Source organism: Nocardioides sp. NPDC127503, from assembly GCF_040302165.1.
Lineage (GTDB): Bacteria > Actinomycetota > Actinomycetes > Propionibacteriales > Nocardioidaceae > Nocardioides.
Genome location: NZ_JBEORH010000001.1, coordinates 111,068 through 564,535 on the forward strand (window position 1 = coordinate 111,068; position 453,468 = coordinate 564,535).

425 protein-coding genes, 2 tRNA genes, 3 pseudogenes and 2 riboswitches (2 of these 432 only partly in view) are annotated in these 453,468 nt (G+C 68.3%); of the genes and pseudogenes, 281 read left to right on the forward strand and 149 right to left on the reverse strand.

Going from position 1 to position 453,468, the window contains the following annotated elements:
- Together ABTW65_RS00535 and ABTW65_RS00540 are read left to right on the forward strand one after the other, a co-directional pair.
- A protein-coding gene (locus ABTW65_RS00535) for a universal stress protein (RefSeq protein WP_350657815.1) crosses the window boundary here: on the forward strand, positions 1 to 314 show its final stretch. Its footprint begins 649 nt before the window's first position; the window shows 314 of its 963 coding nt (coding positions 650-963); its start codon lies off the left edge, out of view; the stop codon is at positions 312 to 314.
- A 32-nt stretch (positions 315 to 346) separates the two neighbouring features.
- Entirely contained in the window at positions 347 to 997 is a 651-nt protein-coding gene (locus ABTW65_RS00540) for a hypothetical protein (RefSeq protein WP_350657816.1), read from the forward strand.
- Between the two features lie 29 nt (positions 998 to 1,026).
- Here ABTW65_RS00540 and ABTW65_RS00545 read toward each other — a convergent pair whose 3' ends face one another.
- Positions 1,027 to 1,863, reverse strand: coding sequence for a hypothetical protein (locus ABTW65_RS00545; RefSeq protein ID WP_350657817.1), 837 nt, complete (start codon positions 1,861 to 1,863; stop codon positions 1,027 to 1,029).
- Entirely contained in the window at positions 1,860 to 2,240 is a 381-nt protein-coding gene (locus tag ABTW65_RS00550) for a hypothetical protein (protein ID WP_350657818.1), read from the reverse strand. The genes ABTW65_RS00545 and ABTW65_RS00550 overlap by 4 nt, the downstream gene beginning before the upstream one ends.
- A 162-nt stretch (positions 2,241 to 2,402) precedes the next feature.
- Between ABTW65_RS00550 and ABTW65_RS00555 the strand changes: the two genes are divergently transcribed.
- The 7 genes from ABTW65_RS00555 to ABTW65_RS00585 all read left to right on the forward strand — a co-directional run bounded on the left by ABTW65_RS00555 (position 2,403) and on the right by ABTW65_RS00585 (position 8,894).
- On the forward strand, positions 2,403 to 2,588 hold the full coding sequence (locus ABTW65_RS00555; RefSeq protein WP_350657819.1) for a VOC family protein: 186 nt from the start codon (positions 2,403 to 2,405) through the stop codon (positions 2,586 to 2,588).
- A gap of 122 nt (positions 2,589 to 2,710) precedes the next feature.
- Positions 2,711 to 3,409, forward strand: coding sequence for a hypothetical protein (locus ABTW65_RS00560; RefSeq protein ID WP_350657820.1), 699 nt, complete (start codon positions 2,711 to 2,713; stop codon positions 3,407 to 3,409).
- Between the two features lie 133 nt (positions 3,410 to 3,542).
- A complete protein-coding gene (locus ABTW65_RS00565) occupies positions 3,543 to 4,130 on the forward strand; it encodes a hypothetical protein (protein WP_350657821.1) in 588 nt (195 codons plus the stop codon).
- Positions 4,127 to 6,496, forward strand: a complete 2,370-nt coding sequence (gene ppsA, locus ABTW65_RS00570) for a phosphoenolpyruvate synthase (RefSeq protein WP_350658619.1) — start codon at positions 4,127 to 4,129, stop codon at positions 6,494 to 6,496. Before ABTW65_RS00565 ends, ppsA begins: the two co-directional genes overlap by 4 nt.
- Positions 6,497 to 6,577: 81 nt before the next feature.
- Positions 6,578 to 7,540, forward strand: coding sequence for a universal stress protein (locus ABTW65_RS00575; protein WP_350657823.1), 963 nt, complete (start codon positions 6,578 to 6,580; stop codon positions 7,538 to 7,540).
- Positions 7,541 to 7,554: 14 nt separating this feature from the next.
- On the forward strand, positions 7,555 to 7,971 hold the full coding sequence (locus ABTW65_RS00580) for a pyridoxamine 5'-phosphate oxidase family protein (protein ID WP_350657824.1): 417 nt from the start codon (positions 7,555 to 7,557) through the stop codon (positions 7,969 to 7,971).
- Positions 7,972 to 8,006: 35 nt separating this feature from the next.
- On the forward strand, positions 8,007 to 8,894 hold the full coding sequence (locus ABTW65_RS00585) for a universal stress protein (RefSeq protein ID WP_350657825.1): 888 nt from the start codon (positions 8,007 to 8,009) through the stop codon (positions 8,892 to 8,894).
- Here the strand turns inward: ABTW65_RS00585 and ABTW65_RS00590 are convergent.
- The 4 genes from ABTW65_RS00590 to ABTW65_RS00605 all read right to left on the reverse strand — a co-directional run bounded on the left by ABTW65_RS00590 (position 8,852) and on the right by ABTW65_RS00605 (position 12,973).
- Positions 8,852 to 10,036, reverse strand: coding sequence for an NAD(P)/FAD-dependent oxidoreductase (locus ABTW65_RS00590; protein WP_350657826.1), 1,185 nt, complete (start codon positions 10,034 to 10,036; stop codon positions 8,852 to 8,854). The genes ABTW65_RS00585 and ABTW65_RS00590 overlap by 43 nt on opposite strands.
- A 27-nt stretch (positions 10,037 to 10,063) precedes the next feature.
- Entirely contained in the window at positions 10,064 to 10,258 is a 195-nt protein-coding gene (locus ABTW65_RS00595; RefSeq protein ID WP_350657827.1) for a ferredoxin, read from the reverse strand.
- The gene (locus ABTW65_RS00600; protein WP_350657828.1) at positions 10,255 to 11,667 is read right to left on the reverse strand and encodes a fatty acid desaturase; all 1,413 of its coding nucleotides are present in this window, start codon (positions 11,665 to 11,667) and stop codon (positions 10,255 to 10,257) included. The genes ABTW65_RS00595 and ABTW65_RS00600 overlap by 4 nt, the downstream gene beginning before the upstream one ends.
- 88 nt (positions 11,668 to 11,755) lie before the next feature.
- A complete protein-coding gene (locus ABTW65_RS00605) occupies positions 11,756 to 12,973 on the reverse strand; it encodes a helix-turn-helix domain-containing protein (RefSeq protein ID WP_350657829.1) in 1,218 nt (405 codons plus the stop codon).
- A gap of 84 nt (positions 12,974 to 13,057) precedes the next feature.
- On the opposite strand from ABTW65_RS00605, the gene ABTW65_RS00610 reads away from it, so the two are divergent.
- Together ABTW65_RS00610 and ABTW65_RS00615 are read left to right on the forward strand one after the other, a co-directional pair.
- On the forward strand, positions 13,058 to 13,876 hold the full coding sequence (locus ABTW65_RS00610; RefSeq protein ID WP_350657830.1) for a MerR family transcriptional regulator: 819 nt from the start codon (positions 13,058 to 13,060) through the stop codon (positions 13,874 to 13,876).
- Between the two features lie 84 nt (positions 13,877 to 13,960).
- On the forward strand, positions 13,961 to 15,310 hold the full coding sequence (locus tag ABTW65_RS00615; RefSeq protein ID WP_350657831.1) for an amidase: 1,350 nt from the start codon (positions 13,961 to 13,963) through the stop codon (positions 15,308 to 15,310).
- Here ABTW65_RS00615 and ABTW65_RS00620 read toward each other — a convergent pair.
- Complete coding sequence (locus ABTW65_RS00620) at positions 15,307 to 15,822, reverse strand: GNAT family N-acetyltransferase (protein WP_350657832.1); 516 nt, start codon at positions 15,820 to 15,822, stop codon at positions 15,307 to 15,309. The two genes, ABTW65_RS00615 and ABTW65_RS00620, sit on opposite strands and share 4 nt — an antisense overlap.
- Before the next feature lie 232 nt (positions 15,823 to 16,054).
- Here ABTW65_RS00620 and ABTW65_RS00625 point away from each other — a divergent pair, with 232 nt between their 5' ends.
- Together ABTW65_RS00625 and ABTW65_RS00630 are read left to right on the forward strand one after the other, a co-directional pair.
- The gene (locus ABTW65_RS00625) at positions 16,055 to 17,737 is read left to right on the forward strand and encodes an ABC-F family ATP-binding cassette domain-containing protein (protein ID WP_350657833.1); all 1,683 of its coding nucleotides are present in this window, start codon (positions 16,055 to 16,057) and stop codon (positions 17,735 to 17,737) included.
- 126 nt (positions 17,738 to 17,863) lie between these two features.
- Complete coding sequence (locus ABTW65_RS00630) at positions 17,864 to 19,672, forward strand: ATP-binding cassette domain-containing protein (protein ID WP_350657834.1); 1,809 nt, start codon at positions 17,864 to 17,866, stop codon at positions 19,670 to 19,672.
- Between the two features lie 70 nt (positions 19,673 to 19,742).
- Here ABTW65_RS00630 and ABTW65_RS00635 read toward each other — a convergent pair whose 3' ends face one another.
- Positions 19,743 to 19,991: a DUF433 domain-containing protein gene (locus tag ABTW65_RS00635; protein ID WP_350657836.1), complete on the reverse strand. Its 249-nt coding sequence runs from the start codon at positions 19,989 to 19,991 to the stop codon at positions 19,743 to 19,745.
- 97 nt (positions 19,992 to 20,088) lie between these two features.
- On the opposite strand from ABTW65_RS00635, the gene ABTW65_RS00640 reads away from it, so the two are divergent.
- Positions 20,089 to 20,862 (forward strand): ArsR/SmtB family transcription factor, encoded by a 774-nt coding sequence (locus ABTW65_RS00640; RefSeq protein ID WP_350657837.1) that lies wholly within the window; start codon positions 20,089 to 20,091, stop codon positions 20,860 to 20,862.
- On the forward strand, positions 20,859 to 21,239 hold the full coding sequence (locus ABTW65_RS00645; protein ID WP_350657838.1) for a VOC family protein: 381 nt from the start codon (positions 20,859 to 20,861) through the stop codon (positions 21,237 to 21,239). Before ABTW65_RS00640 ends, ABTW65_RS00645 begins: the two co-directional genes overlap by 4 nt.
- Here the strand turns inward: ABTW65_RS00645 and ABTW65_RS00650 are convergent.
- Entirely contained in the window at positions 21,234 to 21,836 is a 603-nt protein-coding gene (locus ABTW65_RS00650) for a TetR/AcrR family transcriptional regulator (RefSeq protein ID WP_350657839.1), read from the reverse strand. The two genes, ABTW65_RS00645 and ABTW65_RS00650, sit on opposite strands and share 6 nt — an antisense overlap.
- Positions 21,837 to 21,897: 61 nt before the next feature.
- Between ABTW65_RS00650 and ABTW65_RS00655 the strand changes: the two genes are divergently transcribed.
- Positions 21,898 to 23,160 carry an oxygenase MpaB family protein gene (locus tag ABTW65_RS00655; protein ID WP_350657840.1) on the forward strand — a complete coding sequence of 421 codons (1,263 nt, stop codon included), beginning with the start codon at positions 21,898 to 21,900 and terminating at the stop codon, positions 23,158 to 23,160.
- Positions 23,161 to 23,163: 3 nt separating this feature from the next.
- Here the strand turns inward: ABTW65_RS00655 and ABTW65_RS00660 are convergent, their stop codons facing one another.
- From ABTW65_RS00660 to ABTW65_RS00675, 4 genes are read right to left on the reverse strand one after another with little or no spacing between them, the layout of a single operon-like run.
- Positions 23,164 to 23,745, reverse strand: a complete 582-nt coding sequence (locus tag ABTW65_RS00660; protein ID WP_350657841.1) for a TetR/AcrR family transcriptional regulator — start codon at positions 23,743 to 23,745, stop codon at positions 23,164 to 23,166.
- A 29-nt stretch (positions 23,746 to 23,774) separates the two neighbouring features.
- On the reverse strand, positions 23,775 to 24,245 hold the full coding sequence (locus tag ABTW65_RS00665; RefSeq protein WP_350657842.1) for a GNAT family N-acetyltransferase: 471 nt from the start codon (positions 24,243 to 24,245) through the stop codon (positions 23,775 to 23,777).
- Complete coding sequence (locus tag ABTW65_RS00670; RefSeq protein WP_350657844.1) at positions 24,242 to 24,697, reverse strand: hypothetical protein; 456 nt, start codon at positions 24,695 to 24,697, stop codon at positions 24,242 to 24,244. Before ABTW65_RS00670 ends, ABTW65_RS00665 begins: the two co-directional genes overlap by 4 nt.
- Before the next feature lie 8 nt (positions 24,698 to 24,705).
- On the reverse strand, positions 24,706 to 26,112 hold the full coding sequence (locus ABTW65_RS00675) for an MFS transporter (RefSeq protein WP_350657845.1): 1,407 nt from the start codon (positions 26,110 to 26,112) through the stop codon (positions 24,706 to 24,708).
- 157 nt (positions 26,113 to 26,269) lie between these two features.
- Between ABTW65_RS00675 and ABTW65_RS00680 the strand changes: the two genes are divergently transcribed.
- On the forward strand, positions 26,270 to 26,482 hold the full coding sequence (locus ABTW65_RS00680) for a dodecin (RefSeq protein WP_350657846.1): 213 nt from the start codon (positions 26,270 to 26,272) through the stop codon (positions 26,480 to 26,482).
- Positions 26,483 to 26,510: 28 nt separating this feature from the next.
- Here ABTW65_RS00680 and ABTW65_RS00685 read toward each other — a convergent pair whose 3' ends face one another.
- Entirely contained in the window at positions 26,511 to 27,011 is a 501-nt protein-coding gene (locus tag ABTW65_RS00685) for an Lrp/AsnC family transcriptional regulator (protein WP_350658620.1), read from the reverse strand.
- Between the two features lie 104 nt (positions 27,012 to 27,115).
- On the opposite strand from ABTW65_RS00685, the gene ABTW65_RS00690 reads away from it, so the two are divergent.
- From ABTW65_RS00690 to ABTW65_RS00700, 3 genes are all read left to right on the forward strand, one after another.
- Positions 27,116 to 28,300, forward strand: coding sequence for a trans-sulfuration enzyme family protein (locus tag ABTW65_RS00690; RefSeq protein ID WP_350657847.1), 1,185 nt, complete (start codon positions 27,116 to 27,118; stop codon positions 28,298 to 28,300).
- 121 nt (positions 28,301 to 28,421) lie between these two features.
- Positions 28,422 to 29,129 (forward strand): hypothetical protein, encoded by a 708-nt coding sequence (locus tag ABTW65_RS00695; RefSeq protein ID WP_350657848.1) that lies wholly within the window; start codon positions 28,422 to 28,424, stop codon positions 29,127 to 29,129.
- Positions 29,130 to 29,151: 22 nt separating this feature from the next.
- Complete coding sequence (locus ABTW65_RS00700; RefSeq protein WP_350657849.1) at positions 29,152 to 29,820, forward strand: hypothetical protein; 669 nt, start codon at positions 29,152 to 29,154, stop codon at positions 29,818 to 29,820.
- A gap of 16 nt (positions 29,821 to 29,836) precedes the next feature.
- Here the strand turns inward: ABTW65_RS00700 and ABTW65_RS00705 are convergent, their stop codons facing one another.
- Both ABTW65_RS00705 and zwf read right to left on the reverse strand, forming a co-directional pair.
- Positions 29,837 to 30,841, reverse strand: a complete 1,005-nt coding sequence (locus tag ABTW65_RS00705) for a 5'-3' exonuclease (protein WP_350657850.1) — start codon at positions 30,839 to 30,841, stop codon at positions 29,837 to 29,839.
- Positions 30,842 to 30,898: 57 nt separating this feature from the next.
- Complete coding sequence (gene zwf / locus ABTW65_RS00710; RefSeq protein WP_350657851.1) at positions 30,899 to 32,341, reverse strand: glucose-6-phosphate dehydrogenase; 1,443 nt, start codon at positions 32,339 to 32,341, stop codon at positions 30,899 to 30,901.
- A 211-nt stretch (positions 32,342 to 32,552) separates the two neighbouring features.
- Between zwf and ABTW65_RS00715 the strand changes: the two genes are divergently transcribed.
- From ABTW65_RS00715 to ABTW65_RS00750, 8 genes are all read left to right on the forward strand, one after another.
- A complete protein-coding gene (locus tag ABTW65_RS00715) occupies positions 32,553 to 32,840 on the forward strand; it encodes a WXG100 family type VII secretion target (RefSeq protein WP_141791345.1) in 288 nt (95 codons plus the stop codon).
- 122 nt (positions 32,841 to 32,962) lie between these two features.
- Positions 32,963 to 33,262 carry a hypothetical protein gene (locus tag ABTW65_RS00720; RefSeq protein WP_350657852.1) on the forward strand — a complete coding sequence of 100 codons (300 nt, stop codon included), beginning with the start codon at positions 32,963 to 32,965 and terminating at the stop codon, positions 33,260 to 33,262.
- Positions 33,262 to 34,494 (forward strand): hypothetical protein, encoded by a 1,233-nt coding sequence (locus ABTW65_RS00725; protein ID WP_350657853.1) that lies wholly within the window; start codon positions 33,262 to 33,264, stop codon positions 34,492 to 34,494. Before ABTW65_RS00720 ends, ABTW65_RS00725 begins: the two co-directional genes overlap by 1 nt.
- Positions 34,494 to 35,123: a hypothetical protein gene (locus ABTW65_RS00730; protein WP_350657854.1), complete on the forward strand. Its 630-nt coding sequence runs from the start codon at positions 34,494 to 34,496 to the stop codon at positions 35,121 to 35,123. Before ABTW65_RS00725 ends, ABTW65_RS00730 begins: the two co-directional genes overlap by 1 nt.
- A complete protein-coding gene (locus ABTW65_RS00735) occupies positions 35,116 to 35,670 on the forward strand; it encodes a hypothetical protein (RefSeq protein ID WP_350657855.1) in 555 nt (184 codons plus the stop codon). Before ABTW65_RS00730 ends, ABTW65_RS00735 begins: the two co-directional genes overlap by 8 nt.
- Positions 35,667 to 36,533, forward strand: a complete 867-nt coding sequence (locus tag ABTW65_RS00740; RefSeq protein ID WP_350657857.1) for a hypothetical protein — start codon at positions 35,667 to 35,669, stop codon at positions 36,531 to 36,533. Before ABTW65_RS00735 ends, ABTW65_RS00740 begins: the two co-directional genes overlap by 4 nt.
- Before the next feature lie 111 nt (positions 36,534 to 36,644).
- On the forward strand, positions 36,645 to 36,830 hold the full coding sequence (locus ABTW65_RS00745; RefSeq protein WP_350657858.1) for a hypothetical protein: 186 nt from the start codon (positions 36,645 to 36,647) through the stop codon (positions 36,828 to 36,830).
- A 9-nt stretch (positions 36,831 to 36,839) separates the two neighbouring features.
- Positions 36,840 to 37,646 carry an aminotransferase class IV gene (locus tag ABTW65_RS00750; protein WP_350657859.1) on the forward strand — a complete coding sequence of 269 codons (807 nt, stop codon included), beginning with the start codon at positions 36,840 to 36,842 and terminating at the stop codon, positions 37,644 to 37,646.
- A 58-nt stretch (positions 37,647 to 37,704) separates the two neighbouring features.
- On the opposite strand, the gene ABTW65_RS00755 is transcribed toward ABTW65_RS00750, so the two are convergent.
- A complete protein-coding gene (locus ABTW65_RS00755; protein WP_350657860.1) occupies positions 37,705 to 38,466 on the reverse strand; it encodes a hypothetical protein in 762 nt (253 codons plus the stop codon).
- A 260-nt stretch (positions 38,467 to 38,726) separates the two neighbouring features.
- Here ABTW65_RS00755 and ABTW65_RS00760 point away from each other — a divergent pair, with 260 nt between their 5' ends.
- From ABTW65_RS00760 to ABTW65_RS00795, 8 genes are all read left to right on the forward strand, one after another.
- Positions 38,727 to 40,070: a hypothetical protein gene (locus ABTW65_RS00760; protein ID WP_350657861.1), complete on the forward strand. Its 1,344-nt coding sequence runs from the start codon at positions 38,727 to 38,729 to the stop codon at positions 40,068 to 40,070.
- A gap of 139 nt (positions 40,071 to 40,209) precedes the next feature.
- Positions 40,210 to 41,283 (forward strand): class I SAM-dependent methyltransferase, encoded by a 1,074-nt coding sequence (locus ABTW65_RS00765; protein ID WP_350657862.1) that lies wholly within the window; start codon positions 40,210 to 40,212, stop codon positions 41,281 to 41,283.
- A gap of 89 nt (positions 41,284 to 41,372) precedes the next feature.
- Positions 41,373 to 41,897 (forward strand): 2'-5' RNA ligase family protein, encoded by a 525-nt coding sequence (locus ABTW65_RS00770; RefSeq protein ID WP_350657863.1) that lies wholly within the window; start codon positions 41,373 to 41,375, stop codon positions 41,895 to 41,897.
- An 89-nt stretch (positions 41,898 to 41,986) separates the two neighbouring features.
- Positions 41,987 to 42,688: a class E sortase gene (locus ABTW65_RS00775; RefSeq protein WP_350657864.1), complete on the forward strand. Its 702-nt coding sequence runs from the start codon at positions 41,987 to 41,989 to the stop codon at positions 42,686 to 42,688.
- A 64-nt stretch (positions 42,689 to 42,752) separates the two neighbouring features.
- Positions 42,753 to 43,385, forward strand: coding sequence for a TetR/AcrR family transcriptional regulator (locus ABTW65_RS00780; RefSeq protein ID WP_350657865.1), 633 nt, complete (start codon positions 42,753 to 42,755; stop codon positions 43,383 to 43,385).
- A gap of 32 nt (positions 43,386 to 43,417) precedes the next feature.
- Positions 43,418 to 44,653, forward strand: coding sequence for an NADH:flavin oxidoreductase/NADH oxidase family protein (locus ABTW65_RS00785; protein ID WP_350657866.1), 1,236 nt, complete (start codon positions 43,418 to 43,420; stop codon positions 44,651 to 44,653).
- 15 nt (positions 44,654 to 44,668) lie between these two features.
- On the forward strand, positions 44,669 to 45,634 hold the full coding sequence (locus tag ABTW65_RS00790; RefSeq protein ID WP_350657867.1) for an oxygenase MpaB family protein: 966 nt from the start codon (positions 44,669 to 44,671) through the stop codon (positions 45,632 to 45,634).
- The gene (locus tag ABTW65_RS00795) at positions 45,631 to 46,521 is read left to right on the forward strand and encodes an alpha/beta fold hydrolase (RefSeq protein WP_350657868.1); all 891 of its coding nucleotides are present in this window, start codon (positions 45,631 to 45,633) and stop codon (positions 46,519 to 46,521) included. The genes ABTW65_RS00790 and ABTW65_RS00795 overlap by 4 nt, the downstream gene beginning before the upstream one ends.
- Here the strand turns inward: ABTW65_RS00795 and ABTW65_RS00800 are convergent.
- Together ABTW65_RS00800 and ABTW65_RS00805 are read right to left on the reverse strand one after the other, a co-directional pair.
- Positions 46,510 to 48,141 (reverse strand): ABC-F family ATP-binding cassette domain-containing protein, encoded by a 1,632-nt coding sequence (locus ABTW65_RS00800; protein ID WP_350657869.1) that lies wholly within the window; start codon positions 48,139 to 48,141, stop codon positions 46,510 to 46,512. The genes ABTW65_RS00795 and ABTW65_RS00800 overlap by 12 nt on opposite strands.
- Before the next feature lie 254 nt (positions 48,142 to 48,395).
- Positions 48,396 to 49,970 (reverse strand): SulP family inorganic anion transporter, encoded by a 1,575-nt coding sequence (locus tag ABTW65_RS00805; RefSeq protein ID WP_350657870.1) that lies wholly within the window; start codon positions 49,968 to 49,970, stop codon positions 48,396 to 48,398.
- A gap of 109 nt (positions 49,971 to 50,079) precedes the next feature.
- On the opposite strand from ABTW65_RS00805, the gene ABTW65_RS00810 reads away from it, so the two are divergent.
- Genes ABTW65_RS00810 through ABTW65_RS00820 form a run of 3 tightly spaced genes read left to right on the forward strand, consistent with a single transcriptional unit; the run spans position 50,080 to position 53,461 of the window.
- Positions 50,080 to 51,579, forward strand: a complete 1,500-nt coding sequence (locus ABTW65_RS00810) for an arylsulfatase (protein ID WP_350657871.1) — start codon at positions 50,080 to 50,082, stop codon at positions 51,577 to 51,579.
- Positions 51,579 to 52,565, forward strand: a complete 987-nt coding sequence (locus ABTW65_RS00815) for a formylglycine-generating enzyme family protein (RefSeq protein ID WP_350657872.1) — start codon at positions 51,579 to 51,581, stop codon at positions 52,563 to 52,565. The genes ABTW65_RS00810 and ABTW65_RS00815 overlap by 1 nt, the downstream gene beginning before the upstream one ends.
- Entirely contained in the window at positions 52,562 to 53,461 is a 900-nt protein-coding gene (locus ABTW65_RS00820) for an HAD family hydrolase (RefSeq protein WP_350657873.1), read from the forward strand. The genes ABTW65_RS00815 and ABTW65_RS00820 overlap by 4 nt, the downstream gene beginning before the upstream one ends.
- A 17-nt stretch (positions 53,462 to 53,478) precedes the next feature.
- Here the strand turns inward: ABTW65_RS00820 and ABTW65_RS00825 are convergent, their stop codons facing one another.
- Positions 53,479 to 53,679, reverse strand: a complete 201-nt coding sequence (locus ABTW65_RS00825; RefSeq protein WP_350657874.1) for a DUF8691 family protein — start codon at positions 53,677 to 53,679, stop codon at positions 53,479 to 53,481.
- A 137-nt stretch (positions 53,680 to 53,816) separates the two neighbouring features.
- Between ABTW65_RS00825 and ABTW65_RS00830 the strand changes: the two genes are divergently transcribed.
- From ABTW65_RS00830 to ABTW65_RS00850, 5 genes are read left to right on the forward strand one after another with little or no spacing between them, the layout of a single operon-like run.
- Positions 53,817 to 54,302, forward strand: coding sequence for a DUF1269 domain-containing protein (locus tag ABTW65_RS00830; RefSeq protein WP_350657875.1), 486 nt, complete (start codon positions 53,817 to 53,819; stop codon positions 54,300 to 54,302).
- Positions 54,303 to 54,306: 4 nt separating this feature from the next.
- Positions 54,307 to 54,822 (forward strand): DUF1269 domain-containing protein, encoded by a 516-nt coding sequence (locus ABTW65_RS00835; protein WP_350657876.1) that lies wholly within the window; start codon positions 54,307 to 54,309, stop codon positions 54,820 to 54,822.
- 2 nt (positions 54,823 to 54,824) lie between these two features.
- Positions 54,825 to 55,283 carry a DUF6069 family protein gene (locus tag ABTW65_RS00840; protein WP_350657877.1) on the forward strand — a complete coding sequence of 153 codons (459 nt, stop codon included), beginning with the start codon at positions 54,825 to 54,827 and terminating at the stop codon, positions 55,281 to 55,283.
- A 12-nt stretch (positions 55,284 to 55,295) separates the two neighbouring features.
- Entirely contained in the window at positions 55,296 to 62,018 is a 6,723-nt protein-coding gene (locus ABTW65_RS00845) for a DUF5979 domain-containing protein (RefSeq protein ID WP_350657878.1), read from the forward strand.
- Positions 62,000 to 62,659 (forward strand): sortase family protein, encoded by a 660-nt coding sequence (locus tag ABTW65_RS00850; RefSeq protein WP_350657879.1) that lies wholly within the window; start codon positions 62,000 to 62,002, stop codon positions 62,657 to 62,659. The genes ABTW65_RS00845 and ABTW65_RS00850 overlap by 19 nt, the downstream gene beginning before the upstream one ends.
- 7 nt (positions 62,660 to 62,666) lie before the next feature.
- On the opposite strand, the gene ABTW65_RS00855 is transcribed toward ABTW65_RS00850, so the two are convergent.
- Positions 62,667 to 65,141: a winged helix-turn-helix domain-containing protein gene (locus ABTW65_RS00855; RefSeq protein ID WP_350657880.1), complete on the reverse strand. Its 2,475-nt coding sequence runs from the start codon at positions 65,139 to 65,141 to the stop codon at positions 62,667 to 62,669.
- A 340-nt stretch (positions 65,142 to 65,481) separates the two neighbouring features.
- On the opposite strand from ABTW65_RS00855, the gene ABTW65_RS00860 reads away from it, so the two are divergent.
- The gene (locus ABTW65_RS00860) at positions 65,482 to 66,606 is read left to right on the forward strand and encodes an AI-2E family transporter (RefSeq protein ID WP_350657881.1); all 1,125 of its coding nucleotides are present in this window, start codon (positions 65,482 to 65,484) and stop codon (positions 66,604 to 66,606) included.
- On the opposite strand, the gene ABTW65_RS00865 is transcribed toward ABTW65_RS00860, so the two are convergent.
- Positions 66,553 to 66,753, reverse strand: a complete 201-nt coding sequence (locus ABTW65_RS00865) for a DUF8691 family protein (RefSeq protein ID WP_350657882.1) — start codon at positions 66,751 to 66,753, stop codon at positions 66,553 to 66,555. The genes ABTW65_RS00860 and ABTW65_RS00865 overlap by 54 nt on opposite strands.
- Before the next feature lie 153 nt (positions 66,754 to 66,906).
- Between ABTW65_RS00865 and ABTW65_RS00870 the strand changes: the two genes are divergently transcribed.
- The 3 genes from ABTW65_RS00870 to cls are packed head-to-tail and all read left to right on the forward strand — an operon-like array spanning position 66,907 to position 69,927.
- The gene (locus ABTW65_RS00870) at positions 66,907 to 67,746 is read left to right on the forward strand and encodes a YhjD/YihY/BrkB family envelope integrity protein (protein WP_350657883.1); all 840 of its coding nucleotides are present in this window, start codon (positions 66,907 to 66,909) and stop codon (positions 67,744 to 67,746) included.
- Positions 67,747 to 67,780: 34 nt separating this feature from the next.
- The gene (locus ABTW65_RS00875) at positions 67,781 to 68,449 is read left to right on the forward strand and encodes a GAP family protein (protein WP_350657884.1); all 669 of its coding nucleotides are present in this window, start codon (positions 67,781 to 67,783) and stop codon (positions 68,447 to 68,449) included.
- Positions 68,449 to 69,927, forward strand: coding sequence for a cardiolipin synthase (cls, locus tag ABTW65_RS00880; RefSeq protein ID WP_350657885.1), 1,479 nt, complete (start codon positions 68,449 to 68,451; stop codon positions 69,925 to 69,927). The genes ABTW65_RS00875 and cls overlap by 1 nt, the downstream gene beginning before the upstream one ends.
- Here cls and ABTW65_RS00885 read toward each other — a convergent pair.
- Positions 69,899 to 71,635 carry a SulP family inorganic anion transporter gene (locus ABTW65_RS00885; RefSeq protein WP_350657886.1) on the reverse strand — a complete coding sequence of 579 codons (1,737 nt, stop codon included), beginning with the start codon at positions 71,633 to 71,635 and terminating at the stop codon, positions 69,899 to 69,901. The two genes, cls and ABTW65_RS00885, sit on opposite strands and share 29 nt — an antisense overlap.
- A 93-nt stretch (positions 71,636 to 71,728) precedes the next feature.
- Between ABTW65_RS00885 and ABTW65_RS00890 the strand changes: the two genes are divergently transcribed.
- The 6 genes from ABTW65_RS00890 to ABTW65_RS00915 all read left to right on the forward strand — a co-directional run bounded on the left by ABTW65_RS00890 (position 71,729) and on the right by ABTW65_RS00915 (position 76,157).
- The gene (locus ABTW65_RS00890; RefSeq protein ID WP_350657887.1) at positions 71,729 to 73,570 is read left to right on the forward strand and encodes a SulP family inorganic anion transporter; all 1,842 of its coding nucleotides are present in this window, start codon (positions 71,729 to 71,731) and stop codon (positions 73,568 to 73,570) included.
- Positions 73,571 to 73,671: 101 nt separating this feature from the next.
- Entirely contained in the window at positions 73,672 to 74,091 is a 420-nt protein-coding gene (locus tag ABTW65_RS00895) for a DUF6325 family protein (RefSeq protein ID WP_350657889.1), read from the forward strand.
- 14 nt (positions 74,092 to 74,105) lie between these two features.
- The gene (locus tag ABTW65_RS00900; protein ID WP_350657890.1) at positions 74,106 to 74,444 is read left to right on the forward strand and encodes an SHOCT domain-containing protein; all 339 of its coding nucleotides are present in this window, start codon (positions 74,106 to 74,108) and stop codon (positions 74,442 to 74,444) included.
- 24 nt (positions 74,445 to 74,468) lie between these two features.
- Positions 74,469 to 75,011: a DUF1269 domain-containing protein gene (locus ABTW65_RS00905; RefSeq protein ID WP_350657891.1), complete on the forward strand. Its 543-nt coding sequence runs from the start codon at positions 74,469 to 74,471 to the stop codon at positions 75,009 to 75,011.
- Positions 75,012 to 75,070: 59 nt separating this feature from the next.
- Complete coding sequence (locus ABTW65_RS00910; RefSeq protein ID WP_350657892.1) at positions 75,071 to 75,499, forward strand: DUF7144 family membrane protein; 429 nt, start codon at positions 75,071 to 75,073, stop codon at positions 75,497 to 75,499.
- A gap of 1 nt (position 75,500) precedes the next feature.
- On the forward strand, positions 75,501 to 76,157 hold the full coding sequence (locus tag ABTW65_RS00915) for an HdeD family acid-resistance protein (RefSeq protein ID WP_350657893.1): 657 nt from the start codon (positions 75,501 to 75,503) through the stop codon (positions 76,155 to 76,157).
- A gap of 70 nt (positions 76,158 to 76,227) precedes the next feature.
- Here the strand turns inward: ABTW65_RS00915 and ABTW65_RS00920 are convergent, their stop codons facing one another.
- From ABTW65_RS00920 to ABTW65_RS00935, 4 genes are all read right to left on the reverse strand, one after another.
- On the reverse strand, positions 76,228 to 78,759 hold the full coding sequence (locus ABTW65_RS00920; RefSeq protein ID WP_350657894.1) for a LuxR C-terminal-related transcriptional regulator: 2,532 nt from the start codon (positions 78,757 to 78,759) through the stop codon (positions 76,228 to 76,230).
- Positions 78,760 to 79,093: 334 nt separating this feature from the next.
- A complete protein-coding gene (locus ABTW65_RS00925; protein WP_350657895.1) occupies positions 79,094 to 79,735 on the reverse strand; it encodes a hypothetical protein in 642 nt (213 codons plus the stop codon).
- A 61-nt stretch (positions 79,736 to 79,796) separates the two neighbouring features.
- Positions 79,797 to 81,131 carry a DUF1254 domain-containing protein gene (locus ABTW65_RS00930; RefSeq protein WP_350657896.1) on the reverse strand — a complete coding sequence of 445 codons (1,335 nt, stop codon included), beginning with the start codon at positions 81,129 to 81,131 and terminating at the stop codon, positions 79,797 to 79,799.
- 103 nt (positions 81,132 to 81,234) lie between these two features.
- Entirely contained in the window at positions 81,235 to 83,007 is a 1,773-nt protein-coding gene (locus tag ABTW65_RS00935; RefSeq protein ID WP_350657897.1) for a SulP family inorganic anion transporter, read from the reverse strand.
- Positions 83,008 to 83,145: 138 nt separating this feature from the next.
- Between ABTW65_RS00935 and ABTW65_RS00940 the strand changes: the two genes are divergently transcribed.
- The 22 genes from ABTW65_RS00940 (at position 83,146) to ABTW65_RS01045 (ending at position 103,624) form a co-directional block, all read left to right on the forward strand.
- Positions 83,146 to 83,970: an amidohydrolase family protein gene (locus ABTW65_RS00940; RefSeq protein WP_350657898.1), complete on the forward strand. Its 825-nt coding sequence runs from the start codon at positions 83,146 to 83,148 to the stop codon at positions 83,968 to 83,970.
- A gap of 88 nt (positions 83,971 to 84,058) precedes the next feature.
- A complete protein-coding gene (locus ABTW65_RS00945; protein ID WP_350657899.1) occupies positions 84,059 to 84,595 on the forward strand; it encodes an MSMEG_0572/Sll0783 family nitrogen starvation response protein in 537 nt (178 codons plus the stop codon).
- A gap of 10 nt (positions 84,596 to 84,605) precedes the next feature.
- Complete coding sequence (locus tag ABTW65_RS00950; protein ID WP_350657900.1) at positions 84,606 to 85,685, forward strand: MSMEG_0568 family radical SAM protein; 1,080 nt, start codon at positions 84,606 to 84,608, stop codon at positions 85,683 to 85,685.
- Positions 85,682 to 87,094 carry an MSMEG_0567/sll0787 family protein gene (locus tag ABTW65_RS00955; protein WP_350657901.1) on the forward strand — a complete coding sequence of 471 codons (1,413 nt, stop codon included), beginning with the start codon at positions 85,682 to 85,684 and terminating at the stop codon, positions 87,092 to 87,094. The genes ABTW65_RS00950 and ABTW65_RS00955 overlap by 4 nt, the downstream gene beginning before the upstream one ends.
- Positions 87,091 to 88,008: a carbon-nitrogen hydrolase family protein gene (locus ABTW65_RS00960; RefSeq protein ID WP_350657902.1), complete on the forward strand. Its 918-nt coding sequence runs from the start codon at positions 87,091 to 87,093 to the stop codon at positions 88,006 to 88,008. Before ABTW65_RS00955 ends, ABTW65_RS00960 begins: the two co-directional genes overlap by 4 nt.
- A complete protein-coding gene (locus ABTW65_RS00965) occupies positions 88,001 to 88,318 on the forward strand; it encodes an MSMEG_0570 family nitrogen starvation response protein (RefSeq protein WP_350657903.1) in 318 nt (105 codons plus the stop codon). The genes ABTW65_RS00960 and ABTW65_RS00965 overlap by 8 nt, the downstream gene beginning before the upstream one ends.
- Positions 88,315 to 89,634 carry an MSMEG_0569 family flavin-dependent oxidoreductase gene (locus ABTW65_RS00970; protein WP_350657904.1) on the forward strand — a complete coding sequence of 440 codons (1,320 nt, stop codon included), beginning with the start codon at positions 88,315 to 88,317 and terminating at the stop codon, positions 89,632 to 89,634. The genes ABTW65_RS00965 and ABTW65_RS00970 overlap by 4 nt, the downstream gene beginning before the upstream one ends.
- A 42-nt stretch (positions 89,635 to 89,676) precedes the next feature.
- Positions 89,677 to 90,531 carry a carbon-nitrogen hydrolase family protein gene (locus ABTW65_RS00975; RefSeq protein ID WP_350657905.1) on the forward strand — a complete coding sequence of 285 codons (855 nt, stop codon included), beginning with the start codon at positions 89,677 to 89,679 and terminating at the stop codon, positions 90,529 to 90,531.
- On the forward strand, positions 90,528 to 91,619 hold the full coding sequence (locus ABTW65_RS00980; RefSeq protein ID WP_350657906.1) for an MSMEG_0565 family glycosyltransferase: 1,092 nt from the start codon (positions 90,528 to 90,530) through the stop codon (positions 91,617 to 91,619). The genes ABTW65_RS00975 and ABTW65_RS00980 overlap by 4 nt, the downstream gene beginning before the upstream one ends.
- A gap of 132 nt (positions 91,620 to 91,751) precedes the next feature.
- Complete coding sequence (locus ABTW65_RS00985) at positions 91,752 to 92,129, forward strand: SHOCT domain-containing protein (protein ID WP_350657907.1); 378 nt, start codon at positions 91,752 to 91,754, stop codon at positions 92,127 to 92,129.
- Between the two features lie 49 nt (positions 92,130 to 92,178).
- Positions 92,179 to 92,814: a GAP family protein gene (locus ABTW65_RS00990; protein WP_350657908.1), complete on the forward strand. Its 636-nt coding sequence runs from the start codon at positions 92,179 to 92,181 to the stop codon at positions 92,812 to 92,814.
- A 71-nt stretch (positions 92,815 to 92,885) separates the two neighbouring features.
- Positions 92,886 to 93,656: a CYTH domain-containing protein gene (locus ABTW65_RS00995; protein ID WP_350657909.1), complete on the forward strand. Its 771-nt coding sequence runs from the start codon at positions 92,886 to 92,888 to the stop codon at positions 93,654 to 93,656.
- Positions 93,657 to 93,765: 109 nt separating this feature from the next.
- Positions 93,766 to 94,038: a DUF8691 family protein gene (locus ABTW65_RS01000; RefSeq protein ID WP_350657910.1), complete on the forward strand. Its 273-nt coding sequence runs from the start codon at positions 93,766 to 93,768 to the stop codon at positions 94,036 to 94,038.
- On the forward strand, positions 94,035 to 94,259 hold the full coding sequence (locus ABTW65_RS01005) for a hypothetical protein (RefSeq protein WP_350657911.1): 225 nt from the start codon (positions 94,035 to 94,037) through the stop codon (positions 94,257 to 94,259). Before ABTW65_RS01000 ends, ABTW65_RS01005 begins: the two co-directional genes overlap by 4 nt.
- On the forward strand, positions 94,256 to 94,786 hold the full coding sequence (locus ABTW65_RS01010; protein ID WP_350657913.1) for a hypothetical protein: 531 nt from the start codon (positions 94,256 to 94,258) through the stop codon (positions 94,784 to 94,786). Before ABTW65_RS01005 ends, ABTW65_RS01010 begins: the two co-directional genes overlap by 4 nt.
- Positions 94,787 to 95,009: 223 nt before the next feature.
- A complete protein-coding gene (locus ABTW65_RS01015; protein WP_350657914.1) occupies positions 95,010 to 97,559 on the forward strand; it encodes a winged helix-turn-helix domain-containing protein in 2,550 nt (849 codons plus the stop codon).
- Between the two features lie 153 nt (positions 97,560 to 97,712).
- On the forward strand, positions 97,713 to 98,261 hold the full coding sequence (locus ABTW65_RS01020) for a hypothetical protein (RefSeq protein WP_350657915.1): 549 nt from the start codon (positions 97,713 to 97,715) through the stop codon (positions 98,259 to 98,261).
- Positions 98,262 to 98,286: 25 nt separating this feature from the next.
- The gene (locus ABTW65_RS01025; RefSeq protein WP_350657916.1) at positions 98,287 to 99,435 is read left to right on the forward strand and encodes a DUF4331 family protein; all 1,149 of its coding nucleotides are present in this window, start codon (positions 98,287 to 98,289) and stop codon (positions 99,433 to 99,435) included.
- Position 99,436: 1 nt separating this feature from the next.
- Entirely contained in the window at positions 99,437 to 100,798 is a 1,362-nt protein-coding gene (locus ABTW65_RS01030) for a Dyp-type peroxidase (protein WP_350657917.1), read from the forward strand.
- On the forward strand, positions 100,795 to 101,655 hold the full coding sequence (locus ABTW65_RS01035) for an enoyl-CoA hydratase/isomerase family protein (RefSeq protein ID WP_350657918.1): 861 nt from the start codon (positions 100,795 to 100,797) through the stop codon (positions 101,653 to 101,655). Before ABTW65_RS01030 ends, ABTW65_RS01035 begins: the two co-directional genes overlap by 4 nt.
- Before the next feature lie 33 nt (positions 101,656 to 101,688).
- Positions 101,689 to 102,771 (forward strand): sulfite oxidase, encoded by a 1,083-nt coding sequence (locus ABTW65_RS01040; RefSeq protein ID WP_350657919.1) that lies wholly within the window; start codon positions 101,689 to 101,691, stop codon positions 102,769 to 102,771.
- 82 nt (positions 102,772 to 102,853) lie between these two features.
- Positions 102,854 to 103,624 carry a methyltransferase family protein gene (locus tag ABTW65_RS01045; protein ID WP_350657920.1) on the forward strand — a complete coding sequence of 257 codons (771 nt, stop codon included), beginning with the start codon at positions 102,854 to 102,856 and terminating at the stop codon, positions 103,622 to 103,624.
- A gap of 16 nt (positions 103,625 to 103,640) precedes the next feature.
- On the opposite strand, the gene ABTW65_RS01050 is transcribed toward ABTW65_RS01045, so the two are convergent.
- Together ABTW65_RS01050 and ABTW65_RS01055 are read right to left on the reverse strand one after the other, a co-directional pair.
- Entirely contained in the window at positions 103,641 to 104,150 is a 510-nt protein-coding gene (locus ABTW65_RS01050) for a nuclear transport factor 2 family protein (protein ID WP_350657921.1), read from the reverse strand.
- 57 nt (positions 104,151 to 104,207) lie between these two features.
- Positions 104,208 to 105,023: an oxidoreductase gene (locus ABTW65_RS01055; protein ID WP_350657922.1), complete on the reverse strand. Its 816-nt coding sequence runs from the start codon at positions 105,021 to 105,023 to the stop codon at positions 104,208 to 104,210.
- A 101-nt stretch (positions 105,024 to 105,124) separates the two neighbouring features.
- Between ABTW65_RS01055 and ABTW65_RS01060 the strand changes: the two genes are divergently transcribed.
- Positions 105,125 to 105,595, forward strand: coding sequence for a winged helix-turn-helix transcriptional regulator (locus tag ABTW65_RS01060; RefSeq protein ID WP_350657923.1), 471 nt, complete (start codon positions 105,125 to 105,127; stop codon positions 105,593 to 105,595).
- An 86-nt stretch (positions 105,596 to 105,681) separates the two neighbouring features.
- Here the strand turns inward: ABTW65_RS01060 and ABTW65_RS01065 are convergent, their stop codons facing one another.
- The 3 genes from ABTW65_RS01065 to ABTW65_RS01075 form a co-directional block, all read right to left on the reverse strand.
- The gene (locus tag ABTW65_RS01065) at positions 105,682 to 106,125 is read right to left on the reverse strand and encodes a hypothetical protein (RefSeq protein ID WP_350657924.1); all 444 of its coding nucleotides are present in this window, start codon (positions 106,123 to 106,125) and stop codon (positions 105,682 to 105,684) included.
- Between the two features lie 116 nt (positions 106,126 to 106,241).
- Positions 106,242 to 107,984 carry an ABC transporter ATP-binding protein gene (locus tag ABTW65_RS01070; RefSeq protein WP_350657926.1) on the reverse strand — a complete coding sequence of 581 codons (1,743 nt, stop codon included), beginning with the start codon at positions 107,982 to 107,984 and terminating at the stop codon, positions 106,242 to 106,244.
- Positions 107,981 to 109,672 carry an ABC transporter ATP-binding protein gene (locus ABTW65_RS01075; protein WP_350657927.1) on the reverse strand — a complete coding sequence of 564 codons (1,692 nt, stop codon included), beginning with the start codon at positions 109,670 to 109,672 and terminating at the stop codon, positions 107,981 to 107,983. The genes ABTW65_RS01070 and ABTW65_RS01075 overlap by 4 nt, the downstream gene beginning before the upstream one ends.
- Before the next feature lie 225 nt (positions 109,673 to 109,897).
- Here ABTW65_RS01075 and ABTW65_RS01080 point away from each other — a divergent pair, with 225 nt between their 5' ends.
- From ABTW65_RS01080 to ABTW65_RS01100, 5 genes are all read left to right on the forward strand, one after another.
- Positions 109,898 to 110,923: a LacI family DNA-binding transcriptional regulator gene (locus tag ABTW65_RS01080; protein WP_350657928.1), complete on the forward strand. Its 1,026-nt coding sequence runs from the start codon at positions 109,898 to 109,900 to the stop codon at positions 110,921 to 110,923.
- Between the two features lie 122 nt (positions 110,924 to 111,045).
- Positions 111,046 to 112,359 carry a sugar ABC transporter substrate-binding protein gene (locus ABTW65_RS01085; RefSeq protein ID WP_350657929.1) on the forward strand — a complete coding sequence of 438 codons (1,314 nt, stop codon included), beginning with the start codon at positions 111,046 to 111,048 and terminating at the stop codon, positions 112,357 to 112,359.
- Positions 112,360 to 112,415: 56 nt separating this feature from the next.
- On the forward strand, positions 112,416 to 113,357 hold the full coding sequence (locus tag ABTW65_RS01090) for a carbohydrate ABC transporter permease (RefSeq protein ID WP_350657930.1): 942 nt from the start codon (positions 112,416 to 112,418) through the stop codon (positions 113,355 to 113,357).
- 2 nt (positions 113,358 to 113,359) lie between these two features.
- A complete protein-coding gene (locus ABTW65_RS01095; protein WP_350657931.1) occupies positions 113,360 to 114,256 on the forward strand; it encodes a carbohydrate ABC transporter permease in 897 nt (298 codons plus the stop codon).
- A gap of 47 nt (positions 114,257 to 114,303) precedes the next feature.
- The gene (locus tag ABTW65_RS01100; RefSeq protein ID WP_350657932.1) at positions 114,304 to 115,752 is read left to right on the forward strand and encodes a glycoside hydrolase family 32 protein; all 1,449 of its coding nucleotides are present in this window, start codon (positions 114,304 to 114,306) and stop codon (positions 115,750 to 115,752) included.
- Between the two features lie 55 nt (positions 115,753 to 115,807).
- Here ABTW65_RS01100 and ABTW65_RS01105 read toward each other — a convergent pair.
- Positions 115,808 to 115,893, reverse strand: a tRNA-Leu gene (locus tag ABTW65_RS01105).
- Between the two features lie 175 nt (positions 115,894 to 116,068).
- On the opposite strand from ABTW65_RS01105, the gene ABTW65_RS01110 reads away from it, so the two are divergent.
- The gene (locus ABTW65_RS01110) at positions 116,069 to 116,353 is read left to right on the forward strand and encodes a hypothetical protein (protein ID WP_350657933.1); all 285 of its coding nucleotides are present in this window, start codon (positions 116,069 to 116,071) and stop codon (positions 116,351 to 116,353) included.
- 23 nt (positions 116,354 to 116,376) lie between these two features.
- Here the strand turns inward: ABTW65_RS01110 and ABTW65_RS01115 are convergent, their stop codons facing one another.
- Positions 116,377 to 117,144, reverse strand: a complete 768-nt coding sequence (locus ABTW65_RS01115; RefSeq protein ID WP_350657934.1) for a glycerophosphodiester phosphodiesterase — start codon at positions 117,142 to 117,144, stop codon at positions 116,377 to 116,379.
- A 103-nt stretch (positions 117,145 to 117,247) separates the two neighbouring features.
- Here ABTW65_RS01115 and ABTW65_RS01120 point away from each other — a divergent pair, with 103 nt between their 5' ends.
- On the forward strand, positions 117,248 to 118,561 hold the full coding sequence (locus tag ABTW65_RS01120; RefSeq protein WP_350657935.1) for a M20/M25/M40 family metallo-hydrolase: 1,314 nt from the start codon (positions 117,248 to 117,250) through the stop codon (positions 118,559 to 118,561).
- Positions 118,562 to 118,675: 114 nt separating this feature from the next.
- Here ABTW65_RS01120 and ABTW65_RS01125 read toward each other — a convergent pair whose 3' ends face one another.
- The 4 genes from ABTW65_RS01125 to ABTW65_RS01140 form a co-directional block, all read right to left on the reverse strand.
- Positions 118,676 to 119,518 carry an aminoglycoside phosphotransferase family protein gene (locus tag ABTW65_RS01125; protein WP_350657936.1) on the reverse strand — a complete coding sequence of 281 codons (843 nt, stop codon included), beginning with the start codon at positions 119,516 to 119,518 and terminating at the stop codon, positions 118,676 to 118,678.
- A 98-nt stretch (positions 119,519 to 119,616) separates the two neighbouring features.
- Positions 119,617 to 120,174 carry a histidine phosphatase family protein gene (locus ABTW65_RS01130; RefSeq protein WP_350657937.1) on the reverse strand — a complete coding sequence of 186 codons (558 nt, stop codon included), beginning with the start codon at positions 120,172 to 120,174 and terminating at the stop codon, positions 119,617 to 119,619.
- 46 nt (positions 120,175 to 120,220) lie between these two features.
- Positions 120,221 to 120,400: a DUF5703 family protein gene (locus ABTW65_RS01135; protein ID WP_160028907.1), complete on the reverse strand. Its 180-nt coding sequence runs from the start codon at positions 120,398 to 120,400 to the stop codon at positions 120,221 to 120,223.
- A gap of 125 nt (positions 120,401 to 120,525) precedes the next feature.
- Positions 120,526 to 121,476: an aldo/keto reductase gene (locus ABTW65_RS01140; RefSeq protein WP_350657939.1), complete on the reverse strand. Its 951-nt coding sequence runs from the start codon at positions 121,474 to 121,476 to the stop codon at positions 120,526 to 120,528.
- A 121-nt stretch (positions 121,477 to 121,597) separates the two neighbouring features.
- Between ABTW65_RS01140 and ABTW65_RS01145 the strand changes: the two genes are divergently transcribed.
- The 4 genes from ABTW65_RS01145 (at position 121,598) to ABTW65_RS01160 (ending at position 125,177) form a co-directional block, all read left to right on the forward strand.
- Positions 121,598 to 122,422: an undecaprenyl-diphosphate phosphatase gene (locus ABTW65_RS01145; protein ID WP_350657940.1), complete on the forward strand. Its 825-nt coding sequence runs from the start codon at positions 121,598 to 121,600 to the stop codon at positions 122,420 to 122,422.
- A 19-nt stretch (positions 122,423 to 122,441) separates the two neighbouring features.
- Positions 122,442 to 123,698: a threonine ammonia-lyase IlvA gene (ilvA, locus tag ABTW65_RS01150; RefSeq protein WP_350657941.1), complete on the forward strand. Its 1,257-nt coding sequence runs from the start codon at positions 122,442 to 122,444 to the stop codon at positions 123,696 to 123,698.
- Positions 123,698 to 124,891, forward strand: a complete 1,194-nt coding sequence (locus tag ABTW65_RS01155) for a hypothetical protein (protein WP_350657942.1) — start codon at positions 123,698 to 123,700, stop codon at positions 124,889 to 124,891. The genes ilvA and ABTW65_RS01155 overlap by 1 nt, the downstream gene beginning before the upstream one ends.
- Before the next feature lie 64 nt (positions 124,892 to 124,955).
- Positions 124,956 to 125,177 (forward strand): hypothetical protein, encoded by a 222-nt coding sequence (locus ABTW65_RS01160; RefSeq protein WP_350657943.1) that lies wholly within the window; start codon positions 124,956 to 124,958, stop codon positions 125,175 to 125,177.
- A gap of 8 nt (positions 125,178 to 125,185) precedes the next feature.
- On the opposite strand, the gene corA is transcribed toward ABTW65_RS01160, so the two are convergent.
- Positions 125,186 to 126,166, reverse strand: coding sequence for a magnesium/cobalt transporter CorA (gene corA / locus ABTW65_RS01165; RefSeq protein WP_350657944.1), 981 nt, complete (start codon positions 126,164 to 126,166; stop codon positions 125,186 to 125,188).
- A 78-nt stretch (positions 126,167 to 126,244) separates the two neighbouring features.
- Between corA and ABTW65_RS01170 the strand changes: the two genes are divergently transcribed.
- From ABTW65_RS01170 to mshC, 4 genes are read left to right on the forward strand one after another with little or no spacing between them, the layout of a single operon-like run.
- Entirely contained in the window at positions 126,245 to 126,973 is a 729-nt protein-coding gene (locus ABTW65_RS01170) for a histidine phosphatase family protein (RefSeq protein WP_502890540.1), read from the forward strand.
- Positions 126,974 to 126,975: 2 nt separating this feature from the next.
- Positions 126,976 to 127,581 carry a DUF3090 domain-containing protein gene (locus ABTW65_RS01175; protein ID WP_350657946.1) on the forward strand — a complete coding sequence of 202 codons (606 nt, stop codon included), beginning with the start codon at positions 126,976 to 126,978 and terminating at the stop codon, positions 127,579 to 127,581.
- 4 nt (positions 127,582 to 127,585) lie between these two features.
- Positions 127,586 to 128,359, forward strand: a complete 774-nt coding sequence (locus ABTW65_RS01180) for an SCO1664 family protein (protein WP_350657947.1) — start codon at positions 127,586 to 127,588, stop codon at positions 128,357 to 128,359.
- A 32-nt stretch (positions 128,360 to 128,391) separates the two neighbouring features.
- The gene (gene mshC, locus ABTW65_RS01185; protein WP_350657948.1) at positions 128,392 to 129,624 is read left to right on the forward strand and encodes a cysteine--1-D-myo-inosityl 2-amino-2-deoxy-alpha-D-glucopyranoside ligase; all 1,233 of its coding nucleotides are present in this window, start codon (positions 128,392 to 128,394) and stop codon (positions 129,622 to 129,624) included.
- Positions 129,625 to 129,743: 119 nt separating this feature from the next.
- Here mshC and ABTW65_RS01190 read toward each other — a convergent pair whose 3' ends face one another.
- A complete protein-coding gene (locus tag ABTW65_RS01190) occupies positions 129,744 to 130,592 on the reverse strand; it encodes a PAC2 family protein (protein ID WP_350657949.1) in 849 nt (282 codons plus the stop codon).
- A gap of 189 nt (positions 130,593 to 130,781) precedes the next feature.
- Between ABTW65_RS01190 and metH the strand changes: the two genes are divergently transcribed.
- Positions 130,782 to 134,486 carry a methionine synthase gene (gene metH / locus ABTW65_RS01195; RefSeq protein WP_350657950.1) on the forward strand — a complete coding sequence of 1,235 codons (3,705 nt, stop codon included), beginning with the start codon at positions 130,782 to 130,784 and terminating at the stop codon, positions 134,484 to 134,486.
- Here metH and ABTW65_RS01200 read toward each other — a convergent pair.
- Entirely contained in the window at positions 134,468 to 135,199 is a 732-nt protein-coding gene (locus ABTW65_RS01200) for a hypothetical protein (protein WP_350657951.1), read from the reverse strand. The two genes, metH and ABTW65_RS01200, sit on opposite strands and share 19 nt — an antisense overlap.
- Before the next feature lie 79 nt (positions 135,200 to 135,278).
- Here ABTW65_RS01200 and ABTW65_RS01205 point away from each other — a divergent pair, with 79 nt between their 5' ends.
- Positions 135,279 to 135,680, forward strand: coding sequence for a TIGR03668 family PPOX class F420-dependent oxidoreductase (locus tag ABTW65_RS01205; RefSeq protein WP_350657952.1), 402 nt, complete (start codon positions 135,279 to 135,281; stop codon positions 135,678 to 135,680).
- A 9-nt stretch (positions 135,681 to 135,689) separates the two neighbouring features.
- Here ABTW65_RS01205 and ABTW65_RS01210 read toward each other — a convergent pair whose 3' ends face one another.
- Positions 135,690 to 136,604 (reverse strand): hypothetical protein, encoded by a 915-nt coding sequence (locus ABTW65_RS01210; protein ID WP_350657953.1) that lies wholly within the window; start codon positions 136,602 to 136,604, stop codon positions 135,690 to 135,692.
- A 172-nt stretch (positions 136,605 to 136,776) separates the two neighbouring features.
- Here ABTW65_RS01210 and ABTW65_RS01215 point away from each other — a divergent pair, with 172 nt between their 5' ends.
- From ABTW65_RS01215 to ABTW65_RS01230, 4 genes are all read left to right on the forward strand, one after another.
- Entirely contained in the window at positions 136,777 to 137,274 is a 498-nt protein-coding gene (locus tag ABTW65_RS01215; RefSeq protein WP_350657955.1) for a CBS domain-containing protein, read from the forward strand.
- Positions 137,262 to 138,098, forward strand: coding sequence for a formate dehydrogenase accessory sulfurtransferase FdhD (gene fdhD, locus ABTW65_RS01220; protein ID WP_350657956.1), 837 nt, complete (start codon positions 137,262 to 137,264; stop codon positions 138,096 to 138,098). Before ABTW65_RS01215 ends, fdhD begins: the two co-directional genes overlap by 13 nt.
- Positions 138,099 to 138,163: 65 nt before the next feature.
- Complete coding sequence (locus tag ABTW65_RS01225; RefSeq protein ID WP_350657957.1) at positions 138,164 to 139,330, forward strand: sterol desaturase family protein; 1,167 nt, start codon at positions 138,164 to 138,166, stop codon at positions 139,328 to 139,330.
- 103 nt (positions 139,331 to 139,433) lie between these two features.
- The gene (locus tag ABTW65_RS01230; RefSeq protein WP_350657958.1) at positions 139,434 to 139,895 is read left to right on the forward strand and encodes a hotdog fold thioesterase; all 462 of its coding nucleotides are present in this window, start codon (positions 139,434 to 139,436) and stop codon (positions 139,893 to 139,895) included.
- 3 nt (positions 139,896 to 139,898) lie between these two features.
- On the opposite strand, the gene ABTW65_RS01235 is transcribed toward ABTW65_RS01230, so the two are convergent.
- Positions 139,899 to 142,613 (reverse strand): ATP-binding protein, encoded by a 2,715-nt coding sequence (locus tag ABTW65_RS01235; protein ID WP_350657959.1) that lies wholly within the window; start codon positions 142,611 to 142,613, stop codon positions 139,899 to 139,901.
- Positions 142,614 to 142,745: 132 nt separating this feature from the next.
- Here ABTW65_RS01235 and ABTW65_RS01240 point away from each other — a divergent pair, with 132 nt between their 5' ends.
- From ABTW65_RS01240 to ribH, 8 genes are all read left to right on the forward strand, one after another.
- The gene (locus tag ABTW65_RS01240; protein ID WP_350657960.1) at positions 142,746 to 143,846 is read left to right on the forward strand and encodes a class I SAM-dependent methyltransferase; all 1,101 of its coding nucleotides are present in this window, start codon (positions 142,746 to 142,748) and stop codon (positions 143,844 to 143,846) included.
- A 74-nt stretch (positions 143,847 to 143,920) separates the two neighbouring features.
- Positions 143,921 to 146,050, forward strand: coding sequence for an alpha/beta fold hydrolase (locus ABTW65_RS01245; protein WP_350657961.1), 2,130 nt, complete (start codon positions 143,921 to 143,923; stop codon positions 146,048 to 146,050).
- Between the two features lie 126 nt (positions 146,051 to 146,176).
- Positions 146,177 to 146,797 carry an HAD family hydrolase gene (locus ABTW65_RS01250; RefSeq protein WP_350657962.1) on the forward strand — a complete coding sequence of 207 codons (621 nt, stop codon included), beginning with the start codon at positions 146,177 to 146,179 and terminating at the stop codon, positions 146,795 to 146,797.
- 28 nt (positions 146,798 to 146,825) lie between these two features.
- A complete protein-coding gene (gene rpe, locus ABTW65_RS01255) occupies positions 146,826 to 147,494 on the forward strand; it encodes a ribulose-phosphate 3-epimerase (RefSeq protein WP_350657963.1) in 669 nt (222 codons plus the stop codon).
- A 50-nt stretch (positions 147,495 to 147,544) separates the two neighbouring features.
- Positions 147,545 to 147,705, forward strand: a riboswitch (FMN riboswitch).
- A 90-nt stretch (positions 147,706 to 147,795) separates the two neighbouring features.
- Positions 147,796 to 148,881, forward strand: coding sequence for a bifunctional diaminohydroxyphosphoribosylaminopyrimidine deaminase/5-amino-6-(5-phosphoribosylamino)uracil reductase RibD (gene ribD / locus ABTW65_RS01260; protein WP_350657964.1), 1,086 nt, complete (start codon positions 147,796 to 147,798; stop codon positions 148,879 to 148,881).
- Positions 148,881 to 149,477 (forward strand): riboflavin synthase, encoded by a 597-nt coding sequence (locus ABTW65_RS01265; RefSeq protein ID WP_350657965.1) that lies wholly within the window; start codon positions 148,881 to 148,883, stop codon positions 149,475 to 149,477. The genes ribD and ABTW65_RS01265 overlap by 1 nt, the downstream gene beginning before the upstream one ends.
- Before the next feature lie 2 nt (positions 149,478 to 149,479).
- Entirely contained in the window at positions 149,480 to 150,745 is a 1,266-nt protein-coding gene (locus ABTW65_RS01270) for a bifunctional 3,4-dihydroxy-2-butanone-4-phosphate synthase/GTP cyclohydrolase II (protein WP_502890541.1), read from the forward strand.
- Positions 150,742 to 151,224 (forward strand): 6,7-dimethyl-8-ribityllumazine synthase, encoded by a 483-nt coding sequence (ribH, locus tag ABTW65_RS01275; RefSeq protein ID WP_350657968.1) that lies wholly within the window; start codon positions 150,742 to 150,744, stop codon positions 151,222 to 151,224. Before ABTW65_RS01270 ends, ribH begins: the two co-directional genes overlap by 4 nt.
- 14 nt (positions 151,225 to 151,238) lie before the next feature.
- Here the strand turns inward: ribH and ABTW65_RS01280 are convergent, their stop codons facing one another.
- Entirely contained in the window at positions 151,239 to 151,847 is a 609-nt protein-coding gene (locus tag ABTW65_RS01280) for a class I SAM-dependent methyltransferase (protein ID WP_350657969.1), read from the reverse strand.
- Between the two features lie 444 nt (positions 151,848 to 152,291).
- On the opposite strand from ABTW65_RS01280, the gene ABTW65_RS01285 reads away from it, so the two are divergent.
- From ABTW65_RS01285 to ABTW65_RS01300, 4 genes are all read left to right on the forward strand, one after another.
- A complete protein-coding gene (locus ABTW65_RS01285; protein ID WP_350657970.1) occupies positions 152,292 to 153,533 on the forward strand; it encodes an HNH endonuclease signature motif containing protein in 1,242 nt (413 codons plus the stop codon).
- A 759-nt stretch (positions 153,534 to 154,292) separates the two neighbouring features.
- Positions 154,293 to 154,649, forward strand: a complete 357-nt coding sequence (locus ABTW65_RS01290; protein ID WP_350657971.1) for an ArsR/SmtB family transcription factor — start codon at positions 154,293 to 154,295, stop codon at positions 154,647 to 154,649.
- Entirely contained in the window at positions 154,646 to 155,683 is a 1,038-nt protein-coding gene (locus ABTW65_RS01295; RefSeq protein ID WP_350657972.1) for a cation diffusion facilitator family transporter, read from the forward strand. Before ABTW65_RS01290 ends, ABTW65_RS01295 begins: the two co-directional genes overlap by 4 nt.
- Before the next feature lie 11 nt (positions 155,684 to 155,694).
- Positions 155,695 to 156,222: a gamma carbonic anhydrase family protein gene (locus tag ABTW65_RS01300; protein WP_350657973.1), complete on the forward strand. Its 528-nt coding sequence runs from the start codon at positions 155,695 to 155,697 to the stop codon at positions 156,220 to 156,222.
- A 21-nt stretch (positions 156,223 to 156,243) separates the two neighbouring features.
- On the opposite strand, the gene ABTW65_RS01305 is transcribed toward ABTW65_RS01300, so the two are convergent.
- Positions 156,244 to 156,864: a hypothetical protein gene (locus ABTW65_RS01305; protein WP_350657974.1), complete on the reverse strand. Its 621-nt coding sequence runs from the start codon at positions 156,862 to 156,864 to the stop codon at positions 156,244 to 156,246.
- Complete coding sequence (locus tag ABTW65_RS01310) at positions 156,861 to 157,115, reverse strand: helix-turn-helix domain-containing protein (RefSeq protein ID WP_160023855.1); 255 nt, start codon at positions 157,113 to 157,115, stop codon at positions 156,861 to 156,863. Before ABTW65_RS01310 ends, ABTW65_RS01305 begins: the two co-directional genes overlap by 4 nt.
- A 107-nt stretch (positions 157,116 to 157,222) precedes the next feature.
- Here ABTW65_RS01310 and ABTW65_RS01315 point away from each other — a divergent pair, with 107 nt between their 5' ends.
- The 4 genes from ABTW65_RS01315 (at position 157,223) to ABTW65_RS01330 (ending at position 160,101) form a co-directional block, all read left to right on the forward strand.
- A complete protein-coding gene (locus ABTW65_RS01315) occupies positions 157,223 to 157,486 on the forward strand; it encodes a phosphoribosyl-ATP diphosphatase (RefSeq protein WP_008359350.1) in 264 nt (87 codons plus the stop codon).
- A 9-nt stretch (positions 157,487 to 157,495) separates the two neighbouring features.
- A complete protein-coding gene (gene hisG / locus ABTW65_RS01320; RefSeq protein WP_350657975.1) occupies positions 157,496 to 158,359 on the forward strand; it encodes an ATP phosphoribosyltransferase in 864 nt (287 codons plus the stop codon).
- A complete protein-coding gene (locus tag ABTW65_RS01325; protein ID WP_350657976.1) occupies positions 158,343 to 158,795 on the forward strand; it encodes a PH domain-containing protein in 453 nt (150 codons plus the stop codon). The genes hisG and ABTW65_RS01325 overlap by 17 nt, the downstream gene beginning before the upstream one ends.
- Before the next feature lie 91 nt (positions 158,796 to 158,886).
- Positions 158,887 to 160,101 carry an SGNH/GDSL hydrolase family protein gene (locus ABTW65_RS01330; protein WP_350657977.1) on the forward strand — a complete coding sequence of 405 codons (1,215 nt, stop codon included), beginning with the start codon at positions 158,887 to 158,889 and terminating at the stop codon, positions 160,099 to 160,101.
- A 10-nt stretch (positions 160,102 to 160,111) separates the two neighbouring features.
- Here the strand turns inward: ABTW65_RS01330 and ABTW65_RS01335 are convergent, their stop codons facing one another.
- Positions 160,112 to 161,014, reverse strand: coding sequence for an aldose 1-epimerase family protein (locus tag ABTW65_RS01335; RefSeq protein ID WP_350657978.1), 903 nt, complete (start codon positions 161,012 to 161,014; stop codon positions 160,112 to 160,114).
- Between the two features lie 59 nt (positions 161,015 to 161,073).
- Between ABTW65_RS01335 and ABTW65_RS01340 the strand changes: the two genes are divergently transcribed.
- The 5 genes from ABTW65_RS01340 to ABTW65_RS01360 all read left to right on the forward strand — a co-directional run bounded on the left by ABTW65_RS01340 (position 161,074) and on the right by ABTW65_RS01360 (position 166,154).
- Entirely contained in the window at positions 161,074 to 161,949 is an 876-nt protein-coding gene (locus ABTW65_RS01340; RefSeq protein WP_350657979.1) for a LysR family transcriptional regulator, read from the forward strand.
- Between the two features lie 128 nt (positions 161,950 to 162,077).
- Positions 162,078 to 163,034, forward strand: coding sequence for an ABC transporter substrate-binding protein (locus tag ABTW65_RS01345; protein ID WP_350657981.1), 957 nt, complete (start codon positions 162,078 to 162,080; stop codon positions 163,032 to 163,034).
- On the forward strand, positions 163,034 to 164,281 hold the full coding sequence (locus ABTW65_RS01350) for a quaternary amine ABC transporter ATP-binding protein (protein ID WP_350657982.1): 1,248 nt from the start codon (positions 163,034 to 163,036) through the stop codon (positions 164,279 to 164,281). Before ABTW65_RS01345 ends, ABTW65_RS01350 begins: the two co-directional genes overlap by 1 nt.
- A complete protein-coding gene (locus ABTW65_RS01355) occupies positions 164,274 to 165,176 on the forward strand; it encodes an ABC transporter permease (protein ID WP_350657983.1) in 903 nt (300 codons plus the stop codon). Before ABTW65_RS01350 ends, ABTW65_RS01355 begins: the two co-directional genes overlap by 8 nt.
- Positions 165,177 to 165,206: 30 nt before the next feature.
- Positions 165,207 to 166,154: a TauD/TfdA dioxygenase family protein gene (locus ABTW65_RS01360; RefSeq protein WP_350657984.1), complete on the forward strand. Its 948-nt coding sequence runs from the start codon at positions 165,207 to 165,209 to the stop codon at positions 166,152 to 166,154.
- A 4-nt stretch (positions 166,155 to 166,158) separates the two neighbouring features.
- Here the strand turns inward: ABTW65_RS01360 and ABTW65_RS01365 are convergent, their stop codons facing one another.
- Both ABTW65_RS01365 and ABTW65_RS01370 read right to left on the reverse strand, forming a co-directional pair.
- Positions 166,159 to 166,659 (reverse strand): uridine kinase family protein, encoded by a 501-nt coding sequence (locus ABTW65_RS01365; RefSeq protein WP_350657985.1) that lies wholly within the window; start codon positions 166,657 to 166,659, stop codon positions 166,159 to 166,161.
- Positions 166,660 to 166,696: 37 nt separating this feature from the next.
- On the reverse strand, positions 166,697 to 167,149 hold the full coding sequence (locus ABTW65_RS01370; RefSeq protein ID WP_350657986.1) for a hypothetical protein: 453 nt from the start codon (positions 167,147 to 167,149) through the stop codon (positions 166,697 to 166,699).
- Between the two features lie 90 nt (positions 167,150 to 167,239).
- Between ABTW65_RS01370 and ABTW65_RS01375 the strand changes: the two genes are divergently transcribed.
- The 9 genes from ABTW65_RS01375 (at position 167,240) to ABTW65_RS01415 (ending at position 175,141) form a co-directional block, all read left to right on the forward strand.
- Positions 167,240 to 167,734 carry an SseB family protein gene (locus tag ABTW65_RS01375; protein ID WP_160023843.1) on the forward strand — a complete coding sequence of 165 codons (495 nt, stop codon included), beginning with the start codon at positions 167,240 to 167,242 and terminating at the stop codon, positions 167,732 to 167,734.
- A gap of 297 nt (positions 167,735 to 168,031) precedes the next feature.
- Positions 168,032 to 168,775, forward strand: a complete 744-nt coding sequence (infC, locus tag ABTW65_RS01380; protein WP_350657987.1) for a translation initiation factor IF-3 — start codon at positions 168,032 to 168,034, stop codon at positions 168,773 to 168,775.
- Between the two features lie 75 nt (positions 168,776 to 168,850).
- Entirely contained in the window at positions 168,851 to 169,063 is a 213-nt protein-coding gene (locus ABTW65_RS01385) for a large ribosomal subunit protein bL35 (RefSeq protein ID WP_141804417.1), read from the forward strand.
- 62 nt (positions 169,064 to 169,125) lie between these two features.
- Positions 169,126 to 169,509: a 50S ribosomal protein L20 gene (gene rplT / locus ABTW65_RS01390; RefSeq protein WP_141804418.1), complete on the forward strand. Its 384-nt coding sequence runs from the start codon at positions 169,126 to 169,128 to the stop codon at positions 169,507 to 169,509.
- A gap of 84 nt (positions 169,510 to 169,593) precedes the next feature.
- Positions 169,594 to 170,385 carry a TrmH family RNA methyltransferase gene (locus tag ABTW65_RS01395; RefSeq protein ID WP_350657988.1) on the forward strand — a complete coding sequence of 264 codons (792 nt, stop codon included), beginning with the start codon at positions 169,594 to 169,596 and terminating at the stop codon, positions 170,383 to 170,385.
- 169 nt (positions 170,386 to 170,554) lie between these two features.
- Complete coding sequence (locus tag ABTW65_RS01400) at positions 170,555 to 171,598, forward strand: MerR family transcriptional regulator (protein WP_350657989.1); 1,044 nt, start codon at positions 170,555 to 170,557, stop codon at positions 171,596 to 171,598.
- A gap of 4 nt (positions 171,599 to 171,602) precedes the next feature.
- Positions 171,603 to 172,790, forward strand: a complete 1,188-nt coding sequence (locus ABTW65_RS01405; RefSeq protein ID WP_350657990.1) for an MFS transporter — start codon at positions 171,603 to 171,605, stop codon at positions 172,788 to 172,790.
- Between the two features lie 69 nt (positions 172,791 to 172,859).
- Positions 172,860 to 174,062, forward strand: coding sequence for an oxygenase MpaB family protein (locus ABTW65_RS01410; protein WP_350657991.1), 1,203 nt, complete (start codon positions 172,860 to 172,862; stop codon positions 174,060 to 174,062).
- A 35-nt stretch (positions 174,063 to 174,097) separates the two neighbouring features.
- Entirely contained in the window at positions 174,098 to 175,141 is a 1,044-nt protein-coding gene (locus tag ABTW65_RS01415; RefSeq protein ID WP_350657992.1) for a sensor histidine kinase, read from the forward strand.
- A gap of 4 nt (positions 175,142 to 175,145) precedes the next feature.
- Here ABTW65_RS01415 and ABTW65_RS01420 read toward each other — a convergent pair whose 3' ends face one another.
- The 3 genes from ABTW65_RS01420 to ABTW65_RS01430 are packed head-to-tail and all read right to left on the reverse strand — an operon-like array spanning position 175,146 to position 179,080.
- Positions 175,146 to 177,245 carry an iron ABC transporter permease gene (locus tag ABTW65_RS01420; RefSeq protein ID WP_350657993.1) on the reverse strand — a complete coding sequence of 700 codons (2,100 nt, stop codon included), beginning with the start codon at positions 177,243 to 177,245 and terminating at the stop codon, positions 175,146 to 175,148.
- Positions 177,242 to 178,255, reverse strand: coding sequence for an iron-siderophore ABC transporter substrate-binding protein (locus ABTW65_RS01425; RefSeq protein ID WP_350657994.1), 1,014 nt, complete (start codon positions 178,253 to 178,255; stop codon positions 177,242 to 177,244). The genes ABTW65_RS01420 and ABTW65_RS01425 overlap by 4 nt, the downstream gene beginning before the upstream one ends.
- A 27-nt stretch (positions 178,256 to 178,282) precedes the next feature.
- On the reverse strand, positions 178,283 to 179,080 hold the full coding sequence (locus tag ABTW65_RS01430) for an ABC transporter ATP-binding protein (protein ID WP_350657995.1): 798 nt from the start codon (positions 179,078 to 179,080) through the stop codon (positions 178,283 to 178,285).
- A 129-nt stretch (positions 179,081 to 179,209) separates the two neighbouring features.
- On the opposite strand from ABTW65_RS01430, the gene ABTW65_RS01435 reads away from it, so the two are divergent.
- From ABTW65_RS01435 to pheT, 4 genes are all read left to right on the forward strand, one after another.
- Positions 179,210 to 179,653, forward strand: coding sequence for an RrF2 family transcriptional regulator (locus tag ABTW65_RS01435; protein WP_350657996.1), 444 nt, complete (start codon positions 179,210 to 179,212; stop codon positions 179,651 to 179,653).
- A gap of 44 nt (positions 179,654 to 179,697) precedes the next feature.
- Entirely contained in the window at positions 179,698 to 180,915 is a 1,218-nt protein-coding gene (locus ABTW65_RS01440; RefSeq protein WP_350658621.1) for a globin domain-containing protein, read from the forward strand.
- 156 nt (positions 180,916 to 181,071) lie between these two features.
- Positions 181,072 to 182,193 (forward strand): phenylalanine--tRNA ligase subunit alpha, encoded by a 1,122-nt coding sequence (gene pheS / locus ABTW65_RS01445; protein WP_350657997.1) that lies wholly within the window; start codon positions 181,072 to 181,074, stop codon positions 182,191 to 182,193.
- Positions 182,190 to 184,679 (forward strand): phenylalanine--tRNA ligase subunit beta, encoded by a 2,490-nt coding sequence (gene pheT / locus ABTW65_RS01450; protein ID WP_350657998.1) that lies wholly within the window; start codon positions 182,190 to 182,192, stop codon positions 184,677 to 184,679. The genes pheS and pheT overlap by 4 nt, the downstream gene beginning before the upstream one ends.
- Before the next feature lie 121 nt (positions 184,680 to 184,800).
- On the opposite strand, the gene ABTW65_RS01455 is transcribed toward pheT, so the two are convergent.
- From ABTW65_RS01455 to ABTW65_RS01465, 3 genes are all read right to left on the reverse strand, one after another.
- A complete protein-coding gene (locus tag ABTW65_RS01455) occupies positions 184,801 to 185,334 on the reverse strand; it encodes a barstar family protein (RefSeq protein ID WP_350657999.1) in 534 nt (177 codons plus the stop codon).
- A gap of 86 nt (positions 185,335 to 185,420) precedes the next feature.
- On the reverse strand, positions 185,421 to 187,601 hold the full coding sequence (locus ABTW65_RS01460) for an acyltransferase family protein (RefSeq protein ID WP_350658000.1): 2,181 nt from the start codon (positions 187,599 to 187,601) through the stop codon (positions 185,421 to 185,423).
- Between the two features lie 51 nt (positions 187,602 to 187,652).
- Positions 187,653 to 188,675 carry a threonine aldolase family protein gene (locus ABTW65_RS01465; RefSeq protein ID WP_350658001.1) on the reverse strand — a complete coding sequence of 341 codons (1,023 nt, stop codon included), beginning with the start codon at positions 188,673 to 188,675 and terminating at the stop codon, positions 187,653 to 187,655.
- Between the two features lie 177 nt (positions 188,676 to 188,852).
- Here ABTW65_RS01465 and ABTW65_RS01470 point away from each other — a divergent pair, with 177 nt between their 5' ends.
- Complete coding sequence (locus ABTW65_RS01470; RefSeq protein WP_350658002.1) at positions 188,853 to 191,822, forward strand: ATP-binding protein; 2,970 nt, start codon at positions 188,853 to 188,855, stop codon at positions 191,820 to 191,822.
- A gap of 1 nt (position 191,823) precedes the next feature.
- Here the strand turns inward: ABTW65_RS01470 and ABTW65_RS01475 are convergent, their stop codons facing one another.
- The 4 genes from ABTW65_RS01475 to ABTW65_RS01490 form a co-directional block, all read right to left on the reverse strand.
- Positions 191,824 to 192,642: an ABC transporter permease gene (locus tag ABTW65_RS01475; protein WP_350658004.1), complete on the reverse strand. Its 819-nt coding sequence runs from the start codon at positions 192,640 to 192,642 to the stop codon at positions 191,824 to 191,826.
- Position 192,643: 1 nt separating this feature from the next.
- Positions 192,644 to 193,651: an ATP-binding cassette domain-containing protein gene (locus ABTW65_RS01480; RefSeq protein ID WP_350658005.1), complete on the reverse strand. Its 1,008-nt coding sequence runs from the start codon at positions 193,649 to 193,651 to the stop codon at positions 192,644 to 192,646.
- A gap of 79 nt (positions 193,652 to 193,730) precedes the next feature.
- On the reverse strand, positions 193,731 to 194,285 hold the full coding sequence (locus ABTW65_RS01485; protein ID WP_350658006.1) for an LOG family protein: 555 nt from the start codon (positions 194,283 to 194,285) through the stop codon (positions 193,731 to 193,733).
- Positions 194,286 to 194,295: 10 nt separating this feature from the next.
- Positions 194,296 to 195,129: a maleylpyruvate isomerase family mycothiol-dependent enzyme gene (locus tag ABTW65_RS01490; protein ID WP_350658007.1), complete on the reverse strand. Its 834-nt coding sequence runs from the start codon at positions 195,127 to 195,129 to the stop codon at positions 194,296 to 194,298.
- 80 nt (positions 195,130 to 195,209) lie between these two features.
- Between ABTW65_RS01490 and argC the strand changes: the two genes are divergently transcribed.
- The 10 genes from argC to ABTW65_RS01540 all read left to right on the forward strand — a co-directional run bounded on the left by argC (position 195,210) and on the right by ABTW65_RS01540 (position 204,286).
- The gene (argC, locus tag ABTW65_RS01495) at positions 195,210 to 196,241 is read left to right on the forward strand and encodes an N-acetyl-gamma-glutamyl-phosphate reductase (RefSeq protein ID WP_350658008.1); all 1,032 of its coding nucleotides are present in this window, start codon (positions 195,210 to 195,212) and stop codon (positions 196,239 to 196,241) included.
- Positions 196,238 to 197,179 carry an acetylglutamate kinase gene (argB, locus tag ABTW65_RS01500; RefSeq protein WP_502890530.1) on the forward strand — a complete coding sequence of 314 codons (942 nt, stop codon included), beginning with the start codon at positions 196,238 to 196,240 and terminating at the stop codon, positions 197,177 to 197,179. The genes argC and argB overlap by 4 nt, the downstream gene beginning before the upstream one ends.
- Positions 197,176 to 198,357 carry an acetylornithine transaminase gene (locus ABTW65_RS01505; protein WP_350658009.1) on the forward strand — a complete coding sequence of 394 codons (1,182 nt, stop codon included), beginning with the start codon at positions 197,176 to 197,178 and terminating at the stop codon, positions 198,355 to 198,357. Before argB ends, ABTW65_RS01505 begins: the two co-directional genes overlap by 4 nt.
- On the forward strand, positions 198,354 to 199,277 hold the full coding sequence (argF, locus tag ABTW65_RS01510) for an ornithine carbamoyltransferase (protein WP_350658010.1): 924 nt from the start codon (positions 198,354 to 198,356) through the stop codon (positions 199,275 to 199,277). Before ABTW65_RS01505 ends, argF begins: the two co-directional genes overlap by 4 nt.
- On the forward strand, positions 199,274 to 199,801 hold the full coding sequence (locus tag ABTW65_RS01515; protein ID WP_350658012.1) for an arginine repressor: 528 nt from the start codon (positions 199,274 to 199,276) through the stop codon (positions 199,799 to 199,801). The genes argF and ABTW65_RS01515 overlap by 4 nt, the downstream gene beginning before the upstream one ends.
- Positions 199,802 to 199,826: 25 nt before the next feature.
- Positions 199,827 to 201,287, forward strand: coding sequence for an argininosuccinate synthase (argG, locus tag ABTW65_RS01520; RefSeq protein ID WP_350658013.1), 1,461 nt, complete (start codon positions 199,827 to 199,829; stop codon positions 201,285 to 201,287).
- Complete coding sequence (locus ABTW65_RS01525) at positions 201,287 to 201,757, forward strand: NUDIX hydrolase (protein WP_350658014.1); 471 nt, start codon at positions 201,287 to 201,289, stop codon at positions 201,755 to 201,757. Before argG ends, ABTW65_RS01525 begins: the two co-directional genes overlap by 1 nt.
- Positions 201,754 to 203,175 carry an argininosuccinate lyase gene (gene argH, locus ABTW65_RS01530; protein ID WP_350658015.1) on the forward strand — a complete coding sequence of 474 codons (1,422 nt, stop codon included), beginning with the start codon at positions 201,754 to 201,756 and terminating at the stop codon, positions 203,173 to 203,175. The genes ABTW65_RS01525 and argH overlap by 4 nt, the downstream gene beginning before the upstream one ends.
- Positions 203,175 to 203,744 (forward strand): DNA-3-methyladenine glycosylase, encoded by a 570-nt coding sequence (locus tag ABTW65_RS01535; RefSeq protein ID WP_350658016.1) that lies wholly within the window; start codon positions 203,175 to 203,177, stop codon positions 203,742 to 203,744. The genes argH and ABTW65_RS01535 overlap by 1 nt, the downstream gene beginning before the upstream one ends.
- A gap of 122 nt (positions 203,745 to 203,866) precedes the next feature.
- Positions 203,867 to 204,286, forward strand: a complete 420-nt coding sequence (locus ABTW65_RS01540; protein ID WP_350658017.1) for a single-stranded DNA-binding protein — start codon at positions 203,867 to 203,869, stop codon at positions 204,284 to 204,286.
- Between the two features lie 162 nt (positions 204,287 to 204,448).
- Here the strand turns inward: ABTW65_RS01540 and ABTW65_RS01545 are convergent, their stop codons facing one another.
- On the reverse strand, positions 204,449 to 205,609 hold the full coding sequence (locus ABTW65_RS01545) for a DUF1015 family protein (protein WP_350658018.1): 1,161 nt from the start codon (positions 205,607 to 205,609) through the stop codon (positions 204,449 to 204,451).
- Between the two features lie 64 nt (positions 205,610 to 205,673).
- Here ABTW65_RS01545 and ABTW65_RS01550 point away from each other — a divergent pair, with 64 nt between their 5' ends.
- From ABTW65_RS01550 to pyrG, 7 genes are all read left to right on the forward strand, one after another.
- Entirely contained in the window at positions 205,674 to 206,723 is a 1,050-nt protein-coding gene (locus ABTW65_RS01550; protein ID WP_350658019.1) for an HAD-IIA family hydrolase, read from the forward strand.
- Positions 206,720 to 206,992: a molybdopterin-binding protein gene (locus ABTW65_RS01555; RefSeq protein ID WP_350658020.1), complete on the forward strand. Its 273-nt coding sequence runs from the start codon at positions 206,720 to 206,722 to the stop codon at positions 206,990 to 206,992. Before ABTW65_RS01550 ends, ABTW65_RS01555 begins: the two co-directional genes overlap by 4 nt.
- 11 nt (positions 206,993 to 207,003) lie before the next feature.
- On the forward strand, positions 207,004 to 207,867 hold the full coding sequence (locus ABTW65_RS01560; RefSeq protein ID WP_350658021.1) for a TlyA family RNA methyltransferase: 864 nt from the start codon (positions 207,004 to 207,006) through the stop codon (positions 207,865 to 207,867).
- Positions 207,864 to 208,859, forward strand: coding sequence for an NAD kinase (locus tag ABTW65_RS01565; protein WP_502890531.1), 996 nt, complete (start codon positions 207,864 to 207,866; stop codon positions 208,857 to 208,859). Before ABTW65_RS01560 ends, ABTW65_RS01565 begins: the two co-directional genes overlap by 4 nt.
- Positions 208,852 to 210,615: a DNA repair protein RecN gene (recN, locus tag ABTW65_RS01570; RefSeq protein ID WP_350658022.1), complete on the forward strand. Its 1,764-nt coding sequence runs from the start codon at positions 208,852 to 208,854 to the stop codon at positions 210,613 to 210,615. The genes ABTW65_RS01565 and recN overlap by 8 nt, the downstream gene beginning before the upstream one ends.
- 172 nt (positions 210,616 to 210,787) lie before the next feature.
- The gene (steA, locus tag ABTW65_RS01575; RefSeq protein ID WP_350658023.1) at positions 210,788 to 212,719 is read left to right on the forward strand and encodes a putative cytokinetic ring protein SteA; all 1,932 of its coding nucleotides are present in this window, start codon (positions 210,788 to 210,790) and stop codon (positions 212,717 to 212,719) included.
- A 14-nt stretch (positions 212,720 to 212,733) separates the two neighbouring features.
- Positions 212,734 to 214,446 (forward strand): CTP synthase, encoded by a 1,713-nt coding sequence (gene pyrG, locus ABTW65_RS01580; protein ID WP_350658024.1) that lies wholly within the window; start codon positions 212,734 to 212,736, stop codon positions 214,444 to 214,446.
- Between the two features lie 67 nt (positions 214,447 to 214,513).
- On the opposite strand, the gene ABTW65_RS01585 is transcribed toward pyrG, so the two are convergent.
- Together ABTW65_RS01585 and pepN (ABTW65_RS01590) are read right to left on the reverse strand one after the other, a co-directional pair.
- Positions 214,514 to 214,987, reverse strand: coding sequence for an SRPBCC family protein (locus tag ABTW65_RS01585; RefSeq protein ID WP_350658025.1), 474 nt, complete (start codon positions 214,985 to 214,987; stop codon positions 214,514 to 214,516).
- A gap of 88 nt (positions 214,988 to 215,075) precedes the next feature.
- The gene (pepN, locus tag ABTW65_RS01590) at positions 215,076 to 217,514 is read right to left on the reverse strand and encodes an aminopeptidase N (RefSeq protein WP_350658026.1); all 2,439 of its coding nucleotides are present in this window, start codon (positions 217,512 to 217,514) and stop codon (positions 215,076 to 215,078) included.
- Positions 217,515 to 217,536: 22 nt separating this feature from the next.
- Between pepN (ABTW65_RS01590) and ABTW65_RS01595 the strand changes: the two genes are divergently transcribed.
- From ABTW65_RS01595 to der, 17 genes are all read left to right on the forward strand, one after another.
- Complete coding sequence (locus ABTW65_RS01595; RefSeq protein WP_350658027.1) at positions 217,537 to 218,178, forward strand: NUDIX domain-containing protein; 642 nt, start codon at positions 217,537 to 217,539, stop codon at positions 218,176 to 218,178.
- 148 nt (positions 218,179 to 218,326) lie between these two features.
- The gene (gene ald, locus ABTW65_RS01600) at positions 218,327 to 219,442 is read left to right on the forward strand and encodes an alanine dehydrogenase (RefSeq protein ID WP_350658029.1); all 1,116 of its coding nucleotides are present in this window, start codon (positions 218,327 to 218,329) and stop codon (positions 219,440 to 219,442) included.
- Between the two features lie 193 nt (positions 219,443 to 219,635).
- A complete protein-coding gene (gene xerD, locus ABTW65_RS01605) occupies positions 219,636 to 220,532 on the forward strand; it encodes a site-specific tyrosine recombinase XerD (protein WP_350658624.1) in 897 nt (298 codons plus the stop codon).
- Positions 220,529 to 223,147, forward strand: coding sequence for a DEAD/DEAH box helicase (locus tag ABTW65_RS01610; RefSeq protein ID WP_350658030.1), 2,619 nt, complete (start codon positions 220,529 to 220,531; stop codon positions 223,145 to 223,147). The genes xerD and ABTW65_RS01610 overlap by 4 nt, the downstream gene beginning before the upstream one ends.
- 30 nt (positions 223,148 to 223,177) lie before the next feature.
- Positions 223,178 to 223,324, forward strand: a complete 147-nt coding sequence (locus ABTW65_RS01615) for a hypothetical protein (protein WP_160023752.1) — start codon at positions 223,178 to 223,180, stop codon at positions 223,322 to 223,324.
- Between the two features lie 303 nt (positions 223,325 to 223,627).
- The gene (locus ABTW65_RS01620) at positions 223,628 to 224,578 is read left to right on the forward strand and encodes a ParA family protein (RefSeq protein WP_502890542.1); all 951 of its coding nucleotides are present in this window, start codon (positions 223,628 to 223,630) and stop codon (positions 224,576 to 224,578) included.
- Positions 224,560 to 224,928 carry a hypothetical protein gene (locus tag ABTW65_RS01625; RefSeq protein ID WP_160023748.1) on the forward strand — a complete coding sequence of 123 codons (369 nt, stop codon included), beginning with the start codon at positions 224,560 to 224,562 and terminating at the stop codon, positions 224,926 to 224,928. The genes ABTW65_RS01620 and ABTW65_RS01625 overlap by 19 nt, the downstream gene beginning before the upstream one ends.
- 44 nt (positions 224,929 to 224,972) lie before the next feature.
- The gene (locus ABTW65_RS01630; protein ID WP_350658626.1) at positions 224,973 to 225,857 is read left to right on the forward strand and encodes a segregation and condensation protein A; all 885 of its coding nucleotides are present in this window, start codon (positions 224,973 to 224,975) and stop codon (positions 225,855 to 225,857) included.
- Entirely contained in the window at positions 225,850 to 226,530 is a 681-nt protein-coding gene (scpB, locus tag ABTW65_RS01635; RefSeq protein WP_350658031.1) for an SMC-Scp complex subunit ScpB, read from the forward strand. Before ABTW65_RS01630 ends, scpB begins: the two co-directional genes overlap by 8 nt.
- A 79-nt stretch (positions 226,531 to 226,609) precedes the next feature.
- Positions 226,610 to 227,377, forward strand: coding sequence for a pseudouridine synthase (locus ABTW65_RS01640; RefSeq protein WP_160023742.1), 768 nt, complete (start codon positions 226,610 to 226,612; stop codon positions 227,375 to 227,377).
- Positions 227,378 to 227,579: 202 nt separating this feature from the next.
- A complete protein-coding gene (gene thrS / locus ABTW65_RS01645) occupies positions 227,580 to 228,818 on the forward strand; it encodes a threonine--tRNA ligase (protein WP_350658032.1) in 1,239 nt (412 codons plus the stop codon).
- Between the two features lie 126 nt (positions 228,819 to 228,944).
- Complete coding sequence (locus ABTW65_RS01650; protein WP_350658033.1) at positions 228,945 to 229,727, forward strand: helix-turn-helix domain-containing protein; 783 nt, start codon at positions 228,945 to 228,947, stop codon at positions 229,725 to 229,727.
- Positions 229,728 to 229,744: 17 nt separating this feature from the next.
- Positions 229,745 to 230,143, forward strand: a complete 399-nt coding sequence (locus ABTW65_RS01655; RefSeq protein ID WP_350658034.1) for a VOC family protein — start codon at positions 229,745 to 229,747, stop codon at positions 230,141 to 230,143.
- A gap of 102 nt (positions 230,144 to 230,245) precedes the next feature.
- Complete coding sequence (locus ABTW65_RS01660) at positions 230,246 to 231,346, forward strand: prephenate dehydrogenase (RefSeq protein ID WP_350658035.1); 1,101 nt, start codon at positions 230,246 to 230,248, stop codon at positions 231,344 to 231,346.
- 10 nt (positions 231,347 to 231,356) lie between these two features.
- Positions 231,357 to 232,052 (forward strand): (d)CMP kinase, encoded by a 696-nt coding sequence (gene cmk, locus ABTW65_RS01665; RefSeq protein WP_350658036.1) that lies wholly within the window; start codon positions 231,357 to 231,359, stop codon positions 232,050 to 232,052.
- On the forward strand, positions 232,049 to 232,789 hold the full coding sequence (locus ABTW65_RS01670) for a lysophospholipid acyltransferase family protein (protein ID WP_350658037.1): 741 nt from the start codon (positions 232,049 to 232,051) through the stop codon (positions 232,787 to 232,789). Before cmk ends, ABTW65_RS01670 begins: the two co-directional genes overlap by 4 nt.
- Positions 232,782 to 234,185 (forward strand): ribosome biogenesis GTPase Der, encoded by a 1,404-nt coding sequence (gene der, locus ABTW65_RS01675; protein WP_350658038.1) that lies wholly within the window; start codon positions 232,782 to 232,784, stop codon positions 234,183 to 234,185. Before ABTW65_RS01670 ends, der begins: the two co-directional genes overlap by 8 nt.
- 72 nt (positions 234,186 to 234,257) lie before the next feature.
- Here der and ABTW65_RS01680 read toward each other — a convergent pair whose 3' ends face one another.
- Entirely contained in the window at positions 234,258 to 234,749 is a 492-nt protein-coding gene (locus tag ABTW65_RS01680; protein WP_350658039.1) for a MarR family winged helix-turn-helix transcriptional regulator, read from the reverse strand.
- Positions 234,750 to 234,862: 113 nt separating this feature from the next.
- On the opposite strand from ABTW65_RS01680, the gene ABTW65_RS01685 reads away from it, so the two are divergent.
- Complete coding sequence (locus tag ABTW65_RS01685) at positions 234,863 to 235,357, forward strand: VOC family protein (protein ID WP_350658040.1); 495 nt, start codon at positions 234,863 to 234,865, stop codon at positions 235,355 to 235,357.
- Between the two features lie 45 nt (positions 235,358 to 235,402).
- Here ABTW65_RS01685 and ABTW65_RS01690 read toward each other — a convergent pair whose 3' ends face one another.
- From ABTW65_RS01690 to ABTW65_RS01700, 3 genes are all read right to left on the reverse strand, one after another.
- Positions 235,403 to 235,981 carry a hypothetical protein gene (locus tag ABTW65_RS01690; RefSeq protein WP_350658041.1) on the reverse strand — a complete coding sequence of 193 codons (579 nt, stop codon included), beginning with the start codon at positions 235,979 to 235,981 and terminating at the stop codon, positions 235,403 to 235,405.
- Positions 235,982 to 236,062: 81 nt separating this feature from the next.
- The gene (locus tag ABTW65_RS01695) at positions 236,063 to 237,451 is read right to left on the reverse strand and encodes a GntP family permease (protein WP_350658042.1); all 1,389 of its coding nucleotides are present in this window, start codon (positions 237,449 to 237,451) and stop codon (positions 236,063 to 236,065) included.
- Positions 237,448 to 237,948 carry a gluconokinase gene (locus ABTW65_RS01700; RefSeq protein ID WP_350658627.1) on the reverse strand — a complete coding sequence of 167 codons (501 nt, stop codon included), beginning with the start codon at positions 237,946 to 237,948 and terminating at the stop codon, positions 237,448 to 237,450. The genes ABTW65_RS01695 and ABTW65_RS01700 overlap by 4 nt, the downstream gene beginning before the upstream one ends.
- Before the next feature lie 123 nt (positions 237,949 to 238,071).
- On the opposite strand from ABTW65_RS01700, the gene ABTW65_RS01705 reads away from it, so the two are divergent.
- The 4 genes from ABTW65_RS01705 to ABTW65_RS01720 all read left to right on the forward strand — a co-directional run bounded on the left by ABTW65_RS01705 (position 238,072) and on the right by ABTW65_RS01720 (position 241,722).
- Positions 238,072 to 238,809 (forward strand): FadR/GntR family transcriptional regulator, encoded by a 738-nt coding sequence (locus ABTW65_RS01705; protein WP_350658043.1) that lies wholly within the window; start codon positions 238,072 to 238,074, stop codon positions 238,807 to 238,809.
- A gap of 61 nt (positions 238,810 to 238,870) precedes the next feature.
- Positions 238,871 to 238,944 (forward strand) — tRNA-Pro (locus ABTW65_RS01710).
- A 209-nt stretch (positions 238,945 to 239,153) separates the two neighbouring features.
- Positions 239,154 to 239,339 carry a helix-turn-helix domain-containing protein gene (locus tag ABTW65_RS01715; protein WP_350658045.1) on the forward strand — a complete coding sequence of 62 codons (186 nt, stop codon included), beginning with the start codon at positions 239,154 to 239,156 and terminating at the stop codon, positions 239,337 to 239,339.
- Positions 239,340 to 240,249: 910 nt separating this feature from the next.
- Complete coding sequence (locus ABTW65_RS01720) at positions 240,250 to 241,722, forward strand: APC family permease (protein ID WP_350658046.1); 1,473 nt, start codon at positions 240,250 to 240,252, stop codon at positions 241,720 to 241,722.
- A gap of 560 nt (positions 241,723 to 242,282) precedes the next feature.
- On the opposite strand, the gene ABTW65_RS01725 is transcribed toward ABTW65_RS01720, so the two are convergent.
- Positions 242,283 to 242,603 (reverse strand): DMT family transporter, encoded by a 321-nt coding sequence (locus ABTW65_RS01725; protein ID WP_350658047.1) that lies wholly within the window; start codon positions 242,601 to 242,603, stop codon positions 242,283 to 242,285.
- Positions 242,603 to 242,974: a DMT family transporter gene (locus ABTW65_RS01730; RefSeq protein WP_350658048.1), complete on the reverse strand. Its 372-nt coding sequence runs from the start codon at positions 242,972 to 242,974 to the stop codon at positions 242,603 to 242,605. The genes ABTW65_RS01725 and ABTW65_RS01730 overlap by 1 nt, the downstream gene beginning before the upstream one ends.
- Positions 242,975 to 243,757: 783 nt before the next feature.
- On the opposite strand from ABTW65_RS01730, the gene ABTW65_RS01735 reads away from it, so the two are divergent.
- The 10 genes from ABTW65_RS01735 to ABTW65_RS01780 all read left to right on the forward strand — a co-directional run bounded on the left by ABTW65_RS01735 (position 243,758) and on the right by ABTW65_RS01780 (position 254,335).
- The gene (locus ABTW65_RS01735; protein ID WP_350658049.1) at positions 243,758 to 244,768 is read left to right on the forward strand and encodes a hypothetical protein; all 1,011 of its coding nucleotides are present in this window, start codon (positions 243,758 to 243,760) and stop codon (positions 244,766 to 244,768) included.
- 25 nt (positions 244,769 to 244,793) lie between these two features.
- A complete protein-coding gene (locus tag ABTW65_RS01740) occupies positions 244,794 to 246,125 on the forward strand; it encodes an NtaA/DmoA family FMN-dependent monooxygenase (RefSeq protein ID WP_350658050.1) in 1,332 nt (443 codons plus the stop codon).
- A gap of 395 nt (positions 246,126 to 246,520) precedes the next feature.
- On the forward strand, positions 246,521 to 247,819 hold the full coding sequence (gene glnT / locus ABTW65_RS01745; RefSeq protein ID WP_350658051.1) for a type III glutamate--ammonia ligase: 1,299 nt from the start codon (positions 246,521 to 246,523) through the stop codon (positions 247,817 to 247,819).
- A gap of 30 nt (positions 247,820 to 247,849) precedes the next feature.
- Positions 247,850 to 248,746, forward strand: coding sequence for a class II glutamine amidotransferase domain-containing protein (locus ABTW65_RS01750; protein ID WP_350658052.1), 897 nt, complete (start codon positions 247,850 to 247,852; stop codon positions 248,744 to 248,746).
- Positions 248,734 to 249,417: a GltB/FmdC/FwdC-like GXGXG domain-containing protein gene (locus tag ABTW65_RS01755; RefSeq protein WP_350658053.1), complete on the forward strand. Its 684-nt coding sequence runs from the start codon at positions 248,734 to 248,736 to the stop codon at positions 249,415 to 249,417. The genes ABTW65_RS01750 and ABTW65_RS01755 overlap by 13 nt, the downstream gene beginning before the upstream one ends.
- Positions 249,417 to 250,739, forward strand: a complete 1,323-nt coding sequence (locus ABTW65_RS01760; RefSeq protein WP_350658054.1) for an FMN-binding glutamate synthase family protein — start codon at positions 249,417 to 249,419, stop codon at positions 250,737 to 250,739. The genes ABTW65_RS01755 and ABTW65_RS01760 overlap by 1 nt, the downstream gene beginning before the upstream one ends.
- A gap of 52 nt (positions 250,740 to 250,791) precedes the next feature.
- The gene (locus tag ABTW65_RS01765) at positions 250,792 to 251,265 is read left to right on the forward strand and encodes a HutD/Ves family protein (protein WP_350658055.1); all 474 of its coding nucleotides are present in this window, start codon (positions 250,792 to 250,794) and stop codon (positions 251,263 to 251,265) included.
- Positions 251,262 to 252,440, forward strand: a complete 1,179-nt coding sequence (locus ABTW65_RS01770; RefSeq protein ID WP_350658056.1) for an NAD(P)/FAD-dependent oxidoreductase — start codon at positions 251,262 to 251,264, stop codon at positions 252,438 to 252,440. Before ABTW65_RS01765 ends, ABTW65_RS01770 begins: the two co-directional genes overlap by 4 nt.
- Positions 252,437 to 253,675 (forward strand): allantoate amidohydrolase, encoded by a 1,239-nt coding sequence (locus ABTW65_RS01775; RefSeq protein WP_350658057.1) that lies wholly within the window; start codon positions 252,437 to 252,439, stop codon positions 253,673 to 253,675. Before ABTW65_RS01770 ends, ABTW65_RS01775 begins: the two co-directional genes overlap by 4 nt.
- 9 nt (positions 253,676 to 253,684) lie before the next feature.
- Entirely contained in the window at positions 253,685 to 254,335 is a 651-nt protein-coding gene (locus ABTW65_RS01780; RefSeq protein WP_350658058.1) for a helix-turn-helix domain-containing protein, read from the forward strand.
- A 276-nt stretch (positions 254,336 to 254,611) separates the two neighbouring features.
- On the opposite strand, the gene ABTW65_RS01785 is transcribed toward ABTW65_RS01780, so the two are convergent.
- Entirely contained in the window at positions 254,612 to 255,895 is a 1,284-nt protein-coding gene (locus ABTW65_RS01785) for an anthranilate synthase component I family protein (RefSeq protein WP_350658059.1), read from the reverse strand.
- 146 nt (positions 255,896 to 256,041) lie between these two features.
- On the opposite strand from ABTW65_RS01785, the gene folP reads away from it, so the two are divergent.
- From folP to ABTW65_RS01855, 14 genes are all read left to right on the forward strand, one after another.
- Positions 256,042 to 256,881, forward strand: a complete 840-nt coding sequence (gene folP / locus ABTW65_RS01790) for a dihydropteroate synthase (protein ID WP_350658060.1) — start codon at positions 256,042 to 256,044, stop codon at positions 256,879 to 256,881.
- Between the two features lie 393 nt (positions 256,882 to 257,274).
- Positions 257,275 to 258,681, forward strand: coding sequence for an NAD(P)/FAD-dependent oxidoreductase (locus ABTW65_RS01795; protein WP_350658061.1), 1,407 nt, complete (start codon positions 257,275 to 257,277; stop codon positions 258,679 to 258,681).
- Entirely contained in the window at positions 258,678 to 259,475 is a 798-nt protein-coding gene (locus tag ABTW65_RS01800; RefSeq protein WP_350658063.1) for an SDR family NAD(P)-dependent oxidoreductase, read from the forward strand. The genes ABTW65_RS01795 and ABTW65_RS01800 overlap by 4 nt, the downstream gene beginning before the upstream one ends.
- 169 nt (positions 259,476 to 259,644) lie before the next feature.
- A complete protein-coding gene (locus tag ABTW65_RS01805) occupies positions 259,645 to 260,967 on the forward strand; it encodes a hypothetical protein (RefSeq protein WP_350658064.1) in 1,323 nt (440 codons plus the stop codon).
- 28 nt (positions 260,968 to 260,995) lie between these two features.
- Positions 260,996 to 262,462, forward strand: a complete 1,467-nt coding sequence (locus tag ABTW65_RS01810) for an aldehyde dehydrogenase family protein (protein ID WP_350658065.1) — start codon at positions 260,996 to 260,998, stop codon at positions 262,460 to 262,462.
- Positions 262,459 to 263,451 (forward strand): amidohydrolase family protein, encoded by a 993-nt coding sequence (locus tag ABTW65_RS01815; protein WP_350658066.1) that lies wholly within the window; start codon positions 262,459 to 262,461, stop codon positions 263,449 to 263,451. The genes ABTW65_RS01810 and ABTW65_RS01815 overlap by 4 nt, the downstream gene beginning before the upstream one ends.
- A 20-nt stretch (positions 263,452 to 263,471) precedes the next feature.
- Positions 263,472 to 264,314, forward strand: a complete 843-nt coding sequence (gene folD / locus ABTW65_RS01820) for a bifunctional methylenetetrahydrofolate dehydrogenase/methenyltetrahydrofolate cyclohydrolase FolD (protein WP_502890532.1) — start codon at positions 263,472 to 263,474, stop codon at positions 264,312 to 264,314.
- Positions 264,315 to 264,360: 46 nt separating this feature from the next.
- Entirely contained in the window at positions 264,361 to 265,323 is a 963-nt protein-coding gene (locus ABTW65_RS01825; protein WP_350658068.1) for an alpha/beta fold hydrolase, read from the forward strand.
- Between the two features lie 15 nt (positions 265,324 to 265,338).
- A complete protein-coding gene (locus ABTW65_RS01830) occupies positions 265,339 to 266,688 on the forward strand; it encodes an LLM class flavin-dependent oxidoreductase (protein WP_350658069.1) in 1,350 nt (449 codons plus the stop codon).
- Positions 266,689 to 266,971: 283 nt separating this feature from the next.
- Positions 266,972 to 267,814 (forward strand): formyltetrahydrofolate deformylase, encoded by an 843-nt coding sequence (purU, locus tag ABTW65_RS01835; protein WP_350658070.1) that lies wholly within the window; start codon positions 266,972 to 266,974, stop codon positions 267,812 to 267,814.
- A gap of 162 nt (positions 267,815 to 267,976) precedes the next feature.
- The gene (locus tag ABTW65_RS01840) at positions 267,977 to 269,293 is read left to right on the forward strand and encodes an LLM class flavin-dependent oxidoreductase (RefSeq protein WP_350658071.1); all 1,317 of its coding nucleotides are present in this window, start codon (positions 267,977 to 267,979) and stop codon (positions 269,291 to 269,293) included.
- Between the two features lie 41 nt (positions 269,294 to 269,334).
- A complete protein-coding gene (locus ABTW65_RS01845; protein WP_350658072.1) occupies positions 269,335 to 269,631 on the forward strand; it encodes a hypothetical protein in 297 nt (98 codons plus the stop codon).
- Positions 269,632 to 269,711: 80 nt separating this feature from the next.
- Entirely contained in the window at positions 269,712 to 271,016 is a 1,305-nt protein-coding gene (locus ABTW65_RS01850) for a hypothetical protein (RefSeq protein WP_350658073.1), read from the forward strand.
- 147 nt (positions 271,017 to 271,163) lie between these two features.
- The gene (locus tag ABTW65_RS01855; protein WP_350658074.1) at positions 271,164 to 271,742 is read left to right on the forward strand and encodes a TetR/AcrR family transcriptional regulator; all 579 of its coding nucleotides are present in this window, start codon (positions 271,164 to 271,166) and stop codon (positions 271,740 to 271,742) included.
- 189 nt (positions 271,743 to 271,931) lie between these two features.
- Here the strand turns inward: ABTW65_RS01855 and ABTW65_RS01860 are convergent, their stop codons facing one another.
- Positions 271,932 to 272,186 carry a hypothetical protein gene (locus ABTW65_RS01860; RefSeq protein WP_350658075.1) on the reverse strand — a complete coding sequence of 85 codons (255 nt, stop codon included), beginning with the start codon at positions 272,184 to 272,186 and terminating at the stop codon, positions 271,932 to 271,934.
- Between the two features lie 257 nt (positions 272,187 to 272,443).
- Here ABTW65_RS01860 and ABTW65_RS01865 point away from each other — a divergent pair.
- Together ABTW65_RS01865 and ABTW65_RS01870 are read left to right on the forward strand one after the other, a co-directional pair.
- Positions 272,444 to 272,638: pseudogene (locus ABTW65_RS01865) on the forward strand (MFS transporter); the annotation flags it as partial.
- A gap of 303 nt (positions 272,639 to 272,941) precedes the next feature.
- Entirely contained in the window at positions 272,942 to 273,172 is a 231-nt protein-coding gene (locus ABTW65_RS01870; RefSeq protein WP_350658077.1) for a hypothetical protein, read from the forward strand.
- Between the two features lie 15 nt (positions 273,173 to 273,187).
- On the opposite strand, the gene ABTW65_RS01875 is transcribed toward ABTW65_RS01870, so the two are convergent.
- Positions 273,188 to 274,027: an NmrA family NAD(P)-binding protein gene (locus ABTW65_RS01875; protein ID WP_350658078.1), complete on the reverse strand. Its 840-nt coding sequence runs from the start codon at positions 274,025 to 274,027 to the stop codon at positions 273,188 to 273,190.
- A gap of 82 nt (positions 274,028 to 274,109) precedes the next feature.
- Between ABTW65_RS01875 and ABTW65_RS01880 the strand changes: the two genes are divergently transcribed.
- Both ABTW65_RS01880 and ABTW65_RS01885 read left to right on the forward strand, forming a co-directional pair.
- Entirely contained in the window at positions 274,110 to 275,042 is a 933-nt protein-coding gene (locus ABTW65_RS01880; protein WP_350658079.1) for an AraC family transcriptional regulator, read from the forward strand.
- A gap of 153 nt (positions 275,043 to 275,195) precedes the next feature.
- Positions 275,196 to 275,423, forward strand: a pseudogene (locus tag ABTW65_RS01885) (transposase); the annotation flags it as partial.
- Between the two features lie 258 nt (positions 275,424 to 275,681).
- Here ABTW65_RS01885 and ABTW65_RS01890 read toward each other — a convergent pair.
- From ABTW65_RS01890 to ABTW65_RS01955, 14 genes and pseudogenes are all read right to left on the reverse strand, one after another.
- The gene (locus ABTW65_RS01890; protein WP_350658080.1) at positions 275,682 to 277,136 is read right to left on the reverse strand and encodes an aldehyde dehydrogenase family protein; all 1,455 of its coding nucleotides are present in this window, start codon (positions 277,134 to 277,136) and stop codon (positions 275,682 to 275,684) included.
- 84 nt (positions 277,137 to 277,220) lie between these two features.
- Positions 277,221 to 278,429: a fumarylacetoacetate hydrolase family protein gene (locus ABTW65_RS01895; protein WP_350658082.1), complete on the reverse strand. Its 1,209-nt coding sequence runs from the start codon at positions 278,427 to 278,429 to the stop codon at positions 277,221 to 277,223.
- Positions 278,422 to 279,717, reverse strand: a complete 1,296-nt coding sequence (hmgA, locus tag ABTW65_RS01900; protein ID WP_350658083.1) for a homogentisate 1,2-dioxygenase — start codon at positions 279,715 to 279,717, stop codon at positions 278,422 to 278,424. Before hmgA ends, ABTW65_RS01895 begins: the two co-directional genes overlap by 8 nt.
- 27 nt (positions 279,718 to 279,744) lie before the next feature.
- Positions 279,745 to 280,818: a 3,4-dihydroxyphenylacetate 2,3-dioxygenase gene (hpaD, locus tag ABTW65_RS01905; protein WP_350658084.1), complete on the reverse strand. Its 1,074-nt coding sequence runs from the start codon at positions 280,816 to 280,818 to the stop codon at positions 279,745 to 279,747.
- A gap of 20 nt (positions 280,819 to 280,838) precedes the next feature.
- A complete protein-coding gene (gene hpaE / locus ABTW65_RS01910; protein ID WP_350658085.1) occupies positions 280,839 to 282,329 on the reverse strand; it encodes a 5-carboxymethyl-2-hydroxymuconate semialdehyde dehydrogenase in 1,491 nt (496 codons plus the stop codon).
- A gap of 15 nt (positions 282,330 to 282,344) precedes the next feature.
- Complete coding sequence (locus ABTW65_RS01915) at positions 282,345 to 283,028, reverse strand: GntR family transcriptional regulator (RefSeq protein WP_350658086.1); 684 nt, start codon at positions 283,026 to 283,028, stop codon at positions 282,345 to 282,347.
- The gene (locus ABTW65_RS01920) at positions 283,018 to 284,475 is read right to left on the reverse strand and encodes a fumarylacetoacetate hydrolase family protein (protein WP_350658087.1); all 1,458 of its coding nucleotides are present in this window, start codon (positions 284,473 to 284,475) and stop codon (positions 283,018 to 283,020) included. Before ABTW65_RS01920 ends, ABTW65_RS01915 begins: the two co-directional genes overlap by 11 nt.
- Positions 284,472 to 285,257, reverse strand: a complete 786-nt coding sequence (locus ABTW65_RS01925; RefSeq protein ID WP_350658088.1) for an HpcH/HpaI aldolase family protein — start codon at positions 285,255 to 285,257, stop codon at positions 284,472 to 284,474. The genes ABTW65_RS01920 and ABTW65_RS01925 overlap by 4 nt, the downstream gene beginning before the upstream one ends.
- A complete protein-coding gene (gene hpaH, locus ABTW65_RS01930; RefSeq protein WP_350658090.1) occupies positions 285,242 to 286,027 on the reverse strand; it encodes a 2-oxo-hept-4-ene-1,7-dioate hydratase in 786 nt (261 codons plus the stop codon). The genes ABTW65_RS01925 and hpaH overlap by 16 nt, the downstream gene beginning before the upstream one ends.
- Before the next feature lie 39 nt (positions 286,028 to 286,066).
- A complete protein-coding gene (locus ABTW65_RS01935) occupies positions 286,067 to 287,242 on the reverse strand; it encodes an Nramp family divalent metal transporter (RefSeq protein WP_350658628.1) in 1,176 nt (391 codons plus the stop codon).
- A 275-nt stretch (positions 287,243 to 287,517) separates the two neighbouring features.
- A complete protein-coding gene (locus ABTW65_RS01940) occupies positions 287,518 to 288,075 on the reverse strand; it encodes a TetR/AcrR family transcriptional regulator (RefSeq protein ID WP_350658091.1) in 558 nt (185 codons plus the stop codon).
- Between the two features lie 32 nt (positions 288,076 to 288,107).
- Positions 288,108 to 289,598 carry a flavin reductase gene (locus ABTW65_RS01945; RefSeq protein ID WP_350658092.1) on the reverse strand — a complete coding sequence of 497 codons (1,491 nt, stop codon included), beginning with the start codon at positions 289,596 to 289,598 and terminating at the stop codon, positions 288,108 to 288,110.
- 691 nt (positions 289,599 to 290,289) lie between these two features.
- Positions 290,290 to 290,501 (reverse strand): annotated as a pseudogene (locus ABTW65_RS01950) (transposase); the annotation flags it as partial.
- Positions 290,502 to 291,084: 583 nt separating this feature from the next.
- A complete protein-coding gene (locus ABTW65_RS01955) occupies positions 291,085 to 291,990 on the reverse strand; it encodes a LysR substrate-binding domain-containing protein (protein WP_350658093.1) in 906 nt (301 codons plus the stop codon).
- A gap of 106 nt (positions 291,991 to 292,096) precedes the next feature.
- Between ABTW65_RS01955 and ABTW65_RS01960 the strand changes: the two genes are divergently transcribed.
- The 5 genes from ABTW65_RS01960 (at position 292,097) to ABTW65_RS01980 (ending at position 297,434) form a co-directional block, all read left to right on the forward strand.
- Complete coding sequence (locus ABTW65_RS01960; RefSeq protein ID WP_350658094.1) at positions 292,097 to 293,299, forward strand: cytochrome P450; 1,203 nt, start codon at positions 292,097 to 292,099, stop codon at positions 293,297 to 293,299.
- The gene (locus tag ABTW65_RS01965) at positions 293,296 to 294,510 is read left to right on the forward strand and encodes an FAD-dependent oxidoreductase (RefSeq protein ID WP_350658095.1); all 1,215 of its coding nucleotides are present in this window, start codon (positions 293,296 to 293,298) and stop codon (positions 294,508 to 294,510) included. Before ABTW65_RS01960 ends, ABTW65_RS01965 begins: the two co-directional genes overlap by 4 nt.
- On the forward strand, positions 294,507 to 294,980 hold the full coding sequence (locus tag ABTW65_RS01970; RefSeq protein ID WP_350658096.1) for a flavodoxin domain-containing protein: 474 nt from the start codon (positions 294,507 to 294,509) through the stop codon (positions 294,978 to 294,980). Before ABTW65_RS01965 ends, ABTW65_RS01970 begins: the two co-directional genes overlap by 4 nt.
- A 62-nt stretch (positions 294,981 to 295,042) precedes the next feature.
- The gene (gene ligM, locus ABTW65_RS01975; RefSeq protein ID WP_350658097.1) at positions 295,043 to 296,437 is read left to right on the forward strand and encodes a vanillate/3-O-methylgallate O-demethylase; all 1,395 of its coding nucleotides are present in this window, start codon (positions 295,043 to 295,045) and stop codon (positions 296,435 to 296,437) included.
- A gap of 136 nt (positions 296,438 to 296,573) precedes the next feature.
- Positions 296,574 to 297,434, forward strand: coding sequence for a methylenetetrahydrofolate reductase (locus ABTW65_RS01980; RefSeq protein ID WP_350658098.1), 861 nt, complete (start codon positions 296,574 to 296,576; stop codon positions 297,432 to 297,434).
- 195 nt (positions 297,435 to 297,629) lie between these two features.
- On the opposite strand, the gene ABTW65_RS01985 is transcribed toward ABTW65_RS01980, so the two are convergent.
- From ABTW65_RS01985 to ABTW65_RS02000, 4 genes are all read right to left on the reverse strand, one after another.
- Positions 297,630 to 298,937, reverse strand: a complete 1,308-nt coding sequence (locus tag ABTW65_RS01985; protein ID WP_350658099.1) for a hypothetical protein — start codon at positions 298,935 to 298,937, stop codon at positions 297,630 to 297,632.
- A complete protein-coding gene (locus tag ABTW65_RS01990; RefSeq protein WP_350658100.1) occupies positions 298,937 to 299,263 on the reverse strand; it encodes a hypothetical protein in 327 nt (108 codons plus the stop codon). The genes ABTW65_RS01985 and ABTW65_RS01990 overlap by 1 nt, the downstream gene beginning before the upstream one ends.
- Before the next feature lie 127 nt (positions 299,264 to 299,390).
- Complete coding sequence (locus ABTW65_RS01995) at positions 299,391 to 299,942, reverse strand: hypothetical protein (RefSeq protein WP_350658102.1); 552 nt, start codon at positions 299,940 to 299,942, stop codon at positions 299,391 to 299,393.
- Positions 299,943 to 299,951: 9 nt separating this feature from the next.
- Complete coding sequence (locus tag ABTW65_RS02000; RefSeq protein ID WP_350658103.1) at positions 299,952 to 300,368, reverse strand: single-stranded DNA-binding protein; 417 nt, start codon at positions 300,366 to 300,368, stop codon at positions 299,952 to 299,954.
- A 258-nt stretch (positions 300,369 to 300,626) separates the two neighbouring features.
- On the opposite strand from ABTW65_RS02000, the gene ABTW65_RS02005 reads away from it, so the two are divergent.
- Complete coding sequence (locus ABTW65_RS02005) at positions 300,627 to 301,217, forward strand: hypothetical protein (RefSeq protein ID WP_350658104.1); 591 nt, start codon at positions 300,627 to 300,629, stop codon at positions 301,215 to 301,217.
- 30 nt (positions 301,218 to 301,247) lie between these two features.
- On the opposite strand, the gene ABTW65_RS02010 is transcribed toward ABTW65_RS02005, so the two are convergent.
- Genes ABTW65_RS02010 through ABTW65_RS02020 form a run of 3 tightly spaced genes read right to left on the reverse strand, consistent with a single transcriptional unit; the run spans position 301,248 to position 304,494 of the window.
- Positions 301,248 to 302,975: a type IV secretory system conjugative DNA transfer family protein gene (locus tag ABTW65_RS02010; RefSeq protein ID WP_350658105.1), complete on the reverse strand. Its 1,728-nt coding sequence runs from the start codon at positions 302,973 to 302,975 to the stop codon at positions 301,248 to 301,250.
- On the reverse strand, positions 302,972 to 303,427 hold the full coding sequence (locus ABTW65_RS02015) for a hypothetical protein (protein WP_350658106.1): 456 nt from the start codon (positions 303,425 to 303,427) through the stop codon (positions 302,972 to 302,974). The genes ABTW65_RS02010 and ABTW65_RS02015 overlap by 4 nt, the downstream gene beginning before the upstream one ends.
- A complete protein-coding gene (locus ABTW65_RS02020) occupies positions 303,424 to 304,494 on the reverse strand; it encodes an ArdC-like ssDNA-binding domain-containing protein (RefSeq protein WP_350658107.1) in 1,071 nt (356 codons plus the stop codon). Before ABTW65_RS02020 ends, ABTW65_RS02015 begins: the two co-directional genes overlap by 4 nt.
- Positions 304,495 to 304,769: 275 nt before the next feature.
- Between ABTW65_RS02020 and ABTW65_RS02025 the strand changes: the two genes are divergently transcribed.
- Entirely contained in the window at positions 304,770 to 305,897 is a 1,128-nt protein-coding gene (locus ABTW65_RS02025; RefSeq protein WP_350658108.1) for a hypothetical protein, read from the forward strand.
- 204 nt (positions 305,898 to 306,101) lie between these two features.
- On the opposite strand, the gene ABTW65_RS02030 is transcribed toward ABTW65_RS02025, so the two are convergent.
- From ABTW65_RS02030 to ABTW65_RS02040, 3 genes are all read right to left on the reverse strand, one after another.
- The gene (locus ABTW65_RS02030) at positions 306,102 to 306,317 is read right to left on the reverse strand and encodes a YciI family protein (protein WP_350658109.1); all 216 of its coding nucleotides are present in this window, start codon (positions 306,315 to 306,317) and stop codon (positions 306,102 to 306,104) included.
- A gap of 257 nt (positions 306,318 to 306,574) precedes the next feature.
- Positions 306,575 to 308,044, reverse strand: coding sequence for a putative type IV secretion/conjugal transfer ATPase (locus ABTW65_RS02035; RefSeq protein ID WP_350658110.1), 1,470 nt, complete (start codon positions 308,042 to 308,044; stop codon positions 306,575 to 306,577).
- Positions 308,041 to 308,448 (reverse strand): hypothetical protein, encoded by a 408-nt coding sequence (locus tag ABTW65_RS02040; RefSeq protein ID WP_350658111.1) that lies wholly within the window; start codon positions 308,446 to 308,448, stop codon positions 308,041 to 308,043. The genes ABTW65_RS02035 and ABTW65_RS02040 overlap by 4 nt, the downstream gene beginning before the upstream one ends.
- 1,048 nt (positions 308,449 to 309,496) lie before the next feature.
- Between ABTW65_RS02040 and ABTW65_RS02045 the strand changes: the two genes are divergently transcribed.
- A complete protein-coding gene (locus ABTW65_RS02045; RefSeq protein WP_350658112.1) occupies positions 309,497 to 311,431 on the forward strand; it encodes a hypothetical protein in 1,935 nt (644 codons plus the stop codon).
- Between the two features lie 33 nt (positions 311,432 to 311,464).
- Here the strand turns inward: ABTW65_RS02045 and ABTW65_RS02050 are convergent, their stop codons facing one another.
- The 3 genes from ABTW65_RS02050 to ABTW65_RS02060 are packed head-to-tail and all read right to left on the reverse strand — an operon-like array spanning position 311,465 to position 314,527.
- The gene (locus ABTW65_RS02050; protein WP_350658113.1) at positions 311,465 to 312,910 is read right to left on the reverse strand and encodes an SCO6880 family protein; all 1,446 of its coding nucleotides are present in this window, start codon (positions 312,908 to 312,910) and stop codon (positions 311,465 to 311,467) included.
- The gene (locus tag ABTW65_RS02055; RefSeq protein WP_350658114.1) at positions 312,907 to 314,202 is read right to left on the reverse strand and encodes a conjugal transfer protein TrbL; all 1,296 of its coding nucleotides are present in this window, start codon (positions 314,200 to 314,202) and stop codon (positions 312,907 to 312,909) included. Before ABTW65_RS02055 ends, ABTW65_RS02050 begins: the two co-directional genes overlap by 4 nt.
- Positions 314,203 to 314,218: 16 nt before the next feature.
- A complete protein-coding gene (locus ABTW65_RS02060; protein ID WP_350658115.1) occupies positions 314,219 to 314,527 on the reverse strand; it encodes a DUF6112 family protein in 309 nt (102 codons plus the stop codon).
- 121 nt (positions 314,528 to 314,648) lie between these two features.
- On the opposite strand from ABTW65_RS02060, the gene ABTW65_RS02065 reads away from it, so the two are divergent.
- Positions 314,649 to 315,299, forward strand: coding sequence for a hypothetical protein (locus ABTW65_RS02065; RefSeq protein WP_350658116.1), 651 nt, complete (start codon positions 314,649 to 314,651; stop codon positions 315,297 to 315,299).
- A gap of 24 nt (positions 315,300 to 315,323) precedes the next feature.
- Here the strand turns inward: ABTW65_RS02065 and ABTW65_RS02070 are convergent, their stop codons facing one another.
- The 11 genes from ABTW65_RS02070 to ABTW65_RS02120 form a co-directional block, all read right to left on the reverse strand.
- On the reverse strand, positions 315,324 to 315,611 hold the full coding sequence (locus ABTW65_RS02070) for a DUF6112 family protein (protein ID WP_350658118.1): 288 nt from the start codon (positions 315,609 to 315,611) through the stop codon (positions 315,324 to 315,326).
- A gap of 101 nt (positions 315,612 to 315,712) precedes the next feature.
- Positions 315,713 to 316,870 (reverse strand): M23 family metallopeptidase, encoded by a 1,158-nt coding sequence (locus ABTW65_RS02075; RefSeq protein ID WP_350658119.1) that lies wholly within the window; start codon positions 316,868 to 316,870, stop codon positions 315,713 to 315,715.
- A gap of 13 nt (positions 316,871 to 316,883) precedes the next feature.
- The gene (locus ABTW65_RS02080; RefSeq protein ID WP_350658120.1) at positions 316,884 to 317,309 is read right to left on the reverse strand and encodes a hypothetical protein; all 426 of its coding nucleotides are present in this window, start codon (positions 317,307 to 317,309) and stop codon (positions 316,884 to 316,886) included.
- Between the two features lie 293 nt (positions 317,310 to 317,602).
- A complete protein-coding gene (locus ABTW65_RS02085; RefSeq protein ID WP_350658121.1) occupies positions 317,603 to 318,037 on the reverse strand; it encodes a hypothetical protein in 435 nt (144 codons plus the stop codon).
- Positions 318,038 to 318,070: 33 nt separating this feature from the next.
- Positions 318,071 to 318,403 carry a hypothetical protein gene (locus ABTW65_RS02090; protein ID WP_350658122.1) on the reverse strand — a complete coding sequence of 111 codons (333 nt, stop codon included), beginning with the start codon at positions 318,401 to 318,403 and terminating at the stop codon, positions 318,071 to 318,073.
- 113 nt (positions 318,404 to 318,516) lie between these two features.
- Positions 318,517 to 319,494 (reverse strand): ParB N-terminal domain-containing protein, encoded by a 978-nt coding sequence (locus tag ABTW65_RS02095; protein ID WP_350658123.1) that lies wholly within the window; start codon positions 319,492 to 319,494, stop codon positions 318,517 to 318,519.
- The gene (locus ABTW65_RS02100; RefSeq protein ID WP_350658124.1) at positions 319,487 to 320,446 is read right to left on the reverse strand and encodes a serine/arginine repetitive matrix protein 2; all 960 of its coding nucleotides are present in this window, start codon (positions 320,444 to 320,446) and stop codon (positions 319,487 to 319,489) included. The genes ABTW65_RS02095 and ABTW65_RS02100 overlap by 8 nt, the downstream gene beginning before the upstream one ends.
- A 337-nt stretch (positions 320,447 to 320,783) precedes the next feature.
- A complete protein-coding gene (locus ABTW65_RS02105) occupies positions 320,784 to 321,701 on the reverse strand; it encodes a bifunctional DNA primase/polymerase (RefSeq protein ID WP_350658125.1) in 918 nt (305 codons plus the stop codon).
- Between the two features lie 250 nt (positions 321,702 to 321,951).
- Complete coding sequence (locus ABTW65_RS02110) at positions 321,952 to 322,425, reverse strand: cytidine/deoxycytidylate deaminase family protein (RefSeq protein WP_350658126.1); 474 nt, start codon at positions 322,423 to 322,425, stop codon at positions 321,952 to 321,954.
- Positions 322,422 to 323,099: a RibD family protein gene (locus ABTW65_RS02115; RefSeq protein WP_350658127.1), complete on the reverse strand. Its 678-nt coding sequence runs from the start codon at positions 323,097 to 323,099 to the stop codon at positions 322,422 to 322,424. The genes ABTW65_RS02110 and ABTW65_RS02115 overlap by 4 nt, the downstream gene beginning before the upstream one ends.
- Positions 323,096 to 323,584, reverse strand: coding sequence for a hypothetical protein (locus tag ABTW65_RS02120; protein ID WP_350658128.1), 489 nt, complete (start codon positions 323,582 to 323,584; stop codon positions 323,096 to 323,098). Before ABTW65_RS02120 ends, ABTW65_RS02115 begins: the two co-directional genes overlap by 4 nt.
- A gap of 208 nt (positions 323,585 to 323,792) precedes the next feature.
- On the opposite strand from ABTW65_RS02120, the gene ABTW65_RS02125 reads away from it, so the two are divergent.
- Positions 323,793 to 324,446: a YdcF family protein gene (locus tag ABTW65_RS02125; protein WP_350658129.1), complete on the forward strand. Its 654-nt coding sequence runs from the start codon at positions 323,793 to 323,795 to the stop codon at positions 324,444 to 324,446.
- Positions 324,447 to 324,459: 13 nt separating this feature from the next.
- Here ABTW65_RS02125 and ABTW65_RS02130 read toward each other — a convergent pair whose 3' ends face one another.
- Positions 324,460 to 325,671, reverse strand: a complete 1,212-nt coding sequence (locus ABTW65_RS02130; RefSeq protein ID WP_350658130.1) for a helix-turn-helix domain-containing protein — start codon at positions 325,669 to 325,671, stop codon at positions 324,460 to 324,462.
- Positions 325,672 to 325,848: 177 nt separating this feature from the next.
- Between ABTW65_RS02130 and ABTW65_RS02135 the strand changes: the two genes are divergently transcribed.
- From ABTW65_RS02135 to ABTW65_RS02205, 15 genes are all read left to right on the forward strand, one after another.
- Positions 325,849 to 326,100, forward strand: coding sequence for a hypothetical protein (locus ABTW65_RS02135; protein WP_350658131.1), 252 nt, complete (start codon positions 325,849 to 325,851; stop codon positions 326,098 to 326,100).
- Entirely contained in the window at positions 326,097 to 327,182 is a 1,086-nt protein-coding gene (locus tag ABTW65_RS02140; RefSeq protein ID WP_350658133.1) for a hypothetical protein, read from the forward strand. Before ABTW65_RS02135 ends, ABTW65_RS02140 begins: the two co-directional genes overlap by 4 nt.
- Entirely contained in the window at positions 327,182 to 327,850 is a 669-nt protein-coding gene (locus tag ABTW65_RS02145) for a methyltransferase domain-containing protein (RefSeq protein WP_350658134.1), read from the forward strand. The genes ABTW65_RS02140 and ABTW65_RS02145 overlap by 1 nt, the downstream gene beginning before the upstream one ends.
- Positions 327,847 to 328,740, forward strand: a complete 894-nt coding sequence (locus ABTW65_RS02150) for a hypothetical protein (protein ID WP_350658135.1) — start codon at positions 327,847 to 327,849, stop codon at positions 328,738 to 328,740. The genes ABTW65_RS02145 and ABTW65_RS02150 overlap by 4 nt, the downstream gene beginning before the upstream one ends.
- A complete protein-coding gene (locus ABTW65_RS02155; RefSeq protein ID WP_350658136.1) occupies positions 328,737 to 329,822 on the forward strand; it encodes a glycosyltransferase family protein in 1,086 nt (361 codons plus the stop codon). Before ABTW65_RS02150 ends, ABTW65_RS02155 begins: the two co-directional genes overlap by 4 nt.
- Positions 329,823 to 329,824: 2 nt before the next feature.
- Positions 329,825 to 330,613 carry a glycosyltransferase family 2 protein gene (locus tag ABTW65_RS02160; RefSeq protein WP_350658137.1) on the forward strand — a complete coding sequence of 263 codons (789 nt, stop codon included), beginning with the start codon at positions 329,825 to 329,827 and terminating at the stop codon, positions 330,611 to 330,613.
- Positions 330,610 to 331,641, forward strand: coding sequence for a nucleotidyl transferase family protein (locus ABTW65_RS02165; protein WP_350658138.1), 1,032 nt, complete (start codon positions 330,610 to 330,612; stop codon positions 331,639 to 331,641). The genes ABTW65_RS02160 and ABTW65_RS02165 overlap by 4 nt, the downstream gene beginning before the upstream one ends.
- Positions 331,638 to 333,125, forward strand: coding sequence for a tyrosine--tRNA ligase (gene tyrS, locus ABTW65_RS02170; RefSeq protein WP_350658139.1), 1,488 nt, complete (start codon positions 331,638 to 331,640; stop codon positions 333,123 to 333,125). Before ABTW65_RS02165 ends, tyrS begins: the two co-directional genes overlap by 4 nt.
- A 17-nt stretch (positions 333,126 to 333,142) precedes the next feature.
- On the forward strand, positions 333,143 to 334,099 hold the full coding sequence (locus tag ABTW65_RS02175) for a zinc-dependent alcohol dehydrogenase (protein ID WP_350658140.1): 957 nt from the start codon (positions 333,143 to 333,145) through the stop codon (positions 334,097 to 334,099).
- Positions 334,100 to 334,148: 49 nt separating this feature from the next.
- Entirely contained in the window at positions 334,149 to 334,832 is a 684-nt protein-coding gene (locus ABTW65_RS02180; protein ID WP_350658142.1) for an HAD family hydrolase, read from the forward strand.
- On the forward strand, positions 334,829 to 335,005 hold the full coding sequence (locus ABTW65_RS02185; RefSeq protein WP_350658143.1) for a hypothetical protein: 177 nt from the start codon (positions 334,829 to 334,831) through the stop codon (positions 335,003 to 335,005). The genes ABTW65_RS02180 and ABTW65_RS02185 overlap by 4 nt, the downstream gene beginning before the upstream one ends.
- Positions 335,006 to 335,352: 347 nt before the next feature.
- Positions 335,353 to 336,525, forward strand: a complete 1,173-nt coding sequence (locus ABTW65_RS02190) for a TRAFAC clade GTPase domain-containing protein (RefSeq protein WP_350658144.1) — start codon at positions 335,353 to 335,355, stop codon at positions 336,523 to 336,525.
- On the forward strand, positions 336,522 to 336,923 hold the full coding sequence (locus tag ABTW65_RS02195; protein WP_350658145.1) for a hypothetical protein: 402 nt from the start codon (positions 336,522 to 336,524) through the stop codon (positions 336,921 to 336,923). The genes ABTW65_RS02190 and ABTW65_RS02195 overlap by 4 nt, the downstream gene beginning before the upstream one ends.
- A 159-nt stretch (positions 336,924 to 337,082) precedes the next feature.
- Complete coding sequence (locus ABTW65_RS02200) at positions 337,083 to 338,105, forward strand: PGN_0703 family putative restriction endonuclease (RefSeq protein WP_350658146.1); 1,023 nt, start codon at positions 337,083 to 337,085, stop codon at positions 338,103 to 338,105.
- A 38-nt stretch (positions 338,106 to 338,143) separates the two neighbouring features.
- Positions 338,144 to 338,782: a TY-Chap2 family putative peptide chaperone gene (locus tag ABTW65_RS02205; RefSeq protein ID WP_350658147.1), complete on the forward strand. Its 639-nt coding sequence runs from the start codon at positions 338,144 to 338,146 to the stop codon at positions 338,780 to 338,782.
- A 653-nt stretch (positions 338,783 to 339,435) separates the two neighbouring features.
- Here the strand turns inward: ABTW65_RS02205 and ABTW65_RS02210 are convergent.
- The 12 genes from ABTW65_RS02210 to ABTW65_RS02265 form a co-directional block, all read right to left on the reverse strand.
- Complete coding sequence (locus tag ABTW65_RS02210; RefSeq protein WP_350658148.1) at positions 339,436 to 342,615, reverse strand: AfsR/SARP family transcriptional regulator; 3,180 nt, start codon at positions 342,613 to 342,615, stop codon at positions 339,436 to 339,438.
- Positions 342,612 to 343,034 (reverse strand): TadE/TadG family type IV pilus assembly protein, encoded by a 423-nt coding sequence (locus tag ABTW65_RS02215; protein WP_350658151.1) that lies wholly within the window; start codon positions 343,032 to 343,034, stop codon positions 342,612 to 342,614. The genes ABTW65_RS02210 and ABTW65_RS02215 overlap by 4 nt, the downstream gene beginning before the upstream one ends.
- Complete coding sequence (locus tag ABTW65_RS02220) at positions 343,031 to 343,468, reverse strand: TadE/TadG family type IV pilus assembly protein (protein ID WP_350658152.1); 438 nt, start codon at positions 343,466 to 343,468, stop codon at positions 343,031 to 343,033. The genes ABTW65_RS02215 and ABTW65_RS02220 overlap by 4 nt, the downstream gene beginning before the upstream one ends.
- A complete protein-coding gene (locus ABTW65_RS02225; RefSeq protein WP_350658153.1) occupies positions 343,465 to 343,869 on the reverse strand; it encodes a TadE family protein in 405 nt (134 codons plus the stop codon). Before ABTW65_RS02225 ends, ABTW65_RS02220 begins: the two co-directional genes overlap by 4 nt.
- Positions 343,847 to 344,056 (reverse strand): hypothetical protein, encoded by a 210-nt coding sequence (locus ABTW65_RS02230; RefSeq protein WP_350658155.1) that lies wholly within the window; start codon positions 344,054 to 344,056, stop codon positions 343,847 to 343,849. Before ABTW65_RS02230 ends, ABTW65_RS02225 begins: the two co-directional genes overlap by 23 nt.
- 46 nt (positions 344,057 to 344,102) lie before the next feature.
- Entirely contained in the window at positions 344,103 to 344,999 is an 897-nt protein-coding gene (locus ABTW65_RS02235) for a type II secretion system F family protein (RefSeq protein ID WP_350658156.1), read from the reverse strand.
- Positions 344,996 to 345,868 carry a type II secretion system F family protein gene (locus ABTW65_RS02240; RefSeq protein WP_350658157.1) on the reverse strand — a complete coding sequence of 291 codons (873 nt, stop codon included), beginning with the start codon at positions 345,866 to 345,868 and terminating at the stop codon, positions 344,996 to 344,998. The genes ABTW65_RS02235 and ABTW65_RS02240 overlap by 4 nt, the downstream gene beginning before the upstream one ends.
- Positions 345,865 to 347,382 (reverse strand): TadA family conjugal transfer-associated ATPase, encoded by a 1,518-nt coding sequence (locus ABTW65_RS02245; protein ID WP_350658158.1) that lies wholly within the window; start codon positions 347,380 to 347,382, stop codon positions 345,865 to 345,867. Before ABTW65_RS02245 ends, ABTW65_RS02240 begins: the two co-directional genes overlap by 4 nt.
- Positions 347,379 to 348,020, reverse strand: coding sequence for a CpaE/TadZ family protein (locus tag ABTW65_RS02250; protein ID WP_350658159.1), 642 nt, complete (start codon positions 348,018 to 348,020; stop codon positions 347,379 to 347,381). Before ABTW65_RS02250 ends, ABTW65_RS02245 begins: the two co-directional genes overlap by 4 nt.
- Before the next feature lie 125 nt (positions 348,021 to 348,145).
- Positions 348,146 to 348,805: an SAF domain-containing protein gene (locus tag ABTW65_RS02255; protein ID WP_350658160.1), complete on the reverse strand. Its 660-nt coding sequence runs from the start codon at positions 348,803 to 348,805 to the stop codon at positions 348,146 to 348,148.
- Between the two features lie 27 nt (positions 348,806 to 348,832).
- The gene (locus ABTW65_RS02260) at positions 348,833 to 349,819 is read right to left on the reverse strand and encodes a hypothetical protein (protein WP_350658162.1); all 987 of its coding nucleotides are present in this window, start codon (positions 349,817 to 349,819) and stop codon (positions 348,833 to 348,835) included.
- On the reverse strand, positions 349,804 to 350,418 hold the full coding sequence (locus ABTW65_RS02265) for a hypothetical protein (protein ID WP_350658163.1): 615 nt from the start codon (positions 350,416 to 350,418) through the stop codon (positions 349,804 to 349,806). The genes ABTW65_RS02260 and ABTW65_RS02265 overlap by 16 nt, the downstream gene beginning before the upstream one ends.
- A gap of 548 nt (positions 350,419 to 350,966) precedes the next feature.
- On the opposite strand from ABTW65_RS02265, the gene ABTW65_RS02270 reads away from it, so the two are divergent.
- The gene (locus ABTW65_RS02270) at positions 350,967 to 351,680 is read left to right on the forward strand and encodes a GntR family transcriptional regulator (RefSeq protein WP_350658164.1); all 714 of its coding nucleotides are present in this window, start codon (positions 350,967 to 350,969) and stop codon (positions 351,678 to 351,680) included.
- A 204-nt stretch (positions 351,681 to 351,884) separates the two neighbouring features.
- Positions 351,885 to 353,048: an NAD(P)/FAD-dependent oxidoreductase gene (locus ABTW65_RS02275; RefSeq protein ID WP_350658166.1), complete on the forward strand. Its 1,164-nt coding sequence runs from the start codon at positions 351,885 to 351,887 to the stop codon at positions 353,046 to 353,048.
- Between the two features lie 34 nt (positions 353,049 to 353,082).
- Here the strand turns inward: ABTW65_RS02275 and ABTW65_RS02280 are convergent, their stop codons facing one another.
- A complete protein-coding gene (locus ABTW65_RS02280; RefSeq protein WP_350658167.1) occupies positions 353,083 to 353,970 on the reverse strand; it encodes a MurR/RpiR family transcriptional regulator in 888 nt (295 codons plus the stop codon).
- 110 nt (positions 353,971 to 354,080) lie between these two features.
- Here ABTW65_RS02280 and ABTW65_RS02285 point away from each other — a divergent pair, with 110 nt between their 5' ends.
- The 12 genes from ABTW65_RS02285 to ABTW65_RS02340 all read left to right on the forward strand — a co-directional run bounded on the left by ABTW65_RS02285 (position 354,081) and on the right by ABTW65_RS02340 (position 370,125).
- The gene (locus ABTW65_RS02285) at positions 354,081 to 355,211 is read left to right on the forward strand and encodes an NAD(P)/FAD-dependent oxidoreductase (protein WP_350658169.1); all 1,131 of its coding nucleotides are present in this window, start codon (positions 354,081 to 354,083) and stop codon (positions 355,209 to 355,211) included.
- A 67-nt stretch (positions 355,212 to 355,278) separates the two neighbouring features.
- Positions 355,279 to 356,898, forward strand: a complete 1,620-nt coding sequence (locus ABTW65_RS02290) for a hydantoinase B/oxoprolinase family protein (RefSeq protein WP_350658170.1) — start codon at positions 355,279 to 355,281, stop codon at positions 356,896 to 356,898.
- Positions 356,895 to 358,955, forward strand: coding sequence for a hydantoinase/oxoprolinase family protein (locus ABTW65_RS02295; protein WP_350658171.1), 2,061 nt, complete (start codon positions 356,895 to 356,897; stop codon positions 358,953 to 358,955). The genes ABTW65_RS02290 and ABTW65_RS02295 overlap by 4 nt, the downstream gene beginning before the upstream one ends.
- Positions 358,956 to 358,979: 24 nt before the next feature.
- Positions 358,980 to 359,969: a Bug family tripartite tricarboxylate transporter substrate binding protein gene (locus ABTW65_RS02300; protein WP_350658172.1), complete on the forward strand. Its 990-nt coding sequence runs from the start codon at positions 358,980 to 358,982 to the stop codon at positions 359,967 to 359,969.
- 10 nt (positions 359,970 to 359,979) lie between these two features.
- Positions 359,980 to 360,537: a hypothetical protein gene (locus ABTW65_RS02305; protein ID WP_350658173.1), complete on the forward strand. Its 558-nt coding sequence runs from the start codon at positions 359,980 to 359,982 to the stop codon at positions 360,535 to 360,537.
- A gap of 14 nt (positions 360,538 to 360,551) precedes the next feature.
- Complete coding sequence (locus tag ABTW65_RS02310) at positions 360,552 to 362,039, forward strand: tripartite tricarboxylate transporter permease (protein ID WP_350658174.1); 1,488 nt, start codon at positions 360,552 to 360,554, stop codon at positions 362,037 to 362,039.
- A 178-nt stretch (positions 362,040 to 362,217) separates the two neighbouring features.
- The gene (locus ABTW65_RS02315) at positions 362,218 to 363,354 is read left to right on the forward strand and encodes a Glu/Leu/Phe/Val family dehydrogenase (RefSeq protein WP_350658176.1); all 1,137 of its coding nucleotides are present in this window, start codon (positions 362,218 to 362,220) and stop codon (positions 363,352 to 363,354) included.
- 53 nt (positions 363,355 to 363,407) lie between these two features.
- Positions 363,408 to 363,803, forward strand: a complete 396-nt coding sequence (locus ABTW65_RS02320; RefSeq protein ID WP_350658178.1) for a universal stress protein — start codon at positions 363,408 to 363,410, stop codon at positions 363,801 to 363,803.
- Positions 363,804 to 364,269: 466 nt separating this feature from the next.
- Complete coding sequence (mobF, locus tag ABTW65_RS02325; RefSeq protein WP_350658179.1) at positions 364,270 to 367,809, forward strand: MobF family relaxase; 3,540 nt, start codon at positions 364,270 to 364,272, stop codon at positions 367,807 to 367,809.
- Positions 367,810 to 367,903: 94 nt separating this feature from the next.
- Positions 367,904 to 368,230, forward strand: coding sequence for a hypothetical protein (locus ABTW65_RS02330; RefSeq protein WP_350658180.1), 327 nt, complete (start codon positions 367,904 to 367,906; stop codon positions 368,228 to 368,230).
- Between the two features lie 41 nt (positions 368,231 to 368,271).
- A complete protein-coding gene (locus tag ABTW65_RS02335) occupies positions 368,272 to 368,604 on the forward strand; it encodes a hypothetical protein (protein ID WP_350658181.1) in 333 nt (110 codons plus the stop codon).
- A gap of 261 nt (positions 368,605 to 368,865) precedes the next feature.
- Entirely contained in the window at positions 368,866 to 370,125 is a 1,260-nt protein-coding gene (locus ABTW65_RS02340) for a DNA cytosine methyltransferase (protein WP_350658182.1), read from the forward strand.
- Between the two features lie 46 nt (positions 370,126 to 370,171).
- Here ABTW65_RS02340 and ABTW65_RS02345 read toward each other — a convergent pair whose 3' ends face one another.
- The 3 genes from ABTW65_RS02345 to ABTW65_RS02355 are packed head-to-tail and all read right to left on the reverse strand — an operon-like array spanning position 370,172 to position 372,445.
- On the reverse strand, positions 370,172 to 370,975 hold the full coding sequence (locus ABTW65_RS02345; protein ID WP_350658183.1) for an HNH endonuclease: 804 nt from the start codon (positions 370,973 to 370,975) through the stop codon (positions 370,172 to 370,174).
- Entirely contained in the window at positions 370,972 to 371,991 is a 1,020-nt protein-coding gene (locus ABTW65_RS02350; RefSeq protein ID WP_350658184.1) for a NaeI family type II restriction endonuclease, read from the reverse strand. The genes ABTW65_RS02345 and ABTW65_RS02350 overlap by 4 nt, the downstream gene beginning before the upstream one ends.
- Complete coding sequence (locus ABTW65_RS02355; RefSeq protein WP_350658186.1) at positions 371,948 to 372,445, reverse strand: very short patch repair endonuclease; 498 nt, start codon at positions 372,443 to 372,445, stop codon at positions 371,948 to 371,950. Before ABTW65_RS02355 ends, ABTW65_RS02350 begins: the two co-directional genes overlap by 44 nt.
- Positions 372,446 to 372,711: 266 nt before the next feature.
- On the opposite strand from ABTW65_RS02355, the gene ABTW65_RS02360 reads away from it, so the two are divergent.
- From ABTW65_RS02360 to ABTW65_RS02390, 7 genes are all read left to right on the forward strand, one after another.
- A complete protein-coding gene (locus ABTW65_RS02360) occupies positions 372,712 to 373,647 on the forward strand; it encodes a hypothetical protein (protein WP_350658188.1) in 936 nt (311 codons plus the stop codon).
- Positions 373,644 to 375,164 (forward strand): DISARM anti-phage system protein DrmE domain-containing protein, encoded by a 1,521-nt coding sequence (locus ABTW65_RS02365; protein WP_350658189.1) that lies wholly within the window; start codon positions 373,644 to 373,646, stop codon positions 375,162 to 375,164. The genes ABTW65_RS02360 and ABTW65_RS02365 overlap by 4 nt, the downstream gene beginning before the upstream one ends.
- Positions 375,152 to 376,855, forward strand: coding sequence for a nuclease-related domain-containing DEAD/DEAH box helicase (locus ABTW65_RS02370; RefSeq protein ID WP_350658190.1), 1,704 nt, complete (start codon positions 375,152 to 375,154; stop codon positions 376,853 to 376,855). Before ABTW65_RS02365 ends, ABTW65_RS02370 begins: the two co-directional genes overlap by 13 nt.
- Positions 376,852 to 380,295 (forward strand): helicase-related protein, encoded by a 3,444-nt coding sequence (locus ABTW65_RS02375; protein ID WP_350658191.1) that lies wholly within the window; start codon positions 376,852 to 376,854, stop codon positions 380,293 to 380,295. Before ABTW65_RS02370 ends, ABTW65_RS02375 begins: the two co-directional genes overlap by 4 nt.
- Positions 380,292 to 382,226 (forward strand): DrmB family protein, encoded by a 1,935-nt coding sequence (gene drmB, locus ABTW65_RS02380; RefSeq protein ID WP_350658192.1) that lies wholly within the window; start codon positions 380,292 to 380,294, stop codon positions 382,224 to 382,226. Before ABTW65_RS02375 ends, drmB begins: the two co-directional genes overlap by 4 nt.
- 569 nt (positions 382,227 to 382,795) lie before the next feature.
- The gene (locus ABTW65_RS02385) at positions 382,796 to 384,019 is read left to right on the forward strand and encodes a hypothetical protein (RefSeq protein ID WP_350658193.1); all 1,224 of its coding nucleotides are present in this window, start codon (positions 382,796 to 382,798) and stop codon (positions 384,017 to 384,019) included.
- Between the two features lie 807 nt (positions 384,020 to 384,826).
- Positions 384,827 to 385,288, forward strand: coding sequence for a hypothetical protein (locus tag ABTW65_RS02390; protein WP_350658194.1), 462 nt, complete (start codon positions 384,827 to 384,829; stop codon positions 385,286 to 385,288).
- A gap of 24 nt (positions 385,289 to 385,312) precedes the next feature.
- Here the strand turns inward: ABTW65_RS02390 and ABTW65_RS02395 are convergent, their stop codons facing one another.
- From ABTW65_RS02395 to ABTW65_RS02405, 3 genes are all read right to left on the reverse strand, one after another.
- Positions 385,313 to 386,104, reverse strand: coding sequence for an NgoMIV family type II restriction endonuclease (locus tag ABTW65_RS02395; protein ID WP_350658195.1), 792 nt, complete (start codon positions 386,102 to 386,104; stop codon positions 385,313 to 385,315).
- A gap of 314 nt (positions 386,105 to 386,418) precedes the next feature.
- Positions 386,419 to 386,799 carry a hypothetical protein gene (locus ABTW65_RS02400; protein WP_350658196.1) on the reverse strand — a complete coding sequence of 127 codons (381 nt, stop codon included), beginning with the start codon at positions 386,797 to 386,799 and terminating at the stop codon, positions 386,419 to 386,421.
- Between the two features lie 664 nt (positions 386,800 to 387,463).
- Positions 387,464 to 388,828 carry a tyrosine-type recombinase/integrase gene (locus ABTW65_RS02405; protein WP_350658197.1) on the reverse strand — a complete coding sequence of 455 codons (1,365 nt, stop codon included), beginning with the start codon at positions 388,826 to 388,828 and terminating at the stop codon, positions 387,464 to 387,466.
- A 640-nt stretch (positions 388,829 to 389,468) separates the two neighbouring features.
- On the opposite strand from ABTW65_RS02405, the gene ABTW65_RS02410 reads away from it, so the two are divergent.
- The 3 genes from ABTW65_RS02410 to ABTW65_RS02420 all read left to right on the forward strand — a co-directional run bounded on the left by ABTW65_RS02410 (position 389,469) and on the right by ABTW65_RS02420 (position 391,694).
- Positions 389,469 to 390,320, forward strand: a complete 852-nt coding sequence (locus tag ABTW65_RS02410) for a class II glutamine amidotransferase (protein ID WP_350658199.1) — start codon at positions 389,469 to 389,471, stop codon at positions 390,318 to 390,320.
- Between the two features lie 343 nt (positions 390,321 to 390,663).
- Positions 390,664 to 391,170, forward strand: a complete 507-nt coding sequence (locus tag ABTW65_RS02415) for a hypothetical protein (protein ID WP_350658200.1) — start codon at positions 390,664 to 390,666, stop codon at positions 391,168 to 391,170.
- Positions 391,167 to 391,694, forward strand: a complete 528-nt coding sequence (locus ABTW65_RS02420; protein WP_350658201.1) for an RDD family protein — start codon at positions 391,167 to 391,169, stop codon at positions 391,692 to 391,694. The genes ABTW65_RS02415 and ABTW65_RS02420 overlap by 4 nt, the downstream gene beginning before the upstream one ends.
- Positions 391,695 to 391,708: 14 nt before the next feature.
- Here ABTW65_RS02420 and ABTW65_RS02425 read toward each other — a convergent pair whose 3' ends face one another.
- The 6 genes from ABTW65_RS02425 to ABTW65_RS02450 form a co-directional block, all read right to left on the reverse strand.
- Positions 391,709 to 392,242 carry a cupin domain-containing protein gene (locus ABTW65_RS02425; protein ID WP_350658203.1) on the reverse strand — a complete coding sequence of 178 codons (534 nt, stop codon included), beginning with the start codon at positions 392,240 to 392,242 and terminating at the stop codon, positions 391,709 to 391,711.
- 59 nt (positions 392,243 to 392,301) lie between these two features.
- On the reverse strand, positions 392,302 to 394,305 hold the full coding sequence (locus ABTW65_RS02430; RefSeq protein WP_350658204.1) for a HelD family protein: 2,004 nt from the start codon (positions 394,303 to 394,305) through the stop codon (positions 392,302 to 392,304).
- Positions 394,306 to 394,413: 108 nt separating this feature from the next.
- Positions 394,414 to 395,790: a glutamate decarboxylase gene (gad, locus tag ABTW65_RS02435; RefSeq protein WP_350658206.1), complete on the reverse strand. Its 1,377-nt coding sequence runs from the start codon at positions 395,788 to 395,790 to the stop codon at positions 394,414 to 394,416.
- Positions 395,787 to 396,461, reverse strand: coding sequence for a hypothetical protein (locus tag ABTW65_RS02440; RefSeq protein ID WP_350658208.1), 675 nt, complete (start codon positions 396,459 to 396,461; stop codon positions 395,787 to 395,789). Before ABTW65_RS02440 ends, gad begins: the two co-directional genes overlap by 4 nt.
- A gap of 101 nt (positions 396,462 to 396,562) precedes the next feature.
- Positions 396,563 to 398,185 carry a LuxR C-terminal-related transcriptional regulator gene (locus ABTW65_RS02445; RefSeq protein ID WP_350658209.1) on the reverse strand — a complete coding sequence of 541 codons (1,623 nt, stop codon included), beginning with the start codon at positions 398,183 to 398,185 and terminating at the stop codon, positions 396,563 to 396,565.
- Between the two features lie 32 nt (positions 398,186 to 398,217).
- Positions 398,218 to 399,318, reverse strand: a complete 1,101-nt coding sequence (locus ABTW65_RS02450) for a flavin-containing monooxygenase (protein ID WP_350658210.1) — start codon at positions 399,316 to 399,318, stop codon at positions 398,218 to 398,220.
- A gap of 145 nt (positions 399,319 to 399,463) precedes the next feature.
- On the opposite strand from ABTW65_RS02450, the gene ABTW65_RS02455 reads away from it, so the two are divergent.
- The 9 genes from ABTW65_RS02455 to ABTW65_RS02495 all read left to right on the forward strand — a co-directional run bounded on the left by ABTW65_RS02455 (position 399,464) and on the right by ABTW65_RS02495 (position 407,998).
- Positions 399,464 to 399,610 carry a hypothetical protein gene (locus tag ABTW65_RS02455; protein ID WP_350658211.1) on the forward strand — a complete coding sequence of 49 codons (147 nt, stop codon included), beginning with the start codon at positions 399,464 to 399,466 and terminating at the stop codon, positions 399,608 to 399,610.
- Positions 399,594 to 400,688, forward strand: a complete 1,095-nt coding sequence (locus tag ABTW65_RS02460; protein ID WP_350658212.1) for a threonine aldolase family protein — start codon at positions 399,594 to 399,596, stop codon at positions 400,686 to 400,688. The genes ABTW65_RS02455 and ABTW65_RS02460 overlap by 17 nt, the downstream gene beginning before the upstream one ends.
- A gap of 138 nt (positions 400,689 to 400,826) precedes the next feature.
- Positions 400,827 to 401,852, forward strand: a complete 1,026-nt coding sequence (locus ABTW65_RS02465) for a formylglycine-generating enzyme family protein (protein ID WP_350658213.1) — start codon at positions 400,827 to 400,829, stop codon at positions 401,850 to 401,852.
- A 58-nt stretch (positions 401,853 to 401,910) separates the two neighbouring features.
- Positions 401,911 to 402,606, forward strand: a complete 696-nt coding sequence (locus ABTW65_RS02470) for a GAP family protein (RefSeq protein WP_350658215.1) — start codon at positions 401,911 to 401,913, stop codon at positions 402,604 to 402,606.
- An 86-nt stretch (positions 402,607 to 402,692) separates the two neighbouring features.
- Positions 402,693 to 402,917 (forward strand): heavy-metal-associated domain-containing protein, encoded by a 225-nt coding sequence (locus ABTW65_RS02475; protein ID WP_350658216.1) that lies wholly within the window; start codon positions 402,693 to 402,695, stop codon positions 402,915 to 402,917.
- A gap of 18 nt (positions 402,918 to 402,935) precedes the next feature.
- The gene (locus ABTW65_RS02480; protein ID WP_350658217.1) at positions 402,936 to 404,117 is read left to right on the forward strand and encodes an aminotransferase class V-fold PLP-dependent enzyme; all 1,182 of its coding nucleotides are present in this window, start codon (positions 402,936 to 402,938) and stop codon (positions 404,115 to 404,117) included.
- A gap of 4 nt (positions 404,118 to 404,121) precedes the next feature.
- Positions 404,122 to 405,339 carry a heavy-metal-associated domain-containing protein gene (locus tag ABTW65_RS02485; protein WP_350658219.1) on the forward strand — a complete coding sequence of 406 codons (1,218 nt, stop codon included), beginning with the start codon at positions 404,122 to 404,124 and terminating at the stop codon, positions 405,337 to 405,339.
- Entirely contained in the window at positions 405,336 to 406,718 is a 1,383-nt protein-coding gene (locus ABTW65_RS02490) for an alanine racemase (RefSeq protein WP_350658220.1), read from the forward strand. The genes ABTW65_RS02485 and ABTW65_RS02490 overlap by 4 nt, the downstream gene beginning before the upstream one ends.
- A gap of 2 nt (positions 406,719 to 406,720) precedes the next feature.
- Entirely contained in the window at positions 406,721 to 407,998 is a 1,278-nt protein-coding gene (locus ABTW65_RS02495; protein ID WP_350658221.1) for a pyridoxal-phosphate dependent enzyme, read from the forward strand.
- Between the two features lie 15 nt (positions 407,999 to 408,013).
- Here the strand turns inward: ABTW65_RS02495 and ABTW65_RS02500 are convergent, their stop codons facing one another.
- From ABTW65_RS02500 to ABTW65_RS02520, 5 genes are all read right to left on the reverse strand, one after another.
- Positions 408,014 to 408,595: a DUF5134 domain-containing protein gene (locus ABTW65_RS02500; protein ID WP_350658222.1), complete on the reverse strand. Its 582-nt coding sequence runs from the start codon at positions 408,593 to 408,595 to the stop codon at positions 408,014 to 408,016.
- 77 nt (positions 408,596 to 408,672) lie between these two features.
- Positions 408,673 to 408,930, reverse strand: coding sequence for an HPr family phosphocarrier protein (locus ABTW65_RS02505; protein WP_160023680.1), 258 nt, complete (start codon positions 408,928 to 408,930; stop codon positions 408,673 to 408,675).
- A 41-nt stretch (positions 408,931 to 408,971) separates the two neighbouring features.
- Complete coding sequence (locus ABTW65_RS02510) at positions 408,972 to 411,026, reverse strand: PTS fructose transporter subunit IIABC (protein ID WP_350658629.1); 2,055 nt, start codon at positions 411,024 to 411,026, stop codon at positions 408,972 to 408,974.
- Entirely contained in the window at positions 411,023 to 411,976 is a 954-nt protein-coding gene (locus ABTW65_RS02515; protein ID WP_350658223.1) for a 1-phosphofructokinase family hexose kinase, read from the reverse strand. The genes ABTW65_RS02510 and ABTW65_RS02515 overlap by 4 nt, the downstream gene beginning before the upstream one ends.
- The gene (locus ABTW65_RS02520) at positions 411,973 to 412,755 is read right to left on the reverse strand and encodes a DeoR/GlpR family DNA-binding transcription regulator (protein ID WP_350658224.1); all 783 of its coding nucleotides are present in this window, start codon (positions 412,753 to 412,755) and stop codon (positions 411,973 to 411,975) included. Before ABTW65_RS02520 ends, ABTW65_RS02515 begins: the two co-directional genes overlap by 4 nt.
- Positions 412,756 to 412,861: 106 nt before the next feature.
- Between ABTW65_RS02520 and ptsP the strand changes: the two genes are divergently transcribed.
- The 3 genes from ptsP (at position 412,862) to ABTW65_RS02535 (ending at position 415,543) form a co-directional block, all read left to right on the forward strand.
- Complete coding sequence (gene ptsP / locus ABTW65_RS02525) at positions 412,862 to 414,538, forward strand: phosphoenolpyruvate--protein phosphotransferase (RefSeq protein ID WP_350658225.1); 1,677 nt, start codon at positions 412,862 to 412,864, stop codon at positions 414,536 to 414,538.
- Positions 414,539 to 414,605: 67 nt separating this feature from the next.
- Positions 414,606 to 415,073 carry a hypothetical protein gene (locus tag ABTW65_RS02530; protein ID WP_350658226.1) on the forward strand — a complete coding sequence of 156 codons (468 nt, stop codon included), beginning with the start codon at positions 414,606 to 414,608 and terminating at the stop codon, positions 415,071 to 415,073.
- A gap of 38 nt (positions 415,074 to 415,111) precedes the next feature.
- Positions 415,112 to 415,543, forward strand: coding sequence for an SRPBCC family protein (locus tag ABTW65_RS02535; protein ID WP_350658227.1), 432 nt, complete (start codon positions 415,112 to 415,114; stop codon positions 415,541 to 415,543).
- On the opposite strand, the gene ABTW65_RS02540 is transcribed toward ABTW65_RS02535, so the two are convergent.
- Positions 415,540 to 416,718, reverse strand: coding sequence for a L,D-transpeptidase (locus ABTW65_RS02540; RefSeq protein ID WP_350658230.1), 1,179 nt, complete (start codon positions 416,716 to 416,718; stop codon positions 415,540 to 415,542). The two genes, ABTW65_RS02535 and ABTW65_RS02540, sit on opposite strands and share 4 nt — an antisense overlap.
- A gap of 99 nt (positions 416,719 to 416,817) precedes the next feature.
- Here ABTW65_RS02540 and ABTW65_RS02545 point away from each other — a divergent pair, with 99 nt between their 5' ends.
- From ABTW65_RS02545 to ABTW65_RS02555, 3 genes are read left to right on the forward strand one after another with little or no spacing between them, the layout of a single operon-like run.
- On the forward strand, positions 416,818 to 418,317 hold the full coding sequence (locus ABTW65_RS02545) for a DUF3375 domain-containing protein (protein ID WP_350658231.1): 1,500 nt from the start codon (positions 416,818 to 416,820) through the stop codon (positions 418,315 to 418,317).
- Positions 418,314 to 419,081, forward strand: coding sequence for a DUF4194 domain-containing protein (locus tag ABTW65_RS02550; RefSeq protein WP_350658232.1), 768 nt, complete (start codon positions 418,314 to 418,316; stop codon positions 419,079 to 419,081). The genes ABTW65_RS02545 and ABTW65_RS02550 overlap by 4 nt, the downstream gene beginning before the upstream one ends.
- Positions 419,078 to 422,443: an ATP-binding protein gene (locus tag ABTW65_RS02555; RefSeq protein WP_350658233.1), complete on the forward strand. Its 3,366-nt coding sequence runs from the start codon at positions 419,078 to 419,080 to the stop codon at positions 422,441 to 422,443. The genes ABTW65_RS02550 and ABTW65_RS02555 overlap by 4 nt, the downstream gene beginning before the upstream one ends.
- A gap of 4 nt (positions 422,444 to 422,447) precedes the next feature.
- On the opposite strand, the gene ABTW65_RS02560 is transcribed toward ABTW65_RS02555, so the two are convergent.
- Positions 422,448 to 423,569, reverse strand: coding sequence for a calcium:cation antiporter (locus tag ABTW65_RS02560; protein ID WP_350658234.1), 1,122 nt, complete (start codon positions 423,567 to 423,569; stop codon positions 422,448 to 422,450).
- Between the two features lie 67 nt (positions 423,570 to 423,636).
- Between ABTW65_RS02560 and ABTW65_RS02565 the strand changes: the two genes are divergently transcribed.
- The 3 genes from ABTW65_RS02565 (at position 423,637) to ABTW65_RS02575 (ending at position 427,569) form a co-directional block, all read left to right on the forward strand.
- Entirely contained in the window at positions 423,637 to 425,427 is a 1,791-nt protein-coding gene (locus ABTW65_RS02565) for a gamma-glutamyltransferase family protein (RefSeq protein ID WP_502890533.1), read from the forward strand.
- A gap of 380 nt (positions 425,428 to 425,807) precedes the next feature.
- Positions 425,808 to 427,103, forward strand: coding sequence for an HNH endonuclease (locus ABTW65_RS02570; protein WP_350658236.1), 1,296 nt, complete (start codon positions 425,808 to 425,810; stop codon positions 427,101 to 427,103).
- Between the two features lie 130 nt (positions 427,104 to 427,233).
- Positions 427,234 to 427,569, forward strand: a complete 336-nt coding sequence (locus tag ABTW65_RS02575; RefSeq protein ID WP_350658237.1) for a DUF1048 domain-containing protein — start codon at positions 427,234 to 427,236, stop codon at positions 427,567 to 427,569.
- 164 nt (positions 427,570 to 427,733) lie between these two features.
- Here ABTW65_RS02575 and ABTW65_RS02580 read toward each other — a convergent pair whose 3' ends face one another.
- Complete coding sequence (locus tag ABTW65_RS02580; protein ID WP_350658238.1) at positions 427,734 to 429,347, reverse strand: GMC oxidoreductase; 1,614 nt, start codon at positions 429,345 to 429,347, stop codon at positions 427,734 to 427,736.
- Between the two features lie 288 nt (positions 429,348 to 429,635).
- On the opposite strand from ABTW65_RS02580, the gene ABTW65_RS02585 reads away from it, so the two are divergent.
- From ABTW65_RS02585 to ABTW65_RS02630, 10 genes are all read left to right on the forward strand, one after another.
- Positions 429,636 to 430,979 (forward strand): hemolysin family protein, encoded by a 1,344-nt coding sequence (locus ABTW65_RS02585; protein WP_350658239.1) that lies wholly within the window; start codon positions 429,636 to 429,638, stop codon positions 430,977 to 430,979.
- Positions 430,979 to 432,037: a hemolysin family protein gene (locus tag ABTW65_RS02590; RefSeq protein ID WP_350658240.1), complete on the forward strand. Its 1,059-nt coding sequence runs from the start codon at positions 430,979 to 430,981 to the stop codon at positions 432,035 to 432,037. The genes ABTW65_RS02585 and ABTW65_RS02590 overlap by 1 nt, the downstream gene beginning before the upstream one ends.
- Positions 432,038 to 432,079: 42 nt before the next feature.
- Positions 432,080 to 432,769, forward strand: coding sequence for a CDP-alcohol phosphatidyltransferase family protein (locus tag ABTW65_RS02595; protein WP_350658242.1), 690 nt, complete (start codon positions 432,080 to 432,082; stop codon positions 432,767 to 432,769).
- Complete coding sequence (locus ABTW65_RS02600) at positions 432,762 to 433,682, forward strand: DUF881 domain-containing protein (RefSeq protein ID WP_350658243.1); 921 nt, start codon at positions 432,762 to 432,764, stop codon at positions 433,680 to 433,682. The genes ABTW65_RS02595 and ABTW65_RS02600 overlap by 8 nt, the downstream gene beginning before the upstream one ends.
- Positions 433,679 to 434,011 (forward strand): small basic family protein, encoded by a 333-nt coding sequence (locus ABTW65_RS02605; protein WP_008359542.1) that lies wholly within the window; start codon positions 433,679 to 433,681, stop codon positions 434,009 to 434,011. Before ABTW65_RS02600 ends, ABTW65_RS02605 begins: the two co-directional genes overlap by 4 nt.
- A 19-nt stretch (positions 434,012 to 434,030) precedes the next feature.
- Positions 434,031 to 435,365 carry a DUF881 domain-containing protein gene (locus ABTW65_RS02610; protein ID WP_350658245.1) on the forward strand — a complete coding sequence of 445 codons (1,335 nt, stop codon included), beginning with the start codon at positions 434,031 to 434,033 and terminating at the stop codon, positions 435,363 to 435,365.
- Positions 435,366 to 435,456: 91 nt separating this feature from the next.
- Positions 435,457 to 435,843 (forward strand): glycine cleavage system protein GcvH, encoded by a 387-nt coding sequence (gcvH, locus tag ABTW65_RS02615; RefSeq protein ID WP_350658247.1) that lies wholly within the window; start codon positions 435,457 to 435,459, stop codon positions 435,841 to 435,843.
- A 126-nt stretch (positions 435,844 to 435,969) separates the two neighbouring features.
- Positions 435,970 to 436,452, forward strand: coding sequence for an FHA domain-containing protein (locus ABTW65_RS02620; protein ID WP_160023650.1), 483 nt, complete (start codon positions 435,970 to 435,972; stop codon positions 436,450 to 436,452).
- 3 nt (positions 436,453 to 436,455) lie between these two features.
- Complete coding sequence (gene ftsR, locus ABTW65_RS02625; protein WP_350658248.1) at positions 436,456 to 437,208, forward strand: transcriptional regulator FtsR; 753 nt, start codon at positions 436,456 to 436,458, stop codon at positions 437,206 to 437,208.
- A 64-nt stretch (positions 437,209 to 437,272) separates the two neighbouring features.
- The gene (locus tag ABTW65_RS02630) at positions 437,273 to 437,740 is read left to right on the forward strand and encodes a bifunctional nuclease family protein (protein WP_091042032.1); all 468 of its coding nucleotides are present in this window, start codon (positions 437,273 to 437,275) and stop codon (positions 437,738 to 437,740) included.
- Between the two features lie 13 nt (positions 437,741 to 437,753).
- On the opposite strand, the gene ABTW65_RS02635 is transcribed toward ABTW65_RS02630, so the two are convergent.
- Positions 437,754 to 438,590 (reverse strand): helix-turn-helix transcriptional regulator, encoded by an 837-nt coding sequence (locus ABTW65_RS02635; protein ID WP_350658249.1) that lies wholly within the window; start codon positions 438,588 to 438,590, stop codon positions 437,754 to 437,756.
- A gap of 142 nt (positions 438,591 to 438,732) precedes the next feature.
- Here ABTW65_RS02635 and ABTW65_RS02640 point away from each other — a divergent pair, with 142 nt between their 5' ends.
- From ABTW65_RS02640 to gcvP, 3 genes are all read left to right on the forward strand, one after another.
- The gene (locus ABTW65_RS02640) at positions 438,733 to 440,139 is read left to right on the forward strand and encodes an MFS transporter (protein WP_350658251.1); all 1,407 of its coding nucleotides are present in this window, start codon (positions 438,733 to 438,735) and stop codon (positions 440,137 to 440,139) included.
- A gap of 145 nt (positions 440,140 to 440,284) precedes the next feature.
- Positions 440,285 to 440,902, forward strand: coding sequence for a MerR family transcriptional regulator (locus ABTW65_RS02645; protein WP_350658253.1), 618 nt, complete (start codon positions 440,285 to 440,287; stop codon positions 440,900 to 440,902).
- 82 nt (positions 440,903 to 440,984) lie between these two features.
- Positions 440,985 to 441,075, forward strand: a riboswitch (glycine riboswitch).
- A 59-nt stretch (positions 441,076 to 441,134) separates the two neighbouring features.
- Complete coding sequence (gcvP, locus tag ABTW65_RS02650) at positions 441,135 to 444,038, forward strand: aminomethyl-transferring glycine dehydrogenase (protein ID WP_502890534.1); 2,904 nt, start codon at positions 441,135 to 441,137, stop codon at positions 444,036 to 444,038.
- Positions 444,039 to 444,089: 51 nt separating this feature from the next.
- Here the strand turns inward: gcvP and ABTW65_RS02655 are convergent, their stop codons facing one another.
- The 4 genes from ABTW65_RS02655 to pepN (ABTW65_RS02670) all read right to left on the reverse strand — a co-directional run bounded on the left by ABTW65_RS02655 (position 444,090) and on the right by pepN (ABTW65_RS02670) (position 452,140).
- Entirely contained in the window at positions 444,090 to 445,313 is a 1,224-nt protein-coding gene (locus ABTW65_RS02655; RefSeq protein ID WP_350658255.1) for an SGNH/GDSL hydrolase family protein, read from the reverse strand.
- A 194-nt stretch (positions 445,314 to 445,507) separates the two neighbouring features.
- The gene (locus tag ABTW65_RS02660) at positions 445,508 to 448,429 is read right to left on the reverse strand and encodes an AAA family ATPase (protein WP_350658257.1); all 2,922 of its coding nucleotides are present in this window, start codon (positions 448,427 to 448,429) and stop codon (positions 445,508 to 445,510) included.
- Positions 448,429 to 449,628 carry an exonuclease SbcCD subunit D gene (locus tag ABTW65_RS02665; protein WP_350658259.1) on the reverse strand — a complete coding sequence of 400 codons (1,200 nt, stop codon included), beginning with the start codon at positions 449,626 to 449,628 and terminating at the stop codon, positions 448,429 to 448,431. The genes ABTW65_RS02660 and ABTW65_RS02665 overlap by 1 nt, the downstream gene beginning before the upstream one ends.
- Positions 449,629 to 449,689: 61 nt before the next feature.
- Positions 449,690 to 452,140, reverse strand: coding sequence for an aminopeptidase N (pepN, locus tag ABTW65_RS02670; RefSeq protein ID WP_350658261.1), 2,451 nt, complete (start codon positions 452,138 to 452,140; stop codon positions 449,690 to 449,692).
- Between the two features lie 37 nt (positions 452,141 to 452,177).
- Between pepN (ABTW65_RS02670) and ABTW65_RS02675 the strand changes: the two genes are divergently transcribed.
- Positions 452,178 to 452,615, forward strand: a complete 438-nt coding sequence (locus ABTW65_RS02675; RefSeq protein ID WP_350658262.1) for an OsmC family protein — start codon at positions 452,178 to 452,180, stop codon at positions 452,613 to 452,615.
- A 99-nt stretch (positions 452,616 to 452,714) separates the two neighbouring features.
- Here ABTW65_RS02675 and ABTW65_RS02680 read toward each other — a convergent pair whose 3' ends face one another.
- Positions 452,715 to 453,468 carry the 3' portion of an S-adenosylmethionine:tRNA ribosyltransferase-isomerase gene (locus tag ABTW65_RS02680; RefSeq protein WP_350658264.1) on the reverse strand. It continues 308 nt past the right edge of the window, so the window shows 754 of its 1,062 coding nt (coding positions 309-1,062); its start codon lies beyond the right edge, outside the window — the gene reads right to left on this strand; its stop codon occupies positions 452,715 to 452,717.

Below are 453,468 nucleotides of genomic sequence, written 5' to 3' on the forward strand. Positions count from 1 at the left end.
CCGCGCTGGGTCGCGCCCGTCGCCGTGTCCCGCGCTCCTCGGCCGTGAAGATCCGGATCGAGGTTCGCCACGGCCAGCCGGCCAGGGAGATCACTGAGGAGACCAGGAACGCCGATCTCCTGGTCATCGGCCGCCGCCGGCACTCCTTCCCCTTGGGCCGCCTGGGCAACACCGGTCGTGCGGTCATCCGCGAGAGCCGCTGCCCGGTAGAGATCCAGCCCCCGATCCCCGATGTCCTCACCGCCGCCGACCTCGTCCTCGAGCACGACGGCCGGTTCGAGAAGACCGTCGCCGACCCGGCGCCCGCCTTCTGAGTCCCGGCTCCGACGTCGCGATGTCGACAGTGATGCCCAGCCGTCCGCGCCTGGGCCGGTCCTGGCTCATCCGGTGGACCGTGACGGTCACGGTGGCGGAGACTTTGGGGTTCATCGCGCCTGCCTTCATCGGCACCATCACGACCGGCCTGCCGACCTACGCGGCCCTCCCGGCGCTGCTCGCGGCGGGAGCGGTCGAGGGCGCCGTCCTCGGCTGGGCGCAGGCAACCGTGCTCCGCGATGTGCTTCCAGGCCTACGCGTCCGCCGCTGGGTGATGCTCACCGCGGGTGCCGCGGTGGCTGCGTACGTGCTCGGTACGGCGGTAGCGCTGGCCGCGACGGAGTCGGGATGGGTGCGCGTTGTCGTACCGGCTCTGTGCGGTGCCCTGCTCGTGTTCTCGATCGGGGGCGCGCAGTGGCTCGAGCTGCGTCACCACGTGGCCCGCGCTGCCACCTGGATCCCGGTCACGGCTGTCGCATGGCTCATCGCTCTAGGCGTCTTCCTCGCCATCGCCACCCCGCTGTGGCACGAGGGCCAACGGGTCTGGGTCGCCATCCTGATCGGGGTGGGCGCCGGCGCCGCGATGGCGTTCGTCCAGGCGGCCGTGACCGGATGGTGGTTGCTTCGGCTGCTTCACCCGACCCGGGAAGTATCACGTCGAACAGAGGTGGGCTCGAATTGAACCCGGGAGCCGGGTTCACGGCTGCCCTTCTACGCCTGACCGCGACGAGACCGCGCGCAACCAAAGGACCAGAGGGACGAGGGTCGCTGCGGCAAGTACGACGAACAACACGACGCCACCCAAGGTCGCGACGTCGGAGGCGGGATCGGCTCGGTGTCCGAACCACTGGTCGACCGCGACACCGTCGCCTCGATCATCCACAGGAACAGCCCGGCTCCGGCGAGGAAGACGCCCCAGGGTCGGCGCTGCCAGAGCAGCACGGCCACGATCGCCAGCGCGGGCAGCCAGACCGCGAGGTCCTGGACGTAGATGGGGTTGGTGGTCAGGCCGGTTCCGTCCAGGAAGCCGGGCGGGTCCTCTCCCAGGTCAGGTATGACGACCCGCAGCCAGGCAAGCGCGTTGAGCGCGACCACGGTCAGGATGAACGCGGCGATGCTGCGCGCGGGCAGCCTGCTGCCCGACACCAGAGGCAGGGGGTCGAGCAGTGCGCTGACCAATGACCACAGTGACAGCCCGAGCAGGGCGACGTAGGCCAGGAACAGCTCGTTGAAGGGTGTGGCGTACACAAGCAGGGTGGCGTTGTAAAGGAGATAGCCGAGCGCGCCGATCAGGGCAGCCCGCCCCCGGACCGAGCCACGGGTCGAGGTGACCAGTCCCACCACCAGCACCGGCAGTGCCAGCGCGAACATGGTGAGCGCAGTGCCGCGCGCGGAGCCGTTCATCACCGGCGTCCCGTTGAGGATCCCTTCCACGAAGAACGTGGGAACGGCACCGACCACCACCATCACAGCAACGGCGGCGCAGAGGCGCTGGGTCCGAGGACTCACCCCTTCGGGGGACCGTACGACGGCGTCAGGCAGTGTCATCGGCTGCTTCTGTCGCGCGCTGGTGTCCAGATCACGACGAGCGCGCCGCTCAGGAGGTAGATCACCTGCAGGAAGTGGAATGCACGGATCGACGCCACCTCTCCGACGATCCAGAACACCATGATGCTTCCGGCGACGATGCTGGCGAGCTGCCAGCCTTCGCTGCGTTTGACCATGACGGCCGCGGCGATCAGGGAGCTGCCACCGACGACGGCCATCAGGATCACACCCGGGAAGTAGTTGCTGGGGAAGTCGGTGTCTCGGACCCACGATGCCTGCTCGGGAATCCAGTCCGTCATCAGCGCGAGCCCTCCGGCCGTGGCGCTCAAGCCGTTGAACAGCAGCAGCCCGAAGAGGGCCTTCCTCGTGCGGCTCATCGCGCCTCCTTCGCCGGGAACAGGTGGGGTGTCACTCCTCATGACGTGACCACGCTAGGCACCGCTCGAGGACTCGAAGCAGTGGCGAAGGTCCCCGTGACTCTCAGCCAAAGTCCTCCCGACGGGCGCCGCCATGAGATGCCGAGGACCAAGGACCTGCCGGTGCGTGCCTTCGCCCCTGTCACCGTCGCGGCCCCCCGCTGGATGCTCGACCGAGACGGCACCCTGCGTCGGGCCAAGGAGATGGGAGGCGAGGCTGTGGTGCCGCCCACCGAGATCCCAGTGGTCGGGTTTTTCGCCATGTTTCGTGATCCTGGCGGCAACATCATCGGTGTGTTCCCGGAATGACCGGAGGCTGGCCTCTGAACTGCATGCCCTGACAGTCGACTACTGGCGTCGGGGCCTTGGTCCCGGACCGGGAGGAATCCTGGCCCGTCCGCCCGGGCCCGGCCAGCCGGGAAGGTGACCACATGAGACGTTGGGTGTGGTCGGCTGTGGCCGCCACCGTGGCCGGTTGCGGTATGGCAGCGCTCATGGCGTGGTCGGTGCCCATGACGATCGGGTGGTGGGCGGGCGCGAGCTTCATCACCCTCTCGCTGCTGGTGTGCCTGGGACCCGAGGCGCCCATCCGGTGGAGGGTCGTGCTCGCCAGGAGTCTGCTGTGGCCGACCGCCGTGCTGGCCGCCGCAGGACTCGTCGTCGCGCTCGGTCTGACCAGCGCGCTGCTGGTGACCGCCGCGGGGCTGGCTGCGGCATGGGAACTGGGGTGGCTCGGCTGGCCGCCGCGCGCCGAACTACCCATGAAGCGCCGTCGCCGCGTGGGCAGGCGGCGTTCGCGCGCAGAGACGGCTGAAGCGTCAGCAGCGCTGGCAGAGGCCATCAGACCCCACGTGATCGATCCGGTCGAGGCGGTCTTGACCGTCACCGACGGGCTGACCGACTCGGACCTGTGCATGGCCTGGCGATCCAGCTACGTGGCCCTCGACCGGGCCACGGACCCGAGCGCGAAGCTGCGGGCGGTGGAGATCCGCGAGCTGCTTCTCGAAGAGCTCGGGCGGCGCGATGCGCCGGGACTGGATGCGTGGTTCCGTTCCGGTGCCCGGGCCGCGGGCGGTCCCGACCGCTACCTCCGGGGCGCGACGCCTCGGCCGTGGCGAGGCGCGTCCTGAGGCCCACCGCCGGGCAGCTCACGGGACGAAGGGCCCGCCCGGGGCGGACCCCGTTCCCTCGACCCGACGGTTTCGGCGGCGGTTGGCTGAAGGCGTCCGGCCAAGACGGGCCGGCGAGACCGTGGGAGGAATCATGACTTCAATCTCCACACCAGGCTCCGCGACAACGCTGCCGGGGCACTACCCGCTGCCCGCCGCGCGGATGCTCGGGACGCTGAGGATCGCGTTCGGGCTCACGTTCCTGTGGGCCTTCTTCGACAAGCTGCTCGCGCTGGGCTTCCACACCGGTGCGATCACCAACGAGGCCGGCACCCGCACCGGCATCGACTTCTTCGCCCAGGACGCCGCCTGGATCAACGGTGGCAGCCCCACCGAGGGCTATCTGTCCAACGTGCCCGAGAACAACTGGCTTCAGGGCATGTGGAACGACATGGCGGGTCAGCCGTGGGCCGATTGGCTGTTCATGATCGGGCTGCTCGGCGTGGGTCTCACGCTCACGTTCGGCATCGGGATGCGGGTCGGCGCCATCGCCGGCGCCACGATGTACCTCCTGATGTGGTTCTCCAGCTTCCCGCTGGATCAGAACCCGGTCATCGACGACCACCTGCTCGGTGCGCTCACCGTCGGCGTCCTGGCACTGACGTACGCCGGTGACACCTGGGGCTTCGGCAAGCAGTGGGCACGGATGCCGCTCGTCATGCACCACCCGTGGCTGCGATGACCACCCGCCCGATCCGCTACACACGTACGTTCGGGGAGGTCGGCATCGCCGACGTCCCCCTGGTCGGCGGCAAGAACGCCTCGCTCGGCGAGATGTATCGCGGCCTCCACGATCGTGACATCCGCGTGCCCAACGGGTTCGCGGTCACGGCCGACGGCTATCGCCATTTCCTGCGTGCCGCTGGCATCGACTCGGCTCTGGCGACGATCTTCGCCGACCTCGACGTCGACGACCGCGAGAACCTCGCCGAGCGCGCCGCCCGGGCACGAAGCCTCCTGCTCTCCGCGGAGCTTCCTCAGGATCTGGCCGACGAGATCGTGGCGTCCCACCAGGAGCTACGGCGGGAGTACGGCAGTGACGTCGCGCTCGCGGTCCGGTCCTCGGCGACCGCCGAGGACCTGCCGGACGCCAGCTTCGCCGGCCAGCACGAGTCATACCTCGACATCCAGGGGGAGGAGGCGCTGCTCGACGCCGTGCACCGTTGCTTCGCCTCGATCTTCACCGACCGGGCGGTCGACTACCGGGCGCGGCACGGCTATGACCAGCTGTCGGTGGCGCTCTCGGTCGGAGTGATGAAGATGGTGCGCTCCGACCTCGCCTGTTCAGGGGTCACCTTCACCCTCGACACGGAATCCGGGTTCAAGGACGTCGTCTTCGTGACCGGTTCCTACGGCCTGGGGGAGAACGTCGTCCAGGGCCTGGTCGAGCCCGATGAGTTCTACGTCCACAAGCCGACGTACGCAGCGGGCCACCGCGCCGTACTGAGCCGCCGTCTCGGGAGCAAGGCGGTGCGCATGGTGCTGGGGGAGACGGAGCCGGTGCGGAACGAGCCCACACCGCCGGTCGACCGCGGCCGTTTCTGCCTCACCGACGAGGACGTGCTTGAGCTGGCCGGAGCGGCGATGACCATCGAGCGCCACTACGGCGAGCCGATGGACATCGAGTGGGCCAAGGACGGCACCGACGGTCTGCTGTACGTCGTCCAGGCCCGCCCCGAGACCGTGGCCGCGAGGAGGCGACCGGCGGTCATGACCCGGTTCGTGGTCGAGGCGCACGGCGACCTGCTCACCACCGGCCGCGCGGTCGGCGCCAGGGTCGGCGCGGGCCCTGCCCGGATCGTCCGCAGCATCGGGGAGGACGTCGGCTTCGCTTCCGGTGACGTGCTGGTCGCAACCAGCACCAGCCCAGACTGGGAACCGCTGATGAAGATCGCCTCAGCCGTCGTCACCGAGCACGGCGGGCGCACCTGTCACGCCGCGATCGTCGCCCGCGAGCTCGGCATCCCGGCCGTGGTCGGCACCGGGGACGCGACCCACGCGATCACCGACGGCGAGGAGGTCACCGTCTCCTGCGCGGAGGGCGATGACGGCCACGTCTATCGCGGCCTTGCCGACTTCCATGCGAACGAGGTCGCCACCGAGCTGACCGCGCGTCCGCGGACACACGTCATGCTCAACCTCGGCAACCCCGGGATCGCGTTCGAGTCGTCCTTCCTGCCCAACGACGGGGTCGGGCTGGCGCGGATGGAGTTCATCCTCGCCGAGCACGTGCGCGTGCACCCGCTCGCCGCGCTGCATCCCGAGCGCATCACCGACGCCGGTCAGCGCGCGGAGGTCGAGCGTCTCGTCGGCGCCGATGGTGCGGCGTACGTCATCGAGAGGCTGGCTGAGGGCATCGGCACGATCGCCGCGGCCTTCTATCCCAAGCCTGTCGTCGTGCGCCTCTCCGACTTCAAGACCAACGAGTACGCGGCACTCCTCGGGGGTGCGGCCTTCGAGCCCGCCGAGGCCAACCCGATGCTCGGTTTCCGCGGTGCCGCGCGCTATGCCCATCCGGCCTACACCGAGGGCTTCGCGCTCGAATGCGCCGCGCTTCGCCGCGTTCGCGAGGCGATGGGCCTGGACAACGTCGTCGTCATGGTGCCGTTCGTCCGCCGCCTCGAGGAGGCCGACCGCGTGCTGGCGCGGATGGCGGAGCTGGGGCTGCGCCGCGGGGAGCGTGGCCTGAAGGTCTATGCGATGTGCGAGATCCCGTCGAACGTCATCCTCGTCGACGAGTTCGCCAAGCGGTTCGACGGGTTCTCGATCGGCAGCAACGACCTCACCCAGCTCACCCTCGGCGTGGATCGCGACAGCGAGCTGGTCGCCTTCGACTACGACGAGCGCGACCCTGCGGTGGAGAGGATGATCGCCCTTGCCGTCCAGGGCTGCCGGCGTCACGGCATGCACTCCGGCATCTGCGGCCAGGCGCCCTCGGACCACCCCGAGGTCGTACGTTCTCTCGTCAAGCTCGGCATCGACGCGATCAGTGTCACGCCCGACTCGATCCTCGCGGTCACGCAGACCGTGCTCGCGGCCGAGGGGTGAGCCGTGGTGGGCGACCAAAGGCCCTTGCCTCGGGCCGAGGGTCCCTGTCGGGGGACCGCCCTGTGGACCGACGCTGGAGACATGATCGAGCGCAAAGAGTTCATCCTGGCAGGAGTCGACGGCACCGAGGCCGGGCTCGCCGCCGCCCGCTATGCCGCCGCTGAGGCGGCCCGAGCCGGTGCCGTGCTGCACCTGGTCTACGTGGTCGACCCGTACGCACCACCGCTGCCGACCTGGCCGGTGGCGCCCACGAGCCCCGACTCCCGGATGGGTCAGCTCGGACGAGCGATCCTCGCTGAGGCGGAGGACGCCGTCGCGGACAGCGGAGCGGTGGTGAGCACGTACTTGCTGCTCGGCCTGCCGGCGACGGTGCTCGCCCAAGAGTCGGCCAAAGCGCGGGTAGTGGTCCTGGGTGACCAGCCGCGCACGCTGCTCGACCGGATCATCACCTCGTCCATCCTCGCCCCGGTCGCGGCTCACGCGCCCGTGCCGATGATCGCCGTCCCCTCCGCCTGGGTGCCCGGGGACGAACCCCGCGAGATCGTCGTCGGGGTCCAGGACGCCGACGGATCGATCCCGCTCGTACGCCGCGGGCTCGAGGTGGCGGCCGAGCGGGGTGCGCCTCTGCGGCTGCTGCACGCCTGGCACACCTTCGGGTCCTATCAGGACTACCTCACCGTCGGGAGCGAGGAGCAGGCCTGGATCGACCGGGCCGAGCGGGAGGTCACCGCCACCCTGGCGGCGGCCCGAGCGGACCTGGGCCCGGAGGCGGCCGCAGTCGACGCCCGGGTCGACGTCGTGCACGCTCAGACGGCGTACGCCCTGGTGGAGGCGTCCCGCACCGCGGATCTGCTGATCCTCGGGCGCGGCCGGAACTTCCACGGCTTCGGGCACCTGGGCGGAACCGTCCGCGCCGTGCTTCGCGAAAGCATCTGCCCGATCGAGATCGACCCGTCCGTGGCACCGGCGTTCGAGGGGGACGCCGGATCCACGGACGGGGCCGCGACAGCAGACAGCCGACCGGTCGGTGCCGGCCGGCAATGACGAAGGAGAAGACGATGTATCTGGCAGCACGATGGTTCCCCGGTCACCTGACCGAGCTCGACCGGGCCGAGTGTGTGGAGCTGCTCGAGCGGAGCGAGGTCGGAAGAGTCGCTTTCGGCGACCCGGACGGACCGCTGGTCCTGCCGGTCAACCACGTCATGGTGGGCGATCAGATCGTGTTCCGCGCCGCGCCGCGCACGGCGATCGCGGACCACGTCGGCACCGGAGCGGTGTCCTACCAGATCGACGAGTTCGACTCCTACACCTCGTCGGGCTGGAGCGTGCTGGCACGCGGGTCCGCGGAGTTCGTCGACGGCGTCTGGCTGACGGCACACGACCTGAGGCCGGAGCCGTGGGCAGACGGCCGGCGAACGCTGTACGTGTGCATCACGCCGACCCAGATCACCGGGCGACGCGTCGTACCGGTCTGAAACACACGAACAGACGAGAAGACGAAAGAGTCGAGATGACGTACGCAGCAATCCCCGAGGGCGCGATCCTGGTCGGGGTCGAGAACTGGCCGGCAGCGGCCGAGAGCGTGTCGTGGGCGGTCGAGCAGGCCTACCGCGACGGACGTGACGTGGGTCTGGTCCACGTGGTGTCGGCTACGACCTTGGAGACGCCGCCCGGGTTCCGGGCCGGAGCGGCCTCGGAGCCCGAGCAGGCGCACGGGTCGGTGGTGCTGTCGAGCGCCGAGCGCTACGCCGAGCATCGCCTCGATGGGCTCTCTGGGGTCTCCGGGTTCGCCGGTTATCGGCGCCCGGCAGTGACCACGTCGCAGCAGATCGGGTCCGTGATACCCGCACTCGTTGCCGCCTCCGGCCACGCGTCGCTGCTGGTGCTCGGATCGCGGGGCAAAGGGCCGATCGGCAGCTGGATCCTCGGCTCGGTCAGCCGTTCCGTCGTCGAGGACGCGCGGTGCCCGGTCGTCGTACTGTGTCCGGGCGCCGGCGGCGTGGGCCGCGGCGTACTCGTCGGCATCGACGGGACCAGCGACTCCATCCCCGCCCTGGAGTTCGCCTTCGACCAGGCCGACCAGCGAAACCTGCCGGTGACGGTGCTGTACTGCTACCGCGCCGGCGGCGCGGAGCGGCCCGACGCCGACCGGGTGCTGGTCGCAGAGTGTGTGGCCGGGCTCCGGGAGCGCTATCCGGATCTGCACCCGCACCTGCGGATCCAGGCCGGAAGCCTCGGGCACGCGCTCGCGGAGCAGGCCCAGACCATGCACATGGTCGTGGTCGGCGGCGGGGGATCGGTGGCCAACCACCTCCTGGACCATGCGCACAGCGTCGTCGCCACTGTCCCGACGACCTACTCCCGAGCTGGTACGACGCCTCCCGCCCCGGCCATGTGAGCGCGGACGTCGGCGGCAGGCTCGGCGGCGAGGGCGCGGCGGAGCCGGGCGATCGGGCCAGGGCTGTCGATGCCGACCGCGCCGACAGGGCGGCCCTCTCGCCGGTAGAGGATGAACCCGTCGCCGTGGTCCTCCTCATCGGCGGTGGTCGTCTCGCCGACGACCTGGATCCGGTGCCCGTGCCAGGTCGACCAGGCGAACGGTACGGAGGCGAAGACCTCGGTCGCTCCGGCGGCGTTCGCGCCGGCGACCCGGCCCTGTTCACCGGCGGCGGTCCAGTGCTCGCTGCGCTCGCCGTCGACGCACGCCACGTCACCCGCGGCCCAGACCCCGGGCGCGCTGGTCGCGAGCCGGCGGTCGCATAAGACCCCGCCGGAGCGGGCGTCCAGCGCGACGGCGCTGTCTGCGAGCCATGCGGTTGCCGGGCGCGCGCCGATGCCCAGGACCACGGCATCGGCAGCCAGGGTCTCCCCGGTGCTCAGCTCGACCTCCTCCACGCCGCGATCCGAGGTGCGTACGTCGGACACGGTCGTCCTGGTGAGCAGCCTGACTCCGGCGTCGGCGTGCAGCTCCATCAGCCGCCCGGCCGCGAGCGGCCCGACAGCGCGCTCCAGCGGGCGGTTGCCCGCCTCGACGACGGTGACCTCGATGCCTCGGGCGCGGGCGGCCGAGGCGATCTCGGAGCCGATGAACCCCGCCCCGACGATCACCACGTGGCGAGAGCGGGCCAGGGAGCCACGTACGGCGAGCGCGTCGTCGTAGCGGCGGAGCACGTGCACGCCGGGGAGCCCGGTCAGTCCGGGCAGGGTCGTCGCCGTGCTGCCCGTGGCGATCACGAGCGCGTCGTAGCCGAGGTCGCCGGCGCTGGTGGTCACCGTGCGCTGCTCGGTGTCGAGGCCGTCGACCCGGACGCCGGAGAGGTGGCGTACCTGCAGCTCCTCGATCACCTCGCTCGACCGCAGCACCGGAACGTCGGGCTGCTCCTCGGCGGAGAGGGCCGCCTTCGACAGCGGTGGCCGGTCATAGGGCGGGTGCGGCTCGTCGCCGACGATCGTGATCGGGCCGGACCAGCCGGCCTGACGTGCGCCCTCGACGGCACGGAGCCCGGCCAGCCCGGCGCCGACGACCAGAAGTGATGGCATTCGTCTTCCTCCGACTCGATGGGCCGCTCAGCCGAGAAGGCGGAGCGCGGAGACCGGGCAGGAGTCGACGGCTGCCTTGACGTACCCGCGGTCCGGGTCTGGCACCTCGTCGGTGAGGACCTCGACGAGGCCGTCGTCGCCGATCTGGAAGTAGGTGTCGGCCTGGGCCTCGCACATGCCGATGCCCTCGCACACGGTCTTGTCCGCTTCGATCGTGTTCACAGCATTGACTCCTTCAGCGGGATGAAGTCGACCTTCTCGCGTACGCCGCAGTCCGGGCAGCACCAGTCGTCGGGGATGTCTCGCCAGGCGGTGCCGGCCGCGAAGCCCTCGAGCTCGTTGCCGACCGCGACCTCGTAGACGTACCCGCATCCCGGGCAGCGACCGGCGGCGACCTCGTCGTCGAAGGTCTGCCTGGTCACGTCGGTCTTCACGGTCTCCTCGGCCGCCGGATCCGCGGGCGGCGGGAACGTGGAGAGCAGCTTGTCGAGCCGGCGGGGGCGTACGTTGGCCTGGCGGATGTCGCCGTCGAAGTGGGCGACCACGCGCGTGTCCATCACCCGGCGCCACAGCGGCGGGACGAGAGCCAACACGATCATCCCGGCGTAGCCGGTCGGCAGGGCCGGGGACTCCCGGTAGTCCCGCAGGGTCTGGTAGCGCCGGGTCGGGTTGGCGTGGTGGTCGCTGTGTCGCTGCAGGTGGTAGAGGAGCACGTTGGTGGCGATGTTGTTGGAGTTCCAGGAGTGCATCGGCAGCACCCGCTCGTAGCGCCCCGACGTGGTCTTCTGCCGCAGCATCCCGTAGTGCTCCAGGTAGTTGACGACCTCCAGCAGGGAGAAGCCGATGACGGCCTGGAGGACGAGGTAGGGGAGGATCCCGACGCCCAGCCAGAGCGTCATCGCGGTCCACAGGGCCACGCTCATCAGCCAGGCGTTGAGGACGTCGTTACCGAGGTGGAACGGGTGGGTGCCCTTGCGCCGGTGGCGCTTGGCCTCCAGGCCCCAGGCGCTCTTGAGCGACCCGAACACCGTGCGGAACCAGAAGCCGTAGAGGTTCTCGCCCATCCTCGAGGAGGCCGGGTCCTCGGGTGTCGCGACGCGTACATGGTGGCCGCGGTTGTGCTCGATGTAGAAGTGTCCGTAGAAGCTCTGCGCGAGGGCGATCTTGGACAGCCAGCGCTCGTGGCTCTCCTTCTTATGGCCGAGCTCGTGGGCGGTGTTGATGCCGATGCCGCCGATGAACCCGATGGTGAGGGCCAGGCCGATCTTGTGCGCCAGCGGCCAGTCCTGGGTCGCGATCAGGTACATCGCGAAGGCGAACCCGGCGTACTGGATCGGGAGGAACGCGAACGTGATGTAGCGGTAGAACCGGTCCTCCTCGAGCTCCTCGATGACGTCGTCGGGCGGGTTGGATCGGTCCAGGCCCGCCGCGAAGTCGATGGCCGGGACGAGGCCCAGGACGACGATCGGCCCCGTCCACAGGAACACGCCCCACCCGGTCAGCGCGTAGCCACCCACGGCGATGAAGGCGAAGGACGGGACCACGAGTCCGAGGAGCCACAGGTAACGCTTCCTGTCCCGCCACCTCTCGGTGGAGCCCCTGTCGACGGTGCCGCTGGCGTCGAGTGTCATCTCTGCTGCCTCCTGTGATCTCGGTTACGACCACTGTCAGAATGGACGTACGCAGCAGCGAAGTCTCTGGCCGATCAGGCCGAATCGCTCACGGATAACTGTGCGTATTCACAGTCGGTCTCGTGAGGAAGGCGTCGTGGTAGTCGAGCGCCAGCAGCAGGTCGCCGGCCCGCTCGCGCAACGGGCGCCCGAGGAGCCGCTCGGCCTGGGCGACGCGGTAGCGGATGGTGTTCTTGTGGATGCCGAGCCGCTCGGCGAGCCGGTCCGCCGTCTCGGCCGAGGTGAGCACCTCGCGCACGGTTTCGCGGAGCCGGTCATGGGGCGGGTCGGCCAGTCCGCGCAGCGTCGTCCGGGTGAATCGCTCGGCGGCAGCGGGGTCGTGTGAGATGAGGACCAGTGCGGCTACGTCGTCGTAGGCGGTCACCGGGTCTTGGCGTCCTGGCGCCTGTGCGACCCGCTGGGCCGCCTGGGCGTCGAGATGCGCTCCGACGAAACCGTCGAGACCGCTTCCGCCGACGCCCACCGTCACCCGGACCGTTGTGGAATCGATCCCGGTGTCGGTCACCGTGTCCGGTCGCTCGCTCAGCGCGAGCCAAGCCCACATCTCGCGGCCGCCTGGGCGCACCAGCACCGAGCGGGCATGGCCGGCTCGGCGGGTGACGGCTGTGAGTGCCGCCTCCAGCTGCTCGATCGAGTCGGCGGTGAGCGCGTGCGCGACCAGGGCGACATGGCCAGGGACGTTGATCGGGTGGCCGTCCAGCGCGGCGGACAGCTCGGTGGGGGAAACGCTCCGGGTGTCCAGTGCCTCGGAGACCACCTCGAAACGGCGAGCGTCCCCGCGCTGCCTGATCCGGTTCGTCTCGGTCTGGTGGATGAGCACCGACTGCTCGACCGAGGAGCCGAACCACGCAGTCGCCTTCGTCCAGAACCAGACCAGCAGCGCCTCGTGGTCGAGATCGCTGGGCGCCTGCCGGACGACCTGCACCGCGAAGTCCCAGCTCGCCTCCTGCGCCCGCTGGTAGACCTTGAGCAGCAACGGGAGACCGAGATGGCGACGCGCCGCCTCGAGTGCAACGACATGTGCGGTCGGGACCAGCTCGAATTCCGCGTCCGGCAGCGTGATCCGGTCGAGGAAGGCGTACCAGTGCTCTTCGACGGCCTTCAGGAGGAGGGGCCTGAGGTCGGCCAGATCGATCTCGCCGTCGGCCAGGATCGCGTCGGCGGTCGACGCGGCCCAGCGGGCCACCTCCTCGGGCCGGCGTTGCTCGTCGGCGAATGCCGCCAACCAGTCACCGATCTCGGTCATCGCACTCACCTCTCTCGGTCTGTCCGGCTGTGCGCCTCGGCAGTTTACAAATCTCTGGTCCTGCGGCCGGCGTATAACGGGGTGGTGTTCTCCATCGGCGACTTCGCGCGACATGGCCAGGTGTCGGTCCGAATGCTGCGGCACTACGACAAGATCGGGCTGCTGCGTCCGGCGAGAGTTGACCCGGTCACCGGCTATCGGTCCTACGACGCCGGCCAGCTCGGGACGCTGAACCGCATCGTTGCATTGAAGGATCTCGGCCTGACCCTGCAGCAGGTGGGCTGGATTCTGGCCGATGACATCGGTGCCGAGGATCTGAGGGGGATGCTGCACGCCCGTCGCGTCGAGCTGGCTGCACAGATCGATGCGGACATCGCGAGATTGGCTCAGGTCGAGAGCCGGCTCAGGATCATCGAAGCCGAAGGCGCGATGCCGACCGCAGAGGTCGTCGTCCGATCGGTTGCGCCCGCGCGGGTGGCCGAGGTCAGTGCATCAGCCGCCGGCTTCGATCCCGAGTCGATCACCCCTGTGATCCGTCCTCTCTACGAGCGGCTGTCAGCGCATCTGGCGGATGCGGCCGTCTCCGTTGTCGCACCGGCGATCGCCTACTACGACCACCACGCCGACGGCACCGTGACGGTGCACGCGGCGCTTCCGATCGGGGGCAACCCAGCAGGCAGGGACCACTTCGTCGTCAAGGACCTACCCGCGGTCACGTCGGCGGCGACGCTCGTGCACCGTGGCCCGATGGAGGATGTCATGTCCTCGGTGCAGCAGCTGGCTCGCTGGGTGGACAGCCATGGGTTCTCCTCCGCCGGGCCCTCGCGGGAGGTCTACCTCGACGTCTCCGCGGACGGCCGCGAGTTCGTCACCGAACTCCAGGAGCCCATCGCCGCGACCTGATCCGGCACACAGGTACCTCCTAGGGCGGCTGGTTGTGGTGCGGACGCTAGACCGTGACACGGTGTCAGGGTCTAGAAAGGCGATGTGACCACCGATCTCGCCTTTGCCAGCGCACGGACGCTGTCCGCCCGCATCGCCCGTCGAGAGATGAGCGCTGTGGAGGTGCTCGACTCCCAGCTCGCGAGGATGGAGGCGCTGAACCCGGCCCTCAACGCCGTAGTCTCGCTCGATCCGGACGCGGCGCGATGTGCCGCACGACACGCTGACGACGCTGTCGCTCGGCGTGCGGACCTCGGACCGCTGCACGGCGTGCCGATCACGCTCAAGGACGGTCACGATGTGGCAGGCATGCGCACCACACTCGGGACTGCGGCCCTCGACCGGGTGCCGGAGCGTGACGGGACGATCGCGGCTCGCCTCCGGGCGGCAGGCGCGATCATCGTCGGGCACACCAATGTCCCGCCCTTCCTGGCCGGCTACGACGCGGACAACCCCCTCTTCGGACGCACCGACAACCCGTGGGACAGCGGGCGTACGCCCGGCGGGTCCAGTGGCGGAGCGGCTGCGGCGCTGGCTGCGGGGATGACCCCCGTGGAGGTCGGTTCCGACCTGGCAGGGTCCCTTCGCATACCGCCGCACTTCTGCGGTGTCTACGGACTCATGGCGACCGAGCATCGCGTCCCCGTCACCGGGTTCTTCCGGCCGCCCGACGGCAGCGCGCAGACCGTCCGCATCCTCTCCAGCCTCGGTCCGATGGCCCGCGACCTCGATGACCTCGAGCTGATCCTGCGACTCGTTGCCGGACCCGATGGCCTGGACTCCGACGTTCCACCGGTGCCGCTTCCTCCCCGGCGTAGGCGATCAGCGACGAGCCTGCGCCTGGCCTGGGCCGAACGGCTTCCCGATGCACCAGTGGCGGACGACCTTCGTACGGAGGTCGAGCGGGTTGCCACCGAGGCCGCCTCCGCGGGTGCGGCGGTCGAACAATGCCTCCCCGACCTCGACTGGTCGGACCAATGGGTGTTCGGCGAGCTGATGAGCCTGACCGAGGTCTACGTGCCCGGCGCCGATCCGAAGACGCTCGCCTGGTACTTCCATGCGCTCGAGCGCCGCGACCGGTGGATGAGCGCGTGGGAGCGCTTCTTCGATGATCACGACGCCCTCATCCTCCCGCCGGCCGCGTCGGTGGCCTTCCCGCACGGGGCCGGCGAGACCGACCGGCAAGGACTCAGCTGCGTGTTCGCCAACCTCGCCGGCCTGCCGGCGTTGACGGTCCCCGCAGGTCGCAGTGCGGACCGCCGCCTGCCCATCGGCGTGCAGATCGTCGGCCCCAGGTGGTCCGAGATCCGGCTTCTGGACATCGCGGGTTGCCTCGAGGACTTAGGGATCCTCCCGGGTTTCCGGCCTCCGCCGGATGTCGGGATCGGAGGCTAGATCGCCATCCGGAGGATCGCGCCGGGCCAGGGCTCGGGGCGTCCGGTGTCGACAGTGAACCGCCGCTCCAGTGCGAACCCGAATCTCTCGTACGTCCGGACGAGCGCCTGGTCGTCCCCGGCGTAGCAGTCGAGCCTCAGCTGCGCGACACCTCGCTGCCGGGCGATCTCGACGGCGTCGTCGACCAGCGTCCGGCCGATGCCGGAACCGCTCCGGGCACGGTCGGTGACGAGCAACTGTAAGTAGAGCTCGGGGATCGGCGCGGGATCGACGTACGGCATTGGTTCGTCGGCCAGCACGCAGACCCCGACCACCTGCCCGTCCGCCTCGGCGATGCGGGTGGTGCGCTCGGTGAGCATCGTCCGGATCTGCTCGACCCGAGCCTCGACGGACGAGAACGGCGCCTCGCCCCACTGCCCGGTGCGGCCCTGCGAGGCGAGCCAGGCGACGGCGGCGTCGAGGAGACTCATCGCTGCTGGGAGGTCGCTCACCGACCCGGTTCTGACGTGCATGGAGCGAACGCTGGCACGGCTCCGATCGGCTGTCGAACGCTTTGGACGTGGTGCGGAAAAACCGGTCGCGGGCCTCGATGAGCGGCTGATAGCGTGTGCCGCGATGGGTACTCTGAAGCGATAGATCGGGACGCTGCGTCGAGTCTTCTCCGCAGTGGGTCCTGAGCGACCGCGCCGTCCGACCCGGCGCGCTCGAGGTCCGTGTTCCGACCCGTCGCCAAGAGGAGTCCTCTTGTTCCCGTCTGCTTTCTCTCCATCCGCCGTACGCAGCCACCGCATCTGTGAGCTGCGCTCGGCCACCGTCCGCTTCGCCGAGCGGATCGTCCTCGACCGTGTCGACCTCGCCGTCGGCCCGACCGACCGACTCGCCGTCATCGGCGACAACGGCGCCGGCAAGTCGACCCTGCTGGACCTGCTGGCGGGTGCGGTGGCGCCCGTCGCCGGCGAGACCCGCGTCGTCATCCCTGGCGGCATCGCGCACGCCGCCCAGGAGCCGCGGTTCCCGGCCGGGGCGACGGTGCGAGCTGCCGCCGACCTCCTGCTCGCGGACCTGCGGGCGCTCGAGTCGCGCATCCAGCGTTGCGCTGAGCGCCTGTCCAACGCCGGCGACCAGGATCAGCCGGCGCTGCTCGAAGAGCTCGGCGAACTGACCGACCGGTTCGAGGCGCGCGACGGCTACAGCGTCGACCGGCGTGTCGACGCCGCGCTCGACCAGCTCGGTCTGGGTTCTGTCGATCGGGGGCGTCCGGTCGAAGGGCTTTCCGGAGGTGAGCGCGCCCGGCTCGCTCTCGCCGTGGCGCTGTCGGCCAACGCAGAGCTGTTGCTACTCGACGAGCCGACCAATGACCTCGACGGTGCGGCCCTGGCCTGGCTCGAATCGCGGCTGGACGCACACCGCGGAGCCATGGTCGTGGTCACCCACGACCGCGCCTTCCTCGAGCGGAACGCCTGTGACATCGTCCAGGTACGCGACGGCGGGCTGCGGCGCTACGGCAACGGCTACGCCGGCTTCCTCGTGGCGCGCGCGACCGAGCGACGCCGCCAGGCCGAGCAGCACGAGGAGTGGAAGGCCGACCTGGCCCGCAACGAGGCTCTCGTCGCGGCGAACGCGTTCCGGCTCTCCGCGATCCCGCGCAAGCTCGAGCTGGACGGATTCGGTCACGGCGCCTTCCGAGCGCGCAGCCGCGACCACGGCGCGATGGGTCGGATCCGGATGGCGAAGGAGCGTGTCGCCCGGCTCCGGGCCGATCCCGTCGCGCCGCCACCTGAGCCGCTCCGGTTCGCCGCCGGCCTCGGGTCGGACGCGTCGCCGGCCGACGGGCCCCACATCGCTCTTCGTGACGTACGTCGTGAGGCCGGTGCCGGGCTGCAGATGACCGAGTGGTCGCTGAGTGCCGGTGACCGCTGGCTGGTCACCGGACCGAATGGGGCGGGCAAGACGACGCTCCTGCGGCTGCTGGTCGGCGAGCTCGCGCCGGATTCGGGGACCGTCGAGCGCGCCCCGGGAGTGCGGGTCTCCTGGCTCCGCCAGGACGTCGCGGCGCCGCCTGCGGGCTCGGTCGTCGGCGTGTTCGCCCGCGCCGTGGGGATCCATCGCGAGGATGCCGTCGAGCGCCTGCGGCGGTTCGGGCTGCTGCGCGAGGAGGAGATGGGCCGCCCGGTGCGGGCTCTCTCTGTCGGGCAGCGTCGCCGCCTCGACCTCGCGATCGCACTGGCAGACCCTGGTGACGTACTTCTTCTGGACGAGCCGACCAATCACCTCGACCCCGAGCTCGTCGAGCAGCTCGAGGACGCCCTGGACGCCCACCCCGGCGCCGTCGTCACCGTCACCCACGACCGCCACTGGATCCGCCGCGCCTCCGCGGCGCGGCGCGTCACTGTGCGCAGCGGTGGTCGGGCGGAAGTCGTCGGCTGAGGAAGTGCTTCCCGGGGCGAACGAATTTTCGTTCGCCCCGGCGAAGGCCGCACCCACGGGTCCGTTCCTTGTCACGATGCGTACGGACAAGGAGCACGACGCCGTCTTCCTGCTGAAGGAGATCTCTTGACAGCGAACCTGACCGACGCGGAGACCGCTTCCGACACCGAACCCACGCGCGAGCCGACGATGACGTGGCAGGAGGCGCTGGCCGCGACGGTCGCTGCATCGTGGAGCGGCCTGCGGGATGCGGCGCGCCACTCGCCGCGGTGGTTCCTGGTAGCTGTCGCGTTCGGCGTGATCGATGCGCTGCTCCCGGCCGCGCAGGTATGGCTGCTGGCCCGGACCGTGCTCGCCCTCGGGCGTGAGGACGGGGTTGGTGGTGAGGTCGTCGCGCCGCTGACTGGCCTGATCCTGGTGCTCGCGGTCAGCGACCCGATCGGCCAGGTAGCCAGCAGCGCGGCGGTCCGAATCAGGTTCCAGCTCGAATACCACTACACGAAGGACCTCGCGTACGCCGCTGGCTGCCTGCGCGCAGCCCAGCTCGCCGATCCAGCGACCGTGGTCGCCCTGGAGGCGGCGCGGAAGGGTGCCAGCTTCCTGGCGTGGGTGCCGCGGGACGCACTCGCGGCGATCGGCACCTTGGTCACCTCAGTCGGACTGTGCGTCACCGTCTGCTCGATGAACGTCCTCTCCGGCCTATTCGTGATGGCGGCGATGGTTCCGACGATCGTGCTCCACGCCTATGTCGCCCGTCACGAGACGAAACACTGGCCCGAGTACGCCAGGGCGACGCGCTACGCCGACTACGCCACAGAGCAGCTCATCCAGCAGCGCTCGGGCACCGAGCTCGCGGTCGCCGGAACAGGTGAGAAGGTCGCCGGAATCGCCTCGGCGCATGCGCTGCGCGGGTTGCGGGTCTTCGAGCGGATCCAGAACATCGAGCTCCGCTGGCAGATCATCGGCGCCGGGTTCACCGGCCTGCTCGTCGCGGCCGCCGTCCTGTCGATGGTCGCGGCTGACCTGCCCGGCGGGCTGACCGCCGCCGCCGTCGCGGGTGTGCTCTCCGGGCTCGCGGCGGTGAGGTCGGCGAGCTACTCGTTCGGCGGCCTGATCTCGGCGAGCCCGCACTCGCGGTTCTACCGCGATGCTCTCGACCTGGCCTCAGCCGAGGAGTCGGCCGACGTCGTCGCCTCCGTCGACCGCTTGGACGTACGCGACCTCACCGTCACGTATCCCGGGGCCGCGAAACCTGTGGTTGTCGATGCAGACCTGCAGGCGGTACGCGGCGAGATCATCGCGCTGGTCGGCGTCAACGGAGCGGGCAAGACGACGACGATCAACGCGATCCTCGGTGCCCTGGCGCCCGACTCCGGCGAGGTGCTGATCGACGGCGTCGACGTGCTCACGATGACCGAGCGGCAACGGTTGGCCCACTTCGGCCTGCTCACCCAGGAGTTCGGTCGCTACGAGTTCACCGTCCGCGAGACGGTCGGCCTCGGTGACCCGCGCCTCGACATCCCCGAACCCGACCTCGACCAGGCGCTGCGTACCGCTCTGGCGACCGACCTGGTCAGGGACCTGCCAAGCCAGGTGGACAGCCAGCTCGGCGCACAATGGGAAGGGGTCGGGCTCTCCGGCGGCCAGTGGCAACGCCTCGCCCTGGCCCGGGTCGCGCTGCGCCGGGCGGGGATCTGGATCCTCGACGAGCCGACCAGCGCCATCGACGCCGAGGCCGAGCGGGAGGTCTTCGCCCAGCTCCAGGCCACCCGTCAGGACCGGATCACCATCGTCGTCTCCCACCGCGCCTGGACCCTGCGCGGCATGGACCGGATCTACGTCTTCGACGCCGGCCGCATCGTGCAGTGCGGGACGTACGACGAGCTCCTCGCCGCACCCGGCCGCTTTGCGGAGATCTTCGCCGACCAGGTGTAGGGCGCAGACCGCTGATGGATTCGCCGGAAGCCCGAACTCAGGAGAAGAAGGTCCTGGTCCAGAAGCAGCCTCACACAGATTCCTGCAGCGGAAGGTAGAAGTCGCGCTGCGCGAGCGCAGCCGCGTAAGCGAAGACCTGCTGGGCATCTTCTGGCTCGAGGAACGGGAAGTCCTCGCGGATCTCCTCGAAGGTCATTCCGGCCGCGAAGAGTTCGAGGAGCTGTTCGACCCCGAACCGGTAGCCGCGAATGCACGCCTGACCACCGAGCTTGTCGGGCTCTACGGTCAGCCGGTCGAAGCCCGGAACTGTCTGTGTCATGCGTTGAAATCTACGCCTCTGGACCTCCCCGATTGTCGCCGCGAGGAGCCAGGCGAAACCATTGACATGAAACCAAATGGTTTCCTATCCTGGATCTGTGGAACAGGTGTTTCGAGCCCTTGGTGACCCGACTCGGCGGGCGCTGCTCGACGCGCTGTTGCAGGAGGACGGGCAGACGCTGTCCTCGCTGGTGAGCCGTCATTCGATGACCCGTCCGGCGGTGGCCAAGCACCTGGCGATCCTGGAGGAGGCCGGCCTGGTGGTCGTCGTGCGCAAGGGACGCGAGAAGCACCACTTCCTCAACGTCGTGCCGATCCGCGAGATCCACGACCGCTGGGTGACGAAGTACACCGAGACCTGGGCGAGTGGCCTCGCCGAGCTGAAACGAGACCTGGAGCGCACGATGGAGAAAGTCTTCGAGATCTATATCCGCACCACGCCGGAGCGGCTGTGGGAGGCGATCACCGATCCGCAGATCCGCGCGAAGTACCACTTCGGCGCCGGCGTCCACTCCGACTGGACCCCGGGATCGGGGTTCACGATGGTGCACCCGGGGTCGGAGGGGCCGCTCGCGGAGGGCGAGAACATCGTCGTGGAGCCGCCGACACGCCTCGTGCAGTCGATGCGGACGCTCTGGTCCGACGCTGCCGAGGAGCAGGGCACCACGCGCGTGACCTGGGAGATCGAGCCTGTCGGCGACTCTTGCCGCCTCACTGTCACCCATGACCAGCTGCGCGGCGACGCGCCCCCAGAGCTCTACGGCGGCTGGCCGATGATCCTGTCCGGCCTCAAGACGTGGCTGGAGACGGGGGAGACCCTGACCACCCCGGGATCGCAGATGTACGACCCGAACCGAGAGGAAACCTCATGAGCACCATCACCGACATCCGCACCATCGGGATCACCACGGCCGACCAGGACAAGGCCATCGCCTTCTACTGCGACACCCTGGACTTCGTCGTACGCCTCGACGTCAACGGCCCGACCCGCTGGGTCGAGGTCGCGCCGGCCGGCGCCGACGTCTCCCTCGCCCTCGTCGCCGGAGACCGCGAAGCGGGGGAGGTCACCGAGACGGGGATCCGGTTCAACGTCCCCGATGCGGCTGCCGCACGCGAGACGCTCAGCTCCCGTGGAGTGGGCGTGGGTGAGCTGCTGCTCTGGCCGGGCGTACCGCCGATGTTCACGTTCGACGACCCCGACGGGAACCGCTTCGTGATCCTCGAACAGACCGCGGCCGAAGCATCATGACGTGGCGTGGCCCAGGTAGCCCGCGGTGAGCGCGACCATCTCCTCGAGCACGGCCTCGCGCGGGTAGGGCGGTCGGTCGAGCACCCACCGCAGCGCGACGTTCTCCATCGCCACCACCAGCACCCACGCGGTGATCTGCGGGTCGGGACGGGTCATCGCATCCGATCCGGCCCTCAGATAGGCGGCGGTGAGGTCGCGTACGCGGTTGACGAGAGCTGCGTGGCGATCTCGGTTGCGAGAGGCGGGGAGCTCTTCGGTCAGGACGCGCAGGAGGGCCGGATCCTGCTCCAGCCCGGCGAGGAGCGCGTCGGCGACCGACCGGATCGCCGGTGTGCCGGTGCTGCTGCTCGCCTGTAGTGCCAGCGCCGCGGCGGTGCGCTCGGAGACGTCCTCCCAGTAGCGGCTGATCACGATGTCGAGGATCGAGGCCTTGTCGGAGAAGTACTGGTAGAGCGAACCGGGGCTGATTCCGGCGGCGACCGCGACGCGGTTGGTCGAGAACGTCTCGTATCCGTCGTCGATCAGCACCTGGCGCCCGGCTTCCAGGATGCGCTCGACCGTCGCCCTCGAGCGGGCCTGGGTGGGTGTCTTGCGCATGCCCCTACGTTAGGCAGAACGCGAATTGAAAGCGAGCTCTGGCTCGCATCACGCTGGATGCATGACCACACTCGCGCAGCAGGGCACCCAACCCACCGGATTCCCCACCCGTTTTCGCGAAGGCGAGGCGCGCAGCCGCCGTCTCGGCCGGCCGTTGCGCCTCCTGGGGCGCATCGCCGAGGTCGACGAGGACCTGATGGAGCGGATCGGGCGGGCGTTCAGCGAGCGGGACGAGGCCGGCGCGCGGCTGGCGGAGGCGATCCGGATGCGAGCCGGGACTCCGGGCAAGGTCACGATGACCCAGCTGCGTACGGCCCTGGAGCACGGTGCCGCGGCGGTGGAGTCCCCGCCTCCGGCGCTCGCCGACTTCTTCGCGCAGGTCGAGGCCACCCCGGACTGGGTCGACTGGGACCTCGTCGACGAAGGCGGCCACGTGTTCACGCGACTCGGCCAGAATGCGGCCGACGTGCTACTGCAGCTCTCGCTCATCAGCGGCTACCGGTTCGGCGGCCCGCCGGACCTGCTCGTGGCCACCGGCGGCCTGACCGGCAGCACCACCCGGCGACGCCTGGCCGAGACCCAGCACTGGGCGGTGAGCCTGCGCAAGCCCGGGGCGCTGCGGCCACCGGAGCCGGGATCGGTTTCGGGTGAGGCGTGGCGGCTCACGGTCCACGTACGGGCGATGCATGCGCTGGTCAACGCCGGGTTCGAAGAGAGGTGGGACACCAGCAGGTGGGGGCTGCCGATCAACCAGGCCGACCAAGCGGCCACGCTGGGCCTGTTCGACGGCGTACTCATCATCGGGTGCCGGGCGCTGGGAGTGCCGATCTCCAGGCAGGACGCGCGGGCGCTGATGCATCTGTGGAAGTACGTCGGCTGGCTGATGGGCGTCGACGAAGACTTCCTCGTCGACAACGAGTGGGAGCGGCACCGGATCAACTACCACGTGCTGCTCTCGCAGGCGGAGATCTCCGAGGCCGGACCGCAGCTGGCGCAGGCAGCGGTCGACGTCCAGCGGGATCGCAGCTATCCGGGTTGGCCGGGTTCCTTGGAGCGGGTACGTGGCTGGTACGAGAAGGAGCGGGTCCTCTCGATGCTGACCGTCTTCCTCGGGACCAGGTCGATGCACGAGCTCGGCCTTCCGACGAGGCCCCCGTGGGCGCACGCCTACCTGCTGCCGCTGAACCTGCTCAGGCATCGGGTCCTCGGCCGAACCGCGAGGGGCCGGGATCGCCTGGAGAGGCGCGGTGAACGCAATGCCGACTCGCTGCTGGCCAGCTACTTCGGCCGTGAGAGCGCGGCGGTCGGCAACCTCCCGGAGTGAGCGTCAGCCGCGGGTGACACCGGGAGGGGTGAGGGCGGCCTGGACGGTGCCGTCGATCAGGGCGGCGGCTTCGGCCGCCTTGATCTCGCCCCGGTAGACGGCGCCGGAGGCGGCGTGGAGGACGCTCTGGAGCAGGGTCAGCTGCCACGCGAGCGGCTGGTCGTCGCGGAAGCTGCCGTCGCGGCGACCGCGCTCCATGAGCGGTTTCCAGCGGTCGACCAGCCCGACGTGAACCGCCTGGAACTGCTCCTGGGGCATGCTCTGCTCGGCCGCGACGATCAGCGCGCCGTACTGCTGCGTCAGTCGCCACGACGCCTCGAGGAGCCGACTGAGGGCGGCACGCGGATCGCCGTCGAGGTCGACCCCGCCGAGTGCCTTGTCGGCCTGCTGGATCGCACGTTCGACGACCTGGGCCACCAGGGTCGCCCGGGACTCGAAGTGGCCGTAGAGCGTGACCCGCCCGACGCCTGCCGCCTTGGCGATGTCGGCGACGCTGACGTCGGGATCGCGGGCGAGGCAGGCGGTTGCCGCGTCCATGATCGACTCGATGTTCTTACGTGCGTCGGCGCGCTTGAGGGTCGTCACGGCCGGAACCTCCCACGAGATGTTGACCATCAGAGTATCGGCTGCCGTGCGGCCGGCCACGCGCACATCACCTTCGCGCGGACCGTGGCGCCGAGGCGTCGATAGAACCGGATCGCGGCGTCGTTGTCGGGTTGTACGCCCCAAGTGATCGTCAGGCCGCCGGAGCGGCCGGCCAGCTCGATCATCAGCAGTCGGCCGACGCCGGCGTCGCGATGGCCGGGGCGTACGTAGAGGTCGTCGAGGGCGATGATGTCGCTGCCCGACCACAGGTGCAGGCGGCGTACGGCGGAGACGTAGCCGACCGGTTCCCGGTCGATCTCGGCGAGCAGCACGGTGATGTCCGGGCGCTCGAGGTAGCCGGCCCACTGCGCGGCGGTCACGGTGACGGAGCCGGACTGGGCCTGATGGGCGGCGATCTCGCCGATGAGCGTCAGGACGGTCTCGGCGTCCTCAGGGGTGGCTTCGCGTACGACGACGTCCGGGTCGGTGTGTGCGGTCATGCTGGTTCCCGGTCGGTCGCGGCGTGGGCGTCGGCGTGGTGGGCGTGGCTCCCGGAGTATTCGCCGGGGCGCGCGAGCATCGCGGCGAGCATGAAGAGCAGCATGAGTACGTGACCGAGCAGCATCAGGCCACCGGCGTCGATGACCCCGAGCCAGAGGAAGGGGAAGAGGACCACGAAGCCTGCGTACATCGCTGCCGACATCTCGAGGATCGGCCTCGATCCGTGGCCGCGGAAGCGCATCCAGGCAGCCATCGGGATCACCATCGTGGTGGCCATGACCAGCGAGTCGACGTCGGCGCGATGCACCCACGCGCTCTCCGGCTGGCCGCCGACGGCGAGCTGCCAGAGCGGGTAGAGCACCATCATCCCGACGGCCATCGCGATGACCATCTGGAGGTAGTGGAGCGCGAACGAGAGCGCGCGGGGTCTGGGGCGGTGGGTCTTCGTCATGACTCGGTCTATCGGTGGGTATCGGTGGGTGCCGGTCGACCGGGGATCAGTGCCCCGGCGAGGACGGCGGCGAGTGCTGCGATGACGGCCGCGACCAGATAGGCCCTCACGAACCCGTCGGTGGTGCCGTTGACGAGGCTGGCCGCGGCGACGCCGGACATCACCGCGGCGCCGAGCGAGGCGCCGAGCTCGTGGAAGGTGCTCAGGATGCCGGAGGCGACGCCCGCGAGATGCGGCTCGACCTGGCTGAGCGCGGTCGCGGCCGCGACCACGAAGAGGACGCCGAGGCCGGCGGAGCCGACGCTGACCGCGATCACGGTGGACAGGGTGCTCATGCTGATCGCGGGTACGACGAGCCCGGCGGCGGCGATGAGCAGCCCGGCGACCCCGAGGGTGCGAGCGCCTAGGCGGCCGATGAGCCTGCCGGCCAGCTGCGCGCCGACCATCGTCGCGGCGGCGACCGGAAGGAACAGCAGTCCGGTCGCGAGCGGCCCGTGGCCGGCGGCGCTCTGCAGGTAGAACGTCCCGAGGAAGAACACCGCCACCATCAGCCCGGTCGCTACGAACAGCACGAACGTGCCGGCCAGGACCGGTCGCCGGGTGACCAGCGCCGGGTCGATGAGGGGATGACGCGTACGTCGCAACCAGCCGGCCAGGACGGCGTATCCGACGAGCCCGGCGACGACCAGGACGATGGTGCGGCTAGAGGTCCAGCCCTCGTCGCCGGCCTCGATGAAGCCGAGGATCAGCAGCCCGGTGGAGGCGGTGACGATCAGTGCGCCGATGAGGTCGAGACGTACGTTGCCTCCCCATGCGGCCAGCGGCGGGAGCTGCCGCGCAAGAAGGATCGCCACGACGACGCCGACGGGCACGTTGATCAGGAAGACCCATTCCCAACCCGGTCCTGCGGTCAGGGCGCCGCCGAGAAGGACGCCGATCGCGGCCCCTCCGGCCCCGAGCGCCGACCAGATCCCGAGCGCCCGGTTGCGCTCCTCACCGTCGAAGAGCCGGACCACGATCGACAGGGCAGCGGGGGAGAGCATCGCCGCCCCGACCCCCTGCGCGACCCGCCCGCCGATCGCCAGCTCGGCGCTGGTGGCGAGGCCGGTGGCCAGCGAGGCCACGGTGAACGTCGCGAGCCCCGCGAGCACCACGGGCTTCGGGCCGAACAGGTCGGCAGCCCGGCCGCTGAGCAGCATCAACCCGCCGAACGCGAGCGTGTACGCACTCACCACCCAGGTCAGCGCATCCCGCCCGAGGCCGAGGTCGGCGCCCATGTGCGGCAGCGCGATCGCCACCACGGTGACGTCGAGGATCAGCATGAACTGCGCCAGCCCCAGCAACCCGAGCAGCCGCCATCGGCGCGGGTCGGCGGACTGGTCGACGGCTTCGCCGGCGTTGGTCTCTGAAGTCATGGCGCGCCTCCTGATGGCACAAGTCGAACACTGATGTACGAGATACTAACTCGAACACCGATGTTCGACAACGGAGTTTCTCGTGGCGTCACCCCTTGCACGGTCCCGACGTCGCGCCCAAGGTGGATACAGCGACCATCGAGAGAAGGGCAGGCCCATGTCTTCACACACCTACCGCGTCACCGAGATCGTCGGGACCTCAGACGAAGGACTCGAGCAGGCGATCCGCAACGGCGTCGGCCGCGCAAGCAAGACGCTGCGGCACCTGGACTGGTTCGAGGTCACGCAGATCCGCGGACACGTCGACGACGACGACATCCAGCACTTCCAGGTCGGGCTGAAGGTCGGCTTCCGGATGGAGGACGAGTGACGCAGCCGCAGCGCTGAGCTGGGGAGCGCTACGCGGGGTCGCGAGGAAGTACGCCCGGCCCCTCGCGCAGCTCGAACACGAGCTGCGTCTCGGTCTGCCGTACGACCCGGTGGACGGTCACGTGCTGCAGGACGAAGTCACGCAGCGCCTCGGCATCCTCGACTGCGACGTGGAGGTGGAAGTCGTCCGCGCCGGCGACGTGGAAGGCCTGGATCACGCCAGGGGTTGTGGCCAGATCGTCGTAGAGCTTCTCTACGTGCTCCTTGCTGTGGCTGCCGAGCCGCACCTTGATCACGGCCTGCAGCGGGTAGCCGAGAGAACGGACGTCGACGTCGAGCCGGCGGCCCGTGATGACGCCGCTGTCGCGCAGGGCCCGCAGCCGGTAGGCGCAGGTCGACTCGGCGAGGCCGAGGCGCGATGCGAGCGCCTTGTTCGTGAGCTCGGGGTTGGTGGCGAGCTCGCTCAGGATGCGGCGGTCGACGGAGTCGAGGGCGGCTGCGGATGGTTGTACTTTCGCCAACGGGCTCACCTGGATCACTGGTCGAGTTGCTCGAAGACGCCAGTATCAGGGGTTCAACTGGATCTTCGGCAATCAATATGGCTTGATCTTGTGGTTCCGGCCAGCATCACATCATGCCGATTGCGAACCCTCACCTCGACTCGCTCGCCGTCCACGCCGGACGGGAGGACCTGGCGATGTACGGCGTCCACGCCCTCCCGATCGACCTGTCCTCGACCAATCCGCTCCCCGACATCGAGCGCGGTGGCGCGTCGTACGAGGCCATGGCGACCGGCGGTCATCCGCTCCCGGACGGCGGGTCCGTCTACCAGCGGCTGTGGAACCCCACCGTCGCGCGGTTCGAGTCAGCGCTGGCACAGCTCGAGCAGGCCGAGACGTCGGTCGCGTACGCCTCGGGGATGGCGGCGATGACCGCAGCGATCATCGCGAGCACGTCGTTCAGCGGCAAGCGGCACGTCGTCGCCGTCCGCCCGCTGTACGGCGGCACCGACCACCTGCTCGCCTCCGGCCTGCTCGGCGTGGAGGTGACGTTCTGTGCGGAGCACGAGGTCGCCGCCTCCATCCGGTCGGACACCGCGCTGGTGGTTCTGGAGACCCCGGCCAACCCGACCCTCGAACTCGTCGACATCGCGTCGGTCGTCGCGGCCGCCGGTGACGTACCGGTGCTCGTGGACAACACCTTCGCCACCCCGATCCTGCAGAACCCGCTCACACTGGGCGCGGCGATGTCGCTGCACAGCGCCACCAAGTACATCGGCGGCCACGGCGACGTCGTCGGTGGCGTGATCGCCTGCGACGAGGAGACCGCTGCCCACCTGCGCCAGGTCCGCGCGGTCACCGGCGGCCTCCTGCATCCGCTGGGGGCGTACCTCCTGCACCGCGGCATCGCCACCCTGCCGACCCGGGTGCGGACCCAGCAGGCCGGCGCGGTCGAGATCGCGGCCTGGCTGCGGTCGCACCGGGCAGTCGAGCACGTCTACTTCCCCGGGGAGGACGACGATCGGGGCCTGGTCGGCAAGCAGATGCGTGGCCCCGGTGCCATGGTCACGATCGCGCTTCGGGGTGGGTACGAAGCGGCCGCCCGCGTGACCTCGTCTGTCCGGCTCTTCACCCACGCGGTCTCGCTCGGCGGCGTCGACTCGCTCATCCAGCACCCCGCCGGCCTCACCCACCGCCCGGTCGCCGCCCACGCCAGGCCCTCAGCGAACCTCGTACGCCTCTCGATCGGCCTCGAGAGTCCAGAGGACCTGATGGCCGACCTCGACCAGGCCCTCTCGAGTACGCCCGAGTTCGCCTGAACAACCTGGGAGGGCCGCGGTCTCGGTGTGCCGAATACTCGGTACCTCGTCCCGTGGCTTCCCGCCACCGAATGGCCAGGGAGGAGCGTCGACGTCACTTCTACAGCCCAGGGGAGACGCGATGACGCAGAACGCGAACGGGGATACAGAGGCTCCGACCGTGCTCCAAGAGCCAGCACCGGTGCAAGAGAGCCCCGACGTGCAGAACCCGGCGCCGGTCGGCAGGTGGCCGTGGCAGATCTCGGCGGCCATCGCGGCCGTTGCTCTGATCGCTTTGCTTGTGGTCCTGGCGTACGGCTGGGTCTACATCGTCCAGCACAACGAAGCGCAGGAGCGGGCAGACTGGGAGCAGCTGCTCGGCATCATCGACCGGGTGCAGAACATCGCGCTGTTCGTGCTCGGCGCACTCCTCGGTGTGTCAGTCACGGGCGCCGCAGCGAAGGGCGCGGCTACCGCTGCCGACCAGAACAAGAAGGAAGCCGAGAAGCAGCACGATGCGGCCATGCAGAACATGCAGGCGGCGGCGAACAACATGAAGGTCGCCGAGGTCGCCGTACGTGACACTCGCGCCGCCGCGTCGGAGCTCGCCTCGCAGATCGCCAAGCTGAAGGCCAGCTCCGCCCAGGACCTCCTCGACAAGATCGGCGAGAACCTCCAGGTCCTCGACCTTGCCCAGACCACCTCGGCCGACCCGCTGAGCGATCTCGGCCTGAACGGGGCCAGCCGGTATGTGGTGCTTCCGGAGTCGACCCTTGACGCCGTGGGCGGCGCACCCGACACGAGCGACGCCGAGAGGCTGGTCGCGGAGCTCCAAGACCGGTGGGCGTGAGGGAGATCTGCTGACCAGCGTCATGTGGAAACCCGATGACCTTCGCGGCGCCGCGCCGGGTCCGATCGGCGCTGCGATCGCGGTCGCGGCAACGATCACCAGTCTCGGCGATGCGGTCGCTGACGGCGTTGGGCACGCTGATCGTTACGACGAGCTGGATGAGCCAGCACGCAGGCACTCGAGGAGACCTGAAGTGGTCGGACGACGATTCGCAACCTTGCTTACCGTTCCTATTGCCCTGGCCGCGTTCGTCGCAATTCCCGCGAGCGCCTCGGCCCAAGCAACGGTCGACCGCTTCTCGGAGACGTTCACGGCGGAGCCAGGGGAAGTTGACGACACGTGCGCAGGAGACGGGGTCGTCGGCATTCTGACAGGGGCCGGCACCTTCGCCGGCCAACAAGTGACGACCAACAACGGCGACCACTTCCGCGCGACGATCACGTTCCACACCCGGGTCGATTTCGCGGACGGCAGGTACTTCATCGCGGAGCAGTACGAACACATCGGATCCAACGACAACCCAATGGTGGGTGTGGTCACGTTCGGGGGCACACTCCAAGAGAAGGGCACGTTGTACGACGCCGAGGACACCGTCATCGGGCATGAGATGTTCCACGCCCGATTCAGGACGACGATTGTGGACGGTGACGTCGCCGTGGAGTTCGACAGAGGCTTTATCAGCTGCCGGTAGGCGCGAGTCGAGGCGTCTACGAGACCGTCGAAGCTGGATTCGTACTCAGCACTCGTTGCGCGACCGCGGTGGTCGCCTCGACACCGAGGAACCCGACGACGCGGGAGACCCGGTCCAGGTCGAGGGGGAGGAGGCCGGGGGTGCCGGGAATGTCCGGGGTGAGTCGGAGGTCGAGGTCGTCGCGGCAGGTCATCATGCGCAGGTTGAAGTCGTAGCGCGCCCGGGCGTCGGGTGCGGAGAGCGCGCGGACGACGCGCGCGCCGATGCGGCGTACGCCGGTGTTGGCGGCCCACGCATCGAGGACCGTGGTGACCATCTGGCCGGAGTTGTGGTCGATGTCGGACCAGACGCCGTCCATCGGGCCGACCTGGTCGAGCAGGGCGGCCGCGGATTTCTCGCCGATGCCACTCACGCCGGGCAGGTTGTCGCTGGCGTCACCGCGCAGAGCGGCGTACTCCAGATAACGGGAGGCCGGCACGCCGTACATCGCATACAAGCGGGCGGGGTTGAGCAGGGGAGAGCCGTTGATCCCGCCGTTGATCAGTCGCAGGACCTGGGTGTGCTCGCTGATCAGCGCGAACGCGTCGCGGTCGGAGGTGATGACGACGCAGTTCCAGCCGTTGCGGCCGGCCCACGCCGCGGCGGAGGCGTTGACGTCGTCGGCCTCGAGGCCCGGGGGAGTGAGGGTCGCGAGGCCGAGGGCGTCGAGGAGCGAGCCGGCCCGGTCGAGCTGCTCGACCAGCAGCGGGTCCTTCTCGGCGCGGCCGGCCTTGTAATCGGGATAGGCGTCCCTGCGTACGGATGCGGTGCGGTCGTCGAGGCCGAAGAGCACCGCGTCCGGAGCGAAGGCGTCGATCGAGTCGAGGATCTGCCGCAGCATGCCGTGCAGCGCCCAGGCGGGCCGGCCGGCATGGTCGATCATGCGGGTGTGCGCCCGAGCGTGATGGTTGCGATGCAGCAGCGACGGGGCGTCGACGACGAGCAGGAGGCGGCGGGGGCTCGGCGAGCTGGTCATCGACATCGCGCCCATCGTAGGTGCGCGATGTCCCGGTTCGAACGAGCCCCTGCCGTACGCCGCCTAGTTCGACCGGTTCCTTCCCAGCCGCCAGCCGCCGACCGGCAGCTCGAGCGCCGACTCCGGGCCCCAGGATCCCTGCGGATAGCTCTCCACGTCGGGTCGATGCTCGAGGACCGGCTGGCAGATCTCCCACAGCCGCTCCACCTCGCGCGCACTGGTGAACAAGGTCCGGTCGCCGTTCATGACGTCGAGGAGCAGTCGCTCGTACGCCTCCAGCGGCCCGGCGTCCGGGGTGTCTCCGGCGAGGTCGAGGCGGAAGACCCCCTCGACCAGCGCCATGCCGGGGCCGGGGCGCTTGGCCCGGACGTCGATCTCGATCCGGGCGTCGTCGCTGAGCTCGATCACCAGCTCGTTGGGCTCTGCCCGGCCGGAGTCCGCCGGCTGCAGCCACTGGTGCCGCGGGTCGATGAACCGGATCGTGATCGTCCGCCGTCCGGCCGCGAGCGCCTTGCCGGTGCGCAGGTAGAACGGCACCCCGCGCCACCGGTCGTTGTCGATCCACGCCTCGATCGCGACGTACGTCTCCACATCGGAGTCTTCGGCGACATCGGGCTCCTCGCGATAGCCGTCGTACTGCCCGAAGACCACGCGCTCGGGATCCAGCGGCCGCACGGAGGCGAAGGCGGCGGCCTTCGCCGCGCGGATCGCGCCTTCGCGGAAGGCGTGCGGATCCTCCATCGCCACGAACCCGAGCAGCTGGCACAGGTGCGTGGTGACCATGTCGCGCAGGCAGCCGGTGCCCTCGTAGAAGCTGCCGCGCCCGGTGACGGTGAGCTTCTCCGGTACGTCGATCTGCACCGACTCGATGCTGTGCCGGTTCCAGGCGGGCTCGAAGAGACCGTTGGCGAAGCGCAGCGCCAGCAGGTTCTGCACGGCCTCCTTCCCGATGAAGTGGTCGATCCGGAAGACCTGCACCTCCTCGAACGCCTCGCTGAGCACCGCATCGAGCTCGCGTGCCGAGGCGAGATCGGTGCCGAACGGCTTCTCCGCGACCAGCCGGCTGCGGACGTTCAGCCTCTCCCGCGCGAACATCCCGACCATCCCCTCCACGGCCTGCGGCGGCACGGAAAGATAGAGGAGGCGCTGTACGTCGCCGACCGTCTGCCCCCTCGCCAGCGCGAGCCGGTCCTCGGCCGCATGCACCGCCTCGGCCAGCGCGGCGCCGTCCTCGGCGGAGGAGGCGACGAAGCTGATCCGCTCCAGCAGCGGCCCGGCGACGGACTCGTCGACGTCTCCGACGAACTCCTTCAGCGCCTGGCGAACGTGGTCACGAAAGTCGTCGTCGCTGCCCGGCGAGCGCCGCCCGCTGCCGATGATCGCGAGCTGATCGGGAAGCCGCTTGGCAAGCGCGAGCCGATACAGCCCGGGAAACAGCTTGCGGGCGGCCAGGTCACCGGTCGCGCCGAAGAGGACGAGTACGTGCGGGGCTGGTTTCGTGGGCACATCCTTAGTCTCCGCCACCCGCGGTAATCGGTGCCAGGGACTCGCGCTACCAGGGCGCGATCAGTTGCGAAGCCCACAGGAGGATCCAGATGACCAGAGCGACATTTTACTATCGGAGATGTTTAGAACTCGACGTAGTGGGTAGAACCATCCTGACAAGCGGCGCCTCAGCGGGTGTCGTGCAATGAAATCGCGGGAAAGGCAATGATCGATGAGCGACTTCGGGGCAACGTACGACGAGATGACCGGCACCGCCGACAAGCTCGACCAGGGTAAGGACACGATTGAGTCCGCTCTGGACGAGTGCCAGGGTTACGTCGATGAGCTGGTTCAGGACGGGTTCAAGACGGAGAAGGCGTCGGGCAAGTTCCAGGACGGCTACTCCGAGATGACCACGGGTCTGAAGGACGCCATTGCTGGTGTCGAGGACATGGCTCAGGCTCTTCGTGACATGGCGACCGCCATCCAGGACCTCGACAGCCAGCTCGCCGGCGGCTGAGAGTTGATCCCCAGCTGGCGGGGATCGAAGACGGTCCTCGCCAGCTTCCCCTGACCATTGCGAGGTTGCCCGGCATCCTCGGCGCGACCGTATAGAGCAGCAAGGACCTGGAGGCGAACTTCGTGGCAGACGTGTTGATTCCGTTCGAGCGGATGGAGGAGCTGAGCAACGCGCTCGGTCTGATCATCACCGAGTTCAAAGAAGCCAGCTCGCGCACGGGTGAGCTGGAGAACGCCATCCGTACGCCGCTGCCCGGCTGGACCGCGTTGAAAGATCGAGCTAGCGACTTCGAGTCGAAGTGGGACGACAAGCGCGAGACATTGCGCGAGAAGCTCGAAGAGATGAAGAAGCGGGTCGACGAGAACCGGAAGGCCTGGGCCGACCTCGACGCCGAGCTGGCGCAGATGCAGGAGGGCTCCTGATGACCGAGAACGACCCCAAGTACCGCCGGCCCTCCATGCCGGACACGCACGGTGGACGAGAGCTGCTGAAGGTCGACGGCGACGCCGGCGACATCGGCACCCGGGCCGACAAGATCGTCGACCTCGGCGAGAAGATGTCGACCGCGGCCGACACGCTGCAGCTGTTCGCCGACGGCGACCTCGGTATCGGCGACTCCCTGGAGAAGATCCGCGAACAGGCCAAGGAGGTCTACGCAGACCTGCGCACCGCCGGCCAGCGCTACACCCCCAGCGGCGAGGCGCTGAAAGCGTACTCGCAAGCACTCCAGACCGTTCAGGACGCGACCGACAGCCTCGTCACCAACGCCGAGAACGCCTGGGAATCAGTAAACACCACCTCCTTCGCGCTGCTCGAGGTCCAGCAGGCGCAGGAGCAGCACGACCAGGAGGCCGAGAACAAGCCCGCCGGCGAGGGCGACGGCGAGTCCGAAGCTCAGCGGCCGGACGCTTCGGGTGAGCAGACAGCCTTCGACTCGGCAGTCGCCGACTGGGAAGGCTACTGGGGAAACTACGACGCCCCTGTCGAGACCTGGGAGGACGCGTACGGTGCCGCTCGCGACGACCTCGAGGAGGTCAACGAGAACGGCGTCGAGGACGGGTTCTGGGACAACGCGATGCCCTTTGTCGAAGGGGCGCTCAAGGTCCTGCAGGTCATCGGCTTCGTCGCTCTGATCATCGCGATCTGTTTCACGGGACCGTTTGCGGCTCTCGCAGCCGTCATCGGCATCATCGCCGGGGTCTTGACCCTGGCCCTCGAAGCCTCGAAGTTCTTGGCGGACCGAGGTTCGGGACGCGGCATGACATTGGCGATCCTTGGCGTCGTTCCGTTCGGCAAGTTCGCCAGCCTCGGAAAGCTGGCCGACGGATTGTCGTCGTTGAAGTTCTCCCGGCTCGCCGGGTCGGCCAGAGCATGGGGACAGGGTCTGGACTCCGCAGCAATGAGGAAGTTCGGGATCGACGGGGCGGACTGGATAGGGCGCCACGGGTTGAACACGAGGAACATGCTTCGAGGGTTCACGATGCTCAGCCATGGCGGCCGCAACACCTATTCCCAGGCGCTGCATGCGCTGGGCGGCTTCTCTCCGGGGACCGTCCCCGGCTCCCTCGCGGACGCTCTCGCTGGGACGGCACAGGGTGTGGGAACGTCGATCTCCAACATCGTGGGCATGGGCGACCTGATTGTGGGGAGCTGATGGGTATCGCTGACAGCCTTCGCGCCGAACTCTTCGGCGCGACCACGAAAACTCCTCCGTTCGGTTTGCTCTTACCCCAAGGGTGGGCGAAGCAACCCGCTGACTTGAACGCGCTGCGCGACCAGGTCCAGGCCGTGATGGGTCGTTCACCTGGGGTTGATGTCATCCGGATGAGGGCCAGCGTTGAGGCGATCCTGGCCGAGGCGGACAACGCAGACGCTCAGGCACGCGAGCGGATGATCGCATCGGTCTCCCAGGTGGACGTACCTGTCGACGACTTCGTCCCGATGAGCATGGCGTTGGCCTGGGTCGAAGCACCTGCTGGTTCGGCGATGACGTCGATGGCCAAGCAACTGGTCACCGAACGCGGCGCGGCACCGCTCGACGATCGAGGCACCATCCTTCGATGGATCGACCGTGTCGACCATTCGGTCGACGGAGGCACGGTGCACACGGTGCAGCCGACGTACCTCATTCGCGTCCCACATGCGCCGGACACTGCACTGATGATCCGCACGACCATCCTCGACGGGGGCAACGGCGAGCACGCCGCCGAGCACGACGTCCGGGCGATGACGCTGCTCAGCGACGGGATCGTGGCTACGTTCCGTTGGAGGAACGATGGCTGACTTCACCATCGCTCCCGACGCGGCGCTCTGGCACGAGGTGCCCAACGTGGACGGCGAGGCCCGGTTCGTAGCCCAGAGGACAGCCGGACTCGAGGGAGAGGCCAAGGCAGTCGCGACGACCATGGCTGAGTTCGCCCTCGCCACCCGTGGAGCGACCGGAGACCTAACGTTGTTGCTGCAGGAGCCGGAGTCGTCGTTGTACGCAGTGGCAGGCTTCGCGCTCTACAGCGACCGAGTGCCTCCGACGTCCGAGCAAGAGGCGCTGGACCTTGTCACGGAGGGCAACGTCGGTCCATGGGACCCGACCGTCGTTCCGGTTGAGCTCGGCACCGTACAAGGGTTCCGTGTGTCCGAGTTTCTCCCTGCACCAGATGACGGTGGGGCGAGCGACGATCTCACACACCTACAGCTCATCCAGACGACGTACGTCCTCTCTGCGGGGGGTCGCCTTGGGGCTGTGTCTCTGACTCCCGCCCCCTCGCCAGCAGCCGGTATAGTGCTCGCGCTCATCGAGCCAGTCATTTCGACCTGGGAAGTATCGGTATGAACAACACCAACAGCAAGGTGCAGGGCGAGATCGCGAAGGCGGTCGAGACGACGAACGTGAGCGATCTCAACGCTGCCCGGCTTGACGAGATCGTGCTCGAGGCGACCGGCAACGACGAGCTAGCCAGCGATCTCTTCCGCTCGGCAGAGAAGTTCGAGCTGGCAGCGTCGCACAAGGCGTACCAGCGAGACGAGGGACCCTGGGGCGCTGTTGGTGTGCTCACGGTGATCATCGCCGCTGCCGCTGCCGGCGGCATCTTCGGTAGGTATGGCCAGTCGCCAGGACTGATGTGGATGCCGCCGGTCCTGTCGCCGGTGGTCGCTGCCCTCATCACGCTCATCGCAGCGGCGTCAACGCACAAGCCAATGGGGCGTAATGCTGCCGGCTCATGTGTGATCGCGTTGGTGCTGATCGTGGCCGCGGGAGTCGTCACGCTGCTCGCTCCGGGATTGAAGCCCTGGGAGCAGGTGTCGGTCATCGCCTCGATTGCGGTCGCGCTCGGGGGCGTTGTCTGGATCCACCTCGTCCGCGCGCGGAACCCTGAGGCCGCCCGCGAACGCGATCTCGGCCTCTTCCTGGCCCGGAGCGAGGCTCGAACAGCTCTCGCTGAGGAACGCCGGCGGGCGATTGACGCTCTAGACAAGCGCCTCCGGGACGCGGGGGTGGACGCTGCCTCCCTCGAGTCGCTCTGGACGTACGCGGCAGGGTGTGCTGACAAGCGCGGCGCAAAGGGACTCGAGAGGGTGAATGGCCCCGTGGGGGCGTCGAAGCTCACCGCCATCTTGAACATCCCGCGCGATCATCACGACATAGCCGGCGAGCGGGCCGAAGCGGCCTGGGAGGCCAAGCGCCAGAAGTCTTGACACGAAGCTGGCCGAGCATCGGCCAGCAACGACACCAAGATTCCCTGGGCGTTGGCGATCTGCGTTAGTTGGCGATGGCGCATGCGCAGTAGCTGACTAGATAGCCGTGAAGTGGCGGAGGACGCCGTCCTCAGTGCTCGCGCCGATGACGTCGGTGCGGATGCGAGGACATCCGGGGCGGCGTTGGCGACGGCGTGGGCCTTGGTGACGCGCGGCGCTGAGTTCGAGGTAGGCGTCCTGCGCGTGATGCGCGACGATCTGCACGACGGGGGAGAGCCTGCCGTCGCCTACCTCTGAGGTGACCAGGTGGCAGAGTTTGTCGCTATGGCGACGATCCACGGCATCGAAGCGACCTCCGACGAGCTGAGGGCGCTGGCGCTGACCGGCTACGGACACTTCACGTCGATGCACGTTGAAGAAGGCGGCGTACGTGGCTTCGATCTGCACCTGGAGCGCCTGGTCAGCAACGCGAAGGCGGTCTTCGACGCCGATCTCGACCGAGAGTTGCTGGTGGCGGACATCCGCGCCGCGATCGCTGGGACAACCGGGAACTACACCCTGCGTGTGACGATGTTCGACCCGGCGATCAACCTCGGAAACGTCGGTACGGTCACCGCGAAGCCGGTCCCTCTCATCACGACGCGCGCCAGCCACGTCGGCGCGCTGCCGCCGATGCAAGTCAAGACGGTCGCCTTCCAGCGCGACACACCGGAGGTCAAGCACGTCGGGCTGTTCAGCCCGCTCCATCACCGCGTCGCGGCCAAGAGGGCAGGGTTCGGCGACGTACTGTTCAACGATCCCACCAGCACCAACATCTCAGAAGGCAACACCTGGAACATCGGCTTCATCGCGGCCGACGGCACGGTGGTCTGGCCAGACGCGGCTGTGCTTCCTGGCGTGACGATGGCACTACTTCGCGGCGCGAACGACCGATACGTCGCGCAGGCGATTCCGTTCGCCGAGATCGGTCGCATGCAGGCTGCGTTCGCCACCAACGCCAGCATCGGCGTACGCCCGATCAGTGCGATCGATGGCCACCACTTCAATCCCGACCATCCTGCGGTCGCCAGCCTGCAGCGGGCATACGCCACAATCCCGGCCCAACGAATCTGATGGACGCCTAGCGACTCCACGCCGCGGCTTCGCAGCCGAGTTGAAGGGATCGGAAGGTTTAGTTCGTGGGAAGCTTGCTGGGCCGTCGATTGGGGTGACGGAGCAGATCGTCGACGTACTCCGCGAGCGGCACTGGACCGCTAGCCATCAGCCCGGCCGGTACTCGTATCTCGGCGTCGGCGCCAGACACGCGGATCGCCACCCTCGGTTCGGGGGTGATCTCGACGCGGTCCAGTTCCGCCCAGTTCGCCGACCATTCGCGTCGATAGCCGCGATAGGTGATCGCGTCTCGGGTCAACACCAAGCCGTTCAGTCTGTACATACCCATGGCCACCATGATCAACACGGGGAGGCAGATCACGGCGACGAGGAGAGACATCGTAAAGGCCGCGGCCGACCCCGTCGTCAACTCGCCTCTCAGGATGCCAACTAGGAATGCGATCGGGTAGGCGATCGTGCTGACAAGAGCGATGAGGAACATCGACGCGACCAAGCGAGACCCCGGCGCCCACAGTTCTCCGTCTCGTTCGTCGATCACGAGCTCTCGGGACCGCCGGGCGATGGTCGTCCTCCACAGTGCGACATCGATTGCTGCCAACCCGAGACAAACGATGCCGAGGGCAACTCGGCCCGCGGTGGACCCGATGGTTCCAACTGCGAAGCCGAGAACGGTCACGCCGGCTGCAGCGAAGAACACCAAGTGGACCTTGAGGACGTCGAAGGAAACCGCGGGTGCGATGGCGAAGCGAGCGTTCTGCTGTCCGTCCCCTCGGTGATCAGTCCCGGAACGTGATGGCATCGCCGACTGCCTCCAGACCATCGTCGATCTTCTCGCGGGTCTCATCCGACACCCAGGTCCTCGTAAGCGTATTCGGCACCAAGGCCAACAAACGACACCCGCCAGGGGCCGCTGGGCCGCGACTGTAATGACTGGTGCCGGCACCGTTCAGCGCGGCACCACTGACGACGGCGGCCGCGCCGAAGCACCGCCAAGCACCGCCAACTACACCGGCAGTTTCGCCAACTACCCTGAGGGTGCGAGGCCGTCTGCTTGGACACGTCTCCCGGCCGAGGCGGTAGTTGACTATTACGCGCGGGCTCGGAAAGGACTCAAGTCCCTTCACTCGGCGGGGAACCCCTCTTTACGTTGGGAAAACGGCTTTCGCTCGCCAGTTATCTCAACGGCCAGCGGACGCTGTCTCCGAGCAAGTTGGTGAGGAGACATCGATGAAGACGAGGCGTACGAATCGGGTGCTGGTAGTCGGCGCGGCACTGGTGATCGCAGCCACGACCTTGACAGCCTGCGGGGGATCGGAGCCCAAGGTGCTGTCTGAGGCTGACGTCAATGACGCGGTCGTTCCGCTCGCAGCGCTCGGGTCCGGGTGGAAGGAGTCCATGAGACAGGACGAGAGCGACGACGAATCGCTGGGGTGTCTGAAGGGCACGGAAAGCACGGCTGAGGGGACGAAGGCCAAAGCGAAGGCGGAAGGCGCCTACGAGGTTGCCGGCGACATGGCAGTGACCTCGGTGTCGAGTGCTGTGGCGTCCTATGCGACCACTGACGAGATCGAGGGCGCGCTGGACTCGGTGCGGGATGCGCTCAAGGGCTGCAAGAAGGTCAATGAGACGGACAGCGAGGGGACGACGATCTCGCTGGAGTTCACCGTGGACGAGAAGAAGTCCCACGAGGGCGCCGACGAGCAGGTCAACGTGGTCGCAACGGGCACCAGCGGCAGTTCATGGATGGAGTTGCCGGTCGTGCTGGCGATGACCTTCACCCGGATCGGGAACCAGATCGTCACCATCACCTACGTCGATCTGTCGAACTCGTTGACCCCGGCGTACGCGGATCTCACCAAGGCGGCCGCCCAGCGGGTGATCGATGTTCAGGACGGCAAAAAGCCGTCCGGGAAGGTGATTGATGGATTCGCGCAAGGAGGCGAGGATGCGGCGACTGGGCCGGGCAGCAGCGCCGAGGAGCAGTTGCCGTTCGACGGTGGTGAATTCACCTGGAGATCTGGTGTCACGATGAAGGTGACGGTCGAGAAGTCCGAGCCGTGGGGGACGACAGACGACTTCTGCGGTGATGGCTCGTGCGGTGTCGCCGAACCTGGCGACACCCGGTTCGCCTTGAAGTACGAGATCACCGTTCCGACGGACTTCGACGGCTCATTCGAGCCGATCGGCTGCCCTGGACAGCTTCACGTCGAGTCCGGCAACGACGAGGAGGCCTACATCGACGTCGCAGGGGAGAACGCGAAGTACCTCGACGGCACGATCCGGTCTGGTGCCACGAAGTTCGGCGTCGTGGAGTACGCCATCAAGAAGGCGTCGGCCAGCCAGGAGTTCTACATCGAGTCCAGTTGTGGTGATCCGGAAGGCAGCGAAATCGCGTTCTTCGGAGGCACCGTGACCGCCGGGTAGCGACGACCGGTAACCGTCCGGCAGGGGGATCAACGAGCCGCGGAAGGCGTACGGCGCACGCCGAAAGGGCCGTACCTGAAACCCGGTACGCGCCTTAACCGGACTGCTCGGGCGAAGGCGACCGGGCGATTGTGGAGCGATGGATGCATCGCAGCAGACGACGGATGAGGTCGCTGAGCGCCTGTTCGGGTCGCTCCTCGGCACGGTCGAGATTGTGTCGGTCTTCATCGGAGACCGGCTGGGCTGGTATCGCTCCCTGGCGGATGAGGGGCCGGCGAGTGCGGTGGAGCTCGCGGGGCGTACGGGGACACAGGTGCGGTATGCACGGGAGTGGCTCGAGCAGCAGGCGGTGGTGGGGCTGTTGGTGGTCGATAAGGACGGCGAGCCTGACGATCGCCGGTTCGCCATCCCGGCCAGCACGGCGGAGGTGATGACGGACTCGACCAGCTTGGCCTATCTGGTGCCCATCGCCCGGATGTTCGGGGCGGTCGGGCCGGCGCTGCCTCGGCTCATGGAGGCTTACCGGAACGGTGGCGGGGTCAGCTGGGACGAGCTCGGGGATGACGCTCGGCAGTCGCAGGCGGCCGGCAATCGGCCGTGGTACGAGAAGCAGCTCGGTCAGGCGCTGGCAGGCGTGCCCATCGTCCACGACGCCCTCGCCATCCCTGAATGTCGGATCCTCGACGTGGGTAGCGGCGGGGGATGGTCGAGCATCGCCCTGGCTCGCGCCTACCCCGAGGCTACCGTGCTCGGCATCGACATCGACCAGCCATCGGTCGACATGGCCGTAGTCAACGCTCGCGAGGCGGGGGTTGAGGACCGGGTGCGGTTCGTGTGCCAGGACGCAGCCACCATTGAGGAGGGGACCGTCGACGTGGCCTTCGCCTTCGAGTGCGTGCACGACATGCCCCGGCCCGTCGAGGTCCTCAGCGCGGTCCGGAGGACGCTCGTGCCCGGCGGATCCATGGTGGTGATGGACGAGGCGGTGGCGGACAGTTTCGCGCCGGACGGCGACGAGCTGGAGCGGCTCATGTACGGGTTCAGCCTCTTGGTCTGTCTGCCGGACGGGCTCTCGTCGCCGCCGAGCGTCGGGACCGGGACGGTGATGCGGCCCTCGACATTGCAGGGCTACGGCGAGACCGCGGGGTTCAGCGGGTTCGAGGTTCTCCCGGTCGAGGAGTTCGGGTTCTGGCGGTTCTACCGGCTCTTCTGATCCGTCGTGGCGACGAGCCGTTCAAGGCGTACGCGGCACGTTCGATGATGCCTGCCGCCTACGCGCCCGGCTTGTGTCACGCTGATCTCATGGCGCTTGCGGTGTGCCAGCTCTTCGACGCTCGGTCCGACCGGCTGGTGCGTGAGCTCTGGGCGCGGTTGGAGGAGGCTGGAGTCCGCACCTTGGCGAGCCACACCCACGGCCACCACCACCCGCACCTCTCGCTCGCGGTCCTTCGGACGTGGGAGCTCCGTCCGGTGCGCGACACGCTCGACGGGCTTCCGGAGGGCGAACCGTTCCACTGCGCCAGTCATGGCTCACTGATCTTTCCGCGTGGCCGGGTGGCCCTGGCGCCCTCGTTTTCAGCCACGGTGGCGATGCGGCAGGACCGAGTCGCGAGAACGCTCCTCGAGACCGGAGCAGACCTGCACAAGCACTACCGGCCCGGTATGTGGTTGCCGCACGTGTCGGTGGCCACTCGTGCCTCGGCGGACCAGCTTCCTGTGATCGTCAACGCCGTCGCGGATGTCCTTCCGCTCGAGCTCCATGCGGTTCGCACCGCTTTAGTGGACAGCAGCAGCGGCCGGATCTGGTGGCTGCCCCGGATGCTCTGACCAGCTCTCCTGACCGCATCTGGGCAGATCGGGCCTTGCGGGTCGGCGTACCGTGGCTCGGGAACCAGTAGCTCGCGCGAGGCGGCGCCATGAAGATCGCATTGTCCCGGGTCGTCGGCGCGGTCCTCGGCGCGCTCGTGCTCGGTGGGTGCGGCACCGAGACCCCCTCGGGTAAGAGCACACCGCCGGCAGCGTCGAGCTCCCCGCCGGATACGACATCCCCAACCGCATCCTCGACGGCGTCACCGAGCACCACCGAGCCCGCGCCGCTGTCCTCCGACGGCCGGCCGATGCGCGGGGAGCTGACCATCCCCGCGATCGGACTGACCGATCTCGAGGTCGTGCCCTACCGCGGGTGGACCGACGATGCTCCCGGGACCGAGATCCAGAACGGCGGCGTCGCGGCCAGCCCATACGGTCCTCGCGGCGGCACCGGGCCGGGTGGGATCGGCAACTACCAGGTGACCGCGCACCGGCTCTCCTCCACGCGGGCGTTCCTCAGGCTGCCCGAGCTCGAGCCGGGGGACCGGGTCCGGGTGCGCACCGAGGAGGCGACGTACGTCTATCGCATCACCGGCACCCGCGAGACGTCGTTCCGGTCGGCGGCGTCGCTGCGCGCCCAGCGCGCCGCCGTCCCCGGCAAACCCGGCCAGGAGCCCACCCGCGCGATGATCACGCTGTCGACCTGCGCCACGCCTGAGGACCACGCCGTCGGCAACTACTGGTCCGACGAGTTCGATAACCCCGAGCACCGCATCGACAAGATCGGGCTCCTCGTCGCCGTGCGATGAAGCATTGCGTGACGCGCGACACATTCAGAGCCATTGAACTAGAGCACCTGCTCTAATTGCCTGCATGTCCCGGCAGCGACTCCACATCCTTGACGATCTGCTCGACGTCGCCGAGCAGATCGTGACCAGCAGCGACCCGTCCGGGCTGACGCTGCGGTCGCTGGCTGCGGCGGCGGGGGCGTCGAACGGGTCGATCTACCACGCGTTCGGATCGAAGGACGTGCTGCTCGCGCGGCTGTGGCTCCGGTCCACGTCCCGGCTGCACGAGCTCATGACCCAGGCCATGACGGCGAGCACCGGATCGACCGACACCGCGGGTGTGGACGCGGTCGTGGCAGTGGCGTTGGCTCCCGTCGAGTTCGTACGCCGCTTCCCGGCCAGCGCCCGGCTCTTCTTCGCGCAGCGTCGCGATCAGCTCTTCTCCGGCGACCTTCCTCCCGATGTTGAGGCCGAGCTGGCGGCGACACAGGAGCGGTTCGTGGAGCTGCTGATCACGCTGGCGCGCGGCGTCTGGGACCGCGGTGACCACGCCGCGGTCGAGGCGATCGCGGTCTGCATCGTCGACCTGCCCGGCGGGATCCTGCGGCGTTGTCTTCTCGAGGGTCGCGAGGCCGATGAGGCGACTGCTGCCCGTCTGGAGGCCGCCGCGCGCGGAATCCTCTCCGTCCCGCTTGAGCCACGTTCAGCCAAGGCGTAGCCCACCACACCGTCCGCATCGAGGAGCAACCCGTGACCTATGACCATTCCGTGCTGGCGCAGCCGCTGGAGCTGCCGAACGGCTTCGTGATCCCGAACCGGCTGGCCAAGGCTGCGCTGAGCGAGGGCCTGGGCCGGCGCGACTTCACCCGGGGCACGCGCATCAAGAACCTCTACCGGCGCTGGGCCGAGAGTGGCGTGGGGCTCTCGATCACCGGCAACGTGATGATCGACCGCAACGCGATCGGCGAGCCGGGAAACGTCGTGGTCGAGGACCACGACCATGACGAGGACCTGGCCGAATGGGCACGCGTGGCGAAGTCCGGCGGCTCGAAGGTGTGGGTCCAGATCAACCACCCGGGCCGGCAGACGCCGCGTACGCTCACTCCCCATCCCGTGGCACCCTCGGCGATCGCCGTGCCCGGCGCGGGTGGCCTCTTCGCCGAGCCCCGCGAGCTGACCGCGCTTGAGATCGAGGACCTGATCCGTCGCTTCGCCACCACAGCGAAGGTCGTGACCGAAGCAGGCTTCGACGGCGTACAGATCCATGGAGCGCACGGCTATCTGATCAGCCAGTTCCTCTCGCCGCTCTCCAACCAGCGCACCGACGCGTGGGGTGGAACTCCGGAGAAGCGGCGCCGCTTCGTGCTCGAGGTCTTCCTGGCCATCCGTGCCGAGGTCGGAGCACAGACCCCGGTCGCCATCAAGCTCAACTCGGCCGACTTCCAGAAGGGTGGCTTCGGCGAGGAGGAGTCGCTCGAGGTCGTGCACGCGCTCGCCGAGGAGGGCCTGGACCTGCTCGAGATCTCCGGTGGCACCTACACCTCGGCGGCCATGCTGGGCGTGGACCCGTCGCTGAAGGCGAGCACGCGGCGGCGGGAGGCGTACTTCCTCTCCTACGCCGAACGCGTCCGCGCCGAGCTCCCGGCGTTGCCGTTGATGCTCACCGGTGGGTTCCGCACGGCCGGCGGGATGGTCGACGCCGTCGAGTCCGGGGCCGTCGACCTGGTCGGCCTCGGCCGGCCACTCACGGTGCAGCCGGACTTCCCGGCCGAGCTGCTGGCCAGCCGCGTCGACGAGAGTGTCGTCAACCCGCGGCGCAGCGGGATCCGGCTGCTCGACAGCCTCACCGAGCTGACCTACTACAGCGTCCAGATGTGGCGGATGGCCAAGGGCAAGGAACCGGCACCCGACCGGCACGCCGCGCTCAACGTCACCCAGTACCTCCTCAACAACGGCCTCGAGAGCCTGCGCTCCCCGCGCGGCTGACCGGAAGGAACCAACATGACGGTGACACCGAAGGTCCCCGAAACGCGTCCGGACGGATTTCCGGCGGTACGCCCCGAGAGCCGTCCCGAGCTGCTGGCACCGGGTTCGCCCGCATGCCGCGTTCTCGCGGAGCCGCTGACCGCGCTCTACGGCCTACCCGGGTTCCTGCTGCCGCTCATGCATCCCGCCACCGCCGCCGCGACACTGAAGCGCGACCCGGTCTTCGCCGATCCCGACGCCGACATCCTCGACTTCGCCCGACGGCTCCGCGACACGATCGAGATGATCGCCGGCGCCGCGCACGCGGGGGAAGAGGCCGACCACATCGCCTACGCCATGCGGGAGCTGCACCGGCCAATGCGCGGCGAGGACACTCGCGGGGCGACGTACCACGCCTGGACCCGCGACATCTGGACCTGGAACTGGGCCGCGATCACGGCCGGCTTCATGCGCGGCTACGAGGTGCTCCGCGGCTGGCCCGACCGGGAGTTCCGCGACGACGCCTACCTCGGGCTCATCGAGGTAGGCCGACGGTTCGGCGTGCTCGGGATGCCCGCGACGTACGGCGAGTTCCTGGCGGTCTGGCCCGCGGAGCGTGACCGCGTGGCCGACCCTCGCAACGACGGGGTCCGGACCCTGGTCGGGCTGACCCGTGCCCGCGGTCTACCGGCACCCCGGGCGCTGCGAGCGGTGCCGCTACCGCTGTGGGCACTGGTCACCGCGCCCATCCGGCACTTCCTGCGGGTCGCCATCATGGTCGGGCTGCTGCCCGAGGAGCGCGAGATGATCGGCTTCCCGGAACGCGCCATGGATCGTGTCAGCCTCCGCGTCCACGTGGCGTTCTGGAGACTCGTCCTCCCGCGGGCGATCTCCTACCGCGTCGGGCTCGCCTGGATGTCGGCGCGCGCCCGGTGGTCGACCCCGGTGTGGCGTACGCACTTCTCGGCCGAGGCACTCGCCGCGAGGGCGGAGTCCGCATGACCACGGTGACCACCAGCGACGGGTTCGAGCTCGCGGTCTACAGCGCCGGCGACGAAGCCACCAGGCCGACCGTCGTCCTCGTCCACGGCTTCCCCGACGACCACACCGCCTGGGACGGGATCGTCGAGCATCTGGCGGAGGACCACCACGTGGTCACCTACGACACCCGCGGCACCGGTGCCTCCGGCAGGCCGGGCAGGATCGCCGACTACCGCCTCGACCAGCTGGCCGCAGACCTCCGGGCCGTCCTGGACCACGCCGACACCGGCGCCGGGGTCCACCTGGTCGGCCACGACTGGGGATCGGTGCAGGCCTGGCACCTGATCACCGGGCCACAACGCGACGGCATCCTCAGCTTCACCTCCATCTCCGGCCCGTGCATCGACCACATCCCTGGGTGGGTGCTCCGCAAGGCGCGGGTGCGCCGGTTCCGCGACATCGTCGCGATGTGGAAGTCACCGCTCTACATGGGCTTCTTCTCGATTCCTCTCCTGGCCCCGGTGCTGGCGCGCCTCGGGCTGATCGACCCGGTCATCAGGCTCTCGCTGAAGGTCTTCGAGCGGCCCGAGCCGCTCGATCCGCGACCTGCCGGCCCCAGCGCTCGCCGCAACGCCGCGTCGATCCGGATCTACGCCGCCAACGTGCTCCCGCGTCTGCTCAGACCGGTTCGGGGTGGCACCGACGTACCCGTCCAGGTGCTGACTCCCGGGCGCGACATCTTCATCCCGCCGGTCACCCAGTCCGACCCGCACCCGGACGTCGGGACGATCGACATCCGTGAGGTGCCGGGCGGGCACTGGGCGCCAACGTTCAACCCCGGCGTGGTCGGTGACCTCGTGGCGAGCTGGGTCGCGCGACACCGCCAGGAGCCGGTCTCACGTACGTGATGTGCGACCGGGAGGCCCGTCCAGGTCCCGACGCTGGTGCATTCGCCCGTCCCCATCGAGCTCGATGACCGTGTCGATGCCGATCCGCTCCAGGAACCCGTGGTCGTGGCTGACCACGAGCAGGGCGCCGCGGTAGGCGTCGAGGGCCTCGGCGAGCTGCTCGACGCTGGTGATGTCGAGGTTGTTGGTCGGCTCGTCGAGGATCAGCAGCTGGGCGGGCGGGTCGGCCAGGAGCAGGCGGGCGAGGGAGACGCGGAAGCGCTCGCCGCCTGAGAGCGTACGCACCGGGCGGTCCACGCTGTCGCCCCGAAGCAGGAGCCGGGCGAGCTGGTTGCGGATTGTTCCCGGCGGCAGGTCCGGCGCCACGCTGCGTACGTTCTCCATCGCGCTGGCCTCGTCGTCGAGGCCGTCGAGGCGCTGGGGGAGGAGACCGACCAGGTCGGTGAGAAGACGGCCACGTGGCCGGCCTGGCACCGGGTCGCCACCCCGGACGAGCTGGTCGAGAAGGGTCGACTTCCCCGAGCCGTTCGCGCCGATCAGCGCCACCCGTTCCGGCCCCTGGATCACGACGGCCCGCCCCTCGTCCTCCAGCTCCGCGATCCGGCGGCCGCGCGGCACGCCGGGGTCGGGGAGGGTGAGGTGGATGTGCTCCTCGTTGCGTACGCGGGAACCGGCTGCATCGACGGCGGCCTGGGCGGCCTTCACCTTGTCGTCGAGCGTCGAGCGGAGCGAGCCGGCGGACGCCTGGGCCTTGCTGGCGCGGTTGCCGGCCAGGATCTTCGGGATCCCGCCGTCCTTCTGGGTCTTCTTCGCTGTCCGCTCGCGGCGGGCGAGCTTCGTCTCGGCCTCGATGCGCTGCCGCTTCTCGACCTTGAGCGCCTGCTGGGCCGAGCGGGCAGCCTGCTCGGCGGCCGCCTGCTCCTGCTCCCGGTGCTCCTTCCAGGCGCTGTACGGTCCGCCGAACGTGCTCAGCGTCGCGCCGAACAGCTCGGTGGTGCTGTCCATGTGCTCGAGCAGCTCGAGGTCGTGGCTGACGACTACGAGCGTCCCCGGCCACTGGTCGACGAACTCGGCGAGCTTGGCGCGGGTGGCTCGGTCGAGGTTGTTCGTGGGCTCATCGAGCAGGGTGATCGGGGTGCGGCGGATGCGCAGGCCGGTGATCGCGATCAGCATGCTCTCGCCGCCGGAGATCTCGGCGACGCGACGGTCCAGATCGGCTGCGGAGAAACCGATCTGGTCCAAGGCCTCGTCGGCACGGGACTCGATGTCCCAGTCGTCGCCGATCGCGTCGAAATGGCGCCGGTCGACCTCGCCGGCCTCGATCGCCCGGATCGCGGCGAGGATGCCGTCGATGCCGAGCAGGGTGGCGATCGTCGTGTCGTGCCGAAGGGTGAGCGTCTGCGGCAGGTAGCCGACCTCGCCGCCGGCATCGATCTTCCCGGAGGTCGGTGTCAGCTCGCCGGCGATGAGCCGGAGCAGGGTGGACTTGCCGGCACCGTTGCGACCGATCAGACCGGTCTTGTCGGTGCCGAAGGTGCCGTTGACCCGTTCGAGCGCGACGGTGCCGTCAGGCCACTCGAAGGTCAGGTCGCGCAGGGTGATGGCAGATGGGGTGGACATGGTTGTGTTCTCTCGTCTCTTCCGTCGAGCGACAGGGCGCGACGGGGATCAGGTACGTGTCGACAGAAACGCGAACGTGCCGGAGAGCTTCACGCGTCGACGCCCGGGAAGGGCGGACGCGCGTGTGCGTCGAGAAGTGATCGTTCACCGATGCGGGATGCCCGCACGGGCGAAGCCACCGGCAGTCCGGTGGCTAGATCTTGTCCACTTCGATCAGCTCCACGCCTTCACTTTATCAGCCGGACGGAGCCCGCTCATCCGACGAACCCGTCCTGCTCCGCCTCGACGAACCACGGCGCCCGGCGGAGGGTCTCCAGCACATCATCGGGCACGTCGAGGAGCATCAGCTCGGTCTCGTTGGCGGCGAGGTCCTCGCGCAGCGAGCGGAGTGTGTTGAGCAGCGGGACGGTGACGTGGATCAGTGCCGAGACGTCGAGGGTGACCGTTCGGGGACCGGCGGCCTGCACCAGCCCGAGCGCCGCGTCGTAGGTCGCTTGGGCGTTGCCGGTGTAGAGGTCGCCGGTGAGCACGAGCGGCAGCACCCCCTCGGGCCCCGGACCCGAGGGCTTGAGAAGGCGCACCCTCGGCTGGTTCACCGCGCGGATGACCAGCAGCAGGGTGAGACCGACCCCGACCGCGACGCCGAGAAGCATCCCGCCGGTCAGCCCGACGGCGGCGACGGCCAGCGCGACCCAGAGCTCGGCCCGGTCGATGGCGGCGTACGTCCACAGCTCGCGCGGGTCCAGCAGACCGGCCACGGCGACCAGCACCATGGCGGCCAGGATGGCCTGGGGCAGGTCGGCCAGCAGAGGCGCCAGCGCGAGAGCGACGAGCAGCGCCAGGCCGACGGTGACGAGAGCGGAGAGCTGGGTTCGCGCGCCCGAGCGAAGGTTCACGGCCGACTGCGAGAACCCGCCGGCCGGGGGCAGCGACTGGGTGAGACCACCGGCCAGGGCGCCGATCCCGGTGGCGACGAGCTCGCGGTTCACATCGATGGGTGGCTCGTGGCGACGCCGGTTGGTCCGCGCCACCAGCACCGTCTCCAGAAACGACATCAGCGCGATCGCGATCGCGCCGGGGAGCAACCCGATCACGTCGTCGACGACCGGCAGGCTCAGCGACGGCAACCCGGTCGGCACGGGGTCGATGAGGGCGAGGCCGCGGTCCTCGACGCCACTGAGGGCCACCAGGCAGATGCCCGCCGCGACGACCACGAGCGGCCCCGGCACGGCCGGAGCCAGCCGACGGAGCATCAGGAGTATCACGATCGCGGCGAGCCCGACCACCGCGGTCACCGCCGAGAGCTCAGGGAGCTCGCGGGCGACCGCGACCAGCTCCTCGATGAAGCCTTCCGCCTCCGGGTCCGCCGACAGGCCGAGCAGAGCCGGCAGCTGACTGGCGACGACGGTGAGGCCCACGCCGAGCCGGATGCCGGTCATGGTGGCGGGGGAGATGCTCTCGACCAGCGCGCCCAGCCGGGCCAGACGCATGATCAGCAGACAGATGCCCACCAGGAAGGTCAGCGTGAACGCCGCCCGAATGAGCTCGTCGGGGCCACGCTCGGGCAGGGTGGCCAGCGAGCTGGCCACCAGGACGGCGATGGTCGACGTCGTCGAGACGCTCAGCGCACGCGCGCCACCGAGGAGGGCGTACGCCGCCATCGGCAGCAAGCACGTGTAGAGCCCGACGCTGGCAGGCATCCCCGCGATCGTGGCGTACGCCATGGCCTGGGGGATCACGACCGTCCCTGTCGCGAGCCCGGCGAGCACGTCCCCACGCAGCCACGAGCGGCGGTAGCCGCCCATCGTCGGGACCATCCACGTATTCACAGCGCCCACCTCATCGTGTCCAAGCGGTTCGGCAGCTCACCCGAGTCGGGGGAGGTCGCCCGCGCGACGGCTTGCCTAGCCTCCGAGCACATACACGAGGAGGTTCTTCATGTCCGACAAGCCCAACATCCTGGTCATCTGGGGCGACGACATCGGCATCAGCAACCTGAGCTGCTACAGCGACGGGCTGATGGGCTATCGCACCCCGAACATCGACAGGATCGCTGCCGAGGGCATCCGGTTCACCGACTCCTACGGTGAGCAGAGCTGCACGGCCGGGCGCGCCGCGTTCATCACCGGCCAGAACCCCTACCGCACGGGTCTGACCAAGGTCGGCATGCCCGGCGCGGACCTCGGTCTGCGCGCGGAGGACCCGACCATCGCGACGGCGCTGAAGTCGTTGGGGTACGCGACCGGGCAGTTCGGCAAGAACCACTTCGGCGACCGCGACGAGTTCCTGCCGACAGCGCATGGCTTCGACGAGTTCTTCGGCAACCTCTACCACCTCAACGCCGAGGAGGAGCCGGAGCAGTTCGACTACCCCTCGGAGGAGGACTTCCCCAACTTCCGCAAGAGGTTCGGGCCGCGCGGCGTCATCCACTCCTGGGCCAACGACGACGGCACCCAGCGCATCGAGGACACCGGCCCGCTCACCAAGGAGCGGATGAAGACGATCGACGAGGAGATCGTCCCCGAGGCGCTCCGGTTCATGAGCGACGCGAGCTCGAGCGACACCCCGTTCTTCGTGTGGCTCAACACCACGCACATGCACTTCCGGACCCACGCCAAGGACGGCAGCCGCGGCAAGGCCGGCCGGTGGCAGTCGGAGTACCACGACACGATGGTCGACCACGACGAGCTGGTCGGGTCGGTCCTGGACTACCTCGACGAGAACGGGCTGGCCGACAACACCATCGTCATGTACTCCACCGACAACGGGCCCCACATGAACAGCTGGCCCGACGCCGGCATGACCCCGTTCCGCAACGAGAAGAACTCGAACTGGGAGGGCGCCTACCGGGTGCCGGCCATGGTCCGCTGGCCCGGTCGCATCCCCGCCGGGGAGGTACGCAACGGGATCGTCAGCCACAACGACTGGTTCGTGACGCTGCTCGCCGCCGCCGGTGACACCGACGTCGCCGACCGGCTCAAGACCGGGACAGAGCTGGCGGGCACGACGTACAAGGTCCACCTCGACGGTCACAACCAGCTCGACTACTTCACCGGCGAGGCTGACGAGAGCCCACGCAAGCACTTCTTCTACGTCACCGACGACGGCGACCTCGCCGGTATGCGGTTCGACAACTGGAAGTTCATCTTCCTCGAGCAGCGTCAGACCGGCACGCTGGCCATCTGGCTGGACCCGTTGGTGGAGCTGCGAGCGCCCAAGATCTACAACCTGCGCCTGGACCCGTTCGAGAAGGCGGAAGGCACGTCGAACACCTACTTCGACTGGATGCTCGAACACGCCTGGCTGCTCATCCCGGCACAGACGTACGTCGCGCAGATGCTCTCCTCGCTGATCGAGTTCCCGCCGCGGCAGACGCCGGCTACGTTCAGCGTCGACCAGCTGATGGAGAAGCTCAAGGCAGGCATGCCGAGCAGCTGATGACCAGCCAGACCATCACCAGCCAGCACAGCACGAGACACCCGGTCGTCGACCTGCCCGGCGGCACCTTCACGATGGGGTCCGACGACCACTATCCGGAGGAGGCCCCGACCCACCGCGTGCGGGTCGGGGCGTTCTCGATCGACGCGCACCAGGTCACCAACGAGCAGTTCGCGAGGTTCGTACGCAAGACCCGCTACGTCACCGTGGCCGAGCGACCGGTCGACCCGGCCGACTTTCCCGACGCGCCGCCGGAGAACCTTCAGCCGGGCTCGCTCGTCTTCACCCCGACACCCGGGCCGGTCGACCTCCGGCACGTCAGCCAGTGGTGGACCTGGATGCCGGGGGCGTGCTGGTCGGCGCCGGAGGGGCCTGGCAGCTCGGTCAAACGCCGCCCCGACCATCCAGTCGTCCATGTCGCGCTGGAGGACGCCCTCGCGTACGCCTCCTGGGCCGGCGGCGACCTGCCCACCGAGGCCGAGTGGGAGTACGCCGCCCGTGGCGGGCTCGAAGGAGCGGCCTTCACCTGGGGTGACGAGACGCGCCCCGAGGGCCGGATCATGGCCAACACCTGGGACGGACTCGACTTCCCGTGGCGGCACACCCGCGAGAGCGGCTTCTCCCGCACCTCCCCGGTCGGAAGCTTCCCGGCCAACGGCTTCGGACTCTTCGACATGGCCGGCAACGTGTGGGAGTGGACCTCCGACTGGTGGACCGACCGGCACCCCGACGAGGTCGCGAAGCCGTGCTGCGTACCCGTCAACCCGCGCGGTGGCGACGCCGAGCAGAGCCTCGACCCCGCGCAGCCCCAGTTCAAGATCGCCCGCAAGGTCGTCAAGGGCGGTTCGCACCTGTGCGCGGACACCTACTGTCTGCGCTACCGGCCCGCGGCACGTCGCCCGCAGATGGTCGACACCGGCACCAGCCACATGGGCTTCCGATGCGTACGCCGCCCGGAGACCGAGCAATCGAAGGAGACACCGTGACCGAACAGCTGCTGCCCTCCTGGCGTCCGGGTGCCACCCGCGACGCCGTCGTGGCCTTCCTCGACGCCGCCGAGGAGGTGCCCGTGGCCGACCGGATGGCCTGCTTCGACAACGACGGCACCCTGTGGTGCGAGCGCCCGTCGTACGTCCAGCTCGACTTCTTCCTCGACGCGCTGCGCACCAGCGTTGCGGCCGACCCGTCGGTGAAGGAGCAGGCGGAGTTCGCGGCCCTGCTCTCGGGTGACCAGCAGGCGATCGGCGACATCGGGCTGGAGCGGATCGCGATGGCGCTCACCGGCCTCTTCAACGGCCTCTCGCCTCAGGACTTCACCGCGCGGACCCGCGAGTTCATGGATCGCGGGAAGCACCAGACTCTCGGGCGGCCGCACCGCACCTGCACCTACGTACCGATGCTCGAGCTCATCGCCGAGCTGCGACGCCGTGATTTCTCGGTGACTGTCGTGACCGGGGGAGGGACCGAGTTCGTCCGCGCCATCAGCCAGGAGCTCTACGGAGTGCCACCCGAGGCGGTGGTCGGCACGCTCATCGAGTACGACTACGCCCCGGACCCGCCGCGGCTGAGCCGGTCGGGGCGCCTGGTCGGGGCCGCCAACGAGGGGTCGGCCAAGGTGTCGAACATCCAGACCCAGCTGGGCCGGCGTCCGATCCTCGCCGTCGGCAACTCCGGCGGCGACCGGGAGATGCTGGAGTGGGCCGCGGCGGGCGAGGGTCCGACGCTCGCGCTGCTCGTCGACCACGACGACGCCGAGCGCGAGTTCTCCTACGTCAGCACCGCGCAGACCTTCGCCGAGCCCGAGCCGATCACCGAGGTCGGCGCCCGGCTGGGCTGGACCGTGATCAGCATGGCTCGCGACTGGGAGACGATCTTCGCCTGACCTGCTGTCCGGTCGGATCAGTCGGGGATGGTGACGACCTCGATGACGTCGATGTCATCGGCACGCAGCGCGTGCAGGACGCCCTGCAGCGCCTCCTGGTCGGGGACGTCACCGGTGAGCGTCGACTGCGCGCGATGCGCCTGGACGGCCAGCTGAGGAAACGCCTTCTGGAGCTCACGGGAGAGTTCACCGTTCACCCTGATCAGGACCCTCGTCATGGTCTTCCTCGACTGCTCACGTACTGCACGCTACGAATCACTCCCGCACCGTGGTTCACCGAATTCGGGTGATGCTGGACGCCGGCCGTGCCGGGATCGTCGGCGACGAACGCAGTCAACGACAGCGAGGACGTGAGATGGCGACCCTGACGGTATGGAAGTACGACACGACCGATGGCGCAGACCAGGCTGTGAAGAACCTCGAGGAGCTCGTCAAGCAGGACCTTCTCATCCTGGAGGACGCCGCGACCGTGCAGTGGGAGGTCGGCAAGAAGAAGCCGAAGACCCGCCAGCTGACCAGCACCAAAGCCATGGGAGCGATGAGCGGCACCTTCTGGGGCATGCTCTTCGGACTCATCTTCTTCGTGCCGCTGCTGGGAGCAGCGGTCGGCGCTGCGACCGGCGCCCTGACCGGGTCGCTGACCGATGTCGGCATCGACGACGCCTTCATCAACAAGGTCCGCGACCAGGTCACCCCCGGCACCTCGGCACTCTTCCTGATGACCTCCGACACGGTGGTCGACAAGGTGCACGAGGCCATGAAGGGCCACGAGGGCGAGCTCATCTTCACCAACCTCAGCAGTGAGCAGGAGAAGGCGCTGCGCGAGGTCTTCGCCGAGTGACGTCATGACCAGCCTGACCGCGTGGGTCTACGACCGGATCATGGGCGCTACGGACGCCGAGGTCTGGCTCAAGGACCTGCAGGAGCGTGGTGCGCTCACCGTGCACGACGCCATCACGCTCACCTGGTTCCCAGGAGCTGAGGAGCCGCAGATCGGCCATCTTCGCCACCGTACGGCGGGCGCCGCAGCCAAGGGCTCGTTGCTCGGTGGCCTTCTCGGGATCCTCGTGTTCAACCCGGTCGCGGGCGCCGTTGTGGGGGCGGCGTCCGCGGCCGCGGTTCAACGTCTGAGGCAGGCCGGCATCGGTGACGAGGTGCTCACTGGGGTCGCCGAGCACCTCGGGCCCGGCAAGTCCGCGCTCGTGGTGCTGAGCAGCGATGCGGAGCCGGACGCGGTCGCCGCGGCCATGAAGCACGGAAACCCCACGCTCGTCTACGCCGAGCTGGACGACGCGGTCGCCGAGGAGCTCAAGGAGATCCTCCGCGCCGAGACCACAGAACCGACTGACGACGGAGACTGATCATGGCGATGAACCAACCTCCCACCCGACGACTGCAGCCGACGATCAACGCCGGCCGCCTCTGGGCGGGCGGCGCCGCCGCCGCGGTCGTGGCCGCACTGCTCGCGATCGCCGGCATCGTGATCGCCCGGGGCATCTTCGACGTACCCATCCTCGCCCCCGAGGGCGACGGGGTCTGGGGAGACGCCTCAACGTGGTGGTACGCCGTCTGGGCAGCGGTCGCCGGGCTGCTGGCCACGGCCGTCGCCCATGTCCTCCTCCTGACCACACCGCAGCCGCAGACCTTCTTCGGCTGGATCATCGGCCTGGCCACCGTCATCGCGGCGCTGTGGCCCTTCACGTCCGACGCGGGCCTCGACACCAAGCTCGTCACCATGATGATCAACCTGGTGATCGGGATCGCCATCGGCTCGCTGGTGTCGTCCGTCGCCCGGAGCGCGGTCGTCCCTGAGATCAGGTGAACACCGCGAACCATGCAGATCTCTCGGGAGCTCGGAAACCTCGGTCGTAGGAACGGCATTCACGTGATCGGTGCCGTCCTGGCACTGCTCGGGATGGTCGCGGTCATCTGGCCCTCGGCCGCATCGGCGGAGGACCCCGGCTTCCTCACGATCTCCAAGGGCGTGACCGGCTGGACCGACGGCCAGGTCGTGGAACCGGGCGAGAAGTTCGTCTACACGATCACCATGACCTGCTCGAACACCGGTTCGGGCGGCTGCACCAGCGCAGTCCTGACCGACTCGTTGCCCGAGGGGATCGTCTTCGACCCGGACGGCACGGTCTCCGTCCAGGGTGCCTCGGCCGACGTCGCGACCAGCGGCAGCGAGCTCACCGTGACCTTCACCGAGCCGCTCGACGACCCGGCCGGTGGCCAAGGGCTGCCCGCCGGCTCGTCGGTGACCGTGCAGGTGCCGGTCATGGTCGACCCGGACATCTCCGCGGAGCTGGACGGACAGGACGTCACCAACACCGCGACGGTCGACGGGACCAACACCGATCCCGCGTCCGATGACTTCACGGTCGTACCGGACATCCCGGTCGACCTCGCCGCGACGACGTCGAAGTCGTTCGAGCCGGCCAGCGCTGTGGCCGCGCCGGGGACGGCCACAGCGCTGACCTTGAACGGCGGAACGGAGTCCAACGTCGCGGTCGACGAGATCACGATGACGGACCCCGCTGATCCCTCCGCCACGCCCAACGCCTTCACCTACCTCGGCCTGAGCGGTCCGGCCATCGACGTCACCATGCCGGAGGGCGCCGAGGAGGTGCAGGTCGACGTCTGGGTCGCCGGCGCCTGGGTCGAGGGGACCCCTGAAGCACCACCCGCCACGATCCCGGCCGGCGTGCAGCCCGGAGACGTCGAAGGCGTACGCATCACCTTCATCAGCACCGACGACGACGGCATCCCCTCCGGAGCCGAGGGCTCGGCGAGCCTGCCCCTCGAGCAGCGGGACAACATCGCCGACGCTGGTGAGGGGCCGATCCCCAACGAGGTCTCCACGACGGTCGCCGCGGGGAGCGAAGAGTCCGACCCGGTGACGGGGGAGGCGGCATACACGCTGACCTCGGCCGATCTGGACGTCGGCGCCGGCAAGTCGTTCGATCCCGCCGAGGTCGTCGTCGGCGGTCAGAGCACCGTGACGCTCACAGGCACCAACGCCAGCGACCGGACGCTGGAGTCCATGACGATCACCGAGCCGAGCTCGGCCCCGAACCCGTTCGAGAACGGCCTCACCTTCACCGGCTGGACCGACGGCGTCGTCTGGCCGTCCGGAGCCACCGGTGCGACGGTGACGTACCAGCTCGCCGGTGGCCAGCGCGTCACCGAGGACGCCACCGAGCCGAACACTCTCCCAGATCCGCCACCACCGGGGGCCGAGGTCGTCGGGTTCACCGTGGAGTTCACCGGCCCGATCGTGCCGGGCGCCGAGGCGACGGTGCCGTTCGTCGTGACGGCGGCGGAAACCCAGGTCCTCCCCGAGGTCGCCCACCCCAACGAGGTGGGCGTGGAGACCACTGCCGCCGGAGGCTTCTCCGGTGAGGCGACGGACTCCGACACGTTGACCACCATCCAGCGCCGGATCGCGGTCGACGTGGACAAGCGGATCGAGCCGGGACAGATCTTCTCCATCCCGGGCCAGATCGCCACCGTGCTCCTGACCGGCACGCTGGAGCCCTTCCCCGCCTCGACCACCGATGCCACCGAGATCATCGTCCAGGACCCTGCCGACCTCGAGGCCGACACCTGGTACGACACGTTCGCGCCGACCACGATCGCCGAGACCCCGATCCCGGCCGACTCGACGATGACCGTCCAGTACTGGGACGGCTCGGAGTGGGTCGACGTGCCGGGGATGGTCGACCTGGCGGGCCCGCAGATCTTCACCGGTGATCTCCCGCCGGAGGTGCGGGAGAACGCGCAGGGCATCCGGTTCGTCTACCACAGCGACGACGGTTTCGCGCGCGGCACCGAGGTCAGCCCCAACATCGACTTCGAGCTCCGTCCCGAGGCTGCGGGCCAGGACATCGAGGTCGAGAACTGCGCTGCATCCAGCGCGAGCGCCCCCGACGCCCGTCCGGACGACGCGTCCATGACGGAGTGCCCGGTCATCGACGTGGTGCCGCCGGACCCCGGCAACGCCGACTTCATCGACAAGGCCTGGGACGATCCTAAGGTCGTCGGTGAGCGCACCGGCGAGGAGGCGGGCGCGACCCTCGCCTGGTCCACCAGCGGTGCCTCGAACATCGACCAGATGTACGTCTCCGACGTCCCCGCTCCTAGTGCGGAGACCCTGCCTGACACCGTCTTCGACCCCTTCGACCTCGTCCGGATCGACCCCATCACGGCCGAGTCCGATCCGCACCTGACCTACGACCGGGTCGCCCGTGTCGAGCTCTACAGTCTCGCGGCCGGGGGCTGGGTCGACGCGCCCGACGATCCCTGCCCCGAAGCCTGCGACGGCACCTTCCCCGGCTACGAGCTGTCCGCCGCCTCGCAGCAGGACACCATCGCCTTCCGGCTCGTCTTCGAGGAGAGCCCGACCCGGGCGGACCGCATCGGCGGCGACCCGACCGCGCCACCGGTCGGCAGCGGTGTGGCGAGGTCGAGCGGCAACGATCGCGACATCCACCCGGTGTTCCGGATCCGCGACGACCTCAGGTCGGATCCTGACGTACCCGTGGTCTCCGACGCCGTCTACAACGTGGCCGGCGAGCCGAGTGAGGTCCGCAACACGGCGCGGGCCAGCGTGATCGTCGACGGGAGCGTGTACGTCGACCAGGACGCCTCCGACACGATCACCATCTCGCCGGTCCCCGTGACGGTGACGATGGACAAGGAGTGGAGCGGCGGCCCGCTCGACGTGCCGCCGGCCGACACGACCTTCCCCGACGACTGGCCGACCGCCCGGATGAGCCTGGACGCCGCGAACACGACCCCGCGCCAGGTCGACCGCCTGACGATCACGGAGCCGACCGGCCTGACCGACCCGTTCGACACGTTCAACCTGCGCGGGTTCGTCTCGGTCACCGACCCCGCCTCGATCGGCGCCGACGACGTGACGATCGCGCTCGAGCTCGCGGACGGAGGAACCCGGGAGCTGTCCCGTGACGAGGCGCTGGCAGCAGCCGAGTCGGACCTGACCGACGTGGTCGGGTTCACCGTCGCGTACACCGGACGCATCGACGAGGGCGCCCATGCCAGGGTGGTGCTCGACACCCGGCTGCGGCCCGCCCATCGTGCCGACGGCAGTCCGATCGAGCCGGGCACCACCGTCGACAACCGTGCGACCGCCGCCGCCGCGGATCTCGTCGACTATCCCGGGGTCGATCCGGTCACCAGCACCGCCTCCGACACCGCGAGCATCGCTCTGCAGGAGATCGGGATCGGTCTGGAGGTCACCAAGTCGTTCGCGCCGTCGGAACAGACCGAACCCGACCGGTCACCGGTGACGATGACGCTCTCAGGACAGCCGAGCGGCCCGTCGCGTACGAACAAGATGGTGCTGACCGACCGGGATGCCTCCTTCTGGAACCAGTACGACTTCACGGGCTTCGGCGACCTCGTCCTCACCCCTCCGATCGACCGGGTCCAGGTCGACGCGCTCGTCGGGGGGACGTACGCGGAGGACGGTGGTGGGGTCGTGCTCGAGGGTGGTGACTGGGTCGAGGGTGAGCCCGGCACCACGCCGACCCTGCCGGACGGCGTGAGCGAAGACGACGTGCAGGGGCTGAGGTTCACCTTCACCCGCGAGGACGGCGCGATCTGGGAGAACCCCGCGACCCCGCTGCAGCAGGTCCCGGTCGAGGTCCAGCGCCGCGAGTCGCTGCACACCGGCGGCCCCGTGCCCAGCGACCTCGCCGGCAACGAGCCGGCACCCGGTGAGGAGAACGCCGGCGAGGCGACCAACTCCATCACCGGCGACAACTACGGAGCCGACCAGGTCGGTGGGGAGCCCATCCACGGCACCGACGACGCCGAGGCGACGATCCGCTACCGACACGCGAACAACGCCGTCGAGGTGACCAAGACGCCCAGCGGTGCCCAGGCGCCGAGCTCACCGATCCCGTACACCATGACCTTCACCAACACCGGCGACACGGCCATCACCGATCCGGTGATCACCGACCGGCTGCCGTCGGACGGCGATGGTCCGCTGCTCGTGCTGAACCCGGACACGACCGACCACTACACCTACGCCCTCGACGGCGACGCCCCCGATCCGCCCAACGGCCCGGCGATGCCGACCGATCCCGGCGACGTCACGGTCGAGGAGACCCCGACCGTCCTCACCTTCACCTTTCCCGAAGGGACCGTGCTCGAGGTCGGGCAGACCTACACCGTCACCGTCGACCTGATCTTCCGCCCGGGTCTGCCGGGCGACACCCAGGTCACGAACACAGCGGGCATCACCGGGGAGCGGCCCTGGGACGAATGCGAGACCACGCTCGACGAGTCCGGTGAGTGCCGCACGGCCACGACCGTCCATCCGACCCGGGCCGGCGCACTGCGCGGCACGAAGACGGTCAAGGCGGCCGGGGACGACGACCTCGGGGTCATCGACACCCGCCAGAGCGGATGCACCGCGGACGCCGACGGCTTCTACAGCGGTGGGTGCGTCCCGGTCACCAAGCCGGGCAGCGACGAGATCTGGCGGATGAGCTTCGTCAACACCGGCAACCTCCCGATGGACAAGGTCTACGCCGTCGACCGGCTGCCGGCGCCCGGCGACACCGGTGCGATCGTGACCTTGCCGCGTGACTCGGAGTGGCGGCCCACCCCGAAGTCGGTCAGCCTGGTCGGCGCCGAGCTCGGCACGGTCAGCCAGATCAGGGTCTACTACGACGCCGACGACGACCTCTGCACCGCCGACCTCGAGACCCTCGCCGGCTGTCCAGATGGCGAGTGGACGTTGATCGACCAGGCCGACGACCCGCCGGTCGGGTGGAGCACCGATATCCCTGCGGGCGCACGTGCGCTGAAGTTCGAGATGGACTTCGCCGACGACATGCTGCAGCCCACCGGCAGCGTGAAGCTGGACCTGACGACGACCACGCCTGGCCAGTCACCGACCGCGGGAGCGGACACGATCGCCTGGAACACCGTGGCCCAGGCCGGCGAGACCAACGACGGCGGTGCGGTCGCGCTGGCACCCGAGTCGGAGGGCAACAAGGTAGGGGTGGCGCTCGCCACGGGGTCGCTGGAGATCCAGAAGCTCGTACGCGGCGGGGCGGCCGACGAGGCGCCTCCCACCTTCGTCCTCGACGTGACCTGCGTCGACGTCGACGGCCAGGAGGTCGAGCTGGGTGAGCAGAGCGAGGTCACCCTGACCCCGCCGGAGGTCGTCAGGATCGATGACCTGCCCTGGGGCGCCGAGTGCTCGGTCACCGAGGACGCCGGCGCCGGTGCGACCCACTTCTCCGCCGACCCGGTCACGATCGGCTACGGGACCGAGGACGTGGCCAGGATCAGGGCAGTCAACACCTACAGCGAGGCCTCGCTCGTCCTGCGCAAGACGGCGACCGACTCCGCGGTCGACCAGGACGGGAACCCGGTGACGTACGGCCCGTTCTCCTTCGACGTAGCGTGCACCTTCCTCGGCGAGCCGGTCTTCGCCGACGGCTACGACGCCAACGACCCGATGACGGCATCGTTCAGCTCGGGGGAGTCGGTGACCTTCAACGGGCTGCCGGCCGGATCGGAGTGCACCGCGACCGAGACGGACACCGCCGGTGCCGCGTCGACCACCGCGACCGGCTCGACGGGTGAGGGACCGGTCACGCCGGGGGAGGAGACCATCGAGCTGGCCCTGACCGAGGACCGCATCAACGGCGCGGCGACGAACGAGGTGACCTTCGACAACGTCTTCGACACCGGCTCGCTGGTCGTCACCAAGGTCGTCGACGGTGAGGGCGCCGAGCTCTACGACGCCGGACCGTTCACGATCCACCTCTCCTGCACCGACGCCGACGACCAGCCCGTGTGGGACGGTGACGTCGTGCTCGGCGGCGACCAGCCACTGACACGGACCATCGAGAACCTGTACGCGGGTGCGGTCTGCACCGCCTCCGAGGATTCCACCGGCGGCGCCACGACCTCGACCATCTCGCCGCAGGGCCCCTTCGAGATCGTCACCGGCCAGCCGGTGACCGTCACCGCCACCAACACCTTCGACCTCGGCGCCGTGCAGGTCACCAAGAACATCGTCGGCGCGGGTGCTGACGAGGTCGGGCCGGACGAGTCGTTCACCGTCCGCCTGGCCTGCACCCGCGACGTCGACGGCACCGCGGAGCCGGTGGCGCTCCCGGGCGGCGAAGAGCGTGTGCTCTCGCGGGCCACCGAGATGGTGGTGACCTACGACCGGCTTCCGGTGGGCGCCACGTGCGCGGTGAGCGAGACGGACGCAGGCGGTGCGGACGGTGTCACGATCCTGCCCGACCGGCTGACCGTCGGGGCACAGGATTCCGCCCAGGTCTTTGTCACGAACACGTTCTCCGGGTCGCCCGACGACGGGCCGTCGGCCGATCCCGCAGACCCCGGCGGCGCCGGTCAGGACCTCGGACCCAGCGTCGGCCCGGAGTCGCACACCGGTGCGTCGAGGCTCGACGACCACAGCGGGCTCCTGTTCGCCGCGCTCATGGCCCTGGCCGCCGCGGTGGCCGGCTGGATGGTGCTGATATGCCGCCGGCGACCATGACAGGCGGCCGCCGGCCGGTGCTGAGCACTCCGGTCCTGGTGGGTCTCACCGTGGTTGCGCTCGTGGCTGCGGTCGGGTTCGGGGTGGCGTACGTGGTCCAACGGCAAACCGAGGCCGCCGGGGCCTATGTGAGCCGTGACCTGGACGGAAACCGCGTACGCTGGCCGGCCCCGCCCGACGTCGCCGGGTCGGAGGTGCGCTGGACCGGCGAGCGGTTTCGGGCCCCGCGTCAGAGTCTGTCGGTCCCGCTGCTGGACGCTGAGGTCACCGCAGGGGTGATCAACCCTCCGACGCTGACCGACGCCTACGACTACCGCGACGCCGGTGCCCCGGGCACGGCCGGGAACCGGGTCATCGCCATGCACGCGGTCCGGGACGGGCGGGGACCGGGCAACGCCTTCGTGGACCTCGGGCCGGGCAGCCTGCCCGAGGCGCTGGTCCGCCGCGGCGACGTGCTCGTCGTCGGGGACGAGCGGTACCGCGTCACCCAGACGATCATCGAACCGAAGCAGGTGGCTGCCAAGGACCCCAGGATCTGGCAGGACGAGCACGCACTGGTGGTGATCACCTGCCTGGTCGATCCCCGCGTCCCCCTGGAGGATCAGCAGAACCTGGTACTGCTGGCCCGCCACGCCCGTTAGGGCTCGGTCAGATCAGCCCGCGCTCGCGGGCCTCACGCACCGCCGCCGAGCGCGTGTTCACCCCGAGCTTCTGGTAGATCGAGCGTACGTGCGTCTTCACGGTGTTCTCGCTGACCCCTTCGGCCGCCGCGATCTCGGGGATCGTCAGCCGCGAGGGGAGGTCGTGGAGCACGTCGATCTCACGTGCGCTCAACAGCGTGCCGATGACCCCGGTGGCGCGGTCCTCCGGCTCGGCGTGGTCGGTGAGCAGGTCCGCGATGAAGCCCTCGGCGGGCCCGAAGCGTGAGCGGTTCCTCGAGAGCAGCGGCTCCAGGTGCGGCCACAGGTCGATGAACGGCCTCCGGAAGTTGTTGGGGACCGCCCACTCGAGCGCCTTCCTGAGCGCGTCGAACGCGCGGACGTCATTGTCCAGGGACGACTCCAGGGCCGCGGCCAGCACCTGCGCGTAGACGATGGTCGTCGGTGCGTGTGCCGGCCGGCTCCCGTCGAGGACCGGCTCGAGTTGCGCCAGCGCCTCGCGGGCCCGTCCGGTGGCGGCGAGGATCTGGGCGTCCGGGATCGTGCCCTCGGCGCTGCCGGGCATCTGGCCGCGGATACGGGCCGCGGTCTCCGCAGCCCAGTCCTCGCTCCCGATGGCGAGCGCCACCCTGATCTCCTGAGGCGTGACGGCGCTGATCGCCGCAGGAGAGACGTGGTCGGCGGTGTCCAGCTGCCAGATCCGGCGGAAGGTCTCGGCGGCCGCGGCCCGGCCCGGCCCCGCCGTGGCCTCGAAGGTCGCCAGCGCGTGCATGCCGCGTACGCCGAACTCCACCTCGGCGTTGTTCACCCCGTCCAGTGCTCGCATGCCGAGCTCGGCGTACTCCAGCTGTCCCTTGCCATCGCCCGTCTGGAAGGCGGTCCACGCGGCCACGAGGTAGGAGTAGGCGAGGCGCGGCGAGTCCCGCCAGCCGTGCTGGGTGGCGAACGCGATGGCCTGGTCGGACCAGGCGAGGGACGCGTTGAAGTCGCACATGGCGCCGGTCATCCCGGACAGCTGCGACATGGTCTCGAGCACGACCTGGTCGTAGCGGCGGCTGCGGGCCAGCACGAGCGCCTGCTGGAGGTCGTCGATGGCTCCGACGTAGTCACCGGCGCGCATCCGGGCGGGTCCGCGCTGGGCAAGGAGCACCAGGTTGACGTCGCTGTCTCCCGTCATGGCGATGTCGAGGATCGCACTGTCCTGGAGGGCGGCGACGGCGTCGCCCCCGGCGAGGGCCCGCTGGACGACGGCCGCGGCGAGCATCGCTTTGTACGTCGGCTCGGGCGGTGGATCGCCGGCCGGCACCGCGCTCAGCGCGTCGTCGGCAGCCGGGAGGTCGTTGACGTCCAGCGCCGCCAGGGCGGCGATGACCGCGACCCGATGGTCGGTGCCGGGCGAAGCGCGGGACGCGATGGCGTCGCGTACGAGATCGCCGCGGCCGGAAAGGACCATGTGGAGCCCGTTCGCGCGAAGCATGCTGTCGAGCAGGGCTTGGTCCCCGCCCCGCGATGCGTGCCGCAGCGCGGTCGCGGGTTCGCCGTGCGTGCCGAGCCAGACCGCGGTGGCCCGGTGCTGGCGTGCCGGAGCCTCGACATCGCGACGGGCGAGAGCGGCGAGCAGGCAGCTCCGTAGCAGCGCGTGGTAGCGGTACCACGCCGAGGCACCCGACTGGCTGACGAGCGCGTTCGCGGCGCACAGCCGGTCGAGGAGGGCGCCGGCGTCGGGCCTGCCGGAGAGGTGGGCGGCCAGGTCGATGGAGAGGTGGTGGGGCGCGCAGGTCGCGTAGAGGAACTCGACCAGCTCGGGGTCGAGCCGGTGGACGACCTCGGTCAGGACGTACTCGATCACCGAGCGGACGTCGCCGTCGAAGGACGCGACGACCGCCGCGGGGTCGTCGCCGCCGACCGTCGCCGCGACCACCGCCATCCGCAGCGGCGCGGCCCACCCCTCGGTCAGGCCGACGAGATTCGAGATCGCGTCAGCCGTCATCGGCAGGTTGCTGGCCGCGAACAGCTCGAGCGCTTCGCCGTCGGTGAAGGCGAGGTCCTTGCCGCGTACGTCTGAGAGCGACCCGTCGAGCCGCAGCCGGTGGAGCGCGAGCGACGGCTCGGAACGGCACGCCAGCACCAGCCCCACCTCGGGTGGCAGCTCGGCGAGGAGGATGTCGAGCCCGCGCAGCACCTCGGCGTCGTGGAGCAGATGTACGTCGTCCAGCACGATCCAGCGCACGCCGGCGACCAGGAGCGACTCGACGACCTTCGTGACGAACCTCGGTTCGGTCTCCTGCCGGGGCGGGGTCAGTCCGTCGAGCTGCTCGGTCCTCCCGGGCAGTCCGGCCAGGACGAGGGACTCGATCAACGCGGACCAGAACTCGTACGGCCTGTCGTCCTGCTCCTGCAGGGACAACCAGGCCACCGGCTCCCCGCGGTCAGCGGCGCGGGCGGCCCAGTCGGCCACGAGCATGCTCTTCCCGTAGCCCGCGGGGGCACAGACCAGAGTGAAGCGGCACCGGCCCACGGCATCCTCGACCAACCGATCCCGGCTGACGAACGACGGCTGTATCCGCGGGACGCGCAACCTTGTCGGCGCCACGTACGCGCGGGAACCGGTGTCTAACATCCGCAAACCGTCGCTACTCCTGTCTCCGAGAGGTCTTTACCCGCAACCATCAAAGCAGCGACTCTTCGGCAAAGTAAGGATCAAAGGGCCTATATACGGGGCCAGGGATACGCACAGGCGGGTGGTCGCACTCACCCCTAACGGGTGATACGGCCATGGTCCGACGGGCTAGAGCATGGGAGCCGTGAGCCCCAGGACGCAGAGCCCGGAAGACGCGGCCACGAGCTGGCCCCCGCAGTTCAGGTTCCTGGCGGTCCTGCTGGCATCCGCGGCGGTGGTCATCCTCGTGGCCGGGCTGAACGCAGCCAGCGGCATCCTCGGACCGCTCTTCCTGGCGATGGTGCTGACCATCGTCGTCCACCCGGCACGGACCTGGCTGGCGCAGCGCGTCCCGGCGGGTGTGGCCACCGCACTCTCCATCATCGCGGTCGTCGTCGGGGTCGTCGGTCTCGGCGTGTGCGTGGTCCTGGCGGTGGCTCGCTTCGCCACCTTGCTGGGCACCTACAGCGGTGCCGCCATGGAGCAGGTCGAGGAGCTCACCGACTGGCTCACCAAGGTCGGTATCGGCACGGACGAGGTGCTGAAGATCGTCGAGTCGTTCGACATCTCGAACCTGCTGTCCGTGGTCTCCGGTGCGCTGAACGGGATGTTCGGGGTGCTGTCCACGGTGGTCTTCATCCTGGCGCTGTGCCTGTTCATGGCCATCGACGCGACGGCGCTGCCGAGGCAGCTGGTCTCGATAGGCGGTCGGCGTCCAGCCCTCGTACGGGCCCTGTCCTCGTTCGCAGTCGGGACGCGTCGCTACCTGCTGGTCTCGACGGTGTTCGGCCTGATCGTCGCCGCCCTCGACACGCTGGCCCTCTACCTGCTGGGCGTACCGGCGCCGTGGGTGTGGGGCCTGCTCGCGTTCCTGACCAACTACATCCCGAACATCGGCTTCGTGATCGGCCTGGTGCCACCGGCGATCCTCGCGCTGCTGGACGGCGACCTCTCGCTGATGCTCGCGGTCATCGCCGTCTACTGCCTCCTGAACGTGGTCATCCAGTCGGTGATCCAGCCGAAGATCGTCGGTGAGGCGGTGGGGTTGTCGGTGACGCTGACCTTCCTGTCCCTGATCTTCTGGTCGTGGATCATGGGTCCGATCGGTGCCGTGATGGCGGTCCCGTTCACCCTCTTCGTGCGCGCGGTGCTCGTGGAGGCCGATCCGGAGAAGAGCTGGCTGATGCCGTTCATCGCGGGAAGCGCCCCGGTGGAGCTACTCGGGGATGGTGACGATCTCGATGACGTCGACCCCCAGGGCGCTCAGTAGATCCAGCACACCCTGCAGCTCCTTCGCGTCGGCGAGGTCGCCGACCAGGGTCGTCGTCGCCGGCTGCGTAGCACGGGTCAGGTGCGGGAACGTCTCGAGGACGTCGTCCGACACCGACGAGCCCACCCGGATGAGGATCCGGGTCATGAGCGCATCACGCCGATCAGATGTCCGTTCACGTTGGCTCCAGAGAGTGGCCTTGGACGGTGGTGGTCTGACCAACGTAAGCGGGCCGGCGCCCGGAGCGGTCACCGGAAACGGGCGAGGGTGAGCCGTCGTGCCGCGGGGAACACTGCTCACGTGAACGTGGCTGCCCTCCGGGGCCGGGTGGACGACGTGATCAGCCACGTCCCGCTTCTGCGGAACCTCGCCACCGAGATCATCCGGATCGAGTTCATCGACCGGTGCATGCTGATCGCCGCTCAGGCGCTCCTGGCCATGGTGCCCATGCTGGTCGTGCTCGCGGCCTTCCTGCCCCACCTCGTCGGGACCGCGCTGGAACAGGTCTCGCAGGTCACCGGCGTCGGCGACGAGGCCGTACGCCAGGTGGCGGGGGAGGTCGACCTCGACCAGGTGCGCTCCGAGACCGGCGCGGTCGGCCTGGCGATCACGATCGTGTCGGCGACATCCTTCGGTCGCGCCGTGCAGCGGATGTTCGAGCGGGTCTGGGAGCAGGAGCACGTCGGAGGCCTGCGGGGAGCCCGTCGTTGCCTGTCCTGGGTCGTCGCCTGGCTGGCCTGCCTCGGGGTGGTCAACACGGTCGTCAACCTGCTCACCGATCCTGGGGACCCGCTCCGGCCCCTGCTCCAGATGCTGGGAGCGAGCGCCGTCTGGTGGGGGAGCAGCTGGGTGCTGCTGTCCGGACGCGCCCGAGGATGGCTGCTGCTGCCGGGCGCCGTGCTGACCGGCGTCGTGCAGGTCCTCTACAGCCGAGGCTCGGCGTGGTTGATGCCTGCCTACGTCGAGTCGAACGCCGAGCAGTTCGGCATGCTCGGCGTGATCCTCGCGCTCTCCACCTGGCTGATCGGCTTCGGCGGCATCGTCGTCGGCGGCGCGCTGCTCGGCCGGCTGATCGTCGAGGACCCGGTCATCGCCCGCAACGTGAGGCGGGTGCGTACGGTTCTCACCCGGACCAGGTGAGGCCGGGGGAGCTGGTCTGCGCTGAGGTCGGGCCATGGAGGAAGCAATCGGCCAGTCGCTACCGATCGCGGTGGGTGTGCTCGTCAGCCCCCTCCCGATCGTCGCGCTCGTTCTCATGCTGGTCAGCCGGCGCGCCGGCTCGAACGGCATCGCCTTCGTGCTCGGGTGGCTCGTCGGCATCTTCGTGCTCGGGTCGCTGGTCGCGCTGCTCGCCGACGGTGCCGGTTCCGGGGGCGAGGACCCGCCGCTCTGGGCAGCCCTGCTGAAGCTCGTTCTCGGAGCGCTGCTCCTCCTGCTCGCCGTACGCAGCTGGCAGGGGCGGCCGGCCGAGGGGGAGACCGCGCCCGTCCCGAAGTGGATGGCGTCGATCGACGCCTTCAACGCGTTCAAGGCGTTCGGTGTCGGCGTACTCCTGGGATCGGTCAACCCGAAGAACCTGCTGCTCGTGGTCTCGGCGGGCGCCACGATCGCGACGGCGACATCGGAGACGAACGAGCAGATCATCGCGGTAGCCGTGTTCACCGTCGTGGCGAGCCTGGGTGTGCTCGTGCCGCTCGGCATCTACCTGTTGGCGGGTGAGAGTGCGGCCCGGCTGCTCGAGGGAATCAAGGCCTGGATGATCGCCAACAACGCGGTCATCATGACGATTCTCCTCACCGTGCTCGGGGTAAAGATGGTCGGCGACGGAGTGGGGTCTTTCTGATGGACAACTCGACCTGGATCGCGAGCCTCGTCAGCGCAGCTCTCGTCGTCGCGCACATCACCGTCTGTGTGGTGGCGTTGGGCGTGATCCCCGGCGGCCGGAAGCCGTCGGTGGGCCTGGCCTGGCTGGTCCTCATCCTGGCGGTGCCGGCGTTCGGCCTGCTCGCCTTCCTGCTCTTCGGGAGCACCAGCGTCGGCCGCAAGCGCCGGGAGTGGCAGCGAGAGGTCAACGAGCGGATCAGCGCCGAGCTCAGGTACGACCCCGCGGCCCTGACGGCTCCCGCGGGCCCGACTGCGGGAGCCGTCCGGCTGAACGAGCGCCTGGGATCCTTGCCGCTGACCGGCGACAACCGGATCGAGGTGCACCCTGAGTACGCGGAGACGATCGCAGCGATGACGGCGGACGTACGCCTGGCGCGATCGTTCGTGCACGTCGAGTTCTACATCTCCGCCTGGGACGACGTCACCAGTGACTTCTTCGATGCGCTCGTCGAGGCGGTCGACCGCGGCGTGGAGGTGCGCTTCCTCTTCGACCACCTCGGTTCGCGCGGCATCCCCGGCCACCAGGACATGCTGTCGCGGCTCGAGGGTTCCGGCATCAAGTGGGCACCGATGCTGCCGGTCCGGCCGCTGCGCGGCGAGCTCCGCCGCCCGGACCTGCGCAACCACCGCAAGATCCTCGTCGTCGACGGGGTGGTCGCGTTCGCGGGCTCGCAGAACCTCATCGAGCCCGGCTACGACAAGCCCAAGAACCACAAGGCCGGGCGCGAGTGGGTCGACCTGATGGTCCGGGTCGAGGGCCCGGCGGTGCGGGACCTGGCGATCGTCTTCGCGACCGACTGGTACGCCGAGACCGCCGAGAACATCCGGGACCTGCTCGCTCCGCGAGCACCCTTGGAGGGCGAGCGCAGCGAACGGGCCGCCGAGGGGGTCGCGTGCCAGGTCGTACCGAGCGGTCCCGGCTTCGTGACCGAGAACAATCTGCGCCTGTTCAACACGCTGATCTACGGCGCGCAGTCGCGGATCTGCCTGGTCAGCCCCTACTTCGTGCCGGACGAGTCGCTTCTCTACGCCGTCACGTCCGCCGCCCAGCGGGGTGTCGAGGTCGAGCTGTTCGTGAACGAGGGCGCCGACCAGTTCATGGTCTTCCATGCGCAGCGCTCCTACTACGCCGAGCTCCTCGACGCCGGTGTCCGGATTCGGCTCTACCCGTCGCCGTACGTCCTCCACACCAAGTTCTTCACTGTCGACGACACGATCGCGGTCGTCGGTTCCTCGAACATGGACTACCGCTCCTTCGCGCTCAACTACGAGGTCATCGTGCTGCTCGAGAGCGAGCAGGTGGTCGAGGACCTGCAGGGCGTGCTCGGCGACTACCGGCAGCGGTCGAGCGAGCTGAGCGTCGAGGAGTGGTCGCGGCGCGGGCGCGGGGCGGCGTACGTCGACAACGTCATGCGCCTGACGGCGGCTCTTCAGTAGCCGCCTCATCACTCGCCGCTGCGAGGGCCGCCTCGACGGTCGGATAGACCGGCGGCTCGCCCTCCTCAGCGGCCTTCGTCAGGACGTCGCGGACCTGGCCCACGTCTCCGGCGAGCGCCAGGTCGACGCCGAGGCGCTGCAGATCGGTACGCAGCTGGGTCAGCATCTCGGTGGCGGTGACGTCGATCGACGGTGTCGCCCGGCCGTCGATCACGACCAGCCGAAGGTCTGGCACGTCCATGGCGAGCTCGCGGATCCGCTCGCGTACGAAGTCGGCGTTGACGAACAGGAGAGGCGCCTCGACCCTGACCACCAGGACACCCGGGATCCCTGCGTACGCCGGGTTTCGGCTCTGGTCGACCCACAGCCCCGGGTGCGCGGACGCACTGCCGTCATCGGTCCCCTCGACAGGGGCCAGCGGCGCGATGTGTGGCCGCGACGTCCGCGCGATGAGCAGGACGACCGAGGCGGCGATACCGATCACCAGACCGGGCAGGGTGTCGAAGACGAGCACGCCGATCAGCGCTGCGACCGCGGCCACGAAGTCGGCGCGGGCGCCGAGCTGGTAGAGCTTGGTGACCTGTCCGGTCCGGACGCGCCACAGCCGCCGCAGCGCAGAGATGTCGACGAGCTCGATCACCGCGGCGATCACGATCGCCGCGAGCGTGGCCTCGGGGAGGTCGGCGAAGAGCTTGGTCATGAACAGCAGGGTGAGCAGCGTGAGCACGGCGGCGGTCACCGCCGAGAGCTGCGACTTCGCACCGGCCGAGCCGTTGACGGCGGTCTTGGACAGTGAGCCGTTGACCACCATGCCGCTGGCCAGGCCGGCACCCAGGTTGGAGACGCCCAACCCGAGCAGCTCACGGTTCGGGTCGATGTCGTAGCCGCTCTTGGCGGCGTACGTCTTGGCGGCGCCGAGGCCCTCGGCGAATCCGACGAGCATCACACCGACTGCGGCGGCGATGAGGTCGCGGAACTCGGGACCCGACACGTCCGGGAGCCCGATGGTGGGCAGGCCGGCGTCGATGTGGCCCACGATGGCGAGTCCGTGCTCATCGAGGCCGAGCAGGGCGGTGAGCCCGATGCAGAACAGGGCCACGAACAGTGAGGCGGGAAGGAGCGGCACCAGCCGCCGGAGCACGAGCAGGACGGCGAGGCTGCCCGCCCCGATCGCGATGGTCAGGGCATCGACGTCGCCGAGCTGGCGCAGCAGGTCCCACGCCTTCTCGAAGAAGTTGCCCGAGCCCTTCTCCACGCCGACCAGCGGCGGCAGCTGTCCGATGATGATCGTCAGCGCGAGCCCGATGATGAAGCCTCGCAGGACCGGCTCGCTGATGAAGGCGGCCAGGAAGCCCAGGCGCAGCAGGCCGGCGATGAGCGCGACGATGCCCGTCGCGATGGCCAGGCCGACGGTGAGCGCGACGACGTCGGCGCCACCGGAGGCGAAGGACCCGACGATCCCGGCCGAGAGAGCCGCGGTCGCCGACATCGGCGCGACGATCAGGTGACGCGAGGAGCCGAGCAGGCTGTAGAGGACCAAGGCGGGAACGGCCGCGTAGAGGCCGACGACCGGCGGCACGCCGGCGATGGTGGCGTACGCCAACGACTCCGGTACGAGCACGGCCCACACGGTGAGTCCGGCGAGCACGTCGGACCTGATCCAGGACGGCGAGTAGCCGCTGAACGACGGAGCGAGGAGTCTGGCCACGTTCGGTGAGGCTGCTATGCCGGGCCCGCTCCGGGATCGCCCGGAAGGGGTGAGCCTCCGCTCACCCGTCCCAGAGCAGGATGCGTTGACGGCGTGGGCCCGACGTCCGTACGCCTTCCTCCTCCCTGGATTGGAGCGCCGGTGGCCAAGGGCGACATGGATCCCGACCCGGACGGCCGTACGCCGCTGCGCAGGCTCTACGCAGGGTCGCTGCGTCGCACCCAGGCACGTGCGGAACGGGTGCTGCGGAGAGAGGTCCAAGAGATCACCCCGAAGAAGCGCCATTGGCGTCGCGACCTCGTCGCCGGGCTTCCCGGGGCCATCGCGAGCGTGCCGGACGGGATGGCGTCGAGCGTGCTCGCCGGGGTCAACCCGACCCACGGGCTCTACGCCTCCTTCGCCGGCCCCATCGCAGGCGGTCTGAGCTCCTCGACCCGGATGATGGTGGTCACGACCACCGGCGCCTCGGCGCTGGCCGCCGGCTCGGTCCTGGCCGGCCACGACTCCGACGACCGGTCGGCGGCGATGCTGCTGCTGACGATCGTCGCGGGCGGGGTGATGCTGCTCGCCGCGTTGTTCCGGCTGAGCCGCTACATCAGGTTCGTCTCGTACTCGGTGATGCTCGGCTTCCTCACCGGCGTCTCGGTCAACATCGTGCTCGGCCAGCTCCCGGACATCGCCGGCGTCGACGCCGAGGGGCCCTTCGCCGCGGCCAAGGCGTGGGATCTCCTCACCCGGCTCGACGAGAGCAGTCTGCCCACCGTCGCTACCGGGCTGGGGGCGCTGTTCCTGCTGCTGGTGCTGGCTCCCACCAGACTGGCGGTGGCCTCGTCGCTGGTCGCGCTCGTCCTACCGACCGTCGCCGTCCTGGTGACAGGGGCCGACGTCGTCAGGGTCAAGGACAGCGGCAAGATCCCGCAGGGCCTGCCCCTCCCGCACCTGCCCGACCTGAGCCTGCTCGACATGGACATGGTGACCGGTGGGATCGCCATCGCGGCGCTCGTGCTCATCCAAGGAGCAGGTGTCGCGGAGGCCGTCCCGAACCTCGACGGCAGCAGGTCCTCGATGCGCCGGGACTTCACCGCCCAGGGTCTCGCCAACGTCGCCTCGGGGTTCTTCGGCGGCCAGCCGGTCGGCGGGTCCGTGGGCCAGACGGCCCTCAACGCGACGGCGGGCGCCGTCTCCCGGTGGGGCGCGATCTGGGCGGGCATCTGGATGGCGGTGATCCTCGTGCTGCTCTCGGGGATCGTCGGCGAGGTCGCGATGCCGACCCTCGCCGCGGTGCTCATCTACGCCGGGGCGACGTCCATCCATCCCCGCGAGGTGGTGGCCGTCGCGCGGACCGGCGTCATCCCCGCCGTCGCGATGACGGCGACCTTCGTCGCCGTCCTCCTGCTGCCGGTCGCGCAGGCGGTCGGCATCGGGGTGGTCGCCTCGCTCCTGCTGCAGCTGCGGCAGGACTCCCTGGACCTCAGGCTGGTACGCATCGAGCGAAACCCGGAGGGGCGCTTCATCGAGAGCCCGGTGCCGCGGACGCTGACGCGTGGCGAGCTGGTCGTGCTCGAGGCGTACGGCTCGTTGTTCTATGCCGGGGCGAGGACGCTGCAGCGTCGGCTGCCGTTCCCTCCCGAAGAGGCAGCGCCGGACCAGGGCGAGGAGCCTGCCACCGCGGTGGTGCTGCGGCTGCGGGGGCGTACGACGCTGGGCGCCACGTTCCTGAAGGTCGTCGGAGACTACGCCCGGGATCTGCAGGCAGCCGACGCCCGCCTCTACCTGTCCGGCGTCGACCCGGACCTGGTCGAGCGCTGGTCGGCGGACGGCACGCTCGAACGGCTCAGCGGGGTCCACATCGAGCCAGCCACCCAGATCCTGGGGGAGTCCACGCACGCCGCGGTGGTGGCGTCCCGGGAGCCACCCGCCGACCGGACCGAGTGACCCGGAAGGTCACCCGATGCGGGTGAGCAGCACGAGCCCATCGCGTCCTAGCGTCAGAATCGTCCTGCCGCCCGGCAGGCGCGTGATACGTGGGAGGCACGATGGAACGCGGCCCGGTCGAGATCCTGTTCCTTTCAATGTCGGAGGACGTCGAGCTCGGCGACCTCGCGGCGGTGCTGCGGCAACCGGTCGAGAGCGGAGTGATCCGGATCATCGACTGCGTGCTGATGGCCAAGTACGCCGACGGTAGTTTCCGGGCCCTTGACCTGGAGGAGGCGGAGGGTCTGCCCGTCGAGCTGGAGGGCCTTCAGATCGACGCCAACGACCTGCTGAGCGACACCGACATCGAGCTGTTCGCCACCGCCCTCGAGCCCGGCCAGGCCGGCCTCGCGGTCGTCTACGAACAGGTCTGGGCCCGGGAGGCCGTCGGACGCATCCGGAGCGTCGGTGCCGAGGTCGAGCTGTTCTTGCGCGTGCCGCCCGAGGACGTCGACGTCGCCTTCGCATCCGCCACCCGCTAGAGAGGAGACACGCTATGTTGCGCAGACGCGCCGGCCGGCCCGGCCTCATCGGCGCCGCCGCACGTACGGCAGTCATCGCCGGCACCGCCACCGCCACGTCGAACGCCGTCAACCGCCGGCAGGCGGCCAAGGCCCAGGAGCAGGCCGAGGCACAGGCGTACGAGCAACAGCAGTACGCCGCGGCCCAGCCGCCCGCCCAGCCGCCCGCACCGCCGCCTGCTCCGCCGCCTGCTCCGGCGGCTCCGGAGCAGAGCGATCTGACCGGGCAGCTCGCCAAGCTGGGTGAGCTGCACAGCCAGGGCGTGCTCAGCGACGAGGAGTTCGCAGCCGCCAAGCAGCGACTGCTCAGCTGACGGATAACAGGAGCGGGGGAGGACATGACGACCGGAACTCTGACCGTGTGGAAGTTCGACACTCCTGACGGCGCCGAGGAGACCATGCACGCGCTGGAGGAGTTTGCCCGCGAGGGCCTCATCGACCTCCACGACGCCGCGGCGCTCTCCTGGCCGTCGAGCACCACGAAGCTGACGAGCGAGCTGCACCCAGCCGCGGACGGGGACGAGGGAGAGCTGGGCGAGTCCTTCTGGGGGCTCCTGCTCGGCTACATCTTCTTCGTGCCGCTGCTCGGCGCGGCCCTGGGCACCGCCACCGGGCTGTCCTCAGGAGCACTGAGCGGCGTCGGGATCGACGACGGCTTCATCAACAGGGTCCGTGACCGCGTCACCCCGGGGACCTCGGCACTGTTCGTGCTGACCACGGACAGTGTCGTCGACGCGGTCCTGGACGCGCTCGGAGGGCGCCTGCCCTCCGACCCGATCTTCACCGACCTGACCGATGGCCAGGAAGCAGCGCTGCGCGACGTCTTCGGTGCCGGAGGATCGCCCGTTGCGGGTGAGCCTGCCGGCGCTGAAGCGGCCTAACTTCTCGTCCACTGAAGCGGTCGACGAGAAACCGCTACGACCACAGGGAGTACCCCATCATGAGCACCACCACACCACGAGGCGGAGGCTACGACACTCCGGTCAAGACCGCCTTCGCCTTCTCCGGCGCGATCTTCGCAGGCACCATCCTCACGACAGTAGGCATCTTCCAGATCCTCTCCGGCATCGCTGCCTTGTTCGAGGACACGGTCTACGTCAAGGGCGTCGACTACGTCTACAAGTTCGATCTCACCGCCTGGGGCTGGATCCACATCGTCCTCGGGGCGATCGCGATAGCCGTCGGCATCGGCTTGCTCCTCGGACAGACCTGGGCACGCATCTCCGGCATCGCGATCGCGGTCATCGGCTCGGTCTCCGCGTTCGCGTTCATGCCCTACTACCCGTGGTGGGCGCTCGCGATGCTGGCGCTCTACATCTTCGTCATCTGGTCGCTCGCACAGCTGATGTCGAGCCGTGCCGAGCTCTGACATGGCTAGCTCCGACATCCCCAGCTCCGACCACCCGAGCCCCGTACGGGGCTCGGGTGCCGAGCCGGATCCGGGCGCGGCCGCGCCGGCTCCGGAGCGTCGCGTGGGCTCCGGGTCCGTGTTCGAGGGGCTCGGGGACTATTGGGGCCTGGTCCTGGCGTACGGGCTGGTCACCACGGTGCTCGGCGTCATCCTGGCGGTCTGGCCGAAGCAGACGCTCGTCGTTCTCGCGGTGATCGTGGCGATCCAGATCATCGTGTCGGGAGTGTTCCGCCTCATCGCCGCCATAGCCGGCCGCTCGATGGACGGCGGCCTGCGAGCGGTCGTCGGCTTCTCGGGTGCGCTGGCGATCATCGTCGGCCTGCTGTTCCTGCGTGACCCGGTGCAGACGCTGCTCATCGTCACCCTCCTGCTCGGAGCCTGGTGGGTCATCGGAGGCATCGTCGACATCATCGGCGCCGTCCTCCGGCCGGACCCGGGCCGCCGGATGTGGGACATCTCCGCCGGGGCCATCACGGTCCTCGCCGGTGCTGTGCTCCTCATCAACCCGGAGCTGTCCCTGGGTGCGCTCCTGGTGGTCTCCTGCGTCTGGCTGATCGCCGTCGGCCTCATCGCCATCGTGATGGCCTTCCGCCTCCGCGCCGAGGCCAACAGCTGAGGCTCCGGGATACGAGGATCCGACGGCCCGGCCGAGAGCGAGCACGATCGCCTCGGCCGGGCCGCCGGGTTCAGATGAGGTTCAGGCTCCGCGCCACCGCCAGCGCCTGACTGCGGCGTGAGGCGCCGAGCTTGGCGTACAGACTGCTGACGTGGGTCTTCACCGTGTTCTCGGAGACGAAGAGCGCGGCGCTGATGTCGGCGTACGTCGATCCACGGGCGAGCTCACGAAGGACGTCGCGCTCCCGGGCGCTCAGGCCGGGGAGCGGCCCGGCCGACTCGTCGACCGTCTCGGTCGGCCGAGGCGTGCCCTGGTCGAAGTACGTCGTCAGGCTCGGCATGTCCGCGATGCCGGACGAGATCCGGCCGACCCAGCGCTGCGGCCGCAGCGCGGGGAACCGGCCCAGCATGGTCTGGACGGGCGTCCCCTGTCGTGTCCAGCCGAGGAACGGGATCGCGTTCTGGCGTACCTCCGTCTCGATGGCGACCTGCTGGAGATGCTCGGCGGCCGCATCCGTGTCGCCCAGCTCGTGAAGCAGCTCAGCGCGGCCGACGAGCGCGATCCCTCGGGTCATCGGCTGGGACCAGGTCGTCTCCTGGGCGGCGGTGTCGAAGTGGTCCGCGGCGAGTCGCCGGTTTCCGTCGAGGTCGGCGCGCAGCGCCTTGACCAGCGCGGCCTCGCCGTTCATCCCGCGCTCGGTGAGCTCGGCCTCCACGGACTTCAGCGAACGACGGTCGGTGGCCAGCGCGGCCAGCTCGGCGCGGTTGAGCAGAAGCGCGACCTGCAGGTGGTCCGGCAGCCGGAAGGCCCCGGGCAGGTCCAACGGCTCGCCGAGGATCTGGCGGGCGCGTACGACCGAGTGGTCGGACAGGGTGATGTGTGCCTCCCGGATCCTCATCCAGAACCGGGTGCACAGGTCCGCGGGATGGAGCGTTGCGTCCGGGATGGGCGCCAGCTCGAGCCAGGGGAGCTGTGCGGTGCGCGCCAGGGCTGCGGCCAGCGCCGTCCGGGTGCGGGTGAAGTCGCTGCGAGGGCTCTGCTGCCGACCTTGGCCGGCCCGCTCGAGCAGAGTGGCGGCCTCATCCGCGATCTCTCCGCAGGCCGCCTCGCGACCGAGCATGTACTCGGTCATCGCCAGATGGCTGGAGGCATCGGCCCCGACCGCCGGCATGTCCCAGGTGCGGGCCAGCCCGATGGCCGAGGTGAGGCTCTGCTCCGCCTCCAGCAGCTGACCGAGCCAGCTCTGGGTGATGCCGAGCTCGGTGAGCAGCTGCGGCAGGATGTCCGCCTCGCCGCCGGTGCCGTGCCTGCCCCGGACCACCTCGGCCGCCCGGTCCGCCGCCGGGCGGAGGGGCTCGAGGCCGAGTCGGGCCCGCATCAGACCGATGCAGGCGAGCTCCTCCTCCGACATCGCCGCCGACTCCGCCAGGCACCGGTCGAGCCAGTGCTCGGCCTCGGGTACGTCGCCGTCGAGCCAGGCCTCGATCGCGAGGGCCAGCCACGCTCTCGGGGTGGTTTCGACGTGCTCGGCGAGGTTGCGTGCAAAGGTGCTGAGGCGGTCGCCGTTGCCCCGCATCACGGCCCGGATGCCGTCGTCGGCGAGCACGACCGCCATCTCCTCATGGGCCCCGACGGCCTCGAGCCGCCGCAGCGCGCCTCGCGCCTCGCCACGCGTCCGGTCGATCCGGACGGCACGCACCACAGTCGATCGTGCCCGGGCGATGTCGACCCCGCCGGCGACCAGCCGGCGGCGTACGACCTCCGCGAGCAGCGGATGGATCCGGTAGGCCTCCTCGCCCCCGGCGTCGGGGACGAGCGGGACCGCGCGCGTCACCAGCAGCCCGGTGCTCTCCAGATCGGCCAGCGTCTCTCCGGCGCTCGGGTCCTGAGAGAGATGGGCGGCGGTCCTGGCGGTCACCACGGTCTCGGCGGACGTGCACAGCAGCAGGTGTCTTGCGCGTGCGGACAGCGACGCGAACACCTCGCTGGCCACCCGGTCACCGAGGCCGACGGTTCCGTCCTCGAAAGCGGCCTCGCCCGCCCTGCCTGGCGGGCTTGCGTGGACCGACCGGGCTGCGAGAACGACCGCGGCACACCAGCCGCGGGCCTGCTGGACGATGGCGTCGATGACGGGCCTGGAGTGGGTGCGGGCGTGCTCGACGATGAGCGCCTCGGCCTCGGCGTCGGTCAGCTGCAGCACGTTGCCTCGTACGACCGAGAAGTTGCCCAGAAGCTCCGGCACGAGCCTGGTGAAGGGCAGGTCCCACCGGCTGATCATCACCAGCCGCATCGAGTCGGGATCGTCGTTGAGCCTCTCGTTGAGCATCCGGTGTGTGGCGGCGCGCAGCAGGTGTGCGTCGTCGATGACGATGCGCGGGGGAGTGCCCCCTGCTGCCTCGTCGAGCATGTCGGAGAGCTGGTCGGGGGTCATCGACTCGTCGGCGTCCACCCAGCGCTGTGCGCGTGGGGGTTCGTCACCGGTCTGCTGTCGAAGCCATCCGGCGACCCCCAGGGTCTTGCCGGCACCGGCGGGCGCGATCAGCAGCGTGATCGCGGCATCGGCAGAGCGGTCGAGGTCTGCCCACAAGGAGCGGCGCGGCACGTAGACCCTCGGGAGGCGAGGCCATGGGGCGCTGGCGGGGTCGTCACCTGCCCTCGATGTGGGTACCACCACCGGCGCCTCGCGGCGCGGCATCGGTGCGGGTCCTTCTGTCGTCGAGTCTGTAGCGGGCGCTGACCTGCTGCGCTGCACAACCCCTCCCCTCAGTCAGAGCTCAGATGCCACGCCGGCGTCGTGCGCTCGTGCTGGGGGGAGTGTGCTGATGAGCGGCACCGCGCCGTCGGTGAGCCAGGCATGATTGTCCGGACTTCCCGCGATGCTTCTCAAAGTAAATGGCGAAAGATTGAGAAGGATCACCTATTTCAGGTGACCCGGCTCAGATCATCTTCGGGAACGTCATCAGCACGACCGCCAGGAGCACGAAGCCGACGCCGCCGATGCAGAGCAGTGCCCACTGAGCGCTGCGGCGGCGCATCCGCTCGGAGAGGGCCGCGAAGAAGAGCACGGAGGCGAAGCCGATGGTCAGCACCGTGTAGTTGTCGCCGCGCTGGTTGTTGCGAAGCGCCTGGCGGAACTTGCGGTCGGCAGTTGCGTCCGCGGCTCTCGCGTCCACGGACTCGGGGATGACGTACTCCTCCATGTCGAACGGCGTGGCCGGAGCGTCGGGATCCTTCAACGGCCGGGTGTCGAGCCATGCCGGGAAGACGGTCGCCAGCGGCTCCGGGAACCGCGCCTGGAGGAACTCGGTGAGCTCGGTGTCGCCGCTCTGATAGGCCTGGAGCCACTGCGTGAACAGGGAGACCTGGACCGACAGCTTCCGGTTGGCCGTGGACTCCAGCCGGGCGGCCTCGATCCGGTTCGTGGACGCCTGCGAGAACGAGATCGACATGGCGCCGCTCCACTTGCTGGCCTGGAAGCCGGTCCAGGCGGTCAGGATCGCCGTCACCGACAGCAGCAGGATCGCGATCAGCTCGCGCCAGTCCGTACGCGAGTGCTGAGGGGCCTCCGAGGTCGTCACGATCCCAGCGTGCGTGCCCCGGGAGGTGTCGGTGATCGCCGGAAAGGGGTGAACCAGCGGGTCAGGTCCGGTGGATGGCGGGGAACTCGTAGCTCTGGTCGAGGACAGCGGCGTCGGGTTCATACATGCGCATGACCGGACGGAAGTCGCCGGCCGGGCTGGGGAGCCAGTTGGCGGCTTCCTTCTCCCCGGGAGGGCGCTCATGGCTGATGGTGATGGTCAGGGCCCCGTCGTCGTCGAGGACGAGGCCGGGCGTGCGGTCGCCGATCGAGAACCTTTGAATCGGGTTCTCGACAAGGTAGAAGTCCGGAACGGAGTACATCGTGAGCGACCAGAAGGCGTGTACCGGTGGGGTCGGGTGCAGGCGCAGGGTGTAGGTGCGGTCGCCGTTGAGCTGCTCGCCGCGGTCGTCGACATAGGTCATGATGTAGGCCGCCTCGTACGCGTGGTTGCCCCACAAGCCGCCGATCGCCGCGGCGGCTCGCTCGATGATCCGCAGCTTCGGGTCGGCTATCTTGAACCGGTCATCATCGAGCGCCCCGACCTCGAAGAAGTCCAGGTTGTAGTCGAACGCGTGGAAGGTCAGCTTCCAGCCGTTCACCTCCGGGCTATGGCCCGAGACCAACGCCTGGTGCAGGGCCGCCTTGGCCTCTTCGAGGCCCGCCGCGAGGTCCGCTCGCGCCTCCATCGACAGGTTCGGGTACGGCGATGGGCCCTCCTGAGCCGTGCCGAGCGGGGCGAGGCTCTCCTGCAGCGGCAGGTCCCGGGCGGCAGGCGGGAACTGCTGCGACCAGACGCGCAGCTTCTCCAGGAACATCAGCTCGTCCGGCGCCGCGGGGTCGGGCGTTTCGAGACCGACCGCCTTCGCGTCCGGGTCGACCGGGGTGAGGGTGGTCGCGTCCTGCAGGGCGTGCACGGCCGGGATGTCCTCGTCGCCGGCGACTGACCAGCGCCCCACGATCGAGGCGACCGTGGTCGGGAACCGGATGAGTGTGTGCCCGTCGGGACGATCTCCCTCCCAGCCGGGCGGCACCAGGAGGAAGTCGCCCTCGCCGGTGCCGGTGGCGCGGTGCCCGACGTAGGCGAAGTTGTTGGTCCACGCGTCGACGAACTGCAGCACGTAATAGCGACCCTCTGCGTCTGGCACGTGCAACGCCAACGGGCCGACGCTCAGGTCGAGCTGCGCCATCGAGTAGATCGTGTCGTTGTTGATCGTGACGAACGTGTCCTCCGGCCCAGCCAGCTTGCGGGCGTGGCTGAAGGTGTTGAACGGTGCCGCCGGATTCGCCCCCACCCCGTCGGTGACATAGCGCGTCACCTGGTCCAGGTTGAACACCAGGGGAAAGCCGTACAGGTAGGCCTGGGTGACCTTCGCAGGCTCGGTGGTGGACTCCATGATGTGTGCCCCTCTCAGGATCTGGCGCGTGCTGTCAGCCTCCGCAAGCCTGGTGATCTCGGCCTCGCCTGGTTCAGGTGAGCCCGACGCCGGTCCCCAGCCTCTAGAGGGCCATCTGGTCAGGGGGTAGGTCGCCCCGGTGCGGGTCGCGATAGCCGCCCGCGGCGGTTGGTCGCGCATGGCCTGTGGGCTCGTCGTCGTCCTGCTCGACCCACGCGACGGAGTCCTCGTACGCCTCCCGGGTGGCCTCCCAGATCACGGCGGTGCCCTGGTAGACGGAGCCTTCCGGACCGAGCGTGCCGTCGGTCTGGAGCTGGCGCACCAGCCGCTCGTTGTCGGTGACGATCACCAGCCTGCTGCCGAGGTCGGCGAGCCCGGCGGCGTACGTCCCCAGCACCTCGAGCAGCGTGGCGCCGGCATCGTCCGCGCCACGCAGCCGCAGGATCACCACAGACCTGCGTGAGGCCGGCGTCAGGTCCGGCATCTGCGAGCGCAGCGCGGTGGCGGTGGCGAAGAAGATCGGCCCGTACGGCTGGAGGACCACGACCTCGCGTTCGCCGAGGCTCCCCGGCGGGTTGGTCTCGATGACCCGCTGGTCCGCGCCCATCACGAGCCGGCGCGTCACCAGCCGCGAAGACTGGCCGATCACGAAGAGCAGTACCGATAGCCCGACACCGACCAGCACCGCGTACTGCAACGGCATCAGCAAGGTGAGCACCAGGGTCGTCAGCATCACCGTCAGCGGCACCGGCCCGGTCCTGGCGACCGCGATCAGCTTGGCCGGTTTGACCGTGCTGACGCCGACCACGATCAGCAGTCCGGCGAGGGCCGGCATGGCGACGTGCTCGACGACGCCGGCGAAGAGGACGATGACGGCGGCCATGACGGCGGCCGCGACCAGGAGCGAGAACCGGTTCCGGGCGCCTGCGTTGACGACCAGCGAGGTGGCCGACATCGACCCGCCCACGGGTACGCCGCGGAAGAGGCCGGAGGCGATGTTGCCCGCTCCCTGGCCGATGAAGTCGCGCGAGGGACTGGTGGTGCCGTCCGGGTTCGGGAAGCCCGCCGAGACCCCGGCGCCCTGAACCAGACCGACGAACGCGAGCGCGGCGGCGGGGAGGAGGAGGTCGATCGTGGCCGACAGGTCGGGGAACACCGGGAGCGGCAACGAGCCGGGTACCTCGGCGACGTCGGCGACCAGTGCCACGGTGTCGCTGCCCAGCGCGTTGAGCGCGGCAGCCAGCCCGGAGCCCACGGCGACGGCCACCACCAGTCCGGTGGCGCCCAGGCGGGTGCGCTGCAGGACGAGGATACCGGCGACTGTGGTCAGGCCGACCACCAGCGACGCGAGGTCGACACCGGGAAGGTGCAGGAGCAGGTCCAGCGCCGCGGTGACGCGGTTGCTTCCCTGGGAGTCGTAGCCAGTGAAGTTGTCGAGCTGTCCGAGCACGATGCTGATCCCGACCGCGGAGATGAACCCGGTCATCACCGACTTGGACACGAACCGCAGCAGCCTGCCCAGGCGGAGCGCGCCGGCGACGATCATGACCACGCCGGTGAGGATCGACAGGGTCGCGAGCGCTCGCACCGGGTCGTCGTACGCATCGAGGTCGACGTCGGCGACGATGATCGCCATCGCCCCGGTGCCCTGGATCGCCATCGCGGCGGTCCCGGTGAACAGTGCCCCGCCGGCGAGCCCGAACAGGTAGCCGTAGAGCCCGGCGACCGGGTTCACCCCGGCGAGGAGGCCGCTGGCGAGCCCGTCCGGGACGGACTCGATGCCGAGTACGGCGCCGGCAGCCGCATCGCGTCGGACCGTACTCCGATCGAAGAGATGGCGAGGCAGAGTGATGCGCTCGCGCAGCCAGGTCAGCACCGCACCATCGCAGCGCCGCTGGCGTGGGGCCGCCTCACCTGACTCGGGTGAGGCGGTTACCTCGAACTTACGAACCGAAACGGGTTCCGTATTCCAGGCGTAACCAGTCCGAAACGGCTGGGCCGAAGGCTTGATGCCATGACCAAGCCCCTCCGCGACGCCCACCGCCACATCGGCCGGCTGCCGGCGTACCCGTTCTACGGAGGCCCGGCGATCACCGCCGACGTCACCGCACGCGGCACGGTGAAGGAGCTGGTCGCCGACCTCGACGCCGATCGGATCGAGCGGGCGCTGGTGCTGCCGAACTACGGCGTGCCCGACCCGGACGCCGCCTTCGCCCTCAACTCGCTGGCGATCGAGGCCGCCCAGAGCGACGACCGGATCCGGTGCGGCCTGTGGGTCTCGCCCAAGGCGGCCGACTCGGCCCGCAACGACGCGGCCCTCGCCCTCGCCGGCGAAGAGGGCGTGGCCGCCCTCAAGACGAGCTTCCTCCTCGGCGGCCATCCCACCGACCCCGAGTGCCTCGAGCAGCTCGACAAGGTCTTCGCCGCCGCCCGTGAGCACGACCTGACCGTGCACGTGCACACCTCGCCCGGCGCGGCCTCCGACGTCGACCAGATCGGCACGCTCGTGGAGCGCTACGCCCGGGACGTACGTCTCCATCTCGTGCACCTCGGCGGCGGGATGAGCGGCCACATGAAGCTCATCGGCGGCCGGCTCTTCGACTGGATCGAGGCCGGGATGCAGGTCTACACCGACACCAGCTGGGCGATCGGCTTCGCGCCGGCCTGGCTGGTCCAGGAGATCGAGCGCCGCGGCGTCGGGCACGACCGCATCCTCTTCGCCACCGACGCGCCTTGGGGCGACTTCGCCGGCGAGCACGCCCGGCTGGCTGCCGCGGCCGGTGACGGCGAGCTGGCCGACGCCTTCTTCCACCACAACTTCTCAGCCCTCTACGGCTGAGACCGGCAGCTCGACTGCCGCCGCTCGTCAAGGACGACGAGTCCGCTCCCACCCTGCATCGCCCATCCGACCTCTTTTGGAGACCCCAGTGACCACTGACACCGCTGACATCGACGCCCAGATCGCCGAGAACATGGCCAAGTCGCTCGGCGAGATCCCGCACCCCTCGCAGCAGCCGGGCACCAACATCTACGGCTCGACGAAGATCTTCCCCGACTACCAGGCCGAGGACGGCGAGACGTACTTCACCCTCGTCCACGGCATCCCGCACGAGTCCTCCGTCAGCTTCGTCGCCGTCCTGCAGGCGACCCGGGCGCTGCGCAAGGGCTTCGAATCCGCCGTCTACTTCTACGGTCCCGGGACGCTGGCGTGCATGGCCTCGCGGGGCTTCCCGACGATGGGCGACGCCGCGTTCCCGGGGGAGACCAACGTCAACGGCGCGATCGAGACGTTCATCAAGGAGGGCGGCACCGTCTTCTGCTGCCGCTTCGGGATGGCGCTGCACGGCCTGCGCGAGGAGGACCTGATCGAAGGCGTCGTGCCCTCGCACCCGCTCGACGTCCAGGACGCGCTGATCCACTACGCCCGCAAGGGCGCCATCATCAACTCGACCTACAACCTCTGAGGGCTCGGCCATGACCTCGCCGATCTCGTCCAGCACCCGCGTCGACGTCGCCATCCAGGGGATCCGCCTGCTCGACGCGCCCGTCGCCCGCCGCTCGGGCGCGGGGCCGAGCGACGACGGGCACGTCCTCCTGGACGGGGTCGGCGCGGCCATCCCGCTCAACCCCCGCAGCCCCTATTCCGTACGCGGCGGCAAGCTGCTCCTCGATGGCGCCGACACCGGTCTCGGGGTCGAGGCCGTCGCCCGGCCTCGCTTCTACGACCTGGAGACCGCAGACGGCGTCGGATACGACAAGATCGCCCGCCTGCACTCGGCCAACGTGCTCGCCACCACCGTCGTGCAGACCTGTGCGCGCTACGCGGTGGAGGAGCGCTGCCGGTTCTGCGCGATCGAGGAGTCGCTGCGCCAGGGCTCCACGATCGCGGTCAAGCAGCCCGCCCAGCTCGCCGAGGTCGCCAAGGCGGCGTTCGAGCTCGACGGGGTCACCCAGATGGTGATGACCACCGGCACCTCCCGGGGCCGCGACCGCGGGGCGACCCATCTGGCGCGCTGCGTACGCGCGGTGCGCGAGGCGGTGCCCGACCTCCCCATCCAGGTGCAGTGCGAGCCACCTGGCGACCTCGCCTCGATCCAGGAGCTGTACGACGCCGGTGCCCGCTCGATCGGGATCCACGTCGAGTCCCTCGACGAGTCGGCGCGGCTTCGCTGGATGCCGGGCAAGGGATCGGTGCCCATGAGTGAATACAGGGCAGCCTGGGCCGAGGCGGTCCGGGTCTTCGGCTGGAACCAGGTCTCGACCTACCTCCTGGTCGGTCTCGGCGAGGATCCCGACGAGCTGGTCGCCGGCTGCGAGGAGCTCATCGCCATGGGCGTCTATCCCTTCGTCGTGCCCTACCGTCCGCTGGCGGGCACCCTCGCCAAGGACGTCGACGGCATCGACGCGCCGCCGCACGCCGACGTCTACCGGGTCACGTCCCGGGTCGCCGCGCTGCTGCGCCGGGCCGGCATGGCCGGTGCGGACCAGGCTGCCGGCTGCGCGTCGTGCGGTGCCTGCTCCGCGCTCGGTGCCTGTGGTGAGGAGTCGGCATGACCGAGCTCCTCGACGACGTCATCCTCGCTGGTGCCGTACGCCGCTCCCCGAGCCTCGAGGGCTACACCGTGGCCCGGGCCGAGACCGCGGCCGACCTGGAGGCGTACCTCCGGCTGCGCCGAGAGGTCTTCGTGACCGAGCAGGGCCTCTTCCCGGGCTCCGACCTCGACGACGTCGACGACGACCCCCGCCGGATCGTCCTGCTCGCCCGCTCGGACGACCGCGAGCTCCTGGGCGGCGTACGCCTTCATCCGGCGCAGCCGGATGCTCGCGACGTGGGCTGGTGGCGGGGGAGCCGGCTGGCGGTCAAGCAGGACGCACGCCAGCTTCTCGGTGTCGGTGCGGCGCTGGTCCGGGCGGCCTGCGCCTCGGCCGAGCAGGCCGGTGCGCTCCGCTTCGACGCCACCGTCCAGTCGCGGAACGAAGCGCTGTTCCGCAGGCTCGGCTGGATCCCGCGCGAGCGGATCCACCTCCATGACATGACCCATGTCGTGATGGAGTGGCCGGTCCGGCGCATCCGGCAGCTGTCCGAGGCCACCAAGTCGCCACTGGGCGATCTGGTCGGTGCCCTGGTGGGGCAGTCGACCCCGGGATTCCGGGGCGACGACGGGGCCCCGGTCCCGGGCACCGACCTGGTCGCGGCCTGCGACGCGATCCTTCCCTCGATGGTCGAGCGCGACCCCGAGTGGGCCGGGTGGTGCGCGGTCCTCGTCAACGTCAATGACCTCTCCGCGATGGGCGCGGAGCCTGTCGGGCTGCTCGACGCCATCGGCGCTCGCGACGCCTCCTTCGCCCGCCGGATCGTGCGCGGCCTGGCCGAGGCCGCGCAGGCGTGGGGCGTACCCGTCCTCGGTGGGCACACCCAGCTCGGCGTCCCGGCCGCGCTCTCGGTGACCGCTCTGGGGCGCACCGAGCGGCCGGTCCCGGGCGGCGGGGGAGCACCCGGCCACCTCCTTCGGCTGAGCGCGGACCTGGGCGGAGGATGGCGGCCCGGCTACCGCGGCCGCCAATGGGACTCGTCCTCGCACCGCACCTCCGCGGAGCTGCGGGCACTGTCCGGAGTCGTGCCCTCGCTGGCGCCGACGGCGGCCAAGGACGTCAGCATGGCCGGAGTGGTCGGCACCGCGGGGATGCTGGCTGAGGCGAGCGGCTGCCGGGCGATCATCGATGTCGGCGCCGTCCCCACTCCGCCCGCCGCCTCGACCGCGGACTGGCTCACCTGCTTCCCGGGCTTCGCGATGCTCACCGCGGAGACGCCCGGCCGCACCGAACCCGAGCTGCCCGGCTTCCTCTCCTCAGCCGTCTGCGGCGAGCTCGTCCCCGGCACGGGCGTCGGCCTGCGCTGGCCGGACGGCACCGTCACCGACGCCATCGACCACACCGTCACCGGACTAGGACCCGCTTCATGACCACCAAGCCCAACACCCAGCGCGGCACCGCCGTGGCCGCCGTCTGCGCCGGCTTCGGCCGCGACGTGGACCAGAACCTCGCCCAGATCGGCGGCCTCATCGAGGACGCCCGCCGGGCCGGCGTCGGCCTGCTCGCTCTCCCCGAGGCTTGTCTCGGCGGCTACCTCTCCGTGCTCGGCGCCGGTCGCGACGGCAGCCACGACGAGACGCCGGAGGACCTCCCGCCGGTGATGGACATCGACGGCCCAGAGCTCCGGCGGGTCGCCGAGCTGGCGGGAGACATGACCGTGGTCGTCGGGTTGTGCGAGTCCGATGGCACGGACCGCTACAACACCGCTGCCGTCGTCACCGGCGACGGCGTGCTCGGCGCCCACCGCAAGGTGCACCAGCCGCTCGGCGAGAACCTCTACTACGCGGCCGGGGACGGGTTCGGCTGCGTGGACACGCCAGCCGGCCGGATCGGCACCTTGATCTGCTACGACAAGGCGTTCCCCGAGGGAGCGCGGGCGCTGGCCGTCGACGGCGCCGAGATCATCGCCTGCATCTCCGCCTGGCCGGCCTCCCGCACCGCCACCAGCGCCTCGATCGAGGACGACCGGTGGACGAAGCGGTTCAACCTCTTCGACGCCGCCCGGGCTCTCGAGAACCAGGTGGTCTGGCTGGCCTCCAACCAGCACGGGACCTTCGGCAAGCTCCGCTTCGTCGCCAACGCGAAGGTGGTCGGCCCGGGAGGCGACATCCTGGCGACCACCGGCGTCGACGCCGGCATGGCCGTGGCCGAGCTCGACGTACCCAGCGCTCTGACGACGGCGCGGCGGGCGATGTTCCACCTCCGTGACCGCCGGCCCGAGGCGTACCCGTCCACGCTGGCGACCGCCGAGCCGCTCTCCCAGGTGGGTGATGGTCATGCCTGAGATGACCTTCACCGTGCGCTGGCCGGATGGCAGGGTCGAGGACTGCTACTCACCCTCGCTGGTGGTGCACGACCATCTGGTGACCGGCCGGACGTACGCCGTCGAGGACTTCCTCGACCGCAGCCTCACCGCCCTGGCCACCGCCTCCGAGCGGGTGCGGGTGAAGTTCGGCTTCGCCTGCACCAGCGCGATGGCGACCTCCGACCAGCTGCGGGCCTCGGCCGCGACGTACGCATCCGACCAGCGCGTCACCGTCCTCGCCATGCACCCGCCCCTTCCGCTCACCCCGAACCCGCAGGAGACCCGATGACCACCCACCGCGCCACCGTCGCGATCGTCGGCGGCGGGCAGGCCGGCCTGGCCGCGAGCTGGTTCCTCGTCCGTGACGGGGTCGACCACGTCGTCCTCGAGGCGGGCACGGCCGGCCACGAGTGGGCCGACACCCGCTGGGACAACTTCACCCTCGTGACGCCCAACTGGCACTGCCGTCTGCCCGGCTACGAGTACGCCGGGCCCGACCCGGATGGCTTCATGACCCGCGACGAGGTGGTGGCGTGGCTCGCCGGGTATGCGCCGACCTTCGGCCCACCGCTGCGCGAGCACACCCGGGTGACCTCGCTGACCCAGCGCGCCGGAAGCGGGTTCCTGGTCGAGGCCGAGGGTCCCGAGGGCGCCGAGGCCTGGGAGGTCGAGCACGTCGTGGTCGCCACCGGCGGCTACCACGTACCGGTGATCCCGGCCTGGGCGCCCGCGCTCGACCCCGCCATCGACCAGCTGCACTCGGCCGACTACAAGAGCGCCTCGGGGCTTCGCCCGGGCGGCGTGCTGGTGGTCGGCTCGGGCCAGTCCGGGGCGCAGATCGCCGAGGACCTGCACCTGGAGGGACGTCAGGTGCATCTCGCGATCGGCGATGCGCCCCGGGTCGCCCGGTTCCACCGCGGCCGCGACTGCATGACCTGGCTGGCCGAGATGGGGCTCTACGACACCCCGGTCACCGGCTATCCGGGCGGCTTGGCCGCACGGGAGAAGACCAACCACTACGTCACCGGCCGCGACGGCGGACGCGACATCGACCTGCGCCAGTTCGCGGCCGAGGGCATGCGGCTCTACGGCCGGCTCGCCTCCGGGGCCGGCACCGATCTCGTGCTCGAGCCGACGTTGCGGGATGCGCTCGGCTCCGCCGACGACGTCTACCGCTCGATCTGCCGCGACATCGACGCGCACATCGCCTCTCGTGGCCTGGACGTCCCACCCGCGGAGCCCTATCGCCCGGTCTGGGAGCCGGAGTCGGATCCCACCTCCCTCGACCTCGCCGCGGCGGGGATCTCGACGGTGATCTGGGGGATCGGCTACCGGCCCGACTACCGCTGGGTCCGGGTCGGTGTCTTCGACGGCACGGGACGACCGACCCACACCCGTGGCGTGACCGCGGTCCCCGGGCTCTCCTTCCTCGGCCTGCCGTGGCTGCACACCTGGGGCTCGGGGCGCTACCTCGGCATCGCCGCCGACGCGGAGCACATCACCGGCACCATCACCGGCAACAGCCGCCGAACCATCGAGCCGGCCGCCGACCTGGCCAGGCGCCGCTCACCCGGCCCGCTGGACACCTCGGCTGCGGTCGCCTGAGGCACCGCCCACCCAGGATCGAGGACGGATAGGTTGAGGAGCATGTCGAAGGTACGCATCGGGGCGGTCGCGGCCCACTTCGGACGCGATCTGCCGCGCGCGGTCGCCAAGCTCGAGGGGATCGTCGAGGACGCCCGGCGCAACGACGTACGCCTCCTGGTGCTGCCCGACGCGACTCTCGGTGGCTACCTCTCCGACCTGCGTCATCCGGACCCGCACGCGTTGCCGCCGGCGCTGGCCGAGGACTCCTTCGAGATCGGCCGGATGATCGCGATGGCCGGCGAGATGGTGGTCTGCGTCGGCTACGCCGAGGAGGTCGTCGTCGACGGTCAGGCGCGGCTCTACAACTCCGCCGTCTGTCTCAGCGGTGACGGCGTGCTCGGGCGGCACCGCAAGGTGCACCAGCCCGCCGGCGAGTCGCTGGTCTACGCGGCAGGGGAGGGGTTCGCGGCGTTCGACACCCCGGTCGGGCGGCTCGGGATGCTCATCGACTACGACAAGACGTTCCCGGAGGCGGCTCGCACCCTCGCCCTGGACGGCGCCTCGGTGATCGCCTGTCTCTCGGCCTGGCCGGCCTCGGTCACCGACCGCGCCTCGCGGCTCCCGCAGGACCGTCAGTCGCGGCTCTTCGACCTCTACGACCAGGCCCGGGCCGCCGAGAACCAGGTCGTCTGGGTCTCCTCCAACCAGACCGGGGTCATGGGCGGGCTGCGGTTCCTGGGACAGGCCAAGGTGGTCGGGCCCGGTGGCGAGATCCTGGCCCGGACGACCTCCAAGGGCGGCCTCGCCGTCGCCGAGATCGACGTCGAGGCGGAGATCGCCCGGTCCCGGCGGGTCCTCCATCACCTCAAGGAACTGACCCCGACGGCGTACACGTTCCCGGGGAGCTCGCGATGAGGATCGCGCTGCTGACGTACTCCACCCGGCCGCGCGGCGGGGTCGTGCACACGCTGGCGCTGGCCGAGGCGCTGGCGGCGCTCGGCGAGGACGTCCACGTCTGGACCCTCGGCCGGCACGGCGACACGGCGTTCTTCCGGCCGGTCGACCCCGCCGTCACGGTCCACGCGGTGCCGTTCGAGGCCAGCGACGAGGAGTCGGTGGGGGAGCGGATCGTACGTTCCATCGGCGTGCTCCGAGCCGCATTCGCGCAGCAGCGCGACCGTTACGACATCGTGCACGCGCAGGACTGCATCAGCGCCAACGCCGCCCTGCCCTGCATCCGCACCATCCACCACCTCGACCACTTCACCACCCCGCAGCTCGCCGCCTGCCACGAGAAGGCCGTCGTCGATCCGTACGCCCGCATCTGCGTCTCGCAGTCGGTGGCCGACGAGGTCGCGGCCGGATGGGGGTTCACGCCCACGGTCATCCCCAACGGCGTCGACGCAGCCCGGTTCGCGGCCGGAGCCGCCGACGCTGCCGGGCGCGGGGTCTGGCGGGAGCGGCTCGGCCGCTACGTGCTCGCCCTCGGTGGGATCGAGCCGCGCAAGGGCTCGCTCGACCTGCTCGAGGCGTACGCCGCACTACGTGCCTCCGACTCCAGCCACTCCGACCTGACGCTGGTCTTCGGCGGCGGCGAGACCCTCTTCGACTACCGCGACTACCGGGCCGCGTTCGACGCCCGGGCACGCGAGCTGGACGTACCCGTCGTCATCACCGGAGTGCTCGAGGAGAACGAGCTCCCAGCCCTGGTCGCCGAGGCCGGCGCCCTCGCGATGGTGTCGACCAAGGAAGGGTTCGGGCTCGCGGCCCTGGAGGCGCTGGCTGCCGGCGTACCCGTCGTCGCCCGCGACCTGCCCGTGCTCCGCGAGGTCTTCGCCGAGACCGTCGCCTACGCCACGGCGCCGGCAGATATCTCCATCGCGCTGGGCAAGGTCCTGGACACTCCGCCTGATCCGGCCGCGGGGCGCGACCTCGCGGCCCGGTACACCTGGGCACGCGCCGCCCGCGCCCACCAGGCCTTCTACGGACGCGTCCGCGGCTGAGCGGAGCGGCTATCACCCGTTGCGGGTGAAGGTGATTGCTGCTGGAGCGCCGACCATGGGGCCATGCTGCTGAGCTGACCTCGGGTGCCGGCCAGCGTCTCTGCCTCATCCCGAATGACAGGAGAACTTCTCATGAGTTTCTGGGACATCATCTGGTTCATCATCGTGTCCTTCGCCTTCGTGGCGTACCTGATGGTCCTGTTCAACATCGTCACCGACCTCTTCCGGGACAAATCGGTCTCCGGGGGTATGAAGGCCGTCTGGATGCTCGGCCTCATCTTCTTGCCGTTCCTCATCGCCGTGATCTACCTGATCGTCCGGGGCAAGGGGATGGCGGAGCGCCAGAACGAGGTCGTCCAGAACGTCCGGGCGGCTCAGGACGACTACATCCGCTCGGTTGCCGGCTCATCTCCCGCCGAGGAGATCGCCAAGGCCCAGCAGTTGCTCGATGCCGGGACGATCACCCAGGCCGAGTTCGCCGCACTCAAGGCGAAGGCCGTGACTCCCTGACCGGAGCCGCGGTCCTTAAGGCACCATTACCGCGTTCCGAGGGATCCGGATGGACAACCTGTTGAAGGTCCTGCCGCTGGCGGTCGTGATGATCGCCGGTCCGCAGATCATCACGGCCATCATGCTCGCGACGAGCGAGAAGGCGCTACGGAACTCCTACGCCTACGTCGCGGGCGCGATGGTGGCGTCCACCGCCGCGACGGCCGTGTTCTACTACGCGGCGCGTGCGTTGGGTCTCGAGGGATCCGACGGAGATTCAGGCTCAGCCGTGGTCGACTGGCTCCTCGTGATCGTGCTGCTGGTAGCGGCGGTGCGGGTGTTTCTCAAGCGGCACGACACCGAGCCTCCGAAGTACATGCGGAAGCTGCAGACGGCGACGCCCAGCGCCGCGTTCCGGATCGGCCTCCTCCTGTTCCTGATCATGCCGACCAATCTGCTCGTCACCTTCACTGTGGGCACATTCCTGGCCTCCCAGGGGGAGCCGCTGTGGCGGTCGATCGGCTTCTTGCTCGTCACCGGGCTGCTGATCAGCTCACCTCTCCTGGTGCTCCTGCTGATGGGCAGGCGAGCCGACACTGTTCTGCCGGCCCTCCGGAACTGGATGAACGCAAACGCCTGGGTGGTCAGCGAGATCGTTCTCGCACTGTTCCTGGTGCTGCAGATCCAGTCGATCATGAGCGCTTGACCCAGTGCGGCACCTGGTCGTCCGCTCCGGGTGATGCCCAGGCCACCTCAAAAGTGAAAGCGTGATCGACCATGTCCACCAGCACCCAGCCACCGGGAATGCTCTCCGCCGAACAGCTCGGTGAGCTGCTCGAGCTGACCAAGCAGGCCGACAGCGTCGAGCTGAAGATGACCGTGCCGAACGCCGAACGACCGCTGGCCGTGGCTGCCCTCGGGCTGGATCCGCTGGAGGCTCAGGTCCGGCAGGTGGTCTTCTTCGACACCGCTGACCTGGCGCTCAATCAACGTGGTGTCGTCGTCCGCGCCCGTCGGATCCAGGGACGGAACGACGACTCCGTCGTGAAGGTGCGCCCCGTGAACCCAGCCGAGATCTCCACGGCGCGCAAGTCCAAGAACCTGACCGTAGAGGTCGATGCGATGCCAGGAGGCTTCGTCTGCTCGGCCTCGATGAAGGCGACCCTCGGCCGGAGCGACGTCAAGGAGGTCGCCGCGGGCACGCGCGCGATCCACAAGCTGTACACCAAGGAGCAGCAGAGCTTCTTCCGGGCCAACGCCGCCTCGGACCTCGAGCTCGATGACCTGGTGCACCTTGGCCCGATCACCGTCCTGAAGCAGAAGGTGAGGCCACAGGAGTACGCCGGCCGACTGGTCGCCGAGCTGTGGTTCTACCCGGACGGCTCGCGAATCCTCGAGCTCTCCTCCAGGTGCGCACCCTTGAACGCCTTCCAGGTCGCCGCGGAGCTCAAGGCGTTCCTGGTCCAGCGCGGACTGGAGATCTCGGGCGACCAGCAGACCAAGACCACGACAGCGCTCGAGTACTTCGTACGCGAGCTGACCGCGTAGCCGAACCGGCGACCCGTTGCGGTCCTCATCCACCCGGGACGACGCCCCGTCACTGCTTTCGCACCAGGCTTGCGTCATCTGTCGCAGCGCGGGAAGTCGAGTTGAGATCATGGATCAGAACCCGCGGGAACCGGGAGCCGCCGATACCCAGGCCTTCGAGGTACGGGTCGCCGGACTGGTCCCGCAGCAGGTCCTGCTGCAGCTCGCCGACGTCGAGACCTCGTCGCGCGAGATGAGAACCGTGTTGATCTGCCGGTGTCGGGACCAGGCCGAGCTCCACGGGTTACTCGCGAGACTTCGGACCTTCGGCCTCGATGTCGTGGAGGTCCGACGACTCATCGCCGGGATCGCGGACGAGGAGCCGACCGGGGATGGCCCATGAGTGCGGCTGGGTCCGACGCAGAGGTCGTGTTCGAGCTGACCGTCGAAGGCGAGCTGGGTCCGGTGCTCCGTCGTGCGTTGCGAGCGCGCGCCGTCGAGCGGCAGCCCTGCACCATCTTCCGAGCCACTGCCGAGGCAGGCTCCGGTGTGGCCGAGCTCGTACGCATCCTGGATGCGGAGGGGCTGACCGTCGAGAGCATTCGTGTGGCAGACCTCCGATGAACGGTGAGGAGACGGGCCGCGAGTTCAGCGAGCCGCGAAGGAGACACGATCTGCGCTTCGGTCGCGGTCCTCGAGCGGTCGCCGGTGCCGTCTACGGCATCGTCTCGGTGATCGCCGTCATCGCCGGAGCCTCACACTTCGACGACTCGGCCGGCCGAGTCCTCGCCTTCGCCGTGGTCTCCAGCGCCGTGATCTGGACGGTGCACGTCTACGCGTCGATGCTGGCCGACTCGGGCCCTGAGGTCATGCCGTGGCGCAGCGTCCTCATCGCGGGCGTGCGTCACGAGATCGGAATCGTGGAGGGTGTGCTCGTCCCGTTGCTCATCCTGCTCCTCGGCGCAGTCGGCTGGATCGACGACGAACGTGCCATCAGCTGGTCCATGTGGTCCGGCGTCGTGCTCCTGGTTCTCATCCCGCTGTTCTGGCTTCGGCGGACGGGCCGCTCCTGGGTTCGGTCCTTGGCTGGGGCCGGGGCGTGCGGGTTGCTCGGTCTGGGCCTGACCTGGATGAAAGTCCTGCTGCACTGACCCACGTGCGCTGACGCATACGGGCTATGTACGGCATCTGGACGTCGTACTAACGTAAAGAGCTCCTCGGGACTGACGTTCCCCCTGTTCAATCCGTTGGGCGCCTGTGCGCACTGGTCGATCTAGGAGGCACGTCGACGCAATGGGTCCTCACCCCGGCGATGGCTGGTTCGGCATCCCGACGGTTCCCTCGGCGTACCTTCGGCGCCCCCGCCTCTTACAGATGCTCGACCGCAGCGACGCCTGCCCGTTCGTGCTGGTCAGCGCGCCGGCCGGGACCGGGAAGACGGCCCTGGTGGCGGACTGGGTCGCCGCAGGCGGGGAGCAGGACCGCACAGCGTGGATCACCTTCGAGGGGACCGACGTCGCGTTCTGGCCTGGTCTCTTCGAGTGCCTCGAAAGCCTGGGCGTAGCGGTTCCACCCGATACGGTCCCCGGGGACGAGGGCCCGCTCGACCGCCAGGTTCGCCGGACGGTGGCAGAGGCGGTCGGCAACCACCCGGCACGGCTGACGGTCGTGGTGGACGGATACGAGCTGCTCTCTGCCGATGTGGCGGAAGATCTGGACTTCCTGTTGCGACACAGCGGCGACCGCCTCCGGCTGGTGATGGCGACGCGAGCCGATCCGGTGCTTCCGCTGTACCGGTACCGGCTCGATGACATGGTCGTCGAGGTACGGATGTCGGATCTGGCCTTCACCGACGAGGAAGCCGGCGAGCTGATCCTGCGGGCCGGAGTGAAGCTGACGCAGTGTTCCGTGGGGGCGCTCAACGCCCGGACGAAGGGCTGGGCGGCCGGGCTGCGGTTCGGCGCACAGCTGCTGCGGCTGCGGCAGGATCCGGATGACGCCGTCGCGGAGATCGTCGGCGACACCGGGAACATTGCGGAGTACCTCGTGGGCGAGGTGCTGGCCGCCCAGAGTCCGGACGTACGGGCTCTGCTCCTGGCAACGAGCGTTCCGGACACCATCCAGCCGGGACTGGCCGAGGCGCTCGCCGGTCCCACGGCCGAACGTACGCTGACCTTCCTGACTCGGGACAACGTGTTCATCGAGCCCGTGCCCGGCCGTACCGGGTGCTATCGCTACCACCCGCTCTTCCGAGATCTCCTCCGCGCCGTGCTCGCCTATGAGGCGCCTGATGAGATGAGGCGACTGCAGCGAACGGCGGCCGAGTGGTACGCCCACGACGGTCAGGTCACTGAATCTGTCGGTCACTTCGTCGCGATCGAGGCCTGGGAAGAGGCGGCCGCAGAGGTGGTCGACGACCTGGCAGTCGGCCAGCTGTTGCTCGATGACAGCACGAGCGCATTGACCCGGTCCTTGCGGTCGATCCCGTCTGAGCTGGAGGACCCCGCATCCACCGTCGTGAGAGCGACGCTCGCGTTGGGGGCCGGTGACACCACCGGCTTCACCAACGAGCTGGCTCAGGTAAGGATTGGGTCGGGCGAGCGTTCAGGTTCTCATCTCTGGGCCACGAACGTCTCGGTCCGGGTGCTGGAAGCCGTCGGCGCACAGGCGTCGCAGGACCCGAGCGAGGCGATGTCGCTCGCCACGGCGGCCGAAGAGGCATTGGACGCGCCAGACCGCGGGCCGAAGGGCAGCTCCCGCCCCGAGCTGATCGCACTCGTCATTCTCAGCAAGGGCATCGCGGCCCTGCGGCAGGGAAGGCTGGCTGCGGCTGACGCGATGTTCAAGTCTGGCGTCGCAGCGGCCGCGGCCGCCGGATCCGAGGCCGTGCTGGTGGAGTGCCTGGGTTATCAGGCCCTCATCGCCTGCCACCGAGGCAAGCTCTCCAGGGCTTCCAAGCTCGGGGCTCGAGCGATCGATGCTGCGGAGCGCATCGGCGTCACCGCGGACCGATCGGCCGCCGCGCGGGTAGCCCTGGGCTGGGTGGAGATGGAGAGGTACGACCTGCGCCTGGCTGCCGATCACGTCCAGTCCGTCGAGCGACTGGACCTGCCGCTGCGGGATCCAGTTCCACCTGCCTTCCTGGCCATGGTCAGGGCGCGCCTCCAGATGGCGCACGGTGACCGGCTGGGTGCACTCAACGGGCTCGAGCAGGCGGCTGCCGGGATCATGGACGAGCATGGCTGGCTGGGTCGGCAGCTACGCATCGAGCTCGCCCACGTCCGAGTCGCCGCCGGTGAGCCGGTGCCGGTGGCTCAGGTCGAGGGCCTCGGCGACGAGCCCGAGGCGGCCCTCGTGGTCGGGCTCGCTCAGCTGCAGCTGGGTGATCCGAACGCTGCCGCGATGTCCACGGTGCTGTCGAAGCGGGCTGCCGTGCCGATCCAGGTCTCCGGCTGGCTGGTCGAGTGCGCGCGTCGTCTCCACGACGGACCATCGGTTCGGGCACGCGCGGCGCTCGAGCGGGCCCTCACGCTGGCCTCGCAGGAACGAGTGCGACGCCCGTTCCACGAGGCCCCCTCAATGGTGCGGCAGCTGCTCATGCGGGATCAGCAGCTGAGCGCCGAGCACCAATGGCTCTTCGAGATCTCGATGGGGCCGTCACGGAGGTTGTCCGTCCAGAAGCCTGCGCTGGCTGCCGTCGCAGCGAGTCCATCGGAGCTCGTTGTCGAAGAGCTCACGGAGAAGGAGCAGGAGGTCCTGGGTCACCTGGCGGACCTCCTCACCACCGAGGAGATCGCAAGCGTCATGTACATCTCCGTCAACACGATCCGCACCCACGTACGCAACATCCTTCGGAAGCTGGGCGTCACGCGCCGCAACGATGCGGTCAGGCGGGCGCGCGAGCTGCGGCTCCTGTCGCAGTGAGCGGCCGGGCGTCGAGCCGCGCTGGTTCATCCGCAGGGGGTGAAGTCATCGGGGCGGGTGTGGTCCTACGGTCACAGGGCTGGAGTCCTTCCAGCTGGATACCTGGGTCGTCCGGTGTGCCGTGGGCGAGTCAGGGGAACCCGGAGATACGCCGTGACCACATCGGATGTCAGCGCCCCGAAGCCAGGGCTGAGCGTTGGACCGACGAGCGAGTTCAGCCTGTTCTTCCAGATCAAACCCGGTGAGGCGCCGTCCCTGCGCAAAGCGCTGTCGGCGCTCCAGGACACGCCCGGCTACCGGCCGGGTGACTACGGGATGGCGATCCAGACCATCCACGAGGCGCGGTTCGTGCTGTTCGACGACGACACCCGGCTGGCGTTCATCACCAGCTTCGACGGTCCGTGGGACGCCTACATGGAGGACTTCTTCACCTCGGGTCCGACGCTGGCCCTCTTCGACGTGATCTTCAGACACGTCGAGGGGTACGACGGGCTGCCGGACGTCGGAGCTGTGCGCTCGTTCGTCCTGGGAGCTGAGCAGAGTGCCGCGGCGTACGCCCGCAACTACGGTGGCACGGTCAAGGAGATCCGCAAGGCGCAGCGTGTGAACAGCGCCTTCCAGAAGGTCCTCGACCACCCGCAGGCCGGCGAGATCCTCGAGCACCCGGCGATGCAGCCCTTGCTCGACGAGGCAGCCGACTGACGCGCGGACGGGGCGAGGAGCTGCCATGTCTGACCACATCTCAGGGCCGCGCGCCCTGGCCGATCCGATCGCGGACATCACCGACTTCTACGCATTTCCGGGCCCCGGTTCCCCGGGGCGCCTCGTTCTGGTGATGAACACGCTGCCGATGGCCAGACCCACCGAGCTCTTCTCGGCCGGGTTGCTCTACCGCTTCCGGCTGAGGCCGCTGAGTGCGGCCGCCGCCGACTCGACCAGCGGGGTGTTCGTCCCGGGCGAGGAAGAAATGGTCCTCGACTGCGTCTTCGATCCACCCGAGCACGTGACGAACCCGGAGACCGGTCGACCGGACCACGTGCAGCACGGCAGCTGCATGACTCCGAAGGGCGAGGAGGTCACCTTCCGCGTCAACGACGAGTCCGGAGGCACCGGCGGCGGTGTACGAGTCTTCGCCGGGGTGCGGTGGGACCCGTTCATCATGGACGCCCGCGCCGCGCTGGCCACGATCGCGACGCGGAAGCTCGCGTTCACCGAGGACGGGTCGATCTTCCTGGACGGCAAGAACGTGCTGAGCATCGTGGTCGAGATCGACACCGGTCTGCTGCCGGGCAGGATGCTCGTGGGCGCGGTGGCCGAGACCCTGACCCGCGGCGAGTTCAACGTCCGCATCGAACGGGTCGGCCGGCCCGAGGTGAAGAACATGATGCTGGCCCCGAAGGACTTCGACCAGGTCAACCGGGATCTGGAGATCCGCGACCTCTACAACATGGAGGACGCGTTCAACCTCGGCGAGTCGTACTACGGGGCGTTCCGGGCGCGCCTGGACGCCAACCTCGCGTTCTGGGACGGCCTCGACGGCAAGCAGGACTGGCCTCTCGGAGAGGACGGGAGCCACCCGCTCACCGACCTCGTCCTCGCCGACTACCTGGTCGTCGACGCCACCTTGCCGTACGCCGAGCAGGGGTCGTTCCTCGAGATCGAGCTGGCCGCCCGACGTGGCGAGCTGCATCAGACGTGCGGGGGCCGGGCCCTGAACGACGACGTGATGGACGCTCTCTTCACCCAGCTCGTCAACGCAGGCCGGGGCCCCACGATCCGTGACGGCGTCGACGCAGCCAGTCGCCCGGCCACCACCACCTTCCCGTATCTGGCCGCGGCGAACCCGGACCCGCCCGAACCACCGGAGCATCACTGACATGGACGACGTGTCCCTCGAGCTGGACGACATCCAGTCAGGTGCGCTCTTCGAACGCCCCTCGCCGTACGTCGGCATCTACCTGCTGCTCAGCATCCGCGACCGCCAGGACGGCCGCGAACTGGTCCGGCGGTTGCACCGGCTCCTCGCCGCCGACGGCGAGGCAAGTGAGGAGGGCGAGACCTCGCTGACGGTCGCGTTCACCTACCAGGGGCTGAAGGAGCTCGGCGTGCCGCAGGCGTCCCTCGACAGCTTCGCCCCCGAGTTTCGGCAGGGTATGGCGGCTCGGGCCGAGATCCTGGGTGACGTCGGCGAGAGCAGCCCGGACCACTGGGAGAAGCCCCTGGGCAGCCCCGACGTCCACGTCGCCATCTCCGTCCTCTCCCCGGACGAGGACCGGCTCCGGGCTGTCGCTGAGAAGGCCCGCCAAGCCCATGCCGACCTGTCCGAGGTCGAGGTCATCTGGCGCCAGGACTGCTACCAGCTCGCGACGGGACGTACGTCGTTCGGCTTCAGGGACGGCATCGGTCAACCCGCTGTCGAAGGAAGCGGCCGACCCGCCACGGACTCGCGCGAGCTCCCGCTCAAAGCAGGGGAGATCATCCTCGGCTACCCGGACGAGATGGGCGAGGTCGCTCCGATGCCGTCCCCGGAGGTGTTGGGGCGCAACGGGACGTACGTCGTGTTCCGCAAGCTGCACACCAAGGTGGCGGCGTACCGGTCCTATCTGCGGGCGAGGGCGGCGTCGCGGGCGGAGGAGGAGCTTCTCGGGGCGAAGATGGTCGGCCGCTGGCAGAGCGGGGCCCCACTCGCGCTCGCGCCTGAACGCGACGACCCTGAGCTCGGCAGCGACCCGTCCCGCAACAACGACTTCGCCTACGGCGACGACCCGCGCGGCTTCAAGTGCCCAGTCGGTGCGCACGCGCGCCGCGCCAACCCTCGCGACGCCTTGGACCATGAAGGAAGCGTCGACGTGCGGTTGCACCGAATGATCCGACGCGGCACGAGCTACGGCCCGGCCCTGCCCGAGGGCGTGCTCGAGGACGACGGGGCCGAGCGCGGCATCATGTTCGTGTTCGCCGGTGCACACCTCAAACGGCAGTTCGAGTTCGTGAAGACCCAGTGGCTCAACGACGGCATCTTCATCGGCGCTCCAGACGAGTCGGACCCTCTCGTCGGCCCTCGCGAGGAGGGCGGAACGTTCACGATCCCGCAACGACCGATCCGGCGCCGGCTCCAGGACCTGCCGCCGTTCGTGGTCACTCGCGGCGGCGAGTACTGCTTCGCCCCGAGCCTGAGCGCGCTGCGCTGGCTCGCCGACCTGGAACCCGACGACCCTGCCACCCAGAGAGGAAGCAGATGAGCACCTCGAGCACCGACCGCTGGGAAGCACTCGACTTCGCCCCACCGGCCCCCGACATCGAGGAGACCGAACCGTCGGTCCTCCTCGACTACCTGTCCGACGGCGCCGTCGCCCGGATCACGCTCAACCGTCCCCATGCCGACAATGCGATCTCGACCGAGATGGGCGCTCGGCTGACCGAGGCCGTCGAGGAGATCGCGGTGCGAACCGGTGTACGGGTCGTCATCCTGACGGGCGCGGGGGAGCGCGCCTTCTCCGTCGGCAGCGACCTGCGGCAGCGCAAGGCGATGACCAAGGAGGACTGGCTGCGCCAGCGCCAGGCCTTCGACCGCACCCTGTACACGGTGCGCCAGCTGCGCAAGCCCATCTTCACCGCCGTCAACGGGATCGCGTACGGCGGCGGCTGTGAGCTGGCTCAGAGCACCGACTTCATCATCGCCTCCACCGCTGCGACGTTCGGCCAGCCCGAGGCGATGCTCGGCCTGGCGGCCGGGGGCGGTTCGCCGGCACTGCTGCCTCGCCTGCTGCCGCGGGGCAAGGCGCTGCAGATGCTCATGACCGGCGATCCGGTCCCCGCGGCGGAGGCGTACCGGCTGGGCATGGTCAACGAGCTGCACGAACCCGGCGACCTGGCCTCAGCGGCACTGCGGATCGCGGACAAGATCGCCGGCAACTCGCCGACCGCGGTCCAGGCAGTGAAGCGGGCCGTGCACCTGGGGGAGGGGCAGCCGATCGAGGAGGCCATCGCGATCATGATGGACGCCCACTGGCGCTCCGCGGTCCACCCCGACCGCGTCGAGGGCATCGGCGCCTTCAACGACGGCCGCGAACCCACCTTCGCCGACTCCGACTTCTGATCCACACCCGCCCCCAAAGGAGGCTGAACCATCATGACCGTTGCTGATGAACTCGAGGCGGCTCGTGCCGCGCTGGTGATGATCAACCCCGCGCCGTACAACGCCGAGGCGCCGGCGGCCGGCCTGGTCGGAGAAGTCACCCCGACCGAGCTCCACTACGTGCGCAGCAACTTCGCGGTGCCCGACCACGACGGCACCCTGGAGATCGGCGGCGCGGTCGGCAGGCCCACGACCCTGACGCTCGATGACCTGCGCGCGATGCCTGCCCACGAACGCCGGGTCACCCTCGAGTGCGCCGGCAACGGTCGCCTGGAAATGAGGCCTCTACCGACCGGGGAGCCCTGGGGAGACTTCGCCGTCTCCACGGCACTGTGGACCGGCGCCCTGCTCCATGACGTACTCGCGCAGGTCGAGCCGGCGGCCGACGGGGTCGAGCTCCTCGCCACCGGCGCCGACCACGGGTCGTACCACCTGCAGGCGATCCTGCCGGAGACCGACCAGGACAACCTCACCTTCACCCGCGCGCTGCCGCTGTCGCAGGCCACCGACCCGGAGTCGGGCATCCTCATCGCCTACGAGATGAACGGCCGGCCTCTCGGGCGTGACCACGGCGCCCCGTTCCGGCTGATCGTCCCGCACTGGTACGCCGTCGCCTCCGTGAAGTGGCTCGAACGCCTCGACGTCCTCACCGAGCCGTACACCGGAGAGTTCCAGACCGGTCACTACATCTACGAGTGGCCCGACCAGCCCCACGAGCCCGTCACCCTCATGCGGGTCCGCGCCCGCATCACCGAGCCCGCACCTGGCTCGGTCCTCACCCAGGAGACCTGCACCGTCCGAGGGAAGGCCTGGTCAGGCACCGGCCCGGTCACGAAGGTCGAGGTCAGCCTCACGGGCGAGGGTGACTGGCAGCCGGCGCGGTTGGACCCTGCCGTCCCGGGAGACTTCGGGTGGCAGGACTGGACCTTCACCTGGGACGGGATCGGCGTCGGCCGGCACACCCTTCGAGCCAGGGCGACTGACGCTGCCGGGAACGTGCAGCCCGACGTACCGCCGTGGAACCGCCTGGGCTACGGGAACAACGCCATCGAAGTCATCTACGTCGACCGGCGTTAGCCCTCCAGGATGTGCTGCACGCACACCGGCATGGGCTCCGCACCCCTCGCGGGATGCGGCTCTCCGTTCGTACGTTTCCGGCATGTCAGCTACGACGGAGCCAACTACACCGATCGAGGCGGGACCACGACCGGTGCCGCGCTACGCACGATTCGTTCGCGGACTGCAGCAGCGGTTGGTCATCGACATGCCCGGCGGACCGCGCATCGTCGGCTTCGCGACGGTGATCAACTTCCAGGAGTGCCTGATGTTCGTCTACCTGGGCGCGCTCATGTGGCTCTACAACGACCACACCCCGGCCGCCGCGAGTACTGCGGCATGGATCTATCTGGCGCTGCACGGGTCGTACGGACTGGTTTGGTACCTCAAGGACAAGGCGTTCCCGGATCCCGGGTGGCAGCATCGGCTCACCGTGCCGGGCGCCGTGAACGCCATCCTCGCCGTCCTCGGTTGGTACTGGCTGTTCGGCTGGTTGCTGATCTCCGGTCGCGGAGGCGACTATCCGATCGATGACAGGCCGTGGTTCGCGGTCTGCATCACCCTCGTCGTGCTGGGCTCAGTGGTGATGATCGCGGCCGACGCGCAGAAGTTCTACACGCTCCGCGTCCAGCGCGGCCTCATCACCGATGGGATGTTCCGCCTCGTACGTCACCCGAACTACACCGGCGAGATGATGATCTATCTCGGCTTCGCGCTGATGGTCTGGCACTGGCTGCCGTTCCTGGTGCTGGCCTGGGTGTGGGGCGGTGTCTTCACGGCGAACATGCTGGCCAAGGAGGCGAGCATGAGCCGATACCCCGAGTGGGCGGCCTACAAGGCCCGCACACGTTGGGTGATCCCGTATGTCCTCTGATCGACGCTTCCCGTGTTCAGGGCTCCCGCGGCTGGGTCCGGGGAACTACGCTGCGGTCCCCGGAGGTGACCATCGCGTGAATCGGTGCGGCGCTGACCCGCAGGAGCGTGGCGAGGCCGCGGCGGCCCTGCTGGCGGGCGAGCGCCGGGCCCAGGGTGGTCATCAGGGCGGTGAGGGCCGGCATCGGACGCCCGAAGAGCGTGATCTCCGAGATGCGGGCCTCCTCGTCGAGGCGCAGCAGCTGCGCCTCCTCGAACGGTTGGCCAGCCACGTGCGCCCGGTAGACCAGCGCGTACGTGTCGTCCTGGCCGGTCTGCGTGTGAAACCGAATGTGCTCGACGGCCTTGAAGGCCTCGGTCAGGAAGTCTCGTAGCTGGTCGGTTCCCTCGAGGCGGAACTGGTCGGTGAGCGGCGAGCTGAGGACGATGCTGGGGCTCAGGCAGGTGACGGCGGCGTCGACGTCACCGCTTTCGGCGGCGGCACGCCAGCGCGCAACCGTGGCGTCTGACTCTGAAGCGTCTGGCATGGATATCTCCTGATATCGCCGAGATGGGCTGGGGGAGGGCTGGTCGGTGGCCGGCTGTCAGCCGGGGAGGTGGTTCATCTTGCGGATCTGGCTGTCGAAGATCCGGGAGGGTGCGAAGCGGCGCAGGACGCCTGCGCGTCCGGCCAGGGTGCCGGCGGTGTAGCGCAGCTTCGGCGTCGGGTCCGTCGCCGCCGTGAGGATGACGTCGGCGACGACAGCGGGGTCGTCGCCGTCCTTGAACGCTTCGGCCATCACGCGATCGAAGGTCTCTCGCTGCTGTGCGTAGACCTGAAGGGGCGTCTCGGGCTGGATGCGCTTGGCCTCGAATCCGGTCTTCGTATAGGCGGGGTCGACGAGCAGCGACCGGATGCCGTGCTCGCGGATCTCATGGTCGAGGGACTGGGAGTAGCCCTCGATCGCGTGCTTCGAGGCGCCGTAGACCGCCATGTAGGGCGCCGGGATGAATCCCTGCACGGAGGAGAGGTTGATGATGCGGCCGCTTCTCTGCTCCCGCATGTGTGGCAGCACCGCCTTCACCATGCGCATGACTCCGAAGACGTTGATGTCGAAGACCTCTTGCGCCTGGGTGATGGAACCTTCCTCGGCCGCGCCGACCGAGCCGATGCCGGCGTTGTTGACGAGGACGTCGATCTGCCCGAATCGCTGAATCACCTGCTTGACCACGGAGGTGGCTGAGGCGTCGTCGGTGACGTCGAGATCGAGGAGCGTCACCCCCTCCGTCGGGGTGGCACGCGAAGTGTCGCGGCTGGTTCCGATGACCTCGAACCCCGCCTTCGCCAGCGCGAGCGCCGCTGCCTTGCCGATGCCGGAAGAGGCACCTGTTACGAGTGCCACGGGGCGAGCTGTTGTCATCGTGAGTTCCTGACCTTGGGAGTGTGTTGTGATTTCCAACCGACTCGGTCAACCTAGACCAGTGAGTTGGAAAAGACAACACACCGGCTTATCGTGGGGAGATGACCGATTCCGAAACGCGCCCCGGGATCCGAATGGACGAGCAGCCCCTGGAGGTCCGCCCGTGCTCGCTCGCGGGCGCTCTCGACGTTCTAGGTGAGCGGTGGTCGCTCCTGGCACTGCGCGAGATCGGCTACGGCGTCCACCGCTTCGCCCGCATCGCCGGCTATACCGGGGCGTCGCGCGACATCCTCGCCGACCGACTGCGCAAGCTGGAGGCGGCAGGCGTCATCGAACGCCGGCTGTACAGCGAACATCCGCCCCGCCATGAGTACCACTTCACCGAGGCCGGCAGGGAGCTGTTCCCGGTCATGCTCGCGCTGTCCCAATGGGGTGACAAGTGGGCGGTCGATGCTCCGGCGCTGACCCGTCGGCACTCCTGTGGTCAGCCGGTCCAGGTCGATCTGGCCTGCCATCACTGTGGTGGGCCGGTCACCCGCGACACCATTCACGTTGAACCCGCCAACGCCTGAGCGACCGCTGCTCCGGCGGCTCGGAGCGGTTCTCGTTGTGCTCGTGGCCTTCGCCGTCGGCTTGTGCCTCGGCCATTGGCCTCGAGTCAGGTCCGCTTGCGGCTCGCGATCTCGTCAGAGAGCTGCTGCACCTGGGCGGGGTCCGCGTCCCGGGCAAGGGCGACGTAGTGGTCCATGAGGGCTGGCCGGTAGCGCACGGGCAGCGTCTGTCCTGGGGCGAGTCGGGTGAGCTCGGTGATCGTGAGGCTTTCGTCTGCGATACCGCGGAACGAGATGCCGTCGGCGGTCTCCACGTCGAGCATCAGCACCACGCGTGGGTTGCTGTTGACCTCCCGCCAGTCGACGAGAACGCCGAGCGCAAGCGTCCCCGCACGCAGTTCCGCATTGCGCTTCCGCGCGTCACTGCTCAGGAGCGGGTTCGGGGCGACGCCGGGGAAGTCGGGCCCGACGCCGAGTGATTCCCGACTCAGGTCGGGCCTGAGCTGCGCCATCAGATCGTTGAGCTTCTTCTTCTTCTTCGAACCGAACATCCTGACCTCACCCTCACACTGGGGCCGGAATCTCGGCCTGGCTCTTCGCACTGAATCGCGATTGTACGTCCCCGGCCATTCCCTCATGGTCGTCTTGTCGGTTTCGGGGGCGAGCTTCAGAGCCCGCGCCAAGCCGACCACAGCTGGGCGTAGCGGCCCCTACCCGCGACGAGCTCGGCGTGGGTGCCGGTCTCGACGATCCGGCCGTGCTCCATGACGACGATCCGGTCGGCGGACTCGGCCTGGGTGAGGCGGTGGGCGATCACCAGCGACGTACGCCCGGAGGTCACCGCCAGGGCGGCCCGCTCGAGGTCGCGCGCGCCGCTCGAGCCCGCCTCGGCGGTCGCCTCGTCGAGGACGACGGCGACCGGGTCGGCGAGGAGTACGCGCGCCAGGGCGAGCTTCTGGACGAGCGCGGGGGTCAGCTGGTGGGCGCCTTCACCGACGACGGTCTCGAGCCCGTCCGGGAGCGCGACCACCTCGGCCCAGGCCTCGACCTCGCGCAGCGCCTTCTCCAGCACCGCATCACTTGCGTCCGGTGCGGCCAGAGTGAGGTTGTCGCGGACGCTGCCGGTGAAGGTGTGCACCTCCTGGGTGACCAGGGCGGCCCGGCTCCGGCCGCCGCGGACCGGGAGCCCGCCCACCACGACGTCTCCCGTGCTCGGGGTGAGCTGGCCGGCCACGGCTGCGCCGAGGGTTGACTTGCCCGCACCCGAAGCGCCGACCACCGCGACCAGCTCCCCGTCGGCAAGAGTGAGGTCGACCCGGTCGAGAGCGGGCCGGCCGGGCACGTACTCGTGATGCAGGCCGGTGACCACGATGCCGGAACCGTCCGGCTCGCCGGTGGTCTCCCGGACCGGACGCTCGAGGAGGGCGAGCCCGGCGAGGCGTACGAGCGAGGCACCGACCGACTGCACGTCGTCGAAGAGAGCGATGACCGCGCCGATCGGGTTGAAGAGCCGGTGGAAGTAGAGGGCGGCAGCGGTGACGGCACCGACGCTGGCGGCATCCGCGCGGACGAGGAAGAAGCCGGTGCCGAGGATGGCCAGCAGGCCCATCAGCTCGGCGCGGTTGTTGCGCCCCAGGAAGCGCATCAGCATGGCGAACACCTCGACCGAGATCGACGCCGAGGTCCAGGACGCGGCGCGGACCTTCTCCTGGTGCTGCTCGGCGATGCCGTACGCCCTCAGCGTCCGGTTGCCGTGGACGCCGGTCAGGAACGCCTCGGCGCGCACGCCGTTGGCCTCGCGCTCGCGGCGGTAGTAGGGACCCGAGCGGGGGAGGTACCAGCGCAGCGCCATCACGTAGAACGGCGCGGCGAACAGGCCGGCGAGCCCGAGTCGCCAGTCGAGCGCCATCAGGCCGGCGGTCGTGAAGACGATCGCGATCACCGAGTTGAGCATGAGCGGGACGACGTCGGCCATGGAGCCGCCGATGAGGCGTACGTCGTCGCCGACCCGGGACACCAGGTCGCCGCTGCCGCTCTCCTCGAGCCGCTGCGTGTCGAGGTGCAGGGCCCGGTCGAGAACCTCCTCGCGAAGCTCCGCCAGCGCCGGCTCGGCCACCCGGGCGAGCAGGTGGATCGAGACCGCCCCGGCCGCGCCGGCGACGAGTGCGGCACCGAGGATCCAGACGCCGGCGATGATGATGTCGGATCCCGGGGCGCCGACGCCGACCAGGTCGACCATCCGGCCGAGCATCCAGGGCGCCACCAGGCCGGCCAGCCCCTCGAGGGCGAAGACGGCCAGGCATGCCGCCAGCTGGAGCGGATGGCGGGTGAGCAGACGCCGCGCGAGTCCGGCCGCCTCCCGTGGTGTGGAGACGGGGAGCTGCGTCAGCTTTTGGCCCTGGGGGGTCATCGCAGCACCGCCGCGCAGTAGTCGGTGTGGGCGGCCAGCTCGTCGTGGGTGCCCTGGGCGGCCACCCGGCCGGCTCGGACCCAGACCACCTCGTCCGCGGCAGCCAGGAGCAGCGGGCTGCTGGTGAACAGCAGGGTGGCGAGATCGGAGCCTGGGCTGTGCCGTAGCCGGCGCAGCTCTTCGGCAACGTACTGCTCGGTGACGGCGTCGATCGCGGTCGTGGGGTCGTGCAGGACCAGCACGGGCGTCTCCGCGGCGAGGGCCCGGGCGAGACCGAGCCGTTGGCGTTGGCCGCCGGAGAGGCTCTGCCCGTCGACGGCCACGTGTGTGGCCAGGCCGTCGGGCGCGACCGCCACCAGTTCGGTTGCCGATGCGGCCGCCAGGACGGCCGTCACCTGGTCGTCGTCGAGGCGGTCGAGCGGGTCGACGTTGCTCCGCAGGGTGCCCTCGAAGAGGTCGACGTGGTGGTCGGTGACGAGCAGCCGGTTGCGTACGTCGGAGAGCGCGAGCTCGGTGAGGGGCTCGCCGCCGAGCCGGACGGTCCCGTGCTCGGGCAGCGACTCGCCGTGGAGCAGGGAGAGGAGCGTGGCCGGCACCGCAGGGTCGTCGGCGACGACTGCCACCAGCCGCCCTGGCGGAACCGCGAGCGACAGCTCGGCGACCGGACCGGCGGCGACATGGTCGAGCTCCAGGTCGTGGCCGTGCGCGCGCCGCTCGCCCTCGACGACCAGCGCAGGCGTCGAGAGGAACCCCACGATCCGCGCGGCCGAGGCGCGGGACTGCGCGACCCGGGCGACCAGGGCGCTGAGCATCCGCATCGGCTCGGCCACGAACTGCGCCAACCCGACGACCGCCACCAGCTCGCCGACGCTCAGGTCGCCGGAGAGAGTACGCAGCCCGGCGACGATCGCGATCACCGCCAGGAAGACGCCGCTCCCGGCCGAGGTGATGCCGGTCAGGAGGCCTGCCCAGCCGGCGGCGGCGACGCTCGTGTGAGCAGCCGTACGACTCTCGCGGCGATAGCGCTCCAGCGCCACCTCCACGCCGCCGATGCCCTTGAGCGGCCGGATCCCGCGGATCAGGTCGCTGGCGATCCCCGTCGTACGTCCCAACGCTTCCTGCCGTCGCGCACTGCGATGGGCGAGGCCCGGCGCGACCAGGTGGGTGGCGCCGAGGACGAGCGGGACGCCGACCAGGACGATCAGGGCGAGCCACGGGTCGATGACGGCGAGGACCACGCCGCTCACCACCAGTCCGATCGCGCCGGCGGCGGACAGGGCCACCTGGCGGATGACCTCGCCGACCAGGTCCGCGTCGCCGGTGGCCAGCGCCAGCAGGTCCCCGGAGAGCCGATCGGTCCGCGCGCCGCGCGGGTCGAGCACGTGCTCCGAGACCTCGGTGCGCAACCGGTGGCTCTCGACGTGGACGGCACGGTTACCGATCCGGGCGCCGAATCGGTAGGACAGGCTCAGCACCAGGAAGTGCAGGCACAGGACGACCGCCCACAGCAGCAGCTCGCGCAAGTCGCCGGTCGTCACCGCCCGGTCGATCATCACGCCGATCAGCACCGTGACCATCGCCTCGCACACCTGCCACAGCGTGATCAGGGCCGACGAGGCGATCACGGCGCGCCGCTGACGACGCAGCGACCGGCGCATCAGCGCACCCGGCGTGCGGGGAGTGGACACCGGGTCCTCCAGAAGGTCCGAAGCGGTTGAGTTAGGTCAGCCTAACTTGTACGTGTCTGGGCGGGGACTGCGGCTCGGGTCCCTGCCGAGACGTGGGCTCACAGGGGGCATTCCACTGATGCGTCGACGGATTTAGCCCAATCGTTTAGGCACGCCCTTGACAGTGTGACGGTCGACACATCAAACTGGGCGACGACTCCACTGACAAAACGATTGGGCACAACGGTGACGAAGAAGGTGTCGATCAAGGACGTGGCCGAGCGCGCTGGTGTCTCGACCACGACCGTGAGCCACGTGCTCAACGATGTCCCCGGCAAGCGGATCAACTCCGACACCCGGGTGCGGGTCCGGGAAGCCGCCGACGCGCTCGGCTACCAGCCGAACGGCGTCGCGCGTAGCCTGCGTCTCCAGCGCTCTCAGATCCTGGCCCTGGTCAGTGACGAGATCGCGACCACGCCGCACGCCGGAAAGATCATCCTCGGAGCCCAGGAGGCGGCTTCACGCCACGGGTGGCTGCTGATGCTGGTCAACAGCGGAGGAGACGCACACGTCGAGGGCCAGGAGATCCAGGCTCTCCGGCGCCGTCAGGTGGACGGCTTCATCTACGCCACGATGTACCACCGCGAGGTCGCCGTCCCCGAGGTGCTCCGCGACGTCCCGACGGTGCTCCTCGATGCCCGGGCAGACGACCCGGCCTACGCGTCGGTGGTCCCTGACGAGGTCGACGGAGGCCGCACCGCCACCCGGATCTTGGTGGAGGCCGGACACCGCAGGATCGGGTTCGCCTGCAACGTCGACGACATCCCGGCGACCAGAGGGAGGCTCGACGGCTACCGCCAGGAGCTCGAGGCGGGCGGCATGGCCTACGACGACCGGCTGGTGGTGGCGGCGACGAGCGACGCCGCCGGGGGCCGGGAGGCTGGGCGGCGTCTGCTGGGCCTCGAGCACCGGCCGACTGCGATCTTCTGCTTCAACGACCGGATGGCGATGGGTGTCTACCAAGCCGCCGCCGAGCTCGGACTCCGGATACCCCACGACCTGTCGGTGGTCGGCTTCGACGACCAGGAGCTGATCGCCGACGGCCTGTTGCCAGGCCTCACGACCGTGGCGCTGCCGCATCACGAGATGGGCGCGTGGGCCGTGGACACGCTCATCGACCAGATCGAGGCAGACACCACAGACCGACCCCGGGTCCGGCTCCTCTGTCCCGCCGTCGAACGCGGCTCCGTCGCTGCGCCGCCCGCCCAATGACGTACGTCGACTAACCGCCGCGGCAGACGTCACCACCACTTCACATCAACCACATCGATCCGCCCGGGGCCGCGTACCCCGGTAGGTCCTGCTGCGCCCCAAACATCCCGAGAGGAACCATCATGCCCATTCCCCACATCCGACGTTCCCGTCGGCTCATCGCCACCAGCCTGCTCGCCGGCACTGCCTTGGCCTTCACCGCCTGTTCGTCCGGGTCCTCGGACAGTGGCGCCAAGACCGAGGACGGCGTCACCACGTTGAAGCTGTGGACCCACAACGGCGGAAACGACGAGGAGCTGGCTCTCAACAAGGCGGTCATCAAGGACTTCAACGCCTCCAGCGACGAATACAAGGTCGAGCTGCAGTCGTTCCCGCAGGACTCCTACAACAGCGCGGTCACGGCCGCGGCGTCCGCCGAGAAGCTCCCGTGCATCATGGACATCGACGGCCCCAACGTGGCCAACTGGGCGTGGGCGGGCTATCTCGCGCCCCTGGACCTTCCGGAGAAGCTCTTCGCGAACAACCTGCCCAGCACGCTGGGCAAGGTCGACGGAGAGCTCTACTCCTTCGGACACTACGACGTCGCCCTCAACCTGATGACCCGCAAGTCGACCCTCGCCAAGTACGGCATCCGGGTGCCCACCATGGAGGAGCCGTGGACGGCGGAGGAGTTCGACAAGGCGCTGGCCGCGATCAAGAAGGGCGGCGAGTACGCCTACCCCCTCGACCTCGGGACCGCAGGCGGGGACGAGTGGATTCCCTACGGATACTCGCCGATCCTGCAGAGCTTCGGCGGCGACCTGATCGACCGCGACGGCTACACCTCGGCCGAGGGAGCGCTCAACGGCCCGGAGGCGATCGAGTGGGCGAGCTGGATGACCGGTCTCGTCGACGACGGCTACATCGCCCGCAAGTCCGGTGCCGACTCCACCCTCGACTTCGTCAACGGGAAGACGGCCATCGTGTGGTCCGGCAGTTGGGCCGCGGGGACCGCCACTGAGAAGTACGGCGAGGACGTCCTCTTCCTGCCGCCGGTCGACTTCGGCGAGGGACCCAAGATCGGCGGCGCGTCGTGGCAGTGGGGCATGAGCGCCGACTGCCCCGCTCAGGAGGGCGCGCGGGAGTTCCTGGAGTTCTCCGCCCAGCCCAAGTACCAGGCCATGTACGCCGACAAGCTCAGCCTGATCCCGGCCTCTGAGGAGGCCGCGGCGATGGTTCCCGAGTTCAAGGAGGGCGGCAAGTACCGCGTCTTCTACGACTACGCGGACCAGTACGCCCTAGCCCGCCCGGTGACTCCGGCATACCCCTACATCTCCTCGGTCTTCCAGAAGGCCTACGCCGACATCATGGCCGGTGGCGACGCTCAGAAGATCCTGGATCAGGCGGTGTCCGACATCGACACGAACATCAAGCAGAACGGCGGCTACGAGTACTGATCGGTCTCCCCGGGCGCCGCACATGCGGCGCCCGGGCCTCGCTCCCAGGAGTTCCCATGTCAATCACGCTCACTCGTGCGCAACCAGCGGCACCGCCCCGCGACATGCGCTCGTCACAGCGCAGAGCACGCGCCACGGAGTCGCTGGTCGGGATCGTCATGACCTCGCCTGCACTGGTGCTGCTCATCGTGTTCTTCGTCGTCCCCGTCCTGCTGATGTTCGGGCTGGCGTTCACCAACGCCCGGCTGATCTCCCCGCGGCCGCCGGAGATGGTCGGGTTCGAGAACTTCGTCACCCTTTTCGGCGACCCGCTCTTCTGGGCGTCACTGCGCAACACCGCCTACTTCGCGGTCGTGGTCGTACCGGTCCAGGCCGGGCTCGCTCTCATCCTGGCGCTGCTGGTGAACGCGAAGGTGAGGGGCAGGAACTTCTTCCGCACCGTCTACTTCGTGCCGGTGGTGACCTCGATGGTCGTCGTGTCGCTGCTGTGGCGGTTCCTCTACGAGCCCGACGGTCTGCTCAACCAGGCAATCCGTACGGTCTCGTTCGGTGCCTGGGAGGGCACCGACTGGCTCAACAACCCGACCACGGCTATGCCGGCGATCATGGTGATGTCCATCTGGCAGGCGGTCGGATTCCACATGGTCATCTGGCTCGCGGGTCTGCAGACCATCCCCGGTGAGCTCTACGAGGCCGCGGCGATGGACGGCGCGTCCGGTTGGAAGTTGTTCCGTCACATCACCTGGCCCGGTCTCCTCGCCACCCGAACGTTCATCCTGATCACCATCACGATCGCCTCCTTCAGCCTGTTCACGCAGATCAGCGTGATGACCCAGGGCGGCCCGCTCGATCGCACCACGACCGTGGTCTACATGGCCGTCCGTACCGGCTACGAGCAGCAGGCGACCGGGTATGCCGCCGCGGTGTCGCTGGTCTTCTTCGTGATCGTTCTCTGCATCTCCCTGGTGCAGCGCTTCCTGACCCGAGAGAGGGGTTGACCATGACCAGCCCAGCCAAGCCGGTCGGTCCCGGGGCCGGGGCGACCCTGGCGACTCAGGGGACCCGCATTCTCCTCGTCGTCGTCTTCTCGTTCCCGCTGCTGTTCATGTTCGTGTCGTCGTTCAAACCGGACGCTCAGATCTTCGCCGACCTCACCTCGGTGCGAGCGATCTTGCCGATCGGTGACATCTCGCTGGACAACTACCGCGGCGTCTTCGACCGGGTGCCCGCGGGTCGGATGCTGCTCAACTCAGTCGGGATCTCGCTGCTGACCGTCGTACTCGGGATCCTGGTGAACTCGATGGCGGCGTTCTCCTTGTCCCGGATGCGGTGGCGGGGGCAGAAGGTGGTGCTGATGGGGATCATCGCGACGCTGATCGTGCCCTTCGAGACCTTCGCCCTCCCGCTGGTGTGGTGGGTCGACAAGTTGCCGTGGCTGCAGCTCGACGGTTTCCGCCTGGTGATGACCGAAGGCTGGCTGGACAGCTACCACGTCCAGATCATCCCGTTCCTGGCCAACGCGTTCTCGATCTTCCTCTTCTACCAGTACTTTCAGAGCATCCCCAAGGAGCTGGACGAGGCCGCCCGGATGGACGGCGCCAGCTGGTTCGGCATCTACCGGATGGTGGTGATGCCGCTCTCCGGACCCGCTATCGCGACCGTCGCGATCCTCACCTTCCTCCCTGCATGGAACCAGTACCTGTGGCCGCTGATGGTGGTGCAGACCGAGGACTACCGCCCCGTCATGGTGGGCATCCAGTACTTCTTCCAGCTCAACGTCTCCTGGGGCCAGATCATGGCGTACGCCTCGATGATCACCGTCCCGGTGCTCGCGCTGTTCCTCGCTTTTCAGCGCGCCTTCATCGGCAGCATCGCCTCGGCCGGGGTCAAGGGATGACTCCCCATCTGGACGCCGCCTCCACCTCCACGACAGGAGCTCCGCTCGTGCCTGACAACCCGTACCGTCCCGGCTACCACTTCACCCCAGCCCAGGGTTGGATGAACGACCCGAACGGCCTCGTGTGGCACGAGGGGGAGTACCACCTGTTCTTCCAGCACAACCCGGAAGGCACCGACTGGGGGAACATGTCGTGGGGTCACGCGGTCAGCCGTGACCTGCGGGACTGGGAGCATCTGCCGGTCGCGATCCCAGTGGCCGGCACCGAGCAGGCCTTCTCGGGCAGCGTGGTCGTCGACCACGACAACAGCTCGGGACTGGGTGAACCTGGCCGCCCGGCCATGGTCGCGCTCTACACCTCCTGCGACGTGGAGACCGGCATCCAGAGCCAGTCGTTGGCATCGAGCCTGGACCGCGGCCGGACCTGGTCCAGGTATCCGGGCAACCCGGTTCTCGACCTGGGATCGAAGGAGTTCCGCGACCCGAAGGTGTTCTGGTACGCCGCTGCCGGCTGCTGGATCATGGTCGTCGCCATGGCCGAGGACCGGGTCATCCAGTTCTATCGCTCCGATGATCTTCTGGCCTGGCGCCACCTCAGCGACTTCGGTCCTGCCGGCTCGGTCGACGGCGTATGGGAGTGCCCCGACCTGTTCGAGCTTCCCGTCGCAGGGGAGCCCGGTCGCACCCGCTGGGTCCTCCTGATCAGCGTGCAGACCGGTGCTCCGGCCGGCGGATCGGGCACGCAATACTTCATCGGCGACTTCGACGGCACCACGTTCACCGCGGACCCGCCCGGGGTCGAGGGCGCCTTGTGGGTCGACCACGGGGCCGATCACTACGCCGCGGTGTCGTTCAGCGGGATGCCGGACGAGGAACGCATCGTCATCGGATGGGCGAGCAACTGGGTATATGCCCACGACCTCCCGACCGGAGACTTCCGCGGCTCCGCATCGATCCCGCGCCGCTACACGCTCGCGCTCGTCGACGGCCGGGTGCGCCTACGCCAGCAGCCAGTGCTGGAGAAGCTGCCCGCGCCTGCGTACGTCGCGGGACCGTTCGCCGTCGTCGAGGGCGAGCACCCCTTGCCCGTTGCAGGCCATGGCACCAGGCTGCGGGTGGTGGCCGTCGTCGAGCCCGAGAGCTCGGACCGCATCGGCCTCCACCTTCGCGTCGGCGCGCAGGAACGTACGGTGGTCGTGTATGAAGCGGGCTCGTCCGAGCTCGTCGTCGACCGGACGCGGTCCGGCGACGTGGGCTTCTCGGAAGCATTTCCTGCCGTCCATCGAGCGCCGATCGAACCGGCCGACGGAGTGGTCCGCCTCGAGGTCCTCGTCGACACCACCTCGATCGAGGTCTTCGCAGGTGAAGGTGAGGTCGTGCTCAGCGACCAAATCTTCCCGTCTGCCGACAGCACCGGTCTGGCCGTCTTCGCCGAGGGCGGCGCGGGCACTGTCCGGTCGATCGAGGTGACACGCGTAGGTACGAATCAGTCGTGAAATCGATCGTGGCCCTGACCTGAGTTTCCTCAGGTCAGGGCCACAATCTACTGCGTGCGCGAGGGGGGACTTGAACCCCCACCCACTAATACGTGGACTAGCACCTCAAGCTAGCGCGTCTGCCTATTCCGCCACCCGCGCGCAACAGAAAGAACATTATCAGGAGGGGGCCGGGGTGCCGAATCGGGGGCATGTGGCGGGATGGGCCCATGATGACCGTGGGGCACGGGGGTGAATCGGGTAGACCCAGGTGGAGGCGTAGGGCACGCTGGACGCAGCGGGGGAGACAATCCCTCGATCTCGTGGAGGTGGTTCGATGCTCTCTCTGATCGTGATGATCGGGTTCCTCGCCATCGTCGTGGCGCTCGGGGCCGGTGTCGTACTTGCGGTGCGCCAGGGAGGCGGTGACGCCGCGACGGATCTCGACGGTGACGGAGTGCCTTATGACGGCGTCGGCGCGGTCGGGCGTACGAAGGCCGAGGAGGAGCGAGCCCAGGCAGGGAGTCTCGACTCGCTGGGAGATGCCGGCGGCCCGAGTCCGAGCACGGCTGACGTCGAGGCGGCTCGTCGGCTCGACGAGGAGTCGCGCCGGCGGCGCTGAGCCTCCGCTCGACCAGTTCAGGGTCAGGCCGGCAACAGCGCCCGCGCGGGGTGGTTGCTGGTGACCATCCAGACGCGCTTGTCGTACACGAAACGGCGCAGGCGGCCGGGGTTGTCGACGGTCCAGACGAGGACCTTGATGTTGCGGCGGTGGGCCCAGCGCAGCAGCCAGACGTCGGCGAGACGCTGCTCGACGACGACCAGGTTGGAGCGGCAGCGGCGGATGCGGCCCTCGGGGAAGAACTCCGAGAGCTTGAGGTGGACGAGCTTGAACGGGTGGTGGCGGAAGTCGACGCCACCGAGGGAGAGACCGACGAGGGTCTCGGGGGCGCGGAGGTCGGCCCAGTCGCGCAGGACGCGTACGGACTCGTCGACCATCGTGGTCACGATGAAGCTCTCGTTCATCACCTCGAGGGCGATCTCTGCGGCGTCGACCTCGTGCGGGAGCCCGAGGTAGTTCGACGGCGAGGCGAACTTGAGGTCGATGTGGGCGTGCTTGCCGTGAATGGCGAGCAGCTCGAGCGCCTCCCGGTAGCGCACCAGGCGGTACGGCGCGAGCCGTGACAGCGCTGCGTACGTCCTGCCCTCGATCTTGACCCTGCGGCCGATGCGGTCGCGGATGTGGCCGTCGTGGTGGAGGATGAACTCGCCGTCGCGGGTGCGGTGCACGTCGAACTCGACGTAGTCGACCTCCATCTGGACGGCGTCCAGAAGCGACTCCCAGGAGTTGTCACGGTGCCCCGACTGACGCGCCGCGGCGCGGTGAGCGGAGAGGAGGGCACGCTTCTGCATGCGCCCATGGAAACCCACGCATCCATCCGCACTGAAATCCTCAGGTTGCGCATAGGTGGACGTCAGGGGGCGGTTTGTCGCATGCGGTCGATACGGTGGCGGTATGACCAGCGCCGAGACCGAGGTCGTCGACCTCTGCCGTGACCTGATCCGCATCGACACCAGCAACTTTGGAAATGACCCGGGCCCGGGGGAGCGGAAGGCGGCCGAGTACGTCGCGGCGCAGCTCGACGAGGTCGGCATCTCCTCTGAGATCTACGAGTCGGAGCACGGTCGGGCCTCGGTCGTCGCGCAGTGGGGCGGGGTCTCGGCAGGCTCGACCACCGATCGGCAGGACGGGCTGCTCCTCCACGGTCACCTCGACGTCGTCCCCGCTGCCGCGCACGACTGGCAGGTCGACCCGTTCTCCGGCGAGATCCAGGACGGGTACGTCTGGGGGCGAGGCGCCGTCGACATGAAGGACTTCGACGCGATGCTGCTCGCGGTCGTCCGTGAGCGCCAGCGCACCGGGCGGATCCCCGAGCGCCCGATCACGCTCGCCTTCACCGCCGACGAGGAGGCCGGCGGGATGAAGGGCGCCCACGTGCTCGTCGAGGACCACCCCGACCTGCTCGCCCACTGCACCGAGGCGGTCGGAGAGGTCGGCGGCTTCTCGACCACGGTGAAGGGACGCCGTCTCTATCTCATCGAGGCCGCCGAGAAGGGCATGGCCTGGATGAAGCTGACCGCCCGCGGCACCGCCGGGCACGGCTCGATGATCAACCGCGACAACCCGATCACCAGGCTCTCCGGCGCGATCGCGCGCATCGGCGCCCACGAGTGGCCGGTGCAGCTGACCCCGACTATGCAGACGCTGCTCGCGGCGGTCGGCGAGATCGCGGGGGAGGAGCCGACCCCGGAGAACGCCGAGCGGCTCGTAGAGGAGTTCGGCCCGGCCGCCCGGATGATCGGCGCCACCCTGCGCAACGTCACCAACCCGACCATGACCAGCGCCGGCTACAAGGTCAACGTCATCCCCACCGAGGCCACCGCCCATGTCGACGGCCGCTTCCTGCCGGGCTTCGAGGACGACTTCTTCGAGACGCTGCGCAAGCTGTGCGGAGAGGGGATCGACATCGAGTTCGACCAGAATCAGATGCCCTGGGAGACCCCCTACGACGGCGCCCTCGTCGCCGCGATGGAGAGCTCGCTGGTCGCCGAGGATCCCGACGCCCTGGTCGCGCCCTACCTCATGTCCGCCGGCACCGACGCCAAGCACTTCAAGCGGCTCGGGATGAGGACGTACGGCTTCGCGCCCCTGCGACTGCCCGAGGAGCTCGACTTCACCGCCCTCTTCCACGGCGTCGACGAGCGGGTGCCCGTCGACGCGCTCCAGTTCGGAGCGCGCGTCATGGACCGCTTCCTCGACCAGGTGTGACCGCAGAGGGCGGCCGAGTCGGCTCGAACTGACGAGAAACCCCGTCGAGTCGGCGCGTCACGACGAGCCGACTCGGCGGGGATCTTGGTCAGGACGAGCCGACTCGGCGTCGGTTCAGGGGACCAGGGCGGTGAGGGTCTCGGTGCTCAGGGCGGCTACTTCGGCGTGGCCGGTGCGGTGGGCCCAGGCGGCGACGGAGATGGCGTCGCGGACCTGGAGGCGGTGCCAGGCCTCGGGCTCGCGGGGGTCGGAGCCGTAGCCCTCGAGGAAGGCCTTCTCGAAGGTGTCGTTGCGGGGGAAGTCCTGTGCGGAGAGCCGGGAGAGATCGTAGAGGGCGGGGCGGAAGCCGAAGCGGCCGGAGTCGATCACGCGCAGGGTGCCGGCGTCGAGGACCCAGCTGGTCGGCTGCCAGTCGCCGTGCGTGGGGACGAGCACCGTCGTCGGGGTTGGCCACGAGGTGATCTCGTTCCGAAGGCGCTCGGTGAGGTCGGCCTCCAGACCGGCCCCGTCCAGCGAGGCGAGGGCGCGCTCGTCGAGCTCCGGCTCGTAGTCCTCGTCCTCGACGCTGGCCTGGCCGTGGAACGTCGCCAGCAGCTCGCCCGCCTGACGGTAGATCTCGGGGTCGTGGATGGCAGCCGACGTGCTCGCCGGCTCGCCGTCGAGGTGGGTCATCACGATGATGCGGGCGTCCAGGTCGGCCTCGACGAGGCTCGGTGCGCGGCCGGCGTCGGTCCAGGGGGCCAGCCAGCTGCGGTGGGCCGCGAGCTCGCGGTCGATGTGGCGTACGCCTTCTGTCGTGGTCTTCACCAGGAACCGGTCTTCACCGGTTGAGAGCACGAGGGCGGTGGTGCCGGCGCGGTGGAGTGCGCTGCGGTCGGCGACCACCTCGGCTCCGGGGAGCCACTGGTCGAGGAGGTCGCGCTGGGCGGGGGTCAGGGTGTCGAGTGCCGAGATCACGGGCGGATCCTGCCAGCGCTGGGCGGGCCTGAGTCGCCGTGTCGCGGCGAGATGTCCATGTTGTTGGCGCCTTGTGGGCGCCGCTTATCCAGATCGGCTCAGATAGGGAGGATGACCTCGGCGTTGAACGTCTCCACGACCGGCTCGCCGCCGAGGTTGGGTCCGATGCTGGTCAGGGTGGCGTTGCCGATCGGGCCGATGCGCATCCAGGTCGCCGGCGGGGCGTTGAGGACCTCGCGTACGAACCAGGCGACCACGAACGCGTGGGTGACCAGCACGACCTCGTCGTCGTGGTGCTCGAACCAGAGCTTGTGCCAGGCGGCGGTGAGCTCGGCGCCGTCGAGGTCGCGTTCGGACTCCGGTACGTCCTCGAACCACTCCCAACGGTGGGTCGGGTAGTCGCCGCGCCGCTCCGTCGACGGCACCGGGGTGCGGTCGGCGAGAAGGTCGGAGGGCACAGGTCCCGCGCCCAGGTTCTCGGTGAGGATGCCGGCCGTCTCGGACGTACGCCGGCTTGGGCCGTGCAGCACCTGACGGACAGGACGGAACGCGAGTCGGTTGGCGAGCGCCTGGACCTGGCGGCGGCCGAGGTCGGAGAGGCCGGGGTCATCAGTGTCCCCGCCGGCGGCTTCGCCGTGGCGTACGAGATGGATCACCCGCAGGACCCTAATATCTGGACGCGCGAGGAGCGCGGAGACGCGCTCAGACCGTGAGCCGCTGCCGGATGATCTTGCGCCGAAGCGTCACCCGGCGGGTGCCGTCGGCGGTGATCCGCACGCGGTCGAGCTCCCAGCCGCCGTGCTCGGCGCGCTCGACGAGGAGCTTGGTGACGATGTTGCGGGAGAACTCACGCGAGAAGATCACCTTGTCGTACTCCCACATCACTCCGGGGCGGGGCGGACGGCGTTCGGCTCGGGCCAAGGCAGCACTCCTTCTGATGGACTACTCAGGAGAACCAGTGTGCCGGAAGAGATGTTCCCTCGGGGTGGTGTTTTCGATCCCCGGACTCAGACGGCGGAGACGTCGTCGAGGGCGAGCGCGATCTCGGGCGGGAGGGTGAGGTCGGCGACCTGCAGCGCCTCCTTGAGCTGGGCCGCGGTGCGTGCCCCGAGGATCGGCGCGGTGACCCCCGGCCGGTCGCGTACCCAGGCCAGCGAGACCTGCAGCGGCGTCCACTCGAGGCCTTCGGCAGCCTTGGCGACGGCGGTGACGATCCCGCGGGAGCGCTCGTCGTGGAAGGCGTCGACCCGCGCCGAGAAGTTGGGGTCGGCGCCGCGGGAGTGCGACGGGATGCCGGTGCGGTACTTCCCGGTGAGCACGCCGCCCGCCAGCGGCGACCAGGCCAGCAGGCCCATCCCCAGCGCCTCGGTGGCCGGCAGCACCTCGTACTCGATGTCGCGGGCGAGCAGCGAGTACTCCACCTGCGTCGAGGCCAACGTCGCCCGCCCCGGGACGGCCCGCTGCCAGGTCGCCGCCTGGGCGGTCTGCCAGCCGCTGTAGTTGGAGACGCCGACGTAGGCGGCCCGGCCGCTGCTCAGCGCCATGTCGAGCGCGGTGAGCGTCTCCTCGAGCGGCACCTCGGGGGACCAGACGTGCACCTGCCACAGGTCGATGTGGTCGACGCCGAGCCGCTTCAGCGAGGCGTCGAGGCCGGTCAGCAGCCCGCCGCGGGAGGTGTCCACGCCCCGGCTGCCGCCGCGCCAGGTGATCCCGCCCTTGGTCGCCAGGACGACGTCGTCACGAGCCACGACCCGCTCCTCGAGGAGTGAGCCGAGCAGGGCCTCGGAGGCGCCGTCGCCGTAGCCGGCGGCGGTGTCGACCAGCGTGCCGCCGGCCTCGGCGAAACCGGCCAGCTGCTCACGGGCCTCGTGCTCATCGGTCACGCTGCCCCAGGTCATGGTGCCCAGGGCGAGAGACGAGACTCGCAGCCCAGTGGCTCCGAGGAGTCGGCTCTGCATGAGAACAATCTATCCGTGCCCTCCGCAGGGCCCCGGCCGGACACGCTGGCAGTGACGGCGGACACACCGACGGGGAGGCAGCGGTCGGGTGCGGCGTACATGCCCCTTAGAGTTTCCGCCCGTGGATTATCTGCAGGCGATCGCACTGGGCATTCTTCAGGCACTCACCGAGTTCCTGCCCATCTCATCCAGCGCGCACCTGCGCATCTTCCCCGAGCTGCTCGGCTGGGGAGACCCCGGCGCGGCGTTCACCGCCGTGATCCAGATCGGCACCGAGCTGGCCGTGGTCTTCTACATGTGGCGCAACATCCGCGACATCATCGTGACCTGGTTCCGGAGCCTCTTCAACGCCGAGCTGCGCAGCCACACCGATGCCCGGATGGGCTGGTTCATCATCGTCGGCTCGATCCCGATCGTGGTGATCGGATTCGTGATGAAGGACATCATCGAGCACGACCTGCGCAGCCTGTACGTCGTCGGCACCATGCTCGTGGTCATGGGCATCGTCCTCGGGATCGCCGACCGGATCGGCGCGAACCGCAAGCAGTTCGACGACCTGTCCTGGCGCGACGCGATCCTGATGGGCTGCGCCCAGGCCTGCGCGCTGATCCCCGGCGTCTCTCGCTCGGGGGCGACGATCTCGATGGGCCGCGCGCTCGGCTACGAGCGGGCCACCGTGACCCGCTACGCCTTCCTGCTGGCGCTGCCGGCGGTCTTCGGCGCCGGTCTGTTCGAGATGGGCGAGATCGCCCACGGTGCCAACCTCTACGGCTGGGGCCCGACGATCGTCGCCACGATCGTCTCGTTCGTCCTCGGCTACGCCGTGATCGCGTGGCTGCTGAAGTACCTCTCCCACAACACCTACACCCCGTTCGTGATCTACCGGGTCGTCCTCGGTCTCGTGGTTCTGGGACTCCTCGGCACGGGTGTGCTCACCGAGTGGTGATCGTGACAAACTCAGGCACGTGCCTGAGTCCGGTGTGAAGCCCGCCGTAACACCCGCAGCGATCGAGGAAGCCGCCGCGCGCACGATCGCCACGCGCACGGCGGTCGAACGCTCGGTCAGACTCTCGGAGAGGTACGCCGCCGAGGTCCTGCTCAAGCGGGAGGACCTGCAGCTGGGGCGCTCCTACAAGGTCCGGGGCGCCTACAACCTGATGAGCTCGCTGACGCCCGAGGAGCTCGAGCGCGGCGTCGTGTGCGCCAGCGCGGGCAACCACGCCCAGGGTGTCGCGATCTCCTGCGCCCGGCTCGGGGTGCCCGGCCACATCGTGGTGCCGACCAACACGCCCAAGCAGAAGCGCGACCGGATCACCGCCCTCGGCGGCTCCCACGTGACGCTGACGTTGCACGGGTCGACCTACGACGAGGCCTCCGCGTACGCCTACGAGCTCGGCCGCGGGCTCGGGGCCACCTACGTCTCCGCCTTCGATGACCCGCGCACGATCGCCGGGCAGGGCACGGTCGGCTACGAGCTGACCTCCCAGATCGGTGAGCCGCTGGACGTGCTGCTGCTGCCGGTCGGCGGCGGTGGGCTCGCCTCGGGCGTGTCCACCTGGGTGCGCGAGGTCTGGCCGCAGACCCGGATCATCGGGGTCGAGCCCGCGGGCGCCGCCTCGATGGCGGCTGCGATCGAGGCCGGTGGGCCGGTCCGGCTGGACACGCTCGACACGTTCGTGGACGGCGCCGCGGTCGCGACCGCGGGGAAGGTGACGTACCCGATCGTCAAGGAGTACGTCGACGAGCTCGTCTCTGTGCCCGTCGGCGCGATCTGCGTGGAGATGCTCGAGCTCTACCAGACGGAGGGGATCATCGCCGAGCCTGCCGGCGCGCTCGCGGTGGCGGCCTTGGGGCAGATCGACCTGCGCGGGGCCACGCGCGTCGGCGCCGTACTCTCCGGTGGCAACAACGACGTCTCCCGCTACTCCGACGTGCTCGAGCGCGCCCTGATCCACCAGGGCCTGCGCCACTACTTCCTGGTCTCCTTCCCGCAGGCTCCCGGCGCGCTGCGCGGCTTCCTCGATGACGTGCTGGCCGACGGCGAGGACATCGTCGTCTTCGAGTACGTCAAGAAGTCCAACCGCGAGCACGGCCCCGCGCTGATCGGCATCGACCTCGACTCCGCCGACGGCCTCGACGGGCTGCTCGAGCGGATGGGCGCCAGCGACCTGGTCATCGAGCGGATCGAGCCCGACTCGCCGCTGTTCACGTTCCTGCACTGATGCGCACTGCCGAGGTCGTGAGGCCTTTCGCTGTCGCCACGGTCCTTGCCGGGATCGTCTCGGGGTGCTCCAGCCAGGCTGTCGATGCCGGCAGCGATCCTGGCCGGATCACCCACCGCGCCGTCGCAGCGGTCGCGCTCGAGCACCTGCCGACCGACACCTCCAGCCGGGCCGCCTCCTACACCGACGAGTCCACGCCTCGCGAGCAGGTCTCGGTCGACCTTCGCTACGGCGCCGACGGCGAGTACGACGGCGACCTGGTGAACGTCGCAGTCTTGGCTCAGCCGCCCGAGGAGGGCGAGGGGTGCCGCAGCGAGCTCCGTCAGCACTGCGTCGACCTCCCGACCGAGGTGAAGGACGCCCAGATGCAGCTGCGCTGGATCGAGGAGGAGCCCGAGGAGGACCCCGGTGGTGTCGGGATCGTGCTGCTGCGCGAAGGCGGTGAGACCTCCTCGATCGGCTACTCAGGCCCCACCATCACCGGCGACCCCCGCAGTCTCGACATGCCGATCAGCGTCGAGAAGCTGGTCGCCGTCGTCGAGGACCCACGGCTGCGCTACCAGGCGACCTCCTCGACCCTCGCCCTCGGTGAGGAGCTCGACGACTGGGAGGGCGGCGAGCCCGACCCCGAGGCGTACCAGCTGGTGCGCAACACAGACCACGGCATCGCCCAGGCCTATGTCGGCGGCCGGGGTGGCTACGGCTACTACAAGGGCGTCATCCGGTCGCCGCTGCGCGAGCAGTTCGGCCCCGATGCCATCGGAGGGCGGTTGCTGCAGCGCTCCTCACCCGACTTCACGGGTATGCCGGATGCCGACGTCGACGTCCTAGCGGCGCCGTCCCCGCCCGCCTGGATGACCCGTGAGCCCTGCTCGGCGCCGGCGCTGCGCAAGCGCTGCGTCGCCACGAAGGGCGAACGTGGCCCGCTGGTCTTCGCCTGGCAGCCGGCCAAGGGCGATGACACGGGTTGGGCCTGGATGATCTCGGTGCGCGAGAAGGAGGTCGTCGCGGTCCGCTACCAGGGCCCGCGGATGCCGGCCGGCTACGACGATGCGGCGATGCTCACCGAGTGGAACCAGGGCGAGCAGCTCGACTCGCAGGGCGGCGAGGCCGAGTCGGAGTTCGCTGACGACCTCTCCCTGTGGTGCGACCGGGAACACCTCGACGCCCGCCCGGTCAAGCAGCTCGACTAGTTAGCGGTGCTGCAGACGTAAGACCTTGGGCGCCAACTTCGCCAAACGTGAAACACTGGCAGCAATGAGTACCACCCCGCACCACGTAGCGTGGCTCGAGGCGAAAGCCGAGAAGTACGTCGAAGACGCAAAGGCCTTCACGAGCGCGAGAAGTAGTGACCTTCAGGTCGGCGGACTCACGGGGGAGCAGTGGGCCACCGTGTATCGAGCCGTGGCCCACGAGCTCCGAGAGTGCGCACGCGAGGCCGCAGAGCAGCGGCCGCGCCGTCCGTGGCGCAGAGAGTAGCGACGCGGTCAGAACCAGCCCGACTTCCGGAAGAAGATCCACATGCCGGTGATCACGCCGCCCATGAGCAGCAGCGCGAATGGGTAGCCGAACCTCCAGTCGAGCTCGGGCATGTAGGTGAAGTTCATCCCATAGATCCCGGCGATGAGGGTCGGCACGACGATCATCGCCGCGCCCGCCGAGATCTTGCGCATGTCGTCGTTCTGCTGCAACGAGATCTGCGCCAGATGGGCCTCGAAGGCAGAGGACAGCAACGTCTCTAGGTTCTCGATCGCCTCCACGATCGAGGCGAGATGGTCGAGGACGTCGCGGAAGTACGGGCGCAGATCCGGGTCGATCCCGCCCTCGCCGTTGGCGAAGCGGCGCACCGGCTCGCGCAGCGGCATCACCGCGCGGCGTACCTCCGCGATCTCCCGGCGGAGCCGGTAGATCCGGGCCGAGTCGTGGGTGCGCTCGTCGGAGAAGACGGAGGTCTCGACCTCGTCGACGTCCTTGGTGAGCTCGTTGGCGACGTCCACGTAGCCGTCCACGATGTAGTCGACCACCGCGTGGACCGCCGAGTAGGAACCCTCGTTGAGGAGCTGCTCGTCGCTGGTCTCCAGCAGCTCACGGGCCGGCGCGAGCCGCGATCCGCGACCGTGGCGGACCGTGATCACGTAGTCGGGGCCGATGAAGAAGGCGACCTCGCCGGTCTCGACGGCGTCCTCGGAGTCGACGTACCAAAGCGTCTTCACGACCAGGAACATCCCGCCCTCGTAGCGCTCCAGCTTGGGCCGCTGGTGGGCGGTCAGCGCGTCCTCGACGGCGAGCGGATGCAGCCCGAAGGCCTCGGCCACCTCCTCGAGCTCGTACTGACTGGGCTGGTAGAGCCCGAGCCAGACGAAGTCGCCCTCGTCCTTCACGCCGCTGCGGAGCGTGGCGTAGTCGTGGGGCGCGCAGTCGATCCTGTCGCGCGCGCCGCCGCGGTAGAGAGCGCTGTCGACGATCACGTTGTCAGGTTAGGGCATGCTGCCCGGCATTGTGGGCCGGCTTCACCGGGATGGATAGGGTCGCCAGTCGTGGCGACGATGATCCTGGTGAGACACGGCCGTACGACGGCGAACGCATCCGGAACCCTGGCCGGCAGGCTTCCCGGGGTGAGGCTGGACGAGCGCGGCGTGGAGCAGGCGAGCAGAGCCGCGGAGCGGATCGAGCCGGTCCCGCTGGCGCTGGCGGTGACCAGCCCCATGGAGCGCTGCCAGCAGACGCTCTCGGTGATCCTGGAGGGTCGCGCCGAGCAGCCCACCGTCGTCGTCGAGGACGGCGTCTCCGAGTGCGACTACGGCGAGTGGCAGGGGGAGAAGATCACCACGCTGGCACGTCGCAAGCTGTGGAAGACGGTGCAGACCCAGCCCTCTGCGGTCACCTTTCCCGGGGGCGAGTCGATGGCTGCCATGCAGGCCAGAGGAGTCGAGGCTGTACGCCGCCACGACGCCGCCGTCACGGCCGCGCACGGAGACTCGGCGGTCTGGCTGTGCGTGAGCCACGGCGACCTGATCAAGTCGATCCTGGCCGACGCGCTCGGGATGCACCTGGACCTCTTCCAGCGGCTCCACGTCGACCCGGCCTCGATCTCGGTCATCCGCTACGGCGAGGGGCGACCCTCGGTCCTGGCCACGAACACCCACGCCGGCGACCTGTCCTGGCTCGCGCCGAAGCAGGCCGCCAAGAAGGGGCGCAAGTCGTCGCGGCGGCGCAACGACGACGCCGTCGTGGGCGGTGGCTCGGGTCCTGAGCCTGGTCTGGATAAGGTTTGACCATGCCTGTGATGCACGCCTTCGACCCGCCCGAGCGATTCGTCGTCGGCACCGTCGGCGAGCCCGGGGCGCGTACGTTCTTCCTCCAGGCGCGTGAGGGAGCGCGAGTCGTCTCCGTGGCCCTGGAGAAGCAGCAGGTCACTGTGCTCGCCGAACGGCTCGACGAGCTCCTCGACGAGGTGATGAAGTCGGCGCCCGCCGTGGTGCCGGCGGTCGCTCCCTTCGACCTCGACGACAACGGACCGTTGGAGCAGCCGATCGAGGAGGAGTTCCGGGCGGGCACGATGACGCTGGCCTGGGATCCCGACGAGGACAAGGTCGTCCTCGAGGTCTTCCCGATCAGCGAGACCGAGATCATCGCCGAGGTCGACGAGTCGGGCCAGTTGGTCGACGAGGACGCCGTGGCTGCCATCGAGCTGGACGAGCCGGAGCCCGACGAGGTGCTCCTGGTGCGGATCGCCCCGCGCAACGCCCGTGCCTTCGTCAAGCGGGCCGAGGCGGTGCTGGGCGCCGGACGCCCGAACTGCCCGTTCTGCGGCAACCCGATCGATCCCGAGGGACACCTGTGCGTCCGGGCGAACGGGTTCAAGCGGCGCGACCCGGTCTGAGCCGATGAGCGAGCGAATCATTGCCCCCGAAAGTGACGGGGCCATGGAGCTCGTCGGGCGGCTGACGACGGCCTCGAACGCGACCTTCCTGGCCACCATCGGCGAGACCGAGGTGGTCTACAAGCCGATCGCGGGGGAGCGGCCGCTGTGGGACTTCCCCGACGGGCAGCTCGCGCACCGCGAGGTCGCCGCCCACCTCGTCTCGGAGACGCTGGGATGGTCGGTGGTCCCCGAGACCTGGCTCGGTGACGGGCCGCACGGTCCCGGGATGATTCAGCGCTGGGTCCACGCCGACGAGAGCCTCGAGCCGGTCACCATCGTGCCGGAGGGGGAGGTGCCCGACGGCTACCTCCGGGTCTTCGACGGCTTCGACGATCAGGACCGGGTCGTCACCCTGGCCCACGAGGACACGCCCGGGCTGCGACGGATGGCGGTTTTCGACGCGATCACCAACAACGCCGACCGCAAGGGCGGTCACGTCCTGCCGATCTCGGGTGGGCGCCGTTACGGATGCGACCACGGGCTGACCTTCCACGAGGAACCGAAGCTGCGCACCATCCTGTGGGGATGGCGGGGGCAGGGCTTCTCCGACGAGGAGCTCTCCGGTATCCGGGCGGTCCACGCGGGGCTCGTCGGTTCGTTGGGGCGGGAGCTGGCTGCGTACCTCACGGGTCGGGAGGTCGACGCGCTCGGCCGGCGCTGCGAGACCCTGCTCGCCGAGGGGGTCTTCCCGCGGCCGGAGTACGACCGCCATGTCATCCCGTGGCCGCCCTTCTGAGACACGTGGTCCCCGCCAAGTAGGCTGCACCCATGCGCGCATGGTCTGCACCCGAAGTCCCAGAACTGTCCGTCAACGGGCCCGAGGTGCAGCTCTATGACCATCAGCGGGACGCGGTCGTCCCGACTGAGGGTCAGGGGCGGCGTTCGCTGTACGTATGTGGCATCACGCCCTACGACGCGACCCACATCGGCCACGCCAACACCTACGTCGCCTTCGACCTGCTCCACCGGGCGTGGCTCAACGCCGGCTACGAGGTCGGCTACACCCAGAACGTGACCGACGTCGACGACCCGCTGCTCGAGCGGGCCGACAAGGTCGGGATCGAGTGGGAGGCGCTCGCCGAGCGCGAGACCGAGCTCTTCCGGCAGGACATGGAGGCGCTGCGGGTCGTGCCGCCGCAGCACTACATCGGCGCGGTCGAGTCGATCCCGCTGGTGCTCTCGCTGATCGGCGAGCTCGAGGAGGCCGGCGCGATCTACAAGGTCGACGAGGACGTCTACGCCTCGGTGGCCGTCGACGACGCGTTCGGTGAGGAGTCGCGCCTGGGGCGCGAGGAGATGATTGCGCTCTTCGGTGAGCGAGGCGGTGACCCCGAGCGGGCCGGCAAGAAGGACCCGCTCGACCCGCTGCTGTGGCGCGCCGAGCGTCCGGGCGAGCCGGCCTGGCCCTCGCCGTACGGCCCCGGCCGTCCCGGCTGGCACATCGAGTGCACCGCGATCGCCCTGGAGCACCTCGGCGCCGGCTTCACTGTCCAGGCCGGCGGCTCCGACCTGGTCTTCCCGCACCACGAGATGTCCGGCTCGCACGCGCGGTCGGCCGGCAAGGACTTCGCCGAGATCTACACCCACGGCGGGATGGTGGCCTACGACGGCCACAAGATGTCCAAGTCGCGCGGCAACCTGGTCTTCGTCTCCGCCCTGCGCAACTCCGAGATCGACCCGATGGCGATCCGGCTGGTGCTGCTGGGCCACCACTACCGCGACGACTGGGAGTGGACCGACGCCAAGCTCTTCGACGCCGTCGACAAGATCGCCGAGTGGCGCAAGGCCGTCGCCCTCGGCCGCGGCGCCCCCGCGGCGCCGGTCGTCGAGACCATCCTCGGTGCCCTGGCTGACGACCTCGACGCCCCGCGTGCGGTCCAGGCCGTCGACGCCTGGGTCGCCGCCACCCTCGGTGAGGGCGGTCTCGCCGAGACCTCGGACGCTCTTGCCGGCGAGACGATCTCCGAGATCGTCGACGCGGCGCTGGGCATCAAGCTCTGATCGTCGGCCTCAAGGGCCACACGCGTCACACCGCTCGGGCTTTTCCTGCACTTCTCGGGTGTTGCATTGCCTGAGAAGTGCAGGGATACCCGGTTAACCGGGTATCCCTGCAACCGGTCTTACGAGTCGTCCGTACGCCGCTTGAGGTAGCGCTCGAACTCCCGGGCGATCGCGTCGCCACTGGCCTCGGGGAGGTCGGCGGTGTCGCGGGCCTCCTCGAGGGAGCGTACGTAGTCGGAGACGTCCTCGTCCTCCTCGGCGAGGTCGTTGACGCCGCGCTCCCAGGCTCGGGCGTCCTCGGGGAGGTCGCCGAGGGGGATGGAGCACTGCAGCAGGTCCTCGAGCTTGTTGATGATCGCGAGGGTGGCCTTGGGGCAGGGCGGGGCGGCGACGTAGTGGGGGACCGCGGCCCAGTAGGAGACCGCGGGGATGTCGGACTGGACGCAGGCCTCCTGGAGCACGCCGACGATGCCGGTCGGCCCCTCGTAGGACGGCGAGTCGAGCTTGAGGCGGTCGACGAGGTCGGGCTCGGTGGCGGTGCCGGAGACCGGGATCGGCCGGGTGTGCGGAGCGTCGGCGAGGAGCGCGCCGAGGGTCACCACGAGCTGGCCGCCGAGCTCGTCGACGCACTCCAGGATCTCGCCGACGAACTGCTTCCAGCGCATGTTGGGCTCGATGCCGCGTACCAGGATGATGTCGCGGTCCAGGTCGGGCGGGGAGCAGACGGCGATCTGGGTGGTGGGCCAGGTGATGGAACGGAAGCCGTTCGCGTCGGTGCCGGTGACCGGCCGGTTGACCTGGTAATCGTAGAAGTCCTCGGGATCGATCTCGGCCACCACCCGCGCGTGCCAAACGTCCATCAGATGGTCAACCGTGCCGGAGGCGGCATCGGCCGCGTCGTTCCAGCCCTCGAACGCGGCGATCACCACAGGATCGACCAGGTCGCGGGTCTCTTCGATCTCGATCACACCTCCACCCTAGTCACCGAGACCAGGGAGTCGGCGTCGTTCACCCTGCGTACACCTTCTCAATTCCCACCTGGTGGACTGCCAGTGTCAGGATTCGGAATGAAATGGCATGGCCTGCGCACCTACGCCGTAGCGTGTTTCAGGCAAAGCCGTGCACACCACCGTGCCCGCCCGGGAGAGGAAACAAGAGTGAGTCTGCGCCCTGATGTCACCGAGACCCTGACCGCCACCCTGAAGGAGCGGATCATGGTGCTCGACGGCGCGATGGGCACTGCGATCCAACGTGACCGTCCCGACGAGGCCGGTTATCGCGGCGAGCGGTTCAAGGACTGGCCCACCGACCTCATCGGCAACAACGACCTGCTCAACCTGACGCAGCCGCAGATCATCGAGGGCATCCACCGCGAGTATCTCGAGGCCGGCGCCGACATCATCGAGACCAACACGTTCAATGCCAACGCGGTCTCGCTGAGCGACTACGACCTGGCCGACCTCGCCTACGAGATCAACTTCGAGGCGGCCCGCCTGGCTCGTGCGGCCGCGGACATCTACTCGACCCCCGACAAGCCGCGCTACGTCGCCGGCGCGCTCGGCCCCACGACGCGTACGGCCTCCATCAGCCCGGACGTGAACGACCCCGGCGCCCGCAACGTCACCTACGAGCAGCTCCGCGACGCCTACGCCGACGCGACCCGCGCGCTCCTCGAGGGCGGCTCGGACCTGATCTTCATCGAGACGATCTTCGACACCCTCAACGCCAAGGCGGCGATCTTCGCTGTCCAGCAGGTCTTCGAGGAGTACGGCCGCCGCTGGCCGGTCGTCATCTCCGGCACGATCACCGACGCCAGCGGCCGCACCCTGTCGGGGCAGGTCACCGAGGCGTTCTGGGATTCCGTACGCCACGCCGACCCGCTCCTGGTCGGCCTCAACTGTGCGCTCGGCGCCCAGGAGATGCGCCCCTACATCGCCGAACTCGCCCGCGTCGCGGACGCCTTCGTCTCCTGCTACCCCAACGCGGGGCTGCCGAACGCCTTCGGCGAGTACGACGAGGGCCCCTCCGACACCGCGGGCCATGTCCACGAGTTCGCCACCGCCGGGTTCGTGAACCTGGTCGGCGGCTGCTGCGGCACGACGCCGGCCCACATCGCCGAGATCGCCAAGCAGGTCGAGGGGGTCGCGCCTCGCGACGTCCCCGAGGTCGAGCCCGCGCTGCGGCTCTCCGGCCTGGAGCCGTTCACCGTGACGGAGGAGAGCCTCTTCGTCAACGTCGGGGAGCGGACCAACATCACCGGGTCGGCGAAGTTCCGCAACCTGATCAAGGCGGGCGACTTCGACACCGCGCTGTCCGTGGCCGCCCAGCAGGTCGAGAACGGCGCCCAGGTCATCGACGTCAACATGGACGAGGGCATGATCGACGGGGTCGCGGCGATGACCCGCTTCCTGACCCTGGTCGCCTCCGAGCCCGACATCTCCCGGGTTCCGATCATGATCGACTCCTCCAAGTGGGAGGTCATCGAGGCCGGTCTGAAGCTCGTCCAGGGCAAGCCGATCGTCAACTCGATCTCGCTCAAGGAGGGCGTGGAGTCCTTCGTCGAGCACGCCGAGCTGTGCAAGCGCTACGGCGCCGCCGCGGTCGTGATGGCCTTCGACGAGGACGGCCAGGCCGACTCCTACGAGCGCCGGATCGCGGTGTGCGAGCGGGCCTACCGGATCCTCGTCGACGAGGTCGGCTTCGAGCCCGACGACATCATCTTCGACCCCAACGTGTTCGCGGTCGCGACCGGGATCGAGGAGCACGCGACGTACGGCGTGGACTTCATCGAGGCCGTCCGCTGGATCAAGCAGAACCTCCCCGGGGCGAAGGTCTCCGGCGGCATCTCCAACGTGAGCTTCTCCTTCCGCGGCAACAACCCCGTGCGCGAGGCGATCCACGCGGTCTTCCTCTACCACGCGATCGAGGCGGGCCTGGACATGGGCATCGTCAACGCCGGCGCGCTGGTGCCCTACTCCGAGGTCGACTCCGAGCTGCGGGACCGGATTGAGGACGTCGTGCTCAACCGGCGCCCCGACGCCGCCGAGCGGCTGCTCGAGATCGCCTCGAAGTACAACAAGGACTCACCCGAGGCGGAGGCCAAGGCCGAGGCCTGGCGCGAGCTGCCGGTCGGTGAGCGGATCACCCACGCGCTGGTCAAGGGCCTGGACGCGTACGTCGAGGCCGACACCGAGGAGCTCCGCGCGGAGATCTCGGCTCGTGGTGGCCGCCCGATCGAGGTCATCGAGGGGCCGCTGATGGACGGCATGAACGTCGTCGGCGACCTGTTCGGTGCCGGCAAGATGTTCCTGCCGCAGGTGGTCAAGAGCGCCCGGGTGATGAAGAAGGCGGTCGCCTACCTGATCCCGTTCATCGAGGCCGAGAAGAAGCCGGGCGACGCCGAGACCAAGAACGGCACCATCGTGATGGCCACGGTCAAGGGCGACGTCCACGACATCGGCAAGAACATCGTCGGCGTGGTGCTGCAGTGCAACAACTACGAGGTCATCGACCTCGGTGTGATGGTGCCGGCGCAAAAGATCCTCGACGCCGCCAAGGAGCACGACGCCGACATCATCGGCCTCTCCGGCCTGATCACGCCGTCGCTGGACGAGATGGTCGGCTTCGCCACCGAGATGCAGCGCGTCGGGCTCGACCTGCCGCTGCTCATCGGCGGCGCCACCACCTCGCGGGCCCACACCGCGGTCAAGATCGACAAGGCCTACGACGGCCCCGTCGTCTGGGTCAAGGACGCCTCCCGCTCGGTGCCGACCGCGGCAGCCCTCCTCGACGCAGGCCGGCGGGAGAAGCTGATGGCCGAGGTCAAGGTCGACTACGACTCGCTCCGCGAGCGCCACGCCGAGCGGCGCGAGCGGGTGTCCCTGACGTACGCCAAGGCGAAGGCCAACAAGCCCGAGATCGACTACTCGTTGCTGCCGGCGGAGCCCGCGCAGCCGGGCGTGCACACGCTGCTGGACTATCCGATCGCGGAGCTGCGCGACTACATCGACTGGCAGCCGTTCTTCAACGCCTGGGAGATGAAGGGGCGCTTCCCCGACATCCTCAACAACCCGGCCACCGGCGAGACCGCGCGCAAGCTCTACGACGACGCGCAGGAGATGCTCGACAAGATCATCGAGGAGAAGTGGCTCGAGGCCCGCGGCGTCTACGGCCTCTTCCCAGCCAACTCGACCGGTGAGGACGTGGTCGTCTATGCCGACGACTCGCGCACCGAGGAGCGCGCCACGCTGTTCCAGCTGCGTCAGCAGGGCCAGCACCGCGACGGCATCTCCAACAAGTCGATGGCCGACTTCGTCGCGCCGGTCGGCGAGGGGGCTGACCACGTCGGCGCCTTCGCGGTGACCGCCGGGATCGGGCTGCCCGACCGGGTCAAGGCGTTCAAGGACGACCTCGACGACTACTCCGCGATCCTGCTGGAGGCCCTCGCCGACCGTCTCGCCGAAGCCTTCGCCGAGCGGCTCCACGAGCGCGTACGCACCGAGTTCTGGGGCTACGCCGCCGACGAGGGCAAGCTTCCCAATGAGGACCTGATCGCCGAGAAGTACTCCGGCATCCGCCCCGCTCCGGGCTACCCGGCCTGCCCCGACCACACCGAGAAGCAGACGATCTGGTCGCTCCTCGACGTCGAGGCGAACACCGGCATCGAGCTCACCGAGTCGATGGCGATGTGGCCGGGTGCGTCGGTCTCGGGCCTCTACTACGGCCACCCCGACTCGCAGTACTTCGTCGTCGGCCGTATCGGTCAGGACCAGGTCGCCGACTACGCCCGTCGCAAGGGTTGGACGATGAAGGAAGCCGAGCGCTGGCTGAGCCCGAACCTGGGCTACGACCCCGAGGACTGAGCCTCGGGGTTGTCCAGCCACGCCGGCGGGACCTGACCGACGCTGACCACGTTCCAGAACGCCGTACGCCGCGTCAGGATCGTGACGAGGTGGTAGCCGTCCGGGTGGCGGGTGAGCACGCCCGCCACCGGGTCGCGCGCCCGGTCCAGGGTGAGCGGGATGACGTGGGCCCAGGTCTCGGTGGCGGGGTACCAGTAGGCGCCGACCGTCGAGGCGTCCCAGGAGCCGAGGGCGGCGTTGGCCTCGGTGGTCGCCGGACGGAGTCGGGCCAGGAGCTCCTCGGGCTCCATGCCGGCGCGATCGGCGTGGTCGTAGGCGATGTGCAGACCACCCACAGACGTGATCCGTGAACCGTTGTCGAAGGCCGGCGGCGCCCAGCTCTCCAGCGCAGTCCGGCAGCGCTGGCAGTCGTCGTCGCGGCTCCAGTCGGCGAACTCCACGTCGTCGACGGCCAGGTCCTCGCCGCGGCTCGTGACCAGCACCAGGCGCAGCCCATCCTGGTCGCGCAGGGGCAGCGGGTTGTGCTCGAGCCCGTCGCGGAAGTGCAGCAGCGCGGAGGCCTCGTTGACCCCGATCCGGTGGACGACCGCGCTGCGCAGCCCCTGCAGCCGTGCCTTCGGCGACTCCTGCCTCAGCAGCGCCGGGTCGACCAGGTCTGCCAGCCACTCGACCAGGTCGACGGTGAGCAGCCGCTCGGCCTCAGCAGGCAGCACGAGGGAGGAGGTCGGGAGCCATGCGGGACACCGTATCCGTCTCCCGGCCGCCCTCGCCGACCGCGGATAGGCTCGGACGGTGCGACACGACGAGCAGTGGGCCAGGGAGCGGTTCGCCGGCGCCCGGGTGGCGCGGCTGGCGACGGTCTCGGCCGACGCCGCTCCCCGGATCGTGCCGATCGTGTTCGCCCTGGCAGGCGACGTGATCCTCACCGCGGTCGACCACAAACCCAAGTCGACCACCCGGCTGCGGCGGCTCGAGGACATCGCGGCGAACCCGGCGGTGTCGCTCCTGGTCGACGCCTACGACGACGACTGGTCGCAGCTGTGGTGGGCACGCGCCGACGGCATCGCGCGGGTGCACGCAACCCACGACCTCGACCCGCTGGTCGCGAAGTACGCCGACTACCGCGAGCAGTCGCCGACCGGGCCGGTGATCGTCATCGAGGTCACCCGGTGGTCCGGCTGGTCGGCGACCTGAGGTCCCGGATCAGCGCGAGCGTCGGAAGGGGCGCAGGATCTCCCCGCTGGGAGACGGGCCGCGGGAGGGCATCGCCGGGGGTGCCGGCGGGGCGGCTCCGGCCCAGGGGCTGCGTGCGTCCAGGACAGTTGCCCATTGTGACGCGGTGGGACGTAGTCCGGGAGGGCCGGCAGCCTGGTCCATCAGCCGGGTCAGCGGGCCGACCAGGATGCCGGCCTGGCCGGCGAAGGTCAGATCGGGCCGGAGGCCGGGGGCGGCGTTGCGGTCGCCGGTGAGCACGCGCGCGATCGTAAGAGCCAGCTTGAAGCGGTCGCTGTCCGCGGTCGGCGGCAGACCGAGGTTGGTGGGGTCCTCCCAGCCGCGGGTGTCGGCGGGCGGGAGCACGCCGTCCTCGCCGGCCGGCCGGATCCCGTCGCAGTCGAGCAGCATCACCCGGGGGATCGGTGACACCGACCAGGCGATGTTGCGCGGCGAGAGGTCGCCGAGGACGAGCCCCTGCCGGTGCAGCGCGTCCATCACCGCGGCCAGCGCCCGCATCAGCAGCACCCGCTCGTAGATCCCGGGGCTGCGTACGTCGCCCGTGTCCACGAGCAGGCCGAGCTCCGCCAGCGCGGTGGCGGGACCGAACCCGGCCAGGAACGGCTCGTGGACCCGTTGCATCAGGAAGCCGGCCGTGCGCAGTCCGTCGAGCACGACGGTGTGCGGCCAGGCGGCGAAGTGGTCGACCTGCAGACCCTCGCTCTCGACCAGCCCACGGATACGCACCAGCTCGGCCAGTGCACGGCCGTCCACCAGCCCGAGCTCGCGCGTGCGGTACAGCTTCGCGACCGTCCCGGGGTGGTCGGCCAGCTCGATGATGCGGCCCTGCGAGCCCTGGGCGATATGGCGTCCAAGGCTCAGGTCGCTGAGCTGGATATCGTTCACGGAACCTCCGGCACCCGTCGTAGGTAGGCAGATCGTACGTGGCTGGGCGATCCCGTGCCGAGTCGACGGCCCATCTGGTGGCACCCGGCTGATGAGAGGGCGCGGCGGGCGCGGCGGGCGCGGCGTACCGTGGTGTTCATCAGGACCGGCAGCGCGAACGAGAAGAGGACAGGTGCCCCTCAGCAGGATCGAGGAGTCGACCACCCGCAACCAGGGTGGGGTCGAGTTCGGCGGCGGCCGGCTTGCGTACGCGTCCGGGGAGGCGACCGTGGCCGAAGCCATGGTCCGCCGGCCGAAGCTGCTCCCTGCCACGGCGACCGGGCGCGACGTACGCGACCTCTTCCGCGACGACCACGTGCACGCGGCGCTCGTTGTCGATGACGGCCGGCTGCTCACGGTCATCGAACCGCACGAGGTCGACGCGAGCGGGGACGGGCCGGCCGGGACGATGGGCACGCTGCGAGGCCGTACGGTCGCCCCCGACGCCGATCTGTGGGAGACCTGGGTGTGGATGACCGGCAACCGGTGCGGCAGGCTGGCCGTGGTCGAGGACGGGCGCTGTGTCGGGCTCCTCTGCCTCAAGCGGACCAGTCGGGGCTTCTGCTGCGACGCCGGAATCCGCGCGAGGGCTCGACAGACCACACGACAGGAGCTGACATGGGACGAGTGACAGTTGGACGGCCCGTGCTGCGGATCCGCGACGGTGTGATCTCGCGCCGGCCCGACACGCTGGCGGCGGAGGAGCCGATGGAGATCAGGGTCAACGGGCGACCGCTGACCGTCACGATGCGCACTCCGGGAGGCGATTTCGACCTCGCCATCGGTTTCCTGGTCAGCGAGGGCGTCGTGCACTCCGCCGACGACGTAGCGAGCGTCCGCTACTGCGCCGGCGCCACCGCCGACGGCGGCAACACCTACAACGTGGTCGACGTCGGCCTGGCCGCGCACGTCCCGCCACCCGACGCCTCCCTGGAGCGCAGCTTCTACACGACCTCCTCGTGCGGACTGTGCGGGAAGGCGTCCCTCGAGGCGGTGCGTACGTCCTCGGCCTGGTCGGTCGCCGAGGACACCCTGCGGGTCACGCCCGAGCTCCTGACCACCCTTCCGGAGCGCCTGCGGGAGGCGCAGCGCGTCTTCGACAGCACCGGCGGCCTGCACGCGGCCGGGCTCTTCGACGCGGAGGGCAACCTGATCTGCGTGCGCGAGGACGTCGGCCGTCACAACGCGGTCGACAAGGTCATCGGGCACGCACTGCGCGAAGGTCTGGTGCCGCTGCGCAACAGCATGCTGATGGTCAGCGGCCGGGCCTCCTTCGAGCTCGTCCAGAAGGCCGTGATGGCCGGCATCCCGCTGCTCGCCGCGGTCTCGGCGCCCTCCTCGCTCGCCGTCGACCTGGCCGACGACAACGGCCTGACCCTGGTCGGCTTCCTGCGCGGCTCCTCGATGAACATCTACGCCGGGACCGACCGCATCGCAGCCGTACCCGTCGGCTGAGTCGACGTCGGAATTGAGTACGCCGGCTCAGGCGCAGCAGGTGGGCCGGCGGCCAGACTGCTGCCATGCCCGAGACCGAGACCGAGACTGAGACCGAAACCGCCACCCGGCGTCCGCGCTTCGCCCTGCTGCGCCATCACCTGTTCGCGCCGGCCGCCTCGTGCTTCCTGGGCGTCCTGAGCCTGGCGACGGTGCTCTGCTTCCACTTCCCGGAGCTGCTGACCACCCGTGAGTTCCGCGCGGTCTACACCGAGGACTTCGCGCGTACGCTGCTGCTCGTCGGCCTGGCGGCCGCCTTCTTCGCCGGCACGATCGCGGTGCTGCGCGACCAGCACAAGCGGATGGCCTTCATCGGCGTCGGAACGGCGACCGCGGCGGTGCTGCTCGGTGGCACCGATGTCCCGTTCGACGGTCGGGTCGAGGACACGCCGTTCTCGCTCGGTCTCGACTGGTTCGTGCTCGCCCTGTTCTTCTCCGCGCTGGTCTTCATCCCGCTCGAGCATGCCTTCGCGCGCCGCCCGGTGCCGGTCTTCCGAACCGGCTGGCGCACCGACGCCTGCTACTTCTTCATGAGCCACGTCCTCGTCCAGCTCATCCTGATCCTGGTCACCACCTCGACGTCGCTGGTGGTCTCGTCGGTGAAGGTGCCGGGCGTACAGGCCTGGATCGACGGTCTGCCGTTCCTCGTGGCCTTTCTGCTCGCCGTCTTCCTCGCCGACCTGGCCCAGGCGGTGCTGCACCGCTGCTACCACCGGATCATGGTGCTGTGGCGCTTCCACGCGGTCCACCACTCCAGCCCCGAGCTCGACTGGCTGGCCGGATCCCGGGTGCACTTCGTCGAGACCGTGCTGACCCGCAGCATCGTGCTGCTGCCGCTGCTGTTCCTGGGCTTCTCGACCTCGGTCGTCAACGCGTACGCCGTGCTGGTCGGCATCCAGGCGGTCGTCGCCCACGCCAACCTCGGCATCCGATTCGGCTTTCTCGAGTATCTGATCGTGCTGCCGCGCTACCACCACTGGCACCACGCCCGGCACCTCGACTACTGGGACCGCAACTACGCCATCCACCTGCCGGTGATCGACATGCTGATGGGCTCCTTCAAGCTGCCGCGCGACGGCAGCTGGCCCGAGGAGTACGGCGTCCTCAAGCGCGAGACCGTCCCCGTCGGGATCATCGCCCAGCACGTCGCCCCGTTCCGTGGCCAACGGACCTATGACGAGTACGTCCGCTGACCCTGTGCTGTCTTCACCAGGGTGGTCACCTGATGCGATCACGCACCTCGGACCGTCACGGTGGGCTCCTCATGCAAATTCTCAACAGTAGGAGTTTCGAACCATGACGCAATTGTCACAGCGCCTCGCCGGCATCTGGTCCACCCCTCCCTCGCTCGTGTTCATGAGCGAACTGTCGGCCGCGACGCTGATCGGACATCTCGGTATCGAGTTCCTCGAGGTCGGTGACGACCACCTGACCGCCCGAATGCCGGTCGATGGGCGCACCCGACAGCCCTTCGGTGTCCTGCACGGCGGCGCATCGGTCGTCCTGGCGGAGACCTTGGCGAGCTGGGCTGCAGCCCTGGTCGTCGACCCCGACCAGGCCATGTGTTTCGGAATGGAGATCAATGCCAACCACGTACGGCCGGTGAGCTCGGGATGGGTGACCGGCGTGGCACGGCCGGTCGCCCTCGGTCGTCGATCTCAGGTCTGGGAGGTCCGGATCAGCAACGAGGACGGAAAACTCGTCTGCGTCTCTCGTTGCACCATGGCCGTCGTCGAGGCGACGCAGGGTCAAGAGTGACCCTCACGAGCCGAGGAGCTGCTCGGCAAGCTCGGCGCGGGAGTGGATGTCCAGCTTCGTATAGACCTTCCGCAGGTGGTACTCGACGGTCTTCGGGCTGAGGAAGAGCGCGGCCGCGGTCTCGCGAGTGGTGCGGCCCTCGGCGAGGAGCAGCGACACCTGCAGTTCCTGCGGTGTCAGGGACGCCGCTCCCGACGCCTCCCGTCGCGCCACCTTCTCGCCTGTCGCTTCCAGCTCGGCCGCGGTGGTCCGGGCCCACGGATCGGCCCCGAGGTCGTCGAAGGACTCGAGCGCGGTGCGAAGCTGTGCGCGGGCGTCGACGCGGCGCCCCGCGCGGCGGAGTCGGCCGCCGTACGCGAGGTGGGTCCGTGCGGCCTCGAAAAGGTCACGGGTGTCAGCGTGACCTTCGATGGCCGTCTCGAAGTGCGCGTCGAAGGATCGCTGGTCCGCCACGGTTCCCAACGCCCGGTGCGCCCGCGCGACCGACCAGGGTCGACCCTTCGTGCGTGCTGCGGCCGCGTACCGCCGGGCCTCGGCCTCTGCGTCGGCGGGCCGACCGAGACGGAGCAGGGCATCGACCAGCTCCGCGCCGGGGGAGAGGTCGGGATCGGCGATGCCCCATTCGTCGAGCCGTCGCGAGAGGTCGATGAACGTCTTCGTGGCGGCTCGGGGGTCGCCCTCCGCGAGCTCGAGGTCGCCGATGGCATAGAGGCACCAGGCCTCGCCCATCCGGATGCCCCGCTCGACGCACAGAGAGACCGCCTCGGTCGCGTGCTCCCGACAAGCGTCGCTCCGACCCCGTCGGGACTCGAGCCACGCCAGTCCGGCGAGGGACATCGCGAGGTCGGTACCCTGACCCGTCTCCCGAGCAAGCCGGATCGCCTCCTCGTAGTTGGCCGCGGCTCGGGACCAGGCAGTCGATGTCGCCTGGTCGCGGGCGACGTGGAACAGCACGTTGGGCAGCAGGCCGACGCCCATGCGGGAGCGCACCTCGTCGACGATCCGGCGGAGGTCGGCACCGGTCTGTGCATCGCGGAGAAACAACGGTGTCGTCAGCAGCCACGGCAGCGCCTCGGGGTGCTCGACCGGGTCGGCGTGCGCGGCCAGCAGCGGGACCGCCATCTGGATCTCCTCCAACCCGCCGTCGCCGCTGAGCACCTTGGACATCCCCGCCGCGGCGAGCCCGATCGCGCGAGCGCGCGGCAGTTCGGCGGCTGGGACCGCGTCCAGCAGTTTCGTGGCGATGCGCGTCGACACCGCGGCGTCGGCCAGGTAGAAGGCGGCGTGCAGCGCCTCGGCAAGGAGGAACACGGCGTCGTCGGGCGTGGGAGCGTCGGGCGCCGCGCCCTCGAGGATGCGGACCGCGTCGGCGACCGACCCGCTTCGCGCCGCGATCTGAGCCCGAATACGGAGGGTGCGCGAGCGGGTGCCGTCCGGGACGGGCCGGGTCTCGATCTCGTCGAGCAGGGCGACCGCTCGGTCGTGGAGGCCTCCGCTCCACGCTGCCTCGGCAGCCTCGCACAACAGGAGGTGCCACCGGTCGGTGTCCGTGCTCAGCCGCGCCGCACGCTCGTAGGCGGTGCTCGCGACGGTGTACGCCGTGCGGGCGCTCGCGCTGTCGGCGGCGGCTTCGAGCAGGCCCGATACCTCCGGGTCGGGACCCCAGGTGGCCTCGGCCAGGTGCCACGCCCGTCGCTCCGCGTCGTCCGGCAGCAGGTCGGCCACGGCGAGGTGGACGACCCGACGGAGAGTCTCGTCGGCCTCTGCGTAGACGGCCGCGCGGACGAGCGGGTGTCGTACGTCGATGCGGCTGCTTGTCACGACGACCAGCCCGGCCCGCTCGGCGGGACCGAGGGCGGAGACGTCGAGACCGAGCCGCTTGCAGACTTCGCCCGTATGGTGGAGGTCACCGTTGGCGACCACGGCAGCGAGCAGAGCGGTCCGGGATCCCTGGTCGAGCTCCGCCAGCCGCCGGGAGAACGCGGCCGCGAGGGTGGCGGGCAGCGCGGGCGGGAGCCCCGGGGCCCGGTCATCGAGGAACTCGATGTTGCGGCCGAGCTCGAGAAGGGCGAGAGGGTTGCCACCGGTCGCGGCGAACAGCCGGGCCACCTGCTCCTCGGTCGGTGGCGTGACCTCCAGAGAGCGCACGAGGTCGTCGGACGCCGCCGGGTCCAGTCCTGACAGCTCCAGTACATCGAGGCCGTCGAGGAGGCCCTCGCAAGCTCCGGATCGGCCGGCGAGCAGGACGACGGCGGGGTCCGCGTCGAGCCGGCGGGCGGCGAAGGCGAGAGCCTCCGCAGACGGTCGGTCGAGCCATTGCAGGTCGTCGACGACGACACCGATGGGCGCGTGCTCGGCGTACCGGCACAGCAGCGCGAGGGTCGCTGCGCCGATGGCGAACCGGTCGCCGGCGGTCCCCGCCTCGAGGGCGAGTGCGCGGCTCAGTGCTGCTGCCTGCGGATCTGGAAGCGCGTCGATGAGGTGGAACGCCGGACGGAGCAGGAGGTGGAGCCCGGCGAACGCGAGGTCCTGCTCTGCCTCCGTACCGGTTGCGCGCAGGACGTGGACGCCCTCCAGGCGGTCTAGCGCGTCGTCGAGCAGCGCGGTCTTGCCGACGCCCGGCTCGCCTGTGATCGCGAGCGCGCCACCGCGGCCGATCCTCGCACCGGCGAAGAGCTGGTCCACGACCCGCTGCTCCGCCTCTCGTCCGATGAGCACGCGGGAAGTCTAGGAGCGGGCACCCGCGCCGACCCCGCGACTGAACAGCGCCCTACCTGGTCCTGGGTAGCCAGAGCGACTAGGTGGGGCACCTGACGCGGGGACGTGCCGGGCGTTCCTAGCGTTCCCGTCATGACCACTACTGATGACGCCATGACCCCGGGCACGAACGAGGTCGAGATCGACATGGACAAGCTGATGGCCTTCGTCTTCCGAGCGGTGGACGAGGTCGGAGCCACGCTCAACGCCGCTCTGGTGGTGATGGGCGACAAGCTGGGCTACTACCGCGACCTCGCGGCAAACGGGCCGAGCACGCCGACCGAGCTCGCCGTGCGGACCGCCACCGGCGAGCCGTACGCCCGCGAGTGGCTCAATGCCCAGGCCGCCGGCTCCTACGTGACCTACGACCCGGCCACCGGCCGGTACACGCTGCCGCGGGAGCACGCGGTGGCGCTGACCGTCGAGGACAGCCCGGCCTTCCTGCCCGGCATGTTCCAGATCGCGCTCGGCACCGTCCACGACGCCTCGCACATCCTCGAAGCCGCGCGCAACGGCGGCGGCTACGGATGGCACGAGCACGACGCCGACGTTCACGTCGGCTGCGAGCGGTTCTTCCGCCCGAGCTACAACGCCCACCTGATCGCCGAGTGGCTTCCCGCGCTCGACGGTGTCGTGGAGAAGCTCGGACGCGGAGCGACGGTTGCCGACGTGGGCTGCGGCCACGGCGCCTCGACGATCCTGATGGCGCAGGCCTTCCCCAACTCCCGCTTTGTCGGATGGGACTACCACGACGCGTCGATCGCGACCGCGCGAGAGCGCGCAGCGGCCGCGGGCGTCGCGGACCGGGTGAAGTTCGAGGTCGCCCAGGCTTCCGCTTTCGACGGGAGCGACTATGACCTGGTCACCATGTTCGACTGCCTGCACGACATGGGTGACCCGGTCGGCGCGGCGCGGCACGTCCGGGAGTCCCTCGCCGAGGACGGCACCTGGATGGTCGTCGAGCCCATCGCCGGCGACCATGTCGAGGACAACCTGCACCCGGTCGGCCGCACCTACTACGGGTTCTCGACGCTGCTCTGCACACCGAGCTCTCTCGCCCAGGACGTCGGGCTCGCGCTGGGCACCCAGGCTGGCCCGGCCCGGATCCGCGACGTGACGATCGCCGCGGGGTTCACCCGGTTCGAGAGCGTGTCCGAGACCCCGTTCAACCGTGTCTACGAGGTCCGGCCGTGACCGAGACGGCTCCCGCGCTTCGTTCCCCGGCCGAAAGTCCGGTGCGACCGGCCCGACCGGAGGACACTGGAGCCATGAGGGCACGCAAGCCCGACGCCGATGGCTACGTGGAGACAGACGGTGTCAAGGTCTACTACGAGGTCTACGGTGCAGCGACCGCCGGCTCGCGCGACCGCACCATCCTGCTGATGCCGACATGGACGATCATCCACTCCCGTTCCTGGAAGGCGCAGGTCGGCTACCTGGCGCGCCACTTCCGCGTCGTGACCTTCGACGGGCGTGGCAATGGCCGGTCCGACCGGCCGGAAGGCGCCGCGGCGTACACGAACGAGGCGTACGCCGCGGACGCCCTCGCCGTCCTGGACGCCACCGGCACCGACCGTGCCGTCGTCGTGGGGCTGTCGTGCGGGGTCGCGTGGAGCCTGCACCTTGCCGCGGACCACCCGGACCGGGTCGCCGGACTGGTCGCGATCGGGGCGGCCTGCGGTTTCCCGATCGTCCAGGAGCGGGACGCCTTCGTCTGGGACGCCCGCCTCGACACCACGGACGGATGGGCGAAGTACAACCGGAACTACTGGCTCGAGGGCGGCTACGACGATTTCCTCGAGTTCTTCTTCGCCAAGATGTTCCCCGAGCCGCACTCGACCAAACAGATCGAGGACTGCATCGCCTGGGCGCACGAGACGACGCCGCAGGTCGTCGCCGACTCCACGGCGGCAAGGCTAGGGTGCGACGGGGTGACGTGCGCCTCGGTCGAGGAGATCTGTGGCCGCGTCCGGTGCCCGGTACTTGCGATCCACGGGACCGACGACCAGATCCGACCGGTCGCGATCAGCGAGCGCCTCGTCGAGCTCACCGGGGGATCGCTGGTGCTGCTCGAGGGCAGCGGGCACGGCCCGGTGGGCCGCGACCCCGTCAAGATCAATCACCTGATCAAGGACTTCACGGACGCGGTCCACCCCGCGCCGACGGTGAGCCGCACCTGGGTCCGCGCGTCCCGCCGGCCGAAGAAGGTTCTCTACCTCTCCTCGCCGATCGGGCTGGGTCACGCCCGCCGTGACGTCGCGATCGCGCAGGCGATCCGGGAGCGTCACGAGGACATCCAGGTCGACTGGCTCGCCCAGCACCCGGTGACCCGGGTCCTCGAGGCGGCCGGCGAGCGGGTCCACCCAGCCAGCAGGTGGCTCGCCAACGAGTCGCGGCACATCGAGGAGGAGTCGGGCGAGCACGACCTGCACGCTTTCGAGGCGATCCGGCGCATGGACGAGGTCCTCGTCAACAACTTCATGGTCTTCGACGACGTCGTCCGCGACGAGCACTACGACCTCGTCGTCGGTGACGAGGCCTGGGACATCGACCATTTCCTCCACGAGAACCCCGAGCTGAAGCGCTTCGGCTACGCGTGGCTCACCGACTTCGTCGGCTTCCTCCCGATGCCCGACGACAACGAGCGGGCACGATTCGTCATCGCCGACCACAACGCCGAGATGCTCGAGCACGTGGAGCGCCATCCCCGGCTGCGCGACCGCGCGATCTTCGTCGGAAACCCCGAGGACGTCGTGCCCGGGTGCTTCGGCGACGATCTGCCTGAGATCTCCGCCTGGACCCGGCAGCACTACGACTTCAGCGGCTACGTCACCGGGATCGACCCGGGTTCGATCGCCGATAGGGCGCGGCTGAGACGGGAGCTCGGCTGGCGACCTGACGAGCGGGTCTGCGTGGTCACCGTCGGCGGGTCCGGCGTCGGCGGCCACCTGCTCCGTCGGGTTGAAGACGCGTACGACGCCGCCCGCGCAGCCGTGCCGGGCCTGCGGATGATCGTCGTGACGGGACCTCGCCTGGACGCCAGCGTCGTCCGAGCGCGCCCCGGAATCGAGGTGCGCGGCTTCGTCCCCGACCTCTACCGGTTACTCGGCGCCTGCGACCTTGCCGTCGTGCAGGGCGGGCTGACCACCACGATGGAGCTGACCGCCGCCGGCACGCCGTTCATCTACGTGCCGTTGCGCCACCACTTCGAACAGAACATCCACGTACGCCACCGGCTCGAGCAGTACGGCGCCGGCCGCTGTCTCGAGTACGACGAAGTCACCCCCGAGAAGCTCGCGCGAGCGATCGCCGACGAGATCGGCCGCAACAACCACAGCCGACCGGTCGAGACAGACGGCGCCGATCGCGCCGCCGGGCTGATCGCCGACCTTCTCTGACGCCCTCCACTGGGCGGGCCTAAGGTTGGTCCCGCGCACGCGACCCGATCTCGCTCCACGGAGGCTCCGCTGAACACCAACCAGGCACAGAGCAGCTCGTCCGGTCCCTTCCCGGCTGCGATCCTGATGGACATGGACGGCACCCTGGTCGACACCGAGCCCTACTGGATCGCCGCGGAGTACGCCATCGCCGAGCGCTTCGGGGCTACCTGGTCCGAGGAACAGGCGATGGAGCTGGTCGGCAACGCGCTGATCGAGTCGGCGCGGCTGGTCAAGGAGGGCATGGGTCTTCCGCACGAGCCCGAGGAGATCGTCGAGATGCTTCTCGACGGCGTGGTCGAGCAGGTCGAGCGTGAGGTCCCGTGGCGGCCGGGAGCACGCGAGCTGCTCACCGACCTGTTCGAGCAGGGCGTGCCGTGCGCGCTGGTGACGATGTCGTACGCCCGGTTCGTCGGCCCCATCCTCCAGCAGCTCCCGGAGGGCACCTTCAAGGTGATCGTCACCGGCGACATGGTCCGCAACGGCAAGCCCCACCCCGAGCCCTACCTCACCGCGGCCGCCGCGCTCGGGGTCGCCGCCGAAGACACCATCGCGGTCGAGGACTCCAACACCGGAGCCCGCTCCGCCGAGGCCGCCGGCTGCACCGTCCTGGTGGTCGAGAACCACGTCCCCGTCGCCCCTGGCGAGCGCCGGGTCTTCCGCGACACGCTCGAGGGCATGACGTACGCCGACCTGGCTGCCCTCTGACCCCTCGGGGTCATCTAGGGTGCCTTCCGTGGGCCACATCCAGATCACTCCGTCCATCCTGAACGCCGACTTCGCCGCCCTCGGGGCCGAGGTTGCCCGGATTCCCAGCGCCGACTGGGTGCACGTCGACGTGATGGACAACCACTTCGTGCCCAACCTGACCTTCGGACCGGCGATGATCGAGGCGCTGGCGCGGTCCACGTCCGTGCCGCTCGATGCGCATCTGATGATCGAGAACGCCGACCGCGAGGCCCCGGCCTACGTCGAGGCCGGTTGCGGTTCGGTGACCTTCCACGTCGAGGCAACCAAGGCGCCGGTCCGGCTGGCCCGCGAGATCCGCGCCAAGGGCGCCCGGGCCTCGATGGCGCTCAAGCCGGTGACCCCGATCGAGCCGTACGAGGACATGCTGGCCGAGCTCGACATGGTGCTGCTGATGACCGTCGAGCCTGGGTTCGGCGGGCAGAAGTTCCTCGACCTGGTGCTGCCCAAGATCCGCCGGACCCGTTCGCTGATGGACAAGCACGGTGTCGAGACCTGGCTGCAGGTCGACGGCGGGGTCTCGCTCGAGACCATCGAGCGCTGCGCCGAGGCGGGGGCCGACGTCTTCGTCGCCGGCTCGGCCGTCTACTCGGCCGCCGACCCGGATGCGATGGTCAACGCGCTGCGCGGCAAGGCCGTCTCAGCAGTCGACGCCTGATCCGGTGTCGTGCCACGTGTGTGGCACACTGGTCGTAGACGAGCTTGTGCTCGCGTGCTCTGGGGTCGGTGAAATTCCGAGCCGGCGGTGACTGGATCCCTCTACAGATTGTGGGGTTCAGAAGTCCGCGACCCGATGGCAGCCAGTCATCGGTTGACCAAGTGTGAATCTTGGACCGACGGTTAAAGTCCGGATGGGAAGACGCACGCAGCCCGATTCGTCGTGACCACCCTGAGACCAGGGCGCGGCGCGATGTTTCGGCCTGACCCCGGAGTCCGTGAGACGGACCAGAGGGGATCAGATGAAGTGCTTGGACCAGCGTGACCCGGAGCCGGGAGCGATGCGTCGCGCCCTGGACCTGGCCGCTGCGATCGGCGCCCCGGGACCTGCCATCTACCCGAACCCGCGGGTGGGCTGCGTACTCCTGGCGCCTGACGGATCGATGATCGCCGAGGGCTATCACCGCGGGCCCGGCACGCCTCACGCCGAGGTCGATGCGCTGGCCGGCGCGGGGGAGGCCGCTCGGGGAGCGACCGCAGTCGTGACGCTCGAGCCGTGCAACCACACCGGCCGCACCGGCCCCTGCTCGCAGGCGCTGATCGAGGCCGGTGTCGCCCGCGTCGTCTTCGCGCAGTCCGACCCCAACCCGGTCGCCGCCGGTGGCGCCGCCACGCTGAAGCAGGCGGGCATCGAGGTCGAGCAGGGCCTGTACGCAGCGGAGTCCCGTGAGCTCAACCGGGTCTGGACCCGGGCGGCCGAGCTGCAGCGCCCCTACGTCACCTGGAAGTTCGCCACCACGCTCGACGGGCGCAGCGCCGCCGCCGACGGCACGAGTCGCTGGGTCTCCTCGCGCGCCGCGCGGCTGGACACCCACAAGCTGCGGGCGCTGAGCGACACGATGCTGGTCGGGACCAACACGGTCGCGGTCGACGACCCCGCGCTGACGGTCCGAGACCTGGAGGACCGGCCGGTCGGCGTACAGCCTCTCCGGGTCGTCATGGGGAAGCGCGACCTCCCCGAGGACCGCCGGATCTTCGACGCGCAGGCGCCGTCCCTCCACCTCCGCACGCGCGACCCGCACGAGGCCCTGGCCGCCCTGTGGGAGCGCGAGCGCCGCCATGTCTTTCTCGAGGGTGGGCCGACGCTGGCCGCGGCCTTCCTGGAGGCGGACCTCGTGGACGAGATCGTCGTCTATGTCGCCCCGTTCCTGCTCGGCGCAGGCCGCCCGGCCGTCGCCGACCTCGGGATCACCACCATCTCCGACGCCTTCCGGCCGCGGGTGCGCTCTGTCGACGTGCTCGCCCCAGCCGCACCGGGCGAGGAGCCGAACGTTCGCCTGATTTTAGAACCACACAGCATTCTGGAACCGCAGAAAGGGGAGCAGTGATGTTCACCGGGATTGTTGAGGAGCTCGGCACCGTCGCCGGGATCGAGGACCAGGGCGACGCCGTACGCCTGACCATCTCCGCCGCCACCGTGCTGTCGGACGCAGAGCTGGGCGCCTCCATCGCGGTCAACGGCTGCTGCCTGACCGTCGCCACCTTGGGGGAGTCGCAGTGGACTGCCGATGTGATGCTGGAGACGCTCAAGCGCACCAGCCTGCACGCGCTCTCCGTCGGCGACCAGGTCAACCTGGAGCGCGCGGTCACCCCAAGCACCCGGCTCGGGGGCCACATCGTTCAGGGCCATGTCGACGGTGTCGGGCGCGTCGTCTCGCGTGAGCCCAGCGAGCACTGGGAGGTCGTCACGATCTCGCTCGATCCTGAGTTGGCTCGCTATGTCGTCGAGAAGGGCTCGATCGCGGTCGACGGGATCAGCCTCACCGTCGTCTCCGTGACCGACGACGCCTTCACGGTCAGCCTCATCCCCGAGACCCTGGCGCGTACGTCGCTGGGGTTCCGGGCCGTCGGCGACGAGGTCAACCTCGAGACCGACATCATCGCCAAGCACGTCGAAAAGCTTCTGGGAGGGGTTCGGCCGTGAGTATCGAGCACAGCAGCATCGAGAACGGCAGCGAGCAGTACGTGGGGGTCCGCCTGGATCCGGTCGAGAACGCGATCGCCGACCTGGCGGCCGGCAAGCCGGTCGTGGTCGTCGACGACGAGGACCGGGAGAACGAGGGCGACCTGATCTTCTCCGCCGAGCTGGCGACGCCGGAGGTGATGGCGTTCGCGATCCGCTGGTCCTCCGGCGTGATCTGCGTGGCGCTGCCGGGGGAGCGGCTCGACGCCCTCGACCTGCCGCCGATGACCCGTGTCAACGAGGACCGCAAGCAAACGGCGTACGCAGTCTCGGTCGACGCCCGCGAGGGAGTCTCGACCGGCATCTCGGCGGCCGACCGGGCGCTCACGACCCGGCTGCTCGCCGGTCCGTCGTCGGTGGCCGGGGACCTGACCCGGCCCGGCCACGTCTTCCCGTTGCGGGCACGCGACGGGGGAGTGCTGGTGCGCGTCGGTCACACCGAGGCCGCTGTCGACCTGACCCGGCTGGCCGGTCTGGAGCCAGCCGGTGCGCTGGTCGAGCTGGTCAACGATGACGGCACCATGCAGCGCGCCCCGCAGCTGCGGGAGTTCGCCGACGAGCACGGTCTCGCGATGATCTCGATCGCCGACCTGGTCACCTACCGGCGGCGTACCGAGGTGCTGGTCGAGCGGAGCGCGGTGACGCGGCTGCCTACCGAGTTCGGTGACTTCACCGCGTACGGCTATCGCACCATCGACGACGACGTCGAGCACGTCGCGCTGGTCTACGGGGACATCGCCGGATGCGATCCGGTGCTCGCGCGAGTGCACTCGGAGTGTCTGACCGGGGATGTGTTCGGCTCGAGGCGCTGCGACTGCGGCCCGCAGCTGCGGGAGGCTCTCTCGCGGATCGCGGCGGAGGGCTGCGGTGTGGTCGTCTACCTGCGCGGACACGAGGGCCGCGGGATCGGGCTGCTCGCCAAGCTGCAGGCCTACCAGCTCCAGGACGGCGGTCGCGACACCGTCGACGCCAACCTCGATCTCGGTCTGCCGGCCGACGCGCGACACTACGGCGCCGCCTCCCAGATCCTGCGCGACCTCAAGGTCGACTCCGTACGCCTGATGACCAACAACCCCGAGAAGGTGAGTCACCTCGAGGCGTACGGTGTCGAGGTCGCCGAGCGGGTCCCGCTCACCCCGCGACCCAACGAGCACAACCTCGCCTACCTGCTGACCAAGCGTGACCGGATGGGTCACGCGCTTCCCGATCTGTCTGAGGAGAACCGATGAGTGGCAAGGGAGCCCCGACCCCCGAGGTCGTCGACGCGAGCGATCTGCGAGTCGCCGTCGTGGCCGCACGCTGGCACGACGAGGTGATGGCCGGCCTGCTGAACGGCGCCGAACGAGCGCTGAAGGACGCCGCCGTCGGCGGCCTGACCGTCGTCCGAGTGCCGGGCGCCTTCGAACTCCCCGTCGCCGCGGCCGCGCTCGCCAAGTCGGGCTACGACGCCATCGTCGCGCTCGGGGTCGTCATCCGTGGCGGCACCCCGCACTTCGACTACGTCTGCTCGGCCGCGACCGACGGGCTGAACCGGATCGCGATCGACCACCTCATCCCCGTGGGTTTCGGCCTGCTGACCTGCGACAACGAGGAGCAGGCGCTCGACCGGGCCGGGCTCGAGGGGTCCAGCGAGGACAAGGGCTACGAGGCCGCCGCGGCGGCCATGGAGACCGCGCTCGCCCTGCGCGACTGCGTACGCCACTACTGACGATCACGGGCTCGTCACTCGGTGCGCGTCGCGACCAGGTCGCCATGGCGGCGGCGCGCACCCGGGTCCTGCCGGACTGACGCCTGCTCGACGACGAACCCGTACGGCGCCAGCAGGTCCCCGAGTGCCTCGGCGGACCAGTAATACGCCGTGTGCACCGCGTGGTCGAACGCCTCGCCGGGTTCGCCGTCGAAGAAGCCGATCAGGATTGATCCGTCGGGCGTGAGCACGCGGGCGAACTCGTCGAGGATCGCGGGAAGATCGGCGGGTGGGGTGTGGATGATCGAGTACCACGCCAGGATGCCGCCGACCGACCTGTCCTCCAGCGGGAGCGCGGCCAGGTCCGCTCGCTCGAAGCTGACCTCTGGATACCGCGCTCGTGCGGCGCTGACGAACTCGGCTGAGGCATCAACGCCGACCACCTCGCGTACGCCGCGCGTGGTGAGCTCCTGGCTCCAGAGTCCGGGGCCGCAGCCGGCGTCTAGGAGGCGACCTGTCGTGGTGTCTCGCCAGGTGGTGATCGTTTTGTGGTCGCGCTCGGCGAGCTTGTCGATCGTTCCGAACAGGTCGATGTACTCAGCTGCGCGGCCGTCGTAGGCTGCGCCGATCTCTGTCATGGTCATCGGTGACAGAGGGTAGCGGGGTTTGACTGCGGGCCCTTGTGGTCTGTGAGGACTTCCAGCGTGGGTGGGGCCAATACCGGGATTGGGTTGGGAGATTTAGAAGCAGGGTGCCTGGGTTGGGTGCCATTTACCTGTCTTGCTGACTACCAGCAGCGGTCTGGGTTTTGTTGGGGATATCTGTCCCTGACTGGGTTTGGGTTCATTGGTTTTGCGTTGTGTGATAGGCTCGGCACAAGCGTAAACGTGAAGGCCGACCACCTCGAAAGAGGCGTGCCCTATCCATCCGAGACACAACGGGTGTGGGGTAATCCAGGGGAACCAGGGGCGTGAACGCTGAGCTGCGAGGGTAAGTAATAGCCCGTACTCCGGGCCTCCGAGACCAGCGAACCAGAACATATCCGCGTGCGCGGGTGTGGAGAGTTCGTACGTCGGGAGGTGACCGTGATGACCACGCTGCAACAGCCACAACACCCTGTGCTGGAGGCAGTGGTCGCGATCACCGCCTCCCTCGGCCAGGTCTCTGAGGCGAACCCGGCGTTCATGGCCACCGACCAGAAGGCCGCCACCTTGGTCGAGATCGCCCGGGCCAAGGCCCAGCTGGCGGAACTCGAACTGCGTGTGTTCGCCGCCGCAGACGACGTCGCGGCCGAGAGCGCGGCCCGGGATGTCGCGGCGTGGCTCCATCACCACACCCACCAGCGGCCCGAGGCCCTGCGCGCCGACCTCCGTCTCGCCCAGGCACTGGACCGGACTTACACGCTGGTCGCGGCCGCGATGCGCGCCGGCGCCTGCAACCCGGCCCAGGCCCACGTCATCGTCGACGCCCTCGACGACCTCCCCGCTGACCTCGATCCCGAGATCAAGACCAAGGCCGAAGATGCGTTGGTCGTCTACGCGCGCGAGTTCGATCCCACCCAGCTCCGCCGTCTCGGGTGCCGGATCTTGGATCTGATCGCCCCCGAGATCGCCGAGGCCGAGGAAGCCAAACGCCTCGCTGCCGAGGAAGCCCACGCCCGCAAGAAGACCCGCCTGGCGATGCGGCGGCTCGGGGACGGCACCACCCGCATCTCCGCGGTCGTCCCGGATGCTGCCGCGGACCGGCTGGCCACCAACCTGGAAGCCTTCGCCTCACCCCGCCGCGACGACGGAACCCGCACCGACACCGGGGACTACCTGCCCTATGACCGGCGCCTGGGCGGGGCGTTCTGCCAGCTCCTCGAGACCCTCGACCCGACCCGGCTCCCCATCCACGGCGGCGACGCGACCACCGTGATCGTGACCATCGACATCGACCAGCTCCGCAAGGAAGCCGGCATCGCCCAGATCCTCGGCGGTACCCCGATCACTGCGGCCGAGGCCCGGCGGCTGGCCTGCACCGCCAACATCATTCCCGCGGTCCTCGGGGGCGACTCTGAGGTCCTCGACCTGGGCCGCAAGGAACGCTTCTTCACCGCCGCCCAACGCCGAGCCCTCCTGCTCAGGTCGGCGACCTGCGAGGCCGAAGGCTGTGACATCCCCGGCACCTGGGCCGAAGCCCACCACTGGCTCGCCTGGGCCCAAGGCGGGGCGACTGATCTCGACAACGCCGCCCTGCTCTGCAGTCATCACCACCACCGCGCCCACGACGCCGCCTACCTCCACGAACGCCTCCCCAACGGCGACATCCGCTTCACCAGACGCACATAGACCGACCGATCACAGCAATTCACCCCACCCGCCGAGCGGACGACCCCCGCTTGGCCATGCCGAGTCGGCGCGTCTGCCCCGCGCCGCGGCGCTGAGTCGGCGCGTCTGTCTCGGCCTGTGGCGCTGAGTCGGCGCGTCTGTCTCGGCCTGTGATGCTGAGTCGGCGCGTCTGCCTCACTTCCAAGGCGCCGAACTACCCACGGAGCCGGGATCGATCGTGCCATGCGGGGCGCGGGCCATGCCCCCTGCCTGGGTGATCGCAGGTGTGTGGGCGAGGTCGTCGAAACCGTGCCACCCACGCGGCCGGCGCCGGCATCCAACTGCCCCTGCGTACGTGGCGTACCGACGGCCCGCCGGTCTGTGCCCACGGCGATACCACCGTGACGTTCGGTGTCTCGGCCGACCCCGCTCGGCTCCAACAGCATCCTCCCGGTCCGCACCGGCGCCGTATCTGGTCCGGGCGACGCTGCCATCGGCGCCCTGCTCGCCTGGGTGGCGGTGGCCAACTGGAGCGCCGCGCCCCAGACGCCGGCCAGATCACCAGCTCGAACCCAGCCTCGGTCACCGCCTCTGCCACGGGGCGCCGCCGCACACTTCGCGGCTTCACACCTCCAGGGCGTGAATCGCTCCTGCTCGGCTGCTGCGAGTCCTCGCGTCCGCTCCACATTGCGTGAGGCAGACGCGCCGACTGGGCGGTGTGGTCCGGGACAGATGCGCCGACTCGGCGGTGTGGTCCGGTCTTATTGCTACAATTTGCGCATGCATGCAAATACGCAACCTCCGGTGTGGGGGGACGACGTCGTCACTCTTGCCGTCGAGGTGCTCCGGATGTTGGCGGATCCGACGCGTCTGCAGATGGCTGGGCTGTTGCTGGATGAGGAGCGGTCGGTCTCTGAGCTTGCCTCGATGTTGGACAAGCCGGTGCCGGGGGTGTCGCAGCATCTGGCGAAGATGCGGATGGCTCGGCTGGTGACGACGCGGAAGGAGGGGACCTCGGTGCTCTACCGCGTCGAGAACGGGCATGTGCGCCAGCTGGTCCTCGACACGATCGGGCACGTGGAGCATCTCCTGGACCAGGTCCCGGCGCACCACCGGTCCGGGGAGGAGTCGGTATGACCCATACGTTGCACGATCACCCACGCGACCATGCCCACGACAGCCACGGACACGGCCACGATCACAGCCACGCGCACGATGGGCGGTGGGCTCGATTCCGGCATGCGGTCTCGGACGTCTTCGGGGCTCACTCCCACGATGCCGCGGACCAGATCGACGAGGCGCTGGAGGCTGACGTACGTGGCCGGCGGGCGCTGTGGATCAGTCTCGGTGTGCTGGCACTGACCGCGGGGCTGCAGGCCGTGGTGGTGGCCCTGACCGGGTCGGTGGCGCTGCTGGGGGACACGCTCCACAATGTCGCCGACGCGCTGACGGCGGTGCCGTTGCTCGTCGCGTTCTGGCTCGCTCGGCGTCCGGCCAACGACCGGTTCACCTATGGGTACGGCCGGGCCGAGGATCTCGCCGGGCTCTTCGTGGTCGCCATGATCGCGCTGTCCAGCATCCTGGCGGGTTGGGAGGCCATCGACCGGCTCTTCCATCCACGCGAGGTCGAGCATGTCTGGGCGGTTGCGGCGGCCGGGGTGGTCGGGTTCCTGGGCAACGAGATCGTCGCGCGCTACCGGATCCGGGTGGGCCGCCAGATCGGGTCGGCCGCCTTGGTCGCCGACGGGCTCCACGCGCGTACGGACGGGTTCACCTCGCTGGCCGTGGTCCTCGGTGCTGCCGGGGTCGCGGTCGGGATGCCGTGGGCCGACCCGGTGATCGGGCTGCTGATCGCTGTCGCGATCCTCGGCGTACTGCGCTCGGCGCTCAAGCAGGTCGGCGCTCGGCTGATGGACGCGGTCACCCCGGATGACGTACGCAGGGCGAGGGAGGCGGTCGGCACGGTGGACGGCGTGCTCGAGGTCCGCAGCCTGAGGCTACGGTGGATCGGGCACGCCCTCCACGCCGACGGCGACATCACCGTGCTCGCCGACCTCCCCGTCTCCGCTGGCCACGACATCGCCCACCATGCCGAGGAGCACCTCCTGGAGGCGCTGCCGCGGCTGACCAGTGTGGTCCTCCACGTCAGCCCCGACGGCGCGCACGCCTAGGATCTGCGTCGATGAACATCTTCGAATTCGACGGCAAGAGTCCGCAGATCCATCCCGACGCCTGGGTGGCGCCGACAGCGACGCTGATCGGTGACGTACGCCTCGGGGCCAACGCCAGTGTTTGGTACGGCGCCGTGCTGCGTGCCGACGTCGGGCCGATCATCATCGGCGAGGGCTCCAACGTGCAGGACAACTCGGTGCTGCACGTACGCCCCGGTTCCTCGCTGGAGATGGGGGCCCACAGCACGGTCGCGCACGGCTGCGTGGTGCATGGTGACCGGATCGGGACCGGGTCGCTGATCGGCAACGGGGCAGTGGTCTCCGACGCCGTGGTCATCGGCGACGGCTGCCTGATCGCCGCCGGCGCGATGGTGGTCGAGGGGACCGAGGTGCCCGACCACAGCCTGGTGATGGGCGTGCCGGCGAAGATCCGCGGCACGATCGAGCCCGGCACCAACCCCGCGGCGATCCTCGAGCTCAACGCGCCCGGCTACGTCGAGTTCATGAAGCTGCACCGCGCGACCGTACGTCCCGTATAACCCTCAACCTGAGGTTGAGGCTCAGTCGGCGCCGCAGGCCACGCAGTGCAGCGAGCCGACCCTGCGGTCGGCGTCGCAGGTCGCGCACGGGGCGATGGTCTCGCGGCCGCAACCCTCGCAGTGCTTGCCGCGGACTGGGTAGCCGCAGTAGGGGCAGTCGCCCTTGCGAACGCGCATGGCCGGGATCCGCTTGGCCAGGAGCCGCTGGACGGCGACGAACACGCCGACGGTGGCCGCGGCGCCGAACAGCGACAGGATGAGCGGGCCGAAGTCGGCGTACTCGAAGGTGTAGTGGAAGGCGAAGACCAGGGCCATGATCACCCCGGTCGCGGCGAGCGCGAAGCCGAGCGGGAGGAAGCGAGAGCCGCTGCGGCGCAGCCGGTAGAGGACCCAGAACCCGATCAGGCAGAGCAGGATGATGAAGCCGAGGCGGATGCCGATCTGGATGGCTTCATGGCCGGGGATCTCGCACGCCGTCTGGCCGTTGTTGCACTGGTCCCAGTCCATGTAGAGCGGCCACCAGCCGGCGACCTTGACGTAGAACCACACGGTGCCGACGAGCAGGAAGGCGGTCAGCGCGAGCGCCAAGAACCGCTCGCTGCGGGTCGACTCGACCTCGTCGGCGGAAATAGGGGTCTTCATGGCGTACTCCTGTGGGCTCGGGTGCGGGGGTGGAAGCCGACCTCGAGGCGGCAGTCGAGAGCGGCGGCCACCCGGAGGAGCGTGTCGATCTTTGGTGGGCGGGACCCGGACTCCAACCGTGCGATCGCCGACTGCGTCGTGCCGCAGAGCTCGGCGAGCTCGCGCTGGGACAGGCCTCGCGCGACCCGGTGCTCGGTGACCTGCGCGGCGATCCCGACGTAGAACGCGGTGTCCTCGTCGTCGGTGCTCATGAAATCGAAGGTATCGCAGTTCTGCTATGACTGTCCATAGCAAGACTGCTATCGATGCGGTGAGACGATTCGGGGGCGGGGTCGCGTACGGCCTAGGCTTGACGCTCGTGAAGACGTTCGACGAGCTCTGGGCCGAGCTGAGTGAGAAGGCCCGGACCCGACCTGAAGGATCCGGCACCGTGGCACAGCTCGACGCCGGGGTCCATGCGATCGGGAAGAAGCTGGTCGAGGAGGCCGCCGAGTCCTGGATGGCGGCCGAGTACGAGGGCAAGGAAGCGACCGCGGAGGAGATCTCCCAGCTGCTCTACCACGCCCAGGTGCTCATGCTCGCCAGCGGAATCTCGATCGACGACGTCTACTCACACCTGTAGGGAACCCTGATGACAACCGATGACAAGCTTCTCCGGATCGCCGTGCCCAACAAGGGCTCGCTGTCCAGCTCCGCCTCCGAGCTGCTGCGCGAGGCCGGCTACCGCCAGCGCGACGACTCCAAGCGCCTGACCCTCATCGACGAGGAGAACGGCGTCGAGTTCTTCTACCTGCGCCCGCGCGACATCGCGCTCTACGTCGGCGAAGGCACCCTCGACATCGGCATCACCGGCCGCGACCTGCTTCTCGACTCCGGCGCCAAGGCCGACGAGGTCATCGGGCTCGGCTTCGGCCGTTCCCGGTTCCACTTCGCCAGCCGCGTCGGCGCCTTCACCTCGATCGAGGAGCTGCGCGGCAAGCGGATCGCGACCTCCTACGTCGGGGTCGTCTCGGCCTTCCTGGAGCGCGAGGGGATCGACGCGAGCGTCACCCGGCTCGACGGCGCCGTCGAGACCTCGATCCAGCTCGGTGTCGCCGACGCGATCGCCGACGTGGTCGAGACCGGCTCCACGATGCGGCAGGCCGGCCTGGAGATCTTCGGCGAGCCGATCATGCGCTCCGAGGCCGTGGTGATCACCCGTTCAGGGGAGCAGCTGCCGGAGGCGTACGAGACCTTCAAGCGCCGCCTCGACGGCGTCCTCATCGCGCGCAGCTACGTGATGATGGACTACGACATCCGCGCCGAGGACCTCTCCGAGGCCTCCGCGATGACGCCCGGCCTCGAAGGGCCGACAGTCAGCCCGCTGCACCGCGAGGGCTGGGTCGCCGTCCGCGCGATGGTGCCGCGCGCCGGTTCGCAGAAGCTGATGGACGACCTGTACGCCGTGGGTGCCCGCGCGATCCTGCTGACGGAGATCAATGCCTGCCGGATCTGACCTGCCGGTGAAGCTGCCGCACACCTGGCGGCCGCTCGGGGCGCGCGTGATGGGCTGGTTCCTCGTGGCCGCACTGGCGATCATGTGCACGATGGTCTGGGTCGGCTTCACGCCCGAGATCAAGGCTCAGGTGACCATGTTCGAACGGCTCACCTTCGGCTTCGTCGGTCTGCTGATCCTGACCTGCGTGCACGCGGTGACCCGGTCACGGGTCGTCGCCCGTGAGGACGGCCTGATCGTGGTCAACGGCTACAAGCGCCGCGACCTGGAGTGGGCCGAGGTCCTCGCGATCAACTTCCCCCGCGGCGCTCCCTGGCCCAACATCGACCTGGCCTCGGGCCACAACATCTCCGTCCTGGGCATCCAGGCCTCCGACGGGGGCTCTTCGAAGAAGGCCGTACGCACGCTGCGCACGCTGGCCGAACAGCTGTCCTAGCAGCGACCCTGCGGCGAACCACTTACTACGCTTCGGGGAAGACTCGCCCGAACCTCTGATGGCGGCGCCCGCGGCGACTTAACGTGTCTGCGTGATCTCATGGACTCGTGCTCTCGCGGCGCTGGCGGCTGTCCTCACTCTGGTCTCGACCGTGCCGGCCCAGGCCGCGCCGGTGCACCCGGTCGGCACCTGGGGCGCCTCGGCCGACGAGGTGGGCGGTGCGACCGGCGCCGCCGGCCTGGCGGACCGGTCGGTGCGCAACCTGGTGCACACCTCGCTGGGTGGCTCCGGCGTACGCATCACCCTCTCCAACGTGTTCGGTGACCGCCCGGTGACCTTCACCTCGGCACACCTCGGCCTGGCCGGGGACGGAGCCGCGGTGGTGCGCGGTACGAACCGTCCGCTGACCTTCGACGGCGCCGACGAGGTCACAGTCGCCCCCGGCACCGAGGTGCTCAGCGACCCGGTCGACGCGACGGTGCCCGCCGACACGACCCTCGCGGTGAGCTTCCACGTCGTCGGCGAGAGCGGTCCGATCACCGGGCACGACGTGGCCACGCAGACCTCCTACGTCTCCGGGACGCCCGGCGCGGACGTCGCCGGCCAGGCGTCGGGGGAGGCGTTCACGACGCAGATCTCCAGCTGGTACTGGGTCGAGAGCGTCGTCGTCGAGAAGCCGCGCCGGGTCAAGACCGCGGTGCTCTTCGGTGACTCGATCACCGACGGCAACGGCTCCACGGTCGGCGCGAACCGGCGCTACCCCGACGTGCTGGCCGACCGGGTGGCGGCGAGCTCGTACGCCGGCCGGTTCGGCGTGATGAACGAGGGCATCTCCGCCAACCGCGTCCTCACAGACAGCACCGGTGGCCAGCGCGGTCTGGACCGCTTCCGGCGCGACGTCCTGGACCAGCCCGGCGTCTCCACGGTCGTGCTGCTGGAGGGGATCAACGACATCCGGTGGGACGACGCCGACGAGGCCTCCGACCTGATCGTGGCCTACCGCGAGCTGATCGCGCAGGCGCACACCGAGGACGTGTGCGTCGTCGGCGCCACCCTGACCCCGTACGAGGGCGGCAGCCGCTACACCCCCGCGCGCGACCGGGTGCGCGTCGCGGTCAACGAGTGGATCCGGACCTCCGGCGAGTTCGACGGCGTCGTCGACTTCGACGCGGCCACGCGTGACCCCGAGCGACCGGCGCGGTTCCTGCCGGCGTACGACTCCGGGGACCACCTGCACCCCGGCGACGCAGGCTATGCGGCGATGGCCGAGGCGTTCGATCTGTCGCTGCTGGAGTGCGACCGCTAGACCGTGACGATCAGATCGCGGTGATGCCCCAGGTGACCTCGTAGCGCTCGTCGGGGGCGAGCGCGATCAGGTCGGTGCCGGTGTTGAAGGCGTCCGGGGGAGCGGTCATCGGCTCGACGGCGAGACCGCCGCGGGCCGGCGACTGGTCGTCGGCGCTGTAGACCATCAGCCACGGGTGGTGCTCGTCGACCCAGAGCGCGACGCCACCGTCGGGGCCCTGGATCGTCACCGTCGCCCGCCCGTCCTCGCCACGGTCGAGATCGGTGAAGGCGTGGTCGAGGACGACGTCGCCGATGGGCTTGGCGGAGGTGAAGTCGTAGGCCGTCCCCGCCGTCGCCTCGCTCCCGGTGGGCAGCTTGCGCTCGGGGTCGGAGAGCAGCCGCGTCCGCGCCGGGAGGGTGAGCGTCCACTCGTCGACCGGGCCGGCCCCGGCGGTGAGATAGGGGTGGGCGCCGGCGGCGTAGGGCGCGGGGGAGCCGGCGTGGTTGGTCGCCGACTGGGTAACGGTGAGACCGTCGGGGCCGACGGCGTACGTCACCTCGAGGTCGAGCGTCCACGGATAGCCGCTCTGCGCCATCAACCGGGTGGCCAGCGTGATCGAGTCCTTGGCCTCGTCGATGGGGAGCCACTGCGACCACCGGACCAGCCCGTGGGAGGCGTTGTTGCGCGCGACCTCGCTGACCCCGAGCTGGTAGGTCTTGCCGCCGAACTCGTAGCGGCCGTCGCGGATCCGGTTGGGCCACGGCGCCAGCAGCTGACCCTTGCCGCCGCTGGACTGCTCGTCGTCGCCGAACCCGGCGATCAGCTCCCGCTCCTCGTAGGACAGCAGCCGCAGCGCGCCACCACTCTCCGTCACCGTCGCGGTGTAGCCGCCGCCGTCGATCGTGAACTGCTCTCCACTCGGTCTCAGCACGGTCACAGGCTATCGAGTGGCCGGTCCACTCCGGTGGCCGGTCGGGTTAGCCTCGGGCCATGGAGCGACGACAGCTGGAGTTCTTCCTCGCGATCGCCGAGGCCGGCAGCTTCACCAGCGCCGCCGCGCGGCTCCACGTCGCCCAGCCGTCGTTGTCGTACGCCGTGCGCGGGCTCGAACGGGAGCTCGGCGGCCCGCTCTTCGAGCGCCACGGCAGGGGAGTGCGGCTCACGCCGGCGGGCTTGGCACTGCTCGGGCCGGCCCGCCGGGTCGTACGTGGCTTCGAGCTCGCCGCTGGAGCGGTCCGGTCGGTCTCCGACAAGGGTTTCGGCCGGCTGCGGATCACCTCCAGCACGGTGTGGGCGATCGAGCCGCTGGTGCCGGTGCTGGCCGAGTTCCGGCGGATCCAGCCGGCCGCGCAGGTGGTCGTCACCGACCCACAGCACCGCTCCGACGTCCTCGACCAGGTGCGCAAGGGCGAGGCGGACGTGGGGCTGATCGACGGAGCGACGCCGCACGGCCCGTTCGGTTCGCACCGGCTCGCCGAGCACGAGCTGGTGGCGGTCCTGCCGCCTTCGCGCGAGGCGCCGGAGGAGGTCCGGATCGAGGAGCTCGCCGAGACCGGCCTGATCGCGACGCCGGCGGGCACGGCGCTGCGTACGTTCCTGGATGCCCGCCTCGAGGCCGCCGGCCTGCCCACGGAGGTGGCCATCGAGACCGCCCATGTCGCCTCCATCATCCCGTTGGTGCTGGCTCGCGCCGGGGTGGCGGTGCTGACCGAGGGTATGGCCGGTGCGGCGTCACGGGCCGGCGCGCAGGTCGTGCCGCTGACCCCGGTGGCGCGGGTGAGCGTGTCGCTGGTGTGGCTGGAGGAGCGCGGCGACGCGCTGGTCGAGCAGTTCGTCGCGCTGGCGCAGGATCTCACCGACCAATGACTCATCTATAGAGACTCTCTATCGCAGCATCTCGATCCTGGTCTTGCTCACTGCGCGGACGTGCTGGAACACCCAGAAGGCAATGTCTAGTGTGTTAGACATATATGAACCGATTGGATGGAGCATGCATGCGCCGCCCCCAACGCCTTGCTGTGGCCGCCCTCGCCATCGCGGCGACAGCCGGCACCCTGACCGCCTGCACGACCGCGAGCGAGCGTGACGGCTTCGCCCAGAGCGACTCCGGAGGAGCCGAGAACTCCGTGGTCCTCGCCGAGCAGCCCTGGGTCGACCTCCAGGTCGAGAACGAGATCGCGGTCCAGATCCTCCAGGAGCTCGGCTACGACGCGAGCATCAAGAAGAACCTGTCCGTCGAGAACGCGGCGACCGCGGTCTCCTCGGGCCAGATCGACGCCTACCTCGGCAACTGGTGGCCCTCGCAGGAGCCCAGCTTCGGCGACCCCATCGACGAGGGCGACGTGGAGGTGCTCTCCACGATCGTGAAGGGCACCGAGTACGCCCCGGCTATCCCCGGCGACGTCGCCGACAAGCTCGGGATCGCGTCGCTGGCCGACCTCGACGCCAACGCCTCGACGTTCGGCAAGAAGATCTACGGCATCGAGGCGGGCTCCCCGGGCAACGAGACGATCCAGAAGGCGATCGACGAGGACGCGTACGGCCTGGGGGACTGGCAGCTCGTCGCCAGCGGCACCCCGGCGATGCTCGCCCAGGTCGAGAAGTCGCAGAAGGCCGGTCAGCCGATCGTGTTTCTCGGCTGGAGCCCGCACTGGATGACCGTGGAGTTCGACGCCGCCTTCCTCGAGGACCCGGACAAGGTCTGGGGCGGCGCCGGTGAGATCCGCACGGTCACCCGCAAGGGGTTCGAGGACGACAACCCGGAGATCGCCGAGTTCCTCTCGAACCTGACCTTCACCACCGACGAGGCCGGGCAGTTCTACTACGACCACGACAAGTCCGGGAAGGAGCTCGCCGACATCGCCGAGGCGTGGATCGACGACAACCCCGACAAGGTCGCGGAGTTCCTCGACGGGGTCGAGGACGCCGACGGAGAGAAGGCGGAGATCTGATGAGCGAGACGACACAAAAGCCGGCGATCGTCGGGCGTGGCCTGAGCAAGGTCTACGGCCTCGGCAGGAGACAGGCCGAGAAGGCGCTGGCCGCCCAGGACCCACGTGCGGCGGCCGCAGCAGCGGGCGGCTACCTCGGCGCCCACGAGATCGACTTCGAGATCGCCAAGGGCGAGATGTTCGTCGTCATGGGCCTGTCCGGCTCGGGCAAGTCGACCGTGCTGCGGATGATCAACCGGCTCAACGAGCCCAGCGCCGGTGAGCTCCTGATCGACGGCGAGGACATCACCAAGGTCTCCGACCAGCGGCTGCGCGAGCTCCGCAACAACGGCATCGGGATGGTCTTCCAGCACTTCTCGCTCTTTCCGCACCGGACGGTGCGGGAGAACGCGGCGTACGGCCTGAAGGTACGCGGCATCGCGAAGCCCGAGCGGCTGGAGAAGGCCGACGCGGCTCTCGACCGGGTCGGCCTGGGCGGGCGCGGCGACAAGCTCCCGCACGAGCTCTCCGGCGGCATGCGGCAGCGCGTCGGTCTGGCCCGCGCGCTGGCCGTGGACCCGCCGATCCTGCTGATGGACGAGCCGTTCTCGGCGCTGGACCCACTGATCCGGCGCGACATGCAGGATCTGCTGGTCGAGCTGCAGGCCCAGGACCAGCGCACCACGGTCTTCGTCACCCACGACCTCAATGAGGCGATGCGGATCGGTGACCGGGTGATGGTGATGCGCGAGGGCCGGGTCATCCAGCTCGCTCCCGGACCCGAGATCGTCGCCCACCCTGCCGACGACTACGTCAGCGAGTTCGTCTCCGACGTCGACCGGGCCCGGGTGCTCAGCGCCGCCGACCTGATCCGGCCGGCCCGCCTCGTCCTCCCGGAGGACATCACGCCCCACGACGCGCTGCGCAGGCTGGGGGAGAACGAGGTCACCGGCGCGTTCGTCACCGGCGCGGACGACAGGCTGCTGGGCGTCGTGACCGACGACCGGCTGGTGAGCCTGACCCGGCGTGGTGCCAAGAGCGTCCATGGCGCGCTGGGGGAGGACTACCACCAGGTCAAGGAGGGCGACGTGATCGGCGACTTCATGCATCTGGCGGGCCGCCAGGTCGTACCCGTCACCGTCCTCGACGATGACGGCAGGCTGCGCGGCGTGGTGCCGCGGGGCGCGATCCTCTCGGCGCTCTCCACGGTGAACGACACCGTCAACGACACTGTCGACGACGAGGCCGCGGAGGTGGCCCATGCCTGACCTTCACATCGGCGACATCGGCGAGGACGTGATCAACTTCCTCACCGACAACCTCGGGCCGTTCTTCGACGGCATCAAGGAGGCGCTCAACTTCCTGCTCCGGATGGTCTACAACGTGCTCGGCGGGCTGCCGCCGGTCGCGATGATCATCGTGCTCGCCGTGATCGCGCTGCTCGTCACCCGCCAGGTCGTGCTGACCCTGGTGCTGACCGTCGGGCTGCTCCTGATCGAGTCGATGGACCTGTGGTACGAGACCATGCAGACCACCACCTCGGTGCTCGTGGCGACGCTCGTCGCGCTGGTGATCGGCATCCCGCTGGGCATCTGGTCGGCCTTCTCGCCACCGCTGCGGGCGGCGCTGCGGCCGGTCCTCGACCTGATGCAGACGCTGCCGGTCTTCGTCTACCTGCTGCCGACGATCCTCTTCTTCGGAGTCGGCGACGCGCCCGGCCTGGTCGCCACCATCGTCTTCGCGCTGCCGCCCGCGGTCCGGCTCACCCAGCTCGGGATCAACCAGGTCGACGCCGAGACCGTCGAGGCGGCTGCCGCCTTCGGTGCGGGCCGCTGGGAGATCCTGCGCGAGGTCCAGCTCCCGCTGGCCAAGGACTCGATCATGACCGGCGTCAACCAGGTCATCATGCTGGCCCTCTCGATGGTCGTCGTGGCCGGCCTGGTCGGTGGCTCCGGCCTCGGTGGCGTCGTGGTCAACGCGGTCCAGGGCCTGCAGATCGGTGCCTCGATCGAAGGCGGTCTGGCCGTCGTAGTGATCGCGATCTACCTCGACCGGGTCTCGGCCGCGCTCGGCGGCCAGCGGGGCCTGGTGCCGTCGTGGTGGCCGAAGCTCGGCCGCGGTGCTCATGCCAAGACTCCCGAGCCTGAGCTCACCCCTGCCTGACCTGAAGTCCCTGATCGGAGGAGAACGACTGTGACCATCACCGAGCTGCATCGCCCCGCGGACGTCATCGAGACGCCCTCGGGCGTGCGGATCCGCCGCGCCGGCGCCCGGATCGGCGCCGTCATCGAGGGTCTGAGCCTGGCCGAGGCCGACGACACCCAGATCCAGGACGTACGCAACGCCCTGCTGCGCCACAAGGTGCTCTTCTTCCGGGGCCAGGACGGGCTCACCGACGAGGCGCAGAGCGCCTTCGCGGCCCGGTTCGGTGAGCTGACGACCGCCCACCCGACGGTCAACACCGGCTCCGGGCGGGTGCTGCGGGTCACCGCGAACGCCGGGATGGCGGCCAACGCATGGCACACCGACGTGACCTTCGTGGACCGCGTCCCGGCGATCTCGGTGCTCCGCGCGGTCACCCTGCCGCCCTACGGCGGCACCACGATCTGGGCCAACACCGCGGCCGCCTATGACCGGCTCCCGGCTCCGCTGAAGGCGCTGGCCGATGCGCTGTGGGCGGTGCACACCAACTCCTACGACTATGCCCAGCGCGACGAGGAGCACGAGCAGCCCGACGCCAACTACTCCCGCGACGACTTCGCCTCGGTCCACTTCGAGACCCGGCACCCGGTCGTCCGCGTCCACCCCGAGACGGGGGAGCGGACCCTGATCCTGGGCAGCTTCGTCAAGGAGTTCGACGGGCTCACCTCCACCGAGTCGATCCACCTGTTCAACCTGCTGCAGGACCGGGTCACCAAGCTCGAGAACACCATCCGCTGGGCCTGGCAGCCCGGCGACGTGGCGATGTGGGACAACCGCGCCACCCAGCACTACGCGGTCGCCGACTTCGACCACCACCCCCGCGAGATGCGCCGAGTCACGGTCGCGGGTGACGTACCGGTCTCGGTCGACGGGAGGCGCTCGGAGGTCCTCCAGGGCGACGCGCGCGCCTACAGCCGCCTGGACGAGCTGATCTCCTGACGGGCTAGGTCGCGACGATGATGTCGGCGCGGGCGGCGGTCTGCTCACGGGCGAACAGCTCAGCCTCGGCCTCGGCCCACGCCTCCCAGTGCGGCGCGAACGCGTCGCCGTCGCGCTCGATCCCGCGCCGCATCCTGCTCTCGTAGGGCGCGTCGACCCAGGCGAGGGCGGTCCGGAGGTCGTCGTATGCGGCGGCTCCGCTGCCCACGCCTTCGATCACCAGCAGCGGGGCGGGAGGCACGGTCACCGTCTCGGCGAACTCGCCTCGGTGCCAGTCGTAGCGCCGGTAGGAGCCGGTCGCGCCCTCGACGAGGGGCAGCAGGATCGAGTCGAGCTGGTCGGTGATCCCCGGGAGGCCGTCCCAGCCCTCGAAGAGGTCGTCCATGTGGATGACGGGGGCGCCGGTGAGATCGGCGACAGCGGTGGCCAGCGTGGTCTTCCCCGACCCGGCCGGGCCGTCGATGCAGACGAGCCGCCCGGGACCGAGGGTCGCCGGCCGGCTCATCGCGATGAAGAGAAGGTCTTCTGCTGCCGAGGCCACGTCAGGAGATGCCGTACTTCTTCAAGATGTCGTTGACGTCGGCCATGTCCTCGTCATCGTCGTCGACCACCGGACCCTTGGCCGTCTTCGGAGCCGCGACCGAAGCCGGGCCGGCGGCACCGGCTGTGGCCTCCTTCCGAGCTGCTCGGCTCGGCTTTTCCTTGGTGGGCAGGAGGCGGGCGACGAAGATCAGCACGATGGCGAGCGCGGCGATGCCGAACCCGATCCAGACGGTCGGGCTGAAGACCAGGCGCGCGGCCCAGTCGGCGATCGCGTCGACGATCCTGCCGCCGGCGCGCAGCAGCCCGGTCAGGTACGCCGCCGGGGCGAGCAGCGTCCAGCCCGCAGCCTTCACGCCGGCGCCGAGGCCGCGCCGTCGGAACGCGACCCAGGTCCAGATCCCGCCCAGAACGGTGAGCGCTGCGGCTAGTGCGAGGTAGGCGCCTTGGTCCATACCTGCAGTCTTCCACCGTCGTGGTCGTCTGGCACCCGGACTGTCCCCGATATCGGCCCTGATCTTGCTCTGTTGTTGAATGGGGAGGCGATGAACGACAAACGACTCCTCGGCACGGCGTTTCCCGGCGACACCGGGGAGACCAGCCCTGAGGTCGCGACCGTGATGAGGTCGTACGCCGCGGGCCAGGCCACGCACGCCGACGTGCTCACCACCCTGGCGGCCGCCCGGGTGCTCGTCCCTGTCGTCGCGGTCCTCGGGGAGGTCGAGGTCGACGAGGCCGGTCTGGCCCACGACAAGACCTCCGACATGGCGACCGTGCTGCTCACCGGCGCCGACGGGCGGCAGGCGCTGCTCGGGTTCACCGGCACCGCGCCGCTCCAGGCGTGGCAGGCAGACGCCCGCCCTGTTCCGGTCTCTCTGCGCGACGCCGCCCAGGCAGCCGTCCACGACGGCGCCGACGCCCTCGTGCTCGATCTCGCCGGCCCGGTGCCGTTCGCGATCGAGGGCGATGACCTGCAGAAGGTGGCCGAGGGTTGGCAGCTGGCGACCGTCGGGCCGCGTACGGCCTGGGTGCGGCCCTGAGGCGTGTGCTCGACCAGGATTGGGTACGGCAGGGAATGTTGCAGTAGTGTTCCGTGTTGACCGATCAGCCGACGTACGCCGTCGGTTTGGTCCAACAAGCGGAGATCACGAAAGCGTTCTCCCACCCGCATCGACCGCCCAGCAACAGAGGTCGTCGGGTCCGGTCCCGAAGACAAAGCCCCAGAAGTTCTAGGGGTCGATGGATTCGGTGGTGCGAGCCCGTTCGCGGGTGAGCGTCTTGACTGGCTTCCGCTTGTGACAATCCAGCGGAAGCCTTTTTTGATTTCCGGACCGCTCGTGCACGCGGCCCGGAAGCCGAGATCCAGAGCCTCCGCAGCCACAACAACTGGAGGACACATCAGCACTGAGCTTCGTATCAACGACCGGATCCGGGTTCCCGAGGTCCGCCTCGTTGGTCCCAACGGAGAGACGGTCGGCATCGTGCCGACCCCTGACGCGCTGCGCCTGGCCCAGGAGGCCGACCTCGACCTGGTCGAGATCGCCCCGCAGGGCAAGCCGCCGGTCTGCAAGCTCATGGACTACGGGAAGTTCAAGTACGAGAACGCCCAGAAGGCCCGTGAAGCCCGTCGAAACCAGACGAACGTGATCATCAAGGAGATGAAGCTTCGTCCGAAGATCGACAAGCACGACTACGAGACCAAGAAGGGTCACGTCGTGCGGTTCCTCAACGCTGGGGACAAGGTGAAGATCACGATCATGTTCCGCGGTCGTGAGCAGCACCGTCCCGAGCTCGGCTTCCGCCTGCTGCAGCAGCTGGCCGACGACGTCCAGGAGCTGGGCTTCGTCGAGTCCTCGCCGAAGCAGGACGGCCGCAACATGATCATGGTGCTCGGCCCCCACAAGAAGAAGGCCGACGCCAAGGTCGAGGCGAAGGAGGCCAAGGAGGAGAAGGCCGCCGAGCGCGCCGCCGACGAGGCCGCCGAGAAGGCGGAGCGTACGGCTGCGAACGCTGCCCGTCCCACCTCCACTCCGAAGGTCAAGCGCCGCTCGGAGAACCTCGACCCCGACATCGACGTCTGAGCCTCCCGGGCCCAGCAAGAGACTTCCGCCGCCGCGGCGCCCCGTGACCGGCCGGACGACGAGAGAGAGAAGAACATGCCGAAGAACAAGACCCACTCCGGTTCCAAGAAGCGCTTCAAGGTGACCGGTTCCGGGAAGATCCAGCGCTTGCAGGCCGGCCGCAAGTCCGGCGCTGCGTTCGCCTCCGCGCCGACGACCGGCTCGCGCAAGAAGCACCGTCGCAACGCCGGTCTGGTGGAGCTCGCCCCCGCCGACGTGAAGCGCGCGAAGAAGCTGCTCGGTCTCTGAGATCGCCCAGTCGGTCAGCAGAGCACCCGAAACCTTTCCCATAGCATTCAAGGAGCATTGAAATGGCACGCGTCAAGCGCGCAGTGAACGCTGCGAAGAAGCGTCGCACCACCCTCGAGCGGGCTTCCGGTTACCGGGGCCAGCGCTCGCGCCTCTACCGCAAGGCGAAGGAGCAGGTCACCCACTCGCTGGTCTACGCCTACAACGACCGCCGCAAGAACAAGGGCAACTTCCGCAAGCTGTGGATCCAGCGGATCAACGCCGCGGCGCGTGCCGAGGGCATGACCTACAACCGCTTCATCCAGGGTCTCAACCTGGCCGGCATCGAGGTCGACCGCAAGATCCTCGCCGAGCTCGCCGTCAACGACGTGGCCGCGTTCAACGCGATCGTCGCCCAGGCCAAGGCTGCGCTGCCGGAGGACGTCAACGCCCCGGCGAACGCCTGAGTTTGCGTTTGAAACGACGCCCCCACCGGCCGCTGTGCCGGGCTGGGGGCGTCGTTCTCTGTTGCGACATGGGAGTCTTCGTCAGTGAATGAGTCGGGGGAGAACGTGAAGCTGTCCGCGGGTAACTCGCGCCTCAAGGAGATCCGCAAGCTCGCGCGGCGCGCGGTCCGCTCGGAGCGGCGAGTCTTCCTGGCCGATGGGCCGAAAGCCGTCGAAGGTGCGCTCGGTGTCCCTGGTTGCGTGCAGGAGATCTTCGCGACGGAAGCCGGAGCCGAGACGTACGCCTCTCTGCTGGCCGATCAGCCGGTCACCCTGGTCGAGGACCGAGCGATGGCCGGCCTCTCCGACTCGGTCACCCCGGCCGGGGTGGTGGCGCTGTGCCGGTTCCTGGACGTCTCGCTCGCCGACATCGCCGGGCCGCTCGTGGTGATCTGTGCCGACGTACGCGACCCCGGCAACGCCGGCACCGTCATCCGCTGCGCCGATGCCGCCGGCGCGTCCGGGGTCATCCTGGCCGGCGACTCAGTCGACCTCTACAACCCCAAGACCATCCGGGCCTCGGTGGGCTCCGCCTTCCACCTCCCGGTCGCGATCGAGCGTGACCCGCTGGTCGCGGTCGAGGCAGCCAAGGCTGCCGGCCTGACCGTCCTGGCCGCCGACATGCACGGAACCGCCGACCTCTTCACCGCCGACGCGCTCCTTGCCCGGCCCACCGCCTGGCTGATGGGCAACGAGGCCTGGGGCCTCCCGCCCGAGCTCGCCGCCAAGGCCGACGAGATCGTGAGCATCCCGATCTTCGGCAAGGCCGAGTCCCTCAACCTCTCCACCGCCGCCGCCCTCTGCGTCTACGCCTCGGCGCGGGCGCAGCGTAGGTGAATGCTCACCGAGGTAACTCGGTGGACGTTGCTGGCCGAGGCGTCACTCGCGTCGACCGAGTGGGCATCGCGGTGACATCTCGGCCGACGTACGTGACGCTTCGGCCGACGCGAGTGACGCCTCGGCGGGGGCTTGACCTTCAACTCGCGTGAAGGACGATGGTTGCGGGATGGATGAGCCACTGTTGACCATCGGGGCGTTCGCGCGGGCGGTGGGGCTGACCGCGAGCGCGCTGCGGCACTACGACGAGTGTGGGCTGCTGGTGCCGGCGGAGGTCGACTCCGGGACGGGCTATCGCTACTACACGCCGGAGCTCGCCGACCGGGCCCGGCTGATCGTGGGGATGCGCGAGGCCGGGGTGCCGATCGTGACGATGCGAGTGGTGCTCGACTCGCCGGCCGGTGAGGCGAGGGCCGCGCTGGCGGAGTTCCTCGAGGCCCAGAGCGCGCGCACGGCCAGGGCCGAGGAGGCCGTACGCGGCGTGCTGGCCGCCGTCGATGCCGGGCCTGCCGCGAGGCCGGCGCTCGTCGAGCTGCCCGGTCCCGTGCTGGCAGCGGCGATCCGGCAGGTGCGGCACGCTGCCGAGTCCGATCCGGCCTCCGAGCTCGCCTCTGTCCTCATCGACGTCGGGGGCACTGGCGTGGACGTGGTGGCGACCAACCGCTACTGGATGGCGGTGCGGGAGCTGCCCGCGGTCGCCGAGGGGGACGGCGGCCGGGCGGTCCTGTCCCTGCCCGATGGGGCCGCGCTGGCCGACCGGCTGGACGCCATCACCACCGCCGAACTGCGCATCGCCGACGGCACTCTGACCCTCGCCGGGCAGGAGCTGGGCCGCGACACCACCTACCCGGCGCATCGGCTCGTGCTGGCCGGCCTGGAGCCGCCGAGCACCCGCGCGGTGCTCAGCAAGGCAGACCTGCTCGCGGGTCTCGACGCGGCCGCCTACGCCGAGGTCGACCTCTTCCTCGGCGACCAGACGCGGCTCCGCTCGCCGCACACCGCCGAGCAGAGCGACGTACGCGGCGTGGTGACCGGTCCGTCGACCCGGCTCAGGCTCGGCACGGCCCTGTTCGGCCGTGCGCTGGCAGCGTGTCTGGGCGACGAGGTGCAGCTGGCGGTGACCACGCCGGACAGGCCGGTGGTGGTGACCTCGCCCTACCAGCCCGGGTTCACCGCGCTGGTCATGCCCGTGCGGCACGACTCCGAAGGCTGAGTCCGTGGGAGTGGCCCAGGGCCGGGGGTTCCGCCCCTGGCTGGCAGCGTCGACCGCATCGGTCTTCGGCGACTCGGTGACCTTCTTCGCGATCGGCTGGGCGGCGGCGGGCTTCGGTGCCGACGCGGCCAGCCTGGTGCTGACGATCGAGGGCATCCCGCTGGCCGTGCTGGTGCTTGCCGGGGGAGTGCTGGCAGACCGGATCGGGATCCGGCGGACGATGGCCGCGTGCGACGCCGCGATGGTGCTGGTCATGGCCGCCTTCGCGGTCGGCGCGATCGGTGGCGCGGGACTGTGGATGCTGATCGCGGTCGGCGCCCTCTCGGGCACCGTCCAGGCACTGAGGCGACCGGCTGAAGGTGTCTTCCCGCGGCTGTTCGGGGCAGAGGACCTGGACCGGCGGATGGCCCTGGTCGGCTCGGCCCACCAGATCGCCCGCGCCGCGGGGCCCGCGGCCGGAGGCTTCCTGATGGGCCACGGCGGCCTGCCGCTGACCGCCGGCCTGGACGCGGCCACGTACGCCATCGTGCTTGTCGCGCTCCTCCTGGTCCGTCCGCCGCACGAGCCGGCTCCCGAGCCTGCCGAGGGCTCGGTCTGGCGCAGCCTGGCCGACGGTGCGAGGACGGCGGTGCGTACGCCCGGCGTCGTTCCGGTCCTGGTCGCCATCACCGGCCTCGCCGCGACGGTGCTCCCGCTGGTCATGCTCGCGCTGCCCCTCGCCGGCCGCGAACGGGGCTGGACCGCGGCCGAGACGGGGCTCGTCTCCGGTGCCTGGGTGGCCGGGGGACTGGTGATGACTCTCGCCGTCGCCCGCTGGGGCGCCCCGCGCGCGCCCCTCGCGGTCGCCGGCCCGGTGCTGGCGGCCGGCGGGGTGGTCCTGCTGGCGGTGCGTACGGAGATCTGGGCGGGGATCCTGGCGGTCGGCCTCGTCGGCGTCGGCACCACCATGCTGACCAGCTACCTCCTCCCGGCCTATGTCGCCCGCACCCCGCCGGAGATGCTCGCCCGGTTCTCGAGCCTGACCCAGCTGGCCCAGACGGGCCCGGTCCTGCTCGCGACACCGCTGCTCGGCGTCGCGGCCGGGGTCGACGTACGGCTGGCTCTTGCGGTCATCGCCGCACTGCTCCTGGCCACCGTGCCGGCCGCCGCCCGGGTCGCCCGGCTGCCTCGCCCGATACCCCAGAGGGTCTGATACACGAAAGGTAAATCTGTTTCACTCGGGATGCGGAGGTTCTCTCAGGGCGATGCGAAGGAGCACGGCATGACGAACGTGAGCAGACGACGACTGTTGGCCTCGGGCGGTGCGGCGGCTGCCGCGGGCGCGACCTTCCCGCTGTGGACGTGGTCGCCGAGCGCCTCGATCGCGGGCACGGGGGAGGGGCTGGATCCCGAGTACGTCTGGGACGTCGGCGCCGACCCGGTCATCGAGCGTCTCTACGGCGAGGGCACCGCCAAGGTCGCCGAGGTCAACGAGATCCTGGAGAACTGGACCACCAACGACCAGCCGGTTCCCGACGGCCTGCCCGGCTACCTGACCGACTTCATCGAGGAGGCACGCCGCCTCCCGGCCTGGGCCGACCAGGGGAAGCTGCAGCTGGCCGGCACCTTCAACGAGGAGAGGTACGGCTTCTTCCTCGCGCTCCTCTACACCCTCGGCAGTGGCCTGATCAGCTGCGCCATCAAGCGCGAGGCCTGGTCGGTCTACTACTCCTACGGTGGCGCGAACATGCGCGACCGGATAGCCAAGACGACCGTGCTCGGCTACGACGTGATGGACGCCCAGGGTTGGACCGCCTCCGGCCGGCTGATGGTCGACTCGGTCAAGACCCGGATGGTCCACGCCGCCGTACGCCACCTGCTGCCGCAGTCGCCGCACTGGACGAAGGTCGGCGCCGGCCAGGAGATCCCGATCAGCCAGGCAGACATCCTGGTCACCTTCCACAGCCTCGGCACCTGGGTGATGAAGAAGTTCACCGAGTGGGACATCGCGCCGAGCAAGGAGCTCGCCGACGCGTTCCTGCACGCCTGGAACGTCGACCTCCACCTCCTCGGCGTGCAGGAGCAGTACCTGCCGAAGGACTGGGCCGCGGCGTACGCGCAGTACGACCAGGTGATGGGCCCGGCGACCGGCGGCACCCGGGAGGGCGTCGAGCTCGCCCAGGCGCTGCTCGACGCGGTGATCGGCGAGGGCAACCCGCTGCTGCGCCACGAGCTGGAGTCGCTGGGGCGCTACGTGATCGGGGACGCGTACGCCGACATGATCGCCTTCGACAAGGATCCGGTGCTCGCGCCGGTCTGGGCGAGCGCCGTGCCGCTGCTGGTGACCTCCTACCAGAGCACGGTCCCCAACATCCCGCTCGTCTCCAACCTGCTCCCCGAGGCCGTGCACACCTTCATCAAGATCTACTTCTCGCCCGGTGACCCGGCGCCGATCACGCTGCCGCTGAGCAATCGGCCGGAGTAGCGTCCCCTGACGGTCCGTCGGTCTAGGGTGGCGGCGTGGACGCCAGAGAACTCGCCGATGCCCTGCCCGACGGTGTCGTCGTCGCCGACGCGGATGGCGCGGTCGTCCTGGTCTCCGCCCTGGCCGGGCGGATGCTCGGCGTCGACCCGGTCTCGAGCCTGGGGAAGCCGCTGGGTGACGTACTCACGCTGAGCAACACCGAAGGGCAGACCTGGGCCGAGGCCAACCGGCCCTACGACACGTTGCGGACTGTGACCGGGACCCCGGAGCAGGCCTGGCTGCTGCCCGACGGCACGGAGGTGCTGGTCGTCTCGACGATCCGGCGCCCGTCCTTGGATGCCGACGTCGATCAGGTCTCGATCTCGCTGCGATCGGGCCGGGGCCGCAAGCGCCTGGACCGGGAGCGGTCCGACCTGGTCGCCACGGTCGCCCACGAGCTGCGCTCGCCGCTGACCGGGGTCAAGGGGTTCGTCCAGGCGCTCCTGAACCGGTGGGACAGGCTCAACGACGATCAGAAGAAGCTGATGCTCAAGACCGTCGCCTCCGACTCCGACCGGCTCTCCAGGCTGATCGCCGAGCTCCTCGACGTCGCCCGGATCGACACCGGTCGGCTGCAGCTCTACCCGCGCGCCAGCGACGCGACGGTGCTGGTCACCCGGGTGGTCGAGTCGGTGCGCTCGGCCACCTCCCGGCCGATCGAGCTCGACGTCTCCGCAGGGGAGGACGAGCTCGAGATCCACGCCGACCCGGACAAGTTCACCCAGGTCGTCACCAACCTCGTCGAGAACGCCGTACGCCACGGAGACGGCGTCGTCACCGTGAGCCTGGGTGTGCGGCCGGATGACCCCGACCAGGTTCTGCTGGTCGTCGAGGACCGTGGCGAAGGCATCCCCGCCGAGCTGCGTCTGCGCGTGTTCACGAAGTTCTGGAAGCACGGCGCCCGCGGCGGCTCGGGCCTGGGCCTCTACATCGTCGGCGGCCTCACCCGCGCCCACAGCGGCTCGGTCACGATCGCCGACGCCGACGGCGGCGGGGCCCGGATCGAGGTCAGCTGGCCCCGGAATCCGCCGTCGGCGTGAGTTCCTACGGCCTGGAGCGGGCCAGCAAGAAGATGAAGTACGGCGCGCCGATGAGCGCGACGACGAGACCCGCGGGGATCTGGGCGGGGCTGATCGCGGTACGGCCGATGGCGTCGGCGACCACGAGGAGCAACGCCCCGGCCAGGATGGCGACCGGGACGACCCGCGCGCTGCGCCCGCCGACGAGGGCGCGCGCGATGTGCGGCGCGACCAGGCCGACGAAGCCGACGACACCGACGGCGGAGACAGCCATCGCGGTGAGCACCGCGGCGGTCAGCAGGATCAGCAGCCGCACCCGCTCCGAGGAGACTCCGACCAGCCGTGGCGTGTCGTCGTCCAGGGTGAGCAGGTCGAGCTCGCGGCGTACCACGAAGGCGATCGGGATCGCGACGGCCAGGGCGACCGCGACCGGGACGACCTGCTCCCAGCTGCGACCGTACGTCGAGCCGGACAGCCAGGTGTAGATCCGCGGCGTGTCCCACGGGTTCGAGCGCACCAGCAGGAAGGTGCTGAGCGAGACCGACCCGTACCAGACGCCGATGCCGATGAGCACCAGCCGGTCGGTGTCGATGCCGTGCCGCCAGGCCAGGCCGTAGACGACGCCGAAGGCGACCAGCGCCCCGACGGTCGCGGCGATGAGCATGGTGGACGTCGACGCCGCGGCCGAGCTGCCGCCGCTCCAGCCGGAGGAGAGCCCGGTGACCACGATGACCGCGCCCACTCCGGCACCGCCGGTGATCCCCAGGATCCCGGGCTCGGCCAGCGGGTTGCGGCAGGTGGCCTGGACGAAGGTGCCGGCGAGAGCGAGGGCACCACCGGCGAGGACGGCGGCGGCGACCCGGGGCGCACGCTCGTCGAGAGCGAACTGGACCAGCGGGATGCCCTGGCCCTGCAGCCAGGCGACGATGTCGCCGGTGTAGAGCCACTGATGACCGGCGAGCAGGCCGACGATCGTGGCTCCGACGGTCAGCGCGAGCAGCAGGACCAGCACCACCAGGAACCGGAGCCGGCTGCGGATGGTGACGGTGGCGCCGGGTGGTCGGCGGGTGGGTCCGGAGTCGCGCCCGCCGCGGGCGAGGAGCACCATCACGACCGCACCGGCGATCGTCGTGGTCACTCCGGTGGGCACCGACATGGCCTCGTCGGCGCCGAGCACCGCCCGGACGACGACGTCCGCCACGACCACGACGAGGGCGCCCACGAGACCTGCGGCCGGGATCAGGACGGCGTGCCGGTTCAGGGTCGGGACGACCCGGCCGAGCAGGCGGACCAGGACCGGGGCGCAGAGCCCGACGAAGCCGATCGGCCCCGCCAGCGTCACCGATGCCGCGGTGAGCAGCACCGCGAGCAGCGTCCCGATCGCCCGGGTCGAGCGGACCGGGACACCGAGGACCGAGGCGGCGTCGTCGCCGGCGGAGAGCAGGTCGAGCCGGCGGGCGAGCAGCAGGCCGCAGACGGTCGCCACCACGACCACCGGTGCCACCTGCCAGAACGCCTGCAGCCCGAGCTGGCTCAGCGATCCGCTGCCCCACGCGAACAGGCTGGTGGTCTCTTCGGAGTAGAGGATGAGCAGCGTCGAGGTAGCGGCCTGGAGCGCGAGCGCCACCGCCGACCCGGCCAGGATCAGCCGGGTCGTCGAGGTGCCCGCGCCACCGGCCAGGGCGAGCACGATCCCGGCGGCCACGAGGCCGCCGAGGAAGGCCGTGATGCCGGAGGCCCACAGCGGGACCGACAGACCGAACGCGGCGACCAGGGTGACCGCGAAGTACGCGCCGCCCGTCACCGCCAGGGTGTCGGGGGCAGCCATCGCGTTGCGCGCAAGCGACTGCAGGAGCGCCCCGGCGACGCCGAGGGCGAACCCGACCGCGATGCCCGCGGCGAGCCGCGGGATCCGCGACCCGGTGATGATCTCCATGGTCGACGCGCTCGCGCCATGGGACTGCTCACGCCCGAGCAGCGCGTCGAGGAAGTCGGCGGGCCCTACGCCCGAAGTGCCCTGGGTGAGATGCCAGGAGGCGGTGAGCAGCAGCCCGGCGAGCAGGCACAGGAGGACGACAGACGCGCCTCCGGCACCCGCTCGCGGGGCCTTGACGGCATCGGTCACTTGAGCAGGTCGACGTACGCGTCCAGGACCTGCTCGGCCGAGCGGGGTCCGCCGAAGGTCCAGATGCCCTCGGGGAAGGCGTGGGTGCGGCCCTCGCTGACGGCGGGGATCGACTTCCAGACCTTGTTCTTGGCCAGCTCGGCGTTGATGTCGCCGGCGGGGTCGACGGTGCCGGTGTGGAAGAAGGTGGCGTCGCCGAGCGTGGTCATGCCCTCGATGTCGGTCTGGCCGAGGCCGTACGCAGGGTCCACCTCGCCCGTCCAGGCGTTCTTCAGCCCGATCTCCTCGCCGAGCTCACCGATCAGCGAGCCCTGGCCGAACGGGCGGATCGCCACGTTGGCGCCGTCGATCCAGCCGTCGAAGTAGACGAACTCGGTGCCGGCGGCGTCGGACTCCTCGACCGCCTTCTTGGAGGCGGCGAGCTTGTCCTCGAACTCGCCGACGACCTTCGAGGCCTGCTCCTCGCGGCCGGTCGCCTCGGCGATCATCTCGAAGGTGGTCACCATGTTGGCGACGGGGTCCTTGGCGTCGGCGCCCTTGGTGGCGAGCACGGGGACGTCGTACTTGGCGAGCTGCTTGAGGATCTCGTCGTCGGCGGTGTAGGCCTCGACGACGATCAGGTCGGGGTTGGTGCCGAACAGGGTCTCCAGGTTCGGCTCGCCCCGGGTGCCGACCTCGGTGGCGCTCTCGGGGAGCTCCTCCGCGGTGTCCCAGGTGCGGAAGCCCTTGCCGTCGGCGACCGCCACCGGGTCCACGCACAGGCTGAGCAGATCTTCGGTCTGCTGCCACTCGAGAACGGCGACGCGCTCGGCGGGCTTGTCGAGCTCGACCTTGTTGCCGAAGGAGTCGGTGAGGCTGACCGGGCCGGTGGAGGTCGCGACACCCTCACAGCCGGCGGAGGCCTTCTTCTCGGGCTCACCGGACTCGGCAGCGGTCGTCGTCTGTCCGCATGCGGCCAGTATCAGGGCGCCGGCCGCTGTCAGGGCAGCAGTGGTCGTACGTCGAAACATCGTCTTTCCTCTTCGTGTCCGCCGGCGTCAGAGCCGGGCGTGATGCCTGCCGCGTGGCTCGACCCGGACGCGCCCGGTCTCCAGATCGGAGGTCACCTCGATCGGGAGTCCGTACACCTCAGAGAGGTGTTCGGCGGTGAGCACGTCAGCGGGTTCGCCGGCGGCGTGCACATCGCCGTGGTGCAGCAGTACGACCTGGTCCGCCACTGCGGCGGTCTGGTTCAGGTCGTGCAGGACGACGCCGATGGCCGTCCCGTGGTGGTCCGCGAGATCGCGGACCAAGTCAAGGATCTCGACCTGGTAGCGCAGGTCGAGATGGTTGGTGGGCTCGTCGAGGAGCAGCACGCCGGTGTCCTGGGCCAGACAGCTGGCCAGCCAGACACGCTGCAGCTCGCCACCGGAGAGCTGGTCGACGGCTCGGTCCGCCATCGTGGCGGTCCCGGTGAGCTCCATCGCCCGGTCGATGCTCTCCAGGTCCTCCTCCGTCAGGGCGGCGAAGCGCCGGCGGTGGGGATGGCGCCCGAATCCGACGACGTCGCGCACGGTCAGGCCGGAGGGGTGCGGGCGGGACTGGGAGAGCAGCGTGACCTTGCGCGCGAACGCCCGTGCGTTCAGCGGCGCGCTGTCGGCACCCTCGAGCTGGACCGACCCGGAGGTCACCCGGTGCAGCCGGGCCAGGGAGCGCAGCACGGTGGACTTCCCCGAGCCGTTCGGCCCGATCAGCGCGGTCACCCGACCCGACTCGAGACCGATCGAGACGCCATGGACCACGGTGGCACGGGCGTAGCCGAGCACGAGGTCGTGACCGGAAAGGGCAGGAGGCATGAGGTGAGGCTAGCCTAACCAAACCGGGTCGTGTCATGGGGGTCCCGTGATGTGGGCAGGTGGTCGGCGTGCCGCGCCTCACAGCGTCTAAAAATGGCATTTGAAATGCGGAATTAGTACGCTCCTGCTGTGCAGCTGACCCGGTTCACCGATCTGGCGCTGCGGATCGTCATGCGGCTCGATGTCCTCGAGGAAGGACAGAGCACGACGACCGCAGCTCTCGCCGAGCAGCTCCACGTACGCCCTACCCACGCTGCCAAGGTCGTGACCGCACTCGCGCGGCTCGGCGTGGTCGAGACCGTCCGGGGGAGAGCGGGCGGACTCTCGCTCGCCGAAGGCGCACGCGAGACCTCGGTCGGCCGCATCGTCCGCGAGCTCGAGGGCCCCAGCGAGGTTGTCGAGTGCGACGGCGCCAACCCCTGCCCGCTGCGTACGGGCTGCCGGCTGCGCAGCGCACTGCGCGACGCGCAGGAGGCGTTCTACGCGAGCCTCGATCCGCTCACCATCGGCGATGTCGCCGCGACGCCGACGCGCACCCTGCTGCTTTCGATCGGCTCGGGTCCGAGCGACTGATCCCACCCACCCACATCAACACGACGACGAAGGAGTCCCTCGTGATGTTGTCACCTGCCTCGACAGAGGTCGTCCGCGCCACCCTGCCCGTGATCGGGGCGGCGATCGGGAAGATCACCCCGATCTTCTACCGCCGCCTCTTCGCGGCGCACCCTGAGCTGGAGCGCGACCTGTTCAACCGCGGCAACCAGGCCCAGGGCAACCAGCAGCGTGCCCTCGCCGGTGCCGTGGCTGCGTACGCGACCCTGCTGGTGGCCGAGGACGGCCCCGACCCGCGGGCGGTGCTCGCCCGGATCGCGCACAAGCACGCCTCGCTCGGGATCCGCGAGGAGCAGTACCCGATCGTCCACGAGCACCTCTTCGCCGCGATCGTCGAGGTCCTCGGCGAGGCTGTCACCCCGGAGGTCGCCGCCGCCTGGGACGAGGTCTACTGGCACATGGCCGAGAGCCTGATCGCGATCGAGAACGACCTCTACGCCGCCGCCGGCGTCACGCCCGAGACGGTGTTCCGCCGGCTGGTCGTGACGACCCGGGTGCAGGAGTCGCCCGACACGGTCTCCTTCGTTCTGGCCGCCCCGGACGGCTCGGCGCTGCCGCCGGCCCGCCCCGGCCAGTACGTCTCGGTCGCCGTGCGCCTGCCGGACGGCGCGCGCCAGATCCGGCAGTACAGCCTCACCCGGGCGCCGCAGGCCAGCGCATGGGGAATCTCCGTCAAGGCGATCCCGGGGCACCGCGAAGGCGACGCGATCGCACCCGCAGGCGAGGTCTCCACCTTCCTGCACAGCAACCTCTTCGAAGGCGACGAGATCGAGGTCTCCGCACCGTTCGGCGAGCTCACGCTGCCAGAGCACGAGGCGCCGCTGGTGCTGGTCTCGGCCGGCATCGGCATCACCCCGATGATCGGATTCCTGCACCACCTGGTCCACACCGAGTCCGACCGGACCGTGCTGGTGCTGCACGCCGACCGCTCCCTGGCCAACCACGCACACCGCGTCGAGGCCGCCGAGCTCGTCGAGGCGCTGCCCGGGGCCACGCAGCTTCGCTGGTACGAGGACCTCGGCGCCCGGGAGGCCGATGAGGTGCTCCGTGCCGGCCGGATCGACCTCGACGGTGTCGAGCTGCCGGCCGAGGCCGAGATCTACCTCTGCGGACCGGTGCCGTTCATGGCGGGCGTGCAGGCAGCCTTGCGCGAGCGCGGTGTCGCCGTCGACCGGATCCACTACGAGGTCTTCGGTCCCGCCCAGGAGCTGGCCTCCGCCTGACCGCCTGAGGGTGGCCGAGGCGGGTGCCTCGGCCACCCTCGGCGTCGTGTTGGTCCGCGTGTCGGTAACCGGTTCGCTCGGTGGCGTACGGGCTTCCTAGACTGTGTTTCACAACGTCATATCCAGCGACGTCATAACCAGCGACGAAAGCCAGTGATGTCCGGTCCCAACACCGACTATGACCCGGTAGAGGTCACCCCCTTGAAGGCTGAGGAGGTCGAGGCCGCGCGCGATGCTGCGCTGAAGGCCATCGACGCCGCGATCAGTCTCGAGGAGCTCAAGCAGACCCGGCTCGACCACGCCGGCGACCGTTCGCCGCTGGCCCTGGCCAACCGCGAGATCGGCGCGCTGCCACCGGCGGCACGCAAGGACGCCGGCCAGCGCGTCGGCAAGGCGCGTGGCGCTGTCAACCAGGCTCTCGCCGCGCGCCAGAAGGTGCTCGAGGCCGAGCACGAGGCGCGGATGCTGGTCGAGGAGACCGTCGACGTGACGCTCCCGACCGACCGGCTCCCGGCCGGCGGGCGGCACCCGCTCACCACCGGCGCGGAGTACATCGCCGACATCTTCGTGGCGATGGGCTGGGAGGTCGCCGAGGGTCCGCTCATCGAGGCCGAGTGGCTCAACTTCGACGCCCTCAACCTGGGCCCGGACCACCCGGCCCGCACCATGCAGGACACCTTCTGGACCGAGCCGGCCGAGAACCACGTCGTTCTCCGGACCCACACGAGCCCGGTCCAGGCCCGCACCATGCTGACCCGCGAGGCGCCGATCTACGTGGTCTGCCCGGGACGTGTCTTCCGCACCGACGAGTACGACGCGACCCACTCGCCGATGTTCCATCAGGTCGAGGGCCTGGCCATCGACGAGGGCATCTCGATGGCGAACCTGAAGGGCACCCTGGACCACTTCGCCACCCAGATGTTCGGCGAGGGCATCGTGACCCGGTTCCGGCCGTCGTACTTCCCCTTCACCGAGCCGTCGGCGGAGGTCGACCTGACCTGCTTCGTCTGCCGTGGCGCGCAGGTCGTCGACGCCGGAGACGGTCAGCTCGTCACCTGCCGCACCTGCAAGGGCGAGGGCTGGATCGAGTGGGGCGGCTGCGGGATCGTGAACCCGCGCGTCCTGGTCGCCTGCGGTGTCGACCCGGAGAAGTACAGCGGCTTCGCGTTCGGCATGGGCATCGACCGCACCTTGATGTTCCGCACCGGCCTGTCCGACCTGCGCACCCTCTTCGAGGGTGACGTCCGGCTTACTACTGCATTCGGGAGTGAACTGTGAAGGCCCCCCTCTCCTGGATCAAGGAGTACGTCGACCTGCCCGCCGATCTCGGCATCGAGGAGATCACCGACCGGCTGACCGCACTCGGTCTCAAGCTGGAGGCGATCGAGACCTCCGGCGCCGGCATCGAGGGCCCGCTCGTGGTCGGCCAGGTGCTCACCCAGGAGCCCGAGCCGCAGAAGAACGGCAAGACGATCAACTGGTGCACCGTCGACGTCGGTGACGCCAACGGCACCGGGGACCCGCAGGGAATCGTCTGCGGTGCGCACAACTTCAAGCCGGGCGACAAGGTCGTCGTGATCCTGCCCGGTGGCGTGCTGCCGGGGAACTTCCAGATCTCGGCGCGGAAGACGTACGGCCACATGTCGGCCGGCATGATCTGCTCCGCCCGCGAGCTCGGGCTGGGGGAGGAGGCCGACGGCATCATCGTGCTGCCGGCCGACGCTCCCGCGCCCGGGACCGACGCGCGCGAGGTGCTCGGGCTCGGCGAGGAGATCATCGAGTTCGAGATCAACCCGGACCGTGCCTACGCGCTGTCGATGCGCGGCATCGCGCGGGACGCGGCGCTGGGCTTCGACGTACCGTTCCACGACCCGGCGCAGGTCGACTACCCGATCGCCGACGGGTCGGGCTACCCGGTCCGGCTCGAGGACGACGGCTGCGACCACTTCGTCACCCGCGTGATCACCGGGTTCGACCCGAGCGCGCCGACGCCCGAGTTCATCAAGAAGCGGCTCGAGGCCACCGGCGTACGCTCGATCTCGCTTGCCGTCGACGTCTCCAACTACGTGATGATGGAGCTCGGCCAGCCGACGCACTGCTACGACCGGGCCAAGCTGTCCGGCGACATCGTGGTGCGGCGGGCGAGCGAGGGCGAGAAGATCACCACGCTCGACGACGTGGTCCGGGTGCTCTCCGAGCAGGACCTGCTGATCACCGACGACTCCGGCCCGATCGGCATCGCCGGTGTCATGGGCGGGGCGTCCACGGAGATCTCGGAGTCGACCACGGACATCGTGGTCGAGGCCGCGCACTTCGACCCGACCACCGTCTTCCGGTCGCAGAAGCGTCACAAGCTCCCCTCGGAGGCGTCCAAGCGGTTCGAGCGCGGCGTCGACCCGCTGCTGCCGCCCGCTGCGGCCCAGCGGGTCGTCGAGCTGCTCGTCGAGCACGGTGGCGGCCAGGCCGTCGGTGTCTCCGAGGTCGGGCCAGGGGCATCGCTCGAGACGCGTGAGCCGTTCCGGACCATCACGATCCCGGTCGATCTGCCGGCCCGGATCATCGGGCTCGACATCGACGAGGCGACGGTGGTGAAGTCGCTCGAGCTGATCGGCGCGCGTGTCGCCGTGTCGGGTGACTCGCTGCGCGCGACGATCCCGAGCTACCGGGTCGACCTCACCGACCCTTACGACCTCGTCGAAGAGGTCGCCCGCATCGTCGGCTACGACAAGGTCCCCTCGGTGCTGCCGCGCCGGGCGACCGGTGGCGGTCTGACCCGCGCGCAGCAGCTGCGCCGCCGGATCGGGCGTGCCCTGGCCGGCGCCGGACTGGTCGAGGTAGTCGACTTCCCGTTCGTGGGCGAGGCCGACTTCGATCGCCTCGGACTGCCCGCCGACGACGTGCTGCGGCACACCGTCAAGCTGGCCAACCCGCTCAGCAGCGAGGAGCCCGGTTACACCACGACGCTGCTCCCGGGCCTCCTCAAGGTCGCCGCCCGCAACGTCTCCCGGGGTCAGGACGGGGTCTCCCTCTTCGAGACCGCGACCGTCGCCTTCCCGGTCGACCAGGCCGCGCCGATCTACGGCGTCGACCGGCGCCCGACCGAGGAGGAGCTCGAGAAGCTGCTCGCCGCGATCCCGCGCCAGCCGCTGCACCTCGCCGTCGTGCTCGCCGGGGAGCGTACGCGGGGTGGTTGGTGGGGCGCCGCAGAGACGGCATCGTGGGCCGACGCCATCGACGTCGTACGCCGCCTGGGCACCGAGCTCGGGGTCGCTGTCGAGGTTGCCTCGGCGTCGCGGGCGCCGTGGCACCCGGGCCGCTGCGCGGTCGTCTCCGTCGACGGTGTCGAGTTCGGCCACGCCGGCGAGCTGCACCCCAACGTGTGTAAGGCGTTCGGGCTGCCCGCTCGTTCGGCAGCGGTCGAGATCGACCTCGACTTCCTGATCTCGAAGGTGCCCGCCACCGCGGCCGGCCCGGTCTTCTCGACCATGCCGATCGCGAAGGAGGACGTCGCGCTGACCGTGTCGGTCGATGTCACCGTGGCCGCCGTCGAGGCGGCGCTGCGCGAGGGCGCCGGCGAACTGCTGGAGACCGTGCGGCTCTTCGACGTCTACGAGGGTGACCAGGTCGGCGAGGGCAAGAAGTCGCTCGCCTTCGCGCTGCGCTTCCGCGCTCCCGACCGCACGCTGAAGGCCGAGGAGACCGCGGCTGCACGTGACGCGGCGGTCGCGAGAGCCGCCGAGCTCACCGGAGCCGTCCAGCGCTGACGTTCTGTGTCAGTTCCCCGCATGTGCGGGGAACTGACACAGAACAGGCCGCTCTGCTCTGTCACTCCCGCTCATGTGTGCGGAAATGACAGAGGCCAGGCGCGGTGGGTTGCCGCCTTGATCAAATGCCTCGGGTCTTGTCGAGGAACTCTCGCATCGTCCAACCCACGCGAGTCGCCGCTACGGGTTCTAGGCGCCGGTCCAGTCTTGGGTCGTCCGATCGCGCTAGGCAGATGAAGCGGTTGCCGAAGAGCAAGGCGTGCCGTGACTGGTTCTCCAGAATGTCGAGCAGGATCTGGGCGGATTGGCGATCGACGTCGACGAACGCATCGAAGTCGTCCAGGGCAAGGGCGAGGCCAGTGTCGGCTGGATCGAGCCCGTAATCGCCTGATGCGACATCGCTGAGGCAATCGTTGAGTGCGTCGAAGTTGCGCCCGAAGTAGTCAGGGAAGTCCAAAGACTCGGCGAGTTGCTGGAACATTTCGGCGTTGCTGGTCCATGTTGACGCTGAGAGCCGTACGACTCGAAACCCGAGGTCCATCAAACTGCTGATCCCGTCGTTCCAGACGGATCTGCTCCAGGCGAGTGAGACGCCGCCGTTGAGGAGCAACGAATAGTCGTACCGACCGAATTCGTCAGGACCGAAGGCTGCCATTGCGCCATCGTCGCAGGTCCGCGTCGATGGCGCATCCGCGTCTCTTCGGTGGATGACCGACGGCCTCAGTGTCCGCAGGCAGGTTCCTATCCCCGGTCGCGGAGGCCCATCCGGCGGGCCAAGGGCTCGGCGAGCTGGGGTGCGTACTGACGTGACATGTGGGTGCCGTCGTAGTGGGTGATGGTGTCGCCGACGACGGCGGGGCAAGACCCGTCCCAGCAGAAGTAGGAGCTCATGTCGGCGACGTCGACACCGACCTCCTCGGCCGCCCGGACCTGCACGTCGATCGACCGCTCCCGTGACTGGTCCGGCCTCATCAGGCAGTCGCCCAGCGTGGCGCCGGGCCGGGACAGGCAGGTGCCGGCGGTGGCATCGAAACCCTGGATGTCGCGGATCAGCACCGTACGCTTCGTGTGCTTGTCCACGCGGCGCAGGAAGTCGGTGTAGGCCGGACGCATGAGCTCATCGATCTTGCGGCTCTCGCCGACCCAGTCGCCGTCCTTGTCGAAGACGCCCTGGATCGGCGGGGCGGTGGAGACGACGGTGAGGTCGGGGTCGAGGCGCCGGTACTGCTTGAAGGCCCAGCGGTTGAAGTCGTCGCACTCGGTGTAGGGGTCCTTCTCTCCGCCGCGGTCGGTGGTGATCGAGGCCGAGACGCAGCGGTTCTTGACCAGGAAGTAGGTCCGGAAGCCGTGCTCCTTCGCGATCCGGTTAAGCGTCGGGACCCAGTGCAGAGCGTGGGAGTTCCCGAAGACCACCATCGTCCGCTTCCCGTTCGGGTCGCCATCGACGCACAGGTCGCGCTCGGAGTCGTCGGTGTAGTCGCACCTGGTCCGGCCCGGCTTGAGGGAGTCGAGCTCGGTGAGCGCGGGGCGCAGCTCGGTCGGGACCGGCGTGTCCTTGCGCGCGGCGAGCACCGAGGCCCGCACCAGCGCCTCCTGCTTGTCCAGCGACGGATCGGCCGCGGGTGCGTCGGCCAGGGTGATCGCCGGCTGGAAGGAGCCGCGGGTGGCCTCGTAGTCGGCGTAGGCGGTGCCGCCGAACGCGATAGCCGCCACGAGCGCGATGCTGACCGGGTAGAAGGTCAGCGCGCGCCGCGTCGGCCGCCAGATCGCACCCTCACGGAACGGCGCCTCGACGAGCCGGAAGGAGGCGTACGCCAGCACGAACGCGCCCGCGACGGCCAGACCGCGCTCGGGCCAGGTCAGTTCACGCTGGAGGACGATCTCGGGCAGCACCAGGAGCGGCCAGTGCCACAGGTAGAGCGAGAAGGACCAGTCGCCGATCGCCCGCATCGGCGCCACCGACAGCAGCCGGGCGCCGATCGTCGTCTCGCCCGAGGGGATGGCCCCGGCCAGGATGATGGCCGCGGAGCCGAGCACCGGGAGCGCGGCGTGGTAGCCGGGGAACGGGGTGGACTCGTCGTAGGCCAGGCAGGCCCAGAGGATCGCGGCCAGCCCGCCCAGGACCAGGACCTCGCGGACCAGGGGTGGGCCCGCGAGCCGTTGCATCACCCGGCCGCTGGTGACCAGGATCGCGAGCGCCGCGCCGATCCCGAGCTCCCAGGCGCGGGTGAGCGAGGAGAAGTACGCCGCGGTGGCCTCACCTGGCGTGTGGACGATCGACCACGCCAGGCTCGCGAGGGTGATCAGCGCGATCGCGGCCAGCAGGAACCTCCGGGGCCGCGCCGAGCCCTGCTCGCCACCCCGGGAGGCACCGATCCTGCTCGCCAGGACGATGCAGATCAGCGCGACGAGCGGCCAGACCAGGTAGAACTGCTCCTCGACCGCCAGCGACCAGAAGTGCTGGACCGGTGAGGGCGGCAGCTCGGCCTGGAAGTAGTCGGTGCCGGCGATGGCCATCCGGATGTTGGCGGCGAACGCCGAAGCCCAGACCGCGTCGATGGCGAGCGGCGCGACCTGAGCAGGACCCAGCAGGACCACCGCCGCGACCACGGTGGCCGCCAGGGTGAACGTGGCGGCCGGGAGGATGCGCCGGGCCCGGCGCGCGTAGAAGCGTCTCAGGGATATCCGACCTGTGCGGCCGAGCTCACCGACGAGCTGCTGGGTGATCAGGAAGCCCGAGATGACGAAGAAGACGTCGACGCCGACGAAGCCGCCGGCGAACCAGGAGACTCCCGAGTGGGCGGCCAGGACAGTGAGGATGGCGACGGCACGTAGCCCCTGGACGTCGCCGCGTAGCTGCTTAGCGGGGGCCTTGGGGGGAGCCGTGAGCGCGGGTGAGGGGACCGAGATGTCAGAAGACATAGGCGGAAGAGGCTAGCAACTCCGTCGAGACGCGTAGGCCCCCCGCGGGTATCAGGCGCCGCCCAACAGCTCCAGGACGGTGCTGATCTCCTCGGCGGTGGTCTGCCAGGACGTCACGAACCGGACCTGGCCGCCGAGACGGTGGAAGAGCACCCCGGCCGCCTCCAGCCGGTCGGCCGCTTCCTCGGGGAGGTCCACCCAGGCGAGGTTGACGTCGACGGGGTTGGTGATGCGTACGCCTGCCTTCTCCAGGCCGGCGGCGAGCTCGGCCATCCGCTCGTTGGCGTTGCGGGAGTTGTGGAGCCAGAGGTCGTCGGTGAGGTAGGCCAGCAGCTGGGCCGACTGGTAGCGCATCTTGGAGGTGACGTGACCGCTGCGCTTGGTGCGGTAGACGAGCTCGTCGGCGGGAGCGTCGGTGAAGCAGACGATCGCCTCGGCCGAGAGGGCGCCGTTCTTGGTCGCGCCGAGGGAGAGTACGTCAACGCCGGCCCGCCAGGTGAGGTCGGCCGGCGCGGCGCCGGTGGCCACGACGGCGTTCGCGAACCGGGCGCCGTCGAGGTGGACCCGCAGGTCGCGGGTCTTGGCGATCCCGGTGAGCTCGGCGATCTCCGCGACGGAGTAGACCGTGCCGTAGTCGGACGGTGAGGTCAGCGAGAGGACGGCCGGCTGGGAGTGGTGCGGGTCGCCCCAACGTACGCCGTCCAGGTGGGCCTGGAGCGCCTCCGGCGCCATCTTGTAGCCCTCGCCCGCCAGGCCGGTCATCACCGCGCCGCCGCTCAGGTAGGAGGTCGCTCCGCCCTCGCTGCTCAGGATGTGCGCGGTCTCGTGGCACAGCACCGAGCCCCAGGGCGGGGTCAGCGCGGAGAGGGCGAGCGCGTTGGCGGCGGTGCCGCTCAGCACCGGGAAGACGCGCGCCGTCGGGTGCTCGAAGACCTCCCGGACCTGGTTCTCGAGCGCGGCGGTGACCTCGTCACCTCCATAGGCGAGGGCGGAGCCGGAGTTGACGGCGGCCATCGCCTCCAGGATCGCGGGGGAGACGGAGGCGGCGTTGTCAGAGCGCAGTTCGACGGTCACGGACCCATTCTGGCGACCGTCTGGTCGCCTCGGTCAGCGGGACGCGGGGGTAACACGTTGTTCGTAGGACTACTCGCCCTATCTAATGGGGCGAGAAGTCCTACGAACGACGTGTTACACGCGGATGGCGCGCTATCCCGTACGTACGCGATATATCGCTATGACAGAATGGCGGCTGTGACGACGCTGAGTGTGCTGGACGAGGTCACCTGGGCGGGCGCGCCGGTGGCCGGCGAGCGGACCCGGGCGCTGCTGCGCGCGCTGGTCGAGGCCGGTCCGCGAGGCGCCTCCGAGGCTGCTCTCGTCGAGGAGGTCTGGGGGCGCGACGACGTGCCGGCCAACCCCGCGAAAGCGCTGCAGGTCGTGGTCTCCCGCGCCCGGACGGCGACCGACTCCGGCGCCATCGAACGTACGCCGCGGGGCTACCGCCTCAACCTCCAGGCCGGAGAGGTCGACGCCTGGTCGCTGCGTCCGGAGGCACTGAGGCTGGCTGCCGAGAAGAGGTACGCCGAGGCGCTCCCGCTCCTCGAACGGCTCCTCGGTCTCGACCCTGACGAGGAGGTCATCGAGGCGGTGTTGCGGGCGGTCGCCGCGGTGCACGGTGTGCCGGCGGCGCTGGAGCGCTTCGAGACGTACCGGACCGGGCTGGCCGACGGGCTCGGCGTCGACCCGAGCCCGCGGTTGCGGGCCGTCCATGCCGAGCTGCTCGCGCGCGACCGCCCGGTGCGCTCGGGGCTGCGTCACGACGCCGACGTGCTGATCGGCCGCGAGCAGGACGCCGCCGAGGTGTCTGCCCTGCTGAAGAGCTCGCGGGTCGTCACGATCCTCGGTCCCGGCGGGCTGGGGAAGACCAGCCTGGCCCAGGTGATCGCCCACGACGCCGAGGAGCCGGTGGTCCACTTCGTCGAGCTGGTCGGTGTGACCGCTCCCGAGGACCTGGTCAGCGAGGTCGGCTCCGCGCTCGGCGTACGCGACTCGGTCGCCCACCGTGACCGGCTCACTCCCGATCAGCGAGCCGACGTGCGGTCGCGGATCGCGCAGCAGCTCGACGGCGTGCCGACCCTGCTCGTCCTCGACAACTGTGAGCACATCGTGGCCGCCGTCGCTGACCTGGTCGCCTTCCTGGCGGCTACGGTGCGCGACCTGACAGTCCTGACGACCTCGCGGAGCCCGCTCGCCATCGGCGTGGAGCGGGTCTACCCGCTCGGCCGGCTGGGGACGTACGACGGCAGCGAGCTGTTCCGGCGCCGTGCCGTCGCCGCGCGACCTGGGGTCCACCTCGACGAGGTGCGGGTCGATGAGATCGTCACCCGGCTCGACGGGCTGCCGCTGGCGATCGAGCTGGCTGCGGTGAAGGTGCGCGCGATGTCGGTCGAGGATATCGCGCGGCGGCTGGAGAATCGGTTCGAGCTGCTGCGCGGTGGCGACCGCAGCGCTCCCGACCGCCACCAGACCCTGGTCGCGGTCATCGACTGGTCCTGGAACCTCCTCTCCGAGCGCGAGCGGCGCGCGATGCGCTGGCTCTCGGTCTTCCACGACGGGTTCACCCTCGCGGCGGCCGAGGCGATGCTCGGCGCCGACACGTTCGCCGCGATCGAGGAGCTCGTCGACCAGTCGCTGCTGACGGTCGTCGAGGCACCGCTGGGCTTCCGCTACCGGATGCTCGAGACGGTCCGCGAGTTCGGCCGGATGCAGCTGATCGACGCTGGCGAGGACGCCGCGGCAAGGGCGGCGCAGCGGGCGTGGGCGCGGGACTACGCGGACGCCAGCGCGGGCCGGATCTACTCCCCGGAGCAGTTCGACGCCATGGACGAGCTGCGCGCGGAGGAGAGCAACCTCGCCGACATCCTGCGCCAGGTCCTGGCCGACGACGAGGCCGAGTCCGTCATTCGCCTCTTCTGCGCGATGGGCGTCTTCTGGACCATCGCGGGCGAGCACCAGCGGGTGATCATGCTGGCCGGACCGGTCGCCGATCTGCTCGCCGAGTGGGAGCCGCCGCCCGAGCTGCTGGAGAAGACCAGGCTCGTCCTGGCCCTGCTGCTCTTCGGTGCCGCCGTCACCGGCGGCTCTGGTCTCGAGCGACTGATGACGATCCTGGACCGGGTCGGCGCCGAGGCCGCGGACCCACAGCTCAGGGTGATGCTGAAGGTCATGCAGGCGATGGCCGGCACTGTCGCCGGAGCCGGCCGGCCGCTGGAGGACGAGCTGACCGACCTGGTCAACGACCCCGACCCGGAGGTGCGCGCTCGTGCCTACACCTTCCTCAGCCACGAGCGGGAGAACCTCGGCGACCCCGAGGGCGCCGTCGCCGCGGGGAGGGAGGCGCTGCGCCTCACCGGCACCGACGGCGGCCTGTGGCCACAGGCGATGCTGCACGCCCAGCTCAGCGGCCTCTACGCCCAGCTCGGCCGCCTCGGCGAGGCCGCGGAGCACGCCCGCGAGGCCGTCCCGGTCCTGCGCCGTCTCGGTGCCGACGACGACCTCGTCCAGACCCACGCGATCCTGGTGACGTACGCAATCGAGCAGGGCCGCCTCGAGGAGGCCGCCGAGCTGCTGGCCGAGCTCGCCGACGAGCAGCCCCGCGGTGGCTTCGGCTCCCGGGGCGCCGTCCACGGCGCCCGCGCTCAGCTCCTCCTCGCCCAGGGGCGGGTCGGCGAAGGGCTGGCGCTGTTCCGCGAGGTGGTGGCGACGATGGGCGAGCTGCCGTTCCCGGGATTCACCGACGACCCCGACCTGGTGCCGTGGCGAGTGGCGGCCGAGGCGGTCACCGTGGCCACCTGCGCCCGGCACGGTGAGGGCACCGACGGCTCCGACCTCTTCGGCGCCCTGATGGCCAAGGCGCCGCGCCTGGTCTCCGACGAGCGCAGATCTCAGGACTATCCCGTCACCGGGATGGTGTTCCTCGCGCTCGGGCTGTGGGGCCTGCTGCGGGACGCGCTGCCGCGTGAGGAGTCGGTGCGGCTGGTGGTGCTGGCCGACCGGTTCGGCTACTCCCGCTCGTTCCTGGACATGCGCTGGGAGCTTGCGGTCGCCGACGCGACCCGGATCGCGCCGGGCGTACTCGAACGGGTCTCGGAGGAGTACGGAGAACGCCGCGGGCTCGCCCTGCTGGACGAGGCCCGCGGCGTCATCGCGCGCTTGGGCTGACTCAGAGTTTCTTGCTGTAGCTCCACACCGAGAGCGGCGCGAAGATCGCCACGACCGCGGCGCAGCCGACGAGTGCCCACACGACGCTCAGGGTGACGTCACCGGCGTTCATCAGGTCGCGGGTGGCGTTGATGACCAGTGTGACCGGGTTGACGTCGACGAAGTGCTGCAGCCAGTTCGGCATGGTCTCCTTCGGTACGAACGCGGGGGAGAGGAAGGTCAGCGGGAACATGATCATCATGCCCAGGCCCTGCACCCCGCCCGCGGTCTTCAGGACCGTGCCGAGCCAGGTGAAGATCCAGCTCAGCGACCAGCCGGCGAAGATGGTCAGCGCCCAGCCGGCGAGCACGCCACCGACGCCGCCATCGGGCCGGTAGCCCATCAGCAGGCCGACCACGATGGTCAACGTCGCCGCGATCCCGTAACGGAGCAGGTCTGCGACCGCCGGACCGGCCAGCGGCGCGATCCGGGCGATCGGGAGCGCCTTGAACCGGTCGAAGACACCCTTGTCCATGTCCTCGCGCAGCTGGGTGCCGCGAGCCATCGAGGCGGTCAGCGCGGTCTGGGCCAGGATGCCGGTGATGATGGTCGGCAGGTACGACTTCACGTCACCGGAGATCGCGCCGCCGAAGATGTAGGCGAACATCGCGGTGAACAGCAGCGGCTGGATCGTCACGTCGAAGAACTGCTCGGGGTTGCGCATCATCTTGATGTACGCCCGGCGGGCCATGGTCAGCGTCTGCCCGATCGTCTCGCCCACGCCTGGGCGGGCCTTGAGCGGGCGGTCGGCGACGGCGTACGTGGAGATCAGTGCAGCCATCTCAGGCCACCTCCTCGGTGTGGATGTCGGTGTCGATGCCGGTGCGGGAAACGTCGTCTGAGCTCTCGGTGCCGTGACCGGTCAGGGCGAGGAAGACCTCGTCCAGGGTCGGCTGCTGCACGTTGGCGGTGGTGATCGAGATGCCCGCGTGGCGAAGGCCGATGAGCACGTCCGCTGCCCGGTCGGCATCGGCCAGCGGTACGTTGACGCCGCCCGCCTCGGGAGTGAGCACCGGCTGGTCGCCGGTGACCTTCTCGACCACGGCAGCAGCGGTGGCGACCTGGGTCTTGTCGCTCAGGCGCAGGTGCAGGGTGGAGTTGCCGACGGAGGTCTTGAGCTGCTCCGAGGTGCCTTCGGCGACCTTGACACCGCGGTCGATGACCGCGATCCGGTCGGCGAGCTGGTCGGCCTCGTCGAGGTACTGCGTGGTCAGCAGGACGGTGGAGCCGCCGGCGACCAGCGTACGGATGGTGTCCCACATCTGGCCCCGGGTGCGTGGGTCCAGGCCGGTGGTCGGCTCGTCGAGGAAGATCAGCGGCGGGCGGGACAGGAGCGAGGCGGCGAGGTCGAGGCGGCGTCGCATCCCGCCGGAGAACTTCGAGATCTGCCGCTTGGCGGCCTCCTGGAGCCCGAAGGACTCCAGCAGCTCCTCCGAGGCGGCCCGGGCGGACTTGCCGGACATGCCCAGCAGGCGGCCGAAGAGGACCAGGTTCTCGGTGGCGGTGAGGTTCTCGTCGACGGAGGCATACTGCCCGGTCACGCCGACGAGCTGACGCACCTGGTGTGGGTGCGCCTTGACGTCGACCCCGAAGATCTCGGCCTTGCCGGCGTCGATCGGGAGCAGGGTTGCGAGCATCTTCAAGGTGGTGGTCTTGCCGGCGCCGTTGGGGCCCAGCACGCCGAAGACCTCTCCGCGGCGGATCTCGAGATCGATCCCGTCGACCGCAGTGAAGTCTCCGAAGGTCTTGACCAGACCTGAGGCCGATACGGCCAGTTCGGTGGTTGTCATGCTCCCAGGGTGTGGGGTGCCGGTTTCAGGGCGCCTTCACCGTGGTTTCACGACTGCCGGCCCGGTTTCAATGCCGGTTTCAGCGGGCTGCGTCGAGGCGAGCGAGGACGTCGTCGAGGTCCTCGCCGACCACCAGCGACTCGGCGGGGGAGCCGTGCAGGAAGCCTGCTGCCGCGATGCGCTCCATCATCTCCACGAGCGGGTCCCAGAAGCCGTTGATGTTGAGCAGACCGACCGGCTTGCCGTGCAGCGAGAGGGTCTGCCACGTCCAGACCTCGAAGAGCTCCTCGAGAGTGCCGATCCCGCCGGGAAGCGCGAGGAAGGCGTCGGCGCGCTCGGCCATGAGCGCCTTGCGCTCGTGCATGGTGTCGACCACGACCGTCTGCATCCCCGGCGCGCCTTCGACGCGACCCCACTCGCGTTCGACCATGAACCGTGGGATCACGCCGAAGACCTTGCCGTTGCCGTCGATCGCGCCCTGGGAGATCTGGCCCATCAGGCCACCGCCGCCCGCTCCGTAGACCAGCTCGATCTCGCGCTGCGCGAGCCCCTTGCCGACCTCGTAGGCCCTCTCCGAGAGCGCCGGATCGTTGCCGTCGCGGGAGCCGAGAAAGACCGCCAGGTGCTTGATCATGGGCGTGAGATTAGTCGTCGTCGGTGATCGCCTGGTTCGTCAACGCGCGGAAGCGCTCGTAGACGTCCTTGTCGCCGGTGACCTGGATGCCGTCGTCGTCGCGGCGGCGCCAGAGCCAGGCGTCCAGGTCGGCCGCGGTGCCCTCGATGACCACGTCGGGCTCGGTGCCGGCCGGGATCTCGTCCTGGGAGACGACGCTGAGGTCGGGCTCGTCCTCGAGGCTGTCGCCGTTGGGGCGGGTGCCGGAGACGAGGCCGAGCTCGACCCAGGTCTGGGTGTCGGTGTCGACCGCGTCGACGCGTACGTACTGACCGCCTCCGGCGAAGCTCGCCCACTCCGGCTTGCCGCCGTAGAAGACGTCGAGGATCTCGTCGATCCCGTCGGCAGCCAGGGCCGGGTCGAGCGGCGTCACGGCGCCGGCGGTGAGCTCGGCGTCGAGGCGGTGGATGAGGATCTCGTGGGCCTGCCTGCGGTAGGTGAAGGCGGCGGTCTGGTCCGGCGACCAGGACCAGGTGGGCTCCTCGGGCCCGGTCTGCTCCAGGGTCTTGAGGAACCTCGCGTTGAGCTCGTCGAAGTGGGCGAGCAGCTCCTGGTAGGTCGCGTCCTCCGGGCGCTCCGGCTCGGCGTAGGTCTCGCTGCTGGGCTCGGCCGGCCGACTCTCCAGGACGTACGTCCAGAAGTGCTGCACCTCGGCGGCGACATGCCACAGCAGGTCGGCGGCGGTCCACTCCGGAGCGGTCGGAACCGGGGCGGTGGGGTCCGTGTCTGCGAGTACGGCACGGAAGCGCGCCGACTCCGACCGGATGTGGTCGAGGTAGGCGGTGGGGGTGAGGCGGGTTGTCATGGAGCGAACACTAAAGGCCCACGTCTCAATCTCCGAACGGCTTTTGCGAGATGCATGCAGTCTGACGTATGTTCATACACATGACGAAGAAGCGCGTCGCCGTCGCCGGTGCCAGTGGATATGCCGGAGGTGAGCTGCTCAGGCTGCTGCTGGCCCACCCCGAGGTGGAGATCGGCGCCCTGACCGCCGCCTCCAGTGCGGGCAAGACCCTGGGGAGCCTCCAGCCCCACCTGATCCCGCTCGCCGACCGAGTGCTCGAGCCCACCAACGCCGAGACCTTGGCCGGTCACGACGTCGTCTTCCTGGCGCTGCCGCACGGGGAGTCCGGGCCGATCGCGGCCGGCCTTCCCGACGACGTCGTCGTGATCGACTGCGGCGCCGACTACCGTCTCGCCGACGCCGAGACGTGGACGAAGTTCTACGGCACCGACCACGCCGGCACCTGGCCCTACGGGCTCCCTGAGCTTCCCGGACAGCGGGCAGCGCTCACCTCGGCCAACCGGATCGCGGTGCCGGGCTGCTTCCCGACCGTCTCCACCCTGGCCCTCGCCCCGGCGATCGAGGCTGGCATCGTCGAGCCCGAGGTCGTCGTGGTCGCCGCCACCGGCACCAGCGGCGCGGGGAAGTCGTCCAAGCCGCACCTGATCGGCGCCGAGGTCATGGGCAACGTGAGCGCCTACGGCGTCGGCGGCGTCCACCGGCACACCCCCGAGATCGTCCAGAACCTCTCCGGACTGGTCGACGGCGAGGTGTCGGTCTCGTTCACCCCGGTGCTGGTGCCGATGCCGCGCGGCATCCTGGCCACTTGCTCGGCCAAGCTCGGCGACGGTGTGACGGCGGCCGATGCGCGTGCCGTCTTCGAGAAGGCGTACGGCGAAGAGCCCTTCGTCCACCTGCTGCCCGAGGGCCAGTGGCCCCAGACCCAGGCCGTGCTCGGCTCCAACGCGGTCCACCTGCAGGTGGCCGTCGACGAGGCCGCCGGGCGGCTGGTCGTCGTCGGCGCCGAGGACAACCTCGCCAAGGGCACCGCCGGGGGAGCGATCCAGTGCATGAACCTGGCGCTCGGCCTCGAGGAGACCACCGGCCTGACCACGGTTGGAGTGGCCCCGTGATCGATCTCGAGACCGTCGCCCACGAGCCCGGTCGGCCCGACCCCGCCAAGGCGCGTACGCTCGCCGGCGCCCTGCCGTGGCTGAAGGAGTATCACGGCAAGATCGTCGTGGTGAAGTACGGCGGCAACGCCATGACCGACGACAAGCTCAAGCGTGCCTTCGCCGAGGACATCGCCTTCATGCGGTTCGCCGGCTTCAAGCCGGTCGTCGTGCACGGCGGCGGCCCGCAGATCTCGAGCATGCTCGGCCGGCTCGGCATCGAGTCGGAGTTCCGCGGCGGGCTGAGGGTGACCACCCCGGAGGCCATGGACGTGGTGCGGATGGTCCTGGTCGGCCAGGTCCAGCGTGAGCTCGTCGGGCTGATCAACGAGCACGGCCCGCTGGCCGTCGGGCTCTCCGGCGAGGACGCCGGACTCTTCACCGCCGAGCCGGCCAGCACCGTCATAGACGGTGAGGAGGTCGACCTCGGCCAGGTCGGCGAGGTCGTCGACGTACGTCCCGAATCGGTCCTCGACCTCATCCAGGCCGGCCGGATCCCGGTCGTTTCGAGCGTCGCCCCCGACGTGGACGGCGCCGTCTACAACGTCAATGCCGACCGCGCGGCCTCGGCCCTGGCGGTGGCGCTCGAGGCCGAGAAGCTGCTGGTCCTGACCGACGTCGAGGGCCTCTACCTCGACTGGCCCGACCCCGAGGAGGTCATCGGCGAGATCAGTCCCGAGGCGCTGGAGGGCATCCTCCCGGAGCTGGCCAGCGGGATGATCCCGAAGATGAGCGCCTGCCTCGAGGCGGTCAAGGGCGGCGTCAAGCGCGCCACCGTCGTCGACGGCCGCGCCGAGCACGCCGTGCTGCTGGAGCTGTTCACCGCCGAGGGGGTCGGCACCCAGGTGCTCCCCGGCGTCACCACCAAGACCCGCAAGGCAAGGGAGCTCGACAAATGACCACGTACTCTGAGCGCTACTCCGGCGCCTTGATGAACACCTTCGGCGCTCCCAAGCTGGTCCTCACTCGAGGCGAGGGCGCCCACGTGTGGGACGAGGACGGCAAGGAGTACGTCGACCTGCTGGCCGGCATCGCGGTCAACGCGCTCGGCCACGCCCACCCGGCGCTGGTCTCCGCGGTGACCTCCCAGATGGAGTCCCTCGGCCACGTCTCCAACTTCTTCACCTCCCACCCGCAAGTCGAGCTGGCCGAGGCGCTGCTCGCCCGGGTTCCCGGAGGCGAGAGCGGGCGGGTCTTCTTCACCAACTCCGGCACCGAGGCCAACGAGGCGGGCTTCAAGCTCACCCGGCGCACCGGGCGGAAGCACATCGTGGCTGCTCAGGGCGCCTTCCACGGGCGTTCGATGGGGGCACTGGCGCTGACCGCCAAGGAGGCCTACCGGGCGCCGTTCGAGCCGCTGCCGGGCGAGGTCACCTTCGTCCCCTACGGCGACGCCGAGGCGCTCGCGGCAGCGGTCACCGACGAGACCGCGGCGATCATCCTCGAGCCGATCCAGGGTGAGGCGGGCGTCGTCGTGCCGCCCGCCGACTACCTGGCTGCCGCGCGGGCAGTGGCCGACGAGCACGGCGCGCTGCTCTGGCTCGACGAGGTGCAGTCCGGCCTGGGCCGCACCGGCCGCTGGTTCGCCCACGAGACCTCCGGCGTCACCGCCGACATCGTCACCCTCGCCAAGGGCCTCGGTGGCGGCTTCCCGATCGGTGCCTGCATCGGTCTGGGCAGGGCCGCGACGCTCTTCGAGCCCGGCAACCACGGCACCACCTTCGGTGGCAACCCGGTCGCCTGCGCGGCCGGCCTCGCGGTGGTCAACACCATCGAGACCGACGGGCTCCTCGAGCACGTCACCGTGCTCGGGCAGAAGGTGCGCGACGGCCTCGCCGCCGACCCGCGGGTCACCCGGGTCGACGGGGAGGGCCTCTTCATCGGAGTGGTTCTCGCCGGTCTCGACTCGGGCGCTGTCGCCGCGGCCGCCCTCGAGGCGGGCTTCATCCTCAACAACGCCACGCCCGAGCGGATCCGGATCGTCCCGCCGCTGGTGCTCACCGAGGACGACGCCGAGAGCCTCCTGGCCGCGTGGCCGTCCATCCTCGACGCAGCCCAGGAAGCAGGGGCGAAGTGACCAGACACTTCCTCCGCGACGACGACCTCACCCCGGCCGAGCAGGCCGAGGTGCTGGCGCTCGCGGCTGCGATGAAGCAGGATCCCTACGCCGCGAAGCCGCTCGCCGGTCCGGTGACCGTGGCCACGATCTACGACAAGCCGACGCTGCGGACTCAGGCGTCGTTCTCCTCCGGGATCGCCGAGCTCGGCGGCCACTCGATGCTGGTCGACGGCCGTCTGGCCGGGATCGGTGAGCGGGAGTCGGTCGCCGACGTCGCCCGGGTGCTCGGTCGGCAGGCGGGCGAGATCGTGTGGCGTACGTTCGCGCAGTCGAGCATCGAGGAGATGGCGGCGTACGCCGGGGTGCCGGTCATCAACGCACTGACCGACGAGTTCCACCCCTGCCAGCTGCTTGCCGACCTGTTGACGATTCGGGAGCACAAGGGATCCCTGGCGGGCCTGACCGCGGCGTTCCTCGGCGACGCGGCCTGCAACATGGGCAATTCCTGGGCGCTGGCCGGAGCGATCGCCGGGATGCACGTCCGGTTCGGCGCGCCGGACGGCTACACGCCCGACGCGGAGGTGCTGGTTCGGGCGAAGGAGATCGCCGAGGAGACCGGCGGCTCGGTCACGGTGACCTCGGACCCGGTCGCGGTGGCAGCCGGGGCCGACGTACTCATCACCGACACCTGGGTCTCGATGGGCAAGGAGAGCGAGGCGGCCGCGCGGGCCGCGGTGTTCTCGCCCTACGCGCTCACCACCGGCCTGCTCGGCCACGCCGACCCCGCCGCCGTCGTGCTCCACTGCCTGCCCGCCTACCGCGGCAAGGAGATCGAGGCCGAGGTGCTCGACGGTCCGCGGAGCCTGGTGTGGGACGAGGCGGAGAACCGGCGTCACGCCCAGAAGGCGATCCTGGCCTTCCTGTGGGAGCGACGATGACGACGAACGAGACCCAGCGGCCCGCGACCAAGGGCGCGCGCCAATCCCTGATCGCAGACATCATCTGGGGCCGGGAGATCCGGTCCCAGACCGAGCTCTCCGAGGCGCTGCTCGCCCACGGGGTCCACGTCACCCAGGCAACGCTGTCGCGTGACCTGGACGAGCTCGACGCGGTGAAGGTGCGGGCTCCGTCCGGTGCGCTGGTCTACGCGGTTCCCGGCGAGGGCGGTGACCGCACCGCCGTGGCCCCGGGGGAGTCGGCCAGCGGTCGCAGCAAGCTCGGCCGACTCGCCCGCGAGCTGCTGGTGAGCGCCGACGGCAGTGGGAACCTGGTGGTGCTGCGTACTCCTGCAGGGGGTGCCCAGTACTTCGCCTCCGCCATCGACCGGGCCGAATATCCCGACATCCTCGGCACCATCGCCGGCGACGACACCGTGCTCGTCATCGGCCGCGAGCCCAAGGGCGGCGCTGCGCTCGTCAACCGCTTCCTCAGCCTCGCCGGCAAGACCACAGACATTCCGTAAGTTTCGAAGCAAGGAGCAACATCTCGTGAGCAAGGTCCTGACCTCCCTTCCCAAGGGTGAGCGTGTCGGCATCGCCTTCTCCGGAGGTCTCGACACCTCCGTGGCGGTCGCCTGGATGCGCGACAAGGGCGCGGTGCCGTGTACGTACACCGCCGACATCGGGCAGTACGACGAGCCCGACATCTCCGGCGTCCCGGACCGCGCGATGGCCTACGGCGCCGAGATCGCCCGCGCCATCGACATCAAGCCGCAGCTCGTCGAGGAGGGCTTGGCCGCACTCGCCTGCGGTGCCTTCCACATCCGCTCCGGCGGCCGTGCCTACTTCAACACCACGCCTCTGGGCCGTGCGGTGACCGGCACCATGCTGGTGCGGGCCATGCAGGCCGACGACGTCAACATCTGGGGCGACGGGTCGACCTTCAAGGGCAACGACATCGAGCGGTTCTACCGCTACGGCCTGATGGCCAACCCCGAGCTGCGCATCTACAAGCCGTGGCTCGACGCCGACTTCGTCCACGAGCTTGGTGGACGCCACGAGATGTCGGAGTGGCTGGTCGCTCACAACCTGCCCTACCGCGACTCCACCGAGAAGGCCTACTCCACCGACGCCAACATCTGGGGCGCCACCCACGAGGCCAAGACGCTGGAGCACCTCGACGTGTCGCTGGAGACGGTCGAGCCGATCATGGGCGTGAAGTTCTGGGACCCCTCGGTCTCGATCGAGACCGAGGACGTCTCGGTGTCCTTCGTCGAGGGCCGCCCGGTGGCGATCAACGGCAAGTCCTACACCGACCCCGTCGAGCTGGTCTACGAGGCCAACGCGATCGGCGGCCGCCACGGCCTGGGCATGTCCGACCAGATCGAGAACCGGATCATCGAGGCCAAGTCCCGCGGCATCTACGAGGCGCCCGGCATGGCGTTGCTGTGGGCGGCGTACGAGCGGCTGCTCAACGCGGTGCACAACGAGGACACCATGTCCAACTACTACAACCAGGGCCGCAAGCTCGGCCAGCTGCTCTACGAGGGCCGCTGGCTCGACCCGCAGGCGCTGATGCTGCGCGAGTCCATCCAGCGCTGGATCGCCTCGCTGGTCTCCGGCACGGTCACGCTGCGGCTGCGCCGCGGCGAGGACTACACGATCCTCAACACCGAGGGGTCGCACTTCTCCTACCACCCCGAGAAGCTCTCCATGGAGCGCGTCGAGAACGCCGCCTTCGGCCCCGTCGACCGCATCGGCCAGCTGACCATGCGCAACCTCGACATCGCCGACTCCCGCTCCAAGCTGGAGATCTACGCCGGGCATCCCTTGGACCAGGGAACGGTGCTCGTCGAGCACGGCACCCTCTTCGGCGAGCTGCCGGCTGGCGGCTTCGACCGCATCGCCGCCACCGACGGCAAGCCGCTCCCGGCCGCTCTTCCGAGCGAGGAGACCGTCCTGGACGACACCATCCTCGACGAGGCCGCGCTGGAGGCGGGCAACGACTGATGGTGCGTGTGCACCGCGAGTCCGCGCGGGTTCTCCCGGTCAGCGCCGACGGTGAGGTGCTGCTCCTGCAGGACACCGACCCGGGGAACCCGTTGCGGGGCGCCTACTGGACCAGCATCGGGGGCGCCATCGACCCCGGCGAGGATGCGGTAGGCGCCGCGGCGCGGGAGCTGTGGGAGGAGGCCGGCGTCCGGGTCCTGCCCGAGGCACTGGTCGGCCCTGTCCAGATCCACGCCGACGAGTACACCTGGAACGGCGTCGACTACAGCGGCCACAACACCTACTTCGCCGTCGCCCTCGACCGTGCGGTCGAGATCAGCTTCGCCAACCTCGAGCCGATCGAGATCGGGTCGGTCGTCCAGGCCGGCTGGTGGACGCCGGACAAGCTTCGCGCCGAGGGCACCGCGACCCCGGGCGCACTTCCTGACATCATGGAGATCGCCATCAAAGCCGTACGAGGAGAGTCGTGACCACGCCTGCCAACACCACCAACGAGGGCAAGCTCTGGGGCGGCCGGTTCGCCGGTGGTCCTTCGCCGGAGCTCGAGGCGCTCTCGCGCTCGACGCATTTCGACTGGCGGCTGGCGCTCTACGACATCGCCGGGTCCCACGCCCATGCCAAGGCGCTGGGGGCGGCCGGGCTGCTCACCGGTGACGAGGAGAACGAGATCCACCGGGGTCTGGACGTCCTCGCCGACCGGTTCACCGCCGGACGGCTGCTTCCGGCTGCCTCCGACGAGGACGTACATGGCGCGCTGGAGCGGCTGCTCATCGAGGAGATCGGCCCCGATGTCGGCGGCAAGCTGCGGGCCGGGCGCTCGCGCAACGACCAGATCGCCACTCTCTTCCGGAGCTATCTGCTCGACCACGAGCGGGTGCTGCGTGGGCTCGTGCTCGATCTCATCGAGGCGCTCGCTACGCAGGCCGACGAGAACCTGGGCGCGATCATGCCGGGACGTACGCACCTCCAGCACGCCCAGCCGGTGTTGCTTTCGCACCACCTGATGGCCCACGCCTGGTCGCTGCTGCGCGACGTCGACCGGCTCAACGACTGGCAGGCGCGGGTCGTGTGCGACTCTCCGTACGGGTCCGGGGCGCTCGCGGGGCAGTCGCTCGGGCTCGACCCCGAGCTGGTCGCCTCCGAGCTCGGCTTCACCGGCTCGAGCGCGAACTCGATCGACGGAACTGCTTCGCGTGACTTCGTCGCCGAGTTCGCCTACGTGTGTGCCCAGATCGGCGTCGACATCAGCCGGATCGCCGAGGAGATCATCCTGTGGGCGACCAAGGAGTTCGACTTCGTAACGCTGCACGACTCCTGGTCGACGGGCTCGAGCATCATGCCGCAGAAGAAGAACCCCGACATCTCCGAGCTCGCCCGCGGCAAGGCCGGACGTCTGGTCGGCAACCTGACCGGGCTGCTGACCACGCTGAAGGCGCTGCCGCTGGCGTACAACCGCGACCTGCAGGAGGACAAGGAGCCGGTCTTCGACTCCCTGGACACCCTCGAGGTGCTGCTCCCGGCCTTCACAGGCCAGGTCGCGACGCTGGTCTACAACACCGACCGGATGGCCGAGCTCGCGCCTCAGGGCTTCTCGTTGGCCACCGACATCGCCGAGTGGTTGGTCCGGCAGGGCACCCCGTTCCGGATCGCGCACGAGCTCGCCGGCGCCTGCGTCCAGGCGGCGGAGAAGCGCGGAGTGGAGCTGGACGCGCTCACCGACGAGGAGTTCGCCACGATCTCGCCGGCGCTGACCCCTGACGTACGCCTGGTGCTGACCATCGAGGGCTCGGTCGCGTCCCGCGACGGCCGTGGTGGCACCGCTCCCGACCGGGTCGCCGAGCAGCTCGCCGAGCTCCGGGCCAAGGCTGCCGGGTTCCGTCCGTCGTAGTGCTCGCGAGTCTGCTGAACCAGCGCCCCGAGGTGACCGCTCCGCGGCTCCTCGGGGCGACGCTGTCCTTCGACGGTGTGAAGGTGCGGCTCACCGAGGTGGAGGCGTACGCGGCCGACGATCCCGGCTCGCACGCTTTCCGGGGCGAGACGAACCGCAACCGGGTGATGTTCGGTCCACCGGGGCGGCTCTACGTCTACTTCACCTACGGGATGCACCATTGCGCCAACCTGGTCTGCCATCCGGATGGCGAGCCCGGCGGGATCCTGCTGCGTGCCGGCGAGGTCGTCGACGGGATCGAGGTCGCCCGGGAACGACGTGGAGCGGTACGCGACGTCGATCTCGCCCGCGGACCCGCGCGGCTCTGCTCGGCGCTCGGGATCGATCTCACCATGAACGGGACCACGGACTTCGAGCTGGATTTGGCGCCGGCCGAGACGTGGGCGGCGATCGAGGTTGCCTCCGGGCCGCGGGTCGGGCTGCGTCTCGCCCCGGACCGTCCCTGGCGGTTCTGGGTCTCAGGTGACCCGACGGTCTCGCCCTATCGGCCGGCCAAAGCGCTCGGATAGCTGCTCGGACGGGCCGATGACCGTCCACAGGCCTGGTTCGGACCGGGGTTCTCCACAGGCCGCGCGGGCTCGAGCGGGACTGTCGGTGCCCCTGAACAGGATGGTGGTCGGAGGTGATCGAGATGACGGTCGCAAGGGTAGAGAAGGAGCCATCACCGGACGATGGCGAGCGGATCGGGCCGGCCGGCGGGCTGGCGACGGTCAACGAGGTGCGGTTGATCGGTCGGCTGTCGCTGGCCGCCGAGGAGAAGGAGCTGCCGAGCGGGGATCAGCTCACCGCGTTTCGCGTGGTCGTGAACAGACCACGTGACAAACGCCGGGGGAGCCGGGTGCAGATCGACGCGCTCGAATGTCACACCTGGGTCGCCCGGGTCCGCCGAGCCGCGATGACCTGGCAGGTCGGAGACGTCATCGAGGTCAACGGCTCCCTACGTCGCAGGTTCTTCAAGACCGGCGGCCGGCTGCAGTCGATGACCGAGGTGGAGGTGTCGTCGGCCAGACGGGTGAGCCGAGCCGCCGCCGCGACCAGGCAGGCCAGTTAGGGCCTGTTTCGGAATGTGGGAGGCGCCGGCTCCGCGCCGCCCAGCACGCACTCTCGCGGCGTTGCCGCCTCTCGACAGACACCCGGTATGCCTTCGAGGCGGCGCCTTGCGAGAGTACGCGCTGGACGACGCGGCGCTCGGCGCCACATTCCGAAACAGCCCCTAATGGCGCGACTTCTCCAGCCGCGCCGAGTCGAGAAGACGGATGAGCACGCCCGGGTGCGGCTTGGGCTGGAACGAGGTCGCCTTCTCCGGGAGCAGCTGCCCGATCGAGGCGGAGGAGAGGATGGTGTCGAACGTCGGTGCTGCCAGCAGCACGGCGACGTCGCGGCCCGGGCGGGCCCGCTTCAGCGCCGCATCGACCTGGTGGGCGTGCAGCACCCGCGATGGCTGCTTGCGCAGCTCCGGGAGGACGCGATCGTGCAGATAGCCGACATCGCCGGTGATCGGGGTGTTGGCGGTGTCGACGTCGAGGGTGGCCCAGCCGCGGCCGTCGCTGAGCACGATGACGCCGGGTCCGAGCCTGCTCAGCGCGGCGTCGCGGCCGCCGGCGGTCCACTCGGCGCCGACGGACTCGGCCGCGGCCCGTAGGTCGCGCAGGTTCACGCCCGCCAGCACCCGGTGGATCGCTCCGAGCTGCAACGGCGTGTCGTCCTGGTCGATGAGCATCGCCAGACCGAAGTCGGTCGCGGCGCCGTCGCCGGGCTCGGCGAGACCCTGGAGCTCGGCGTACGCCGCATAGCGGTGGTGTCCGTCGGCGATCAGTGCCTGCTGGCTCGCCCATGCCTTGCGCAGCTGCGCGATCAGCGCCTCGTCGGTGATCGCCCAGACGCGATGGTGCTGGCCGCCGTGGTCGTCGTACTGCTCCTCGGGAGTGCCGCTCTGCACCCGGTCGAGCAGGGCCGCGATCCCGTCGGGGGCGTGGTAGGTGAGCAGGATCGGTGCAGGATGCACCCGCATCTGCCGCATCCGGGAGGCCAGCTGCTCGGCCTGGGCGGTGCGTACGCCTTCATGGGGGATGACCGCGGCAACCGCGGGGTCGTCGGTGCGGTGCGAGACGTCGAGGATCCCGACGACGCCACGCACCGTGATCCCCGCAGCGGTGTACTCGTGGAGGTAGAGCGCGAGGTCCTGGTGCTGGCGCAGATCGCCACGCGCCAGCCACGAGCTGATCCGGGAGGCGACCCCTCGATAGGGGCGGGAGTAGAGCCTCGCGGAGGTCGGGTCACCGATCCGCGAAGGCGCCAACGAGAGCGCTCGAAATGGCTCCAGGCGCAGCGGACGCCCGAGGTACGGCGCCCTGACCACACCCGTATCGTCCATCCGCACATCGTAGGGTCACACTGGTGCCATTCGCCGAACCCCCGACTCAGAGAAGGAACTTCGTGTGCTGACCGGCCATCAGTTGAAGAACTCAGCCCAGGCGCTCGCCGCCGCCCATGACGTGGCCATGCTCGACCTCGACGGTGTGGTCTACATCGGCGGCACAGCGGTCCGGCGCGCCCCCGAGTCGCTCGCCGCCGCACGCGAGGCCGGCCTCAGGCTGGCGTTCATCACCAACAACGCCGCCCGGCCCCCGGCCAAAGTCGCCGAGAACATCCGCAACCTGGGGATCGAGGCGACCGCCGAGGACGTGGTCACCTCGGCGCAGGCCGCCGCGCGTGTCCTTGCCGAGCGCCTCGCCCCGGGAGCGAAGGTCGTCAACCTCGGTGCCGCCGGGCTGCGCGAGCCGCTCGAGGCGGCCGGACTGGTGCCGGTGGCCGTCGACGAGGACGCCGAGGCGATCGTCACCGGCTACAACCCCGAGCTGTTGTGGAAGGACATCCTGCGCGCGGCCGTGCGGATCAAGGACGGGCTCTTCTGGGTCGCCAGCAACACCGACATGACCTTCCCAGCTGCCTACGGCATCGCGCCGGGCCACGGCGTCCTGGTCGACACCCTGCGCCGCTTCTCTGGCATCGAGCCGGTCGTGGCGGGCAAGCCGTCCCGACCGCTGCTGGAGGAGACCATCCGGCGCACCGAGGCCGATCACCCGCTGATGGTCGGCGACCGGCTCGACACCGACATCGAGGGCGGCCGCAACGCCGGCATCGACACGCTGCTGGTGCTCACCGGGGTCACCGGGCTCGAGGACCTGGTCGCGGCCGAGCCGCAGCGGCGGCCCTCCTACATCTCCGCCGACCTGGGCGGGTTGCTGGAGGCCCATCCGGCGCCGGAGACCGACGGCACGACCGCGCGACTCGGCGGCTGGACGGCAGAGGTACGCGACGGTGAGCTGCGAGTCACCGGCGAAGGCGCCACCGATGACTGGTGGCGAGTGGCCGCGGCCGGCGCCTGGGCACACTTGGACGCCACCGGATCGGTGGCCACGATCGGCGCACAGGCCGTGCCGCCTCGCCCGGATGCCGACGGCGGGACGGTAGTCTCGGCCTCATGAGCGAGCAGCATTTCGACGAGACTCCGGCCGAGGCCTCGGCCGGGCTGGGTGGCGCCGGCACGGCGCCGCACACCGGTGTCGCCCGCGTCGACGCGGTGCTCGAGACGCTGGACCGGCTCGACGAGCTGCCGCTGACCGAGCACGTCGGTGTCTTCGAGGCCGCTCACACCGAGCTGCGTCGCGCCCTGGACCCCGACACCGGGACCCACGACGCGATGGCCCGGGTCGCCGCGGCGTCCGGCGAGTCCCAGCCGACCGACCAGCCCTGAGAGGCGAGCGCATGCCTCCTCGCCGCCTGCGCCTCGACGCCGAGCTGGTCCGGCGCAAGCTGGCCCGCTCCCGCGAGCACGCCAGCGAGCTGATCGCCGCCGGGCGGGTCACGGTCTCGGGAAACCGAGCCACCAAGCCGGCCACGGGTGTGACCACCGATGTCGCGATCGTGGTCACCGAAGACCCCGACCGACCCGACTTCGTCTCCCGCGGCGGGCACAAGCTCGCCGGCGCACTCGCGGCGTTCGAACCGCTGGGACTCTCGGTCAAGGGCCGCCGCTGCCTCGACGCCGGCGCGTCGACGGGCGGGTTCACCGACGTACTGCTGCGCAACGAGGCCCGACAGGTCGTCGCCGTCGACGTCGGCTACGGCCAGCTCGCCTGGCGGCTGCAGCAGGACGAGCGGGTCGTCGTCCACGACCGCACCAACATCCGCGACCTCTTCCTCGACGTGGTCGGCGAACCCGTCGACGTCGTCGTCGGCGACCTCTCCTTCATCTCCCTCGAGCTCGTCCTGGACGCGCTGATCCGGGTGACCAGCCCCGACGGTGACCTGGCGCTGATGGTCAAGCCCCAGTTCGAGGTCGGCAAGGACCGCGTCGGCAAGGGTGGCGTGGTCCGCGACCCTGTCCTGCGAGCCGAGGCCGTCAACGCCGTCGCTGCGGCCGCCGCGAGGCGAGGTTGGGGTGCACGCGCAGTCACGACCAGCCCGCTCCCGGGCCCGTCGGGCAACGTCGAGTTCTTCCTGTGGCTGCGCCGCGGCGAGGCCACCGTCACCGAGGCGGAGATCGAGGAAGCCGTGCGCGAGCAGCGCGGCCTGGAGAGCCCCGCCACCGGGGTTGTGTCGGTGCCGTCTGAGAAGGTTGATCCGTGACTGACGCCGACACCGCCCAGGTGGACCCAGCGCCTGTGGACCCAGCCGAGGTTCGGCGGGTCTTCATGCTCATCCACACCGGGCGCGAGGAGGCCCGCGAGGTCGGCCTCGCCTGTGCCAAGTCGCTGGCGGTCCACGGCATCGTGGTCCGGGTGCTGGCCAGTGAGGCCGCCGACCTGGGCATCGACCCGGAGGCGTACGAACCGAAGCTCGAGCTCGCCGCCGACGAGGACGAAGCGAGCCGCGACTGCGAGCTGGCGCTGGTCATCGGCGGCGACGGCACCATCCTGCGTGCGGCCGAGATCGTCCAGCCCCACCGCACCCCGGTGCTCGGGGTCAACCTGGGACACGTCGGGTTCCTGGCGGAGGCGGAGTACGACGACGTCGAGTCGACGATCGAGGCGATCGTGCAGCGTCGTTACACCTCCGAGGACCGCCTCGCGCTCGAGGTCAGCGTCTTCGAGGACGGCAAGAAGGTCTTCCGTACGTTCGCGGTCAACGAGGCCAGCGTCGAGAAGGCCGCACGCGAGCGGATGCTCGAGGTCGTCGTCGAGATCGACGGCCGGCCGCTGTCGAGGTGGGGCTGCGACGGCGTCGTCTGCGCGACCCCGACCGGCTCGACTGCCTACAACTTCTCCGCCGGCGGCCCGGTCGTGTGGCCGGGCGTCGAGGCGCTGCTGCTGACCCCGATCAGCGCCCACGCCCTCTTCGCGCGGGCCATGGTGGTCGCGCCGACCTCGGTGCTGGCCGTCGAGGTCATCTCGCGCGCCGACGGCGCCGGCGTCCTCTGGTGCGACGGCCGGCGTTCCTACGACCTGGGCCCTGGCGCCCGGATCGAGGTCACCCGGGGGGTGGAGCCTGTGAGACTCGTCCGCCTGCACCAGGCCCCGTTCACGGATCGTCTGGTGCGGAAGTTCGGACTGTCTGTGGAGGGATGGCGAGGCGCCGCGGAACGGCGTCCGTTCAGGATGAACGGAGGCGAGAATGCTTGAGGAGATCAGGATCTCCGGACTCGGGATCATCGAGTCCTCGACCCTGGAGCTCGGACCAGGGCTGACCGTGGTGACCGGTGAGACCGGCGCGGGCAAGACCATGATCGTGACCGCGCTCGGGCTGCTGCTCGGCGGCCGCGGCGACGCCGGCTCGGTCCGCAAGGGCAAGAAGGCGGCTCGGGTCGAGGGCGTCATCGATGCCCGGTCGCTGCCTGGCGTCGTCGAGGCGACCGAGGAGGCCGGGGGAGAGGTCGAGGATGGCCGCGTCCTGGTGGCCCGCACCGTCGCCGCCGAAGGCCGAGCGAGGGCGTACGTCGGGGGAGCGACCGTTCCGGTCGCGACCCTCGGATCAGTGACCTCGCCGCTGGTCGCGGTCCACGGCCAGTCCGACCAGCACCGGCTGCTGCAGCCGCGTGCCCAGCGCGACTCGCTCGACCGCTTCGGCGGTGACGCGGTCGCCAAGCTCATCGCCGCCTACGGCGACATCCACGCCCAGCTCCAGAAGGTCGAGCGCGAGCTCGACGAGGTCACCACCCACGCCCGTGAGCGGGCGCAGGAGGCCGACCTGCTCCGCTTCGGCCTCGGCGAGGTCGAAGAGATCTCACCCGAGTCCGGCGAGGACGTCACCCTCGCCCAGGAGGAGGAGAAGCTCGGCTACGCCGACACGCTGCGCACCGCCGCCGAGCAGGCCCGCGAGGCGCTCTCCTCGGAGGTCGATGCCCCCGACGCGCTGGGCGCCATCTCGGCCGCGCGCCAAGCCCTTGACGGCGTACGCGACCACGACCCCGACGCCGCCTCCCTGGCCGACCGCCTCGCGGAGGTCTCCTACCTGCTCTCCGACCTCGCCGCCGACGTCGCCTCCTACGCGACCGCGATCGAGACCGACCCGGCCCGGCTCTCCGTGGTCTCCGAGCGCCGCGCGGCCCTGACCGCGCTGACCCGGAAGTACGGCGAGACCATCGACGAGGTGCTCGCCTGGGCCGAGACCGGCGCCAAGCGCCTGCTCGAGCTCGACTCCGACGACGACCGGATCGAGGAGCTCCGCGGGGAGCGTACGCAGCTGCGAGCCGACCTCGCCGAGGCCGGCCTGGCGCTGTCCGCCGCCCGCACCGACGCCGCCGGCGCGCTGGCCGAGGCGGTCAGCGACGAGCTCACCGGACTGGCCATGCCGCATGCACGACTGGTGGTCGACGTACGCCAGAAGGAGACCGACCCGCCCGCGTCGGAGGACGAGCCACACGCACCGCTGAAGGTCGGCTCGGGCAAGGCCCTGCGCTGGCTGCGCTACGGCTCCAACGGCCTCGACGAGGTCGAGCTGCTGCTGGCCGCCAACACCGGCTCGGAGCCCCGCCCGCTCCACAAGGGCGCCTCCGGCGGTGAGCTCTCCAGGGTGATGCTGGCGATCGAGGTGGTCCTGGCGGCCACCAGCCCGGTCCCGACCTTTGTCTTCGATGAGGTCGACGCCGGCGTCGGCGGCACTGCCGCGGTCGAGATCGGCCGCCGCCTCGCCCATCTGGCCCGCACGGCCCAGGTCCTGGTCGTCACCCACCTGCCCCAGGTCGCCGCCTTCGCCGATCACCACGTCGCCGTCGAGAAGACCAGCGACGGCGTGGTCACCAGCTCCGGCCTCACCGTCCTCGACGACGAGTCCCGCGAGCGCGAGCTCTCCCGCATGCTGGCCGGGCTGACGGCCTCCGACACCGCCATCGCCCACGCCCGCGAGCTCCTCGAGGTGGCCCGCGCGGCGAAGGCCTGACCCCGCGCCGAAACCTCAGTTCTGGCGACCCGAATCGGTCGTTGTGGCGAACGACACACGCCACAACGACCGATTCGACCACCAAACGAGCGCATTCGGCCGCCACAACTACCGACTCGCCGGATGGGAGATCCGGGAACGCGCCGTGGCGCCGGGGGAGGATTGGCGGGACATGAGACTGCCTACTCGCCAGATTCCCTCCGTACTCCCAGGCATCCGCGGCACGCTCCGCTCGGGGCGGCCGACCAGGGCGCTGATCCCGCGGCTCAAAGAGGGCGACATCGCGGTCATCGACCATGTCGACCTGGACCGCAGCACCGCGCTGGCGATCGTGGCCAAGGGCGTGATCGCCGTGGTCAACGCCCAGCCGATGGTCTCCGGACGCTACCCGAACCGCGGCCCGCAGACGCTGGCCGACGCGGGGATCGTGCTGATCGACAAGATCGGCGAGGCGGGCCTGGAGAAGCTGGTCGACGGGCGGAAGGCCCGGATCCTCGACGGCGAGATCTTCGACGGTGAGCAGCTGCTGACCTCGGGCCGTGCGCTCGACCAGGAGTCGCTCGAGAAGGACCTCGAGGACGCCAAGCGCGGCCTGAGCTCCCACCTGGACCTCTTCACGCACAACAGCAGCGAGCTGCTCAAGCGCGAGGAGGAGGTGCTGCTGCACGGCAACGGCGTACCTCCTCTGGATACGCCGCTGGCCGGTCGCCCCGTCGTGGTGGTCGCCGACCACCCCGACCTGGACCGGTTGCTCGGCGACCTCGCCGGCTTCCTGCGCGAGCAGCGCCCGGCGATCATCGCGGTGGGTCCGGCGGCGAAGAGGCTGTCCAAGAAGCAGGTACGCCACGCCGTGATCGTCCTGGGCCCCGACACCGACACCTACCCCGAACCGAAGGTGCTCACCAGCGCCGCCGAGGTCGTCCTCGCGCCCGGCGCCTCCGCGAGCGAGAACGCCACCGAGCTCCTCGACCGGATCGGCGTGCAGCCGAAGCGGTTCGAGTCGGCCCTCGCCCCCGAGGACGCGGCCCTCCTGGTCGCCTACGCCCAGCACCCCTCGCTGGTGGTCGGGGCCGGGCTGAGCACGACGCTGACCGACTTCCTCGAGGATCAGCGCCCGGGCCTGGCCGGCACCTACCTGACCCGGCTCGCGCTCGGCCCGACGCTGATCGACGCCTCGGCGGTCCCGGCGGTGCGCCGCAAGGAGCCCCGCAGCCGTCGCCTCGTTCTCCCGGTCCTGGCCGCGGTGACGGCGCTGGCGATCGGTGTACCCGCCGGCATCTGGACCGCCGACCGCGACATCACCGCGATCGGTGCGGGAATCGTGAACAGAGCGGGCGACGGAGCCGCGGCGAGCCCGACCTCCGGCGAGAGCGAGACGAAAGACGCGAAGGAGCCGCAGCAGAGCGCCGAGGCCCAGTTCGTCGCCGAGGCCGGCGACGCGCTCCTGCCCGGCAGGCTCACCGGCCAGAAGGTCGCCGTCGTCACCCTCCCCGGCGCCGACCAGAAGACGGTCGCCGCGCTCACCGGCAACATCAAGTCGGCCGGCGGCGAGACCACAGGGGTGCTCGACGTACGACCGAATCTGCTGGACCCCGACCGCAAGCAGTACGTCGACAGCCTGGCCACCCAGCTGGTCAAGCAGCTGGGCCGCGGCGACGCCGGACAGGCGACCTATCAGCGGATGGGCCAGGTGATCGGGGAGACCTACGCCGGCACGAAGCCGCCCGCGGCGTTCGACCAGCCGGCCAAGACCGCCGCTGTGGCGTTGCTCACCGGCGACCTGGTCAAGGCCCAGGGACGGCCGACCGGACCGGCCGGCCTCGTCCTGGTCGTCCTCGGCGAGGACAGCAAGGACACGACCGCGGTCGAGGGTCTGGTCGAGGGCCTCGGCGCGACCACGAAAGGCCTGGTCGTGACCGCACCGACGGGCTCCGAGGATCTCGAGACGCTCCGCGCAAACGACTGGCCGGGCTGGTTCGCGTCGGTCGACGGGATCGAGACCACGACCGGTCAGGTCGCCGCTCCGCTCGCGCTGGCTCGACAGACGAGTCAACAAGGTGGCGATTTCGGTGCGTCAGGTTTCGGTGGCCTGCTGAAGCGTTGATAGGATCGAGGCCCATGAAGTCGGCGAGCTTGACCAAGCACATTTTTGTCACCGGGGGCGTCGCCTCCTCATTGGGAAAGGGCCTGACGGCATCGTCCCTCGGCCGTCTTCTCCGCTCGCGTGGCCTGAGCGTGACCATGCAGAAGCTGGACCCGTACCTCAACGTGGACCCCGGCACCATGAACCCGTTCCAGCACGGTGAGGTCTTCGTGACCAACGACGGTGCCGAGACCGATCTCGACATCGGCCACTACGAGCGGTTCCTCGACACCGACCTGGTCGGCCACGCCAACGTGACCACCGGGCAGGTCTACTCGAACGTGATCGCCAAGGAGCGCCGCGGCGACTACCTCGGCGAGACCGTCCAGGTGATCCCGCACATCACCGACGAGATCTCCGAGCGGGTCCTGGCCATGCACGGCCCCGAGATCGACGTCGTGATCACCGAGATCGGCGGCACCGTCGGCGACATCGAGTCGCTGCCGTTCCTCGAGGCCGCCCGCCAGGTGCGCCAGCGCCTCGGCCGCGACAACGTCTTCTTCGTGCACGTCTCCCTGGTGCCCTACATCGGCCCGTCCAAGGAGCTCAAGACCAAGCCGACCCAGCACTCGGTGATGGCGCTGCGCCAGATCGGCATCCAGCCCGACGCCATCGTGTGCCGCGCCGACCGCGAGCTGCCCGAGGGCATCAAGCGCAAGATCGCGCTCATGTGCGACGTCGACGAGGACGCCGTGGTGACCGCCGCCGACGCCCCGAGCATCTACGACATCCCGAAGGTGCTCCACCGTGAGGGCCTCGACGCCTATGTCGTACGCAAGCTCGACCTGCCCTTCCGCGACGTCGACTGGGCGCTGTGGGAGGACCTGCTCCGCCGGGTGCACCACCCCAAGGAGGAGCTCACCATCGGCTTGGTCGGGAAGTACATAGACCTGCCCGACGCCTACCTGAGCGTCGGCGAGGCGCTGCGCGCCGGCGGTTTCGCCAACGAGGCCAAGGTCAACATCCGCTGGATCCCCTCCGACGAGTGCGAGACCCCCGAGGGCGCCGCCAAGAACCTCCACGACGTCGACGCCGTCTGCGTCCCCGGCGGCTTCGGCATCCGTGGCCTGGAGGGCAAGCTCGGCGCGCTGACCTACACCCGCACCCACCAGATCCCCACGCTCGGCCTGTGCCTGGGCCTGCAGTGCATGGTCATCGAGTACGCCCGCAACGTGCTCGGCCTGGAGAAGGCCGACTCCACCGAGTTCGACGCCGAGACCCCAGAGCCCGTCATCGCGACGATGGAGGAGCAGAAGGCGTACGTCGAGGGCGCGGGCGACCTCGGTGGCACCATGCGCCTGGGCCTCTACCCGGCCGAGCTCAAGAAGGGCTCGATCGCGGCCGAGGTCTACGGCGAGACCTCCATCGAGGAGCGTCACCGCCACCGCTACGAGGTCAACAACGCCTACCGCGACCAACTCGAGGACGCCGGCCTGGTCTTCTCCGGCCTCTCGCCGGACAACCAGCTCGTCGAGTTCGTCGAGCTGCCCCGCGACGTACACCCCTACTACGTCTCCACCCAGGCCCACCCCGAGCTCCGCTCGCGGCCGACCCGCCCGCACCCGCTCTTCGCCGGGCTGGTGAAGGCGGCCCTCGACCGGCAGAAGGAGCAGCGGTTCCCGATCGACGAGACCAACCTGCGCCGCGAGGTCAGCGAGGTCGAGCTGCCGGAGCCGGCTGACGCCTGAGCAGCTGACATGACGAGCCCCCTGGGGCCGGCTGATGCCGGACCCAGGGGGCTCGTGCCTGTGTGCGCTACTCGCGTACCTCGCCGGTCGGCTTCACCTCGCCGCGCCAGGCACCGGTCTCGGTGCCGCGGTGCTCGATGAAGTCCTTGAAGCGCTCGAGGTCGCCCTTGGCCCGCATGTCGACGATCTTGAGCACGTCACCGGTCTTCTCGACCGCGCCCTCGGGCTCGTACTCCAGACGCAGTGTCACCTGAGTGCTCTTCGCCATCGGGTCCTGGGTGAACGACACCGTCCCCTTGTTCTTGGCGCCCTCCACGGCGCGCCAGGTGATGCGCTCGTCGGGAACCTGGTCGACGATCTCGGCGTCCCATTCACGGGTCACGCCGCCGATCTCGGCCTTCCAGTGCAGGTGCTTGTCGTCGAGCTGTCGCACCGACTCGACGCCCTCCATGAACTGCGGGAACGACTCGAACTGGGTCCACTGGTCGTACGCCGTGCTGACCGGGACCGCGACCTGGACGCTCTTCTCGATGGTGCTCATGTCGTGTCTCCTCTCGATTGCGTACGACACGAGGGGTACCCGTCGTCTTCGCGGGCCATACCTTCTCGAGGCCCGGTTTCTGGCCGCGCTACAGCGCGCGTGCTGCGACCTGCCGCGAGTGCACGTCGGCGAGCCGGATGATCGTCTGCCGGACGAAGGGGACCAGCGTGTTGCCCTCACAGGCGGCGCGTGCGGCAGCGGCGACGTCCTCGCCGGCCTGGACCGGGTAGAAGCGGAGCTGGAGCCCGTACGCGAGCAGCCCGCCACCCCTGATGTCGGCTACGGCATCGAGATAGCGCTGGGCGTACGGCGCCAGGATCTCCTCCTGGCCGGGCCGCCAGAACGCCGAGCTCAGGGCGTACCCGCCGTCAGTGCGCGGCAGCCGGCGCTCGATCATGCTCACCTGCCAGGCCTCCTCCTTGGCCTCCGCGAGCGGCCGCGCCGTGCGTACGCCCAGGGCACTGACCCACGACTCGGGGTCCGGGTCGCGTGCCTCCAGGGCGGCGATCGCCTCGGCGTCGTAGTCACCCATCTCGGCGCGCCGGCCGAGCAGCCGCCAGGCCACCTGTACGTCCTCAGCGGCCCCGCGCTCGGCCAGCGCGAGCTGGTCGGGCGTGGAGGCGTGCGAGGCGACCACGCGAAGAGCGGTGTCACGGTTGGCCGGGTCCTCGGCGAGCGCCGCGGCCGCTCCGGCGACCAGCGAGCGCTGCTCGGCGACCCGCTCGGGCGCCGTCCACAGCTCGGCAGCGGTGACGGCCATGCCCAGGAACTCGCCGGTGACCTGCGGGTTGCGCTCGCGCTCGAGGACCGAGAGGACGCGCGAGACGACCTCGGGGCCGGCGATCTCGCCGCGGAACAGGGCGGTCCAGGCGCTGTTGACCGCGACCGCGCGCGCCACCGCGTCGGGCAGCAGCCCGGCGTTCTGGCCGAGCCAGGCCTCGCTGGCCTCGTCCGAGCGCACCGCCGCGAAGGTCACGTCGGTCGCGTTGACCAGGTGAGCGGCCGCATCGGGGAGCGAGACCGCGACGGGCTCGCCCGCCACGGTGACCGGAGTGGTGGCGAGCAGGGCGCCGGAGGCGTCGTAGGAGGCGATGTCGAGCCGGTGCGGACGTACGGTCCCGTCGGCGCTGGTGACCGACACCTTGCTGTCGGCAAGGGTGATCACGTCGGTGCCGGCGTGATCGAGCCACGCGGTCGTCCAGGCGGAGAGATCCTTGCCCGCGGCCGCCCCGAAGGCGCCCATCAGGTCGTCGAGGACGGTGTTGCCGTAGGCGTGCTCGGCGAAGTAGGCCTGCAGCCCGGCGAGGTAGGCCTCCTCGCCGATGTAGGCGTGCAGCTGCTGCAGCACGGCCTGGCCCTTCATGTAGGTGATCGCGTCGAAGTTGGCCATCGCCACGTCGACGCTGGGCACCACCCCGCGGATCGGGTGGGTGGCGGGCGTCGCGTCGATGTCGTAGCCCGCCTTCTTCTCGGTCAGCGCGATCGAGGCCCACACGTCGGCGTAGTCGGGGAGTGCGGCCGATGCCCACACCGCCGCCCACGAGGCGAAGGCCTCGTTGAGCCACAGGTCGTCCCACCAGCGCATCGTGACCAGGTCGCCGAACCACATGTGCGCCATCTCGTGGAGGACCACGTTGGTGCGCTCGGTGCGGTCGGCGTGGGTCGGGGCCGTGCGGAAGAGGAACACGTCGCTGTGGGTGACCGCGCCCCAGTTCTCCATCGCGCCGCCCATGTCGGGCACGAAGATCTGGTCATAGCGATGCTGCGGGAAGGGCATCCCGAACTTGGTGCCGAACCAGGCCAGCCCGTGCTCGGTGACCTGCAGGATCTCCTCCCGGTCCCGCTCGAGCTGGCTGCGCAGCGACTGACGGGCGTAGAGCCCCAGGTCGTAGCCGCCGCGCTCCTCGCGGACCTCGACGAACGGGCCGGCGTTGACCACCACGACGTACGTCGAGAGCGGGGGAGTGTCCTCGAAGACCCAGGTCCGCGCGCCGGCTGCCGCGTCGGAGACGCTCGCGGGGCCGGAGTTGGACAGCACCGTCCACTGCTCGGGCGCCGCCACGGTGAACCCGTGGACGGCCTTGAGGTCGGGCTGGTCGAAGCAGGCCCACAGCCGGCGGGCGTCGTCGGGCTCGAAGGAGGTCCAGACGTAGACGTTGCCGTCCGAGGGGTCGACGGTGCGCAGCACGCCCTCGGAGGAGGCGGTGTCGGACTGGGAGGCGGTCACGACCAGGGTGTTGGTCTCGGTGAGGTTCTCGAGCGGGATCCGGCCGGCACTGATCGTGGCGAGGTCGAGCTCGGTGCCGTTGAGCGTGGCCGCGCTGACCTCGGCCACACAGTCGACGAACGTGCTCGAGCCGGGGGTGGCTGAGAAGGTGATCGTGGAGACGCTGGAGAGCGTCTCGCCCTCCAGCAGGCCGGTCATGTCGAGCGCGATGTCGTAGCGCTCGACGGTGACCGTGGCGGCCCGCGCGGCCGCCTCCTCCTGGGTGAGAGAGGCAGGGGCGGCGGGGGAGGTCTCTGACATGAGCCGAGGGTAGCCTCGGGCCATGACATCGGACGCACGAATTTCCGACTCGCCCGTGCCGCTGGATCAGGGGCCGCTCACCGAGTGGGACGTCCCGGAGAGCTGGCCGGTCGCCTCGAGCGAGGACCTCCACCGTGACAGCTGGGTGGTCGCGCTGCGTGCCGACCGGATCAACCGGCCAGGTCACGAGGACGAGGAGCCGTTCCGCCGCCTGGTCGTCGAGCACCCGGGCGCAGCTGTCGTGCTGGCGCTGGATGAGGAGGAACGGGCCCTGGTCATCACCCAGTACCGCCATCCCGCCAAGCGGCGCTTCGTCGAGCTGCCGGCCGGCCTGATCGACTACCCCGGCGAGGACCCGCTCGATGTCGCCGTGCGCGAGCTGCGCGAGGAGGTGGCCCATGAGGCGGCCGAGTGGACGCCGCTGCTCTCGACGTACGCCTCACCCGGTCTCACCGAGGAGATCCACCACTTCTTCCTCGCCCGCGGTCTGACCGCGACCGACCGCGATGGCTTCGAGCTCGAGCACGAGGAGGCCGAGATGAGCATCCACTGGGTGCCCTTCGAGGAGCTCCTGGAAGCCGTGCTGAGCGGCCGGGCGACCGACTCGCCGGTCGTCCAGGCCGTGCTTGCGTACGCCGCTCTCAAATCTCGTGGCAGAGTCTGATCAGGGGGTCTGGTCAGGACCGAGCGACGTGATTTGGTGACTTGCGCCACACCGGGTTAGACATGCCGCGTCAGGCGGCGCACATCCGGCTGACTCGTAAGACCCACGGACCACCACATTCAGGGGCCATCACATGAAGGGCAGGGCAATGAGAATCGGCGTACCCAAGGAAGTCAAGAACCACGAGTACCGGGTGGCGATCACCCCCTCGGGCGTCCACGAGCTGGTGGCCAACGGCCACGAGGTCTTCGTCGAGGCTGGTGCCGGCGTCGGCTCCTCGATCCCGGACAGCGAGTACGCCGCGGTCGGCGCCAAGATCCTCGGCGATGCCGACGAGACCTGGGGCAACGCCGACATGGTGCTCAAGGTCAAGGAGCCGGTCGCGGAGGAGTACCACCGCCTGCGCGAGGGCCTGACCCTGTTCACCTACCTCCACCTGGCCGCCGACAAGCCGCTGACGGAGGAGCTGCTGGCCAAGAAGGTCACCGCGATCGCGTACGAGACCGTCGAGCTGCCCAACCGGGCGCTGCCGCTGCTCTACCCGATGTCGGAGGTCGCCGGCTGCCTGGCGCCCCAGGTCGGTGCCTACAACCTGCTCAAGGCCCAGGGCGGTCGCGGCACGCTGATGGGTGGTGTCGGCGGTGTCGCCAACGCCAAGGTCGTCATCATCGGTGCTGGCGTCTCCGGGCAGAACGCCGCCAACATCGCTCTCGGGATGGGCGCGGACGTCACGCTGCTCGACACCGACCTGGAAAAGCTGCGGATGTCGTTCTGGCGCTACTCCAACCAGGTGCACGGGCTCGCGTCGAACAAGCTCGCGCTCGAGGAGCAGGTGCTCCAGGCCGACCTGGTCATCGGCGCCGTGCTGATCCCGGGCGCGGCCGCGCCGAAGCTGGTCACCAACGACCTGGTCTCGCGGATGAAGCCGGGCTCGGTGCTCGTCGACATCGCCATCGACCAGGGTGGCTGCTTCGAGGACTCCCACGCCACCACTCACGCGGACCCGACCTACCAGGTCCACAACTCGACCTTCTACTGCGTGGCGAACATGCCCGGCGCGGTTCCGAACACCTCCACCTACGCGCTCACGAACGCGACCATGCCGTACGCCGTCGCCCTGGCCAACAAGGGCTGGACCCAGGCGCTGCGTGACGACGCCGCGCTCGCCAAGGGCCTCAACACCCACGCCGGCCAGCTCACCTACGGCCCCGTCGGCGAGGCGGTCGGGATCGACTCGGTCGCGCTCGCGGACGTGCTCGGCTGATCTCCTCAGGAGTCACAGGAGTCACGCCGTACAGGCAATTCCGGCACTTCTCTGGCAATGCAATGCCCGAGAAGTGCCGGAATACCCGGTTAACCGGGTATTCCTCCCTGATCGGATCCACCACCCCTGGTTGGATGGACCCGTGACCGCCGCATCGAACGTCTCGAGCTCCGCTACGGCGGTCGAACACGCGATGCGCACCTACCTCGACCATCTGACGGTCGAGCGAGGGCTCGCGGCGAACACGCTGTCGTCCTACCGGCGTGACCTGAGGAGGTACGCCGAGTTCCTCGCCCAGCAGAGCGTCGACGACCTCACCGCGGTCTCGGAGGCGACGGTGTCGGGGTTCCTGGCCCACCTGCGCGAAGGCAGCGACGAGCATCCGGCGCTCAGCGCGACCTCGGCGGCGCGGACGGTCGTCGCGGTGCGCGGGTTCCACAAGTTCGCGGTCGCAGACGGCCTGGTCGAGGCCAACCCGGCCGGCCACGTGAAGCCGCCGCGCGCGGAGAAGCGGCTCCCGAAGGCGCTCCCGCTGGCCGACGTGGAGGCGATCCTGGAGGCGGCGGGTGCGCCCGGGACGCCGCTCGCACTGCGCGACCGGGCGCTCCTCGAGGTGCTCTACGGCACCGGAGCCCGCATCTCCGAGGCGGTCGGCCTCGACGTCGACGACCTCGACCGGGTCGACCACGTCGTACTCCTGCGAGGCAAGGGCGGCAAGGAGCGGATCGTCCCGGTCGGCTCCTATGCCATCGAGGCGGTCGAGGCCTACCTGACCCGGGCCCGCCCCGACCTCGCGGCCGCCCGCTCAGGCGGCGCCCTCTTCCTCAACGCCCGCGGCGGCCGCCTCTCCCGCCAGTCGGCCTGGACCGTCCTGACCCGCGCCGCCAAACGGGCCGGGATCGAGAAGGACGTCTCACCCCACACCCTGCGTCACTCCTTCGCCACCCACCTGCTGGACGGCGGCGCCGACGTACGTGTCGTGCAGGAGCTGCTGGGCCATGCGTCGGTGACCACGACGCAGATCTACACTCTTGTCACCGTGGACAATCTCCGAGAGGTCTTCGCGACCGCACACCCGAGGGCCCTGTGACCGTTACGACCAAACCCGGCGACTGGATCCCCAAGGTCGGAGCGAGCCCCGACAACGTCTACGAGGCGGTCGTGGCGTGGGCCGAGGGGAGTGGCCGCAGCCTCTACCCCCACCAGGACGAGGCGATCATGTCCATCCTGGCCGGCGACAACGTCATCCTGGCGACGCCGACCGGCTCGGGGAAGTCTCTGGTCGCGGCGGCCACGCACGCGTACGCGCTGGCCGAGGACAAGGTCTCCTTCTACACCGCGCCGATCAAGGCGCTGGTCAGCGAGAAGTTCTTCGACCTGGTCGAAACCTTCGGGGCCGAGAACGTCGGGATGCTCACCGGTGACGCGAGCGTCAACGCCGACGCCCCGATCATCTGCTGCACGGCCGAGGTGCTGGCCAACCTTGCGCTGCGAGAAGGCAAACACGCCGACGTCGGGCTCGTGATCATGGACGAGTTCCACTACTACGGCGAGCCCGACCGGGGCTGGGCGTGGCAGGTGCCGCTGCTCGAGCTGCCGCAGGCCCAGTTCCTGCTGCTCTCCGCGACCCTCGGCGACACCAAGCCGCTGGCCGAGGACCTGACCAGGCGAAACGGCCGCGACACCATCCTCGTCGACCAGGCGGAACGACCCGTTCCGCTCACCTTCGACTGGCGCCTCACGCCACTCCAGGAGACTCTCGAGGAGCTCGTCACCACCGGCCAGGCTCCCGTCTACGTCGTCCACTTCACCCAGAAGGACGCCGTCACCCACGGCACCTCCCTGCTCAACGCCGGCTGGCTGAAACTGTCCAACGAGGAGAAGGACCAGATCGCCAAGCGGCTCGAACCGGTCCGCTTCGCTGCCGGCTTCGGCAAGACCCTCTCCAAGCTGCTGCGCAAGGGCATCGGCGTCCACCACGCCGGCATGCTGCCCAGATACAGAAGGCTGGTCGAGCAGCTCGCCCAGGCCGGGCTGCTCAAGGTCATCGCCGGCACGGACACGCTCGGCGTCGGCATCAACGTCCCGATCCGCACGGTGCTCTTCACCGGCCTGGCCAAGTTCGACGGCCGCCGCCAGCGCATCCTGCGGACCAGGGAGTTCCTCCAGATCGCGGGAAGAGCCGGCCGGGCGGGCTTCGACACCCAGGGCTACGTCGTCGTCCAGGCGCCTGAGCACATCATCGAGAACGAGAAGGCCAAGGCGAAGTCCGAGGAGCGCCGCAAGGCCGGCAAGAAGAACTCCAAGGCCCAGCTCAAGAAGCCGCCCGAGGGTACGGTCGTGTGGACCGAGGCGACCTTCACCAAGCTCGTCGACGGCGCCCCCGAGCCGCTGCAGAGCCGGATGAAGGTCGACAACTCGATGATCCTCAACGTCGTCGCCCGCGACGAGGACGCCTTCGAGGTGATGCGCCGGATCACCATGGACAACCACGAGGAGCCGCGCACCCAGCTCAAGCTCGCCCGCCGGGCCCTGCGCCTGACCCGCTCCCTGGTCCACAGCGGGGTCCTGACCAGGCTCGCCGAGCCTGATGCGTACGGCCGGCGCTATGTCCTCACCGAGGACCTTCCCGCCGACTTCGCGCTCAACCAGCCGCTGGCCCACTTCGCCCTCGCCGCGCTGGACACGCTCGATCCGGAGTCGCCCGAGCACACTCTCGAGATCGTCTCGGTGATCGAGTCCGTCCTCGAGCCGCCGCGCCAGATCCTCTTTGCCCAGCAGCACGAGGCCCGCGGCAAGGCGATCGAGAACATGAAGGCCGACGGCGTCGAGTACGACGAGCGGATGGCCCTTATCGAGGAGATCACCTGGCCCAAGCCGATGGCCGAGCGGCTCGAGGCGCTCTTCGAGGTCTACCGCGGCACCCACCCGTGGCTGCCCGAGGACGCCCTCGACCCGAAGTCGATCCTGCGCGAGATGTACGAGCAGGGGATGACCTTCACCGACGTCGTACGCCGCTACCAGCTCGCCCGCTCCGAGGGTCTGGTCCTGCGCTACCTGACTGACGCCTATCGCACCTTCCGGCACACCCTCCCCGAGAGTCACAAGAGCCCCGAGATCGAGGACCTGATCGAGTGGCTGGGGGAGACCATCCGGCAGACCGACTCCTCGCTGCTGGACGAGTGGGAGGCGCTCTCCGACCCCGAGCACATCCCGTCGGCCGTCGCCCACCACGAGGCGCCACCGCCGCCGCGGTCGCTGTCCCAGCAGACCCGTGCGTTCGAGATCATGGTCCGCAACGCGATGTGGGCCCGGGTCGACGCGGTCTCGCGAGACGACCTCGACACGCTGATGTCGCTGGAGCGCTCCGCCGCCGACCGGGTCGAGCCAGCGCGCGACGTCGTGATGACCAGGTCCCGCTGGGACGACGCCCTCGAGGCCTACTTCGCCGAGCACGACGACGTGGGCATCTCCGCCGACTCGCGCTCGCCCAAGCTGCTCACCTGGGCCGCCGAGCGCGGCGCTCCCGCGGGCGTGGACGAGGATGACGAGGCGTACGACTCGACCCGAGTGTGGCGGATCACCCAGACCCTCGACGACCCGGCCGGCGACCACGACTGGGTGATCGAGGCGGTGGCCGATCTGGACGCGAGTGACGAGGCGGGCGAGCTGGTTCTGGCGACGGTGGCGATGCGTCGGCTGTGACGGGTTGCTCCGTTCCGCTAGCGTTGGGGCGTGCGCAAGCTACTGAAGAACCCCGTCGTCGTCGCGGCCATCGCCAAGATCGCCAACGAGGCTCGTAAGCCCGAGAACCAGAAGAAGATCAAGGACGCTGCGAGCAAGGCGTACGACCAGTTCCAGAAGCGCCGCCGGTCGCACTGAGACCCGCTGTTCGAGCGGAGATTCATCCACAGGTTTCTCCACAGCGAAGGCCCTTCCTGTGGGGCTGGCGCGGCGCCAAGTGCACAGGTCATCAACAGATTCGGGTCACGTAGCAGAATCACCCGGATTTGCCTTGTGACACGCCCGGCGCGGCTCCTACAGTCGCGCAGATCCGGGTCTTAGAGTCGCCGTGTCGACATATAGACCCGCTAGCCGTGATCGTCCCAGGGCCGCGGCAACTGAACCGGGGGTGGAGGAATGGAAGACAGCTATTTCGGAGCAGGTGGCGCGACCGCGCCGCAGATGCCTCCGCAGACGCCGGCAGCACCGCCGCCGGCCTATCCGCCCTCGGCCCGGCTGCGCGCCAATGCCCCCGAGCCCGACGCGGGTTCGTTCGACAAGCCGGGCAAGAACAAGATGGGCCCGACCGGTCGCCCCTGGCCCAACCTCCCCGATCCCGGCCCCGCCACCGGCGGCCCGGCGCGTACGGTCGCGATGGTCAACCAGAAGGGTGGCGTCGGCAAGACCACGACCACCATCAACCTGGGTGCCGCGCTGGCCGAGCACGGCCGCAAGGTCCTGATGGTCGACTTCGACCCGCAGGGGTCGCTCTCCGTCGGTCTGGGTCTCCAGCCCAACGAGATCGAGCTGACCGTCTACAACCTGCTGATGGAGCGTGACATCACGCTCGAGGATGTCATCGTCCCGTCCGGCATCGACGGCGTCGACCTGCTCCCGGCCAACATCGACCTCTCCGCCGCCGAGGTGCAGCTGGTCCAGGAGGTCGCCCGTGAGCAGACCCTGGCCCGTGCCCTGGCTCCGGCCGTCGCCAACTACGACGTGATCCTCATCGACTGCCAGCCGAGCCTGGGCCTGCTGACCGTCAACGCGCTCACCGCCTCCGACTCCGTCGTCGTGCCGCTGGAGTGCGAATACTTCGCGCTGCGTGGCGTCGCCCTGCTCAAGGACACCATCGACAAGGTTCAGGAGCGGCTCAACCCGCGTCTGAAGATCGACGGAATACTGGGCACGATGTACGACAGCCGCACCATGCACAGCCGCGAGGTCATGGAGACCCTGGTCAACGGCTGGGGTGACCGTGTCTTCCACAGCGTCATCCGCCGTACCGTGAAGTTCGCCGACTCCACCGTGGTCGGCGAGCCGATCACCGAGTACGCCTCGAGCTCCACCGGCGCCGACTCCTACCGGATGCTCGCCAAGGAGGTGCTGGCCCGATGGCAACGCGGCGAGTGAGGGTTCCTGCCGCCGACGACCTCTTCCGGCGTACGTCCGACGGCGCTGCCGCCGCGGGGCCCGCCGCCGAGGCGAAGGCCCGTCCGGTGCATGCCGTGCCCGAGCCGGCCGAGGAGACGCCGGCCGCCAAGAAGCGGTCCAGCGGCCGCGTACGTCATGACGAGAAGATGACGGTCTACATCACCTCCGAGGAGCTGCTCGACCTCGAGCACGCCCGGCTAAACCTGCGGGCCAAGCACAGCATCGCGGTCGACCGCGGCCGGCTGGTGCGCGAGGCGCTCGCGATCGTGCTGGCCGACCTGGAGGAGTACGGGGACGACAGTGCCCTCGTGCACCGGCTCGCCGAGTGACGGTGCTCGATGGTGAGACGGCCGCACCGACGGCGGCCGTACCGATGACGGATGGCCCGGACGGGGCCGAGGAGCAGGAGTCGACCGGCTCCGGTGGTTTCGAGGTGCACCTCGGCAACTTCGAGGGCCCCTTCGACCTGCTGCTCAGCCTGATCGCCAAGCACAAGCTCGACATCACCGAGGTCTCGCTGGCCACGGTGACCGACGAGTTCATCGCGTACGTCAAGAAGGGCGCCGCCGACAGCGGGTCCTGGGATCTCGAGCAGACGTCCAACTTCCTGCTGGTCGCGAGCACGCTGCTCGACCTGAAGGCGGCCCGGTTGCTGCCGCAGGGCGACGTCGAGGACGAGGAGGACCTCGCGCTGCTCGAGGCACGCGACCTCCTCTTCGCGCGGCTGCTGCAGTACAAGGCGTTCAAGCTGGTCGCGGCCGTCTTCGGCGAGCGGCTCGCGAAGGAGTCCAAGCGCCACCCGCGCTCGGTCCAGCTCGAGCCGCGCTATGCCGGGCTGCTGCCCGAGGTGCTGATCGGGATCGGGCTGGACCAGTTCGCCCAGCTCGCCGCCGCCGCGATGGCACCCAAGCCGGGGCCGCCCGAGATCGGGCTGTCCCACATCCACGGCTCGAAGGTGTCGGTCAAGGAGCAGGCGGCGCTGGTCATCGAGCGCCTGCGCGCCGGGGGACAGGTGACCTTCCGTGGCCTGTGCTCCGACTCGCCGGACACGCTGACCACCGTGGCCCGGTTCCTCTCGCTGCTGGAGCTCTTCCGCGAGGGTGCGGTCGCCTTCGACCAGGTCACCGCGCTGGGCGAGCTGACCGTACGCTGGACCGGCGACGAGGCGCTCGATGTCGATGAGCTGATCCAGGACGAGTTCGAGGGCCAGCCGCCCGCGGAGGGTGGCGCCGATGACGGGGAGAAGGACGATGACTGAGGCTGCGACAGGGGAGACCACCGAGGAGACCCTGGCGATCGAGTTCGCCGACCTGCGGCCCGCGCTCGAGGCGGTGCTGATGGTCGCCGACGAGCCGCTGGCGGCGGCCTCGCTGGCCTCGGCGGTCGGCCACCCGACGGCGGCGGTGGTCGACGCTCTCGGTGCCCTGGCGGCCGAATACACCGAGCAGGGCCGTGGCTTCGACCTGCGCAACGTCGCGGGTGGCTGGCGGTTCTACACCCGCGAGGAGTACGCCGCCGTCGTCGAGGGATTTGTGCTCGAGGGTCAGCAGGCCCGACTGACCCAGGCGGCCCTGGAGACGCTGGCCGTGGTCGCCTACAAGCAGCCCGTCTCGCGCGCCCGGGTCTCCGCGATCCGCGGCGTCAACGTCGACGGTGTGATGCGTACGCTGCTCACCCGCGGCCTCGTCGAGGAGGCCGGGCAGGACCACGAGACCGGCGCCAACCTCTACCGCACCACCGGCTACTTCCTCGAGCGGATCGGCATCACCGACCTCGGCGAGCTGCCGGAGCTGGCTCCCTATCTGCCCGACCTCGCGGACATGGAGGAGGAGCTGACGGAGAAGGTCAGCCAGGAGGCGCTGGCGGCGCAGCCCGTAGAAGGCGCGGCGAATGGGTCCGACTCTGAGGATGCGGCAGAATCGCAGGCGTGAACGAGCGTCAGCGAGTGAACCAGACAATCATCACGCGGCTGCGTCCGTACACTGGCGCTTGCGCTACGGAGGTGGCCGCGTGAGCGACCTGCCTGAGCGTGACGATCTGCCGCTGGACGACGAGGGCCTGATCCGGCTCCAGAAGCTGCTGGCCCTGGCCGGCATCGCGTCGCGGCGCGGCAGCGAGATCCTGATGCTCAACGGCTCCGTCGAGGTCAACGGCGAGGTCGTCACTCGCCTCGGCACCAAGGTCGACCCCGGCAAGGACGTCGTACGCGTCGACGGCAAGCGGCTCCCGCCGATCTCCGGCAAGGTCTACCTGGCCCTGAACAAGCCGCGGGGCGTCGTCTCGACGATGAGCGACCCGGAGGGCCGCCGCAACCTCTCCGACCTCGTCGCCGACCGCCCGGAGCGTCTGTTCCACGTCGGCCGTCTCGACACCGACACCGAGGGCCTGATCATCCTCACCAACGACGGTGACTTCGCCCACCGGCTGGCCCACCCCAGCTATGAGGTCGACAAGACCTACGTCGCCGAGGTCTCCGGCGAGATCTTCCCGAACGTACGCAAGCGGCTCCTCGCCGGCGTCACCCTCGAGGACGGCCCGGTCACCGTGACCAAGGCCCGGATCATGGAGACCCGCAAGGACAAGTCGATCATCGAGCTGGTCATCCACGAGGGACGCAACCGCATCGTGCGGCGCCTCCTCGACCACCTCGGCCACCCGGTCACCCGGCTGACCCGCACCCGGATCGGCCCCGTCCGGCTGGGCACCATGAAGCCCGGCGAGATGCGCGACCTCTCCCGCGAGGAGCTCGGCGAGCTCCTCGACACCACCGAGCTCTGAGAGCCCGGAAACCCCGATGCGTACGCCGGCCCGAGCCGTTAAGGTGATCGGCATGCAGCAGCGCGCGATGAGCACGACGACGCCGGACCCACTCCGGCGCTGACCTGCTGTCCACTTTTCGCAGACCGCCCCGGAGCATTGCTCCGGGGCGGTTCTCGTCTCTGGTGGTGATGCTCCGTGGCCGATACCTAGGAGCACACCCATGAACCTCGATCATCGCGAGCTCAACCGCGACCTCGCCATCTTCGCCACCGACCCGCTGGCCGGCTCCGGGCTGCCGCTCTGGCTGCCCGACGGAGCCGTCATCTTCGCCGAGCTGGAGCGGCTCGCCGCCGATCTGGCCCGGGCCGACGGCTGCGTACCGGTCAAGACCCCGGTGCTCGGCAAACGTGCGCTCTTCGAGCGCTCGGGTCACTGGGCGAAGTTCGCCGACGACATGTTCCCGCCGATGGCCATAGGATCGGGTCCGGCGGGGGAGAGCGGCGACGAGCTCGTGCTCCGTCCCGCCAACTGCCCCCACCATGCGCTGGTCTACAAGGCCCGCCAGCACTCCTACCGCGAGCTCCCGATCCGGCTGCACGAGCTCGCCCCGATGTTCCGCGCCGAACGCTCCGGGGTGCTCTCAGGGCTGAGCCGGGTACGCCAGATCAACCTCGACGACACCCACGTCTTCTGCCGCCCCGACCAAGTGGCCGAGGAGGCGGCGAAGGCGCTGCGCTCGGCTCTGAAGGCCCAGGAGATCCTCGGTCTTCGCGTCGACTACGTACGCCTCTCCCTCCGCGACGCGTCCCCGTCCTACCTCGGCTCCGTCGATCAGTGGGACGGTGCGGAGGTGGCGCTGCGGAAGGCAGCCTCTGATGCCGGCGTCGAGGTCGTCGAGGCGCTGGGCGAGGCCGCCTTCTACGGACCCAAACTGGATCTGCAGGTCATCGACCCTGCGGGGCACGAGGAGACCATCGCCACCGTCCAGGTCGACTTCAACCAGCCCGAGCGGTTCGACCTGAGCTACGACGCCGCCGATGGTTCGCAGCAGCGGGTCGAGATGGTCCATCGTGGCACCGTCGGGTCGATGGAGCGCGTCACCGCCGCGCTCCTGGATCGGTACCAGGGTCGTCTTCCGCTGTGGTTGGCACCTGCCCAGATCGCCGTCCTTCCGGTCTCCGCATCCCAGGACTCCGCGGCCCGCAGGCTCGTCGACGCGCTCGTCGCCGAGGGCCTCCGTCCGCGTCTGGACGCGGGCGGCTCTCTCGGGGGCAGGATCCGGGAGTCTCGTCGTCGGCGTGAGCCGTTGATCGCGGTCATCGGGGCGGTCGAAGTTGACGCCGGCCAGGTTCAGGTCCGCGACGTCGGGGCCGGTGTCGAGCGGCGGGTCGATGTCGACGATCTGGTGGCGGTGATGAAGGCGGCGTACATGTCTCGGGCGGTTGAGATCTCCTGGTGAGATCTGGGCCGCAACAGGTCAGCGGCCACCATCGCAGCGGCCACAATGCCCGGCGCTATCGCACACGGTCCTCGCGAGCGGCGATAGTGCATGGGCAACCCGCTCCGACCGTGGCACCATCGAGATATGACCGTGCCGGAGGTCCTGCGGCCCTATGTCACCTCGCTGGTCACCTACGACGTCGACTTCGGGGCGCCGGGGGTGCACCGGGGGATGCCGTCGACCGAGATCACTTTCGTGCTGTCGGTCGACGAGCCGTTGGTGACCTCGTGGGGGAGTGGGACCGAGCCGGTGACGGCTTGGTCGCTGGTCTCGGGGCTGCACACTCGGCCGGCGGCGATCCATCACCACGGCTCCCAGCGGGGCGTACAGCTGGGGCTGACCACTGCGGGGGTGCGGGCGTTGTTCGGGATGCCGGCCGCGGCGTGGCACGGCGAGCTCCTCGCCCTCGACGAGGTTGCGGCACCTGGCGGCGTACGTCATCTTCCGGAGCGGCTGGCCGAGGCCGATTCGCGGCAGTGGGCGCGGTTGGTCGTGAACAGCCTGGTCGAGGCGTTGGCCCGCCAGGGCGAGCCCGGTCCGAGGGCAGAAGTGGGGCGCGCGCTGGCGTTGCTGACCGGGGGAGCGGGCGTGCAAGAGGTGGCCGACGATGTCGGTTACAGCCGCCGGAGGATCAGCGACCTGGTACGCGCCGAGACCGGGGTGGCGCCGAAGCAGTTCCAGCGGCTGGCGCGCTTCGACCGTTCCCGCGGCCTCGTCGGCCGGATGCCGCTGGCTCGGGCGGCGACAGTCTGCGGGTACGCCGACCAGGCGCACCTGACACGTGAGTGGCAGGAGTTCGGTGGCTGTACGCCGACGACCTGGCTGCGTGAGGAGTTCCCATTCGTTCAAGACCTGGCCGACGCCTAGGCGGTTGACTCGGATGCATGAGCACTGAGCAGAAGAACGATGTAGCGAAGATCAAGTACTGGCAGTCGATGGCGTTCGAGGACGCCGAGGCGATGATGACGTGGCTGAGCGCAATCGGCTTCGTCGAGCACGCCACCTACCGCGAGGGCGGCATCGTGCACCACGCGGAATGGCTCTGGCCCGGCGGGGGAGGGCTGATGTTCGGACAGGTACGCGAGGACGGGGGCATCAAGAACGTCGGTGTCTCCTCCGCCTACCTCGTCACCGACGATCCTGACGCCGTCTTCGACAAGGCGGTCGCCGCCGGAGCCACTGTGGGCCGGCCGATGGTCGACCAGGACTACGGCGGCCGGGGCGGCACGGTCACCGACCCGGAGGGCAACTCCTGGTCCATCGGCAGCTACCAGCCTTCGTGATCGCCAGGCGATATCGCACACCCTGGTCGCCGATCGCGATAGCGCACCACAGGCGCTGAGACGAGGAGGGTCCGGCGGCACCGACCCTTTAGCCTTGGAGGCATGACACAGACCGGGGAAGCAGGGGGAGGGCTGTCGACTCTGACCGGCCCGGTCGAGATCGTCGGTGTCGGCCTGCTCGGCACCTCGGTCGCGCTCGCCTGCGCCGCCGCAGGCCTCGACGTCCTCCTGAGCGACTCGGTCGCCAGTCACGTACGCACCGCGACCGGCCTCGGGGCCGGCCGCCGCCGCAAGCCGGGCGACACGCCGCAGCTGGTCGTCGTTGCGGTCCCGCCCGCCCACCTCGGCGAGGTGATCACCCGCGCGCTCGCCGACAGCCCCGACGCCGTCGTGACCGATGTCGGCAGCGTGAAGGCGTCGCCGCTGGCCTACGTGCGCGAGCACGGCCCCGGCGACGTACGCCGCTACGTCGGCGGGCACCCGATGGCCGGCAGCGAGCGCTCCGGGCCGCTGGCAGCGACCGCGACCCTGTTCGAGGGGCGGCCCTGGGCGGTCACGCCGCACGCGGAGGCCGATCCCGAGGGGACCGAGCTCGTCGGCGAGCTCGCCACGCTGTGCGGCGCCGTTCCAATCACCCTCAGCCCGGAGGACCACGACCAGGCCGTCGCCCGCACCTCCCACGTCCCGCACCTGATGGCCGCCCTCGTGGCCGGCCGGCTCGCGGTGGCACCGGAGGGACACCTCGGCCTCAGCGGCCAAGGGGTACGCGACGTGACCCGCGTCGCCGCCGGCGACCCGAGCCTCTACGGCCAGATCGTGGCCGGCAACGCCCGCGCGGTGACCGATCTGCTCACCGAGGTGCGCGCCCAGCTCGACGAGATGATCGCGGCGGTCGGCACCGGTGACGCGGCCGCTCTGGACGTACTTCTCAAGGAGGGGCAGGCCGGCACCCGGGCCATCCCCGGCAAGCACGGCCGGCCGCAGACCGCGCAGGCGACCATCTACGTCACGGTGCCCGACGAGCCCGGCAACCTGGCCCGTCTCTTCGCCGACGCGGGGGAGAGCGGCGTCAACATCGAGGACGTACGCATCGACCACGACCCCGGCCGCCCGGTCGGTGTCATGGAGCTGATCGTGGCCGCCGACGCGGCCGACCGGATGCAGACGGTTCTGGAGTCCCGGGGTTGGGTCGCTCACAGGTAGGCTCCCGCCCGTGAGCAGCAGCAATCCCACCACTGACCCCGCACGCATCGTCATCGCCGTCGACGGCACCTCCGGCTCCGGAAAGTCGAGTACCTCGCGCGGCGTCGCCGACCGCCTGGGCATGCGCTTCCTCGACACCGGTGCGATGTACCGGGCGATGACCTGGTGGATGCTCAGCAACGACATCGACGTGCACGATGCTGACGCGATCGCCGCCGCGGCAGGCAAGCCGGTGATCACCTCCGGCACCGACCCGCTCGGCCCGACGATCGCCCTCGACGGGGCCGACGTCTCGGTCGAGATCCGCAGCGACAAGGTCAACGCGGCCGTCTCCCCGGTCGCCACTGTCCCCGAGGTTCGCGCCCGCCTGATCGCGCTCCAGCAGCAGGAGATCCGGGATGCGCTCGCCGCCGGCTCCGGCATCGTGGTCGAGGGCCGTGACATCGGCACCGCGGTCTGGCCCCAGGCCGACCTGAAGCTCTACGTCACCGCCGACCCCGCCGCCCGCGCCGCGCGACGCGCGGCCGAGGAGGGGGGCACCGACGCGGAGGCCGTCCGCGCGTCGCTCGAGAACCGCGACAAGATCGACTCCACCAAGGGCGGTGCGGTGGTGCCGGAGGGCGCCACCCACCTGGACACGACGCCCTACACGCTTGAGGAGGTCATCGACCTCGTCGTCGACCTCGCCGAGAAGGCGGGGGAGTGAGCGCGAGCCCGCACGCGGGTACGCCCCGCACCGAGCTTCCCCGCACCGACGGGGTCCCGCATCCGAGCCGGTGGGCGCTCTACCACATCAACGTCTACGCCCGGCGGCTGATCCGGCGCCGCTTCGACGTGCGGCTGCACGAGACCGCCAACATCCCGGCGACCGGGCCGGTCGTCTTCGCCTCCAACCACATCGGCATCATCGACGGTCCGCTGCTGGCGATCTTCACGCCGCGTCCGGTGCACGCGCTGACCAAGCTCGAGATGTTCGAGCACTGGTTCCTCGGGCCGTTCCTGCGCTGGGCCGGCCAGATCCCGCTCTACCGGTTCGGCAGCGACCCGGCAGCGGTGAAGATGGCGCTGCGGGTGCTGCGCGAGGGCAACGCCATGGGCATCTATCCCGAGGGCACCCGCGGCGCGGGCGACCTGTCCCACTTCAACCGCGGCGCCGCCTATCTCGCCCTCGCGTCGGGTGCCCCGGTGGTGCCGGTGACGATGCTCGGCAGCCGCGATCCGGGTGGCGGGATCTCGTCGCTGCCGCACAAAGGTGCTCGGATCGACATCGTCTATGGTGAGCCTTTCCACGTCGAGCGCGTAGGCTGGCCGCGTACCAGGGAACAAGTCGGGCATGTCTCGGGTTTGCTCCAGAAGCACATGCAGGTCCAACAGGACCATGCCTTGGCGTTGACCGGTCGCGAACTGCCCGGTCCGCTACCTAGCGAGGAGAACAATGACTGACCCCGACGTTCCCGTCTCGATCTATCCAGCCGAGGACGTACGAAACCTGACCGAGACCGACGAGACGGCCCCGGAGGGGCCTCTGCCGGTGCTGGCGGTCGTCGGCCGCCCGAACGTCGGGAAGTCGACCCTGGTCAACCGGATCATCGGTCGTCGCGAGGCCGTCGTCCAGGACGTACCCGGAGTGACCCGCGACCGCGTCTCCTACGACGCCGACTGGAACGGCAAGGCGTTCACGCTGGTCGACACCGGCGGCTGGGACCCCGACGCCCAGGGCCTGGCCGAGCGGATCGCCGCCCAGGCCGAGATCGCGGTCTCCCTGGCCGACGCCGTCCTCTTCGTGGTCGACGCGACCGTCGGCATCACCGACGCCGACGAGGCAGTCGTACGCATCCTGCGCAAGTCCGGCAAGCCGGTCATCCTGGCCGCCAACAAGGTCGACGACCTGCGCACCGAGGCCGAGGCCGCAGCGCTGTGGAACCTCGGGCTCGGTGAGCCCTGGGCGGTCTCCGCACTCCACGGCCGCGGCTCGGGCGACATGCTCGACGCGATCCTCGCGGTGCTCCCCGACCCGCCGCCGCTTCCCGAGGGCACCGAGATCGGTGGTCCGCGCCGGATCGCGCTGGTCGGCAAGCCCAACGTCGGCAAGTCGAGCCTGCTGAACAAGCTGGCCCAGGAGGAGCGGGCGGTCGTCGACAACGTCGCCGGCACCACCGTCGACCCGGTCGACGAGCTGATCGAGCTCGGCGGCCGCGAGTGGCGCTTCATCGACACCGCCGGGATCCGCAAGCGGGTCAAGGAGGCCTCGGGCCACGAGTACTACGCCTCTCTGCGCACCACCACCGCCATCGACCGTGCCGAGGTGGCCGTGCTCGTCCTGGACGGTGGGGAGAAGATCTCCGAACAGGACATCCGCATCCTGCAGACCGTCCGCGAGGCCGGCCGGGCGCTGGTGATCGCGTTCAACAAGTGGGACCTCGTCGACGAGGACCGTCGCTGGCAGCTTGACCGCGAGATCGAGCGCGATCTCGTCCAGGTGCAGTGGGCCCCGCGGATCAACATCACCGCCCGCACCGGCTGGCACGTCGACCGCCTGGTCCCGGCTCTCGACAAGGCCCTCGAGGGCTGGGAGACCCGGATCGGCACCGGCGCGCTCAACTCCTTCCTCGGTCGCCTCGTCGCCGAGCACCCGCACCCGGTCCGGTCCGGCAAGCAGGCGAAGATCCTCTTCGCCACCCAGCCCTCCACCGCGCCGCCGACGTTCGTCCTGTTCACCAGCGGCAAGCTCGACGCCTCCTACGAGCGCTACATCGAGCGTCGCCTGCGTGAGGAGTTCGGCTTCGCCGGCACCCCGATCGTGCTCCAGCAGCGGGTCCGGGAGAAGCGCAAGCGCTAGCAGTGCAACGAGCAGGCCCGCAGGTCACCGATGGTGACCTGCGGGCCTGCTCCACGTTTGTGGGGTAGACGGCTAGGCGGCTGAGCCGTCCGCGGCGTCCCGAACGGGCTTGACCTCGAGGCGCTCGAGCACGCCCTGGTAGAGCTTGGTCAGGGCGGCGACCTCCTCGGGCGTGAACGCGTCGAACATGACCTGGCGGATCAGCTTCACGTGCTCAGGGGCGGCGGCCTCGATGGCCTCGAGCCCGGCCGGGGTGAGGTCGACGAAGGCACCACGCCGGTCGTCGAGGCACTCGCGACGCTCGACGAGGCCGCGCGCGGCCATCCGCATCACCTGGCGCGAGAGCCGGCTCTTCTCCCACTGCAGCTTGTCGCCGAGCTCGTACATCCGCAGCGAGCGGTCGGGGACGTCGGTCAGGTTGACCAGGACGTCGTAGTCGGCGAGGGAGAGGCCGTTCTTGGCTTGGAGGTCGCGGTTCATCCGCGAGGTGAGCTGTGCGTTGACGGCGAGCCAGGAGCGCCACGCGACCTGTTCGTCGTTACTGAGCCACTTGACCTCATCCATAAGGCACACCTTACCGAGTCGGAACTTGTGCTTTCAGCACCGGCGCCCACTACCGGCAACTGTTGACGCAGAAACTAGACTGGATCTGAAACGTTATGGCTGAGGAGAGCACGATGAGCATCGACATGGACTTCATCACGAAGGACCGTGAGCGGATCAAGAAGGAGTACCTCCGGGAGGAGGGCCTCCGCCCGGCCAGCACGGCCCGCGGCATCCACCACACCGCGCTGCTCTCCTCGGACGTACGTAGGTCGATCGACTTCTACCAGGGGCTCCTGGAGTTCCCGCTGACCGAGATCTTCGAGAACCGCGACTACGCCGGCTCCGACCATTTCTTCTTCGACGTCGGGGCGGGCAACCTGCTGGCCTTCTTCACCCTTCCCGGGCTCGACCTGGGCCCGTACGCCGAGGTGTTCGGCGGCCTGCACCACATCGCGATCTCAGTGACCGCGGAGAAGTGGGACTACCTGCGCGCCAAGCTCGATGACGCGGGCATCGACTACATGGTCGAGTCCAAGTCGTCGATCTACTTCAAGGGGCCCGACGGCGAGCGCCTCGAGCTCCTCGCCGACCCGCTGGGGGAGATGTACGGCACCAAGGTGCTCTGAGACCCGGCGCAGCCGGGACGGGTCGTCTGCCCGTCCCCGCCGCGCTCAGGGACGATCGAACGGGTCCTCGGGCACCTCGAGCTCGAGCTGCTCTGCGTAGACCTGCTCCTCGGCCCGCCGGTCGGCCAGCCACGCTGTCAGCGCCACGACGACCAGCTGCGAGCGGGACTCCGCGGCCATCTCGTGGACCATGGCATCCAGCACGTCGACGTTCGTCGCCAGCAGACGCAGGGGCATCGTGACGTACGGGTCCTCGAGGCGCTTCGGCTGCGGGACGGTGCGCATGAAGGTGCCGTCGGAGACGGGCCTGGTCTTCTCGCGCAGCGCTGCCTGGTGGGCACGCAGGAGGACCGGCAGCCGGGGGCGGGTCGCCGCGACGGCGTCGAGCATGACGTCGACCAGCGAGCGCGGGACCTCCTGGCTGTAGGTCTTCCACTGCGCCGCCAGGGATGCCGGTACGGAGAGGCTGATCGCCTGCACCGGCATGCCCTGGCGCCGCCCGGCGCCCTCCCGCTTCGATTTGGTGCGATGGGCAGGGGTGCCCTTGCGGGAGATCGGGTCGAGCTTGCTGGTGGGTGCTGTGTTGCCCGGGGCTGTGTTGTCAGCAAGGGGGAAGTCCGACACGGTGAGCTCCTGTGGTGGGTGTGATCCATGTGTCAGGAGTGATTGTGTCGGACAGCACCGACAGTTTCGCCAGGGCGGGTGTCAGATGACCAGGCTGAGCGCCAGCACGAACACCAGACCGGACACGGAGAGCACCGTCTCCATCAGCGACCAGGACTTGATCGTCTGGACGACGTCGAGGCCGAAGTACTCCTTGACCAGCCAGAATCCGGCGTCGTTGACGTGGGAGAAGAACACCGAGCCGGCGCCGACGGCGAGCACGACGAGCGAGACCTCGGCGGCCGGCATGTTGGCGACCAGGTCGACCACCAGCGACGAGGCGGTGATGGTGGCGACGGTCGCGGAGCCGGTGGCGAGGCGGATGAGGACTGCGAGCACCCAGGCCAGCACGATCGCGGACACGCCGGAGCCCTGGGCCCAATCGGCGAGCTGGGTGCCGATGCCGGTGTCGATCAGCGACTGCTTGAACCCACCGCCGGCGGCGACGATGAGCAGGATGCCCGCGATCGGCGGCAGCGACAGCTCGACGGTCTTCGCGATCTGGCGGCGGTCCATCCCGGACCCGCGGCCGAGCGTGAACATGGCGACGATGACCGCGATGGTCAGCGCCACGAGCGGGTAGCCGATCACGTCGAAGACCTGCTGGACCTGGTTCTCGGGGTCGTTGATGGCGATGTCGACGATCGCCTTGGCGAGCATCAGCACGAGCGGCAGCAGGACGCTGAACAGGGTGACGCCGAAGGAGGGGCGACGGGTGTCGCCTTCTGGGTTGTTCACCGGAGTGGCGTCGAAGGTGTGCGGCGCGTCGACGACGACCCAGCGGCCCGCGAGTCGGCCGAACAGCGGCCCGCTGACGACGATGACCGGGATGGCAACCAGTACGCCGAGCGCGAGCGTCGTGCCCAGGTCGGCTTGGAGCGCACCGATCGCGGCCAGCGGACCCGGGTGCGGCGGCACCAGGCCGTGCATCGCCGAGAGGCCCGCCAGGGTGGGGATGCCGACGGTGATCAGCGAGACCTGAGCGCGACGGGCGACCAGGTAGATGACCGGCATCAGCAGCACCAGGCCGATCTCGAAGAACATCGGCAGGCCGATGATCGCGCCGACGAGCGCCATCGCCCACGGCAGCGTACGCACCGAGGACCTGCCCACGATCGTGTCGACGATCTGGTCGGCGCCGCCAGAGTCGGAGAGGAGCTTGGCGAACATCGCGCCCAGCGCGATCAGCAGGCCGACGCTGGTGGCGGTCGCGCCGAAGCCTTCGCCGAAGGAGGTGATCACGTCCATCACGTTGCGTCCCGCGAGCACGCCGACCGCGACGCCGCCGAGCAGGAGCGCGAGGAAGGGGTGCAGCTTCACGTAGGTGATGAGGACGACGATCAGGGCGATCGAGGCCAGTGCGGCGGCGAGGAGTACGCCTCCTGATGCGACCGGTGCGACCGGCTCGGTCGCGGCGGCGAGGATGTTCATGCGGACTCCCTGGTCAGGTTCGAGGTCGGGTTGATGGTGGTGAGGTAGCGATCGACGATCGCGTCGATGTCCTGGTCGATGTCGATGGTCGTGCCCTGCTCGTCGGGAGCGAGGGGCTCGAGCGTCGCGAACTGCGAGCGCAGCAGCGACGGCGGCATGAAGTGCCCCGCGCGGGCGGCCAGGCGCGCTTCGACCACCTCCGGGGTGCCGCTGAGGTGGAGGAGCCGGAGGCCGCTGGCGTGACTGTGGAGCAGATCGCGGTAGCTGCGCTTGAGCGCCGAGCAGCTCAGCACCGCCCCGGTCTGCTCGTGCTCGGCGAGCCAGCCGCCGAGCGTCTCCAGCCACGGTTGCCGGTCGTGATCGTTCAGCGCACGACCCGAGGCCATCTTCGCGATGTTCTCCGGCGGGTGGAAGTCGTCGGCGTCGGCGAAGGGGACCCGGAGGCGCTGCGCGATCGCAGCGCCGACGGTCGACTTGCCGGAGCCGGAGACTCCCATGACGACGAGGAGGGGGTTCTGTGTCACGCGTCACAGGGTGCATCAAAAGGCATCCGTTTGGCAAGGCGGGGTGTCATAAAGGATTCTGATTAAGTCGCGCTGGGATTGTGCGACGATGCCGCAGTGACGACTTCCAGCGGTGAGGCAGTAAATCGACTGCACCAGAGCGTCCGAGACGCGCTCGGACGCAGGATCGTCTCCGCCGAGCTGCCGCCAGGGGCCGTTCTCACGCTGGAGGGGATCCAGGCGACGTACGACGTCTCGCGCCCGGTCGCGCGGGAGGCGGTGCGTGTCCTCCAAGCGATGGGCATGGTCACCACACGGCGGCGTGTCGGCATCACCGTTTCCCCGCGGCAGGAGTGGAACGTCTTCGATCCGCTGGTCATCCGCTGGCGGCTCGATGGCGACGGCCGGCGCGAGCAGCTGCTGTCGCTCTCCGAGCTGCGTCTCGGGTTCGAGCCGATCGCGGCGCGGCTCGCCGCCGAGCGGGCCGAGCCGCAGCACCATGGCGACCTCGCCCGATCCGTGGCCGACATGGTCGTCCACGCCGCCGCCGGTGACCTGGAGGCCTATCTCGAGGCCGACACGACCTTCCATCGCGTCCTGCTCAACGCCTGCGGCAACGACATGCTCGCCGCGTTCGGTGACCTCGTCGCCGAGCTCCTCGCGGGACGTACGCACCACCACCTGATGCCCGATAAACCGAACCCGACCGCCATCGAGCTGCACGAGAAGGTGGCGATCGCGGTGCGCAACGGCGACCCGGCAGGAGCCGAGGAGGCCATGCGCGCCATCATCGACGAAGCCGCCGAGGCCCTCGCCTCCGCCGACGACCCGCCGGACGGGGATACCGATTGGTGAGCGCGCGAAGCCGTGCGGTAATGTTCGGATCGCTTCGAGCGGAGAAATCCACTCGCAGTTTCGGGCTGTGGCGCAGCTTGGTAGCGCACTTGACTGGGGGTCAAGGGGCCGCAGGTTCAAATCCTGTCAGCCCGACCGAAACAAACTGGCTCTGACCTGGGTAAACCGGTCAGAGCCAGTTTTGCGTTTTGGTCATTGCGCCGAAATTGCGCCGAACCGGAATTCTTAGCGCGGGCGTCTCGAATCCTGGGATCCGCAGGCTCTGGGGACAGGGCTGGTCGGCTCAGGAGGTCTTGTCGCACCTGTTGGTGTCTACCTGATGCCATCCAGGAGTTGAATGCGTCATGCCCCAGCCAAACGTTCACTGGCTAACCGCCCGCCAAGTCGCGGAGCACTATGCAGTGTCACTGCGCACCGTCGACCGGTGGGCCGAGCGGGGCGTCCTCCGTGCTTATCGGATCGGGTCGGTGCGCCGGTTCAAGGCAACGGAAGTTGTGGCGCTGCCACGACGTCAGGCGGCTGTGCGGTGATCCGACAGGGCCCTGGGCTCGCGGTCATGAGAAGGGTTCGCGAGCACAGGGCGACGAACGCAACTTCAGGCACACTCTTGCTGGCTGCGGTGACGTTTGTTCTTTGGACCAACATGGAATGATGTCGGCCTCAGTGCATCTGCAAGCGACTCTCCGTAACTCCCGCCTTGCTGCGGAGCTGGTAGCAAGCGTGAGATGATGTGCGCTCCCACTTCTAAAGACCACGTGCCCGACCGACGCGGTGGAGCATGTCGTGCGCCTCGACCACTGCCTCCGCTCCTTCGTTAAGGAGTTTCCGGGCCGACTCCCACTCCGATTGTCCACCGTCTCGATACTGGGACTCGTTCAGTCGCGCGAGATCGTCGTCGTGTTCCGTCACGTGAGACTCGCCCGCCGCATCGGACATGAAGGTCTGACACGCGCTCTGGAGGGCACTCCGTGCCTGGTCGACGTCGGCGTCGTCGAAGAAGACGCCCAACTCCCACAAGTGCGCAAAGCGGGCGGAGCTGCTTGAGGTACAGGTTCTTGCCGAGTTCACGGAGCGCCTCGCGGCGTTCCCATCCGGACGTCCCGGAGATCCGAGCCGGCCGACCGTCGAGCAGGGCCTGTCACGGCAGGCGAGAGCAGCCGTCCTCGCCCGTGAAGCCGCACCATACCGACTCCTCACAACCAAAGCGTTATACAAACGTAATCTGTGATCTGCGACACTTTACCATGACATCTGTAATGTTCACTGCGCTCGGGTATGAGGCAGCAATCGCAGTCCACGACGCACCCGCCACGGCGCCGAACATTTCCAGCACTTTGATGGCTGGCAGCAGCAAGGCTCCCGGCTCGTGATCGTCGCCTGCACAACCCGCATCGCGGCGCTTGCGTAGCCCCGCTCATCACACTGAAGGAGTTCTGCCAGATGTTCAGTGACGTTTTCAAGGCGACCCCAAAGGGGGCGCCGACCGCGACAGCGGGCGAATTACCCGAGAGGCTGCAAGGCAACATGGGGACGGTCCAACTCGTCTGCCTAGTCCTGGCGTTCAATGCGCCGCTCGCGCTAATGGTCGCGTCGGTTCCGCTGGTCATCGGCTACGGAACCGGGCTGGGTACCCCGCTTCTATTCGTTCTCATGGGGGCCCTGTTTGCGATCTTCGCCATCGGTTTCACTGCCATGTCGCGGGTGATTCCCCGCGCCGGCGCGCTCTACACCTTCGTCACCGCGGGACTTGGTCGCCCGATCGGGTTGGGAGCGTCCTTCCTGGCCCTTGTTGTCTACACGTCCGGCGGCCTCTACGGACTGCTGTTCGTGGGTCCCACTGTCGAGTCTATGGTTGTCAACACCTTCAATGGTCCTGACCTGCCTTGGTGGCTGTACTGCCTCATCTTCGCCACAATCGTGGGCGTTCTGTGCTATCTGAACGTCGATGTATCCGCGCGCGTGATCGGCGTCCTCCTGTTCCTCGAAGTCGGTGTGTTGGTCGTGTACTACGGTTTCGTCCTCGCCAGAGGTGGCGCGGTAGGGGAGCTGCACCCACCGTCGCTAGATCCCGGGCTGCTAACTTCTGGCGGATTCGCCATCGGAGTCCTCTTCGCGATGATCGCGTTCGTGGGTTTCGAGACGACTGCCATTTTCCGCGATGAGGTGCGCGACTCGACCAAGGTGGTGTCACGAGCGACGTACCTTTCCATCGCCAGCCTCACGGTCATCTATGCGGTCGGGTCCTGGCTGTTGATCGAGGGCGTCGGCAGGGACGCAGCCTTGGACACTATAGCCACTTCGCCTGGGACAGCATTTCTTGACAATGCCCAACTGATGATGGGCAAGTTCGGTTACGACCTCATTAACATCCTGTTTGTCACAAGCAGTCTCGCGACATTGGTTACGCTGCAGAACGTTATCAGCCGGTATTTGTTCAATCTGGGTAGCGATGGCGTCTTGCCGCGATTGATCGGCGTGCCACACCGCCACTTCGGCTCGCCCCACCGCGCCAGCCTGCTATTGAGCATCATCAGTTTCGGATTCATCATCGTCACCGCAGTGGCAGGTGAGGACCCGATCGTCGTGTTCACCAAGATGGCGGGCGCTACGGGCTATGCACTCCTGGCCCTGTACGCGCTGGCAGGTGTCGCCATAGCGGCATATCTGCTTCGTAACCGGTCGGAGGGGATGAACGTATGGCAGCGCGCGATCGCTCCAGTGATCGCTGCCGTCGGGATGATTGCGATTTTGATTGTGGGCACGAAGAACCTCGACCTGATGAGCGGATCGAGGACGTTGTCCGTCATCGCTATCGGCGTCGTGGTCGTATCCGTGTCACTCGCCGTTGTTGTCGCGATGACCCTCCGCTCGACGCGTCCAGAAGTGTATGAGCGTATCGGTACTGAGTACTGAGCCAATGAGCTACCGCGATGCTCGGCGGGTCGAACGACGATTCGGCCCGCCGGGCATCGTCCCCTTTTCACTGCCTGGACGAGGTCCAGAGCTACACCTCGCAAGGATCCGCCACTTGGGAAAGCGTTGCACGGTGGGTGTCGCCTTCACGCGAGGCGCCTGTCACGGCGGGCGTCTCACTCTCATCGGTGGCTTGCCGTTGGGACGACGGAACTCGTCAAGACGTCTGCCGACTCGATCGCGGGCTTTCCATCACGAGTACGTCCGGAACGCCGGCGCGTACCAGTTCCCGTGCCGCCACGAGCCCAGAGATCCCTGTGGCAACCACAACGACCGCGCACGAGGAATGCAGAACAGTGGGGGAGCGTGCGATTGACATGATTCTCCGTCGGTTGTAGAACGAGCAGTTCGGACACGCTGGCGGCAACTCGGGATCATGCAACCGCGTTCCTATACCAATGTAATGCAGATTGCCCGGCGCGGAAGCCGCTCAGGATCGATCGATCTGACGGCACTTGGGCTGGTCGTTCGGACCTGGAGCGCCATACTGATGCCCTCGGCTAGTGTGTGGCGCCGAACTCGATCAGCAACACACCAAGGACGATCAAGGTGATGCCGCCGGCCATCAATCGGGTGAACGGCTCCTTGAACAGCACGCGAGAGGCCAAGGCGGTGACGGCAACACCGGCGGCTGCCCAGATGCCATAGGCAACGCCGAGCCCCATGCCGCCTGCCAGGGCGAGGGACAGGAACGCGAATGCGAGCACGTACCCGGCTGTCGTGGCTATGTACCAAGTGCTGCGACCCGTGGACGCCACTTTGAGCGTAAGGGTGGCTCCGACCTCGGAAAGGATCGCGCTAGCCAAGAACAGGTACACCATCACGCGACCTCCTGCTCACGACCACGGCATTCCGGCGACTCGGTCGAGGCTGCTCTCTGTGAGCCCAGCTCAACGGTGACCACGCCGGCGATGACCAGTGCGATCCCGAGCCCCATCACTCCGCTAAGCGCTTCGTCGTAGATGATGGCCGAGAGCGTTGCGGTCGCAGCGACACCGAGGGCTCCCCAGATGCCGTAGGCGACGCCCAGACCCATTCCGGCCTTCAGTGTGCCGGCCATGAGCGCGAACGATGCGGTGTAGCCGCTGATGACCACTGCGTAAAACACGGGATAGTCCAGTGCGGCTTTGAGTGCGAGAGACGCAGCAACCTCGGTGCCGATCGCGCCGGACAACAAGTACCATTTCTTCACTTTTCAGCCTCCTTGAGAGGGTTGTATGCTGCCGAGAGGACTTCCTCGCGGTCTTTCGTTCGGAGCGGGAACGCCAGTCGCATCGGCGCACCATGCGCCCTCTGTCAGCAGTCGAACCGACAGGCCGGCGCGGAGACCACTGTCAAGGTCGTTGGCGCCTGTCAGCCGCCCTTCAAATCGTTCGGCCCACAGTTGAGTGAGGAATTCCTGGTGGCGCGGATCTGTGAAGATCGCCTGGTCGGCGCGGTCGAACTCGCTGTGCATGGCCCATACGAGCTAGGCCTCGATGCGCTTCTCGGGGCTGGCTGATGCGAGGGGTTCGTCGAGGCAGTCCTCGGGGTGTTGCTCGTAAGAGTCGATGAGGTGCCCGATGCCGGCAGAACGAGCTTCTCTTTGGTCGGGAAGTGGTGTATCAAGTTTGGCCTGATCACGCCAACCTCCTTCGCTACCCACAAGACCGCCCGTCCCGGTCGTCGCGATCGAGTCCAAGTGAGAGTGCGGCCGGCGCGCAGCATGTCGAGGGCGCCCTCAAGTGCGGTGGTCTGGTGTCTGCCATCCGCCAACCAACCTTCCTGAAGGTAAGACACCGAAACTGGAACTGCCGGTGATGTCCAAGTTCTCGTCCTGGATCGGCTCGTTGGGGCGATGTGGTCGACCGCGCCGCGCAAAACCCTTGACGACGTCGAACATTACTAGTGTAATCTCCTGTCGGGCAAGCGGGGTGGCTTGTTGTCAGGTCAAGAGAACATGACATCCGTAAGGTCAAGCCGACGAGAGGGCCAGATGACCAACGAGCAACAGAAGTATCGAGTCGCCATCGCCGGAGTTGGCGCGCAAGGCGCGCGCATCATCGACCACCTCTGCGAGCTCGGCCACGAACTTGTTGGCGCGGTAGATGTGGGCAATAAGGTGGGTAGGTCACTTCGGTCCTTCACGACTTCTTCGCGCGTACCAGATGTCCGTATCGGCGGCTCCGTATCCGAGCTGTTGACCTTCGACCGCCAGCCCGAGATCGTCGTCCTCGCTGCATCGACCGACGCTCGTTCCCAGTTGGCGTTGGCTGGCGAGATCCTCGATCGCGGAGTCAATGTCATCACCCTCCATCCGGACTTGTTCGCGCGCGACGACTCGTGGGCTCTTGACCTCGAGGCCAAGGCCATCGCTGGCGGGTCGAGCTTCATGGCGAGTGGGGTTCAAGACACCTGGTGGGTTCAGGTTCCAGCTCTTGTTGCCTCCAGCAGCGTTGGGATCCATGCCATCCGGGTGACTAGCACCTTGTCTCTAGCTCAGCTCTCGGGCTCCATCGGTGACGAGATCGGGGTCGGCGTAACTGCCGATGAGTTCGCGCCGTATGCAGACGCGATGATGAAGATGCCTGCGACCCTCGGGGCGCCTCTGCTCGAGGCAGCTAGACGCATAGGAGTCGTGGCTGGCGAGCCGATCCGCGGGGTCACGCCCGTCATAGCTGAGGCCCCGTATGACTGGGAATCCGGTTCTCGAGTCATCCCGATAGATCGTGTCGCTGGTATGCGGGAGAGTTTCGCGTTCGACACCGACAAGGGTGTTCGTTTCGAAGGTGTCATCGAAATCCTCCCCATCGCCGAGGCAGAGACAGCCGATGAGTTACACGTCCTCGGCACCCCCGAGCACCACTTGCGCTACGCGCCGTTCCCCGGTTTCGAGATCACCAACGTTGGTCTGGTGGCCCGGATCCCGGACGTCGTGAATGCGTCCCCAGGTCTGATGTTCTCGGCCGACATGCACGCGGCAACCCCCCAGTTCCCCCGGGCTTAAGTGCCCCGCTTCCAGGAGAGTTCCCATGGCTCGTCGTCAAGCAGTGTTGTCCCTCATCGTCGACTCCTGGGGCGGAATGCACCCCGGAGCTTGGCGGGACCCGGCCGCGCCCGTCGACCCGGCGATGGACTTCGCCTGCGTCAAGCGACTTGTGCAAACGGCAGAGCGGGGCAAACTGCACGCCTTCTTCCTTGCCGACAGCCTGGGCCATGCCCTGGAGCAAGAGTCGGGCCTCCTCTCCAGAACAGCCAGTGTCTCCAGATACGAGCCGTTCACCTTGTGCGCGGCACTGGCTACCGTCACCGATCGGATCGGTCTCGCGCTCACCGCGAGCACGACGTACGCAGAACCGTTCAACATTGCTCGCCTGTTCGCCTCGTTGGATCATCTCTCCGGCGGTCGCGCGGCTTGGAACATCGTGACCTCCACGGCCGAGGCCGGGTCGAACTTCAACAACTTCCTGCTCGAGCGCGAAGAACGCTATGCGCGAGCCGCTGAGTTCTACGACGTGGTTTCAGGTCTGTGGGACAGCCTCGAGGACGACGCCTTTCTGCGCGACAAGGAGAGCGGCCACTTCTTCGACCCCGGCAAGCTTCACGCACTGGGCCACCGTGGAGACTTCTTTTCCGTCGAGGGTCCGCTGAACATCAGTCGGCCGATTCAGGGCCATCCCGTGATCGCGCAGGCCGGCGCGTCGCCCAGCGGGCTCTCCTTCGCTGTCAAGACGGCCGAAGTACTATTCACCCTCGGAGCGGAGCTCAATGCGGCCCGCGGCTTCTATGCTGACGCCAAAGCCAAGGCTGCCGAGCTGGGCCGGGATCCCGATCACATGCTTGTTCTTCCCGCGTTGGACTTGGTCCTCGGCCGGACGCAGTCGGAGGCCGACGATCGCATGGCGCGGTACGACTCGCTGGCTGACCCTTCTATCGGCATTGAGCGGATCAAGGGCCTCACCGGTTTCGATCTCTCGCCCTTTGAACTGGATGGGCCGGTGCCCGACTTCCCGACGAACGAGCACTGGTCGCAAACGATGCAGGAGTACTACCTCAAGTTGGCGCGGGAGCAGTCACTCAGTGTTAGGCAGTTGGCGCAGGTTGCAGTGCGGTTCGGCACGGTGGCCATGACTCCCCAGGGTGCGGCCGACTACATTGAAGAGCACGTCATGACAGAGGCCGCAGACGGCTTCAACCTGGTCTTCGCTGACCATATCCAGTCACTGGAGCTCTTCGTGGACCACGTCGTCCCAGAGCTTCAGCGTCGCGAGGTCTTCCATCGCGACTACGTGGGATCAACGTTGCGGGAAAATCTGGGACTCCCACGCCCGCAGAATCGCTACGAGACCGTGCTCGATCAGTAGACCGCGTCGACGAGTGCTCCATTGGTGGCAGGCACTGGACGGAACTGTAGACACCTGGATCGTCCACACGATGCCCTGATCCGCCATGTTTCTCAACGGCCGAGTGTCCGCGGGGAACACTACGCGTCCTCACATGCGCCATTCGATCGCGCTGAGACTTAGGTGTGTGCGACCTTCTGCTCGCCTTCGTCCGGCTTTAACACGTGCGGCCGGGGTCGCGATGTCGCTGGCTGCGCAGACGAGACTCTCGGCCCAGTCCAGTGCTCTCGATCGCCCCGGCATGAGTGCCGGAGCGAAGAGTGGGCCTGGACCTTCGTCCTTGCGAAACAACAAGGAAACATCGATGATGTTCACTGTGAATACACAGTGATTCACGATAAGAAACGGAGTCGAAGATGGAGACGTTGAAGGAGCTGGCCGAGCAGGCGGGCATCCGGTTCATCCTCGCGCTGTTTGTCGACCTGCGCGGCAAGCCGTGCGCCAAGCTGGTCCCGGTTGAGGCCGTGGACGAGCTCGCGGAGGACGGCGTCGGCTTCGCCGGGTACGCCGTCGGCGCCATCGGCCAGGAACCCAAGGATCCCGACCTGATCGCGATCCCCGACATCACGTCGTTCACACCGATCCCGTTCGTCAAGGAGGGGCTGGCGCTCGTCCACTGCGACCCCCACGTCAACGGCAGGCCGTGGCCGTACGCACCGCGAGTGATCCTGAAGTCCGTCATCGCCAAGGCCGCGGCCATGGGCTTCCAGCCCTGGGTCGGCGCCGAGGTCGAGTACTTTCTCGTCCAGCGCAACGAGGACGGCTCGCTCCGCACGGCCGACGCCGCCGACGACGCTGACCAGCCGTGCTACGACGCCCGCGGCGTCTTCCGGATGTATGACCACCTCACCTCGATCTCCACCGCGATGAACGATCTCGGCTGGGGCAACTACGCCAACGACCACGAGGACGGCAACGGGCAGTTCGAGCAGAACTTCGCGTACGCGGACGCATTGACCACGGCCGACCGGGTCGTCACGCTGCGCTACCTGCTCTCCGTCATGGCCGCCGATCGCGGCATGGTCGCGACCTTCATGCCGAAGCCCTTCGGGGACCGGACTGGCAGCGGATTGCACCTCCACCTCTCGCTGACCTCCCAGGACACGGCGGTCTTCCCCGGGGAGGACGAGTCCGGGCTCGGATTGTCGCCGACGGCGTACTCCTTCGTCGGGGGGATCCTCGAGCACGCCCAGGCGCTGCAGGGGCTGATCGCGCCGACCGTGAACTCCTACAAGCGCACCGGCGCAGTCGCCACGGCCTCGGGCGCCTCGTGGGCGCCGCGCACCCCGACGTACGGAGGCAACGACCGTACGCACTACATCCGGGTGCCCGACAACCAGCGGATCGAGATGCGCGGGGGCGACGCTGCGGCGAACCCGTATCTCGCCGTCGCCGGAGCCCTCGGTGCCGGGCTCGACGGGATCGAGCGCGGCGTGCATCCGGGGCCGATCGGTAGCGGTCCGGCCGGCGAACTGCCCGACACGTTGCTGCAGGCCATCGACCTGATGGTCGCCGACCCGGTGGTCTGCGGGGTGCTCGACGCGGTCGGCCCCGGGGTCGCCGACTACTTCGCCGACCTGAAACGGGCCGAGTTCCGCGAATACCACGCTGCGGTCAGCGCGTGGGAGATCGACCGCTACCTCACCGCCTTCTGACACGAGCTGACACGAGAGGAACTGACCACGATGTGTGGAATCGTCGGGTTGCACCTGCGCAACCCCGAGCTCTACCCCCGGCTGGGGGAGATGCTCGCCGACATGCTGGGTGAGATGCAGGACCGCGGCGCCGACTCCGCCGGTGTTGCCGTCTACGGAGACCCGACCTGGACCCCCGCGGGTCACGGCGCGGTCTCGCTGCTCGAGCTCGATCTGCCCGCCGCCGAGGTCGCCACCGCGATCGGTACGTCGCTGGGCAGCCTGGTCGACGTACGTCTGCTCGACGCGACCCTCCTGGTGACCGCGCCGGTCACCTCCGAGGCCCTGCTCGCTGCCGCACGGTCCGCCTTCCCCGACGCGCTCGTCGCCGGGTTCGGTGTCGATCTCGCCGTGCTCAAGGGTGTCGGTGCGCCGCGCGACCTGGCTCGCGACTGGTGCCTGGCCGGCGCCCAGGGGTGGCAGGGTGTCGGTCACACCCGGATGGCCACCGAGTCGGCGGTGACGCCCAGCGGGGCGCATCCGTACGCGGTCGGCCCGGAGCAGTGCCTGGTGCACAACGGATCGTTCTCGAACCACGCGACCATACGGCGCGAGCTGCGCGCCGCGGGCATCGAGTTCGACAGCGAGAACGACACCGAGGTGGGCGCTCGCTTCGTTGCGAAGGCGCTGGCCGACAGCAAGGATGTCGAGGTTGCGCTGAAGGAGCTGTGCGCGACCTTCGACGGCTTCTACACGTTGCTGGTGTCGAACCGCGACTCCTTCGCGGTCGTACGCGACACGATCGCGTGCAAGCCAGCGGTCATCGCCGAGACAGACGACTGGGTGGCGATGGCGAGCGAGTACCGCGCGCTCGCGGGGCTGCCCGGTGTGGAGAACGCCCGTATCTGGGAACCCGAGCCCGAGGTGGTGTACGCATGGACCCGCTGATCTTCGACCTCTCGGCCACGCCGTTGCGCGAGGTCAACGCCGCCCTGCACGCGGCCGATCTCGACGGGGAGATCGTCATCGACAAGCCGGCGGGGGCGCACAGCGTCGCCGTCGGCCTCGACGCCCCGGTGAAGGTGAGCGTCGAGGGCCACGTCGGCTATTACGCCGCCGGGATGAACCAGCAGGCCGAGGTCGTCATCGCCGGCAACGCCGGCACCGGCGTCGCTGAGAACATGATGAGCGGAACGGTCGTGGTGCGCGGCAGCGCCTCGCAGTCCGCGGGCGCCACCGCCCATGGGGGTCTGCTCGTCATCGAGGGGGATGCCGCCGCCCGGTGCGGCATCTCGATGAAGGGCGTCGACATCGTGGTCGGCGGCAACGTCGGTCACAGCTCCGCGTTCATGGCGCAGGCCGGACGGTTAGTTGTCCGAGGCGATGCCGGCGAGGGCCTGGGCGACTCGATCTACGAGACCCGGATCTACGTACGCGGAACCGTCGCGTCCCTCGGGGCCGACTGCGTGGCCAAGGAAATGAGGGCCGAGCACGTCGAGGAGCTCGCCGGGCTGCTCAAGGCGGCCGGCTTCGAGGGCGACGACCTCTCGGCGTACACGCGCTATGGGTCGGCGCGCTCGCTCTACCACTTCCACGTCGACAACACGGGGGCCTACTGATGACTACCAGGAACTGGGGGCTGCGCGAGTCGGCCACCTTCGACCGGCAGACCATCGCCGCCATCCAGCGGGCCGCCGAGACCGGCATCTACGACATCCGCGGCGGGGGCGCCAAGCGGGCTCTTCCGCACTTCGATGACCTGCTCTTCCTCGGCGCCTCGATGTCGCGCTACCCGCTCGAGGGCTACCGCGAGCGCTGCGACACCGACGTCATCCTCGGCTCGCGCTTCGCGAAGTTCCCGCTGCACCTGGCCACCCCGGTGACCATCGCGGGCATGTCGTTCGGTGCGCTGAGCGGTCGTGCGAAGGAGGCGCTGGGCCGTGGTGCGTCGGAGGTCGGCACGTCGACGACGACCGGGGACGGCGGCATGACCCCCGAGGAGCGCGGCCAGTCCAAGCACCTCGTCTACCAGTACCTGCCCAGCCGTTATGGGATGAACCCCGACGATCTCCGCAAGGCCGACGCGATCGAGGTCGTCCTCGGCCAGGGCGCGAAGCCCGGCGGTGGCGGCATGCTCCTCGGGCAGAAGATCTCCGAACGGGTGGCCCTTATGCGCACCCTGCCGCAGGGGATCGACCAGCGCTCTGCGTCGCGGCACCCCGACTGGACAGGGCCCGACGACCTGGCGATCAAGATCAACGAGCTGCGCGAGATCACCGACTGGGAGAAGCCGATCTACGTCAAGGTCGGCGCGACCCGTACCTACTACGACGTGAAGCTTGCCTGTCACTCCGGCGCGGACGTGGTCGTCGTCGACGGCATGCAGGGTGGCACCGCGGCCACCCAGGACGTCTTCATCGAGCACGTCGGCATCCCGACGCTCGCCGCGATCCCGCAGGCCGTCCAGGCGCTGCAGGAGCTCGACCTGCATCGCAAGGTCCAGCTGGTCGTCTCCGGTGGCATCCGCAGCGGCGCTGACGTCGCGAAGGCGATGGCGCTCGGCGCGGACGCGGTCGCGATCGGGTCGGCCGCGCTCATCGCGCTCGGCGACAACGACCCGCACCTCGCCGCCGAGTACGAGGCCCTCGGCTCGGCAGCTGGCTTCTACGACGACTTCCAGGACGGTCGCGACCCCGCGGGCATCACCACCCAGGACCCCGAGCTGGCCGCCCGGTTCGACCCGGTGGCCGGTGGGCACCGACTCGCGAACTTGCTGCGGGTCATGACGATGGAGGCACAGACCATCGCGCGCGCCTGTGGGAAGGCACACCTGCAGCACCTCGAGCCCGAGGATCTGGTCGCGATCTCGATCGAAACCGCCGCGATGGCCCGGGTTCCGCTGGCCGGCACCAACTGGATCCCTGGCCAGGGCGGGTTCTGAGCCGATGCCCGGGCCGGCGCATTCTCTCATCGACAGCGGGGACGTGGCGCCGGTGCCGTGGCGCAACGGGCTCGGTCGCACCCGCGAGCTGCTCGCCGGCCCAGGGTGGCGACTCAGTCTCGCCGACCTGGCCGCACCGGGCCCGTTCTCGTCGTTCCCCGGCAGCGACCGGGTGCACCTGCCCCTTGAGGGCGGCTACACGCTGGTGGTCGACAGTCATCCGCACCACGCCCGTGCTCTCCAGCCGGTCAGCTTCGCGGGTGAGGCTCCGGTGGTGCTGCAGGACCTGGCGCGGCTGACCTCCGCGCTCAACCTGATCACCGACCGGGCGACCTCCACCTGCACGCTCGTCGTGGCCCGCCACGAGGGCACGGTCAGCTTGCCGGCCTACGTCCGGGCGGTCGTGCTGCTCGATCGGCCGGCGCCGCTGGTCGCGGTGGCCGGCGATGAGCCGCTCACCCTCCACCTCACCGGCGGTCCCGTCGCCGAGGTCCACATCCCAGAACTCAAGGAGCATCAGTCATGACCGGCAATCAAGTCGTCATCGTCGGCGGCGGGCTGATCGGCCTCTCGATCGCTCGCGCGCTCACCGAGCGCGGCATCGGCGACGTACTCGTCCTCGAGCGGCGCAGCCTCGCCAGCGGCGGGACCGGCAAGTCCAGCGGCATCGTCCGCGCTCACTACGGCGTGCCGTCGATCGCCGCGATGGCCTGGCGCAGCCTGCCGGTCATCGAGAAACTCGGTGACGCCGTCGGCTTCCGGCAGGTCGGCTACACCGTCATCGTCGGCGAGGAGAACGAGGAGCCGCTGCGCGCCAACATCGCAATGCATCAGTCGCTGGGCATCGAGGCGGAGATGCTCGACGTCGATGAGCTGGCCGCGCTGTGGCCGATGATGAACGTCGAAGACGTCGCCTCGGCGGCGATCGAGCGGCGTGGCGGGTACGCCGACGCCTCCCAGCTCGCGCTCCACTTCGGGCAAGTCGCCCGCGACAAGGGCGCGAAGGTCCGGCAGAACACCCCCGTCGCGCGCATCATGACCGAGGGTGACAGGGTCACCGGCGTCGCGCTGGACTCCGGCGAGGTGATCGAGGCCCGCACCGTGATCGTCGCCGCCGGCTGGTGGTCGGCGAAGCTGCTCGCCGACCTCGGCCTCGACTTCCCGATCGAGGGCTACCGCTCGGAGCTGCTAATCGTCGACGCCGGCGTTCCGCTGGTCGACCTGCCCGTGGTCTCCGACCTGGTCAGTCTCCAGTACTGCCGGATCGAGGGCTCCGGCCAGTTCCTCGTCGGCAACAGCGACCATGGCGACCACGAGAACCGCTACGTCGACCCCGACGACTACTCCAACCTCGCCAGCGAGGCCGGCATCGCGAAGTATGCCGAGAAGGTCATGCACCGCTTCCCGGGCTTCCCCGACCCCTCGGTGACCCATACCTACGCCGGCGTCTACGACGTCCCGCCGGACTGGAACCCGGTCATCGCCCCGGTCGGCCCCGAAGGGCTGGTGCTCTGCGCCGGCTTCGCTGGCCACGGCTTCAAGATCAGCCCGGCGGTCGGGGACCTGGTCGCCGACCTCGTGCTCGAGGGCGACAGCACCGACCCGGACGTACCGGCCCGCGACTTCCGCTTCGATCGGTTCGCCGAGGGCGACCTGCTCCGCAGCCCGCACCCGTACGTCGGCGCGGGGGAGATGCGGTGAGCGACCCGCGCCCGGATACCGTCAGCGGGCTGCTCGCCGAGATCGCCGACATCGGGAGGGATGTGGTGCGAGGCGGGTACTCCAGGCCCGTGCTGTCCGGAGCGGAACTGAACCTGCGCGAGTGGTTCGTCGCACATGCCGACAAGCGCGGGCTCGAGGTGACCACCGACCGCAACGGTGTCATCTGGGCCTGGCATGCGCCCGACGGCAGTTACGCCGACGCCGTGGTCACCGGTTCCCACCTTGACTCCGTCCCCGGTGGCGGCGCCTACGACGGCCCGCTCGGCGTCGCGTCCGCGCTGGTCGCCTTCGACCAGCTCTCTGCCGCCGGTGTCGGTGGGCGGCCCCGGGCGATCGCCGTCTTCCCCGAGGAGGAGGGCTCCCGGTTCGGCGTCGCTTGCCTGGGCTCGCGGGTGATGACCGGAGCCATCGACCCGGTACGTGCGCTGGCGCTGGCGGACCCCGACGGGCGTACGTTCGCGGAGGCGTTGCGCTCGGCGGGCGCGACGCCGGAGCACCTGGGCCCGGACCCCGAGGCCCTGAGCCGGATCGGGGCCTTCGTCGAGCTCCACGTGGAGCAGGGCCGCGGGCTGATCGACCTCGGCCAGCCGGTCGCCGTCGGGTCCTCGATCCTCGGCCACGGCCGGTGGCGGGTGACCCTCTCCGGCGCCGGCAACCACGCCGGCACCACCCTCATGACCGACCGTCACGACCCGATGGTCGCCGCCGGTGCGCTCGTCGTCCGAGTGCGGCGACTGGCCCGGGAAGTCTCCGACGCGCGGGCGACGGTCGGCCGGCTGGTGCCGACCCCCGGCGGCACCAACGTCATCGCCTCACGCGTAGACCTCTGGCTCGACGTACGTCATCATGACGACGCCACCACGCTCGCCCTCGTCGAGCGGATCCGGCAGGAGGTCAAGTTCACGGCAGCGGAGGAGGGGTGCACCGCGGTCATGGTCGAGGAGTCGTTCAGCGCTACGGTCGACTTCGACGCCGCGCTGCGCGACGAGCTCTGCCAGGTGCTGCCGGGCGCTCCGGTGCTCGCGACGGGCGCCGGCCACGACGCCGGAATACTCAAGGCCCATGTGCCGGCCGCGATGCTCTTCGTCCGCAACCCCACCGGCGTTTCTCACGCTCCTGACGAGGCGGTCGAGGACGTCGACGCCGAGCACGGTGCACTCGCGCTGGCACGCACGCTCGAGCGCCTCGCTACCCGCAGACCCTCGACAGCCTAGGCTTCCGGCGTGAGCACCGAGCACGACGACCTAATCCGCAACACCACTGGCATCGCACGCGACCGCGCCCCTGGGGCGGTGGCAGAGGAACTTGCGCTGGAGAATGCGATCGGTGCGAACGTACGCACGCTGCGGCTGCGCTACGAGCTCTCCGTGACCGAGCTGGCCGACCGAATCGGCATCTCCAAGGCGATGCTGTCGAAGATCGAGAACGCACAGACCTCGTGCAGTCTCAGCACCCTGGCCCGCCTTGCTCACGGACTCGATGTCCCGGTCTCCGCGCTGATCCGTGGTGCGGACGGCGAGCGCGAGGCGTCGTACACAAAGGCGGGACAGGGCGCGGAGATCACCCGCACGGGCACTAAGCAGGGCCACGCCTACGAGCTGCTCGGTGCGTTGCGTGGTGAGCATAGGCGGTTGGAGTGCCTGATGGTCACGCTCTCCGAAGACAGCGAGGTCTACCCTCTCTTCCAGCATCCCGGGACCGAGTTCCTGCATATGCTTGAGGGAGTCATGGACTACGGCCACGGCCGGTCCGTTTACCGGATGGAGCCGGGTGATTCGCTCACGCTGGATGGCGAGGGTGCGCACGGGCCGACGAAGCTGGTCCGGCTCCCGGTGCGCTTCCTGTCGGTGATCGCTTTCCCCGACGGGACCTGAGCGGGCAGCGCATGCCGCGGTGGGATATCAGAGGGGTGGGTCGCAACAGTGGCGCATCACCAACCGGGTTGCGAAACCATCTTTCACCGTATGTGCGCACCGGCCGCTGGAGAGCGCGTTCGTCGTAGCCGGAGGACTGTCGATACTTGAAGGACTCGACGAAGGTGTGCTCAATCTGACTCTTGCGGACCTGCAGTTCTGCAGCGTGCGGGGTCGGCGCCTTCGGGATTCCCGCCACCACCCAGCTTCCTGATAGCGACTTGTCCTCCAACGTGATCACACTCCAACCGTTGAGTGCTCATCTTTCCGGAAGCCTGCAAGGGCTTCCAGCAGTCGCGCGGCCTTCCAGGACGACTCGGCAAGCTCGTCCTCGACAGTGGAGTGGACGATGATGCCGCCCCCTGTGCCTAGCCGCCACTGGCCGTCCCCTGCGGTCGTCAGGGACCGGATGACGACCCCAAGGTCTGCGCGGCCGTCCGCGCCTATCCAGCCGAACGCCCCAGCGTATGGTCCACGCGGAGTGGGCTCGACGCTGCGGATTATCTCCATCGTCCGTCGCTTCGGGGCGCCGGTCATGGAGCCGGCGGGGAAGAGCTTACGGATCGCCCCTACCGTCGTCATGTCGGGCCGCAGTTGGCCCTGCACTGTGGACACCAACTGGTGCACGGATTCATAGGACTCCACAAACATCAGGTCAGGTACTGTGACCGTCCCAAACTGACAGACGGTTGCAAGGTCGTTTCGCAGCAAGTCGACGATCATGAGATTCTCGGCCCGGAACTTCGGATCTCTTGCTAGTTGCTCGCGGAGTTGCTGGTCCTCTGCTTGGGATTGGCCGCGAGGTGTTGTTCCCTTGATCGGCCTGGCCTCGATGACACGGTCATCGCCTATCCGGGCATAACGCTCGGGGCTGGAGCTTAAGAGCCACGAGCGTGCGCCGGGCACGTCGTGCTGAATGAAGCCCGCGTAAGGGGCGGGATTGAGTGATCGAAGCCGCAAGTAGGCAGCGGTCGGACTCACTGGGCTACTGGTCGTCACGCGATATGTTAGGTTCACCTCATAGCTGTTCCCAGCATGGAGTTGCTCCTGCACCGCGGCGAACGCGGCCCGATACTCTCTTGGGTCGATGAGATCCGGCATCACCGGTGCGGGAGATGAGCGGGCGCGCAGCCTGGGGTCGATCGGGGAATGCTCGAAGACGTGGACGCGAGAAGGCCGCATCCAGACTGCGTCGGCCTGCTCGGTGTCGACGTGCGCGGGGAGGTCGCCTCGGCTCGAGTATCCGAAGTAGCCGAACCACTGAGCGTCAGGGGGGCCGGACTGGATCTCGTGCTCGAGGGCGTTGAACACGTCGTCGCCAACGGTCTCGGAACTTGCCCCGGTGTGGCGGGTCACCTGGCGCGACGATGCGTTGAAGCTGATCGAGACGTCCGCATCGTCGAGCCATCCGATCATCGAGCGGCTTCCGGACCATGTTCGACCGCCGGCGCCGTCCAGCCAGAAACACCGAGAGTGCCGCGCTGACATCCGTGCGAAGAACGTCTCTATGGATTGATTCATCGTATTCACTCCTTGGAGTCGCTGACATTCGAACAATACAAGTGTAATGTGGATGGTCCGGGCGGTTCGATGAATGCGAGGGCATGGTGAGACTGATTCCCAGGTGCGTGCCCGAGAGTCTGGCTGGGGGCGCCACGTGCCGGATCATGGGCATTCTCAACGTCACTCCGGATTCGTTCTCGGACGGCGGCCGACATCTAGCGGCAGCGGCTGCGATCCAGCACGGCCTCCTGCTGTCCGCGCAGGGCGCTGCCATGGTCGATGTCGGCGGTGAGTCGACACGTCCGGGAGCGAGCCGGACCCCCGCCGAGGTCGAGATGGAGCGGGTCTTGCCAGTCGTCCAGGCGCTGACAAGTGCTGGTGTCTCAGTCAGTATCGACACGACGCGCGCATGTGTGGCAGAAGCTGCCGTTGCGGCCGGGGCTCGTATGATCAACGACGTCAGCGGCGGTCTGGCTGATCCACAGATGGCTGCTGCGGTTTCTCGTCTAGACGTTCCGTACGTAGTGATGCACTGGCGTGGTCACAGTGCTCAGATGCAGAGACGGGCCTCCTACGGCGATGTTGTCGCCGAGGTGCGACGCGAACTTTCGGCTCGAGTTTCCGAGCTCGTATCCCGCGGTGTCAAGCGGGAGCAGATCGTTCTCGATCCCGGGATCGGTTTTGCCAAGCACGCACATCACAACTGGCGCCTGCTCGAATCCGTCGACACTCTCGCCGAACTGGGACATGCACTTCTCGTCGGCGTATCGCGGAAGTCCTTTCTGGCGAGCTCGGACTCCGATCCCGAGCTCGCGGCGTCGATGGATGAGCGTGACGTGGCGACAGCGGCTGCCGGCGCTCTCCTCGCGGGCCAGGTGTCCTGGCTGCGGGTCCATGACGTTCGGGCAAATGTCTTGGCCGTTCGGGTCGCCGAGAAGCTCGGCCACTTCGGTTCGCGACCCGGTACCTACGCGGCGCCCAGCGAGTCGGTGAGGAATGACTAGCTCTTCGCCGGTCGACATGGCGGCGCCAGCGGTTTCGGTCTTCGCGATCGCGCACGTCGCCCGTAAGGAGGTGCTCGCGGTTCGTTCACTTCCCACCGCGATGAGGCCGGGTGCTCAGTGATCTGCGCGTCCGACGACTCCTCATGCCCTCGAGCGCGTCTGCCGGGCCGGACCAAGGGGTCAGTTCGCTGCCGTCGCGTTGCGCGGGTGCCAGTCCAGCGGAGGTGGAGCGGTGGAGAACCATGCGCTAGCCGAGGCTGCTCCTGACCCGGTCGCAGAACGCGAGCGGGCCCGCGCCTACGGCTGAGGTTGCACACAGAGGTTCGATGCATTCCGAATGACTCGGTCGAGCGCTCAGCTCGACCCAGACCGATTAGAAAGTCGAGAAACACCATGGACAAGTCGCTGTTGTCGCACTGGTGGCGCCAGATGGAGGACGCCCACGGGGCGCCGATCCCGGAGCGCGCACCATTGACAGAGGATCGCGAAGCTGACGTTGCGATCGTTGGTGCTGGATACACCGGTCTCTGGACGGCGTTAGAGCTACTCACTGCAGATCCGAGCCTGAGTGTCGTCATCCTGGAGGCCAAGGTCGCCGGATACGGAGCATCTGGCCGTAATGGTGGGGCGGTGGTTGCCCAGGTCAACGGGTCCCGCGAATTCTGGGCTAGGCGAGGAGGAGGGCGTGACGCTGCAGTGAGGATGGAACGCGCCATCCAGAACTCCGTTCATGAGATCGGCAAGGTGGTCGAGCGCGAATCAATTGATTGCGACTACGCTGCCAACGGCATCCTTATGGTCGCGCGGACGCCGTTGGAGGCGCGCAACTTCCAGGCCGGGGTCGCCGAGGACCGGGACTACGGTTTCGGCCCGGAGGACTCCCGATTCCTCGACCGCAACGAGGTTCTGGATCGAATCAACGTGGAGAGCGCGCTGGGCGCGCGGTGGAGCTCTCACTGTGCCAGTGTTGACGGCGGTCGTCTTGCGCGGGGCTTGGCTGTCGCCGTCGAACGTCACGGCGGGGTCATCTACGAGAGCTCCGAGGTAACGCGGATCGAGCCGGGCCGAGCCGACACCGCCCAGGCGACGGTGCGGGCGCGTCATATCATCCGAGCGACGGAGGCGTACACCGGGTCCCTAGAGGGGGAGCGGCGCTCGGTTGTCCCGATCCACACTTCCATGCTTGCCACGGAGGTGCTGACCGAGTCCCAGTTGCAGCAGTTGCGCTGGACCGGCCACGAAGCACTACTTGCTGAGCATCCGTTCCTCCACCTTCAGTTCACCACAGACAACCGCCTGACTATCGGCGGAGACGATCCGCGGGTGCCCTACCACTGGGCGTCTCGCACCGACGCTGACGGGCCAGCATCTCCTAAGGTGGTGGCCCACTATGTCGCCGAGCTGGTAAGGCTTTTCCCGTTCTTGGAGGGCGTACAGGTCGCGAACAGCTGGCAGGGGGTCTTCGGCACCACCAGGCAATGGGCTCCGCACGTCAGCCTCGATCCGTCAACCGGGTTGGGGGAGGCCGGAGGATACGTCGGAGAAGGGCTCGCCGCCTCGAACCTGGCGGGTCGGACCATGCGAGACCTCGTGTTGGGCCGTGACACCGACCTGACTCGTCTTCCGTGGACGAACATGGTGCCTCGTCGGTGGGAGCCGGAACCGTTGCGGATGATCGGCGCCGGAGCTATTTGGGCTGCGCGCGCGTTCGGAGGTGCACGCGAAGTGCGAACGAACAGGCCCTCCCAGCTGGTTGCGCTCGGGAACCGAGCCGCCGGCTTCACGGGGCATCTGGGATGACCGCCGAGATGCGTAGCGTGGAGCAGTCAATTCGCGAGGGTGCGCTCGGAGCCTTTGACCTTTCCGGCAAGGTTGCCGTCGTCACGGGCGGGAGCAGCGGCATCGGTGCGGCCATCGCCCGGGCGCTCAGTCGAGCTGGCGCATCGGTCGTCGTGGGGTACCACCGAGGCGCGGAGCGTGCATCGGAGATCGTGGCCGGACTTGGCGGTGACAACCACCGAGCCATGCAGATACCGCTGGGAGACGCGGGGGCATTGGCGGCGGTTGCAGCCGTTGTCTCGGACATCTACGGAAGGTGCGACGTGTTGGTGAACTCCGCCGGGACAACCAAGCGCGTCGCGCACAACGACTTGGAGACCATGACGCCCGAGCTGTTCGAGTCGCTTATGAGCCTCAACGTCGCCGGGCCCTACGCCGTCATCCGTGCCTTCGTCCCGCTCCTCAAGGCAACTGGGGACGCTGCGATCATCAATGTGTCGTCCGTCTCCGGGCTGACGGCGTCCGGCAGCAACATCGCCTACTGCGCGTCGAAAGCAGCACTGGACAACTTGACGATGTCCCTGGGCCGAGCCCTCGGTCCGGAGGTCCGCGTCCTGGGTGTCGCACCGGCTGCGGTCGATACGGACTTCGTGGGGGGCCGTGGCAGAGACCAGATCGTGGCCCAGGCTGCGACGACGCCGTTGCGGGTGGTCGTACACCCCGACGACGTTGCGACTTGCGTTATCGGCGCCGTCACGCACCTGCGGATCGCTACCGGCACCACTTTGCTCGTGGACGGCGGGAAGCATTTGTAACGACGGGTTCTCGCTTGACCGACCTCACATTACACCTGTAATGTCGGCTTCATCGTCGAGGGCTCATCCGCAGTCTCGAATGACTGAACGGCAGCGGTGAGTTCTGGCCCTGACGACCTGGCCGCCGCCTTTTCGGTGGGTGGTCGGACCACAAGTGCAAGGAGCATTCATGACCGACAGCAAGCAGTTTCGGGCTTTCCGGGGCAGCCATCCCAGTCAGTTCAGCAAGCGCGACGGCCAGCACGAATACACCGGCTGGCAGGACGAGCAATGGGGATGGAAAAACACGGCCTACCTTGGGGACTGGTCGTACGTTCCGGCCATTCGTGTTCAAGGTCCCGAAGCGCTGAAGGTCTTCTCCGACACCTCGATCAACAGCTTCATCGACTTCCCGGTCGGCAAGGCCAAGCACTGCGTGCAGTGCGATGAGAACGGCAAGGTCGTCACCGAGGGAGTGCTCATGCGCCATGGCGAGGAGGACTTCGAGTTCAATGCCACGAGCCCGCAGTGGACGTACTTCAAGATGAAGACCGGCGGCTATGACGCAACGGCTACATTCCCCAGTACCCACAAGCTGCAGGTGTCTGGCCCAAAGGCCCTCGAGATCCTTGAGGAGATCTCAGACACCTCGCTGCGGGACCTGAAGTTCATGTGGACCAAGCCTGCACGCATCGCGGGCCTGCCCGCGATGGTGTTGAGGCAGGGAATGGGCGGCGACATCGGGTTCGAGCTGCACGGCCCGATCACGCAGAAAGAAGCCCTCGAGCGGGCTGTGCTCGAGGCCGGCGAGAAGCACGGCATTCGGCAACGTGGGTGGCGTTGGATGCAGATCAACCACCTCGAATCGTACTTCCCAACAGCCACCGTTCACTATCTCCCCGCGCTGGTGGGGGAGGGCAACGAGGACTACCGAGCGTTCATGGATCACAACCTGCCCCCTGAGTGGGTGGGCACATGGCTCGAAGGTCCCATGCGATATGCCTGGAATCCGACCTTCACGGGCAGCTGGGACGGCGACAGCATCGAGGACCTCTACCGCAGTCCAGTCGAGCTCGGATGGTCCCGGTACATCAAGTTCGACCATGAGTTCATCGGGGCCGAAGCACTCCGCAACGAGCTGGCCAACCCCAAACGCACCGGCGTGACCCTGGAGTTCGACTCCGAAGACATGAAGCGCATCTACGCCTCGATGTTCGACAGCGGCGACGTGTACCGCCTCTTCGAGGTCCCGCACTCGCCGTACTCATTCAATTGGGTGGACAAGGTCCTCAAAGACGGCGTCGAGATCGGGCACTCCGTATATCCCGGTTACAGCATCACGTTCCGCAAGGCCCTCGCCTTGAGCTTCCTCGACCTTGAACACAGCACGCCCGGAACGGAGGTCACTGTGCTCTGGGGCAACCCTGACGAGCCCCAGACAGAGATACGAGCGACCGTTCGGCCCGTTCCGTACAAGTCCGATGCCACCCGTCGTGCGGCTCTCGACGCCTGAGCTGCGCCAGCCCAAACTGAGGAGTGAGATGTCCCCCGCTGCCCCTGTCATTGCGGTCCGTAACCCCCGCACTGGTGAGTACGACTATGAGATCCAGCCACCGTCTGCTAGCGAGCTGGACGAAATCTGTGACGGTGTCCGCTCGGCGCAGCAGGCCTGGGAAGCCGCCGGAGTGGCCCACCGCTCTGCGGTCTTGCGCTGCTGGGCGGACCAGATGGATCTGCGACGTGAGGCGCTGGTGGCTGCCGAGAGCGCTGACACCGGCAGGTTCCGCTTGGCGGGCGACATGGTTGCGGCCACCATCAACGGCATCCGGAGCTGGTGTGACCGTGCCGAGGACCTGATCGCCGGCAACGCGCGAGAGGGAGTCTCGACGATCTGGACCAATGTCAGTTTCCGGTCGCAGCTGCGCGCTTATCCTTTGCTCGGCGTAATCAGTCCGTGGAACCAGCCCATTTTCCTCTCGACCGTCGACGCGATCCCTGCCCTCCTCGCTGGCTGCTCTGTCGTGGTGAAATGCAGCGAGTTCGCGCCCCGGTTCTCGGCGCCCCTCATGGAGGCCGTCCGAGCCGTCCCCGAACTGGCCAAGGTGTTCGCGTTCGTCCAGGGCGCGGGGGAGACGGGCCAGGCCCTCATCGAGCGATCCGACGCCATCTGCTTCACGGGCAGTGTGCCGACCGGCCGCAAGGTGGCCGAAGCATGCGCGCGCCGGTTCATCCCGTGCTTCCTCGAGCTCGGGGGGAAGGACCCTGTTGTTGTGACCGCAAGCGCAGACCTCGATCGGGCCGTCACTGCCGTGGTCCGCGGAAGCGTCTTCGCCACCGGCCAGGTGTGCCACTCCATCGAGCGCGTGTACGTCCACCGCAGCCGATACGAGGCGTTCGTCGAGCGCCTCGTCCAAGCAGCTGAGGAGGTCCGGCTAAGCTATCCCGACGACTCCCACGGACACGTCGGGCCCTTCATTATGGCGCGGCAGGCAGAAATCGCGGACGCCCAGCTCGACGACGCAGTAAGCCGCGGTGCGCGGATCCTCGCAGGCGGCAAGAGCGAGCAGCACGGGGGAGGCGTGTACATGCGCCCCACCGTTCTGGTTGACGTCAGTCACGACATGGACGTCATGACCGAGGAAACCTTCGCGCCCGTCATCCCCGTCATGCCCTACGACGACGAGGAGGAGGCAGTTCGGCTGGCGAACGACACCTCATTTGGACTCTCTGGCGCCGTGATCGCCGGGGACGAGGCGGAAGCGCGCCGGATCGGCGAACGCATCGACGCCGGGGGAATCAGCCTTCAGGACACCACCCTGACGACGGCTATTGTGCTGGATGCCGAGAAGAGCTCGTTCCGAATGTCCGGTCTCGGCGAGTCCCGCATGGGGCCGAGCGCGATCATGAGGTACTTCCGCCGCAAGGTGCTGATGACGAACACGACGACGCCCGTCGACATGACCGATCTCGCGGAGACGCTTCCGCCCACACCGGTGCCTTCGACATGACGTCAATCCGGGGCCACATCGACGTCCACCACCACATTCTGCCCGCAGAGTACGTCGCGGCCGTGGGCGCTGGTGTCATCGGATCGCAGGGCTCGTCGGGTCGTCTGCCGAAGTGGAGTGAGTCCGACTCGCTGGACCTGATGGACGCGGCAGGTATCGCCTCCGCAGTGACCTCCGTGAGTTCGCCGGGCCTGGCCACGCTGCCGGCAGCGGACGCGGCTCGGCTGGCTAGATGCTGCAACGATCTTGCGGCGGAGATGGTCAGTCGTCATCCAACGCGCTTCGGTATGTTCGCGACCGTCCCGATGCACGATGTAGACACCGCGATCGCTGAAGTGGACCATGCCCTTGACGTCCTCGAGGCCGAAGGCGTCTGCCTCTTGTCGAGCTACGACGGCCGCTACCTGGGTGACGCCGCGTACCTACCGTTGCACGAGCACCTCGATGCCCGAGGAGCGGTGGTCTTCGTCCATCCGACCTCGCCGGCGAATCCGGTAGACGTCGCGAGCATGGCGCCGTCGATGCTGGAGTTCACCTTCGACACCACCAGGACGATCGCGTCGCTGCTCGTATCGGGAACCGTGGCTGCCCGCCCGTCGATTCGGTGGATCTTTTCCCACGCCGGAGGGGCCCTGCCCTACCTGGCCGGACGGTTGGAGGTCCTGCTACGCAACAACCGCAGGCTTGGCGACGGGGTGGGGGGCGATCTGCGGCATCTGCTCCGAACCCTCTACTTCGATACGGCTCTCTCTGCGGACGACGTTCACTTCGCCGCGCTCCGCGCGCTCGTGCCGGACACCCAGATTCTCTTTGGCACGGATTACCCCTTTGGGCCCCCTGGACAGATGGCAGACACGGTCAAGCGTCTCAACGGCCTGGATCTGCCACCCGCGACGCGAGAGGCGATCCACTACGGGAATGCCGGGGGGCTATTTCCCCGACTGGTCGCGCCCGCGCCGGCCACCCGACAACGAGAACTCCACCACTGAGAGAGGGAACTATGGCTACCTTGATCGACGGCAAGAAGATTGCTCAGGACGTTCGGGACAACGTCCGGCGCGACGTGGCGGACTTCGTGGACCGGACCGGAATTCGGCCGGCACTCGCCACGGTGCTGGTGGGCGGCGACCCCGCGTCTGCCGTCTACGTCGCGAGCAAGCGCAAGGCCTGCGTGGTTGCGGGCATGGTCGACCGGCACCATCATCTGGAGGCGCACGCCACGCAGACGGAGGTCGAGGACCTGCTCGATGCGCTTGCGGTCGACACGGAGGTGTCCGGGATCCTCCTGCAACTTCCCTTACCCGGGCATCTGGACCGGGAGCCGTTGATCGATCGGATCCCCTCTGTGAAGGACGTCGACGGCCTCGGGACCCTGAGCGCCGGCCTGCTGGCACAGGGGAAGCATGGTCTGCGACCATGCACGCCGCTAGGCGTAATGGAGCTTCTAGCCCGGCTACCGATAACCCTCGAAGGCGCGTCGGTCGTGGTTGTGGGGCGCTCGGCCCTGGTGGGTCGTCCGCTCGCCCAGATGCTCGTACAGGCGAATGCGACCGTGACGGTGGCCCACTCCCGGACCCGAGACCTCGGGGCGATCACGCGGGGAGCGCAGGTCTTGGTCGCCGCCGCCGGCGTTCCCGGGCTCATCGGGGCCGAGCACGTGAGCGAGGGAACAACGGTCGTCGATGTTGGTATCCACCGGACGCCGGACGGCCTCGTCGGAGACGTATCTTTCGACGAGGTCGAGCCCAAGGCGTCCTTCATCACGCCTGTGCCCGGCGGCGTGGGCCCTATGACAATCGCGATGTTACTCCGCAACACCCTCAACGCTGCGGAGCTGCAATGGGGCGGCTGACCACGTCCATTGCAGCCTCGACATTACAAATGTATGATCCGATGAAATGGGAGTCACGACTCGTCGGTGCGCTGCCGGCAGTCGAGTTCGCATCATCGGGATGGCGCTTGGTTTATGCGTCGTCGTGGATCGTGCGCCAGACCATCGTTTCGAGAAGGGATATGAAGTGACGTCAGTGCAGGACAGTGCATTCGAAGGTCGTGCTTGGGATGGCTGGACCGTCCCTGAGATCGTCGACGTGCAAGGCGTCCCCACGGCATTCCGCCGTGGTGGCCGTGGAGAGACGCTCGTCTACCTGCATGGCGGCGGGGGCACGCGAGCTTGGACGCCGCTGCACGCGAAGTTGGCTGAACACTTCGATGTCATCGCCCCAGAGCACCCCGGGTACGGCGACACCCCCCGCGGTTCGGATCAAGACTCATGGGCGGACTACGTCCTCCATTACGACGCCCTGTTCCGGACACTCGGGCTTGTTGACTTCCATCTGGTCGGCACGTCCCTCGGCAGCTGGTTGGCTGCGAACCTGGCTGTGTACTACCCGGACCGCTTCAAGTCGCTCGCCTTGGTGACTCCGATTGGGGTGCTGGCCGAGAGCGACGAGTTCGTGGACCTCTTCCGCCTCACGGCTGAGGAAGAGGCGGACCGAATGTTCAACGGTCGGGCCGAGCGCTACGCCGACGATTTCGAGCAAGAGGGGCCACTCGCTGACGCGGTTCACCAGTATCAGGAGAACAGCACATCGGCGTTACTCATGTGGAACCCGCGGTATGAGCGGAAGTTTGACACCCGACTGGCCAGGGTCAAGATCCCGACCCTCGTGGTCGCCGCCGAGGACGACCGGCTGGCTGGTAACGGCCAAGGCCAGAGGTATGTCGAGCTCCTGCCGCATGCTCGCCTGGTGACGGTGCGAGGCCCTGGTGGCGAGGCGTCCGGGCATGGGTTGCCTATGGAGCAGCCCGCCGACCTCGTCGCCGAGATCGTTAAGCACGTCGCCCGTCGAGGCGAGTGAGAGGAAGTGGAGAAGATGAGCGAGCAGCCGGTGGAGTTCTACGGAATTGTCGAAGGTGGATATCCGAACATCCCCTACGCGGGTGACCGCCCGAAGAAGACCGCCTACGTGGACCTCCCCAACAGCCATTACGACCCGATCCACGGGCAGCGTGTCCTCGAAACCCAGTTGGAACTACTGGCGAGCATGGAGCGGTTCGGGCTCGATGGGGCAGGCTTCACCGAGCAGCACAACGGTCCGATCGGTTCGGTGCCGAATGCGCTGATGGCGGCTGCGTGGCTGGCTGCACGGACCGACCGCATCAAGCTGCTCGTCAACGGGCCACTCATGAATGCTTACCAGTCGCCAGTTCGACTGGCCGAGGAGATTGCGCTCGCAGACGTGTTGTCGAAGGGACGATTGCTGGTGGGCTTGCCGATCGGACTTGGCGCCCAGTACCACTCACTCGGGATGAACCCCGCGACAGCCCGCGAACGCCACGCGGAAGGGCACGACCTCCTGGTCAAGGCGCTGACGGAGCCGGGACCCTTCGAATGGCACGGGAAGTACTTCGACCACAACTACGTCAACATCTGGCCGCGGCCGGCCCACCCGATCGAGTTCAACCTGCCCGGCGGCGGCTCGCTGGAGACACTCGAGTTGGCGGCAAAACGGCGGTATACGTACCAGACCGTCCTAAACGAGCGGCGAGCCATGATTGCAGTGATGAACCGCTTCCGGGACCTCTGTCGGGGCGAGGGCTACGAACCAGACCCAAAGCAATGTGCGGTGGTCGTTGAGATCCACGTCGCCGAGACGGATGCGGAGGCGCGCCGCGAGTGCGAGGCCGGCATCTTGTGGAACTACCAGAACTATTTCGAGGCGCCACTGCACGACAAGTTTCCTCCGGGGTACACGTCCGCAAAGTCCTACCGCGGAATCACTGGTAGCGGCTTCAGCCTGGACACGAAGTCCATGACCTATGACGACCTTGTCGACAACAATTGGCTGGTCGCAGGGTCACCCGAGACGGTGACGGCCAAGCTTCAGGAGCTCATCGCAGACACCGGCGCAGGTCGGCTCTTCCTGGGATTCTCCATGGGGATCAAGCACCGCTGGCTGGTCGAGAAGTGCCTCACGATCTTCTCCGAGCAGGTCCTGCCGCACTTCCGCCCGAACGGCCGACCCCTGTGGGCAGAACCAGAGGCCGAGCAGCACGGATACAGGTCGGCACTGGAGTACGCGACGAAGCGAAAGGCTGATGTCCCAACGCCCAGTTTCGTCCAGGGCGGCTATCTCCGGGATGTCCGCACGGCCCATCTCGACGGCGTCGATGAGCGAATCCGACCCTACCCGGCCGCTGAAACGAATCACGACGCCAGTTAGTCGACGGACCGGGGCATAACGACGGGCTGTCATCCCACGCGGGTGACGGCCCGTCGTCATATCACTATCGAAGTGACGCAGATCTCCAAATCTCCTTGACGGGCCGCAACATTACGTGTGTAATGTACGTCAGATGGTGCGTCGCCCAAGCTCGGCTGGGCACGACGAGCCGTTCACGAATTTCGTCGGCACGGGTAGCGCATGGCGTACGCCGGCCGCCGACATGCAGTAGATGCCCCGGCATGATCGACGGGGCCCAGATCCGAATCTCTAGGAGCGCGCCGTGGAACGTTACGTCCTCACCATGACCTGTTTGGACCGGCCAGGGATCGTACGTGCCTTGGGTGCGAGCATCGTCCGTGCGCAGGGAAACATCACCGACAGTCAACAGTTCTCGGACCCCGAAACCGGGACCTTCGTCGTCCGGACGGAGTTCGAGTCCCCGGAGTCGCTCGACGTTGTACGCGAGAGCGTGTTGGATGGAACTGCGCCGTTCGCTCCCCACGTGAACATGCGGCCCGCGGCTGTGCGCAGACGCGCGTTGATCATGGTGTCGAAGTACGACCACTGCCTGGTCGACCTGCTCTACCGATGGAAGTGCGGCGAGATGCCGGTCGACATCCCGGTCGTCGTGTCGAACCATGAGGACCTTCGCGGCATCGTGGAGGACGCGGGCCTGAAGTTCGTATGCATCCCTGTGACCATGGACACCAAGCGGGAAGCCGAGGCGGAGCTCGTCAACCTCGTCGAGGACAACGACATCGACTTCGTCGTGCTCGCCCGGTACATGCAGGTCCTATCCGACGATCTCTGTCGTGTGCTCGCCGGGCGCGCCATCAACATCCATCACTCGTTCCTGCCGGGATTCAAGGGTGCGAAGCCCTACCACCAGGCCTATGCGCGAGGCGTCAAACTGATCGGCGCCACTGCGCACTATGTCACCGCAGACCTTGACGAGGGTCCCATCATCGAGCAAGCCGTGCACCGGATCGGACACAGTCACACGGCGGAGAAGCTCGTTGAGATCGGCCGTGACACCGAGCGGAGTGTGCTCTCACGCGCCGTGCGTATGCACGCAGAGGACCGCGTTGTTCTCGTGGGTGTGCGGACCGTGGTGTTCGACTGAAAACAATTTCCCCAGCTAGACCCAGCAACCCGAACTCAACCCAAGCCCAATGAAGATGAGCTCTCGCTCGTGCGTGGACGCACGTGGTGAGCACTTTGACAGCACGAGGCGGTGTCGCCGAGCGGTACCCGTGACACGTCGCGAGCACGACCTGGAGGAACAGTGGCCAAACGCGAAGCAGTCCTGTCGGTGATCGTCGACGCGTGGGGTGGCATGCACCCCGGCGCCTGGCGGGACCCGAATGCACCCGCGGATCCCGCCATGGACTTGGAGCGCATCAAAGGCATGGTGCAGACAGCCGAAAGGGGGAAGTTTCACTGCTTCTTCCTGGCTGACAGCCTGGCGCAGGCAATGGAGAAGGACCCGGCGGTCCTCGCGCTCACATCAAACGCGGCGCGCTACGAACCCTTTACGCTCCTCTCGGCGCTGGCTATGGTCACCGACCGCATCGGCCTCGCTCTCACGGCGAGCACCACCTACAGCGAACCGTTCAACATCGCGCGAATGTTCGCCTCGCTCGACCACCTGTCTGGGGGGCGCGCAGCCTGGAACGTCGTGACGTCCACAGGTGAAGCGGCACCTAACTTCAACAACCATGTCTTGGAGCGCGAGGAGCGCTATGAACGCGCCTCAGAGTTCTACGACGTGGTGAGTGGCCTCTGGGACAGTCTCGAGGACGACGCCTTCAGGCGCGACAAGGACTCTGGCCTCTTCTTCGAGCCTGGCAAGCTCCACTCGCTCAACCATGTCGGTAAGTACTTCTCAGTCGAGGGGCCGCTCAACATCAGCCGACCTCCGCAAGGACACCCGGTGATCGCCCAAGCTGGTTCCTCGACGAGTGGCCTGGCGTTTGCGGTACGGGTTGCCGAGCTCCTGTTCACATACGGACTCGAGCTTGATGCCGCCAAGGAGTTGTACGCGAAGGTCAAAGGGATGGCCGCTGACGAGGGTCGAAATCCTGACGACGTGAAAGTTCTGCCCTCTCTCGGCATCGTCGTGGGATCCACCCAAGCTGAGGCCGACGCGAAGCTCGCGCGCATCGATGCGCTCGCTGATCCGCGGATCGGCATCGAACGTCTCAAGGGTCTCATCGACTATGACCTGACCCCGCACGACTTGGACGGACCGGTCCCGGACGTGCCGGAGACCGAGTCATGGTCGAAGACCATGCAGGACTACTACCTCGGCATGGCGCGAGAGCAGAACCTCACGGTGCGCGAGTTGGCGCTGGTCGCGATGCGATTCGACGCCGTCGCGATGTCCGCGGACCGAGTAGCCGACCACATCGAAGAGCACGTCACTGGGAACGCGGCCGATGGATTCAACGTGTCCTTTGCCGACGCCAACGGTTCACTGGAAATCTTCGTCGACGAGGTCGTGCCGAAGCTGCAAGCGCGCGGACTTTTCCACAAGGACTACCGCGGTGCAACCCTTCGGGAGAACCTCGGTCTCTCACGCCCGCAGAATCGCTTCGTCTAAATCAGGGCAGAAACTTCCGCTATCACTATGCAAGGAGAACCGTGTCCGAGCAGTTCACCGTAGTAACCGCCTATCTGCGGCCGAAGCCCGGCGCCAGTGAGCGACTGCTGGCTCTCCGGCCCGAGCTCGAGCGAGACTTCGCAACTCAGCTGCCGGGGTTCGTCAGCGCTACCCTCCTGGCCGTCGACGGGACCGAGGATTGGCGCGACATTGTCGTTCACTCCAATCCTGCTGGTGCCGAGGCCGGCGTCGCCTCCGAGGCGTACCGGGAGTGGTCGACGCTGGTCGACCTCACTGGGCATGACGTCTGTGAGCGGCTGAGCTACTCCACGACTTGATCTCCCGGTCGGCTCACTCCCGATCAGCCGACCTAACCGTTCCATCCTGACCGCGTAACCCGTCCCGAAAGAAGGCTCAGATGAGCAGCGAATCACTTCCGACTACCGCCGCTGAGTTCAGGCGCAAGCTGCCGCGCTACCACGGTGAGATCTGGGGGCCGCCCCAGTTCACCGACTGGGTGGAGGAGGAGCGATCGTGGAAGGAAACTTGTTACATCGGCAACTGGTCCCGGGCTACGCCGACCCTGCGGTACACCGGCCCGGATGTCTTGCGTCTGTTCGCTGACTGCTCGGTCAACACGATGAACAAGTTCGCGATCGGCCAGTCCAAGCACATCATCCATACCAACCGCGACGGCAAAGTGGTCGAGGAGGGTATCCTCACCCGTACCGGCGAGGAAGAGGTGCTGGCCTACAGCACGTTCTGGGCCGACCACTGGCGGCGCAACGGCGACTACAAGGTCGAGATGGAGTTCGTGGAGGAGGACAAGTACCACGTCCAGGGACCCAACTCCCTCTACATCCTCGAGAAGCTCACAGACGCCCCGCTGCGCCAGATGAAGTACATGCGCAACGTGGACACCACGATCGCGGGCGTCGACGTGCGGATCCTGCGCCAGGGCATGAGCGGCGAGATCGGGTTCGAGGTCCAGGTCGAGAACGAGGATGGCCCAAAGATCTGGCAGACCATCGTGGAGGCCGGTCAGGAGTACGGCATCCGCGAGATGGGGGGACGGGTCGGAATGCTCAATCACCTGCAAGCCGGCTACCCGACCCTCCTACTCGACTATCTTCCGGCCATCTTCGACGAGGACGGCGCCGGCTACCTCGCTGAGATGGGCGAAATGGCTGCGGACCTCAATGATCTGTACTGGGCTACGGCCGGCAGTTACGAGGTTGAAGACCTCGCCGAGCTATACCGCAGCCCCGTGGAGCTCGGTTGGGCGAACCGGATCAACTTCGACCACACGTTCCGCGGCGACGAGGCGCTCCGGTCGGAGGTTGCCTCACCAAAGCGCGCGCTCTGCACGCTGAAGTGGAACTCGGACGACGTCGTCGACGTGTTCGCCTCCTACTTCCGTCCGGACGGCGATCTCCCCGACTTCATGGAAATGCCGCAGGACCCGCGCGGATACCTGTACTTCGACAAGGTGCTGGTCGACGGCAAGGTAGTCGGCAACACCAGTTCCCGCGGCTACAGCGCACACTTCCGGGAGATGATCTCCCACGCCGTGCTCGACATCGAGCACACGCGGCCGGGTGTCGAAGTGACGGTCGTCTGGGGTAATCCTGGTAGCGCACAGCGGGAGATCCGCGCTGTGACTGCCCGCACGCCGTATAAGGAGGTCCGCAGCCGTGTCGACCTCACGACCCTTCCGGTCTGAACCGATTCGGGTAAGGCGTGGAGCCGGTACCGACCCGGGGCCGGGCCAGGGCCAGGGCCAGTGCGGTCTGCCAGGGCCCTGCGTATGAAACGCGAGGTCGTGTAGCCTGTGCGGAACTCGAAAGTGGACGGTGTTAGAGGAGTGGTTGTGGGGGATCTGGTGGGAGAGAGATCCGCGGGCGGCCGTGACGCTCTGATCGACGCAGCGATTGCACTGGTGGCAGAGAGCGGGCTGACGCGTCTGACGTACCGGTCACTAGCTGCCAAGGCAGGTGTCACGCACGGGTCAGTCCAGCACCACTTCGAATCGATCGACGCAGTCCTCGAGGCGGCACTCTCGCGGTGCCTCGAGATCAGTCTTGCCCCTCTGCGTGAGGTCGACAGTGCACACGGCTACATCGACACCCTGGTCGAGTCGGTGAAGATCGCCCCACAGGTGCACGCATTCCAGTACCAGTTGATCCTCGAGTCTAAACAGCGAAAGAGCCTGCGCCCGTACGTGAAGTCGCTGTACGAAAACTACTGGTCCCTGACCGAGCAGTCCCTGAAGGACATGGGCCTAGAGCCCGACATGGAACTCGTGCGTGCCGTTTACGCGATTGGTGAAGGCATCGTATTTCAGATTGTCGCTTTGGGGCCGGATGACCCAGCCGGCGCAGCCAATGCCATCGCCGGGTTCCGGCGCATGTTCGAGCCCATCATCTCGGGGCCGGCCGTCACTCGCTGAGGGGCATCGTCGCCGTCGCGTCGACTGTGGCACGGTCGATCTTCAGGTCCTGGCTGAAGGAGCGCAGCTGAGCCAGCGTCCGCCGCGCACGCCGTCGTCATCCATTGGTCAGCCCGGCGTTTTGACCTTCGGCTGGCTCGAGTAGGGCAGCAAATTCGCGCACCAGGCCGGCCGGAGTCGCCATCTCTTTCAGGTGGTCTCGATTTTGTCGAGGGTGTCGACCTTGCCGGGCTTGAGCGCATCTGGCCTGGTCAGCGGCAAGCTGGCGGCGCGGTGGCAGGTGTGGCGGGTCGTCGTCGGCAGGGCCTTGGTTTCCGGATCGACGCCAAGATTCGAGGCGAGCGGGTTGCACGGTCTCAAGGTTGCCCGAGCGATGACCGGGCGCGACGCTGCTAGTCGCTTTGCGCGAAAGTACTCGGTGCCATGGTGGCGAATCGTCAGCATGTAGTGGTCCGCCGCATCTCAGCGGCACGACCTCCTCGCCAGCGAGGTGCCGAGACTGATGCGACAAAGAAGGTCCCATCGACTCGCTGCCCACCCAGCCCTCTCAAGCGACGACGCCAGTCTCGAGCGCACCGCCTCTGACCGGCGGTCGGCTTGAGGACTCGACGTCCGTGTCGACCCCGAGTCGATACGTTCCGGCATTGGCCAGGCGTTTTTCGGCTTGTACCTCGCACTCATCACCCCCAGCGGTGGTGTCGATGTCATTCAAGCTCCAACACATCACCGACGATGCCACCGCCGCGACGGGAGCTCTCGGGACGATCCTCGGTATCGGAGGTCTAGTGTCCCTGATCGCGTGTCCGCTTGCGGGTCGCCTTTCCGATCGAACGGCTTCACGTTTCGGTCGGCGGCGTCCGTGGATCGTTGGGGGCGCCATCGTCGCCTTCCTGTCGCTGCTCGCTAACCTCGGCTTTTCATGAAGCCCGGTGTCCGACGGATGGGCGGACAAGCGAAAAGTGCCTCTGAACAGCAAGAATGAGGATTGTCGAGGTCCCTGTTCCTGCCGCTGTCGGAGGCACTTTCCAGGTGAAGAAGCGTGACGGGTTCTATTCGCGTGTGCGCGTGCAGGGTGACGGCCGTGGGGTCGTCTCGCAGGCCGGCGGGGTGCTTCTGGTCGAGACGGTCCGCAGACGAACGAAGCCGACTTCTTCGACCGGCACCGCTCGTACGACCGGAGTTACGCCGCCACGCACCTGGTGAACTGGCTGTCCGTCGCCCTGGACGGACATGACGCGGGCGAGCGCGCGGCGTTCGTGCGCGCCTGCGCCGAGGCGGGCCCGCCGGACGACGGGTTTCCGGCGGTGATCGCTGACCTCCTCGCCCGGCACGCACCCGTCGCCGCGGTGATGGAGGACTTCTACGACCGTTTCCGGAACGCGAGCCGGACGGCGTCGTATCCGCTGGAAGCGATCCGCCGGGCCGCGTGAAGCGTCGACCAGGCGTTACGCGCCCCAGGCCTGCTCGGCGGCGGCGTTACGTGCGTACTCGGCGAAGTCGCGCGGCGGGCGGCCGAGGACCTTCCAGACGTCGTCGGTGAGGGTGGCAAGCGCGCCGGAGGCGATGGCGTCGTACTGGGCGGTGAGCTGCTGCACCCACTCCTCGGGTACGCCGACGGCGCGTTGCTCGGCGGCGTACTCGTCCGCGGTCAGCGGGGTGTAGCGGATGTCCCGGCCCGTGGCGCGCGCGATCTCCGCGACGGTGTCGGCGAACGACATGAGCCGCGGGCCGCTCAGCTCGTACACCTGACCGTCGTGGCCGTCCTCGGTCAGGGCGGCCACCGCGACGGCGGCGATGTCGTCGGCGTCGACGAATCCCTCCTTGCCGTCCCCGGCCGGGAGGCGTACGTCGCCGGAGAGCACCGGGTCGCGCAGGAAGTCCTCATGGAAGTTCTGGTGGAACCAGCGCAGCCGCAGCACGCTCGACTCCAGGCCCGCCTCGGCGAGCGACCGCTCGGCCGCGAGCACGCTGTCGTAGCCCCATGCGCCGGTGTCGGGGAAGGACACCAGGACCGCGCGCCGTACACCGGCCGTGGCCGCCTCGCGTGCGAGGGCGGCGATGTCGGCGGCCGCCTGGTCGCTGCCGAGGGAGGGGGCGACCAGGTACATCGCGGAGATGCCTTGGAGCGCCTGGGCCCAGGTAGTGCGGTCGTTCCAGTCGAAGGGGGTGGGGGCAGCGGTCCGGGAGGCGGGGCGCACGGACATCCCCTGGTCCTGCAGCTGCTGCGCGACGCGCTTGCCGGTCTTGCCGGTCGCGCCGGTCACGAGGATCGTTTCGTTGTTCATGTACTCAGTGAACCCGCCGGCGCCGGCCGCGGGCCATGGTCAGCACGCTCGCGCGCATGCCCGTTCGTCTAGGCTCACCTGCGTGGAAGCCCTCCCGCCGACCGGTACGGACCCCCTCGCCGAGCTGCTCGGCAGCGTACGGACCACGGGTGCGGTCTTCAGTCGCACCGCCCTGTCCGGCACGTGGGGTGTGCGCTTCGAGGACGGCTCCCCGCTGGCGCTCGCCGTGCCGTTGCGGGGTACGGTCTGGGTGACCGTTCAGGGCGGTGAGCCGGTGCGACTCGAACCCGGGGACGTGGGGGTGCTGAGCGGCGGTGCCCCGTACACGATCGCGAGTGACACGCACGTCGAGGCGGACGGCGTCGTGCGGCCCGGCGGGCACTGCGAGGTACTTCGCCCGGGGCCGGAGGACGGCCGCGTCACCGTGGACGACGCGGACACGTTGCTGCTCAACGGTCTGTGCACCGTGGAGGCGGGCGCCCCCGCGCGGCTGCTCGCCGCGCTGCCACCGCTCGCCCTCGTCCCTGCGGCGCAGGGCAACTGTCCCGTCGGTTCGGCGGCCCTCGAGGACGCCATCCGACCGGCCCCCGGACAGCAGGCGCTGCTCGACCGGACCATTGATCTCATGCTCATGACCGCTCTGCGCGCCTGGTTCACCCGCCCCGGCGCCGAGACCCCCGCCTGGTACCGCGCCCACAGCGACCCTGTGGTCGGACACGCGTTACGGCTACTCGACGACGATCTCGCCAGGCCATGGACGGTCGAGTCGCTCGCGGCCGCGACCGGAGTGTCCCGCGCGGCTCTGGCCCGCAACTTCACCGACCTCGTCGGGCTACCCCCGATGACCTATCTGCGCGAGCAACGCCTGGACAAGGCCGCCGAGTTGCTGCACGAAACCGGTACGACGATCGGCGCCGTGGCACGCCGGGTCGGCTTCTCCAGCGCCTTCGCCCTGAGTACGGCGTTCAAGAAGGCGCGCGGCGTCAGCCCGAGTGCGCACCGGGGCGGGCGGTGAGCTTCGCCGGTAACAGGTCAACGTGGCGCGCTATCGGGCTTTCATGAAGCCCGGTGTCCGACGGATGGGCGGACAAGCGAAAAGTGCCTCTGAACAGCAAGAATGAGGACTGTCGAGGTCCTTGTTCCTGCCGCTGTCGGAGGCACTTTCCAGGTGAAGGAGCGTGACGGGTTCTATTCGCGTGTGCGCGTGCAGGGTGACGGCCGTGGGGTCGTCTCGCAGGCCGGCGGGGTGCTGCTGGTCGAGACGGTCCGCAAGGCCGGTCTGGACACGGTGATATCGCGGGCCCTAGCGCCGTGGCGCAAGCCGCGGGCGGTGCACGACCCGGGCAAGATCCTGCTCGATGTCGCCCTGACGGTCGCGCTGGCCCCGGATCGGCTTGTCACTCGCCTTCACGGTCTGAAGCTCGTACAACGTCGTGGAGACCATTGACTCCCACGTCCGAGTATCCGACTGACCGTTTCACGCGGAGCAGGTTCGGTGCCGTGCATCGGTCCTCCTACAGGCATCCATCCGGCGCCTTGCATTGATGCGACCGCCTCCCGAACGGGCACCCCCTCGGCACTCGGCTCTACGGAGACCACCCGAGACGTCTGTGGACAAACGCGCGCATGACGTGCGCGGCATGTCCTTGGGACGTCAGTAGACGACATTGACGAGCCGCTCTTCGGTGTTTGCCAACACCCCGGAGAGGCCCAGTTCACGGCCCAGCCCGCTGGTCTGCATGCCACCCCACGGCGTAGCGGGGTGAGGCGGACCGAAGGAATTCACCCATACGGTGCCTACCTTGATGCCACGCGATGCGATCATCGCGGCGTTGATGTCACGGGTCCAGATGACGGCTGCGAGGCCGTATGCTGTGGCATTGGCGAGACGAACGGCGTCGTTGGTGTCGTCAAACGGGATGATTGTGCCGACGGGGCCGAAGATCTCCTCCCGGGAAATCCGCATGTCGTTGTCGCCGACGAAGACGGTGGGCTCGACAAAGTAGCCCGGTCGGTCAGGGGTTCCGCCGCCGGCAATCAGCCGGGCACCCTCGGCGTGGCCGGCGTCGATGTAATCGACGACGCGATTACGCTGCCGCTCGCTGATCAGGCTCCCCATGGTGGTTGTCGGATCGAAAGGGTTCCCGAGGCGCTGCTTCGCTGCCTCGGCGGCCAGTGCCTCCGCGACTTCGTCGAGCTTCGACCGGTGGACGAGGACACGGGTGCCGGCTGCGCAGGTTTGGCCGCTGTTGGCGAAGAGGGAGATCGCAGCGACCGGTGCAAGGGCTGCCACGTCTGCATCCGCGAAGACGATCTGGGGCGACTTCCCGCCCAGCTCCAGGGTCGCCGGCTTGAAGGCGCGCGCCGCAGCGATCCCGACGAGTCGGCCGACCTCGGGGGAGCCGGTGAAAGACAGCTTGTCGATTCCAGAGTGCTCGATCAGAGCAGCGCCAACGATGTTCCCAGGCCCGTTCACGACATTGAGCACCCCTCGGGGGAAGCCGGCCTGGGCCACCAGTTCGGCAAGGAGCTGGGTGACGAGTGGAGCTTCCTCTGATGGCTTCAACACCACGGTGCACCCCGCGGCGAATGCTGATGCAATCTTCCAGCTTGTGATCATGGTGGGGGCGTTCCATGGCGTGATCGCGCCGACGACGCCCAAGGGCAAACGCTCGGTGTATGAGAGCCGGGCTTTGCCCATGTGATCCGGCACTGGGATGACCGAGCCTTGGATCTTGTCGGCCCAGCCAGCCATGTGGCGGAACGTCTCAGCGGCCATGGCGACGTCGACCATCAGGGCGTCCTTGTAGGGCTTGCCCACATCGAGTGCCTCGAGTCCGGCGAACCGCTCGGCGTTTTCCTCGACGAGATCGGCAAGTCTGCTAATTAGTCGACCGCGGTCGGCACCGGACATGGTGTTCCATGGCCCGGATTCGAAGGCACGGCGTGCTGCAGCAATTGCATGGTCAACGTCCGCGGCATCTGCGCCGTGCAGCTCGGCGAGCTGCGAGCCGTTCGTGGGGTTTTGCACCACGAACCCATCGCCGTGGCCGGCGACCCAACTCCCGTCAATGAAGAGTTCGGTGCGGGGTAGCTCGACGTGGTTCATATTCGGTCTCCTAACGACCGAGGCGGTCGTGATCGACATTACGGATGTAAGATTAGTGTATTGCTTAATGCCGCAGGTGCGATCTCAGCCGCGTCCCGGCGCGATGAGTGTGCGAGTCTGACCAAGGGTGCGCGCTGGGTCGCCCGTCACTGAGGCCCGCACGATGACCTCGTCGCCGTCCTGGAGGAAGGTGCGAGTTGTGCCGTCATCGAGTGCGAACGATCGGGTGCCGCCTAGGCTGAGTTCCATTAGCGAGCCCATACCAGCCGCGCCGAGCGATGAGATAGTGCCGGTGCCGTAGAGGTCCCCGGTCCGGAGCGAAGCTCCGTTACTTGTCATGTGCGCGAGCTGCTGGGCAGGGGACCAGTAGAGGCCGCCGCTTTTTGGCCTACTGATGATCGTGCCATTCAGCTCTACTTCGAATGAGATGGCAGGATTCCGCGGTTCAGCGACCTCGAGATAGGGCAAAACGGCGGGTTCCTGGCGTGGCCCCTCGACCCAGTCCAACGCCTCGAGAGGCGCCACCCAAGGGCTGATGGTGGTTGCGAAGGACTTGGCCAGGAACGGGCCAAGAGGCTGGTACTCCCAGGCCTGGATATCGCGTGCGCTCCAGTCGATGAGGATCACGACGCCGAACACGTGGTCTCGCAATGCATGTCCGCTCACTGGTACACCGAGCGTCGACGGGACGCCGACCACATATCCGAGCTCGACCTCGATGTCGAGCCGGTCGCTGGGCTGGACGACGGGACCGTCGGCGGTCGGTACCTGTCCGGTCGGACGGTTAACCTCGGTCCCCGAGGGGACGACTGTGCCGGCCCGGCCGTGATAGCCGGCCGGAAGGTGGCGATAATTCGGTTTGAGGGGATCGGCGTCGTCCGGACGCAGAATCCGACCTACGTTGCTGGCGTGCTCGATCCCAGAGAAGAAGTCCACGAAGTCGGCCACCTCGAAAGGCAGCAAGACGTCGACTTCACTCAAGACGTGGACGTCTGGATCCTGAGGTCGAACCCCGCGCTCGACACGGTCCTGCACGACGCGCCTGACATGCTGCCACCTCTCCCGTCCCTGGGCCATGAACGCGTTAAGGCTGGGTTGGGCAAACTCGGCCTGGGATTCGAGAAGAACCGTGAGGTCGATAGCGGCGTCGCCGACAGCTACCGCGACACGTGCCGCGCCGCCGCTGGGACGGACGATTCCGTAGGGAAGTGTCTGATTGCCGAACCCGCCCGCAATTGGGTCAGCCGTTGTCGCCAGCACTTCCTGGAGGCTTGTCGTGGCGTGGTCAGCCATGGAAGTGCCGTTCGATGCCATTCCAGCATTCGTCGTAGTGTGGCTGGAGGTTCGCCGCTGACATTGCCTCTCCGGTAGGAATCACCGGCAGGCGGGTCTCGAACATGAATGCCATGGTGTCGTCGACCTTGTGAGGCTTCAGGTCGATAGTGCTGGCGACATCGTAGGTCTCCCGGTCCGGGCCGTGGGAGGTAAAGCAGTTATGCAGGCTTGCGCCAGCCGGGACGAATCCTTCGGCCTTCGCGTCATAGACACCGTGGATCAGGCCCATGAACTCGCTCATCACGTTGCGGTGGTACCACGGCGGCCGGAAGGTGTCCTCGCCTACGAGCCATCGCGGGGCGAAGATGACGAAGTCGGCGTTGGCAGTGCCGGGAACGCCCGCGCTCGGAGACGTCAGAACGGTGTAGATCGACGGGTCGGGGTGGTCGAATGAGGTCGTGCCGATGACCATGAACTTGCTCAGGTCGTACTTGTACGGGGCATAGTTCCCGTGCCACCCAACGACGTCGAGCGGCGAGTGGTCGTAGTCGGCAGCCCAGAGGTTCCCGAGGTACTTCTGATAGAGGACGCAGTCCTCGTCCCTGTCCTCAAACGAAGCCACCGGGTAAAGGAAGTCCCGGTGGTTCGCGAGGCCGTTTGCCCCGATCGGACCGAGCTCGGGGAGGGTCAAGGGTTGGCCATAGTTCTCCATGATGTAGCCGCGGGCAACGCCGTCTGGGAGCTCGACCTTGAACCTGATGCCGCGCGGGATGACGGCGATCTCGCCTGGGCCGAACTCGAGCACGCCGAATTCGGTGCGCGCCCGGACGGTGCCCGACTCGGGGACGACGAGAAGTTCGCCGTCGGAGTTCACGAAGTACTCACGATCCATGGACTTGGTTGCCAGGTACATGTGGATCGCCACCCCGTCCTGGGCGCGTACGTCGCCGTTCGCGCCAATGGTGAACAGAGACTCTACGAAGTCGCGTGGAGTTTCCGGCATCGGGAAAGCGTCCCAACGAAGCCGGTTCGGCTCAGGGGCCGCCGTCCCCCCGATCGGGGCTGCATGCAGCGCGCTGGCGTTGACCTGGCTGTAGCGGGGGTGGTTCGCCGACGGACGAATGCGATACACCCAAGACCGCAAGGTGTGCCCACGAGGCGCGGTGAAGGCAGTCCCGCTGATCTGTTCGGCGTACAGCCCGAGCGGGGCCCTCTGCGGGCTGTTGCGGCCCTCAGGAAGAGCCCCTGGGGCCGCCTCTGTGGCGTGGTGGTTTCCGAAACCGGTGAGGTACTCGAGGTTGGTCATGTCGTCACTCCTGTGGTGGCGTGGTCGTCAGAGTTGCTCGCCGAGTTTGAATCCGCGCTCGGTGTCGCCCTCACGGGTGTATGAGAAGCCGTCAGCTCCGATGGTCACCGCCATCTCGCTGGAATCGGTGCGGGTAACCAATGGCTGCGGATTGCCGTCGAGGTCCAGGACCAGCGAGGCATCGGTGTACCAGCTCGGCACCACCGGGTTGCCCCACCAGTCTCGGCGCTGGTTGTCGTGGACGTCCCATGTCACGAGGGGGTTGTCGGGATCGCCGGTCCAGTAGTCCTGGGTATAGATCTCGACGCGGTGCCCGTCGGGGTCACGGAGGTACAGGTAGAAGGCATTGGACACCCCGTGGCGGCCAGGGCCTCGCTCGATCATGTCGCTGATGCGAAGAGCTCCCATCTTGTCGCAAATTGCGAGGATGTTGTGCTTTTCGTGGGTGGCGAAGGCGACGTGGTGCATGCGCGGCCCGTCGCCACCGGTCATCGCGGCGTCGTGCACCGTTGGCTTGCGTCGCATCCACGCGGCGTAGACGGTACCGTCGCCGTCCTCGATGTCCTCTGTGACTCGGAACCCCAGATCCTCCATGTAGCTGATGGCGCGAGGGACGTCCGGAGTCACCTGGTTGAAGTGGTCGATACGGACGATGGCTCCTGGGGTGTGCTTCTCGTAGTTCCAGGCCAGGCGTTCGACATGCTCGACCTCGTAGAAGAACTCGTAGGGGAATCCGAGAGGGTCCTCGACGCGGACGGAATCACCGACGCCCTTGGTGAAGCCGTCGGTATTGCGCTCCACACGACAACCAAGCTCGGAGTAGAAGGCGACGGCACGGTCAAGGTCCTCTGCTGATCTCACCCGGTAGGCAAACGCGGCAACGGCAGGGACCGGTCCCTTGCGCAGAACCAGATTGTGGTGGATGAACTCCTCGAGGCTGCGGAGGTAGATCACCTCGTCATCCTCCTCCGTGACGACCAGGTCGAGCACGTCGACGTAGAACCGCCGCGACGCCGCGAGGTCGCTGACGATGAGCTCCATGTAGGCCGCCCGCACGACATCGGGAGGAGCCACGTCCGGGGTGGGGATCGGGTCAGTCATTGGGGTTCTCCTTTGGTTGTTCAGTGGATACCGAAACGGGGCGTGTGGGTTTCGGCCAGCGTGATGTGCATCGCCTGCTGGTCGGTGTAGAAGTCGATGGAGCGGTAGCCGCCTTCGTGTCCGAGCCCGGACGCCTTGACGCCGCCGAAGGGGGTGCGCAGGTCGCGGACGTTGTTGGAGTTCAGCCAGACCATCCCGCTGTCGACCTGTTGGGCGAAGCTGTGGCCTCTGCGTAGGTCGTTCGTCCAGATGTAGGCGGCCAGACCGAACCGAACCCCGTTCGCCAGCGCCAGGGCCTCCTCCTCGGTGTCGAACGGAGTGATCGCGACCACCGGGCCGAAGATCTCCTCCTGGAAGATCCGTGCGTCTGGTGCCACGTCGACGAAGACGGTCGGGGAGACATAGTTGCCGTGGGGTAGATGATCAGGCCGGCCCCCACCAGCGACCAGACGGCCCTCGGTCTTGCCAATCTCGACGTACTCCATGACCTTGTCGTAATGTTCGGGGTGCACTAGCGCGCCGACCTCGGTCTCTGGGGCGCTCGGGTCTCCCACGACGATGTTTCGCGCGCGCGTTGCGTACCTCTCCACGAACTCGTCGTAGACGGGCCGCTGGACGAGGATTCGGCTGCCAGCTGTGCAGCGCTCTCCATTGAGGGAAAAGACGCCGAAAATTGTCGCGTCGATAGCCTCCTCTAGATTGGCGTCGGCAAAGACGACCGCGGGGGATTTGCCGCCCAGCTCCATGGAGAGAGCCTTGAGATTCGGGGCCGCATTGCCGAAGATGATTTGTCCGGTTCGGCTCTCTCCTGTGAAGGAGATCATGGGAACGTCTGGGTGCTTGACCAGAGCGTCGCCAGCTTCCTCGCCGAGGCCGTGGACGATATTGACTACACCGTCAGGGATCCCTGCCTCACGGAAAATCTCTGGCCAGAGGCTGGCTGAGAGTGGAGTGAACTCGGCAGGCTTCAAGACGACCGTGCACCCGGAGGCCAAGGCCGGGCTCAGCTTCCAGGACTCGAGCATGAAGGGCGTGTTCCACGGCGTAATGAGGCCGGCGACGCCCTTGGGCTTGCGATTAACGTAATTGATCTGGCGGCCAGGGACCTTGTAGGCGTCGTCCCGTTGAGCGACCACGAGGTCGGCGAAGAAGCGGAAGTTCTCGGCCGATCGTCGTGCCTGGCCCAAGGCCTGGGCGATGGGTAGGCCGGTGTCGTAGGTCTCGAGCTCAGCCAGACGCTCGTCCGTGGACTCCACGATGTCAGCTACTCGGTTCAGGATTTTGGCGCGTTCGCGCGGTAGGAGGTGCGGCCAGGGACCCTCGAAGGCGCGCCCCGCCGCAGCTACCGCGCGGTCGATGTCCGCCGCCTTACCTGCTGCGGCTCGTGCGTAGGGCCGGTTTGAGATGGGGTCAAGGACGTCGAAGGTGCCTCCGTCGACGCTGTCGACTAGGTAACCGTCGATGAAGTGCTGGATGCGGTCGGGCAGGCCGGCCGGTACGTGCGTGGACAACTGGTCTCCTTTGGTTCAGGCGGTGAGGTCGGGGGCGAGGGCATCGGCAGAACGTCTGGCGTCGTGGTGTGCAAGCACCGCGTCGAGGGTGTTGAGTCGATGCCGACGAGCGGCGTTCTCGATATCGCTGAGTGATGCACCGGCCTCGATGCGGCGGAGCAGATCGTCGTGTTCCCGCACTGACTTCGCTGCTCGCTCAGGAACGAAACCGAATACGGACTCGCGCAGAAGCGCTAGGCGATTCCAGCCCCGGTGCACGAGGTCGAGGATGTGCGGATTGGGGCAGTCGCCGTAGAGTTCAGCATGGAAAGATCGATTTAGCTCCGAGAACCTCTGCGGGTCGAGCCGATTCAGAGCTGCATCCATCTGCTCGTTGATCGTCCGAGCGCGGGCCAAGCGCCGGGGATCGAGATTCGACGCGCACATGGCGGTTGCCGCTCCCTCGACCAGTGCGAGGGTCTGCATCGTGTGCAGATACTCTTCCTCGTGCATGAAAGCCACCTGAGCCCCGACGTTGCGCTGGACTATCACGAGGCGCTCGGCTTCGAGTAGCCGGATCGCCTCCCGCACAGGCACCTTGCTCATGCCTGTCTCGCGCGCGATTGCGTCAAGCACAAGGCGGTAGCCAGGTGAAAACTGGCCGCTCTCGATGCGTTCGCGGATCCACCTGTAGGCGTGCTGTGACTTGTCAAGCGTCATGACGCCTCGTTCTGTCCTCCTGATAGCGACGTTGCCAGATAGGACCCGGGGGGAACAGACCGTCGAGCGGGTTGCCTTCGGCTACCCGGTCGACGACCCACGCGTCCTGAGATTCCTTCTCGGCGGCCGCCGCGATGACGTCAGCGGCGATGTGGGCTGGGACGACCACAACACCGTCGTCGTCGCCGACGATGAGGTCGCCTGTCTGAACCGTGGCGCCGCCGCAAGTGATGGTCGAGTCGACCTCCCAGGGCACGTGGCGACGCCCCAGCACGGACGGGTGGACTCCGCACGAGAAGGTCGGCACCCCGATGGCTGCCACAGCGCTTGAGTCTCGAACCGCACCATCGGTGACGAGGCCCCCCGCCTCGAGAAACTTGGCCCGTTGTGCCAGGACGTCGCCGAGAGTTCCGGCGGACGTGTCGCCGCGCGCCTCCATGACGAGCACGTCGCCGGCACGGAGTGAGTCGACTGCCCGCTTCTGGGCGTTTTGGCCACCGCCGTGCTGATCGAAGAGGTCGGGGCGGTGGGCTACATACCGCAGTGTCCTCGCGGTGCCAGCCATGTGAGTTCCGGGCGTCAGCGGCCTCACCCCGTCGATGGTCGCGTGTGGGAAGCCGCGCTTGCGGAGCTCGGCGCTGATGGTCGCCACTGCGACGCCGCTCAGCACCTTGCGCAACTCATCCGTCAGTACGAAAGCGCCCTTCAGAGTGACTCCCGCGCTCTCCGCATTTCCCCACGCCTCGACGCGCTGCAGGTCATCAACGCTGGGCCCTGCCCCGTAGTCCTCGAACGGCACGCTGCCTTCGACCACGCGGGTGACGAGGCGCCCCGTGGTCGGACGACCACTCGTCGTCGGTGCGTCCACCTCGACCTCGATGAGGTCGCCCGGCACCGTGACCGAAGCGCCGGCAGGAGTGCCTGTAAGAATGACATCTCCCCGCTCGAGAGTGATCAGCTGAGCGAGATCCGCGACCAGCAGACCGAACGGGAAGACCAGTTCGGCGGTAGTGTCTTCCTGCACTAGGGTCCCATTCACCCAGGTCCGCAGGCGTAGGCCGCTCGGATCCACTGAGGCGGCATCAATGACGTCCGGTCCCAGCGGCGTGAACCCATCGCCGCCCTTGTTGCGAAGATTCGATCCGTTGTCCACGGATCGAAGGTCGTAGACGCCGAAATCGTTGGCCGCGGTTATTCCTGCGACGGCGGCCCACCCTTCCTCCGGTGTGCAGCGACGCACTCGCCGGCCGATCACTAGGGCGACCTCACCTTCGTACGCCAGAAGTTCGGTGCCCGCCGGACGCTCGATCGTGTCGCCGCTCGCGGCAAGTGATGTCGACGGTTTGAGGAAGTACGACGGGTGTTTCGGCATACGGCCACGCTGCGCAATCCGCGAGGGATAGTTCAGGTGGACGGCAATGATCTTGCCTGGACGTTCGATGGTCATGAGGTCCCTTCGGGAATGAAATCGGACGCGAGGCGTTCGCTCCCGCGCGCCAGCAACTGGACGTCGGCACCCACGAGCACAAAATCCGCCCCAGCCTCGAGATACCGCTGAGCCAACGCAGGCACGAAGGCATTGACCCCGACTCTGGCCCCGCGTTGACGGGCACTCCGGATGCAGCGCAGGACGGCCTCGACCACGTCTTGATGACCCTGCTGCCCGAGTAAACCCATCGACGCAGCGAGGTCAGAGGGCCCAACGAAAACACCGTCGACCCCCGGAGTCTGCGCAATGGCATCGACGTTCTCGACGGCCACTGCGGTCTCCACCTGTACAACGAGGGAGACGCTGTCACGCGCCTGCTCGAGATAGGAATCGACCCGTCCCCATCGAGACGCGCGCGCGAGAGCACTACCGACTCCACGAACGCCTATGGGGGGATAGGCGACGGCCTGCGCGGCCGCAGCGGCCTGTTCGGCGGTATCGACCATGGGGAGGAGGAGATTCTGGACACCGATATCGAGGTATTGCTTGATGATGACCGGGTCGTTGGCCGGCGGGCGAACGAGCGGTGTGACCGGGTATCCGTGCACGGCCTGGAGCTGTGCCAGAAGTGTTTCCAGCCCGTTCGGACTGTGCTCGGCATCGATGAGCAGCCAGTCCAGCCCGCTGCCTGCGCAGATCTCAGCGACGAGCGGGCTCCCACTACAGACCCACATCCCCGCGAGGGGTCGCGAGGATCCGGCGAGGAGCTCGGAGAATGTGGCCCCTAGACGAATCGACATGTCACGGTTCCTAGATTGCCGTAGTCCGCCGACACGGTGTCGCCACGCTCGACCCACATCGGTCGCGTGAACGAGCCCGCCAGCACCACCTCACCCGCCGAAAGTCCCGTGCCGTGCTGCCCGAGCTTGTTGGCAAGCCACGCGACCGCTGTTGCCGGGTGGTTGAGTACACCCGCCGCGACGCCGGTCTCCTCAATCGTCTGATTGCGATACAGCAATGCGGCGATCCAGCGCAGGTCGAACGCATGGACGGGCACCGGCCGTCCGCCGAGGACCATCGCCCCCATCGCGGCGTTGTCGCTGATCGTGTCGACGATCGTGCGGCCCGAAAGGTCGATATGGGAGTTGAGGATCTCCAGAGCCGGCACCACGTACTTGGTCGCGTCAAGGACATCGACGATGGTGCATCCAGGACCATTCAAGGCTTTTTCGAGCACAAAGGCGATCTCCACCTCGATCCGCACGTTGGAATAGCGGTCGAAAGGCACCGTTGCGCCGTTCTCCAGCACCATGTCCTCGAACACGACTCCGTAGTCAGGTTCGGTGATACCTGTCGCAGCTTGCATCGCCTTCGATGTCAGACCGATCTTGTGTCCCACGACGCGGTGCCCGCTCGCGGCCCTGCGGGTTGCCCAAAGGCTTTGGACGGCGTAGGCGTCATCGACGGTCATGCCTGGGTTTCGTGAACTGAGCAGAGGAATCACTGCACGGTCCCGGTCGGCGACCAGCAGTTCGTCTGCCAGCTGTTCGATCTGGTCTTGGGTGAGCATGCGGCTGGCTCCTAAGAATTCTGGGGACGGGGGAGGGGGTCATACGGCAAGAGCGAGTAGCACGACGTTCAGACTCACGACGATGGTCGTCACGAGGACAGAGGCGACCTGGAGGATGCGACGGTTCGTGAAGGACCCCATGAGCTCGGGCCGGCTCGTGTACCAGGCAAGCGGGATGAGGGCGAAGGTGATCCCGAAGGACAGCACCACCTGGCTGATGACCAGTGCCCAGGTCGCATCGACGCCCGAGACAAGAAGGACTAGCGCTGGGACGAGCGTGATCGACCGGCGCAGCAGCAGAGGCACGCGCACGTGCAGGAGTCCCGCAGTGATCGCTGCTCCCGCATGGCATCCGACCGCGGTTGAAGCCAGTCCCGATGCCAGCAGCGCGACGCCGAAAAGGATCCCGATGCCGGTGCCAAGGTGTGTGCCGATGGCGTCCGCTGCGCCTTCGATGGAGTCCGTGCCTGGAACGCCTCGAAGCGCACCTGCCGCCATCAGCAGCATGGCGAGGTTGATTCCACCGGCGACGGCAAGCGCGGCGACGACGTCGAACCGTGTGGCCCGAAGGAGCCGAGCAATCCGCGTGAGATCAGAGCTCCGCCCGTGACGGTCTCGTGCGAGCCCGGAGTGCACGTACACCGCATGAGGCATGACGGTCGCTCCAATGATGCCAGCGGCGAGCAGGACAGTGTCCGGTCCGGCGAGTCCAGGCACGAGCCCACCTGCCGTGCCGGCCCAGTCGACCGGGCTCACGAGCAGTCCGACGCCGAATCCGACGCCGATCACAGCCAAGAATCCAATGACGACGAACTCGAATGGCCTCTGCCCACGTCGCGACTGGACGTCGAGGACCGCCATAGAGACGAGGCCTACGACCAGTCCGCCTAGGAAGAGGGGTAGTTCGAAGAGGATTTGGAGGGCGATGGCGCCGCCGATGACTTCCGCGACGTCCGTCGCGGCCGTCGTCACCTCCGCCTGGAGCCAGTACAGTCGGCGCGCAGGTCCGTCGAGACGCTCACCCAGCAGCTCTGGAAGGGTGCTGCCCGTGACGACACCTAGCTTCGCCGACAGGTACTGGACCACGACTGCCATCGCGTTGGCGAGGACTACAACCCAGACGAGCAGGTATCCGTGTTGGGCGCCTGCCGAGAGGTTCGTCGCGACGTTGCCCGGGTCGACGTAGGCAATGGCCGCCACGAACGCTGGCCCCAGAAGGCGCCCGGAGCCGCGACGCTGACCACGCTTCTCGCCAGCTGTAGCAGCGATCATTGTCATCGAACCCTCCGTTGCTGACCAGGAAGGGCGACGATCGCGCGACGCCCATTACAACTGTCATGGACGACCGTATCCGATTTCGGATCCGTTGCATATGTAATGGGCGAAGCTTTTTGAATCGGGCGCGTTTGGCCGGGTGGCCTGTCACTATCGGGGTCGTCACCGCACACTCTGTGGGGTCCGCAAGGCGGTTGAGGGCGCGGGCGCGCTCGTCAGTGAATGGTGAGTCGCTCGACGGCTGGTAGTACCTCGTCGGCCGTGAAGGACCGCGAATTCACTACGGCGTGGATGAGGTATCCCTCGATCAGGCGACTGACCATGGCGGCGGTGGCGTCATCGACGTGTCGAGCAAACTCGGGCTCGGGATGCCAGGCGGCGATCTCCACCTTGAGTGCGGGCTGGAAGAGCACCGACACGTATATCCGGTAGTCGAGGATCAGTTCGTCGAAGTGTTGTGTCGTCTCGTCCTCGATGTAGGTGGCGATGCCGCGAGAGAATCCGTGCTCGGCGACCAGTTCCTGGATTCTGCGGGTGATGCGCTCCCCGCTGGTCACTCGGGCCTTGCGGATCGTCGAGACGAGCAGGTGGTCACGATCTTTGAAGTAGTAGGTCGTAAGTCCGAGCGGGACACCGGCTTCCCCGGCCACCGCGCGATGGGTGAATCCTCGGACGCCCTGCTGGGCAAGGACTCGACAGGCCGCGTCGAGGATTTGGTCGCGACGGCTGCTCTCGACATTGGTTTGGGGTGCTCGCGCGTCTTTCTCCATCATGGGGAGTGACACTAGTCAGTGAGCGCCGGGCGTCATTGTCGGGACGAGGCTGTTCTGCCAACCATGTAGGTCAGTTCGCGAGCCACTTCCCTGCACCGGGCGGCCATGTGATCCAGCTCCATTTCCGTAAGGCCCGGAGGGATACCTGCCACGACGAGCGCTAGGTCCGGAACGCCGTCGGCGTCGAAAATCGGGACCTGGATCGAGCTGACGTGTGCCGCCCAATCGGACTTCTCCCGTAGGTCGGCGTAGTCGCTGGCGATCTCCTGCCAGAGCTGATTGATGTCGTCGTGGCTCCGAGTCGGGTCCGACATGACCTGGGAGAACCGGTCTGCCATCGTCGGTCCGATGCTGACGGCGTAGCCGCGCTCGCGGACGCGCCGCACCATCTGGTCGAGCAAAACCTCGTCAGCGAAACCGACTGCGCGACCCGCCTTCTGCCATGCGGCGAGGCGGACGCCTTCGTCCCAGGCCACAAAGACGAGTCCCATAGGAGCTGCGAACGGGAAGGTGGCGCCGACCGGTGCCATAGTCTGCCTGTAGACGCCCACGTTGGCAGCGGACAGCACGACGACGCTGTCCTGGGCTAGTGAGCAGAGCGTGACTGTATTGCCGATCTCCTCTGCCAGACGATGGATACTCTCACTCATGCGGTCGGCCACGCGGAGGTGGGTGCCGAGGTGTCGAGCGTCGAAGTCGAGCCGTGGCATCGTGAACGTCCCATAACCCCCCTTGAGGAACAACATGGGCATGCCGGCACTGCCGCCCCCGACGCCGAGGTCGTGAACCTCGCCCAGCACGATGTCGTGGTCGCCAGCGGCGATGGTCTGGGAACGGACACAGTCGAACCACACGAGTGCGTCCGTCAGATGTGGGATCCCGTGCTCGTCCGGAACCCAGTTCCCCACGTCGAAGCGGTCCTCTGGCGCTGCCGATGCGAACGATCGGCACAGCTCCTCATGAGCCGCGCCGAGGACGCTTACTCGGAACCGGGTGCAGTTCGCGATCGCGGTGTAGGACCGCGAGCTCCGCATCGGCATGAACGAGACGATGGGCGGGTCCATCGACACCGACGAGAATGTCCCGACGACCAGGCCTTGCGGGGTACCCTTGTCGTCCAGTGCTGAGATGATGGCAACCCCGGTCGGGTACTCGCCGAGGACCTTCCGCCACCAACCTGTGCGCTGCTCCGCGGGTACGTCGCGAAAGCCTGTCCCGGCCGGTGCGGTGTATTCCACGTGGGCGCGTACAAGGTTGTCCGCGACCCAGCCGTGCTGCTCGGCAAGCGAGATCATCCGTGACACGGCATCCTCGTGGCAGCCGCCCGCGACGGCCTCGCGCACGATTCGTTCCAACCGGATCCACGCATGGCCAGACGTCTGGTCGAACTGACCGAGGCCGCTGTCGCGCAGGAGGCGATCGAGATCGGGCTTAGGCGTGTCGTGAGGCACGACGACCTTCAGTTCTCGGGTGTCTGTCGCTTCGGCGAGACGAGCCTCGTTCTGTCTGACCACGATCTGCATGTCCTGCTCCTGGCGCTACGAATTGTCTCTGGGTTGGTTGTACGTTTGTCCAAACGTACGGTGGAGTCGGCGGGCGTGTCTAGAGATGTCGCGATGTTTGGTCGAACAACGCGGGCAGCGAAGTGGTTGCAGCGACGGGGCTAGGCCAGGTAGCGCCCCGTTGAAAGTCCGCGGTCGGGCCGGCGCACTGAACGTCTGATTCGAGCCGACTCTCCTGCGGCGACGGAGGGATGGCCCATCGATGCCGATGACCCCCGGCGAGGTGGACTACAACAATGCCGAGCGAGTCGTCGTGTCGAACGGGCTCCTCGAGTCGGGTCGTCGCTGGATTTGTCCACGCCTGCGACGGAGTCCTGCCAGGCTCGAGTCGATGAAGGTGACGTCAACGTTGGCGGGGTGATGGCGACTCCAACGCTCAACCTGATGACGAGCGAGACATCTGCTGCTGAGCGGTGCTCATCGCCTCGGTGGCTGCGGTCTCCGACCGCTGACAGCGGGTCGAAGCCTCCTCGGTGATTTGGTCGCCAAGGAGGCTCCTTACCGCCCCGGTCCCGTACTGGTTCAGTCTCCGAGGTAGTGGGTGGTGCTCCAGCGGCGTAGGAAGCTGGCTGCAATGATCCCGACCCCCGACACCCCAGTCAGTTCACCGTGGCCATAAGGCCGTAGAAGACGGGGACTAGGTCTCAGCCACTTCCTCGGTGGTCTTGCCTGCCCGGGGCCACCATCGACCTCTGCCTGACGGATCCATTTCCGCAGCGTCTCAGCCGACCCGATCCCCAGCTTGCCCGCGATCGTACGGATCGCCTCGAACAAACTGGGATACTCACCCTGCTCCACCGACTCCGTGACTGCCCGGACTGCTCGCTCACGCAGTTCCTGGGGGTACTTACTCGGACGTGCCATGACTTCATCCTCCAACTAATGAAGTCTCCAGACACCCGGCATGCTTCAGTGCCGACGAAGACACCGTCGGCGCCGAGTCCGCCTTCGGCGAGGAAGGAGTACGCCCCGGCGAGGGTGGCTGAGGTGTCCTGATGGTGGGGAGTCGGAGCCTCCCAGGAGTACCGAGAGCCACGGGGCCCGGCTCGCCGGAGCGAGGTAGCGGTCGTGTCGTGCGGCGCTCCGCTGCGGGGGCTTCGGATTCGGCCGCCTCTGCGTCCGCTGCAGCGTCCGGTCGTCAGAAGCGAGTCGCTTAACTAGCTCGCGGCGCTGCTTGCGATCGCGGCGCGATTCCCGTCCGGGGAAACCAGAGTGGCTGATTGGAGGTGCTCGGCCATCGTTTGATGCCGGTGCCCGCGATGGCGCGACTGCCGCCGATCGGTTGTTTGAGGGTCGGATCCGGTGGTGCGTACTAGATTCGTGCCTCGTTCTGACATGCCCGATCGACGCCGCTTGCGGCTTGGGTCAAGATCTCAGCGGTGCAGTTGCCATGGCACAGGTGGGCCAACGTCGACGCAATGGGCGCTGCCTCGTGTCGGGCCATCGACTATCCTTTTATGGTCTTCTGAGCGTAGGAGACCAGGGCGTCGGCGCGATCTGTAAGTCGCACGTCACTGCGCCAGAACATGACCACTGCGGACGGCGGGAAGCCGGGCGAGATCGTTTTCGCGACTATCGGTAGACCCTCATAACTGTGGTCGAAGCGAGGTCGTTGAAGCAGGATGCTGTAGCCGAGGCCTCGGGCAACCAATGAGCGGACCAGCTCGAAGCTCGCCGTGCGATGACCGACTGTCGGCTGCAGGCCCTGTTGATGGAAGAGGTCCATCGTGTGCGTCGCACTGGGTGGCAGGTCCAACATGATGAGGGGTTCGTCGACCAGGGATGCCAGCGAGACGCTCTCCGCGTCTGCGAAGCGGTGGTCCGCGCTGAGGAACACGTACTGCGTCGACTCGTACAACGTCGCGTCGTTTACGTCCGGAGGCAGGTTGACGCGGTATCCGATAGCCAGATCCAGCTCTCCCCGTTGCAACAGGTCCACCAGGTGGTCCAAAGGGCCGTCCACGAAGGACACCTCGATACGTGGGTGAAGCGTGGTAAATCCCTGTACCAATGCGGGCAGCACGGTCGCAGCCAACGTGGAGTAGCAGCCGATCGACAGGGGACCGGTCAATTCGCCTGAGTTACTCGAGATCGAATGGCGAACCTCGTCCGCCTCAAGGAGAAGTGCCTTCGCTCGCTCAAAGAGGTGAACTCCGGCTGCCGTGGGCACAACCCCCTGAGCTCGGCGGCGGCTGAGCAATTGCGTGTCGAGGACGCGCTCGAGCTCTCCGACGGCCGCCGCCACAGTCGTTGGTGTCACGAACATCGTCTCCCCGGCGGAGGAGAAGGAGCCAGTGCTCGTTGCCGCACAGAAGAGCTCGAGCTGACGCAGGGTGAACATCGGGCCACTCATCTGATCATTGTGGTACAGAAGTTGGGAATCAGCCAAAAGATATCCGCTTTTCCTTCGCTTTGATGTCGGGAAACATGACAGACGTAACGTTTGAGAGGGGACCCCGATGTCAGGCATGCCGCAGTCCGCACCGATTGCCGACTGGATCGACCCGGCGCAGCTGAAGGTCGACCCCTACCCGGCGTACGCACGTCTCCGGAAGGAGAGCCCGGTAGCCTACGTCCCTGCGCTCGACAGGTATCTCGTCACAACGTTCCGCGAGTGCTTCGACATCGAGATGGACCAGCAGACCTTCAGCTCCGCGGAGGAGCCTGGGCGCTCCACCATGATCCGCTCGATGGGGAGACCCATGCTGCGCAAGGATGATCCGGAGCACAAGGTGGATCGCGCCGCCATGGGAACCTCGATGAGGCCACGGACGATCCGAGGAACCTGGGCCCGAATCTTCAACGCCAACGCAGACAAGTACATCGGGGTCGTCCGCGATCTAGGGCCGGGCGCCGACCTGTTCCGCGAGTTCGCCGTACCATTCGCCGCTGACAACCTCAGCGCCGTCATCGGATTCCGCGGAGTGGATCCTTCCTCGATGATGGACTGGTCGCACACGCTCATCGCAGGAATCAGCAATGTCGCGGGAGACCCGCTGGTCTGGGAGCAAACCCGCCGAGTATGCGCCGAGATCGACCAGGCGATCGACGAGGCAACACTCCGGCTCCGCCACAATCCCGACGACTCAGTTCTGTCTGCGCTGCTCCACGCTCGGAACCCAATTCCTGACGAAGACATCCGATCCAACATCAGGCTAGCCATATCCGGCGGGATGAACGAGCCGAGCCACATCATCTCGAGCGCCGTGTGGTCGATGTCGGCCAATCCGATGGAACGTGAGCTCGTGCTGGGCGGACAGCGCTCATGGAACGCCGTGTTCGAGGAGACCGCTCGCCTGCATTCTCCTGTGGGGATGTACCCGCGCCTGATCACCCGGGACACCGAGATCGCCGGCGTCCCCGTACCAGCGGGTTCCACGGTGGGGGTGGTGGTCGCCTCAGCGAACCGGGACGCTGCCCAGTTCGCGGATCCAGACCGGTTCACCCTCTCTCGTGAATCCGTCACCCACCTCGCCTTCGGCAACGGCACTCACATCTGTGCAGGCAACTGGCTTGCGCGATCCATGGTCGGCGACATCGCACTTCCCAAGCTCTTCGCCGACCTCCGGGGTTTGAAGGTCATGGATCCCCGATCGACCGAGTTCAGAGGATGGGTGTTCCGGGGCACCACCGCCCTCCCGGTGACGTGGGACCCCGCATGAGTCGCGCCCAGGTAGCGATCGTCGGGTCAGGGCCTTCCGGCTGCTACGCCGCGCAGGCAATCTCGCGCCGGCGCCCGTCCGCCGAAGTCACGGTGATCGACCGGCTTCCCATGCCGTTCGGTCTCATCCGTTACGGCGTGGCTGCAGACCACCAGGGCGCCAAGGCAATCACGGCACAGTTCGATCGCCTCTTCTCCGCCGCGTCGGTCCGCTTTGCTGGCGGCATTCACGTCGGCCACGATGTGAGCACCGAGCAACTGCTGGAAGCCTTCGACGCGGTGGTCTGGGCAGGAGGACTCACAGAAGATCGCCGACTCGACATCGAGGGCGAGGACCTACCCGGCGTGTACCACGCCGGCGAGGTGACCCGCGCATGGAACGGCCACCCACTCCAGGATTGGGGTCACATCCGGATCCAGGGGCGCGTCGTCGTCATCGGCGCGGGCAACGTCAGCCTTGACCTCGTACGCCTCATGGCCAAACGGTCCGAAGACCTGGTCGGGACAGACCTCGACGATGTGTTCCACCACACGCTTCCCAATGGTGTCGGTGACATAGAGGTCGTCAGTAGGCGTGGCCCAGATGAAACGCGATGGGACACGGCCATGATCCGCGAGATCTGCGCGCTGCCGAACGTCGACATCGTGCTGGGGCCGCTGGACCGCGAGCTGGTGCAGGGTGCAGCTCAAGGAGGTAACTCCTCGGCTTCCTTGCTTCTCGCTCGGACCGAGGAGCCAGGTCGCGGTGGATCGACGGCCGTCCGTTTCACGTTCGATGCCGAGCCACTGTGCATCAGCGGCGACGAGCGCGTCCAAGGGCTGACGGTCGGGAGGACTGGCCGAAAGGAAGCGCTTCTGGCAGACACAGTGATCTGCGCCGTCGGGTTCGCGGGCGCCAGCCCAGCCAGGGACGACCCGCGGTTCTTTCTCACCGGATGGGCAAACACCGGTGCCCGAGGCACCATTCCCAGCCTCCGGACGATCGCGAAGGACTTGGCCTCCGAGGTCGACGCAATCCTCCCCGCCGCCTCCGACAAGCGAGGTCCCGAGGCCATCTTGCGGCTGGCGGACAAGTCCGTGGACTTCTCAGAGTGGAAGCACCTCGACGCCCATGAACTGGCATCTGCGCCGCCCGGACGATGCCGTCGCAAAGTCCGCGAACTGAGCCAGGTCGACCACTTGCTACTTCGGCTACGAAAGGCGGCCAGATGAACATCTCTGTCCTGTACGGCACCGAGAGTGGGAACGCAGAACTCGTCGCCGACGACGTGGCTGCGTCCCTCGAGGACGAGCATGCGGTGAGGACCGTGGACCTGCAGGACTTTGAGCTCGACGAGTTCAGAGCGCGAGACCTCTATCTCATCATCTGCTCCACCCATGGCGAGGGCGACCTCCCTGAAAGTGCTCGCCCGTTCGCTGAGGCCCTCGACGCCGAAGGCCCGCCACTGACCGGGATTCGTTATGCGATGTTCGGCATGGGAGATCGCACGTACGAGCACTACGGCCAAGGCAGCGAGCACCTCGATCGTCGACTTAGGGCCCTGGGCGCGGAGCGCGTCGGTGGCTACGGACGCCACGACGCTTCAGGCCGAGAGGACGCAAGCGGCTTGGCGATCGCATGGGCCAAGGACGTCTTAGCCGCCGTTGGGTCGTCAGTCGGGCCCGTCATCTCAAGCGCCTGAACTCCGGACTTCGACAACCGGACCCGTTTCTCTCATCATCCATCGCACAAGAAGGACCACTCATGAATCAGTCGCTGCAGCAGCTCCTCGACACTGGAGTCAACCCGGTCGAGCACCTTCGCAACTCTCAGATCGGGGCATACACCTACCCCGTCGTCCCCCCCGAGTTCACTAACTGGCGGCGCGAGATGCTCGCTTGGCGTGAAACGGCGATCCTCTTCGATCAATCGCATCACATGGTGAGTTTGTCCCTCGATGGCCCCGGCGCGCTCCAACTGATCTCGGACACGGCGGTGAACAGTGTGGCGAACTTCCGCGTCGGGACTGCCAAGCAGTACGTGCCGACGACCTCTGCGGGTCACGTCGTCGGCGACGGCATCCTCTTCCGCGAGGGCGAGGAGTCCTTCATCTTCGCTGGGCGCTATGGGGGGGCCAATTGGCTGGCGTATCACGCTGAGCGTGGAGGTTATGCAGTCGAGCTCGAGCGCGACGACCGAACGCCCAACCGACCCTTCGGCAAGGCGGTCTCGCGCAAGCACTGGCGGATGCAGATCCAGGGGCCCAACGCCTGGGAGATCATCGAGAAGGTCAACGGTGGCCCCGTGGAGAAGCTCAAGTTCTTCCACATGGGCACTATGAACATCGCTGGTGAACAGGTGAGGACGTTGCGTCACGGTATGGCCGGGGCGCCTGGCTTGGAGATCTGGGGGCCGTACGAGGGCTATGACCGCGTTCGCGAAGCGATCCTCGTAGCAGGCGCCGAGTTCGGATTGGAGCAGTGCGGCTCTCGTGCATACGCGCCATCGACCTTCGAGTCCGGGTGGATCCCCAGTCCGGTCCCCGGCATCTACACCGGCGAGGGTCTGCGTGACTACCGGAATTGGCTGCCCGCGAACGGCTTCGAGGGCGCCAGCTCCTTGGCCGGCAGTTTCGTCACGCCTTACATCGACGACTATTACTTGAACCCGTGGGAGCTGGGCTACGGCGGCTTCGTGAAGTTCGATCATGACTTCATCGGACGCACGGCGCTCGAGAAGCTGGACACCGATGCGCAGCGTCGCAAGGTGACGCTCGTGTGGCACCCCGAAGACATGACGAAAATCTACGCCTCGCAGTTCGAGGACGAGCCTTACCTCTTCTTCGAGCAGCCGTTGGCCAATTTCGGAGCCTGGCAGTACGACTCGGTGCTCGACGCCCATGGCAAGAACGTAGGCCTCTCCCTCTATGCCGGATACAGCGAGAACGAGAAGTGTGCACTCTCGCTTGCCACCATCGATCCCGACATCGAGATCGGAGCCGAGGTCAAGGTCGTCTGGGGTGAGCCTGGTGGAGGCACCCAGAAGACAACCGTCATCCCTCACCGGCAGCTCGAAGTACGAGCCACCGTGGCACCTCTGCCGTACTCGACCGTCTCGCGTCGTGAGTATGCCGCTGGTTGGCGCACAGCCGCACTTTGAGCAACGGCCCGTGACTTCCGAGTGCCACGCGGGCCTCGAGTCCTAGGCAAGTGGGTCCGGGCAGCTACCCGTTTGGATCCCATGCAGGGTGCGAACAGCGCCCTCCCCAACCCGACCTCACAGATATGGCAGCAACATGCCGACCTCTTCGAACACCACGCTACTTCTGGGTGATCCGTCCTTGGAGATGACCGCTAAGGATGTTGACCACATCGCCGAACTCGACGGACACCTGCCGCGAGGAACCCGGGTCAACATCACCTTCCTTGGCAACGAGTCATCTGCCATGCGCGTCCAAGCCGCCGACGCCGTTGGCCGGGTCGGGTTCGTGCCGGTGCCGCACCTTTCCGCCAGGCGTCTGGAATCGCATGAGGTCCTGCAACAGTTCCTCGCAGAACTCCAGTCGCACGGGGCCAGTGACGACGTCTTTGTCGTCGCCGGTGACCCGCCTTCGCCACAGGGTCCCTACGAGGATGCGCTCGACCTGATTGAGTCAGGCCTTCTGGAGCGGTATGGAGTGAAGTCCGTTGGCATCGCTGGCTACCCCGATGGGCACCCGCACATCTCAGAGGAGATCCTGTGGTCGTCCTTGCATGCCAAGGTGGCTTCGTTGCAGCACCGTGGGCTCTCGGGCGCGATTACAACGCAGTTCGGGTTCGACCTGGACCTTACGCTGGATTGGGTGCAGCAGACGCGCAATCGAGGGATTGACCTACCTATCCGAATCGGGGTCCCAGGCCCGGCTGGAATCCGCCGTCTGCTGAGCTACGCGAAGCGCTTCGGCGTCGGATCGAGCGCCTCGATCGCCAAGAAGTACGGCTTCTCCATCACCAACATCCTCGGAACCGCCGGCCCGGACCTCTTCATCGACGATCTCAGGGACCGATACGACCCCATCAAGCACGGCGAGGTGGGTCTGCACTTCTATACGTTCGGAGGACTCGGGGCTACGTCCGAATGGCTTGTGCAGTACTCCCGCAGCCAAAGAGCGGTATAGCCCCAGGCCGGTGACTCAGCGAACAGTAAAATTTTGGATCCAACTTCAAGGACGAGACTGCTCTCGTGGCGAAGAGCCTTGATCTATGGGCGCAACGTTTGACCCCAGCTGATGACGAGGGCGGGTCGTATCTCCGCATGTGTGTCCAGATCCGCGTGGTCTGCTCGCCTCGGCGGGTCGCTGTTTACTCGCGGCCTACGGCGTGACTCCGCGCCCGTTGTTGCGGCGGTGATTGATCGCGGTGCGGAAGTCGGCTCGGGTGATCGCCGCGGTCCCGGGCGCGGACATCGGGGCCGGGGCCGCGCGTAGGTAGCGGCGGGCGACCGCGATGAGTCGAGCGCGTCCTTTGTGCTGGAGTGGCTCGAAGGTCTGGCATGCCTGGTGGACCAGGAGTCCGTCGCCTGGATCGACCCGGGGCAAGGTATTGCGGACGAAGTAGATGCGGGTGTTGAAGCCGTGTTCGATCGCTCGGCACAGGGTGTTGTCGACGTGGCGGAAGAGCTTCACCAGGTTGCGGATCGCGTCGACGTCAATCGCTTCGTTGGTGGGGATCGTCACTAGCAGTCTCACTGCATCTGCGCTGTGCTGGGTCGCGCTGGCGCCCGTGCCGGCCAGGCCGCCGGCGGTCCTGGCGGCTTTAGAGACCCTGCCGAGGTTCTGCTCGCGCCTGCGGAAATGCGCTGCCTGTTCGGGAGCGATGTCTCGGGCACGTTGGACTGCGAGATTGGAGAGTTCGCGCTGGGAAGCGAGCAGGTGGCGGAGGTTGGCCATCGAGGGGACGGTCCTGAGGGAGTTGAGGAGGCGGTGCTCAGCGGCGAGGACTTCGGTGATCGTGTCGGCGTCCGGGGAGATCTCTGGTTGTGGTGGGTGCCAGCCACGCCAGTCGATGTTGTAGTCGGGGATGCCGTAACGGGCCTGGCTGTGAGTGGCGCAGTCCTGGATGGAGCGGTTGAGGCCCCGTACGCCCTTGAGGCGCTCCCACCCGGGTAGGTTGCGGTAGCGGTGGTCGAGGATCTGGATGGCCTTGGTGATGTCGGCGACGTCGCCGACGAGGGTGAGCCATTCGCGGTGGTCGAGGAGCCCGTCCCCGAGGCCGCCGTCGAAGTCGTGCTCGGCGAGTGCTGCTGCCTTCGCGGCTTGGCGCCAGTTCTCCAGGGTCCTGATGTCTTGCTCGGTGGTGAGCTCCGAGATGGATGGCAGCGAGGCAGAGGTGTTGTCCAGCAGTCGTGCCAGCGCAACGCGAAGCCAGTCGGGTGGTTCGTACTGCTCTCGGCGGCCCACGCCCTTCGGGTTCGGGTCGGCTTGCACGAGTGCCTGGTGGCACCAGGTGAGGATGGTCCTGCGGTAGCGGAGGATTTGGGCCGAGGCCTCGACCTGTCGGGCTTCGACGCCTCGTTGAGGTTGGATTCGGGTGACCTCGCGAAGCAGGTGGTGGTTGATCCGGTACTGGCCGAGCAGAGTGACGAGCGCGTTTCGGAGCTGGCCGCCGTTCTTGCCGTACATCACGACCGTCCGGTGCAGCCGTTCACGGCGGTGTCGGCTTCACGGGCCTCGACCAAGGTTGCGAGCAAGAGTTCGATCTGGATGGCGTCGACGCCGTGGCGTACGAGGTCTTCGATGGTCTTGACGGCGAGGCGGTAGACCAGGTCGGTGGGCAGGATGCCGGGGAGGATGTCTTCGTGGGCGGGGGACTGGTCGCCGTGGACGAGGTCGAGCTGGAGGAGCACGCGTTCGTAGGCGATGGAGCCTTCGACGGTGTGGGCGTTGTCGGCGAGCGCGGCGAGGTAGGAACGCGCTTCGGCGAGGGTGACGGCGTGTGCGAGCAACATGACGGTCTCCGTTCGCGGAGTGGCTGCTGATGAGGTGCAGGCTGAGTGACGGTGCGCTCTTGACGGGGTGCGATTCGGTGTCCCGTGGAGAACCCGCCCCTGGGAGTGGCCTGTGGGGGCGTACGTTTCATTCCGCGGTCTTACGCGCGGCCGCGTCTTCGGTCAGAAACTGTTCGAAGTCGGCGCGGCGGTTGGGGATTGGGCTCTCGGCGGTGGTGGATGCGTCCGCCTCGCCGGGCCAGGGCGTTTGGCGGGTGGGCCGGTCGCGGTCGATGCGCGTACCGCAGGTGGCGACCCACTCGCGTAGGCGCGCGCGGGCTTCGGTGAAGTCGCGGTGCCACTGCAGCGGCGCTGAGCCGGAGGCGTTGGGGTCGTAGCACTCACGCCAATGGGTCTGGAGTGCGGAGAGCTCCCAGACGAGCTCGTCGTGGCGGTGCCACAGCGGCGGGATGATCGTGGTTGGCAGCCCGTAGGTCCGGCGGAGCCAGTTGACCCAGTCGTCGAGGTCGCGCCACTCCGCCTCTGCCTCCTCGGCGGTGAGACTGTTCCAGTCGATGGGGCGTACTGGCTCGGGGATCTCGAGGGCCTGGTGGTTGAACGGAGCCTCGTCGATGTCGTCCTCGGGTGGGTGCCAGGGCTCGGGCTCGAGGTGGGCGTCGGCGGCGAAGTTCTCGGCCATGGCGGGCGCTCAGGTGGACTGCATGGCCCGCGCTGGCGCCTGCGCCGCTAGCGTCGGCGGTGAAGGTGAGGGTCCGCGGGTGACGGTGTAGCGGGTGCGGTGGGCGTCGTGGCCGATCTGGCGGGCGATGAACTCCTCGCGCTGCTCGACAGCGCCGTTGCGTTCGACCTGGTACTCGTTGACGTACCCGGAAGCGATGAACTGGTCACCGACCTGGAACTGGTTGTACGCCTTCTCGGCCTTCCTTCCGAACATCGCCATGCTGTGGAAGGTCGGGTCGAGCTTGGTGAGGTTGCCGCCGGCTTCCTTGCGGTAGTGATCGACTCCGACGCGGACGTAGAACCGCGCGACTCCGGTATCGCCGAAGGTCAGGTGCGGAACGGTGCCGATGAACCCGTGCAAGCTCAGCTGGGTCGGGATCGTCATGTCGTCCTCCTTCCGTGGTCGCGCTCACTCGGGCCGTGGACGCTCTCGGCTACCAGGTGCGCCGGAGCGTCCGGCCCCGATGGCTCGGCTTCCCGTCCTCGCCGGCCAGGTTCGGGATGACGGCGGACACCTCGCTGAGGAGTTCGCCCGCGTTTGCGGGATACCCAGCGATTACGGAGTCAGCCGATGTCCATTCGAAGCACCTTCGGCAGTGCCGCCTTGGTGGCGGCAGTGGCGTCAGGTTGTACGCATCCAGGTGTGGCCGACGAGAAGGGCGCGGCTCTCACGGTGGCCGATGTGACGAACGCGATGCTCGTCGCTGAGGATCTGCCTGGCACGTGGCATGCGACGGACGTGCCGGTACGCACTGGCGCCGTTCCTGACGCGGCGGCGGGTGGCTCTGAGTGTGGGCAGGCCACGCACAAGCTGGCGTTGGAATCATCACGCTGGGGCGCGGCCGACGTCAACGCAAAGGTGGCGTGGGCATCTAGCGGCGGCGTGCGACTGCAGCAGGAGGTCGCCTCCGTTCGTCACCTCGAGGCTGATCGTCTCGGCGAGCTTCTCGGGCGGCAGGCCAGCGAGTGCGGGCATGTCGTAGTGGTCAACGACGGCGTGACTGTGGAGTCGCAGCTGCGCTCCTGTGGCTTGAGCAGCGGAGACCGCGGCGTACTGATCGTGCAGTCGTGGACCGCGAGTGACGGCCGCTCGGGCTCAACCCGCCTCGCCTACATCGTCCGCGAATACGGTTTAGTCGTCCTGACCTACACATCCTCTGACGCAGGTGGCTCGTGTCAGCACGCCGTCTTTGACCGAATTGTCGATGTCGCTGCGGCGAAGGCCGCCCACTAAGAACGGCCCTTCGGTGACGGGCCCCTCGAATCACTCGCGTCCGGTGTGGTCTGCGTTCCGGTGAGCGCGGTTGCCGCGGTCGGTCCATCGCCGAAGGTCGGTGACGATGGGCGGGGTGCTGCGTAGCAGGAGCAGGCCTGTCCCGAACGGCAGCGTCCGGATGGTCTCTGGCGGCATGACTGGGACGCGGCGTACGGATCGTTGCATAGAGCGGGAGCCGTGGTCGCCGACGGTGAGGGTGTCGGTGTGCTCGTCACGTTCGCCGATGAGCGCGGATAGGTCTTGAAGGTCTTTGGTTGCCGAGGTGCCGCCGAGGAGGACCTTGGTGATGGCGGCATCCCAGATAGCGTTGGCGGCGTGGTCGCCCCACTTGTCGCGGGCCTGAGCCAAGGACTGGAGAACAGGCATGGTGGTGATCCCGGTGCCTCCGCCTTCGGCCATCAGCACGGGCATGGAGGGCAGGGGGGAGAGGTTGCCGATCTCATCGAGGGCGAGCAGGAGCGGTGGGTCGAGCCGGGCGCCGGGCGAGGTTGCTGCGAGGTGGCGAGCGGTTTCGACGAGGTCTTCGATGAACGCGGCGACCAGAGGCCAGGCGGCGCCGGCTCCGGCGCCGGTGGCGAGTAGGTAGAGGGTGCCGTTGTTGGTGAGGAACTCGGTAGGACCGAAGGCTTCACCGTCGCGTGGTGTGACGGTGTCGAGTACGCGGGGGTCGGCCAGGGAAGAGAGGGCGAGCGAGACGCCCATCCAGATCGAGTCACGGGTACGTGGGTCGGCGCTGATCATGGCCTCGAGCGAGTCGCCCCACCCGTCCGCGGCTCCGGTGGAGCTGCGCAGGATCGCGACGGCGTCGGTGGCGACCGAGGGGTTAAGGGTCCAGGTGTAGAGGTCGGCTGCGGTGCGTTGGTCGAGGGCGGCGGCGTGGAGTAGGGCTTGCAGGGCGGTGCGAGTCTTGCCTTCCCAGAACCCGCCGCCTTCGACTCCGCCTGCGGAGAGGCCGGTGGCGGCGGCCAGCCCGGTGGCGCGGATCATCGCGGTGAGTGGGTCCTCGCAGCCGCGTACGGGAGACCAGCGCAGCCCTGAGGGGGCGCCTTCGGCCAGGCGCTGGGGGTCGAAGACCGCGACCGGTCCGCGGTCGGCGCGAGCCTCGATCGTGGCGGTGAGGTTGTCCGGCCGGGTGGAGGTGGTAACCACGGGGCCGGGGGCGTCGAGGATCGCGTTGATCACAAGGTGAAGTCCTTTGCCCGAGCGGGGTGGACCGAGGATCAGCATCGAGTCCTCGACGGAGCTCCACACCTGGTGGCCCCGGGACCTGCCGAGCATGTAGCCAACATCCTCGGGCCGTGGCTCCGCGAGGCTGGCTCGAAGATTCGCGGCTCGTCTGAGCAGAGCTCGAGGGGACGCCGCGGCGCGTACGTCCCGGCTCGTCGCGATGCCCGCGAGACGCCGAGGGTCACGGGCGGTCCGGTGGTGGGTGAGTCCGATCAGACGCCACGTGAACCAGGCCAGCACACCGAGGACCGCGAAGATGGCGGTGGCGATCAGCCAGTACGCGACGGGCTGCTGCCCGGCCGGACTCAACGGATCGTTCAGCACGTCGAGGCCGGTGGCCAGACCCTTCCCACGTACACGCGCGCCGGTGAGGTGACTGGTCACCTCTGCCGCCGTCCAGAGGATCGTGAAGAGGCCCGCCAGCGCGGCGATGAGGCCGAGTCCCAGGTTGACCAACGCGTCATCGATGGGCCGGGCGTTCGGGTTCATCGGTCGGCTCCGAGGAAGGTGAGGGTGCCTGAGGAACGGCCCAGCAGCATCACGGTGCCGCCGTGGCGGGCGAGCACGGCTGCCGGTAGACGTACGTGGGTGGTTCCGTCGTCGGAGGCGGGGTGTTCGCTGATGATCACCGCGACAGCGACTGGCTCGCCGGGCAGAAACCCTGAGGCGTACGTATCGGGCTCGACGCTCGTCGGGCCGGATGCCTCCGTGACGTCGTCGGGGCCGAGCACGCCGCTGTAGACGCTGCCGTCGGCCTCGATGATTTCGACCCGGATGGCGCCGAGATCCGTGCGAACGGCGTCGAGGACGCCGCGTACGGACTCGCGGCCTGCCAGTTGAGGGCCGCCAGGGGGTGTGTAGGCGTCGCCGTTGAGCGTGAAGGAGGGAGCACCAGCTTCATCGATCTGGATTCGGAGGTGAGGGTGACGCGGGATGGTCATAGCCCGATCGCCTCGCTCGGCTTCACGTGCTGCAAGGTGTGTTCGGCCTGGGGTGCTTTGGCGGTCGACGCGCGAGGTTCGAGTCCGGGCGGTGCCCCGGTATCGGTCTGGTGTGTGTCGAGTCGGTCAAGGATCCCGAGCACTGCTCGGCGCACGCGCTCGGCGGTGGCTTGGACGACATCGACGGGGTTGGTCTCTGGCACGGTGTGGGCCCAGGTTGTGACGTAGGGGACGCTGTAGGTGGAGGTGTCCATGCCGTGCGCGGCGCCAACCATGAGCGCGACGCTCTCGGCCTCTACCTCGGCGATCCCGCGATGGAACGGTGCATCCGGGCTATCAGGGTCGGTCAGCAGAACATGCCCGAGCTCATGGCACAGCGACTTGATCTGGGCACTGTCGTCCATGTCGACGCGGACAGAGACCTCCCGGGTCTGGAAGTCGGTCAGCCCGTTTGCGCCCCCGATCGCCGCGGCGTTCGAGACCAATCGCAGCTCGTACCCCTCCCCGGTGATCAGGTCTGCCAGCCCGTCCCAGAGCCCTTCGGGTGCCTCACCCTTCAGGATCTGCGGCGCTGGGGTAGTCGGCAGATCGTCGCCTTCGGTGGATGAGATGTCCCAGACGTACACCAACCGGACTCCTGTCATCCGGGTCTGCTGCGTCTCGCCAGGCTGTGCCTTCTCGCTGGTCGCGAGTCGCCGCCAGGACGAGGGATCGGACGGTGTGGATGTGGCGAACCGAGCCGTTTTAGGCGAGAGGATCTGGTAGCCGGCCTCTCCTTTGCGAACCTGGCGACCGAGGGCGAGCCATTGCTTGTAGCCGGCGACATAGGTCGGGAACGGCGTCGGAACGCGACCCTGCTCGTACGCCTCGGCATGCTGGACCGCGATGAGCATCGAGTTCCGAAAGCTGCGGCTCCGAAACTTCGCGGAGAACTCCAGCGCGCGGCGCCAGTCGTCGCCGGTCACCAGTTGCTCTACCGCGGTCGTCAGCCGTTGATGGACCGCTTCCAGCTTCGCTTCGCGCTCGGCTTGCTTGCGTGCCTGTCGCTCGGTGAGTGTCGTCGACATCGTCGCCTCCAGCTGTCGTGTCGAACAGCAGGTGCTCCCGTGGGTCCGCGTCAGCGGGTTCGATGCCCGACCGGCACCGAAGAAGGCTTCTACAACATCGACCTGGAACGGCAGCCTGCGCCTGACGCCCTCGAAACCGGGACGTCTGAGCGGGGAAGGAACTGCGCATACTCCGCGCACGTCAGGCACGTTCGAGTAGGTGACACGCGTATCCGAACCAACGTGAGGCGGCATGGTCGACCGTGTACTGTGGGGGGAAGGCAAGGAGTTCGGGAATGAACCTGAACCACCACCGTCGATCTCACGGCATGGAGCGTTGGATTGCGCCTGCGCTACCGCCGCCTTCTCGTTCGTTACTTCAGGCTGTGGCGCACACGTTGTGTGCGCTGGCCGAAAGGGAGCCACCTGTAATGGCCATCTATTCGCACCATGCCCACCGCGGCAAGGTCCAGATCCTGGCGACGTTCCGTGGACGGTCCGGACTCACATCGTCGACCGTCACGAGCGTGGAGTCTGTCGCTCTCGCGGAGCCGATCGTGGACGCACTCAACCGGGTCTCGGCAAGCGCGACCACGCCAGTAAGCACCTGGGACACACGCTTCGGACCTGCAGACGACTATCCGCGTGACCACCTCGATGTGCTGTCCAATCCGAAGGACCGCTCACAGCTTCTCGAGGGCGCCCACAGCCTCTGGTACGTCCTGGCAATGTGGCAGCTGCACGACGCTCTCGCCGATCTCGACCAGGCGTTGACGACGGTGCCACCGCCGGTGCGCACGGCCGTCGAGGCAGAGCTGGCGACTGAAGCAAAGTGGCTCCGGGTCGCCCTCGCGGAGGAGGAGGGTGCAGACGTGTCAGAGGTACCCGGTCAGCGCCTTTGGGAACGCGACGAGCCGTTCGTCTACACCGAGGACCTCGGGCTCAAGGAGCGCGACCGTGAGCATCTCGATCAGCACGACGACTACGACACGGACGCAGACCGGCAGATCGCCGCTGACGATCTCCGCATGATGCTCGACGCCTACACGCGATGCTCACCGGACGCATTCGTATCCATCAGTCTGGAGGGCCTCGACTTCTTCATAGATCCGTTCGACGACGACTCCGGAGACCACGACTTCTATCTCGAGGTCGGGCCCAAGATGTCGGTGAACCCGTTTGGCCTGCCTGCGTGGGGAATCTCGATCGGCCGGTGGGAAGTCGACGAGGTCGATGACGACGGCGAGGCGATCGGAGCGACGGGCTCGACGTTCCTCGATGCCTCGTTCTCGGACCGCCCACGAACCGCCGATCTCACCGCGCTGCTCGAAGCCAGCCACAGCCAGATCGCCACGTGGGCGACGGCCGCTGTCGGAGACACTCTCGACGGAACGACGCTCGTTGTGACTGAGCGCATGAGGTAGGAGCACTGGACTGGTCAGCGTCGCCAGATCGCGCGCGACGCTGACCGGTGTCCAGTTCCAACAAACCCGTTGTAGATCGATTGGGTCGCTGGAAGGCACGTCGTGCTCGACGATGGCTGTCTGATCGCCCGAATGCTGCTGCTACTCGACCTGCATGAGCAATGCGCTGCGCATCCTTGGTCCGGTGTTTCGACCTTGCGGTACCTACAGGACTGGCCCGCGGACTTCTTGTGGCCAGCCGCACCCCTCGGCGAGTCGGCCGGCCCAGTATTTGGCGGTCTCGACGTCGGGTACGTCGACGACGATGCCGCCGATGTGCTCCTTGGTCTCGACGTAGGGGCCGTCGGTGACCAGGGTGGTGCCGCTGGTGGCGTCGGCGCTGTGGACGGTGTGGCCGTCTGCCAGGCCACTGCCGAACACCCAGACGCCGGCTCCATCATCTCGCGGCTGACGGCGCTGGATGGCTCTACTCTGCTCTGGAACCATTCTTCGGTGTGGTCGCCGCACCACGGGGCGTTGAAGTAGATGATGTAGTTCGCCATGTTGGCTCCTCGAAGGGCAGGGCGGACTGGATGCCCGCTCTCTACTGTTCCACGAACGGGCGCGGCCAGATTCGACCGTCGGGCGACCTCAGTTTCGGGAACGGCGCGTTGGATGGCAGGTGCAGGAATGACCAGTTAGCGGCGATCGCGCATGCGCCCAGCGGTGTCGAAGAGGGATAGTTCGGCGGGATGGAGTTGGTGCTGGCAGACGAAGGATCGATCTTTGATCCGCCACAGCCCCTGACCCGTGCTCAGCGTTGAAAGCAGGCTTTGCTCGGTCGAGGTCAGACCGAGCGCCGCTGCGGTGTTGCCGAGTTGGTCGGCTTCCTGCCGGTAGATAATGCGAGTTTCGGCGTTGGAGAGCAGGGATGAGGCGAGGGCGCGCATGGCGGTGCCGGAGTCGCCGACGTTGTCGAGGTCGCTGAGCTTGTGGAAGATCAGCATGTTGGCGATCCCGTAGTGGCGGGCGAGTCGCCAGTGGGCGTCCATCCGGCGGAGCAGGGCGGGGTGCGACATGAGGCGCCAGGCTTCGTCGTACACGACCCATCTCTGCCCGCCGTCGGGGTCAAGGAGCGCGGATTCCATCCAGGCTGAGGCGCAGGTCATCAATACGGAGATCAGCATGGCGTTCTCGGTGACGCGGGACAAGTCCAGGGAGATCATCGGCAGCGTGGGGTCGAACCGTACGGTCGAGGGTCCGTCGAAGAGTCCGGCGAGGTCACCGGCGACGAGTCTGCGGAGGGCGTGGGCGGCGAGACGGCCATCATCGGTGAGCCGGTGGTCGGGGTCGTCGACGGGGTCGGGGGAGAGTAGCCGGTCGACGACGAGGGGGAGGATCGGGACTTTGTACGACCGGACGGCCGCGGCGAGCGCGACGTCGATCGCAGTGTGTTCGAGTGGTGTGAGGGTCCTCTCGAGGACGGTTTCGGCGAGCGCTCCGAGCAGGTCGCGCCGTCGGGCGGTGACCTGAGCTGCCCACTGGACGTCGTCGAGCCCTGCGGGGCGGTGACCTTCGTCGAGGGGATTGAGGCGGTTGGGCATGCCGTGGCCGACGGCGATGGCGCGTCCGCCGACCGCTTCGGCGACGGGGGTGTGTTCGCCTTTGGGGTCGCCGGGGACGTACACGCGTCTCCCGAACGGGATGGACCGGCTGTAGAGGCTCTTGGCCAGCGATGACTTCCCGGAGCCGACGATTCCGGCGAGGACGACGTTGGGCGCCGTGATCTGTCCGCGGGCATAGAGGACCCAGGGGTCGTAGACGAAGGAGCTGCCGGAGTAGAGGTCTTGGCCAACGAAGATGCCATCGGCGCCGAGCCCGCCTTCGGCGAGGAAGGGGTACGCGCCAGCCCAAGTTGCGGAGGTGTCCTGGTGTCTCGGGAGGCGGAGCCGTCCGGGCGTACGCAGCATGGCCGGTCCGGCCTCGCCGGCGCGGCCGACCAGTCGAGGCTGGTCCTCGGCATCTGTGCTGAGGACCGTGGCCCGGTTCCGTGCGTGCCAGTCGGAGAGCAGTTGGGCGGTGGCACGGCGTCGTCTCTTGCGGTCTCGCCGGCGCTCGTGGGCAGGGGACACCAGCGTGGCCGCGTGGAGCCGTTCTTCTCGGATCACAGTGTGACCCCGTTCCCGGGGGTGCTGTTGGCGCGGGCGGCCTGTTCGACGGGTCGTGAGTAGGCGATTCCGGCCTCGATCTCGTGGGCGTGGTCGACGGCTTTGGCGATCTGGCGGGTCATCTCGGCTGCGCGGTGGAGTTCCCACGACACCTGGTATGAGGCGGCGTACCCGGTGCGGGCGCTGTCGGCCACGACCGGCTGGATGTCGCGCCGCTTCAGGGTGTCGTGGAAGCCGCCGATCTGATTGAGCGTCTGCCCCACCGAGGTGATCGCCTGAGAGAGGGCGCCGAGCAGGTCGTAGACGGTGGAGGGGTCCTCGAGGTTGCGGGTGGCGTGCGCGAGGCCGCGCAGTGCTTGGCGGGCGCCTTCGGCGTCTTTGGTCGGGTCGTTGAAGGTCGGCATCGTGTCCTCCTGTTGGTCGATGGTCAACGGGGAGGTGCGATGCTCGACCCTGACGTTGCATTCTGCACTCCACCGGGCCCTGGCGATCAGGCGCGTGTTCCGGGCGTCGAAGACTCGTATAGGTAGGTGACGGGATCAGAGAAACTGCTGAGGGCCGGGCCGGACGGTGTAACACTGCAGCGAGGAACACCGCGCGAGCACCAGCTGACGATGCCCTCGGGGCTAGTTCGTGCGAGGAGAAGAGGACGACACCGGGGTGACAAGCAACGGCTACCAGCTCTGCTGGGACGGCAACAACATAGTTCTGCCCCCAGCCAGCGCCCCTGACCCTGATCCGTTCGCCGTGGCCCCGCGCGGGCTTGGCTTCACCACCTGGACAGATTCCGAGGCAAACCTTGAGGCATTCACCCGGCGGGTCCTAAAGCGCCGTGGGCGTCGCTCTTCTGACGACGAGGGCTCGCTGGTACGGACACTGGTCCGGCTGATCCACCGAGACGACAACAGCTACAACCCGAGCGCGATCTCCGTCGCGAGACCTGCGTCTCCGGCTGAGGGTCTCGCGGAGAGGGTCGCGGCCCGGAGGGCGCGCCACCTCGGTTACCTCAGCGACAACGACCTCGGCGTCATCGGGATGGGCATGATCCCGGCGCTAGCTCGGCTAGCTACGACCTGTGGTGGGGAGCTCGTGGCCACCGGGCTCGTGCGGGAGGAGGGCTGCATGGACCTTGACCTCCCGCAGCCTCGAACCATCGGGATCGCGATCGAGATGTTCTTGCGCGAGCACGAGTCAGGTCCGCGCTCGGCCAGCGGGCTACCCCTCGACGTCACCTCAATCGCCCCTGCCGCACAGCCATCCCGCGGCACCGGTCGGCCCGCGCTGGCAGCCGACGCTCCTCGGACCGCAGGCACCTGGCGGCGCGATGGAGCCCCTGTCGCCGCCACCGCCGAAGCCCTACGCCGTCTCAACAGTTACGCTAGTGAACCAGCAGCAACGGAGAGGGTCCTGCTGGCCGCCCGGCCACGCGGGCGACGCGGACCGTTCAGGGCCTTGACCGTCTTTGACGCCGATACAGGCTTGCGTCTCGGCGAGGTCCTCGAGGGAAACCTCTACTTGGAGGATGAGCGTCTGCGCGAGACGGTCCTGCCGCACCTGGACCGGGCTGGCGTGCCCGTAGCCCGTCCCGCCAGCCCGCTCACCGTCTGCGCGACGGGGGCGCCGGGACGTGGCGTCCCCGAGCAGGTCGAGGTGATCGCCGACATCGCTGAGTGGCCGACCGGGGCGGTCCCCAACCTTTGGACGTTCTGGCGGCCTGAGGGGCTCGACCTGCGGGCCCGCAACGCGGATGAAGCGACCGATCGGACCACCCTGGGGCACTACAACCCGACGACCCGGGTGCTGTGGGTCGAGGATCGTTACCTGGTGCCGGCAGTGGCCGTCTATGTGGCCCGGGTGGGCCTGGATGTGGCCGAGATCCGTATCCCGACGGCGCCGTGGGCTCTGGAGGCCGAGACCCGTTGGTTCCATCGAATAGACCCGGACCGGAAGGACCGGTACGGGTTCGGATACGGCGACGATCTCCTCGCCCAGGACCCAAGGGGATTTGGGCCCGAGGCCATTCCACCGGTCAGCTTGTTGGCTACGGCACGCCAGTTGGTAGATGACGTTGTCCTGCCCACGGACACGGTTCGATGGCTGCGTACGGAAGGACCTGGCCGGGCCACCAAGACCGGCCTGGAGACAGCCGAGGAGTTCGCACTCCTCGAGCAGTACGTCCGCGAGCGAACCACCCTCTTCGGCCCGACTACTCTGACCGGCCAGTCGGTGCCGTGTCGGCTCTGCGGGGCTCGGGCTACGCAGTTCACGACGCCGATTTGTGCTGACCCGGTCGCCTACTGTCACGCCTGCCTGATCGCTGCTGGCGAGGGGGCCATACCGGCCGAAGGCCAGTCCGCGCGACGTGACCGGGTTGTGGCGGCGGTGCGCCGAATCGCTGAGATCGAGTTCGACGACGCCCCGATGTTGGCAGACCAGCTCAAGTCCGTGCACGTTGACCCTGCCCGTCCGGTCACCGGGCGGGGCCTAGACACGCGGCTGATGCTCCGGTTCGCGGTGGACCGCCGACTTCCGTGGACGCCGGTGCTGGCCGATGCTGGGCTTCTTGAAGCGGGGATGAGGACCGGCCGCGGCACCGTCATCCGGGCACGCGACGGGCATTTGTGCCTCTCGCTGCGGGAGAAGGCGGTGTGCGACTTCCTGCACCTACATCAGGTGGTCCATGAGCGGGAGCCGTTCTACCCGGTTGACTCGCTCTACAACCCATCTGGGAAGCGGCGCGCCGATTGGATCCTGGCGGACGGAACTCTGGTGGAGCTGTGGGGAATGCCCAACGACCCGGTCTATGCGGCAAAGATGGTCGAGAAGCGGGCGCTCGCCGCCGGTCACGGACTGCGGCTGGTCGAGATCGTGGACGCGGACCTGCCCCGGCTGCCGGAAGTGTTCGCAGACTGGCTCCCGGCCGAGGGCACAGTGGGTTCGGGGTGGCGGTGGTCACCGTTGGCGATCGTGGCCGGCCCCGAGCGTGCGGCCGATAAGAAGCCCGCTGGGGATGCGCATGGCCGGAATGCGTACAACGCTGCCGCCCGCGATGAGCGGGTCGCCAGGTGCCTGCAGGCCGCCGACCTGCAGGCTGCGGGCGTGACCCGGCAGCAGATCGCGGACCGGTTGGCAACAGGTATGGAGGCAGTAAAGGCCTTGTTGCGGGATGGCAAGTTCTACACTGACCCCGACTCGGACCCCGGTCGACTACGGTTGGCGGAAACGGCCGCGGCGGCACGGATGGCCAGCTCCACTCGGGCACAGTTCCGAGTCGATCACGAGTTGTCCGGTGCGAAGGCGTCCGAGGCGTGGCGTGACGCTGGCGTCCTGTTCCCGCAAGCCGTGACAGGTCCGGTGGATGCCGTAGGGCGCTCGGTCCCGTCCTGATCTGGATGAATTCCGGCATCCCCGGAAGCACGGTCATCTTGTGATCTGACGGCTCAGCGGAAGCCCGGCGGCGAAACTCTGTGCTTGCTGGCCCCAGAGCCGACGCGTCTCGCAAGAGGCCTGGATCGCGGCTTGCTCGATGGTGGCGATCGCCTTCTCGAGTTCGTGTTCATCTGGGGCGGTGACTGTAATGAGGCCGGTGGTGCGTAGTACGCCGTGGCCGGCTGTGAGTTCAGCTTCTTGATGGAGAACGTCGCGATATTCGGCGCTCTGTTGGGCGTCTTCGACCTGGCCGAGTTTGGCGCGTTGGGCCGCATCGGAGACGTACTCGGTTTTCTTCCTGCGGATGTCACGGGCGGCGGCGTCGGTGCGCATGGGCTGGTAGAGGAGAGTGAGGGTGCGGCGCACGCCCGAGGTGAGTAGTAGGGGCGCGAGGAATCCGGGGTAGACCTGGGAGCGGGGCCATTCGCTGATCCAGAGCACAGCGTGGTGGGACGAGTCGGAGCGGAGTGAGCCCCACGTCTCGGTGACCGCGACCGGGCCAGCCCCAGTGAGGTCGCGGCCCACCTCTGGATGACGCTCGAGGATGGGAGCGCTGTCGGGGTTGTAGGCGGAGCGGAGGACGAGGGCGAGGTCGGCCGGGGTGAGCCAGCCATTTGGGTTGAGATCGGCCGATCGCAGCGCGGCGGTGATCGTCCTCATCTCTTGGCGGAGTACCGCGGCGGCGCCTTTGCGACCGCCGCCTGCTGCTCGGATTGCTCGGGAGGCCGTGCGCATGTCGAGGGCGATGGAGATCGTGGTGGCGTGGCGTTCGGAGGCGGGACCGGCGCGATCGATGAGTTCGGCGTAGGTGCGGGCTGCCCAGGTGTCATCGTGGGTGCCGTGGGTCTGCCACCATTCGGTCAGGCTCTTGCCGGAGTCGGGGAGCGTACGTTCGGTGGCTTGGACCGTGGCGAGGCGGCCCGAGCGGCAGGCCGTGGCGAGTACGCGCCCCCAGCCGGTGACACGACGCTGTTGTTCGGCGGGGTCGAGGAGTACGAAGGCTGGATGGGCAACCGCGACGATGGCGGTGAGGGTGGCGGCGTGCGGGTCGTAGACCATCACGGCGCCGGTCTCGGCGTCCTCCCACTGCTGGAGCCGGGCAACATCACCTGGTAGGGCGAGTGTTCCGGCCGGGCGGGGGCGGGTGATGTTGCGGCGGTAGGCGAGCTGCCCAGTGGCAGAACGCCGGAGCCACACGGTGCCGATCGGAAGCCAGGACATCACCGGCCGTCCGCCGACCTTCAGGAATGTGACAGCGGTGCAGGCGCCGATTATCGGGACTGCGATGGCGAGGGCAGCTGTGCCGCCCGCATTCAGGGCGATGACCAGCGTGACTGCGGCGAGGCCGACGGTGGCGAGCTGGCTGGGGGAGAGGCCGAGGAGTACGCCGCGGTGCGACAGGCGGGAGAACTTGACCGGCGCGAGGTCGGTGGTCATCGCTGGTCGCCTGGGGTCGGGTCGGCGGTGTGGGGCATCGGTACGCGAGGCGGGGGAGGGGGGTCGCCAGCGGTCGCCTGTTCGTCTGCGGCGCCGCCGATGGTCTGGCCGGTCTGCTGTCCGGCGGTTGCTGAGGACTTCACGAGTTCGGCGCCCAACGCGGCCGCGGGGGCGGGTCCCGCGACGGCCGCAGACGTCTCCGGCGCTGCTGCTTCGGGCGCTGTGGCCATCTCCGTGGTCGGCTCCTCCACGACCGTCAAGCTCGAGCCTGGCTTCGGCGAGTGAGTTGCCGGCGGCGTGCTGCTTCCTTCTTCTCCACCGCCCTCGTCGAGGACCTTGCGGGGCTGGGTCCTGGGGGCGCGGGCGGGGAGAGGGACGGGGCGGTTGAGGGCGTTCTTGGCTTCTTGTTCGGCGGACATGGCGTGGTACATGTCGAAGCCGATGAAGCTGATCGCCTTGTAGGCGATGTAGGGCGCGAACCCGGCCATGAGCAGGAGGACGATGCCGGAGAGGGGTTCGCTCAGCGACTTCAGGTCGGCATCGATCGGGGCAGAGACCTGGGTGCTGGCGACGAGGAAGATGACCACGACGACGACTTTGGACAGGATCAGCGCAATCACGAACGAAGCCCAGCGTCCGGCCCACGCGCGGGCGTGGTCCCACGAGGAGCCGGCGAGGGCGACGGGGGCGAAGACGATCGCGACGAGCAGGAGGGCTTTGCGTACGAGCAGGCTGATCCAGATGAAGAAGGTCGCTCCGACGGCGAGGCTGGTCAGGAACACGCTCGCCAGGGTTGCGGCCCCGGGGTTGGCGACGCCGGCGACGGTGCCGACCGCGACCAGGACGGCGATCCGGTCGCCGAGCTCGCTCATGTTCGTGCCGGTGGCGTGGACGATGCCGATGCAGAGCCGGTCGGTGACTTCCAGTGCAGTGCCGACCAGGGCGAGGGCGAGGAAGGAGCCGAGGATCGACTTGGCCAGGCCGAGCGCGGCTCGGCTCAGGCCGGCCGGTTCGCGCCGGATCATCGCGGCCATTACCTGGAGCAGGAAGAACCCGATCATGATCAAGAGCGCGATGCCGAAGATCAGGTTGTAGACGCGTGTGTAGCCGCTGGAGGTGACGTCGACATACGTCGTGTCGTCGAGCACCTTCCAGGTCATCTCGAACACCGCCTTGGCCAGTTCACCCATCGCCGTCGCGAGCCAGGTGAAGGAGCCTTCAACGGCGCTGGTGGTGGCCGCGGTGGCTTGGTTGCAGACCTCGTTGACGCCGGGTACGTCGCACAGACCCATCGCTCGCTCCTCGTCTTCAGACGGCCTGGCCGACGTTCCAGAAGAAGTTGACCAGGCTGACCGAGGCGCCGCAGACGATCGCGGCGCCGAGGGCGATCAGGACACCGAGCTTGCCGCGGCCTGCCAGGTGAGGGTTGGAGGTGTTCGACCCGAGGGCCCAGACGACTGCGGAGATGATCAGGGCGAGGACAGCGAGGATCAGGCCGATCGTCATCGTTGCGCCGACGATCTCGCGCAGTTGGGCGATGCCGGGCAGGCCGTTGGAGTTCGGGCTGATGCTGATCTCGGCCGCGACGGTCTTGTGGATCGGCGGGTGGAAGGTCACGATGACTCCACGGATGAGTAGGGGTTGGACGAACGCTAGGTGGTCTTCATCCACCGGATGTCCTTGTAGCGAGCGTGAAAGTCGGTGGCAAACCGCGGCGCCGAGGTGGAATCCTGGTGCAGTGACGAACGTCGATCGACTTCTGTGGCCCAACTCCGGACATGATCTGCTCCGCAGCCCTGGCGCGTACTTGGCGTTCTCAGACTTGGGGTGGCAGCGCAGATGTGGAATCGACTACCGCGCCGTCGGGTTCCGCCGTGGTGCGGCGATCCTCTATGACGCGATGCTCGAAGGGGGCGACATCGCCGACTTGGACACGGTGTTCTACCCCTATGCCCTTTGCTGGCGTCACTATGTCGAGCTCCAGCTCAAGGTCGTGCTCGCGAGTCTGCGCGCCCTTGGTGGCCTTGCCCCGAGGGAGAAGCCCGAACATTCGGTGGGCAAACTCTGGTCGTCGACCATGCAACTTATGCACGACCACATGCCCGACCTTAAAGGTCCGGATACGCGAGCGGCGGGTCGCGTGATCGGCCAACTCGACAAGATTGATCCTAACGGGCAGGAAATCCGGTACGGCGCGCGGCTGGACGGCACCGCGACACTTCCTGATCTCGATCGTGTAAACCTCTCGGCGTTCCACGAGGCGATGTGCGGTGTCGCAAACTACCTGGAGGGCGTAGAGGATCTGGTCGAGCACCACCTGGAGGTCAAGCGGGAGATGGACGGCTATTACGCCGCCGAGTTTGGTGTCGATTGGTCGGATGTGATGTAGACCGAGCGCACGGGCATAGGGTCGTCAGAGTCGGGCCCCGACGTGGACGAGCCAGGTGGCACAGGCGAGCGCTCCGCCGGTGAGGACCGCACCTCCGACGGCCACAAGCACGCCCACCTTCGCCCGTGAGGCACCGTGCCAGTTTCCCGACGCTGACGCGATGGCCCAGGTGATGGCGCTGATGATGAGCATCGTGACTGAGGTCAGCAAGGCGTAGGTGAGAAGTGCTCCGACGATGTCGCGCAGGTCACCGGTTCCGGAAACGGCGCCGAGGTCTGGGTGGACATGACCAAGGGCAAGGGGTGGGCTCATGGCCAGCAGGTGCGCGGCAGCACCCGGGGAGAAGGAACCCCGCTGGAGTCTCGGGTCACCAGCGGGGCTAAAGGAATGATGCACCATACCCCCAGGGGTTGTCAGCAACTTTCGAAGAATTCCTTGGATGCCGATGCCGACCTACGGGTCGCGCCGTGTTTGGTGAGCCAGTGCTGCGCATCGATGGGGGATGCGTACGGACTTCCTGGCCGGATCTCGAAGTGGAGGTGTGGGCCGGTGGACTTGCCGTCGGTGCCGACGTCGGCGATGTGCTGACCGGCGGTGACACGCTGTCCTTTGCGGACGTGTATGCCGGCGGCGTACACGTGGGCGTAGCCGGAGTAGACCGTGGCGGCGTTGACGGTGTGCTTGATGAGGATGAGGTGGCCGTAGCCGGAGGTCACATCGCCGGCGAAGGCCACGACGCCGTCGGCGGCGGCGAGGATCGGGGTGCCGTTGGGTGCGGCGTAGTCGGAGCCGGTGTGCAGGGTATGGGCTCCGGTGACCGGGTCGGTGCGCATCCCGAACGGGCTGGTCGCGGTCCACGATCGGGCGGGGAGCGGGAACACGACCTTGCCAGTCTCGGGGACCTCCGGGGAGCCGGTTCCGCCGTCAGTGCGGACGGTCAGTGCGTCGAGGATCTGCTCAGCGACTGGTTCGAAGCGGGCGTAACGGTCCGGGAAGGCCGAGACCTCCACGGCTTGCGCCGCGGCGCCCTTGGGGAGGCCGCGCCAGCCGGGGATATCGCGCAGGCCGCGGGGTGAGCCGCGGTTGGGCCCGCCTTCGCCGCCGAAGAAGGCGCGTGCTTGGTAGGTGGCGTTCATGAGCTCGGTAACGGTTCCCCACCCGGCGAGGGGTCGCATCTGAAAGAGGCCGAGCGAGTCGTGGTCGCCACCGTTCCCGTCGTTGGGAAATCTCGCGGACTGCGGCCAGGCGCTGGTGTTGGCGAGCATCCGGAGGCTGGACTCGGTCAGTGCGGCCATCAACGCGACGAGCACGCCGTCACGTCCGACACCGGGCGTACGTCCACCGACCTTCAAGATGGTCGCGGCGTGGGTGAGCTGGGTTCGGTCCAGACGGATCTTCACCCCGTCTGCCGCTGTGGCGGTCAGGCTGTTGGGGACGGGTCCGGTCTCCCCGAGGCCGCAGCTCGCGTTGGGCTTGGCGGCGAAAGTCGCGGCGAGCGTGACGGCACTTGCCTGGGCAGCCGGAGCGATCAGAACCAGGAAGACGACTACCCCGATGAGCACCTTCCGCATCTCGTCGGTCCTTCTACGGCAGCGGGTGGTCGAGTCGGGAGAGCCGGAGCAGGTAGCAGGATGGGTCGCGCGGCGCGCAGAGGATGAAGACGGTGAAACTGACCCGGTGGCGGCTGGTCACCGGTTCGCCGTTCCATGTGCCGGCGCGGCGACGGATCCCGGTGATCGTGTACGCCGTCGTGCCACGCTCGAGCCCGTACGCCTCACCTTCGCGAGCGGTCGCCTCCCAAGTCGAGGGCACCATGGCGGAGGTGACGTCGAGCCACTGACGGGTCTCGTACGCCCGCAGTTCGCGCCACGCCTCCGGGTTCGGCAGGTAGGTGGTCAGGTCAGCCACCAGCCCGTCGGACTCGACTCCGCCTGGGTCGGCGATCGCGACGAGACGTGCGAAGTAGCCGTCGGTGTTCGAGGAGGTGGTCGTGTCCCAGTCGAAGACCATTTGTGACGCTTCGATCGCGAAAGCCCGAGCCTCATCGTGACCTGCGCTTGATGGTTCACCCGAGGGCGGAGATGTCAGCGGTTCCGGGGCCTGGCGCGGGCGCTGGTTCGGGGCGTGTGCGTCGTCGGTGGTCGCGATCAGAATGCCGCTGAGAATGAAGAGCACGGCGCTGAGGCCGCCGACAAGGACAGCCGCAAGGGGGAGTCGCCGATGTCGGGCGGTGTAGGTCCGAGTTCGCATCACTTCTCCTGAATGAGTGGGTTGCAGAAGAGGTGCGCCGTGACCCCCGAGGTTTACAGGGTCGGCGTGTCCGGCCGAGGTGTCGACCGCGTGTCGGCTTGAGCGGATCGCGTGGAGAGTTGTTCCAGGTCCATCGCGAGGACCTGGAGCTCATCAGAGTTCATGTACGCCGCCTCAGCGATACCTCGGCGGAACAGATGCTGGTTCTCCGACTGTCCGCCACGCATCGTGTGGCCGTAAGCCTCACCAGCAGCGGAGACGAATGCAACGAGGGTGGCCAACGCGGCCCGGGCGTCGACGGGAGCGCCAACTCCGGAGTACAGGTCCGTGCCGACGACGGGGCCGTCGGGGGAGTCGGTGTCATTGATCTGGTAGCGGTAGCTGCGGCGGAACCCGCCGCCCTCCTCGGGGCTGTCGCCGATGTAGCGGACCTGAAGGTGAAGGGACCCGGCGGTGCCAGAGGCACGTTCGTTCGTGGAAGTTTTCATGCGGGCAAGGTGCCCACCGGGTCCATCGCCTCGTCAGTCCAAGTCGTGCCAGCCGGTGTTCGCCTCCTTCACGAGGTCGGCGAGCTCACGGCGGGTGCGGTGACGGTCGGCGCGGCGCTCAGCGCGAAGGCCAGCAGCGTCGTGGCACATTCCGCAACAGCACGCCATGGTGCCGGTGAAGTGCATGGCCCAGTAGCAGGTGCCGCGAGAGAAGCGACCTCCATCGGTGGCGTACTGGGCGAGGTCGTCGCGGTAGGTCGCAGGAAGATCACAGGCGCCATCGCTGTGGTCGTGAACAGCGATGCGGGTGAGGGTGCCATCCCACAGGCGGACGCGGAAGGGCTGGGTCTTATCGGTACGGGACATGTGACGCTCCGGGTTCCTGCGACGGCGTCCATCCCGCGGGGATTGCAGGTAGGTCACCGCCGCCTGGGTAGGAACCCGGCGTCAGGTGGTCTCCACAGCAACATGCCCGAATCCTAGGACGCAGCCGTGCCCGCTGGCACCTTGGTTTCGCGAGCCCGGCGAGCGGTTTCGACGAATGCGTCTAGCTCGGCGTGCATCCGCTCGAGGAGCTCCCAGTCGTCGTCGTTGAGGTCTGCGCCGATCTCGGCGGCGTCGTAGTGGGTCCACCAGCCGTTCAGGTCGGTCCACATCAGGACGAAGGATCGAGTCGACCATTCCGACTTGCGCGGGGTGCCGGACGGGTTGGTACGTCGCGTACGAGGCTCGGAGATCCGCTTGAGTGCTTCTTCGGCGAGGGCGTCGAGGTCGGGGAGGGAAGGGTCGGCGTCGGCTTGGCGGGCGAGGTCCATGACTCGCTCGTACGTCGAGGAGACCGGTGCGCCGTGGTCGATCTGGTCGAGAGCTTCGCTAGCAACTTGGCGTACGTGCGCTGGTCGGGTGGGGTCGTCGGCGACGTCCTTGATCCGGCCGATGCGTTCGAGGCGCTGGTGGGAGTTGGCTCCGGTGACGAGCGTGGCCGCCTGATTGCGGGTGTAACCAGCCCCTGACGGTGCTGATGATTCATCAGCACCGCCTTCCACCCCGATGCCGGCAGTGGGGTCGGCGCCGAAACGCGTCGCCTCCTGACGTCGCGCGGCGTCCTCGGCGAGCACCTTCTTGAGTTCCCGGTAGAGCGTCTCGGCCTCGGTGGGGGAGAACGGCTTGTGGAGCAGGTTCTCGTCCTGGAGAGCCATCAGACCTTTGAGGTCGTCGGAGATCCCGGAGCGTACCCAGACGCGCACGGTCCGCCAACCGAGTTCCTTGACCGCTTCCAGCCGTCGGCGTCCGCACAGGAGGGTGCCATCGGGGGTGACGGTGATGGGCTGGAGCAGGCCGAGGCTCTCGATGGACTCCTTGAGGGTTGCCAGGTCGCCGAGGTCCTTACGGTGGCGTACGCCGATGGTGATCGAGTCGAGGGTCCGCTCGAGCTCGAAGTGTCCGAGGTCAGACATGAGACCTCCTCCGGCGGACGTAGCGCGCTGAGGTCACCAGTGCCCGGCGCAGGGAGGTGTCAGCGAGGACCTGCTCGGTCTCGTGGCCCTTGCAGAGCCGCCACCACATGCCCTTACCAGTGAGTGTCTTGGCTCGGTCAGGGTCCGGTGAGCCCAGAACCGCGCGCAGGAGCGTCCCCCAGACTTCCAGGTCGAGGTCGAAGCGGAGCCATGGCTGGCGTTCGCGGCGCAGGCGTTCGTACGCCGCCTGCCTGGTGCCCGACATCATCAGCCGCGATCCGATGTACTCCATCGCCGCGCGTGCGGTCTGCTCCGGCCAGCCGAACTCGACGAGGATCTCGACGATCTGGTCGAGCGCGAAGAACGCGTTCGGGGCTTCCTTCTCGGGCTTATCCCCGACCGGCTCATCGTCGTTTCCGACGGCGTCTTCGTCAGATTCCTCGCCGCCGTCGTGGGCCTCGTGATCTCGGCGAGTCTTGGCTGCGTTCTCCTTCTCCTGTTCCTTCTTCGCCCGCTCGGCATCAGCGAGAAGGATGGCGAGATCGTGGGCGGGCGCCACTTGGAAGGCCGGGTGGTAGTCGGCCAGGGAGTGCTCGCGGTCGCTGAGCCGCTGGGCATCGTGGAACCCAGCCAGGTCAGCTTTCCGTACTCGAGCCTCCGAACAGAGCAGTCCGGCCGCGCGGTCCTCGACGCTCATCGTGAGTTGAACCGCGTGGGTGACCACCGCCCACGGATCATCGGCCTTCCGCACGGGACGGGTCCGAAGCACCTCGTACGCCGCGGCAGCCGCGTCCGCGGGCTCGAACCCGTGGTGGCGGGCGAGTGCGCCGTACTTTTCCATCGTGTACGCCATCAGTTCGGCCACCTCGGGATCGTCGCGCCAGGCGTCGGAGCCAGCGCCGTAGAGCCGGAAGAGCAGGGACCGCAGTCCCTCGGAGTCGACGAAGCTCATAGCCCGACCCCTCCCTCTCGGTCTGGCGAGGCGTTGCTCGCGGATCGCGTTCTCGCGATGCGCACACGCGCTATTGCACGCTGTGGTAGCTGGCGCGCCTGCCGCACAGCGGCCTCGTTCGCGCCCACGAGGCGGCGTACATAGCGGTTGGCGACCATCGTGGGCAGTTCGCTGGGCCGCAACCACCGGACCGCGTTCTGCTCGCGCTCGGGTGTGGGCTCCTGTGTCTGTTGGGAGGGGTCGCCGTGGATGGCGAGCTTGGAAACCTCGGACGGGGGAACGTCGACCGGCTTCTGGCGCGGCGGCATCGCGTGGCGCCGGTAGAAGACTCCGCTGTTCACAGCGCCACCGCCTCACTGCTCGCCGTCGCCCTGCGGGCTTGATTAGGGCCCAAGCGGCTCCCCGGACCGAGCCGGGAGGCGATCCGGTAGGCCGACCGAATCGTCGACTCGACCTCGCGCTCGCCCAGGCCCGCCGACCGGGCGGCGTCGCCGAGGATCGAAAGCGTCGTGTCGGAGCGCTGCCCGTCTTCGACCATCCGGCACGCCGCCCAGAACAGGCCGCCGTTACGGGTGCCCTCGGGGCGGCTCGCCATCCATGCGGCCAGCCGATCTGGACGTGCCCCGCGAGAGGGCATCCCAACCGGTTCATGCACCTGACGTGGTGGGGTGAGAAAGTCACGGAGGCGGTCGACATCGAGCGGCTTGTCGCGGTGCTGGGCTATCGCGATCAGCTCGTACGAACGTGTGTTGGCGCCGGGGCCGCGGACTTGTGAGGGCGGTACGACGACGTACCCGCCCTCGCCGCGGAGGTCGATGTGGGTCCCGTTGGCCTGCCAGTTCCGCTGGTCGTGACCGGCTGGGGTGAAGTAGGCGTGGATGCCGCCCGAGGGCGTACGAACCAGGAAGGACCACTGAGAGGTGATCCCGGCACGCTCGGCCCGTGCGAAGGCGCCGAACCCGTTGCCGGTGGTGTGGACATCGACATCGACCACGACGACGCCGGATGCGGCGCCGGTCGGCATCCCGATGTTCGCGGCGGGGGAGCGCAGCCACCAACGGCCGACCTGGCGAGGATCAGTGGTGGCGGCAAGGAACCCACTGCGGGTCAGCGGCTGCTTGCCGTACGGGGCACACGGGAAGACCGGAACGCCGGCATCAGCCAGGATCAGCGCGGCGTCACGCAGTTGCTGAGTCTGCGCTTCCCGCAATGCCTCGGCGACCCGTGTCGCGGTGGGTGTGGATGGGACGTTCATGCCCTCAACGATGGACATCCCCCATCACCCGGTTCATACCCCCAGGCCGGGGAGCGTTGGGGGTATCTCGGCGTTTCCGCAGGTCAGATGACATCCCCCAAGAAGTTTTGCGGCAGGGTTTGCGGAGGCGGTCGCTGGCAGTCTTCGGGGTCTGTCGTGAGACTGTCGGTGGTGGGCTATGCGAAGGGGGATGCCGGTTGTGTCGCTCAGATCGTCTCGATGAGGAGACCGAGAAGTGAGTGCGAGACCCTCACTCGGGTCCAGGTTCGTCGAACAGGTGAAGGTTGGGCTTTCGGGCCAGGTCGACGAGGTCGGCGAGCTGGATGACCTCTCGCCCCGCAGCCTCCAGCGTCTCCGCGCCGATGCAGTCGACGAAGATCGAAGGCTCGCGCCATGCGTACACGATCCGGGGGATCCCCTCGTTCAGGATGTGCTGGGTGCAAGTCACCGGTCGTGAGGCGCGGGTGCTGCACGGCTCAAGCGAGGTGTACATCGTCGCCTCGGCCAGTAGGGGACGGTCCTTGGTCGATAGGTCGGCGAGGGCAGCCTCCTCAGCGTGCTCATGAAGGTCGCCCTTGCGGGACCAGCCTTCGCCGAGGACTCGTCCATCCGCCGTCGCGATGAGGGCGCCGACCGCGAACGCGGTCGAGGAGGGTGGACAGTTGTCGGCGAGCGAGATCGCGCGTAGCAGGAGCGTGCGGTCGAGATCGGTGGCTTCGGTCATGGGCGCTGGGGGAGGTAGCGGAGGAGTACGCAGTCGCCGATCTGCCGCGTCTCGGCGAGCTGCATCCGGTGACTGGGGTCCTGAGGAAAGCCAGCAGGGCCGACGAAACGCGGAGCGGCCGCGTCGCCGACGAAGAACGGTGCGAAGACCAGGTGCAGTTCATCGACTACCCCGGACGAGAGGAACAGAGTGTGGACGGTTCCGCCGCCTTCGACCATCAGTCTCTCTACGCCGCGCTCGGCGAGGTCATCCAGCAGCGCTTCGGCGGTGACCGAGCCGCCCAGATCTACGACGTTCGCGACCGCGCCGAGCCTGTCGCTCATTTCCTGCGCACCTGGCTGAGTTGTGTAGACGATCTTGTCGACGTCGCCGGTTGCGAAGAACTTCGCTGAAGGATCGAGTTCGCCGCCATTGCTGATGGTGACCTTGATCGGGGTGGGCGTCTTCCCATCGGCGATGCGCTTCTCTCGGCGCTCGTCGGACCGAACCATGAGGCGAGGGTTGTCAGCACGGATGGTGTTGGCGCCGACCAGGATCGCGTCGACTCCGGCGCGGACCTCGTCGACGCGGTCGAAGTCCTCGTCGTTCGACAGCAACAGCCGCTCTGGCGTGGTGTCATCGATGTATCCGTCCAGCGACGCTGCCACGGAAAGAAGAACGTAGGGACGGCTCACAGGAGGGTTCCAATCTCGTTCATGGTGTGCTCGACGAGAGCGGTGAACTGGGTCGGCGTGGTGCAGGTCATGAGTTCGGCAACATACCCGTCACCGGTGTGGTCGGCTTCGCGCATGGCTTTGAGCGTACGGGCGGCCGTTCCGCCGGTCGGCCCGAAGGGGAGGACCTGCATTCCCAGGGCTTGGGCGATCGTGACCTCGGCGGCTGTGCCTGAGGCGCCGCCGACGACGATCATCAGATCGGCTCCGTGGACAATGTTCTCGCGGCCGAACCGGGCTGCGCTCATCGCGAACCCGGCTGGCCGGAACTGGTCGGCAACGTAGGTGACCACCTCGATCCCGATGCCGACGGGCCCGTGATTGACGGTTGCGCCGGATACTGCGACCAACCTGGCGAGAGCGGCCACTGTTTCGTCGAGGACCGCCGGGTCGCATCCCGGCACACGGCTCCCACTGATGACCACCCTTGCGCGGCTTGCCTCCATGTCGGCCGTGCGGTCTCCCCTGACCACGTGCCATCGATCCATCCGAGCCTTGCGGTAGCTGAACAGAGCGCCTCCGTACTCGGCGAATGTTTCGAGTCGATCCCACCCAATCACTGTTCCTGGCTCTGCCGTCGCGTTTCGGAGTGAGTGGGTCGGCCTCTGCCTGCCTGCGCGCCACGCGGGCTCTTGCACGTGGCAGACTGAGCCGATGCCATCGACCGTTCTCGACGATGCCCAGGTCCTGTGGGACTTCCACCAGATCCGTGACGAGCCTCGCCCGACCGAGGTCGCCATCGCTCTCGGCAGCCACGACATCGGAGTGGCCGAGCACACCGCCGAACTGTTCCACGCAGGCCGGTTCCCGCTGATCGTGTTCACCGGTGCCAACGCGCCGACGACGGTGAAGGACTTCCCGCGCGGAGAGGCGGTCCAGTTCGCTGAGCGGGCCGAGGAACTGGGGGTGCCGCGTAGCGCGATTCTGGTGGAGCCGCGGGCGACGAACACGGGCCAGAACATTGCGTTGAGCCGAGAGTTGCTTGCTGAGCACGACATCGACGTGTCGAGTGCGACGTTGATCAGTCGGCCGTATCAGCAGCGGCGCGCATACGCGACGGCGAAGAAGGTGTGGCCGGAGCTGGACATCGTCTGCTCGGCGCGCTCGCAGGAGCTCGACACCTATATCAAGTCGATCGGCAGCGAGAAGCGTGTGCTCGACATGCTGGTCGGTGACACCCAGCGGCTGTGGGTATACGCCGAAAAGGGATTTGCGGCTCCGCAGGAGGTCGACGAGCAGACGAGGGCGGCGTACGAGCGGCTCGTCGAAGCCGGGTACACGAGTCGCCTCGTCGCGGAGTCGGTCTGAGCCGACGCTGGCGTCAGGCGACACCGACGCGTTGGGCAAGCTCGACGAGGTGGAGTGCGGGCTTGCCGCGCTGGGTGCGGATCCATGTCTGCACGAGGTGTCGGCTGAGGTAGTGGTAGCGGACCTGTTCGGGTGCGGCCTGTTCAGCCTCGAGGATGGTGGCGATCGCCTCGTCGCGACGGTTGGCGCTGCTGTACGCACGGGACACCTCGAGTGCGTGCCGGACGCGACGTTCGGTCGGCACCGCGCTGGTGTCAAGGGTCGGCCCCAGCGAGAGTGCGACCTGGAGGTCGCCGAGTTCCATCGAGGTGGATACGCGGTGGATAGCAACGTTGGTCGGCCCGAACGCGGTCCACATCAGGTTGCGGTCGGAGCCGAGGCGAGTGGCAGCCCGGCCGGCTCCGTCGAGGAAGTCGCGGACGGTCGCGCGGTCGTCGGCACGCGCGGCGGCCATCGATCCCGCGAGCAGGGCCATGCCGTAGACCGAGGTCAAGGTGCGCCCGGCCTTAGCCATATGAGGATCGAGATAATCGATGGCGTCATGTGTGAGGCGTACGGCCTCGGCGTACTCGCCTGCGGACTGGAGCGAATGGGAGAGCGAACGCAGGAGTGAGCCGATCACGACGGGGTTCTCACTGGTCTGTGCGGCTTCCATGCCCCGGTTCGAGGCAGTCCAGGCAAGGTCGGTCTCGCCTAGCTTCGTGAGCAGCGTCGCAGACAGGTGGTAGGCGAGGGCGAGCCGACCGGATGCCACTCGGCTCTCGTCCCCGTCGTAGGCCGCGGCTGCGGTCTTCGCATCTGGGATGAGCGCGGCCAGTTGGGCGGTGACATATCCGAAGCGAGCCGCCTGGTACGCGGTCCAGGCATTGTCGAGCCTTGTCACGAGCTCATCGAGGTGAACCGGCTCCTCGGTTGGTGTACGCCTGAAGCCTGTGCCCGGTCGGTAGTCCATGAGGACCGACCGGAGGGCCGGCACGGTGTGTTGGCCGCTGTCTTCGGTCCACTCCATCAGCGAGGGCTCGGCGATCAGGTCGGCGAGAGTGACGTCCAGGGCGTCTGCGAGCAGGCGGAGGACAGACAGGCGGTCGAGCTCGATTCGGCCGTTCTCGATCTTGCTGAGCCAGTCGGTGGTGCGACCGACCCTGCCTGCAAGCACCTCCTGGGAGAGCCCACGACGGCGTCGGTACCAGGCGATGCGCTCGCCGACCGTGAAGTGCGTCGTCATTCCTCGCATGCAAAGAGCGTGCCATCCCATGGCCCTGTTCGTCTGCCCCAGCGCGGCAATCAGCAGTAGGACCCCGGAATTTCCTTCCGGGTCGTGCGGCTCATCCGCTCTTAGCGTCGATATCGGGCCAGTTGGAGCGCCCAAACCAACCTGCTGATCAGACGCCAAGGAGATGGAATGATCTCGGTCCTCGCCCCGCCCATGCCGACGAACGCCACCCAGCCCGACCTGTCCGCTGATCTCTACAAGACCATGAACGGGGAGTTCTGGCACCGGCCCGCCAGGGCGTTCACCTCGGGCAGTTCTTACGTCTCCACCGCCTGCGGCCGGCGTCTCGGGCGCTGGAACCTCATGCCCGCGCAGCCAGCGGCCGCCATCCGGGAAGCCGCCATCTGCATCGGGTGCCGCCGGAAGGCGGCTGACCGATGACGGTCACGCTGGAACGCCCGGTCTCGCGCACCAACACGACGGAGAAGGACGAGCTCCCCGCAGCCCTGCGGGCGACGCTGAACCAGATCGCCGTCGGCGGTCACGTCACCGCGAACCAGTTCGCTTCCGCCATGGTGCAGACCGCGGAGCTGCGTGGTGGGGTGAAGGACATCGCGCTCGCGACGCTGATGGCCGCGGCGATGAGTCGCGGGCCGGATGCGGCGACGGCCCAGGCAGTGTTGGACGCCGCCCTTTCGCTCGGTCAGCGGCGTGCCGCCGCGATGGTGTCGGTGCCGGGCCGCCGGGTTGTCCTGGTCGCGGGGAGCGGCAAGAAGGGCGTGCGTATGCTGAACGTCTCGACCCCGGCTGCGTTGGTCGCTGCGGCGGCTGGCGCGAAGGTGGTCAAGGTCGGTTCCAGCGCGACGTCGTCGGCGCTGGGCTCGCGCGATCTGGCTGCGGCTCTCGGGATCGTCGAGCGGTCGGACACACTCGATGTTCGCCGTGACCTCGATGAACGCGGGTTCGCCTTCGTGGCCGTGGAGCCGAACATCCCGGCCATCGACAGGCTCTACGGCGGGCGGTTCCACGCGCCGAACCTGTTCTCCTTCGGGCTGGCGGCTCTCGCGAGCCCGGTGCGCGGGGACGTGACCTTGTTCGGGCTGGCTCACCCGAAGGTCGAGGTCGCTGGACGGGTGCTCGCGAGCTTCGGGATGCGGGACGTCAACGTGATCGCCACGCGCACGCCGACGTCTGCCTATATCGACGAGATTGGCTTGTCCGGCGAATTGCTCTCCTGTCGGGTACGCAGGGGAGTGGTCGATCCGCCACGGGTGAGGTCGCTACCGGCAAGCGAGATGCCGCTGCCAGTGGCGCAGGACGCCGGCGAGGCCGTGAGCCGGACGAGAGAGTTGCTGGCCGGTCATGGCTTGCCGGCCCACCGAGCGTTGGTCGCGCGAAATGCCGCCTACCTGGTGTCGCTGAGTGATCCGAGCCTCGGACCTGGTGAGGCGTACCAGCGGGTGCAAGACGTGTTGTACTCCGGCCTCGCGCAGCCAGAGTCGATGGTGTGCGGTGGTGCGTGATGAGGCTGGCGCCTGAGCTCCACTATCTCGCGGCGGGTTATGAGCAGCGTATCCCGCCGACGTACTTCTCCGACGACGTCGACGACGGCATCACCTGGCAGCCGGACGTCTGCCCCGAGACCCTCGCTCTCGCGCGCCGCCACCGCCGCGGCGTGATCATCGACCTCGGCTGCGGTCGTGCCAACAAGCTCACCGCACTCCACGCGGCGGCACCCGAGATCGACATCGTCGGTGTCGACTACGGCCCCAACATCGACTGGTGTCGGACGAACCGTGAGCGTGGAACCTGGATCGACGCCGACCTGGAGACGGTCGCGGACCTCCCACTGACGGATGATCTTGTTGCGGACTCGGTAGTGGTGTGCTCCGACGTGCTGGAGCATCTGATCGACCCGCGGCCGACCATGCGACTCATCGTCGATCTCCTCAATCGAGGATGTGCATGTGGGGTGCTCTCCACGCCCGCCCGCGACCTGCGTGTCGGTGCCGACTACATCGGGGTGCCCCGCAACCTCGCCCACGTCAGGGAGTGGACTCAAGAGGAGTTCCAGGCCTTCGTCCGCAGTTTCGGGGTGTGCATCGAGCGCGCTGAGCTGACCCGCAGCGACGACAGCGGCGGCGGGCTGACGACGCAACTGCTCGTAGTCACTAAGGCGGCTTGGGCATGAACCGACACATCCGTCGCGGCTGGGCAGTGAGCGATCGAGCAGGGCCGATCTCGACCATGCTGAGGCCGCGCGAGGATGCGATGGCGGCGGCCGAGCGGGTCGCCGCACTCCTCGGGCTCCGACTGGGCGAGCGGATCCGCAGTGGCGCCTCGGGATCGCTCATTCTCAAGGCCACGAGATCCGACGGCACCACGGTTGCGGTGAAGGTCGACCATCCGGCCCGGATGTGCCTCGCCGAGCATGCTGCTCTGGCGGCCGTCGGCTTCACCCCGCCGCTCCTCAAGCAAGGGGTGAGGGCCGACGTGGCCGTCACGCCGTGGATCGAAGGTGCCCGCTCGGAGCGCGGGGCCGGACTGGGGACGACCGAGCAGGTTGCTGCGCTGCTCGGCCGACTTCGCCTGGCCATCCCGCCGTCGGATGCGCTCGGGTTCGACGAGGTGGTCTGGGGGCTGCTGCGCTCTACCGTCGGTGGCGACCATCGACTCGGCAAGACCTCGCCGATCGATGTCGAGGTCATGCGTTCCGACAGCGAGCAGTTGCTCCGCGCACCGCACCAGTCGATCCTGCTGCACGGCGACCTGACCACCGGAAACCTGGTCTTCTCCGTCGACCGGGCATGGGCCATCGATCCGCGGCCGCACCGCGGCCCGCTCGAGTGGGACGCAGCCACGTGGTGCCTATGGGCAGTCCCAGCGGACGCCCTTCCGCAGCACGTCGACTTGCTCAGCCGCATCGCTGCCCTCGACCGACGCCTCGTGGCGAGCGCCCTACGCTTCCAAGCCGCCGCATTCCTCACCTACCGCGCCGAAGTCGGTCTCGACCTCCCGCCGGACGTGCTCGCGATGGCCAGCTACGACCTGTCCGCCGACCACGAAGGACTGAGCCGATGACGATGCCGCTCCGAGTCGCACACCTGCCCGCGCGGACGCCGTACGTCCGCAAACTGCGCAACCATGAGTTCGTCAGCATCAACGGCACCACACTTACCAATGGCCACCACGTCCCCGACGCGCTGAGTGCCAGTTGGATCCTGGACCGCCGGCCGCTGGACTGGGTCGATGTCGTGCACCTGCACCACATCGAGTTCGAGGACGAGACAGTCCTCGGCGAACTGCTCTCCGCGTGCGACGACGCCGGCGTACGCGTCGTACACACCATCCATGACCTGACCGCGATGTTCGGCACGACCGAGGACCTGCACCGCAAGATCCAGTTCGTCCATGAGGCCGGCGCCACACTGCTCTGCCTCACCGGCGGCTCAGCCACTCAGCTGAATCGGATCGTCGGCGAGGAGACCAAGACATGGGTCGCGCCCCACGGATACGTGGTCGACCCCGAGACAATCGCGCGCCTGGACCGCCTTGATAGCGACGGCACCAGCCGGTTCTTGATGTACGGCGCGCTCCGCCCAAACCGCGACTACCTCTCGACCCTCGTCAACTGGGCGCTGCACACAGGCGCCGAGGATCGCCTGCATCTCCTGATGCGCGGACTGTCTCAGGCTCACATGGCCGACCCCGGTCAGCATGCGATGGACGTCGCCCGCACAGCCATGACCTGTCCACGGATCGAGGTCACGATGCGTGGCTATCCGAGTGACGACGACATCATCAATGCCGGCAGGCAAGCCGATGTGCTCGTCATGCCGTATCGGTGGGGCACCCACTCGGGTCAGCTCGAGCTCGCCTTCGACCTCGGCCTGCTCCCGCTCTCCTCAGACGTCGGCTGCCTGCGCGACCAGCACGCAGCCCACCTGCGATCCGGACTGGTCGAGGAGCCGGAGTGGTTCGACTGGACCAACGGCAACCCGTACGAGTTCGGCGAGCGCTTCGTCGCCTCCCTGGAGAACACCCGCGACCGGATCGGCGGGTCGCGGACCCGAGCCGACCGTCGCGCCTGGGCCGACTACCGCCGCGCCGAGCACGCCGCCACCCTCGCCGTTCACGCCGAGGCCTACCAGGCAGGGCGATGACCATGACTCGCTACGTGACCGACAACCCGACGCCGACGGTCTCGATCGTGATCCTCAACCACAATTACGACCAGTACGTCGCCGAGGCGATCGAGTCCGCGCTCGGCCAGGAGCCCGGGGCGTACGACCTCGCGGAGGTGGTGGTCGTCGACGACGGATCCACCGACGACAGCCACCGGATCTACGGCCGCTATGAGGATCTGCGAGTCGTACGCTCGGACCACTATGGCTTCGCCGCCACGCTGACCCGCGGCATCCGAGAAGCCCATGGCGAATGGGTTGCCCTGCTCGACGCGGACGACGCCTTCCAACCGAACAAGCTGCCCACCATCGCCCCGTTGATGAACGACCCGAGGGTGAGCCTCATCCAGCACGGCGAGTACGTCGTCGGTGCCGACGGTGCGGCGTACGTCGAGGGCTACCACCCGGGAGGAGCGACCAGCACGCTGGTCGCACGGGTCCGGGACGTGCGAGCGCTCTTGCCGATCTCGAACGAACTGTTCCTTCACGTGCTGGCTGACGCTGGCCGAGGTCGCGTGATCGGGGACCCTCTGACGCGCTACCGCGTCCATGCCCAGAGCATGACCGACCGGACGACCCCCGGTGCGTTCGCCGACTACATGGCGCAGGTCTGCGAGGGGATCAGCACCCGCCTCGACCAGCTCGTCCTGGACCCACCTCCGTGGGCCACGCAGCGCGACTTGTTCGCCTGTAGCCAGACCTACCGAGACCGAGCCACCGTCTACCGGCGCGACGCCGACCACCAGATCAACGTAGGGAGCATCCGATGACCACCGCCGTCACTTTCAACGAGGCCTACTACGACCGAGTCCTGGATGAGAACGGCTACGCACGCCTTGGCCTGCGCGACTTCGACTTCAGCCTCGCTGGGCTCGCCCCAGACGTGCTCAACACCCGCTACCTGTGCCATCACGCCGGGGAAGCATTCGCGCTCACCCCGGTCGAGAAGCGTGTGGTGACGACCGGGTTCGGGATGTCCGGAGTTCCACACCTGGCCACGATCTCGCACATCCTGAAGATGACCGAGCTCCAAACCGGCGGCGAGAACTGCCAGATCGTGCTCGGCGACCTCGACGCTTACAACGGCAAGGCGAGACCATATGCCCAGGTCACCGAGCTCGCCGCCCAGTTCGCCGAGTACGCGATCCGGCTCGGATTCGACGCGGTCCGCGGCGTCCTGCGCGCCCAGGAGGGCCATCTCCCCGCACTGGAGGCGATGTACCTCCTGGGCCGATACATCGACCAAACCGACTTCGACCGGGCCGAGGAGGACAACCACGCCTATTACGCCTCCCGCGGCATCGTCGATGAGTCGATGACCCACCGGCGCGCGTTGTCCCTGTCGCTGATGGCGGCTGACTTCGTCGCACTCGGCCAGGACCACGACGCCGTGATGGTCATGCTCGGCCTCGACGAGCACCGCTACGTACGCTTCGCCCAACAAGCCGCCGCGCGCATCGACCACGGCGCGCCACTGCGGCGCGACTTCGCCCTGTCGGCGATCTACACCCGGATGGTCAAGGGCTTCGGCGGCCATCCCAAGTTCTCCAAGTCCATTCCAGGATCGGCCATCGACGTCAACACCCCGCCGGAGACCGTCCACGACCTGCTGGCCCACGAGCCTGCCGATCCAACCGGATCGGCCACCTACCAACTGATGTGCCAGCTTCCGTCCTACGACGCCGATCGGACAGGCCAGTTGGCGGCGTACTGTCGCGAGAACGGCCCCGCCTGGCATCGAGCCGTCGCGGACCTGGCCGACTACGTCGTCGACCTGATCGGAAGGTGGCCACGGTGAACATCGACAAGGGAATCGGCCCGGCCGCCGATAGCATGAGTCCGCAGTCGACCAAGCCGGTCGAGAATCCAACCGAGAACAACGGAGAAACCATGACGTCCCGCCTGAGCCAGTCCGTCACCCGAGCAACCGCGCTGCTCACCGACGGCTATCTCGGCTCCGACGAGGTCGTCAGGCACCTACTCGATGAGACCACCTCGCGACGCACGATGGACCTCTCCGACCTGAGCCCGGAGGAGCAGGCAGCCATCGTCGAGTCTCGCTCACAGCAGCTTCAGCCTGGCTCCGAGGCCCTCGTCGAGCGGATTCAGCAGGCCGCCAAGGACTCGCGTCCGTTCGTCGCCAAGTTCGGTATCGACCCGACCGGTGCCGAGGTCCATCTCGGCCACGCTGTCCCGATGATCGTGCTTTCCCGCTTCCTGCGGATGGGACACAAGGTGGTGTTCATTGTCGGAGACATCACCGCCAAGATCGGGGACCCCTCGGGCCGCTCAGACGAGCGCCCGCCGCTGAGCGATGAGGACATCGCCCGGAACCTGTCGACTTACCGCGAGCAGGTCACGCCGTTCTTCGACTTCACCAAGGCGGAGTTCCGGCACAACAGCGACTGGCTGGCCAAGATCACCCTGCCGAGCCTGATCGAGACAACTTCGAAGATCCCGCTCTCGATGCCGCTGCAGCGAGACGACTTCCGCAATCGGCTCGACGCCGGCCACGGCCTATCTCTGGCCGAACTGCTCTACTCGGTCGCGATGGCCCTCGACTCCGTCGAGGTCAACTGCGACCTCGAGGTCGGTGGCATCGACCAGTTCCTCAACATGCAGATGGGCCGCAAGGTCATGGAGATCCACGGCCAGACCTCCGAGATCGTGGTTGCCACCTCGCTCATCGAGGGCACCGACGGCACCGGCGCCAAGATGAGCAAGTCCAAGGGCAACTACGTCCCGCTCACCGCACCCGCCGGCGAGATCTTCGGCAAGCTGATGTCCATCCCCGACCGCCTCGTCGACCAATACCTGCGAGCGCTCTCGGAGTGGACCGACGCCGAGCTCGACCTCGTCAACACCCGCGTCACCGACGGCACCCTGCACCCCATGGACCTCAAGAAGGTCCTCGCAGGCGAGGTCACCGCAGCCCTCCACGGCGTCGATGCCGCGATGAAGGCACGCGAGGAGTTCGTGTCCCGCTTCTCCAAGAAGTCCTTCGGCGACGTCGACGACCTGCCCGAGGTCACCAACACTGACCTCCCGGTCGTCGACATCCTCAAGGAGCTTGGCTTCGCCAAGAGCAACGGCGACGTACGCCGCGTGGCCGAGCAGAACGGCCTCCGGCTCGTCATCGAGACTGGCGACGTACAGGACCAGGTGACCCTCACAGTCGACGACATCCGCGAGCCGCTCGCCGCGCTGCTCAAGGAACGCGTCACCGGCGAGGGCGGCACCTACCTCAAGGTCGGTCGCAAGCTCGCCCGAATCTCCGGCTGAACCAGGAGGGTGGCTCGATGCAGGCGTGGGAGGTCAGCAACAACCGCCTCGCACTCCACGACGTCGAGCCACCCACCGCCGGCCCAGGCGAGACGGTGCTCGACGTCGCCCTCGCCGGAGTATGCGGCAGCGACATCCCGAAACTACGCCACCCGGCGGCGTTCGACCTGCCGCCGGTGTGGCGACCAGGACACGAGATCGTCGCCAGCGAACCCGTTCGCGGCATGATGGCCGTTGACCCGTTGATCTCATGTGGCGAATGCCGACCCTGCTCGGTCGGCGACACCCACCTGTGTCCGTCCCTTGTCAGGGTCGGCTGGGACAGGCTGGGCGGCTATGCAGCCCAGATCTGCGTGCCGGACATTAACATTCATCCGATTCACGATCTCCACTGGAAGATCGCAGTCCTAGCCGACCCGATGGCTGTCGCTGTCCACGGGTTGCGGTGCAGCCGCATCGACACTGCGGAACACATCGCCGTCATCGGGGCTGGCGCCATCGGGTTCTTGACCGCAGCGTACGCACGCAGCCTCGGCTCGAAGGTCACGATGATCACACGCCACGCCCCTCGCATGGTCCTCGACGGTGTGCGGATGGCCTCTGCGAGCGAGGCATCGGCGCACTCGTTCGATGTGGTCGTTGATGCTGCCAGCGGCGCGAGCGCTGAGCCGCTCGAATTGGCGCTCGCTCTTGTCCGCGCAGGCGGAACCGTCATCGCGCAGAACGCATACCACCCAGGCATCACCATGACCACCGCCCTCCGAGATATCTTCCGCCGCTCGCTTCGAATCATCGGCTCGTTCTCCTTCTGCCAGCGTGAGGGCAGCGACTTCGCCATCGGCCTCGACGTGCTCCGTCGAACACCCGAGGCGATCGAGCTCATCGACACCACCTCGCCCCTGGAACACCTGGCCCAGCTCATCGACCCGGACAGCCCCTCAGCGCCCATCCGCCACGTGCTGGCAATCGCCTAAAGCCAGGCACACCGCCTGCGCTTCAAGATCGGACAGAAGGAGCAGCCCGATGATCCACGCTGTCATCTTCGACCTCTTCGGCACGCTCGTCGAAGCCCCCAGCCCAACTCATCGACGCACCGCTGTCGCCGCTCTTGCGCAGGCGGCATCCCAGAGGGACGTCACCATCGACGCATACCTGGAATCCTCGTGGACCGCGCGCCACGACGGCACCCTGCCGACGGTCCCTGCCCTTTCTGAACACCTAATCGACTACACGGGGAGCCGTGCATCGGCTGACGACATCGCCGCCACCTGGCGAGCGTTGGCACAACCCCGATTGCTACCAGACCTGAGCGTGACAAACGCGCTCGAGTGTCTGCGCACCGCCGGGATACGAGTCGGGCTGATCAGCGATGCCAGCGCAGAGATCGCCGAAGCCTGGCAACACAGCCCAGCAGCGCGACTCGTCAATCACGCGGTCTTCTCCTGCACAGCCCGCGCGCTGAAGCCCGCGCCGAGCCTCTACCGGGAGGTGCTTGCAGCCCTCGATGCGCCGCCCACCAACGTGTTGTATGTCGGTGACGGCGGCGGAGACGAGCTCCACGGCGCCGAGAGGCTGGGAGTCAAGGTCATCCGAGTCGCGCGCAGAGGTGTCGTAGATGCCCTTTCCTACGGTGAGACCACACGGTGGTCAGGCGCAGTTCTCGACAAAGTCGAGAATCTTCCCGCCATCTTGCGGGCCTGCGCATGACCGACGACCAGCAGGAACTGACGAAGCCGCGGGGCGGCTCGCTCCTGGCGATGCGCCTGACCGGGGTCAAGGACGCGTGGGGCGCCTTGCGGCGACTGCTCGAGAGATCCGAGATTCTCGAGCGTGGGGGCCTGGGCGATGAACATCGAGGAGTGCCGACGGCGGGTCGGTGAACCTTGGCGGGCGGGAGCCAGCAACGCTGGGATCCGTGGGATCCTCGCCCGCGTCGTGATCTTCCACTGGAACCGCGTCGGCCTGCAGGTCCGGCAGCAAGCACTTCTTGCCGCAGCAGCTCGGGACGCGGTCCGTTGCGGCGCGGAGTGACACTTCCGGTCAATTTGGGTGCGGATCTGGGGGCAAGACCCTTCTCCTTGCTGCGTGGCCGTGTCGCAGGTGAGCGCGGTGTACCAACAGCGCTTTCGGTGTGATGCCTTGAGGCGGGTGCCGAGGCTGCGAGGGCACGTGTGGACGCCTACCGGATTCGCGAGCCGGCGGCGCCTGGCTGCGGTAGTTTCGCGGCATGGTGAAGAAGGTCCAGGAGCAGCATATCGCCGTGTTCGGCGAGGCTGGCTCCGGCAAGACGGTGCTGCTCTCTGCGTTCTTCGGTGCAGCTGAGGACAGCGCGAACGCCAACGACCTCTGGGACCTGGTCGCCGGTGATGCTGGCCAGGGCCACAGGCTGCTGGCGAACTATCTGGGGATGAAGCGGGACGCGACCTTGCCGCCGGGCACGCAGTTCGCCGCGACGACCTATCGGTTCTCACTTCGGCTCAAGGGTTCACAGAAGAGCGCAGGACAGCCGTTCGACGAGCTGTGTCTCGTCTGGCACGACTACCCAGGCGAGTGGTTCGAGGGCGAGCCAAGCAGCGAGGACGAGAAGGGACGTCGCGCAACGACCTTCGAGGCCCTCGTCAGATCCGACGTGGCGTTTCTGCTCGTCGATGGGCAGAAACTGCTGGACTACAAGGGTGAGGAGGAGCGGTACCTCCGATCGCTGATCGGCAACTTCCGACAGGAGGTGCTTCGCCAGAAGGACCTCCTGGACTCGAGCGACGATCGTCTGGTGGAGTTTCCCCGCATCTGGGTCATGGCGCTGTCCAAGGCCGACCTGTTCCCGGACTGGGGGGTCAGCGACTTCCGTGAGCTGATGATCGTCAAAGCCGCCGACCAGATCGACCAGTTGCGGAAAACGCTCACGAGCATGGTGGATACCCCCGAGGCGATGTCAGTCGCCGAGGACTTCATGCTGCTGTCCTCGGCGAAGTTCAAGCTCTCCGCAGCGGGTCCAGTCGAGATCGACGTGACCGAGCGCAAAGGGCTTGACCTCATCTTGCCTGTTGCATGTCTGCTGCCCCTTCAGCGTCGGGTCGAGTGGGCTGAGAAGTTCGACATCCCGATGAGGGTGCTGGATAAGCTCGCCGACGGAGCAGAGGCACTGGCGGTTGTCCTGGTCAGCAAGCACATGGAGTCAGTCGAGAAGCTGATCGCGAAACTGCCCAAGGTGGGTCCCCTTGTTGCTGTGGCGGCGCGGCCGCTGCTGACCAAGGCTGTGGGATTGGTTGGGGAGAAGCTCAAGGAGATCCACGACGAGGCCCTCGAGAGCAAGGACTATCTGACCGCGACGTTGACACAGTTCAAGTTGGACCTGGAGCAGGGAGTCGCTGATGGACTGCTGTTCCGGAGCAAGCAATGAACGACGCAGCACGGCCGTCCCAGTCGATCATCTGGGCCACGCGAGGACGATCCTGGGGTTTTAGGTTCTTGCTCCGCGGCGGGCTGGCGGATCCGCTCAGTGAGTACGAACGCGCCTTCGCGGAGGTATCCGACGAGCCGCAAGCCTGGGCACGCGTCTCCGGGAAGGTTGCTGTGCGTCTACGGGATCCGCAGGATCGGAAGGATGCCTCCGGACGGGTGATTCCCCATCAGTTCGTGGTGTCCGGGGAACTGGCCTCCTCCATCGGGTCGGTCGAGGATGGCTTCTTGCATCTGTGGCCTCTGGTTGAGGAGATCTTCGATGACATCTGGCAGGCTGAGCGACCGCCTGGAAGCGAAGGCATCGAGGCCCGCCTAGACCAATCTGACGCCAGATAAACCACCCTGCCTGTTGAACGACATGCCTCCCCAGCCGCGGCATCTGCCGACAGTTCCGTTCCTGGTTGCCGTGACTGGCTGGGCAGAGTCCATACCGAAGATCGGTGGCCGGCAAGCCATGTGTGCCACTCCGGGGTCGGTTGCTGAAGGATTGACGGGGTGACGGCTGTCGATTCGGTGGATGACGACGAACTGCGCGCTGCGAACTGCTGGTTCCCCAAGACGGATCGGGTGCCGGGACGACCTGACCTCACCGCGTTCAAACAGCAGGCGCGACTTCGGCAGGCACGCTGGGGGGAAGGCCAGGGTTATCGCGCTGGCGGTCATCCAGGACGCAACGGTGAGCCGGTCAAGAACGGCTCGAAACTCCGACCCGATGGACCGCGCGATGAGGACTTCCGCAACTTCCTTGACAGCGCCGACATCAGGAACGCAGTTCGTCACCGCTCGGCGCCCGAGACCATGCGGACCGAGCCGGGCCAGCAGTTTAAGGAGGACCGGCTGCGATACGACCTGCTCTCCTCTATGCCGATGTGCTTCAACCTTTTCGGCGAGTTGCACGAGGACAGCGAACGGCTGACCAACGTCGGCAAGAAGCTGTTCGGGGTCGAAGAGGCCGGACTGTGCGTCAAGTTCGAGCACTCTCCACGACGCCAAAGCCTCGACTTCACCAACGACGGCACCGCCTTCGATGTCGCACTGTTCTTCGGCAGCGACGACGGACCACGGACCGTGGTCGGGATCGAGACGAAGTATCACGAGCACGCCGTGCGGGAAGCGGCACCCGACACGCTCACCGCCAGGCGCCCGGCGATCCCTGAGAACAGGCTCAAGATGCCTCGGTACCGGGAGATCGCCGAGCGCGCCCGCGACGAAGGCGTCTTCAAACCCGGCTGGGAGAAGGTCGTGCTGGGAACCAGCCTTCAGCAGATCTGGCGCGACCACCTGCTCCTGCTCGCCATGCTGCAGTATCAGGACGGTGCCCGATGGCACGCCGGCAAGTACGTGCTGGTCCACCCCGTCCGCAATCCGTCCTTCGCTGAGGCCGGCGAGGCGTACCTCCTTGATGTGCTGGCAGACGACCAAACGTTCGCCGTGATGACGATCGAGGATCTGGTCAGACCGGGAGTCCTGCACTCTCCGGAGGTCGCCAGCGGCTTCGAGAGTCGGTATCTCTGGTGACGCCTGCGACCCCCTACCCGCCGTTGCACGCGACTGTCGTGGAGGTCGCCTCCTGGAAGCTCGCCACCGACCTCGTGCGCAGGCATCCGGAGCTGACGGTGGAGCGCTACCACCCTGCGGGAGGCACGTACGACTGTCTTGCCATTCGTTCGAGCAACGGGCTCCACATCGATCTCAACCGTCGCGGCCGCATCCACGTCCATGCCATCGAGGGCGGCGTCGGCCATCCGAACTGGGAGCCGGCGGAGTGGACCTCCTATCTTGGCGCCGATCCGCGAGACTTCGTAAGTCATCTGGAGCAAGTTGTCCGGCTGGGACCCGTGGCTCAGCTCCCGCCGAGCACTCCGAAGATCCTGGTCTACCGGCTTCTGACGGCAGTCGCTCGTCTTCAAGTGCTTGCAGAGACCGCAGAGATCTCGATGAGCACCATCGACAGTTCGGGGTACGGCGCCGGTCCGGCTTCGTGGCTGGCTGGCTACCCGGCTATTCGTAGGTCCGTGGAGGCCGGCGATGAGTTCGGGTTCTGGCACGCGAACGCGCCCGGCATCGAGTTCGCTGTCGAGGTGACGACCGGGACTGTCCTCTACCGCGACGGCTCCCAACTGGGTCTGGCGGACATCTATGCGCGGACCGAGCACAGTTTCACCAAGCTCCTTGGGGTGGTCCTCGGCATTTGACCTAGAATCGGCCAGTTGATGGGGCGCCGCACGTCGCGGCTGGAGCTCAACGACGAACCCGGGCGCCTGGCGAGGTCTGGTGGTGACGTGCAGCATCCGGTTCAGGTCCACGACCGACTCGCCTCGTGACCCGCAACGATGTGGATCACGCGATCCAGCAATCCGCTCGCTTCTCGGACCGGCGCCGCCCGAGGATGACCCACCTCGTTCGCCGACTGCGGCGGGAGTGGATAGACACGGACTCGGGTTGGGTGTCTGTCTCGGGTGCGGCTCGTCCCTGCCGTGGAGTTACCTGCTCCGGTAGCGCAGGACGTCCCTGTCGGTCTTCCAGGGTGCTGGGCCGTCGAGCCAGTTGGGGTCCACTTTGATCGGGGAGAGTTCCTGTCCTTTGAGCCAGGCCATCCGGACGCCGGCATTCGGCCGTCGTCCCAGTAGGCGACGAGGAAGCGGTTGCCGGTGCCGGCGACCGGCCAGGTGACGACGAGGCCAAGGTGGGGGCGGAGCCTTCCCGGCTGTCGTACGAAGACGAGGCGCTGCTGATCGGGGCGGTACGGCGGTCATCTGTCGTTCTTGGGTGGGCTGGCCATGGTACGAGTTTAGAACACGAATTCGAACGCACGTTCGATGGATGGTCGGCTTGACTCGCCCTCGCGTCAAGAACCTGGCTGGCTGTCCCCGCGGATCCATCCGGCCTTGGTAGCGACTGCTCGAGTCCTGGCGGACTCTTCGACTGGGCCTTGGTGATCATCGGTGCGGTTGAAGACCTCCTGTCGCACGATCTCCTCGGCGCCAGTGGTGTCGCCAGTGGCGGCTTTGACGCGGGCGAGGTCGAGGCGGCAGATCTCGTCGTAGGGGGAGGCCTTGGTGGCGATCTCGACGGTGACGAGGGCGAGGTTGGTGTCGTGCTTCTCCAGAGCGTGGGCGGTGACGATGTGGGCGGCGTCGACGATGGCGCATTGGGCGATGTCGTTGGTGCGTAGGTCGTTGAGCCATGCCCATCCGGCGGGCCGTAGGTGGGTGAAGGGTTCGCCGGTGACGAGGTCGAGGGCGGCGACGAGGTCTTCGATGCCGTCGGCGCCGCGGCGTTGGCCGCGGGCGCGGAGTCGTTTGAAGAGGTCCCAGTCGGTGAGGACGCCGTTGACCCGGTATAGGGAGGAGCCGCGAGCGCCGGTGGCGTCGGCCGCGTCGGCTTTCGGCAGGTGGAGTCCACCGGTGTCTGGGTTGGTGCCGAGCCACTTGCGTACTTCTGCGATGTCAGTGCGCAGGCGCTGGATCTTGAGGCCGAAGTCTTCGGCCATCTGGGCGCCGGTGACGCCGTGGGGGTGGAGGACGAGGTACGTCAGGAGCTCGAGGTAGAACGGGCGTCGCCGGGCCACCGCGTTGTGGTCGCCGTGGGTTCGGGCGACGAGCGGGCCGAGGAGGGTGAGGCGGGGGTAAGGGCAGCCGTCGTCGTACCAGCTGTCGACGGCGTCGTCGAGGGTCGGATCGTCGTCGGTGCCTTCGGTACCTTCCTCCTCGGATGCGACAGCATCATGGTCCGCAGACGTGTTCAGCCCAGCGGACTCGGCGGCCGCCGAGAGGCCTGGACGTGGGCGTGTCCTGACGGGAGCCAGCTGATCGATGTCGACCGTCGTGGTGGCCGCGGCCGCGACGTACTGCTTGGTTTCCTTAGGCAGGAGCGAATCGGGACCTGCTGGTTGGTCGATGGGGCGCGCTTCGGTCTGATCTGGGACGAGCGCGCCGGCTTCGTCGGTGGTGGTCTTCTGGTCGTTCGCGTTCCTGGAGATGGGCACCGTGATGTTTCCGGGGACCGGGTCGAGATTGAAGAGGGTGGCACAGGCGGCCGCTTCGGATTCGGTGAGCCCGGCCGCGGTCAGGTCGAGGTCCAGGGCGGGTAGGTGGAGGCGTCCGTGTTGGTTGAGGTCGATGGGGGTGCTCCCTGGTGGGGTTCTGTCTGCGAGGAGAAGGACCGCGGCGCCGGATCGGGAGGGGTACGCCGCGATGATCTCGGCCGCCTGCTGGGCCAGGTCGGCGTGGTCGCTGGTCGCGATGATGGCGTGGTAGGTGTCGATCTCTGACTGAGCGAACTTGGGGTCGAGCACCTGGGCGAGCTCAGATACGAAGCGGTCGTCGTGGGCCGCGTGGTGGTTGGCCCGGCCCTGGCCCGTTCCCGACAGGTCGTCGAACCACATGGTGACTTCAGTGGCCTCGCCAAAGGTGTCGACGGTGGTGACGATCGACCACGGGTTGAAGGCGAGCTCGGCGCTCACGTATCTCGCGAACGCTGCCTTCCTGGCAGTGTCGCCGGTGAGGGTGATGTAGGGGTGTTCTTCGAGATTGAGCAAGACGTGGTCGCCGCTGTCGTTGGAGCCGATCCCGACGAGGAGGGGGTAAGGGCAGGCGTACTCGGGATCGGGTGCGTTCTCTGGCAGCGGGGCCGTCCAGATCTGTCCGTCGCCGGTCCAGGGGTTCGGAAGGTGCGCGTTCCTTGTCAGGTGCAAGGTCGCGATGCGTCTCCCGAGGGCGACCCAGCTCAGCGCTGGCAACGGGTTCTCCGTCTCCTCGAGCGTCTCGAGGAGGTGGTTGAGGCCAAGGATGTTCGGGCCGGTGACGCTGCCGGCGAACTGGGCGGTCTTTGCCACGTCGGTGATCTCTGCGGGAGTCGAGAGAATGTGGCCGGGCTGGCGGAAGCGGAGCGCGGTGCGTCGGTAGGAGCGCAGCGCGAGGAAGACCAGGCCGGCGAGGACCGCGCCGGAACCGGTGAGTCCGGGGAGCACCCAGGCTGGAGTGTGTGAGGCGTCGTCACTCGTGTCGTCGGGTGTTTGTGTTGCTTGGGCTGGTGAGGGGGATGTCGAAGGTGACGTCTGCGGCGATGTCTCAGGGGTCGGGGATGTCGATGGGGAGAGCGGGACCGGAGGCGGCGATATGGGAGATTCTCCCTCTCTGACCTGGGGTTTTGTTGTCGTGGGGAGTTGGAGTGTCCAGCCTGGGTGGATCAGGTCGGGATCGGTCAACCGAGCTCCGTCGGGCTGAACCGTGCTGGTGGAGGCGTTGAAGATCTGGCGATATCTCTCGGCATCCCCCAACTCCTCCTCAGCGATCTCCGAGAGAGTGTCACCCGGCTCGACGACGTAGGTGCCGTCGCCTGCGTCGGTCCTCTCGACGGGTTTCGCGGGAGCTGGAAGGCGCAGGACGAGACCTGATTCGAGGTAGTCGGGATTCTTGGAGAGGACGTAGGTGTTCAGGGCTGCGATCTCCTTGAACCGCTCGCCGCTGCCAAGGTGCTTCTCCGCGATCCGCCACAGGCTGTCGCCGCGCTTGACGGTGTAGGCCACGGTCGCGCCGCGGGCCGTCGCCTGTGGTTCGGGCTGCGTGGGTTGTTCGGCGGCAGTCGGGTTACGTGGTTCGTCGTCGCCTGAGGAGTCGCTGACGAGTTGGACGGGCACGTCCTGAGGGACGTACGCATCCGCCGAGGGCGCTGTCATGGTCTGCGTCGCTGCGGGTGCGCTGATGAACAGAAGCGCGGCGGAGGCGACGAGATGGTTCGCGGCACCCTGGGGAAGGCTAAGTCCCGGCAGGCGAGGGACTCGGATCCCTCGCAGCATCGATATTGCGGACACGAAGACCGAGATGGTGAACAGCGCCCAGCAGACCCAGCACACGACATAGATGACCGCGAGCGCCAGGGTGCCGTCGTCGCGGTCCTGGAGCCGATCCCAGGCGAAGGCGCTGAAGTCAGGCAGCGACCGGGTATAGACAAGGAAGATCGGAACGCCTATGACGAAGAACGCAAGGGCGAGGGAGGCGGCGAGTCCGCGGAGCCTGGTGATCATCGTTGGTTACCTCCGAGGCTGCGTACGAGGTGGGCGGTCGCTTCGCCATTCACCGTGACATTGGTGATCCCGACGATTCCGAGGAACTTGGTGCGGTAGGTGTCGCGGCACTCGACGACGATCCGGTCGCCGTTGCTGATCGAGACCGTGCCCCGGACGCCGGCGGCGGAGAGGTACGCCTGGGCTGCCTGGTGTGCAGCACTGGTGTCGATCCGGGCGTACCGGCCCTGGACGGCGGGTGCCGCCTGCACTTCCTGGGCGCTGGTGCGCGCTGCCTGGGCGGCGACATCGTGGGCTCGCTGCTGGGCATGAACCTGCCCACCGAGGTCGACGGCCAGCCCGACGAGGGTGGCCATGACGAAGGATCCGGTCGCCATCCAGGCTGTGACCGAACCGCGCTCATCGCGGAGGTGATTCACCTTGAATCACCTCGCTCCCGCCAGGTGTCAACCGGCGAGGACATCGTGGCCCGGATCGTTCGACTCCCTGGAACGGGCGCGGACAGGTCGGTCAGATCCAGCCGACAGGTTACGGTGGCCGCCACCGCGCCCGGCTCTCCGACGGCGGTCTGGAACGCCCGGGTATCGATTCGAACCGAGACCGTACGACAGTTGATCCCTTGGCTCTTGAGGCTCGCCCGCGCCGCGTCGGTTGCTGTTCGCGACGCGTCGGAGGAGGACCGGGCGATCGAAGCCGTACGAGAAGCCTCTGCTGCGGCCGACTGCACCGATTCGTGCGCGACGGCCATACGTCCACCGAAGATGATCAGGCCGACGAAGAGACCGAAGGCAGGTACGCCGATGGCTGCCTCGATCGCCGCGGATCCACGCTCATCTCGTCGTCTCAAGATCATGGCGCCGTGAGCCTCTCGACGGTCACGCTCGCTGACTGCCGAACTTGCGGCCGCCACCCGGGCACTACGCTTAGGCTCCGCCCGGTGACTGTCGCTGTGGCTGTCGTCCCGGTGCGGGTGACGCTGACGCGGCTCGCCTTCAGTGCGTCTCCGCCGACATCGGTGAGATAGGCGCGAGCCGATCGCCTGCCGTCGGTTGAGGTCGCGTCCTCAGCGCCGGCCGCTCGGGCACCCTCTTGTGCAGCGGCGACCGCGATCGTGCGGGCGTGGCAGTAGAGCGCGGCCTGCATTCCGAGGAACATGACCGCGAAGAGGGCGGGTAGCAGGATGACGAGCTCGATCGAGGCGGTGCCTCGTTCGTCGCGAGCCCGGCGGTGCCTATCTGATCTTGTTGGACTCATTGGTGACGAAGGTCCTGATCGCGGCGACGACGATGGCGACGATCGCGAGCACGGCGACGGCCCACAGAACGTTCTCGATCGTCACTGAGCCGCGCTCGTCGCGCCGCCGGCGACCCTCGATGGCCGCGTCCAGGTGGTGCTGGCCGATCAGGATGAGTCCGAGGATGAAAATGATGAGTCGGTGCATGAGGAGATATCTCGTTTCGTGTGTCCGTGAGCCCTTTCGTACGTCTTCAGGTGGGCATGACCATCCGAAGCAGTGATGGAGCCAGGAGCAGCCCCATGAAGACCACCCCGAGCAGTGAGCCGGGGATGGACATGCGTTCACCGACGGCGTTGGCCTCGGTGATCTCGTCGTTGAGCATGGCGGTGCGCATCGCCGCGGAGCGGGCGCGCAGGGTCGAGTAGACCGACGCGCCCTCCTCACCAGAGAGGCGCATGATGTCGGCGAAGTCATCCAGCTCGGGAAGGCCGAGCTCCTCCGACAATGCGTGGAGCGCTTCCCAGGGCGGTAGGCCGGACCAGCGCGAGCGGGTGAGCTCCTCGGTCAGCCGGGTGAAGACCCACGAGTCGCCGATCTCGGCGGCGGCCTCCATGGCCTGGCGTACGCCGGATCCGTTGTTGCGCTCGAGAGCGACCAGCTCGGTATAGGCCCCCAGCGCCCGGGTGAACTCCAGCCGCGCTGCACGGGCATCGTCGATCGCGTTGTAGTTCGGGATGAAGAACATCACCACGGCAAGAGCAATCGAACCGATGGCCGGGAGTGCGACGGGGAGCCCGAGGCCGATGAGTGAGAGGAAGACCGCGAACAGGGGCGCGATGACCAGCCCGAGTGCCGCGAATATGATCTTCTCGCCGTAGAACCGAGCCAGCGAGATCCGTAGGAGCGCGAGCTCGCGCGTTGGCGTACGCACCCAGATCGCCGGCGGCAGAGCCCGGATCGCCCAGGTGCCGAGCCGCTCGGTCCGGTTCGCCGCAGCCGCAACCGCCCGGGTCGGTGCCGACTTGGCAGTGAGCCGGTCAAGCGCGTCGACCGGATCGGGATGCGCCGGCAGGACGCGGGCCAGGAGGAGCACAATGCCGAGTCCGATCAGCGCGCCGGAGGCCATCATGATCTGCAGACCGGTCATGACAGTTCAGATTCCGTGAGCTCGCGGCGGTTGCCGAGGATTCGGGGCGGCGACTTGCCCTCAGCCATCCGGCGCATCCACACCAGGAGCGCGGCGTACGCGGCGAGCAGGATGGTCAGGATGATCTGGCCGAGTGGGGTGGAGTACGGCTCGACGTAGTCGCCGGAGAGCGCAAGGATCAGCAGCACGGTGGCGCTGATGATCGTCACCCACCGCGCGGTCGCGCGCGGCTTGGCACGGTCGGCCTCGACCTGACGCCGGGCGCGTACGTCGGCAGCGACCGACTCGGCCAGCGAGTCGAGCACGGCCGAGAGACCAGCCCCACGGCGACGGGAGCCCAAGATGAGGTTCGCCGCGACCAGGTCACCGGTGGTGTCATCGAGCTCATCGGCGAAGGCCCGGAGCGCATCCTCAGTGCGCCACCGGGCACGCAGGCGAGCTGCGAGGCGCCCGACCTCGCCAGCGATCGGTGCTGGGGTGGAGCGCAGCGTGGCGATGAGTGCCTGCTCCAGGCCGACTCCGACGGTGAGCACGCCCGAGAGGGACCGGGACCACTCCTCGAGCGCTTCGAGGCGGGCGATGCGTGCCTTGGCGGGCGAAGTGGCTAAGAGGTAAGGGAGTCCGATGACCGCCGCCGGGCCGATGACGAGGGCCAGCAGCCAACCGGTCACCAGCCAGCCGAGCACACCGGCCATGAACCCGGCAGCGAGCAACAGGCGAGTCTGGCGGGGGAGTGACCGAATCCGGTTCAACGACCTCGACCGGGTCGGGACGCGCTCGACAACCGGCACGCGGCGAAGGCCTGCGGTGAGTCCGATGACCCCGGCGACGATCAGTGCTCCGGAGATCGCGGGTATGAGCGGCGTCATGAGACACCGTCCGGGCGGTAGGGAGTCTGCGTAGCGAGGTAGCCGGCGTAGTCGAACCCATACGCGGTGAGGGCGCGATATCGGTCCGGGATGGTCGTAGGCGTCGCCATCCCGGTGGCCGAGTCGGTGGTGAACACGGGAGTCGTGGCGTACCCGAGCTCATGCTCGCCGGGCTCGACCGCGACTATCTCCGCGACGCGGCGGGTCCGCTGCCACTCACCCTCGGCGACCTGGGTGGTGTGCAGCTCCAGGTGGACGACCAGGCGCAGGGTGGCAGCGAGCTTGGCGGAGGCCAGCGTGTGGGTGACGTGAGGCCCGGCCTCCATGGCGCAGGTGACCAGCTTGCGCAGCGCCGCGACGGCGTCAGAGGCATGGGTGGTCGAGATCGAGCCGGGGCCCGACTCCATCGCCTTGATCATCGGCCAGACCTCCTTACCGCGGACCTCGCCGACAATCTGGCGCGACAGGTTGAAGCGGAAGGAGTCATACAGAGCCTCATCGAGCGTGAACTCGCCTGCCTGGCGTCCGTCGGGGCCGTACTCGCCCGAGCCCGGGCGCGCCTCCCACGGGTAGACGATCGGGTGCTGGGTCTTGAGCTTGTGCAGGTAGAGCTCGTACTCGGTCTCGAAGGTTCCGAGAACCTCGCGTGGCGGGATCTCGTTGCACAGCGCACGGACGAGGGTCGTCTTGCCAGCCCCCTGGACCCCGGAGACGACGATCGACTCGCGGGCTCTGACGGCGGCGCGGAGGAACGAGGCCGCGACCGGGGTGAGCATCTGCATGTCCACCAGGTCATTGAGGGTTACCTCGACCATCCGGTGCAGGCGGATCACCATGGAGGGCCGAGGCATCCGCCAGGCGACGGCGGCGAGCCGGGCGTACTCACCCAAGGTCAGATGCAACGTCGGTCGCGCCGGTGAGAACGGCCGTGATGAGCCCTCACTGCGAGATGACAGGAACACCAGGAACTCGATCAGCTCCTCATCCGAGTCAGCCACGGGCGGCCCGGCGAGGAGGGTCCCGTCGACGAGCTCGAGGAAAACCTCATCGCAGCCCGTAACCAGGATGTTCTCGACATCCTCGCGCTCCACCAGAGGCTGCAGCCGGCCGAGCCGGAAGAGCGAGTCGAGCACAGCCTTGAAGACGGCGCGCTGCTTCGCTGCGCTCCAGGTCGGGGCGCCGACGTCCATGTCGTCGGCCATCGTGGCCTCGATCAGGTCCAGCACGATCGCCTTGGCCAGCTCCTCCTGCGACTCCTTGTCGAGACGTGCACCGTCAGCGGCGACAGCTTGGCTCAGCTGCTCCGAGGCCTGGGCGCGCAGCGCGGCGACCAGCGACCAGTCAACGTCGATAGAACCATCACCGTTCTCGGAGGAGGCGAACGGTCCAGACCTCAGTCGTTGCCCGTTCCGTGGCGCGACCGGTGCCGGCATAGTTCGCTGTGGCGTGAACAGCGGCAGGTGGCTCGGGTCGGGCGGTTCGATGTTGCTGGTGGGCGGGTGGTGGTCGTTCATCGAGTCACCTGCTCGACCAGTTGGGAACGGCTGCGGGCGATAGCCGCCTGGATGACCTCGGTCAGCGCCACCAGGGAGCGGACGTACATCCCGCTTTCGAACCGCGAGGGTGCATGAGCGCCTCGGTAGTAGACCGCGGCCGCCGCCGGGTCATCCGGCAGGACACCGAGCACGGGCAGACCGATCACCTTGGCGACATCGGCTGCCTTGTAGGGCTGGCCCTCACCGACAAGGAGCGCTGCCGGGTTGCGCCAGCCGGAGTCGGGACGGCGTACGGTCGCAGACCACGTTCGCCCTGCAGCCAGTGCGGGGAGCGGCGAACGGGTCACCATCAGCGTCAGGTCCGCGGCGTTGAGGAGCGGTTCCGGGTAGCCGGGCAGACCCAGCCGGCCACCGTCGACGATGACATCCTGGCCGGTCGCCTCCAGGTCTGCCAGCGCCTCGGTCAGTGGTTCCCACAGGTCACGAAGACCGGTCGCCTGTGCGTGGTCGCGGATGCCGGCGACGATCGAGACCGCTGTCCCCTTCAGCCGCTGTGCCACCGTGGGCAGCGCGTCAGCGACGCCGAGGGGACTCAGGGCTAGGTCGATCAGGGACAGCTCCGGCGCCCAGGCGCCGCGGAAGAACCCGGACAACACCCCAGCTGTCCCGGTCGGGTCTGCGTCGACGAGGAGGACAGGACGTGGCCATGCGAGAGCGAGCCCCAGACTCGTGGTCGTGACTCCAGGTGATCCGCCTGCCGATGCGAGTGCGATGACCGTCATCACTCGACCCCGGAGTCGAGCACGAGCGCCACATTGCCGCTCGCGGCACGTGCAGCCAGCAGCGTCGCTTCGGCGTGCGGCACCATCACGCTGACCACCAGCGTCCCATCCTCGCCGCGGTGGGACTCGACGACTTCCGCCTCGGAGAACTGCGGTGCTCCGCTCGGCACCTCCTCGCCGACGGCCGGAGCCACCACGACACGGACGAGATCCCCACTGCGAAGTGCCACCCCGGGCTCCTGCGCCGGAGTCAGCGCCACCCCGACAACTGACTTCCCCTCACCCGGCACCGGGTCATCCGTCGCAGCCTCAGCAGTGATCAGGCCCCCGGACAAGATGTCGTATGCCGCTCGCTTGCCCACCACGTCATCCAGAGCGTTCGCCGGAAGGGGAGCAAGAGCTGGGTCAGTGGTGATCCGCACCCGCTCGAGGTCGTCCTGCGTGATCAGCGCACCGCGAGGAATTGTCGTACGCGCGGCCAGGACCTCGACCGTGTCCGTGGTCGCTGCCCAGACCCAGGTGCCACCGAAAGCGCCGAGCGCGATGGCGGCCGCGGCGGCGACGGAGAGCCATGGACGGCGACGCAGTTTTGGCGGCGGCAGAGCCTTCGGGGCATCGGACGACGTGGCTCGGTCGTTGCGTACGGTGGTGCTGGTCATCGGTGGTCCCTCTCCTGCTCACGGGCCTCAGCTCACGAGCACCTGCGCTTCCCCGACCGTGATGTCGACCGACCGGGCCAGGCCGCCCAGCCGGATCGTCCCGGTCTGTCCCGCGCCGGCCCAGGTGATCACCCAGTCCGAGGTCGCCGTCACGGTGTACTTCTCGCCGCGCTGATGCGCGCTCGACTTCTCATAGACGTGGCCACAGTCCGGCGACTTCCGCTTGCCGAACCTCGGCTCGTACGGCGTCCCCGTGCTCTGGCACACGACCTGCGTGCCATCTCCCATGTCCCAGGTGATCTCATGCACCCGCGCCGTTGCGGACACCGTGATCCCTCCAGCGGAAGCGGATGCTGTCGCTGGTCCGAACGTGCTGGGATCTGGGTCGCTGACCCAGAGCCACACCGGCATCCCGACCAGCCCGACGCGGTTCTCGCTGGCCTCCGGGGTGATCCCGATATCGATGGCTCGAAGGTTCATCTTCTCGATCGCCATCAGCGCGACCTCGCGTGGCGATGGTCCGGCGTCCGCAGCCGCTGGAGGTGTCTGGGACCAGAACGTCACCAGCAGCGAGGTTTGTGGCTGGTAGCAGTTGTAGACCGCGCCGTCATCGGGTTCGTGTCCCTCCCATGCAGGGTCGCCCGGTGGGGGAGGAGGGTCGTACGCCTCCACATAGCAGTTGCGGTCGTTGCTCCAGGTGCCGTACGGCGACGTGCACGGCACGGGACCGGCGGCTGGCCCGGCAACTCCTTGCTTGGCCGGGTCCCAGTAGCAACTGTTCCCCGAGCCGGAGTCCTTCGGTCCACTGGTCGAGCCAGCCGGCTTCCCCTCACCACCCGATCCGCCGCCATCTCCGTCACCAGGCGGTCCGGTCTCAACCCAGAGGATGCACTCGCCGGTCGACTTGTTGGTCTGCTGACATCGAGTGTCGGCCGACGCCGTGCCGGTGCCGAGAAGAGTTGCGCCCGCCGCGAGGAGGACGATGATGAAAACGCGTGTCAGGAAGCCTTGCATGACGGTTGCTCGAGGTCTTGGCCGTTGGCGATGCGCCAGCCGCCGCTCGGATTCTTGGACCAGTGGTAGTTGGCCACGGTGAAACGGGTCCAGCCGTCATCCGGTCGATCCGGACTCACCACCGACTTCCCGCTCTTGTCGACGACATCGACGTCGCTGACATCCCAGCAGGCATCCACCGTCACAGTCGGCACCTTCCCGGCCTTCGGGTCGGAGTTGTCCAAGCTCACCGACTGCACCTTCATCTCAGCGACGTCCGTGCTGCCGGTCTGATGCCGCCCGGCCTTCCGTAGCTGCTCAATCGACAGCTTCTGGGCGTTGAGTTGTACGCCGACCGCGACCTTGGAGAGCCCTTCAAGGTCCTCGCCCGGATCCTGTTGCAGCGCATCGACCGTCTTGAAGTACGCCCGCACGGCGTCTTCCGCATCGGCCGAAGCGCGATCCTCTTGAGACTCCGGCGACGTCGACGTCGGCTCCTTCGACGACGGGTCCGGCTTGCTCGTCGGACCCGTCCCGTCCGGTGACTGGGCGCAAGAAGTAACGACGGCGAACAGTAGAACTGCTGTCGTTACGCTGAAAGTTCTTGCCGAGATCCTCATGGTGGGGTACCTGCCTCCTCCGCTTGGAGGACGCAAAATGCGCCGCGCTGGTGCCCAGCGGCGACGCAGTCTGGTCCTCAGTCTTCACTGTGGTTTACCCAAATTGCAACGCTAATCTTTGTTTGCACCTGTTAGCGGACCGTCGCTGAGCTTGCCGATCCGCCGCCCTCTGGCCCAGTCCGCGTCGCTCCCAAGGTGCTCCGACATCCCCGGGATCCCCCTGCATCCTTGACGGCAGCACACGCTTGGCAGATCGAGGGGAAAGGCCGCGAATCAACTCGTGGGTTACCGGTCCTGTAGGTGTGCGGGGAGTGAGTTCTTCTGCCGGAACATGCGACTCGCCGTGTCCGGGAAGGTCGTCGCAGGCGGCGTTCGCGCAGTTGCGCGATGAGGCCGACGGCCAGCCTCATGGACGACTTCTTCGAGGTAGTGCGTCCACTCCGTTCCGTCGTGCGAACGCCCCGTCACGCGCGCTGGCAGGGGCTCGGGCTGCGTCGAGAGCGATGATTTGACCGGACCATTGCCGTGCGCCGTCTAGGCTGGGACTTATGGGGAAGCCGCTCTACGTTCAGATCCGTCGCGACCTTGAGGCGCAGATCCGCTCGGGAGCGCTTCCCACCGGTGCGAAGTTGCCTACCGAGAAGGAGTTGGGGGAGAGCTACGGCGTCAGCCGACACACGGCGCAACGGGTGCTGAACGACTTGGCGGGCGCTGGCCTGGCGGTGCGTCGGCGACGGCAGGGCACCATCGTGTCGGACGTTCGCCGTCAGGTCGATCTACTCTCTTTTGCGTCGCCAGAGTCAGCCAAGTCGGGTCTGCCTGGGCGGCATGAGGTGATTTCGGCGCGGATCGCTCGCGCCGGGGACGCGGTGCTGGAGTTGCCGGGCGCATCGCCCGACACGGCAGTGGTTGAGCTAGTTCGCCGCAAATTTGATGCGCGCGACGAACCGAGTTCGATCGAACGGCACGTCGTGTTGTTCGCGGTAGCGCCTGACCTACTCGAGCGCGACCTGGAGCACCTCGTTAGCTTGAACTATTTCCGCGAGAAGAAGGTCGCGGTTGACGCCGTCCGCATCTATCTCGACCCCGTGGCGCTGAGCCAGACGGAGGCCACCCTGCTTGAGAGTGCGGAGGGTGCGCCCACGTTGCAGCGGCGCCGTGAACTGATGCAAGAGGACCGGACCGTTATCGAGGTAGTCACCGTCCTGGTGCGGCCGGGCTCCGCCGAGTTCTTCCTCGAAGTCCCCTTCTCCCAAGCCTGAAGGCTCCCTCGTCGCCCCGGTAGCTCAGGGGTTCACTCATGTCCCGGATCTCCTACGTGGAGGCCCGGACCGTCGCGCGACCGCTGCACGCGGCTGCACCTTCATGCCGTCCGCGCGCTGACGGCATGAAGCGCGATGAGTGTCCGGACGTCGGGGCGATCCGGCTCTATTGACCAATCAAAAATTCATTTGTACGGTCATTACATGAAGAACAGGACGTGGCGTCACCGACGCCCACACATCGCAGTCGTCGGGGCAGGCGTCATCGGCTGCAATCTGGCCTACGACCTGGCCAAGCGGGACGCGCAGGTGACGGTTGTCGACGCGGGGGAGGTGATGTCCGGCACTTCCTCGGCGACATTCGCGTGGATCAATGCCAACAAGAAGAAGCCGGTGGACTACGAACGGCTCAACTTCCTAGGCCTAAAGGCTCACGAACGTGCCCGTGACGAGCGAGGACTTGGCGACGCCGACTGGTTCCACCAAGTGGGCAACCTCGAGCTCGCCACCTCGTCGGACCAGGAAGCGCTCCTGGAGTCCAAGGTCCAGGCCCTGGTGTCGCGCGGCTACGAGGCACGCATGCTGTCAGCTGCGCAGGTCAGTCAACTTGAGCCCGAGATGCAGGCCGACAGTGTCCGGGGTGCCGCACACTACCCCCGGGAGGGGTGGATCGACGCGCCCACGATGTGTGCGCGCCTCCTCCAAGCGGCGCAGGCACTTGGAGCGGTCTTCAAGCCCTTCCATGCCGTTACGGACCTTTCGTTTGACGGAAAGGCGACGTTGCGGACGCCCAGCGGAAGCCTCGAGAAGATCGTGCCGGACCGCATCATCCTGGCAGCCGGAAACGGAACAAGGTCGATCCTCGCCGGTTCCGGAGTGGACTTCCCCACGCGGCCGGCTCTGAACTGGGAAGCTGCCGGAGGCGTGCGACCCACGGTGGGGCTAGTGGCTACGACTACCCCGACCCGACTGGGTCTCGGTCGGATGATCCACGCGGCCGGCATCGCGTTAAGGCCTGGCCGCAACGGGGGAGTGACGCTCACGGACTCTCCGACTGGAGCGCAGTGGAGCCACGACGACGACAGGATATGGAGTGTTCCCAACGTCCTCCTTGATCGGGCGCGCCAGTGGTACCCGGCATTGGAGCAAGCGACAATCGAGAGCGTCACGCTCGGCACGAGAGTGCTGCCGGAAGACGGTGTGACGATCGCGGACTGGGTCAGCTCCGAGCAGAGGGTCTACGCCGTGGCCACGCACAGCGGGGTCACGCTTGCGCCTCACCTGGCGCAGGTGGTGTGCGATGAGATCCTCACCGGATCCCGGGATATTTCACTGACTCCGTTCGGCCTAGACCGGTTCGCGAGTTGACCTCATGGTGCAGCAAGCGAGCGACGTGCGATCATCATCGACTCTCGGCCGGCGGTTGGGTGTCGGCCTCCAACTCGCCGCCGACGATGCTGGAGCGAAGGGTGTTCAGTCGTTGCATGGACTGGACTGCGCCCTGCTGGTCCTGGCTCGCCACCGCCAACTCAAGGGCGTGGGCGAGCACCATGCCCGCGATGACGCCATCACTTGTACCGGTTGTCGATTGAGGGGTGGAAAGCACGATGTCGGCGGTCGATCGCAGAGATTCTCCAAGGGTCTCGCTGACGACGATAGTGGAGGCGCCGACCTCCCTTGCATGGCTGAGAAGGACGTCAATCTCCCTGAAGCGTCGAAGCGGTACGAAGAGCACGAGTGCGTCCGTGGGGCACATGCCCAGGAGGTCATCGGCAAGCCGAAATCCGGTCGTCTTGACGCTCAGGCTTGGTTTGCCGATGCGCTGCAGCGAGATGGCCAAGTAGTCGGCGATGCAGCCGCTCGGGCCAATGCCGAAGGTGATGACCCGCGGTGCCTTCGTGAGTTCCGACACGGCCATGTTCCACGCTTCGCGGTCGAGGCTGTCATCAAGCCGCGCGAGCAGGTCGCTTGTGTCGCGCAGGACGATCGACGCCCCGGAGTCCGTGCCGTCGATCTGGTGGATCTGGTCGTCGAGAACCTTCGAGGGATCCCGGTGTCTGCCCGAGACGTCAAGGGCCGAGCGTCGCAGTTCGCGGAAGCTCGAGTATCCCAGCTTCTTGGCAGTGCGGACCACGGTGGCATCGCTGGTCTCGGTGAAGCGGCCCACCTCTGCGGTCGAGGAGACCGCAACCAGGGCCGGATTGACTGCCATGAACGAAGCCACCCGGGCCTCGGTGGCAGTCAGGGAGACGGCTGCGATGCGCTCGTGCAGCGGCGCGTTCGAAGTCATTGCGAGGTACCTCTTCCCATCTTTCGTAGGAAATACTACTCTATGTCCAGATTCATGAAGTAAACACTACAAGAATGTCTGCGGACCTGAGACCGAAGGAATCGTCCCACGTGGAAGAACCGGACTTCATCGTCGTCGGGGGAGGGCTATACGGAGCCGCTCTCACATACGAGTTGGTCGAGCGAGGCTCCTCAGTCGTCCTCCTTGAGGGCGGGCGGCTCGCGGAGCGTGCCTCCGGCGGACCCGGCAAGCGTGGCGTGCGAGCGACACTGCGCAACTCACGCGAACTGCCATTTATCCGCGAGGCGCTCGAGCTTTGGCCACATCTGAGCGATCGACTTGGAGCTGACTGCGGATTCGAGCGGCTCGGCGGTCTCACGTTGATCAGCCCGATGCCCGAGGTTGGAGAGATCGGGCTTGCTCAAGCCCGCGCCCACGAGGAACTCCAACGGGCGCATGGCATTGACACCCGATTTCTCGGGAGCGAGGAGTTGCAGAACGTCCAGCCGGGTATCAACGCGGACGAGCTTGGTGCGCTCCACTGCCCTGATGAGGGCATCGCCAGTCAGAAACTGACTACACAGGCCTACGCGGCTGCCGCGCGACGTGCAGGGGCCGCAGTGCTTGAGCAATCGATGGTGGAGGAGGTCGGATCTGGCCCGCGACCCTGGGCCCAGGTGCGCGGCGGCCGGCGCCTCCATGCCCGACGTGCAGTCATCCTTGCCGCCAACTACGGCACGAACGCCCTGCTGGAACGCAGCGGCCAGAAACCTCTGCCGCTCTGGACGATGGTCCCGCAGGTGCTCATGTACCGGGCGAAGGAGAACTACCAGCCGAAGCATCTAATCGGACATCTGCAGCAAAAGCTCGCGATCAAGCCTCTTGCGGATGGGATCACCATGATCTCGGGCGGAATGCGGGGTAAGTGGGACGCAGGCGAGGAATCCGGGACAACCGTGAGTCGGATGATTGAGACAAGCCTGAACATCGCCACCACCGCACTCCCGGCGCTGGCGGGAGGCGAACTCCTGGAGGCGCACGCCAGCCTGCCGGAGACCTACACGCCCGACGGTCTCCCCTACATCGACTACATCGATTCCGACTCACAAGTTTTCGTGGCCGCAGGATGGCACGGCCACGGCTTTGCTATTGCCCCGTCGATGGCAAGTCACATCGCCGACTGGCTCTCGACCGGCCGCAAGCCGTCCGTTCTCAACCCATTCCGCGTTCCAGGGCGATGACGATGCGCATCACCTGCCGTGCCGGAACTCAGCAAGATCCACCCGCCAAGAAGGGAAGTCCCCTCGCATGACAGCGACAGAGCTCGACTCTGTGACAGTCGACATCATCGGTCACAACCTGGTGGCCATTGCCGAAGAGATGGGCACCGCGATGATCCGGGCCGCCTACTCGCCCAACATTAAGGAACGACGAGACTGCACCACCGCCCTCCTTGATACAACAGGGCACTCGATCGCACAGGCAGAGCACATCCCGATCCACATGGGCTCCATGATCGGCTTCATCCCAGGTGTAGTCGCCCAGTACGAAGGTGACATCAACCCGGGTGACATCTTCATCTCGAACGACCCCTACCTCGGCGGCAGCACCCACCTGCCCGATGTGTCCGTGGTCGCCCCGCTCCACGCCAACGGGGACCTGGTGGGTTTCGCGGCCGCGGTCGCGCACCACGCCGAGTTCGGCGGAACCCCGTGGAGGGCCCGGGACATCCACTCCGAAGGTCTCCGGCTGCCCATCTTGAAGATCGTCGACCGCGGTAAGGCAGATGACGGGCTGCTGCGTCTCATCGAACTCAACACCCGCGTGTCCGACGAACGACTAGGCGACCTACGAAGCCAGTTCGCCGCCGTCTCGCTAGGGGCGCGCCGATACACCGGGCTCCTTGAGCGTTACGGCCCGGAGTCCGTCATCGAGGCAACGGCGAGCTGGCTCGACAAGGCCGAGGTCCAGGCGCGCGCGGCCCTTCAGGAGTTGCCGACGGGACGGTTCGAGTTCGAAGACAAGATGGACGATGACGGGGCGGGTACCGCCGACATTCCTATCCGCGTCGCAGTCGACGTAAACCACGACAGGATCCACGTCGATTTCACCGGTACCGGCGATCAGGTCGCTGGTCAGATCAACACCGCCCGGGCAGCTGTCGAGGCGTCGGTGTACTACACGATCAAGACGATCCTCGACCCCACGCTGCCCGCCAACGCAGGGTTCTACCGGATTGTGGACATCACCATTCCCCACGGCTCGATCCTGAACTCCAAGACTCCTGCTCCAGTGCTGCAGCGATCCGACAGTTGCATGCGTGCGGTTGACGCCATGTACGGCGCGCTGAGCCAAGCCCTGCCCGACGTCATCCCGGCCGCGTCCAACGGGTCGATCGCCTCGGTGAACTTCAACGGCTACGACACCGTTAGGCACAAGCAGTTCTCCTACACCGAGGTCATTGCCGGCGGTGCTGGCGCGCTGCCCTACGCGGATGGCCAGGATGCGGTGCAGACCCACATCACGAACACAGCCAACACGCCGGTGGAATCAGTCGAACAGAACTTCCCGCTTCGCATCACCGAATACTCGCTCCGTCATGAGTCCGGAGGCGCTGGGCGCTTCAGCGGCGGTGTCGGCATCGTTCGTGAGATCGAGACCATCTCCGACGGCATCCGGTTGACCGTCAAGGGCGACCGCGTGACATCGGGACCCTGGGGCCTGCGAGGAGGCGAGCGCGGCAAGCCTCTGGCCTTCCTGCTCAACCCGGAATGCGGGAACGAAGAGGCATTCACCCGTGCCGAAAACGGAAGAGCCCTCACTCCCGGATCCGTGCTGAGAGCCATGACCGCTGGCGGAGGTGGATTCGGCGCCACAAACCTAGGAACGGATCCGCTAAGCAACACGCAGAAGGATGATGAGAAGTGAGAATCGGAATCGACATCGGCGGCACCTTCACTGATGTGTTCGCCATCGCCGAGGGCAAGACCTTCATCGCAAAGGTACCCAGCTCCTACCCCGACCCGTCAGCCGTCATCAGATCGGCGGTCGAAACGGTCCTCGCCAAGGCGGGTCGGCCTGGCATCAACGTGGACGCTCTCATCCATGGAACCACCGTCGCCACCAACGCGGTCATCGAGCGCGACCTCGACGTCGTCGGCCTTATCACCACTCGCGGCTTCTCCGACGTGATCGCCATCGGCCGGCAGACCCGGAACAGTCTGTACAACCTCAACTTCACGCCGCGTTGGGTCCCAGTCCCGCAGGAGCTCCGTCTCGAAGTCGACGAGCGCATGGACTACACCGGCGAGATCGTGACGCCGCCCCAGAAGGACCAGGTGCTCGAGCAGGCAAAGACTCTGATCGATCGTGGCGCCGCCACGATCTGCGTCTGCCTCCTGCACTCTTACGTCAACGACGAGAACGAGAACCGCGTCGCCGGATGGATCAGGGAAGCGCACCCCAACGTGGGCGTCTGGACTTCCTCAGGATCTGTCCCGGAGTTTCGCGAGTACGAGCGGTTCGCCACCGCCATCATGGACGCGGCTCTCGGTGACACGATGACGACCTACCTGCGTCGCTTCACCGACCAGTCACGGGCCGCCGGTGTGCAGCCCGAGCCCTACCTGATGGAGTCATCCGGCGGCGTCGTGCGGATGTCAGAAGCGGCCGTCCACCCAACTCGCACCTTGCTGTCGGGTCCAGCAGGTGGCGTCCTCGGTGCGATCAACCTCGCTCAGAAGCACGGTAGGCCGGACATCCTGACCTTCGACATGGGCGGCACAAGCGCCGACATCGGCGTCCTCCGTGAAGGGTCGCCCGACGTCGTGGGCATCCGCCACTTCGAAGATCTCCCCGTACTGGGGACGACAGTCGCCCTCGAGGCAATTGGAGCCGGTGGGGGCAGCATCGCGTCGATCGACCGGGGCGGGCGATTGCAAGTCGGGCCACGCAGCGCCGGCTCGACACCGGGCCCCGCCTCGTATGACAAGGGAGGCACCGAACCGACCGTTACCGACGCTCACGTCGTACTGGGAACCCTTCCGGAGGCAGCTCGCCTGGGCAACTCCTTCGGCGTGAATCGGGATCTCGCCGTCGAAGCCATCGACCGGGTGATCGGACAGCCCCTCGGCCTGGACGTCATCAGCGCTGCCCACGCCATCCTCGACATGGTCAACACCAACATGGCCCTAGCCGCCCGACGTGCGACCGTCGCCAGGGGTATCGACCCTCGCTCGCTCACGCTAGTGGCCTATGGAGGAGCGGGCCCCCTCCACGCGACCGCGCTCGCCGAAGAGCTCGGGATCGAGAACATCATCATCCCGCCGCACCCGGGCATGCTGAGCGCGCTGGGTCTGCTCGTGTCCGATCTCCGCAAGGAGTTCGTCAGGTCCTTCCTGTCCACGCTCGGCGACCAGACCATCGGGGGCTTGGCCGACATCGCAAGGCAGCTGACCAGCGAGGCGGAGGCATGGCGCGACGAGCAGGGCGAGTCAGGGGCCTCGACCTTCATCATCGAGGGAGAACTCCGGTACCGCGGGCAGGAACATGCGCTGCGTACGACGCTGCCAGAGCTCCCCTGGGACGCCGGAACTGTCAAGACCATCACCGACCAGTTCGATGACCTGCACGCCCAGCTGAATGGGTACCGCGTCTCTGGCGAAGACATCGAACTCGTCAGTCTGCGGGTGACCTGCGCCATCGACGTCGGCGGCAAGGATCTCGAACTCCAGTACGCGCAGGGATCCGGGGTCGACCTGGCCACAAAGGCGACGCCGGTGTGGTGGGACGCACGAACCCAGACCTCGACCCCGATCTACTCGGCACCAGACCTTCGCGACGCGACCTGGACGGACGGGCCTGCGGTCCTTCTGCAGGAGGACTCCACCTGTGCGATTGGCCCTGGCTATCGCTTCCGCACGCTTTGCTCGACCGGAGGCGTCGCCATTCAACGCGTCCCGTCGCAAGACCTCGGCCCTCGATAAACACATCCCGAAAGAAGGCACGCAATGAAGTTAGTCCGCATCGGCGTCGTAGGCGTGTTCGCCGCCGCCACCGTTCTGAGCGCCTGCACTCCCCAGCAGGGTGCCACCGAGTCCTCGGAGAGCTACCCTGACAAGCCCATCGAACTCGTCGTCCCGTTCGACCCGGGTGGCGGGACCGACCTGACAGCCCGAGTCATCGCCAAGGCGATGTCAGACGAGCTCGGCGTACCCGTCAATGTGGTCAACAAGCCCGGCGCCGAGACGATCGTCGGCGTCGACTACGTCCGCAAGTCTGCTGCCGACGGCTACACGCTGCTGGCCGACGGTGCTGCCTCCAGCTCCATCCTGTCTTTCGGCGAGAACGTCCCCTTCGAATGGGACGAGCGAACGTTCGTCGGGCGAGTGACCTCAGGCCCCCACGCCATCGCCGTCGACAAGGACTCGCCATACAAGACCCTCGACGACCTGCTTGAAGCACTGTCGAAGGACCCAGGTTCGCTGCACACCGCCTACTCAGGCGGAACCACGACATCCGACCTGACGAACCTCTCTGTCTTGGAGGAAGCCGGTGTGAGCATTACGGACGTGAAGACCGTCAACTACTCAAGTGCGGGCGAGACGATGGAAGGAGTCGCCGGCGGTGACATCGACTACGGCGTGGGTGGTGCTTCTGCCGCCTTCGCCCTCGCATCCAGCGGCGACATCCGCGTGCTCGCACAGACGGGCAGCGAGCCCCTCGAGCAGTTGCCCGACGCTCCGACCACTGACGAAGCCGGCCACCCCGACATCAACCTCGCCTATTGGGTCGGCATCTCGGGCCCGGTCGATCTGCCCGAGGATGTCCAGAACCGCCTGGCCGATGTCATCTCGAAGATCGTCGAGGACCCCGCGGTAGTCGACTCTCTCGCCAACGTCGGTGTCGTCGCAGACCCGATCACCCTTGGAGACTTCTCCGATTACGTCGACTCCGAGGTCGAGACTTTCGCTGACCTCCGGAAGCGAGTCGGTAACTGACATGTCTTCCATGGCCAACCTGGAGTCCTGGGGGCTGCGCGCTCGAGGGCGCATCAGCCAACTCGGATTTCCCATCTTCTGCATCTTCCTCGGACTCGTCGGCGCCTCTGAGGCACTCAGGCTCGTCCTGCAAGGAGAAACCGGGGAGGCCAGATACGGAGGCTGGTACCTAATGGTGGTCTCAGCCCTGGTCGCGTCCGGTGCTCTAGTCAGGACGCCGGACGCGACCCAGGACGCAGGCGACTCCGAAATCCCCCAGGCTCCAGAGGACTCGGGCTCTGCCGGAGCAATTCCGGTGGGTGAAGATGACAGCGACGTCATGACGCAGTCCCACGTGCGCGAAGCCGTCATCTTTTTCGCGGCAGTGTTCGTCTACGCCTGGGCACTGCCCTGGATCGGCTTCGCGCTAGCAAACGCCCTCTTCATCACTGCCTTCCTGATTCTCATCGACCACCGACGCTGGTTCGTTGCCATCACCCTCGCCGTGATCGTCGACGTTGTCATCGTGGTCGGCATGGACGCTCTCAACGTCCTCCTGCCGACCGGCGTCATCGGACTCCCGTTCTAGGGGCTGATATCACTATGTCGTTCCAAGACCTGCTCGGCGGTTTCGCGACCGTCTTCACCCCATCCGTCCTCCTGCTGGCACTCCTGGGCTGCTTGGCAGGAACCCTCATCGGCGTACTACCTGGACTCGGCCCGGTCACAGCCGTCGCAGTACTTTTCCCGCTCACCACCTATCTCGACCCAGTTGCGGGCATCATCGTGCTGGCCTCCATCTACTACGGCGGCATGTACGGCGGATCAACCACTGCCATCCTGCTCAACATCCCAGGCGAGGCTGCCTCCATACCCACGGCCCTTGAGGGCAATCTCCTGACCAAGAGAGGGCGTGGGGGAGCGGCCCTCGCGATGGCTGCCATCACCTCGTTCATCGCCGGCATCATCGGCACGCTCGGCGTCTGGCTCATCGGACCAACACTCGCTCGGTACGCGCTCGATTTCGGCCCGCCTGAGATGCTCGGACTTCTGATCTTCAGCCTCGTCACCATCATCGGCGTCACCTCCAATTCGCTCCCTCGCAGCGTGGCGGCCTGCGGGATCGGGATGCTGCTGGGCGCCGTCGGCTTCTCCCTCAGTTCCGGCGCGGCGCGCCTCACCTTTGGCACCACCGAACTCCTCCAGGGCTTCGACATCGTGCCGGTCCTCATGGGCCTCTTCGGCCTCGCCGAGGTCACTCGCACGATTCTGAAGCCCCCGACCAAGCTGAAGGGAGCCTTGGCCGTCGGATCGCTGCGCCCCACCCGCGCGGAGTTCTCCGCGGGTCTCGGCGCTGGAATTCGCGGAACCGGGTCCGGATTCGCCCTTGGCCTCCTACCAGGAATGATCCCAACCATCGCGTCGTTCCTGAGTTTCGCCTCAGAGAAGAAACGAGCACGCAGGCGTGGGAAGTCGATGTTCGGACGCGGCGCGATCGAAGGTGTCTCCGGTCCCGAGGCCGCCAACAACGCAGCCGCCATGGCGGGCTTCGTCCCTCTCCTATGCCTGGGCATCCCGACCGGCGCCACAATGGCATTGGTGCTCGCAGCGATGCTTGTCTACGACATCATTCCCGGCCCGGTGCTCTTCGAACAGCATCCGGATTTCGTCGCCAGCGTCATCGCCAGCTTCTTCATCGCCAACGTCATTCTGCTCATCCTGAATCTGCCGCTGGTGGGACTTTGGGCCAAGCTCATCACGGTCCCGACCGGAATCCTCATGAGCATTGTCGCCGCGTGCTGTCTCCTCGGCGCCTACTTGGCGCAGAACAGCTTGGTCGATGTCTGGATCTGCGCGATCTTCGGCATAGTCGGATGGCTCTTCACCACGTGGGAAGTACCAATCGCTCCATTGGTGATGGGGTTCATCCTCGGGCCGTTGGTCGAGATGCGGACAGAGCAGTCGATCCAGATCTCGCCGACCTTCTTCGTTGAGAGTCCGATCTTCATGGTGTTCATCGCGGTCACCGCAGTCTCGTTCATCTTCGGGATCAGGCTCCGCCGGCGCGGGATCGCCGCGGACGAGGATTGAGAGAGAGTCCATGCTGACCAACGAAGCATCGCATCATGTCGCTGACAGCCCAGCTTCCTTCGGCAAAGGCAGAGGCGGATCAGCGCATGGGGATGCACAAGCGCAACTCGCCCAAGCCGTGCAGGCCCTGGGCCTCAGCCCATCCGTGCACGCACTGCTGTCTGCCCCGCGCAGGGAAGTGAGCGTCAGTATCCCGCTCCGTCGCGACGATGGAGTCATCGAGGTACTCAAGGGATATCGCGTCCAGCACAACAACTCGCGTGGACCGTACAAAGGAGGTTTACGGTTCGACCGCAACGTAGATCTGGACGAGATCCGAGCCCTCGCAATGTGGATGACCTGGAAGTGCGCCCTTCTCGACGTTCCATACGGGGGTGCCAAGGGCGGTGTCCGAGTCGATCCGAGGAGGTACTCCACCGGGGAGATCGAACGGATCACCCGGCGCTACACATCAGAGATCGCGCCAGTGATCGGCCCGAACCATGACATCCCCGCCCCGGATGTTGGAACCGACGAGAACACCATGGCGTGGATGATGGACACCTACTCTGTCGGCCGGGGGCACACGGTCCTAGGCGTTGTAACGGGAAAGCCCCTCGATGTAGGAGGGTCGCTAGGTAGAAGTGCATCAACCTCACGCGGCGTGGTGGCGATCGCCCTCGAAGCACTCCGGCATGTTGGTATCGACTCGGCAGGTGCGACAGCAGCGGTACAGGGCTTCGGCAAGGTCGGTCGCACCGCGGCCCGGCTCATGCAAGAAGAAGGTCTACGGGTAGTGGCTGTTAGCGACGCCACCGGCGCAGTCGCCGACCCAGACGGCCTTGACGTCGCAGCGCTGGAATCACACGTCGACGACTCAGGCGGACTTGCAGCGTTCCCGTTCGCAAAGTCAATAGATGCTGAAGACGTGCTGACGGCAAACGTTGACCTATTGGTGCCTGCCGCCGTCGAGGGAGCGATCCACGCTGGAAACGTTCAACAGGTGCGGGCGCGAGTTATCGTGGAGGGCGCCAACGGACCAGTCACCGCCGAGGCCGACAAGGCCCTTGCCGAGCTGGGTGTTCTTGTCGTTCCCGACATTCTTGCTAACGCAGGCGGTGTCGTCGTGTCGTACTTCGAGTGGGTGCAAGCCAACCAGTCGTACTGGTGGAGTGAAGCCGAGGTCAACGACAAGCTCGTCGACCGCATGCAACGTGCCTGGCGCCTAGTGACCTCTTATGCCGTCGAGCACGCCGTCTCACTCCGCTTGGCGGCGACCTGCCTTGCCGTGGAGCGAGTCTACAAAGCACACGCCGCGCGCGGCCTATACCCATGAGCCGCACTCGTGGTGCCGAGGTTCAATAGCCAACTTCAGGAAGGGAAACGTCCATGAACACCGTTGTCGTTGGATACACCCCCAAACCTCCGGGTGAAGCAGCCCTTCGCCTCGGGGTCGAGGAAAGCCGGCTCCGTCGTGCAAGGTTGTTGGTCGTCCGCTCTCACCAGACGGAGCTATCCCCACACCAGGGCAGGCCTCACGACGACGGTCAGCTGCACAGGTTGCTGAGCGAGCTCATTCCCTACGAGGACGTTTCCTACGAAGTGCGCGAGGAGAGAGGGATCGACCCTGCTGAAGACGTCTTGGGCCTGGCGACACACCACGAGGCCACTCTCATCGTCATTGGGCTCCGCCGCCGCTCTGCAGTCGGGAAGTTCCTGCTCGGAAGCACCGCCCAACGGATCCTGCTGGAAGCTCCCTGCCCGGTCCTGGCGGTGAAGCCATGAGTCTCGTCGCGGTCGCCGGCATTGGGGCAAGTGGCTGGCGTGTCGAACGACAGAGCCGGAATCAGTGCAGACGGCGCACCACAGCCAGGCGTCTCTAAACTCCTCGAAAGGCGGCGCGAATTCGAAGCCACGACTTCGATTCAAGGCCACTCGCGCCTCAAGGCGGCCGGGGTGCTTCTCATCTGGCCATGCGACGACACCGACAGAGTCGTCGGCTCTCGCGTCGCCGATGAACCGGTCGAGAAGTGCGCCGCTGATCAATATCTTCATTGGTCATGACGTCGACTCCCCATTTCTCACCGGATCTTCTGTCGGTGGCTCGTACGCCATCCAGCTAGCGTCCGCCGGTCTCGGTTCGCGCCACTCCATCGGGAATTCACCATCCCGGTTCACGCCACTCGCCAGTCGCCTCAGTGGTTCGCCGGGTGCTGGTGCACACCTCAGGGCCATCAGGGAGGTGAGGTCCATGGTGGTGTCGATGCGGGTGATGCACGCCGGCGATGGCTACAAATACTTCGCACGTAGCGTGGCAGCCGCCGATAGCAACCGCGCGGCGTCCACGCCGCTGACCCACTACTACGCCGTAACCGGAACGCCTCCGGGCAGGTGGCTCGGCTCCGGCTTACCTGGGTTCGGCGTGGGTCAGGTCACCGAAGGTGCCCAAGTCACCGAGGCCCAGCTCGCCCTGCTGATCGGTATGGGCCGACACCCCGTCACCGGCGACCCACTCGGCCGCGCGTACCCCGACTACAAGTCGACCGCGGAACGAGTCGCCGACCGCGTACGCCACCTCGACTCCACCCTCACTGGCGACGACCGCGCGACCGAGACCGAACGGATCGAAGCCGAGGAAGCAGCCCAATCTGGGCGACGGGCAGTCGCTGCGTACGACTACACCTTCAGCGTCCCCAAGTCCGTCTCGATCCTGTGGGGCATCGCCGACGCCACCACTGAGGAGCTGCTTCTGGCCGCGCACCACGCCGCAGTCGCGGACGTCATCGACTACATCGAACGCGAGGTGGCCGCGACCCGAGCCGGTGTCGCGAACGCCGACGGCGCCGTCTCCCAAGTCGGGGTCGAGGGCATCATCGCGGCCGCTTTCGACCACTGGGACTCGCGCACCGGTGACCCTCAGCTTCACACCCACGTGGTCATCTCCAACAAGGTCAAAGCTACGCTCGACGGCCGCTGGCGCAGCCTCGACAGCCGCCCGATGCACGCCGCGGTCACCGCCGTTTCCGCGTACTACAACGCTGTGCTCGCCGACCGGATCACTGGAACCTTCGGACTCATATGGGAGCAGCGGGGGAGAGGTGCCGACCACAACCCACAATGGGAGATCGCAGGCATCGACGACCCGCTGATCAAGGAGTTCTCCAACCGGTCCCGCGCCATCGAGGTGGAGAAGAACCGGATGATCGACGAGTACGTCGCACAGCACGGCCGCCGCCCCAGCAACGCCACGATCGTCGCCCTCCGCGCCCGAGCGACCCTTGCCACCCGCCCCAAGAAGCAACTGCGGTCTTTGCTCGACCTGACCACCGAGTGGCGCCTCCGCGCAGGGCAGATCCTGCGTAGCGACTCAATGTCCTGGGCGCGCGGCTTGACGCGGACTTGCCGCCCGGCGATCGTGAGGGCCGAGCAGATTCCGGCTGAGCTCATCGAAGAGATCGGCCGCAGTGTCGTGGCCGAGGTCGAGCGGAAGCGGTCGACCTGGCGCCACTGGAACCTCTGGGCCGAAGCGTCCCGACAGACCATGCACTGGCGCTTTCCCAGCGCCGCCGAACGCGAAGCCGTCGTCAGCAAGATCGTCGAAGCGTCCGTGGGCCATTCGTTCGCGCTCACTCCGCCCGAACTGGCCCCGAGCCCGCCTGAGTTCCAGAGGGAAGACGGCACGTCGGTGTTCCGGCCGCGCCACGCCACCAAGTACTCATCAACCGCGGTGATGGCCGCCGAGGGTCGGCTCATGGAGCGCGCCGAGTCCCGTACAGCCCCGAGGCTGAGCCCGGCAACGATCGCCCGGGCCGTACGCCGCACTCATCGGGGCCGCCGCCTCACCCGCAACCAAGCTGACGCCCTCGAATCCATCGCCACCTCCGGCAGACTGGTCGACCTCCTTGTCGGTCCAGCCGGCGCCGGGAAGACCACTGCCATGCACGCCCTCCTCACCGCCTGGCGGCGCGAGCACGGTCGGGGCAGCGTCGTCGGCCTCGCACCCTCCGCTGCCGCAGCCGGCGTACTCGCCGGAGACCTCGGCATCCGCTGCGAGAACACCGCGAAGTGGCTTCACGAACACGCCGCCGGCAACGTGCGCCTGCACCGAGGCCAGCTCGTCATTATCGACGAAGCCACCCTTGCCGACACGACCAGCCTCGACCAGATCACCAACCTCGCCGCCATCGCAGGCGCGAAGGTACTGCTGGTGGGCGACTGGGCACAACTCCAATCCGTCGACGCTGGAGGTGCGTTCACGCTGCTGGCAGCCGAGCGGCCAGATGCCCCAGAGCTTCTCGAGGTCCACCGCTTCAGGAACGCCTGGGAACGCGAAACAAGCCTCGACCTGCGCGCCGGCCGTCTGGAAGCCGTCACCGCGTACGCCCGCCACGACCGCCTCCGGGACGGCACCACGGACGAGATGCTCGATGCCGCTTACATCGCTTGGGTCGCTGACCAGAACGGCGGAAAGACCAGCATCCTCGTCACCGAAACCACCCAGACTGTCCACGCGCTCAACGCCCGCGCGCGAGCCGAACGCATCCTCACCGGTCAGACCCAGGCATCCAGGGAGGTCACTCTCACGAGCGGCGAACTCGCCTCAGTCGGTGACATCGTGATCACCCGCCGCAATGACCGTCGCCTCCGCTCCCTACGCGGCGTCTGGGTCCGCAACGGCGACCGCTGGCGTATCGACGACGTCGGCCAGGACGGCACCCTCGTCGTCTCTCGCCAGACCGGCCACGCCGCCGCGCTCATCCTCCCCGCCGACTACGTCGCCGAACACGTCGACCTCGGCTACGCCATTACCGCCCACCGCGCCCAAGGCATCACCGTCGACACGGCCCACGTCCTCGCCTCCCCGAGAACGACGAAGGAGAACCTGTACGTCTCCATGACCCGCGGCCGCGAGTCCAACATCGCCTACGTCGCACTCGATCAGCCCGACGACACCCACGTCGGCCGCCCCGACGACGGCGACACGAACGCCCGCACCGTGCTCTTTGGAGTACTCCAACACTCCAGCGCCGAGCTCTCCGCCCATCAGGCCATCACGGCCGAACACGAGACCTGGAGCTCAATCGCCCAGCTTGCAGCCGAGTACGACACCATCGCCGCCGTCGCTCAACGCGACCGCTGGATTGACCTCATCCGCCACTCGGGCCTGAGCGAGTCCCAAGCCGACGAGGTCGTCGCAGGCGACGCCTTCGGACCCCTGACGGCCGCGCTGCGCCGAGCAGAAGCCAACGGCCACGCCACCGATGGGCTATTCGCGCGAATCGTCGCCCAGCGCGACCTTGCTGACGCTGACGATGTTGCTGCAGTCCTCCAGCATCGCCTCCGCCTCGCTACGAACGCGACGTCGACCCGCAGGGAAGCAGCCTCAGGCCATCACCTCATCGCGGGCATTGTCCCCGAAGCGGTCGGAGCGATGCCCACCGCGATGCACGACGCACTCGACGAGCGCAAGAGCCTCATCGAAGCGCGAGCCAACGCTCTCGCCGAGGCAGCAGTGCTCGAACGCGCTGCTTGGACTCGGCGGCTGGGGGAGCCGCCGACATCATCAACGGACCGCCGGGACTGGATCGCCGCAGTCGCGAGCATCGCCGCCTACCGGGATCGGTACCAGATCATCAGCAACATCCCGCTCGGCCCCGGTGCGCGAAGCGAAGCAGAACGAGCTGACAGGATCGTTGCCCTTGCCGCCCAGCGTCGAGCCGCAACCCTTGCCGCGACCTCGTCATCAGAGCGAACGCAGACCGCAGTGTGGTCGCAGCCCGTCCTCAGATAGCCGCGTCGGCGCACGGTTATCCACAGCCCGCGTCGTCGGGTTCAGGTCGAGCGGATCGTGGAGCACATGCCCTGCCCCGACTGGAGGCCAACCCATGCTCACGATCCTCTTCCTGCTCATCTGGCGAACAGTCGCCACCATCCACGGCTACGTCAAGGCGTACGCCCCCTCCAACATCGCCATCGCCTTCCTCCGAACCCGCCGCGGTATCAGGTGGGCCATCCCTGTAGCCCTGCTTGCCGTACTTGCGTATCTACTCCTCGCGTGGCTGGTGACCGTACTGGTCGACCGGGGAGCGACGGAGTGGCTGTACCTGCTCACCTTCATTGCGTACGCCGGGGCCTGTAAGTTTGCTGCCCTCGCAGTTTTCACGCCGCTACGGTGGGTGGCAGTTGCCATCGCGGGACGTGCTGACCGATGACACGTCAGCGGTACAGGTATAGATCGGATTCCCTGAAGAGCATGTATGTCTACCTCGACAGTGCCCCCGAGAACATCACTCCTGAGCTGGCGCTCGATGCCGACCACGTCCTGCCAGATCGCTGGAACGGTTGGCTGCGGCCAATCGCTTCGGCAGGCGCATTCGGTGCGTTCCTGGACGCGTGGCGGGCAAACGACCCGAACGGCATCTGGGGTTACGTGACAGAAGTTGGGGACACCCTTGTCTCGTCACGTCCGGACGATGACGAGCCTGCCGACGAGTTTCCGCGAGTGGGTGAGCTGCCTGACGGCACGCCGTTGTACGACTTCACGGGATGGGCATGGATCGATGGGGCCGAGCAATCGACCCTCTGACAAGGATCGGAAGTACGAGCACGGTTTGGAGCCCATGTTCGCGACTTTGCTCCGACGCATCGCTCAGTTTCGGTGCAGCCACATTGACGCCCAACTGGTCATGTGTTCGAATATAGCGCGTCTGGACACTCTCAGCCTGCCGTAGGGACCCCGCGCGGGTGTGTCGGCTGCTGTGTCTACTAATCTTGCCGGGATCCGTCAGGTGTGGCGCCCCGGATGAAACTGTTCACCGCAGTAATTTGAGGCATGCGAGGTGTGGCTATGGGGGATCTGACAGTCGTTGAGATTTGTGCCGGGGCTGGGGGACAGTCTCTCGGTCTTGAGCGTGCTGGATTCGAGCATCGCTTGGCGGTCGAGCTGGACGAGAACGCCGCAAGGACATTGGAAGCGAACCGCGACTGGGAAGTCGCTGTAGGCGATGTAGCAGATCCGTCTGTTTGGGATCCGATGGAGTACGCGGAGGGACTCGACCTTCTCGCCGGCGGTGTCCCCTGCCCGCCGTTCTCGATCGCTGGAAAGCAGCTGGGGGCGAGTGACGAGCGCGACCTCTTTGCGTGGGCGGTCGAGTTAGTAGGTCGCATGCAGCCGCGCGCCGTTCTTCTAGAGAACGTCCGCGGGTTGTCGATGCCCCGGTTTGCCGCGTACCGGCAGCACGTGAAGGACCGTCTAGCCGAGTTGGGGTACTGGTCGGACTGGAAGCTGCTTGAGGCCCGGGACTTTGGTGTACCCCAGCTTCGGCCGAGGTTCATCCTGGTCGGTCTACGTGAAGATGACGCAAGGTACTTCGACTGGCCCGAACCCACTCCATTCTCTGGCACCGTCGGCACGGCCCTCCGTGACCTGATGGCAGAGGACGGCTGGCGGGGTGCGGATGCATGGGCTGAACGCGCAAGCGGAATCGCGCCCACGATTGTCGGCGGTTCCAAGAAGCACGGAGGGGCAGACCTTGGTCCCACGCGAGCCAAGCGAGCTTGGGCAGAGCTCGGGGTGGACGCCATGGGTGTTGCCGACGCGCCGCCAGGCGCTGACTATCCCGAATCGTTCGTCCCGAAACTGACGACAGAAATGGTTGCCCGGATCCAGGGGTGGGACGACAGCGACGACTACCAGTGGGAGTTCACCGGTCGCAAGACCAGCCGCTACCGCCAGATCGGGAATGCCTTCCCGCCGCCGGTCGCTCGAGCTGTAGGCAGTTCCATCGCTGCTGCGCTCAAGCGTGAAGGAAAGCCGCGTGACCTCAGCGAAACGGTGGTTGAAGTGATGCACGACCCTGTTTACGTCGCCTTGAAAGGGGCCAACAAGCCATTGACGACGAAGCAGATCGTTCGCTTGTCTCGTGGTTCGGTTGACGCACGCGAGGTCGAACAGCGTCTAGGGACGCTCTCGCGCGACTTCCACATCAAGGAAGATGGCGAAGGGGAAGAGCGCACGTACGTCCTTGGCGAGTTCAAAGGCTTCGTCGGGCAGGAAGACCACCTCCGGCATCTCGCGTTCGAGAAGGCGAGATCGAGGATCAGCTGATCACTGGGCTTGCCTTGTCGTGGCCTATGCGTCGTCCGGAGGTGACCTACAGGGTCTTGGCCTTTAGCCGGCGCCTAATCTCCGCCGCGACGTTGCCGGTTGGCCACGGTGCGGATGCGGTGAGCCGGTAGTAGCTGACCATTCGGCCGTTCTCCTTGCGCTTGATCGTCTTGTAGTTCCAGCCAAGGACACGCAGTTCTCGCATCCGCCTCTGCCAGTCATCCTGGTATTGCTTGAGCGATGCCACCGCCCCCACGACATCGGCTGGAGCGTCGATGCCGGTCGTCTGGAACGCCAGCAGCAGGTCGCCGATCCGCCGGTGAGGTTCCTCCCGCTGGGCAGCCTCGCGGATCTGGTCGTCGTACACGCTGAGAGATGAGTAGAACGCCTGCTTGTCGTGGTTGCACTGCTCGCACAGTGGCTGGAGGTTGTCGATGTCGTCGGTGCCGCCCCAACTCAGCGGCACCTTGTGATCGACCTCTAGCTTGATGTGGTCCTCCAGCGGGGTCTTGCCGCACTGCGCGCATCGCTGGGCGCTGAGGACCTGGCCTCTGACCTTTGGTGGAATGCCGGATCGTGGTGCGCTGACTGCCCGTCCGGCAAGGAAGTAGCCTGGCGCTCGACCTGAGCCGACCTTTTGTACGTCGAACTTGCGGCGGAGATCCCGGACACGGCGATCTGTCTGGGAGTGGGTTGCCCCCTGTTCCATAGCGGCGTAATCGCGGATCTCTACCATCGTCGGAGGGTCGTCGCGCCGCGCGTAGATGTATGCGTACACGAGGTGCAGTGCAGGAGCGAGAAGGGCTCGGAGCTCGTCGCTGCCCGGCTCCGGAAGGTCCTGATCGGTCACCTGGGCACCCTCGGTGCCGGCGTCGGGGCCTGCCGCTCATCGGCCAAGAGCTGCCACCACTCCCCGGCGATCTCGACACCTACCTCTGGGATTGTGGGCTCGACTCGCACGCTGACGACCTCGCCTGGCTCGGGAACCACAGCCCCGAGTGCGTAGGCGATATTGCGCTGAATCGAGTAGTCGCCTCCCAGGATGAGATATCCCTCGGGCCGCAGCGCACCTCTGGCGCCGCCGTTGTCGCGTACGCGCTTCATGTAGTCATCCTGCTGCGCGACAGTCGCAATGATGTTGCGTGAAATGCGCCGGTTGGTTGCGAGCCGCAAAAGCTCGTTGATACGAGCTTGCCCGCTGCGAGCGGACATGATGCGAAAGACCGTCGCCGGGTCCATCTGGAGGAGCGCGTTCGGCTGCATGGCTGCGTCCTTGAACACCCAGGTGATCTGGCTGCGGCCAACCGCATTGAGACCGGTCTTCTTGTCACGGTTTTCGCCCAGGCGGCGGTTCGCTTCGCTCGCCCTGACGACTCCAGCGGACCAGGTTGCGGTCCGATCGTCCGCCTGAGTCACGAGCACGATCTGCTCGAAGCTCTCGACCGGAAGCATCCACTGGCCAGTATGCGAGTACTTGCAGTCGACCTCGTGGCCAGCGATCTCGAAGTCGAGCACGATGCCGTCGTTGAACTGGAGCTCACGCTGAAGATTGATCTCGATGAGGGTCCCGAAGTGCGTCTTCTCGGTCTTGAAGAGCTGGTCGACTCGGTACCGTCCCGTCCGCTGGCCGTCGTAGAGCTGGTCAAAGGTCGCCCGGAAGACCTTCGCCATCTTCGTTCCGTCTGGGTCACACCGTCGTATTTCCGCGACGACTGCTGTCACACCTTCGTCATAGCTCTCATGCGAGAACCCGGGCAAGGCATCATCCGTCACGGGCGCCGACGATAACGGGGTCTGGCAGGTTCCGCAGCATGATCGCTGATCATTGGGCGTGTTCGTCCGTCCTGAGACTGTCGAGCGTGCCACGCCCGTCTGAGCCCTGACCGGATGGGTTCATCGTGTCCGCTATTGCCGCAGCCAGAACACGCCTCGCGGCGGAGTCGGCGTCAGCACGGACATCATGCTCCCAGATGCGAACCGCGGACCACCCGAGCGCTTTGGCGGTCTCGACCGCACAAACGTCTCGCTCTCGGGTCCGCTCCATCTTCGTTCGCCACATCTCGGCGTTCGGACCCGTGAACGGTTTTGTGCGGCCGTGGTCGGGGCACGAGTGCCAGTAACAGCCGTCTACCCATATGGCGACGCGGTGGCGAGGTAGAACGATGTCTGGCGTGCACGCCGGTGCGAGGCGACGGTGGAGGCGGAACCTAGCCCCCAGGGCGTGCAGGGCGCGACGCAGAGCGACCTCAGGCCCGGTGTCCCGGCTCCTGCGTCCCGACAGGCTTGGACTTGACTCAGTCGAGATCCAGCGCTCAGCCACTGTTGCATGCTACCGCTCGACGGTAGGCAGCTGGCTGAGTGGCGGATGCCTCCGCCCCGCATCTCGGCAGCCATCGTCAATATCTGGTATCTGCCACTCCGGTGGCCAGCGCAGCATGCCCGCCGTCGGCAATAACGGTGGTCCGCGGCAAGCCGAAGGTACCTGCGGATGAGGAGGCTGGCGAGCCGCGTTTCTCCGAAATTGTCGGTGGGCGGCCCTAGCATCTGTCCAGAAGGTAAAACGTTCGAGTCGGAGGGAGCCACCGGGTGGCAGTGGTGCAGTCGACTGTCAGGCTGGGCCTCGCGGACGATTCTGGCCAGCGTGCTGAGTGGGCGCCATGGATCGGATCGCTCGTCGTCCTAGGCACGAGGCTGAGACGGTACCTGCCGAAACTGGATGGACGACAGATGGTGGTTGCTATCTCGGTGCCCCGGCGCGACTACGCTGCTGCGCTCATCGGCAGTGGTTGGATGCTGTCGAGTCCAGCGCCCGAACTTGCTTCGCCGATTGAGGTCTTTCGAGCGGCAGAGCCAGGTACGGGCATCCGTGCGGTGACAGACAACCGGATCCACACTGGCGCATTCTCATGGCTGCACGAACAAGGCAGAGAACCGCGCGTTCATGTCGCGGACAAGACTCTTCCCGTTGCGCGCTACGTGGCTGCCGCGGAGTTGGAAGGACAGACGGACTCGGCGTACTCCACCCTCCCCGCGCCAGGCTTCCTTGGGTGCCTAGTGGGCGCGTCGGACACCTGGGCGCAGCGTATGGCAGTCCCGCCGGCCGATCTCGCTCTTGTCGGGACCGCGACGTGGTTGCTCGAGGACCTGGCGGTGTGCATAGGCAACGCCGCAGATCCCGCCGACGCGCACTGTCCGCTGTCAAACTACGTCCTGCCACTCGGCGAAAACGCTGCGACTTGGTCGACCCCCGTGGTGTCCGCGCCCAAGTTGGCCGAGCAACCGCATCTCGTTGAACCGTACCAAGCTGCAATCCTCGACGGATACGGGGCGATCAAGTACCTCAACGATATCCCGGTACCGATCGTGGTCTGCGTCATCGACCGGTCGGTGGCGAGTGAGGCCGCCGCGGAGACAGTCATGGAAGCTCGGAGCGCGAACAGCCAGCCAATCGCGCTGAAGAACGAGCTGTATTGGCATCCGCCGACGGGTATAGAGGCGCTGGCGTTCACGGTGGCCCGATGACTAGCCGGGTGCAGGAGGTGATCCGCCGATACGAGGCATCCGCTGCAGTGCTGCGCCACGGCGTCGAGATCTTTGCCGTGGGTGATCCAGCAGGTGCCCGGCTCAACGCCGCCGTCCGGCGTCTTATCTACACGGCGGACGAGAACGGGAGCGATATCTGGGGCGATCTGCTTCGCGCAGCAAACGCCTTGCGGTGGCGGCGCATGACACAGCCACAGCCTGGCGACCGCAACCAGGCCTTAATCGAGGCGGCGAGGGCCGTGCGCCGCGAGGCGCGCTTGCTCGCTGGAGCGGTAGCAGACGACGCACTCCTGGAAGAGGTCTCGCGCGCTGCGGAGGATGTGCGAGAAACGGACTCGCCGGTTGGTCATGAGCTTCGGCGTTCGATCGAAGAGGCCGATCCAGCAATCTGCGCTGTGGTCGCCAGCAGCAACCCCGCACGGGCAGGGCTACAGGATTGGCTCGAGACACTGGCTGTTCCCGTGGTCCTGCCAGGAGAACTCGGCGGCCTGAGCGATGCGATTGAGCAGCTGTACGTCGTCGGCCCGCCGATCTTCTTTCCCTCCTCAGTCGTGACGGCACCGGCGACCGAGGAGGTGGCCTTCCTTTTGCCGTCCTGGTTCGGCCACCGCTCGCTCCCGACGTCGCGGCTCGCGATGCAGGCCGACGGCGCGATGAAGGTCCAGGCCAAGGAGCGAGTTGTCGGTGACGTGACGGAGCCCGAGTCACCAGTTCCTGGCGACGAGCCGACCGAGGACATCTACTACCCGCAACCAACCTGGCGTGGACGCACCTCTGGCGATCGCGAGCCGGGAGCTGATGAGGCCGAGGCGTGGAAGGTGCTGCTCGCCGGCCAGCTGGCGATCTGGCTAGATGACGGCGACCGCATCAGGACGCTCGATCCGCGTCAGCCGGCCGGTGAGCGCGTCACCTACGCCGCAGTCGACGCGGTCGCGCAGGGTACGTATCTGGTGCTTCGCGACGGCGCGACCGAACGTGGCGCGATGTACGAAGCGGCACTACGACGCATGGGAACCCGCGCCGACAACATCGTGGTCACGCAGCGCGCTTGGAAGGCTGCGCTAACGAGGCAGCTTGCAGTCCGGTCCGCGAGCGCCTGTATCAGAGAGCTGCGCGCTCAAGGGGTTAGGTCGGCAGCTAGGGTCCGAGCCTGGATAGAGCCGACGCTCATCAGCCCGAAGCACGAGCAGGACCTAGTGCTTCTGCTGGAGTGGCTGGGACTTCCGGTCGAGCCGACGCACCGGAACGCGATGGAACTCCGGCGAGCCGTGTACCAGGCGACTGCAGACCTGCGCGAGGAACTCGAGGACGCCGTGAGCCGGGCCGACCTCGCGGCACTCGAGCGCGAGGGTTACATGCGCTTGGCGATCGCGCGCGAAGGATTCCGAAGCATGGTTGTCGCCCGGGTGCACGCACGCTCGCCGTACACCGAGATCGTGGCGCGGCAGCAGACCCGGGTGCCATTTGGAGATCGGAGCAGTGAATGGCTCGAATGATTCCGGCCTACTGTTTGCCGGGGGCAGCGCCAGGCGAGCAAGCGCTCCACAAGGCACTGGCCGAGTGCGATGGCACGGATGACTGGATCGTGCTGCACTCGCTCGCGATTGCCGAGCACATCAAGAAGCCTGAGGGCGAGGCGGACTTCGTGGTCATCGTGCCAGGACGCGGGATTCTTGTCATCGAGGTCAAGTCGCATCTGACGATCGACTACCACGAGGGCATCTGGAAGCTCGGCAACGATGCGCCAACGGCACGCGGGCCGATCAAGCAGGCGGCCGACGCCATGCACAGCATCCGCAAGTACCTGCTAAGGAAGCAAGTCGACCTGGGGTCGATACCCATCCTCAGCGCTGGCTGGTTTACGGCGGTCCGTGCCCGCACGATGTTGCCTGAGTCGCCTGAGTGGCATGACTGGCAGGTACTCGACTCGGAAGACCTGAGGAACGGGGTTGGCGCGGCCATCTTGCGCACGATGAAGGCGGGAACCGTGCACCTCTCGAAGACCACCTACGTTGCGTACGGCGAAGTCGGCCCCAGCGAAGCGGAGACACGCCGGATCGCTCTCGTGCTGCGGCCTCAGTTCGAGGCGGCAGTCGTGGCCGGCGATCTGCGGCATGCGCGTGAGAGCGACCTGGTGCACTTTGTCGAGGAGCAGTACGAGGCGCTCGACTCGATGGCCGACAACCACGCGGTGCTTTTCACGGGGCCGGCAGGGTCTGGCAAGACCTTCTTGGCAATGGAAGCTGCGCGCCGCGAGGTCGTCCTCAGGCATCGGGGCCGGCTGATCTGCTTCAACAGCCTGCTTGGCCGACGCCTGCGGGACGACACGCCAACTGGCGACGCGCTTATGGTGGGAACGTTGCATCGCCAACTGCTTGACATCGCGGGCGTAACACCACCGGTCGCCCCCTCAGCCACGTTCTGGACCGAAGAGCTCCCGGAACGGGCAATGGAAGCGATCGTCGCGGCCGGTGATGACGAGGCCGTCGACTTCTTGGTGGTCGACGAGGTTCAGGACATCCTTCGCGAGCCCTACCTGGATGTGCTGGATCTGATGGTGAAAGGAGGACTGCAGTCGGGGCGCGTGCTGCTCTTCGGGGACTTCGAGCGCCAGGCAATCTTCGACGACGGCGCCGGCCGTGACCTGCTCCGCAAGCGAGTGCCGCACCTGCCGACCGGCCGCCTGATCATGAACTGCCGGAATCGCCCCCGCATCGGGTTCAGCGTCAACATGTTCAGTGGGCTGAGGCCGGGCTACCAGAAGTTCCGCCGCGACGACGACGGGATGAACCCAGCGTGGCTCAAGTACGAGGCCGGGAGGGATCAGACGCCGTTGCTGGTCGAGGCGATTCAACGGTTGCGCGATGAGCACTACCAGCTACACGAGATTGCCGTGCTGAGCCCGCTGGCGGACGGGTCGGTAGCCGCCTCCACGACCGACAGGTGGCTGCGGCAGGTACTGCGCCCAGCCACGGGCCAGGCGCGCCGCAAGGGTGAGGTTCAGTACGCAACGATCCAGGCCTTCAAGGGCCTCGAGGCGCCTGCGGTCATCGTCACGGATCTGGACCGCAAGGTCGTACCCAGCTTCACGTCGGTGATGTACGTCGGCCTCACCCGTGCGACCGACCGGCTCTACGGGCTTATCGAAGCCGACACACTACGGGCAGGGATGGAGGGCGAGCTGTGACCGGGGAAGAAGCACGCGACATCGTCGAAGCGGCAGTACGCCGGGAGCTCTTTGGGCCAGCACAGGACGAGTCGCCACTCGGCAGTCCGATCGACTGCTCCGGCCCGCGCTACTCCTTCGACACGAAGGAGGCGAGCAACGGTCAGTTCCATGACCGGACCACCCTCGAGGAGGTGCTGACCCGCTCCGACCCGCTCCGCCGTTACGGGATCGGCGTGCTCTATAGCGGAGGTAGCGCGGGCGGCACAGCCATTGCTGACGATCCCGTCGTCATCGACGGTGTTGCACAGAGCGACGAGAATCCGGATCAGAAGCCGGTCGAGGTCGAGGGCTACAAACCGCGGGATGAGGTCGACTCCGACGACTTCGACCTTTCCGATGCCAACCGTCGCAAGCCTTCGGCGACGGCGATCTCCTTCAAGGTGAAGGTTCCGTCAGATGGCGCGATCAGCGTTCGGGTGACGGGTGCGTACTACGACCGCATCGCGGTGAGTATCCCTGGTGTTCCGGATCTCGACTGGTGGGTACGCCGGCCGTTCGAGCTGGACGCGACCATCTCTGGCCGCACGCTCCTACATGACGTACAGAAGATCAAGGTTGTGCCGACCACGCCGGTCGTGACGGAACCAAAGAAGGCTCCCGAGAAGGTGCCGACGCTGACCGTCTTTAGCCGTCCGGTTCCGCGCGAGTCTTCCCCTGATCTCCGGCTTGTCACGCTGGCTGTGATCAACGAAGTGTCCGGTACCGGACCGGGCAGCGCCTTCTTCCAGATCGGATTCACCGCAGCCGCCAATGGCGGCCTACGGATCGAGCCTTACCCGGACGTCGAGCAGCCAGATAGCGACGACGAGGAGAAGTCGATCGCCCTTCTCTACCGCGAGCGCCTCACCTACGCAATCGGTCACGGCTGCGCCGCAACCTGGACAGACGCGGACGAGGTGACGTGGGTGGCCGCTGATGCCATGCCCGCGTACGAGGTGGCGAGTTTGACCCCAGACGTGTTCGAGATCCACGAAGACGGCAGTCGGACGCCGGTTAGCGTCAGCATGGCCGAACTCGCGGACCAGACCCCTGAGGGCGATGGCCAGGTCGAGAAGGTCCTTAGCCTCTACCGGCGGTGGATAGAGGATCGTGTGGCCTCGGTTCCTGACCTCGATGAGCGGTTCCACGAGGCTGCTTACCGGCACATGGAGTTGTGTCGCGGAGCCCTCGCTCGAATGGAAGAGGGCTGGCAGCTCGTCCTCAACAATCCACTGGCGGCGCGGGCCTTCCAGCTGGCCAACTTCGCGATGCTCTATCAGCAGGTGCGATCGCGCCTGGCCACGCGCGACGTCGTCAAGGACAAGAGCGACATCTACCGTCCGGTCGGCGAGCATCCTAACGCGGTGCCTGGTCCGCGGGACGGCCGCTGGCGTGCGTTCCAGATCGCGTTCGTGCTGGCGAGTTTGCCGGAGCTCGTGGACCCAACGCATGCGAAGCGATCGGTGGTGGACCTGATCTTCTTCCCCACTGGTGGCGGTAAGACCGAGGCGTATCTCGGTGCATCAGCGATCTCGCTCATCGCTCGCCGCCTGCGTAACCCGGGCGACGCCGGCACGGACACGTTGATGCGGTACACGCTCCGGCTGCTGACCGCCCAACAGTTCCTGCGGGCGTCGTCGCTGATCTGTGTGCTCGAAGACATGCGCGCGGATAATGAAGAGGAGCTTGGCACGGAGCCATTCGGCATCGGGGTCTGGCTTGGCGGCGACTCGACACCGAACACGTGGGGCGCCGCCGAGACAGCGCTCAAGAAGCTGCGCTCTGATTACACTGCAGCCAATCGGTTCCTCCTACTTAAGTGCCCGTGGTGTGGCACCAAGATGGGGCCAGTGCGCCGTGCGAGAGGTCAGGACACGCCCGGCTACGTCTGGTCCGGCAACCGATTCGTCTTCAAGTGCATCGACAATCTCTGTCGTTTCAGCGGGCGCGAGGGCCTCCCTGTGCATGTCATTGATGACGACATCTACGAATCAAGGCCGTCGATTGTCATCGGCACCGTCGACAAGTTCGCCACGATGGCGTGGCGTCCCAAGGCACGCAAGTTGTTCGGGCTCGGTGAGTACGGCGAGCGTGTGTTCTCGCCACCGGGCCTCATCATCCAGGATGAGCTGCACCTCATCTCCGGGCCGCTCGGTTCGATGGTGGGGCTCTACGAACCGGTCATCGATGATCTGACCACGGACCGCCGTGACGGTAAGGCCGTTCCGGCGAAGATCATCGCCTCGACAGCGACCGTGCGGCGGTATGAGGATCAGATCAAGGGCCTGTTTGGCCGTAGTCAGGTCGCGCTGTTCCCGCCACACGGGCTGACGGAAGGGCATTCGTTCTTCGCCGAGCCGGCCACGCTGGAGGATGGAACACCCGCTTCTGGCCGCCGGTACCTGGGTGTCATGAGCTCGTCGCTCGGTTCGACGCAGACCGTGCAGGTCCGGGTCACCGCTGCCACGTTGCAGGCCGGCTCGCAGATCCCCGACGAGACCGACCGTGACTGGTACTGGACGAACCTCAACTTCCTGAACAGCCTCCGCGAGCTCGGTAATACGGTCTCGCTGCTGGAGTCGGACGTACCCGACTATCTGGTCGGCTTGCAGCGCCGCGACGGCATCACGCCGCGGTGGCCACGAAACGCGATGGAGCTGACCTCGCGCCGCCGGAGCGACGAGATCCCAAAGGCGATCGAGCAGCTACAGGAGCAGCTGCCATCACCGGACTGCATCGACATCTGCCTGGCATCGAACATCATCGAGGTCGGCGTCGACGTGCCGCGTCTGGGGCTCATGACGATCGTGGGCCAGCCGAAAACGACCGCCCAGTACATCCAGGTGAGCGGACGTGTCGGGCGTGATCCGCGAGGTCCCGGACTGGTCATCACCATCTATGGAGCCGCGAAGCCACGAGACCGCAGCCACTACGAGCGCTTCCGCACGTACCACCAGCAGCTCTACGCCCAAGTCGAACCGACATCAGTCACGCCGTTCGCGGAGCCGGTCCTCAAGCGCGCACTCCATGCCGCGGCTATCTCGCGGATACGGCAGCTCGGGCCGGACTTGGAGCCGAATCCGTTCCCACGGGCCGAGTACGACGCCGCTATCGCGCTCCTACGACAGCGGGCTGAGCTGGCCGACCCGGAAGAACTCCCGATCTTCGACCACTGGGCAGAGGAGCGTGCCCGGCAATGGGGGATCGGCGAACGAACGGCCTGGGCGGCAAGCCCCTACTTCGAAGGCGACCCGAAGCAGGGGCTCATGCGTCCAGCCGGCGAGCTTGCCGACCCTGACAACAAGACCATCACCTGGGACACCCCGATGAGCATGCGCAGCGTAGACGCCGAGTGTCGGCTCGAGATCACCCGGGCCTACGTCCTTGACGACCTCGCACTGGAGGACACCGAGTCATGAGCAGCGGCAGCATTCGGCGCGCACAGTTGGTCACGCCGTTCGGGGTCGGAGCGATGAGCGTGCTCGTCGACGGTACGTCGGTGATCACTGCCGGTCTTGACCACTGGTTCCCGAAGGACGACCCGGGCCTCGCCTTGGAGGACTTCGTTGTCCACGACTGGCGTTTGGAAGCCCGGCTAAAGGTCAGCGAGTTCCGCCTGCCGCCCGACTTCCGATCCTCGGGGGCCGGCAAGGACGAGCGCAATGTCCGCCTGAAGGTGCCGGTTCTACGGTTCCCTCGGTGGTGCTTCTGCATGTACTGCAAGCGACTGAAGCAGACCACGCTGAGCTTCCAGGAGATGGTCCGCTGCGAGGACCGAGCCCATGAGGGGCGCCGGGGCAGTGGTCCGCGTATGTCGCAGGTGCCGTTCGTAGCGATCTGCGAGGACGGGCACATCGACGACTTCCCGTTTGACAAGTGGGTGCACCACTCGAAGAACCCGCAGTGCAACGGGGTTCTCAGGCTTTTCTCGACCGGCGGTGGTGGACTCGAGGGCCAGGTCGTCCGTTGTGGATACGACGCCAAGGGCAAGCGCGATGAGCGGCTCGGGTGCGGGGCTTCGCGCACACTGCAGGGCATCACAATGGGTGGCCGTCGTGGTGAGGATGGATCGGAGAGCACCGCTCTCTCCGAAAGCCTGGTCGGGCGTAGCGACCCGTACCGGTGCTCAGGCGCCCGGCCCTGGTTGCACGAGACTGAAGGCGCGTGCGATCGGCCGGTCCGCGGCGCACTCCGCGCGGCCGGGAACGTCTACTTCCCGAGCGTTGAGTCGTCGATCTTCCTGCCACAGAAGGAAGGTGCCGTCAACGATGCGATGCGCGAGCTGCTCAAGCGTCCCGACGTCGGCACCGTCATGTCGGTCGTGTACTCGTTCGCAGGTACCGATGCCACTCCTGCCATGCTCAGAAAGCAGCTTCCCGGTGAGCTGTTCGACTCCTACGGAGATGACGAGCTGATGGCAATGTACCGCGATGTGCATGGGATCGGCGCCGCCGGGGAGGGCGGCGGCGATGGCTCGGACGACCTCACGAACGATGACATCTGGCGCTATCCCGAATTCAAGAAGATCCGGGAGACACCACAAGACGACTCCTTGCGTGCACATGATCCAGGCACCCATTCGGATCTATGTACGCACCTAGGCCGTGTTCGCAGCGTGTCTGTCTTGCAAGAGACCCGTGCCCTGCGCGGATTCACCCGCGGCCGAGACGGCGAACTCAAGCTGCCGGTCGGCAAGGCGATGCTCCGCCGACGGTCACTGCCACCGGACAAGGACTGGCTCCCTGCGTACGTCGTCAAGGGCGAGGGTATCTACTTCGAGCTCGACCCGGACCGGTTGGAACGGTGGGAAGCCCGGGGCGAAGTACAGGCCCGTGCTGAGAAGATTGCAAATCGTCACTCGCAGGTGATCACGGACCGCGGTGGACGACTGCGGGACCTGAGCCCGCGGTTCGTCATGATGCACACGCTCGGACACCTACTGATCAACGAGCTCGTGTTCACTTGCGGCTACAGCTCGGCGTCACTGCGCGAGCGGCTCTACGTGTCGCGGGAGGGCAGCCGGGACATGGCCGGCGTTCTCATCTACACCGCGGCCGGGGACTCGGAGGGCACAATGGGCGGGCTCGTCCGGATGGCCCGCCAGGAGCATCTGCGCGCGGTCTTCGCGTCAGCGCTCCGTGACGCGCAATGGTGCTCGACCGACCCGGTGTGCATGGATTCCGGTGACAGGGGTCAGGGCCCAGACTCATGCAATCTCGCGGCATGCCATGGCTGTGCCTTGTTGCCGGAAACGAGCTGCGAGGAGTTCAACCGATTCCTTGACCGTGGACTCGTCATCGGGACGTTCGACGAACCAAGTCTGGGCTATTTCTCGGATCTCACCCTCTGACATGAGACGCGAGGGCTAGGCACAAGTTGGACCGGACTCGGGGCTCCATGGTCCCAAGTTGGATGCCTCGACGGAAGTTCGTGCTCAACCTGAATCGAGGCTTGAAGGTACCTGCGGGGATTGACCGCCGAAGGATTCCGGTCGGCTCTGAGCGCGCTGCTAGCTGTGAACTTCCCCGTCCGAGCATGGATCGCAAGACAGTCAGGCACCGTCGCGCGTGCGCAGGACGATGAGATCACGGGCTCGTCGGGACGCTGTTGAGTGATGGCTACTCACCGGTCAGTTCGTGGAGGAGATCGCCAAGGCGACCTGATCGTCGACGGCTGGGACCACCGCGCCCACCCGTTCCTGTGAACCATGGCCACCGCGCAGGTCTCGCGCAGCGGGGATCTGCATAGATTTCAAGTGCGGGGCCCCTAGAATTCTTCACGCCAGCGATCCCGGGTCTCTGCCAATGTGGCTAGACCCGAGTCCGCCTCCGCTCGCGCTCGCGGACGAGTAAGGCCGATCGAGCATTTTCGGTGGGACGGTCCGAATCAAGGCCCAGCCGCAGTCGAGAGGGAGTCACCTTGGACATCACGGAAACGATTGGACTATCTGTTGCGGCGGTTTCCGCTGCTCTTGCCATGTATGCGGTAGTTGTTTCCCTGCCGGGATACCGAAACTCGCGCGCGGAGGCTTCGATGGCGCACTTCAAGGGGCTGGTCCGCGATCTTCGCGAGCACCACAGCCTTTTGACCGAGGCGGCCTATGTGGACGCGACGGATGCGTGGAAGCCGCATGGTCTCCATCTGTTGGGGGATCCAGCATGGATCCTGCCGACGCCAGTTGATCTCGATCAGATCGAGTTGGCGCTTCAAGCGGATCCTCAGTCAGAACCACCCGAAGTAGAACGGGAACGACGGCGCCTCCTGCGCTCGGCGGGCCTGCGGGCTAGTCCATTTCGCTACTCTCAAGCACTACAGCAGAGCGGACTGAGCCCGAATATATATGATGGCAAGCTGTACAGGATTCTGGGGGCTAATGCCGTCGCTACTGGGCTTGTTCTCAATCTCGGCCTCGACAGCTACTTTCGATATCTTGACAGCTCGGAGGTGTTGGCCTTAGAAGCGCAGCAGTGCAGCGCATCCGGAAGAAGTCCGAATCGGGGGGCGTATAGAAGGGCCTTGATTGGGCCATCAAGTTTCGACCGACGCGTCGCCGCTCTCGGTATCGTAACCTTGACTATCCGGTGCTCGCCTTCAGGGGCGACGTTCTTCGCGCATCGCCGCGATGGCGACGTAACGCACAACCATAATCTCCTAGGCGTTGCCCCTGCTGGCGAGTTCGCTCCGTCCGACTTATCCCTTGAGGCGGAAGACGAGGACTTGGACATCTGGCGAACGATCATGCGAGAGTACGCCGAAGAGTTTCTCGGACACCCCGACGCCCATAGGGCGGGGGGTGCTGGCATCAACTATGAATCCAGCGAACCTTATGCATCATTGCTTTCAGCCCGTCGGGAGGGCACCCTTCTTGTCCGGGCATTTGGGCTCGCGACGGATCCTCTGACGTGGAAGCCGTGCCTCCTCACGGTGTGTGTCTTCGACGCCCTGCAGTTCGACGCGATTTTCAGTGGTTTGGTCGAGCGCAACGAGGAGGGCGACGTGATCAGCCGGAGGGGCAAACTCGGGATTCCGTTCGACGGGCCGTCGATTAACCGCTATATCCACGACTCAAGAACTACTCCGGATCTGAAGGACTGCTTGAGGCTCGCATGGAAACATCGTGAGTTGCTTGGGCTCGACCGGTAAGTCCGCAGGAAACCATGTCTGACTGAACAATTCCCCCGACCTGACCTTCCTGCTTGGCAGCGGTGCAGCATCCGCTCGCGACCGCATGCAGGAACTGCATTGTGCCGGTTGAAGATGGCCGTTGGACGCGGGCGCACTTGACGAGGCGTGTCGCGGTGGGCCAACTCCGCGTTAGTCTCGAACAGTTGTGCGAGCGTCAGTCCCAACAGGTGCTCCGAATCTGATGCCCTGACCACTCGAAGGCGATGGGCTTGACCCGGATTTGCCTCGGTCCGAAGCGGTAGGCGACCCACGATCCGGCCGCAGAAACGCCGTCGGAGAGTGTCACCGACTGACCGACGATCTCCGCCGCTTCCGGGCAGAGTGAGGTAAATGTCAGGCATCTCGCTGTGCTGTGCCGCACGACGTGCTGCTCTCGCGTGCCAGTGCCATGCGCGTCGACACGCAGCAGAGTATGCATCGGGACCAGGCGGGCCGGGCGCCGCCAGACTTGTTCGGCGCTGCGTCTCCCGCGTGACGCTGTGACTGCAGTATCAGATCGCTTGTGTGCGCGTACCGAATATCGGGCAGCTGGACCCGCGGACTGGGCCCAGATGACCGACTCAGGTTGGCAAGGTGTGCAGGCGGCTGGCCGAGTATGGGCCACGGCGGGGCAGGTGGCGGTTGCCATGTCGACTCCAATTACAGAGCCATACCCGACTCATGGCCGAGGTCGTCAGGATCGTGCCTTCGGGACTCGGAAGGTAAGCACCACTAGGCCGACCGGAACCGTGTACGGGATCCATCCGCAGCGAAGGAGCAGTGCCTATGGATGACATCGAGTTCAGATTCGAGCTCGTGAAGTTGGATATGTCCGAACTACAGCAGTCGATCCGCAACTACGACTCGCTTCTCGTTCAAGTCAAGGGGTGGGCGGTGACGGTCGGCCTCGCCAGCACCGGCTTCTCGGTCACTTCGCACAAACCCGCAGTGGCGGTTCTGGGCGTCTTCGCCACCCTGACGTTCTGGGCGATCGACTCGGCAAGGCGTGCAACGCAAGACCGGATGATCGCCCGGGCCGGTAATATCGAGAGGCTGTTCGAGAATGGAGCGGTCGATGACGCCATGTCTGATCCTCGAAGCCGGCCGCGTACTGTGAGGTCGCTCGTCGGCGTCGATCGGGTGGAGTGGATCGGCGGCGTTCTGCAGTCAGGGCGACGTGTTGGAACGTGGGCGTTGTACTTGGCCCTTGGCGTGATCCAGGTCGTCGTTGCAGCGATCGTTACCTGACCCGACCCGAAGGCAACCGCAGGCTCAGGAGAAAGTGAGATCGAGCGCGAGGCGGTCGTAGGGGAGGAGGCGTTGCTGGGAGACCATCTCATCCCAGTCCCGGATCTGCTCCGTGGACCCCGCAGTAGCGACGGCTGCGGCCAACTCGTCGAACATCAGATGGTAAACCGCGTCTACCTCGCCAGTTCCACGCGCGATCGAGATGATCCGGCTGGGAAGGGGTTCCGCAGTCACGAGAGCGAGGTGTGGCAGTCGTCCGCGCCGACTGCGTACGAGCGTATTGAACTCGTGGCGGACGTTCTGGACCCTATCCGACCGTATTGTCCACTTGCAGGAGATCGCCGCGTGAAGGTACGGCGCCGACTCGGCCTCAGGACCTGGAAGGCCGACGTAGACGTCGGTGCGGACCTGGTAATCGTGTCCCACAGTGGCACGCAGGTTGGGTTGCGCCTCGAAAAGTCTCTGGAGGTCGGCGAGGTGTTGAAACTGCCTGTAGTCAGACGCCAGCCCGCCACGCCTGACCTCCCACTTGCGAGACGGATCGGCGAAGGACAGCCGCAAGCCGAGGTCACCTTCGATGGCACGCTCAAGAGACGCCCCAGCCTTCTGGCCGCCGTCACCGAGCGCCAGCTTCGTGTGCTGGGTGATTCCTAGCGACTGGTAGATGTGGCCGGCAAGCTCGAGACTGGACTTGCTGCCGAGGTCAGCAATATTGGGCGCGACGGCGTCGCCGAATAGATCCTTGCAGCGCGGTGCACTCTTCTGGGATGCTGGCTTCCAGCCGAGTTCATCTTGAAGCCAATCTGGGGCAGACACGCTAGCAGGGTAGCGGCAGCAACCCGAATCCCATGGGGCGGGGAGGTGTCTCGCAACGACTTGTGCTTGCTATTCCGGGCGTCCTCTCTGAGAGACGTGCGAAGGTGCTGACCGACGTCGGCATCACGCTCTGGGACGGCCCGCAACTCGCGGAGGCCGAGACCACCGCTGGCATTGAGATCCCACGACACAGGCATCCGTCCCACTTGGGCCGACGGTACTCGGGAGGGCACGACGATGCGTCCCCGTTGGATCGAAGTGTAGGTTCACGAGCCTTCGTGAGTAGGACGGGAGGCGGGTACATATTGGAAGACCTACGGCTCGCCAAGCGTTACATTGACGGCGTCGGCTTCCTCACGGTGGAACTGGATGACGCCGCGGTTGGCGACTTCAACACCGAAGATGTCGCCCTCGGCCTCAATGCTTTTCACGACTATGTAGAACGCACAGGGTGTCGGGGAATCCCAGGCGTCGGTCCCCGCCTTGATAAGCCCGCCACCAAGCTCACCGATCCCAACGACGTCGCCGCTTTCATCGGTGACGCGGATCTGAGCGCCCGCAATGATGTCATGATATCCAGCGCTGCCAGCAGTGCAGGTATCAGCGGGCAGTTCGCATGACTCGTCGACGTTGCAGTAGTTCTGCACCTCGTAGGCCTCGTCACTCAGGACGATGTCCTCGTCGAACAGGACCAAGACCCCGAGTACATCGAAACTGGCTCCGGTTCCTTCTTGCGAGGATGGGGCTGCCGGAGCGCTACGGCCGTTGCCCCAGCCTGTGACCGCGGCCACCGTGATCGCCGATCCGGTCAGAACGAGCACTGCCAGCGAGATGCCGACGACAAGTCTGCCCCTGCGAGGACCCGTTTGGGTGCGATGTTCCACATCCTCGGCAGTGGGTGAAGCAGGGGAAATCTGGACCCCGCAGGAGTTACAGAAGGCGGACCCACTTGGATTCTGGTGGCCATTCAGGCATCGATGCATCGTGCGGACACCTCGGTCGCCTCGGCTCGCTGTGCCCTGAACAGGTGAATACGCCTGGAGTTCGTCGCCATCCACGCCAGTCTCCAGACCAGTCCGGACTGCTGTCGGTGCCGTCGCCGAGGGTACCCAACTTGGGGTACATGATCGGAGGTAGCCGAACGGGCCAGCGGCGGACACCGCCCCTGTGGCTCATCGCCGCCGGCGCCCCGCTGCCACATATCCAGGCACGGCCGAGACACGTGTCGATGCTGCCCACCCGCGACGAGTTGATCTCTGACGTCGTAGACCTGACCTCTCGTGAAGTGCGAGAAATCTCAGGTCTCCCTGGGGTTCTCTCTGTGCGCGAGGGGGCTTGAACCCGCGGTGATCCGGCAGATCAAGCAGCAGTTTCGTCTGGCGACTCGGTGGCGCTCCTACTTTCGTCGCGCTCAGCCTTCGCCTTCTTGGCTGACCTTGACATGCGCCTGGCGAGCTCCTCGTCGCGCTCGTCGGTCGCGTGCTGATAAATCATCGCAGCCTGCGGCGTGGTATGGCCGATGCGGCGCATGAGCTCCGCGAGGGTGGCGCCGTGCTGGGCAGCGAGGGTTGCGCCGGTGTGGCGGAGGTCGTGGACGCGGAGAGTGGGGCACCCGACCGCCTTGCGGGCGGGTCGGAAGTATGAACGGTGGAAGGTCGCGTGCAGGAGATGGCCGCCGATGCACCGTGGGTAGTCGCAGTCACACTTGCCCGGCGCTGGCCTCGCGGCGGTGAAGATGAGGCCGTCCGGACCGGGCTGGGCGAATGTAGCGAGCTGGTTCTGGAGCAGCGGCTTGAGGAAGTCGGGAAGGCGCACCGTACGCTTCCCTGCCTCGGATTTGGGCTCGTCGACGATGTTGACGCCGTTGACTCGTCCGTAGGCGCGCTCGACGCGGAGGAGTGGGTAGTCGCTGGTGAGGTCGATGTCGCGGCGGCGGAGTTCTACGAGCTCGCCGAAGCGAAGGCCGGACCAAGCGGCCATGTGGATCAGAGCAGTGAGGCGCTCGGGCATCTCGGCCGCGAGCGCGTCGATCTCTTCGAGAGTTGCGATCTGCATCTTCTTGGCCTTTCGTTTCGGAATGTCGTCTGGGTGGATCTGGCAGGGGTTGGCCACGATGAGTGGTTGGCGGCGGTCGCGTACGACGGCGTCCATGACCTGTTTGAGTAGGCCATAGGCATCGCGGTTGCGTTTGTGCCTGTCCGGGTGCTTCTTTCGGAGCCGTGCCCACCAGACATCGACCTCATCCACCGTGATCTTGGCGAGAGTGCTCCGCCCGAAGAAGGGGAAGATCTCCTTCTCAAGGAGCCTCAGGTTCTCAGCGACCGTCCTTGGCTTGAGAGGCTTCGTAACGGCTCGGTTGGCGAGCCAGGTGCGGGCGTATTCGCCGAAGCCCATCTCGGCAGCTGCTGCGCCGACGGCGGCGAACTCTTCGGCACGTTCAGCCGCCCGCTTCACGCGGAAGCAGGAGTAGCGCACTCCTGCGATGCGTGCGGCTTCGATGTCGCCCTGGATGGCGTCGAGCTTTTTCAGCGCCCGGCCGGGCACGCCGGCGGGGTAAGCCTCCGTCTTCACGAGCCGCGCTGGGTGGTCGAAGGTCAGTTCGCCCGGGTGCTTCTTTGCGCAGGTCGGGCAGGCGTAGGTGATCTGCCAGCGGCCAGTTGGCCGCCCGGGTTCGTCGCCTCGTCGCGGGAGGCGTCGGATGCTGCCGAACCTTCGTTCAGCCATGACCGACTCGCGGCGGAAGAGTAGCGTTAACTACGCCCGGTAGGCTTCGGGGCATGGTGGGACGACTCCTTCTCAGTCGTGTCGCCTATGCCCCGGGGTGGTGGGGTGGTGTTGTAGCACCTTCCGGGGCCGTCTTCTGAGTACCCATTGAGCCTAACTTCGATTGCGCCGAGATTGCGCCCAGATGTGTCTGCCTCTGACGTGATCTGTCGGTCTCTGTCAAAACCTGATTCCGAGAGAACAGCCAGGTCAGGGTGCATTTTGGCTGGTAATCCGCAAAGTCGCTCGATGCCCATTACCCAGGTTCAAATCCTGTCAGCCCGACAGATCGCCCCTGACCTGCTCATGCAGGTCAGGGGCTTTTTTGCGTCTGTCCCCGAGGTTCACCACGTTGGTTGGCGTGGGCGACGTCTGTTGGCACCTGCGTCACCATCACGACGTCGTCGGCTCACCCGCGACCGTGTCCCGGACCGTGTCCCGGACCCTGACCCGTCAGGGCCTTGTCTGTCCGACCGCACCACGCTACTGACCGGTTCGGGTCCGCTGTTATCCGCTACGGGTGATCCGCTGGGCCGCCTTCGCTGTTGAACTGGAGCAGTCGCGCTCCGATGTGTGTCGGGGGCGGAGAAGGGAGATTGACATGTGTCGTTGGCTCGCATACTCAGGTTCGCCGGTGCTCCTGGAGGACCTTCTGTTCAAGCCGGAGAACTCGCTCGTGGTGCAGAGCAAGCACTCACGGCTGGGCGTGGAGACGGTCAACGGTGACGGCTTCGGTGTCGGCTGGTACGGCGCGCAGGACACCCCAGGGACCTACCACAGCATCGAGCCCGCCTGGAACGACCGCAACCTCCGAGAGCTCTCGGCCCACGCTGCCGCCGGGCGGGTCTTCGCGCACATCCGAGCGACGACCGGCACGGCGGTCCAGCAGACCAACTGCCATCCCTTCCGCCACGGCCGCTGGCTGTGGATGCACAACGGGGCCATCGCCGACTTCCCGTTGCTGAAGCGCGACCTGACCCTGGCCGTCGAGCCCGGGCTGTTCCCCGACATCGAGGGATCGACGGACTCGGAGCTGTTCTTCTTCCTCGCCCTGACCTTCGGACTCCAAGAGAACCCGCCGGAAGCGGTGGCTCAGGCAGTTGGCATCATCGAGGAGACGGGGCGACGCCACGGAGTCGAATACCCGATCCAGATGTCGGTGGCGACCACCGACGGGGAAACCACGTGGGCATTCCGATACTCCAGCGAGGGTAGGTCGCGATCGCTGTTCCACAACACCGACGTCGCCACACTCCGTCTCCAATACCCCGACAACCCAGTACTGCATCAGCTTTCCGATGACGCACGCCTCGTAGTGTCCGAACCGTTGGGGGACTTGCGGGGGGGCGTGGCGGGAGGTGCCGGAGTCCTCCTGCCTCATCGTCAAAGGTGGCCACGAGGAACTGCAGGAGTTCTCACCTTCGCCTGCCCGTGCACCGGACTGACGCAGTAGCGGAAGGAGGTCCTTTGACTTGCGCGAACGCCGGTCAGAGGCGGTTCTGTTCCTTGAACCCGATACCGACTCTGGGAGGCGTCGAAGCGGCGAACGCACGCGTCAGCGACCGGCCACATCGAGACCGCTGAATCACCCGACCTGGGTGATGAGAGACAGGTCAGACGGCTCTACGCTTCCAGCGATCCACGACTGGAGGAGGCGGAACCTTCGATGGGAATCTTGCGCGCACGAAGAGGCGACGAAACCCTCGTACTCGAGGACGTCTCCGGCGCGGTCGTCGCCCCCGAGTCGTCGACCGGCTGATCGCCGTGACGATCCGCGTGTCCGAGCCGGCGACGTCATGACCGAGGTCCGGCAGAACGGCAAGAGGCTCCTGGGCCGGGTCGCCGGCGCGGTGACGGAAAGGGTCGTCGTCACCGTCGACCCCGACATCGTCCTGGAACACGTCGATCTCAACGCGCTGCTCAGCCGGGTGGACCTCGACGCGGTCCTGGCGCGGGTCGACATGAACCGGCTCCTCGAGACGGTCGACATCGATGCGTTGCTCGCGCGGGTCGACCTCAACACGCTTCTCGCCGACGTAGACCTGGACGCCCTGCTGAGGAATGTCGACCTCGAGGCGCTCGTACGCCGTTCCGGCATCCCCGACATCGTCGCGGAGAGCACGTACTCGATGGCTGGATCCGCCCTCGACGTCGCCCGGCGCCAGTTGGTGGGGCTCGACGTCATCGTCGACCGGATCGTGGACCGGCTGATGCGACGGAGCGAGGACGAGCGACGTGAAGGGCCGCCCAGCCTGGTTGCGGCCCGACGAGGGGTGCCCGACCCAGGAACGACAGCACGATGACCCGCCGGGTGCGCCGCTCGGTGTCCGGACACTATGCGGGAGCGATCAGCAGGGCAGCTGCCGCTGCCATCGACGGCCTTCTCATCGCCGGCCTCTACACGCTGGGCGTTGCCGGGTTCGGCTACCTGCTCGATATGTTCACGTCTATCTCGCTCACCGGCGACCGCTCGACCCTGCTCGGGATCGCTGCATTCGCGACCTGGGCCTTCGCGTACGTCTTCATCACCCTCGCGATCACCGGCCGGACGATCGGGAAGGGACTGGCCGGACTGCGCGTCGTACGCGCCGACGGCACTGCACCAGGCGTGCGCACCATGTTCGTCAGGACGCTGGTGTTTCCCCTCAGCGTGGTCTTCTTCGGGATCGGCCTGCTCCTGATCGTGGTGCAGCGTGAACATCGTTCTTTCCACGACTTGATCGCCAAGACCTGTGTTGTCTATGACTGGGGCGACCGGAGCGCTGAGATGCCGGGACCACTCTCGGACTTCCTCAACCGCGCCCAATCGGACTCCCCGCAGCGCTGACGACGCCCGCAGGCTCAGGAGCCGTTCTCGTCGCTGAGGCGGACCTCGGACCAGTCGAGCCCGTCGAGATTCACGACGATCGCCTCCTGGGTGGTGCGGGCGATCACGACGACGGCCTCGGTGTCGGGGTCCGGGTTCTCCTCCCGGTGGGGGACCCACGGGGGCACGAAGACGTAGTCGCCGGGACCGGTCTCCACGCGGGTCTCGACGGGCTCGTCTCCCTCGGTGTCGAGGAAGACGAAGACCGGGTTGCCGGAGACGACGTAGATCGCGGTCTCGGAGGCGCCGTGGTGATGGTTGGCAGAGGCGGTCGAGGCGGGGACATGGGTCTGGCCCATCCACAGGTTCTTCGCGCCGACGGTCTTGCCGCTGACCGCCTCGAGCCTCCGCATCCCGGAGGTCTGACCGGTCTGGTCGACCAGACCGGAGGGAGCCACGTGGTGGAGATGCCGGTGGAAGGCGTCGATCTCTGCGGGGACGAGGACGCCGCTCGGAGTGCGGATGTAGTCCCCGTCGGAGGACCCGGCAGGTACGTGACTGGCGGACATCGGGCTCCTTTGGCCAGGGTGAGGACGGGGTCATTGCCCGGCAGGGCGGGCCGTGGGCCTCACGGTCGTGATCGTAGCTCCAGGCTGAAGAGGCGCTTCGTCGCTCGGGTCTGGGCGACGTACAGATCGCGCGGGCCGGCGTCGCCAGCGGCTCGGATGCCTGCGGGGTCGACGATGATCACGGTGTCGAACTCCAGGCCGCGGGCCTCGGGTGCGGCGACGATCGTGGCGCCGGCCCGGCGGACTTCGGCCTCCAGAGCCAGCGAGCGCTCGGTGGTGGCGATGACTCCGATCAGCTCACCCGGGTGCTCGTGGGCGACGTCCGCGATGAGCGTGCTCAGGGTGGACGGGAGGCCCTCGGTGGTCACGTCGAGGACGCGTGGCTCTTCGCCGTGCCGGATGGATCTGGAGAGCTGCTGATCCGGGGCGATCTCGGCCAGCAGCGGTTCGGTCGCGAGCAGGATCTCGGTCGTCGTGCGGTAGTTCACCGTGAGTCTGTGGTGAGCGAACCGGTCGTCGACGAACGGCTTCAGGGCCTCGTCCCACGCCCGGAGGGTGGTCGAGGGGCCTGCCTGGGCGAGGTCTCCGACGACGGTCATCGACCGATTCGGGCAGCGGCGCATCAACGCACGCCACTGCATCTCCGAGAGCTGCTGGGCCTCGTCCACCACGATGTGGCCGTAGCTGGTCTCCGGGGCTCCGTCGACGAGTGCGCGGGCTTCGTCCAAGAGGGCGAGGTCTGCGTCGGTCCACCCATCGGCGCGGCCGACGCCGAGGTCGTTCAGGAGTTCGCGGACGAGATCGTCGGCGACGAGCCGGGGCCAGACTCGGGTGATCGCTCGGTCGATGGACGGGTCGCCAAGGAGTTCGTCGCGGATGCTGTCCCAGTCGATGTCCAGATCGTCCGTGGAGGAATCGTTCCCCGTGAAGCGGTCGAGATCGATGCCCAGGTGCGCCTCCAGCTCCTCCTCGAAGTCGGAGATCTCCTTCGCGGTGCTGCGCTCCAGCTCGTTGACCAGATTGTCGACGACGTACTCGGTGAAGAACTCGCGAGCGCGGTTGTGCCCGATGTCCTCCTGCAGCGCCTGGCGCCGAGCGGTGTCGACCACGGCCGGCTCGAGCGTCACCGTGTCATGGGTGGTCTTCAGCTCCAGAGGTACGCCGTGGGGCTGGTGCCGCCGCACCAACCGAGCGAGGGCGTCGGCGAGCGCCGCGCGCCCCTTGGCCCGCGCGATGTGATCCGGCTCGGTCCGCGTCGCCTCCACGCCCACCAGATCGGGCATGGTCGCCAGCCGCACGTCGTTCTCGCCGAGCGAAGGCAGCACCTCGGAGATGTAGGTGAGGAACCGCCGGTTCGGTCCGAAGACGAGCACACCTTGGTCGGCGATCGACGGGAAGGCGTACAGCACATAGGCCGCGCGGTGCAGGGCGACGATCGTCTTCCCAGTGCCGGGACCGCCGTCGACCACCATGACCCCGCGATGGGGAGACCGTACGATCTCGTCCTGCTCGGCCTGAAGGGTCGCCGCGGCCTCGTGCATCCGCCCGGTCCGCGCCGTGCTCAGCGCGGCAACGAGTGGACTGTCCCCGACGAGGTCCACGGCTGTCGGCGACGTACCGTCGAGAATCTCGTCGTTGACGTCGACGACCTCACGGCCGTCGAGGCGTAGGTGCCGTCGCCTGCGTACGCCCATCGGCGCGGCCATCGTGGCCGCGTAGAACGGTCGCGCGGCCTCGGCCCGCCAGTCGATCAGCAGCGGGCTCCCGTCCTCCGTGCGCAACCCGATCCGCCCGATGTGCAGAGCCTCGCCTTGGTCGGAGCGGTCGATACGCCCGAAGCACAGCGAGTGCTCCGCCGCCTGCAGCTGTCGAATGCTCTCGGTGAGCCGCTCGACCTCCAGGTCCCGGGCATACCGCTCGCTCGCCCCATCGACAGGCGCCGCGATCGCCCGCTCCTGCGCTGCCTGTCTCGCGCTCACCTCGGCGTGAAGAAGCACGTACATCGCGTCGACCGACCGCTGCTCCTCTTCGACCTGACCGACCCTGCTGACCTGCTCGCCCACGTACCCCGCCTCTCGTTTCCGGCGTCAACTATGAGCGGCAGCCTGGGTAAAGACAACGTTGATCTTTTTCAGGATCCGTGACCTCGGGCCGGCCCTCGTCGGGGCGAGTCAGTACCCGGTTCCTCGCTTGACCTGCTCTCGCTCGGACGGATGGGCGCCGCCCTTCTCATCGAGGGTCGCGCAGGCGTCGGCCAGGTCGCGGGTGAGCCGCTCGACCTGCTCGCGACTCATCGTCTCCTTGACCAGCGCGCGCATGATCTTCACGTTCTCCGCGTTGGGCGGCAGCGTGTACGCCGGGACCATCCAGCCGCGCTCAGCCGAGAGCTGCCAGGCGATGTCGGACTCGTCGTAAGTCGTGCGGTCGCCGCTGAGCCGGAACGCGACGAGCGGGAGCTGCTCGAGGCCGTCGCCGATCACCTCGAAGCGGCCGCTGTCGCGGAGGTTCTTCGCCAGGGCCCTGGCGTTCTGCTGCATCTGCTTCATCACGTACGTGTAGCCGTCGCGACCCAGTCGGACGAAGTTGTAGTACTGGGCCAGCACCATCGACGCACCCGTCGAGAAGTTCAGGGTGAACGTCGCGTCGGTCTTGCCGAGGTAGTTCTCGTAGAACACCAGGTCCTCGGCGAGGTCGGTCTTCTCGCGGAACACCAGCCAGCCGATCCCGGGGTAGACCAGCCCGTACTTGTGTCCGGAGACGTTGATCGAGCGGACCTGCTCGAGGCGGAAGTCCCAGGGCGAGTCGGGGTAGAGGAACGGCCACACGAAGCCTCCGCTGGCCGCGTCGACGTGCAGCGGGATGTCGAGGTCCCTCTCCTTCTTGACGTCGAGCAGCAGCTGGTTGATCCCGACGACGTCGTCCATGTGCCCGGTGAACGTCGTGCCCAGGACGGCGACCACGCCGATGGTGTTCTCGTCGAGGTGCGGCGCCACGTCATCGGGGCCGATGGTGAACTTCTTCTCCTCGAGCGGGACGATCCGCGGCTCGACGTCGAAGTACCGGCAGAACTTCTCCCACACGACGTGGACGTCGCCGCCGAACACGAGGTTGGGCCGGTCCACCGAGGCGTTCGCGGCCTTCCGACGCTGCTTCCACTTCCACTTCAGGGACAGGGCGCCGAGCATGATCGCCTCGGACGAGCCCTGAGTTCGACAGCCCGTCGTCTCGCCGGGGGCGTGGTAGAGGTCGGCGAGCATCCGTACGCAGCGCTGCTCGATCTCCGCGGAGATCGGGTACTCCGCGTGGTCGATGAAGTTGCGGTGCAGGTTCTCCGCGATGATCCGCTGCGCCTCAGGCTCCATCCACGTCGTCACGAACGTCGCAAGGTTGCGCTGCGGGTCACCTTCCATCGCCAGGTCCTCGCCGAGCAGGCGCATCGCGTCGACCGGGCGCATCCCGGTCTCGGGGAAGGTGGTCGATGGGGCCGCTTCGGTCAGGAACCGGTTGCCGTAGAGCCCTTCGGCTTCTGCGTCGCTGAGTCGTGTCATGGCTGAACCGCCGTTCTTGTCGTAGTGGGTGTGTCGAGTGCCTGGATGACGCCGCCGACCGCGAAACACACCGCACCGGCGAACGTCCCCCAGTTGACGAGCCCGGTGTTGATCTCGTCCGAGGTCGCCGGGCGGGTGAAGGCGGCGATGCCGGCGAGGAAGAAGAGGACCGACCCGAGCTGGTTGACCGCGACCACCCACCAGCCGACCAGATGGGCCATCACCCGGACGCGTCCCGCGCCCACGTCGAGCATCGCCAGACGACCGGCGACCAGGAAGCAGACACAGCCGGTCATGTCGGGGAACCAGATCCAGCCGTCGGACTGACGCGGCGTCAGGCCTTCGGCGAAGGCGGCCACCAGGCTGACCGCGAAGAAGAGCGTCCCCGCGAACAGCACGAAAGCGCTGAGCCAGCTGCGCGAGTGCGGCCGGAAGCGCCACCAGGACGTGGCCTCGTCGGTGTCGGTGTTGTTGGCCAGCAGGATCGAGACGTAGCCACCGAGCGAGAAGAAGCAGCCCCCGACCAGGTAGGTGACGTTGACGGTGGGCAGGCCGACCACACCGAGCTGGGCGAAAGCCGCCCCGAGTGCGAACAACGAGCCACCGAGAACGAAGGCGACGGCGGCGACAAGGTTGAGCTGGGTCGACGCACGCGTCAGTGCCTGGTCCATCGCGGCGGCCACTCCCTCCCTCTCCCTGAGCACCGTCAGCCTCGGTGAGCCAGGGCGTGGCGCCCTCGTACGCTTCGGGTGAGTTCCATCCGCACGGGTGGTCAGACCACGCCGTGCTCGAAGGCGAAGGCCGTGGCGGCGGTGCGAGAACGTACGTCGAGCTTGGTGAAGATGTTGGAGAGGTGACGGGCGACGGTCTTCTCGCTGAGGACCAGGTCGGCGGCGATCTGGGCGTTGCTGCGGCCGGAGGCGACCAGACGGAGCACCTCGGCCTCGCGGGCGGTGAGGCCGGCGGGCAGGGATGCGGGGGCGAGCAGGCGCTCGGCGTCGTCGGCGGCGGGGCGGGCGCCGATCTGGCGGAAGACCGTACGCGCCGCCTCGAGCTCGCGCCGGGACGACTCGGTGTCGCCGACTCCGGCCAGTGCGCGCCCGGTCAGCAGCCGCGCCTGGCTCCGCTCGTACGTCGCCTCGGCCCGCGCCCACAGCTGCTGAGCCTTGCGTAGGTAGGGGAGAGCGCCGGCGGGGTCTCGCGTGGCCAGCTCGACCGCGCCGTGCGCGTGTGCGGCCGCGGCCTCTAGCCAGACGCAGCCGAAGTGTCCGGCCAGCCCGTCCAGCTCGGCCGCGACCTGTCGGGCCTGGTCACCCTGGCCGGCATCGAGCAGCACCTCGACCGCGGCGGGCAGGAGCCGGCATCGCTGCACGGCACCATCCGTCTCCACCAACAGCCGCTGCACGGCGGCGAGCGCCGCCGCGCCCTGGCCGCGGGCCGACCAGAGCAGCGCGAGGCCGGGTTGCGGGTCGAATCCTCTGTCGGCCGCACGCTCGTAGGCGGCGTCGGCCTCGGCATAGTCACCGCGCAGCCGAAGCACCTCGCCGGCCTCGTACGCCGCCAGCCCGGCCGCATCCGGCGCGTTCACCTCCTGGTAGCGGCGGGTCGCGTGCTCGAACTCCTCCAAGGCCTGCTGCCACTCGCCGTGCAGTCGCAGCAGCTGGCCGCGGTGGACCGCGCACTGGCCGGTGAACGTCAACAGCCCGGGCTGGGCGGCACACCAGCGTTCGAGAGCTGCGGTCCACTCCGCCACCCGGCCGAAGTCGCTGATCTCCTGGCAACCCTCGATCGCGGTGCAGTAGACGTGTCCGGCCACGACCGGGGAGGCCTCGCCCGCGATCACCCGGATCATCGACTCGTCGAGCAGGGCGAGGCCCTCGGCGATGCGGCCGGAGTAGAGCGCCATTCGGCCCTGGGAGCAGAGTCCCAGCGCGGTGAGGTCGGGTTGGCCGTAGCGCCGGCCGCGATCCGTGACCTTGTCGGCGAAGCCGCCGGCCGTCGCGAAGTCGCCGGCGCTCAGCGCCCGGAACATCCGCAGGAAGTCGACCCACCCGAGCTCGACACCGTCGTCGACGTCGGCGACAAGGCTCTCCGCCCGCGAGGTCCAGCCGCGGGCCAGGGCACTCTCCCCGTGGACGTGGGCGGTCATCGTGATCCGGAACGCGCAGCGGACCGAGCGGGCGAGGTCGCCAGCATCCTGACTCTTGCGGAAGGCCCGGTGCAGGGCGGTGACCGTGACGTCGTGGTGTCCGGTCAGCTCGGCGGCGACGGCGAAGTCCTCGAGCTCCTCGGCCGAGAGCATCTCCGGGTCGGCGCCCGACCAGGCTGCGTACGCCGCGCCCCAGTCGCCGCGGACGAAGTCGGCGCGGGCGCTCTCCAGCAGGACGTCGGCCACGGCAGGCACCTCCACTGGAGAGCGTACTCGGATCACGCCGCCAGCGAGTGGCGTGCGGCCTGCCGCATCCGGGCCGTGACCCGGTCGGCGACCAGCGCCGCGTCGCGTCCGGCGCCTGCCAGGAGCATCGAGCTGAAGGCGTACTGGAAGCTGAGGCCGCAGAAGAACAGACCGTCGGCCTCCGCCACCACGCCGCGCATCTCCCGCGGCCAGCCGTCCTCGTCGAGCACCGGGAGGTGGATCCAGTCGAAGGCCTGCCGGAAGCCGGTGGCCCACACGACGTTGGTGACCTCGCGCGGGGCGCTGTCGATCACGGGCAGCCCGTCGCGGACCTCCTCTACCCTCGAGGTGGCCCGCTCGACGCCGCGGTCGGCCAGGTCCGAGCCCTTGACCCGCAGCATCGGCCCGCCGTGACGCCGGACCTCGGGCATCTCCTTGCGGCCGATCGGCGTACGCCGGGTGATGACATGCCGCCACATGAACAGCAGCACGGGGAAGATCACGTGCATCACCGGCGAGTCCAGGCGCGGCGGGATCTCGCCGCAGTCTCGGCCGGCCAGGATCGTCGGCCGCGACTCGGCGACCTCGAAGGCGATGTCGCAGCCGGAGTGGCTGGCGCCGACGACGAGCACCGGACCATCGCGCAGCTGCCCGGGGCGGCGGTACTCGCTGGAGTGGAGTTGCAGGATCGACGGGTCGAGCTGCGCGGAGATGGCCGGGACGTTCGGCGTACGGCCGAAGGAGCCGGTCGCGACCACGACGTTGTCGCAGGTCCAGGTGCCGCGGTCGGTCATCACCCGGAAGCTGTCACCGTCCCGCTCGAGCGCACTGACTCGGGTCTCGAGCTGAACAGGCAGCTCGAAGGTGCGGGCGTACGTCTCCAGGTAGTCGGCGACGTCGTCCTTCCCGGGGAACGACCACCGCTTCGCCGGGAACGCCATGCCCGGCAGGGAGTCGTACTTGGCAGGGGAGTAGAGCCGGAGCGAGTCCCACTGGCGCCGCCAGTTGTCGCCGACCCGAGCGTTCGCGTCGATGATCACGAACGGGCGACCGCGGCGCCGCAGGTGGTAACCGGTCGCCAGGCCCGCCTGCCCGGCGCCGATGATGATCGTCTCGATGTGTGTGGTGTCCATACCGACGACGCTAGGTCCGCACCTCGCCGCTCCGCGTCGGTCGTACGGCGCATTCGCCTGCGGTGGGTAGTGGGTCGATCTACCCATGGGGCGACTGCCTCGATTTTCGGCACACGGAGCGCTGAGTTGGGGCGATACTCGGAGGATGACGAAGCAGCCCCCGGAAGACTTCAGCACGCTCCCGCCGTCGGTGCCGCTGGAGGAGACGATCGCCTATCAGGTCGAGGATGTGATCCCGCGCGGCCCCGAAGGTGGCGGAGAGGCGGTCGATGGCGGTGGGGACGGCGACTGAGCAGCCTCTGGAACAGCGGCTACGGGAAGCGATGATCGCCTGCCGCGAGAGCGTGTTCCCGGCGCACGCGAGCCCGGCGGAGGTGTTCGACGGGCTCGCGGAGGCGTGCCGGGAGCTGGGGATCGAGGAGTGGGACGTGTACGCCGAGCGGGGACCGGTGGCGCGGCTGGAGGCCGAGGTCGGCGAGCTGCTCGCGAAGCCGGCGGCGTACTTCCCCTCGGGGGTGATGGCGCAGCAGGTGGCGCTGCGGATCCACGCCGACAACGCGGGCAACCGGCGGGTCGCGATGCCCGACCTCTCGCACCTGCTCGTCCACGAGGACGACGGGCCGAGGATCCTCCAGGACCTGCTGGTCGAGCACCTCACCGCAGGGCGTACGACTCCGACGAAGTCTCATCTGGACGCGATCCCGGGGCCGCTCGCTGCGTGTCTGGTCGAGCTTCCGTTGCGCGACGCGGGCTGTCTGCTGCCGACCTTCGACGAGCTCGCGGAGCTGGCTGAGGCGTGCCGTGAGCGCGGGATCGCGTTCCATATCGACGGCGCCCGGATCTGGGAGTCGCAGCAGTGGTTCGGCAAGCCGCTGGCGGACATCGCCGGCCTCGCGGACACCGTCTACACCAGCTTCTACAAGGGCCTCGGCGGGCTCGCCGGCGCGGCGCTGCTGGGCGATGAGGACTTCATCGCGCAGGCTCGGCTGTGGCGGCACCGGATGGGTGGCACCCTCTACCGGTCCACCGCCGAGGCGGTCGCCGCGCTGGTCGGCCTGCGGGACCGGCTGCCGCACATCGGCCAGTGCGTGACCTGGGGGAGGGCCCTGGCGGCCGCGCTCCCGGCGTACATCACCGTCCAGCCGCCGGTGCCGCACACCAACACCTTCCTGCTGTACGCAGCGGGCGACCCGGACCAGGTCAACACCCGACTCCTCGCCGAGATGGAGGAGCAGTCGCTCGCGTTCAGCAGACCCTGGGCGGCGGCCGAGGAGCCGGGCCGGATGATGACCGAGATGACGGTCGGCCAGGGTGCGCTCGGGCTGGATCCCTCGACCGTCGCCGGCCATCTCGCCGCGCTGCTGGACTGAGGCCGAGACCCGTTGCCTCACCCGTCTCGGGTGGTGCGTCGGGAGCTCCGCCGTTCCTACGCTCATCGCATCGCGATGGAGACGGAGCCGAGCGTGGCGACCCGTCTCCTCAGACTTCTACCCGGAGGATGCAGAGAGATGAGCTGCCACCAGGTCGACACCCCACCGACCGCGAGGACCGAGCAGGTGCTCGTTCCCGGCGGCCTGGACCTGGTGGGCAGCGACCGCTTCTACCCTGAGGAGCATCCGGTCGTCGAGGTCACTGTCGGCGACGTGTGGTGGGATCCGCACCCGGTGACGAACACCCAGTTCGCGGCCTTCGTCGCCGACACCGGGTACGTCACCGTCGCCGAGCGCGACCTCGACCCGGCCGACTTCCCCGGCGCCGACCCGGCGCTGCTGGTGCCCGGTTCGCAGGTGTTCACCCAGACGCCCGGTCCGGTCCCGCTGCACGACTGGACCCGGTGGTGGCGCTGGCAGCCCGGTGCCCAGTGGCGCCACCCCGACGGTCCCGAGACCGAGGCGGGGCGCCGTCCCGGCCGCCATGTCGCGAACTGGAAGGACATCCCGGACCACCCGGTCGTGCATGTCGGTTGGGAGGACGCCGTGGCGTACACCCGCTGGGCCGGCAAGGACCTCCCGACCGAGGCCGAGTGGGAGCACGCGGCCCGTGGCGGCCTCGTCGGCGCCGACTACGCGTGGGGCGACGAGCTCGCTCCGGGCGGGCGCCCGATGGCGAACACCTGGCAGGGCCAGTGGCCGTGGCGCAGCGAGGATCCGCGCGGTCACGACCGCACCAGCCCGGTCGCCTCCTACCCGCCGAACGGGCACGGCCTGTACGACATGGTCGGCAACGTGTGGGAGTGGACCCGCACTCCCTGGACGCCCGACCATCGGGACCTCCTCGCCCCAGGACGGACCGGCTCGGGTGCGACCCCTCGGCCGGTCGAGGTCGCTGCGCCCTCCTGCTGTGGCGGCAGTCAACGTCCCGGCACCGGCGCCGACCAGGTCAAGGAGACCGATCGGATGGTGACGAAGGGCGGGTCGCACCTGTGCTCGCCGCAGTACTGCCGCCGCTACCGCCCCGCCGCCCGCCAAGGGCACGGGGTACGGGACACGACGTCGCACGTCGGGTTCCGCTGCGTCGTACGCGCGGGCGATTGAACCCGTTTCCCCCGGAAGGGGTGAGGACGGCGACCGTGCGGATCGCGAGGTTGGCAGAATGTGGGAACTCGTCGGGCAACTGCTGCCGGAGATGGTCGGGCTGGCGGTCACCCCGGCAGCGATCGTCGCCTGCCTGCTCCTGCTCGGGTCATCGTACCCGTTCCGCAACGTCGTCGCGCTGGCGGTGCCGTTCCTCGCTGTCTACGGGGTGCTGTCGATCATCGCGCTGGTCGCGGGGCGGGCGGCTGACGCCGCCAGTGGCGACCCGTCGACGACTCGCGGCTGGATGAGCGTCGTCGCCGGCGGCATCTTCCTGACAGTTGCGGCCATGTCGTGGCTCCGGAGGCCGGCGGGCCGTCCCGCGGCGCGTGCCACGCACCGGGCGACCACTGCGGAGCCCGGCTGGGTCTCGCAACTGCGTGATCCATCCGTCCGCCTGGTGCTCGTCGCCGGCCTGCTGCTGGCAATCGTGAACCCCAACGTCGCCATTCTCGCCTCCGGGCTGGGCATCGTGGTCACGGCTGACGTGGGCCTCGGGGCGCAGGTCGTCGGTATCGCGCTGCTGTTGGCGGCGAGCATGATCGACTTCATCGTCCCCGTGCTCGTGTTCGTCGCTGCCGGCGAGCGTGGCCGCGGATGGCTCCGGTCTGCGACCAGATGGCTTCTCGCTCACAACCACGTCATCGGCATCGTCGTGCTCGTCGCCTTCGGCGTGCTGTTCGTCGGTCGCGGACTCGGCCAGGTCATCGGCTGACCGCCGACCACCGCGAACCGGCCTCGTGGCCGGTCGTTCGGTGATATTTTTGGGCGACCAGCGAAGTCCTACTGAAGGGCAGTTTCATGTCGGTTCAGTTCGAAGTGCGCATCGATGGAATGACCTGTCACCGCTGTGTAGAGACCGTCACGAGCGCTCTCGGTGGCCTGGACGGCGTGAAGGGCGTCCAGATCGACCTGAACCCGGGAGCCGTCTCGAACGCCCGCGTCACCGCCGACGGACCGCTCGAACCGAGGCTCGTCAGATCCACGCTCGCCAAGGCCGGATTCACGATCGCTCGCGAACCCTGACCGGCCGAGGAGTCGTCCGTGCCCGGCCTCGGCTCCCGTCAGCAGTTTCCGTCTCTCACCGCCGAACCTGATCTCGTCTACCTCGACGCGGCGTCCGGCACCCCCTGTCCCGAACCGGTCATCGCCCAGCTCACCGCCGAGCTGCGCGGACCCGCCGCCAACCCCGGCCGGGGCGGACACCCATGGGCCCGGGACGCGCTGCGCCGCTTCGAGGAGTCCCGTGCCACCGTCGCCGCGTTCCTCGGCGCCTCGTTCCCCGACGAGGTCGCCTTCACCCGCGGCGCCACCGGCGCCATGGCGTTCCTCGCCGACCGCTGGGGACCGGGTGCGCTCGCGAACGGTGGGGACATCCTCTACTGCCCCGGCGACCACCTCTCGACGGTGCGGCCATGGCTCCGGCTCGCCGAACGGATGCGAGACCAGGGCGTCCGGGCGGTGGCGTACCGCCGCGACCGGCTGGGACGCATCGACCCCGACGACTTCGCCCGGGCCGCGAGCGACCGCACCGCAGTCGTCGTTGCCACCGACGTCCACAACCTCCACGGCACCCGGACCGACCTCGACGCGCTGGCGATCCCGCCGGCCGCGACCGTCTGCCTCGACTGCTCCCAGAGCGCCGGCCGGCTGCCCCTGCGCCTGGCCGAGTCCCGGGCCGAGCTCGCCGTCGTCTCGGGCCACAAGATGTTCGGGCCTCCCGGCACGGGCACGGTCTACGTACGCCGCGGTGAGCATCATCGGATCGCGGTGGACCGGTCGGCCGCGCGGAGCGGGCCGGCGCGACACGTCTCGCCGCTCACCGACGCGGCCGAGGAGGGCAGCCTCGACGGGGCCGGCGCGGCTGCGCTCGCGAGCGCGACCGTGTTCCTGGACGCGATCGGCCTCGACCGGGTCGGCGCCCACCTCGCCACCCTCGCCGCCCGGTTCGCCGACGGCGCGTCCCGGATCGGAGGCGTCACCCTCCTCGGGCCTCCGGTCGAAACCGGACCGCACAGCGGCATCGCCGCCTTCGCCGTGGACGGCCAGGCGGGCGCCGACGTGGCCTTCGCCCTCGAACGCCGCGGCGTGTACGTACGCGCCGGCGACCACTGTCTGGACGGGCCGCGGGAGGACGCGGTCCGGGTGAGCTTCCACCTGTACAACGACGAGAACGACGTCGACCGACTCCTGCAGGGCCTCGCCGCCGCTGCCGAAAGGGACTGAACACGTGCACAACGTTGGCATCAGGTACGACCGCGCCGCCGCCGCCCGCATCCTGGCCGAGGTCGCGGGTGCCGACTTCCTGGCCGGCCCGGCCCCGGTGGTGGCCGAGGTGTCGGTGGACTACCGCGTCGAGGAGCTCAGCCCGGAACCCGGGGGATCCCTGACGACCGGACAGCGGCGCTACCTCGAGTCCTTCATGCGGCCGTGCCGGCCCGACCAGGTCGTCAGCGCCACGCACCGCATCACCTGGCGCGACTCCCGCGGCATCGCGAACAGCGGCCACATCGGACCAGGCCCGCTCGGCCCGATCCTGCCGATCGCCGCTAGGGAAGCAGTGATCGCCGTCGGTGACACGATCGCCGCCGCCGACCCCGTCACGGCGCGCTCGGACGCGCTCGGCGACGACGCGCTCGACGTCCTCGCCGACACCACCACCGACCAGGAGCCCGCCGAGATCTTCCGCGTCGGCGCCGAGGCCGCCGGCCGCGCGCTCGTCCAGCACGGCATGCTCGCCGGACAGGTCGGGATCGAGGATCCGGTCGAGTTCGCCGAGGCCATGTGGGATTCCGGGCTCTACGGCACGGTCGCCTCGACCTGGTTCTGGGAGCTGCAGGCCTCCACCTACCGCCGGGGCATGATCCCGGTGAGCCTGGAGGGGTCCGGCGGCCGGCTGCGCTACACCGCCGACACCGTCGCGCTGCTCGCCGAGATGAAGCGCCGCACCATCGCCGACGCCCACGAGGTGATGGACCGCGCCCGCGCGGAGGGCCTGGGCGTGCGTGCCGCCATCCAGCGCTACCACGTCGAGCTCGACCAGATCTCGCGACAGTACGCCCTGCTGCCGGCAGGGGAGCGGCCCGTCTGCCTCGGGCAGCGGGCCCATCAGGTCGACGGGCAACGCGTCCAGCCGCTCGCCGCCGTCGCCGAGGCGCTCACCGGCGCGTTCCGGTCCGCGGTCGAGTCGGTGCGCATCACCGACATCTCCGAGTCCGCCGCGAGGGACGTACGTTTCGCCGCGGGGGAGCAGGAGTTCGGGGTCCCGGACATGACCTGCCGGCACTGCCGGGTGACGATCACCGCCGTCTTCGACGCCCAGGCGGCCGAGCTGATCGACGTCGACCTGCACGGGAAGAGGGTCCGGGCCAGGTTCACCGATGCCGGGCAACGCGACCGGGTCTACGCCGACCTGCGCGACTGCGGCTACACGGTGGCCGACGGGTGAGCCAACGTTTCCCGCTCCCGGCCGCGCGGCACCCGCTCGCCGCCCGCTTCCTCTCCGACGCTGGCGCGGTGGGCCAGGCGATCGAACGGTTCGGGTCGCCGCTCCACGTGGTATTTCCCCAGGTCATGGCCGAGAACGCCAAGGCGCTCGCGGGCGTGCTGCGGCGCCACGGCGTGCCGTACGACATCTTCTACGCGCACAAGGTGAACGCCTCGGCGGCGCTCCTCGCCGAGGCGTGCGGGGCCGGGATCGGCGCGGACGTCGCCTCTGCGGCCGAGCTCGACCGGGCCCTGGCCGCCGGGTTCGCGCCGGAGCGGATCGAGGCGACAGGTCCGAAGTCGCCGGCGTTCATCGAGCGGACCGCCGAGCTGGGGGTCACCGTCAACGCCGACGACCTGTGGGAGCTCGACCGGCTTGCCGCTGCGGCGCCGGCGGGCAGCGTCGTCCCGGTTCTGCTGCGGCTCTCCGGCTTCGCCTCGCCGGCGGTGCCGCAGTCGCGGTTCGGCATCGATCTCGCCGACGCCGACGCCGCAGTCGAGACCGTACGCCGCGCTCCCGGCCTCGACCTGCGCGGTGTCGCGTTCCACCTCGACACGGCCGACCCGGCAGCGCGGGTGGACGCGCTGACCGAGTCGATGACGGTCGTGGCCGCTGCGCACCGGAAGGGCCTGCGGCCGTCGGTGATCGACATCGGCGGTGGGTTCCGCCAGCGCTTCGTCGAGGACCCCGAGCCGTTCCAGCGGTACTCGCAGGCGCTCGCCGCCGCGGCTCCGGGGGAGCTTGTGTGGCCCGGTCACGACCTCGGGCTCCGTCGCGGTGGCGCGATTGGAGGGGCTCCCGCCGCGCACAAGTACGGCAACCACCACCCGGCCACCGACGTCCTGGAGCGGTTCCTCGCCGCCGAGATCGAGCGGCGACCGGTCGCCGAGGTCCTGCGTGAGTGCATGCTCACGCTATGGATCGAACCCGGCAAGGCCCTGGTCGACCACGCCGGCCTCACTCTGGCCTCGGTGCTCTACCGCAAGCGCGCCGCCGGCCACGACCTGGTCGTGCTCGACCTGTCCCGCAACCAGATCACCCCCGCCGACCAGGAGGTCCTGCTGGACCCGGTCCTCGTCGACGGCCGTGGTGAGCCGCCGGCGGAGGGCGTGTTCCTCGCCGGCCGGCTGTGCCTGGAGTCGGACCTGATCAGCCGCCGCAAGGTGTTCCTCGAGTCCGAACCGAGCAGCGGCGACGTACTCGCGTTCGTCAACACCGCCGCCTATCAGATGGACCTGTCGGCCTCCTCCGCCGGCGGGCATCCGCCGCCGCCCAAGGTCGCGGCGGTCTGGGACGGCGAACGGTTCGCCTTCGTCGCCGACGACCACCACGGGAGCTGACCTTGCGATACGACAGCGTGCTCGACATGATCGGCGACACTCCGCTGCTGCGGCTCGATCCGGCCGCCCACGGCGTGCCCGAGGCCGAGATCTTCCTGAAGCTGGAGTCGGCGAACCCGTTCGGCTCGGTCAAGGACCGGGTCGCCTGGGGGCTGCTGCGCGACCACATCGACACGATCGTCGAGGAGGAGCAGGTCGTCCTGGAGGCATCGAGCGGCAACACCGCGAAGGCGCTCCAGATCATCGCCTCGATGCACGGGGTCAGGTTCCGTGCCTTCACCAACCGGGTCCGGGTGAGCGAGGTCCGCGAGATGCTGTCGCTGCTGGGCGCCGAGGTGACCGAGATGCCCGGCCTCTCGGAGTGTCCGGACCCGACCGCGCCGAACGACGTGTTCGGGGTGATCGGCGATCTCATGGCGGGTGAGCCCGGCCGCTATCACCACACCTCGCAGTACACCAACGAGGACAACCTGCGGGCCCACTACGAGCAGACCGGGCGCGAGATCTACCGCGATGCCGGCCCGGTCGACCTGCTCGTGGGCGGGCTCGGCACCACCGGCTCCACCCGAGGGGCCGCGACGTACCTGCGTGAGCGCAACCCGGAGACCGCCGTGGTCGGCGTGGTCGCGGCGGAGGGTGACTTCATTCCCGGCATCCGCTCGGCGGCGGAGATGTGGGAGGTGGGGCTCTTCGAACCCGGTTTCTACGACGCGATCGCCGCCGTCGACTCGGCCGACGCGATCACGGCGAGCCTCGAGCTCGCCACCCGGCACGGTGTGCTCGCCGGCCCCACGACCGGGGCCGCCTACGCCGCCGCTCGGGAGCGGCTGCTGTCCGGGCCCGGCGGCCCGACCACGGCGGTCGTGATCGCGTGCGACCGCATGGAGCCGTACCTCTCCTACTACCGCCACCGCCGTCCCGACCTGTTCGGCGCGGCCCGCCCCGCTCCGGACGAGACAGCACCGTCGGCGGCGCCCGAGGAGCTCGAGGCGTGGACCGCCGCGGGCGAGCACGTGGTCGTCGTGGACGTACGCACGGCCCTGGCGTTCCAGGCCGGCCACATCCCCGGGGCGATCAACCTCCGCGACGACCTGCTCGAGCAGGTCATGGAGGCGGGGATGCCGTTCTCCGAGGCGTCCCGGGTGGTGTTCGCCTGCCCGACGGGGGACCGGTCGGCACGATTCGCGGCTCGCGCCGCCGCGACCGGTCGTCGGGCCTACAACCTCGAGGGCGGCGTCCTCGGCTGGCGCGACAGCGGGCGGCCGCTCGCGGGCGTCTGATCCTTCGGCACGACTTCACGCGGGGAGCAGGACGAGCATCGTGCCCATCCCGGCCGCCATCAGCCCGTGGCCGATGGCGGGCAGCCGGTGCGTACGCACCGCGGTCGCACGCACCAGCCACCAGAGCACCCCGGCCGCGCAGACCGCGACGAACAGAGAGTTGACCGCGATCGCCCAGCCGGGAGGCTGCCCGGCCGGGGCGATCGCCACCGCGCTGCCGTGACCCGCATGCCGATGGGCGCCGCTCGCATGTGCGTCAGCCATGAGCAGCGGCATCGCGGCGAGCATCCAGATCATCGCGGCGTTGAGGGCGAGATGTCCGACCACGTCGGCACGTCGGGCCCGGTCGCTCGCGCCCCGCAGAGCGGGCAGCAGGGCCAGGGTCAGCACCGCGAAGAGCGCGACCTGCGCCCATACCGCGACGTCCGAGACGATCACCCAGATCATCAGGATCATCGCCGCGCTCATGGCGGCGTGGTTGAGGTGGAGGACGGTCTCCCCGCCCGAGGGTGGGCAGACCACGAGAATCCAGATCCCCGCGGTGCCCGTGAGCAGGAAGGCCACGGTCAGCAGAAGGTCCCAGGGAGGATCGACCACACCAACAACGTACTACCGCAACGCCTCGCAGGAGGCCGGTCGCCGATATCGGTGCCGCGGGACGGCAAACGCCTCGCTCAGGCGTCGAGATCCTGCGCGACGAGCGCTGCGATGGTGTCGACGGCGGCCTGGTCCGGGCCGGTGACCTCGACCTTGTCGCCGTTGGCGGCGCCGAGGGTCATGATCAGCAGGGACGAGGCCGCGTCGACCGGCTCGCCACCGGGGACGGCGAGGGTGATCTCGGCGCCGAGCTCGTCGACCTTCTCGGAGATGATCGCGGCGGGGCGGGCGTGCAGGCCGACGGCGGAGCCGACGGTGACGGTCTGGGTGGGCATGATGCTCCTTCGTTGATGGGTTGCGGGACGTATGTGACGAGTCAGCTGGTCGCGGCGGCCGGGACCGGAGCGCGGCCGACGGACTTGAGGGCGATCACCATGCCGGCGCCGACGAGCACGCCGGCGGCCAGCGCGATCAGGTAGCCGAGCACGTTGGTGACGGCGAAGAGGACGAAGATGCCGCCGTGCGGTGCACGTACGCCGACGTCGAAGAGCTGGGAGAGCCCGCCGGTCACGGCGCTGCCGACCATGATCGCCGGGATCACGCGCATCGGGTCGCCCGCGGCGAAGGGGATCGCTCCCTCGGTGATGAACGAGGCGCCGAGCAGCCAGCCGGCCTTGCCGTTCTCGTGCTCTGCGGGGGTGAAGAGCTGGGGACGTACGACGGTGGCCAGCGCCAGCGCGATCGGCGGGACCATGCCGGCGAGCATGACCGCGGCCATGATCCGCAGCTCGGGGGAGTCGGCGGCGAGCGAGGCGGCACCGACGCCGGTGGCGGCGAAGCTGTAGGCGACCTTGTTGAGCGGGCCGCCCATGTCGAAGGCCATCATCAGGCCGAGCACCGCGCCGAGGGCGACGGCGCTGGTGCCGTCTAGGGCGGCGAGGCCGTCGGTGAGCTGCTGCATCAGCCAGTTGATCGGCTTGCCGAGCACGATGATCATCACCAGACCGGCCAGGATCGAGGTCACCAGCGGGATCACCAGCACGGGCATCAGCCCACGCGCCCAGCTCGGGACGCGCCAGCCACTGACCCAGTGGGCGATCACGCCGGCGAGGACACCGCCCGCGATCGCGCCGAGGAACCCGGTCGCGGGCGCCGCGACGCCGTCGGCGTTGACCACTCCGAACAGGTTGGCGGCCAGCGCACCCATGATGAAGCCCGGGGCGATGCCGGGGCGGTCGGCGATGGCGTACGCGATGTAGCCCGCCAACGCCGGGATGAACAGCATGAACGCGGTCTTGCCGATGACGAAGAACAGCGCGCCCAGGTAGACGGCGAGGCCGCTGTCGAAGAGGGCGTGGTCGAGACCGAGGGCCTGTACGTCGGGGAGGTTGGTCAGGGTGTTGTCGACCATGACTGCGCCGTAGACGTCGGTGATGTCGTAGCCTCCGAGCAGGAAGCTCAGCGCGATCAGCAGGCCACCGGCGGCGACGAACGGGATCATGTAGGAGACGCCGGTCATCAGGATCCGGCGGGTACGTCCGCCCCAGCTCTCCGAGGCGGTGCCGGCGGACTCGGACGAGTCGCCCCTGCCGGACTCGACGCGGGCGGCGCTCGGGTCCGCTGCGGCGGCGAGCGCCTCGGCGATCATCGCGTCGGCGTCGTCGATCGGCCGCTTCACGCCGGAGGAGACCAGCGGCTTGCCGGCGAAGCGGCTCCGGTCGCGGACCCCGACGTCGACGGCGAAGATGGCGGCGTCGGCCCGGGCGATCGTCTCGGCTGGCAGCGGCGTCGCACCGGCCGAGCCCTGGGTCTCGACCGCGATCTCCACGCCGGCCCGTGCGGCCGCGGCCTCGAGGGCCTCGGCCGCCATGTAGGTGTGGGCGATGCCGGTCGGGCAGGCGGTGACCGCGACCAGGGTCCGCTTCTCCGCCGGGGCCGGGGCGGGCTCGGGCGTCGCGCTCTGGGCCGGGGCCGGCACGTCGCCGACCGCCTCGAGAATGGTCTGGGCAGCCTGCTCGGCGGAGTCGGTCTCGCGCAGGGTCTGCCCGAACTCGGGACGGGCAAGCGCACGGGCCAGCTTGGTCAGGATGGTCAGATGGGTCGCGTCTCCGCCCGCCGGTGCCCCGATCAGGAAGGCGAGGTCGGCCGGTCCGTCCTTGCCGCCGAAGTCGACCGGAGGCGAGAGCCGGGCGAAGGCCACCACGGGCTCATCGACCCCGGACGTACGGCAGTGGGGGATCGCCAGGCCGCCGGGGAGGCCGGTGGCGGAGACCTCCTCGCGAGCCAGCGCGTCAGCGACGAGCGCGTCGAGGTCGGTGGCCCGGCCGGAGTCGGCCACGCGCTGGGCCAGGGCACGGATGACGTCGTGCTTGTCGGGGCCGAGATCGGCGTCGAGCGCGACGAGCTCGGGGGCGATGAGTGCGGACATCAGAGTCCTCCGGTGATGGGGTCGAGGTCGCGTACGGACACGAGGTCGGCACGTACCTGGGGTGGGGTGGGGAGGGTGGTGCCGGGGAGGCCGGCGGCTGCACTGCCGTACGCGACGGCGAGCCCGAGACGTTCAGGGGCGGAGAGTCCGCGCAGGTCGGCGAGGAGATAGCCGAACAGCGAGCTGTCCCCGGCGCCGACCGTGCTGACGACCTCGGTGGGTGGCGGGGTGGCGTGCCACGTACCTTCCGCGGAGACGAGGACGGCGCCGTTGCCTCCGAGGGTCGCGAGCACGGCGGTGACCCCGCGGTCGACCAGGGTCCGGGCTGCCGCCGCTGCGGCGGCCGGATCGTCGAGGGAGTCGGATCCGGTGATGGAGGCCAGCTCCTCGGCGTTGGGTTTGAGCAGGTCGGGTGCGCCGGCCGGGAGCGCGGCGGCGAGCGCCTCGAGGGGTGCCTCGCTGGTGTCGACGGCGATGCGGGTGCCGGTGGACCGCAGAGCGTTCACGACCTCGGCGTACCAACCGGACGGCGCCTCGGGCGGCAGCGATCCGGCGAGGACGACCCAGCGGGCCTGCTCGGCCTCCTTCACGAGCCGGTCCGCCAGGGCGTCGAGCAGCGCCGGGGTCGCAGTGGCGCCCGGGCCGTTGAGCTTGGTGGTGGTGCCGTCGGGCTCGGTGACGGTGGTGTTGATCCGCGGCCGGCCGGCGGGCCCGACGGTGACCACGTCGAGCCCGGAGGATCGCAGCTCGGTGACCATCGGGTCCAGCTCGGGGCAGGGGAGCACGGCGCGGGTGGGAACCCCTGCGGCGTACGCGGCTCCGGAGATGTTCACGCCCTTGCCGCCGGGCTGCGAGGTGGTGGTGTGGGCGCGCAGGACCTCGCCGCGGCGCAGCGGGCTGGTGAGCATCACGGTGTGGTCGATGCTGGGGTTGGCGGTCAGCGTGACGATCATGCGATCAGCACCTCCAGGCCGCTCTCGCGGAGCTCGTCGGCGACGTCGTCGTCGATGTCGCTGTCGGTGACGAGCACGTCGACGTTGCCCAGCGCGGCGAAGCGGAGCGTGGTCTCGACGCCGATCTTGCTGGAGTCGGTGAGGCACACGACCCGGCGGGCGGCGTTGACCAGCGCGCGCTTGGTCGCTGCCTCCTCGTGGTCGGGGGTGGAGAGGCCGTGGGCCAGAGTCAGCCCGTTGGTCGCGACGAAGGTGACGTCGACCCGCAGACGGCTCAGCGCGTCGACCGTCTCGGCGCCGACCGCGGCCTGGGTGGCCGGCCGGACGCGACCGGGCAGCAGGTGGAGCTCGATCTGTGCGCTGCCGGCCAGCATGGCGGCGACGGGGACCGCGTGGGTCACCACGGTGAGCTGGTGGTCGCGCGGCAGGGCGTGTGCGAACCGGCTGGTGGTCGTGCCAGCGTCGATCGCGATGGTGCCGCCTGCGGTGGGGAGGAGCGCGAGCGCGGCCCGGGCGATGCGGTCCTTCTGCGCGGTGAAGGTCTGCTCCCGCTCGCCGAGCGCTGACTCGAGCACGGCCATGGCCTCCACGGGCACCGCGCCACCGTGGACACGGCGGACCAGGCCCCGTCGCTCCAGCGTCGAGAGGTCTCGGCGCACGGTCTCGGTGGTGACCTCGAACCGCTCGGCGATGTCGGCCACGGATATCCGCCCGCGCTCGGCGACGAGACGGGCCGTCGCGATCTGTCGCTCCTCGGCGTACATCGCGGCCTCCTTCATGATCGGTGTGGTTTCGAGTGGGTTTCGGGCTTGTGAATGCCCACATATGTTGTTTTATGCCCGAATGTGTTGACTCGTCAAGGGGTTAGGGCAGATATTTGTGGTCATGGTCACGTCTCACTCATCTGTCCTCTCCGGCACTCCGGTGGTCCCGGGGATCGTGCTGGCGCCCGTCCACGTGGTGCGGACCGAGGTCGATCCCGCCGCGCTCGAGGCCTTCGAACGGCGCGGCTTCGACCAGCCCGAGGACGCCCTCGCGGCCTACGAGGCTGCCGCCACCGCCGTCGCCGACGGATACGCCCGCCGGGCCGAGAAGGCCTCCGGCGCAGCCGCCTCCGTCCTGAGCGCGAGCGCCGGCCTGGCCCGGGACAAGGGCCTGCGGGTCGCCGTAGAGAAGCACGTGCGGGCGGGGGAGGGACTGGTCGCCTCCGTCGCGGCGGCGGTGGAGCAGTTCGCCACGCTGTTCAGCGGGATGGGTGGCCTGATGGCCGAGCGGGTCACCGACCTGCGCGACATCGAGCGCCGGGTCCTCGCCCACCTCGCCGGCGAGCCCGAGCCGGGCGTGGACGTGCCCGAGGGGCGGTGCGTGCTGGTCGCCGCCGACCTGGCACCCTCCGACACCGCTGCGCTCGACCCGGCCCGCGTGGTCGCGCTGGTCACCGAGCGGGGCGGCCCCACCAGCCACACCGCGATCATCGCCCGCCAGCTCGGCATCCCTTGCCTGGTCGGCGTGGCCGGCGCGACCGGCATCGTCTCGGGCACCCCTGTGCTGGTCGACGGCCAGGCCGGGATCGTCGACCTGGAGCCGGGCCCGGACGCCGCCACCCGCGCCGAGGCCGACCTCGCCCGGCGCCAGGCGGTCGCCGCCTGGACCGGCCCCGGCCGCACCGCCGACGGCCACCCCGTGGCCCTGCTCGCGAACGTCGCCGACGGCTCCTCGGCACGTGACGCGGCCGCCGGCCAGGTCGAGGGCGTGGGCCTCTTCCGCACCGAGCTCAGCTTCCTCGACCGCCGTGAGGAGCCCACCGTGGCCGAGCAGGCCGACGTCTACGCCGAGGTGCTCGCGCCCTTCGCCGGCCGCGGCCACGTCGTCGTACGCACCCTGGACGCAGGCTCGGACAAGCCCATCGCCTTCGCGACCCATGAGGGCGAGGAGAACCCGGCCCTGGGCGTACGCGGCCTGCGGCTCGCCGCCGACAACCCCGGCCTGCTCGAGCGTCAGCTCGACGCCATCGCGATCGCCGCCGAGCGCACCGGCGCGGACACCTGGGTGATGGCGCCGATGGTCGCCACCGTCCAGGAGGCCGCCGACTTCGCTGCCCTGGTCCGCGCCCGCGGCCTCAAGCCTGGCGTCATGGTCGAGGTCCCGGCGGCGGCGCTGATGGCCCACCGGATGCTCGAGGTCGTCGACTTCCTCTCCATCGGCACCAACGACCTGACCCAGTACGCCATGGCCGCCGACCGGCTCGCCACCGACCTCGCCCACCTGACCGACCCCTGGCAGTCGGCCGTGCTGCAGCTCATCGCGATCACCGCCGAGGCGGGGCGTACGGCCGGCAAGCCCGTCGGGATCTGCGGCGAGGCCGCCGCCGACCCGCTGCTCGCCCCCGTGCTCGTCGGGCTGGGCGTCACCTCGCTGTCGATGGCACCCGCAGCCGTGGCGGCCGTCGGCGCCCGGCTCGAGTCCGTGACTGCCCGACTGTGCGACGAAGCCGCCGAGGCTGCGCTCGGTGCGCTCTCGCCGCATCAGGGTCGTGAGGCGGTCGCGAAGATCCTGGGGTGACCCGCCGGCGACCCGTATCGACCAATGCCGGTGCGCCTAATGCTGTGCGCGGCTATCGTCCGGGCTCGTGTGGATAGTTCCCGTGATCGTGCTCCTGGCTCTGGTCGGGCTGCTCACCATCGTCGTGATGATTCTGCGGGGCGTCGTGGATGTGGCGACGCCAGCGACTTGGAAGGTGCCGGGCGCAGCGTTGCGTGCTCTCGGCCTCCTGGCAGGCGGCCTTGCGCTGGGTACGTACGCCTGGGGCCTGGTGCATGTTGCCGGAACTTGGATGGACGCGGCGGACGGAGGCACGAGCTCGTCGCCACCGCCGCCGTGCCGCGATCACCTCGACAAGGCACGTGCCCTGCAGGTTTCGGGGTACGACCTCGACGTCATCCCGCCCGGGTTCAGCTGCGAGCTCACCGACGGCACGAGCGTCGAGATTCCGGTCGTCCCGGGGTACATCACGCCTGCGGTGATGGTGCTCGGGGCGGTAGCGCTGATCAGTCTCGCTGCCTCCGGCAGAGCGCAGTCGCGCACCGCGGTCGGGTGACCGAGCTCGAACGGACTTCGGGAGGTGTTGGCACACTGGTGAATGTGCCCGCCCGCTATGCGTTCGCCGAGACCTGGGACCTGCCGATGTCGACCGAGGCGGTGCGAGACGTACTGGTCGACCTGGAGCGCTATCCCGAGTGGTGGCCGCAGGTGCGGGCGGTGGCGAAGCTGGGGGAGGACGATGCCCTGCTGGTGTGCCGCTCGGCGTTGCCGTACGACCTGGAGATCGTGCTGCACGCGGTCAGCCGCAATCTGCCGACGCTGGAGGTCGGCCTCGGTGGCGACCTGGACGGATTCGCGCGGTGGACGTTGACGCCGGCGCCGGGTGGAAGCCGGATGGTGTTCGAGCAGGAGGTCGTCGTGGATGGCCTGCTCGGTCTGGCCTCGTCGTTGCTGCGGCCGGTGCTGACCTGGAACCACCGGCAGATGATGCTCGGCTGCCGCGCGGGGCTGGTCGCCGCGGTCTAGAGCGCGGAGCCCTTCTGGTATTCGGCCCAGGAAAGGTTCCAGTCGCCGAAGCCGTTGTCCCACTCCATCTTCCGGTCGGTGCCGGTGGTCTCGACGACGTCGCCGATGCGGGCCAGGCCGTAGAGCCAGGCGGCGTTGGCGGTGGAGAGGCCGGTGCAGCCGTGGGAGACGTTGGCATAGCCCTGGGACCCGGTCGACCACGGCGCGGCGTGGATGAACTCGCCGGAGTTGCTGATCCGCATGGCGTACTCGACGTCGTCGAGGGAGTAGTAGTCGCTCGAGCTCTGGTCGGAGATGCCGATCGTCTCCGAGCGCATCTCCTTGACGCGGTGCTTCTCGGAGATGACCTTGATTCCCGAGCGCGTGGTGAAGCCGGGCTTGCCGGTGGTGATCGGGATCGTACGCAGGAGCTTGCCGTTGCTGAAGACCTTCATCTGGTGCGTACGCGCGTTGACCTTGAAGACGTGCGCGTCGCCGACCTTGTAGGTCGCGGTGCGGCTGTGCTGGCCGTAGACGTCCCCGCCGGCGGAGGCGCCGTTGATGTCGAGGTCGACCTTGATGGTCGTGCCGGGCTTCCAGTACGCCTGCGGGCGGTAGCGAGCCTCCTTGTCGGAGACCCAGTACCAGGACCCGGTCTGGGCCGGAGTGGAGGTGACGTGCATGCGCTTCTCGAAGGAGGCGTGGTCCTTGACGGGCACGTCGAAGTAGACCGCGACCGGCATCCCGACGCCGACCTCGGACTTGTCGACGGGGACGATCGTGGCGAAGGTCTGCTGGGCCAGGGAGAGCGAGCGGGTGGTGAAGCTGCTGGTGACCTTGCCGGTCTCACCGGTAGCGGTGACGGTGTAGCGCAGCGCCGGGTCGAGCAGGTCGTTGGCCGTCCACGTCGTCTTGTCCTCGGAGAGCGAGCCGGGCACGGTGCGTCCGTCGGGCTTGGCGACCTTCACGCTCGTGAACTCGCCCGAGGTCGCGGTCACCGTCACGGTGCTGTCGACCGGCACGTCCTTGGCCCCGTCGGCGGGGGAGATCTTGGCGGTGAGGGGCTTCGCCGACGGCGAGGCGCTGGCCGACTCGCCGTTCGCGGCGGACTCCGGGCTCTCTGAGTTCCCGGCGCAGCCGGAGAGTGCGATCAGGGCCACCACGGCCGCTACGACAGGAAAACGACGAACCCGCATGGGATAACTATGCGGTAGGCGGCAACCGAATTCTCGGCGCGTCCGCGCGTGTGCTGAAGGTTGTGGTGTTGTCGGTGCTGCCACGTACGGTATCTGCCGATGAGTGACACTCGCGTCGAGGCGGCGTACGCCGGGGCTCTGGCCGCCTTCAAGAACCCGATGCTCGACCTCCTGCACGGCCGGTTCGCGCCGTTCGTGGTGGCGGTGCTCTCGGTGACCTTCACCTCCGAGCGGGCCGCCGTGCCCGTCGTGGACGCGCACGCCGAGATCGGCGACATGCTGGACCGGCTCCGGGCCACCGGCCACGCCGAGGGCGAGGGCGGCGAGGTGATGCTGCCGGTCGGAACGGCCCGCGAGCTATGCCGCCAGTGGGTGCGCGCCGGGTGGTTGCTGCGCCAGATCGAGGGCGAGGACGAGGTCTACCGGCTCTCCGCGCATGCCGTGGGTGCCCTGGAGATCGCCGGACGGGCGAGCGGGTCGCGGGCGCGGGTCTCGGAGTCGCGGGTCAGGACGCTGTTGGAGGCGGTCGAGCGGCTCGCCCTTGACGCCGACCCCGACGTGCTGACCCGGGTGGCGCGGCTGACCGAGGAGATCGCCGAGCGGCGCGCCGAGATCGCCCGCCTGGACCGCACCGGCGTCGTCGACACCGTCGATGACGACACCCTGCTGGAGCAGGCCGAGAACATCCTTCACCTGACCCGTGAGCTCCCCGCTGACTTCGCGCGGGTGGTCGAGTCGATCCGGGCGATGCAGCGTGACGTGGTGACCGACCTGCGTCAGGACGTACGTCCGGCCGGCGAGGTCCTGCGCGAGTACCTGCAGCGCGGCAAGGACGTGATGGCTTCCACGCCGGAGGGCAAGGCATTCGCCGGTGCGCTGCGGATGATCGGCGACCCGCGCCGCCTCGACGACCTGGCCACCAATCTGCGAACCGTGCTGCGACACCGGTTCACCCGGGAGATGGGTCCGCCCGAGCGGGCCGAGCTGGCCGCGGTCGGGCGCCGGATCGAGACGGGCGTCGCCGAGGTGCTGGCCGCCCAGCAGACGGCGTCCCACGTGATCATCACCCAGGTGCGTACGCACGACCCGGCCCGCGACCGGCAGGTCGACGACCTGCTGCGCGATGTGATGGTCGGCTTCCAGGCGTGGATGCCGTCCTCGCGTCCGGCCGAGTCCGTCGAGCCGCTGCGCCGGCTGCCTGTCGCCGACCTCGGTCATCTGCGCCAGTCGGTCAGCGAGCTGCGACCGCCCGAGCCGCCGGCGCCGCTGGCCGACTGGGGCGACGTGGAGAGCGCGGTCGAGGACACCAAGGCTTGGGGTGGACCGGGCTACCGGGCGATCGAGGCCCACCTGGACGCGTATGTGGCTGCCCACGGAGCCGAGGAGCCGGTCGACCTGGCCGAGGTCTTCGCGGCCGCGCCGGAGGAGATCCGGCGCCCGGTCGACCTGCTCGGGCTGCTCGAGATCGCGCATCGCCGTGGGATGGCCGAGACGGGGGAGATCTCCACGATCGAGGCGGTCCGTGCCGACGGGGTGCGGCGGCGTTTCGCGTTCGGCGGAGTGAAGATGACGGCGGATGGCAAAGGGGATGGGCGTTGAGTGAGACGGTGACACCGGCCGAGGCTGAGGCTAACCCTCAGGTCGAGGTTGAGGCTGAGATCCCGGCTGGAACCGTGGCCTACGGCAGCGAGCCGGACGGTTTCATCGAGCCCGTCTCGATGGAGGACGACCCGACCGAGCTCTTCGTCGGCGACCGCGGCGTCCTCGACGCCGACATCCGCCGGGTGCTGGTCCAGCTGCTCCGTCGCCGGTTCATCACGGCCGAGAAGAGCCCGCGCCAGTGGCGTACGTTGCTCGACCACCAGGCCGTGATCGAGTCGCGGCTCCACGACCTCTTCATCCGGCTCGTCGTCGACCACGACCGCGGCATCGCCTACAAGCGGCAGGTGCGCTCGGAGGAGCTCGACGTGCCGGTCCTTCTCAAGGACGATGCCTACACGCGTGCCGAGACGCTCGTCCTGGTCCACCTGCGCACCGTCTTCCAGCGCGAGCGTGGCGCGGGGGAGAAGTCCGCGCGGGTGGATGTCGACGAGCTCGAGCAGACCGTGCTCACCTACTTCGACCTGGCAGGCGGTGACGCCTCCGCCCGGCGCGAGATCAGGCGGGCCGTCGAGCGACTCGCTCGCGAGGGCCTGATCGAGGAGGAGTCCGAGGGCCGCTTCCGGATCACGCCGCTCGTCGAGATCGTGCTGAGCGTCGAGAAGCTCTCCGAGCTCAAGGCGTGGTTGAGGGAATCCGCTGGTCGAGGGCCACTCCGTTCAGACCCTCGCGCCAGCGACGACGCGGAGGAGATCGAAGAATGAGCATGATCGACAGTCTCTTCGGTCTCATTCCCGCCCGCTCGAACGGGCGGCAATGGGTCGCGAGCGAGCTGCAGCTGGTCAACTGGGGCGGCTACGACGGCGCACATCGAGTGCGGTTCTCGCCGAGCGCGACGTTGCTCACCGGAGGCTCTGGGTCGGGCAAGTCGACGTTGATGGACGCCTACATCGCGCTGATCATGCCCCACACGACGCCCTTCAACGGTGCCTCCAACGGTGGCGTCGTGGGCCGTCCGCGCGGCCAGGACCAGCGCAACATCCTCTCCTACGCGCGCGGCAAGATCGACGAGGCGAAGACAGCGGAGGGCACCAAGATCAGGGTCCTGCGCGGCGACGGCCGCGACACCTGGTCGGCGATCGCGATGACCTGGGAGGACCAGACCGGGGCCCGCTTCACCGCGGTGCGTGCCTGGTACGTTCCCGCGTCCGCCAAGAACCTCGACGACGTGACCAAGCTCCGTGCCGTGGCCGAGGCGGGCTTCGACGTACGCGATCTGGAGCCGGTCGCCGCCCACCGGTTCACGCGCACCGCGGTGTCCGAGGTCGGGCTGACCCCGATCGACACCGACCGCGACTTCACCGCGCGGATCCACTCCGCCCTCGGGATCGGTGCCGCCGGCGACGGTGAGAAAGCGGTGAACCTGCTCGGCCGGATCCAGGCGGGGCAGCAGATCACCACGGTCGACGACCTCTACAAGAAGATGGTGCTCGAGGAGCCCGAGACCCTCGCGACCGCCGACGGCGTCGTCGCCCACTTCGACGAGCTCTCCGCGACCCGCGACCGGATGGTCACCGCGCAGCAGCAGGTGCGTGCGCTGACGCCGATCCGCGAGCACCGGGCGGCGATCGAGGACGCCGCCGCCAGGCTGGAGGTGATCGACGGGATCGGCGCCTTCGGTGACGAGACGACCCCCGCCGGACTCTGGCGCGCCGGCAAGCGGGTCGACCTGCTCAGCGAGCTGGAGTCGGGCCTCAGCTCCCGCAAGAGCGCCGCTGAGAAGGCCGTGGCCGAGAAGCAGGCGCTGATCGACGCCGCCGAGTCCGAGCGCGACGGTCTCGCGGTGACGGTGGCCGCCTCCGGCGGCCGGCGCCTCGAGGAGGCCACCCGCGAGATCAGGTCCGCCGAGACCCGGGTCGACAACGTACGCCGCGCCCGCGAGGCGCTCGACAAAGAGCTCGCCGTCCTCGGCGCCGTCGCCGCGACCCGGAACGAGTTCGAGACCCTCCAGGCGACCGCGCAGGAGGCGCTCGTCGACGACGATGCCCGCACGACCGCCCTCAACGCCTACGCCGCGGCCCGCTCGGCCGAGGCCGACGCGATCGGCGTGGTCGGTCGGCTCGAGAGCGAGCTCGCCGATGCCGAGAAGACGAAGAACAACATCCCCGAGCCGCTGCGGGCGGCCCGTGCGGTGCTGGCGGAGGCGGCCGGGCTGAGCCCGGCGGAGATGCCGTTCGTCGGCGAGCTGGTCGAGGTGCGCACCGAGCACGAGGCCTGGCGCGAGGCGTTCAACCTTGCCCTGGGCGGGTTCGCCACCACGATGCTCGTCGACGCCGCTCATGTCGGCGCCTTCCGGGCGGCGATCGAGTCGGTACGCCAGCGCACCCGGATCCGCTACGAGGCCGTCCACACCGGCATGAAGGACGGTGTGCACAGTCTGGACGAGGGCACTCTTCCGGGGCGCCTGGACTACCGCCGCGGCGTGTTCACCGGCTGGCTCAAGAAGCGGCTGACCGAGCGACACGGCTACGTCTGCGTGCAGACGCCCGCGCTCCTCGGCCAGCACCGGATGGCGCTGACCGTCACCGGCCAGGTCTCGCAGGGGACGCGCGGCGCCCACGGTGGTCACGGGGCCGGCAACGTGCTCGGGTTCACCAACACCCGTCGCGTCGCCGAGCTCACCGAGCTCCTCGAGACGGCACGCAAGGGCGCCGAGACGGCGGAGGTCGCGGTCGCAGAGGCCGAGCGGGCCATCAAGGATCTCGACCTGCGGCGTACGGCCTTCAAAGCGGTCTCCGCGCTGACCTGGGACCAGATCGACGTCGCGGGGGCCGAAGCCGAGTGCGACCGGTGGGCGGCGGTGATCGACGAGGTCACGGCCGACAACCCCGAGATCGCCACCCTGCAGAAGCGGCTGAAGGAGGCTCGCGCCAAGGTCGACTCGCTACGTGAGGGCATCGGCGCTGCCAAGAGCACCTTCAAGGAGCTCGACGTGCGCTGGAGCGACGTCGTCGAGCAGGTCGACCGCGCCAAGGACGCGCTGGAGGACGCGGCCGCCTCGGGCACCGATGTCGCCGCGGCTCAGGCCGACTATCTCGAGCAGCTCTTCAAGGCGGCCGGCGGCGAAGGGGCCGGCCGCCGCGAGGACGCGCTCGCCGAGCTCGACGCCGTCTTCGCCCGGGCGGGCGAGAGCCTCGAGGCCGACCGTGCCACCGCGCAGGAGACGATCGGCGCCGCCCGCGTCCAGCTGCGGCAGACCTTCGAGGCGTTTCTCGAGCGCTGGCCCAACCCGAACCTCCACACCGACCCCGACGCCTCCTACGCCGACTTCGACCGCCTCCTCGACGAGCTGCAGACCAGCGGCCTGCACGAGCTCGAGGTCGAGTGGCGCGACTCCCTGCTCAACCTGTCGGGCAACGACCTGACCAACCTCGACTCGACCCTGGCCCGGGCCGTACGTGAGATCCGTGACCGGATCGACCCGATCAACCAGATCCTCGCCGAGCTGCCGTTCAACGACGACGGCCACCGGCTGCGGATCGACACCCAGGAGGGCCAGTCGGCGGTACGCGGCCGCTTCCGCAAGGAGCTCCGCGCCGTGCGCGACCTGATCGAAAAGGCGTCGTCCAACGAGACCCGGGAGCAGGCCTACACCCGGATGTCGCGGCTCATCGACCGGATGCGCCGCACGGCACCGGACTTCGCCGACCTGATCGACGTACGCAACCACGTCCGGGTCAGCGCCGAGAAGGTCACCGCCGACACCGGTGAGCACGTCGCCCTCTACGACCACATCGGCGAGAAGTCCGGCGGCGAGTCGCAGGAGCTGGTCGCCTTCATCGTCGGAGCCGCGCTGCGCTACCAGCTCGGCGACGCTGGCGCCGACCGGCCGCGCTACGCGCCGGTCTTCCTCGACGAGGCGCTGATCAAGGCGGACGCCCGCTTCACCGGCCGCGCCATCGGAGCCTGGCGAGGCCTCGGCTTCCAGCTCATCATCGGCGCCCCCAACGACAAGCACAGCGCCATCGAGCCGCACGTCGACGTGCAGTACACGGTGCTCAAGGATGCCGAGGGTCACTCGTTCCCGAAGCTGGAGGTCGGCCTCGACGAGGTCCCGGCCTCGTGACCGGCTAGGGCTGCATCGAGAGGAACAGGAACGCAGCCAGCAGGACCAGGTGGACGAACCCCTGCAGGGCGTAGACGCGGCCTTGGACGACGGTGAGCCCCGTGACGAAAACCGAGATGACCAGAAGCACGATCTGAGTCGGCTCGAGGCCCAGCTCGAGGGGGCCGCTGAGCCAGATCATCGCTACGGCGAGGGCGGGGATGGTGAGACCGATCGACGCCATCGCGGAGCCGTAGGCGAGGTTGAGGCTCGTCTGGACCCGGTCCCGGGAGGCGTTGCGTACGGCGGCGATCGACTCGGGAGCGAGGACGAGGAGGGCGATCACGACGCCCACGACCGCGTAGGGGAACCCGAGGCTCTTGACGGTGCTCTCGATCGTGGGGGAGAGGACCTTCGCCAGGCCGACCACGGCGATGAGGGAGACCAGGAGAAGGGCCAGGCTGAGGCCGGCCTCTCGGGTCGAGGGCGGGTCGGCGTGGCTGTCCTCGTCGAGGTCGACCAGTCCGGTCATCCGGCCATGCTCGTCGCTGGTGACGGGCAGGAAGAAGTCGCGGTGGCGGACCGTCTGGGTGAAGAGGAACGCGACGTAGAGCGCCAGCGAGGCGATGGCGGCGAAGACGAGCTGCGAGGTCGAGTACTGCGGGCCCTGCGCCGACGTCGTGAACCTCGGCAGCACCAGGGTGAGACCGGCCAGGGCGATGACGGTGGCGACCGCCGAGCCGGTGCCGGCGGCGTTGAAGCTGACCAGCCCGTGCTTGAGGGCACCGACCATGAGCGAGAGCCCGACGATGCCGTTGAGGGTGATCATCACCGCCGCGAAGACGGTGTCGCGGGCATAGGTGCTGGTGCTGTCGCCGCCGCTGGTCATCAGCATGACGATCAGGCCGACCTCGATCACGGTCACGGCGATCGCGAGGATCAGGGAGCCGAAGGGCTCGCCGACCTTGTGGGCGACGACCTCGGCGTGGTGGACCGCGCCCAGCACCGCGCCGATCAGCACCGCCGCCACCACGGCCAGGATCGTCCAGTGGTCGTGGCGGAGCCACGAGAAGACCAGCACCACCAGTGCGAGGACCGGCACGACGACTGACCATTGAAGGCGGCCCCGGACCGCTGGCGCACTCATGGGGCGACCCTATCTTGGGGTCGGGGCCGACGACGGGACGCTCGACGCGCGCTCGTAGCCTGAAGACGTGCCTTCCTCCTACACCCCTCCGGCCGCGTTCAAGACCCGTCCCGACCTGCTGGGGAGGTTCGGCATGGTCGGCTCGACGCACTGGCTGGCCAGCGGTACCGCGCAGGCGGTGCTCGAGCGCGGCGGCAACGCCTTCGACGCGGTGGTCGCTGGTGGGTTCGTGCTGCACGTGGTCGAACCCCACCTCAACGGGCCGGGCGGCGACCTGGTCGGGATCTTCGCTCCTGCCGGGGGTGAGCCGACGGTGCTGATGGGCCAGGGGCCGGCGCCCGCGGCGGCCTCGGTGGAGCACATGCGGGCCGAGGGGCTCGAGCTGGTCCCCGGCTCGGGCGCGCTGGCCGCCGCTGTGCCGGGCGCGGTCGAGGCCTGGCTGATGCTGCTGCGCGACCACGGCACCTGGGAGCTGGGCGAGGTGCTCGCCTACGCCATCGACTACGCCCGCAACGGCCACCCGATCCTGGGCCGGGCGGTCTCCACGATCGCCGCCGTGGCCGACCTGTTCCGCGATCACTGGCCCACCTCGGCCGCCCACTGGCTCGTCGACGGCGAGCTGCCGGAGCCGGACACGATGGTCCGCAACGAGGCCTACGCCGCCGTGCTCGACCGCCTCGTAGCCGCCGGCGACGGCGCCGCGACCCGCGAGGAGCGCATCGACGCGGCGCGTGCCGCCTGGGGGAGCGGCTTCGTCGCCGAGGCGATCGAACGGTTCGTACGCACCCCGCACCGCCACTCCTCCGGAACCGATCATTCCGGGGTGATCACGGCGGCCGACATGGCCGGGTTCTCGGCTGCGTACGAGACTCCGGTGACGACCGAGTTCCGGGGCCACACGATCGCGAAGGCCGGGCCGTGGACCCAGGGGCCGGTCCTGCTGCAGACCCTCAACCTGCTCGAACCGCTCGACGACGCGCTCCTCGACCCGAGCAATCCCGACGGTGCGCACACGATCCTGGAGGCCACCAAGCTCGCCTTCGCCGACCGCGACGCCCACTACGGCGACAGCGCCGATCCAGTCGTGATCGAGACCCTCCTCTCCGAGGAGTACGCCGCCACCCGCCGTCCCCTGATCACCGATGTCGCCTCGGCCGAGGTGAGGCCCGGGCTGGGTGCGGCGGCCTTCCCGCCGCTGCGCGAGACCTACGACCCCGCGGCTGCCGCGTCCGGAGTGGGGGAGCCGACCGTCTCGCGTGAAGGCGAGACCCGCGGCGACACCTGTCACATCGACGTCGCCGACCGCTGGGGCAACATGATCGCGGTGACGCCCTCGGGCGGGTGGCTGCAGTCGTCGCCGACCATCCCCGAGCTTGGCTTCTGCCTCGGCACCCGGTTGCAGATGACCTGGCTCGAGCCGGGCCTGCCGTCTACGCTCACTCCGGGCTGCCGGCCGCGCACGACTCTCACGCCCACCCTCGTGCTGCGTGAGGGCCGGGCCGTTACCGCCGTCGGCTCACCTGGCGGCGACCAGCAGGATCAGTGGCAGTTGCTCTATCTGCTGCGTACTCTCGTCGGCGGCTATTCGCCTCAGGAGGCCATCGATGCTCCTGCGCTTCACTCGACGTCCTTCCCCGGGTCCTTCTGGCCGCGTACTTGGACTCCTGCAGGTGCCGTGCTCGAGGATCGGCTCGGGGATGCGGTCGTCGAGGGGCTGCGGCGGCGGGGTCATGCTGTTGAGCTGAGTGGTGACTGGTCGCTTGGGCGGCTCTCTGCGGTTACTCGTGATCCTGAGACTGGGACGCTTTCTGCTGCTGCTAATGCTCGGGGGGCTCAGGGGTACGCCGTCGGGCGCTGACGCCGCTGGTCGAGCCGCTGGAGCCACCGCTGGTCGAGCCGCCGGAGCTGCTAGGCGGAGGCGTGTCGAGACCAACACGGTTCTTCTTGTTGGGGAAAGCTCGCTTACGGGCTGTGTTTTCGTTTCAGGGTTCGCCGCCGACCCTTGATTTGAGTGTTTCTCGATCGCGCGCCGCGTCAAGGACGCCCTTCGGGCGCCGGCTTCGCCGGCCGCTTCGCGGTCCTTGACTCGGCACCCGATCGAGAAAGATTTCGCCTGTATCGGGGCGGCGGCGAGGGAGTGGCGCGGGACTCAGGTGTCTTGTTCGTTGACTGCGTAACTTGGTGCTGACCTGCTTAAATGGGTCGCTTCGTGGTGCTCTGTCGCATATAATAAGGCTTATGTGCGAGACCATCGACCGCCTTCTTGCTGGGCCGCCTGCGGGTGCGTCCGAGGGTGAGTTGGTCGACTGGATCGCGCGCCTCGAAGAGGTCAAGTGCACTGCTGAGGCGGTTCAGGCAGAAGCGGCGGTACGTCTTGAGGAAGCGGTCCGGGCGCGGCAGGTCGAGGCTGGGGTTCCGGCCCGCAAGCTCGGCGAAGGGGTCGCCTCTCAGATCGCGTTGGCGCGGCGGGTCTCGCCCGAGAGAGGCGCCAAACTGCTCGGGCTGGCGAAGATCCTGATCGGCGAGATGCCGCACACCTTCGCGTTGATGAAGGCCGGGCTGTTCTCCCAGTGGCAGGCCACCATCCTGGCTCGGGAGACCGCCTGTCTCTCGCTGGAGGACCGCAGGGTCATCGACCACGAGCTCTGTGCGCCTGGGCTGAGCGATCAGCCGGCGAAGGCGGTGTCGATGGGGCTGCGCCAGCTCGAGAACGCCGCCAAGAAGCTCGCCATCACCCTCGACCAAGCATCCGTCGTCGCCCGCGCCGCCAACGCCGAGAAAGACCGCCGGGTCAGTCTGCGCCCGGCACCCGACACGATGACCTGGCTCGGGGCTCTCCTGCCGGTCAAGGACGGCGTCGCCGTCTTCGCCGCGCTCGATCAAGCAGCCAAGACCGCTGCGGCCGCCGGGGACGAGCGGACCCGGGGTCAGGTCATGGCCGACACCCTCGTCGACCGAGTCACCGGCCGCGCTCAGGGAGCCAAGCCTCGCATCGAGGTCAAGATCGTGATGACCGCAGACTCCCTCACCAACGACGCAGATCAGCCGGCCATGGTCGAGGGCTACGGACCCGTCCCAGCGGCCTGGGCCCGTGACGCGCTGGCCGATGCCGAGGTGTTCGTGCGGCGCCTGTTCACCGACCCCGCTGGTCAACTGATCGCGATGGAATCCCGCTCACGGAAGGCCCCCGAGGGACTCGCGGAGTTCATCGCGACTCGTGACGGCGGGATCTGCAGGACCAACGGCTGCGACGCCCCGATCCGCAACATCGACCACGTCGAACGCCACGCTGATGGGGGCGCGACCAGCGCCGCGAACCTCCAAGGGCTGTGCGAACGATGCAACCAGGCCAAGGAAGCCCTCGGCTGGCAGGCCAGACCAGGACCAGACGGCAGCATCACGACCATCACACCCACGGGCCACACCTACACGAGCCCGCCACCCGAGACCTGGGCACCGGATCCACCACTGCGGCTGTCGGCGGCAGAACGCAGACTGCGCGGCGTACTCCTCGACCACACCCTCGCGGCCTGATGCCCGGGGCGCTCAAGAACTTTCTTCGGATCGGTGCTTGACCTTGACGCTACGTCAGGGCTGCACGCTTCATTCACGGCCCCAAACAAGGAGCCGGGAAAACACCAAACCGATCACAAGGAGCACCACCGTGAACAACCTCCTCAGCCGCCTCGTAGGTGACAAGAAGGACTGGAAGCGCATGGAAGCCCGCGCCGCCGAACTTCCCGCGGACTACCGCACCGTCTACTCGGAGATGAAGAGCTACATGTGGCGCTTCACCGCCGGCGACGGCATGGACATCGTCGAGATCCTGCGCGAGATTCTTGATCTGTTCGAGACCGAGGCCGCTGCGGGGCGGTCGGTCATCGAGGTGACCGGGTCCGACCTGGCGGCCTTCTGTGACGCGCGGCTTCCCGAGCAGCACGACGCCTACCGCGCCAAGCTCCGCGCGAACCTCAACGAGGTCGCCTCGAAGCTCGTATGAGGTGGCGGGAAAACGTAAGAGCCCCGCTGGCGTCTCGGGTCACCAGCGGGGCAAGAACAATGTTGCCGCATCACCTAAGGGGTTGTCACCCCCTTTCGGCAAAATCTGCAGAATTTTGCATTGCATGATCTTGCTGAAAAGGGGAACGGCTCTAAACGAGCCCGTCAGATGACCGATCCGACGTCCTTGGCGACGATGTTGTCCATCGCGCGTTCGGCGACGGCGGCGATGGTCATCGACGGGTTACAGGCTCCGGTGGTGCCGGGGATGAGGGCTCCGTCGAGGACGTAGAGGCCGTCCTGGCCCTGTACCCGGCCATCGAGATCGCAGACGGTGCCCATGTTGGCGCCGCCGAGCGGGTGCCAGGTGCTGTTGACGATGGTGTTGGTGTCGATCAGGGCGCCGAAGCCGCCGCTGATCTTCGAGACCCGCTCGTGGATGGCGCGATAGCTCGCCGAGTCGCCGCCGAAGGGGAAGCGCAGGCTCACCGAGTCGGTCAGCGAGCTGTAGCGGAAGCTGCCGCGGTCGGCACTGACGCCGAAGCCGACCAGCATCGTGGCGCCCAGGTCGAGGCCGAGGGGGAGTGGTGGCAGCGATGCCTGGATGACGGTGTTCGCCCGGGTCGGATCGGACCAGTCCTGGCTCTGGTAGACGACGGGCCCACCCTGCGTACCGGTCAGGTTCTCGTCGAAGGGGCGCCACATGTAGATCCGGTCGCCGTTGGTGCCCCAGCCCTGGCCGAGCTTCTCGGGAAGATCCGGGATGGTGCCGGTCGCTGCGGCGCGGACGAGGAGCTTGCTGGTGTTGAGCGAGCCGGCCGCCATGACGAGCGCGCGGGTGGTCAGGATCTTCTGCTCGACCACGTCGCCGGCGTCGTTGGTACGGTCCAAGTGGACCTCCCATCGACCGTCGGCTGCCCGCGCCACGCTCGTCACGTTGTGGCGGGTGGCGACCTGCACCAGGCCGGTGGCCTCGGCCTGCTCGATGTAGGTGACATCGACGGAGTGCTTGCCGCCGTTGTTGACGCCGAGGGCGCAGTCGCCGTTGGTGTAGGACGGAGTCATCTCGCCGCGCAGCTCAGCCAGCGCGTAGGACCAGTCGATCGGCATCGGGATCTTCTGCAGGTCATAGCCGGCGGCCTCAACGCGCTCGCCGAACGTTCTCGAGACCCGGTAGTTGTCCGAGGCGATCAGCTCGTCGGGCGCGGTCGCGGCGCCGAGCATCTTGGCCACGCGTGGGTAGTGGACCCGGTCCATGAGCTCGTAGTCGAGCTCGTTCGGGAACCAGGTGTTGAAGACCTCCGCGGAGGGCTGCAGCGTCATGCCCTGGTAGACCAGCGAGCCACCGCCGACGCCGGCCGCACACATGGCGAGCATGTTCTGACCGAGCACGGGCTCGAGCAGACCGACGTACGGGCCGAAGTTCAGGGGAGTGCCGAGCAGCTTCTGCAGCGGCTTGAGCGCCTCGGGCGCGGTGGTGTGGAACAGCACCCGCTTGTCGAGCGAACGCACCGTCGGGAAGGTCTGCGCGTCCGGGCCCGTCGGCCAGCGGCGGCCGCGCTCGAGCACCGTGACCGGTACGCCGGCCTCGGCCAGCCGCAGCGCGGCCACGCCGCCACCGAACCCGGACCCGATGACGACCGCCCGATGCTCCTCCCGTACCAGTCGTACGCGGCGGGGCGAGGTGGCCGCGGCCGGCCCGGCGAGCAGGCCGGACGCCGCAGCACCGGCAGCGCCAGCAGCTCCGGCCAGGAACGTACGTCTTGAGGCTGAGGACATGGTCAAGGGGACTCCCTCGGCTCGTGAATCGTCGGTTACTGCCGCGTAAGAGTTGACGAACGGGCGGGGTGTGTCAAGGTTCACAGCCCCGTTCTGGACAACTGTGTCCGGAACGCGACACGTCCCTCAGAGCCCCGCACAGCAACGCAGAAGGCGCAACCACAGCCATGTAGGCTGACGGCACTTCCAACAGCTAAGGACGATCTGAACCCCGATGGACGGACCGCAACCCGGCCAATATCCATGCCCGCTGAGTGATTCGCGGCAGCACCCGTCGAGGTTGGCGTGATGACCGAGGTGCTGTTCATCCTCCTGGCGCTGCTGCTGGTCGCCGCCTGTGGTGTGTTCGTGGCCGCCGAGTTCTCCCTGGTCACGGTCGACCACTCCCAGGTGGAGATGGCCGCCGAGCAGGGCGACAAGGCCGCCCAAGGCGTGCTCCGCGCGATGAAGGAGCTCTCCAGCAACCTCTCCGGCGCGCAGGTCGGCATCACCGTGACCAACCTCGGCATCGGCTGGATGTCGGAGCCTGCGATCGCCGAGCTCATCGACGCGCCGCTGCTCGCCACCGGGCTGCCCGAAGGCGCGGTGGCGGCGATCGCGGTGGCCGTCGCGCTGACCCTCTCGACGATCGTGACGATGCTCTTCGGTGAGCTCGTCCCCAAGAACCTCGCGCTGGCCCTGCCCTTGGAGACCGCGCGCGTCACCCAGGGCCCGATGCGGGCCTTCACCCGGCTCATGCGCGGCCCGATCAAGGTGCTCAACGGCACCGCGAACGCCATCGTGCGCCGCCTGGGCATGGAGCCGCAGGAGGAGCTGCGCTCGGCGCGCAGCTCGGCCGAGCTCTCCTCGCTGATCCAGCGCAGCGCCCACGAGGGCACCCTCGACGCCGACACCGCCGAGCTCATGGAGCGCTCGGTCGAGTTCGGCACCCGCACGGCGGGGGAGATCATGACCCCGCGCGTACGCGTCCACAGCCTCGACCACAACGACCGTGCCGAGGCGCTGATCGAGCTCACAAGGCGTACGGGCAACTCCCGCTTCCCGGTGCTCGACGACAACGAGGCCGTGGTCGGCACGGTGCACGTCAAGGCGGCCGTGGCGCTGCCGGTACACGAGCGGCCCACGGCGAAGGTCAAGCACCTGATGGTGCCGCCGGTGGTCGTGCCCGACTCGCTGCGCCTGGACCCGCTGATGGCGCTGCTGCGCGCCGAGGGGTTCCAGCTGGCGGTGGTGCTCGACGAGTACGGCGACCAGGCCGGCATCGTCACCCTCGAGGACGTGATCGAGGAGATCGTGGGCGATATCGCAGACGAGCACGACCCGCTCAGCGCCCGCGCCCGGCTGCGCCGGGACGGCGGCTGGTCGCTGTCGGGGCTGCTGCGTCCCGACGAGGTCGAGGACATCACCGGTGTCGCCCTGCCCGAGAGCGAGGACTACGACACCGTCGCCGGCCTGATGCTGAGCCTGCTGGGCCGCATCCCCGAGCCGGGCGCGAGCGCGGAACTGACGGTGCCCGGCACCCCGCCGCCCGACTCCGACGATGACGACGTCTACGCGAGGTACGTGAAGCTGACCGTGGAGATCATGGACGGGCGCAGGATCGACCGGATCTCGATGCAGGTGATCGGCTGATGAGCACCACGATGGGACTGGTGCTCGGCCTCGTGCTGCTGCTCGCCAACGCCTTCTTCGTCGGCTCGGAGTTCGCCCTGGTCTCGGCCCGGCGCAGCCAGATCGAGCCCGCCGCCCAGGCCGGCTCGCAGATGGCCAGGATCACGCTGCGGGCGATGGAGAACATCAGCCTGATGATGGCCGGTGCCCAGCTGGGCATCACCGTCTGCTCGGTGCTGCTGCTGGCGATCACCGAGCCCGCGCTCGCGCACCTGCTCGAGCCCGGCTTCGACCTGATCGGTCTGCCCGAGGCGTTCCACCACCCGGTCGCCTTCGTGATCGCGATGCTCGTGGTCACCTACCTGCACGTGGTGGTCGGCGAGATGGTGCCGAAGAACATCGCACTGGCCGGCCCCGACAAGGCCGCTCTCGTCCTCGGCCCGGCCATCTACGCGGTCGTCTACGTGCTGCGCCCGATCATCGTCGCCTTCAACTACGTCGCCAACGCCTGCGTGCGGGCGCTCGGCATCGAGCCCAAGGACGAGGTGAGCTCCGCCTTCACCCGCGCGGAGGTGGCCGCCATGGTCGAGGAGTCCCGCGGCGAAGGGCTCCTGGAGGAGGACGAGTACGGCCGCCTGGCCGGCGCGCTCGGCTTCACCGAGAAGACGGTCGCCAAGGTCACCATCCCGATCTCCGACTGGACGATCGTGCCGCGGGGTGCCTCGGGTTCCGACATCGAGGCGGTGTGCGCCACGACCGGCTACAGCCGGTTCCCGGTCGCGGGCGACAACGGCGACCTGGTCGGCTACCTGCACATCAAGGACGTACTCGAGCCCGATGACGTACGCCGCCGGCAGCCCGTCCAGAACAAGTGGATCCGTCCGTTCGCGACGGTCACCCCCGATGACGCGCTCCACGAGACGCTCGAGACCCTGCAGCGCCGCGGCGCCCACCTGGCCCGGGTCGTCCGTGAGGACGGCAGCACCATCGGCCTGGCGACGCTGGAGGATGTCATCGAGGAGCTGGTCGGCGAGATCCGCGACGCCGCCCACGCCGACGACTCAACGGCCACCGACTAGGGTTGGCTCGTGCCGCGTCTGGTGACAGAGGAGAGCCCGCAGATGCCCAACCGTCGATCCGGTGATCCCCGCCTGCAACATGGCCGGGACGCGCGGCGACCGCGGGGCTCGGCCGACCGCAACCAGCCCGTGCTCGGCAAGCTGCTCAGCATCCTGCGGCTCGTCTATGCGCCGGTGATGCTGTGGGCGGTGATGATCGCCGAGGACGACACGATCGCGCTGTCCGCGTTCGGTCTCGCGGTGGTCACCGACCTGCTCGACAGCTGGCTGAACCGCAAGCAGCTCGGCCGCCGCCGCTCGGGCGAGCTGCTCGACGTGGTGGCCAACACCGTCTTCGTGCTCGCCGCGACGCTCGCCCTCTGGCAGATCGACGTGATCCCGTGGCCCATCGCGCTGCTGGTGCCGCTGCGGCTCGTCGGTCTGCTGGCGATGATCCCGGCGCTGCGCAGCCGTGGGATGCGTACGCTTCCGGTCCATCTCCTCGGCAAGGTGGGGGCCTTCTGCCTGCTGGCCTCCTTCCCGCTGCTCTATCTCACCCATGAGATCCCCGAGACGCTCGACCTCGGCCTGGAGCCGAGCCTGCCGATCCAGCTGGCGCAGGCCTTCGGCTGGGCGTTCGCGCTGTGGGGGATCCTGCTGCTGTGGTGGAGCCTGGTCCTCTACGCCCAGGAGGTACGTCGCCTGATGGCCACCACGCCACCGCTCGAGAAGGGCGGGGCGACCCGTGCCTGACCAGATCCCCGGCTCCGAGGACCTGCGCGCCTACGTCACCAAGCCACTGCTGGACCGCATCACCGACAATGCGATCGACTCCGACTACATGGCCGCCGCCGCGAGGCGCGAGCCCACGGCGGAGGAGCCGACCCGGCGTCGCCGGCCGGGGATGTGGGCGATGGTGGTCGTGGGACTCTTCGCGCTGCTGGCCACGACCGCCGCGGTGCAGACCTCGCGCAACGAGGACGTCCGCCAGACCAGCAGGCAGGTCCTGGTCGACCGGATCGAGCAGCGCCAGGACCGGATCTCCGACCTGCATCAGCAGATCTCCGAGCTGCGCGAGGACAACCAGAGCCGCGAGTCGGCGCTCAACGCGCTCGGGCTGCGGGCCGAGTCGGCGTCCTCGACCGCCGCGGCGACCGCGGAGGAGACCGGGTTCGCCCCGGTGACCGGTTCGGGGATCAGGATCACGATCGACAACGCCGCCGATGGCAACGAGGGCGGCACCGTTCGCGACTACGATCTCGCCGTGATCGTCAACGGCCTGTGGCAGGCGGGAGCGACCGCCGTCGCCGTCGACGGCCAGCGGGTCACCCCGCGCAGCGGCGTGATCACCTCCGGCGCCGCCCTCCGGATGAACGACGTCTCGCTCTCTCCGCCCTATGAGGTGTCGGCCATCGGCGACACGCGTACGCTGGCCGCACGCTTCGCCGAGACGGTCTCCGGCGCGATGATCCACACCACGACGCAGGACTACGGGATGCCCTACGACGTCGAGAACATCGACCGGCTCACCCTTCCCGCGGCGCCCGCCGATCTGCTGGAGTTGACCCACCTCGGGGCCAAGTCCGAGGACAAGGGCGCAAAGAAGCCCACCGACAACACCGACGAAGACTCTGAAGAGAACAGCGAAGGGGACCGCGAAGAATGATCGCCGTCATCGGCCTAGTGATCGGCATCGTGCTGGGACTGTTCTTCCAGCCCGAGGTGCCTGTCGGCCTCGCGCCTTACCTGCCGATCGCCGTCGTCGCCGCGCTGGACGCCGTCTTCGGTGCGCTGCGCGCGTTCATGGACGGCATCTTCGACGACAAGGTCTTCGTCGTCTCGTTCATCAGCAACGTCGTCATCGCCGCGGGCATCGTCTACCTCGGTGACCGCCTCGGCGTCGGCGGCCAGCTGTCCACGGGCGTGATCGTCGTCCTCGGCATCCGCATCTTCACCAACGTCGCAGCCATCCGGAGGCACATCTTCCATGCCTGACCGGAAGAGGAGGCCACCGGTGAAGCGGACCGCGGCCAAGCGGACCCCTGCGAAGAAGGCACCGGCGAAGAAGCCCGTCGCGCCCGCGGAGGAGACCGTCACCGAGGACGTCACCACGCCCGAGGCCTCAGACGAAGGTACGCCGCCTGCTGAGCAGGCACCTGCGGAGTCTGTCGAGACGACCGACGCCGCCAAGGCCGAGGAGCCGTCGGAGCCAGTGGTGGCCGATGAGGCTGTGGCCAAGGAGCCTGTCGAGGCGCCTGAGGAGCCGGTGGCCGAGGCGTCGGACGACGCCGATGTCGCGGACGACGAGCCGGTCGAGTCCACCGAGAAAGCGGACGACGTCGAGCCTGTCGAGCCAGTCGACTTCGTCGAGCCTGCTGAGCCTGTCGAGCCGGCCGAAGTCGAGGAGGCGGCCGCCGAAGACCTCGAGAAGGCCGACGAGCCTGAGGAGCCTGCTGAGTGCACGGAGCCCGACGAGGTCGAGGACGCGGCTGAAGTCGACGAGACCAAGCAGGCCGGCGAGGCCGATGTGGTCGCCGAAGCCGAGGAGCTGCCGAAGACCCAGAAGGCCGATGAGCCTGACGAGTCGGATGAGTCCGATGAGCCTGACGAGCCTGACGAGCCCGAGGAGGAGCCGGCGCCGCTGGTCGGCCGGGCGCGGCTCTTCGACGCGCTCACCCACTTCCGGCGCGGCCAGGTGGCCGTGGCGGTCCTGCTCTGCGTACTCGGCTACGCCGCCGTGGTACAGGTCCAGACGAACACCGAGGACTCGACGTACGCCGGTCTGCGCGAGCAGGAGCTGATCGACATCCTCTCCGGCCTGGCCGGCACGACGCAGAAGGCCCAGGAGCAGATCGAGGAGCTCGAGGCGACCCGCGACGAGCTCGAGGACCAGACCCTGCAGCAGCAGACCGCGCTCCAGCGTGCCGAGGAGCAGGTCGACACGCTCCGGGTGATCGCCGGGACGGTGCCGGTCAGCGGCCCGGGGATCACGATCGAGATCGACCCCGGCGCCGACCCGCTGCGGCTGACCGCGCTCCTCGACCTGATCGAGGAGCTGCGTACCAGCGGTGCCGAGGCGATGGAGATCGAGGGGGCCGACGGCGAGGCCGTCCGCCTGGTCGCGTCGTCCTCGATCGAGGTCAGCCAACCCGCCGAGGGTCTCAACGTCGGCGGCGAGCTGATCAGCCCGCCGTACCGCCTCCAGGTGATCGGCCCGCCCGACACGCTGGCCGGCGCGATCGACTTCTACCAGGGCCCGCAGGACCAGCTCGAGGAGCAGGGCGCGGAGGTAAAGGTGGAGTCGGAGGAGAAGATCGACATCGAGTCGATTCACACCGTGTCCCGCTGACCGTTTCGTCGGTGGGTCGCAGTAGGGTTTCGACAACGGCTGCGGGACGATCTTCCGCAGCCAGACCAGTACGCCTGATGAGGAGATGGCCGTGTACCCCGATGACCTGAAGTACACCAGCGAGCACGAGTGGCTGCGCAACCCTGGCGAGACCGAGGGCTCCGTACGGATCGGGATCACCAACTACGCCCAGGACGCCCTCGGCGACATCGTCTACGTGTCGATGCCCAGCCTCGGCGACACGATCAAGTCGGGCGAGAGCTGCGGCGAGCTGGAGTCGACCAAGTCGGTCAGCGACATCTACGCGCCGATCTCCGGCGAGGTCGTCGCGGTCAACGGATCGCTCGACGCCACGCCCGAGCTGGTCAACGACGACCCCTACGGCGGCGGCTGGCTCTTCGAGGTCACGCCGTCCGATCCTGCCGAGCTGGAGAGCCTCCTCGACGCCGCGGCGTACGAGGCATCACTCGACGCCTAAGGCTGCGCGCTAAGAATTCGCGCAGCCCAACCGAACACCTGGGCCGACCTGATAGGTTGCGGATACCATCCCTCAACGTTCACTTGAGGGTAGGTGCCCGGCCCTCGATGAACCTGGAGCTCAAAAATGTCCGTGTGCCCCGCTTGCGGCAGCCAGAACCCCGACGAAGCGCGGTTCTGCTCGCAGTGTGGCGTAAGCCTGACCGGGACCGACCAGACCTCGACGATTCAGCTCGGGGCTGACGCCGACACCTCAGACCGGGTGCTCAGCCCGGTCGAGGCGGCCACCGTCGAGGCCCTGCCGAGGGGCAACGGCATGCTCGTCGTGCAGCGTGGTCCCGGTGCCGGAAGCCGCTTCCTGCTCGACCAGGACACCGTGGTCGCGGGTCGCCACCCGGACAGCGACATCTTCCTCGACGACGTCACCGTCTCGCGTCGCCACGCGGAGTTCGCGCGCACCGGCGACACCTTCGAGGTCTCCGACGTCGGCAGCCTCAACGGCACCTACGTCAACCGTGACCGGATCGAGAAGGTCGTTCTCAAGGACGGCGACGAGGTCCAGGTCGGCAAGTTCCGGCTCGTCTTCTACGCCGGGCACGAAGGGGCGTAGCCGATGGCCGCCGCCGCGATGCCTGACCCACAACGGCCGGCTAGCGACTCGGGGGAGCGGCTCAACATCGGGCAGGTCCTGGACCAGTTGCGTCCGGACTTTCCCACGGTCACGATCCCGAAGATCCGGTTTCTCGAGGACAAGGGACTGATCAAGCCGGAGCGTACGCCCGCGGGCTACCGTAAGTTCTCCCGCCGCGATGTCGAGCGGCTGCGCTATGTCCTGAGGATGCAGCGCGACCACTACCTGCCGCTCAAGGTCATCGGCGAGCACCTCGACGCGATCGACCGAGGCCTCGAGCCGCCAGCGATCGAGGCGACCGTGCCTACGGTCCCGACGGTCGCCCTGACGCCCAGCGGCGCGCCGGGCGCGGAGTCGTTCCGGCGTACCGACAACATGCGGATCTCGCGGCGCGAGCTCCTCAAGGTGGCCGAGGTCGACGACGCTCTGCTGACCGAGCTGGAGAAGATGGCGCTGGTGGTGCCGCTGCGCAGCGGTCACTACGACACCGACGCCCTGGCGATCGCGCGCACTGCCAAGGAGCTGGCCGAGTTCGGCATCGAGCCCCGTCACCTGCGCGGCATGAAGGCCGCTGCCGACCGCGAGGTCGGCCTCATCGAGCAGATCGTGGCGCCGCTGCGGCGCCCTGGGAATGCCGGAGCGCAGGGCCGCGCCGAGGAGATCGGCAGCGAGATCGCCTCCCTGGCGGTCCGTCTGCACGCCACCTTGGTGAAGTCAGGACTGCGAGACCGCTGACTCGGTTCACATGACCGGTCAACCGGGCTGCTGTCGCGACCCGGAGACGGGTAGGGTGGATGACATGCGCGAGGTCGATGTGCTCGGAGTCCGAGTGGAGATGCCCTCCAACCAGCCGATCGTGCTGTTGCGCGAGGTGGCGGGTGAGCGATACCTGCCCATCTGGATCGGCGCGGTGGAGGCGACCGCGATCGCCTTCGCCCAGCAGGGCGTGGTGCCGCCCAGGCCGCTGACCCACGACCTGCTCAAGGACGTGCTGGAGGCGACCGGCAACGAGCTGACCGAGGTGCAGATCACCTCGGTCACCGACCGCGTCTTCTACGCCAACCTGGTCTTCGCCTCGGGCGTCGAGGTGAGCGCGCGCCCTTCGGACTCGATCGCGCTGGCCCTGCGTACCGGGACCAAGATCGTGGTCTCCGACGAGGTTCTCGACGAGGCGGGGCTCGCTGTCCCGGCCGAGCAGGAGGACGAGATCGAGAAGTTCCGCGAGTTCCTCGACGAGATCACTCCGGAAGACTTCGAGTCCCACTGAGGCTCGGGCGGGATCACTCGCTCAGTGCGAGCATCGCCTTCTCGTCGATGGTGTCGGCCTCCGCCTGGTAGACGACCAGGCGCTGACCGCCGGTGCGGGCCAGCTGCATGACCTCGTAGGTGAGCGTCATCCGGCCCACGTGCGGATGTTCGAACGTCTTGGTGCCACCGCTGCGCTCACAGACGTCGTAGCGTTCCCACATCTCGGCGAACTCCGGCGACTTGAGCAGCAGCTCGCCAACGAGCGCGGCCAGCCGGGGTGAGTCGACGTCGGTGCCGCCGATGGCGCGCAGGTGAGCGACCGAGCTGGCCACCGTCTGGTACCAAGGGTCGAGCAGGCGTCGGCCCACCGGGTCGAGGAAGTGGTAACGGGTCAGGTTCCGATGCTCCCGCGGCCCGTCCCACAGCCCCGGGTAGAGCCGCCGGCCCGGCCGGTTGGCGGCAAGTGCGTCGTTGTGCCTGCTGAAGACGAAGGCAGGCAGCGGTCGCAGCTGCTCGATCATGGCCAGCACCGAGGGACGTACGTTCGTGTCGGTCGTCGCCTGGGGCACGCTGACGCGTCCCGAGGCGACCTCGGCCAGCTCGTGCAGGCGCTGGTGGGCATCGCCGGTCAGGCGCAGCGTACGAGCCAGCGAGTCCAGGACAGCCGTCGACGGGTTGGTCTCCCGTCCGCGCTCCAGCCGGGTGTAGTAGTCGACCGACACGCCCGCGAGAGCAGCCAGCTCCTCGCGCCGCAGCCCAGGCGTACGCCGCACGCCGGTGCCGGCGGGCAGACCCGCCTCCTCCGGGGTGACCCGTGCCCGGCGGGCGCGCAGGTAGCGCCCGAGCTCGGTCGAAGCCATGTCACTCATCCCTACCAGTGTGCCGCAGGTCCGGCCGGTGAGAGGGGCCGTGTTGCACCCACCCCTGGTGACACCTCGGCATCACGCGGTCTGCCTCCGCGCGCGTGACGCGACCAGACTTTCGGGGACAACGACCCGGAGGAGGAGCACGATGACCGCAGTTGCCCACGAGGCGTCGAGCGGAGGCCCGGCAACCGTGCCGGCGGGGAGCTTTCGAGCGCTGCTCGCCGCGCTCCTGGGCTTCACGGTGATCACCGTCGACGTCTCCGCGGTGAACATCGCGCTTCCCTATCTCCATCGGGACCTGGGTGGCGGGATGGCCGGGCTGCAGTGGGTCGTGGACGCGTACACGCTGATGTTCGCCGCGCTGATGCTCTCGGCCGGCGCGGTGACCGACCGGATCGGCCCGGTGCGGGCCTACGCGCTGGGCGTGGTGCTGTTCACCGTCGCGTCCGTGGCCTGCGCCGCCGCACCGGTGATGCCGGTGCTGATCGCGGCGCGGGTGCTCCAGGGTGCTGCCGCCGCGCTGGTCATGCCGGCGTCGCTGGCGCTGGTCCGGGTGGCGTACGACGACGCGCGGGCCCGGGGTCAGGCCATCGCCGTGTGGACCATCGGCGGATCCGCGGCGATGGCGCTGGGTCCGGTGGCCGGAGGCCTGCTGAGCGAGTACGCCGGCTGGCGCTGGGTGTTCCTGGTCAACGTTCCGGTCGGGATCCTCATCGTGGCCCTGCTGGCCGGCCTGCGGATCCGGGCGGTGCGGCGCCGGGCACCGCTCGACTTCCCAGGCCAGGTGCTGGCCGTGGTCGCGCTGTCCGCGCTGACGTACGCCGTCATCGAGGCCGGCCACACCGGCTGGCACGCGCCTGCTGTGCTCGCGGCGGGAGTGGCGGTCTCGGCGGCAGTCGCGTTCGTCGTGGTGGAGCGCCGCTCGGCGGCGCCGGTGCTGCCGCTCGGCCTGGTGGCTCGGGGGAGGGTGGCGGTCGCGCTGGTCTCCGGGTTCGGGATCAACTTCGGGTTCTACGGCGGGATCTTCCTGCTCGGCCTCTACTACCAGCAGGTCCGGGGCTGGAGCGGTGCCGCGGCGGGGCTGATGTTCGTCATCCCGGCGGCCATGACCACCTGCGCCAACGTGCTCGCACCACGCCTGGCGTACGTCATCGGCCGGCGCCCGCTCATCGCCGGCGGCCAGCTGATCCTCGCGGTGGGGATGCTCGCACTGGTCCTGCTTTCGACGACCACGCCGGTCTGGCTGGTCCTCGTCCTGCTCGTCCCGCTCTCCACCGGCGGCGCGCTGGCGATCACGCTCGTCACCGCGGACCTGATCGACGCGGTCGAGCCCGCCCGGGTCGGTGTCGCCACCGGCGCGCTGAGCACGTTCCGGCAGACGGGCGGCGCGATCGCGGTCGCCATATTCGGCGGTCTGGGAGCCGGCGCCAGCGGGATTCTCACCCTTCCCGGGATGCGGGTCTGCCTCCTCGTCGGAGCCGTGGTACTGGCGCTGACGGCGCTGGTCGCGACGACCGCGCGCCAAAAGCCTCATGCTCTACTTGAGGGTTAGGCTGGACGACACGCCGGAGGGGGTTCTTTGACCAGGGCCCTTGCGACGCTTACCTTGTAGTTGTCTCTGTTGTAACTCCAACGATGTGGTCCCCCCGCCGCAGCCGTTCATTCCCCGAGTGGAGTTACGCACAACGGAGTAGACGATGGAGGACATCGTGTTCGACCACGAACAGAAGCCCGGCCACGGCGCCGACGACGCGCAACGCGCGGCGGAGCAGGCTGACGAGCAGGGCCTTCTCTTCACCGACGATGTCTCGCCCCTGCCGAGCGACACCGGTTACCGCGGCCCGACGGCCTGCAACGCGGCCGGGATCAGCTACCGCCAGCTCGACTACTGGGCCCGCACCGGTCTCGTCGAGCCGAGCGTGCGCGGGGCCACCGGCTCCGGCACCCAGCGGCTCTACTCCTTCCGCGACATCCTGATCCTCAAGGTCATCAAGCGACTCCTCGACGCCGGCATCTCGCTGCAGCAGATCCGCGCTGCTGTGCAGCACCTGCGTGAGCGGGGCACCGACGACCTGACCCGCGTCACCCTGATGAGCGACGGCGCCTCGGTCTACGAGTGCACCAGCAACGACGAGGTCATCGACCTGCTCCAGGGCGGGCAGGGCGTCTTCGGCATCGCCATCGGTGGCGTCTGGCGCGAGATCGAGGGCACCCTCTCCGAGCTTCCCAGTGAGCGTGCCGCCGAGGACGGCGAGCAGGTCGCCTCGATGTCCGACGAGCTCTCCGCCCGCCGCGCCGCCCGCAACGCCGGCTGACGTAAACCTCACGTAACACTCGACCCTGAGACCCCGCAGAGGCGGGGCCTTGGGGTCGAGTCGTTTATGCTGGTGGTGCTGACCATCCCGCACGGGAGAGCTCCTCTCGAAGGGGCGCCGAAGGGGCAATTCCTCCCCGGAAACTCTCAGGCATCCACGACTGTGCGGACCAGGCAACTCTGAAGCGGCGCAGATGCGGTGACAGAGGGGGAGGGCGTACGAGTTGTCTTAGATGCCCTCAGGAGCCACTGTGTCCGACACGCCCACTCTGTCCGAGCTCGACGCCGCCTCTCCGTTCGTGGAGCGCCACGTCGGGCTCTCGGCCGCCGACGAGGCGACCATGCTGCAACGGCTCGGGTACGACTCGGTCGCGGCGATGATGGACGCGGCGGTGCCGGCCGGGATCCGCTCGGTCGAGTCGCTGGACCTGCCGGCTGCGCTGAGTGAGGCCCAGGTCGCGTCGCTGGCGCGGGAGATCGCGGCCTCCAACAAGCCCGGCGAGCCGATGATCGGGCTCGGTTACCACGCCACCGTGACGCCGCCGGTGATCCGTCGCAACGTGCTCGAGGACCCGAGCTGGTACACCGCCTACACGCCCTACCAGCCGGAGATCTCCCAGGGACGCCTCGAGGCGCTCATCAACTTCCAGACCATGGTCGGCGACCTGACCGGCCTGCCGGTGGCCAACTCCTCGCTCCTGGACGAGGGCACCGCGGCCGCCGAGGCGCTGGCGCTGGTGCACCGGGCGAACCGCAAGGGTTCCGGTCCGTTCGTCATCGACGCCGACGCCCTGCCGCAGTCGATCGAGGTCGTGAAGGTGCGCGCCGAGGCGATGGGCCTCGACGTCGTCGTGGCCGACCTCTCGCAGGGTCTGCCCGAGGGCGACGCGATCGGCGTGCTGGTGCAGTACCCCGGCGCCTCCGGCCGTGTGCCCGACCTCAAGCCGGTCGTCGACGCCGCCCATGAGCGCGGTGCGCTCGCCGTCGTCGCCGCCGACCTGCTCGCCCTCACCGTCCTCGAGGCGCCCGGCACCCTCGGCGCCGACGTCGTCGTCGGCTCGACCCAGCGCTTCGGCATCCCGCTCTTCTACGGCGGCCCGCACGCCGGCTACATGGCCGTCCACGAGGGGATCGAGCGGCACCTGCCCGGTCGTCTCGTCGGCGTCTCCGTCGACGCCGAGGGGCGGCCCGCGTACCGCCTCGCTCTGCAGACCCGTGAGCAGCACATCCGCCGCGAGAAGGCGACCTCCAACATCTGCACCGCGCAGGTGCTGCTGGCCGTCGGCGCTTCGATGTACGCCGTCTACCACGGCCCCGCCGGCCTGCGGACGATCGCGACCCGCACCCACCGGTACGCCGCCGTCCTGGCAGCTGCGCTCAAGTCGGCCGGCCTCCCGCTGGTCTCGGAGACGTTCTTCGACACGCTGGGTGTCACCGTGCCCGGACGGGCGGCCGATGTCGTCACCGCGGCGCGCCGCTTCGGCGTACATCTTCGTCTCGTCGACGCCGACACCGTCGGCATCTCGACCTCTGAGGCGACCACCCGCTCGACCCTGTCGGCCGTGCTGAACGCCTTCGGCGTCTCGGGCGCGGACCTGGACGAGATCGACCGCACCACGGGCAGCGCGCTGCCCGACGGCCTGGTGCGCACCAGCGACTACCTCACCCACGAGGTCTTCAACGCGCACCACAGCGAGACCCAGATGCTGCGCTACCTGCACAAGCTGGCGGCGCGTGACTACGCGCTCGACAAGGGCATGATCCCGCTCGGCTCGTGCACCATGAAGCTCAACGCGACCACCGAGATGGAGCCGATCTCGCTGCCCGGCTTCGCCGACCTGCACCCGTTCGTGCCCGCCGAGGACGCCGCTGGCTACACGCGCCTGGTCGGGGAGCTGGAGGGGTGGCTGGCCGAGGTCACCGGCTACGACGAGGTCTCCATCCAGCCGAACGCCGGCTCGCAGGGCGAGTTCGCCGGCCTGATGGCGATCCGTGGCTACCTGGACGCACAGGGCCAGGGGCACCGCAAGATCTGCCTGATGCCTTCCTCGGCGCACGGCACCAACGCCGCCTCGGCCGTGATGGCTGGGATGAAGGTCGAGGTCGTGAAGTCGTCCGAGGACGGCACCGTCGACCTCGACGACCTGCGGGCCAAGCTCGACGCCCACGGTGAGAACGTGGCCGCGATCATGGTGACCTACCCCTCGACGCACGGGGTCTACGAGGAGGGCATCACCGAGGTCTGCTCGCTGGTGCACGAGGCCGGCGGTCAGGTCTACATCGACGGCGCCAACTTCAACGCGCTCCTGGGCTACGCCAAGCCCGGCGAGTTCGGCGGCGACGTCTCCCACCTCAACCTGCACAAGACCTTCTGCATCCCGCACGGCGGTGGCGGCCCGGGCGTCGGTCCGGTCGCGGTCCGTTCCCACCTGGCGCCCTACCTGCCCTCGCACTCCCTGCACCCGGACGCCTCGAAGCGCTCGGGCATCGGCGCGATCTCGGCCGCTCCGTACGGCTCGGCCGGCATCCTGCCGATCTCGTGGGCGTACGTCCGGCTCATGGGCGCCGAGGGCCTGACCCGGGCGACGTCGGCCGCGGTGCTGTCGGCCAACTACGTGGCCGCACGGCTCAACGAGCACTTCCCGGTGCTCTACCGCGGCGAGACCGGCCTGGTCGCGCACGAGTGCATCCTCGACCTGCGGCCGATCACGAAGGAGACCGGTGTCACCGTCGACGACGTCGCCAAGCGACTCATCGACTACGGCTTCCACGCCCCGACGATGTCCTTCCCGGTCGCCGGCACGCTCATGGTCGAGCCCACCGAGTCCGAGGACCTCGGCGAGCTGGACCGGTTCATCGACGCGATGATCGCGATCAAGGGCGAGATCGACCGAGTCGCCTCGGGCGAGTGGACCGCCGAGACCTCGGTCCTGCGCGGCGCCCCGCACACCTCCCGCGCCCTCGTCGGCGACTGGGACCGTGCCTACTCGCGCGAGGAGGCCGTCTTCCCGCGCGGCATCACTGGGCCGAACGGGTCGGGCGACAAGTACTGGCCGCCGGTGGCCCGTATCGACAACACCTACGGCGACCGCAACCTGGTCTGCTCCTGCCCGCCCGTGGAGTCCTTCGCCGAGTGACCCAATCGCCGAGTCGGCGCGTCTTGACGCGCCGACTCGACGAGGTTTTGGTCAGCTGAGGGTCATGGAGGGCTCGCCGTTGGCGTTGAGCCCGGTGCCGTGGGTGCACGTGCCGGCCCTCGGCGCGCCACCGTTGTAGGCCTGGCGCAGACAGTTGCGCAGGGCGAGCTGGCCCCAGTAGTTCGGGTGCAGACTCTCCTGGATGTAGTAGTTGCCGCTCGTGGTGGAGACGGTGCGGATCTGGTTGACCCACTCGGTCTTGTCGACCGCGCCGGAGACCCGCCAGCTCGACAACCCCTTCTCCTCGAGAAGGCCCACCGTGTTCTCGCACAGACGGCGGCCCGCGAACGCGCCGGCGACGTTGAGCGTCTTGATGTTGGCCAGTCCGGAGTCGGTCGCCGCACCCGAGATCGTGTTGTTGATCGTCGGCAGGATCGTGTTGTACGCGTAGTCGGCATCCGCGTTCCAGAAGCCGCAGCCGCCGGTGTTCTGACGGGTGTAGCCGGACTCGCTGTAGCGGTAGCCCGACGAGGTCGCCAGCGGCGAGGGTACGTTCTGGACGATCAGGGTCCACGCGCTGTCTGCGTAGCCCGCGTTGCGCATGGCGGTGCGTACGTTCTGGAACGCAGTGGCGATCCTCGCGCGCACCGCGGCGACATTGCTGGCCGCCATCGCGCTGGTGACGACCGAGTCGTCCTTGCAGTAGTCCTTGCTCCAGGACGGCGAGGTCAGGAAGTTCTGGACGCACCGGGTGACGATGCTGGCGAAGTTGAAGTCGTTGCCGCCGATGCCGATCGCCACCGCCTTGACGTTGTGGCTCGCCGCGAAGTTCTGCAGCATGAGGGCCTGGCCCTGGTTGCCGCCGCTGGAGTAGAAGTCGATGCCGGGCTTGAAGTAGCCCTCGCTGGTCGTGGTCGTGCTGACCTTCGCGCCCGAGCAGGCCAGGTTGAGCCCGCTCACGCCACCGCCGACGTACGCCTCCGCGGCCGTGCTGCGGTGACACCGATTGATCGTCTCGGCCGTGTGGGTGGCGTTGTCGAAGTACGTCGCGCTGCCGCCCGCGTCGATCAGCGACTCGCCGGAGTTGCTGTTGCCGGCCCAACGGCCGGCCTCACCGGAGACGTAGCTGTCACCCACGGTGACCATCCACGGCGTGCCGCTGCCGGGACCGTCGGCATGTGCGGGAGAGGCCATCAACGATGTTGCCGAGAGCAGGGACGCGGGTAGGAGAAGGGTCGCGGCGACCTTGGCGACACGGGTGGTGAGACGTGGCACGGAAACCTCCGGTTGGTCTGGGACGGCTTCCGCGGTGCGGAGCCGCCTCAGGCTAGTGACGTACGTCACGCCAGGGAATGGCCGGGAGGAAATACCTGTCGCGCCGAAGGTTAATTCTTCGGCGATGCCAGGAGCCGACTCGAGATCTTCCCTGTGTCAGAGAAACGGCGGGACATCTGTCACCGGGAAGTCGTTCAGGTGCCGTGGATCTGGAGGGTGGATCCCTCGCGGCCCTTGGCGACGGCCAGCTGGGTGGGGATGCGCTCGCGCATCTCGGTGACGTGGCTGACCACGCCGATGATGCGGCCGCCCTCGCGGAGGGTGTCGAGGACGTCGAGTACGTCATCGAGGGTGTCGGCGTCCAGTGAGCCGAAGCCCTCGTCGACGAAGAGGGTGTCGAGCATCTGGCCGCCGGCCTCGTTCATGATCACGTCGGCCAGGCCGAGCGCGAGGGCGAGGGAGACCACGAACGTCTCGCCGCCCGACAGGGTTGCGGGGTCCCTCGACTCGCCGGACCAGTCGTCGCGGACCATCAGCGCCAGGCCACCGCGCCGGTCGCCGGCGCCCTTGGCCGCGGAGTGCTCCAGGGCGTAGCGCTGGTCGCTCATCTTCGCCAACCGCTCGTTGGCGGCGGCGACGACCTGGGTGAGGCGGTAGGCGACCACGTAGGCCGAAAGGCTCATCTGGAGCTGGTTGTCGCTGCTCTTGCCCTCGGCGAAGGAGGCGATCCGGGCGGCGACCTCGAGGTCGTCGCGTACGGGGGCCCAAGCCGAGAGCGCGCGGGTCAGGTCGCGTTGCAGGGAGTCGAGGCGGGCGGCCCGGTTGGCCGCGGTGTCGGCCGCCGAGCGGGCCGCGTCGGCGGCGTCTGCGGCCTTGCGGTGGGCAGTTGTGAGCGCCGGCAGGTCAGGCTCGTCGGTGGCCAGGATCTCGGCGGCGCCGGGGGAGTCGAGAGTCGCTCGGGCGGCCGCCAGGCTGTCGGCGTACGCCTTGATCTGGCTGTTCAGCGCCGCCACCTGCTCCGGCGGGAGCGCGGCGGCGAGGGCGCTCTCGGGGGTGTCGAAGCCGGCCCGGACCGCCGTGGCGGTGAGGGTGCGCTCGGCCCCGGCGAGGGCCTCGGCGGCGCGGGTGGCGGCCTCGAGTCGCTCGAGGCTGGTGGTCGCGGCGCGGTGGTCGCGGTCGAGCGCGGCGAGCAGGGCGTCGAGATCCGGGTGGTCGCCACGGACGTCGGTCAGCTGCTCCTCGAGTCGCTCGCGTTCCTCGGTGAGGTGACGCAGAGTGGTCTCGAGCTCGGCGGCGCGGGTCTCGAGCTCGGCACGGAGTGTCGCCGAGCGGGCCCGGCTCTCCTCGGCGGCGGTGAGCTGGGCGCGCAGGCTCGGCTCGCGGGCGGCCGTACGCTCCAGCTCGGCCAGCCGCTCGGCCAGCGACGCGGCCGGCTCGTCGGTCTCCCCGGCGGCTTCTTGGGCGAGCTGGAGGCGGGTGGTGAGGTCGCGCACGTGCTGGTCGCGGGCGTGCTCCTCGGCGCTGGCGTTGTCGTAGGTCGCCTGGGCGGCCTTCTCGGCAGCCGCGTCGGGGGCGCCGTCGGCGGGGGAGGCCTTGTGCGGGTGCTCGTGGGATCCGCACACCGGGCAGTCCGCGCCGACCGCGAGCGCGCCGGCGAGCTCGGCGGCGATGCCGTCCAACCGGGCCTGGCGTACGTCGAGATGGTGGCTGCGCGCCTCCATGGCGGCCGTCCGGGCCGACTCGTGCCTGGCTCGGGCGTCGACGAGATCCCGGGTCAACCGACCGACCTCGGTCACCGCCGCGACCTGAGCGCGCAGCACCGGGATCGCCGCGGCCGCCTCGGTGGCCGCCGCCAGGTCCGCGGTGAGAGCCTCGGCCTGCTGCGGCAGCTCCTCGGCGAGTCTGGCCTGCTCGCGGGTCTGGGTGAGGACGCGGTCTCGCTGAGTGCCGGTGGCCGCGAGCTCGCGGGTGACCTCGCTCAGACGACGCTGCACCGGCGCCAGCGCGCGGGCCTGCGCGAGGCGTGCCGAGATTCGGTCGACGGCCGCCTTGGCATCGGTCAGGGTCAGGTCGCTGGGGGCGAGCGAGGTCGCTTTGGCGTGCTCGCGCCGCGCCTGGTCGGCGAGCTCGCTGACCCCGGCGACGGCCTCGGCACGCTGGGCGGCCTCGACGCGGCGTACGCGCTCCTCCTGCTCCTCGGCCGCGGCGACGAGACGGCTCTCGGCGGCAGCGGCAGCACGGAGGCCGCGCTGCTTCTCGGCCATCGCACGAGCGTCGTCGAGCGCGGCGAGGGTCTCCGACTCCGCGGCCAGGGCCTCCATCGCGGCGCCGGAGGTGACCGCCTGCGACTCGGTGGCCTCCTCGGCCAGTGCACGGGCCCAGGTGGCGATCGCGCCGTCACCGGCGGGAAGACCGAGGTCGTGGACGTCCCAGTCGTCGGGGAGCGTGACGGCCGCGGTCTCGCTGATCCGGCTGACCACCTCGGCGACGCCGGCGTTGAGCTCCTCGGAGCGCCGCCGGAGCTCGACGCGACGCTCACGCAGCCAGCGCTCGACGTCGGCGAAGCGCTCGGTGCGGAAGAGCCGCTCGAGCAGTCGCTTGCGCTCTTCGGCGCTGGAGCGGAGGAAGGCCTGGAAGCGGCCCTGGGGGAGCATCGCGACCTGCACGAACTGGGTCAGCGTCATGCCGAGGAGGTCCGAGACCAGGTGGCCGGCCTCGTCGAGGCGGGTGGTGAGGGTGCGCCACTCCTCGCCGACCTGCTCCATGAGCACGACGGAGGCCTGCTGGGTCGTGGTGCCTGCGCCACGGCGCTTGGGTCGCTCCCACGACGGTGAGCGGGTGATCCGGAAGCGTCGCTGGGCGAGCGTCGCCTCCAGGACGACCCGCGTGGCGACCTCGGCCGGGGCCCGGTCGCTGCGCAGCCGCTTCGCGACCGAACGGTCACCGGGGACGTCGCCGTAGAGCGCGAAGCAGACCGCGTCCAGGACGCTCGTCTTGCCGGCTCCGGTGGCGCCGGAGAGCAGGAAGAGCCCTGCCTCGGAGAGCTGGTCGAAGTCGACGCTCACCGTGCCCGTGAACGGGCCGAATGCGGACACCTCCAGGTGGTGAAGGCGCATCAGAAGAGCACCTCGAGCCACTCCTCTTCCTCGTCCCCGCCGGAGGGCGAGTCGAGCGAGTCGACCTCGGGGTCCTCACAGCAGGCGTCCACGGCGGTCTGCAGCAGCGCCAGTTCGGCCTTGGCCGCGGGCTCGCCGCGGAGCTCGGCCACGAATTCGGTGACCAGGTCGATGTCCCGCCGCGGCCGGGACGGGTCGGGCTGGGACAGGGCACCCAGGACCGGCGCGGTCGACTCGAACCCCAGCACGAGGGTGTGCGGGAACCGTCGTCGCAGCCGTTCCATGGCCTGGGCCGGGCGGATCCGGTCGGTCAGGGTGATCTGCAGCCACGACTGCTCGTGGACCTCGTGTCGAGGGTCGCTCAGCAGCTCCTCGAGCGTGCCTCGCAACCGGGCCAGGTTGCGCGGGACCGGCGCCTCCACGAACTCGCTGGCGACGAAACCGGACTCGTCGAGATCGATGAGCCAGGATCCCTTGAGATGGTTGGCCTCCGAGAAGGAGTACGCCAGCGGGGAGCCGCTGTAGCGCACCGTGTCGGTGATCGTGTGGCGGCCGTGGAGGTGGCCGAGGGCGGCGTAGGAGATGTCCTCGAAGAGGCTGGCGGGCACCATCGAGACGCCGCCGACGGACATGTCGCGCTCGGAGTCCGACGGCTCCGCACCGGTGACGAAGGCGTGGGCCATGACCACGCTGCGGCCACCCCGGCCATCGAGGTCGGCACGCACCCGTCGCATCGCCTCGCCGAGCGCCGCCTGGTGGGAGCGCGACTCCAGCCCCCAGGACGCTCTGGCGGCGTCGGGATCGAGGTAGGGGAGACCGTAGAAGGCCACCTCGCCGTGCTCGTCCGGGAGCATCACCGGGCGGCCGACACCCGCCAGGTCGGTGCGGATGAAGATGCCGGCGGCGTCGATCAGCTCGGAGCCGAACCCCAGCCGCTGGGCCGAGTCGTGGTTGCCGCTGGTGATGACGACCTTCGCCCGCGAGGCGGCCAGCCGCGAGAGCGCCTCCGAGGCCAGCCGCACCGCGTCGACCTGCGGAAGCGCACGGTCGTAGACATCGCCGGATACGCACACCACGTCGACCGATCCCTGCTCCACCACGGAGAGGAGATGGTCGACGTACGCCGCCTGGTGCCCGAGCATGCCCTCCCTGTGGAAGGACCGGCCCAGGTGCCAGTCGGAGGTGTGCAGGATCCGCATGAAACGAAAACTATCGGTGAGCACGGACAGTCTTGCCCCCGACTCACCGCCGGAGCCTCGGCTACGCGGGATAGGTCACCTTGATCGCCAGCTGCCGCTGCAGGTTGTCGGCCGCATCGGCCACCCGGCGGCGTACGCCCGGGTCCAGATCCAGCTCGATGACCGCCCGTGCGTCAGCGAGGGTCTCCTCGGTCACCGAACCGCTCGGGAAAAACGCCTCGGCAGCCTCGGCGAGGCTCCAGCCCGAGCGCTTCTCGGCGGTGGCGGGGAGCTCGGCGAAGTAGCGCTCGACGTAGCCCGCGGTGAGCTCGGCCGGCCCGGTCCAGAACGCCCGCCCGGCGGCCAGGATGTCGTAGTTGGGCAGGTCGGTCTCGCCGGTGAACACCGACCAGCCGTACGCCTTCGCCTCCGCGTCGGGGATGCTGACCAGGGCGCCATTGAGGTGGATGCGGGCCTCGTTGGCCGGCTCCGCGTCATAGGCAGCCTGCAGCTCCTCACGGGTCGCGAAGCCGTTCTCGGCGAGCTTGGCGAGGATGCGCCAGCGCAGGTCGAGGTCGGTCTCGATGCCGGCCGGGGGAGTGGCCAGCCATTCCCGCAGCAGGGACTCGGAGCTCGCCGAGCGGATCGCCGCGCGATAGGACGACAGCTGCAGCTCGGAGCCGGGAGCGACCTCGTCGAGCTTGCGGAGGGCCGCCTCGTGGAGCCGCTCGCGCGCCCCGGCGGGCGCCAGCGGCACCACCGAGCCGAAGAGCCACGGCATGGTGCGCCTCGGGGTGTCCTCGAGGTCCTCGACCGGGGGCGACGCCTCGGCGATGTCGATGACGTCGGCCGGGTCGACCGCGGCGTTGAACCAGGCGCTGCGCAGGTTGTTCCACACGCCCGCGCGCAGGCCGTCGTCGGTGACCTCCGGGAGGGCTGCCTTGAGCGCCTGCACCGTCTCCCAGTCGGGGATGGCCGAGGCCCAGGTGTCGTCGTAGGGATCGAGCACGACGGCGTTGGCGGCGACCTGGAGCGGTGTCTTGTCGCCGCTCACCGTGATGTCCTCGGTGGTCCACTGGGTGCCGTTGAGGATCGCCGCGCGGAAGGTGTGGGAGCGGTCGGCGGGGTGCAGCGACGGAGCGGTGCGGTTGACGACCATCTTGGCCGGGTCCCACGAGAGCGTGTCCGGACCCGCTTTGAGCAGCCACTGGGCGGTGAAGGTGTCGAGGTCGAACTCGATCCCCGCCTCGGCCGCTGCGGAAGCCCAGGACGCAAACAGATCGTGCATCGTCGCGTTGCCGAACCGGTGCCGGTTGAAGTGGTCGATCGCGCCCGCGAAGAAGACGTCGTCACCCAGCGACGCGGCGAGCTGGCGCAGGATCGCCGAGCCCTTGGAGTAGGAGATCCCGTCGAAGTTCTGCAGCGCCGAGACGGCGTCCTCGGCGCCGTTGCCGGCGACCGAGTGCGTCGAACCGCGCTGGTCGGCGGTCAGGCCCCACTGGCGGCGGGCGTAGGACATGTCGGCCCAGGCGTCGTCGTACTCCGTCACCTCGGCAGTCACCCGGTTGCCCATGTATTCGGCGAACGACTCGTTGAGCCACAGGTCGTCCCACCACTGCGGCGTGACCAGGTCGCCGAACCACTGGTGTGCCATCTCGTGGGCGACCGTGGTGGCCCGCTGGATCCGCATGCCACGGGTCACCCGCGAGGTGAAGATGAGCGGGTCCCGGAACGTCACACAGCCCGGGTTCTCCATCGCGCCCGCGTTGAACTCCGGCACGAACGCCTGGTGGTAGTTGCCGAACGGGTAGCGGATGCCGAAGAGCCGGTGGAATTCGTCGAAGCACTGCTTGGTGATCGTGAAGAGCTCCTCGGCGTCCTTGTCGAGGTCGGCGGCGATGCTCTGCCGCGAGCTCAGCGACAGCGGGATCCCGTCGTGCTCGTCATGGATCATGTGCCACGGGCCGGCGACGAGCGTGACGAAGTACGTCGAGAGTGGCTGGCTCCGCTCGAACTCCCACACACCCGGCTCCGTCTGGGTGCCCGGCGCGTTGCCGATCACCGTCCAGTCGTGCGGCGCGGTCACATGAAAGGTGTAGGGCGCCTTCAGGTCGGGCTGGTCGAAGCAGGCGAAGATCGTCGGGGCGGCGTCCATGAAGCACATCCCGTACACGTACGCCCGCCCGTCGGCCGGGTCGACGCTGCGGTGGAGCCCCTCGCCGTCGTTGCGGAACGGCATCGTGGCCTCGACGACGAGCTCGTTCGGGCCCTCGTCTGTGCTGATCGGGAGACGCCCCTTGGCCAGCGTGGCCGGGTCGATCGGGCTGCCGTTGAGGCTGATGCGCTCGACCGAGACGGGCTTCAGGTCGAGGAACGTCGGTCCGCCTCTCGAGGTGAACCGGATCGTCGTCACGGAGCCGAACGTCTCCTCGCTGGAGCCGAGATCGAGGCGTACGTCGTAGTCCTCGATCTTCAGCAAGCTGGCACGGGCGGCGGCCTCGTCTCGGCGCAGGGGCAGACTCTGGGTGCTCACGTCGCACAGGCTAACGGGCGGATGGCACTCTTTCCCCATGACTGACTCTGCTGCAGACCTGCGCTCGGTATCTCTGGAGAAGATCGGCGAGCACCGCTTCCGTGCTACCAACGAGCGCGGCGGCACCGTGGTGATCGGCCACGGCGACGACCCCGACTTCACCCCGGTCGAGCTGCTCCTCGCCGCCCTGGCCGGCTGCAGCGCCCTGGACGTCGACTTCATCACCGGCAAGCGGTCTCCGATGGAGACCTTCGAGGCCCTCGCCGCGGCCCGGAAGATCCGCGACGAGCAGGGCAACCGCCTCGTCGACCTCTCGGTCACCTTTGAGATCACCTTCCCCGAGGGCGAGGCCGGCGATGCCGCCCGCAAGGTCCTCCCGGACGCGATCAAGAAGTCCGAGACCCGCCTGTGCACCGTCGGCCGCACCGTCGCGGTCGGCACCCCGGTGACGTACGCCGAGGGCGACCTGCCGTAACCCGCCGAGGCGGCGTCCGCGTCGGCCGAAGCGTCACCAGCGTCGGCCGAGTTGGCACCGGTGTGACTTCTCGGCCGACGTACGTGACGTCTCGGCATTTCAGGGGAGCAGGAGCGCAGAGTCGCCGAACTCGTGCCACAGATAGCCCTCGGCGACGGCGGCGTCGTAGGCAGCCTGGGTGAGCGCGGGACCGGCGACGGCCTCGACCAGCAGCAGATGGCTGGCCTGCGGGTCGTGCCAGCCGGTGATGAGCCCGTTGACCACGTACGGCGGGTTGGCGGGCGTGATGACCCGGTCGGTCCAGCCGCTCGCCGCTTTGACCGCGCCGGTCGCGGGGATGACCGCCGACTCGAGGGCTCGGGTGACGGTGGTGCCGGCCGCGACGACGCGGCCGCCGGCGTACCTGGTCTGCTCCACCAGCCGGGCCGTGGTCTCGGAGACCTCGAACCACTCCGCCCCGGGGGCCTCGCCGACCTCCTGGGAGGAGACGCCGGTGTGCAGGGTGATGGGCGCGATCTGGATGCCGCGCGTGACCAGCTCGGTGACCAGCGGGTGGGTGAACGGGCGCGCCGCCGAGGGCATCTCCGCGCTCCCGGGGCGATGCCCGAAGACGGTCTGGTAGGCGGAGAGCGGGTAGCGCCGGTCTAGATAGCCATACGCGATCGGGCGACCTGCCCGCGCGAGCTCGGCGGTCACGTCGCCGGTGATGCGGGCGCGCCACAGCCGGTTGCCCACGCCGGTCGGGGAGGAGGCGCGGCCGTCGGGGTAGGGCTCGCGCAGGGTGACCCGGAGACCGGCGGTCACGATCACGTCGCCCTCGGCGGCGTCGAGCACGGACCGGGAGGCGTCGGGG

Coding starts and splice junctions, on each gene's coding strand:
- ABTW65_RS02675 (WP_350658262.1), top strand. CDS start 452,178: ATGACTGACTCTGCTGCAGACCTGCGCTCGGTATCTCTGGAGAAGATC.
- ABTW65_RS00835 (WP_350657876.1), top strand. CDS start 54,307: ATGACCAGCCTGACCGCGTGGGTCTACGACCGGATCATGGGCGCTACG.
- scpB (WP_350658031.1), top strand. CDS start 225,850: ATGACTGAGGCTGCGACAGGGGAGACCACCGAGGAGACCCTGGCGATC.
- ABTW65_RS01365 (WP_350657985.1), bottom strand. CDS start 166,659: ATGAGCCGGCCGGCGACCCTCGGTCCCGGGCGGCTCGTCTGCATCGAC.
- ABTW65_RS02630 (WP_091042032.1), top strand. CDS start 437,273: ATGCGCGAGGTCGATGTGCTCGGAGTCCGAGTGGAGATGCCCTCCAAC.
- ribD (WP_350657964.1), top strand. CDS start 147,796: ATGAAGTGCTTGGACCAGCGTGACCCGGAGCCGGGAGCGATGCGTCGC.
- ABTW65_RS02545 (WP_350658231.1), top strand. CDS start 416,818: ATGAGTGACACTCGCGTCGAGGCGGCGTACGCCGGGGCTCTGGCCGCC.
- ABTW65_RS02040 (WP_350658111.1), bottom strand. CDS start 308,448: ATGCCGACCTTCAACGACCCGACCAAAGACGCCGAAGGCGCCCGCCAA.
- ABTW65_RS02425 (WP_350658203.1), bottom strand. CDS start 392,242: ATGTCCGCCAGTCACGTACCTGCCGGGTCCTCCGACGGGGACTACATC.
- ABTW65_RS02300 (WP_350658172.1), top strand. CDS start 358,980: ATGAAGTTAGTCCGCATCGGCGTCGTAGGCGTGTTCGCCGCCGCCACC.
- ABTW65_RS02370 (WP_350658190.1), top strand. CDS start 375,152: ATGGCTCGAATGATTCCGGCCTACTGTTTGCCGGGGGCAGCGCCAGGC.
- ABTW65_RS01225 (WP_350657957.1), top strand. CDS start 138,164: ATGCCCGAGACCGAGACCGAGACTGAGACCGAAACCGCCACCCGGCGT.
- ABTW65_RS00980 (WP_350657906.1), top strand. CDS start 90,528: ATGAGGATCGCGCTGCTGACGTACTCCACCCGGCCGCGCGGCGGGGTC.
- ABTW65_RS00975 (WP_350657905.1), top strand. CDS start 89,677: ATGTCGAAGGTACGCATCGGGGCGGTCGCGGCCCACTTCGGACGCGAT.
- ABTW65_RS00905 (WP_350657891.1), top strand. CDS start 74,469: ATGACGACCGGAACTCTGACCGTGTGGAAGTTCGACACTCCTGACGGC.
- ABTW65_RS00985 (WP_350657907.1), top strand. CDS start 91,752: ATGAGTTTCTGGGACATCATCTGGTTCATCATCGTGTCCTTCGCCTTC.
- ABTW65_RS01350 (WP_350657982.1), top strand. CDS start 163,034: ATGAGCGAGACGACACAAAAGCCGGCGATCGTCGGGCGTGGCCTGAGC.
- ABTW65_RS01685 (WP_350658040.1), top strand. CDS start 234,863: ATGAGCATCGACATGGACTTCATCACGAAGGACCGTGAGCGGATCAAG.
- ABTW65_RS01890 (WP_350658080.1), bottom strand. CDS start 277,136: ATGAACCACGTCGAGCTACCCCGCACCGAACTCTTCATTGACGGGAGT.
- ABTW65_RS00955 (WP_350657901.1), top strand. CDS start 85,682: ATGACCGAGCTCCTCGACGACGTCATCCTCGCTGGTGCCGTACGCCGC.
- ABTW65_RS01505 (WP_350658009.1), top strand. CDS start 197,176: ATGACCACGTACTCTGAGCGCTACTCCGGCGCCTTGATGAACACCTTC.
- ABTW65_RS00715 (WP_141791345.1), top strand. CDS start 32,553: ATGAGCGACTTCGGGGCAACGTACGACGAGATGACCGGCACCGCCGAC.
- ABTW65_RS00765 (WP_350657862.1), top strand. CDS start 40,210: ATGGATGCATCGCAGCAGACGACGGATGAGGTCGCTGAGCGCCTGTTC.
- ABTW65_RS01850 (WP_350658073.1), top strand. CDS start 269,712: ATGAGCAGCGAATCACTTCCGACTACCGCCGCTGAGTTCAGGCGCAAG.
- ABTW65_RS02095 (WP_350658123.1), bottom strand. CDS start 319,494: ATGTCTGACCTCGGACACTTCGAGCTCGAGCGGACCCTCGACTCGATC.
- ABTW65_RS00950 (WP_350657900.1), top strand. CDS start 84,606: ATGACCTCGCCGATCTCGTCCAGCACCCGCGTCGACGTCGCCATCCAG.
- ABTW65_RS00730 (WP_350657854.1), top strand. CDS start 34,494: ATGGGTATCGCTGACAGCCTTCGCGCCGAACTCTTCGGCGCGACCACG.
- ABTW65_RS00965 (WP_350657903.1), top strand. CDS start 88,001: ATGCCTGAGATGACCTTCACCGTGCGCTGGCCGGATGGCAGGGTCGAG.
- ABTW65_RS01755 (WP_350658053.1), top strand. CDS start 248,734: ATGGACCCGCTGATCTTCGACCTCTCGGCCACGCCGTTGCGCGAGGTC.
- pheS (WP_350657997.1), top strand. CDS start 181,072: ATGTCCGGTCCCAACACCGACTATGACCCGGTAGAGGTCACCCCCTTG.
- gcvP (WP_502890534.1), top strand. CDS start 441,135: ATGCCCTCAGGAGCCACTGTGTCCGACACGCCCACTCTGTCCGAGCTC.
- ABTW65_RS01595 (WP_350658027.1), top strand. CDS start 217,537: ATGACATCGGACGCACGAATTTCCGACTCGCCCGTGCCGCTGGATCAG.
- ABTW65_RS01325 (WP_350657976.1), top strand. CDS start 158,343: ATGCCTGCCGGATCTGACCTGCCGGTGAAGCTGCCGCACACCTGGCGG.
- ABTW65_RS01985 (WP_350658099.1), bottom strand. CDS start 298,937: ATGTACGGCAAGAACGGCGGCCAGCTCCGAAACGCGCTCGTCACTCTG.
- ABTW65_RS01305 (WP_350657974.1), bottom strand. CDS start 156,864: ATGAAGACCCCTATTTCCGCCGACGAGGTCGAGTCGACCCGCAGCGAG.
- ABTW65_RS00815 (WP_350657872.1), top strand. CDS start 51,579: ATGACCAGCCAGACCATCACCAGCCAGCACAGCACGAGACACCCGGTC.
- der (WP_350658038.1), top strand. CDS start 232,782: ATGACTGACCCCGACGTTCCCGTCTCGATCTATCCAGCCGAGGACGTA.
- ABTW65_RS01960 (WP_350658094.1), top strand. CDS start 292,097: ATGTCAGGCATGCCGCAGTCCGCACCGATTGCCGACTGGATCGACCCG.
- ABTW65_RS02620 (WP_160023650.1), top strand. CDS start 435,970: ATGTCCGTGTGCCCCGCTTGCGGCAGCCAGAACCCCGACGAAGCGCGG.
- ABTW65_RS00940 (WP_350657898.1), top strand. CDS start 83,146: ATGACCAAGCCCCTCCGCGACGCCCACCGCCACATCGGCCGGCTGCCG.
- ABTW65_RS01135 (WP_160028907.1), bottom strand. CDS start 120,400: ATGTGGGAGTACGACAAGGTGATCTTCTCGCGTGAGTTCTCCCGCAAC.
- ABTW65_RS01440 (WP_350658621.1), top strand. CDS start 179,698: ATGTTGTCACCTGCCTCGACAGAGGTCGTCCGCGCCACCCTGCCCGTG.
- ABTW65_RS01475 (WP_350658004.1), bottom strand. CDS start 192,642: ATGGCTGCACTGATCTCCACGTACGCCGTCGCCGACCGCCCGCTCAAG.
- ABTW65_RS02305 (WP_350658173.1), top strand. CDS start 359,980: ATGGCCAACCTGGAGTCCTGGGGGCTGCGCGCTCGAGGGCGCATCAGC.
- ABTW65_RS00605 (WP_350657829.1), bottom strand. CDS start 12,973: ATGACCGAGATCGGTGACTGGTTGGCGGCATTCGCCGACGAGCAACGC.
- ABTW65_RS02130 (WP_350658130.1), bottom strand. CDS start 325,671: ATGACGACGCACTTCACGGTCGGCGAGCGCATCGCCTGGTACCGACGC.
- ABTW65_RS01750 (WP_350658052.1), top strand. CDS start 247,850: ATGTGTGGAATCGTCGGGTTGCACCTGCGCAACCCCGAGCTCTACCCC.
- ABTW65_RS01070 (WP_350657926.1), bottom strand. CDS start 107,984: ATGACCCCCCAGGGCCAAAAGCTGACGCAGCTCCCCGTCTCCACACCA.
- steA (WP_350658023.1), top strand. CDS start 210,788: ATGAGACTGCCTACTCGCCAGATTCCCTCCGTACTCCCAGGCATCCGC.
- ABTW65_RS00915 (WP_350657893.1), top strand. CDS start 75,501: ATGGCTAGCTCCGACATCCCCAGCTCCGACCACCCGAGCCCCGTACGG.
- ABTW65_RS01280 (WP_350657969.1), bottom strand. CDS start 151,847: ATGACCATGACAGAGATCGGCGCAGCCTACGACGGCCGCGCAGCTGAG.
- ABTW65_RS01410 (WP_350657991.1), top strand. CDS start 172,860: ATGACGAACGTGAGCAGACGACGACTGTTGGCCTCGGGCGGTGCGGCG.
- ABTW65_RS00705 (WP_350657850.1), bottom strand. CDS start 30,841: ATGTCGATGACCAGCTCGCCGAGCCCCCGCCGCCTCCTGCTCGTCGTC.
- ABTW65_RS01980 (WP_350658098.1), top strand. CDS start 296,574: ATGCCGACCTCTTCGAACACCACGCTACTTCTGGGTGATCCGTCCTTG.
- ABTW65_RS02175 (WP_350658140.1), top strand. CDS start 333,143: ATGCAGGCGTGGGAGGTCAGCAACAACCGCCTCGCACTCCACGACGTC.
- ABTW65_RS01250 (WP_350657962.1), top strand. CDS start 146,177: ATGGACATGGACGGCACCCTGGTCGACACCGAGCCCTACTGGATCGCC.
- ABTW65_RS01830 (WP_350658069.1), top strand. CDS start 265,339: ATGAGCGAGCAGCCGGTGGAGTTCTACGGAATTGTCGAAGGTGGATAT.
- ABTW65_RS00855 (WP_350657880.1), bottom strand. CDS start 65,141: ATGCTCGTGGCCGACTGGGCCGCCCGCGCCGCTGACCGCGGGGAGCCG.
- ABTW65_RS01430 (WP_350657995.1), bottom strand. CDS start 179,080: ATGCCTCCTGCCCTTTCCGGTCACGACCTCGTGCTCGGCTACGCCCGT.
- ABTW65_RS02155 (WP_350658136.1), top strand. CDS start 328,737: ATGACGATGCCGCTCCGAGTCGCACACCTGCCCGCGCGGACGCCGTAC.
- ABTW65_RS02230 (WP_350658155.1), bottom strand. CDS start 344,056: ATGCACCGACTCATCATTTTCATCCTCGGACTCATCCTGATCGGCCAG.
- ABTW65_RS00575 (WP_350657823.1), top strand. CDS start 6,578: ATGATCGAGCGCAAAGAGTTCATCCTGGCAGGAGTCGACGGCACCGAG.
- ABTW65_RS02180 (WP_350658142.1), top strand. CDS start 334,149: ATGATCCACGCTGTCATCTTCGACCTCTTCGGCACGCTCGTCGAAGCC.
- ABTW65_RS02150 (WP_350658135.1), top strand. CDS start 327,847: ATGAACCGACACATCCGTCGCGGCTGGGCAGTGAGCGATCGAGCAGGG.
- ABTW65_RS00725 (WP_350657853.1), top strand. CDS start 33,262: ATGACCGAGAACGACCCCAAGTACCGCCGGCCCTCCATGCCGGACACG.
- ABTW65_RS01045 (WP_350657920.1), top strand. CDS start 102,854: ATGTCAGCTACGACGGAGCCAACTACACCGATCGAGGCGGGACCACGA.
- ppsA (WP_350658619.1), top strand. CDS start 4,127: ATGACCACCCGCCCGATCCGCTACACACGTACGTTCGGGGAGGTCGGC.
- ABTW65_RS01810 (WP_350658065.1), top strand. CDS start 260,996: ATGTCCCCCGCTGCCCCTGTCATTGCGGTCCGTAACCCCCGCACTGGT.
- ABTW65_RS02080 (WP_350658120.1), bottom strand. CDS start 317,309: ATGGTCTTCGACTGGGACACGACCACCTCCTCGAACACCGACGGCTAC.
- ABTW65_RS01630 (WP_350658626.1), top strand. CDS start 224,973: ATGACGGATGGCCCGGACGGGGCCGAGGAGCAGGAGTCGACCGGCTCC.
- ABTW65_RS02020 (WP_350658107.1), bottom strand. CDS start 304,494: ATGTCGACGACACTCACCGAGCGACAGGCACGCAAGCAAGCCGAGCGC.
- ABTW65_RS01875 (WP_350658078.1), bottom strand. CDS start 274,027: ATGAACAACGAAACGATCCTCGTGACCGGCGCGACCGGCAAGACCGGC.
- ABTW65_RS01180 (WP_350657947.1), top strand. CDS start 127,586: ATGAGCGAGCGAATCATTGCCCCCGAAAGTGACGGGGCCATGGAGCTC.
- ABTW65_RS01295 (WP_350657972.1), top strand. CDS start 154,646: ATGACCCATACGTTGCACGATCACCCACGCGACCATGCCCACGACAGC.
- ABTW65_RS01800 (WP_350658063.1), top strand. CDS start 258,678: ATGACCGCCGAGATGCGTAGCGTGGAGCAGTCAATTCGCGAGGGTGCG.
- ABTW65_RS02590 (WP_350658240.1), top strand. CDS start 430,979: ATGAGCACCACGATGGGACTGGTGCTCGGCCTCGTGCTGCTGCTCGCC.
- ABTW65_RS02070 (WP_350658118.1), bottom strand. CDS start 315,611: ATGAGCCCACCCCTTGCCCTTGGTCATGTCCACCCAGACCTCGGCGCC.
- ABTW65_RS01815 (WP_350658066.1), top strand. CDS start 262,459: ATGACGTCAATCCGGGGCCACATCGACGTCCACCACCACATTCTGCCC.
- ABTW65_RS02145 (WP_350658134.1), top strand. CDS start 327,182: ATGAGGCTGGCGCCTGAGCTCCACTATCTCGCGGCGGGTTATGAGCAG.
- ABTW65_RS01030 (WP_350657917.1), top strand. CDS start 99,437: ATGGACGACGTGTCCCTCGAGCTGGACGACATCCAGTCAGGTGCGCTC.
- ABTW65_RS00775 (WP_350657864.1), top strand. CDS start 41,987: ATGAAGATCGCATTGTCCCGGGTCGTCGGCGCGGTCCTCGGCGCGCTC.
- ABTW65_RS02415 (WP_350658200.1), top strand. CDS start 390,664: ATGACCGAGGTCCGGCAGAACGGCAAGAGGCTCCTGGGCCGGGTCGCC.
- ABTW65_RS01625 (WP_160023748.1), top strand. CDS start 224,560: ATGGCAACGCGGCGAGTGAGGGTTCCTGCCGCCGACGACCTCTTCCGG.
- ABTW65_RS01230 (WP_350657958.1), top strand. CDS start 139,434: ATGACGCAATTGTCACAGCGCCTCGCCGGCATCTGGTCCACCCCTCCC.
- ABTW65_RS02420 (WP_350658201.1), top strand. CDS start 391,167: ATGACCCGCCGGGTGCGCCGCTCGGTGTCCGGACACTATGCGGGAGCG.
- hpaD (WP_350658084.1), bottom strand. CDS start 280,818: ATGACTGACCCGATCCCCACCCCGGACGTGGCTCCTCCCGATGTCGTG.
- ABTW65_RS01655 (WP_350658034.1), top strand. CDS start 229,745: ATGAGCACTGAGCAGAAGAACGATGTAGCGAAGATCAAGTACTGGCAG.
- ABTW65_RS00875 (WP_350657884.1), top strand. CDS start 67,781: ATGGAGGAAGCAATCGGCCAGTCGCTACCGATCGCGGTGGGTGTGCTC.
- ABTW65_RS02405 (WP_350658197.1), bottom strand. CDS start 388,828: ATGGCTGAACGAAGGTTCGGCAGCATCCGACGCCTCCCGCGACGAGGC.
- gad (WP_350658206.1), bottom strand. CDS start 395,790: ATGACACGACTCAGCGACGCAGAAGCCGAAGGGCTCTACGGCAACCGG.
- ABTW65_RS01545 (WP_350658018.1), bottom strand. CDS start 205,609: ATGGACGATACGGGTGTGGTCAGGGCGCCGTACCTCGGGCGTCCGCTG.
- cls (WP_350657885.1), top strand. CDS start 68,449: ATGGACAACTCGACCTGGATCGCGAGCCTCGTCAGCGCAGCTCTCGTC.
- ABTW65_RS02330 (WP_350658180.1), top strand. CDS start 367,904: ATGCTCACGATCCTCTTCCTGCTCATCTGGCGAACAGTCGCCACCATC.
- ABTW65_RS00690 (WP_350657847.1), top strand. CDS start 27,116: ATGCCGATTGCGAACCCTCACCTCGACTCGCTCGCCGTCCACGCCGGA.
- hisG (WP_350657975.1), top strand. CDS start 157,496: ATGACAACCGATGACAAGCTTCTCCGGATCGCCGTGCCCAACAAGGGC.
- ABTW65_RS01735 (WP_350658049.1), top strand. CDS start 243,758: ATGACCAACGAGCAACAGAAGTATCGAGTCGCCATCGCCGGAGTTGGC.
- ABTW65_RS02450 (WP_350658210.1), bottom strand. CDS start 399,318: ATGGACACCACACACATCGAGACGATCATCATCGGCGCCGGGCAGGCG.
- ABTW65_RS00800 (WP_350657869.1), bottom strand. CDS start 48,141: ATGTCCACCCCATCTGCCATCACCCTGCGCGACCTGACCTTCGAGTGG.
- ABTW65_RS02540 (WP_350658230.1), bottom strand. CDS start 416,718: ATGCGGGTTCGTCGTTTTCCTGTCGTAGCGGCCGTGGTGGCCCTGATC.
- ABTW65_RS01160 (WP_350657943.1), top strand. CDS start 124,956: ATGAGTACCACCCCGCACCACGTAGCGTGGCTCGAGGCGAAAGCCGAG.
- ABTW65_RS01560 (WP_350658021.1), top strand. CDS start 207,004: ATGCCTCCTCGCCGCCTGCGCCTCGACGCCGAGCTGGTCCGGCGCAAG.
- ABTW65_RS02075 (WP_350658119.1), bottom strand. CDS start 316,870: ATGCGGAAGGTGCTCATCGGGGTAGTCGTCTTCCTGGTTCTGATCGCT.
- ABTW65_RS02470 (WP_350658215.1), top strand. CDS start 401,911: ATGTGGGAACTCGTCGGGCAACTGCTGCCGGAGATGGTCGGGCTGGCG.
- ABTW65_RS00995 (WP_350657909.1), top strand. CDS start 92,886: ATGTCCACCAGCACCCAGCCACCGGGAATGCTCTCCGCCGAACAGCTC.
- ABTW65_RS01990 (WP_350658100.1), bottom strand. CDS start 299,263: ATGTTGCTCGCACACGCCGTCACCCTCGCCGAAGCGCGTTCCTACCTC.
- ABTW65_RS01055 (WP_350657922.1), bottom strand. CDS start 105,023: ATGACAACAGCTCGCCCCGTGGCACTCGTAACAGGTGCCTCTTCCGGC.
- ABTW65_RS02055 (WP_350658114.1), bottom strand. CDS start 314,202: ATGGGTCTGTGCGACGTACCCGGCGTCAACGAGGTCTGCAACCAAGCC.
- hmgA (WP_350658083.1), bottom strand. CDS start 279,717: ATGACCAACCTCGAGTACCTCACCGGTTTCGGAAACCACCACGCCACA.
- ABTW65_RS02210 (WP_350658148.1), bottom strand. CDS start 342,615: ATGATCACCAGGCTCCGCGGACTCGCCGCCTCCCTCGCCCTTGCGTTC.
- ABTW65_RS02125 (WP_350658129.1), top strand. CDS start 323,793: ATGCCATCGACCGTTCTCGACGATGCCCAGGTCCTGTGGGACTTCCAC.
- ABTW65_RS02240 (WP_350658157.1), bottom strand. CDS start 345,868: ATGACGCCGCTCATACCCGCGATCTCCGGAGCACTGATCGTCGCCGGG.
- ABTW65_RS00540 (WP_350657816.1), top strand. CDS start 347: ATGCCCAGCCGTCCGCGCCTGGGCCGGTCCTGGCTCATCCGGTGGACC.
- ABTW65_RS00680 (WP_350657846.1), top strand. CDS start 26,270: ATGTCTTCACACACCTACCGCGTCACCGAGATCGTCGGGACCTCAGAC.
- ABTW65_RS02195 (WP_350658145.1), top strand. CDS start 336,522: ATGAACGACGCAGCACGGCCGTCCCAGTCGATCATCTGGGCCACGCGA.
- ABTW65_RS02220 (WP_350658152.1), bottom strand. CDS start 343,468: ATGATCTTGAGACGACGAGATGAGCGTGGATCCGCGGCGATCGAGGCA.
- ABTW65_RS01860 (WP_350658075.1), bottom strand. CDS start 272,186: ATGCTGACGATTCGCCACCATGGCACCGAGTACTTTCGCGCAAAGCGA.
- ABTW65_RS01720 (WP_350658046.1), top strand. CDS start 240,250: ATGTTCAGTGACGTTTTCAAGGCGACCCCAAAGGGGGCGCCGACCGCG.
- ABTW65_RS01555 (WP_350658020.1), top strand. CDS start 206,720: ATGAGCGAGCAGCATTTCGACGAGACTCCGGCCGAGGCCTCGGCCGGG.
- ABTW65_RS01945 (WP_350658092.1), bottom strand. CDS start 289,598: ATGCAGATCGTGGTCAGACAGAACGAGGCTCGTCTCGCCGAAGCGACA.
- ABTW65_RS01375 (WP_160023843.1), top strand. CDS start 167,240: ATGAACGACAAACGACTCCTCGGCACGGCGTTTCCCGGCGACACCGGG.
- ABTW65_RS00645 (WP_350657838.1), top strand. CDS start 20,859: ATGAGCACCATCACCGACATCCGCACCATCGGGATCACCACGGCCGAC.
- ABTW65_RS01170 (WP_502890540.1), top strand. CDS start 126,245: ATGATCCTGGTGAGACACGGCCGTACGACGGCGAACGCATCCGGAACC.
- ABTW65_RS01515 (WP_350658012.1), top strand. CDS start 199,274: ATGACGACGAACGAGACCCAGCGGCCCGCGACCAAGGGCGCGCGCCAA.
- ABTW65_RS02290 (WP_350658170.1), top strand. CDS start 355,279: ATGACAGCGACAGAGCTCGACTCTGTGACAGTCGACATCATCGGTCAC.
- ABTW65_RS01240 (WP_350657960.1), top strand. CDS start 142,746: ATGACCACTACTGATGACGCCATGACCCCGGGCACGAACGAGGTCGAG.
- ABTW65_RS00590 (WP_350657826.1), bottom strand. CDS start 10,036: ATGCCATCACTTCTGGTCGTCGGCGCCGGGCTGGCCGGGCTCCGTGCC.
- ABTW65_RS01015 (WP_350657914.1), top strand. CDS start 95,010: ATGCTCGACCGCAGCGACGCCTGCCCGTTCGTGCTGGTCAGCGCGCCG.
- ABTW65_RS00655 (WP_350657840.1), top strand. CDS start 21,898: ATGACCACACTCGCGCAGCAGGGCACCCAACCCACCGGATTCCCCACC.
- ABTW65_RS01620 (WP_502890542.1), top strand. CDS start 223,628: ATGCCTCCGCAGACGCCGGCAGCACCGCCGCCGGCCTATCCGCCCTCG.
- ABTW65_RS02100 (WP_350658124.1), bottom strand. CDS start 320,446: ATGAGCTTCGTCGACTCCGAGGGACTGCGGTCCCTGCTCTTCCGGCTC.
- ABTW65_RS02225 (WP_350658153.1), bottom strand. CDS start 343,869: ATGAGTCCAACAAGATCAGATAGGCACCGCCGGGCTCGCGACGAACGA.
- ABTW65_RS02015 (WP_350658106.1), bottom strand. CDS start 303,427: ATGACCATCCCGCGTCACCCTCACCTCCGAATCCAGATCGATGAAGCT.
- ABTW65_RS01725 (WP_350658047.1), bottom strand. CDS start 242,603: ATGGTGTACCTGTTCTTGGCTAGCGCGATCCTTTCCGAGGTCGGAGCC.
- ABTW65_RS00770 (WP_350657863.1), top strand. CDS start 41,373: ATGGCGCTTGCGGTGTGCCAGCTCTTCGACGCTCGGTCCGACCGGCTG.
- pyrG (WP_350658024.1), top strand. CDS start 212,734: ATGAAGTCGGCGAGCTTGACCAAGCACATTTTTGTCACCGGGGGCGTC.
- ABTW65_RS01680 (WP_350658039.1), bottom strand. CDS start 234,749: ATGGATGAGGTCAAGTGGCTCAGTAACGACGAACAGGTCGCGTGGCGC.
- ABTW65_RS01825 (WP_350658068.1), top strand. CDS start 264,361: ATGGGAGTCACGACTCGTCGGTGCGCTGCCGGCAGTCGAGTTCGCATC.
- ABTW65_RS00565 (WP_350657821.1), top strand. CDS start 3,543: ATGACTTCAATCTCCACACCAGGCTCCGCGACAACGCTGCCGGGGCAC.
- ABTW65_RS02160 (WP_350658137.1), top strand. CDS start 329,825: ATGACTCGCTACGTGACCGACAACCCGACGCCGACGGTCTCGATCGTG.
- ABTW65_RS01040 (WP_350657919.1), top strand. CDS start 101,689: ATGACCGTTGCTGATGAACTCGAGGCGGCTCGTGCCGCGCTGGTGATG.
- ABTW65_RS01035 (WP_350657918.1), top strand. CDS start 100,795: ATGAGCACCTCGAGCACCGACCGCTGGGAAGCACTCGACTTCGCCCCA.
- ABTW65_RS02275 (WP_350658166.1), top strand. CDS start 351,885: ATGAAGAACAGGACGTGGCGTCACCGACGCCCACACATCGCAGTCGTC.
- mshC (WP_350657948.1), top strand. CDS start 128,392: ATGCGCGCATGGTCTGCACCCGAAGTCCCAGAACTGTCCGTCAACGGG.
- ABTW65_RS02555 (WP_350658233.1), top strand. CDS start 419,078: ATGAGCATGATCGACAGTCTCTTCGGTCTCATTCCCGCCCGCTCGAAC.
- ABTW65_RS02265 (WP_350658163.1), bottom strand. CDS start 350,418: ATGAGGATCTCGGCAAGAACTTTCAGCGTAACGACAGCAGTTCTACTG.
- ABTW65_RS01370 (WP_350657986.1), bottom strand. CDS start 167,149: ATGGACCAAGGCGCCTACCTCGCACTAGCCGCAGCGCTCACCGTTCTG.
- ABTW65_RS01085 (WP_350657929.1), top strand. CDS start 111,046: ATGCCCATTCCCCACATCCGACGTTCCCGTCGGCTCATCGCCACCAGC.
- ABTW65_RS00900 (WP_350657890.1), top strand. CDS start 74,106: ATGTTGCGCAGACGCGCCGGCCGGCCCGGCCTCATCGGCGCCGCCGCA.
- ABTW65_RS02660 (WP_350658257.1), bottom strand. CDS start 448,429: ATGCGCCTTCACCACCTGGAGGTGTCCGCATTCGGCCCGTTCACGGGC.
- ABTW65_RS01740 (WP_350658050.1), top strand. CDS start 244,794: ATGGCTCGTCGTCAAGCAGTGTTGTCCCTCATCGTCGACTCCTGGGGC.
- ABTW65_RS01285 (WP_350657970.1), top strand. CDS start 152,292: ATGACCACGCTGCAACAGCCACAACACCCTGTGCTGGAGGCAGTGGTC.
- ABTW65_RS01425 (WP_350657994.1), bottom strand. CDS start 178,255: ATGTTTCGACGTACGACCACTGCTGCCCTGACAGCGGCCGGCGCCCTG.
- ABTW65_RS00990 (WP_350657908.1), top strand. CDS start 92,179: ATGGACAACCTGTTGAAGGTCCTGCCGCTGGCGGTCGTGATGATCGCC.
- ABTW65_RS01460 (WP_350658000.1), bottom strand. CDS start 187,601: ATGTCTTCTGACATCTCGGTCCCCTCACCCGCGCTCACGGCTCCCCCC.
- ABTW65_RS02140 (WP_350658133.1), top strand. CDS start 326,097: ATGACGGTCACGCTGGAACGCCCGGTCTCGCGCACCAACACGACGGAG.
- ABTW65_RS02185 (WP_350658143.1), top strand. CDS start 334,829: ATGACCGACGACCAGCAGGAACTGACGAAGCCGCGGGGCGGCTCGCTC.
- ABTW65_RS01585 (WP_350658025.1), bottom strand. CDS start 214,987: ATGAGCACCATCGAGAAGAGCGTCCAGGTCGCGGTCCCGGTCAGCACG.
- ABTW65_RS01965 (WP_350658095.1), top strand. CDS start 293,296: ATGAGTCGCGCCCAGGTAGCGATCGTCGGGTCAGGGCCTTCCGGCTGC.
- ABTW65_RS01060 (WP_350657923.1), top strand. CDS start 105,125: ATGACCGATTCCGAAACGCGCCCCGGGATCCGAATGGACGAGCAGCCC.
- ABTW65_RS00795 (WP_350657868.1), top strand. CDS start 45,631: ATGACCACGGTGACCACCAGCGACGGGTTCGAGCTCGCGGTCTACAGC.
- ABTW65_RS01715 (WP_350658045.1), top strand. CDS start 239,154: ATGCCCCAGCCAAACGTTCACTGGCTAACCGCCCGCCAAGTCGCGGAG.
- ABTW65_RS02440 (WP_350658208.1), bottom strand. CDS start 396,461: ATGGACCAGGCACTGACGCGTGCGTCGACCCAGCTCAACCTTGTCGCC.
- ABTW65_RS00620 (WP_350657832.1), bottom strand. CDS start 15,822: ATGCACGTCAGAACCGGGTCGGTGAGCGACCTCCCAGCAGCGATGAGT.
- ABTW65_RS01300 (WP_350657973.1), top strand. CDS start 155,695: ATGAACATCTTCGAATTCGACGGCAAGAGTCCGCAGATCCATCCCGAC.
- ABTW65_RS00910 (WP_350657892.1), top strand. CDS start 75,071: ATGAGCACCACCACACCACGAGGCGGAGGCTACGACACTCCGGTCAAG.
- ABTW65_RS02135 (WP_350658131.1), top strand. CDS start 325,849: ATGATCTCGGTCCTCGCCCCGCCCATGCCGACGAACGCCACCCAGCCC.
- ABTW65_RS01925 (WP_350658088.1), bottom strand. CDS start 285,257: ATGTCGATTCGTCTAGGGGCCACATTCTCCGAGCTCCTCGCCGGATCC.
- ABTW65_RS01000 (WP_350657910.1), top strand. CDS start 93,766: ATGGATCAGAACCCGCGGGAACCGGGAGCCGCCGATACCCAGGCCTTC.
- ABTW65_RS02335 (WP_350658181.1), top strand. CDS start 368,272: ATGTATGTCTACCTCGACAGTGCCCCCGAGAACATCACTCCTGAGCTG.
- folP (WP_350658060.1), top strand. CDS start 256,042: ATGGGCATTCTCAACGTCACTCCGGATTCGTTCTCGGACGGCGGCCGA.
- ABTW65_RS00960 (WP_350657902.1), top strand. CDS start 87,091: ATGACCACCAAGCCCAACACCCAGCGCGGCACCGCCGTGGCCGCCGTC.
- ABTW65_RS00545 (WP_350657817.1), bottom strand. CDS start 1,863: ATGACACTGCCTGACGCCGTCGTACGGTCCCCCGAAGGGGTGAGTCCT.
- ABTW65_RS02580 (WP_350658238.1), bottom strand. CDS start 429,347: ATGTCCTCAGCCTCAAGACGTACGTTCCTGGCCGGAGCTGCTGGCGCT.
- ABTW65_RS00550 (WP_350657818.1), bottom strand. CDS start 2,240: ATGAGCCGCACGAGGAAGGCCCTCTTCGGGCTGCTGCTGTTCAACGGC.
- ABTW65_RS02255 (WP_350658160.1), bottom strand. CDS start 348,805: ATGACCAGCACCACCGTACGCAACGACCGAGCCACGTCGTCCGATGCC.
- ABTW65_RS01290 (WP_350657971.1), top strand. CDS start 154,293: ATGCATGCAAATACGCAACCTCCGGTGTGGGGGGACGACGTCGTCACT.
- ABTW65_RS01695 (WP_350658042.1), bottom strand. CDS start 237,451: ATGAACATCCTCGCCGCCGCGACCGAGCCGGTCGCACCGGTCGCATCA.
- ABTW65_RS02410 (WP_350658199.1), top strand. CDS start 389,469: ATGTGTCGTTGGCTCGCATACTCAGGTTCGCCGGTGCTCCTGGAGGAC.
- xerD (WP_350658624.1), top strand. CDS start 219,636: ATGCGCACCTACCTCGACCATCTGACGGTCGAGCGAGGGCTCGCGGCG.
- ABTW65_RS02605 (WP_008359542.1), top strand. CDS start 433,679: ATGATCGCCGTCATCGGCCTAGTGATCGGCATCGTGCTGGGACTGTTC.
- ABTW65_RS00850 (WP_350657879.1), top strand. CDS start 62,000: ATGCCGCCGGCGACCATGACAGGCGGCCGCCGGCCGGTGCTGAGCACT.
- ABTW65_RS01345 (WP_350657981.1), top strand. CDS start 162,078: ATGCGCCGCCCCCAACGCCTTGCTGTGGCCGCCCTCGCCATCGCGGCG.
- ABTW65_RS01385 (WP_141804417.1), top strand. CDS start 168,851: ATGCCGAAGAACAAGACCCACTCCGGTTCCAAGAAGCGCTTCAAGGTG.
- ABTW65_RS00830 (WP_350657875.1), top strand. CDS start 53,817: ATGGCGACCCTGACGGTATGGAAGTACGACACGACCGATGGCGCAGAC.
- ABTW65_RS01760 (WP_350658054.1), top strand. CDS start 249,417: ATGACTACCAGGAACTGGGGGCTGCGCGAGTCGGCCACCTTCGACCGG.
- ABTW65_RS01540 (WP_350658017.1), top strand. CDS start 203,867: ATGACGGTCGCAAGGGTAGAGAAGGAGCCATCACCGGACGATGGCGAG.
- ABTW65_RS00735 (WP_350657855.1), top strand. CDS start 35,116: ATGGCTGACTTCACCATCGCTCCCGACGCGGCGCTCTGGCACGAGGTG.
- ABTW65_RS02245 (WP_350658158.1), bottom strand. CDS start 347,382: ATGAACGACCACCACCCGCCCACCAGCAACATCGAACCGCCCGACCCG.
- thrS (WP_350658032.1), top strand. CDS start 227,580: ATGAACCTCGATCATCGCGAGCTCAACCGCGACCTCGCCATCTTCGCC.
- ABTW65_RS02520 (WP_350658224.1), bottom strand. CDS start 412,755: ATGAAGGAGGCCGCGATGTACGCCGAGGAGCGACAGATCGCGACGGCC.
- ABTW65_RS01115 (WP_350657934.1), bottom strand. CDS start 117,144: ATGCAGAAGCGTGCCCTCCTCTCCGCTCACCGCGCCGCGGCGCGTCAG.
- ABTW65_RS00700 (WP_350657849.1), top strand. CDS start 29,152: ATGTGGAAACCCGATGACCTTCGCGGCGCCGCGCCGGGTCCGATCGGC.
- ABTW65_RS01065 (WP_350657924.1), bottom strand. CDS start 106,125: ATGTTCGGTTCGAAGAAGAAGAAGAAGCTCAACGATCTGATGGCGCAG.
- ABTW65_RS01175 (WP_350657946.1), top strand. CDS start 126,976: ATGCCTGTGATGCACGCCTTCGACCCGCCCGAGCGATTCGTCGTCGGC.
- ABTW65_RS01110 (WP_350657933.1), top strand. CDS start 116,069: ATGCTCTCTCTGATCGTGATGATCGGGTTCCTCGCCATCGTCGTGGCG.
- ABTW65_RS02515 (WP_350658223.1), bottom strand. CDS start 411,976: ATGATCGTCACGCTGACCGCCAACCCCAGCATCGACCACACCGTGATG.
- ABTW65_RS00755 (WP_350657860.1), bottom strand. CDS start 38,466: ATGGTCTGGAGGCAGTCGGCGATGCCATCACGTTCCGGGACTGATCAC.
- ABTW65_RS00970 (WP_350657904.1), top strand. CDS start 88,315: ATGACCACCCACCGCGCCACCGTCGCGATCGTCGGCGGCGGGCAGGCC.
- ABTW65_RS00675 (WP_350657845.1), bottom strand. CDS start 26,112: ATGACTTCAGAGACCAACGCCGGCGAAGCCGTCGACCAGTCCGCCGAC.
- fdhD (WP_350657956.1), top strand. CDS start 137,262: ATGGGACGAGTGACAGTTGGACGGCCCGTGCTGCGGATCCGCGACGGT.
- ABTW65_RS00670 (WP_350657844.1), bottom strand. CDS start 24,697: ATGACGAAGACCCACCGCCCCAGACCCCGCGCGCTCTCGTTCGCGCTC.
- ABTW65_RS01525 (WP_350658014.1), top strand. CDS start 201,287: ATGGTGCGTGTGCACCGCGAGTCCGCGCGGGTTCTCCCGGTCAGCGCC.
- ABTW65_RS00650 (WP_350657839.1), bottom strand. CDS start 21,836: ATGCGCAAGACACCCACCCAGGCCCGCTCGAGGGCGACGGTCGAGCGC.
- ABTW65_RS02050 (WP_350658113.1), bottom strand. CDS start 312,910: ATGACCACCGACCTCGCGCCGGTCAAGTTCTCCCGCCTGTCGCACCGC.
- ABTW65_RS02165 (WP_350658138.1), top strand. CDS start 330,610: ATGACCACCGCCGTCACTTTCAACGAGGCCTACTACGACCGAGTCCTG.
- ABTW65_RS01050 (WP_350657921.1), bottom strand. CDS start 104,150: ATGCCAGACGCTTCAGAGTCAGACGCCACGGTTGCGCGCTGGCGTGCC.
- ABTW65_RS02320 (WP_350658178.1), top strand. CDS start 363,408: ATGAACACCGTTGTCGTTGGATACACCCCCAAACCTCCGGGTGAAGCA.
- ABTW65_RS00600 (WP_350657828.1), bottom strand. CDS start 11,667: ATGACACTCGACGCCAGCGGCACCGTCGACAGGGGCTCCACCGAGAGG.
- ABTW65_RS02270 (WP_350658164.1), top strand. CDS start 350,967: ATGGGGAAGCCGCTCTACGTTCAGATCCGTCGCGACCTTGAGGCGCAG.
- ptsP (WP_350658225.1), top strand. CDS start 412,862: ATGGTCACGTCTCACTCATCTGTCCTCTCCGGCACTCCGGTGGTCCCG.
- ABTW65_RS02105 (WP_350658125.1), bottom strand. CDS start 321,701: ATGAACGTCCCATCCACACCCACCGCGACACGGGTCGCCGAGGCATTG.
- ABTW65_RS01400 (WP_350657989.1), top strand. CDS start 170,555: ATGGATGAGCCACTGTTGACCATCGGGGCGTTCGCGCGGGCGGTGGGG.
- ABTW65_RS00845 (WP_350657878.1), top strand. CDS start 55,296: ATGCAGATCTCTCGGGAGCTCGGAAACCTCGGTCGTAGGAACGGCATT.
- ABTW65_RS01265 (WP_350657965.1), top strand. CDS start 148,881: ATGTTCACCGGGATTGTTGAGGAGCTCGGCACCGTCGCCGGGATCGAG.
- ABTW65_RS02190 (WP_350658144.1), top strand. CDS start 335,353: ATGGTGAAGAAGGTCCAGGAGCAGCATATCGCCGTGTTCGGCGAGGCT.
- ABTW65_RS00840 (WP_350657877.1), top strand. CDS start 54,825: ATGGCGATGAACCAACCTCCCACCCGACGACTGCAGCCGACGATCAAC.
- ABTW65_RS02560 (WP_350658234.1), bottom strand. CDS start 423,569: ATGAGTGCGCCAGCGGTCCGGGGCCGCCTTCAATGGTCAGTCGTCGTG.
- ABTW65_RS02595 (WP_350658242.1), top strand. CDS start 432,080: ATGCCCAACCGTCGATCCGGTGATCCCCGCCTGCAACATGGCCGGGAC.
- recN (WP_350658022.1), top strand. CDS start 208,852: ATGCTTGAGGAGATCAGGATCTCCGGACTCGGGATCATCGAGTCCTCG.
- drmB (WP_350658192.1), top strand. CDS start 380,292: ATGAGCAGCGGCAGCATTCGGCGCGCACAGTTGGTCACGCCGTTCGGG.
- ABTW65_RS01795 (WP_350658061.1), top strand. CDS start 257,275: ATGGACAAGTCGCTGTTGTCGCACTGGTGGCGCCAGATGGAGGACGCC.
- ABTW65_RS02000 (WP_350658103.1), bottom strand. CDS start 300,368: ATGACGATCCCGACCCAGCTGAGCTTGCACGGGTTCATCGGCACCGTT.
- ABTW65_RS00790 (WP_350657867.1), top strand. CDS start 44,669: ATGACGGTGACACCGAAGGTCCCCGAAACGCGTCCGGACGGATTTCCG.
- ABTW65_RS00665 (WP_350657842.1), bottom strand. CDS start 24,245: ATGACCGCACACACCGACCCGGACGTCGTCGTACGCGAAGCCACCCCT.
- ABTW65_RS00635 (WP_350657836.1), bottom strand. CDS start 19,991: ATGACACAGACAGTTCCGGGCTTCGACCGGCTGACCGTAGAGCCCGAC.
- ABTW65_RS00930 (WP_350657896.1), bottom strand. CDS start 81,131: ATGGAGTCCACCACCGAGCCTGCGAAGGTCACCCAGGCCTACCTGTAC.
- ABTW65_RS00560 (WP_350657820.1), top strand. CDS start 2,711: ATGAGACGTTGGGTGTGGTCGGCTGTGGCCGCCACCGTGGCCGGTTGC.
- rplT (WP_141804418.1), top strand. CDS start 169,126: ATGGCACGCGTCAAGCGCGCAGTGAACGCTGCGAAGAAGCGTCGCACC.
- ABTW65_RS02340 (WP_350658182.1), top strand. CDS start 368,866: ATGGGGGATCTGACAGTCGTTGAGATTTGTGCCGGGGCTGGGGGACAG.
- ABTW65_RS00810 (WP_350657871.1), top strand. CDS start 50,080: ATGTCCGACAAGCCCAACATCCTGGTCATCTGGGGCGACGACATCGGC.
- ABTW65_RS01770 (WP_350658056.1), top strand. CDS start 251,262: ATGACCGGCAATCAAGTCGTCATCGTCGGCGGCGGGCTGATCGGCCTC.
- ABTW65_RS00740 (WP_350657857.1), top strand. CDS start 35,667: ATGAACAACACCAACAGCAAGGTGCAGGGCGAGATCGCGAAGGCGGTC.
- ABTW65_RS00780 (WP_350657865.1), top strand. CDS start 42,753: ATGTCCCGGCAGCGACTCCACATCCTTGACGATCTGCTCGACGTCGCC.
- ABTW65_RS02645 (WP_350658253.1), top strand. CDS start 440,285: ATGGAGGACATCGTGTTCGACCACGAACAGAAGCCCGGCCACGGCGCC.
- ABTW65_RS01915 (WP_350658086.1), bottom strand. CDS start 283,028: ATGACGCTTGACAAGTCACAGCACGCCTACAGGTGGATCCGCGAACGC.
- ABTW65_RS02085 (WP_350658121.1), bottom strand. CDS start 318,037: ATGAAAACTTCCACGAACGAACGTGCCTCTGGCACCGCCGGGTCCCTT.
- hpaH (WP_350658090.1), bottom strand. CDS start 286,027: ATGCTCACCCAAGACCAGATCGAACAGCTGGCAGACGAACTGCTGGTC.
- ABTW65_RS02235 (WP_350658156.1), bottom strand. CDS start 344,999: ATGACCGGTCTGCAGATCATGATGGCCTCCGGCGCGCTGATCGGACTC.
- ABTW65_RS01970 (WP_350658096.1), top strand. CDS start 294,507: ATGAACATCTCTGTCCTGTACGGCACCGAGAGTGGGAACGCAGAACTC.
- ABTW65_RS02455 (WP_350658211.1), top strand. CDS start 399,464: ATGACGAAGCAGCCCCCGGAAGACTTCAGCACGCTCCCGCCGTCGGTG.
- ABTW65_RS01490 (WP_350658007.1), bottom strand. CDS start 195,129: ATGACAACCCGCCTCACCCCCACCGCCTACCTCGACCACATCCGGTCG.
- ABTW65_RS01025 (WP_350657916.1), top strand. CDS start 98,287: ATGTCTGACCACATCTCAGGGCCGCGCGCCCTGGCCGATCCGATCGCG.
- ABTW65_RS01895 (WP_350658082.1), bottom strand. CDS start 278,429: ATGGCTGACCACGCCACGACAAGCCTCCAGGAAGTGCTGGCGACAACG.
- ABTW65_RS01940 (WP_350658091.1), bottom strand. CDS start 288,075: ATGATGGAGAAAGACGCGCGAGCACCCCAAACCAATGTCGAGAGCAGC.
- ABTW65_RS02585 (WP_350658239.1), top strand. CDS start 429,636: ATGACCGAGGTGCTGTTCATCCTCCTGGCGCTGCTGCTGGTCGCCGCC.
- ABTW65_RS01245 (WP_350657961.1), top strand. CDS start 143,921: ATGAGGGCACGCAAGCCCGACGCCGATGGCTACGTGGAGACAGACGGT.
- ABTW65_RS00825 (WP_350657874.1), bottom strand. CDS start 53,679: ATGACGAGGGTCCTGATCAGGGTGAACGGTGAACTCTCCCGTGAGCTC.
- ABTW65_RS00895 (WP_350657889.1), top strand. CDS start 73,672: ATGGAACGCGGCCCGGTCGAGATCCTGTTCCTTTCAATGTCGGAGGAC.
- ABTW65_RS01095 (WP_350657931.1), top strand. CDS start 113,360: ATGACCAGCCCAGCCAAGCCGGTCGGTCCCGGGGCCGGGGCGACCCTG.
- ABTW65_RS02090 (WP_350658122.1), bottom strand. CDS start 318,403: ATGTCCCGTACCGATAAGACCCAGCCCTTCCGCGTCCGCCTGTGGGAT.
- ABTW65_RS01955 (WP_350658093.1), bottom strand. CDS start 291,990: ATGAGTGGCCCGATGTTCACCCTGCGTCAGCTCGAGCTCTTCTGTGCG.
- ABTW65_RS02475 (WP_350658216.1), top strand. CDS start 402,693: ATGTCGGTTCAGTTCGAAGTGCGCATCGATGGAATGACCTGTCACCGC.
- ABTW65_RS01700 (WP_350658627.1), bottom strand. CDS start 237,948: ATGGGAGTCTCCGGCTCCGGCAAGTCGACCGTCGGCGCTGCGATCGCG.
- ABTW65_RS02665 (WP_350658259.1), bottom strand. CDS start 449,628: ATGCGGATCCTGCACACCTCCGACTGGCACCTGGGCCGGTCCTTCCAC.
- ABTW65_RS02310 (WP_350658174.1), top strand. CDS start 360,552: ATGTCGTTCCAAGACCTGCTCGGCGGTTTCGCGACCGTCTTCACCCCA.
- ABTW65_RS00580 (WP_350657824.1), top strand. CDS start 7,555: ATGTATCTGGCAGCACGATGGTTCCCCGGTCACCTGACCGAGCTCGAC.
- ABTW65_RS01155 (WP_350657942.1), top strand. CDS start 123,698: ATGCGCACTGCCGAGGTCGTGAGGCCTTTCGCTGTCGCCACGGTCCTT.
- ABTW65_RS01660 (WP_350658035.1), top strand. CDS start 230,246: ATGACACAGACCGGGGAAGCAGGGGGAGGGCTGTCGACTCTGACCGGC.
- ABTW65_RS01140 (WP_350657939.1), bottom strand. CDS start 121,476: ATGCAGAGCCGACTCCTCGGAGCCACTGGGCTGCGAGTCTCGTCTCTC.
- ligM (WP_350658097.1), top strand. CDS start 295,043: ATGAATCAGTCGCTGCAGCAGCTCCTCGACACTGGAGTCAACCCGGTC.
- ABTW65_RS01650 (WP_350658033.1), top strand. CDS start 228,945: ATGACCGTGCCGGAGGTCCTGCGGCCCTATGTCACCTCGCTGGTCACC.
- ABTW65_RS01455 (WP_350657999.1), bottom strand. CDS start 185,334: ATGGCAGCCTTCGGTCCTGACGAATTCGGTCGGTACGACTATTCGTTG.
- ABTW65_RS02390 (WP_350658194.1), top strand. CDS start 384,827: ATGGATGACATCGAGTTCAGATTCGAGCTCGTGAAGTTGGATATGTCC.
- ABTW65_RS01920 (WP_350658087.1), bottom strand. CDS start 284,475: ATGACCATCGAACGTCCAGGCAAGATCATTGCCGTCCACCTGAACTAT.
- ABTW65_RS02110 (WP_350658126.1), bottom strand. CDS start 322,425: ATGACCGAAGCCACCGATCTCGACCGCACGCTCCTGCTACGCGCGATC.
- mobF (WP_350658179.1), top strand. CDS start 364,270: ATGGTGGTGTCGATGCGGGTGATGCACGCCGGCGATGGCTACAAATAC.
- ftsR (WP_350658248.1), top strand. CDS start 436,456: ATGGCCGCCGCCGCGATGCCTGACCCACAACGGCCGGCTAGCGACTCG.
- ABTW65_RS02635 (WP_350658249.1), bottom strand. CDS start 438,590: ATGAGTGACATGGCTTCGACCGAGCTCGGGCGCTACCTGCGCGCCCGC.
- ABTW65_RS01480 (WP_350658005.1), bottom strand. CDS start 193,651: ATGACAACCACCGAACTGGCCGTATCGGCCTCAGGTCTGGTCAAGACC.
- ABTW65_RS02570 (WP_350658236.1), top strand. CDS start 425,808: ATGTGCGAGACCATCGACCGCCTTCTTGCTGGGCCGCCTGCGGGTGCG.
- ABTW65_RS00585 (WP_350657825.1), top strand. CDS start 8,007: ATGACGTACGCAGCAATCCCCGAGGGCGCGATCCTGGTCGGGGTCGAG.
- ABTW65_RS02365 (WP_350658189.1), top strand. CDS start 373,644: ATGACTAGCCGGGTGCAGGAGGTGATCCGCCGATACGAGGCATCCGCT.
- ribH (WP_350657968.1), top strand. CDS start 150,742: ATGAGTGGCAAGGGAGCCCCGACCCCCGAGGTCGTCGACGCGAGCGAT.
- ABTW65_RS02120 (WP_350658128.1), bottom strand. CDS start 323,584: ATGGAGGCAAGCCGCGCAAGGGTGGTCATCAGTGGGAGCCGTGTGCCG.
- ABTW65_RS02025 (WP_350658108.1), top strand. CDS start 304,770: ATGAACCTGAACCACCACCGTCGATCTCACGGCATGGAGCGTTGGATT.
- ABTW65_RS01090 (WP_350657930.1), top strand. CDS start 112,416: ATGTCAATCACGCTCACTCGTGCGCAACCAGCGGCACCGCCCCGCGAC.
- ABTW65_RS01005 (WP_350657911.1), top strand. CDS start 94,035: ATGAGTGCGGCTGGGTCCGACGCAGAGGTCGTGTTCGAGCTGACCGTC.
- ABTW65_RS02260 (WP_350658162.1), bottom strand. CDS start 349,819: ATGCAAGGCTTCCTGACACGCGTTTTCATCATCGTCCTCCTCGCGGCG.
- ABTW65_RS01995 (WP_350658102.1), bottom strand. CDS start 299,942: ATGGCCGAGAACTTCGCCGCCGACGCCCACCTCGAGCCCGAGCCCTGG.
- ABTW65_RS01355 (WP_350657983.1), top strand. CDS start 164,274: ATGCCTGACCTTCACATCGGCGACATCGGCGAGGACGTGATCAACTTC.
- ABTW65_RS02280 (WP_350658167.1), bottom strand. CDS start 353,970: ATGACTTCGAACGCGCCGCTGCACGAGCGCATCGCAGCCGTCTCCCTG.
- ABTW65_RS02640 (WP_350658251.1), top strand. CDS start 438,733: ATGACCGCAGTTGCCCACGAGGCGTCGAGCGGAGGCCCGGCAACCGTG.
- pepN (WP_350658026.1), bottom strand. CDS start 217,514: ATGTCAGAGACCTCCCCCGCCGCCCCTGCCTCTCTCACCCAGGAGGAG.
- ald (WP_350658029.1), top strand. CDS start 218,327: ATGAGAATCGGCGTACCCAAGGAAGTCAAGAACCACGAGTACCGGGTG.
- ABTW65_RS02505 (WP_160023680.1), bottom strand. CDS start 408,930: ATGCCCACCCAGACCGTCACCGTCGGCTCCGCCGTCGGCCTGCACGCC.
- glnT (WP_350658051.1), top strand. CDS start 246,521: ATGGAGACGTTGAAGGAGCTGGCCGAGCAGGCGGGCATCCGGTTCATC.
- ABTW65_RS02465 (WP_350658213.1), top strand. CDS start 400,827: ATGAGCTGCCACCAGGTCGACACCCCACCGACCGCGAGGACCGAGCAG.
- ABTW65_RS00695 (WP_350657848.1), top strand. CDS start 28,422: ATGACGCAGAACGCGAACGGGGATACAGAGGCTCCGACCGTGCTCCAA.
- ABTW65_RS00865 (WP_350657882.1), bottom strand. CDS start 66,753: ATGACCCGGATCCTCATCCGGGTGGGCTCGTCGGTGTCGGACGACGTC.
- ABTW65_RS01785 (WP_350658059.1), bottom strand. CDS start 255,895: ATGAATCAATCCATAGAGACGTTCTTCGCACGGATGTCAGCGCGGCAC.
- argC (WP_350658008.1), top strand. CDS start 195,210: ATGACGAAGAAGCGCGTCGCCGTCGCCGGTGCCAGTGGATATGCCGGA.
- ABTW65_RS01310 (WP_160023855.1), bottom strand. CDS start 157,115: ATGAGCACCGACGACGAGGACACCGCGTTCTACGTCGGGATCGCCGCG.
- ABTW65_RS01485 (WP_350658006.1), bottom strand. CDS start 194,285: ATGATCAAGCACCTGGCGGTCTTTCTCGGCTCCCGCGACGGCAACGAT.
- ABTW65_RS01805 (WP_350658064.1), top strand. CDS start 259,645: ATGACCGACAGCAAGCAGTTTCGGGCTTTCCGGGGCAGCCATCCCAGT.
- ABTW65_RS01010 (WP_350657913.1), top strand. CDS start 94,256: ATGAACGGTGAGGAGACGGGCCGCGAGTTCAGCGAGCCGCGAAGGAGA.
- ABTW65_RS01120 (WP_350657935.1), top strand. CDS start 117,248: ATGACCAGCGCCGAGACCGAGGTCGTCGACCTCTGCCGTGACCTGATC.
- ABTW65_RS02010 (WP_350658105.1), bottom strand. CDS start 302,975: ATGAACCCGAACGCCCGGCCCATCGATGACGCGTTGGTCAACCTGGGA.
- ABTW65_RS01340 (WP_350657979.1), top strand. CDS start 161,074: ATGGAGCGACGACAGCTGGAGTTCTTCCTCGCGATCGCCGAGGCCGGC.